This window comes from Ornithobacterium rhinotracheale DSM 15997 (assembly GCF_000265465.1).
GTDB lineage: Bacteria > Bacteroidota > Bacteroidia > Flavobacteriales > Weeksellaceae > Ornithobacterium > Ornithobacterium rhinotracheale.
Map to the genome: position 1 here is coordinate 835,977 of NC_018016.1, position 461,373 is coordinate 1,297,349.

The 461,373-nt window shown below is 37.6% G+C and carries 454 protein-coding genes, 6 tRNA genes and 4 pseudogenes (2 of these 464 running past the window's edge); 219 read left to right on the forward strand and 245 right to left on the reverse strand.

Annotated elements, in window-relative coordinates; genetic code table 11:
• Together ORNRH_RS03900 and ORNRH_RS03905 are read right to left on the reverse strand one after the other, a co-directional pair.
• Positions 1-912 carry the 5' portion of a DUF4861 domain-containing protein gene (locus ORNRH_RS03900; protein ID WP_014790606.1) on the reverse strand. 315 nt of this gene lie to the left of the window's left edge, so the window shows 912 of its 1,227 coding nt (coding positions 1-912); the start codon lies at positions 910-912; the stop codon falls past the left edge of the window.
• Between the two features lie 103 nt (positions 913-1,015).
• Positions 1,016-1,684 (reverse strand): bifunctional 4-hydroxy-2-oxoglutarate aldolase/2-dehydro-3-deoxy-phosphogluconate aldolase, encoded by a 669-nt coding sequence (locus ORNRH_RS03905; RefSeq protein WP_014790607.1) that lies wholly within the window; start codon positions 1,682-1,684, stop codon positions 1,016-1,018.
• A gap of 160 nt (positions 1,685-1,844) precedes the next feature.
• Between ORNRH_RS03905 and ORNRH_RS03915 the strand changes: the two genes are divergently transcribed.
• The 3 genes from ORNRH_RS03915 (at position 1,845) to ORNRH_RS03925 (ending at position 4,497) form a co-directional block, all read left to right on the forward strand.
• On the forward strand, positions 1,845-2,669 hold the full coding sequence (locus ORNRH_RS03915) for a hypothetical protein (protein ID WP_014790609.1): 825 nt from the start codon (positions 1,845-1,847) through the stop codon (positions 2,667-2,669).
• A 98-nt stretch (positions 2,670-2,767) separates the two neighbouring features.
• Positions 2,768-3,757: a sensor histidine kinase gene (locus ORNRH_RS03920; protein ID WP_014790610.1), complete on the forward strand. Its 990-nt coding sequence runs from the start codon at positions 2,768-2,770 to the stop codon at positions 3,755-3,757.
• A gap of 2 nt (positions 3,758-3,759) precedes the next feature.
• On the forward strand, positions 3,760-4,497 hold the full coding sequence (locus tag ORNRH_RS03925) for a LytR/AlgR family response regulator transcription factor (RefSeq protein WP_014790611.1): 738 nt from the start codon (positions 3,760-3,762) through the stop codon (positions 4,495-4,497).
• Here the strand turns inward: ORNRH_RS03925 and ORNRH_RS03930 are convergent.
• Positions 4,494-5,321: a hypothetical protein gene (locus tag ORNRH_RS03930; protein ID WP_014790612.1), complete on the reverse strand. Its 828-nt coding sequence runs from the start codon at positions 5,319-5,321 to the stop codon at positions 4,494-4,496. The two genes, ORNRH_RS03925 and ORNRH_RS03930, sit on opposite strands and share 4 nt — an antisense overlap.
• 57 nt (positions 5,322-5,378) lie before the next feature.
• On the opposite strand from ORNRH_RS03930, the gene aroC reads away from it, so the two are divergent.
• From aroC to gltX, 3 genes are read left to right on the forward strand one after another with little or no spacing between them, the layout of a single operon-like run.
• The gene (aroC, locus tag ORNRH_RS03935; RefSeq protein ID WP_014790613.1) at positions 5,379-6,440 is read left to right on the forward strand and encodes a chorismate synthase; all 1,062 of its coding nucleotides are present in this window, start codon (positions 5,379-5,381) and stop codon (positions 6,438-6,440) included.
• 33 nt (positions 6,441-6,473) lie between these two features.
• Complete coding sequence (locus tag ORNRH_RS03940; RefSeq protein WP_014790614.1) at positions 6,474-8,489, forward strand: putative porin; 2,016 nt, start codon at positions 6,474-6,476, stop codon at positions 8,487-8,489.
• A 60-nt stretch (positions 8,490-8,549) separates the two neighbouring features.
• Complete coding sequence (gltX, locus tag ORNRH_RS03945; RefSeq protein ID WP_014790615.1) at positions 8,550-10,052, forward strand: glutamate--tRNA ligase; 1,503 nt, start codon at positions 8,550-8,552, stop codon at positions 10,050-10,052.
• Between the two features lie 44 nt (positions 10,053-10,096).
• Here the strand turns inward: gltX and ORNRH_RS03950 are convergent, their stop codons facing one another.
• Positions 10,097-10,555 carry a hypothetical protein gene (locus ORNRH_RS03950; protein WP_014790616.1) on the reverse strand — a complete coding sequence of 153 codons (459 nt, stop codon included), beginning with the start codon at positions 10,553-10,555 and terminating at the stop codon, positions 10,097-10,099.
• A 161-nt stretch (positions 10,556-10,716) separates the two neighbouring features.
• Positions 10,717-11,100 carry an HU family DNA-binding protein gene (locus tag ORNRH_RS03955; RefSeq protein WP_014790617.1) on the reverse strand — a complete coding sequence of 128 codons (384 nt, stop codon included), beginning with the start codon at positions 11,098-11,100 and terminating at the stop codon, positions 10,717-10,719.
• A gap of 330 nt (positions 11,101-11,430) precedes the next feature.
• Between ORNRH_RS03955 and ORNRH_RS03960 the strand changes: the two genes are divergently transcribed.
• Together ORNRH_RS03960 and ORNRH_RS03965 are read left to right on the forward strand one after the other, a co-directional pair.
• A complete protein-coding gene (locus ORNRH_RS03960) occupies positions 11,431-12,882 on the forward strand; it encodes an aminoacyl-histidine dipeptidase (protein WP_014790618.1) in 1,452 nt (483 codons plus the stop codon).
• A 318-nt stretch (positions 12,883-13,200) separates the two neighbouring features.
• Entirely contained in the window at positions 13,201-15,960 is a 2,760-nt protein-coding gene (locus tag ORNRH_RS03965) for a M60 family metallopeptidase (protein ID WP_014790619.1), read from the forward strand.
• A gap of 47 nt (positions 15,961-16,007) precedes the next feature.
• On the opposite strand, the gene nth is transcribed toward ORNRH_RS03965, so the two are convergent.
• Positions 16,008-16,655 carry an endonuclease III gene (gene nth, locus ORNRH_RS03970; RefSeq protein ID WP_014790620.1) on the reverse strand — a complete coding sequence of 216 codons (648 nt, stop codon included), beginning with the start codon at positions 16,653-16,655 and terminating at the stop codon, positions 16,008-16,010.
• A gap of 46 nt (positions 16,656-16,701) precedes the next feature.
• On the opposite strand from nth, the gene ORNRH_RS03975 reads away from it, so the two are divergent.
• Together ORNRH_RS03975 and ORNRH_RS03980 are read left to right on the forward strand one after the other, a co-directional pair.
• A complete protein-coding gene (locus ORNRH_RS03975) occupies positions 16,702-17,586 on the forward strand; it encodes a LysR family transcriptional regulator (RefSeq protein WP_014790621.1) in 885 nt (294 codons plus the stop codon).
• A 71-nt stretch (positions 17,587-17,657) separates the two neighbouring features.
• Positions 17,658-18,575, forward strand: a complete 918-nt coding sequence (locus tag ORNRH_RS03980; RefSeq protein WP_014790622.1) for a YeiH family protein — start codon at positions 17,658-17,660, stop codon at positions 18,573-18,575.
• Here ORNRH_RS03980 and ORNRH_RS03985 read toward each other — a convergent pair.
• Together ORNRH_RS03985 and ORNRH_RS03990 are read right to left on the reverse strand one after the other, a co-directional pair.
• A complete protein-coding gene (locus ORNRH_RS03985) occupies positions 18,572-19,174 on the reverse strand; it encodes a TonB-dependent receptor (protein ID WP_014790623.1) in 603 nt (200 codons plus the stop codon). The genes ORNRH_RS03980 and ORNRH_RS03985 overlap by 4 nt on opposite strands.
• Positions 19,164-19,580, reverse strand: coding sequence for a carboxypeptidase regulatory-like domain-containing protein (locus tag ORNRH_RS03990; RefSeq protein WP_014790624.1), 417 nt, complete (start codon positions 19,578-19,580; stop codon positions 19,164-19,166). Before ORNRH_RS03990 ends, ORNRH_RS03985 begins: the two co-directional genes overlap by 11 nt.
• A 148-nt stretch (positions 19,581-19,728) precedes the next feature.
• Between ORNRH_RS03990 and ric the strand changes: the two genes are divergently transcribed.
• The gene (gene ric / locus ORNRH_RS03995) at positions 19,729-20,451 is read left to right on the forward strand and encodes an iron-sulfur cluster repair di-iron protein (RefSeq protein ID WP_014790625.1); all 723 of its coding nucleotides are present in this window, start codon (positions 19,729-19,731) and stop codon (positions 20,449-20,451) included.
• A gap of 74 nt (positions 20,452-20,525) precedes the next feature.
• On the opposite strand, the gene prfB is transcribed toward ric, so the two are convergent.
• From prfB to ORNRH_RS04010, 3 genes are all read right to left on the reverse strand, one after another.
• Positions 20,526-21,641, reverse strand: a complete 1,116-nt coding sequence (gene prfB, locus ORNRH_RS04000) for a peptide chain release factor 2 (RefSeq protein ID WP_014790626.1) — start codon at positions 21,639-21,641, stop codon at positions 20,526-20,528.
• A gap of 47 nt (positions 21,642-21,688) precedes the next feature.
• Positions 21,689-22,093, reverse strand: coding sequence for a DUF6146 family protein (locus ORNRH_RS04005; RefSeq protein WP_036601276.1), 405 nt, complete (start codon positions 22,091-22,093; stop codon positions 21,689-21,691).
• Positions 22,094-22,154: 61 nt separating this feature from the next.
• Positions 22,155-22,364: a hypothetical protein gene (locus ORNRH_RS04010; protein ID WP_014790628.1), complete on the reverse strand. Its 210-nt coding sequence runs from the start codon at positions 22,362-22,364 to the stop codon at positions 22,155-22,157.
• 148 nt (positions 22,365-22,512) lie between these two features.
• Here ORNRH_RS04010 and rimK point away from each other — a divergent pair, with 148 nt between their 5' ends.
• Positions 22,513-23,427: a 30S ribosomal protein S6--L-glutamate ligase gene (gene rimK, locus ORNRH_RS04015; RefSeq protein WP_014790629.1), complete on the forward strand. Its 915-nt coding sequence runs from the start codon at positions 22,513-22,515 to the stop codon at positions 23,425-23,427.
• Positions 23,428-23,439: 12 nt separating this feature from the next.
• On the opposite strand, the gene ORNRH_RS04020 is transcribed toward rimK, so the two are convergent.
• Positions 23,440-23,835: a hypothetical protein gene (locus ORNRH_RS04020; RefSeq protein ID WP_014790630.1), complete on the reverse strand. Its 396-nt coding sequence runs from the start codon at positions 23,833-23,835 to the stop codon at positions 23,440-23,442.
• Between the two features lie 81 nt (positions 23,836-23,916).
• Here ORNRH_RS04020 and tsaE point away from each other — a divergent pair, with 81 nt between their 5' ends.
• The 5 genes from tsaE to ORNRH_RS04045 are packed head-to-tail and all read left to right on the forward strand — an operon-like array spanning position 23,917 to position 27,419.
• A complete protein-coding gene (gene tsaE, locus ORNRH_RS04025; RefSeq protein ID WP_014790631.1) occupies positions 23,917-24,324 on the forward strand; it encodes a tRNA (adenosine(37)-N6)-threonylcarbamoyltransferase complex ATPase subunit type 1 TsaE in 408 nt (135 codons plus the stop codon).
• Positions 24,324-25,523, forward strand: a complete 1,200-nt coding sequence (locus ORNRH_RS04030; RefSeq protein WP_014790632.1) for an alanine dehydrogenase — start codon at positions 24,324-24,326, stop codon at positions 25,521-25,523. The genes tsaE and ORNRH_RS04030 overlap by 1 nt, the downstream gene beginning before the upstream one ends.
• Before the next feature lie 12 nt (positions 25,524-25,535).
• The gene (locus tag ORNRH_RS04035) at positions 25,536-25,928 is read left to right on the forward strand and encodes a DUF4258 domain-containing protein (RefSeq protein WP_014790633.1); all 393 of its coding nucleotides are present in this window, start codon (positions 25,536-25,538) and stop codon (positions 25,926-25,928) included.
• The gene (locus tag ORNRH_RS04040; protein ID WP_014790634.1) at positions 25,918-26,106 is read left to right on the forward strand and encodes a hypothetical protein; all 189 of its coding nucleotides are present in this window, start codon (positions 25,918-25,920) and stop codon (positions 26,104-26,106) included. The genes ORNRH_RS04035 and ORNRH_RS04040 overlap by 11 nt, the downstream gene beginning before the upstream one ends.
• Positions 26,103-27,419, forward strand: a complete 1,317-nt coding sequence (locus ORNRH_RS04045) for a hydroxymethylglutaryl-CoA reductase, degradative (RefSeq protein WP_014790635.1) — start codon at positions 26,103-26,105, stop codon at positions 27,417-27,419. The genes ORNRH_RS04040 and ORNRH_RS04045 overlap by 4 nt, the downstream gene beginning before the upstream one ends.
• A 54-nt stretch (positions 27,420-27,473) precedes the next feature.
• Here ORNRH_RS04045 and ORNRH_RS04050 read toward each other — a convergent pair whose 3' ends face one another.
• Positions 27,474-28,232 (reverse strand): type III pantothenate kinase, encoded by a 759-nt coding sequence (locus ORNRH_RS04050; RefSeq protein WP_014790636.1) that lies wholly within the window; start codon positions 28,230-28,232, stop codon positions 27,474-27,476.
• Positions 28,233-28,242: 10 nt separating this feature from the next.
• Complete coding sequence (locus ORNRH_RS04055) at positions 28,243-30,072, reverse strand: M1 family metallopeptidase (RefSeq protein WP_014790637.1); 1,830 nt, start codon at positions 30,070-30,072, stop codon at positions 28,243-28,245.
• Positions 30,073-30,235: 163 nt separating this feature from the next.
• Between ORNRH_RS04055 and typA the strand changes: the two genes are divergently transcribed.
• Entirely contained in the window at positions 30,236-32,056 is a 1,821-nt protein-coding gene (gene typA / locus ORNRH_RS04060; protein WP_014790638.1) for a translational GTPase TypA, read from the forward strand.
• A 501-nt stretch (positions 32,057-32,557) separates the two neighbouring features.
• Here the strand turns inward: typA and ORNRH_RS04065 are convergent.
• Both ORNRH_RS04065 and ORNRH_RS04070 read right to left on the reverse strand, forming a co-directional pair.
• A complete protein-coding gene (locus ORNRH_RS04065) occupies positions 32,558-34,204 on the reverse strand; it encodes a RagB/SusD family nutrient uptake outer membrane protein (RefSeq protein WP_014790639.1) in 1,647 nt (548 codons plus the stop codon).
• Between the two features lie 20 nt (positions 34,205-34,224).
• A complete protein-coding gene (locus tag ORNRH_RS04070) occupies positions 34,225-37,266 on the reverse strand; it encodes a SusC/RagA family TonB-linked outer membrane protein (RefSeq protein ID WP_014790640.1) in 3,042 nt (1,013 codons plus the stop codon).
• A 251-nt stretch (positions 37,267-37,517) separates the two neighbouring features.
• On the opposite strand from ORNRH_RS04070, the gene ORNRH_RS04075 reads away from it, so the two are divergent.
• The 5 genes from ORNRH_RS04075 to ORNRH_RS04095 all read left to right on the forward strand — a co-directional run bounded on the left by ORNRH_RS04075 (position 37,518) and on the right by ORNRH_RS04095 (position 43,283).
• Positions 37,518-38,210, forward strand: a complete 693-nt coding sequence (locus ORNRH_RS04075; RefSeq protein WP_014790641.1) for an ABC transporter ATP-binding protein — start codon at positions 37,518-37,520, stop codon at positions 38,208-38,210.
• 21 nt (positions 38,211-38,231) lie between these two features.
• Positions 38,232-39,188, forward strand: a complete 957-nt coding sequence (locus ORNRH_RS04080; protein WP_014790642.1) for an HlyD family secretion protein — start codon at positions 38,232-38,234, stop codon at positions 39,186-39,188.
• A complete protein-coding gene (locus ORNRH_RS04085) occupies positions 39,188-40,324 on the forward strand; it encodes an ABC transporter permease (protein ID WP_014790643.1) in 1,137 nt (378 codons plus the stop codon). Before ORNRH_RS04080 ends, ORNRH_RS04085 begins: the two co-directional genes overlap by 1 nt.
• 18 nt (positions 40,325-40,342) lie before the next feature.
• Positions 40,343-41,701: a TolC family protein gene (locus ORNRH_RS04090; protein WP_014790644.1), complete on the forward strand. Its 1,359-nt coding sequence runs from the start codon at positions 40,343-40,345 to the stop codon at positions 41,699-41,701.
• 97 nt (positions 41,702-41,798) lie between these two features.
• The gene (locus ORNRH_RS04095; protein WP_014790645.1) at positions 41,799-43,283 is read left to right on the forward strand and encodes an ion transporter; all 1,485 of its coding nucleotides are present in this window, start codon (positions 41,799-41,801) and stop codon (positions 43,281-43,283) included.
• A gap of 4 nt (positions 43,284-43,287) precedes the next feature.
• Here ORNRH_RS04095 and ORNRH_RS04100 read toward each other — a convergent pair whose 3' ends face one another.
• The 11 genes from ORNRH_RS04100 to ORNRH_RS04150 all read right to left on the reverse strand — a co-directional run bounded on the left by ORNRH_RS04100 (position 43,288) and on the right by ORNRH_RS04150 (position 55,060).
• A complete protein-coding gene (locus ORNRH_RS04100) occupies positions 43,288-43,932 on the reverse strand; it encodes a SanA/YdcF family protein (protein ID WP_014790646.1) in 645 nt (214 codons plus the stop codon).
• The gene (locus ORNRH_RS04105) at positions 43,933-44,706 is read right to left on the reverse strand and encodes a TatD family hydrolase (protein ID WP_014790647.1); all 774 of its coding nucleotides are present in this window, start codon (positions 44,704-44,706) and stop codon (positions 43,933-43,935) included.
• The gene (locus tag ORNRH_RS04110) at positions 44,696-45,691 is read right to left on the reverse strand and encodes a GSCFA domain-containing protein (protein ID WP_014790648.1); all 996 of its coding nucleotides are present in this window, start codon (positions 45,689-45,691) and stop codon (positions 44,696-44,698) included. Before ORNRH_RS04110 ends, ORNRH_RS04105 begins: the two co-directional genes overlap by 11 nt.
• Before the next feature lie 9 nt (positions 45,692-45,700).
• On the reverse strand, positions 45,701-46,672 hold the full coding sequence (locus ORNRH_RS04115; RefSeq protein ID WP_014790649.1) for a polyprenyl synthetase family protein: 972 nt from the start codon (positions 46,670-46,672) through the stop codon (positions 45,701-45,703).
• A 64-nt stretch (positions 46,673-46,736) separates the two neighbouring features.
• Entirely contained in the window at positions 46,737-48,260 is a 1,524-nt protein-coding gene (gene rodA, locus ORNRH_RS04120) for a rod shape-determining protein RodA (RefSeq protein WP_036601281.1), read from the reverse strand.
• Positions 48,247-50,145 (reverse strand): peptidoglycan D,D-transpeptidase FtsI family protein, encoded by a 1,899-nt coding sequence (locus ORNRH_RS04125; RefSeq protein WP_014790651.1) that lies wholly within the window; start codon positions 50,143-50,145, stop codon positions 48,247-48,249. Before ORNRH_RS04125 ends, rodA begins: the two co-directional genes overlap by 14 nt.
• Positions 50,146-50,664, reverse strand: a complete 519-nt coding sequence (mreD, locus tag ORNRH_RS04130) for a rod shape-determining protein MreD (RefSeq protein WP_014790652.1) — start codon at positions 50,662-50,664, stop codon at positions 50,146-50,148.
• On the reverse strand, positions 50,651-51,493 hold the full coding sequence (gene mreC, locus ORNRH_RS04135) for a rod shape-determining protein MreC (protein ID WP_014790653.1): 843 nt from the start codon (positions 51,491-51,493) through the stop codon (positions 50,651-50,653). The genes mreD and mreC overlap by 14 nt, the downstream gene beginning before the upstream one ends.
• A gap of 21 nt (positions 51,494-51,514) precedes the next feature.
• Entirely contained in the window at positions 51,515-52,540 is a 1,026-nt protein-coding gene (locus ORNRH_RS04140; protein WP_014790654.1) for a rod shape-determining protein, read from the reverse strand.
• Positions 52,541-52,883: 343 nt separating this feature from the next.
• Positions 52,884-53,276 (reverse strand): HU family DNA-binding protein, encoded by a 393-nt coding sequence (locus tag ORNRH_RS04145; protein WP_014790655.1) that lies wholly within the window; start codon positions 53,274-53,276, stop codon positions 52,884-52,886.
• Between the two features lie 65 nt (positions 53,277-53,341).
• The gene (locus ORNRH_RS04150) at positions 53,342-55,060 is read right to left on the reverse strand and encodes an FISUMP domain-containing protein (protein ID WP_014790656.1); all 1,719 of its coding nucleotides are present in this window, start codon (positions 55,058-55,060) and stop codon (positions 53,342-53,344) included.
• Between the two features lie 132 nt (positions 55,061-55,192).
• Here ORNRH_RS04150 and ORNRH_RS04155 point away from each other — a divergent pair, with 132 nt between their 5' ends.
• Positions 55,193-56,083 (forward strand): IS982 family transposase, encoded by an 891-nt coding sequence (locus ORNRH_RS04155; RefSeq protein ID WP_042275197.1) that lies wholly within the window; start codon positions 55,193-55,195, stop codon positions 56,081-56,083.
• Between the two features lie 1,135 nt (positions 56,084-57,218).
• Here ORNRH_RS04155 and ORNRH_RS04165 read toward each other — a convergent pair.
• The 4 genes from ORNRH_RS04165 to ORNRH_RS04180 form a co-directional block, all read right to left on the reverse strand.
• On the reverse strand, positions 57,219-57,782 hold the full coding sequence (locus tag ORNRH_RS04165; protein ID WP_014790658.1) for a rhomboid family intramembrane serine protease: 564 nt from the start codon (positions 57,780-57,782) through the stop codon (positions 57,219-57,221).
• 6 nt (positions 57,783-57,788) lie between these two features.
• Positions 57,789-60,374, reverse strand: a complete 2,586-nt coding sequence (locus tag ORNRH_RS04170; protein WP_036601502.1) for a DNA gyrase/topoisomerase IV subunit A — start codon at positions 60,372-60,374, stop codon at positions 57,789-57,791.
• A 96-nt stretch (positions 60,375-60,470) separates the two neighbouring features.
• Positions 60,471-62,216, reverse strand: coding sequence for an ABC transporter ATP-binding protein (locus ORNRH_RS04175; protein WP_014790660.1), 1,746 nt, complete (start codon positions 62,214-62,216; stop codon positions 60,471-60,473).
• Between the two features lie 159 nt (positions 62,217-62,375).
• Positions 62,376-63,809, reverse strand: coding sequence for an OmpA family protein (locus ORNRH_RS04180; protein ID WP_243925408.1), 1,434 nt, complete (start codon positions 63,807-63,809; stop codon positions 62,376-62,378).
• A 228-nt stretch (positions 63,810-64,037) separates the two neighbouring features.
• On the opposite strand from ORNRH_RS04180, the pseudogene ORNRH_RS04185 reads away from it, so the two are divergent.
• Positions 64,038-64,922: pseudogene (locus ORNRH_RS04185) on the forward strand (IS982 family transposase).
• Positions 64,923-64,938: 16 nt separating this feature from the next.
• On the opposite strand, the gene folK reads toward ORNRH_RS04185, so the two are convergent.
• The gene (gene folK, locus ORNRH_RS04190) at positions 64,939-65,358 is read right to left on the reverse strand and encodes a 2-amino-4-hydroxy-6-hydroxymethyldihydropteridine diphosphokinase (protein ID WP_014790662.1); all 420 of its coding nucleotides are present in this window, start codon (positions 65,356-65,358) and stop codon (positions 64,939-64,941) included.
• Positions 65,348-66,553: a GTPase HflX gene (hflX, locus tag ORNRH_RS04195; RefSeq protein ID WP_014790663.1), complete on the reverse strand. Its 1,206-nt coding sequence runs from the start codon at positions 66,551-66,553 to the stop codon at positions 65,348-65,350. The genes folK and hflX overlap by 11 nt, the downstream gene beginning before the upstream one ends.
• Positions 66,554-66,750: 197 nt before the next feature.
• Here hflX and ORNRH_RS04200 point away from each other — a divergent pair, with 197 nt between their 5' ends.
• The 20 genes from ORNRH_RS04200 to ORNRH_RS04295 all read left to right on the forward strand — a co-directional run bounded on the left by ORNRH_RS04200 (position 66,751) and on the right by ORNRH_RS04295 (position 88,554).
• Complete coding sequence (locus tag ORNRH_RS04200; RefSeq protein WP_014790664.1) at positions 66,751-67,356, forward strand: sugar transferase; 606 nt, start codon at positions 66,751-66,753, stop codon at positions 67,354-67,356.
• Positions 67,357-67,365: 9 nt separating this feature from the next.
• Entirely contained in the window at positions 67,366-67,962 is a 597-nt protein-coding gene (locus ORNRH_RS04205) for an acetyltransferase (RefSeq protein ID WP_014790665.1), read from the forward strand.
• A complete protein-coding gene (locus ORNRH_RS04210) occupies positions 67,959-69,086 on the forward strand; it encodes a DegT/DnrJ/EryC1/StrS family aminotransferase (RefSeq protein WP_014790666.1) in 1,128 nt (375 codons plus the stop codon). The genes ORNRH_RS04205 and ORNRH_RS04210 overlap by 4 nt, the downstream gene beginning before the upstream one ends.
• Positions 69,083-71,020, forward strand: a complete 1,938-nt coding sequence (locus tag ORNRH_RS04215; RefSeq protein ID WP_014790667.1) for a polysaccharide biosynthesis protein — start codon at positions 69,083-69,085, stop codon at positions 71,018-71,020. Before ORNRH_RS04210 ends, ORNRH_RS04215 begins: the two co-directional genes overlap by 4 nt.
• Before the next feature lie 2 nt (positions 71,021-71,022).
• Positions 71,023-71,790, forward strand: a complete 768-nt coding sequence (locus ORNRH_RS04220) for a polysaccharide biosynthesis/export family protein (protein ID WP_014790668.1) — start codon at positions 71,023-71,025, stop codon at positions 71,788-71,790.
• Between the two features lie 2 nt (positions 71,791-71,792).
• Positions 71,793-74,153, forward strand: coding sequence for a GumC family protein (locus tag ORNRH_RS04225; protein ID WP_014790669.1), 2,361 nt, complete (start codon positions 71,793-71,795; stop codon positions 74,151-74,153).
• Entirely contained in the window at positions 74,146-75,939 is a 1,794-nt protein-coding gene (locus ORNRH_RS04230) for an ABC transporter ATP-binding protein (RefSeq protein WP_014790670.1), read from the forward strand. Before ORNRH_RS04225 ends, ORNRH_RS04230 begins: the two co-directional genes overlap by 8 nt.
• A gap of 1 nt (position 75,940) precedes the next feature.
• Positions 75,941-76,603, forward strand: a complete 663-nt coding sequence (locus ORNRH_RS04235) for an acylneuraminate cytidylyltransferase family protein (RefSeq protein ID WP_014790671.1) — start codon at positions 75,941-75,943, stop codon at positions 76,601-76,603.
• A gap of 5 nt (positions 76,604-76,608) precedes the next feature.
• On the forward strand, positions 76,609-77,637 hold the full coding sequence (locus tag ORNRH_RS04240) for a glycosyltransferase family 52 (RefSeq protein ID WP_014790672.1): 1,029 nt from the start codon (positions 76,609-76,611) through the stop codon (positions 77,635-77,637).
• Positions 77,606-78,592: a glycosyltransferase gene (locus tag ORNRH_RS04245; protein WP_014790673.1), complete on the forward strand. Its 987-nt coding sequence runs from the start codon at positions 77,606-77,608 to the stop codon at positions 78,590-78,592. Before ORNRH_RS04240 ends, ORNRH_RS04245 begins: the two co-directional genes overlap by 32 nt.
• A 48-nt stretch (positions 78,593-78,640) precedes the next feature.
• Positions 78,641-79,861 carry a hypothetical protein gene (locus ORNRH_RS04250; RefSeq protein ID WP_014790674.1) on the forward strand — a complete coding sequence of 407 codons (1,221 nt, stop codon included), beginning with the start codon at positions 78,641-78,643 and terminating at the stop codon, positions 79,859-79,861.
• 8 nt (positions 79,862-79,869) lie between these two features.
• Positions 79,870-80,970: an EpsG family protein gene (locus ORNRH_RS04255; protein ID WP_014790675.1), complete on the forward strand. Its 1,101-nt coding sequence runs from the start codon at positions 79,870-79,872 to the stop codon at positions 80,968-80,970.
• A 10-nt stretch (positions 80,971-80,980) separates the two neighbouring features.
• Positions 80,981-81,862: a glycosyltransferase family 2 protein gene (locus ORNRH_RS04260; protein WP_014790676.1), complete on the forward strand. Its 882-nt coding sequence runs from the start codon at positions 80,981-80,983 to the stop codon at positions 81,860-81,862.
• A complete protein-coding gene (locus ORNRH_RS04265; protein ID WP_014790677.1) occupies positions 81,862-82,953 on the forward strand; it encodes a glycosyltransferase in 1,092 nt (363 codons plus the stop codon). Before ORNRH_RS04260 ends, ORNRH_RS04265 begins: the two co-directional genes overlap by 1 nt.
• A complete protein-coding gene (locus ORNRH_RS04270; RefSeq protein ID WP_014790678.1) occupies positions 82,934-84,106 on the forward strand; it encodes a glycosyltransferase family 4 protein in 1,173 nt (390 codons plus the stop codon). Before ORNRH_RS04265 ends, ORNRH_RS04270 begins: the two co-directional genes overlap by 20 nt.
• A gap of 24 nt (positions 84,107-84,130) precedes the next feature.
• A complete protein-coding gene (gene rfbB, locus ORNRH_RS04275; protein ID WP_014790679.1) occupies positions 84,131-85,180 on the forward strand; it encodes a dTDP-glucose 4,6-dehydratase in 1,050 nt (349 codons plus the stop codon).
• A 15-nt stretch (positions 85,181-85,195) separates the two neighbouring features.
• Complete coding sequence (gene rfbC, locus ORNRH_RS04280) at positions 85,196-85,747, forward strand: dTDP-4-dehydrorhamnose 3,5-epimerase (RefSeq protein WP_014790680.1); 552 nt, start codon at positions 85,196-85,198, stop codon at positions 85,745-85,747.
• Between the two features lie 12 nt (positions 85,748-85,759).
• Entirely contained in the window at positions 85,760-86,638 is an 879-nt protein-coding gene (gene rfbA, locus ORNRH_RS04285) for a glucose-1-phosphate thymidylyltransferase RfbA (protein WP_014790681.1), read from the forward strand.
• Between the two features lie 58 nt (positions 86,639-86,696).
• On the forward strand, positions 86,697-88,010 hold the full coding sequence (locus ORNRH_RS04290) for a UDP-glucose dehydrogenase family protein (protein WP_014790682.1): 1,314 nt from the start codon (positions 86,697-86,699) through the stop codon (positions 88,008-88,010).
• 157 nt (positions 88,011-88,167) lie between these two features.
• Positions 88,168-88,554, forward strand: a complete 387-nt coding sequence (locus tag ORNRH_RS04295; protein WP_014790683.1) for a PUR family DNA/RNA-binding protein — start codon at positions 88,168-88,170, stop codon at positions 88,552-88,554.
• On the opposite strand, the gene ORNRH_RS04300 is transcribed toward ORNRH_RS04295, so the two are convergent.
• Positions 88,551-89,336 carry an MBL fold metallo-hydrolase gene (locus tag ORNRH_RS04300; RefSeq protein WP_014790684.1) on the reverse strand — a complete coding sequence of 262 codons (786 nt, stop codon included), beginning with the start codon at positions 89,334-89,336 and terminating at the stop codon, positions 88,551-88,553. The genes ORNRH_RS04295 and ORNRH_RS04300 overlap by 4 nt on opposite strands.
• Positions 89,337-89,381: 45 nt before the next feature.
• Between ORNRH_RS04300 and ORNRH_RS04305 the strand changes: the two genes are divergently transcribed.
• Positions 89,382-90,830 carry a hypothetical protein gene (locus tag ORNRH_RS04305; protein WP_014790685.1) on the forward strand — a complete coding sequence of 483 codons (1,449 nt, stop codon included), beginning with the start codon at positions 89,382-89,384 and terminating at the stop codon, positions 90,828-90,830.
• Between the two features lie 57 nt (positions 90,831-90,887).
• On the opposite strand, the gene ORNRH_RS04310 is transcribed toward ORNRH_RS04305, so the two are convergent.
• From ORNRH_RS04310 to ORNRH_RS04325, 4 genes are all read right to left on the reverse strand, one after another.
• Positions 90,888-92,507 carry an acyl-CoA carboxylase subunit beta gene (locus tag ORNRH_RS04310; protein ID WP_014790686.1) on the reverse strand — a complete coding sequence of 540 codons (1,620 nt, stop codon included), beginning with the start codon at positions 92,505-92,507 and terminating at the stop codon, positions 90,888-90,890.
• Positions 92,508-92,689: 182 nt separating this feature from the next.
• Positions 92,690-93,574 carry a CE1 family esterase gene (locus ORNRH_RS04315; protein ID WP_014790687.1) on the reverse strand — a complete coding sequence of 295 codons (885 nt, stop codon included), beginning with the start codon at positions 93,572-93,574 and terminating at the stop codon, positions 92,690-92,692.
• Between the two features lie 69 nt (positions 93,575-93,643).
• Positions 93,644-95,308, reverse strand: a complete 1,665-nt coding sequence (locus tag ORNRH_RS11550; RefSeq protein ID WP_155814496.1) for a hypothetical protein — start codon at positions 95,306-95,308, stop codon at positions 93,644-93,646.
• Positions 95,309-95,485: 177 nt separating this feature from the next.
• The gene (locus ORNRH_RS04325; RefSeq protein WP_014790689.1) at positions 95,486-95,881 is read right to left on the reverse strand and encodes an HU family DNA-binding protein; all 396 of its coding nucleotides are present in this window, start codon (positions 95,879-95,881) and stop codon (positions 95,486-95,488) included.
• 26 nt (positions 95,882-95,907) lie between these two features.
• Here ORNRH_RS04325 and ORNRH_RS12095 point away from each other — a divergent pair, with 26 nt between their 5' ends.
• From ORNRH_RS12095 to ORNRH_RS04385, 12 genes are all read left to right on the forward strand, one after another.
• Positions 95,908-96,051: a hypothetical protein gene (locus ORNRH_RS12095; protein WP_014790690.1), complete on the forward strand. Its 144-nt coding sequence runs from the start codon at positions 95,908-95,910 to the stop codon at positions 96,049-96,051.
• A gap of 705 nt (positions 96,052-96,756) precedes the next feature.
• Positions 96,757-99,723 (forward strand): tetratricopeptide repeat protein, encoded by a 2,967-nt coding sequence (locus ORNRH_RS04335; RefSeq protein WP_014790691.1) that lies wholly within the window; start codon positions 96,757-96,759, stop codon positions 99,721-99,723.
• A gap of 16 nt (positions 99,724-99,739) precedes the next feature.
• Positions 99,740-101,512 (forward strand): porin family protein, encoded by a 1,773-nt coding sequence (locus ORNRH_RS04340; RefSeq protein WP_014790692.1) that lies wholly within the window; start codon positions 99,740-99,742, stop codon positions 101,510-101,512.
• Between the two features lie 19 nt (positions 101,513-101,531).
• Complete coding sequence (gene hemB / locus ORNRH_RS04345; protein ID WP_014790693.1) at positions 101,532-102,512, forward strand: porphobilinogen synthase; 981 nt, start codon at positions 101,532-101,534, stop codon at positions 102,510-102,512.
• A 281-nt stretch (positions 102,513-102,793) separates the two neighbouring features.
• On the forward strand, positions 102,794-103,588 hold the full coding sequence (locus ORNRH_RS04350; protein WP_036601305.1) for a gluconate 5-dehydrogenase: 795 nt from the start codon (positions 102,794-102,796) through the stop codon (positions 103,586-103,588).
• A gap of 8 nt (positions 103,589-103,596) precedes the next feature.
• Positions 103,597-105,000, forward strand: coding sequence for a PTS galactitol transporter subunit IIC (locus ORNRH_RS04355; protein ID WP_014790695.1), 1,404 nt, complete (start codon positions 103,597-103,599; stop codon positions 104,998-105,000).
• Between the two features lie 238 nt (positions 105,001-105,238).
• A complete protein-coding gene (locus ORNRH_RS04360) occupies positions 105,239-105,880 on the forward strand; it encodes an HdeD family acid-resistance protein (protein ID WP_014790696.1) in 642 nt (213 codons plus the stop codon).
• A 27-nt stretch (positions 105,881-105,907) separates the two neighbouring features.
• Positions 105,908-106,810, forward strand: coding sequence for a 5-dehydro-4-deoxy-D-glucuronate isomerase (gene kduI, locus ORNRH_RS04365; protein ID WP_014790697.1), 903 nt, complete (start codon positions 105,908-105,910; stop codon positions 106,808-106,810).
• Between the two features lie 331 nt (positions 106,811-107,141).
• Positions 107,142-110,201, forward strand: coding sequence for a SusC/RagA family TonB-linked outer membrane protein (locus ORNRH_RS04370; protein WP_036601308.1), 3,060 nt, complete (start codon positions 107,142-107,144; stop codon positions 110,199-110,201).
• A gap of 12 nt (positions 110,202-110,213) precedes the next feature.
• Positions 110,214-111,602 carry a RagB/SusD family nutrient uptake outer membrane protein gene (locus tag ORNRH_RS04375; RefSeq protein ID WP_014790699.1) on the forward strand — a complete coding sequence of 463 codons (1,389 nt, stop codon included), beginning with the start codon at positions 110,214-110,216 and terminating at the stop codon, positions 111,600-111,602.
• Positions 111,603-111,705: 103 nt separating this feature from the next.
• Complete coding sequence (locus tag ORNRH_RS04380) at positions 111,706-112,134, forward strand: hypothetical protein (protein WP_014790700.1); 429 nt, start codon at positions 111,706-111,708, stop codon at positions 112,132-112,134.
• A gap of 85 nt (positions 112,135-112,219) precedes the next feature.
• Positions 112,220-112,705 (forward strand): DUF6702 family protein, encoded by a 486-nt coding sequence (locus ORNRH_RS04385; RefSeq protein ID WP_038557198.1) that lies wholly within the window; start codon positions 112,220-112,222, stop codon positions 112,703-112,705.
• A gap of 87 nt (positions 112,706-112,792) precedes the next feature.
• Here ORNRH_RS04385 and ORNRH_RS04390 read toward each other — a convergent pair whose 3' ends face one another.
• Positions 112,793-113,833, reverse strand: coding sequence for a sugar kinase (locus ORNRH_RS04390; protein WP_014790702.1), 1,041 nt, complete (start codon positions 113,831-113,833; stop codon positions 112,793-112,795).
• A 342-nt stretch (positions 113,834-114,175) separates the two neighbouring features.
• On the opposite strand from ORNRH_RS04390, the gene ORNRH_RS04395 reads away from it, so the two are divergent.
• From ORNRH_RS04395 to ORNRH_RS04410, 4 genes are all read left to right on the forward strand, one after another.
• A complete protein-coding gene (locus ORNRH_RS04395; RefSeq protein ID WP_014790703.1) occupies positions 114,176-116,074 on the forward strand; it encodes an amidophosphoribosyltransferase in 1,899 nt (632 codons plus the stop codon).
• A 45-nt stretch (positions 116,075-116,119) separates the two neighbouring features.
• Entirely contained in the window at positions 116,120-116,836 is a 717-nt protein-coding gene (purC, locus tag ORNRH_RS04400) for a phosphoribosylaminoimidazolesuccinocarboxamide synthase (protein WP_014790704.1), read from the forward strand.
• Positions 116,837-116,854: 18 nt separating this feature from the next.
• Positions 116,855-117,856: a phosphoribosylformylglycinamidine cyclo-ligase gene (gene purM / locus ORNRH_RS04405; RefSeq protein WP_014790705.1), complete on the forward strand. Its 1,002-nt coding sequence runs from the start codon at positions 116,855-116,857 to the stop codon at positions 117,854-117,856.
• A 90-nt stretch (positions 117,857-117,946) separates the two neighbouring features.
• Complete coding sequence (locus tag ORNRH_RS04410; protein ID WP_014790706.1) at positions 117,947-118,228, forward strand: DUF4298 domain-containing protein; 282 nt, start codon at positions 117,947-117,949, stop codon at positions 118,226-118,228.
• 288 nt (positions 118,229-118,516) lie between these two features.
• Here the strand turns inward: ORNRH_RS04410 and ORNRH_RS04415 are convergent, their stop codons facing one another.
• The 15 genes from ORNRH_RS04415 to ORNRH_RS04485 form a co-directional block, all read right to left on the reverse strand.
• Positions 118,517-118,723 carry a hypothetical protein gene (locus ORNRH_RS04415; RefSeq protein WP_014790707.1) on the reverse strand — a complete coding sequence of 69 codons (207 nt, stop codon included), beginning with the start codon at positions 118,721-118,723 and terminating at the stop codon, positions 118,517-118,519.
• A 14-nt stretch (positions 118,724-118,737) separates the two neighbouring features.
• Positions 118,738-120,486: a BatD family protein gene (locus ORNRH_RS04420; protein ID WP_014790708.1), complete on the reverse strand. Its 1,749-nt coding sequence runs from the start codon at positions 120,484-120,486 to the stop codon at positions 118,738-118,740.
• A 6-nt stretch (positions 120,487-120,492) separates the two neighbouring features.
• Positions 120,493-121,002 carry a hypothetical protein gene (locus ORNRH_RS04425; protein ID WP_014790709.1) on the reverse strand — a complete coding sequence of 170 codons (510 nt, stop codon included), beginning with the start codon at positions 121,000-121,002 and terminating at the stop codon, positions 120,493-120,495.
• A 7-nt stretch (positions 121,003-121,009) separates the two neighbouring features.
• Positions 121,010-121,672 carry a tetratricopeptide repeat protein gene (locus ORNRH_RS04430; protein WP_052040726.1) on the reverse strand — a complete coding sequence of 221 codons (663 nt, stop codon included), beginning with the start codon at positions 121,670-121,672 and terminating at the stop codon, positions 121,010-121,012.
• A 16-nt stretch (positions 121,673-121,688) separates the two neighbouring features.
• Positions 121,689-122,690 carry a vWA domain-containing protein gene (locus ORNRH_RS04435; RefSeq protein WP_014790710.1) on the reverse strand — a complete coding sequence of 334 codons (1,002 nt, stop codon included), beginning with the start codon at positions 122,688-122,690 and terminating at the stop codon, positions 121,689-121,691.
• Positions 122,687-123,697: a vWA domain-containing protein gene (locus ORNRH_RS04440; RefSeq protein ID WP_014790711.1), complete on the reverse strand. Its 1,011-nt coding sequence runs from the start codon at positions 123,695-123,697 to the stop codon at positions 122,687-122,689. The genes ORNRH_RS04435 and ORNRH_RS04440 overlap by 4 nt, the downstream gene beginning before the upstream one ends.
• A gap of 4 nt (positions 123,698-123,701) precedes the next feature.
• Entirely contained in the window at positions 123,702-124,622 is a 921-nt protein-coding gene (locus ORNRH_RS04445) for a DUF4381 family protein (RefSeq protein WP_014790712.1), read from the reverse strand.
• Positions 124,623-124,628: 6 nt separating this feature from the next.
• Positions 124,629-125,501 (reverse strand): DUF58 domain-containing protein, encoded by an 873-nt coding sequence (locus ORNRH_RS04450; protein ID WP_014790713.1) that lies wholly within the window; start codon positions 125,499-125,501, stop codon positions 124,629-124,631.
• A gap of 15 nt (positions 125,502-125,516) precedes the next feature.
• Complete coding sequence (locus ORNRH_RS04455) at positions 125,517-126,494, reverse strand: AAA family ATPase (protein WP_014790714.1); 978 nt, start codon at positions 126,492-126,494, stop codon at positions 125,517-125,519.
• A gap of 201 nt (positions 126,495-126,695) precedes the next feature.
• A complete protein-coding gene (hisS, locus tag ORNRH_RS04460) occupies positions 126,696-128,054 on the reverse strand; it encodes a histidine--tRNA ligase (RefSeq protein ID WP_014790715.1) in 1,359 nt (452 codons plus the stop codon).
• Positions 128,055-128,204: 150 nt separating this feature from the next.
• The gene (efp, locus tag ORNRH_RS04465; RefSeq protein WP_014790716.1) at positions 128,205-128,771 is read right to left on the reverse strand and encodes an elongation factor P; all 567 of its coding nucleotides are present in this window, start codon (positions 128,769-128,771) and stop codon (positions 128,205-128,207) included.
• Between the two features lie 25 nt (positions 128,772-128,796).
• A complete protein-coding gene (gene lpxA / locus ORNRH_RS04470; protein WP_014790717.1) occupies positions 128,797-129,585 on the reverse strand; it encodes an acyl-ACP--UDP-N-acetylglucosamine O-acyltransferase in 789 nt (262 codons plus the stop codon).
• A gap of 4 nt (positions 129,586-129,589) precedes the next feature.
• On the reverse strand, positions 129,590-130,984 hold the full coding sequence (locus ORNRH_RS04475) for a bifunctional UDP-3-O-[3-hydroxymyristoyl] N-acetylglucosamine deacetylase/3-hydroxyacyl-ACP dehydratase (RefSeq protein WP_014790718.1): 1,395 nt from the start codon (positions 130,982-130,984) through the stop codon (positions 129,590-129,592).
• A 20-nt stretch (positions 130,985-131,004) separates the two neighbouring features.
• Positions 131,005-132,018: a UDP-3-O-(3-hydroxymyristoyl)glucosamine N-acyltransferase gene (gene lpxD / locus ORNRH_RS04480; RefSeq protein WP_014790719.1), complete on the reverse strand. Its 1,014-nt coding sequence runs from the start codon at positions 132,016-132,018 to the stop codon at positions 131,005-131,007.
• 120 nt (positions 132,019-132,138) lie between these two features.
• On the reverse strand, positions 132,139-133,377 hold the full coding sequence (locus tag ORNRH_RS04485; RefSeq protein WP_014790720.1) for an HD domain-containing protein: 1,239 nt from the start codon (positions 133,375-133,377) through the stop codon (positions 132,139-132,141).
• Positions 133,378-133,419: 42 nt separating this feature from the next.
• On the opposite strand from ORNRH_RS04485, the gene porX reads away from it, so the two are divergent.
• Positions 133,420-134,967: a T9SS response regulator signal transducer PorX gene (gene porX / locus ORNRH_RS04490; protein ID WP_014790721.1), complete on the forward strand. Its 1,548-nt coding sequence runs from the start codon at positions 133,420-133,422 to the stop codon at positions 134,965-134,967.
• Positions 134,968-135,052: 85 nt separating this feature from the next.
• Here the strand turns inward: porX and murI are convergent, their stop codons facing one another.
• The 5 genes from murI to ORNRH_RS04520 form a co-directional block, all read right to left on the reverse strand.
• Entirely contained in the window at positions 135,053-135,859 is an 807-nt protein-coding gene (murI, locus tag ORNRH_RS04495) for a glutamate racemase (RefSeq protein ID WP_014790722.1), read from the reverse strand.
• A 9-nt stretch (positions 135,860-135,868) separates the two neighbouring features.
• The gene (hemW, locus tag ORNRH_RS04500; protein WP_014790723.1) at positions 135,869-136,993 is read right to left on the reverse strand and encodes a radical SAM family heme chaperone HemW; all 1,125 of its coding nucleotides are present in this window, start codon (positions 136,991-136,993) and stop codon (positions 135,869-135,871) included.
• A gap of 150 nt (positions 136,994-137,143) precedes the next feature.
• Positions 137,144-138,028, reverse strand: a complete 885-nt coding sequence (locus tag ORNRH_RS04510; protein WP_014790724.1) for a CE1 family esterase — start codon at positions 138,026-138,028, stop codon at positions 137,144-137,146.
• Positions 138,029-138,096: 68 nt separating this feature from the next.
• Positions 138,097-139,980: a hypothetical protein gene (locus ORNRH_RS11555; RefSeq protein ID WP_014790725.1), complete on the reverse strand. Its 1,884-nt coding sequence runs from the start codon at positions 139,978-139,980 to the stop codon at positions 138,097-138,099.
• A gap of 144 nt (positions 139,981-140,124) precedes the next feature.
• On the reverse strand, positions 140,125-140,520 hold the full coding sequence (locus ORNRH_RS04520; protein ID WP_014790726.1) for an HU family DNA-binding protein: 396 nt from the start codon (positions 140,518-140,520) through the stop codon (positions 140,125-140,127).
• Positions 140,521-140,748: 228 nt separating this feature from the next.
• On the opposite strand from ORNRH_RS04520, the gene ORNRH_RS12100 reads away from it, so the two are divergent.
• Both ORNRH_RS12100 and ORNRH_RS04530 read left to right on the forward strand, forming a co-directional pair.
• Positions 140,749-140,943 carry a hypothetical protein gene (locus tag ORNRH_RS12100; protein WP_042275203.1) on the forward strand — a complete coding sequence of 65 codons (195 nt, stop codon included), beginning with the start codon at positions 140,749-140,751 and terminating at the stop codon, positions 140,941-140,943.
• 302 nt (positions 140,944-141,245) lie between these two features.
• On the forward strand, positions 141,246-142,160 hold the full coding sequence (locus ORNRH_RS04530) for a PfkB family carbohydrate kinase (RefSeq protein ID WP_014790727.1): 915 nt from the start codon (positions 141,246-141,248) through the stop codon (positions 142,158-142,160).
• A gap of 95 nt (positions 142,161-142,255) precedes the next feature.
• Here the strand turns inward: ORNRH_RS04530 and ORNRH_RS04535 are convergent, their stop codons facing one another.
• Positions 142,256-142,744 (reverse strand): DUF456 domain-containing protein, encoded by a 489-nt coding sequence (locus ORNRH_RS04535; protein WP_014790728.1) that lies wholly within the window; start codon positions 142,742-142,744, stop codon positions 142,256-142,258.
• A 94-nt stretch (positions 142,745-142,838) separates the two neighbouring features.
• On the opposite strand from ORNRH_RS04535, the gene ORNRH_RS04540 reads away from it, so the two are divergent.
• Both ORNRH_RS04540 and ORNRH_RS04545 read left to right on the forward strand, forming a co-directional pair.
• Positions 142,839-143,579: a pyridoxine 5'-phosphate synthase gene (locus ORNRH_RS04540; RefSeq protein ID WP_014790729.1), complete on the forward strand. Its 741-nt coding sequence runs from the start codon at positions 142,839-142,841 to the stop codon at positions 143,577-143,579.
• Positions 143,579-144,355 carry an alpha/beta fold hydrolase gene (locus ORNRH_RS04545; protein ID WP_014790730.1) on the forward strand — a complete coding sequence of 259 codons (777 nt, stop codon included), beginning with the start codon at positions 143,579-143,581 and terminating at the stop codon, positions 144,353-144,355. The genes ORNRH_RS04540 and ORNRH_RS04545 overlap by 1 nt, the downstream gene beginning before the upstream one ends.
• 34 nt (positions 144,356-144,389) lie before the next feature.
• Here ORNRH_RS04545 and ORNRH_RS04550 read toward each other — a convergent pair whose 3' ends face one another.
• Positions 144,390-144,764 (reverse strand): PEGA domain-containing protein, encoded by a 375-nt coding sequence (locus ORNRH_RS04550; protein WP_014790731.1) that lies wholly within the window; start codon positions 144,762-144,764, stop codon positions 144,390-144,392.
• A 109-nt stretch (positions 144,765-144,873) separates the two neighbouring features.
• On the opposite strand from ORNRH_RS04550, the gene ORNRH_RS04555 reads away from it, so the two are divergent.
• From ORNRH_RS04555 to rnr, 3 genes are all read left to right on the forward strand, one after another.
• The gene (locus tag ORNRH_RS04555) at positions 144,874-145,230 is read left to right on the forward strand and encodes a helix-turn-helix domain-containing protein (RefSeq protein ID WP_014790732.1); all 357 of its coding nucleotides are present in this window, start codon (positions 144,874-144,876) and stop codon (positions 145,228-145,230) included.
• 200 nt (positions 145,231-145,430) lie between these two features.
• Positions 145,431-146,861, forward strand: coding sequence for a DUF389 domain-containing protein (locus ORNRH_RS04560; RefSeq protein ID WP_014790733.1), 1,431 nt, complete (start codon positions 145,431-145,433; stop codon positions 146,859-146,861).
• Between the two features lie 109 nt (positions 146,862-146,970).
• A complete protein-coding gene (gene rnr / locus ORNRH_RS04565; protein WP_014790734.1) occupies positions 146,971-149,121 on the forward strand; it encodes a ribonuclease R in 2,151 nt (716 codons plus the stop codon).
• 83 nt (positions 149,122-149,204) lie between these two features.
• On the opposite strand, the gene ORNRH_RS04570 is transcribed toward rnr, so the two are convergent.
• Positions 149,205-150,296 carry a mannose-1-phosphate guanylyltransferase gene (locus tag ORNRH_RS04570; RefSeq protein ID WP_014790735.1) on the reverse strand — a complete coding sequence of 364 codons (1,092 nt, stop codon included), beginning with the start codon at positions 150,294-150,296 and terminating at the stop codon, positions 149,205-149,207.
• 144 nt (positions 150,297-150,440) lie between these two features.
• On the opposite strand from ORNRH_RS04570, the gene ORNRH_RS12105 reads away from it, so the two are divergent.
• Complete coding sequence (locus ORNRH_RS12105) at positions 150,441-150,638, forward strand: hypothetical protein (protein WP_155814497.1); 198 nt, start codon at positions 150,441-150,443, stop codon at positions 150,636-150,638.
• Positions 150,639-150,704: 66 nt separating this feature from the next.
• Here the strand turns inward: ORNRH_RS12105 and ORNRH_RS04575 are convergent, their stop codons facing one another.
• The 5 genes from ORNRH_RS04575 to ORNRH_RS04595 form a co-directional block, all read right to left on the reverse strand.
• On the reverse strand, positions 150,705-151,475 hold the full coding sequence (locus tag ORNRH_RS04575) for an ABC transporter ATP-binding protein (RefSeq protein ID WP_014790736.1): 771 nt from the start codon (positions 151,473-151,475) through the stop codon (positions 150,705-150,707).
• Positions 151,472-152,230: an MlaE family ABC transporter permease gene (locus ORNRH_RS04580; protein ID WP_014790737.1), complete on the reverse strand. Its 759-nt coding sequence runs from the start codon at positions 152,228-152,230 to the stop codon at positions 151,472-151,474. Before ORNRH_RS04580 ends, ORNRH_RS04575 begins: the two co-directional genes overlap by 4 nt.
• 85 nt (positions 152,231-152,315) lie before the next feature.
• Positions 152,316-152,804 (reverse strand): DUF4488 domain-containing protein, encoded by a 489-nt coding sequence (locus tag ORNRH_RS04585; protein ID WP_036601326.1) that lies wholly within the window; start codon positions 152,802-152,804, stop codon positions 152,316-152,318.
• A gap of 11 nt (positions 152,805-152,815) precedes the next feature.
• The gene (locus ORNRH_RS04590) at positions 152,816-153,265 is read right to left on the reverse strand and encodes a DUF4488 domain-containing protein (protein WP_014790739.1); all 450 of its coding nucleotides are present in this window, start codon (positions 153,263-153,265) and stop codon (positions 152,816-152,818) included.
• A gap of 145 nt (positions 153,266-153,410) precedes the next feature.
• Positions 153,411-154,691: a replication-associated recombination protein A gene (locus ORNRH_RS04595; protein ID WP_014790740.1), complete on the reverse strand. Its 1,281-nt coding sequence runs from the start codon at positions 154,689-154,691 to the stop codon at positions 153,411-153,413.
• A gap of 595 nt (positions 154,692-155,286) precedes the next feature.
• Between ORNRH_RS04595 and rpiB the strand changes: the two genes are divergently transcribed.
• Positions 155,287-155,721, forward strand: coding sequence for a ribose 5-phosphate isomerase B (rpiB, locus tag ORNRH_RS04600; protein WP_036601520.1), 435 nt, complete (start codon positions 155,287-155,289; stop codon positions 155,719-155,721).
• Between the two features lie 78 nt (positions 155,722-155,799).
• Positions 155,800-156,504, forward strand: a complete 705-nt coding sequence (locus ORNRH_RS04605) for a tRNA1(Val) (adenine(37)-N6)-methyltransferase (RefSeq protein ID WP_014790742.1) — start codon at positions 155,800-155,802, stop codon at positions 156,502-156,504.
• Between the two features lie 279 nt (positions 156,505-156,783).
• On the opposite strand, the gene ORNRH_RS04610 is transcribed toward ORNRH_RS04605, so the two are convergent.
• Positions 156,784-157,467: a potassium channel family protein gene (locus tag ORNRH_RS04610; RefSeq protein ID WP_014790743.1), complete on the reverse strand. Its 684-nt coding sequence runs from the start codon at positions 157,465-157,467 to the stop codon at positions 156,784-156,786.
• Between the two features lie 36 nt (positions 157,468-157,503).
• A complete protein-coding gene (locus ORNRH_RS04615) occupies positions 157,504-159,249 on the reverse strand; it encodes a TrkH family potassium uptake protein (RefSeq protein ID WP_014790744.1) in 1,746 nt (581 codons plus the stop codon).
• 218 nt (positions 159,250-159,467) lie between these two features.
• Between ORNRH_RS04615 and ORNRH_RS04620 the strand changes: the two genes are divergently transcribed.
• The 7 genes from ORNRH_RS04620 to ORNRH_RS04655 all read left to right on the forward strand — a co-directional run bounded on the left by ORNRH_RS04620 (position 159,468) and on the right by ORNRH_RS04655 (position 167,678).
• Positions 159,468-160,847 (forward strand): TrkH family potassium uptake protein, encoded by a 1,380-nt coding sequence (locus ORNRH_RS04620; RefSeq protein ID WP_014790745.1) that lies wholly within the window; start codon positions 159,468-159,470, stop codon positions 160,845-160,847.
• Positions 160,848-161,008: 161 nt separating this feature from the next.
• Complete coding sequence (gene ybeY, locus ORNRH_RS04625) at positions 161,009-161,443, forward strand: rRNA maturation RNase YbeY (RefSeq protein WP_014790746.1); 435 nt, start codon at positions 161,009-161,011, stop codon at positions 161,441-161,443.
• Between the two features lie 8 nt (positions 161,444-161,451).
• The gene (locus ORNRH_RS04630) at positions 161,452-163,632 is read left to right on the forward strand and encodes a patatin-like phospholipase family protein (RefSeq protein ID WP_014790747.1); all 2,181 of its coding nucleotides are present in this window, start codon (positions 161,452-161,454) and stop codon (positions 163,630-163,632) included.
• Positions 163,633-163,755: 123 nt separating this feature from the next.
• Positions 163,756-165,630, forward strand: a complete 1,875-nt coding sequence (gene mnmG, locus ORNRH_RS04635; protein WP_014790748.1) for a tRNA uridine-5-carboxymethylaminomethyl(34) synthesis enzyme MnmG — start codon at positions 163,756-163,758, stop codon at positions 165,628-165,630.
• A gap of 17 nt (positions 165,631-165,647) precedes the next feature.
• Positions 165,648-166,487, forward strand: a complete 840-nt coding sequence (locus tag ORNRH_RS04640; RefSeq protein ID WP_243925414.1) for a class I SAM-dependent methyltransferase — start codon at positions 165,648-165,650, stop codon at positions 166,485-166,487.
• A 20-nt stretch (positions 166,488-166,507) separates the two neighbouring features.
• Positions 166,508-166,984 (forward strand): hypothetical protein, encoded by a 477-nt coding sequence (locus ORNRH_RS11560; protein WP_014790750.1) that lies wholly within the window; start codon positions 166,508-166,510, stop codon positions 166,982-166,984.
• A 10-nt stretch (positions 166,985-166,994) separates the two neighbouring features.
• A complete protein-coding gene (locus tag ORNRH_RS04655) occupies positions 166,995-167,678 on the forward strand; it encodes an OmpA family protein (protein ID WP_014790751.1) in 684 nt (227 codons plus the stop codon).
• Between the two features lie 90 nt (positions 167,679-167,768).
• Here the strand turns inward: ORNRH_RS04655 and ORNRH_RS04660 are convergent, their stop codons facing one another.
• Positions 167,769-168,647, reverse strand: coding sequence for a NifU family protein (locus tag ORNRH_RS04660; protein WP_014790752.1), 879 nt, complete (start codon positions 168,645-168,647; stop codon positions 167,769-167,771).
• A gap of 68 nt (positions 168,648-168,715) precedes the next feature.
• Between ORNRH_RS04660 and ORNRH_RS04665 the strand changes: the two genes are divergently transcribed.
• The 3 genes from ORNRH_RS04665 to ORNRH_RS04675 all read left to right on the forward strand — a co-directional run bounded on the left by ORNRH_RS04665 (position 168,716) and on the right by ORNRH_RS04675 (position 172,473).
• Entirely contained in the window at positions 168,716-169,228 is a 513-nt protein-coding gene (locus tag ORNRH_RS04665; protein ID WP_014790753.1) for a gamma carbonic anhydrase family protein, read from the forward strand.
• Between the two features lie 189 nt (positions 169,229-169,417).
• Positions 169,418-170,668, forward strand: a complete 1,251-nt coding sequence (locus ORNRH_RS04670; protein WP_014790754.1) for an aspartate kinase — start codon at positions 169,418-169,420, stop codon at positions 170,666-170,668.
• A complete protein-coding gene (locus ORNRH_RS04675) occupies positions 170,665-172,473 on the forward strand; it encodes a lysophospholipid acyltransferase family protein (protein ID WP_014790755.1) in 1,809 nt (602 codons plus the stop codon). The genes ORNRH_RS04670 and ORNRH_RS04675 overlap by 4 nt, the downstream gene beginning before the upstream one ends.
• An 84-nt stretch (positions 172,474-172,557) precedes the next feature.
• Here the strand turns inward: ORNRH_RS04675 and ORNRH_RS04680 are convergent, their stop codons facing one another.
• The 11 genes from ORNRH_RS04680 to ORNRH_RS04715 form a co-directional block, all read right to left on the reverse strand.
• Positions 172,558-173,841, reverse strand: coding sequence for a phosphatidylserine decarboxylase family protein (locus tag ORNRH_RS04680; RefSeq protein ID WP_014790756.1), 1,284 nt, complete (start codon positions 173,839-173,841; stop codon positions 172,558-172,560).
• 21 nt (positions 173,842-173,862) lie between these two features.
• Entirely contained in the window at positions 173,863-175,290 is a 1,428-nt protein-coding gene (locus ORNRH_RS04685; RefSeq protein WP_014790757.1) for a basic amino acid/polyamine antiporter, read from the reverse strand.
• Positions 175,291-175,301: 11 nt separating this feature from the next.
• Entirely contained in the window at positions 175,302-176,189 is an 888-nt protein-coding gene (gene hdcA / locus ORNRH_RS04690; protein ID WP_014790758.1) for a histidine decarboxylase, pyruvoyl type, read from the reverse strand.
• A 13-nt stretch (positions 176,190-176,202) separates the two neighbouring features.
• Positions 176,203-177,249, reverse strand: a complete 1,047-nt coding sequence (locus ORNRH_RS12440) for an Orn/Lys/Arg family decarboxylase (RefSeq protein ID WP_221403035.1) — start codon at positions 177,247-177,249, stop codon at positions 176,203-176,205.
• Positions 177,230-178,018, reverse strand: coding sequence for a PLP-dependent aminotransferase family protein (locus tag ORNRH_RS12445; RefSeq protein WP_221403036.1), 789 nt, complete (start codon positions 178,016-178,018; stop codon positions 177,230-177,232). Before ORNRH_RS12445 ends, ORNRH_RS12440 begins: the two co-directional genes overlap by 20 nt.
• Positions 177,945-178,481, reverse strand: a complete 537-nt coding sequence (locus tag ORNRH_RS12450) for an Orn/Lys/Arg decarboxylase N-terminal domain-containing protein (RefSeq protein WP_221403042.1) — start codon at positions 178,479-178,481, stop codon at positions 177,945-177,947. Before ORNRH_RS12450 ends, ORNRH_RS12445 begins: the two co-directional genes overlap by 74 nt.
• A gap of 174 nt (positions 178,482-178,655) precedes the next feature.
• Positions 178,656-179,237: a Maf family nucleotide pyrophosphatase gene (locus tag ORNRH_RS04700; RefSeq protein ID WP_014790759.1), complete on the reverse strand. Its 582-nt coding sequence runs from the start codon at positions 179,235-179,237 to the stop codon at positions 178,656-178,658.
• 78 nt (positions 179,238-179,315) lie between these two features.
• Entirely contained in the window at positions 179,316-179,846 is a 531-nt protein-coding gene (locus ORNRH_RS04705) for a DUF4488 domain-containing protein (RefSeq protein ID WP_036601330.1), read from the reverse strand.
• Between the two features lie 58 nt (positions 179,847-179,904).
• On the reverse strand, positions 179,905-180,735 hold the full coding sequence (locus tag ORNRH_RS04710; RefSeq protein WP_014790761.1) for a hypothetical protein: 831 nt from the start codon (positions 180,733-180,735) through the stop codon (positions 179,905-179,907).
• Positions 180,736-181,118: 383 nt separating this feature from the next.
• Entirely contained in the window at positions 181,119-181,253 is a 135-nt protein-coding gene (locus tag ORNRH_RS12475) for a hypothetical protein (protein WP_258205045.1), read from the reverse strand.
• A gap of 1 nt (position 181,254) precedes the next feature.
• Entirely contained in the window at positions 181,255-181,776 is a 522-nt protein-coding gene (locus ORNRH_RS04715) for a hypothetical protein (RefSeq protein ID WP_042275208.1), read from the reverse strand.
• A 157-nt stretch (positions 181,777-181,933) separates the two neighbouring features.
• Here ORNRH_RS04715 and leuS point away from each other — a divergent pair, with 157 nt between their 5' ends.
• The 4 genes from leuS (at position 181,934) to ORNRH_RS04735 (ending at position 188,926) form a co-directional block, all read left to right on the forward strand.
• Positions 181,934-184,768, forward strand: a complete 2,835-nt coding sequence (leuS, locus tag ORNRH_RS04720; protein ID WP_014790764.1) for a leucine--tRNA ligase — start codon at positions 181,934-181,936, stop codon at positions 184,766-184,768.
• Positions 184,769-185,255: 487 nt separating this feature from the next.
• On the forward strand, positions 185,256-186,428 hold the full coding sequence (locus ORNRH_RS04725) for an acyltransferase family protein (RefSeq protein WP_014790765.1): 1,173 nt from the start codon (positions 185,256-185,258) through the stop codon (positions 186,426-186,428).
• Between the two features lie 36 nt (positions 186,429-186,464).
• A complete protein-coding gene (locus ORNRH_RS04730; RefSeq protein ID WP_014790766.1) occupies positions 186,465-187,580 on the forward strand; it encodes a glycosyltransferase family 4 protein in 1,116 nt (371 codons plus the stop codon).
• 83 nt (positions 187,581-187,663) lie between these two features.
• Positions 187,664-188,926 (forward strand): PIG-L deacetylase family protein, encoded by a 1,263-nt coding sequence (locus ORNRH_RS04735; RefSeq protein ID WP_169313182.1) that lies wholly within the window; start codon positions 187,664-187,666, stop codon positions 188,924-188,926.
• Here the strand turns inward: ORNRH_RS04735 and ORNRH_RS04740 are convergent.
• Genes ORNRH_RS04740 through ORNRH_RS04750 form a run of 3 tightly spaced genes read right to left on the reverse strand, consistent with a single transcriptional unit; the run spans position 188,918 to position 192,194 of the window.
• On the reverse strand, positions 188,918-190,315 hold the full coding sequence (locus ORNRH_RS04740) for an O-antigen ligase family protein (RefSeq protein WP_014790768.1): 1,398 nt from the start codon (positions 190,313-190,315) through the stop codon (positions 188,918-188,920). The genes ORNRH_RS04735 and ORNRH_RS04740 overlap by 9 nt on opposite strands.
• Entirely contained in the window at positions 190,312-191,277 is a 966-nt protein-coding gene (locus tag ORNRH_RS04745) for a glycosyltransferase family 2 protein (RefSeq protein ID WP_014790769.1), read from the reverse strand. The genes ORNRH_RS04740 and ORNRH_RS04745 overlap by 4 nt, the downstream gene beginning before the upstream one ends.
• Before the next feature lie 2 nt (positions 191,278-191,279).
• The gene (locus ORNRH_RS04750) at positions 191,280-192,194 is read right to left on the reverse strand and encodes an ATP-grasp fold amidoligase family protein (RefSeq protein ID WP_036601337.1); all 915 of its coding nucleotides are present in this window, start codon (positions 192,192-192,194) and stop codon (positions 191,280-191,282) included.
• Between the two features lie 99 nt (positions 192,195-192,293).
• Here ORNRH_RS04750 and ORNRH_RS04755 point away from each other — a divergent pair, with 99 nt between their 5' ends.
• From ORNRH_RS04755 to ORNRH_RS04785, 7 genes are all read left to right on the forward strand, one after another.
• Positions 192,294-193,106, forward strand: a complete 813-nt coding sequence (locus ORNRH_RS04755) for a glycosyltransferase family 2 protein (RefSeq protein ID WP_014790771.1) — start codon at positions 192,294-192,296, stop codon at positions 193,104-193,106.
• A 77-nt stretch (positions 193,107-193,183) separates the two neighbouring features.
• Positions 193,184-193,879 carry a YfgM family protein gene (locus ORNRH_RS04760; RefSeq protein ID WP_014790772.1) on the forward strand — a complete coding sequence of 232 codons (696 nt, stop codon included), beginning with the start codon at positions 193,184-193,186 and terminating at the stop codon, positions 193,877-193,879.
• A gap of 2 nt (positions 193,880-193,881) precedes the next feature.
• On the forward strand, positions 193,882-194,370 hold the full coding sequence (gene ribH, locus ORNRH_RS04765; protein WP_014790773.1) for a 6,7-dimethyl-8-ribityllumazine synthase: 489 nt from the start codon (positions 193,882-193,884) through the stop codon (positions 194,368-194,370).
• A gap of 3 nt (positions 194,371-194,373) precedes the next feature.
• On the forward strand, positions 194,374-194,847 hold the full coding sequence (gene rnhA / locus ORNRH_RS04770; protein WP_014790774.1) for a ribonuclease HI: 474 nt from the start codon (positions 194,374-194,376) through the stop codon (positions 194,845-194,847).
• Positions 194,848-195,511: 664 nt separating this feature from the next.
• Positions 195,512-196,987 (forward strand): DUF5977 domain-containing protein, encoded by a 1,476-nt coding sequence (locus tag ORNRH_RS04775; protein ID WP_014790775.1) that lies wholly within the window; start codon positions 195,512-195,514, stop codon positions 196,985-196,987.
• A gap of 158 nt (positions 196,988-197,145) precedes the next feature.
• Complete coding sequence (locus ORNRH_RS04780) at positions 197,146-198,822, forward strand: fibrobacter succinogenes major paralogous domain-containing protein (RefSeq protein ID WP_014790776.1); 1,677 nt, start codon at positions 197,146-197,148, stop codon at positions 198,820-198,822.
• A gap of 253 nt (positions 198,823-199,075) precedes the next feature.
• Positions 199,076-199,429 carry an HU family DNA-binding protein gene (locus tag ORNRH_RS04785; protein WP_014790777.1) on the forward strand — a complete coding sequence of 118 codons (354 nt, stop codon included), beginning with the start codon at positions 199,076-199,078 and terminating at the stop codon, positions 199,427-199,429.
• A gap of 304 nt (positions 199,430-199,733) precedes the next feature.
• Here ORNRH_RS04785 and ORNRH_RS04790 read toward each other — a convergent pair whose 3' ends face one another.
• Both ORNRH_RS04790 and ORNRH_RS04795 read right to left on the reverse strand, forming a co-directional pair.
• Entirely contained in the window at positions 199,734-200,894 is a 1,161-nt protein-coding gene (locus ORNRH_RS04790) for a hypothetical protein (protein WP_014790778.1), read from the reverse strand.
• Positions 200,895-200,945: 51 nt separating this feature from the next.
• A complete protein-coding gene (locus tag ORNRH_RS04795) occupies positions 200,946-203,675 on the reverse strand; it encodes a TonB-dependent receptor domain-containing protein (protein ID WP_169313183.1) in 2,730 nt (909 codons plus the stop codon).
• A 197-nt stretch (positions 203,676-203,872) separates the two neighbouring features.
• Here ORNRH_RS04795 and ORNRH_RS04800 point away from each other — a divergent pair, with 197 nt between their 5' ends.
• Positions 203,873-204,547: a response regulator transcription factor gene (locus ORNRH_RS04800; RefSeq protein ID WP_014790780.1), complete on the forward strand. Its 675-nt coding sequence runs from the start codon at positions 203,873-203,875 to the stop codon at positions 204,545-204,547.
• Positions 204,548-204,558: 11 nt separating this feature from the next.
• Positions 204,559-205,524 (forward strand): sensor histidine kinase, encoded by a 966-nt coding sequence (locus ORNRH_RS04805; RefSeq protein WP_014790781.1) that lies wholly within the window; start codon positions 204,559-204,561, stop codon positions 205,522-205,524.
• Here the strand turns inward: ORNRH_RS04805 and ORNRH_RS04810 are convergent.
• From ORNRH_RS04810 to folE, 4 genes are read right to left on the reverse strand one after another with little or no spacing between them, the layout of a single operon-like run.
• Positions 205,521-205,886 (reverse strand): YraN family protein, encoded by a 366-nt coding sequence (locus ORNRH_RS04810; protein WP_014790782.1) that lies wholly within the window; start codon positions 205,884-205,886, stop codon positions 205,521-205,523. The genes ORNRH_RS04805 and ORNRH_RS04810 overlap by 4 nt on opposite strands.
• Before the next feature lie 38 nt (positions 205,887-205,924).
• The gene (locus ORNRH_RS04815) at positions 205,925-206,854 is read right to left on the reverse strand and encodes a S66 peptidase family protein (protein ID WP_036601342.1); all 930 of its coding nucleotides are present in this window, start codon (positions 206,852-206,854) and stop codon (positions 205,925-205,927) included.
• A 52-nt stretch (positions 206,855-206,906) separates the two neighbouring features.
• Positions 206,907-208,379: a cysteine--tRNA ligase gene (gene cysS / locus ORNRH_RS04820; protein ID WP_014790784.1), complete on the reverse strand. Its 1,473-nt coding sequence runs from the start codon at positions 208,377-208,379 to the stop codon at positions 206,907-206,909.
• Between the two features lie 35 nt (positions 208,380-208,414).
• On the reverse strand, positions 208,415-209,101 hold the full coding sequence (folE, locus tag ORNRH_RS04825) for a GTP cyclohydrolase I FolE (protein ID WP_014790785.1): 687 nt from the start codon (positions 209,099-209,101) through the stop codon (positions 208,415-208,417).
• A gap of 1,097 nt (positions 209,102-210,198) precedes the next feature.
• Between folE and ORNRH_RS04830 the strand changes: the two genes are divergently transcribed.
• From ORNRH_RS04830 to ORNRH_RS04865, 8 genes are all read left to right on the forward strand, one after another.
• Positions 210,199-212,010: a fibrobacter succinogenes major paralogous domain-containing protein gene (locus tag ORNRH_RS04830; RefSeq protein WP_014790786.1), complete on the forward strand. Its 1,812-nt coding sequence runs from the start codon at positions 210,199-210,201 to the stop codon at positions 212,008-212,010.
• Positions 212,011-212,520: 510 nt separating this feature from the next.
• Positions 212,521-213,663: a reverse transcriptase domain-containing protein gene (locus tag ORNRH_RS04835; RefSeq protein WP_014790787.1), complete on the forward strand. Its 1,143-nt coding sequence runs from the start codon at positions 212,521-212,523 to the stop codon at positions 213,661-213,663.
• Between the two features lie 151 nt (positions 213,664-213,814).
• Positions 213,815-214,183 (forward strand): HU family DNA-binding protein, encoded by a 369-nt coding sequence (locus ORNRH_RS04840; RefSeq protein WP_014790788.1) that lies wholly within the window; start codon positions 213,815-213,817, stop codon positions 214,181-214,183.
• Positions 214,184-214,601: 418 nt separating this feature from the next.
• Positions 214,602-215,063, forward strand: a complete 462-nt coding sequence (gene rimP / locus ORNRH_RS04845) for a ribosome assembly cofactor RimP (protein WP_014790789.1) — start codon at positions 214,602-214,604, stop codon at positions 215,061-215,063.
• 18 nt (positions 215,064-215,081) lie between these two features.
• The gene (gene nusA, locus ORNRH_RS04850; RefSeq protein WP_014790790.1) at positions 215,082-216,317 is read left to right on the forward strand and encodes a transcription termination factor NusA; all 1,236 of its coding nucleotides are present in this window, start codon (positions 215,082-215,084) and stop codon (positions 216,315-216,317) included.
• An 84-nt stretch (positions 216,318-216,401) separates the two neighbouring features.
• Positions 216,402-219,245, forward strand: a complete 2,844-nt coding sequence (gene infB, locus ORNRH_RS04855) for a translation initiation factor IF-2 (RefSeq protein ID WP_014790791.1) — start codon at positions 216,402-216,404, stop codon at positions 219,243-219,245.
• Between the two features lie 452 nt (positions 219,246-219,697).
• Positions 219,698-222,823 carry a SusC/RagA family TonB-linked outer membrane protein gene (locus tag ORNRH_RS04860; protein ID WP_014790792.1) on the forward strand — a complete coding sequence of 1,042 codons (3,126 nt, stop codon included), beginning with the start codon at positions 219,698-219,700 and terminating at the stop codon, positions 222,821-222,823.
• A 13-nt stretch (positions 222,824-222,836) separates the two neighbouring features.
• Entirely contained in the window at positions 222,837-224,288 is a 1,452-nt protein-coding gene (locus tag ORNRH_RS04865) for a SusD/RagB family nutrient-binding outer membrane lipoprotein (protein WP_014790793.1), read from the forward strand.
• 56 nt (positions 224,289-224,344) lie between these two features.
• Here ORNRH_RS04865 and ORNRH_RS04870 read toward each other — a convergent pair whose 3' ends face one another.
• From ORNRH_RS04870 to ORNRH_RS04880, 3 genes are all read right to left on the reverse strand, one after another.
• Entirely contained in the window at positions 224,345-224,887 is a 543-nt protein-coding gene (locus ORNRH_RS04870) for a choice-of-anchor J domain-containing protein (protein ID WP_042275216.1), read from the reverse strand.
• Positions 224,888-224,981: 94 nt separating this feature from the next.
• On the reverse strand, positions 224,982-226,934 hold the full coding sequence (locus ORNRH_RS04875) for a DUF5689 domain-containing protein (protein WP_014790795.1): 1,953 nt from the start codon (positions 226,932-226,934) through the stop codon (positions 224,982-224,984).
• A gap of 34 nt (positions 226,935-226,968) precedes the next feature.
• Complete coding sequence (locus ORNRH_RS04880) at positions 226,969-229,752, reverse strand: carboxypeptidase regulatory-like domain-containing protein (protein ID WP_014790796.1); 2,784 nt, start codon at positions 229,750-229,752, stop codon at positions 226,969-226,971.
• Between the two features lie 54 nt (positions 229,753-229,806).
• On the opposite strand from ORNRH_RS04880, the gene ORNRH_RS04885 reads away from it, so the two are divergent.
• A complete protein-coding gene (locus ORNRH_RS04885) occupies positions 229,807-231,030 on the forward strand; it encodes an endonuclease/exonuclease/phosphatase family protein (protein WP_014790797.1) in 1,224 nt (407 codons plus the stop codon).
• On the opposite strand, the gene ORNRH_RS04890 is transcribed toward ORNRH_RS04885, so the two are convergent.
• Together ORNRH_RS04890 and mutY are read right to left on the reverse strand one after the other, a co-directional pair.
• Positions 231,022-231,774: an alpha/beta fold hydrolase gene (locus ORNRH_RS04890; RefSeq protein WP_036601356.1), complete on the reverse strand. Its 753-nt coding sequence runs from the start codon at positions 231,772-231,774 to the stop codon at positions 231,022-231,024. The genes ORNRH_RS04885 and ORNRH_RS04890 overlap by 9 nt on opposite strands.
• Before the next feature lie 149 nt (positions 231,775-231,923).
• Complete coding sequence (mutY, locus tag ORNRH_RS04895; RefSeq protein WP_014790799.1) at positions 231,924-232,937, reverse strand: A/G-specific adenine glycosylase; 1,014 nt, start codon at positions 232,935-232,937, stop codon at positions 231,924-231,926.
• A gap of 94 nt (positions 232,938-233,031) precedes the next feature.
• On the opposite strand from mutY, the gene ORNRH_RS04900 reads away from it, so the two are divergent.
• The 3 genes from ORNRH_RS04900 to ORNRH_RS04910 all read left to right on the forward strand — a co-directional run bounded on the left by ORNRH_RS04900 (position 233,032) and on the right by ORNRH_RS04910 (position 235,827).
• Entirely contained in the window at positions 233,032-233,514 is a 483-nt protein-coding gene (locus ORNRH_RS04900) for a hypothetical protein (protein ID WP_014790800.1), read from the forward strand.
• Positions 233,515-233,683: 169 nt separating this feature from the next.
• Positions 233,684-233,977 carry an HU family DNA-binding protein gene (locus ORNRH_RS04905; protein WP_014790801.1) on the forward strand — a complete coding sequence of 98 codons (294 nt, stop codon included), beginning with the start codon at positions 233,684-233,686 and terminating at the stop codon, positions 233,975-233,977.
• A 287-nt stretch (positions 233,978-234,264) separates the two neighbouring features.
• Positions 234,265-235,827 (forward strand): Rne/Rng family ribonuclease, encoded by a 1,563-nt coding sequence (locus tag ORNRH_RS04910; protein WP_014790803.1) that lies wholly within the window; start codon positions 234,265-234,267, stop codon positions 235,825-235,827.
• Positions 235,828-235,884: 57 nt separating this feature from the next.
• Here ORNRH_RS04910 and ORNRH_RS04915 read toward each other — a convergent pair whose 3' ends face one another.
• From ORNRH_RS04915 to ORNRH_RS04925, 3 genes are all read right to left on the reverse strand, one after another.
• On the reverse strand, positions 235,885-236,238 hold the full coding sequence (locus tag ORNRH_RS04915; RefSeq protein ID WP_014790804.1) for a hypothetical protein: 354 nt from the start codon (positions 236,236-236,238) through the stop codon (positions 235,885-235,887).
• 189 nt (positions 236,239-236,427) lie between these two features.
• Entirely contained in the window at positions 236,428-236,859 is a 432-nt protein-coding gene (locus ORNRH_RS04920) for a hypothetical protein (RefSeq protein ID WP_014790805.1), read from the reverse strand.
• 61 nt (positions 236,860-236,920) lie between these two features.
• Complete coding sequence (locus tag ORNRH_RS04925) at positions 236,921-237,607, reverse strand: ComF family protein (protein ID WP_014790806.1); 687 nt, start codon at positions 237,605-237,607, stop codon at positions 236,921-236,923.
• Positions 237,608-237,651: 44 nt separating this feature from the next.
• Here ORNRH_RS04925 and ORNRH_RS04930 point away from each other — a divergent pair, with 44 nt between their 5' ends.
• Positions 237,652-238,107 (forward strand): 6-pyruvoyl trahydropterin synthase family protein, encoded by a 456-nt coding sequence (locus ORNRH_RS04930; RefSeq protein WP_014790807.1) that lies wholly within the window; start codon positions 237,652-237,654, stop codon positions 238,105-238,107.
• Positions 238,086-238,865, forward strand: a complete 780-nt coding sequence (locus ORNRH_RS04935; protein ID WP_014790808.1) for a UDP-2,3-diacylglucosamine diphosphatase — start codon at positions 238,086-238,088, stop codon at positions 238,863-238,865. Before ORNRH_RS04930 ends, ORNRH_RS04935 begins: the two co-directional genes overlap by 22 nt.
• On the opposite strand, the gene ORNRH_RS04940 is transcribed toward ORNRH_RS04935, so the two are convergent.
• Positions 238,845-239,780 (reverse strand): DUF6427 family protein, encoded by a 936-nt coding sequence (locus tag ORNRH_RS04940; RefSeq protein ID WP_014790809.1) that lies wholly within the window; start codon positions 239,778-239,780, stop codon positions 238,845-238,847. The two genes, ORNRH_RS04935 and ORNRH_RS04940, sit on opposite strands and share 21 nt — an antisense overlap.
• A 31-nt stretch (positions 239,781-239,811) precedes the next feature.
• Between ORNRH_RS04940 and ORNRH_RS04945 the strand changes: the two genes are divergently transcribed.
• Positions 239,812-240,030, forward strand: coding sequence for a hypothetical protein (locus ORNRH_RS04945; RefSeq protein WP_014790810.1), 219 nt, complete (start codon positions 239,812-239,814; stop codon positions 240,028-240,030).
• 108 nt (positions 240,031-240,138) lie between these two features.
• Here ORNRH_RS04945 and ORNRH_RS04950 read toward each other — a convergent pair whose 3' ends face one another.
• A complete protein-coding gene (locus ORNRH_RS04950) occupies positions 240,139-241,764 on the reverse strand; it encodes an ABC-F family ATP-binding cassette domain-containing protein (protein ID WP_014790811.1) in 1,626 nt (541 codons plus the stop codon).
• Between the two features lie 66 nt (positions 241,765-241,830).
• Here ORNRH_RS04950 and smpB point away from each other — a divergent pair, with 66 nt between their 5' ends.
• The 3 genes from smpB (at position 241,831) to ORNRH_RS04965 (ending at position 245,613) form a co-directional block, all read left to right on the forward strand.
• A complete protein-coding gene (gene smpB / locus ORNRH_RS04955; RefSeq protein ID WP_036601537.1) occupies positions 241,831-242,283 on the forward strand; it encodes an SsrA-binding protein SmpB in 453 nt (150 codons plus the stop codon).
• 53 nt (positions 242,284-242,336) lie between these two features.
• Complete coding sequence (locus ORNRH_RS04960; protein WP_014790813.1) at positions 242,337-243,707, forward strand: OmpA family protein; 1,371 nt, start codon at positions 242,337-242,339, stop codon at positions 243,705-243,707.
• Between the two features lie 133 nt (positions 243,708-243,840).
• A complete protein-coding gene (locus tag ORNRH_RS04965; RefSeq protein ID WP_014790814.1) occupies positions 243,841-245,613 on the forward strand; it encodes an aminopeptidase P family protein in 1,773 nt (590 codons plus the stop codon).
• Between the two features lie 104 nt (positions 245,614-245,717).
• Here ORNRH_RS04965 and ORNRH_RS04970 read toward each other — a convergent pair whose 3' ends face one another.
• From ORNRH_RS04970 to ORNRH_RS05005, 8 genes are all read right to left on the reverse strand, one after another.
• Entirely contained in the window at positions 245,718-246,905 is a 1,188-nt protein-coding gene (locus ORNRH_RS04970; RefSeq protein ID WP_052040729.1) for a sensor histidine kinase, read from the reverse strand.
• A gap of 76 nt (positions 246,906-246,981) precedes the next feature.
• Positions 246,982-247,584, reverse strand: coding sequence for a superoxide dismutase (locus ORNRH_RS04975; RefSeq protein WP_014790816.1), 603 nt, complete (start codon positions 247,582-247,584; stop codon positions 246,982-246,984).
• Positions 247,585-247,772: 188 nt separating this feature from the next.
• Positions 247,773-248,744, reverse strand: a complete 972-nt coding sequence (locus tag ORNRH_RS04980; protein WP_014790817.1) for a pseudouridine synthase — start codon at positions 248,742-248,744, stop codon at positions 247,773-247,775.
• A gap of 2 nt (positions 248,745-248,746) precedes the next feature.
• Positions 248,747-249,655, reverse strand: coding sequence for a geranylgeranylglycerol-phosphate geranylgeranyltransferase (locus ORNRH_RS04985; protein WP_014790818.1), 909 nt, complete (start codon positions 249,653-249,655; stop codon positions 248,747-248,749).
• A gap of 12 nt (positions 249,656-249,667) precedes the next feature.
• Positions 249,668-250,579 (reverse strand): mevalonate kinase family protein, encoded by a 912-nt coding sequence (locus ORNRH_RS04990; protein ID WP_014790819.1) that lies wholly within the window; start codon positions 250,577-250,579, stop codon positions 249,668-249,670.
• Positions 250,580-250,645: 66 nt separating this feature from the next.
• Positions 250,646-251,503: a prephenate dehydrogenase gene (locus ORNRH_RS04995; protein WP_014790820.1), complete on the reverse strand. Its 858-nt coding sequence runs from the start codon at positions 251,501-251,503 to the stop codon at positions 250,646-250,648.
• Entirely contained in the window at positions 251,500-251,874 is a 375-nt protein-coding gene (locus ORNRH_RS05000) for a DUF4296 domain-containing protein (RefSeq protein ID WP_014790821.1), read from the reverse strand. Before ORNRH_RS05000 ends, ORNRH_RS04995 begins: the two co-directional genes overlap by 4 nt.
• On the reverse strand, positions 251,874-252,596 hold the full coding sequence (locus tag ORNRH_RS05005; protein ID WP_036601547.1) for a polyprenol monophosphomannose synthase: 723 nt from the start codon (positions 252,594-252,596) through the stop codon (positions 251,874-251,876). The genes ORNRH_RS05000 and ORNRH_RS05005 overlap by 1 nt, the downstream gene beginning before the upstream one ends.
• Positions 252,597-252,659: 63 nt before the next feature.
• Here ORNRH_RS05005 and ORNRH_RS05010 point away from each other — a divergent pair, with 63 nt between their 5' ends.
• Genes ORNRH_RS05010 through ORNRH_RS12485 form a run of 4 tightly spaced genes read left to right on the forward strand, consistent with a single transcriptional unit; the run spans position 252,660 to position 254,591 of the window.
• Complete coding sequence (locus tag ORNRH_RS05010; RefSeq protein ID WP_014790823.1) at positions 252,660-253,301, forward strand: DUF4271 domain-containing protein; 642 nt, start codon at positions 252,660-252,662, stop codon at positions 253,299-253,301.
• Positions 253,302-253,324: 23 nt separating this feature from the next.
• The gene (locus ORNRH_RS05015; RefSeq protein WP_036601551.1) at positions 253,325-254,068 is read left to right on the forward strand and encodes a uroporphyrinogen-III synthase; all 744 of its coding nucleotides are present in this window, start codon (positions 253,325-253,327) and stop codon (positions 254,066-254,068) included.
• Between the two features lie 24 nt (positions 254,069-254,092).
• Positions 254,093-254,245, forward strand: a complete 153-nt coding sequence (locus ORNRH_RS12480) for a hypothetical protein (protein ID WP_243925425.1) — start codon at positions 254,093-254,095, stop codon at positions 254,243-254,245.
• Between the two features lie 46 nt (positions 254,246-254,291).
• A complete protein-coding gene (locus tag ORNRH_RS12485; RefSeq protein ID WP_243925427.1) occupies positions 254,292-254,591 on the forward strand; it encodes a hypothetical protein in 300 nt (99 codons plus the stop codon).
• A 66-nt stretch (positions 254,592-254,657) separates the two neighbouring features.
• Here ORNRH_RS12485 and ORNRH_RS05025 read toward each other — a convergent pair whose 3' ends face one another.
• The 4 genes from ORNRH_RS05025 to ORNRH_RS05040 all read right to left on the reverse strand — a co-directional run bounded on the left by ORNRH_RS05025 (position 254,658) and on the right by ORNRH_RS05040 (position 258,264).
• Complete coding sequence (locus ORNRH_RS05025) at positions 254,658-254,915, reverse strand: hypothetical protein (protein ID WP_014790825.1); 258 nt, start codon at positions 254,913-254,915, stop codon at positions 254,658-254,660.
• A gap of 7 nt (positions 254,916-254,922) precedes the next feature.
• Entirely contained in the window at positions 254,923-256,596 is a 1,674-nt protein-coding gene (locus ORNRH_RS05030) for a helix-turn-helix domain-containing protein (RefSeq protein ID WP_014790826.1), read from the reverse strand.
• Positions 256,597-256,769: 173 nt separating this feature from the next.
• Complete coding sequence (locus tag ORNRH_RS05035; protein ID WP_014790827.1) at positions 256,770-257,486, reverse strand: outer membrane beta-barrel protein; 717 nt, start codon at positions 257,484-257,486, stop codon at positions 256,770-256,772.
• 70 nt (positions 257,487-257,556) lie between these two features.
• The gene (locus ORNRH_RS05040) at positions 257,557-258,264 is read right to left on the reverse strand and encodes a porin family protein (protein ID WP_014790828.1); all 708 of its coding nucleotides are present in this window, start codon (positions 258,262-258,264) and stop codon (positions 257,557-257,559) included.
• Positions 258,265-258,399: 135 nt separating this feature from the next.
• Between ORNRH_RS05040 and ORNRH_RS05045 the strand changes: the two genes are divergently transcribed.
• From ORNRH_RS05045 to ORNRH_RS05100, 15 genes are all read left to right on the forward strand, one after another.
• The gene (locus tag ORNRH_RS05045; RefSeq protein WP_014790218.1) at positions 258,400-258,645 is read left to right on the forward strand and encodes a hypothetical protein; all 246 of its coding nucleotides are present in this window, start codon (positions 258,400-258,402) and stop codon (positions 258,643-258,645) included.
• A 58-nt stretch (positions 258,646-258,703) separates the two neighbouring features.
• Positions 258,704-259,867, forward strand: coding sequence for a rolling circle replication-associated protein (locus ORNRH_RS12110; protein ID WP_014790829.1), 1,164 nt, complete (start codon positions 258,704-258,706; stop codon positions 259,865-259,867).
• Positions 259,868-260,108: 241 nt separating this feature from the next.
• Positions 260,109-260,759: a hypothetical protein gene (locus ORNRH_RS05055; protein WP_014790221.1), complete on the forward strand. Its 651-nt coding sequence runs from the start codon at positions 260,109-260,111 to the stop codon at positions 260,757-260,759.
• A 7-nt stretch (positions 260,760-260,766) separates the two neighbouring features.
• Positions 260,767-261,534, forward strand: coding sequence for a hypothetical protein (locus tag ORNRH_RS05060; RefSeq protein ID WP_014790830.1), 768 nt, complete (start codon positions 260,767-260,769; stop codon positions 261,532-261,534).
• A gap of 20 nt (positions 261,535-261,554) precedes the next feature.
• Positions 261,555-261,719 carry a hypothetical protein gene (locus ORNRH_RS12295; protein ID WP_014790223.1) on the forward strand — a complete coding sequence of 55 codons (165 nt, stop codon included), beginning with the start codon at positions 261,555-261,557 and terminating at the stop codon, positions 261,717-261,719.
• Positions 261,720-261,742: 23 nt separating this feature from the next.
• Entirely contained in the window at positions 261,743-262,162 is a 420-nt protein-coding gene (locus tag ORNRH_RS05065; RefSeq protein ID WP_014790224.1) for a hypothetical protein, read from the forward strand.
• Between the two features lie 3 nt (positions 262,163-262,165).
• The gene (locus tag ORNRH_RS05070; RefSeq protein ID WP_014790831.1) at positions 262,166-262,354 is read left to right on the forward strand and encodes a hypothetical protein; all 189 of its coding nucleotides are present in this window, start codon (positions 262,166-262,168) and stop codon (positions 262,352-262,354) included.
• A gap of 112 nt (positions 262,355-262,466) precedes the next feature.
• A complete protein-coding gene (locus tag ORNRH_RS05075) occupies positions 262,467-262,838 on the forward strand; it encodes a hypothetical protein (RefSeq protein ID WP_014790832.1) in 372 nt (123 codons plus the stop codon).
• 23 nt (positions 262,839-262,861) lie between these two features.
• Positions 262,862-263,764, forward strand: a complete 903-nt coding sequence (locus tag ORNRH_RS11565; RefSeq protein ID WP_155814499.1) for a hypothetical protein — start codon at positions 262,862-262,864, stop codon at positions 263,762-263,764.
• Complete coding sequence (locus tag ORNRH_RS12490) at positions 263,761-264,366, forward strand: hypothetical protein (protein ID WP_014790834.1); 606 nt, start codon at positions 263,761-263,763, stop codon at positions 264,364-264,366. The genes ORNRH_RS11565 and ORNRH_RS12490 overlap by 4 nt, the downstream gene beginning before the upstream one ends.
• Before the next feature lie 15 nt (positions 264,367-264,381).
• Positions 264,382-264,555: a hypothetical protein gene (locus ORNRH_RS12300; protein WP_014790229.1), complete on the forward strand. Its 174-nt coding sequence runs from the start codon at positions 264,382-264,384 to the stop codon at positions 264,553-264,555.
• Positions 264,548-265,021 carry a hypothetical protein gene (locus tag ORNRH_RS05090; RefSeq protein WP_014790835.1) on the forward strand — a complete coding sequence of 158 codons (474 nt, stop codon included), beginning with the start codon at positions 264,548-264,550 and terminating at the stop codon, positions 265,019-265,021. The genes ORNRH_RS12300 and ORNRH_RS05090 overlap by 8 nt, the downstream gene beginning before the upstream one ends.
• Entirely contained in the window at positions 265,021-265,230 is a 210-nt protein-coding gene (locus ORNRH_RS11910; RefSeq protein ID WP_014790836.1) for a hypothetical protein, read from the forward strand. Before ORNRH_RS05090 ends, ORNRH_RS11910 begins: the two co-directional genes overlap by 1 nt.
• A 133-nt stretch (positions 265,231-265,363) precedes the next feature.
• Positions 265,364-265,921, forward strand: a complete 558-nt coding sequence (locus tag ORNRH_RS05095) for an XAC2610-related protein (protein ID WP_014790837.1) — start codon at positions 265,364-265,366, stop codon at positions 265,919-265,921.
• Positions 265,921-266,895 (forward strand): IS30 family transposase, encoded by a 975-nt coding sequence (locus ORNRH_RS05100; RefSeq protein ID WP_014790838.1) that lies wholly within the window; start codon positions 265,921-265,923, stop codon positions 266,893-266,895. The genes ORNRH_RS05095 and ORNRH_RS05100 overlap by 1 nt, the downstream gene beginning before the upstream one ends.
• A 57-nt stretch (positions 266,896-266,952) precedes the next feature.
• Here ORNRH_RS05100 and ORNRH_RS05105 read toward each other — a convergent pair whose 3' ends face one another.
• Positions 266,953-268,050 carry an LptF/LptG family permease gene (locus ORNRH_RS05105; RefSeq protein ID WP_014790839.1) on the reverse strand — a complete coding sequence of 366 codons (1,098 nt, stop codon included), beginning with the start codon at positions 268,048-268,050 and terminating at the stop codon, positions 266,953-266,955.
• A gap of 1 nt (position 268,051) precedes the next feature.
• Complete coding sequence (tgt, locus tag ORNRH_RS05110) at positions 268,052-269,182, reverse strand: tRNA guanosine(34) transglycosylase Tgt (protein WP_036601612.1); 1,131 nt, start codon at positions 269,180-269,182, stop codon at positions 268,052-268,054.
• 295 nt (positions 269,183-269,477) lie between these two features.
• Between tgt and ORNRH_RS12120 the strand changes: the two genes are divergently transcribed.
• A complete protein-coding gene (locus ORNRH_RS12120; protein ID WP_014790841.1) occupies positions 269,478-269,696 on the forward strand; it encodes a hypothetical protein in 219 nt (72 codons plus the stop codon).
• Between the two features lie 167 nt (positions 269,697-269,863).
• Here the strand turns inward: ORNRH_RS12120 and ORNRH_RS05115 are convergent, their stop codons facing one another.
• The 5 genes from ORNRH_RS05115 to ORNRH_RS05135 all read right to left on the reverse strand — a co-directional run bounded on the left by ORNRH_RS05115 (position 269,864) and on the right by ORNRH_RS05135 (position 276,019).
• Positions 269,864-271,303, reverse strand: a complete 1,440-nt coding sequence (locus ORNRH_RS05115) for a sulfatase (protein WP_014790842.1) — start codon at positions 271,301-271,303, stop codon at positions 269,864-269,866.
• Between the two features lie 88 nt (positions 271,304-271,391).
• The gene (locus tag ORNRH_RS05120) at positions 271,392-272,099 is read right to left on the reverse strand and encodes an LOG family protein (protein WP_014790843.1); all 708 of its coding nucleotides are present in this window, start codon (positions 272,097-272,099) and stop codon (positions 271,392-271,394) included.
• A gap of 3 nt (positions 272,100-272,102) precedes the next feature.
• The gene (locus ORNRH_RS05125; protein ID WP_014790844.1) at positions 272,103-273,416 is read right to left on the reverse strand and encodes an exonuclease domain-containing protein; all 1,314 of its coding nucleotides are present in this window, start codon (positions 273,414-273,416) and stop codon (positions 272,103-272,105) included.
• Between the two features lie 13 nt (positions 273,417-273,429).
• Positions 273,430-274,977, reverse strand: a complete 1,548-nt coding sequence (locus ORNRH_RS05130) for a helicase HerA-like domain-containing protein (protein WP_014790845.1) — start codon at positions 274,975-274,977, stop codon at positions 273,430-273,432.
• A 55-nt stretch (positions 274,978-275,032) separates the two neighbouring features.
• A complete protein-coding gene (locus ORNRH_RS05135; protein ID WP_014790846.1) occupies positions 275,033-276,019 on the reverse strand; it encodes an endonuclease/exonuclease/phosphatase family protein in 987 nt (328 codons plus the stop codon).
• A 367-nt stretch (positions 276,020-276,386) separates the two neighbouring features.
• Between ORNRH_RS05135 and ORNRH_RS05140 the strand changes: the two genes are divergently transcribed.
• The 15 genes from ORNRH_RS05140 (at position 276,387) to ORNRH_RS05205 (ending at position 289,411) form a co-directional block, all read left to right on the forward strand.
• On the forward strand, positions 276,387-276,734 hold the full coding sequence (locus ORNRH_RS05140; RefSeq protein ID WP_014790847.1) for a hypothetical protein: 348 nt from the start codon (positions 276,387-276,389) through the stop codon (positions 276,732-276,734).
• A 225-nt stretch (positions 276,735-276,959) separates the two neighbouring features.
• Complete coding sequence (locus ORNRH_RS05145) at positions 276,960-278,198, forward strand: hypothetical protein (protein WP_014790848.1); 1,239 nt, start codon at positions 276,960-276,962, stop codon at positions 278,196-278,198.
• Position 278,199: 1 nt separating this feature from the next.
• A complete protein-coding gene (locus tag ORNRH_RS05150) occupies positions 278,200-278,673 on the forward strand; it encodes a hypothetical protein (RefSeq protein WP_014790849.1) in 474 nt (157 codons plus the stop codon).
• Between the two features lie 14 nt (positions 278,674-278,687).
• Positions 278,688-280,142 carry a hypothetical protein gene (locus tag ORNRH_RS05155; protein WP_014790850.1) on the forward strand — a complete coding sequence of 485 codons (1,455 nt, stop codon included), beginning with the start codon at positions 278,688-278,690 and terminating at the stop codon, positions 280,140-280,142.
• A 2-nt stretch (positions 280,143-280,144) separates the two neighbouring features.
• Positions 280,145-283,495 (forward strand): hypothetical protein, encoded by a 3,351-nt coding sequence (locus ORNRH_RS05160; protein ID WP_014790851.1) that lies wholly within the window; start codon positions 280,145-280,147, stop codon positions 283,493-283,495.
• On the forward strand, positions 283,492-284,415 hold the full coding sequence (locus ORNRH_RS05165; protein WP_014790852.1) for a hypothetical protein: 924 nt from the start codon (positions 283,492-283,494) through the stop codon (positions 284,413-284,415). Before ORNRH_RS05160 ends, ORNRH_RS05165 begins: the two co-directional genes overlap by 4 nt.
• Position 284,416: 1 nt before the next feature.
• A complete protein-coding gene (locus ORNRH_RS11570) occupies positions 284,417-285,889 on the forward strand; it encodes a hypothetical protein (RefSeq protein ID WP_052040735.1) in 1,473 nt (490 codons plus the stop codon).
• 5 nt (positions 285,890-285,894) lie between these two features.
• Positions 285,895-286,515: an OmpA family protein gene (locus ORNRH_RS05175; protein ID WP_014790854.1), complete on the forward strand. Its 621-nt coding sequence runs from the start codon at positions 285,895-285,897 to the stop codon at positions 286,513-286,515.
• A gap of 5 nt (positions 286,516-286,520) precedes the next feature.
• A complete protein-coding gene (locus ORNRH_RS05180) occupies positions 286,521-287,267 on the forward strand; it encodes a S1C family serine protease (protein WP_014790855.1) in 747 nt (248 codons plus the stop codon).
• A gap of 65 nt (positions 287,268-287,332) precedes the next feature.
• Positions 287,333-287,458 carry a hypothetical protein gene (locus tag ORNRH_RS12495; RefSeq protein WP_258204768.1) on the forward strand — a complete coding sequence of 42 codons (126 nt, stop codon included), beginning with the start codon at positions 287,333-287,335 and terminating at the stop codon, positions 287,456-287,458.
• A 32-nt stretch (positions 287,459-287,490) separates the two neighbouring features.
• Entirely contained in the window at positions 287,491-288,129 is a 639-nt protein-coding gene (locus ORNRH_RS11575; protein ID WP_155814500.1) for a hypothetical protein, read from the forward strand.
• Between the two features lie 11 nt (positions 288,130-288,140).
• The gene (locus tag ORNRH_RS05190; RefSeq protein WP_014790858.1) at positions 288,141-288,440 is read left to right on the forward strand and encodes a hypothetical protein; all 300 of its coding nucleotides are present in this window, start codon (positions 288,141-288,143) and stop codon (positions 288,438-288,440) included.
• Between the two features lies 1 nt (position 288,441).
• Positions 288,442-288,774, forward strand: a complete 333-nt coding sequence (locus ORNRH_RS05195) for a hypothetical protein (protein ID WP_014790859.1) — start codon at positions 288,442-288,444, stop codon at positions 288,772-288,774.
• 8 nt (positions 288,775-288,782) lie between these two features.
• A complete protein-coding gene (locus ORNRH_RS05200; protein WP_014790860.1) occupies positions 288,783-289,190 on the forward strand; it encodes a hypothetical protein in 408 nt (135 codons plus the stop codon).
• Between the two features lie 41 nt (positions 289,191-289,231).
• Positions 289,232-289,411, forward strand: coding sequence for a hypothetical protein (locus tag ORNRH_RS05205; protein ID WP_014790861.1), 180 nt, complete (start codon positions 289,232-289,234; stop codon positions 289,409-289,411).
• A 1-nt stretch (position 289,412) separates the two neighbouring features.
• Here ORNRH_RS05205 and ORNRH_RS05210 read toward each other — a convergent pair whose 3' ends face one another.
• A complete protein-coding gene (locus tag ORNRH_RS05210) occupies positions 289,413-291,092 on the reverse strand; it encodes an ABC transporter ATP-binding protein (RefSeq protein WP_014790862.1) in 1,680 nt (559 codons plus the stop codon).
• Between the two features lie 124 nt (positions 291,093-291,216).
• Here ORNRH_RS05210 and ORNRH_RS12125 point away from each other — a divergent pair, with 124 nt between their 5' ends.
• From ORNRH_RS12125 to ORNRH_RS05225, 4 genes are all read left to right on the forward strand, one after another.
• Entirely contained in the window at positions 291,217-291,372 is a 156-nt protein-coding gene (locus ORNRH_RS12125) for a hypothetical protein (protein ID WP_014790863.1), read from the forward strand.
• 174 nt (positions 291,373-291,546) lie between these two features.
• Positions 291,547-292,863 carry an RIP metalloprotease RseP gene (gene rseP, locus ORNRH_RS05215; RefSeq protein WP_014790864.1) on the forward strand — a complete coding sequence of 439 codons (1,317 nt, stop codon included), beginning with the start codon at positions 291,547-291,549 and terminating at the stop codon, positions 292,861-292,863.
• Positions 292,864-292,874: 11 nt separating this feature from the next.
• A complete protein-coding gene (gene pncA / locus ORNRH_RS05220) occupies positions 292,875-293,474 on the forward strand; it encodes a bifunctional nicotinamidase/pyrazinamidase (RefSeq protein WP_014790865.1) in 600 nt (199 codons plus the stop codon).
• A gap of 15 nt (positions 293,475-293,489) precedes the next feature.
• Positions 293,490-294,164: a hypothetical protein gene (locus ORNRH_RS05225; RefSeq protein WP_014790866.1), complete on the forward strand. Its 675-nt coding sequence runs from the start codon at positions 293,490-293,492 to the stop codon at positions 294,162-294,164.
• 116 nt (positions 294,165-294,280) lie between these two features.
• On the opposite strand, the gene ORNRH_RS05230 is transcribed toward ORNRH_RS05225, so the two are convergent.
• Positions 294,281-294,356: transfer RNA gene (locus tag ORNRH_RS05230), tRNA-Phe, on the reverse strand.
• A gap of 226 nt (positions 294,357-294,582) precedes the next feature.
• On the opposite strand from ORNRH_RS05230, the gene ORNRH_RS05235 reads away from it, so the two are divergent.
• Positions 294,583-295,776 carry a phosphoglycerate kinase gene (locus tag ORNRH_RS05235; protein WP_014790867.1) on the forward strand — a complete coding sequence of 398 codons (1,194 nt, stop codon included), beginning with the start codon at positions 294,583-294,585 and terminating at the stop codon, positions 295,774-295,776.
• A gap of 134 nt (positions 295,777-295,910) precedes the next feature.
• Here ORNRH_RS05235 and tyrS read toward each other — a convergent pair whose 3' ends face one another.
• The 16 genes from tyrS to ORNRH_RS05300 all read right to left on the reverse strand — a co-directional run bounded on the left by tyrS (position 295,911) and on the right by ORNRH_RS05300 (position 305,693).
• On the reverse strand, positions 295,911-297,200 hold the full coding sequence (gene tyrS, locus ORNRH_RS05240; protein WP_014790868.1) for a tyrosine--tRNA ligase: 1,290 nt from the start codon (positions 297,198-297,200) through the stop codon (positions 295,911-295,913).
• 220 nt (positions 297,201-297,420) lie between these two features.
• Positions 297,421-298,395, reverse strand: coding sequence for an IS30 family transposase (locus tag ORNRH_RS05245; protein WP_014790869.1), 975 nt, complete (start codon positions 298,393-298,395; stop codon positions 297,421-297,423).
• Entirely contained in the window at positions 298,395-298,718 is a 324-nt protein-coding gene (locus ORNRH_RS05250) for a hypothetical protein (RefSeq protein WP_014790268.1), read from the reverse strand. The genes ORNRH_RS05245 and ORNRH_RS05250 overlap by 1 nt, the downstream gene beginning before the upstream one ends.
• A gap of 133 nt (positions 298,719-298,851) precedes the next feature.
• Entirely contained in the window at positions 298,852-299,061 is a 210-nt protein-coding gene (locus tag ORNRH_RS11920; protein WP_014790266.1) for a hypothetical protein, read from the reverse strand.
• On the reverse strand, positions 299,061-299,546 hold the full coding sequence (locus tag ORNRH_RS05255; RefSeq protein WP_014790265.1) for a hypothetical protein: 486 nt from the start codon (positions 299,544-299,546) through the stop codon (positions 299,061-299,063). The genes ORNRH_RS11920 and ORNRH_RS05255 overlap by 1 nt, the downstream gene beginning before the upstream one ends.
• Positions 299,539-299,712, reverse strand: coding sequence for a hypothetical protein (locus tag ORNRH_RS12305; RefSeq protein WP_014790229.1), 174 nt, complete (start codon positions 299,710-299,712; stop codon positions 299,539-299,541). The genes ORNRH_RS05255 and ORNRH_RS12305 overlap by 8 nt, the downstream gene beginning before the upstream one ends.
• A gap of 15 nt (positions 299,713-299,727) precedes the next feature.
• A complete protein-coding gene (locus tag ORNRH_RS12500) occupies positions 299,728-300,333 on the reverse strand; it encodes a hypothetical protein (RefSeq protein ID WP_014790834.1) in 606 nt (201 codons plus the stop codon).
• Positions 300,330-301,232: a hypothetical protein gene (locus ORNRH_RS11580; protein ID WP_155814499.1), complete on the reverse strand. Its 903-nt coding sequence runs from the start codon at positions 301,230-301,232 to the stop codon at positions 300,330-300,332. The genes ORNRH_RS12500 and ORNRH_RS11580 overlap by 4 nt, the downstream gene beginning before the upstream one ends.
• A 23-nt stretch (positions 301,233-301,255) precedes the next feature.
• Positions 301,256-301,627 carry a hypothetical protein gene (locus ORNRH_RS05270; RefSeq protein WP_014790870.1) on the reverse strand — a complete coding sequence of 124 codons (372 nt, stop codon included), beginning with the start codon at positions 301,625-301,627 and terminating at the stop codon, positions 301,256-301,258.
• A 112-nt stretch (positions 301,628-301,739) separates the two neighbouring features.
• A complete protein-coding gene (locus ORNRH_RS05275; RefSeq protein ID WP_014790831.1) occupies positions 301,740-301,928 on the reverse strand; it encodes a hypothetical protein in 189 nt (62 codons plus the stop codon).
• Between the two features lie 3 nt (positions 301,929-301,931).
• Positions 301,932-302,351 (reverse strand): hypothetical protein, encoded by a 420-nt coding sequence (locus ORNRH_RS05280; RefSeq protein WP_014790224.1) that lies wholly within the window; start codon positions 302,349-302,351, stop codon positions 301,932-301,934.
• Between the two features lie 23 nt (positions 302,352-302,374).
• Positions 302,375-302,539: a hypothetical protein gene (locus ORNRH_RS12310; protein ID WP_014790223.1), complete on the reverse strand. Its 165-nt coding sequence runs from the start codon at positions 302,537-302,539 to the stop codon at positions 302,375-302,377.
• A gap of 20 nt (positions 302,540-302,559) precedes the next feature.
• Positions 302,560-303,327, reverse strand: a complete 768-nt coding sequence (locus ORNRH_RS05285) for a hypothetical protein (protein ID WP_014790222.1) — start codon at positions 303,325-303,327, stop codon at positions 302,560-302,562.
• A gap of 7 nt (positions 303,328-303,334) precedes the next feature.
• A complete protein-coding gene (locus tag ORNRH_RS05290; protein WP_014790221.1) occupies positions 303,335-303,985 on the reverse strand; it encodes a hypothetical protein in 651 nt (216 codons plus the stop codon).
• A gap of 240 nt (positions 303,986-304,225) precedes the next feature.
• Positions 304,226-305,389: a rolling circle replication-associated protein gene (locus ORNRH_RS12135; RefSeq protein ID WP_014790259.1), complete on the reverse strand. Its 1,164-nt coding sequence runs from the start codon at positions 305,387-305,389 to the stop codon at positions 304,226-304,228.
• Positions 305,390-305,447: 58 nt separating this feature from the next.
• Positions 305,448-305,693 carry a hypothetical protein gene (locus tag ORNRH_RS05300; RefSeq protein ID WP_014790218.1) on the reverse strand — a complete coding sequence of 82 codons (246 nt, stop codon included), beginning with the start codon at positions 305,691-305,693 and terminating at the stop codon, positions 305,448-305,450.
• Positions 305,694-305,843: 150 nt separating this feature from the next.
• Between ORNRH_RS05300 and ORNRH_RS05305 the strand changes: the two genes are divergently transcribed.
• The 3 genes from ORNRH_RS05305 to ORNRH_RS05315 all read left to right on the forward strand — a co-directional run bounded on the left by ORNRH_RS05305 (position 305,844) and on the right by ORNRH_RS05315 (position 307,353).
• Positions 305,844-305,921 (forward strand) — tRNA-Val (locus tag ORNRH_RS05305).
• 193 nt (positions 305,922-306,114) lie between these two features.
• Positions 306,115-306,192 (forward strand) — tRNA-Val (locus ORNRH_RS05310).
• A gap of 225 nt (positions 306,193-306,417) precedes the next feature.
• Complete coding sequence (locus tag ORNRH_RS05315; RefSeq protein ID WP_014790871.1) at positions 306,418-307,353, forward strand: type I phosphomannose isomerase catalytic subunit; 936 nt, start codon at positions 306,418-306,420, stop codon at positions 307,351-307,353.
• Positions 307,354-307,394: 41 nt separating this feature from the next.
• Here the strand turns inward: ORNRH_RS05315 and ORNRH_RS05320 are convergent, their stop codons facing one another.
• Genes ORNRH_RS05320 through ORNRH_RS05335 form a run of 4 tightly spaced genes read right to left on the reverse strand, consistent with a single transcriptional unit; the run spans position 307,395 to position 310,710 of the window.
• Positions 307,395-307,844, reverse strand: coding sequence for a heme-binding domain-containing protein (locus ORNRH_RS05320; protein ID WP_014790872.1), 450 nt, complete (start codon positions 307,842-307,844; stop codon positions 307,395-307,397).
• Positions 307,845-307,848: 4 nt separating this feature from the next.
• Positions 307,849-309,459, reverse strand: coding sequence for an Ig-like domain-containing domain (locus ORNRH_RS05325; RefSeq protein WP_014790873.1), 1,611 nt, complete (start codon positions 309,457-309,459; stop codon positions 307,849-307,851).
• Positions 309,460-309,462: 3 nt separating this feature from the next.
• Positions 309,463-310,317: an MBL fold metallo-hydrolase gene (locus tag ORNRH_RS05330; RefSeq protein ID WP_014790874.1), complete on the reverse strand. Its 855-nt coding sequence runs from the start codon at positions 310,315-310,317 to the stop codon at positions 309,463-309,465.
• A 27-nt stretch (positions 310,318-310,344) separates the two neighbouring features.
• Positions 310,345-310,710: a co-chaperone GroES gene (locus ORNRH_RS05335; protein WP_014790875.1), complete on the reverse strand. Its 366-nt coding sequence runs from the start codon at positions 310,708-310,710 to the stop codon at positions 310,345-310,347.
• Between the two features lie 297 nt (positions 310,711-311,007).
• Between ORNRH_RS05335 and ORNRH_RS05340 the strand changes: the two genes are divergently transcribed.
• Both ORNRH_RS05340 and ORNRH_RS05345 read left to right on the forward strand, forming a co-directional pair.
• Positions 311,008-311,775 (forward strand): GLPGLI family protein, encoded by a 768-nt coding sequence (locus ORNRH_RS05340; protein ID WP_014790876.1) that lies wholly within the window; start codon positions 311,008-311,010, stop codon positions 311,773-311,775.
• A gap of 82 nt (positions 311,776-311,857) precedes the next feature.
• Entirely contained in the window at positions 311,858-314,521 is a 2,664-nt protein-coding gene (locus ORNRH_RS05345) for an outer membrane beta-barrel protein (RefSeq protein WP_014790877.1), read from the forward strand.
• Between the two features lie 6 nt (positions 314,522-314,527).
• Here ORNRH_RS05345 and ORNRH_RS05350 read toward each other — a convergent pair whose 3' ends face one another.
• Positions 314,528-314,734 carry a hypothetical protein gene (locus ORNRH_RS05350; RefSeq protein WP_014790878.1) on the reverse strand — a complete coding sequence of 69 codons (207 nt, stop codon included), beginning with the start codon at positions 314,732-314,734 and terminating at the stop codon, positions 314,528-314,530.
• 84 nt (positions 314,735-314,818) lie between these two features.
• Entirely contained in the window at positions 314,819-316,204 is a 1,386-nt protein-coding gene (locus ORNRH_RS05355; RefSeq protein WP_014790879.1) for a dipeptidase, read from the reverse strand.
• A gap of 159 nt (positions 316,205-316,363) precedes the next feature.
• On the opposite strand from ORNRH_RS05355, the gene ORNRH_RS05360 reads away from it, so the two are divergent.
• The 11 genes from ORNRH_RS05360 (at position 316,364) to ORNRH_RS05410 (ending at position 327,400) form a co-directional block, all read left to right on the forward strand.
• Positions 316,364-316,437 (forward strand) — tRNA-Arg (locus ORNRH_RS05360).
• Between the two features lie 199 nt (positions 316,438-316,636).
• Positions 316,637-318,151, forward strand: a complete 1,515-nt coding sequence (locus ORNRH_RS05365; RefSeq protein WP_014790880.1) for a DUF3843 family protein — start codon at positions 316,637-316,639, stop codon at positions 318,149-318,151.
• A 63-nt stretch (positions 318,152-318,214) separates the two neighbouring features.
• Positions 318,215-319,855, forward strand: coding sequence for a glucose-6-phosphate isomerase (pgi, locus tag ORNRH_RS05370; protein ID WP_014790881.1), 1,641 nt, complete (start codon positions 318,215-318,217; stop codon positions 319,853-319,855).
• The gene (locus tag ORNRH_RS05375; protein WP_014790882.1) at positions 319,856-320,125 is read left to right on the forward strand and encodes a hypothetical protein; all 270 of its coding nucleotides are present in this window, start codon (positions 319,856-319,858) and stop codon (positions 320,123-320,125) included.
• A 101-nt stretch (positions 320,126-320,226) separates the two neighbouring features.
• Positions 320,227-321,045 (forward strand): prephenate dehydratase, encoded by an 819-nt coding sequence (locus ORNRH_RS05380; protein ID WP_014790883.1) that lies wholly within the window; start codon positions 320,227-320,229, stop codon positions 321,043-321,045.
• Positions 321,046-321,170: 125 nt separating this feature from the next.
• Positions 321,171-321,962, forward strand: coding sequence for a GLPGLI family protein (locus ORNRH_RS05385; RefSeq protein ID WP_014790884.1), 792 nt, complete (start codon positions 321,171-321,173; stop codon positions 321,960-321,962).
• 15 nt (positions 321,963-321,977) lie between these two features.
• Positions 321,978-324,614, forward strand: coding sequence for a carboxypeptidase regulatory-like domain-containing protein (locus tag ORNRH_RS05390; RefSeq protein WP_014790885.1), 2,637 nt, complete (start codon positions 321,978-321,980; stop codon positions 324,612-324,614).
• Between the two features lie 86 nt (positions 324,615-324,700).
• Entirely contained in the window at positions 324,701-325,774 is a 1,074-nt protein-coding gene (locus tag ORNRH_RS05395; RefSeq protein ID WP_014790886.1) for a bifunctional 3-deoxy-7-phosphoheptulonate synthase/chorismate mutase type II, read from the forward strand.
• 5 nt (positions 325,775-325,779) lie between these two features.
• A complete protein-coding gene (gene rsgA, locus ORNRH_RS05400; RefSeq protein ID WP_014790887.1) occupies positions 325,780-326,709 on the forward strand; it encodes a ribosome small subunit-dependent GTPase A in 930 nt (309 codons plus the stop codon).
• Entirely contained in the window at positions 326,684-327,139 is a 456-nt protein-coding gene (gene dtd / locus ORNRH_RS05405; RefSeq protein WP_014790888.1) for a D-aminoacyl-tRNA deacylase, read from the forward strand. The genes rsgA and dtd overlap by 26 nt, the downstream gene beginning before the upstream one ends.
• Entirely contained in the window at positions 327,140-327,400 is a 261-nt protein-coding gene (locus tag ORNRH_RS05410) for a hypothetical protein (protein WP_036601370.1), read from the forward strand. It abuts the gene before it with no gap.
• 155 nt (positions 327,401-327,555) lie between these two features.
• On the opposite strand, the gene ORNRH_RS05415 is transcribed toward ORNRH_RS05410, so the two are convergent.
• The 7 genes and pseudogenes from ORNRH_RS05415 to nhaD all read right to left on the reverse strand — a co-directional run bounded on the left by ORNRH_RS05415 (position 327,556) and on the right by nhaD (position 332,893).
• A complete protein-coding gene (locus ORNRH_RS05415; RefSeq protein ID WP_014790890.1) occupies positions 327,556-327,990 on the reverse strand; it encodes a lipocalin family protein in 435 nt (144 codons plus the stop codon).
• Positions 327,991-328,151: 161 nt separating this feature from the next.
• A pseudogene (locus ORNRH_RS05420) lies at positions 328,152-328,365 on the reverse strand (HU family DNA-binding protein); the annotation flags it as partial.
• Positions 328,366-328,538: 173 nt separating this feature from the next.
• Positions 328,539-329,162, reverse strand: a complete 624-nt coding sequence (locus ORNRH_RS05425; RefSeq protein WP_014790891.1) for a hypothetical protein — start codon at positions 329,160-329,162, stop codon at positions 328,539-328,541.
• 85 nt (positions 329,163-329,247) lie between these two features.
• Positions 329,248-329,436 carry a hypothetical protein gene (locus ORNRH_RS05430; RefSeq protein WP_014790892.1) on the reverse strand — a complete coding sequence of 63 codons (189 nt, stop codon included), beginning with the start codon at positions 329,434-329,436 and terminating at the stop codon, positions 329,248-329,250.
• Positions 329,437-329,438: 2 nt separating this feature from the next.
• Entirely contained in the window at positions 329,439-330,779 is a 1,341-nt protein-coding gene (locus tag ORNRH_RS05435) for a UDP-N-acetylmuramate--L-alanine ligase (RefSeq protein ID WP_014790893.1), read from the reverse strand.
• Positions 330,780-331,102: 323 nt separating this feature from the next.
• Positions 331,103-331,480: a dihydroneopterin aldolase gene (gene folB, locus ORNRH_RS05440; protein WP_014790895.1), complete on the reverse strand. Its 378-nt coding sequence runs from the start codon at positions 331,478-331,480 to the stop codon at positions 331,103-331,105.
• A complete protein-coding gene (gene nhaD, locus ORNRH_RS05445; RefSeq protein ID WP_014790896.1) occupies positions 331,481-332,893 on the reverse strand; it encodes a sodium:proton antiporter NhaD in 1,413 nt (470 codons plus the stop codon).
• A 272-nt stretch (positions 332,894-333,165) separates the two neighbouring features.
• On the opposite strand from nhaD, the gene ORNRH_RS05450 reads away from it, so the two are divergent.
• Positions 333,166-333,239: transfer RNA gene (locus ORNRH_RS05450), tRNA-Ile, on the forward strand.
• A 67-nt stretch (positions 333,240-333,306) separates the two neighbouring features.
• On the opposite strand, the gene ORNRH_RS05455 is transcribed toward ORNRH_RS05450, so the two are convergent.
• Positions 333,307-333,624: a hypothetical protein gene (locus ORNRH_RS05455; protein ID WP_014790897.1), complete on the reverse strand. Its 318-nt coding sequence runs from the start codon at positions 333,622-333,624 to the stop codon at positions 333,307-333,309.
• 81 nt (positions 333,625-333,705) lie between these two features.
• Positions 333,706-335,739 (reverse strand): methionine--tRNA ligase, encoded by a 2,034-nt coding sequence (gene metG / locus ORNRH_RS05460; RefSeq protein ID WP_014790898.1) that lies wholly within the window; start codon positions 335,737-335,739, stop codon positions 333,706-333,708.
• A 170-nt stretch (positions 335,740-335,909) separates the two neighbouring features.
• On the opposite strand from metG, the gene ORNRH_RS05465 reads away from it, so the two are divergent.
• Positions 335,910-336,446, forward strand: a complete 537-nt coding sequence (locus ORNRH_RS05465) for a hypothetical protein (RefSeq protein WP_014790899.1) — start codon at positions 335,910-335,912, stop codon at positions 336,444-336,446.
• Positions 336,447-336,574: 128 nt separating this feature from the next.
• Positions 336,575-338,602 (forward strand): M3 family metallopeptidase, encoded by a 2,028-nt coding sequence (locus ORNRH_RS05470; protein WP_014790900.1) that lies wholly within the window; start codon positions 336,575-336,577, stop codon positions 338,600-338,602.
• Between the two features lie 265 nt (positions 338,603-338,867).
• On the opposite strand, the gene ORNRH_RS05475 is transcribed toward ORNRH_RS05470, so the two are convergent.
• From ORNRH_RS05475 to ORNRH_RS05510, 8 genes are all read right to left on the reverse strand, one after another.
• Positions 338,868-341,192: a penicillin-binding protein 1A gene (locus ORNRH_RS05475; RefSeq protein ID WP_014790901.1), complete on the reverse strand. Its 2,325-nt coding sequence runs from the start codon at positions 341,190-341,192 to the stop codon at positions 338,868-338,870.
• Positions 341,193-341,195: 3 nt separating this feature from the next.
• Positions 341,196-341,660 carry a gliding motility lipoprotein GldH gene (locus ORNRH_RS05480; protein WP_014790902.1) on the reverse strand — a complete coding sequence of 155 codons (465 nt, stop codon included), beginning with the start codon at positions 341,658-341,660 and terminating at the stop codon, positions 341,196-341,198.
• Positions 341,650-342,873, reverse strand: a complete 1,224-nt coding sequence (locus ORNRH_RS05485; protein ID WP_014790903.1) for a PSP1 domain-containing protein — start codon at positions 342,871-342,873, stop codon at positions 341,650-341,652. The genes ORNRH_RS05480 and ORNRH_RS05485 overlap by 11 nt, the downstream gene beginning before the upstream one ends.
• Positions 342,874-343,039: 166 nt before the next feature.
• Positions 343,040-345,220 carry a peptidylprolyl isomerase gene (locus tag ORNRH_RS05490; protein WP_014790905.1) on the reverse strand — a complete coding sequence of 727 codons (2,181 nt, stop codon included), beginning with the start codon at positions 345,218-345,220 and terminating at the stop codon, positions 343,040-343,042.
• 71 nt (positions 345,221-345,291) lie between these two features.
• Positions 345,292-346,539, reverse strand: coding sequence for a hemolysin family protein (locus tag ORNRH_RS05495; protein ID WP_014790906.1), 1,248 nt, complete (start codon positions 346,537-346,539; stop codon positions 345,292-345,294).
• A 3-nt stretch (positions 346,540-346,542) separates the two neighbouring features.
• Complete coding sequence (lptC, locus tag ORNRH_RS05500) at positions 346,543-347,205, reverse strand: LPS export ABC transporter periplasmic protein LptC (protein ID WP_014790907.1); 663 nt, start codon at positions 347,203-347,205, stop codon at positions 346,543-346,545.
• Positions 347,206-347,220: 15 nt separating this feature from the next.
• Complete coding sequence (locus ORNRH_RS05505; RefSeq protein ID WP_036601367.1) at positions 347,221-348,654, reverse strand: hypothetical protein; 1,434 nt, start codon at positions 348,652-348,654, stop codon at positions 347,221-347,223.
• A gap of 27 nt (positions 348,655-348,681) precedes the next feature.
• The gene (locus ORNRH_RS05510) at positions 348,682-349,941 is read right to left on the reverse strand and encodes a long-chain fatty acid transporter (RefSeq protein ID WP_014790909.1); all 1,260 of its coding nucleotides are present in this window, start codon (positions 349,939-349,941) and stop codon (positions 348,682-348,684) included.
• 237 nt (positions 349,942-350,178) lie between these two features.
• Between ORNRH_RS05510 and ORNRH_RS05515 the strand changes: the two genes are divergently transcribed.
• Positions 350,179-350,940: an exodeoxyribonuclease III gene (locus tag ORNRH_RS05515; RefSeq protein WP_014790910.1), complete on the forward strand. Its 762-nt coding sequence runs from the start codon at positions 350,179-350,181 to the stop codon at positions 350,938-350,940.
• 65 nt (positions 350,941-351,005) lie between these two features.
• Here ORNRH_RS05515 and ORNRH_RS05520 read toward each other — a convergent pair whose 3' ends face one another.
• Positions 351,006-352,646: a DUF4270 family protein gene (locus ORNRH_RS05520; protein ID WP_014790911.1), complete on the reverse strand. Its 1,641-nt coding sequence runs from the start codon at positions 352,644-352,646 to the stop codon at positions 351,006-351,008.
• A gap of 4 nt (positions 352,647-352,650) precedes the next feature.
• Positions 352,651-353,457: a glycogen/starch synthase gene (locus ORNRH_RS05525; protein WP_014790912.1), complete on the reverse strand. Its 807-nt coding sequence runs from the start codon at positions 353,455-353,457 to the stop codon at positions 352,651-352,653.
• Between the two features lie 130 nt (positions 353,458-353,587).
• Between ORNRH_RS05525 and panC the strand changes: the two genes are divergently transcribed.
• From panC to ORNRH_RS05540, 3 genes are all read left to right on the forward strand, one after another.
• On the forward strand, positions 353,588-354,430 hold the full coding sequence (panC, locus tag ORNRH_RS05530; protein WP_014790913.1) for a pantoate--beta-alanine ligase: 843 nt from the start codon (positions 353,588-353,590) through the stop codon (positions 354,428-354,430).
• Between the two features lie 188 nt (positions 354,431-354,618).
• Entirely contained in the window at positions 354,619-354,969 is a 351-nt protein-coding gene (panD, locus tag ORNRH_RS05535; protein ID WP_014790914.1) for an aspartate 1-decarboxylase, read from the forward strand.
• A gap of 7 nt (positions 354,970-354,976) precedes the next feature.
• Positions 354,977-355,966, forward strand: coding sequence for a lysylphosphatidylglycerol synthase transmembrane domain-containing protein (locus tag ORNRH_RS05540; RefSeq protein WP_014790915.1), 990 nt, complete (start codon positions 354,977-354,979; stop codon positions 355,964-355,966).
• Between the two features lie 14 nt (positions 355,967-355,980).
• On the opposite strand, the gene ORNRH_RS05545 is transcribed toward ORNRH_RS05540, so the two are convergent.
• The 15 genes from ORNRH_RS05545 to ORNRH_RS05605 all read right to left on the reverse strand — a co-directional run bounded on the left by ORNRH_RS05545 (position 355,981) and on the right by ORNRH_RS05605 (position 364,500).
• Positions 355,981-356,955, reverse strand: a complete 975-nt coding sequence (locus tag ORNRH_RS05545) for an IS30 family transposase (RefSeq protein ID WP_014790478.1) — start codon at positions 356,953-356,955, stop codon at positions 355,981-355,983.
• On the reverse strand, positions 356,955-357,293 hold the full coding sequence (locus tag ORNRH_RS05550) for a hypothetical protein (RefSeq protein WP_014790477.1): 339 nt from the start codon (positions 357,291-357,293) through the stop codon (positions 356,955-356,957). Before ORNRH_RS05550 ends, ORNRH_RS05545 begins: the two co-directional genes overlap by 1 nt.
• A 138-nt stretch (positions 357,294-357,431) precedes the next feature.
• A complete protein-coding gene (locus ORNRH_RS05555) occupies positions 357,432-357,641 on the reverse strand; it encodes a hypothetical protein (RefSeq protein WP_014790476.1) in 210 nt (69 codons plus the stop codon).
• Entirely contained in the window at positions 357,641-358,126 is a 486-nt protein-coding gene (locus ORNRH_RS05560) for a hypothetical protein (protein ID WP_014790475.1), read from the reverse strand. The genes ORNRH_RS05555 and ORNRH_RS05560 overlap by 1 nt, the downstream gene beginning before the upstream one ends.
• Positions 358,119-358,292 carry a hypothetical protein gene (locus ORNRH_RS12315; RefSeq protein WP_014790229.1) on the reverse strand — a complete coding sequence of 58 codons (174 nt, stop codon included), beginning with the start codon at positions 358,290-358,292 and terminating at the stop codon, positions 358,119-358,121. The genes ORNRH_RS05560 and ORNRH_RS12315 overlap by 8 nt, the downstream gene beginning before the upstream one ends.
• 17 nt (positions 358,293-358,309) lie before the next feature.
• Positions 358,310-359,047 carry a hypothetical protein gene (locus ORNRH_RS12405; RefSeq protein WP_014790264.1) on the reverse strand — a complete coding sequence of 246 codons (738 nt, stop codon included), beginning with the start codon at positions 359,045-359,047 and terminating at the stop codon, positions 358,310-358,312.
• Between the two features lie 3 nt (positions 359,048-359,050).
• Positions 359,051-359,953, reverse strand: coding sequence for a hypothetical protein (locus ORNRH_RS11585; RefSeq protein ID WP_014790227.1), 903 nt, complete (start codon positions 359,951-359,953; stop codon positions 359,051-359,053).
• Positions 359,943-360,416 carry a hypothetical protein gene (locus ORNRH_RS05575; RefSeq protein WP_014790226.1) on the reverse strand — a complete coding sequence of 158 codons (474 nt, stop codon included), beginning with the start codon at positions 360,414-360,416 and terminating at the stop codon, positions 359,943-359,945. The genes ORNRH_RS11585 and ORNRH_RS05575 overlap by 11 nt, the downstream gene beginning before the upstream one ends.
• Positions 360,417-360,531: 115 nt before the next feature.
• On the reverse strand, positions 360,532-360,735 hold the full coding sequence (locus ORNRH_RS05580) for a hypothetical protein (RefSeq protein ID WP_014790225.1): 204 nt from the start codon (positions 360,733-360,735) through the stop codon (positions 360,532-360,534).
• A 3-nt stretch (positions 360,736-360,738) separates the two neighbouring features.
• Positions 360,739-361,158, reverse strand: a complete 420-nt coding sequence (locus ORNRH_RS05585; protein ID WP_014790224.1) for a hypothetical protein — start codon at positions 361,156-361,158, stop codon at positions 360,739-360,741.
• Positions 361,159-361,181: 23 nt separating this feature from the next.
• Positions 361,182-361,346 carry a hypothetical protein gene (locus ORNRH_RS12320; protein WP_014790223.1) on the reverse strand — a complete coding sequence of 55 codons (165 nt, stop codon included), beginning with the start codon at positions 361,344-361,346 and terminating at the stop codon, positions 361,182-361,184.
• A 20-nt stretch (positions 361,347-361,366) separates the two neighbouring features.
• Positions 361,367-362,134: a hypothetical protein gene (locus ORNRH_RS05590; RefSeq protein ID WP_014790262.1), complete on the reverse strand. Its 768-nt coding sequence runs from the start codon at positions 362,132-362,134 to the stop codon at positions 361,367-361,369.
• Positions 362,135-362,141: 7 nt separating this feature from the next.
• Positions 362,142-362,792, reverse strand: coding sequence for a hypothetical protein (locus tag ORNRH_RS05595; RefSeq protein WP_014790221.1), 651 nt, complete (start codon positions 362,790-362,792; stop codon positions 362,142-362,144).
• 240 nt (positions 362,793-363,032) lie between these two features.
• On the reverse strand, positions 363,033-364,196 hold the full coding sequence (locus ORNRH_RS12145; protein ID WP_014790829.1) for a rolling circle replication-associated protein: 1,164 nt from the start codon (positions 364,194-364,196) through the stop codon (positions 363,033-363,035).
• A 58-nt stretch (positions 364,197-364,254) separates the two neighbouring features.
• Positions 364,255-364,500 carry a hypothetical protein gene (locus ORNRH_RS05605; protein WP_014790218.1) on the reverse strand — a complete coding sequence of 82 codons (246 nt, stop codon included), beginning with the start codon at positions 364,498-364,500 and terminating at the stop codon, positions 364,255-364,257.
• A 134-nt stretch (positions 364,501-364,634) separates the two neighbouring features.
• On the opposite strand from ORNRH_RS05605, the gene fbaA reads away from it, so the two are divergent.
• The 5 genes and pseudogenes from fbaA to ORNRH_RS05630 all read left to right on the forward strand — a co-directional run.
• Positions 364,635-365,705 (forward strand): class II fructose-bisphosphate aldolase, encoded by a 1,071-nt coding sequence (gene fbaA / locus ORNRH_RS05610; RefSeq protein WP_014790916.1) that lies wholly within the window; start codon positions 364,635-364,637, stop codon positions 365,703-365,705.
• Between the two features lie 237 nt (positions 365,706-365,942).
• On the forward strand, positions 365,943-366,482 hold the full coding sequence (locus ORNRH_RS05615; RefSeq protein ID WP_014790917.1) for a hypothetical protein: 540 nt from the start codon (positions 365,943-365,945) through the stop codon (positions 366,480-366,482).
• A gap of 100 nt (positions 366,483-366,582) precedes the next feature.
• The gene (gene accD / locus ORNRH_RS05620; RefSeq protein WP_014790918.1) at positions 366,583-367,428 is read left to right on the forward strand and encodes an acetyl-CoA carboxylase, carboxyltransferase subunit beta; all 846 of its coding nucleotides are present in this window, start codon (positions 366,583-366,585) and stop codon (positions 367,426-367,428) included.
• A gap of 254 nt (positions 367,429-367,682) precedes the next feature.
• Complete coding sequence (locus ORNRH_RS05625) at positions 367,683-368,294, forward strand: TetR/AcrR family transcriptional regulator (protein ID WP_036601201.1); 612 nt, start codon at positions 367,683-367,685, stop codon at positions 368,292-368,294.
• A 24-nt stretch (positions 368,295-368,318) separates the two neighbouring features.
• Positions 368,319-368,531, forward strand: a pseudogene (locus ORNRH_RS05630) (TolC family protein); the annotation flags it as partial.
• A 115-nt stretch (positions 368,532-368,646) separates the two neighbouring features.
• Here the strand turns inward: ORNRH_RS05630 and ORNRH_RS05635 are convergent.
• From ORNRH_RS05635 to ORNRH_RS05720, 20 genes are all read right to left on the reverse strand, one after another.
• Positions 368,647-369,282, reverse strand: a complete 636-nt coding sequence (locus tag ORNRH_RS05635) for a thymidylate synthase (protein WP_014790921.1) — start codon at positions 369,280-369,282, stop codon at positions 368,647-368,649.
• A 3-nt stretch (positions 369,283-369,285) separates the two neighbouring features.
• Positions 369,286-370,125, reverse strand: a complete 840-nt coding sequence (locus ORNRH_RS05640) for a DNA methyltransferase (protein ID WP_014790922.1) — start codon at positions 370,123-370,125, stop codon at positions 369,286-369,288.
• Between the two features lie 178 nt (positions 370,126-370,303).
• Entirely contained in the window at positions 370,304-370,540 is a 237-nt protein-coding gene (locus ORNRH_RS05645) for a hypothetical protein (protein WP_014790923.1), read from the reverse strand.
• On the reverse strand, positions 370,531-371,070 hold the full coding sequence (locus ORNRH_RS05650) for a hypothetical protein (protein ID WP_155814501.1): 540 nt from the start codon (positions 371,068-371,070) through the stop codon (positions 370,531-370,533). The genes ORNRH_RS05645 and ORNRH_RS05650 overlap by 10 nt, the downstream gene beginning before the upstream one ends.
• Positions 371,067-371,228 carry a hypothetical protein gene (locus ORNRH_RS12150; RefSeq protein ID WP_155814502.1) on the reverse strand — a complete coding sequence of 54 codons (162 nt, stop codon included), beginning with the start codon at positions 371,226-371,228 and terminating at the stop codon, positions 371,067-371,069. Before ORNRH_RS12150 ends, ORNRH_RS05650 begins: the two co-directional genes overlap by 4 nt.
• Positions 371,209-371,775, reverse strand: coding sequence for an N-acetylmuramoyl-L-alanine amidase (locus ORNRH_RS05655; RefSeq protein ID WP_014790925.1), 567 nt, complete (start codon positions 371,773-371,775; stop codon positions 371,209-371,211). The genes ORNRH_RS12150 and ORNRH_RS05655 overlap by 20 nt, the downstream gene beginning before the upstream one ends.
• Complete coding sequence (locus tag ORNRH_RS05660; RefSeq protein ID WP_014790926.1) at positions 371,772-372,023, reverse strand: hypothetical protein; 252 nt, start codon at positions 372,021-372,023, stop codon at positions 371,772-371,774. The genes ORNRH_RS05655 and ORNRH_RS05660 overlap by 4 nt, the downstream gene beginning before the upstream one ends.
• Positions 372,020-372,784: a hypothetical protein gene (locus tag ORNRH_RS05665; protein WP_014790927.1), complete on the reverse strand. Its 765-nt coding sequence runs from the start codon at positions 372,782-372,784 to the stop codon at positions 372,020-372,022. Before ORNRH_RS05665 ends, ORNRH_RS05660 begins: the two co-directional genes overlap by 4 nt.
• A gap of 11 nt (positions 372,785-372,795) precedes the next feature.
• Positions 372,796-373,458: a hypothetical protein gene (locus ORNRH_RS05670; protein ID WP_014790928.1), complete on the reverse strand. Its 663-nt coding sequence runs from the start codon at positions 373,456-373,458 to the stop codon at positions 372,796-372,798.
• Positions 373,448-373,798, reverse strand: a complete 351-nt coding sequence (locus ORNRH_RS05675) for a hypothetical protein (RefSeq protein WP_014790929.1) — start codon at positions 373,796-373,798, stop codon at positions 373,448-373,450. Before ORNRH_RS05675 ends, ORNRH_RS05670 begins: the two co-directional genes overlap by 11 nt.
• Positions 373,785-374,243 carry a phage holin family protein gene (locus ORNRH_RS05680; protein ID WP_260182315.1) on the reverse strand — a complete coding sequence of 153 codons (459 nt, stop codon included), beginning with the start codon at positions 374,241-374,243 and terminating at the stop codon, positions 373,785-373,787. The genes ORNRH_RS05675 and ORNRH_RS05680 overlap by 14 nt, the downstream gene beginning before the upstream one ends.
• A 53-nt stretch (positions 374,244-374,296) precedes the next feature.
• Positions 374,297-378,487: a phage tail protein gene (locus tag ORNRH_RS05685; RefSeq protein WP_014790931.1), complete on the reverse strand. Its 4,191-nt coding sequence runs from the start codon at positions 378,485-378,487 to the stop codon at positions 374,297-374,299.
• Positions 378,477-378,899, reverse strand: a complete 423-nt coding sequence (locus ORNRH_RS05690; protein ID WP_014790932.1) for a hypothetical protein — start codon at positions 378,897-378,899, stop codon at positions 378,477-378,479. The genes ORNRH_RS05685 and ORNRH_RS05690 overlap by 11 nt, the downstream gene beginning before the upstream one ends.
• Positions 378,889-383,256 carry a hypothetical protein gene (locus ORNRH_RS05695; protein ID WP_014790933.1) on the reverse strand — a complete coding sequence of 1,456 codons (4,368 nt, stop codon included), beginning with the start codon at positions 383,254-383,256 and terminating at the stop codon, positions 378,889-378,891. Before ORNRH_RS05695 ends, ORNRH_RS05690 begins: the two co-directional genes overlap by 11 nt.
• A gap of 1 nt (position 383,257) precedes the next feature.
• Positions 383,258-383,398, reverse strand: a complete 141-nt coding sequence (locus tag ORNRH_RS12155) for a hypothetical protein (RefSeq protein WP_014790934.1) — start codon at positions 383,396-383,398, stop codon at positions 383,258-383,260.
• Positions 383,399-383,475: 77 nt separating this feature from the next.
• A complete protein-coding gene (locus ORNRH_RS05700) occupies positions 383,476-383,952 on the reverse strand; it encodes a hypothetical protein (RefSeq protein WP_014790935.1) in 477 nt (158 codons plus the stop codon).
• A 2-nt stretch (positions 383,953-383,954) separates the two neighbouring features.
• Positions 383,955-384,422, reverse strand: a complete 468-nt coding sequence (locus ORNRH_RS05705) for a hypothetical protein (protein ID WP_014790936.1) — start codon at positions 384,420-384,422, stop codon at positions 383,955-383,957.
• A 34-nt stretch (positions 384,423-384,456) separates the two neighbouring features.
• A complete protein-coding gene (locus ORNRH_RS05710) occupies positions 384,457-384,864 on the reverse strand; it encodes a hypothetical protein (RefSeq protein WP_014790937.1) in 408 nt (135 codons plus the stop codon).
• Positions 384,865-384,915: 51 nt separating this feature from the next.
• Positions 384,916-385,857 carry a hypothetical protein gene (locus ORNRH_RS05715; protein ID WP_014790938.1) on the reverse strand — a complete coding sequence of 314 codons (942 nt, stop codon included), beginning with the start codon at positions 385,855-385,857 and terminating at the stop codon, positions 384,916-384,918.
• Between the two features lie 11 nt (positions 385,858-385,868).
• Positions 385,869-386,801: an HK97 family phage prohead protease gene (locus tag ORNRH_RS05720; RefSeq protein WP_014790939.1), complete on the reverse strand. Its 933-nt coding sequence runs from the start codon at positions 386,799-386,801 to the stop codon at positions 385,869-385,871.
• 177 nt (positions 386,802-386,978) lie between these two features.
• Between ORNRH_RS05720 and ORNRH_RS05725 the strand changes: the two genes are divergently transcribed.
• The 7 genes from ORNRH_RS05725 to ORNRH_RS05755 all read left to right on the forward strand — a co-directional run bounded on the left by ORNRH_RS05725 (position 386,979) and on the right by ORNRH_RS05755 (position 393,119).
• On the forward strand, positions 386,979-387,443 hold the full coding sequence (locus ORNRH_RS05725) for a DNA-binding protein (protein WP_014790940.1): 465 nt from the start codon (positions 386,979-386,981) through the stop codon (positions 387,441-387,443).
• Positions 387,391-388,962 carry a hypothetical protein gene (locus ORNRH_RS05730; RefSeq protein ID WP_260182316.1) on the forward strand — a complete coding sequence of 524 codons (1,572 nt, stop codon included), beginning with the start codon at positions 387,391-387,393 and terminating at the stop codon, positions 388,960-388,962. The genes ORNRH_RS05725 and ORNRH_RS05730 overlap by 53 nt, the downstream gene beginning before the upstream one ends.
• A 3-nt stretch (positions 388,963-388,965) precedes the next feature.
• Positions 388,966-389,376: a hypothetical protein gene (locus tag ORNRH_RS05735; protein ID WP_014790942.1), complete on the forward strand. Its 411-nt coding sequence runs from the start codon at positions 388,966-388,968 to the stop codon at positions 389,374-389,376.
• Positions 389,377-389,378: 2 nt separating this feature from the next.
• Complete coding sequence (locus tag ORNRH_RS05740; RefSeq protein ID WP_014790943.1) at positions 389,379-390,677, forward strand: phage portal protein family protein; 1,299 nt, start codon at positions 389,379-389,381, stop codon at positions 390,675-390,677.
• A 167-nt stretch (positions 390,678-390,844) separates the two neighbouring features.
• Positions 390,845-392,053 carry a phage head morphogenesis protein gene (locus ORNRH_RS05745; RefSeq protein ID WP_260182317.1) on the forward strand — a complete coding sequence of 403 codons (1,209 nt, stop codon included), beginning with the start codon at positions 390,845-390,847 and terminating at the stop codon, positions 392,051-392,053.
• Between the two features lie 106 nt (positions 392,054-392,159).
• Positions 392,160-392,684, forward strand: coding sequence for a phage virion morphogenesis protein (locus ORNRH_RS05750; protein ID WP_014790945.1), 525 nt, complete (start codon positions 392,160-392,162; stop codon positions 392,682-392,684).
• 3 nt (positions 392,685-392,687) lie between these two features.
• On the forward strand, positions 392,688-393,119 hold the full coding sequence (locus tag ORNRH_RS05755; protein ID WP_014790946.1) for a hypothetical protein: 432 nt from the start codon (positions 392,688-392,690) through the stop codon (positions 393,117-393,119).
• Positions 393,120-393,424: 305 nt separating this feature from the next.
• On the opposite strand, the gene ORNRH_RS11590 is transcribed toward ORNRH_RS05755, so the two are convergent.
• The 5 genes from ORNRH_RS11590 to ORNRH_RS05775 are packed head-to-tail and all read right to left on the reverse strand — an operon-like array spanning position 393,425 to position 395,006.
• Positions 393,425-393,850 carry a hypothetical protein gene (locus ORNRH_RS11590; RefSeq protein ID WP_014790948.1) on the reverse strand — a complete coding sequence of 142 codons (426 nt, stop codon included), beginning with the start codon at positions 393,848-393,850 and terminating at the stop codon, positions 393,425-393,427.
• Complete coding sequence (locus tag ORNRH_RS05765) at positions 393,847-394,179, reverse strand: hypothetical protein (protein ID WP_014790949.1); 333 nt, start codon at positions 394,177-394,179, stop codon at positions 393,847-393,849. Before ORNRH_RS05765 ends, ORNRH_RS11590 begins: the two co-directional genes overlap by 4 nt.
• A 5-nt stretch (positions 394,180-394,184) precedes the next feature.
• Positions 394,185-394,649, reverse strand: a complete 465-nt coding sequence (locus ORNRH_RS05770) for a hypothetical protein (protein WP_014790950.1) — start codon at positions 394,647-394,649, stop codon at positions 394,185-394,187.
• On the reverse strand, positions 394,646-394,804 hold the full coding sequence (locus tag ORNRH_RS12160) for a hypothetical protein (protein ID WP_014790951.1): 159 nt from the start codon (positions 394,802-394,804) through the stop codon (positions 394,646-394,648). Before ORNRH_RS12160 ends, ORNRH_RS05770 begins: the two co-directional genes overlap by 4 nt.
• Positions 394,805-394,814: 10 nt before the next feature.
• Positions 394,815-395,006 (reverse strand): hypothetical protein, encoded by a 192-nt coding sequence (locus ORNRH_RS05775; RefSeq protein WP_014790952.1) that lies wholly within the window; start codon positions 395,004-395,006, stop codon positions 394,815-394,817.
• Positions 395,007-395,055: 49 nt separating this feature from the next.
• On the opposite strand from ORNRH_RS05775, the gene ORNRH_RS12165 reads away from it, so the two are divergent.
• Positions 395,056-395,211 carry a hypothetical protein gene (locus ORNRH_RS12165; protein ID WP_155814503.1) on the forward strand — a complete coding sequence of 52 codons (156 nt, stop codon included), beginning with the start codon at positions 395,056-395,058 and terminating at the stop codon, positions 395,209-395,211.
• Between the two features lie 128 nt (positions 395,212-395,339).
• Here ORNRH_RS12165 and ORNRH_RS05780 read toward each other — a convergent pair whose 3' ends face one another.
• From ORNRH_RS05780 to ORNRH_RS05830, 12 genes and pseudogenes are all read right to left on the reverse strand, one after another.
• Positions 395,340-396,020: a DUF3164 family protein gene (locus tag ORNRH_RS05780; protein ID WP_014790954.1), complete on the reverse strand. Its 681-nt coding sequence runs from the start codon at positions 396,018-396,020 to the stop codon at positions 395,340-395,342.
• Positions 396,017-396,253 carry a hypothetical protein gene (locus tag ORNRH_RS05785; protein ID WP_014790955.1) on the reverse strand — a complete coding sequence of 79 codons (237 nt, stop codon included), beginning with the start codon at positions 396,251-396,253 and terminating at the stop codon, positions 396,017-396,019. Before ORNRH_RS05785 ends, ORNRH_RS05780 begins: the two co-directional genes overlap by 4 nt.
• 49 nt (positions 396,254-396,302) lie before the next feature.
• Complete coding sequence (locus ORNRH_RS05790; protein ID WP_014790956.1) at positions 396,303-396,500, reverse strand: hypothetical protein; 198 nt, start codon at positions 396,498-396,500, stop codon at positions 396,303-396,305.
• 5 nt (positions 396,501-396,505) lie between these two features.
• Positions 396,506-396,700: a hypothetical protein gene (locus tag ORNRH_RS05795; RefSeq protein WP_014790957.1), complete on the reverse strand. Its 195-nt coding sequence runs from the start codon at positions 396,698-396,700 to the stop codon at positions 396,506-396,508.
• A gap of 5 nt (positions 396,701-396,705) precedes the next feature.
• Positions 396,706-396,822: pseudogene (locus ORNRH_RS12170) on the reverse strand (nucleoid-associated protein); the annotation flags it as partial.
• 44 nt (positions 396,823-396,866) lie between these two features.
• Positions 396,867-397,025: a hypothetical protein gene (locus ORNRH_RS12325; RefSeq protein ID WP_014790958.1), complete on the reverse strand. Its 159-nt coding sequence runs from the start codon at positions 397,023-397,025 to the stop codon at positions 396,867-396,869.
• Entirely contained in the window at positions 397,022-397,285 is a 264-nt protein-coding gene (locus ORNRH_RS05805) for a hypothetical protein (protein WP_042275256.1), read from the reverse strand. Before ORNRH_RS05805 ends, ORNRH_RS12325 begins: the two co-directional genes overlap by 4 nt.
• The gene (locus tag ORNRH_RS05810; RefSeq protein ID WP_014790960.1) at positions 397,263-397,619 is read right to left on the reverse strand and encodes a hypothetical protein; all 357 of its coding nucleotides are present in this window, start codon (positions 397,617-397,619) and stop codon (positions 397,263-397,265) included. Before ORNRH_RS05810 ends, ORNRH_RS05805 begins: the two co-directional genes overlap by 23 nt.
• 11 nt (positions 397,620-397,630) lie before the next feature.
• A complete protein-coding gene (locus tag ORNRH_RS05815) occupies positions 397,631-398,290 on the reverse strand; it encodes a P-loop NTPase family protein (RefSeq protein ID WP_014790961.1) in 660 nt (219 codons plus the stop codon).
• Entirely contained in the window at positions 398,283-399,164 is an 882-nt protein-coding gene (locus ORNRH_RS05820; protein WP_014790962.1) for an AAA family ATPase, read from the reverse strand. The genes ORNRH_RS05815 and ORNRH_RS05820 overlap by 8 nt, the downstream gene beginning before the upstream one ends.
• An 11-nt stretch (positions 399,165-399,175) precedes the next feature.
• Positions 399,176-401,200, reverse strand: a complete 2,025-nt coding sequence (locus ORNRH_RS05825) for a hypothetical protein (protein ID WP_014790963.1) — start codon at positions 401,198-401,200, stop codon at positions 399,176-399,178.
• An 83-nt stretch (positions 401,201-401,283) separates the two neighbouring features.
• On the reverse strand, positions 401,284-401,610 hold the full coding sequence (locus tag ORNRH_RS05830) for a hypothetical protein (protein ID WP_014790964.1): 327 nt from the start codon (positions 401,608-401,610) through the stop codon (positions 401,284-401,286).
• 148 nt (positions 401,611-401,758) lie between these two features.
• Between ORNRH_RS05830 and ORNRH_RS05835 the strand changes: the two genes are divergently transcribed.
• A complete protein-coding gene (locus tag ORNRH_RS05835) occupies positions 401,759-402,124 on the forward strand; it encodes a hypothetical protein (protein ID WP_042275259.1) in 366 nt (121 codons plus the stop codon).
• 270 nt (positions 402,125-402,394) lie between these two features.
• Positions 402,395-402,844, forward strand: a complete 450-nt coding sequence (locus ORNRH_RS05840; protein ID WP_014790966.1) for a hypothetical protein — start codon at positions 402,395-402,397, stop codon at positions 402,842-402,844.
• Between the two features lie 10 nt (positions 402,845-402,854).
• On the opposite strand, the gene ORNRH_RS05845 is transcribed toward ORNRH_RS05840, so the two are convergent.
• Positions 402,855-403,436: an antA/AntB antirepressor family protein gene (locus tag ORNRH_RS05845; RefSeq protein ID WP_081484559.1), complete on the reverse strand. Its 582-nt coding sequence runs from the start codon at positions 403,434-403,436 to the stop codon at positions 402,855-402,857.
• 15 nt (positions 403,437-403,451) lie between these two features.
• Between ORNRH_RS05845 and ORNRH_RS05850 the strand changes: the two genes are divergently transcribed.
• Positions 403,452-403,661: a hypothetical protein gene (locus ORNRH_RS05850; protein WP_014790968.1), complete on the forward strand. Its 210-nt coding sequence runs from the start codon at positions 403,452-403,454 to the stop codon at positions 403,659-403,661.
• A 109-nt stretch (positions 403,662-403,770) separates the two neighbouring features.
• Here the strand turns inward: ORNRH_RS05850 and ORNRH_RS11595 are convergent, their stop codons facing one another.
• Together ORNRH_RS11595 and ORNRH_RS05865 are read right to left on the reverse strand one after the other, a co-directional pair.
• Positions 403,771-404,313 (reverse strand): Rha family transcriptional regulator, encoded by a 543-nt coding sequence (locus ORNRH_RS11595; protein WP_014790969.1) that lies wholly within the window; start codon positions 404,311-404,313, stop codon positions 403,771-403,773.
• Between the two features lie 3 nt (positions 404,314-404,316).
• Positions 404,317-404,496 carry a hypothetical protein gene (locus ORNRH_RS05865; RefSeq protein ID WP_014790970.1) on the reverse strand — a complete coding sequence of 60 codons (180 nt, stop codon included), beginning with the start codon at positions 404,494-404,496 and terminating at the stop codon, positions 404,317-404,319.
• 96 nt (positions 404,497-404,592) lie between these two features.
• On the opposite strand from ORNRH_RS05865, the gene ORNRH_RS05870 reads away from it, so the two are divergent.
• The 6 genes from ORNRH_RS05870 to ORNRH_RS05895 all read left to right on the forward strand — a co-directional run bounded on the left by ORNRH_RS05870 (position 404,593) and on the right by ORNRH_RS05895 (position 413,455).
• On the forward strand, positions 404,593-405,102 hold the full coding sequence (locus ORNRH_RS05870) for a helix-turn-helix domain-containing protein (RefSeq protein ID WP_014790971.1): 510 nt from the start codon (positions 404,593-404,595) through the stop codon (positions 405,100-405,102).
• A gap of 670 nt (positions 405,103-405,772) precedes the next feature.
• A complete protein-coding gene (locus ORNRH_RS05875) occupies positions 405,773-406,831 on the forward strand; it encodes a TolC family protein (RefSeq protein WP_052312690.1) in 1,059 nt (352 codons plus the stop codon).
• 12 nt (positions 406,832-406,843) lie between these two features.
• Complete coding sequence (locus tag ORNRH_RS05880) at positions 406,844-407,944, forward strand: efflux RND transporter periplasmic adaptor subunit (protein ID WP_014790972.1); 1,101 nt, start codon at positions 406,844-406,846, stop codon at positions 407,942-407,944.
• A gap of 7 nt (positions 407,945-407,951) precedes the next feature.
• Positions 407,952-411,110, forward strand: a complete 3,159-nt coding sequence (locus tag ORNRH_RS05885; protein ID WP_014790973.1) for an efflux RND transporter permease subunit — start codon at positions 407,952-407,954, stop codon at positions 411,108-411,110.
• Positions 411,111-411,337: 227 nt separating this feature from the next.
• The gene (locus tag ORNRH_RS05890) at positions 411,338-413,239 is read left to right on the forward strand and encodes a T9SS type A sorting domain-containing protein (RefSeq protein ID WP_014790974.1); all 1,902 of its coding nucleotides are present in this window, start codon (positions 411,338-411,340) and stop codon (positions 413,237-413,239) included.
• Between the two features lie 6 nt (positions 413,240-413,245).
• Positions 413,246-413,455 (forward strand): hypothetical protein, encoded by a 210-nt coding sequence (locus ORNRH_RS05895; RefSeq protein WP_014790975.1) that lies wholly within the window; start codon positions 413,246-413,248, stop codon positions 413,453-413,455.
• Between the two features lie 107 nt (positions 413,456-413,562).
• On the opposite strand, the gene ORNRH_RS05900 is transcribed toward ORNRH_RS05895, so the two are convergent.
• The 3 genes from ORNRH_RS05900 to ORNRH_RS05910 all read right to left on the reverse strand — a co-directional run bounded on the left by ORNRH_RS05900 (position 413,563) and on the right by ORNRH_RS05910 (position 416,102).
• On the reverse strand, positions 413,563-415,410 hold the full coding sequence (locus ORNRH_RS05900) for a DNA topoisomerase IV subunit B (protein WP_014790976.1): 1,848 nt from the start codon (positions 415,408-415,410) through the stop codon (positions 413,563-413,565).
• A gap of 187 nt (positions 415,411-415,597) precedes the next feature.
• A complete protein-coding gene (locus ORNRH_RS11600; protein WP_014790977.1) occupies positions 415,598-415,882 on the reverse strand; it encodes a type II toxin-antitoxin system RelE/ParE family toxin in 285 nt (94 codons plus the stop codon).
• Positions 415,863-416,102 (reverse strand): hypothetical protein, encoded by a 240-nt coding sequence (locus ORNRH_RS05910; RefSeq protein WP_014790978.1) that lies wholly within the window; start codon positions 416,100-416,102, stop codon positions 415,863-415,865. The genes ORNRH_RS11600 and ORNRH_RS05910 overlap by 20 nt, the downstream gene beginning before the upstream one ends.
• 272 nt (positions 416,103-416,374) lie before the next feature.
• Between ORNRH_RS05910 and ORNRH_RS05915 the strand changes: the two genes are divergently transcribed.
• From ORNRH_RS05915 to ORNRH_RS05930, 4 genes are all read left to right on the forward strand, one after another.
• Positions 416,375-416,569: a hypothetical protein gene (locus ORNRH_RS05915; protein WP_014790979.1), complete on the forward strand. Its 195-nt coding sequence runs from the start codon at positions 416,375-416,377 to the stop codon at positions 416,567-416,569.
• 9 nt (positions 416,570-416,578) lie between these two features.
• On the forward strand, positions 416,579-417,127 hold the full coding sequence (locus tag ORNRH_RS05920; protein WP_014790980.1) for an RNA polymerase sigma factor: 549 nt from the start codon (positions 416,579-416,581) through the stop codon (positions 417,125-417,127).
• 73 nt (positions 417,128-417,200) lie between these two features.
• Complete coding sequence (lipA, locus tag ORNRH_RS05925) at positions 417,201-418,079, forward strand: lipoyl synthase (RefSeq protein WP_014790981.1); 879 nt, start codon at positions 417,201-417,203, stop codon at positions 418,077-418,079.
• A gap of 12 nt (positions 418,080-418,091) precedes the next feature.
• Complete coding sequence (locus tag ORNRH_RS05930) at positions 418,092-419,354, forward strand: CinA family nicotinamide mononucleotide deamidase-related protein (RefSeq protein WP_014790982.1); 1,263 nt, start codon at positions 418,092-418,094, stop codon at positions 419,352-419,354.
• Positions 419,355-419,359: 5 nt separating this feature from the next.
• Here ORNRH_RS05930 and rimM read toward each other — a convergent pair whose 3' ends face one another.
• The 6 genes from rimM to ORNRH_RS05960 form a co-directional block, all read right to left on the reverse strand.
• Positions 419,360-419,875, reverse strand: a complete 516-nt coding sequence (rimM, locus tag ORNRH_RS05935) for a ribosome maturation factor RimM (RefSeq protein WP_014790983.1) — start codon at positions 419,873-419,875, stop codon at positions 419,360-419,362.
• A gap of 10 nt (positions 419,876-419,885) precedes the next feature.
• A complete protein-coding gene (locus ORNRH_RS05940) occupies positions 419,886-420,395 on the reverse strand; it encodes a 30S ribosomal protein S16 (protein ID WP_014790984.1) in 510 nt (169 codons plus the stop codon).
• A gap of 118 nt (positions 420,396-420,513) precedes the next feature.
• Positions 420,514-421,713, reverse strand: coding sequence for a BaiN/RdsA family NAD(P)/FAD-dependent oxidoreductase (locus tag ORNRH_RS05945; RefSeq protein ID WP_014790985.1), 1,200 nt, complete (start codon positions 421,711-421,713; stop codon positions 420,514-420,516).
• A gap of 3 nt (positions 421,714-421,716) precedes the next feature.
• Positions 421,717-422,181: a DUF6646 family protein gene (locus ORNRH_RS05950; RefSeq protein WP_243925397.1), complete on the reverse strand. Its 465-nt coding sequence runs from the start codon at positions 422,179-422,181 to the stop codon at positions 421,717-421,719.
• Entirely contained in the window at positions 422,178-423,266 is a 1,089-nt protein-coding gene (gene bioB, locus ORNRH_RS05955) for a biotin synthase BioB (protein WP_014790987.1), read from the reverse strand. The genes ORNRH_RS05950 and bioB overlap by 4 nt, the downstream gene beginning before the upstream one ends.
• A 148-nt stretch (positions 423,267-423,414) precedes the next feature.
• Positions 423,415-423,810, reverse strand: coding sequence for a hypothetical protein (locus tag ORNRH_RS05960; RefSeq protein WP_014790988.1), 396 nt, complete (start codon positions 423,808-423,810; stop codon positions 423,415-423,417).
• Positions 423,811-423,845: 35 nt separating this feature from the next.
• Between ORNRH_RS05960 and ORNRH_RS05965 the strand changes: the two genes are divergently transcribed.
• From ORNRH_RS05965 to ORNRH_RS05975, 3 genes are read left to right on the forward strand one after another with little or no spacing between them, the layout of a single operon-like run.
• Positions 423,846-425,330 carry a S41 family peptidase gene (locus ORNRH_RS05965; RefSeq protein ID WP_014790989.1) on the forward strand — a complete coding sequence of 495 codons (1,485 nt, stop codon included), beginning with the start codon at positions 423,846-423,848 and terminating at the stop codon, positions 425,328-425,330.
• 22 nt (positions 425,331-425,352) lie between these two features.
• Positions 425,353-426,012, forward strand: coding sequence for a LysE family translocator (locus tag ORNRH_RS05970; RefSeq protein ID WP_014790990.1), 660 nt, complete (start codon positions 425,353-425,355; stop codon positions 426,010-426,012).
• 13 nt (positions 426,013-426,025) lie between these two features.
• Positions 426,026-426,271, forward strand: a complete 246-nt coding sequence (locus tag ORNRH_RS05975; RefSeq protein ID WP_014790991.1) for a hypothetical protein — start codon at positions 426,026-426,028, stop codon at positions 426,269-426,271.
• 34 nt (positions 426,272-426,305) lie between these two features.
• Here ORNRH_RS05975 and ORNRH_RS11605 read toward each other — a convergent pair whose 3' ends face one another.
• Positions 426,306-426,875, reverse strand: coding sequence for a hypothetical protein (locus ORNRH_RS11605; RefSeq protein ID WP_014790992.1), 570 nt, complete (start codon positions 426,873-426,875; stop codon positions 426,306-426,308).
• A complete protein-coding gene (locus ORNRH_RS05985) occupies positions 426,868-427,344 on the reverse strand; it encodes a MarR family winged helix-turn-helix transcriptional regulator (RefSeq protein ID WP_014790993.1) in 477 nt (158 codons plus the stop codon). The genes ORNRH_RS11605 and ORNRH_RS05985 overlap by 8 nt, the downstream gene beginning before the upstream one ends.
• A gap of 112 nt (positions 427,345-427,456) precedes the next feature.
• On the opposite strand from ORNRH_RS05985, the gene ORNRH_RS05990 reads away from it, so the two are divergent.
• Complete coding sequence (locus ORNRH_RS05990; RefSeq protein ID WP_014790994.1) at positions 427,457-428,650, forward strand: AI-2E family transporter; 1,194 nt, start codon at positions 427,457-427,459, stop codon at positions 428,648-428,650.
• Between the two features lies 1 nt (position 428,651).
• Here the strand turns inward: ORNRH_RS05990 and rsmA are convergent, their stop codons facing one another.
• Complete coding sequence (gene rsmA / locus ORNRH_RS05995; protein WP_014790995.1) at positions 428,652-429,431, reverse strand: 16S rRNA (adenine(1518)-N(6)/adenine(1519)-N(6))-dimethyltransferase RsmA; 780 nt, start codon at positions 429,429-429,431, stop codon at positions 428,652-428,654.
• A 177-nt stretch (positions 429,432-429,608) separates the two neighbouring features.
• Here rsmA and ORNRH_RS06000 point away from each other — a divergent pair.
• Positions 429,609-429,681, forward strand: a tRNA-Met gene (locus ORNRH_RS06000).
• Between the two features lie 109 nt (positions 429,682-429,790).
• Positions 429,791-431,773 (forward strand): ComEC/Rec2 family competence protein, encoded by a 1,983-nt coding sequence (locus tag ORNRH_RS06005; protein ID WP_014790996.1) that lies wholly within the window; start codon positions 429,791-429,793, stop codon positions 431,771-431,773.
• A 58-nt stretch (positions 431,774-431,831) separates the two neighbouring features.
• Here ORNRH_RS06005 and ORNRH_RS06010 read toward each other — a convergent pair whose 3' ends face one another.
• The 5 genes from ORNRH_RS06010 to hemA form a co-directional block, all read right to left on the reverse strand.
• On the reverse strand, positions 431,832-432,641 hold the full coding sequence (locus ORNRH_RS06010) for an enoyl-ACP reductase FabI (RefSeq protein WP_014790997.1): 810 nt from the start codon (positions 432,639-432,641) through the stop codon (positions 431,832-431,834).
• 78 nt (positions 432,642-432,719) lie between these two features.
• Positions 432,720-433,745, reverse strand: a complete 1,026-nt coding sequence (hemE, locus tag ORNRH_RS06015) for a uroporphyrinogen decarboxylase (protein ID WP_014790998.1) — start codon at positions 433,743-433,745, stop codon at positions 432,720-432,722.
• Positions 433,732-434,397, reverse strand: coding sequence for a uroporphyrinogen-III synthase (locus ORNRH_RS11610; RefSeq protein WP_014790999.1), 666 nt, complete (start codon positions 434,395-434,397; stop codon positions 433,732-433,734). Before ORNRH_RS11610 ends, hemE begins: the two co-directional genes overlap by 14 nt.
• 12 nt (positions 434,398-434,409) lie before the next feature.
• Positions 434,410-435,327: a hydroxymethylbilane synthase gene (gene hemC, locus ORNRH_RS06025; RefSeq protein ID WP_014791000.1), complete on the reverse strand. Its 918-nt coding sequence runs from the start codon at positions 435,325-435,327 to the stop codon at positions 434,410-434,412.
• Positions 435,328-435,333: 6 nt separating this feature from the next.
• The gene (hemA, locus tag ORNRH_RS06030; RefSeq protein WP_014791001.1) at positions 435,334-436,593 is read right to left on the reverse strand and encodes a glutamyl-tRNA reductase; all 1,260 of its coding nucleotides are present in this window, start codon (positions 436,591-436,593) and stop codon (positions 435,334-435,336) included.
• Between the two features lie 1,254 nt (positions 436,594-437,847).
• On the opposite strand from hemA, the gene ORNRH_RS06040 reads away from it, so the two are divergent.
• The 3 genes from ORNRH_RS06040 (at position 437,848) to ORNRH_RS06055 (ending at position 441,690) form a co-directional block, all read left to right on the forward strand.
• Positions 437,848-439,512 carry a fibrobacter succinogenes major paralogous domain-containing protein gene (locus tag ORNRH_RS06040; protein WP_014791002.1) on the forward strand — a complete coding sequence of 555 codons (1,665 nt, stop codon included), beginning with the start codon at positions 437,848-437,850 and terminating at the stop codon, positions 439,510-439,512.
• Positions 439,513-440,083: 571 nt separating this feature from the next.
• A complete protein-coding gene (locus tag ORNRH_RS06050; protein ID WP_014791003.1) occupies positions 440,084-440,803 on the forward strand; it encodes a DNA-binding domain-containing protein in 720 nt (239 codons plus the stop codon).
• Between the two features lie 284 nt (positions 440,804-441,087).
• Entirely contained in the window at positions 441,088-441,690 is a 603-nt protein-coding gene (locus ORNRH_RS06055; RefSeq protein WP_014791004.1) for a DUF4230 domain-containing protein, read from the forward strand.
• A gap of 69 nt (positions 441,691-441,759) precedes the next feature.
• Here the strand turns inward: ORNRH_RS06055 and ORNRH_RS06060 are convergent, their stop codons facing one another.
• The 6 genes from ORNRH_RS06060 to ORNRH_RS11615 are packed head-to-tail and all read right to left on the reverse strand — an operon-like array spanning position 441,760 to position 447,703.
• A complete protein-coding gene (locus ORNRH_RS06060) occupies positions 441,760-442,263 on the reverse strand; it encodes a TlpA family protein disulfide reductase (protein WP_014791005.1) in 504 nt (167 codons plus the stop codon).
• A gap of 41 nt (positions 442,264-442,304) precedes the next feature.
• Complete coding sequence (locus ORNRH_RS06065) at positions 442,305-443,525, reverse strand: ABC transporter permease (protein ID WP_014791006.1); 1,221 nt, start codon at positions 443,523-443,525, stop codon at positions 442,305-442,307.
• A complete protein-coding gene (locus tag ORNRH_RS06070; protein ID WP_014791007.1) occupies positions 443,518-444,678 on the reverse strand; it encodes an ABC transporter permease in 1,161 nt (386 codons plus the stop codon). The genes ORNRH_RS06065 and ORNRH_RS06070 overlap by 8 nt, the downstream gene beginning before the upstream one ends.
• A gap of 56 nt (positions 444,679-444,734) precedes the next feature.
• Positions 444,735-445,712, reverse strand: coding sequence for an HlyD family secretion protein (locus ORNRH_RS06075; protein ID WP_014791008.1), 978 nt, complete (start codon positions 445,710-445,712; stop codon positions 444,735-444,737).
• Positions 445,713-445,756: 44 nt separating this feature from the next.
• On the reverse strand, positions 445,757-447,112 hold the full coding sequence (locus ORNRH_RS06080; RefSeq protein ID WP_014791009.1) for a TolC family protein: 1,356 nt from the start codon (positions 447,110-447,112) through the stop codon (positions 445,757-445,759).
• A 9-nt stretch (positions 447,113-447,121) separates the two neighbouring features.
• Entirely contained in the window at positions 447,122-447,703 is a 582-nt protein-coding gene (locus ORNRH_RS11615; RefSeq protein ID WP_014791010.1) for a TetR/AcrR family transcriptional regulator, read from the reverse strand.
• Between the two features lie 156 nt (positions 447,704-447,859).
• Here ORNRH_RS11615 and clpX point away from each other — a divergent pair, with 156 nt between their 5' ends.
• From clpX to ORNRH_RS06115, 6 genes are all read left to right on the forward strand, one after another.
• Positions 447,860-449,089 carry an ATP-dependent Clp protease ATP-binding subunit ClpX gene (clpX, locus tag ORNRH_RS06090; protein WP_014791011.1) on the forward strand — a complete coding sequence of 410 codons (1,230 nt, stop codon included), beginning with the start codon at positions 447,860-447,862 and terminating at the stop codon, positions 449,087-449,089.
• Positions 449,086-449,718: a porin family protein gene (locus ORNRH_RS06095; protein ID WP_014791012.1), complete on the forward strand. Its 633-nt coding sequence runs from the start codon at positions 449,086-449,088 to the stop codon at positions 449,716-449,718. Before clpX ends, ORNRH_RS06095 begins: the two co-directional genes overlap by 4 nt.
• A gap of 188 nt (positions 449,719-449,906) precedes the next feature.
• Positions 449,907-450,545 (forward strand): porin family protein, encoded by a 639-nt coding sequence (locus tag ORNRH_RS06100; RefSeq protein WP_014791013.1) that lies wholly within the window; start codon positions 449,907-449,909, stop codon positions 450,543-450,545.
• 199 nt (positions 450,546-450,744) lie between these two features.
• Positions 450,745-453,495: a 2-oxoglutarate dehydrogenase E1 component gene (locus ORNRH_RS06105; protein ID WP_014791014.1), complete on the forward strand. Its 2,751-nt coding sequence runs from the start codon at positions 450,745-450,747 to the stop codon at positions 453,493-453,495.
• 13 nt (positions 453,496-453,508) lie between these two features.
• Positions 453,509-454,741, forward strand: coding sequence for a 2-oxoglutarate dehydrogenase complex dihydrolipoyllysine-residue succinyltransferase (gene odhB, locus ORNRH_RS06110; RefSeq protein WP_014791015.1), 1,233 nt, complete (start codon positions 453,509-453,511; stop codon positions 454,739-454,741).
• Positions 454,742-454,822: 81 nt separating this feature from the next.
• The gene (locus ORNRH_RS06115) at positions 454,823-456,118 is read left to right on the forward strand and encodes a TlpA disulfide reductase family protein (protein WP_014791016.1); all 1,296 of its coding nucleotides are present in this window, start codon (positions 454,823-454,825) and stop codon (positions 456,116-456,118) included.
• 158 nt (positions 456,119-456,276) lie between these two features.
• Here the strand turns inward: ORNRH_RS06115 and pyk are convergent, their stop codons facing one another.
• Genes pyk through ORNRH_RS06140 form a run of 5 tightly spaced genes read right to left on the reverse strand, consistent with a single transcriptional unit; the run spans position 456,277 to position 460,436 of the window.
• Positions 456,277-457,713: a pyruvate kinase gene (pyk, locus tag ORNRH_RS06120; protein WP_014791017.1), complete on the reverse strand. Its 1,437-nt coding sequence runs from the start codon at positions 457,711-457,713 to the stop codon at positions 456,277-456,279.
• Positions 457,710-458,174, reverse strand: coding sequence for an IPExxxVDY family protein (locus tag ORNRH_RS06125; protein WP_014791018.1), 465 nt, complete (start codon positions 458,172-458,174; stop codon positions 457,710-457,712). Before ORNRH_RS06125 ends, pyk begins: the two co-directional genes overlap by 4 nt.
• Complete coding sequence (gene rnc / locus ORNRH_RS06130; RefSeq protein ID WP_014791019.1) at positions 458,165-458,926, reverse strand: ribonuclease III; 762 nt, start codon at positions 458,924-458,926, stop codon at positions 458,165-458,167. Before rnc ends, ORNRH_RS06125 begins: the two co-directional genes overlap by 10 nt.
• A 3-nt stretch (positions 458,927-458,929) precedes the next feature.
• Entirely contained in the window at positions 458,930-460,180 is a 1,251-nt protein-coding gene (gene fabF, locus ORNRH_RS06135; protein WP_014791020.1) for a beta-ketoacyl-ACP synthase II, read from the reverse strand.
• A 22-nt stretch (positions 460,181-460,202) separates the two neighbouring features.
• Positions 460,203-460,436, reverse strand: coding sequence for an acyl carrier protein (locus ORNRH_RS06140; protein WP_014791021.1), 234 nt, complete (start codon positions 460,434-460,436; stop codon positions 460,203-460,205).
• Positions 460,437-460,752: 316 nt separating this feature from the next.
• Between ORNRH_RS06140 and pckA the strand changes: the two genes are divergently transcribed.
• Positions 460,753-461,373, forward strand: the 5' portion of a protein-coding gene (pckA, locus tag ORNRH_RS06145) for a phosphoenolpyruvate carboxykinase (ATP) (RefSeq protein WP_014791022.1). 990 nt of this gene lie beyond the right edge of the window; 621 of the gene's 1,611 nt are visible here — the first part of the coding sequence; its start codon is at positions 460,753-460,755; its stop codon lies off the right edge, out of view.

The window sequence follows — 461,373 nt, forward strand, 5'->3', positions numbered from 1 at the left end:
CCCTTTGTTGGCATAAATGCGCTGTGGAGAATCATGCATTACAAATCCTGTAGCGATTGGTGCTTCTTTTTTCAGTCCCTTGTAAAGGATTTCAGATTTGTTTAAATTAGATCCTACATCTAGCGAAATTAAGCGTTGTTCTACAACTTCTTGCCCTTCGTAATTTTCTGGATTAAAGGTAAGTTTCACCGTGAAACGCAACGGACCGTTGTCCAAAATTTCATATTCTTTGTAGCAATAAGGATACACAATGCTATCGCCCACCATAAGTGCCGTAACGCCCGCACCCAAGGTAGGTCCCACACTATAGCAATCTAAACCATGCCCTCGATCGTAATGATACGAAATTGAACGCCACAATCTTAAAGACTCTTCTGGGTTGGTTTTCTTTAAATCTCTTGATCGCTGTCTAGTAACATGATCGAGCTCCTTAGCATACAAAGTATCCAAAACTGGGAATTCTGTTCCACGCTTGATGAATAAATCGTATCCAAATGATTTTTCGCCCGTTTTCTGCAAGGCAGGACCATAGGCTCTGAAGCCCATTAAATCATTTTCCCAAGCCATATCGTCCAATCGCTCAGGATATTGTCTACCTTGTGCCATGTTAGGGAACTTTTCTGGCGTTCCTTTGGCTAAAGTATATTTACTCACGCCGTAGCCTGGCACATTTGCCAAGAAAATCAATTTGTTGTCGTAAGTTTTTTGGAAACTCAAAGCTTTCCCCTGCGCATCAGTCAATACGATTTCTTCTGGATTTCTAAGCGTTTTTGGAATTTTCTTCATTGGCACCTCCACGATTTCGCGGTTGCGACTTTGGGGCAAATCATTGCTCACGGCGATTTGCACTTTGCTCGTTTGGCAACTGAATAAAGCACTCCCCGCTAGCATTAAAACTAATATTTTTTTCATGATAATTTTATATGTTAGATTTAAAACTAAAATTTTCAATATTTAAAGCTACAAAAAAACGCCAAAAAAGGCGTTTTTTCTACATTTAATTGTATCAAATGAATTAAGCTCTTGCTTCTTTGATGTATTGTAGTGTGTTTCTACAAATTTCGCTGATTTCGCTCCATTGCTCGTTTGCGATTTTGTCTTTAGGGAATAATTTAGATCCCATACCCACACTTTTCACACCTGCTGAAAACCATTTTTTCATGCTTTCTTGTGTAGGTTCTACCCCACCAGTTACCATGATTTGGCTCCAAGGAAGTGGCGCCAACAATGATTTTACGAAATTAGCACCTACTACATCGCCAGGGAACACTTTGCAAACATCGCACCCTAATTCTTGCGCTAAACCTACCTCAGACACGGTGCTACATCCTGGGATATAAGGAACCAAGCGGCGGTTGCACACTTTTGGGATTTCTGGGTTTAAAAGCGGACCTACGATGAAGTCTGCCCCCAACTGAAGGTATAAAGCAGCTGTAGGAACATCTACGATAGAACCAATCCCAATGGCTAATTCTGGACATTCTTTACGAACGAATTTCACTGCTTCTGCAAATGTTTCGTGTGCGAAATCTCCACGGTTGGTAAACTCAAACGCGCGAACGCCACCATCGTAACATGCTTTGATTACTTTTTTTGCCACTTCTACATCTGTGTGGTAAAATACAGGAATCATTCCTGTTTCTGCTACCTTAGTTAAGGTTTGTATTTTGCTAAACTTTGCCATAATTTTTTTTCAAAGGTAAGGATTTTTTCATTTCTAAATACAAACGGAAGTGTTTTTTGTACGCTTATTTTTGTCATGCTTTTAAAAATATCGATTTTGGCACATTTTAGCATTCGGTATTTTTTTGTACATTTACTTTTTAGAAACACAAGATTTTAGCATGAAAAATTTATATTATTTCCTATTTATTTTATTTGGATTTTTAAGTGTTTTTGCCCAGAAAAGAGACACTCGCACTTTTCAGCAAATTGGCGATTCTATCGTGCGCGAGGCGGATTTGCTCTATCGTTATGACCGAGCTTTCTTTAGAACCAACGATAGCATTAATTATCTAAGATCTTTGCGAAAAAACGCTGGCGAAATTCTATGCTACCAGCGTAACGACTCCATTATTGCCTTGATTACAGATGCCAAGATTCCTAACAAAGTTTTGGCGAGTTTTGATTTTGCTTATGCCGAAGATGCTCCCAACATCAATCTGCACGAAAGATACATGAACGCCGAGGAAAGTAACTTTCTGGACATGAAACATAAAATAATGGCTCAAGTGCAAAATAACTACGACATTGCCCAAATGGAAAAAGGGCAATATTACAACCCGGTTTTTATTCCGTTTAAAGAAAAAATCAAAGGCGTACCGATGCAATTGTATAAATTGTATTTGCTTACCGAAAATCAAGAGAGAAACCACATTCCGTTTGGGCAAGATTATTTGTTTTATGCCAATCCTGAGGGCAAAGTGATTTACAACCTTCAGTTTAACACCTTCAATCCCGTGCCCGTAACGCAGGAAATCGTGGACAAATCGTTGGTGGCACTCGCCTACCCAGAACGGGAACCTTATTTGCTGCCCACAGATGTGATGTTGTTTAAAAAATATGGAAGGTTTTTTAAATTAAATACTTTAAAGGTAAAATCCACCGCCTACGATGTTTGGTTTGTGTACACAGACGACCGTAGCACGGTAGATGTAGTGATGGAATAAAACGACTGGTCTTAAAAAAACAACAGCTCGGAAAATAATTTTTCGTGAATGCGCCCCACATTCTCATATTTGTTTCATAATTTTAAAACATAATTCATATGAGAACATTTGTAAAACATTTTGCGATTGCCACTATCTTATTAATTGGCTTTGTACTTTTTTCCATTATTTCTCAGGGAGTTTCTCTAACACATATCACTGTAGGCTATCTTGTACAGATAATTTTATATTCAGCAGTTTACTGCTATTCGCTTTATTTCTTAAATACTTATCTTCATCATCGAGCAAGATTGTTGTTGAAAAAAACAGAGATAAAGAGTTCTTTATTCTGGTTCTATTATTTAATATTTATTATTGCTGTAAACTCCTTTGCTGTTTACCTAATTGCTCAAATATTAAGCGGAAGCACCCATGATTATTCTAGAATTTTAGCCATATCACTCATTATAGGCTTTTTATTCTATTCCTATTACTACATCTTTAATTTTTTTCAAAAAAAGAATAAAGAGCAGGAGCTTTCCATTGCTAAAATTAGCCGTTCAGAAAGTGCGGCAAAAAGCCAAATCGGTGCTCATTTTCTTTTTAATTCTCTGAACATTTTAAACGGACTCATCGACGAAAACCCTAAAAAAGCGCAAAATTTCATAACAGATATGGCGGAAGTTTACCGCTATATTCTAGACGAGTCTGAAAAAAACTGGACTCAATTGAAAGATGAAATTAAGTTTGCCGAAAAGTATTTAAATTTAATCCAAATCCGATTTGAGGATTCCTTGGAGATTTACATCGAACCAGAAATTGCAGACTCTGAGCTGTACTTGGCTCCACTCACGCTGCAATTGTTGTTAGAAAACATTATAAAACACAATGCATTAAGCCGTGAAAAGAAATTGAAAATAGAAATTTATCAAGAAAATGATTTTTTAGTAGTGAAAAATAATTTAAACCCAAAATCTATTTTGCAAAAACGAAAAGGAAAGGGCTTACAAAACATCATAAATCAATACACAAGCGTAGACAAAAAAGTAATCGTGCAAGAAAGTGCAACGCATTTCACAGTAAAAATTCCTTTATTAAAAACAATCTGAGCATGAATGCCATAATTATAGAAGACGAAGCGGTGGCGGCACGCCATTTAAAGAGTTTAGCCGAAAAACAAGGAGCGCACATTTTGTGCTCCTTGCAATCGGTGAAGGAATCCATTGAGTGGCTGAAAACACACTCATCGCCAGAACTTATATTTCTAGATGTTCAGCTGGGAGATGGGCTTAGTTTTGAAATCTTTGAGCACATTCAGCCACAAAGTGTCATTATCTTCACAACGGCTTATAGCGAATACGCTCTTAGGGCGTTTAAACTAAATAGCATTGATTATTTGCTAAAGCCCATTAACGAAACAGAGCTAGCCAACGCGCTTGCCAAATATCGCCAGCAGAAACAAAAAGAGTTTTTTGATTTCAACACTATTCAGGCGTTTTTTAATCAGTATAGTAACAATTACAAAGAACGCTTTCTTGTACAAATTGGTCAAGAACTTAAAAGTTTTTTGACGGAAGAAATTTCTATGTTTTACAGCGAAGAAAAAACGACTTTTCTGGTCTACAAAAACAGAGAATACCCGATTGATTTTTCGCTTTCTGAATTGGAAAAATCACTCAACCCACAATTATTTTTCAGAGTCAGCAGACAAGCCATTGTGCACCGCGCATTTATCGAAAACATATACAGCTACTCTGGCAATAGATTAAGGCTTAAAATAAAACACGCCCAAGGCGATTGGATCGTGAGCCGAGAGCGTGTTTTGGATTTTAAAAATTGGCTTGCTTAAAAAACCGATTTCAGCCTATTTTTAAGTTCAAAAACTTTATTTTCAAAATTGCCATTCACAGGGATTTCGATGGTGATTTTGTCATCAGCCACATACCCAAGCGTATTCACTCCGTTTTGCAATTGTACGCGATAAACACCTTCCTTGGCAGACGGGCGGAACACGGCAAAAGCATCGGTTTTCCCTTTTTGGATTAAAACAAACGATTTCCCGCCAATTCCGATTTTATTTAATTCAGCTTTCCCGTCGGTGAAGACTGGAGTTTGGCTAGGATTCACTCGAATTTGCTTTACACTGCTCTCGCCTTTGGCTTTTTTATCCTCTGGCAACAGATCGTTGTAGGGGCTTTTTTCCACTTTTTTGGTTATAATTACAGCCTCCTCTGCCACATTGCTATAATTTTGATTAGGATTCGGTGCAGGCGTAGGCACACCAGCCAAGGCTTTGTCCATGGCATCTCTCAGCCCTTCCGAAAAATCTTTGATACTGGAAGACGCTTTATACTCTGCCACCACATTTTTATTACAATCGGTGAAGATTACCTTTATCTTATTGGTAAAAAGATTCCCTACATTTTCTGCATCAGCCATCAAGACTTTGCAAGGATTTTGTCTGAGCTCTATCGGCCACTCAAGCGGATCTGTCCATAGCGTTTTGTAGCCTAACTTTTTAAGTTTCCAGTTTAAAAATGTGTTTAATTGATATTGATTTTGATTAAAATCACTAAATTTTTTTGGCACATATACATACTCATAATCAGCGATGCTTTGTGCCCGTCCCATCCACATAAACAGTGCAAAAACTAGAATAGAAAACTTTTTCATTTTGAATTATTTTGTTTCAAAGATACAGAAAAAGAAATTAATTTTTAAATTCGTGGCATGTTAAACAGCATAGGACATATTTTTAAGCTCACCACCTTTGGCGAAAGTCATGGTGCGGGCATTGGAGGAGTAATCGATGGGTGCCCCGCCAATGTGCCCCTAGATTTAGGAAAGATTCAAGAAGAGCTCAATCGTAGAAAACCAGGACAATCTAAAATAGTAACTCAACGCAAAGAACCCGACGAAGTGGAGTTTCTAAGTGGTATTTTTGAAGGCAAAACCACGGGAACCCCCATCGGTTTTTTAATTAGAAACACGAATCAAAAGACTAAAGATTATGGGCACAATCAAGATGTGTATCGCCCATCGCACGCCGATTTTACTTATGATAAAAAATACGGCATTCGCGACCACCGCGGGGGCGGACGCTCATCGGCTCGCGAAACTGCCAATTGGGTGGTAGCGGGAGCTGTTGCCAAACAACTTTTGCCCGAGATGCAGATCCAAGCCTATGTATCATCGGTGGGCGAAATTGCTTTAAACAAAGATTATCAATCGCTGAACTTAGCTCAAACGGAAAGCAATATCGTGCGTTGCCCAGACGCTGAAATTGCCGAACAAATGATTGAAAAAATTCAAGAAGTGCGCAAAGCAGGCGACACGATTGGCGGCACCGTTTCGTGCGTGATAAAGAATGTACCGATAGGATTAGGCGAACCTGTTTTCGATAAATTGCACGCACGACTAGGGCATGCCATGCTAAGCATTAATGCCGTGAAAGGCTTTGAATATGGGAGCGGTTTTGGCGCAAGCAAAATGCTTGGCTCGGAACACAACGATCTTTTTACGCCAGATGGGAAAACAAAAACTAATTTTTCTGGTGGCATTCAAGGCGGAATTTCCAACGGAATGGATATTTACTTTAATGTAGCGTTTAAGCCCGTAGCAACTTTAATCCAAACACAACCAACTATAAATTCCAAAGGCGAAGAAGTGCTAATGATGGGCAAAGGACGCCACGATCCTTGCGTAGTGCCACGTGCCGTGCCAATTGTAGAAGCACTTGCTGCGATAGTGATGCTCGATTCTGTCTTATTAAACAAAACCAGAACTTTATAAAAATTCATTTTTAAATTTGAATATCTTTGCGACATGAGTTATAAACACTTTTTTGCATTCCTACTCATTTTAGGGTTGGGAAGTTTTGGTGCACCCGCATGGGGACAAATTTTGGAAGACCCTGTGAGTGCAGGTGCCGAGGGAGAGCAATGGCGACGCCCCAGTGCAATGGATAATGGATTTTCCGTGCCCGATTCCATGGGAATGGAGCAAAAAGACCGTCCGTCGGATTCCTTAAAAGTTTTTATTCCAACGATTAAAGATTATGTCTTTTGGCAAATCAATGCCCCCAAACAAGTGATGGACACAGCTCTGAGCATTCAAAGTTATTACAAACAAAACATCTATAATCGGGATTTATTTGGCTACCAAGTAGGTTCCAATTTAGGTTTAGCCCTTAATCCGCTGGTGTATGATATAGACCAGCCCAACCAAGGCATTCTGCCCGCGGGAAAAAGACACCTCTACATAAGACCAGAAGATGTAGAATACTTTAATGTAAAAACACCTACCACACATTTTTCTTTTGAAAATGGATTAAAAGAAGGGCAGTTTCTGCAAACGCTTTTCACGCATAGCATCAATGCTAATTTAAACTATGCTTTGCAGTTCAATAGTTTAAACTCTAAGGGTGTTTTCCAAAGACAAAGTACAGATGATAAAAACTTCCGAGTTTCGGTAAACTACAATACGCCCAATCATCGCTACCAACTCTATACCAATGTGATGACACAAAAAATCCAAAGCGAAGAAAATGGTGGAATCACGCCAGAGAGTCTTGTGGCATTTAAGGACAATGATGATTTGTTCAGAAGCAGGGAGCGAATGTCTCCTAATTTATTTTACAGCACTTCCCGCTTTAGATCAAAAAGTTTTTACCTTAACCAAACCTACGGCTTGTTTAAACACCGAAACGCACAAGACAGCACACAATATATTTTCCCCATAAAGCTGAAACATGTTTTAAAACTTGAATCGCAAGAATACGCCTTTAAAGAAGAGCAGCCAGAGGAATATTATAAAGATTTTGCACTCGTAAATGCAAACGAAAAGGATTTCCTAGACAAAAAGAAATTTGATATATTAAAAAACTACCTTGGAGCTCAATACCAATGGAGCGAGCGACTGTGGATAGATGCAGGTGCAGTGTTTAAAAACCAAAGCTTAAAATTTGATCACCCCAATGGGCTTACAGATGAAAAATATACCAATAATCAATTTGGGATTGAAGGTTTATTGAAATTTGAACTTTCCGAGCGATTAAAATTAAACGGAAATGCCGAATTTTTGCAAGGCACCTCGTGGGGAACGGTCTATAATCTTGATGCAAATTTAAAATTCGAGCCACTTAAAAATTATGCCGTGGTGGCGGGGGCAAGAATTGGCTCAAGAAATCCTTCATTTAATCTTTTAGCCAATCAAAGTTTTTACAAAAAATTGAATTTCGACCATTTTGGTTTTAGTAATGAAAACTACCAAAGCATTTACGGTAAATTGATCTTTGCCCCACTTGATTTAGAAGTTTCGGCACAGGTTTCAAATATTTTAAATTTCACCTATTTAGACCAAGATTTAAATGTAGCACAAAGCGGAAATGCCTTAAACTACTTTTCTGTAAACGCCAAAAAACACCAAAAATTCGGAAAATTCCATATAGACGCCCAAGCGCAATACCAAATGCTGACTGCCAATGAGGACAAATTGCCTTTGCCTAAGATTTTGGCAAGAGCAGCGTTCTATTACCAAAACGATATTTTCCAGAAAAATGCGCAAGTTATGGTAGGGACATCGGCATATTATTACAGCAAATTTAAATCGCGTGCGTTTTTCCCTATCTTGAACGAATGGCAATTGCAAAACCGTGAGGACATCGGAAACTATCCTTATGTAGATGTTTTTGCTAATTTAAAAGTGCGCCAAATGCGTATCTACCTCCGTGGCGAAAACATCAGCTCGTTTGTGCTCCCTGGCAAGTATTTGTACACCCCGAAACAACCCGCCAAGGATTTCAAAATCCAAATCGGGATTAATTGGTTTTTATTCTCATAAAAAGCCTATTTTAATATTCAACAAAAAAGAAATAACTTTGCACCAAAGCAAAAATAAATTATGGTAAGAGTAAGATTTGCCCCAAGCCCGACTGGGCCACTCCACATGGGAGGCGTGAGAACGGCTTTATTCAACTATTTATTTGCCAAAAAACACAACGGCGAATTTATTTTAAGAATTGAAGATACAGACCAAAAAAGATTTGTTCCCGAAGCAGAGGAATACATTATAGAATCGCTGAAATGGACAGGGATTTTGCCTGATGAAGGGCAAGGTTTTGGTGGAAACTATGGGCCTTATCGCCAATCTGAAAGAGCAGATATTTACCAAAAATATATTCAAATCTTGCTAGATAATGGCAAGGCTTATTATGCTTTTGACACGGCAGAAGAACTTGAAAAGTTAAGAAAAGATGCCGAGCAACGCGGCGAGGCTTTTAGCTATAATCAAAAGACAAGAATGCAGCTAAACAACTCGCTCACGCTTAGCGCAGAGGAAGTGCAAAAGAACTTGGACGAAGGCAAGGAATATGTAATTCGTTTTAAAATTCCTGCCAGTCAAGAAATGCACTTTAGCGACATAATTCGTGGAAATTTGCATGTGAATACCGAGACTTTAGACGACAAAGTTTTGTTTAAATCAGACGGATTGCCGACTTATCACTTTGCTAACATTGTAGACGATCATTTGATGCTCATCACGCATGTGATCCGTGGCGAAGAGTGGTTGCCATCTATGCCGTTACACATTCTTTTGTACCAAGCCTTTGATTGGGAAGCTCCAAAATTCGCACACTTGCCTTTGATTTTAAATCCTGAGGGGAAAGGAAAATTGAGCAAACGAGATGGCGATAAATTTGGATTTCCTGTATTTCCGCTCGAATGGAAAACCGAAAAAGGAATTTCGATGGGCTATCGCGAAAACGGCTACTTGCCACAGGCTTTCGTAAACATGCTCGCACTACTGGGCTGGAACCCTGGCACCGAAGAAGAAATCTTCTCGCTAGAGGAATTATGCGAAAAATTTGATTTAAATAAAGTAAGCAAAAGTGGAGCTCGCTTTAATCCTGAAAAAGCCGTTTGGTTCAATCACCAATATTTGCAAAAAGAAAGCACCGAAAACTTGGTGAAAGCATTTCAGTCGATTTTGGCAGAGCACAATGTGGCTGCCAACGATGCGTTTGACACCAAAGTGGTGGAGCTACTAAAAGAACGCGCCAATTTTGTAAAGGATTTATGGGCGGCAGGAAGCTTCCTATACCAAGCTCCAGAAAGCTACGACGAAAAAGCACTTAAAAAAGTGTGGAAAGACGACACGGCAGAGATTTTAAACCAATTTTTAGCCCAAAACGAAAAAATTGAAAACTACAATGCAGAGGAAATTCACCATGCGGTGCAAGATTTCGTAAATACGCACGAAATCGGATTTGGCAAAATCATGATGCCACTCCGTCTTTCGCTTGTAGGGCAATTGCAAGGTCCAGATATTCCTGTGATTATGGAACTGCTGGGCAAAGACGAAGTACAAAAAAGAGTACAGAACTTTTTGCAAGCGCAAGGGTAAATAAAAGAATAGGCTGTCTAATTAGACAGCCTTGTTTTATTAAATTATTTTACTTTCTTAAATCTTGTAATTGTTGTTATATTATGATCATTAAAATTTTGATGACTAATTAGGGTAAGAAACTTATCATTCAATTCAAAAATTTTCATTTCCCCTTGGCTAGTAGATAATTTATCACCCTCTATACTGTAAGTCCCTGTTTCTGTTCCCACCTCAAAACATTCTTTAGTTTCATTTTGTCTTTTATCCCTAGAAATGGCGATATATTCCCCTTTTTTATTGAAAATAATTGTAGTTGTGCAATTTTCTTCAAAATTTTCATCGTAATCATAATTTGTGTTCCCCTCCTTAGTTGAAGAACTAAGATGAAGCATAGCCCATTCTCCATAGATTTCATTTTTTTGCACATCTGAATTTCCTCCATCATCATCTTTACTACAAGAGATAAATAAAACAGCACTTAATGCCACTAAAACTAAACTCAAAAATTTAATCTTTTTCATATCAAATAAATTTTAAAAATTGCCTACTCTATAAGGTTTTCGGCTTCCCCTTTTTTATTATTTTAATTCCCTAACTATCGCTTCCCGAAAAACACGTGTCTTTTTTAAAAAAACACACTACATTTTTCCAAAAAACACACGTGTTTTTTTTCGGGCAGTGCTCAGAGCTTTTCGTAGGTTAGATTATTCAACATTTTTTTCAAATCCTTACCTGGCGTAAAAATCACTTTTGCCCCCTTGATACTCGCCGCCGTTACTTCTTCCTCTTTAGATTTCCCCTCGCTACTGATGCTTACTCGCATACTGCCTAGCTCGCCAAGGCGCACCGCATTACCTTCCTCCAGCGAGGTTTGCATTACATCTACTAGCGCATACAGCACAGCTCGTATGTCTGCCCCGCTCACAGTGCTGATTTTCTCAATTTCTTTAGTCAATCCTGCAAGCGTTTTCTCGCCCACCAAATTTGCTGAGGCATAATATTTCTTTTCCCCTCCACCGGCAACACCTGGTTGCCCTTTCTGAATTACTTTGTACTTAATTGGCATTTTTATTTATTTTTAATTGAAATTTTTAGATACAAAATAATCCCCTAAGCAAAATTTCATGAAATTTTGCTTAGGGGATTACGCTATTACTCTCTCGCAAAAATTACTTTTGCGATGCTTATATTTTTAAGGTTTAAATTGTGTGTGTGTGTGTGTGTGTGTGTGTGTGTGTGTTTAATCATTTTCCTGAATATGACAAGTTTCCGAATGTTAATTTTCGCCAAATGTATAAAAAACTTCTTTCAAGTCCAAATTAGTTTTTATAATTAAATACATTTTGTACCTTTGAGACAAAGTATATTCATTTAAAATCAAGAAAATTTAATAGCTATGAATCAAGAAATAAGAAATCTGGAGCCCAAAGCACTTTGGAACTTTTTTGCAGACCTAAACGCGGTGCCTCGTCCTTCTAAAAAAGAAGAAAAAGTGCGCCAATTTATGAAAGACTTCGGTCAGAAATTAGGCTTAGAAACCAAAGAAGACGCCATTGGGAATGTGGTGATTAAGAAACCTGCCACCCCAGGAATGGAAGACCGCAAAACTTTGATTTTGCAATCGCACTTAGACATGGTGCACCAGAAAAACAACGATACTGTTTTTGATTTTAACAAGCAAGGCATCGAAATGGAAATCAAAGATGGTTGGGTAACTGCCAAAGGAACTACACTCGGTGCCGATAACGGACTGGGCGTAGCGGCAATTATGGCGATTTTAGACTCAAAAGACATTGCACACCCTGCAATCGAAGCTCTTTTTACCATCGACGAAGAAACTGGAATGACGGGAGCTAAAAAATTGGACGGAAGTAATTTTGAAGGAAAAATCTTACTAAACCTTGACACCGAAGAAGACAACGAAATCGGAATCGGATGTGCCGGTGGCGTAGATGTTTCGGGCGAAGGCACTTATGATTTAATCCCTACCGTTTCAGAAGAAATGTCCCTTAAAATCACGGTAAAAGGACTAAACGGTGGACACAGCGGAATGGAGATTCACAAAGGGCTAGGTAATGCCAATAAGATTTTAGCTAAATTAATCGATGCGATCTCTGATGACTACAAAATCCATTCTATCGATGGTGGTGGTTTGAGAAACGCAATCCCGAGAGAGGCTACGGCTACTTTAGTAATGCTTGATGTTTCCAAAGCAGAAAGAGAAGTGGAAGACAAGGCTTGGAAAATTAAAGAAAAACTTAGCCACATCGATCCGAATTTAACTGTGCTTATTGAAGCCGACGACAAAGAGCCAAAAGATTCTATGACGGTAGAAGATTCCAAAAAATTCATTAAAATGCTTAATGAATTGCACAATGGCGTATTCAAAATGAGCGAAGATGTTGAAGGATTGGTAGAAGCCTCAAACAATGTGGCACGCGTAATCATCAACAACGGAAAAGCCAGCGTTTACTGCCTTACTAGAAGTAGCGTAGAAGAAAGCAAAAAAGCCGTTGTGAGACAACTAACCGCTGCACTTTCAAAAGCAGGCTTAAAAGTTTCGCTTGATGGAGATTATCCAGGCTGGGCTCCTAACCCAAAATCAGAAATCTTAGCAGAACTAGTAGAACAATACAAAAAACTATTCAACGAAGAGCCAAATGTAGCCGCTTGTCATGCCGGTCTCGAATGCGGAATCATCGCAGAACACATCCCAGGGCTAGACATGGTAAGCTTTGGACCTACAATTTTAGGTGCACACTCACCAGAAGAAAAAGCAAATATCGAGAGTGTTCAAAAATTCTGGACATTCCTACTCGCAATCTTGAAAGATGCGCCAAAGAAATAGGGAGACACAACTAAAACTAATACAAAAGAGGTTTGAAAATTTTCAAACCTCTTTTTTTATTCCAGAAAATATTTTTTAACATTAAATTAAAAGAAAAATATTAACACCAAAAAAACACATATATCTGAAAATCAAACCAAATAAGGGTAAAAACTACACATTAAAAAATAATGACTTTATTCATATTTTAACAAAAAATTTTATTTCCCTCTTTTCAATATGGCAAATAAACATTAAATTAGTAACCGATATTCAAAATATTCGTTAAATCAATTTAAAATCTAAATATAGTCAATAACATATCTAAAAGTTTCAGTTATGAAAAGAATATTACAATTCATCTTTTTGATACTGATAGGGATTATCGGTATTATTTCGTGTAAAGACAATGAAGAATCTCCAAGCTTGGAGGTTCTTACTCAGAGTTTAAGTTTTCCTACTGAAGGAGGAACTAAGTCTGTAGAAGTAAAAACAAATGTAAGTGGCTGGTTCGTCTCTCTACCAAAAGGGCAAACTTGGCTGAAGGCTAAGAAAAACGGTAGTGTCGTTGAAATTACGGCAGAACGCAACCTCCAGCATGGAGAAAGATCTGCAAACATTAAAGTAAAAGCTGGCACATTGGTGAGAAATATTCAAGTACAACAATTGGGTAACGATGCTTCTATCTTAATTTCACAATCAGCAATCTCTGTTTCTGAAGAGGGGGGAGAAGTCTCATTTGAAATCACCACAAACGCAACATACGAAGTCGTTCTCCCAGAAAATATCTCATGGATTAATTCAGGAACCTCTACCGAAATCGAGCAAGGTAAAACAAAATATGTTTATCAAGTCGAAATGAACAGAAATGAAAATGGTAGAGAAGCTACCATCAAAGTCGTAGGTACAGGAAGAGCTGAAGGAATTACTAAAACTGTCCAAATTACTCAAAGAGGTTTAGCTGGCTATGAAGCTCTAGGACAAGATAACATGAAAGGGGATATTAAATTAACCGTAGTTTCAGCAAAAGCTTCTTCACAACAACCAAATGGTGGAGAAATAGAAAACAGTTTTGATGGGAATTACAATACCCTTTACCATTCAAGTTGGAACAACAACCCATCTAACTATTTCCCAATAGAACTTGAATACACATTGAAGCAACCTGTAGAACAATTAGATTATATTGTGTATCACCCTAGACAAGACAGCTACAATGGTGTTTTTAAACAAATCGAAATACTTACAAAATCTGCTGATGGACAATATGTAAAAAGATTAACCAAAGATTTTAAATTCAGTAATTCTGCTGTAAAAATTGATTTACCTTCCCCTGTAAAAAACCCAGAATCGGTTAAAATTAGAGTTTTAGCTGGATATGGAGATGGTAAAGGATTTGCTTCTTGTGCCGAAATGGAGTTTTATGCTCATGCTAAAGAAGAGTTTGACATATTAAGTGTATTTACAGACAAAACATGCTCAGAACTAAGAGCAGATGTTACAGAAGAAACCATCAACAGCATTCCTAATAGCTTTTATAAAAACATGGCTCACTACATGAAAAAAGGCACTTATCCTAGTGAATTTAGAATACAAGAGTATAAAGCCTGGGGAGATGCTAACATTATGTCTGGCAGAGATAGAAGCGAAAGATATAGCGAAATTGATGGTGTAACTGGAATTTATGCTGAGAAGGGCGAAAAACTAATCATTTTCGTAGGAGATACTCATGGAGAGACCTTAGCTCTAAAATTTGTAAATCTTGATAAACCAGGAGGAGATGGATACAACAGCAACAAAAGCGCACCTCTATCTGAAGGTAAAAATATTCTTGAAGCACCAGCTACAGGCTTAATTTATGTAATGTACAACACTCAAGACTACGAAGGAAAAGCTCCAATTAAAATTCACTTTGCAACTGGTAGAGTAAATGGATACTTCGATAGCACAAAACACAATGAAGAGGATTGGACTAGATTATTGACTGCTGCAAAATATAAATATTTTGATGTAGTAGGAGAAAAAGCACACCTGTTATTTGAAACAAATCAATACAGACAATTTTGCGGTTCTTCAAGTGCGGGAGTAAGCGTGATTAAGCAGTTTGATAAACTAGTGAGCGATGAACAAGAAATGATGGGAATGAAAAAATATAATAGAGTTCCTCACAACAGAGCTCTATTCCATGTAATGTATCATTCTTATATGTATTCTACTGCTTTTAGAACAGCATATAACACCTCTACTGTTGGTTCCTTCTTAAAACCTGATGGACTAAAAACTAATCCATGGGGACCAGCTCACGAACTTGGTCACACACACCAAGTAAGACCATTGGCAAGATGGAAAGGCACTACAGAAGTTACTGTAAATATTCCATCTCTGTACATTCAAACTAGTTGGGGTAATAAGTCTCGTATTCAAAACGAAGGCAGATATCAAGCTTGTTATACAAAATATTTCGTGAACAATTCTGGACATTTTGAAGATGGCGAGGTATTCCATAAATTAGTTCCTTTCTGGCAAATCAAATTATATATTGAAAACGCAAAAGGACAAACCGACTTCTACAAAGATTTGTATGAAAAGGCTAGAACAATGACTTTACCAGATGGCGGAGATGGAGCATATCTTGTAAACTTCCCAGTTATGGTAAGTGAAGTTTCAAATATGGACTTTACAGATTACTATGAAAGTTGGGGATATTTTAAAGAATATAGTGGAGATATTGATGACTATGGAAAAGGAACCGTAAGAGTCACTCAAGATTTAGTTACAAGAGCTAAAAACAAGATAAAATCTTTCGGGTACAACAAACCTCCTAGAGCCGTTAGATACATTTGCGATGACAACTGGACTTTATTCAAACACAATGCTTCAATCCAAAAAGGAACAGCGAGTGAAAGAATTAAAGAAAACGGTAAAATTGAAATAAAAATGGAAGGCTGGAAAAATGTAGTTGCATACGAAGTTAAAAAAGATGGAAAATTAATCTATGCTACCAATTCAAATAAATTTGAATTAAGTTCTTTCGACAAAGCAACTACCACAATCACAGCAATAGCAGCAAACGACCAAGAAGTTCAAGTTACATTCTAAATATTAACAATTTCATACTTAAAACCAAGGAGAGCATTTAGCTCTCCTTATTTTTTGATTTCGTTTAAAAAACTTTTTCTACCAATCGTGCGAGTAATCACATCTTTCTCCAATCGCAAACCACGCGCAGGCGAATACTCCCGACCATAATAAATAATTTGCAAATGCAACTTATTCCATAATTCTTTAGGAAAAAGCCTTTTAGCATCTTTTTCCGTTTGTTCCACGCTTTTGCCATTGCTCAAGCCCCAACGATACATCAATCGGTGAATATGCGTGTCCACAGGAAATGCTGGAACTCCAAAAGCCTGAGACATCACCACCGAGGCGGTCTTATGCCCTACTCCCGCCAGAGCCTCCAAATCCTCAAAATTATCAGGCACCACACCTTGATGACGCTCCATGAGTTGCTGTGCCATAAGCTGTAAATTCTTAGATTTAGTATTTGTAAGCCCAATGCCCGTAATCAATTCCTTGATGTGTTCGGGCGAAAGTTTAGCCATTTTGCTTGGCGTATCTGCCACCGCAAAAAGGTTGGGCGTTATTTCATTCACCTTTTTATCAGTTGTTTGTGCCGAAAGTGCCACCGCTACCAAAAGCGTGTACGGGTCGCTATGGTCTAGCGCAATCGGTGGATTGGGATATAATTCTTCTAAAGTACTGACAACGAAGTCAACTTTCTCTTGTTTTGTCATTTTAAATTAAAAATATTCTTTAATTTTATGGCTAAAATCCTTAGCCTTGATTCACCACAAATATATAATTTTTAAGGAAGTAGCACTAAAAAAAAGTTTCAGTGCCGCTGCCCACGCTCTTCATTTATCCCAATCTGCGGTTTCCAAAAACATCAAAAATCTGGAATCCACACTCGGCACGCCTCTCTTTTTACGCAAGGGCAATAAAATTAAACTTACTCCCAAGGCAGAAAAACTATTAAAATATGTTTTTGAAATTGAAGAAATTGAACTAAAGATAAACGATGAATTTTCAAACCAAAAAACTAAAATTACAGAATTAAAATTCGGGGCGAGCACCACGCTTGCCAATTACATCATTCCCTTTGTGTTTCAAGACTTAATAAAGTTTAAAAATATACAAAAAATCAATTTTTGCTCTGGAAACAGTAGCCAAATCGAAGCACAAGTGCTAGCCCACAAAATGGATTTTGCTTTGGTAGAAAACATAGGCAAAAACACGCAGTTGCAATACATTCCGTTTGTGGAAGATGAAATCGTTTTGGTGTGCAGAAAAACACTGAAAATCAAAGAAGAAATTAGGCTCGAACAATTGCAGAAACTTCCTTTTATTTCTCGAGAATATGGCTCGGGCACACAAAAAGTAATCGAAACTGCATTGACTAAAAAAGGCATCAAAAACCTAAATACTGTTGCCATTTACGACTCTACCGAGGGAATCAAAACTATTTTAAAAAACAGCGATTATTTCGCATTTCTCTCCATTCATGCGGTGCGAGAAGAAGTTTTAAATCAGGAATTAAAAATCATTGAAATTCAAGATTTTTCGATCAACCGAATGTTTCATTTCATTCTACGACAAGGATTTAACTCCCAATACCTAAATACTTTAATGCAAAAAATCAATCAAGCGTATTATAAAAATGCATAGGCTATCACTTTTATTCATAAAAAAGTGAAGGCTAAACGACCGAAATTTGCGCCAGATATTTAATTAAAATCATGACGCAGAAAGTTTTATTCATCGTTTTAGCCATATTAAGCCTTAGTTTTTTAAGCAGTCCGCTCGCACTTTTGGCAGGATTTATTTTTGCTTTGTTTTTTGCCAATCCGTTTGAGAAGTTTACGCAATTAGGCATCAAATACATTTTAAAAATCGCCATTGTGGGACTTGGTTTTTCGATTCACACTACCGAGCTCGAACAAGCGGGGCTAGAGGGATTGGGCTTTACCGCCATCAGCATTACTTTGATTTTAATCATGGGTTTTTATTTGGGCAAAAGATTAAAAATCGATAAAAAATTAAGTTTTTTGATTTCGTCGGGAACGGCGATTTGTGGCGGGAGTGCTATTGCTGCGGTTTCTTCGGTTATTAAGCCCAGATCGCACCAAATTTCGATTGCACTTGGTGCTGTTTTTATGCTGAACGCCCTAGCATTGTTTATTTTTCCGCCGATTGGGCACTTTCTGCACATGACGCAAGACCAATTCGGTATGTGGTGTGCCATTGCCATTCACGATACGAGCTCGGTGGTGGGTGCTGCGATGAGCTACGGAAACGAGGCTCTAAAAGTCGCTACCACCGTGAAATTGGCAAGAAGCCTTTGGATTATTCCCGTTTCGGTGTTGGCGGGCTATATTTTTAAATCAGACACGGGCAAAGGCAAGGTGCAAATCCCTTGGTTTATTGTGTTTTTTGTGCTGGCTATTTTCCTGAATTCCTATCTTGATATTCCAGAAAATTTAATCCATGCAATTACTTTTTCTTCTAAAAAATTATTGATTTTCTGTCTTTTTTTAATTGGCTCTACACTGACTATTCAACGATTGAAACAAGCGGGACACAAACCGCTAATTCTAGCGGTGAGCATCTGGATTTTCATTTCAATTTTTGCTTTAGCCATGATTGAATACCTTTAATTTAAGAAAAACCTTAATCCTAATTGCACCGAATATTTCTTCGGATTTTTGTAGTCGTTAAGGATTTCCTCATCAGTTTTCACTTGGGTGTGAATATGGCTAAAAGTTGTACGCCCAAAAACGCCAAATTCATCTGTTATTTTGTACTCAATTTCTGGTGCCACCCAGTATTCTGTGCCATTGAAATTTTGTGAATAATCATTAAACTTATTTTTTAGTAAAAAATCTGAAATTCCAATCTTAGGCGTGAAGGAAAACCTTTTCTTTAAACGAAAAGAATAGGACGCAAAAACCCCAACTGAGTGCAATCTGGCACTGGAAAAGTTGCCAAAAAACTTGCCCGTTTTGGGAGAAGTGTAGGATTTATGGTAGAGAACTCCTATGGAAAGTTTTTCCCAAAAAGGCATTTCCATCTCTGCTTCTAGCCCCCAAGAGCCCAATCCTTCGTAAGTCTTGGAAAAAGCATTTCCTCCCACAAATTGCCCATAGCCTCCTAGGGCATTTATTTTAAAAGAATTGGTAGAAAGCCAATAAAACTGTGCCTTGCAAGTAGCCCCGATCAATAATAAAAAGCTAAAACATAAAATTTTATTTCTCATTTTTCTCCACTTTTAAATCCTTTAAATTAATCACATAACTGAAATTCCCTTTTTCATTTTTCGACTCTGGAATTTCATGCCATTGGTATTTATAGGGCTTATTGTCGTGCATCTCCACAAAAGAAAATCCATCTACCGTCAGCTCTGGATTCTGATATAATCCAGAAAAATTAACCACCTCTGTACTAGGATAAACAATATTGAAATAACCTTGCTCATCGCTCAATCCTTTGGCAATCACAACACCTTCTCTAAAGGCTAACATCTTCAATTTAGCATTTGGTACCGCTTGCCCCTTAGTATCGATTAACCTCCCCTTCAGGACATGCAACTCATTGTCTCCAAATTGCTCACATGCCGAAAACGCAAACAGGAACATTAAAAGTAGAAGAATTTTATTTTTCATTTCTTAACTATTTTTAAAGACTTTCCGAAATTACAAATTTATCTGACATGATTAAAAAATTTAACGATTTTGTTTTTCGGATAAATTTGTCTTTTTTAAATTTTATTGTAAATTTGTCCTTCAATTAAATACTAAAAAACATATTTATATGGAAAATTTAAATCCAAAAACTATAGGCGAATTTGTGGCTGAAGACTTTAGAACAGCTGCGGTGTTCAAAAAATATAAAATCGATTTCTGCTGCCGTGGCGGGCGAGCTCTGCAAGAAGTCTGTGAACAAAAAAATCTGAATTATGAGCAAATTTTAGAAGATCTAGACAAGGCTAAACAGAAAAATGCAGAAGGAATTGATTTCAAAAGCTTTCCGCTCGATTTATTGGCGGATTATATCGAGAAAACACATCACCGATATGTGGAGGATAAAGTGCCTGTGCTATTACAGTTTTTAAATAAATTATGCAGTGTGCACGGTGAGCGTCATCCTGAATTGCTTGAAATTGATCAAGAGTTTAAAACAATTACCCAAGAATTGGCAGAGCATTTTGTGAAAGAGGAGCAAATTCTTTTCCCATTCGTTCGCCAAATGGTATCGGTAGAGCGTAGCGGAGATGCTATGCCAAAGGCAAACTTTGGAAGCGTGGAAAACCCTATTGCAATGATGGAACAAGAGCATGAAAATGCAGGCGAAATCATGGCTAAAATTGCAACTTTGACAGACCAATACACGCCGCCAGCCGATGCTTGCAATACTTATAAAGTAACTTTTGCTATGCTACAAGAGTTTGAAGAGGATTTGCATAAGCACATTCATTTAGAAAATAATATTCTGTTCCCTTCGGCTATTCAATTAGAGAAAAGATTAAATAGCTGATTTAGTAATGTTTGTTTATTAAATATCAACGGCGCAATTTCTTGCGCCGTTGGTGTTTTTATTCCAAACTTTAATTAAAGATTAGAGGTTCCTTCTGTGTCTTTTTGCCCCATAAACATTAAGTAAGACTTCAAGAAATCGTCGATATTTCCGTTCATCACGCTATCTACATCAGAGGTTTCTTCGCCTGTGCGCACATCTTTCACCAATTTGTATGGGTGCATCACATAATTTCGGATTTGGCTTCCCCACTCAATACTTTTTTTATTGGCTTCGATTTCGTTTCGAGCCTCCATTCTTTTTTCAAGCTCTATTTTATATAATTCAGATTTAAGCATCTGCATCGCACGCTCACGGTTGGCAAGCTGAGAGCGTTCCACTTGGCACACTACCACAATTCCCGTAGGCTTGTGGGTTAATTGCACTTTGGTTTCCACTTTGTTTACATTTTGCCCCCCTGCTCCACCAGAGCGAGAAGTTTGCATTTCCACATCGTTTGGATTGATGTCAATCTCAATGGTATCATCTACAAGCGGATACACATACACCGACACGAAACTTGTGTGACGTTTGGCATTGGAATCAAACGGGGAAATCCTCACCAAACGGTGCACGCCATTTTCTCCTTTTAGGTAGCCGAAGGCATATTCTCCTTCTATTTCGAGCGTTACTGTTTTTACGCCCGCCACATCGCCATCTTGGTAGTTCAGCTCTTTTACTTTGTAGCCGTTTTTTTCTGCCCACATTAGATACATACGCATTAGCATACTTGCCCAGTCACAACTTTCTGTTCCGCCCGCACCTGCAGTGATTTGTAGCACGGCACTCATGTCGTCTCCTTCCTCAGAAAGCATATTTTTAAATTCAATTTTCTCTAATTTTTCAAGTGCCTTGGCATATTGTGCATCGATTTCTTCCTCAGAGCCCTCGCCCAATTCTTTGTAAAATTCATACAAAACCTTCAAGTCATTGGTAGCTTGCTCAATGGCTTGATAATCGTTTACCCAATTCTTTTTAGACTGCAATTGTTTTAAATGATTTTGTGCCGATTTAGGGTCGTCCCAAAACTCGGGCGAAGCGGCTTTTTCCTCGTCATTTAAAATTTCGATTTTCTTTTTCTCTATCTCTAAATAGGTGTGCAGATTTTGCACGCGTTGTTCTAAATCCTGTAAAGTTTCGCTCTGAATCATGGCTGCAAAGATATTATTTTCTCAACGATTTTTAATTGAAAAGTTTTTCATCTAATTCTTGGTGGCATACCATCGATACGCTCCCCCGTTTGCCACTCTACAAACATGAAGAAATTAAACAACTTCCATTCGAAATTTAGCCCATAATTAATCTGTGGATTATAGTCAATATACACTTCGTAAATATTAGGATTGTACACGCGTGGCTGGCTATGGCGTGCATTCCAATTATTGACTAAAACTAAATTTCGCTGTTTTAAATACGATTCGGTAAAGTAATTCTCGGGAAAAGCCTTGGTGGCTAAAAAAGTATCATAACCAGGGTCTAGCACCTCGATGTCATACTCCCCCTCATCGTTGGGTTCTATCTTAAGCTCTTTATGATTTGCTGCGGGTTTTGTTGCACAACTCAAAAGGCAAAAACTAAATAATAAGGATACAAAAAATCTCATACACTGCATTTTATAAGTATGCAATGTATGAGATTTTTTTAAATGTATAAAACGATTGGTCTTATTTTTTATATAAAACTTCTACACCAGGCTGTTCTGTGAGCAATTTTCTACGCACCTCATCTGGGTCGCTATTTTTATTAATTTTCCCAAATCGCTCAGCGACACCAAAGGTTAACCAATATGGCACGATGCCTACTAAAAATGTTAAACACCAAAAACCACACATTGCCATGGTGATAAAGAATAAAAATCCTAAGAACTGTCCCATAATATTATGATTTAGGCGGTAAAAATAAAGATTAAAATTCAGTTTATCAACAAAATTTTAGATTTTTTTATTTAGTAAAAACATTTTAGCTTAGAAGTTTAAGTTTTTTTGCCCAAATGCATAAAAATTCCCTTACTTTGCAATCCGAATGAAGCTAGTTATTTTATCGCGTAGCGAGTACATTTACTCTACGGCAAGACTTTATGAAGAAGCCGAGGAAAGAGGACACGAAGTCGAAATCATCGACCCGCTGAATTGCAAACTTTTAATGCAAAAAAATTCGCCACAGATTTTGGTCGAGGGCGATGACATTGGGCAAGTAGATGCCATTATCCCCAGAATTGGGACAACCTTTACACAATATGGTGCGGCGGTGATTCGCCAATACGAAATGATGAACATTTTCACCACCTTGCACAGCAATGCTCTACTCCGCTCGCGAGATAAACTCCGCAGTATGCAACTTCTTTCTCGCGAAGGGATTGATTTTCCCAAAACGCTACATTTCTCCCCAGAAAACCAGTGGAATGTCGAGCAAATCGTAGACTACATGGGCGGCGCGCCTGTTGTGGTAAAAGTGCTTGAAGGCACACAGGGTTTGGGCGTAATGCTTTTGGACTCTAAAATGTCTGCCGTGAGCACCATAGAGGCTTTGCAAAGTTTGGGGGCTAAATTTGTGGTGCAAGAATTTATTGAGGAGGCAAAAGGCGTGGATCTTCGCGTTTTAGTCATCAACGACCGAGTAGTGGCGTGTATGCGACGCGAGGGAAAATCTGGCGATTTCCGTTCAAACATTCATCGTGGCGGCATGGGGACTCCTGCCCATTTAAGCCCTCAAGAAGAAAAAATTGCACTGAAAGCCTGCAAAACTATGGGGCTACAAGTGGCAGGTGTGGATTTAATCCGCTCGCGCCGAGGCCCTCTCGTATTGGAGGTGAACTCCTCCCCAGGCTTGGAGGGTATTGAGGGGGCAACGGACATCAACATTGCACAAGAAATGATTAAATACACCGAATGGGGCGCCAGCCGAAAATCGCTGAAAATTGATAGAAATAATGGCTAAAAAATTCGTTTTTTAGCTATTTTTCCATTGTTTTTTTAGTTCACGGATTTCATTTTGAAGGCTAAAATCAGTCGTGAAACTAAAAATAGTTAATCCGATATTTTCAATCTTTTGCCCGAGTGTGGCGTAAAAATGTGCCAAATTCGGATTTTTTTCTTTAAGCAAAATGGCTAATCTAAAGCATTCTTTGGCAAATTCTAGATGATTTTGTTCCACTTCGCGAGAGGACAAAAAGCGTTCTTGCATTTCGTGATTTTCAGCAAAAGCTGTTTGAAAATGCTGCAATCTTTCCTGCAAATCTTCAGTACCGAGCAAATCTTTTAATTCCAAATTGTCGTGCGTGAGCAACATTTGTAGCAAATCGATGAGTTTTTTTATCTCATATTCAAAAAAATCTTTGAAAGCCATAAGTTTTTAGTATTAAATTTTAGGTAAAAATACAAACTTATAAATTACAATCCTTATTTTTGTTGGATTAGAAATTAGAATATGCAAACTTTCATTGCCAAAACAGAAAATGATTTACCACAAATTGCGCAGGCAATCGTGGCTGAGCTAAACAAACCTGTGGTTTTGTTTCGTGGCGAAATGGGCGTAGGGAAAACAACGCTCATCACCGCAATGTTGCGCGCTATGCACTCCCAAGATGAGGCGAGCAGCCCTACTTATGCACTGGTGCACGAATACCAAACCTCCAGAGGAGCCGTGTATCACTTTGATTTCTATCGCATCAATTCCGAGGAAGAAGCCTACGATATGGGCTGGGAGGAATACGCTTATTCGGGTGATTTTTGTTTTGTGGAATGGCCAGAAAAAATCGAAAACCTTTTGCCCGAAAACCACCATACCATCAATATTGAAAACCACGACGGCGAACGCCACATAAGCTTTACATAATGGGAAAAATATTCACACCTTTTTCTAAAGAAGATTTAATGCCAAAAGAGGAAATGCTTGCCGTTTCTACTCAAAAGGGCAAATTGCAAATCGGGATTCCTAAAGAATCCCATTTCCAAGAACGCTGCGTAGCACTCACGCCAGATGCCGTGGAAGTTTTAGTCAAAAACGGGCATCACATTTTGGTGGAAACAGGTGCAGGCGAAGGTGCTAATTTCACCGACAATCAATATTCTGAGGCGGGTGCAGAAATTGCTTATGAGAGCAAGAAAGTTTTTGCACAGCCCGTGGTGATTAAAATTATTCCACCTACCGAAAGGGAAATCGGGTTTATGCAAGCTCAAAGCATTTTGATTTCTAGCGTAATGCCCAATACGCTCCAAAAAAGATATTTTGAAAAACTCGCTGCTAAAAAAATCACAGCCATCGGTGCTGAATTTTTGCAAGACGAGCACGGCACTTTCCCTGTAAAACGACTACTTTCTGAAATCACAGGCACCACCGCTGTTTTGCTTGCGGGCGAATTGCTCGCCACACCGAACAACGGCAACGGCACTATGCTTGGTGGAATTGCAGGCGTGAGACCTACCGAAATCGTGATTTTCGGTTCGGGCTCCATTGCGGAATATGCCGCTCGTGCCGCTACGGGATTGGGTGCCAGTGTGCGCATTTTTGATTCTGCAATTACCAATTTAAGACAATTGCAAATTGATTTAAATCAGCGCATTCCCACCAGCACGCTCGACCCGAAAGAAATCCGTAAAGCGCTGATGCGTTGCGATGTCGCCATCGGTGCGATAGAATGCGACAAAAGAACGCCGAGCATCGTCCCAGAAGAATTAGTAAGCCAAATGAAAGCGGGTGCCGTCATCATCGAATCCAACATGGGCAATGGCAGCTGTTTTGACTCCATGGAACTCACCACGCACGAGTCGCCTACTTTCACCAAATACGATGTCGTGCACTACGGCGTGGCAAACATCGCCTCTCGCTACGCACGCACCACGAGCAAGGCTCTGAGTAATTTCTTTATTGAATATTTAATTAAAATTGCCAAAGACGGCGGTTTTGAAAAATTGATTTCGCAACAACGCGGGTTGCAAAGTGCCATTTACTTATTCAAAGGGCGACACACACATCCAGAAATTGCCGAAAGATTTAATTTCCCTTACACCAATTTAAGTTTATTCATTATTTAAAAAAAAGCATTTATGAGCGATTTTCAGCGAAGATTTAAATTTTTTGGAATTGGAATTTTATTGGGCATTTTTGTTGTCATTTTAATGTTTGGGAAAAGAAATTCGTGCCGAAATTATCTTTCTGATTATTTACCCAACGGGCGCGTGTTGAGCGAAGTTTCTTTTTTGCCTAAAGAATACAGCCCACAAGCACAAGAGCAAATGCAAGCACTCGGGATAGATACTGCTTTCTTTAATCAAAAAATATTAAAAAAGGGAATCATTGATTTCGACAGAAGTGCTCCACGCCAAGAGCCTTGTGGTGCATACATTATGAATTATCAAGACAAAGAAAAAAGCGTAGAAATCATATTTAAAAAATGTAAAGACAAAGTGCTGATCGAAAGTTTTAAAAATGAAAAATAACCGAAAATCTCGCCACTTTACCGAATGGAGCATTTCTATCGTGGGGGCGTATCTTTTCATTAAATATTTAATGGTGAAATCATCGGTTTTTGCTTATGATTTTTATTTTTCATTGGCGTTAATTCTCATTGCCATCAGCGCAGATTTAATAATCTTGTATAAAAACAAAACAAAATGATCAAAGGTTTTTCTAAACTAAATAAAGACGAAAAAATTAAATGGCTTACCGAAACTTATTTTACTAATCCAAGCGAAGCGCAAAAAGTTTTAGCCCAGTACCAAAACGATGATGCCTCTTTGCAAAAACTGCACGATGAGTTTTCGGAAAACACGCTCACCAATTATTATTTACCATTTGGCGTGGCTCCCAACTTCATCATCGATGGCGAGGAATACACTATCCCGATGGCTGTGGAGGAAAGTTCGGTAGTGGCGGCAGCGTCTAAGGCGGCTAAATTCTGGGGCGAGCGAGGGGGCTTTAAAACTCAGATTTTGGGCGTAAAAAAATTGGGACATGTCCATTTTATGTTTGAAGGAAACTTTGCGCAATTGCAAGCTTTATTTAATGAAAGTTTGGAAAAACAACTCCGAGAAGATACCGCCAGCATTACCAAAAACATGGAAAAACGCGGTGGCGGAATCCTTTCGCTCGAATTGATTGATAAAACGGCTGATTTGCCTCATTATTATCAATTAAAGGCAAGTTTTAACACCAAAGATTCTATGGGTGCCAATTTCATCAATTCGTGTTTGGAACAGTTTGCACAAACGCTGGAACAATCGGTGCAAAACAGCGATAAATTTTCTGATCAAGAAAAGGATTCTTTGCAAATCGTAATGTCGATTTTGTCCAACTATACGCCTGAATGCATGGTGCGTGCCGAAGTGGAATGCCCCGTGGAGCAAATAGGCGAAAAAGACATTAATGCTACCGAATTTGTAGAAAAATTCAGTCGTGCGGTACGCATTGCCGAGATTGAGCCTTATCGTGCCACCACGCATAACAAGGGCATAATGAATGGTGTAGACGCCGTTGTAATCGCAACGGGAAACGACTTTAGAGCCGTAGAAGCTTGTGCACATGCCTACGCCTCGCACAACGGAAAATACAGCAGCCTAAGCCATTGCGAAGTAAAGGACGGAAAATTCCGTTTTTGGATAGATTTGCCCATTGCCTTGGGCACCGTGGGAGGGCTCACTTCGCTTCACCCTTTGGTAAAATGGGCGTTGGAATTGCTTAAAAAGCCTACCGCCGAGCAATTAATGCGCATTGTAGCCTGCGCGGGATTGGCTCAGAATTTTGCTGCCTTGCGCTCGCTAGTAACGACGGGAATCCAAAAAGGGCATATGAAAATGCATTTGCAAAACATTTTAAACCAATTAGACGCAACGCCAGAGGAACGCGCCGCCATTACCGAGCACTTTAAAGACCAAACGCTTTCGCACAGTGCGGTGGTTGATTTATTTAATAAGATTAGAACTGAAAAATAATAGATTGAAAAAAGGGCACCAAAATTCGGTGCCCTTTTAAAATTATAAAAAATTCTATTTTTGATTGAATTCATACAAAATGCACAAACCTTTTAGCGTATGCAATTTATCGTCTATGTTTATTTTTTGGGTTAAGGGCTGATAAATATGTCCTAAACCACCTGTGGAAATCACAGTTGTATCATCGCCGATACTGGCATTGATTCTATTGATTAAGCCTTCGACCATGGCGACATAGCCATACACCATTCCGCTCTGCATGCAGGTTTCGGTATCTCTCCCCAAAACTGATTTGGGCTCGGTAAGCTCAATATCTGGTAGCTGTGCGGTGTTCCCGACTAGGGCTTTAAGCGATGTAATAACGCCTGGGGCAATGATTACGCCCAGCAACTCGCCCTTCTCATCAATTCCCGTGAGCGTGAGTGCCGTCCCGAAATCTACCACGATTTTCTTACCTTGATACAATTCGTGTGCAGCCACAGCGTTGGCATACAAATCTGTTCCCATTTGATTGGAATGGTGCACCACACGAGAGGGCGTATTCCTATCTACAATGGTGGGCGTAATATTATGAATACGCTCAAGTGCCTTGGCGACCAAACGAGTCTGATGTGGCACAACCGATCCGATTACAATTCCAGAAATATTTTTAGCCTTGATCCCATACATTTTATAGGAACTTTTGATGAGCAAAAATATCTCATCGGTGGTTTTATAGGGCTTGGTATTAATCGTCCACGAGGTATGAATTTCGTGCCCATTTGCAATTCCAAAACGAATGTTGGAATTTCCGATATTTACAGCTAAAAGCATTTTATTTCAATTATTTTGTCCATGTATTATTTGACAAATCTACATCTGCCAAACGGTGCGTAGGGTCGATTTCTACTTTTTGGATTTCTTTTTCGGTAGAGAAATTGTAAGTAGGTTTAGTCCAGCCCCAATCTTTTAACTGCGTGAAGCTTGCATTGGGATAATATTCCTTTTCAAATGGCTTGGCTCCACGCATAGCATTAATCGGAATATAAAATAATTCTTGCGAACCATCTGTATAAGTAACTAAAACATCTAGCGGCATGGCAAAATTTGATTTATTGACTAATTTCACCTCTTTGCCCTCGGCTGCCACGGCGTAATCTATCACGCGAATGGTGTTCACCATCATATTGTCATACCATTTAAGATTGATGCCCGAAATGTCTTCGGCTGTTTTTACAAAATCTTTGTACGATGGGTGATCCAAGTTCCAACGGCGATAAAATTCTTTGAATGTTTTTCTAAGGTTTTCTTCCCCGATGACATAGCCCAATTGCGCTACAAACACTTGTCCTTTGTAATAAGCCGAAATTCCGTAAGCATAATTGGTATCGTAGTAATCTGCCAAAGTGCTAAGCGGCTCTTGCATGCCAGATCGCACCAAATTGTAATAGCCCGCATAGGCATCTTGCGTTACTCCTACTCCGTCTGGGTTTCCTTTATCAAATACTTTTTTGAAAGCTAAAGTTTCGGCATAGCTAGTAAATCCTTCGTCGAACCACTCTTGCTCTGTCTCATTAATTCCAAATAAGTGCTGAAACCAAGAGTGTGCTCCCTCGTGGAAAATTACGCCCACTAAACTTTCCAGCGAACGCTGCCCCGTGATGGCTGTCGCCGCGCCATACTCCATTCCGCCATCGCCTCCTTGAATGATTGTGTAGCTATTCCACGGATATTTTCCAAATCTTTCGTTCATAAAAGAGAAATAACCAGGCATGTATTCTCTGGCTTTTTTCCAGTTTTCTAAATATTTTGGTTCTAAATCTTTGCTATAAAAATAGTAAAGCGTAGGCCCGTCTTTTAATTCTTGTTTTACGATTTGATACGAAGGATCTGCTGCCCACATAAAATCGTGAATGCCTTTGATAGCATAATGCCAAGTTTTGTTTTTCTTAGTCGTAGATTTTAAAACTTGTTTCTCGTTTAACAAAGTTCCCGAAGCTCCCACAATGTACTGGGCAGGCAAAGTAATCTTCACATCAAAATTGGCAAAAGGAGCATAAAACTCTCGCCCGATGTATTCTTGCAAGTTCCAGCCATTTTGGTCGTACATGGCTAATTTTGGATACCACTGCGTCATGGTATAATCAATGCCCTCTTTGGTATCACGCCCACTTCTACGAATGATTTTTGGCACTTGGGCTGTCCATTCTAGATTAAAAGTCTGCGTAGATTTAGGCAAAATCGGATTTTTTAAATTTACCTTTAAAATGGTTCCGTACACTTTAAAATCTAATTTTTTGCCATTTTGCTGTACGCTTTTTATATTCTGAAAGCCGATTTCATTTTCCTTTAATTGAAAAATTCCGCTTACCATTTTAGGGCTATCTTTAGTCCCTATATTGGTGAGCATTCTCCTATCTGGATCGGCAATATTTTCCAAACGATCTGCCATTAAGCTCCCTGGCTGAAACGCATTATAATACAAATGAAAATACACAGCTCGCAGCGTATCGGGTGAATTGTTGATGTACTTCACCTCCATTTTGCCATCGTATTGGTGTTTTTCTGTATTTAGCTTAATGTCCATCTTGTAATCCGCTTTTTGCTGCCACGGCGATTGCGCCCACAACGAAAAGCTCAATAAAACGCATAAAGTTGCATAAATCTTCTTCATATATTTCTTACTAAATTAGGTGCAAAGGTAAAAGAATTTATCAATAGTTGCCGTCGTTTATCTTTAGTTTTGGCTTTAAAATAGCATCTTAGCCTAAATTTAATTTATAATTATACAGCAATCTTGTATAAAAAGATTACTTTTGCCCCGTCAAAATTTAATTATGCAAAATATACGAAATATCGCAATTATTGCACACGTAGACCACGGAAAAACTACGCTGGTAGACAAAATAATGCACCACTGCGCCATTTTTAGAGACAATCAAGAAACAGGCGAACTGATTTTAGACAACAACGACTTGGAACGAGAAAGAGGGATTACCATCGTTTCTAAGAATGTTTCTGTAAACTATAAAGGGACTAAAATCAACATTATAGACACTCCTGGCCACGCCGATTTTGGTGGAGAAGTGGAACGCGTGCTCAACATGGCAGACGGCGTTTTGCTTCTAGTAGACGCCTTTGAAGGACCTATGCCACAGACTCGCTTTGTGTTGCAAAAAGCCATTGATATGAAGCTCAAACCCATCGTGGTGGTAAACAAAGTAGATAAGGAAAACTGCACCCCAGAGGAAGTCCACGAAAAGGTGTTTGACTTAATGTTTGAGCTCGGTGCCGAAGAATGGCAACTTGATTTCCCTACCGTGTATGGTTCGGCAAAACAAAACTGGATGAGCGAGGATTATAAAAAACAAACCAATAATATCGCGCCACTTCTTGATGCAGTAGTAGAGCACATTCCTGCCCCAAAAGTGGACTTGGTGGGCACTCCACAAATGTTGATTACTTCGCTAGATTTCTCAACTTTCACTGGGCGTATCGCCATCGGGCGTTTATCTCGAGGTGTCTTAAAAGAAGGCATGAATGTTACGCTTGTAAAGAGAGATGGCCGCTTGGTTAAAACCAAAATTAAAGAACTACATACTTTCACAGGGCTTGGTCGTGCAAAAGTAGAAGAAGTGCAAGCGGGGGATATCTGTGCCGTGGTAGGGCTTGATGGGTTTGAAATCGGAGACACTATCGCTGATTTTGAAAATCCTGAAGAACTTGAAACCATCGCTATCGATGAGCCTACAATGAGCATGCTTTTCACTATCAACGATTCACCATTCTTCGGGAAAGAAGGAAAATATGTTACCTCTCGCCATATCAAAGAAAGGCTAGAAAGAGAGCTAGAGAAAAACTTAGCAATGCGTGTGGAACAAACCGATTCTGCCGATAAATTCATCGTGTATGGTCGTGGTGTTATGCACCTTTCTGTTTTAATTGAAACCATGAGAAGAGAGGGCTACGAATTACAAATCGGGCAACCACAAGTAATCATCAGAGAAATCGATGGTGTGAAATGCGAGCCTGTGGAAGAGCTCACTATCGACTTGCCAGAAGAAGTTTCGGGGAAAGCCGTAGAATTTGTAACCTTAAGAAAAGGCGAGCTCCTTTCAATGGAAAGCAAAGGAGAAAGAATGATTTGTGAGTTTTTGATTCCGTCTCGTGGCATCATCGGACTTAGAAACCAATTATTAACAGCTACTGCTGGAGAGGCTATTATGGCTCACCGCTTTAAAGAATATCAGCCTATGAAAGGCGATATTCCAGAACGCCAAAATGGCTCATTGATTTCTATGGAAACAGGCGAGGCAATCCCTTATTCTTTAGATAAATTACAAGACAGGGGGACATTCTTTGTAGATCCCGGAGAGAAAATCTATGAGGGACAAGTAATCGGAGAAAATACGCGTGCCGATGATATGGTGGTAAACATTACTAAAACTAAAAAATTGACCAACATTCGTTCGGCAGGGGCTGATGATAAAGCGAAAATCGCTCCAGCTAAAAAATTCTCGCTCGAAGAAGCTTTGGAATATATCCAAAAAGATGAATATGTGGAAGTAACGCCAAATTCATTGAGAATTAGAAAAATACTCCTTACCGAAAGCGACAGAAAAAGAGCAGCAAATCCTGCTTTTAATACTGGAAAATAATTTCGATTTAAAGTTTAATTTTACAGAAGGCTGCCTCAAAATGAGGCAGCTTTTTTAATTTCTACCTCCATAAAAAACAAAGGCAGGTTTTAGCCAAAACCTGCTTATATTTTGCACAAAACCTAGGCAAGTTTTGAGCAAAACTACCGCAGGTTTCAGAAAAAAGAACAGCTTATTTTACAAATAACCCTTATTGATTTTCAACAAAACCCTTAAGGGTTTTTATATTAACCCTTATTGGTTATTACAATAATCCTCAAGGGTTAGCCTCTTAACCCGTAAGGATTAACTATAAAAATTACTTAGAAAAATGCTAAAACTCAAGCAGGAGTTATGCAAAATCTGCGGAAGAAAAATGCAAAAGACAAGTAGAATATTCACATATGTTTGAGTGCTTTACAACATAAATGCCCCAAAAAAATGCTATTAGATTAAACAAAAAAAGATACCCCGATGAAATCCATCGGGGCATCTTATCAAACTAAATAAATAATATGAGACTTAATATCCTTTGGCTTTTTGAGCGGCTTCTAGATTAGGATTTCTATCAATAGCTGTGCGTGGATAAGGCAAGCGCACGAATTTAGGCTCCCAGTGTCTTTTCTGTACAGAGCCTCCGTTGATAGAGAAAAGGTTCTTCATCACTTTAGACGAAATTTCCCAGCGGCGGATATCATCCCATCGGAATCCCTCTCCTGCCAATTCTATACATCTTTCTCTACGAATGATTTCGCGAAGTTCATCCTGATTTTTGCCTTTAGCCACTTCTGGCATTCCTACCCTATCTCTTAATTTATTAATTGCAGCATACACCTCATCAGATGGTCCTCCCACTTCGTTCTGAGCCTCTGCAAAAGTGATTAAGACCTCAGCTAAACGAATTTCTGGAAAGTCTTGAATTCCTGCCTTAACATAAGTAGGGTCGGTAGGGTCTACCATTTTTCTGAAATTATATCCTGTTTTTGAAGTGTTACTTGCAGAGCCTTGGGCTTTCCATTCAAACTTACTGTCTTGCATAGCGGCATACCATGGCGCTTGTGGGAACAAGATAGAGGCGTATAAACGAGTATCGCGGTCTTTGAATTCCTTTAAATACTCATCCCAATTGCCTTGCTCTACGCCTTTTTTAAATCTTGTGGCTCTTTCTTCTATAGTAGGAGAAGTAAATTCATTTCCATTTTTATCCCAATATTGAACGATTAAATTATTGGTTGGGGTGATTGATGCCCAACCGCCATAAACATTGGTAGGTAAAAAGTATCTTCCTATAAAATTCCATTGATCTTTGATGTATTCTATATTGAAGATTACTTCGGAGTTTTCTTTATTCTGCTCCCAAAATAGTTTCTCGTAGCTTCTAAGTCCTTTTAAGAATTTTTCTTTTTCTTCCTCATTGCTAAAGGTCATCAATTTAGAATAATCATCTTTTTTATCATCTGCTGTTAGGTTATTTACTTTGAATAAATTATAAGCTCCCATGTTCATAATCTTCTTAGACGCCTCGGCAGCTTGAGGGTATTCTTTATAAAACAAATGAATTCTGGCTTTGACGGCAAGGGCTGCGGCTTTTCCTATACGGCTTTTCACGATTGGGTACTCTGGCAGGTCTGCCAAACTTTCCTCAATTTCTGAAACGATGAATTTCTTTAAATCTTCTTCGGAGGTTGGTGCTACTTTAGCCTCTTCTGCCTTAGTAATATAATGCTTAAACAAAGGCATTGGTCCAAATTTTTTGATCATTTCATAATACCACCAAGCTCTTAAGACACGCACCTCTGCGATATTTGCCTTTTTAGTTTGTGCATCCATACTTGCCTTGTCTACATTATCCAAGAAATAGTTAAATCTTCGTAGCCCTTGGAAGTTGTAGCCATCGTTCATTCCATCGTTGAAGTTTCCTGAGGCTATATTTGTAGCGTTGCTCTCCCACGGGTACTGGCAATATACGATGTCTGCATAGCCATCTTTATAGGCTCCATATACATCTTGAGGTAGCCTCCCGTAGCACCCCATGAGTGCTCTGGCTACATCGTCTGAGCTGTTCCAGAAAATCTCGCTCGACATTTGACGGTCTTGCTCTATATCTGTATTACACGCAGTAAATAACATTGCTGCGGCTAGTCCTATAATTATTCTTTTTATTTTCATTTTTTCTATATTTTTTAATTTTAGAATGAGGCATTTATTCCAAATGAAACAGTTTTGATTGTTGGGTAAGTACCTCTTACAGAAGGAGACTCTGGGTCGAAATCTTTCAACCTCTTATCTGCTCTAATGGTAAACATATTGGTTCCAGAGATGTATAATCTCAAGTTTTGAAATCCGATTTTTCCCATGGCTTTTTGTGGTAAAGTGTAGCCTAGTGAGATGTTTTTGATTCGGAAATAATCTGCATCATACAACCAGAAAGATGATTTTCTTCCGTTGTGGTTATTGTCTGCGGTAGGCAATAATCTAGGGTAATTAGCTTTAGGGTTTGGGTTATCTTTAGTCCATCTTCCTAAGTGATATTTTTTAGCTCCAGCCCCATTAAAGAATGCTTGTGTAGCTTCTTCAAACAAGTAAACGCTTACGCCATCTACCCCTTGTCCTTGAATGCTTAAATCGAAGTTTTTATAACTCATGTTGATGTTCAAACCATAAGTTAAATACGGAACATCGTTTCCAAGCACCGTTCTATCGTCTGCAGTGATTTTTCCGTCTCCGTTTAAATCTCTATAAATGATGTCTCCTGGAGAGGTGTTTTTACTTTGTTGATTGGCATGTTTTTCAATCTCGTCTTTGCTAGTAAATAATCCATCTGCTATGTATCCATAAAAATCTCCTATAGAACCGCCTTCTTGTTTAATCCAGTAGCCTTCGATTTGCTTATCTTGCCCTCTTAAATCTTTGATTTCGTTCCAGATTTTAGAGAAGTTTCCAGAAATACTGTATTTAAAATCTCTGATTCCGCCATTGTATTTTAAAGACAATTCAACACCTTTGTTGTTTACTACCCCTCCATTCACAGCAGCTCTTTCGCTATCTCTTAATCCTAATTCATAAGGCTGTGGTGTTTTCAACAAAATATCTGATGCTTCTTTTTTAAATACATCTGCTTGCAATTCTAAGCTGTTTTTAAGCACGGCTAAATCAAAACCAAAGTTGGTGGTAGTTACTGTTTCCCAAGTAAAGTTTTTATTTACTTGAAGAGAAGGCCACACGCCGTCTGCCAAAACTCCGCCTGTAACATATGCTGGACCTAAGCCTAGTACATCAAAGTAATCATAATAACCTACATTGTTTACATAACCTGCTTTACCCCAAGAGGCTCTAAGTTTTAAGTTGTTTAGCCAACGAAGGTTTCTCATAAAATCTTCTTGAGAAACTCTCCACCCAGCAGAGAATGAAGGGAATACTCCTACTCTTTGGTCTTTATGAAATTGTGAGGATTGATCGATACGAACATTGGCTTCGAATAAGTATCGGGAATCGAAAGCATAAGTTAATCTACCAAATTGTGAGAAGAATTTTCTAGCTGAATGGTCTCCACCATTTCCTAAGTTTTCAGCTTTTCCAGAACCTGCATTTATGGTAGTCAATGCATTGGACGGATAGTCATCTCTACGAGCCATCAACTCTTCGTAATAATAGTCTTCGTATTGCACACCCGCCATCAACGACATATCGTGCTTGCTGATTGTTTTGGTATAAGTTGCATACATTTGGCTCATTAAGTTGTAATCATGCTTCCAAGTCTTTTTCAAGCTATTGATTCTGGTATCGGTTCCTGCCATGGGCTGTTTAGAAATATGCCCGATTAGTCGCTCTGTTCTATTGGTGAAAGAAGAGTTTCTTTCATCATAAGTTTTATAAGACATTACCCCTGTAATGCTTAAATCTTTGAAAGGCTTATATTCTGCATTTAAGCTAGCAATAAAACGATTGGTTTCGTAGCCTCCCCAGCCACCTTCTTCTACTCTGCGGACAGGATTGTTCGATGCGTTTACAGTGTTTTCTGCCCCCGCAGTCACGGTTCCCCAAGATCCATCGCTGTGTCTTAAAACAGAGAGTGGAGACATTCTGTCTAAGTTTTGAGTATTCCAGTCGCCTTTTCTTTTAAATTTCTCTAGGGTATAAGAAACATTTGTTCCTAATTTAAATTTATCTGAAAATTGTCTTTCTGTATTTGTTCTAAAGCTATATCTTTTTAAATCTGTTCCAGGAACCAAAGACTCTTGGTCAAAGAAAGTTCCACTCACATAATATCTAGTTTTTCCGCCACCAGAAAGGCTGATGTTGTGCTCTTGAATAGGAGCGGTTCCTTTGTAAAATAATTTATACCAATCATTATCAGGATACAAATCTGGGCTATTTCCTTCCTTGATTTTCTGAATTTGCGCATCGGTAAAAATAGGTTTCTTTCCGGCATTAATATTTGCCTCATTAGACAATAAAGCAAACTCTAGCGCATTCAACTTCTGAGGTAGGTTGATGGCTGTTTGCAATCCATAATAGCCGTTATACGAAATGCTTGCTTTTCCTTCTTTCCCTTTTTTGGTCGTAACCAAGAACACGCCATATGCTGCACGCGCTCCATAAATTGATGTAGCCGCAGCATCTTTTAAGATAGAGATACTTTCTACATCGTTAGATGGGATTCTTTGGAAATCTCCCGCACTTACAGGGATTCCGTCCACAATGTAAAGCGGAGAAGAAGTTCCTAAGTTTCCTCGTCCTCTCACATTAATGCTTCCCATGTCGCTACCTACATTCCCTGGTCTTGAAATTACAGTAACACCTGGCGTTACTCCTTGCAGCGCATTAGTCAAAGAAGAGGTGGCTTTCCCCCTAATGTCGTCTGCCGAAACTGTGTTTACAGTTCCTGTCATGTTTACCTTTTTCTGAGTACCGTATCCTACCACGACATCGAGCGCAATTTCCTTCTCTAGTAGTTTCAAAATACCCATGTTTAACTTGTCTACGGGAAATCTTTTCTCATTCAAAGTAACAGGATCTATTACAATCAAAACATCTCCTATCTTTCCATCTATTTGGAAATTCCCCTCATGATCGGATTCCACTTTTAGTTTTTTATTGCCTTGCAATCCGATTATGGCTCGATCCACAGGACCGAAATCATCTTCCACTTTACCGGTTATCACTTGCGCAAAAATAACACTGGTAAAAAAGAATAGCATGAAGCTACTCCATATCATTTTTCTCCTCATGTGTAAAAATTTATTATGTTAATTATTGTTTAAAGATAGAAATTAAAATTCAATCCAAAAAATTTTTAACCCCTCAATATGTACATTTTACACAAAAACTTTTATCATATTGCTCGTTTCAAAAATTATAACTACATTAGTAAGCTTTTAAAAATTTCATAAAAACAATAAGAATATTTTTTGTTAATTTCTACTTTCCTAAGCCCTATTTCGAGAAATATACGCTATCTTTGTAACATACTCTACCTCACATGATTGTAGCCAAATTAGAAAAAGCGGGCAAAGAATACAAAAGTGGCGATACCACAATCGTTGCTTTGCAGCCTACGGATTTAGAAATCAACAAAGGCGAGCTCACACTTATTCTTGGACCCTCGGGCTCTGGAAAAACTACCTTGCTCTCTATGATTGGCTGTGTGATTTATCCCAGCTATGGCAACATTTATCTGGAGGGGCAGCAAGTCAATAATTTAAAAGAAGACAAGCTCTCCGAAATTCGATTGCACAAAATCGGCTTTGTGTTTCAAAGTTTCAACCTTATTCAGCCATTAAATGCTTTGGAAAATGTGATGCAACCACTGCTTTTGATGAAATTGGATAAAAAAACGGCTCGCGAAAAAGCTACCGAAGCACTCACCAAACTAGGTATAGCCGAAAGAATGTACTCGCTCCCTAAGAATTTAAGCGGTGGGCAACAGCAGCGTGTTGCCATTGCGCGTGCATTGGTAACCAATCCTTCTATTATATTGTGTGATGAACCCACCGCCTCGCTCGATGCCAAAAGTATAGGCGTGGTGATGGAAGAGCTTAAAGAATTATCCAAAGAAGGCAAAGCGGTGATTATCGTAACACACGATCACCGACTCAAGAAATTTGCCGATCGCACCATTTTTGTGTCTGATGGGCGTGCCTATGATTACGATCCCGAAGCCGAAGATTTTTAACCCTAAAAAAATTCCTCAACAATGAAAAAAAATACCAAAAATCGATTTTTTCTTACTCTCTTTTCGAGTTTAATGATTTTCACCGCTTGCCAAAAGAAAGAAGACAATACGCCACCTCCACCGCCTACGGTGCCTACAGATATTTCTCAAGTGCAGGCAACGGGCGAAATCCTGCCCAAAGATGGAATTTCCAATATCGCGTCCGAAGTTGGAGGCATAGTCCAAGAGCTTCGCGTGGCAGAAGGAGACCAAGTGGAAAAGGGACAAATCATCGCAGTGCTTTCTACACAAAACGCACAATTGAACGAACAAGAGATTAAAACCAAAATCGCTACACAAGAAGCGCAAATTCAAGCCAATATCAATAACAATCAGCAATATTTAATTAATATTAAAGACCAAGAGCAAAATTTAGCCACAAGCCAAAAACTGCTGGCAGAAGGTGCCGAAACGCAACAAAATGTAACCAATCAAGCCAATCAATTGGCGTTGCAAAAGGCAGCTTTAGCTCAAAACAAAAAGAATATTGCGGTGAGCCAGAAACAATTAGCCGAGCTAAAAGTTCAATTACAGCAAAGTCAAAATTCGATAAACACCCTTTATTTAAAGGCTCCAGAAAGTGGCACTTTAAAGTCGCTCAACATTCAAGTAGGAGACGCCGTGACGCCCAATGGGCAATATGCAGAGCTTATCCCTAATGGGGATTTAATCGCTCAGGCAGAAGTAGACGAACTATTTGCCAATCGTGTAAAAATAGGACAACCCGTGAGCATTGAACGCATTGGCTACCCTGAGGTTTTAGCCACTGGAAAAGTGATTCAAGCAGATAATTTTTTAGGCGAAAAAACCTTATTTACCAATCAACAAAACGACCGCACCGATACGCGCGTGAGAAAAGTAAAAATCTTAATCGAAAACAACGCCAAAGGTGTTTTGATTGGCTCAAAGGTAAATTGTTTGATTAAAATTAAAAATTAATGTTTAAGACAGCCTACAAATTCATTCGGTTTGACCGAGCCAAAAGCATCGGCATCATCACGGGAATTGTGATTTCGATATTTTTGATTGGTCAGCAATTAGGCACGCTGGGCTATCTGAGTGGGCTCATGAGCGGAATTGTGCGCAACTCAAATACACAAATTGCCAAAATCTGGGTGGTGGATCGCCGTGTGAACAATGCCAATGCACTCAACACCATCAATTACTCGCTAGTCAATGAGCTAAAAAGTATTCCTGGTGTGCAGGAAACTTATCCGATTTTGGTCGCCAATGCCGAGGCTAAATTTGCAGCAGGCAATGTGGCGCCCGTAACTTTGCTAGGCAGTTCTGCGCCCGCCTTTATTCTCGGCCCTCCTCAACATTTAATCTTAAAAGGAAATTTACAAGATTTAATGCAGAGCGGGAACGTTTCGGCAGATTATTTTGATAAAAAAAATTATAAACAACCCGTGGAATTGGGCGAAATGCTCGAAATCAACGGCAAGCAAGCCATCATTAATCTAGAAACCAAAAGTGCACAAGGCTTTGGTGCCTCGTTTATGTTTACCAGTTTAGAAAATGCTCGCTATTTCTCTGACTCTCCGTCGCAAAACATAAGTGCAGTGCTCGTGCAGCCCAAGGCTGGCACCGTAACCGATAGTCTTGTAAAAGCCATCAACAGCCACTTCTCTAGCGTGAAGGCATGGAAAGCTACCGATTTGCAAGAATCATCTGTAAGCGTAATTTTAAAAGAATCTAGCATGGGAATCAGCTTTGGATCTTTAATTGGTTTTGCCGTTATCAGTGGATTTTTCATCATTGGGCTATTGCTCTACTCCTCTGCTTTTGACAGGATTAAAGATTACGGAACACTTAAAGCCATTGGAGCCAATAACCGATATGTGAGCAAATTAATCATCTGCCAAGCCATTATTTATGCCTTCATCGGATTTTCCATAGCCGTGATTCTTTTGTATTTGATGAAATGGGGCATGGCATCATCTGGACTCATTCTCGTGATTACGCCACTCATGCTCTTAGAATTGCTAGCAATGACGCTTTTTATCTGCATCGGTGGATCGCTCTTTGCGCTACAAAAAATCAAAAAATTAGAACCCGCTTCGGTTTTCAGATAAATTTAAAACCCTAAAAAAATGAATACATTTCGCTCTATATTTCTCTGGATTATTGGACTAAGTTTCACCGCTTTTGGACAAAAAATCCCTCAAAATTTAAGTTTAACCGAGGCACAAACCATCGGGCTCGAAAATAATGCACAACAACATTTAAACAAAGTAAATCTTGAAATTGCCAGAGCCCAAACAGCAAGTGCACGCACTGGGCGCATTCCTAGCGTTTCGGGAAGTGCCAACTTTCAGCGTAATCTAATTATACCAGCTACGCCTGTGCCAGCCAAAGCCTTTAACCCGCAAGCCAAAGAAGGCGAAATCGATTATATGAAATTTGCTACACCTTGGGCACTTACGGCGGGCGTAAAAATGGAATATCCACTGTTTGACCCTACGACCAAAAACTTGATTTACAAAGCAGAGAAAAAGGAAAAATTATCCGAAATCGACAATGAGATTGAAAGCATAAAGCTAAAGGGAGATATCGCACAAAACTATATTGAAACAGCCATTGCACAAAAACAATGGGAACTCGCTCAAGAAAACATAGCACAAGAAAACGAAAATTTGCGAATTACCTTAGCCCGATTTGAAGCGGGGCGCGCAACCGATTACGATAAAAATTCGGCTAAAATGCAAGTGAACAATGCCGAGGCACAAGCCATGCAGGCGCAAAATATTTTAAATAAAGCTAAATTAAAACTACTGGCAAGCATGGGCGTTTTGGCGGAAAATAGTGGTGTAGAAAATCTGAATTTAACCGATTCTTTGGAAGATTTAATGCAAAATGCTATCATTCAAAACAATGGACTTATTGCGCAAAAGGAGGAAACTTCTCGTTTAAGTATTCAGAAAAATCAATTAAATCAAGAAATTGTACAATCTGATGTAAAGAAAACCAAATCCGATTATTTGCCTCGTTTGTCGCTCAATGCTTTTCTTGGCACCAATCATTACAGCGAAAATTTAAACATTTTTGAAAACAAACATTGGCGTGGCAATAGCCATATAGCTCTCGGGCTAAATGTACCTATCTCTGAGGCTTATGCTACAAGCAAAAAACTAGAAGAACTGAATTGGCAAGCTCAACAATTGGAAAAACAATTGCTACTTGACTCACAAAATCGTATTGAAAATTTGGCTACCGCTCAGCAAGAAATGAATGCTAAAAAGACCATTCTTGAGAAAAAGCGTGAAAATATAAATTTAGCCAAAGCACTCTACGAAAACAAACTCAAACTTTACAATGCAGGGCGTTTGCTTTCAAATGATTTGACACAGACCAAATATCTGTACCAGCAGGCACAAACCGAGTACTTGCAAAGCGTGTACGACTACTTATCTGCCGTGAATCAATTTAACACAGATTGGGAGGTGTTGTAGAGTAGCACAAACATTGTACAAGTTTGTACAAATTTAAATTTATTAATTGTAATTAATTTTAATTATCATAAATTTGTTCTGAATTGTTGTAGAATTTATGAAAAGGCAAATTCAGTTCAAGAAAAAATTATACAATTTACTTGAAAACGACAGCAACTATAGCACGCCTCGTGCTATTTTTGATATTATACTTGCAATCGTAATCCTTACCTCGATTATTCTCTTTTTTATTGAAAGTAAAAATGGGGAGTTATCACCTTTGCTATTAGAAGTTGATTTAGTGATTACAGTTTTTTTCATCATTGAGTTTCTTCTAAGGGGCTATGTGTGCAGTAATTTCAGAGAAGATTGGAAAAAGAATGGCGCCGCTTATGCTATATACCAAAAAGTGGATTGGTTAAAAAGACCTATGACGGTAGTCGATTTCCTAGCTATCTTACCTGGGATTAAAGCTTTTAGAGTATTTAAAAGTTTTAGAATTTTAAGATTATTTAGACTACTCAGAGCTAAAAGATTATATGTTCTACTAAAAGAACAACGAATCATTGCCGCCATAAAGGGAATGAAGGAAAGCGCAAGAGTTTTTTATATTACATTAATCTTCACAGCACTTTCGTTTATCTTCGTGTCTTCTATTTTATTTTTCATAGAAAATGGAGAAGGCTCTGAAGAGTTTGACACCTATCCCAGTGCCTTGTGGTATGCCGTAAAGGTTTTAGGCTTTGGAAACGACACTCCACGCACGCTTTTAGGACATATCCTTACCGCTTTTTTGCTTTTGCTCAACATGGCAATTTTCGGAACATTTATATCTTTAATTATAACTAAAATACAAGGGCTTATGAACGCAATAACATCTGGAAAAATTGGAAAAATTAAACATAAAAACCATATCGTAATTTGTGGGTACACAAAATCATCTAAATTAGTAATTGAAGGGCTATTAAAAAACATTGAAAACAGAAATAAAATTGTATTAATCTCTGAAAAAACAATCGAAGATACCCTAGATGGCGTTATCTATATAAATGGAGATTATACAGATGACGAAATTTTGGCCAAGGCTAATATTTCAGAAGCCAGCTATGCCGTAATTTTTGCCGAATTTCACCCTCATGATACGATAAGAGATGTAGATTTAAGAACTGTTTTAACTGTATTTAATATCGAAAAAATAAATAAAAACATCCATACCATTGCAGAAATTCAAGAGGAGAAAAACGCAGAAATTATCCGAGACAAAATTCAAGGAGATGAAATTTTATACAAAGAAGTCATCGACTCCAAAATCATTTTAAACTGTTTAGACACTCGCTATATTTCTGAGATTTTTTACAATCTTCTTGGAGGTGTAAGCCATAAAGATAAAAATACCACAAAAGATGTTTCTAGCAAAATTCATGAAATCAAACTAGAAGATTGCGAAATAAATTTACCATGTACGGCAAAGGATTTAAAATTTTACTTTATTGAGAATGAGGCAAGTTTAATCGGTTATATTGATAAAGATAACACGCCCCATGTTTCTCCTAAAAATGATGAGATCATCCCCGAAAATTCAAGAATTATCTATATCAAGTAATCTTTTACAACTGCTCAGTTTCGATGTTGGAACCTTGTGTAGTGTCTACTTTTTCGCCGTAGAATTTAGGCGTGCGATTGATTAAACAATCAAAAAAGGCTTTTATGCTAGCACCCCATTCTCTTGGAAAATATTTCCTTTCGCCATAGAGGACTTGGCTTGCGTAGCCTTCGGCATCGATACCTTTTTCTCGGGCAAGAAAAACAGCTCGCTTTAAATGAAAATCTTGCGTTACGATGATAGCGTCTTTAATATCAAAAATCTTATCGGCGCGTTCCATGCTTGAGTAGGTATCAAATCCTGCATAGTCTCCAAAAATGATGTTTTGAGGAATTCCTTTTTGAAGCAAATAATTGTTCATTGCCGAAATTTCATCATAATTCTCGGTGCTATTGTCCCCAGAAATGAGGATTTTGCGTACTTTCCCCGATTGATACAATCTTATAGCGTCATCCAAACGATTACGCAAATAGTAGCCTGGCTTTCCGCCATTTTTAAGCCCAGTTCCTAGCACAATAGCAAAAGTGCGAGGAGAGAGTTCGCTTACTTTATTTTTCACATAAGGCGAAGCCTGATAATTGGTATAAAATGGAATACACAATACCACCAAACAAATGAGCCCAATGGGAAAAATCAGTTTTTTGAACATTTATTTATATAAATTAAATATTTCCAACGAATTTTTAGTCGTAGTTTCCTCGATTTCTTTTAAGCTCACGCCATACACATCTACCAATTTTTGCGCAATCAGCGGGATGTATTTGCTCTCGTTTCGCTTGCCTCGGTGCGGAGTAGGTGCCAAATACGGCGAATCGGTTTCGAGCACGATATGCTCCAATGGAATTTGATTTAAAAATTGATCGATTTTGCCATTTTTAAAAGTAACAACGCCTCCAATTCCCAACTTCAAACCATAGGAAATAGCTTTTTCTGCTTGGTCTAAAGTCCCCGTAAAACAATGGAAAATCCCGAATAATTTTTCGTCCTTATTCTGCTCCAGAACTTCAAACACCTCATCAAAAGCCTCACGACAATGAATCACAATCGGGAGATTATATTTTTTGGCTAAATGAATTTGATGTGCAAAAGCCTCTTGCTGAATGCCCAGCGTGCTTTGTTCCCAATACAAATCTATCCCGATTTCGCCCACTGCAGCAAATGCTCTCTTTGCCAAATATTCCTCTACGGTTGCCAATTCTTGCTTATACGATTCTGGTTTCACATCCACGGGGTGCAGCCCCATCATGCTATACATTTGCTTGGGATATCGCTCCTCTAGCGACAACATAGCTTCGTGCGTATTGGAATCCACCGCGGGCAAGAAAAATCTTTCCACGCCTTGCGAAATGGCTTGTTCCACCACTTGGTCTACATCGTTTTCAAATGCTTCGGAATATAAATGGGTGTGAGAATCAATATACATGCTGAATTTGGTATTTTATTTTATCTATTTCTTGTTTAAAGGTATCTGGCGGAAACGAAAGTGCCAGCTGGTCGATGTTTTTAAGCGTGTCGTACAAAAATTTACGATGCTCTATCGCATACGGGTTCATTGGGCGATGTGCCACCGCTGCGTTGATTTTGCCCACTTCTTTGTTAAGCTCTTGTGTTTTTTGGCTAAAGAAAGTATCGGCAAATCGTTCCCAAATGTATTCTACCGCCAATTGATTAGGGTGCAACATATCCCTGTCATAAAAACGATAATCGCGCAACTCATCGAGCACAATTTCATACGAAGGGAAATAATACACACCAGGCGTTTCATCGCTTAAAACATGATTTATGGCTAAATGTAGCGTGCCTTTGCTTAAATTATTTTCTCTAAAACCATCTTTGGCATGTCGCACAGGACTGATGGTAAAAATCACATTAGCCTCTGGATTAATGTCCTTGCAAAGTGCAATGATGTTTCTCAACGATTGAATGACCTGCGTTGGGGTAAGCAAAATTTTATCAAACTGAGTTTGCGGTATTTTATGGCAATTAGCCACAAAGAAATTTCCTTTTTTTAAATGATAAGCCCAAGCCGTGCCCAAAGTAAAAATAAAGACTTGCGCACGATTGGTAAACAAATGTGCTTGTTCTATATTTTGATTGATTTTCTCAAGCGTATCATCTACTTTGTTGGTCGAAAATTTAGTGCTATGATCCCAGCTAAAGAATAAATCGTTGTAGTGAAAAATCTCCTTTGGCGTGTAAAATTGCTGCGAATAAATACGCATCAAAGCGTTTTCTATCGCCAGCGGATGAAACAAAGTCCCAAACGGATTGCACATCGCAGGAAATTTAAACTCAGATAATTTATTATAAATATTTTCGGCAAAGCAAGAGCCCATAGAAAATAGCGGCTCCCTATGCTGAATATTAAAATCTGGATTTTCTATTTTTATTTTGGTACTAAATTCCATAGTGAAAGATTAAAAAGTACGCCCAATTAATTTTTGTGCAAATTGTGCCAAATCTTCTTTTGAATTTACATTTCCTTGAATCGCATTGAGCGAATCGATGGCTTTGCGTGTGTATTCATTAATCATATCGCCCACTTCGACATCGATGTTTAGCACTTTAAATATTTTTTCTACGGCGTAAATTTTATCGATATTTTCGGTTTTAATTTCGTACCAATATTCCAATTCATCGCGCTGACGCTCGTCTGCTTTTTCCAAAGCTTTGATGTAAAGAATCGTTTTTTTGTTTTCAAAAATATCGCCCGCGTGCTTTTTCCCAAAGGCATCTTTATCCCCAAAAACATCTAGCAAATCATCTTTTAACTGAAAGGCAATGCCAAGATATTTCCCAAAGTCGTACAAATGATTGGCATCTTCCTCAGACGCTCCCGCAATCATTGCTCCCACTTTGAGTGCACAAGCCGTGAGCACGCCTGTTTTGCCTGTAATCATTTTCTCGTATTCGGCAAAGGACACTTCTTTTTGGTTTTCAAAATTCATGTCGTATTGCTGCCCTTCGCAAAGCTCTATTGCCATTTGGCTAAAGTGCGTTACTACTTTTTTGAAGACTTCAGGTTTTAATTCATTAAATAATTGATACGATTTAATCATAAGCGCATCTCCCGAAAGCAATGCAGTGTTGATATCGTATTTCTCATGCACAGTGGCTTTTCCTCTACGAATCGGCGCATCGTCCATAATGTCGTCGTGCATCAAGGTAAAGTTGTGAAAATATTCCATGGCTAAACTTGGCTTTAAAGCCTCGTTTATATCACCACCAAACAATTCGCAGCCCATTAAACAAAGGGTAGGACGCAAACGCTTTCCGCCCAATTGCAAGATATATTCCATGGGCTCGTACAATGCTTCGGGTTGCTTGATCAGTGAATTTTGCGTTAAAGCTTGCTGAATTAATTCTTGGTATTGGGCTATTTTTGTCATGATTAAAAATTTTAAGTGTGATAAAGATAATGTGCTTTGTCTTTTTGTGCAAAAGATTCCTTTATTAAATTAAAGTTTGATTGTTCTCGTAATTTAATTTTAGAAATATAAAAAGCATAAACATAAATCCCCAGAGCGAGCTACCGCCATAGCTTAAAAACGGCAACGGGATTCCCACCGTAGGGAACAATCCGATGACCATTCCAATGTTGATGAAAAAGTGCAACAACAAAATGGAAGCAACACTGTACCCAAAAAATCGTGCAAAAGTGGTTTTTTGGGATTCGGCGAGATAATACAATCGTGCAATAAGGCATGCGTAGAGCAATACTAAGGCGGTGCTTCCTACAAAGCCCCACTCCTCGCCCACGGTGCAGAAGATATAATCTGTCCACTGCTCGGGCACAAAACGCCCATCGGTAATGGTTCCTTTGTTCCAGCCCGTGCCCCACAATTCGCCTGAGCCAATGGCTGTTTTGGAATACAATAAGTTATACCCCGAAGTATCTCGATACTTGCCTTCGCCCTCAAAGAGCACCATGATTCGCTCGCGCTGGTGCTTTGGCAATTTTTCAAGGATTTTATCTGCATTAAAGCTAATTGCCATCACAATCCCCATAGAGAAGATTAGCAATAAGGCTGAGGATAAAAATTGGCGTGTGTGGCTGGCTTTGATTTTCACAAATTGCGAAATCCCTGTATCATAATCACGGTTGCCTAAATAAATCCCTAAACAAGTGATAAAGCAAATAATCGCCATGAGTAGAGACGAAATATTTACCATGATTTCGGTTTTTCTTGAAATAATGCTTTCTATGCCTAAGTCTTGCAAAAAGAATTTAGTGAAAATCGTATTTAGTATAAAAAATAAGCCTAAGCCAAAATACAAGCCCATCAAGGCATACATGCCACGAAATGAAAGTTTGTTTCGCCCAGAAAACAGGGTAAAAAGTGTAATAATCAGCCAAAATACAAATCCTATTCCTGCGATGAGCAAACTACTATCCCACACAACGGACATTAAGAAAACGCCGCCTAATCCAATCGGGATTAATAAGAAAAAGGGAGACATGCCCTCGCGATACATGGCTAAGAAAAACGCTCCAAATACGAATAACGATCCCACATCGGGCTGCAATAAAATCAGCACGGCAGGAATGGCGATAAAGCCCATGCACATCAAAAAAGTTTTGGGCTCGCGTATATCATTAGACGGGATATTGAGTGTGTGCGCAATCATCAATCCCGTGGCAATTTTCATCAGCTCCACGGGCTGAATCCCCACGCCCCCAATGGAATACCACGCTTTTGCCCCGTTGATTTCTTTTCCCACAAAGAGCACGCCCACAAGCGAAAGCACGCCTGCTATGTAAAAGAGAAAGGCGTAAATATCAAAAAAGTTTTTGGTAAAGGAAGTGATAATCATAAAAAAGAAAATCATTCCAAAACCTAATCCTATACGCACGATTTGCTTGACACCATAGTCTGGGTCTACACTATAAATGTTTGCCACACCAAATGCCATAATTACCAGCACCATCAAAATCACTGGCCAATCTATTCCGTTATAAAATCTACTTGACTGCAAGGCTATCTACTTTTGGAGGTTCTACATACCAGCCCAATCTTTTTAGGCGATCTATTTCCATCTTACGATAAGTAGGAGTTAAATCTCCTTTTATCATTCTATTTTCTAAGGATTTTCTACTTCCTTTCTCTACTTCGCCAAAGAGGTATTTCTCTGCCACCAAACTCGCAATTGGTGCCGCCCAGCGAGCTCCCCACACACCGTTTTCCACCACTACGGCAACTACGATTTTGGGATTTTCGACAGGAGCTATAATTACAAATAGAGAATGATCGGGACCTTGTGAAACTTGGGAAGTTCCCGTTTTCCCAGCTTGGGTAAATCTTTTAGAATAATATGCCCTTGCCGTTCCTGCTCGGCTAAACACATATTCCATTCCCTTTAGGAAGGGAGGGAAAAGTTTAGGATCTACTTTTACATAATGTTTCTTGGTATAAAGCGTGTCGTACAATGGCTCGCCGTCTATTTTTTTGACGATATGTGGCGTATAATAATAGCCTTTATTCGCCACCGCAGCGGCAAAATTTGCCATTTGAATTGGGGTTAAAAGAATTTCGCCCTGCCCAATTCCGTTGGAAACAACGCTATACGGTTTCCATTTGCCTTTACCCAAAAATCGGTTATAGTATTTTGAAGTAGGTATATTCCCTTTGCTCCCCACTGGCATGTCGGTACCGAGGAATTTACCTAATCCAAAGCTGTGCATAATATCTGCCCAGTCATCAATACTGTGTTCTATATTAATAAAGTCTTTTTTAAGAATATCTATCCAAGCCTTGGAGAAATAGGAGTTACACGAACGCTCTATGGCGGTTTCTATTTTTAAAGCTCCTCTACCGCAATGGCAATTCATGTGGGATCTACTATAATAAAAGCCGTGATGACAGGTATATACTTTGGCAGAATCTGCCACGCCTAGCTGAAAGGCAGAAAGCCCTGTTAGGATTTTGAAAGGCGAACCTGGCGGATAGGCTGCTTGCAATGCTCTATCATACATGATTTTGTTGATGGAATCTCGCATCATTCTTGAGATTTCCCCAGGCACATTATAGCGTCTCGGGTCGATAGAAGGAGACGATGCCAAGGCTAAAATTTCGCCTGTTTTGGGCTCTATGGCTACTACAGCACCTCGCTTGTTTTGCAACAAAGACTCTGCGTATTCTTGCAGGTCATAATCTATACTTAGATTGAGCACCTTTCCGTTTTCTACTTGAACATCTTTATCGCCATTTTCATATGCTCCAATGGTGCGCAGGCGAATATCTTTTTTTAAATATTTGAAGCCTTTTTTTCCTCTCAATACTTTTTCATAAGACTTCTCTACGCCAGACATTCCTGCCAAATCCCCTGGATCGTAATAAGAAGAGTCTTTTTTAATGTAACTAGGACTCACCTCTTGAATGTAGCCCAAAACATTTCCTCCGCCCGAAACGCGGTATTCTCGTTTAGGCTTTTGCACCACATCAATGGCGGGATACTTATACATTTGCTCCTGAAAGCGTGTAAAATCCTCTCGATTAATCCCTTTGATAAGTGTAAAAGTCCCTACTTTGGTGTATCCTTTGATGGCTTTGATTTCAGCCATTTTTTGGTCAAATTCTTCTCGGGAGATTCCTATCAGTTTACAAAACTGAATCGTGTCAAATCCCTTTTCTAGCAAGAGAGGGGTAATTTGCAACTCATAATCCCAGCTATTGGTTACGAGTAATTTCCCGTTCCGATCAAGAATGTCTCCTCTTTTGGGATAAATGATTTCTCTTTTGATCGAGGTGTTGAATGCATTGAGGATATAGCGATCGGTAAAAAGCTGAAGATATGCCAAACGCGCTATGAAGCTGAGGCTGATAGCTATGATTAAAAAATAAAAAAGGGCTGTTCTTTTCATTTATATTTCGCTCTGTCTTTTAGGAGGAAAAGATAAAATATAAATTGCCGAAAGTATTATGCTTATTAAGGTTCCGATAAGGCTACGCTCTACAATTAGCCAGAAATTATGCCACTGCAAACTTTCAATTAAATCAATGCTTAAATGCTGAATTAATATCAGCACAACGATGTAAACGCTCCATTGCAAAAAGGAGAAATTCGCAAATTTGGAATTTCCTAGTTCGTCTACATTTTGATTGGATAAAAGATTAATCAATGGATTTCTGAGATAAGCTACCAAAACCGTGGCAAAGGCATTCACACCGCCTGTGTGCTCAAAAACATCTATGGCAAAACCTATGGCAAAGGCATAGAGCAAGAGTGCATAGCGATTGGTGCTAGAAGGAAGCGTTAATATAAACAATATATAAATGTAAGGATTGGCATAGCCCCAAAAATTTATATTATTAAAAATTAGGACTTGCAGTAGTATGAAAAATATCATTTTCCCTACATTGGCTAAACTACTCTGTACCATTGGCTAACTCCTCTTCTTTGGCTTTTGCTTGTTGAATATCTGGTCTTTCTAAATCCTCTACTACATATACATTTTTAACTCTGGCTAAATCGTTGAATGTAGTAACCTCTATGTTGTAATCTCCTGTTTGTGGATTGGGGCTCAGTTTTGAAACTCTACCGATGAGCTCCCCCTCTGGATACACTGCAGATGCTCCCGCGGTAACGACGGTGTCTCCCACCTTTACATTCAAATATTTGGGAATTTCTGTGAGCTCAAGAATCCTGTGATCTTCGCCTGGCCATTGAATAATCCCAAAATAATCTAAGTTTTTTACTTTAGCCTTGATATTGGTCTTGGAATGCAGGATAGACAATACCAACGCATAGTGCTTAGAGGTTGAAAACACTACGCCTACAAGCCCATCGAGCGAAAGCACAGCCATGTCTTCTTTTATGCCATCTGCCGCTCCTTTGTTAATCAAGAAATAATTATCTCTCTTTCTTAAAGAGTAATCTACCACCTGTGCAGGAAAGTATTTAAACGGGTACAATAGTGTAGAATCCTTTAGGCTTATCCCCTGTGCAGGGCTAGATTGTAAATTTTTGAGAGACTGCCTCAACAAAGCGTTTTCTTGTGCTAGGGCTTCGTTTTCCTCCGGCAAATCAAAGAAATGTGAAACTTTTGCTATTTTACCTGAAACATAGCCATCTACGCTCATCATTTTCTCTCCTATTGCCCCCTTGTGGTATCCACCCTGTGTAAACATAAGAAACACTGCCACTCCCTCCAGCAGGAGAAAGAGCACAAAAACACCTATTTTTGAGAGTAGATTGACTAAAAACTGCATTCCGACGAGAACTCTATATATCTATCGCTCTAAGAAAGTGAATTTATCCATATTTTTCAAAGCGATACCTGTTCCCTTTACTACGGCACGCAACGGATCTTCTGCCAAGAATACCGGCAATCCTGTTTTTTTAGAAATTCGCTGATCTAGCCCGCGAAGCATTGAGCCTCCGCCCGCCATATAAACACCCGTGTTGTGGATATCTGCTGCCAACTCTGGTGGTGTCTTGGACAAAGTTTCCATTACAGCATCCTCAATACGAGAAATAGAGTTATCCAAAGCTCGTGCTACTTCTTTATAGTTTACCACTACTTCTTTAGGCTTACCTGTAATCAGGTCTCGACCTTGCACATAGATATCATCTGGCTCGTGCTCTAATTCTTCTAATGCCGAACCGATTTCGATTTTGATTCTTTCCGCAGTACGCTCTCCCACATATAGGTTGTGGTGCGTTCTTAAATGATAAGCTATATCATTGGTAAAGATATCTCCTGCAATTTTCACCGATTGGTCTACCACGATACCTCCTAGCGAAATCACCGCGATTTCTGTGGTACCGCCTCCTATATCGATGATCATGTTTCCTTCTGGTTGCTGGATATCTATCCCTACTCCAATAGCGGCTGCCATAGGCTCATAAATAAGGCGTATATCCTTGGCATTTACATGCAATGCCGAATCTTTTACCGCTCTACGCTCCACTTGCGTGATGCCCGAAGGGATACAGATCACCATTCTAAGTGCTGGCGCAAACATTCCGCCTTTTAAGCCTGGAATCATAGAGATAAATTCTCTAATCATTTTCTCAGACGCCTCAAAATCAGCGATTACCCCATCTTTCAAAGGACGCACGATCTTGATGTCATCATGTGTTTTCCCTTGCATTCTTTTAGCCTCGTGCCCCACGGCGATTAATTTCCCTGATTGGCGATCGATGGCTACAATGGACGGATGATCTACTACTACTTTATTATTATGAATGATTAAGGTATTTGCAGTACCTAAGTCTATTGCGATATCTTTTGTAAAGAAATTGAATAAGCCCATGCTTCTATTATACAGTATTTTTGATGTTAATTATTTTCTCTCTGCAAAATTAATATTTCTACCTAAATATCATGCTATTATAAGCAAAAAAAGTTTGTTATTATTTTATAGTTTCTGCAGCTCTTATCTTTCAAGTATTTACATCGCGACAAACTCTCTGGGAATACTCCCCCAACTCTGTGCACAAAGTTTACCAAGTCTCTGCACGGAGTTCCCAAACTCTCTGCACAGACTTTAGCAACTCCGTGCAGAGAGTTTATAGCCTCGTGGGCAACTCTCCTCACAAAACAAGGGCAGCACTCTATGTACTGCCCTTGGGTTTTTATACTAATACTGTATAATACTAACTGTTTTTCTTGATACGCTCAAAGCCTGCCGCCTTCATGCTATCTAGGATACGCTTGCCTGGGCGGTAGTTTACCCCTACCTTTTTGATTAAGCCCGAATGAAAATCTTTCTCTGTATCTGCCGCTCCACTGCTTAAAGTGGCATAGAGCGAGCCGAGCTTATCTAAACGAACGATTTTGCCCGCTGCCAAGGCGTCTTGAATTACATTCTCTAGCGCAATGATAACGCCACGAATATCTGCCTCGCTGAGTGCCGAAAACTTCTCAATTTGCTTAACGAGCTGGGCTATATCCATTTCTCCATCGCTTGCCACCACGGCATAGTATTTTTGTGGTTCTTCTGGCTTGCTTGGGTTTCTTCGCTGAATTACATTGTATTTTATGCTCATATTTTTTATTATTTCTATTTATAATTGTTTATTTATATTACTTAATGTCCTCTGCTTTTTCGGTGCTAATCCTTGAGGCAACGAACCGGCTGCCCGAAGGAACGGCTGAAATCGCTCATGCCGCTACTGCTCGAGTTGAAGTACAACTCCCATGCGTTGCCGCTACCATCCTGCGTAGACGACCAGTAGTAGCCGCTGCTACCTGCGTAGTTGAACTGCGAACCAAGGGTGTAGCGGCGGTAGCCTGCAGCGGGAAGATTTAACTGACGCTCACTCCACATTTTATCTGAATTAGAAGAATTTGTTCCACTTAAACTTTTTCCCACAATTGTATTATATAAATTTCTTAACTCCTGCTCCGTAGGCGTATGATACCCATTTGGACATGGATCATGATAAGTGGTTAAACTTGACGACATATCGCTACTCCAAGACAGATTTGAATGTACTACACGTCCTGAAGTGGAACTTGTCCAATCTACTAACTCATGTCCATTTGCCTCTCTTCCCCACTGAAACAACGAACCATATGCCTTATAATCAGTCTTACTTGTAGCCTGCTGGGTTGGATTAAAGTGTCGAGAATTAACATTAGCATAATCCGCTCCTAAATTGTTATTTAACCATGTTCTACCATCTGGTCCTGTGATAGGAATATAGATAAACTGGTGCTCTAATTTACCATTGGTTTCCACCCCAAACTTCTTATCTGGGATACCGCCTATGCCTTTTAATACTACAGTTGCTCTACTTCCGTTTATATCTACATTAAATGTGGCTATATCATACGAATCCCCAGGGGCTAACTGCCTTACCAAATACTCTTGGTCGCTACCGCTCACCGTAATCGTTGCCTCTAACTCACCTGTTACCCCAAAGTTACCCGCAGGGATAGAGAGGCTTAAATTATTTACATCACCACCTTGCCCTGGTGCGGTTCTTATGTTGTTAATGTTTACAGCATTATATGAGCCTTTCCCATTGGTATATGGGATTTTTATCGTTACTTTTTCTGCTCCGTTATTTATTTTTCCTTGGATAGTAGTATTAGTAGGCTGGTAATACAAAGACACCGTGTAATTGTCTTTGTTCGCAACACTTGCAGAACCTAAACCTAAACCTAAGCCTACCACAGTTTGCTGGTCGGCGGAAAGCCCTAATTTCTCAAATTTAGCTACTAAGGTTCCTGCCTCTGGCGTACCCTCTAACTGATAGGTGAGCACCCTGCTTTCTCCTCCATTTAACGAAACACTGGTGTGCTGCCCTTGCTTAACGCTTACATTGCCCTGCTTGGAAGCCCCACTAGAGGCGTTCTGTATGCTCACAGCATCAGAAAAATTAACATTTGTTATCCCTACAAAACCATTGTTCACTAACTTAAACTTAACCGATTGACCATTTAATGCTACGCCACCAATAAACTGTCCACTCCAGCCGGCTGGCTCCACACTCACATTTTGAGACTGCTTATTGTTCACATCAGGAATACAACTCCACTGGTGTACCCCATTCACTACCCCAAAATACATCTCTAAACATTTCTTGGTTGTGTTAAAAATCATTGTACCCACCTTAGGGTTTTCAAACTTAGCACGCTCCTCCGTACTAAAATTGGGGAACGATACTCCTTGGGGCTGCGTCGATGGCACGTTGCTCAACTCCGCAATGTCCAAAGTAGCTTGGGGAGAGTCGGTATTAATCCCTACACGCCCCTCTGCATCTTGCTGTGCAAGGGCTACACCGCCCGACAGCAACATTCCTAGAAGATAAAAACTTCGTTTCATACTCTTTTACTTTTTTAAAATTAAACTTTATGATTTATTACTTTTTACCCCTTGTGCATTTAGGAAAAAAATAAAAAAAGATTGTTCATTCGACTAAAAAGTCGTATATTTAATTAGTTATCAATTGATTAAATACATGAACAATCTTATACAAAACTACAAAACTACAAAATTATTTTGAAAGAACTGAAAGAAACTTGCAAAAATATTCCTACTAAAAAGAAAATCCGAAAACCGAAATTGTCTGATATGGAATTAGTGGCACTGAATATTACCGCGGAATATATGTCTATAAACTCTGAACTTCAGCTATTTAGACGCATCGCTGGAACGGAATTAGACAGCAAAATAGAAAGAAGCGTTTACAACAAAAGAAAACGAAAACTTTTTTCATACATCGAAAAAATAAGGAAGACCCTAAGTGAAAAATTCTCAGATTTTACCGATGTTTTTATCGTAGATTCAACCCCTATTGAAATTTGTAAAGTGAGTAGAGCCCATCGTTCCGCCATCTGTTCCACTGATGAAATACACCCCTCATTTGGGTATTGTGCTGCCAAAAAATCAAAGTATTTTGGGTACAAACTTCATGCGGTTTGCGACAAAAATGGCATCTTTCATTCCTTTGATTTTACACCTGCTAATGTCCATGATGTCAACTACCTGAAAGACATCAAAGAAGACTTTAAAAACTGTGAGTTAATCGGGGATAGAGGCTATATCAGCAAGGAAATTCAACTGGATTTATTTAACTGTTCTAACATCAATTTATCCGTTCCGATGCGGAAAAACCAGCATGATTTTGTAGCGTTTCCAAAAGTCAAATCAAGAATTAGAAAACGTATTGAGACGAATTTTTCCCAGCTGTGCGGACAGTTTTTAATGGGCATCAACTTAGCCAAAACTTTTCAGGGATTCATTACAAGAATACTGTCAAAAATCACTTCTTTTACCATGATTCAGTATCTCAATTTTTTCGTATTCAAGAGAGATTTGAACAAAATTAAAGTGAATTTGTGCTAAATGCACAACGGGTACTTTTTATTTTTCTTTATATTACACGGGATTTTGTATAGTGTTTCCTTTTGCAGGGCTAATTCACCTCTCTCTTTACGATTACTCCATATACTCCGCTTTTGCAAACTTCTTCTTTCAACCAACTTTTTTCCTTGATGAAAAAAGTTGAAAAGTCTGCGAGAGCAGAGTATGTGAATCAAGAGCAAGTGAAATGGGCTACTGCGTACCGTAGGACTACGCGGGCTTGCCTCCCTTTCTCCCTAGGCTCATCCCTCGGACGCGCTCCGCTCCGCCTACTGCCCATGCACTTGCTCATTAAGGCTTCGCTTTATTTGAGTGGGAATGTTGAAGCTTACGCGTGGTGGTGAGTGAAGGCAGGTTTAGGGAGAGCCTCCATAGCGAACTTGAAAGCCAAAGCTTTCAAATAGCGGAGGCGAACCCCGTGCCGCAGGCAAACCGCTGCCTTCGCTCTTGACTTTTTCGTTCTTTTGGGTCAAGCCAAAAGAACAAGAAAGAAGACACTAGCACTATACAAAATCCCAAAGAACTTCTCATTTATATCGATTACAGCTGTAAAGCTGTATTTTCTTTTAATCAAAAAAGCCTTACTGCAGTATTAGGGAATACTACAGCAAGGCTAAAACTTAAAAACAATGTCGGCTATTCTCATAGCGAACATTTCTCCATAACTCTTTTAGTCTCTCGACCAAAAAAATTAAGTATGAAAAAAAACATTCTACTAGGAAGCGCGTTCCACGAGAGTATATGAAAAAAAGTATTTTACAGTGTGGGGCACTGCAAAAACATTTCTTTGTAAAAAAACATAAAGCCAAAGCTCCTAAACGGAACTTTGGCTTTAGTCTCTTTATACAATATAGTATAGCTAGCAACAAGCTAGCAACAATATTTTTGGTTTTTAAATAAAGGAAAGAAGCATTTGCACAAGCAAATAGACAAACTATATTATAAGGTATATAATTGTGTGTGCGTGTGTGTTTGCACTTTTTCTCGAACTAAGCAAGAAAAAGTTGTTAAATTTATCATAATTCATTATATGTGGCACACGCTGTTTCATAGACAGGGGCAAAGCTATAAAAAGTTTTAGGAACTACAAGCTCTTAGGGTGTTAAAGTTTTTTGATCTAATATTTTAAGTATAAGCCTATGATAATCCCCACCAAGCTACCTCCTATGTGGGCAGCATGCCCGAGATTGCCTAAATTTCTTTTCATTCCAAAGGCGGAATAGGCTAAATAAACCACACCAAATAGCCACGCAGGAAAACTAAAAAATGGCATAAACACAATTTGCAAAGGCATCTGAGGAAACAATATGATACCCGCAAACACAATCCCCGAAACACCGCCCGAAGCTCCTACTGCGTTGTGCCAGCGATCTTTATGATGCACCAAAATCGTGAGTAAATTCCCACTCAGTATGGCTAAAATATAAATCAACAGTGTTGCCTGAATCGAAAATACATATAACACCACAGGCATAAACACATACAGAGCAAACATATTGAAAAACAAATGCATACCATCTGCATGAATAAAGCCTGATGTAAAAATACGATCGTACTGCTTTTGGTCTAAAATCGCAGACATTTGAAATTTAAACCGATCGAACAATTCTGGTCGTTCCCATGCTTGCCAACTGGTAAAAACCGTGAGCCCTATGATAAAATAAGTTATATATTCTCCCATGAAATGTTATTCTTCGTCGTCAAAAAGCGATGCTTGTTTTGGCTCTAAATCATAAGAATCCTCATCTTCTTCCTCTTTGTTTTCCTCTTCTGGTTCAGGTTCCTCGTATGGAATTGGCTCAAGCGGCACAATTTTCTTAACATCATAGGTTGTGAGCTGGTTGCCCATCGCAGTAATTCCTTTTACGGCGATAAATTCCTCCAAATTCACAATTTCTGGCTCGCGCTCGTTGCCGTTTACTTTTTTGAAAACAATCTCAATCTGCGGGATTCTATCCACAGAAATAAATTCTATGAAAGATTTATTGTCTTCTAAGAAATAGAATGGTTGCTCTTTTAAGCTATCTTCTAGCACAAAGCGTTTCACATAATAACGCTCGCGCTCGCTGTCGTAATAAACGCAAGAGATTGGCTTTTCTGGAATCCATTTTTCGATAAATAGGAGATTATCATCATAGTGATTAGTCAAATCAAAATTGGTAAGCTGTGCTACCCCCTCACTATTGATTGTTAATATCTTATCCTCTCCACGGAATGCTCCAAGGTATTTTCCTCTTCCTTCTACATTTAGCCTTTTCACTGCCTCATCAAACCAAATTTTTCTTGGTGCCAATGTAGACACGCCATGCTCCTTGAGTTCGATTTTTTTGATCGGGTGCTTAGACACCAAATTCCCTTTTGTAAGCTTTCCTCTTACGGCTAAATCTGCGAAATCTAATTCAAATTTAAGTTTTTTAAGCCTTGCTCTTTGGTTCAATAAAACTTGTACCACTTCTGCCTCCCCGTTTGGATTTGCTGAAAAATACAGAATTTGCGAACCATCGATATCGCTGGCAATAGGGTATTCCTTGTCTCGGATAATACTGGTTACCGAAAATCTTTTCTGGTAATAAGGTCCTGTTTTCCCCATGCGGTAAACGACATTGTAAATCGTGCGTTTGTCCTTTTTCTTCCACACTGCACAGTGGATTATGTCTTTGCCTATAAATGTTTTATCATCTACTTTGGTAACCATCATGCTACCATTTCGGCGGAATGTGATGATATCATCAATATCTGAGCATTCAAACAAAAATTCATCTTTGCGCATTGCACTTCCTGTCCCGATAAAACCTTCGGCAAAGTTGCCATATAAGCGGACATTGGCAGCGGCTACTTTGGTTGCGTCGATGTCCTCAAATGGGCGAATTTCGGTGAGGCGTTGCTTGTCTTTTCCATATTTTTCTTTAAGTCGCTTAAAGTAATCTATGGCATACTCGATTAAGTTATCTAAATTATTTTTAACCGCAGCAATTTGCTCTTCCAAAGACTCGATATATTGTTGTGCTTTGTCTAAATCAAATTTAGAAATACGCTTAATTCTGATTTCGGTGAGTTTTACAATATCTTCCTCGGTTACAGGACGGCGCAAGTGTGAAATATGCGGTTTCAAGCCCTCATCTATGGCTCGGATCACTCCTTCCCAAGTTTCTTCTTGCTCAATGTCGTGATAAATTCTGTTTTCGATAAAGATTCTTTCAAGCGATGAAAAATGCCATTTATACTCCAATTCTTCAAGCTCTATTTCTAACTCTCTCTTGAGTAGCTCTACCGTATTTTGGGTATTAAGTTTTAATATTTGCGAAACCGATAAAAATTCTGGTCTTTTATCTACAATCACGCAGGCATTGGGCGAAAGAGAAACCTCACAGCTTGTAAAAGCATACAAGGCATCAATCATTTTGTCTGGCGAAACATTATTGCTCAGATGCACCAGAATTTCGACTTTCTCGGCAGTATTATCCTCTACTTTACGAATTTTGATTTTTCCCTTTTCATTGGCACTCAAAATACTTGCAATTACCGAAGATGTTGTTTGCCCATACGGAATATCTGAAATCTTGAGTGTAGATTTATCTTCTTGCGTAATTTTAGCTCGGATTCTAACGCGTCCGCCACGCTCACCGTCGTTGTAGTCCGAAACATCGATCATACCCCCTGTTTGGAAATCAGGATACAATTCAAACTTCTTTCCTCTTAAATGCTTAATAGAAGCATCTATCAACTCGTTGAAGTTATGCGGCAAAATCTGCGTAGAAAGCCCCACCGCAATCCCCTCCACACCTTGTGCTAAAAGCAAAGGGAATTTAATCGGTAAATTTATAGGTTCTTTATTTCTTCCATCGTAAGAATTTTGCCACTCGGTAGTCTTGGGATTAAAGACCACTTCCAGCGCAAACTTGGTTAAACGCGCCTCAATATAACGAGACGCCGCCGCTACATCTCCCGTGAAGATGTTTCCCCAGTTTCCCTGCTTATCGATGAGTAAATTCTTTTGCCCTATTTGCACCAAGGCTCCACCAATGGAGGAATCCCCGTGCGGGTGATATTTCATGGTGTTCCCCACGATGTTTGCCACCTTGTTGTAGCGCCCGTCCTCCATCTCTCGCATAGAGTGTAGAATACGACGCTGCACGGGCTTAAGCCCATCGTAAATAGAAGGAATTGCACGCGATAAAATCACATAAGAAGAATAGTCCAAAAACCATTCTTTGTACATTTCCGCTATCTTCTTGGTAGACTCTCCAGTTTTATTTTCGGGGGTTGAATCCATCATGTATATTTAGAATTAGGCTAAAAATTTAAAAGCACAAATATACAGATTTTTATTAAGTTTTTTAGGCTAAAGCTTGAAAGCTTTGGTCAAAAATTAGTCTTGCATTTGTGTTTGTTGCGTGTACATTTCGCTATAAATTCCGCCTAAATCCATTAAATCTTGGTGCGTTCCGCGCTCAATGATTTCGCCACAATCCAAAACGATGATTTGGTGTGCATGCTTAGCCGAAGAAACTCGGTGCGTGATGATTATAGTCGTCTTCCCTTCCGACTCTTGCTTAATATTGTTTAAAATTGTGGTTTCTGTTTCGGTATCCACGGCAGAAAGGCTGTCATCAAAAATTAGAATTTTAGGCTTTTTTATCAAAGCACGCGCAATGGAAAGACGCTGCTTTTGTCCGCCCGAAAGCGTAACTCCACGCTCTCCTACAACTGTATCATATCCTTCTCTAAAGCACTCTATATTCTCATGCAAATCAGCCTTTTCTGCATATTCTCTCGCTAGCTCTAGCGTATCCTCATCTGCTCCAAAATTCAAATTTTCTCGCAAACTTGTAGAAAACAAAAAAGCCTCTTGTGGCACCACCCCGATTTGATCCCTTAGCGCAAACAAATCATAAGATTTTAAATCCTGGTCGTCAACCTTCACCACCCCATTTGTTGGGTCATATAAGCGCGAAATCAATTCAGCAATAGTAGTTTTCCCAGATCCTGTTTTGCCTAAAATAGCAAGCGTTTCGCCCGCAGGAACCTCAAAAGTAACATTTTTCAATGCCTGAATCCCTGTATTATCGTAGACGAAATCTACATTTTCAAAATTAATTTTACCTTGAATTTTAGATTTAATCGTCCCCGTATTTTGCACCGATGGCTCTGTATTTAAAAACTCATTGATACGCTTCATAGAGCTAGAGGCTCTCTGCACCACCATAGACACCCAACCTAGCGATGTAAATGGCCATATAAGCATATTTAAATACATAAAGAATTGTGCAAGTGTACCAATTTCTTGAATTTGACCATTGATGTAGCGCATTCCCCCTACATACAAAATCACGATTTGACTCACGCCAATGATTACTACAACCAAAGGAGTGAAAAACGCATCAATATTAGCGAGCTCTATGGCTTTGTGCTTGTATTTTTTTACATTTTTGGCATAATTAGCTTTAACACTTTTTTCTTTACTAAAGGACTTTATTACACGAATGCCCGAAAACATGTCTTGCACAAAGGCCGACAAATTGGATTGCTCGGCTTGTAGTTCTCGGCTTTTTCGATTGATTTTACTACTTAAAAAATACACCAAAACCGACAAAAACGGTAAAGGCAACAAAGTGAAAAGCGTCATTGTTTTATCAATCGAAAGCATCTCAATGACCAAAATCACCGACATTGCCAATAAGTTGATAGGATACATGATACCAGGCCCTAAATACATACGGACATAGCTCACATCTTCGCTAATGCGATTCATCAAATCTCCAATTCGATTGTTTTTATAAAAAGCTGTGTCTAGCTCTTGATAATGCTCATAAATAACATTTTTCAAATCATATTCCATATGGCGAGACGCCACAATGATGGTTTGACGCATCAAAAATTGGAGAAACACCGCAACCAAAGGCAATAAGATAATCAACGCACCATAGTACCACAATTGGCTGATCTGCTCCGTCTCACCACTACTCAATGAAGCTTTGATAAAGTTTACCGCCTTTCCTACATATCTAATCTTATATACCATAAAAAAGTTTAGCCCTATAATGAACAGTGTTCCAAGGAATAAACGACCACGGTATTTATATAAATATTTATTTAGACTTAAAAGCTCTTTCATACAAGGATCAATTCAAAACTTCATTTGCGGGGCAAAATTAATTAAAATAAAACTCTTACGATAAGGTTTTAGCTTTTAATTTCAAAATGCAAAAATTTCAAAATAAAAAAAGACCGCCCAAAGGCAGTCTTTTTTCTATTTAAGTTATTGTATCAACAATTATTGTTTTACGAAAACTACACGTCTGTTAGCATGGTTCATCCATTCTGGACATTTAGACGCTGGATTACACTGAGGGAATCTCAAATCATCTTTACCCATAGCGATAACATTCAATTGCTCTGCAGGAACACCATGTTTCTGAACTAAGTAATCTTTAACAGCTTGCGCTCTTCTTCTAGACAATCCTAAATTGTAAGCTTGAGAAGCTCTTGCGTCTGTATGACTTACTACGTTGTAAACATCATCTTTGAAATACTTCAAGTATTCAGCAGCTTTATCCAACAATGGGTAGTAAGATGGAGAAATCACATCTGAATTTAAAGAAAACTCTAAGTTTGCAATTGCTAAATTTATTGCTGCTTCAGCATCCTGCTTCAATGGACATCCGTCATTGTCTGCCGGACCAGGTAATGTAACACACTTGTCATACAAGTCAATCACACCATCTAAATCAGTATCCAATGCACGACCTGCACCATCTACTCTAGCACCAAGTGGAGTATTCAACTCACGATCCCAATCATCACAAACACCATCATCATCTTTATCTCCTTGCGCACAAACTACTAACATAGCTTGCAATTCCTCTGGAGAAGGACCAGGATAGATGTCTGCTAACGGATCTGCCCACGCTAAGTGTTCATGATGCTTTCCTAATTTGAACAAAGCACCCACACTGAATGTAAACAATCCATCATCTTTACCTTCTTCAATGTTAGCAATTGGAGCAATTGGCGTTCCGTCTTGGAAATTCCCAACATCATATTGAGTTCCTCCTGTAGACCCATCAAACTCCTCATCACCAGTAAAGTAATACATAGCCTTAGCTTCGATATCAAGTCTTTGATTAACTTTATATCTTAAACCACCACCACCATTAAAGAATACAGATCCAAAACCTTTACCTTCCATTGTTTGGATATCTTTCCCCCCATTTTTATTGATGTATGCATCATATTGTAGTGTACCAAATCCCCCATACCCATGTAAAGCCCATGCATAACGAGATTTATTATCAACTCTTCTAAACAAATTGCTTAAATTAACATCACCTTGCAACGACCACATCCAATAATCAGTGTGTCCTTTGTATTCATTGCCTCCTTGATAAGCTTGCTGTTTAGTTTTACCATAATTAAACTGCAATCCTAAACCAAATGCGTGAGTGATTTGTTTTGTCAAAACAGCTTGCAAATCATACCCTCCCCACTCTGATCCATGACCAGAAACAGAGGTATTCAAATCTGCACCTTGAATCAAAGGGATACCTGCATAAACCGCGAGACTCCAGTCGTTGAATTTCTTTTGATCAGAGGTAAACTTTACATAGTTTTGATTCTGACCATAATACTTATTCTGAAAATACTCTTGCTGAGGAGTCTGAGTTGTAGCGTCTTCTACTACAACTACCTCTGTCTCTTGTTGAGCCATCAAAGGAAGAGAACTAAGAGCCAATGAAGAGATTGTAAATAGTTTTAAATACTTCATAAGTTTATATTTATTTCATTAGTTTAATTGCGACAAAGTTAAAACTTATAAACTCTTAAACAAATATTTTTTGTGTTAAAATGCTTTTTTTAACCCGTAGTGCATTATAAAAAAGGTTGCCCATGAGCCTAAAGAAAAGTAAATTGCATTGGTTACCAATCAAATACAATTATGAGCAACCTAGAGGCAAGTTACAATTTTATTTTGAATAAACTAATAGAAATTTCAGGAACTGAAAATTTCTATTTTAAACCAGTGAAACCAAAATTATCTGATATAGAGCTGATAAGCTTAATTATTTTAGCAGAATTTAAATCTATCGACTCTGAGTACCAGCTTTTTAGAGAGATAAAAGGTTGGGCTATTGAATCTAAAATTGAAAGGAGTGTTTACAACAGAAGAAAACGAAAACTCTTCCCTTTTCTTGAAGAAATTAGGTGCAAAATGGTGAAAAAGTTCAATGATTTTGAAAACTATTTCTTGGTGGACAGCATGCCTTTAGAAGTGTGTAAATTATCCCGCTCTTCCAGAAGCAAAATCTGTAAAGAAAATAGCTTTTCAATGCCAAATAAAGGTTTTTGAGCTTCTCAAAATCTACACTTTTATGGTTACAAGCTACATGCGATCTGTTCTATTACTGGTGTGTTCCAAAGTTTTGACTTATCTCCCGCCTCCGTTCACGACATTCATTATTTGAAAGACATAAAACTTCAAATTTCTGATTGCGTGTTACTTGGAGACAGGGGCTATCTTTCTCAAACGGTTCAGCTTGACTTGTTCAATGAGGTAAAAATCCAGTTAGAAACCCCTAAAAGAAAAAATCAAAAAGATTACAAACCTCAGTTCTATCCATTCAGAAAGTATAGAAAACGTATAGAAACTTTATTCTCGCAGTTGTGTGACCAATTTATGATACGGCGTAATTATGCCAAATCTTTTGAAGGATTCAAAACAAGAATATTGGCAAAAATTACCTCCTTGACTACTATTCAATATCTCAATAAATTTGTCTTTCATAGTAACATTAACAATTTAAAAATTAACCTCATTCGATAATGCACTACGTTTTTTTTTAATTAATTACCTCACTATTTTTCAACAACTCATGAACAAATTTTCTAGACTTTACCTGCTCATGAGGCAAAATCAACACTTTAGAAGAAAACTTTAAATTTTCATAAAATAGTATGTCAATATCTATGATACGCGAAACATATTTTTCTCCGCTCAGAGGTTTAGTATAAACCCTCCCCATTTTTTTCTCAATTACTTTCAAAGCCTTCAATAAAGCAACGGGCGACAATTCTGTATAAAACACCAAAACTTGATTATAGAAATCCTGCTCTGCCGTAAAACCAACAGGAGCGGTCTCCATAACAGATGTTTCTTGAAAAATCTCACCAATTTCTGATAAATGTTCTTTGGCTTGGATTAAATTTCGCGAACGATCTCCCAAATTTGTCCCTAAAAGTAAAACAACTTTACTCTTCATCGTAATATTGGAACAAGAAATTATTGTATGGATAACGCTGCGTGTGGATTTTTTTCACCTCTTCGTACAATGTCTTCTTAAAAGCCGCAATGTTTTTCTTCTTTTTTGCTGAGATAAATAAGGTCGGAAATTCCGATTTTGCTATCCACATTCGCTCCCACTCGTCTAAACTGATATTCTCCCTCGTAGGTTCGCTTAAATCATCTTCGGCTTTTGGCACAAAGCTAAAATTATCAATTTTATTAAAGACCATGATAGTTGGCTTATCAACCACATCTATTTCTTTTAAAATTTCGTTCACCGATCGGATCTGATCTTCAAAGCTTTCATGCGAAATATCGACCACATGCAAAATTAAATCCGCCTCTCTCACCTCATCAAGCGTTGATTTAAAAGACTCTACCAATTGTGTCGGGAGCTTTCTAATGAATCCCACTGTATCGCTTAGCAAAAATGGCAAATTCCCAATCACAACTTTCCTCACTGTCGTATCTAGCGTAGCAAACAACTTATCTTCCGCAAAAACATTTGATTTACTGATTAAATTCATTAAAGTAGATTTGCCCACATTCGTGTATCCCACTAGCGCAACGCGAATGAGCGAACCGCGATTTTTTCGCTGAGTTGCCATTTGCCTATCTATTGTTTCTAGCTTCTTTTTAAGCAAAGAGATTCTGTCTCGGATAATTCTTCTATCCGTTTGAATCTGAGTCTCCCCAGGACCTCGAAGACCAATCCCCCCTCGCTGGCGCTCCAAGTGTGTCCACATTCGAGTAAGCCTCGGCAGAATATACTCATACTGAGCCAACTCAACTTGTGTGCGTGCATAAGATGTCTCTGCCCTTTGAGCAAAAATATCTAGGATTAAATTAGTTCTATCAATGATTTTTCTATCCAGCACACGCTCAATATTTTTAAGCTGAGATGGCGACAATTCATCGTCGAAAATCACCGTATCAATATCATTCTCTTCTACAAATTCCTTAATTTCATTTAATTTTCCACTACCCACGAAATATTTAGAATCTGGCTGTTGTAGTTTTTGCGTAAACCTAGCAATGGTTTCAGCACCTGCAGTGTATGCTAAAAACGCCAGCTCATCCATGTATTCGCTTAGCTTTTCTTCTGTTTGATTTTGAGTAATAACCCCCACTAAAATGACACGCTCATAGCGTGCTTCTTTTTTTTCTAACATTGTTTATTTTAATTTTCCTCAACACATCATTGAACTCCAAAAGTACACTATTCCCCTCAAAACTGCAAGAGCTAAATAACAGACACTCACCACTGGTAAAGACTTTAACATTAAAAAAGACTTAAAAAAATTGAAAATTAATCCGAAATGATAGAAATTTGCAAAATATTTTTTAGCTAAAATTTTAAGTATTAAAAATGTACAAACACTTCCTTAAACGGTGCATAGATTTCATCGCAAGTCTTTTAGGGCTTATCATTCTAAGCCCAGTGTTGCTAGTTTGCATAATATTTCTCTCTATAGCTAATCACGGGAGCCCCTTCTTCTTCCAAAGAAGACCTGGACTGAATGAAAAAATCTTTTCGATTGTAAAATTCAAAACGATGAATGACAAAAAAGATGCTCAAGGGAATCTCCTGCCTGATGCGGATCGTTTGACTTCTGTAGGGAAATTCGTGAGAAAAACTTCACTAGATGAAATCCCTCAACTTATCAATGTACTAAAAGGCGATATGAGTTTAATCGGGCCTCGACCGCTCCTTCCAGAATACCTCCCGCTTTATAACGAAGAACAAAAAAAAAGACATTCTGTTCGCCCTGGAATCACTGGGTGGGCACAAGTGAACGGGAGGAATGCAATCTCTTGGAATGAAAAATTCAAACTAGATGTTTGGTATGTTAAAAATTTAAGTCTAACTTTAGACACTAAAATATTATTTTTAACAATAAAAAAAGTGTTTAAATCAGAAGGGATTAACAAAGAGGGGCAAGCTACAACTTGCAAATTTGATGGCTCTAATTAAGGAAAAGACATGGTTATATTTGGTGCAAGCGGACACGGAAAAGTAATACTTGACATTTTACAAGCCTCTGGAGAGTTTTCTGTAGAAAAATTTCTAGATGACAATCCTTCTGCTGAGAGTTTCTGCAACCTCCCTCTCAATTTACCATCTGAAAAGGATTCTGATGAGGAGATAATTATTGCCATAGGCAACAATCAGATTAGAAAAAATATCGCTACCAAATTTCACAACTATGTAAATGCCATTCACCCGCTCTCGTTCATTTCCAAAAAAGCTAAAATGGGAAAAGGGAATGCGATTATGCCTGGAGTTGTGGTCAACCATTCAACGCAAATTGGGAACCACTGCATACTAAACACAAATTGCAGTATAGACCATGATTGCTCAATAGAAGACTTTGTCCACATATCGCCCAATGTAGCTTTAGCCGGCAATGTAACAGTAGGAGAATGCACTCATATAGGCATTGGAGCCTGCATTATCCAAGGAATAAAAATTGGAAAGAATGTAACCATCGGCGCAGGGAGCGTCATCATAAAAGACATTCCAGACAACAGTGTAGTTGTCGGAAATCCTGGAAGAATAATTAAAATAAAAAATATATGAAATCAAAAATATGGCTATCATCTCCCCATATGGGCGGAAATGAACAAAAATACATTAACGAAGCTTTTGAACAAAACTGGGTGGCTCCATTAGGGCCTAATGTGAATGGCTTTGAAGAAGATTTAAGAAACTTCCTCGGAGGAAAAGTGCATGTTGCAGGGCTTAGTGCAGGAACAGCAGCCTTGCATTTGGGGTTAATCTTATTGGGTGTAAAAGCTGGAGATGAAGTAATTTGTCAAAGTATGACTTTTGCTGCATCGGCTAATCCAATTAAATACTTAGGTGCAAAACCCGTCTTTGTAGACAGCGAAGCTGAAACGCTAAACATTTGTCCCAAAGCACTTGAAGAGGCTATCCAAAACAGAATAGAAAATGGATCGAAGCCTAAAGCCATCGTTGCCGTACACTTATACGGTATGCCATATAAACACCGAGAGATTCGTTCAATTGCTGATAAATACGAAATCCCTATCTTAGAAGATGCTGCCGAAGCTTTAGGCAGCACTTACTATGGCGAAAATTGTGGCACTTTAGGAGACATTTCCATTTTAAGTTTTAATGGCAATAAAATCATCACCACCTCTGGAGGAGGAGCACTTGTTTGCAAAGATGAAGCCATCAAACAAAAAGCAGTATTTCTAGCCACTCAGGCGAGAGATGACGCCCCTCACTACCAGCACTCACAGATTGGATACAATTACCGTTTAAGCAATATTTGTGCGGGTATTGGTAGAGGGCAAATGGAAGTCTTGGCAGAAAGAGTCAATCAGCGTAGAGCCATGCACGCATTTTACCAAGAGCTTTTCAAAGACTTCAAAGACATTCAATTATTGACAGAGGAAAACGAGGATTTATTTTCAAATCATTGGTTATCTGTAATTTTATTGAAAGATTACGAACAAAGAGAAAAACTAAGACTCGCACTAGCAGAAGAAAATATTGAATCTAGACCACTGTGGAAGCCTATGCACATGCAGCCCGTCTTTAGTGATGCTATGTATTTTGGCGAAAAAGTATCCGAAGATGCATTTAACAGAGGACTATGTTTGCCTTCTGGCTCCAACTTAACCAATGAGGATAGAGATAGAATAAAAAGTTGTATATTGCACGCCCTAACACAATGAAAAAGACAAGAAAAAATATAGGTTTTTTTGCAAGTTTAGCCGAAAGATTAAGCGAAATTAAACACCTACCTCGATGGGTTATATTCTCTATCGATTTGGGTATTATCGTTTTTTCGCTAGGAGTTACTAGTTTTTTAATGTCTATCTGGGGCATATCTACCTTAGGAAGTGTAAGCGATAGAACAAGCTTTCTTGTGATGTTTGTGGTCTCTGCACTCTCCTTAGTAGCCTTCAGGGTTTCTTATGGAGTTGTTAGACACTCGTCTATTAAAGATATTACTAAAATATCCTTATCCACTTTCGTTTCTCTAATCGTTTTATTTATTATTGAGAAAATATGGGAATGGAAAATGGGAAGTAAGTTATATTATGACTTTTGTTTAATCTTTTTCATCCTAGTATTATTCTTATCCCTTTCCCTATTTAGGTTTTATGTAAAATTAGCATTTGCATTATTTACAAGACTCAAGGACATGCCTTCTAGAAAAAATGTTCTAGTATATGGCATCGACTCAAATGCTGTAGGATTCGGTAGTGCGATCTCAGAAAACCCTAATAGTAGATTCAATTTGATTGGTTTTTTTAACACAGAGAATAATATTAAAGGAAGATTACTTGACAGAAAAATTTATACACTCAATCATATTGAAGAATTAAAAGAAAGAAAAGGTTTAAATGGAGTTGTTTTTTCAGAAGCAAACATTAAAGATGAAGCTTTTCAGCCTTTATTAAATGAGCTTATTAAACAAAATATCATTATTTACCATTTACCTGTTCGACTTTTAGAAGAGGAAAATAAAGACGGAAAGACTAAGGCTACTCCTAATTTTAAAACTTTGCAAATAGAGGACTTACTTTATCGTAAGGAGATAAAAATACAAAACGATCAAATCAGTCAGCGTCATTTAGATAAAGTCGTACTCGTAACAGGGGGTGCAGGATCTATTGGTAGCGAGATTTTACGCAAAGTTTCTTCATACAACCCAAGCAAGGTCATCGTTGTGGATCAAGCCGAAACCCCTTTGAATGACATTAAGCTTGAAATGAAAGAGAAGTTCCCAAATATTGAGTATCTTTTTTATTTGGCAGATATAAGTAACAAACACCGCGTTGAAAAGATATTTAAAGAAAATAATATTTCAATGGTGTATCACGCTGCGGCTTATAAACATGTGCCTGTAATTGAAGAAAACCCAATAGAAGCGATTAATGTCAATATCTGGGGTACTAGGATTTTGGCGGATCTATCTAGCAAATATAATGTCAATCGTTTTGTGATGATTTCTACGGACAAAGCTGTGAACCCAACCAATGTAATGGGAGCTTCGAAACGCGTAGCTGAACTCTATGTTCAGTCATTGCAAGAATTGCCGGGCAATACAACTAAATTCATCACGACTCGCTTTGGAAATGTCTTAGGCTCAAACGGCTCTGTCATTCCTTTGTTCAGAAAACAGATTGAAGAAGGAGGCCCCGTAACCGTGACACACGAAGAAATTACACGCTTCTTTATGACTATACCAGAAGCTTGCGAGCTAGTTCTACAAGCAGGAGTCATGGGACAAGGAGGGGAGATCTATGTTTTTGACATGGGAGAACCTGTCAAAATCATTGATCTTGCGAGAAAGATGATTCAACTTAGTGGATTAAAACCAAATGTTGATATTGAAATAAAAATTACAGGATTAAGACCTGGGGAAAAGTTATATGAAGAACTTTTAAGCAATAAAACAACAACGCTACCAACGCATCATGAAAAAATAATGCGTTCGAAAGATGAACGAGTGCCTTATGAAATTATTGAAAAGCAAGTAACTCACATCGCTAGAAGAGCATTAATCGCGGGTAGAATAGAAATTGTGCGTTTAGTAAAGGAAATTGTTCCTGAATACATTAGTAAAAATTCTCAATACGAAATTTTAGACAAAAAATAATTATGAAAAAAATAGCTTATCTTCTTTTAACTCTATTGGTTCTACAATCTTGTAGGACACAGAGAGATGTATTATATTTCCAGAATATAGATCAAGTAAATTTAAACAAAGCAAATTTATCAGGAATCAATGAATATAAGCTAGAAGTGGGCGATGATATTTCGATAAATGTGTCTGTTGAAGATAAAGAGCTTTTGGCTCCTTTTACTTTAAATTTGATAGCTCCAAGTGGTACTTCAAACCCAGGAGGAGGAGGTTCTCAAAACTTAACAACATTTGTAATTGATGAAGCTGGAGATATAAACTTCCCTCAAATTGGAAAGATTCATTTAGCAGGAAAAACACGTATGGAGGCTATTCAAGAGTTGACTACTCAGTTTAGTAAATATCTTAAAAATCCTATTGTGAATTTGACAATAAATAATTTCAGAGTTGTTGTTTTAGGAGATTCTGGGGGAAAGGTTGTCAATGTAAAAAACCAAAACACAAATATATTAGAAGTTTTAGCGGAAAGTGGAGACTTGAAAAAGACATCGGATATAGATAACCTCTTGTTAGTCCGAACAGAGAACAATAAGCGCCAAAAATACACAGTGAACTTAAAAGATGCTAATCTTTTTAACGAGCCATATTTCTATGTAAAACAAAACGACTTGATTTATATAAAACCAAGCAAAGCTAGCACCTTAAGTTTCAACAATACTCCATTTGCAGCAATCTCTACAGTTTTATCTTTAGGAGTTACAATTTACGCACTATTTATTAAGTAATTATGGGAGAGAATCAAAAAGATAACAATTTAGACATTAAGGAAATTTTAGCTCCTTTTTTAAGATATTGGTATGTATATATAATATGCGTACTAATAGCTCTCTTTATTGTAAAAATGTACACTCGCTATATTGTACCACAATACAATACTTACGCCACTGTTTTAATAAAAACAGGAGATAGAAATTCAGGAACTGGAGCTTTGTCTGCCATACAAGAAGTAAATGGAATTAGATCTGAAGGGATAGATAATGAACTCTTATTACTTCGTTCAAAAAGATTATTGAAAAAAGTTGTCGAAGACTTAGACCTCTACACCACTTTAACAAATAAAGGGAGAGTCTTAGAAACAGAAGTCTATGGAAATGAGGTACCTTTTAAAATCATAACACAACCAAAAGATAGTACAGAGCGATTTAATCTCAACTTTCAGTTATCTTATGATAATAGAAATATTTATCTATCAAAAGATGGTCTTGAGAAAAAGTATAATTATGATGTTCCTATAATTTTTGACTTTGGAAGTGTTACTTTTAAGAAAAAAAATAAAAATATAGGCAATGGGACATTGTCACTGAATATATCAGATGCACAAAGTGTTACCGATAGACTAAGGGGACTTCTAAATGCTAATAGATATCAAAATTATCAATCAGCCATCATCATTTCGATGACTAGTCCTCAAACCGAAAAAGCTACAGCTATCATTGATAAATTGATTGATGTGTTTAATGAGGATGCTATTGATGATAAAAATACCGAAGCGAGAAGAACTGCAGCTTTTGTTAATGAAAGAATTAAAATCATTAATGATGAATTAGGAGGAGTTGAAGGAGACATTGAATCTTTTAAAGAAAATAATAAAATAGTAGATCCTGCCTTAGGAGCTAGCGAAAGTCTTACAGAAATAAAATCCTTAGGGAAAGAGATTTTAGATTTAAATACTCGAGAGGAATTTTTAAACATTTATAAAAATCAGATTAATAATTCTTCGATTAACGACATCTTACCAGCTAATGTATTGTCTCAAAATCAAGAACTAGCATCTTATATTTCAGAATATAACAAAATTGTAATTGAACGAAATCTTCAAAAGCAAAGTGGAACAAATGCAAACCCTGTAATTCAAACAAAGGCAGATCAACTCTCATTGTTAAAGGGAGCCATTATAAACTCTATAAAAAAAGAAGCAACTATTCTAAATCAACAAAAGAAAATACTTAATGAAAAATTGAGTAACTATCAAACAGCCTTTAGTAAGTTCCCGGAACAAGAAAGGATATTGCGCTCTATTAACAGGCAACAAAGTATAAAAGAGAATCTTTACTTGCTTTTGTTACAAAAAAGAGAAGAAAATGCTATAGCTCTGGCTGCATCTGCTGATAAAGCCAAATTAATTGACGCACCTGAAAGCACGGGGCCTGTTAATATGAACTTTTCTACCTACTATTTAGGAGCTCTCCTCGCTGGCATTGTATTGCCTATAGGGATTATTTATCTAATTACTTTACTCAATACAAAAATTAAAAGCCGAAAAGAACTTTCTAAACTTGTCGGAGACTATCCTATTTTAGCCGAGTTACCTTCTTTGAAAAAAGGAGAAGCCAATGATGTTGCAGGAGAAGATTTATCTAATCTATCAGAGTCTTTCCGTGTATTGCGGACTAATTTACAGTTTATGTTAGGAGGAAGCTCTGATGGTGAAGGAAAGACAATCCTTGTTACCTCCACTATCAAAGGTGAAGGAAAAACCTTTGTGTCAATTAACTTAGCTCATATATTAAGTCAGTTAAAAGACAAAAAAACCGTAATTATTGGTGCTGATATTCGAAATCCTCAGCTACAAAGGTATTTTCATGGAACAAGAAAAAAAATAGGGTTAACAGAATATTTATACGATGATAGCATCAATATTGATGAGATTATCATCAAATCTCATTTAGATAACAAAACTTCTGTCATTTTATCTGGAGCCATTCCTCCAAACCCATCAGAATTAATCATGAGCAAGAGGCTAGAATCTTTGATTCAAAATTTGAAAAAAGATTTTGATTTCATTATTATTGATTCTGCTCCGCTTTTATTAGTTTCCGATACTTATCATATAAGCAAATATGCAGATGTGAGTATCATTGTTGTTCGATCTGAATTTACAGATAAACAACTGTTAGAACATCCACTAAAAGCAGTGGAAGACCATAAAATTAAGCACGCCTCTTTTGTGCTAAATGATGTGAATTCTAGAAATTCCGGCTATGGATATGGCTACAACTATGGGTATGGCTACGGCTACCATAGCGAAAAAGATAAAAGTTGGTTTAAAAAATTATTGAAGAAATTAAAAGGAGCCTCAAATGATTAAGATTAAAAGTTTCTCATTAGAGTTTTTAGGATACATACGCAAACATGTAGGCATACACCTATACCTCTTCATCATAATGAATGCCTTTATAGGGATACTTGATGGACTGGGGATTGCTATGTTCATTCCGCTACTAGCTGCTACCAGTGGTGATATAGATAATTTTGACTCGCTTGGGAATCTAAAATATTTTACTGATGGGCTGCAAGAAATAGGCATTCAGCTGAATTTTGAAAGTGTGCTTATCGTTATGATTGTTCTCTTTGTTTTAAAGGGAACCCTCACTTACATAAGATATATTTACAGCGCTAGGATTCGCCTTTTTGTGATAAAAAGAATGCGCTTTACCTTGATAAAAAAACTTAGAAAGGTATCCTACAACGGCTACACACAATATGCCCCTGGTAAAATACAAAACGCGCTCACTGTGCAAGTGGAAAGAATGGTACAGGCTATGAATTTCTGCTTCCAAGCCATACAAAGCGCAGTGATGCTCGTAACTTATGTGTTTCTAGCATTTTTATCCAATTGGCAATTTGCTATTTTGGTAGCCATCGGGGGGGTAATTTCAAATTTCGTTTACAAATACATCAACAAAGCCACCAAAGATGCCGCTAGAAAATTAACCCTCACGGGAAATACCTTTAATAGCTACATCATTCAAGTATTGAGTAACTTTAAATACCTCAAAACCACGAATTACATCTCTAAATTTAATAAAAAAATTGAAAAAAACATTCTAAAAACACAGCATTTAGAATATAAAATTCAAAAACTAAACGCCTTTGCCGAATCTGCAAGGGAGCCTATAACTGTAATCGTAATTGTAGCTGTAATATTCATTCAGGTGAGTTTAAGGCAAACGCCCTTTGCGAGTATTATGGTCAGCTTAGTTTATTTTTACAGAGCTTTGGTTTATTTAACTTCTGCCCAAGGATTTGGAAACTTATTCGTAAACAACTCCACTGGTTATGAGGCTATTATGACTGTTTTTAAAGAATTTGACACGGATAGCGAAGCTAAACAGGAGCCTATCAAAATCCCTGAACTAAAAAGTATTGATTTAAAGAGAATTGACTTATCTTTTGGCGAGAAGCATATTTTAAAAAACCTATTGCTGCATATTAATGGCAAAGAAACCATTGCGCTTGTGGGGGAAAGTGGCGCGGGCAAAACTACGCTTGCCAATGTAATTTGTGGGCTTACCAAGCCTGACTCTGGTGATATATTCATAAACAATAAAAAACTTGAAACCAACCACTTAGATTCCTTCCGAAAGAAAGTGGGCTACATTACCCAAGACCCTGTAATTTTTGATGATACGATATTTAACAATGTTACTTTCTGGGACGAAAAAACACCTGAGAATTTAAAACGATTCTGGGCGTGCATTGAACTTGTGGCTCTTACGGGCTTTATGAATGATTTAGACAAAAAAGAAGATTCTCCGCTGGGGAGCAATGGCGTTTTAGTTTCGGGCGGGCAAAAGCAAAGAATTTCAATCGCGCGCGAATTGTATAAGGACATTGAGCTACTTATTATGGATGAAGCTACCTCTGCCCTTGACTCTGAAACAGAAAACTATATTAAGGAAAATATTGAAAGGCTACAAGGAAAATACACGATGGTGATTATAGCGCATAGGCTTTCCACCATAAAGCACGCTGATAGCATCTATGTAATGGAGAAAGGCGAAATTATAGAGCACGGGAATTACAATGAACTCTACCAGCAAAATGGCAAGTTTAAACAAATGGTGGATTTACAAGATTTAAATAATCAATAAGATGAAAAACATAGTAATCATACCTGCAAGAGGCGGCTCTAAAAGGCTTCCTGAAAAAAATATTAAAGAGCTAGGAGGAAAACCTCTACTCACTCATAGTATTGATTATGCTAAAAGTTTTGACTTTATAGATGATATCATAGTTTCCACCGATTGCGATAAGATAAAGGAGGTGGCCACGCAGGCAGGCGCCAAAGTGATAGACCGCCCAGAGGAGCTATCGGGAGATTTTGTGCCCACTGTTGCTGCATTACAACATGTTGCGGAGGCGCTCAATTTGGGCGATAATGATAACATTATTTTGCTACAAGCTACAAATCCGCTTCGCCCTAAAAACTTGCTCAAAGAAGCTATGGAAATCTATACACAAAATAACTATAAAAGCCTTTTCACGGTGAGCCGAGATGCTCATAAGCTTGGAAAGATAAAAAACCATAAATTTATCCCCTTTAATTATGAATTTGGTATGAGAAGCCAAGATATGGAACCGCTATATTATGAAAACGGGCTCCTTTACATCACTAAAAAACACCTGATAAACAAGGGGATAATTATGAATGAAGAATCTTACCCGCTATTTGTAGAAGGGCATCTGGGTAATATTGATATTGATGACCAATATGATTTTGATTTTGCTGAATTTGTTTTGAGTAAATTAAAATAATTAGCATGAAATTTAAAAATACTTTAATTTTCAGCACAATATACCCTCTCTTGTTGTTTTTATTATCAATTAAAGATGAGGATATAGATAAGACTTTTTATTTTATTTCAAATTTAATTCCTAAAGAGTTAAGTGATAAATTGCCTCATAAATATATATATAAGGCCAAAACAAAGCCAATTATTAAAACAAATACAAAATTAGATGGCTACACAATTTTATTACAAAACGCCTTCTATTATAGGTATCTAATTTTACTGCAAAAAATTAAATGGCATTTTCTAAAAACTGCAGATATATATTCACATGACCATTCTATATACACATATACCTTGATAAATGGGAGAAGTTTCATAAAAATTGAAGATGGATTAGAGGATCATGATGAGCCCGTTCTTAAAGAGCAAAAAAAAAATAGTGTGATTTACAATATTAAACGTTTTATATGGAATTACCTACTAACTACAAAATATTTAAAAGAAAAATCTGAAAATAGAGCAAAGCATTATATAATTACCATATCTTCAAATAAATTTAAAAAAAATCTAGATTTGACCCATGCTTGGGAAAAAGCATCTCCTTATAAAAAGGAGTATATTCTAAATCTATTTAATCTAACCTCAAAAGAAATAGAAATTTTAAAACAAAAAAAGAATATAATATTCACTCAGCCATTCTTTGAAGATGGCTATCTACAGACTGAAAAAGAAAAAATTGAAATATATAAAAATTTCATAAAAACATTAAACCATAAAGATATAATTTTAAAAACACATCCCCGAGAAAAGACAAATTATAAGGAACACCTACCACATATAGAAATATTTGAAAAGGCTATACCTTCAGAATTATTTGATCTATGTGGAATTTCTTTTAACAATGTTTACTCAGTGTCTTCTACAGCAGCATTCCATTTCCCTATAACCTCTAATATTAAACAGATAGAGACAGGAAAGAACCTAATAGGAGAAAAACTTTTTAAAGATTTATTAGAAAAACGAAATGAAACTAAGTATTATCATTCCAGTATATAATTGCGCTTCTCACCTAGAAATTGGGGCTAAAAGACTTGAAGCTCTCTATAAGCTTTTGGACAAAAATGAATTTGAAATAATCTATATTAATGATGGCTCTACAGATAATAGTGAAGTGATTCTACAAGATATTGCTAAACAAAAATCTAATATAACTATAATTTCTCAGGCAAATCAAGGACTCTCTGGAGCTAGAAATACAGGAATAAAAAATGCAAATGGAGAACGCTTAGTCTTTCTAGATGCAGATGATTGGCTTACCCTACCCCCTCTAATTGAATTATTGGAGATAAGTCTAGATAATAATCTAGATTTAGTGGGATTTAAAATACAATTTGTAGACAGTAATGAAAAAATAACAGGAATAATGGATTGCCATACTATTAAATGGAACACCATAGGCTATGCCAACGATTTTTTCATTGAAGGATTTCAGCCATCATCAGCCTGCCAATTCATCTACAATACTCAATATTTAAAGAAAAATAACTTATTGTTTCACCCTAAAATCTACCATGAAGATGTTGAGTTTACTGCTAGACTTATGTGTTTAGACACGCCTACAAAAGTATATTTTTCAGACAAAACTGTATACAATTACTTACAAGAAGACGGGTCGATGTCTAAGCCTAAAAACATAGAAAAACTACATAAATTACTCTATGATGAAATTCTTGTAGCAGAGTTAATTAAAAAAAATTGGGGAACTAGTAAAAATAGCGCTATAAATGAAGCCATTCAGAAAAACTACAATGCAATTGTGTGGAATCTACTTTGGCGATTTTATAAAAAACCTAACGAAGTAGACGCTTCTTTTAAAGAGAATTGCATAAAGGATTTAAAAGACAAAAAACTATACCCTATCAAAGGGCCTCTAAAAACTCGCTTCCAAAATATGAGCAAGTATTTTATGAATAATCCCTTTATCCTGAATAAATTCATTATTAAAAAATAGAATTAATAATCTCTATTAATTCCATACCTTTGCAAAAAAACACCATCTATGTCATCTGCGGAAAAACAAAAAAATATATATTTTATAGACCAAACCTCTGAGTTCGACCACCATATGGTTTTCAATGCCTCTATGCTAAAAATCTTATGTAAAATATTCCCTCAAGCAAAGATTTACCATTGTGGGCTGCCAAGCAATATTGAAAGTGTAAAGACACTACTCTCTCCCGAGGAACAGGATAGAATCACCCCTGAATTTATCCCTCATAAAAAAGTTTCAGGAGGCATCATCAAAAAAGGACTTAATTATCTTCGCAAGGAAAGATATAGATATCAGCATTTTAAGAGCATTCTAAAACGCACCACAGAGAATGATTGGATTGTTCTATCCATCACCACATTTACAAGCTTTCTATGGTTTAAGCGATTAAAGCGAAATTACCAAACGCCTACCATTGCGGTGCTACACGGCGATGTAGACTATATCTACAAAGGCACGACAAAGATACACAAAATCAATGCTTGGGCTCATAAAAAAATCTTTAAGACAAAAGCTCCAAATTTTTATTATCTTACTCTTAACAAAATAGAAAAAGCTATACTAGTAAAAGATGGCTATCTTAAGGAAAGCGAAATACTTGAAATCGAACATCCATTTTTAAACCTAGAAAAACAAGAACCTAGAGACATTCCAAATAAGCCCCTAACTATAGGGCATATAGGAAGTATGGAAATTGAGCGTAAAAATTCGCACTACTTGTTTAAACTTGCTGAATACTGCAAAAATCTGATTGAAAGTAATAAAGTTTATTTTAAAAGCGTAGGACTACTCAGCAATAGTTTGACTCCCTACCTTAATGATTATGTGGAACTAATGGTTGGAAACAGCAATGCCGAGGGGCCTTTAAAATATCTTTCTCGTATAGATTATGAGAATGGGCTAGAGTCTCTAGATTATGTCATATTTTTCTATCCAAAAGATGAGTATGTATTCCGGGCTAGTGGTGCTGTTGCTGATTTCATAGCTAAGTGCAAGCCTATCATCTGCCTAAAACATCCTATTTTTGAATATATGTTCGATAATGCTGGAAACATTGGCTTTATGTGTGACTCCCTTGATGATATACAAAAGAAAATACAAGAAATTACAAGCGATAATTACAATTTAATTTCAGTCTATAAAGAACAGGTAAAGAATTTAAGGGAATATCAAAAGAGTTTTTCTATCCAATATGTTTCGGATGATTTGAAAAGACAACTAAATCTTTAAAAAATAGTATGATTCCATACCTACTCATATTTGCATTAGCCATTATGGTATATCTGAGCAACCCAATGAAAAACAAAACATTGGTTTATTTCTTCTTGGTTTGCCTAATGCTAATTACAGGCTTACGAGATATGATTGGAGGGTATGATGTATACATTTATGCGGAAGTTTTTGAAGTATTAAAAGGCAAACAACTATATATTTACAACTCTTTTGAGAAAGGATTTTTAACCTATTATTACATTCTGCAACAAGTCAGCACTAAACGGGAATTCCTATTCTTTGCCTCGGCCATTATTATGTATGGCTTGCATTTTTTTGTTATTAAGAAAAATACGGAAAACATTAGCCTCTCGCTATTTATTTATTTCTGTAAATTCTTCATTTATTCATTTGTCTATCTACGGCAAGGGCTTGCAATGGGGATTATTTGGCTTTCCATCAGCTTAATTATCAATAGAAAATATTTATTTGCGCTGCTTTTCATTGGATTAGCCTTCACATTCCACAAGAGCTCTTTGATATTCTTGCCCTATATTTTAATCGCCAATAGGAAGTTTAATAATTACCAGCTACTACTTGGCGCCTTAGTCATTTTATTTTTGTCATTTACCCCTTTGGGTGATTTATTAAAAGAAAGTGTCGTAGAGGGAGTAGGAAGCAACAAAGCCTCTGAATATATGAAAGAAAATTCTAATGCCAATATATTCTATTTGATAGAAGCCTTAGCCTTATTTATTTTAGGTCTAAAATTCAGGACTAGCTTTTACCAAACACCAAAGGGAATTGCTATTTTTAACGGCTTTGCGCTTTATGTATTCTTCACCTTGGCCACCCTCACTAATGCCTCGTTTTTAAGACTAACTTGGTACTATTTTATCTTCTTAGTTTTAGCCATTCCGTATATGTATAATGCGATTAAAGATATAAAATTACGAAACTTTTTTAAACTTTGCATAGGAGTCTATTTTAGCGCAGTTTTCATTCGCCTACTCATCTTGTGGGACGGCGGAGATTTAATGCCATACAAAAGCATCTTCCAAGATTTTAACCGAAATGGTAGGTTTGAATTTATGGAATACCGACAAAATTATCCTTTTTTAAATTAATTACTTTACTATGGAAAAACCTTATATCAGCATTCTCACCCCTACCTATAACCGAGCCAATCTATTAGCTAGGGTCTTTGAATCTTTACAAAGGCAAACTGATAAGGATTTTGAATGGATTATAGTAGATGATGGCAGCACAGATAACACCGAGGAGATTATTAAAACATTTTCCCCCAGTACCTTTGATTTATATTATTTCAAAAAAGAAAATGGAGGAAAGCATACCGCTCTAAATTTTGCCGTGCAAAAAGCCAATGGGGAATTTATAATTATGCTTGACTCTGATGATGAGCTTCCCTCTGAGGCTATTTCAATCATTTTAGAAAAAGCTAGAAACCTCCCAAAGGAGCTAGGTGGTATAGTTGGCAGAAAATCACTCTCATCTGGAAAAATTGTAGGCTCAAACGATAATTTTAATCAAATCATATCAAACTCGTTAGACATTCGATATAAAGAAAATGTAAATGGTGATTTAACTGAAGTTTTTCGCACTAGCATAATGAGAGAATTTCCTTTTCCTGAATTTAAAGGAGAAAAATTCTGTCCAGAGGCATTAGTCTGGAACAGAATTGCTCAAAAATATAATTTATTGTTTTTCAACAAAAGCATCTATACAGCCGAATACCAAGAGGGAGGCTTGACCAATACCATTGTCAAAATCCGAATGAACTCACCTAAAGCTTCGATGATTCATTACAGCGAATTGGCTTCTTACAATATTCCATTGAAAGAAAAAATCAAAGCGACTATCAATTTTTGGCGTTTCAGTTTTAATGACAAAGATTGGGGCTTTAAAAATAAATTATCTCGTGTAAATTTCCTATATTCACTCGTAGGTTTCCCTTTGGGATTTGCCATGTATTTAAACGATCGTAGAAAAAACAAATAATGAAGATTTTACAAATTATAGATAGCCTAAACATGGGAGGTGCAGAAAAACTCCTACTCGACTCTATCCCGTTGTATGTGGAGCGTGGAATCAGCATGGATATTGCCCTCTTAACAGATAATGACTACCCTTTCACCAAGGCTTTGGAAGCTAAAAATTGTTCAAAAATTTTTAGATTAAGCCAAGGTTCTGTCTATAATCCTGCACTTATTTTTAAACTCCAAAAATTATTAAAAAACTACGACATAGCACATGTGCATCTATTTCCAGCACAATACTGGGCTGTTTTTGCAAATCTTCTTAATGGAAGTAAAACTAAACTAATCTTTACAGAACATAGCACCTCAAACAGAAGAATTAGAAATAAATTTTTTAAGCCTATTGAAAAATTTATTTACAATAAATATGATAAAACCGTTTGTATTACTTCAGGCGTACAAGAAATCATAGATGCGCATGCAAAAGTTAAGCGAGAAAACTTACCAATCATCGAAAACGGAGTAAATATTGAAAATGTGATCAATGCACAAGCCCTGAATAGGAATGAAATCTCCCCTGATTTAAAACCAGACGATAAAGTTATCATGCAAGTTTCCTCCATGCACGAGCCCAAAGATCAAAAAACTTTAATTAAATCTCTGCATCATTTGCCTTCTAATTTTAAAGTTGTTTTGTTAGGCGATGGTGTTTTAAGACAAGATTTGGAAGAATTTACCAAAACTGAAGAATTATCTAATCGCGTGTATTTTTTAGGCAGGAAAACAAATGTTTACGAGCATCTTAAATCCGCCGATTACATTGTTTTATCTTCAAAATACGAAGGTCTTTCGTTGTCTAGCATAGAGGGCATGGCAAGTGGCAAACCATTTATTGCCTCGGAGGTGCCAGGCTTAAAAGAAATTGTGGGAGGATATGGCGTTTTATTTCCGCAAGGAGACGCACAGACTTTAGCAAAAAAAATCTTATCTTTGGAAAACGATCCTGAGATGTATCAAAAAATTGTAGAAAAGTGCCAAACTCGCGCCAGAGAATTCGACATTCATCGCATGGTCGATAAATATATCCAATTATATGAAAAACTCTCAAATTAAGCTTTTTAGAACCGCTACCGTTCCTATTTCACTTAACATATTATTGAGAGGACAGCTTAAATTCCTCAATCAGTTTTATGAAGTGACAGCCGTGTCTGGCAAGGGCAAAAATTTGGAGGCTGTACAGCAAAGGGAAGGTGTGAAAACAATGCAAGTGGAAATGCAACGCCAAATTTCACCCTTTAAAGATTTGGTTTCATTGATTGAGATGTATCAACTCTTAAAGAAAGAAAAACCAACAATCATACACTCTATCACACCAAAGGCGGGACTTTTGAGCATGGTTGCGGGCAAAATGGCGGGAGTTCCTATTCGTATTCATACTTTTACGGGATTAATTTTCCCTTATCGCACAGGTTTTTTACAAAAAATTTTAATCTTAATGGATAAGGTTCTTTGTGCTTGTGCCACACACATTTTTCCAGAAGGCGAAGGCGTTAAACATGATTTGCAGCGTTATGGCATTACCCATAAGCCACTCGAAATCATCGCCAATGGCAATGTAAATGGCATTGATACCGATTACTTTTCAAAGGAGCAAATAAGCGAAGAAACATTAAATACACTTCGTGAGCAGTACAACATTTCACATGATGACTTTGTGTTTTGTTTTGTAGGGCGTTTGGTAAAAGATAAAGGAATCATAGAACTAATCGACGCTTTTACTGAGCTTAATAATCCAAAAACTAAATTAATTTTAGTGGGAAAAGAAGAGCCCAAATTAGATCCTCTTCCCGCTGAAACTATTCAAAAAATGAACGAAAATCCAAACATCATCCGCACAGGATTTCAATCAGATATTCGTCCATTTTTAGCATTAAGCCATGCTTTTGTATTCCCTAGTTACCGCGAAGGCTTCCCCAATGTAGTTCTCCAAGCACAATCCATGGAATTGCCTTGCATCGTAACAGACATTAGCGGTTCCAATGAGATTATCGAAAATAATATCAACGGAACCATCATTCCAAAACAAAATACAGAGGAGTTGGAGAAAGCCATGCGCAACTATCAGCATAATCATGTAGCACTTGCTGTTCTGAAAAATAACACGCGTAAAAACATCATTGCCAAGTACACCCAACAGCATGTTTGGGAATGCCTACATGAAAAGTATAATGAAATTCTCGCTGAAAAAGGTTTCCCTCAGAATTAAAATTTTAAGTATCTTCGCTAAGTAATGAAAAAATCAATCTTAATTACAGGCGGAGCGGGATTTATCGGCTCACATGTCGTTCGTTTATTTGTCACAAAATATCCAAACTACAAAATTTTTAATCTTGATGCACTCACCTATGCAGGAAATCTTGAGAACTTAAAAGATATTGAGAACCAACCGAATTATACCTTTTTAAAGGGCGATATTACCAACGAAGCTTATATTGAGGAAATCTTTAATCAATACAGATTTGATGCCGTAATTCATTTAGCAGCAGAATCTCATGTAGATCGTTCTATCAAAGATCCTTTAGCCTTTGCTCGCACCAATATTTTAGGCACTATGGCTTTGCTAAACGCTGCTAAAAATGCTTGGAATAACGATTTGGAGGGTAAAAGATTTTACCACATCAGCACCGACGAAGTTTATGGCACTTTGGGCGAGACTGGCTTATTCAAAGAAACTACGCCCTACGACCCTAATTCGCCTTATGCAGCGTCTAAGGCATCTTCGGATCATTTCGTTCGTGCTTATGGCGAGACCTTCAAACTTCCTTTTGTAATTTCAAATTGTTCTAACAACTATGGACCTAATCAATTTCCAGAAAAGCTGATTCCGCTATGTATTCACAATATTTTGAATAAAAAACCTTTACCGATTTATGGCGACGGGAAATACACCCGTGATTGGCTTTTTGTAATTGATCACGCACGTGCAATTGATACAATCTTCCACGAAGCAGAAAACAAAAAAACTTACAATATCGGAGGGTTTAACGAATGGCAAAACATAGATTTAGTCAAAGAACTTTGCAAGCAAATTGATGAAAAAATTGGAAATCCAGCAGGGACTTCAGAGCAATTAATCACCTTTGTAAAAGATAGACCTGGACATGATTTACGCTACGCTATCGATGCCACTAAACTCAAAGATGAGCTAGGCTGGCAACCGAGTGTAACTTTTGAGCAAGGCTTATCGCAAACCATTGATTGGTACTTAAACAATCAAGCATGGCTTGAGAATGTAGTGAATGGAGAGTATCAAGAGTATTACAAAAAGATGTATCAATAAAAAAACTGAAAAAAGATGACTGTAAAAGAAACTGAAATTCAGGATTGTTTTTTGATACAACCGCAAATTTTCGGAGATGAACGCGGCTACTTTTTCGAAAGCTACAACCAGGAAAAATTTAACCAAGAAACAGGGCTAAATGTTCGCTTTGTGCAAGACAATCAGTCTTTTTCCACTTACGGTGTCATCCGTGGGCTACACATTCAAATGGGCGAATTTGCACAGGCCAAACTCGTGCGTGTGGTACATGGAAAAGTGCTAGATGTAGCAGTAGATGCACGCAAGGATTCTCCTACTTTCGGGAAAATCGTTTGTGCCGAACTTTCAGCTGAAAATCAATCGCAATTATTCATTCCTAGAGGATGTTTACACGGATTTTCAATATTGTCTGAAAATGCAATTTTTCAATATAAATGCGACAATTATTATAATCAAAAATCAGAATCTGGCGTATTTTTTAACGACCCAACTTTAAACATCAATTGGCAAATTGAAAGAAATTCCGTAATTTGTTCTACTAAAGACAAATCTCTCCCACTTTGGGAAGAATTTTTAGCCAAATTATAGAATTTATAGCCTATGAAAGGAATTATTTTAGCCGGCGGAACGGGCACCAGACTTCACCCACTTACCATGGTAATTTCTAAGCAATTACTTCCCGTTTACGACAAACCGATGATTTATTATCCACTTTCGGTGTTAATGCTTTCAGGAATTCAGGAAATTTTGATTATCTCTACACCTCATGACTTGCCCAACTTTCAAAAATTATTAGGCGATGGCTCGCAAATTGGGCTTAAGATTTCTTATGCAGAGCAACCCTTGCCCGACGGCTTGGCTCAGGCATTCATCATTGGCGAAGACTTCATCGGTGACGACGATGTTTGTTTAATTTTAGGCGACAACATCTTCTATGGTGCCGGACTTTCTCAAAAGCTACAAAACGCTGTAGAATGCGTGAAAAACGAACAAAAAGCGGTAATTTTTGGATACAATGTCAAAGATCCTGAACGCTATGGTGTAGCGGAGTTTGATGAGGAGGGTAATGTTTTAAGCATTGAGGAAAAACCTACTAATCCAAAATCAAATTATGCCGTTGTGGGATTATATTACTATCCTAATTCCGTCATTGAAATTGCCAAAAACACAAAACCATCAGCACGCGGAGAGCTAGAAATCACAAGTGTAAATGCCGATTACCTCAGCCAGAAAAATTTAAAATTAGAATTACTAGGTCGTGGTTTTGCTTGGTTAGATACAGGAACGCACGAATCGCTTGTAGAGGCCACCGAATTTGTAAAAGCTGTAGAAAACCGAACAGGGCTTAAAATTGGCGCAATTGAGGAAATTGCCTATAAATTAGGATTTATCAACAAAGAACAATTGCTAGACAATGCTAAAAAATTAGAAAAAAGCACCTACGGGCAATATTTGCTAAGCCTTGTAGAAAAAAGATAATTTTTTAGTCCTATTTTTTTTAGTTAATTTGCATAGCTAAAACATAAAGATTTAGCGTATGAAAATTGTAATTGTTGGAACAGGCTATGTAGGATTGGTCACAGGGGCTTGCCTTGCAGATGTGGGTATGCAAGTTACTTGTGTAGATGTAGATAAAACCAAAATCGAAAACCTAAAAAAGGGAATTTTACCGATTTATGAACCAGGTTTAGAAGACATCGTACACCGAAATTTCGAAAGTGGGAGACTTGATTTTTCTACTTCGTTAAAGGATAGTTTGCCAGGCAGCCAAGTAGTTTTCATCGCAGTGGGTACACCTCCAGGAGAAGACGGAAGTGCCGATTTACAATATGTAAAAGCTGTAGCTACCGAAATCGGGCAACACATGAACGATTACTTGGTCGTGGTAACAAAAAGTACCGTTCCTGTGGGAACTTCGCACATCGTGAAATCTTGCGTGCAAGATGAACTAAACAAGCGAAATTTAGCCCTAGAATTTGATGTTGCTTCCAATCCAGAATTTTTAAAAGAAGGAGCCGCCATCAAAGATTTTATGAGCCCAGATCGTGTCATCATCGGGGTAGAAAATGAGCGAGCCAAAAAGATTTTAGAAAAAATCTACAAACCATTTTTGCTTAACGGGTTCCGTGTAATCTACATGAGCATCACCTCAGCAGAAATGACCAAATACGCCGCAAATGCGATGCTTGCAACACGCATCAGCTTCATGAACGATATTGCCAATCTTTGCGACAAAGTGGGTGCCAATATCAACGATATTCGAGCAGGAATCGGTGCCGATCCACGCATTGGCAAAAAATTCTTGTATGCAGGCGTGGGCTACGGCGGATCTTGCTTTCCTAAAGATGTGAAAGCTTTAGCCAAAACAGCCAAAGATTTAGGGCACTCCCTTCAAATTTTAGATGCCGTAGAAGATGTAAATAATCGCCAAAAATTGGTGTTAGCCGAGAAGATTTTAAAGCATTTCGGCAACGATTTATCGGGCAAGACGATTGCTCTCTGGGGTCTCGCCTTTAAACCAAATACCGATGATATGCGTGAGGCTCCTGCAATCTACATTGCCGAAGAATTACTAAAACACGGAGCTAAAATTAAAGCCATAGATCCTGTGGCAACACATGAGGCAAAAAAAGTGCTTGGCGACCGCATTTCTTACCACAAAAATGTGTACGAAACCACCGAAGGAGCAGATGCCATTGCACTAGTAACCGAGTGGAACGAATTCCGCTTCCCTGATTGGGACAAAATCTTGACTCAATTAAAAAATCCTGTGATTTTTGACGGAAGAAATATCTACGAAAGGGATTTTATGGAAGACAAAGGATTCATTTATTACGGAATTGGTGTTTAATGTGTTAAATATACATACTCAGCATTTTACCTCTCAAACCCGCTATTTATGCGGGTTTTTCTTTTTATAAAAAAATAGCTTACAAATTAGTTGTGTGATATCATTAAATCTTTTACTTTTGTTTTATCTTTATTAACACTTATAGAATCGTAAAATAATGGAAGACAGAACTTTTAATCAGGTTGATGAACAAGAAGAGATTTTTTCTAAAGCGTTAAGAGCAGGAAGAAGAACCTACTTCTTTGATGTAAGAGAGACAAAAGCCGGCGATTATTATTTAACTATTACTGAAAGTAAAAAAAGTATAAACCCAGATGGCTCTTACTACTTTAAAAAACATAAAATTTACTTATATAAAGAAGATTTTGAGAGCTTTCAGGAAAATCTAAAAGAGTGTTCTAATTTCATCATCGAAAATAAGGGAGAAGAAGTTATCTCAGAAAGACATCAAAGCTCTTACGATGACAATTCAAACAAAGAAAGCGTAAGCACTGATAACGAAGACTTGGACAAGTTTACCGATATTAAATTCGAAGATATCTAAATCTCAATTTTTAGCCTATCATAGGCTAAATGCATGTGCTGAGGGAGGCTTTTTTCCACCTCTTCATAAAAGCCCATTTCATGACCAATATGGGTGAAGTATGTCGTTTTAGCTCCTATCTCTTGGGCTAGCTTTATCGCTTGTGGCAATAGTAGGTGAGAGTGATGTGGTTTGTTTTGTCTTAAAGCTCCTATCACTATTACCGACAGGTCTTTTAATTGCTCTTTTGTTAGTTCTGGTACTTTGTACACATCTGTCAAATAAGCAAAATCCCCTATTCTATAGCCCAAAATAGGCAATTCGCCATGCAATATGGGCAAAAGCTGAATCTCAACACCTTGAATTTGTATTTTCTCCGTCGAATATTCAATTTCTTTTAAATCAAATTTAGGCAAGCCTGGATACTCATGCGGAATAAAGGCATATGGGAATCGCTCCTTTACCGAATTGATTACACGAGGCAAACCATAAATCGGCATGTCTTTGTTGTGTAAATAATTGATCGGTCTCACATCGTCTAAACCAATAATATGATCGTTGTGCTCATGCGTGAGCAGAATAAAATCTATATCGTCTAGATTCTCGCGCAACATTTGCATCCTAAAATCGGGACCGCAATCAATTAAAATCTTTTTTCCTTGATATTCTATAAATACCGACGAGCGAAATCTTTTATCTTTGGGATTAGTCGATAAACTCACAGGATCTTTAGCCCCGATGATAGGCACGCCTTGAGAAGTTCCCGTGCCTAAAAATATTACTGTATGGTTGTTTTCCTTCATAATATTCAGTAAATTTACCTCAAATAAATTTTAGTACAAAAAATTATGCCTACAAATTCACGCCCTTTAACCCCGAACCAAAAAGCATTAGAAATCAATCTCAATCGTGGCATTTATGGCTCCTTTGCCGAAATTGGTGCAGGACAAGAAACCGTTCGCTTTTTTTACCGTGCAGGCGGTGCTTCTGGAACACTTGCCAAAGCCATGTCTGCTTATGATAAAAACTTTAGCGATGCCATTTATGGACGCGAAGATGATGGGCGTTATGTAACCCAAAAGCGACTGCGCAAAATGCTGAATCACGAAATCCAATTGCTTGAACAGCGTTTGGAGAGCGACCAGCATGAGGAGCAATGTTACTTTAGCTACGCCAATACCGTAACCACCATCGATTATGCCAAGAAATACAAAGGTCACGGCTGGGTGGGGCTTAAATTTCAAGTGGAGCCCGACGGCGAGTACAACGAAATTATTTTGCATGTGCGTTTTAAGGAAAATTCGGCACATTTGCAGCAAGAGACTTTGGGCGTTTTGGGCGTAAATTTAATTTATGGAGCCTTCCATTTGTATCAAAATCCGCGAAAATTACTAGAATCTCTCTATGATTCGCTAGACAAAGACCAGTTGGAAATCGATATGATTAATTTCTCTGGCAAGACATTTAGATATGTAGACAATCGCCTGATGAGTCTTCAATTGATTAAAAAAGGCATGACCGAGGCAGTGATGTTCGGCCCAGATGGCATGAATATTCTTCCTGCCGATGTTTTGTATAAAAAGAATATTTACGCCTTGCGTGGTAGCTTCCGCCCTGTGACCAATGTGCACATTGATATGCTCACGAAAGGGATTGAAATGTTTAAAGAAGAGCACCCCGACATTCATGAAGATAATTTAGAAGTTTTATTTGAAATCACGCTTGCCAACCTCACCCAAGAGGGAGAACTCGATGAGCGAGATTTCCTTTACAGAGCTGATATCCTTTGCCAACTGGGGTATAATGTACTAATTTCTAATTTCCAAGAATACTACAAACTCGTAAATTACTTTACCGAATACACCCGCAACCGTACCCAAATCGGAATTTCTATGGGTGTAAACAACTTGCTTTCTGTGTTCGATGAGCGATACTATAACAACTTGAGCGGGGGCATTTTGGAATCATTTGGGCGTCTATTCAAGCGTTGCGTAAATATTTACCTCTATCCTTACCTCAACCGAGAAACTGGCGAGCTGATGACTTCGGAAAACATTCGTGTGGCAGATCACCTAAAAGAGCTTTACAAATACTTTAAACAAAACGAAAGAATTAAAGACATTAAAGGCTTTAACCGAGAATATTTGAGCATTTATTCCAAAGAGATTTTACAGCAAATCGTGAGTTGCCAAACGGGCTGGGAGGAACATCTCCCAGGCGAAGTGGCAGAACTCATTAAGCGTGATTGTCTTTTCGGGTATGACAAAGACAAATGTAGCTTTTTATACGAAGGCTAAAGGCTTGAAAAAATAACTAAAAATCGGTTTTTTAATATTTTTTAAAACCGATTATTTTTAAACCTGAATTACTCCTAGATTAAATCGCTCAGTAATTGGAGCGTGATTCGCCGCTTCAATCCCCATGCTGATCCATTTTCGGGTATCGGTAGGCGAAATGATTTCATCTACCCACAAACGAGCTGCTGCATATTCAGGCTGTGTTTGCTTATCATATTTTTGCGTGATTTCTTGCAACAATTCATTTTTTTGCTCGTCGCTCAATGGCTCTTTGCTTTGCGATGCTTGAATTTGCAAAAGCACTTTTGCCGCTTGGGCACCACCCATCACCGCCATTTTTGCACTGTGCCAAGCGAATATCAATCGCGGATCGTAGGCTTTGCCACACATAGCATAATTTCCTGCACCATAGGAATTTCCCACAATCACAGAGAATTTTGGCACCACCGAATTGGCTACCGCATTCACCATTTTAGCCCCATCTTTTATAATCCCGCCATGCTCCGATTTAGAGCCAACCATAAAGCCCGTAACATCGGTTAAGAAAACAAGTGGAATTTTCTTTTGGTTGCAATTTGCCATAAAACGCGTTGCCTTGTCTGCCGAATCGGAATAAATCACGCCCCCAAACTGCATTTCGCCTTGCTTGGATTTTACAATTTTTCGTTGATTGGCGACAATTCCTACCGCCCAGCCTTCGATTCGGGCATAGCCACAAATAATGCTTTGCCCATAGCCCGCTTTGTATTCATCAAAAGAATCGGCATCAATCACTCGGTCGATGATTTCGTACATATCATATTGTTCGGCACGGGAGCTCGGCAAAATGCCCATAATTTCTTCAGGATTTTTGGCAGGTGCTTTGGCTTTAACTCTATTAAATCCAGCTTTAGGCTCCTCGCCTATTTTTCCCATGATGGATTTAATTCGGTCGAGAGCCTCTTTGTCATCTTTAGCCTTAAAATCAGTTACTCCACTGATTTCGCATTGTGTAGTCGCTCCGCCCAAAGTTTCAATGTCTACTTCTTCGCCAATGGCTGCTTTTACCAAGTAAGGTCCTGCCAAGAAAATACTTCCTGTTTTGTCCACAATCATGGCTTCGTCGCTCATAATCGGCAAATAGGCACCCCCCGCCACACAACTGCCCATAATGGCGGCAATTTGTGTAATGCCCATGGCACTCATTTTGGCGTTATTTCTAAAAATTCGCCCGAAATGCTCTTTATCAGGGAATATTTCATCTTGCATGGGTAGATAGACACCTGCACTGTCTACCAAATAGATAATCGGCAATCGGTTTTCCATCGCAATTTCTTGCGCACGCAAATTCTTCTTGCCCGTAATCGGGAACCACGCACCCGCTTTCACGGTGGCATCGTTGGCTACTACCACACATTGCTTGCCCGAAACATAGCCTATCTTTACCACCACGCCCCCTGCAGGACAACCGCCATGCTCAGGATACATTTCATAGCCTGCAAAAGTGCCGATTTCTATACTTTCGGCATCGTCATCGAGCAAGTAATCAATGCGTTCGCGTGCGGTGAGTTTTCCTTTGGCGTGTAGTTTTTCAATCTTCTTTTCGCCACCGCCTTGGTGAATTTTAGCTATTTTTCTTCTTAAATCGCTTAGGGCTAATTTATTTTCGTCTTCTCTTTTATTGAAGTTTAAATCCATGATGTGTGGTTATAAAACTTTACAAAATTAAGTTTCTTATTTTAGAATTTAAAATTTAATCCATAGGAACAAAAATTTGATTTTTGATACATTTTTATTCTTTTCTCAACTATGATTTATTCCACAAAAAAATCCGATACTCAAAAACTAAGTATCGGATTATTGTTTTCAATCTGCTTTTTTCATTCACAAACCTGTCTATAAATCCCAAAGCATTGAGGTGCTTTCATCATCCTTAGTAAGGCTCTGCGCATATTGCTATTAGAAAACTGTTTATCCGTTGCATGTTTCCCGCCCTCTATCGCATAAAAATATATCGGACTTTGGCTATCATGGTATTCTGCATAGTAAAAATCTTTGTCCGATGAGGGTGAACTACCCTTTAAGTATTTTATCTCTATCGGTGGTTGTTTTAAACCATCATGCAATGACCATTTCTTTACCGTTTCCTTTATACTCTCAAAATTAGGACTTATAACTCCATACTTTCCTTTTCCTCCTTGGTATGGCACCGTTTCATCGGCTATGCCATGCACAAATATCATCGGTACTTTTGAGGCGCCTTGCGGAATCACATGCCACTTGGTAAAACTCATAGAGCGAATAATAGCTCCTCTAAATAAATTTGTCTCCTCGAGCATCTTCATTGCCATGGCTCCTCCATTGCTAAAACCATACACATAAACCTTCTCTGAATCAAAACTATTGCCTAGTTTCTTTTTTACCTCATCATAAACCCTTTGGATATATGATACATCATCTGCTCCACCAAGTGAGGTTTCTTTCCATGTATTCCATACATTGCCTACAAAAGGCTTTTTCTCTCCCTCGGGGCGTACAGAAATGTACTGCAATTCGTCTATTAGCTTTTGGTTATACATCTGGGTCTTGTCTTTCCCAAAAGAGTGCAACTCAAATACAATGGGATAGCTTTGGCTTGCCTTGTAATTGCTCGGGGTGCTCACTTGGTAAGCCCTGCCCGATACCTCTAAGTCTTGATTGCCTGGCTTGAGCTGCGCCCAAAGGCTGAACGGGACTAGAAGTAGTATACTTATTATTTGCCTCATTCTATCTTGCTTTTTTTAAAACCTAAGTTTGCTACCAAAGAGCAAACTTAGGCTTTTTATTCTTATTCATTATTTAGACAATAATGCCTCTAATTTTGCTAAACGAGCCTCTAACTCTTGGATTTTGGCATCTTTAGCTTTTAGAGCTTTGTCTTGCTCTATGCTGTGCAAGTATAGCTCCTCGATTTTCTCTACGTTGGTAAGCTGTGTTGCCATTAAATCTACATAGCCTTGTTTTTGGATTTGCTTAGCTGAGGCATAGCCTGGCAAGTGACCATTTTGTTTTACATAGTCTTCTACTTGGCTTAGGCTTTTAAATTTATAATCTGCCTTGATGCTTGAATTTCCTTGGTAATAGTCCTCAAATACATAATCTGGGAAAATCCCTGCACCATTGGCTCCTAAGAAAGACTCTGCTTTTACATTGCCCGCTACTTCTAATTTTTCTTCTGGAACGTCTACGCCAATACCTACACTATCCCCAAAACGGATTTTACCACTGTCTGTATAGATAGCATAGTTCCTTTCTGATCCTCTGTTAATATCAGTAATTTTAACACCATAATGTTGCTTAACTGAGCCCTTAGGAATATCAAAGTAATATGTAGCCCCAGCTAATAATTCTATACTTCCTGTAAAATTAGTTCCTCCTGTTACTTGGGATTTATTAGCCACGAGTGCAGCTATTTTATTTGCAGAACCGCTTAAACTCACTAAATTGAGTGTTGCGGAAGCCTGATTGATAGTCCCAGTCCCTCTCGGTGTCAAATAACTACGAGTTCCCTCCATGTATGGGAGGTGCTTAGTTGCATAAGAAGAAGCTTGATTATAGGAACCTATTAGGTTAGCTGCCTCTCCTTTATTTCGCAAAAATACTCCATTGAATGCCCCCAGCATATAATCTACCTTTCCTGCGCCAAAATGCTCTACTCTATTTACTCCAGCATATAATCCTTGATAGTTTTTAGTAGATTTTTCATTAACATTTAAAAGATTATAAACATTATTAAAACTATTATAATGAGGATCTTGTTCATTCTCGTCTACCAACAAAATATTAGTATTAAAGTTTTTCTCTTTAATTTTAGGATCTTTGAAAACTGTTGGTACCTTATCAGCATAACCCAAATTAAAAACAGAAGTATTTGAATAGTTTGATTGAGATAAATCCAATGGAATAGTACTTATACCATTATTAGGAGCTATCATAGTTATCTCTCTATCTTTCAATGCAGGCACACTATTATACGCTCCTTTAGCTGTATAAAGTACATTTCTTAACTTTTTAAATTCTGGAGCAACCAATTTCACATCTCCATTTGGTTGCTTTTGCCAGATATCATCATTCGCACCGCCGCCTTTGCCTACACTCTTTACCCATTCGGTCCCATCAAAGTAGTAGTAGCCTTTGGCGTCTATTTTGGCTACTTTAGGGTCTGACCCTGAATATGATGCTATCAATCCTCCTTTATTAGCATCATCTACCACATACACCAAGGTACCCTCTACGGGTGCCGTAATCTTCGCTACTCTTGATTTGCTCAGCTGTGGTGCCATAATCCCCTCGTTGGTCGTTGCATCTTTATTATCCTCAGACATTTGGACATCTAAAGTTGCCTTTGGCTCTGGGGCATTAATCCCTACCCTTCCTGTTGGCTTCTTCTGTGCTGTTACACTTACACTCATTGCTAATAGCATTAAAGCTCCTAATTTGTACATTTTCTTTTTCATCATTCTCTTGTTTTAAAAATGAAACTTTGTTTTTTGTTTTAATATTTATATTTTTTTTACTTCTTGCTGCTGTGCAGGGATGTTGTCATGCTGAATTTAGTTCAGCTTCTCTAAAAAATTTCCTAGCGTGGAATTTTTATTTTCCTAGCGTGAAAATTTATTTTTCCACGCTAGGGAATTTTATTCGCCTGCCTTTACTTTTTCATAGCTTAGATTATTCAGCATTTTCTTTAAATCTGTACCAGGGGTAAAGATTACTTTGGCTCCTCGTATGGCGTGTTGCGTTACTTCTTCTTCCTTGCCTTTCCCCTCGCTACTGATATTTACTCGCATACTCCCTAATTCACCCAAACGCACAATTTGACCCTCTGACAAGGAGGACTGCATCACATCTACCAACGCATACACTACTGCCTTGATGTCGGCTCCGCTTACGGTGCTGATTTTCTCGATGTCTTTGATTAAGCCTGCTAGGCTTTTCTCTTTTCCATACACTGGAGAGGCGTAATACTTCTTCGCACCTCCGCCCTTTACACCAGGCTGTCCTTTTTGAATAACTTTAAATTCTATTGGCATTTCTTACTTTTTTTAAATTATACTTTATGTTTTATTTTTTCTATATCATGGGGGATTTTGTAACTCCTCACTATTACTTTACAAAATCCCAAAGAACTTCTCATTTGTATAATGGTACAGCCTTAGGGCTGTTGGCTTATTTCATTAAAAAAAGCCTTACCGTGGCGTAGGAATTTCCACAGCAAGGCTAAAACTTAAAAACATTGTCTGCTATTCTCATAGCAAACCTTTCTCCATAACTCCTTTGGGCTCTCGACCAAAAAAATTAAGTATGAAAAAAATCTCTCTATTAGGAAGCTCGTTCCTCGAGAGTGCATGAAAAAAAGTATTTTACAGTGTGCGACACTGCAAAAACATAAAGCCAAAGCTCCTAATCGGAACTTTGGCTTTTGTCTTTTTATACAATATAGCATTGCTAGCACTAAGCTAGTACTGCTGTTTTTTATCTTTAAATTAAATGGGAAACTATTTGCACAAGCAAATAACAGAAAGTAACTTACATGCGCGTAACTACCTTTGTGTGTGTGTGTGTGTGTGTGTGTTTACACTTTTTCTTGAGCTAGGCAAGAAAAACTTGTTAAACTTATCACAATTCATTATATGTTGCACACTTTGTTTCATAAAGTTGGAGCAAAGCTATGAAATGTTTTAGAATATGCAAGGATTTGGTATGTTAATTTTTTTGTTTCCATTTATTTAAAAGTGGCAAAAAAGTGAAGCCTCGCCGTTTGCCCCTTTGTGCAAATTACCACATCTAGCCCTAGAGTTTAGATTTTTATTCTTAAATTTGAGGACGAGTATAAACTGCCTATGTTTTTTCCCAGTTTTGGAGAGATTAAAGATAGGCATGTTTTAATCCAAAATAATATTTATTTATGCAAAAAAATACGATTATTGCAGCGCTTTTACTTGGTGGCTCTTCTTTGGCTTTTGCTCAGACTACTCAGTTCTGGTTTGGTGACAATGCCACTTATCGTAAAGCGAAAACTCTTTTCTTTACCGAAACTTACTTGGCAGCGAATTACGAGTTTGAAAATGCCTTGGAAAACGGAAAGTTAAATCTTGCCAATGAAGAGGCAGCAACTTATTATGCCGCACTCACTAGCTTGATCAACGATACACCTGGTGCCGAAGAGCAGTTTTTGGCTTTTCAAGCGGAGTATCCCAAAAGTGTGTACACCGAGAACGGAAGCTGGGAGCTAGGAAGTTTTTATTTGAAAAAAGGCGACTTTAATAAAGCTTACAAATATTTAAGCCAAAAAAATGTTTACGACTTGCCCGAAAGAAAACGCCAAGAATATCAATTTAAGCTAGGCTATGTAAACTTGATGAAAGGCTACAACGACAAGGCTTTGCAATATCTTGAACCGCTTACGCAAAAAGGAAATTACCAAAAAGAGGCTAATTTCTATGTGGGGCATATTTACTACGAGCGCAGAGAGTTTGCCAAGGCACTCACTTATTTCGATACCTTGCAAGGCGACCCGATGTATGAGCAAAAGATTTTGCCGTATCGCGTGCAAATCGAGTTCAACGAAGGGCAATATGACAAAGCCATTACCGACGGGAAAATGCTTTTAGCCCAAAACCGTTCAAACTTTTTGCAATCAGAGGTTTCTAAAATTGTGGGAGAAAGCTATTTTAGACAAAAAAATTACGCAGCCGCCATTCCTTATCTCGAAAAATATCAAGGAAAAATGGGCAATGCCGATTATTATCAATTAGGTTATGCCTACTATGAGCAACAACAATATCCAAAAGCAATTTCGTATTTCAATAAAATTGTAACGCAAAAAAGTGCTTGGGCACAAACGGCTTATTATCAATTAGGAAATGCATATTTAAAAACTAACCAAAAACAAGAAGCACTCGCAGCCTACAAAGCGGCTTCTGAAATGAGCTACAACCCTACCACACAAGAAGATGCACTCTACAATTATGCTAAGTTGAGCTACGATGTCGGTAACCCATACCAGCCGACGACCGCTGCCCTACAATCATTTATCGCAAAATACCCAAATTCTAAATATTCTGGGGAGATTAATTCGTATTTGGTAGACGCTTTCATTACCTCTGGAAACTACCAAAATGCGCTCGAAATCTTAAACAAAATTCCACAGAAAAACGCCGAGCAAAGAAGTGCAGAACAATTGGCGGCTTTCTTGCACGGAACAGAACTATTTAGCGAAGGGAAATTAGACGCAGCTCAGAAAAATTTACAATTAGCCGTAAACTCTAATGCCAATGCAGAAATCACACAGCGTGCTTATTTCTGGCTAGGCGAAATCGCTTACCGAAAAGGACAATACAGCGAAGCGGCTAAAAACTTTGAGAAATTCAACACTTATAGCACGCAAGTCCCTGAAAGCAAAGAAGTAAATTACCAATTAGGTTATACTTATTTAAAGCTAAAACAATTTGATAAATCAGCCAATGCCTTTAAACGCTACTTGGCAAGCAACCCGCCAGGCGACTTCAAAGCAGATGCTAAATTACGCCTTGCCGATAGCTACATCGGAACCCAAAACAACGACGAGGCACTTAGCTTGTACGAAGAAATCGCTAGCACCAAAAAGGGCAATGCCGATGAAGCGGCTTACAACCGTGCGGTTGTGATTGGAATCAAAGGAAACACCGAAGAAAAAGCACAAGCACTTGAAGCATTTATCAAAGAATATCCTGTTTCAAAATTCAACGATATTGCACAACTTGAATTGGCAGATGCCTACACGCAACTTGATCAGCCAAACAAGGCCTTAGTGGTTTTAAATAATTTAATTAAAACAGCTAAATCTGAACTTAAAGGAGAAGCTCGTTTAAGAAAAGGCTTAATCTATTATCACCAAGGCAAGAAAAACGATGCGCTCAATGAATACAAAAATGTGGTAAAAGAGTTTCCACGCAACAATTTGGCGTACCAAGCCATTGAAAATGCTAAACGCATTTACCTAGACGAGGGAAACTACAAAGCCTTTGAAACTTGGGCAAAAAACATTGACTTCTACGAAGTAAACACTTCTGAAATCGAAAGTTTGGCATACGATGATGCGATGCGCAAGTTTGATGCAAAAAATTACAAAGAAGCCATTCCACTATTGAGCAATTTTATCGCACAATATCCGCAAGGAAACCACACTTATGCAGCACAATATGCACTGGGCGAAAGTTATTATCAATTAGGCGACTATGCCAAGGCAATGACTCCGCTTTCTGAGGCGGCTAAGTACGATAACGAGAACAAAGTCGATGCCTTGCTTCGTTTGGCTCAAATTTATTTAAGCCAAAACAAAACAACCGAGGAACTTTTAACCTTGGAAAATTTACACCAAATCACACAAAATCCTGCCTACATTTCGTATGCGGAGATTCATTTAATGCAATTGTACAGCAAAAATGGCAATCACGCCAAAGCGGTGGCTATGGCAAACAAGGTATTGGAAAATCCTAAAAACGATGCCAATGCCAAACAGGAAGCCGAGCTTACCAAGGCACGTAGCCTAATGGCTGAAAACAAAACAAGCGAAGCGCAAAAAATCTACACTTCGCTCGAGCAATCCGACAACCCTGCGGTGAAAGCCGAGGCGTTGTATTACAAGGCTTATTTCTTAAACAAAGAAAAGAAATACAAAAAGTCTAACGAGGTGATTTTTGAACTGGCGTCTAAATACGCAGAACAGCAACTTTGGGGTAGCCAAGCACTGGTAGTAATGGCAGAAAATTATTACAAATTAGGCGATTTGTACCAAGCCAACTTTACGCTCGATAGCGTGATCGAAAACTACCAAGATTACCCAGAAGTAATTGCCAAAGCAAAAGCCTTGAAAAAACAAATTAAAAAATAATTAAGCAGATTCATTTATGAAAAAGATAGTAAGCCTTTCCGTACTCAGTCTTTCAGTTTTAAGTTTTGCCCAAATCAAGCAAGGCGAAGTGAATGTGAACGGAGAAAATCAAATAAAACAAGGCGAAGTAACAGTGAAACGCCACTACGAGCCTAATGTGAACGCGGCAGAGAAAATCAAACAAACACCTAAAGTTTCTGCGCCTAAGACTAAAAAACATAGCGTAATTAATTACCAGACCAAGGATATTGAAGCGGCTTCGGAATTTGAAACCACTCCAATTTCGGCAGAGAAATTACCGATTAACCAAACGCCACCTCTTCGCAACTACATTCGTGCGGGCTATGGGAACAATTCCACTTTGCGCCTCAACGGCTTTGTGAGCATGCCAATAGATGAGGATAAATCTGTGGGGCTCAATGCATCGTATCTAGGAACAGAACTAAACGATAAAACTTTGAAAAATTGGGTGAATACCAATCAATCTAAAATCAATGCCGAAGCTTTCTTTAATTATAATTTACAAGATGCTAAATTCACTTTAAAGGCGGGCGCAGGCGTTGATAAATTAAATCTTTACGGCATTCCGCAGGGCGTTTTGGCTACTTTGACTGAAAAACTAGACGCTCCGCAAAAATTCACAAGCGTGTATGCCAAAGCGGAATACGATAAATTCAATGAGGCGTATCTAAAAACGGCTAAAGCAGATGCGTATTATTTAAACAATAATTGGGGGAGCAACGAGCTTGGCTTTAAGGCTGAAACAAGTTTAAACACAGGCGACTTGTATGAAGCGGATTTCTTCGGTGGATTGATTTTGGGAGCCAAAGCCGATGCTAATTTAAATTACACTTTCACCAATGCCGAGGATTATTATTTCCATAGTTTAGCCAAAGCTAATTATTTAAATTTAGGAATTAAGCCACAATTTGTGATCAAAAACGAGGTGCTTAATTTACTTGCAGGAGCCAACCTGCAATATGTGACCGAATCGGAACAAAAAAACAATAAATTCCGAATTTTCCCAGCCATAGAGCTAAAGCTAAACACTGCTAAGGAGTTTGCCCTCTACGGAGGAATCACGGGAGGTGTGCAAATGAATTCTTACCAAAGTCTCTATAAAGAGAATCCATACATCGCTCCATCGTTTGGGCTTCTGCCTACAATCAACAAACTTGAACTTTACGGCGGAATCATGGGAGACATTGGCGAAAACTTTAAATACAACGCCAAAGCGGGATTGCAGGATTTGGAAAACGAAGTGTTTTTTATAGAATATGCCCAGTTTGATATCGCAAAACCAAAAAATTTAGGGTACAATTACTTCAATTCATTCAGCCCGTCTTACGACGATGCCAGACGCACCTACATCAACGGGAGCATTCAATACATTGGGGTAGATAAACTCTCGCTTGGAGCCAATTTATTGCTCCAGTCTTATAGCTTAACTCAACTGGACAAAGCCTTTGAAAAACCAAGTTTGCGTAGCTCCATAAACGCACAATATGCTTTGTTAAACGAAAGATTATTGCTCGGAGGAGATTTGTTTTTTGTGAGCAAAAGAACTGGCTTGCAACAAGGTTTCTTTTCAAACACAAAACATTTCTCTAATAAAAACATAGATGTCCCAGCTTATTTAGACTTTAACCTAAGCGGAAACTTTATGATTAATTCCCAATGGATTGTCTTTGCCGAAGGGAATAATCTTTTAAACAAAAATTACCAAAGGTTTACAAACTACGAAGTGCAAGGACTCACCATCACAGCAGGAGTGCAGTACAAATTTTAATTCAAAAATAAATTTAACTATGTATCCATATCAAAGAAATAGAAGAACTCGTAGCAACGAGGCGATTAGAAATATCGTAAGAGAAACAAGCCTAAGCACCCATGATTTAATGCTGCCGCTTTTCATCATGGAGGGCGAGAATTTAAGAGAAGAAATCCCTAGCATGCCAGGCGTTTATAGAATAACGCTCGATGTGCTGGAAAAAGAAATCCAAGAAATTTGGGATTTGGGCATTCAAGCCGTAAACATCTACTGCAAAGTGCCAGATGAGCTCAAAGACAACGAGGGTACCGAGGCTCTAAACCCTAATGGATTGATGCAACGCGCCATCAAAACCATTAAAAAAGCGCAAAAAGATATGCTCGTGTTTACCGATGTGGCACTTGACCCTGTCTCCTCTTACGGGCACGACGGAATTGTGGAAAATGGCGAAATCTTAAACGACGAAACGGTAGAAATTTTAGCTAAAATGGCACTTTCGCACGCCGAAGCTGGAGCCGATTTCATTGCCCCGTCCGACATGATGGATGGTCGCGTTTTAGCCATTCGTGAAATTTTAGAACAAAACGGATTCCACAATGTAGGTATCATGAGCTACACGGCAAAATACGCCAGCTCATTCTATGGGCCGTTCCGAGATGCGCTCGATTCTGCACCAGGATTTGGCGATAAAAAAACCTACCAAATGGATTATGCCAATGTGCAAGAAGCCTACCGCGAGGCAGATAATGACTTAATCGAGGGGGCAGACATCTTGATGGTGAAACCAGGCATGCCCTACCTAGATGTGCTTTATCGCATGAAAGAATATACCAAAATGCCAATTGCCGTGTACCAAGTAAGTGGCGAATATGCCATGCTGAAAGCTGCCGCAGAAAAAGGCTGGCTCGATTTTGAAAAATGCTTAATGGAATCCATGTATGCATTCAAACGCGCGGGTGCAGATTTAATCAACACCTATTATGCCAAAGAAGTGGCTACTATTTTGAATAGAAAATAGGAATTTAAGGCATTTTTAAACATCACTTAAAATCGTTTTTCAATTAATTTTGAAAGACGATTTTTTTATTTCAAAAGACTAAATTTAGCCAAATTTCGGTATCCAAAAAATATGATTTTTGTCGTATTTGTGTTTTTAAAACACTTTTATTAAGTGAGTTTCATACACTTTTTAGTTTTTTTAACGGGTAAAAAGTGCTAAACATTCCATATGTAAGCGCAAAAATGCTTATCTTCACGACCTTAAAAATTTAATTAAACATTAAAATTATAAACAAAATGATGACAAATTTCTCACTCGAAGGTAAAACTGCTCTTGTAACTGGAGCATCTTACGGAATTGGTTACGCTATCGCGTCTGCATTAGGAAAAGCTGGTGCAAAAATCGTTTTCAACGACATTAACCAAGATTTAGTAAACCAAGGTCTAGAGTCTTACAAAAACGACGGACTTGAGGCGTATGGTTATGTATGCGATGTTACAGACGAAGATGCTGTAAATGAGCTAGTAGCTACCGTAGAAAAAGAAGTAGGAGTAATCGACATTTTGGTAAACAACGCAGGAATCATCAAGCGTGTTCCTATGCACGAAATGAGTGCTGCTGAGTTCCGTAAAGTAATCGATGTGGACTTAAACGCTCCATTTATCGTGGCTAAAGCGGTAATCCCAAGCATGATCAAAAAAGGACACGGAAAAATCATCAACATCTGTTCTATGATGTCTGAGCTTGGTCGTGAAACTGTATCTGCTTACGCTGCTGCAAAAGGTGGTTTAAAAATGCTTACTCGCAACATCGCATCTGAGTATGGTGAGCACAACATTCAATGTAATGGTATCGGTCCTGGGTACATCGCTACTCCACAAACTGCTCCACTTCGTGAAAAACAAGCTGACGGAAGCCGCCACCCATTCGATTCATTCATTATCGCAAAAACTCCTGCCGCTAGATGGGGAACTCCAGAAGATTTACAAGGTCCTGCTGTGTTCTTAGCATCTGATGCCTCTAACTTCGTAAATGGGCATGTGCTTTATGTAGACGGTGGTATCTTAGCCTACATTGGAAAACAACCTAAATAATCCCCTGTATGGCTAATATCTTTGAATATATTATACAACTAGGTGCTGCAGTGATGATGCCCATTATCTTCTCGATTTTGGGCATTGCGCTCGGCATTAAACCTGGAAAAGCTGTCTTATCTGGTCTCTATGTAGGGGTAGGTTTTGTGGGATTATCCATCATCACCGCTTTGCTTACCAGTAGCATGGGGCCAAGCCTTGACCAAGTGGTGAAAATCTATGATTTAAAGCTTAAAGTCTTTGACATGGGATGGCCAGCGGCAGCTGCCGTAGCCTATAACACTGCGGTGGGGGCACTTATTATTCCTGTATGTTTAGGCGTAAACTTAGTTTTATTGCTTTTAAGATGTACTAAAACCGTAAACATCGACTTGTGGAACTACTGGCACTTTGCATTCATTGGGGCAATTGTGTATTTTGCAAGCGATAATATTTATTGGGGATTTTTCGCAGCCATCATCTGCTACATCATTACACTTGTAATGGCAGATTTAACGGCCAATAAATTCCAAAACTACTACGAAGGCATGGAAGGAATCTCTATTCCGCAACCTTTCTGTCAAGGAATGGTGCCATTTGCCGTAGTCATCAACAAAGCATTGGATTTAATTCCTGGTTTCGAAAAATTAAACATCGATGCCGAGGGAATGAAGAAAAAATTCGGATTGCTTGGTCAGCCATTATTCTTAGGAATCATCATAGGATGTGGTATCGGTATTTTAGCAAGAGAAGATGTAAAAGGATTTTTAGGTTTAGGTATTAAAATGGGAGCCGTAATGGAATTAATCCCTAGAATTACCCGCCTATTTATCGAAGGGCTTCACCCAATTTCTGAAGCGACTAAAAAACTTATCGATAAGAAATTCCAAGGAAAAATCGATTTGAACATCGGTATGACACCTGCCCTAGTAATTGGGCACCCTGCAACATTGGTAGTTTCGTTGTTATTGATTCCAGTAACATTGATTCTTTCTGTTTATTTGCCAGGAAATGAGTTTTTACCATTGGCATCATTAGCGGGAATGTTCTATTTGTTCCCACTGGTATTGCCTATTACTAATGGTAATGTGGTAAAATCATTTATCGTAGGGCTTGTGGTGCTTATCATCGGTTTATATTTTGTGACCGATTTGGCTCCATCATTCACGCTTGCAGCAAAAGATGTGTATGAGAAAACAGGAGATAAAGCCGTTGCAATCCCTCCAGGATTTGAGGGCGGTGCGCTAGACTTTGCTTCAAGTATCTTTACTTGGGTAATTTTCAAAGCTATTTCTTGGTTTAAATATATCGGAATGGCTGTTTTATCAATCTTTACGCTAGGAATGTTGTGGTACAACCGCAGAGCAATCCTTCGCGAACACAGAGAAAGAAATTCTGTGGCAGTAGAGGTGGATAATACTCCTACAAAATAATCAAAGATAAAGAGGAGTTCTCTGGCTCCTCTTTTTATACTTAGATTTTTCTATTCTTGAATAAATTCTTTTTTAGATTTTTCTAAAAACACTAGGTTATGATTTCTTTTTTTCAGAACTTTAACCCATTAATTATTAATTTATATTTCAAATAAAATAAGAGATATTTGGTATAAGTTTCACTGCTAAGAAATCTCAAAAATTAACAAAGTATATTAATCAAAAAATTTATTTAATTATGGAAAATCTAATTTCTAAATTCATCGGGACAGTTAAGCATTGGTACATTCCTTTCATTATCGGTATTTTATTTATCGGCGTAGGGATTTATACATTTTATGTTCCAGTAGAGGCCTACTTGGTATTATCGATTATCTTTAGTGTTTCATTTTTTATCTCAGGGATTTTCGATGCGGTGTTTGCTTGGCAAAACCAAAAAACTTTGCCTAACTGGGGGTGGATTTTTGTTTTTGGTATTTTTACATGGATGATCGGGATGTATCTATGGATTTATCCTAAAATCTCTATGGAAGTTTTACCATACTATGTGGGATTTGTTTTAATGTTCCGCTCGTTCCAATTATTGGGCTTTGCCCTAGACATTAAAGCCTATGCACCAAATAAGTGGCTTGGTCTTTTCATTTGGAGTATCGTCGGGATATTTATCTCATTCCTACTTTTAGCCAATCCAATTATAGCAGGGCTTTCGCTTGTGGCACTCACAGGTACATCCTTCATCATTTTAGGATTTGCATCTTGCTATTTAGCTTTTAATTTAAAAAGCTTAAAAAATAATTTGGATAAAAAAATCTCTCCAGAAATGAGAGAAAAAATACAAAGCTTGGAAAATGAATTTCAAGAAATTGTAAGAAAAAAATAATTTTTAAACTATTTTAAAATCATATTCATGAAGAAAACATTAAGTTTATTATCATTATTATTAATCTCTGGATTGACATTGGCACAATCGTACACTAGCTACGAAGTACGCTATGCGACAAACCCAAAAGATGCTGAACATTACAGCACAGAGCGTTTGAGAGAAGAATATTTGGTAAAAGATTTATTTAAAGAAGACAAAGTACACATGGTATATACCATGCACGATCGTTTCATCATCGGTGGTGCAATGCCTGTGAAACAAAGCCTTAAACTAGAGGCGATAGATCCGCTAAAATCACCTAAATTCTTAAGCCACCGCGAAATCGGTATCATCAATGTCGGAGGAAAAGGAATAGTGAAAGTAGGCAACAAAAAATATGAATTAAAGAATAAAGAAGCACTTTACATCGGTCGTGGCGAAGAGGAAGTAACTTTCTCATCTGCCAATGCTAAAGAGCCTGCGTTGTTCTACTTCAACTCTGCGAATGCTCACAAGGCATATCCTACCAAGAAAATTACGCGTGAAGATGCTGTAAAAGTGAAAGCGGGTAGCCTAGAAGAGTCTAACGCACGTACGATTGTAAAATATATCGTAAACGAAACTACTCAGACGAGCCAATTGCAACTTGGTTTAACCGAGCTGGAACCAGGAAGCGTTTGGAACACTATGCCTGCACACATTCACACTCGTAGAATGGAGGCTTACTTCTACTTTAAAATCCCAGAAAAACAAGCTGTATGCCATTTCATGGGAGAGCCAGAGAAGACTAGAAACATCTGGGTACACAATTACCAAGCTGTTATTGCTCCAGAATGGTCTATTCACTCAGGAGCTGGAACCACCAACTACGACTTTATTTGGGGTATGGCGGGCGAGAATTTAGACTACACCGATATGGATAAAGTTTACCCATATGAACTAGAATAATCATAGTTTTTTATTTAACAACGGAAAAGACCTCTGCATTTTTATAATGTAGTGGTTTTTTTTATTGCTAATTTTCCCTTTCAAAGAAATTACCTCTATTAACAGAATTATAAACATAGTTAAAGTATTCTTCCTAAAATAAATTTAACAAGGCTTCATTAAAAGAATCCAAAACATTGTTTTTCAATAAATTAAACACATCTAGACAAACTATTTAGTGTTTTTTTTCACAATTACTAAAATGCTAAAAAGATATCACTTCATTCATTCTAGTTTTTCATTGAAAGATAAATCATTAGCTTTGTGTCCTGAAAACAAATACAAGAAACCTATGAAAAAGAATGTAAAAAAACTTTTCAGTGTAGGAATTTTCTGTCTTTCGCTTTATGCATTTGGACAAGAAAAGCCAATAACTGGTCGCGTAGTAGACAGTAACGGATTCCCTATACAAGATGCCTATGTGTATATAGAGGGATCTGACAAAGGTGTCTATACCGATGAAAATGGTAACTACAAAATTGATGCTCAAAAGGGTGATACTATTGCTTTTGAGTTCATTGGACTAGACACAAAAACTATTAAAGTTGGAAATGCAGATAAGTATGATGTAAAATTAGCATCTGGTGGTGCCGTAGCACTTGATGCCGTAACCCAAATGGGGTATCGTCAACTTTCTAAAAACGACCAAACAGGTAGTGTGGTGCAAATCAAATCTGAGGAATTGAATAAAGTACCTTTAACTTCTGTAGATCAAGCTTTGCAAGGGAAGGTAGCTGGACTTAACATAACAGGAAGTTCAGGGACACCAGGATCTGCTCAATACATCAGAATCCGTGGGGTGAACTCTATCAACGCTGGTAAAAACCCATTGTATGTAATCGATGGAGTTCCTGTGCAAGACCAAAACCCTGATGTAGATAAATCTAGGTCTGAAACATCTACAATCAGTCCTTTATCTTTAATTAGTAACAATGATATTGAAAGCATCACAGTATTGAAAGATGCATCGGCTACTGCTCCTTATGGTGCAAGAGGAGCTAATGGGGTAATCTTAATTACTACCAAATCTGGAAAAGCTGGAAAAACAAAATTTGCTTTCTCTTCTCGTTATGGATTTCAAAAATTAGCAACTCCATCTGTACCTATGCTAAACGCGGAACAGAGATACAAACTATTCCTAAATGCTTTAGAATACAATAAAACCGATGGAGATGGAAATCCTCTAACCGATACTTACAAGAAAAAGCTCATTGAAGATTACTATGGAGATTGGTTAGCAAATGGTAGACCTGATACTGACTGGGGAAAAATAGGCGAAAGAAATGTTGCCACTATACAAGACTATTCATTGAGCGCATCTGGAGGTGATAAAAATTCTAACTTTTTTGCTTCACTAGGATACAATAAAACTCAAGGTGTAATCATTGGATCAGATTTCAAGAGACTTTCAGGGAGACTTAATTATAGTAGAAAACTTACAGATAAGTTAGAGTTTTCAACAAACAATAGTGCATCAGATGCGATTCAAAATGGAATTGCAGAGCAAGGAGGTTACTTTAGCAACCCATTACTTATTAAATTTTTCTTACCTCCAACATCTCCTGCATACAATAAAGATGGAAGCCCTAATTTAGATTTATCTCTATACAATCCTTTGTATGTAGTCAGCCACGATGATATGGAAAAAGAATTATTACGCATATTCAGTAATAATTCATTAAAGTATGACATCAGCAACGATTTATACTTTAAAACACTCGTTTCCTTAGATTATCTCTTAAGCTCAAATAGAATATACTACAACCCTTTCCACGGAGAAGGTTTTGATCACAACGGGCAAGTGGAAAATGAAATTTATAGAGACTTTTTGTATAATGTACAAAACACTTTAAACTATAAAAAATCATTTGCTGGAGTTCATAATTTAAATTTAAGTTTAGTACAAGAATACCAAAAATTAAAAAAGTACAACTTAATCGGAAGAGGGAAAAATGTAGCTGAGCCAGGTAGAGTTTATTTGAATACAACTTCAAAATCTCCAGAAGCTACATCAGACTTTAAAGATAGAGCAACCCTTTCCTACATAGCCCTCGTTAACTATAGTTATGACAAACGCTATGTATTAGACTTTACTCTAAGAAGAGAAGGAGATTCTAGATTTGCCAAAGGACATAGATTTGGTACTTTCTATTCAGTAGGTGCTGCATGGAACTTGCACAATGAGGAATTTATGAAGTCTACTAATTTTGTGAATCTATTAAAACTTAGAGCATCATACGGACAAGTTGGTAACAGCGATATAGATTACAACCTATTCTTAAACGCTTTATTGCTTGATAGAAGCTATGATGGAAAAACAGCTGCCATTCCAGCATATTATGGAAATGATCAGTTGACTTGGGAAACTACTAACAATTTAGATGTAGGGGTAGACTTTGGTTTCTTTAAAAACAGATTGACTGGACAGGTAACTTACTTTGATAAAGAAGCTACCAACATGCTCTTTAGAAGATATTTACCTTACACATCTGGGTATCGTGAAAAATGGATAAACAATGGTAGAGTATCTAACAGAGGTTTTGAATTAGAATTAAACACAAAAATTATAAACTCTGAAAATGTACAATTAGATCTAAATCTAAATGGTACTATATTGAGAAATAGAGTACAAGAACTTGCTAAAGATTCAAAAGGAGAAGTTCTAAAAACACTAGACTCTACCTCTATGATTGATGAAGGACATGCTATTCGAGAATTTTATTTACCAGAATGGGCAGGTGTAAACCCAAAAACAGGAGCTCCACAATGGTATGTAAATAGAAACAAGTCTAATGAAATTACCGAGGTTTATTCTAAAGCAGACCAAGTGCCTTCTGGAAAAAGCCCAATTGCAACTCGTATGGCTGGAGTAGGTTTTAACCTTAAAGTTAAAAACTTCTTTGCTGGAGCTAATTTCTATTACTCAGGCGGAAACCAAATCTATGAAGATTGGGCTCAATATACATTGCAAAATGGACTTAATTCAGTCGCTTTTTACAATGGTAGAGAAGATCTAATTAATAGCTGGACACCTGATAATCCAAATACTGATTTCCCTAAAATTTATTTCGATAATGTAGGTAATTTCGGAGCACAACCATCAAGTAGATTATTATACGATGGAGATTATGTTAGATTACGAAATGCACAAATTGGATATAACCTTCCGTCTGAATGGGCTAAACAAATCGGTTTAGAAGCTGTTAGCTTTAATCTAACTGGTGTAAACTTATGGACTTGGGTAAAAGATAAAAGACTTAAATTTGACCCAGAAGTTAGACCAGATGGATGGACCAACTTAACAACTCCAACAATAAAATCAATAACATTTGGCGTTAATGTTAACTTTTAAAACTTTACAAAAATGAAAAAATATATAAAAATATTATCGCTTGTAGCTTTATCTACATTATCTGTATCATGTTCAGAGGATTCTTTAGATGCCGTAGCTACTACTCTAAAACCCGTTGATGATGTAAAGAACCTTAATGATGTTTCTATGGTTGTGAGAGGGGCACTAGATCGCTTGTCTAATCAGAATTATTACGGAAGATCTTTGCTTGTTTATGGAGAGCTTTACGCAGATAATGCTTATGCAAACGGAAACTCAGGAAGATACCTAAGTATTGGTAGTGGTAGATTAACTGTTACAAATGACTATGTAGCTAATTCTTGGGATGTCATCAACAAAGTAATTTCATCCTCAAACTTAGCAATCAACAAAAGAATTAGTGTATCTAAAGAAGAGGAAGAGCAATATAATGATTTATTAGGTCAAGCTTATTTTTACAGAGCATTAGCTCATTTCGATCTTCTCCGCTATTGGGGGCAACAAAATGTAGAACAAGGAGGTTTAGATGCTCTAGGAGTTCCTTATATAAAAATATTTCACCCAGAAGGAGAAACTATTGAAGTTAAAAGAGAAAGTGTAAGAGAGAATCTTAAAAATCTATATAGCGATTTAGATGAGGCTATAAAACTATTTGGTAACAATGATAAACCAAATACTTTCTATGCCAATAAATGGACTGCTAAGGCATTAAAAGCGCGTATTGCTTTATATTTCAAAGATTACGACCAAGTTCTTAGCAATGCAAACGAAATTATAAATTCAGGTAAATACAAAGTAGTAGGAGGTGAAGATTATGTAAAAAGCTGGAAAAATCCATCAAGTGACAACTGGTTATTTGCTATTTCTTATACAACAACCGATGAGCTAGGAAATGAAAGTATTTCTACCCTCTATCAAAATACAGGCTATGGAGACATTGTTCTACGCAAAGGGTTATTAAATACTATTTTCGACGATAGCGATATAAGAGGAAAATCTCCTATGATCTTAAAAGATGTAGAAAACAGAAGAGGAGAAAAATGGGATAGAATCTATGGAAAATATCCTAGAACAGCTCCGTCTGTTTACTCTTTACCTTTATTCAGATACGAAGAAATAATTCTTGACAAAGCAGAAGCTCTTTATTACAAAAATCAAAAGCAAGAAGCTATTGATCTGATAAATAATGAAATTTGCGCAAATCGTAACGCTAAAAAACTTACAGATTTATCTCAAGATATTTTAATCAAAGAGTGGAGAAAAGAATTTCTTTTCGAAGGAATGAGATTTACTACCCTTACTAGAAATGGGCTTGGTATTGAAAGTAGAAAAGTTCCTGCTGGAGATTTTAAATTAGCTTTCCCAATTCCAAGATGGGATAGAAACAACAACCCAAACATTGAACAAAACAAAGGTTATTAACCTAAACTTTCATGATGTTGAAGAGGAGTTTTTATAAAAGACTCCTCTTTTTTTATCTCCGCAAAAAACTATATATTTGCCAAAATTGAAATTTTAACCATTTATGAATTCACTTTATCCCATTTTGAAAACTTTCCACAGCTACTGGGCATTTGTTGTTGTGCTAGGAAGTTTATGTTTACTTATCACAAGTATTCTATTTTTTTTGAACAAAAAACCAATTAGTCTAGGTTTGAAAAAAATCTCATTGTACACGCTTATTTCCTTCCACATTCAGTTTTTGGTAGGAATTATATTGTACATGGTTTCTCCCATCGTGCAAGGTGCATGGGAAAGCGGCGTTGCAATGCAATCACCAAACAGACTTTATACGATAGAACATCCTTTTATGATGTTCACTGCCGTAATTTTAATCACAATTGCCAATGCTAAGCTCAAAAAGTCGCCAATGATAAAGGGGACTACCCTAGCCTTTATTGCACTTGCTTGTATCTGTTTCTACATGATTCCATGGACAGCTTGGTTGGGCTAAAAACTCGGTAAGATTTGTTAAATAAACACCACAGCGGTTAAATGGCATTGAGTTTGTTTACTATTTAACGACTAAATTGATAATGATGAAAAAATTGAAAGGAATGCGCGTGATGTTATTAGCCTTGGTAGCTGTATTAATTTCGGCATTTACCACGCTAAATGATTTTCACACCTCAACGACGAAGGTAGAGTTTAATCCAGGAAGCACTTCTATGACTTTTAGCTCTAAATTTGTAACAGAGGATTTAGTTAAAGCCATTGGCGTAGGGATTGAAAACGAAGCTAAATTCAACACCGCAGTAGAAAGATACTTAAGAAGCAATTTTATTGTAAAAATCAACGGAAATAGAGTAAATTATAATTACGCACAAGCACAAACTTCTCCTAAGGCTACAAGACTTTATTTCGAAGTGCCAAATGTTTCAAATGTTTCGACCATCGAAATCCGAAACGCGATGCTTGTAAACGAATTTGCAGATCAGCAGAACTTTATAAACTTTGATGTAAACAATAAGCGTGAATCTATTGTTACTAAAAAAGGAAGCGAATCTGGAAAAGTAAAATTTTAGAAATTAAATTAATCAAAAAAAGTAAAAGCCTCACAAAATTGTGAGGCTTTTATATTATATAAGTTCTATGTTGTGGTGTTTCAAAAATTATCTTACAACACGACCAGAACCGTCTCCACCCATTAGGTTTTCAACCTCGGCAACAGTTACTAAGTTATAGTCTCCGTACACAGTGTGTTTCAAGCAAGATGCAGCCACTGCAAAGTCTAATGCTTTTTGATCATCTTGTGGGTAAGTAAGCAATCCGTAGATCAAACCTCCCATAAATGAATCTCCACCACCTACTCTATCTACGATGTGAGTGATGTCGTATCTACGAGATTGGTATAATTTATCTGAATATAAACATCCACCCCAAGTGTTGTGGTTTGCGTTGATAGATCCACGAAGTGTGATGATTACTTTTTTAGCTCTTGGGAATTTTTGCATCAATTGTTGACAAACTGATTCAAATTCTGCTGCGTTTACTTCACCACCAGTGTGTTCTACTTCAAAACCTTCTGGTTTGATTCCAAATACTTTCTCAGCATCTTCCTCGTTTCCTAAAATGATGTCGCAACCTTCTACTAAAGCTGGCATAATTTCAGAAGCTTTTTTACCATATTTCCAAAGGTTTTTACGGTAGTTTAAGTCACAAGAAACAGTAACTCCCATTTCGTTTGCTACTTTAATAGCCTCTAAACAAGTATCTGCTGCACCTTGAGAAAGTGCTGGAGTAATACCTGTCCAGTGGAACCACTGAGCATCTTTAAACACCTCTCTCCAGTTGATCATACCAGGCTTAATTTCTGCAATGGCAGAGTTTGCACGATCATACACAACTTTTGAAGGACGAGCTACAGCACCAGTTTCCAAGAAATAGATCCCTACACGGTCTCCACCTCTTAAAATGTTTTCAGTACCTACTTTGTATTTTCTTAAATCAGAAATACACCATTCAGCGATGTCGTTTTTAGGCAATTGAGTTACAAATTCCACTGGAATTCCATAATTTGCAAGCGAAACCGCAACATTAGCCTCACCTCCACCAAAAGTGGCATTCAAGCTACTAGATTGAATGAAACGCTGATACCCTGGGGTAGCCAAACGCAGCATTACTTCACCAAAAGTTACTACTTTTTTCTGCATAAAATATTGTATTTTTTCTAGTTATAAGATTGATAAGCAAAGTTAGTGTTTTTTTTACTCATATCTAATTTTTTATGCTAAAATTAGCGTTCTAAAAGGCTTTATATGCTAAATCTCATAAAAAATAGGGCTAAAATGCGTTTTTTGATATTTTTTTCAGGCTTAAAATTTCAAATCACCCCAAGCTTATAAATTTTTCTATTCAAAATTCTTGTTCAAAAGTTTTTTGATAACTTCCACGAAAAATAAAAATATAATTTCCGCTTAAATCATTTTTTTTTACGAATTTTGTGTCTTAATGTTTATAAGGTAATTTTCAACCCTAAACCATAAGCAGAAATAATGAGTGATGCAATCAAGCACGAGTGTGGTATCGCACTTTTACGCCTTCTAAAACCCCTTTCCTATTACAAAGAAAAATACGGAAACGCCTTCTACGGCGTAGATAAAATGTACCTAATGCTGGAAAAACAGCACAACCGCGGACAAGATGGGGCGGGTCTAGCGAGTATTAAATTAGGTATGCAACCTGGCGAAAGATACATAAGCCGAGCCAGATCTAATAGCGACAGCCCTATAAAAGATGTCTTTACGCAAGTAAATGAGAGTATCGCTCGCCGTATCGAGGAGAATCCAGAAGCCATTCACGATATGGAAATGCTTAAAAAAGTAGCTCCATACATAGGCGAAGTGTTTTTAGGGCATGTGCGTTATGGAACTTATGGCGAGAATAGCATTGAGGCAGTGCACCCTTTTTTGAGGCAAAATAATTGGAAAACGCGCAATCTCCTAGTGGCTGGTAACTTTAACTTAACGAATGTGGATGAGCAGTTTCAAAACCTCATCGACTTGGGGCAGCACCCTAAGGCCAAGGCCGATACCGTTACGGTGATGGAGAAAATCGGGCACTTCCTAGATGAGCAAGTCAACGAATTATATTACGAACTTAAGAAAGAAGGCTACACCAAACGCGAAGCCTCTGCCGAGATAGAAAACCGCATCAAGGTTTCAAAAATCTTGGCGCGTTCGGCCAAAAACTGGGACGGTGGTTATGCCATGGCAGGGCTTTTTGGGCACGGCGATGCATTTGTATTGCGAGACCCAGCAGGAATTCGCCCTGCGTATTATTATGTAGACGACGAAATCGCTATTGTAGCTTCTGAACGCCCAGTGATTCAAACAGTGTTTAATGTAAGTTTTAATCATGTTAAAGAATTAAACCCTGGAGAAGCCATCATTATTAAACATTATGGCGAAGTAAAATTCAGACAAATTCTTGAGCCACTGGAAAGAAAATCTTGTTCGTTTGAGCGTATTTATTTCTCTCGTGGTAGCGACGCCGAGATTTACGAAGAAAGAAAAGATTTAGGCAGATTGCTCATTGATCAAGTGATGGAGGCCATAGACGGAGATATTCACAACACGGTATTTTCTTATATTCCAAACACGGCAGAAGCATCATATTTTGGACTCGTAGAAGCCGCCAACGACGAGCTTAATCACGAGAAAACCCAAATGATTATGCAGGAGAAAGAAGACATTACTGATAAACGAATCAAGGAAATTCTTTCTACTAAATTACGCTCAGAAAAAATCGCCATTAAAGATGCCAAACTGCGTACATTCATTACACAAGATAATGCACGCGATGATATGGTGGCACATGTCTACGATGTTACTTATGGGGTGGTGAAACCTACGGATAATTTAGTCATCATAGATGATAGTATCGTGCGCGGAACCACGCTTAAAAACAGTATTATTCGAATTTTAGACAGAGTGCACCCTAAGCGTATTGTGGTAGTTTCATCGGCACCACAAATCCGTTATCCAGATTGCTACGGGATTGATATGGCTCGCCTTGAAAACTTAATCGCTTTTGTGGCGGCAGAAGCCTTGCACAGAGAACGCGGCACCGAGCATCTTATTACAGAAATATACCAAAAATGCAAATCCGAGGTGGGCAAGCCAGACAAGGAAGTTACCAATTATGTAAAAGAATTCTACGCTCCGTTTACCGACGAGGAGATTTCAAACAAAATTGCAGAATTACTTACGACTGATGACATCAATGCCGAGGTGAAAATCATCTTCCAATCGGTGGAAAATCTGCACAAAGCTTGCCCTAAAAACTTGGGTGACTGGTATTTCACAGGAAACTACCCTACCCCAGGCGGAAACCGTGTGGCAAACAAGGCTTTCATCAATTATTATGAAGGAAATAAAGAAAGAGCTTATTAAAATTTAAAACTAAAAAATCCAACGCAATAAAAATCAATCAAAAAAATGGAAAAAAAAGATTTCTTATACGAGGGGAAAGCGAAACAAATTTACGCTACTAAAAACCCTAACCAAGTCATTGTTCACTATAAAGACGACGCTACGGCTTTCAACGCTCAGAAAAAAGGAACCGTGGAGTCTAAAGGCGAAATGAATAATAAAATCACAACGCTTATTTATAAATATTTAGCCGAAAAAGGGATTCCTACGCACTACATCGAAACTCTAAACGACAGAGAGCAATTGGTAACCAAAGTGAAAATTCTGCCTATCGAAGTCGTAGTAAGAAACTATGTGGCAGGAAGCATGGCACAACGCCTTGGCTTGGAAGAAGGCGGAAAATGCCCAATTACCGTTTTTGATTTATGCTATAAAAAAGATGAATTAGGCGACCCGCTTATCAACGATTATCACGCAATTTTATTAGGTGTAGCTACACGCGAAGATTTGGACGAATTGTATGCTTTAACCGATAAAATCAACGAATTATTAAAAGAATTATTCCTAAAAGCGAATTTAATTTTAGCCGATTTCAAAATTGAATTTGGCAAAACATCTGAAGGCAAAATCGTATTGGCAGACGAAATCAGCCCGGATACTTGCCGCCTTTGGGACAAAGATACGCTTAAGAAATTAGACAAAGACCGCTTCCGTAGAGATCTTGGAGAAGTAACAGAAGCTTATCTTGAAGTGTATGACAGACTTAAAAAAGCCCTTGCATAATTTATTAAAACTAAAAACATGAGCACATCTTACAAAGACGCTGGCGTAAACAAAGAAGAAGGATACCAAACGGTACACAAAATCAAAGATGCAGTAGCCCAAACACACACTCCCAATGTATTAAATGGGATTGGCTCCTTTGGTGCATTCTACGAACTTGGAAACTACAAAAATCCCGTTTTGGTAAGTGGAGCCGACGGCGTGGGGACTAAACTTCGCATCGCACTAGATGTTAAGAAATACGACACCGTAGGGATTGATTGTTTTGCCATGTGTGCCAACGATATTTTGTGCCACGGCGCCAAACCTTTGTTCTTCTTGGATTACCTCGCTTGCGGAAAACTAGACAGCAATGTAGCCGCCGAAATCGTGGGTGGCATCGTAAAAGCTTGTAAAGAAACCAATTGCTCGCTCATCGGTGGAGAAACTGCTGAAATGCCGGGCATGTACGAAATCGGGGATTATGATGTAGCAGGATTCTGCGTGGGCGTGGTAGAGAAAGACGAAATCATCGACGGGTCTAAAATCAAGGCAAATGATGTTTTAATCGCATTGCCATCAAGCGGGTTCCATAGCAATGGTTTTTCTTTAATAAGAAAAGTTTTTACCGATTTCAACGAAGAATGGAACGGAAAACCTTTGTACGAAACGCTTTTAGTCCCAACCAAATTATATGGAGCTACCATTAATTCTTTGCTTGAAAAACACACAATCAACGGGATTGCACATATCACAGGTGGTGGATTAATTGAAAATGTACCGAGAATTTTGCCTAAAGGTTTGGGCGTAGAAATTCAAAAATCAAGCATTAAAGTCCCTGCCATCATGCAAGAATTACAAAAGAGAGCCAACATCGCAGAAGACGAAATGTTTGGAACCTTCAACATGGGTGTGGGAATGGTACTTGCCGTTTCGCCAGACCAAGCCGAAGCCGTTATCAAATCCTTGAAATCTTTGGGCGAAGAAGCTTACGAAATCGGAAAAGTGGTAGAAAGCGACCAACCAATCGTTTTGCTTTAATCCAAAAAAATTAGTTTAATTAAATAGGAAATACGTTCACTTTTTGGGCGTATTTTTTTATCTTTAAACTTTAATTAAAAATAGAAAGCCATGAAAGAAATATCGCTTAAGGAAGCCGAAAAACGCATGGAAGCCTGCGAAGAGGATTTAAAAGTGTTGCAAGACTTTAATCAAGCTATGGATCGCATTGCAAAAAACATAGCTCTGCTCGATGAATATTACGGAAATCAATATTTAAAAGATGTGCAGAATCCTGCGAATAAAGATGTGTATTCTGCCGTATTGAGCGAAGATGGCATTTGGAACCTCCTTGCCGAAATCCATTGGGAGAAAATCGATATTCTCAAGAAAATTGTGAAAGATTTACGCTAAAATTCGTTCCGAAAAAAAACGAATTTAATCAATAAATTTATGCCAAAAGCAAGCATCTCTACACACGGGAGCGTTCCCATCTTGCGATGCGAACGCTCCCGTGTTCAAATGCGAACGCCCCCGTGATCGCACGGGGGCGTTCGCATAACTTGACGGAGGCGTTCCCGCAGACTGACGCGAACGCCCGCGTATAAACTGGCGGGCGCACCCATCGAATAAGTTGTTTTTTTAGATACAAAAAAGACTATTTAACAAAGTGCTTGTTGAATAGTTCCTTTTGATTCTTTACTAATTATCTAATTTGTCTTTAATCTGATAAAACCTCAACATCGCTAAACTCAAAATAAAGCCGCAGATGCTAGCGCCTCCGCCAATGATGGCAGAAAGGTTCTCTGCCGAGAAAAATCCAAACTGCGTATTATACAACACAATATTGAAGATTAATGCGGCTAAAAAGAAGATTAAAAAAATGAGTGCTACATATTTCTTTTTCATACAAAATTCGATTTTTATATATTTTTGATTAAATCACTACATGCTACCGCAATTTCGCGTTGGTGTTCTTCGTTGATTCCAGCGTATTGTGCCATTTGCACTTTTTGATGTAGGGCTTGCCAAGTCATAGCAAAATCGTCGTTTTTATGCATTTTTAAAATGGCTATCGCTTCGTCTTCAGACTTAGTACTTGGGTCTTGACTATACAGCTGAACTATTTCTTGCAAAATGCGTTCAGTCTCACGGTAAAACTCCTCACCCGTGTGATTTGCCGTTACATTGTTCCAATCGTTTTTAATATCTTTTGCCGTGATGATTGGTTTCTCTTCTTGCTCTATTTCTTTTTTCTTTCTAAAGAATAAGAAGAACAATGGTATTATTAAGATTATAGAACCTAAACCCACAGCCCATGGCCACCAGCTGGCAGCTTCCTTATTTTCTACTTCGTGAGCAGCGTCCTCTAACGAATTTTGAGACGATTGCTCAAGTCTTGGTGAATTGCTTCGCATTGCCTCTCGTGGCGTATCCAATGTTGCGATACTATCCACAGGCACTGCCATAGCCAGAGAATCCTCCAAATTTATATTTTCATTGGGTTCTCCCTCTACCTGCACCTGCTCTGCGTTGGAATGCAAGGTAACATATTTCTTTTTATCTAAATCAAAATAAGCAAACTCCACCGATGGAATATCATAAGTTCCTCCGTATTGTGGCACCACGACATAGCTATCCACTATTTTTCCTTTTTCGGTTCCGTTAAGTGGCTTAAATGCCTCTCTACGGCGTGGTGGGTATACTTCTAGTTCTTTGTTTAGTTTAAGTTTTGGAAGATTTATGGTAGAAAAACTTCCTTCGCCCTCAAGCTCTACCTCGATTTCAAAGGCTTTATTCTGTCTTAAATTCTTTTTCTGCACATAAGTTTTCAAAACAAAATTTCCTACCGCTCCATTGAAGGTTTTAGGTGCATTGGCGGGTAAACTTTTTACTTCTATGCTTTTTTCTGGCGAGTATAATTCCACGATTTTTTCGTCAAAAAGATCGATTGGAATCGCTACATGAATTAAAAATGGACGAATTTCTAAAGTGCCCGTTTTTTGAGGTAGAAGTAAATATTTTCCTACAACTTCAGACACATAAATCTGGTTGTTGAACACTTCTTGTTTAATGTCGCGATAATCATTGTTTGGCAAATTGATTTGCTTTACCTCAAAGTTATCCAGAATCGGAGCTCCTACATCTGATCGCCTACGCAGAGCCTCAAAAGATTTGGCATAGAGCTTAAGCGTAGCATAAATAGGCTCGTTGGGAAAAACTGAATGTTGAGATAAATCTAAATCCAAAAACACCAATTGATTGCCGTAATTATTTCGTTGCGTCACGCGCGGAGCATCGGTCACCATGATTTGCACGGGCGAAGTTTCATAAAGACGATGATTGATCTTTATCGAAGCACGACCTATTTTGATTTTACCTTTTTTCTCGGCTCGCAAAAGAATGGTCTCGATATGCTGAATCGTTTTTTCTCCGTTGATAATATTGATTTGTTGCCCTTGTCGGCGACCTATCATTTTTAAGCCATTGAACGAAGGGTATTTTATGCTTCCCACATCGGCATTATCTCCCAGCGTTACGATAAAATTTAGCTCAAAATCCTCTCCTTCTTGCACGCGATCCTTGTTGGGAACTGCCGTAAAGGAATACTGACCGTAGCCGAAACAGCTCAGTAAACTAAACAGTGCAAAGAGATATTTTTCTATTCTCATAATAATCTACCAGTCTTTAGACTTTCTGCCCGCTTTGGCTCTACTTTCGCCCATCATCATTCTTCTTTTAGTCATTTTCTCCTGCTCTTGTAGAGCTTTTAAGCGATTAGCTTGTCTTTCTTTTTCCAAAAAATCCTGTGGGCTACCATTGGGCTTTTCTTCCTGTTCTGGAGCTTGCGGCATTTGGTCGTTTTGTCCTTTGCCTTGCTCGCCATTGTTTTCACCTTTTTGGTCGCCTTTATCTTTTTCTGGATTATCTTTTTTCTGCTGTTGGTCTTTATCAGGATTTTCCTGCTGTTCTTTGTCGTCTTTTTGTTGTTGCTCTAATTTTTGTTTTAAAGCTTGCAGTTTCTTGCTATCTGGAAACTTCTCTAGCCCTTCGGTAACGCGGCTCAGTGCCTCACTATTTTTATTCTGCAAAAAAAGGTTTGCCGATGATACAAAATACTCCTCGCTTGTCTGGGCATAGCCCCAAACAAATGATAAAAAAACGAGCAAACTGAGTATTCTTTTCATAGCTGCATTACTTTAAGCTGTCTAATATAGTGATTTCTTGCAATTTGTTGATGTAATTTTCGAAATGTTTAACGGTTGAATCTTTTGCCATGGCTCCCTGCATCAACTGCAAAGCTTGATTAAATAAGCCTTTTTCGGCTAAAGCATCGGCTTGAGCTTTAATTTTTTTAGCAAATTCCGAAGGCTTGAGCAAGTCCTTTGGATTGGTATTTTTATTCTTACTTTTCAGTTTTATGGCTAAAGCTAAATTGTATCGTGTGGCATCTGCTTTAGGATCGATGCGGAGTGCTTTTTTATACGATTTTATCGCTTGGTCATAATTTTTCTGCTGCATGTAGCTATTGCCTAAATTATGATATGAGGCAACTTTGTCTTTAGCACTGGAGCTATAATCTGCAGCTTTTTGAAAATGTGTTACAGCCTTTTGATATTGCTTGGTCTGGTAATATGCATCGCCTAAATTAAAATTAGCTTTTACATTATTTGCATTAGAAATGAGCACTTTAGAATATTCTACAATTGCCGATTCGTAATTTTTGTCTTCGTAAAACCTATTTCCTTTAGCGATAGCTTCCCTCTCTTGTAAAGTTTGTGCAAAAGAAAAATGCAGGCAGATTACAAGGCTTAAAAAAAGGATTTTCTTCAGCACTAAGGGCGTAAATATCTTCATTCTCGTTACCACAAATTTAATCTTTTCCCCATTTAGTCGGTGTTAAAGTATATATAAATAAAAATAAAAGCGATAATGCTACAAAATATTGAAATTGTTGTTTTTTATTTCTGCTCGAAATCTCTGTCGATGATTTCTTCTCCAAGTCGCTCAAAGCGGCATTTAGCTTTTTAATCGCTTGGTTCACACTTTCAATTTTAATGTAAGCTCCTTGTGATTTTTCGGCAATTTTACGCAACTCCTCGCCATGAAAACTTGACAAAACGGTTTTCCCATTATCATCTGTTTTGTATTCCATCGCGCCATAAGAATCATACATTGGGATTGGCACAGGACTATCGCCACCTATTCCCATAGTAAAAATCTCGGTGTGTTGTTCTTTAGCTTTTTCTATGGCATCTGAGATGCCTTCTTCGTGGTCTTCGCCATCAGAAATCAAAATAATGGCTTTGGAAGTCTCTGGGTTTTTACCTAAAATTTGCAATGATTTATCTATCGCAGCCGAGAAATTAGTCCCTTGGTTCCAAAGTAAATCTGTATCCAATGCCGAAACCGAAGAATTAAGCGATGTATAATCGGTAGTGAGCGGAGACATAGCATATGCCTCTCCTGCAAAAACAACCAAACCCACACGATCGCCCCCTAATTGATTCAGAAAACTGTGGATAAATTTTTTAGCCTTATCTATTCTCGAAGGTGCAATGTCTTCGGCGTTCATGCTATTGGACAAATCCAGCGCAAAAACCAAATCTATGCCTTCTCGTTTAAGTTTTTGTTCTTCCTCGCCCCATTGTGGCCCCATCAAGGCAATCGTCATAAAAAACAGGGCTAAAAGCAAGAAAATATTTTTAATTTGTAAAAATCTAGAACTTTGCCCTTTCAACAATTGCGGTACCAAATGCGGATCGGCAAAGGAGCGCAACGCACGCTTACGCCATTGCCACAAACGCCACAAAAAGTAAGCGGCAAGTACCACGGCTATAAAAAGCATACCATATGCGGGAGTGCTAAAACTCATTCTGTCAATTGTTTAAAAATTAAAGTTCTACAAAGGATTTCTATACACAGCAAAATAAATGCCCACACGACAAATGCACGATAATATTCGGTGTAGTCGTAATATTTAGTTTCGTTGATTTTTGATTTCTCTAATTGATTAATTTCTTCGTAAATGGCTTTAAGTCGCTCATTGTCGGTAGCTCTAAAATACAAACCATTAGCATTATTGGCAATGTATTTTAGCAAATTCTCGTCTAATTTTAATTTGCTCTGCGGAATGTTTTCTGCACCAATCGGCGGCAAAACATAATCGGTAGTCCCAATCCCAATGGTATAGACTTTAATTCCTTTTTCTTTGGCAATTTTGGTCGCTTCTTGCGGACTTATGTAAACTGCATTAGAGTCATAATAGTTCACATCTTCGCCCCCATCGGTAATGAGCAAAACGACTTTGCTTTTGGCTTGGGAATGCTCCAAATGATTAATCGCTGTTGCCAAGCCCACTCCTATTGCCGTACCTGGAATCAAATTGTCATCATTGTCTAAATCTTTCACCGCTTGCACCAGCACCGATTTATCTGTCGTGAGTGGCACAGTATTTACCGCACTTCCTGAATAAATCACCACACCAATTCTATCGGTTTGGCGTTTTTTCACAAAATCTTCTGCCACGGATTTCAGCGCGTCTAGACGCGTTGGTTTTAAATCTCGCGCAAGCATACTCAGCGAGACATCTACCACCATCATAATATCTACCCCTTCGTCGGAACGCACATGTGTGCTGATTTCTATCTTGCGCGGACGAGCCAAAGCGATGATTAATAAACTTATGGCTAAAAGTCGCAAAGCATACAAGGCGGGCTGCATCCATCGATACCAAGAATCGCCCGAACGAAATGCCGATAGACTTGGCATTTGCAATGCTTGATTTTGCTTTTTTCGATGCAACAAGCGTACTAGTAGCATCAGCGGAACCAATGCTAAAAGTAATAAAAACCAAGGATTTGCAAATTCTATATGGCTCATTTTTTTAAATATGGTCTTTTACTTCCTCGACCAAAGGTTTTGTTTTTTCAATAATTTTTTCTGCCCAATCTCTGTAAAATGCATTTTTTTCTGGACTTAAAGTTGCTTTGGCGTATTTCACGCGGTCGGCATCGGTCAAGAAATTGTATAATTCGGCACTTTCTTCTTGGGTTAAAAATTCTTTGTTTTTCATATAATCGGGCAAATCCGTGCTAAGCAAAGCTTGGGCAGGAAACTCGAATCGGCGCGAAAAATAACGACGCACAATGAAACTTAAATCAGTATAATATTGATTAAATTCTTGTTTTTCTAATAATCCTAAAGCATCTAATTTCTTTAAATTCTGCAAAGCTTCCTCATACGGTGGCAAAAGCGGTGTGCTGATGTATCGCTTGCGGCGTAGCTCCTTTAAATACAAAAAAGCAACAATCAAAAGTGCGATGAGCATAATGCCACCCACAATCATATACCAAAGGTATTTTTTGTTACGATCCCACCACGAAATATGCTCTGGCATAATCGTTTTTATGGGATACATTTTTTGCAAAGTGGTATCAATAGCGGGCATTTCCACACCGAGTTCTCGCGTGTCTGAAAGTACTGTTTTGCCATTTATTACATAAGGCAAGGATTTAACCAAAAAATTGCCTTCTTCAAAGCCCGTGAGCGTAATTATTTGTTTGTATTTTTTTTGATTACCCTCTCGCACCGAATCAATTTTTTTATTGACGATTTCTAAATATTTTCCAAGCGAATCGCCAAGCATCGGCAATTCCACTTTGGCATCGCTCGGGGTTTTAAATTCAATTTGTAAACTTGCTGTGTCCCCGATTAAAATTCTATCGGGCGACAATTGGGTGTAAACCTGTGCCCAAACTGGAAAAGCCAAAAGACAAACGATGATATGTAAAATCCTATTTTTCATGGTTTTTTATCGGTTTTTATGGCTTTTAAAATAATTAAGCAAAGCTCGGTTGTAGTCGGACTCGGTAGCCACTTCTATGATACCCGCCCCTGCATTCTTTAAACTTGAAAAAAACTGATTTCGGTGCTTTTTAGCATTTTCTGCGTACTGAATTCGCACTTTTTTAGAAGAAGTATTTACATATTTTTCGGCACCTGTTTCTATATCGTGCATGTGCACCCAACCAATGTCGGGAAGTTCTTCTTCTTTCTCATCGTAGACACGAATTCCCGTTAATTCATGTTTTTTGGCTAAAACTTGAATGCTCTTCTGGTAACAATCATCGTTAAAATCCGAAATTAAAAATACCAAAGATTTTCGCTTTTGGGTTTTAATTAAAAAATCCAACGCGTTGCAAATATTGGTTTTAGTGCTTTTGGGCTCGTATTCTACCAAGGCTCGGATGATTTTCAGCACATTGTGTTTTCCTTTCTTGGGCGGATAGTATAATTCTACCTCATCGCTAAAGAGCAAAAGCCCCACTTTGTCGTTGTTTGAAAGTGCCGAAAATGCCAAAGTTGCACAAATTTCAGCCATGGTATCTTTCTTGGATTGCTTGCGTGTCCCAAACTGATTGGATCCACTGATGTCTACCACAAGCATTAAGGAAAGTTCTCTTTCTTCTTCAAAAATCTTTACATACGGCTCGTTGAAATGTGCCGTTTTGTTCCAATCAATATTGCGAACATCATCGCCAAATTGATACGGACGCACCTCCGAAAAAATCATGCCTCGCCCCTTGAACGAGCTGTGATACTCGCCCATAAACAAGTGATTGCTGGCTCTCCTAAATTTAATTTCTATTCTACGAACCTTTTTGATTAATTCTTTGGCGTCCACGCTAGTCTTTCTTTTTTAAGGCAATGGAATTTTATTTACAATTTTATCTATAATCATGTCTGAATTAATGTTTTCTGCCTCGGCTTCGTAAGTGATTCCGATACGGTGGCGCAAAACATCTTTCACCACGGCACGCACATCTTCTGGCACTACATAGGCTCTGCCTTTTAAGAATGCATGGGCACGAGCGGCTTTTGCCATGTTGATGCTACCACGCGGCGAGGTTCCGAATTGGATATAATCCTTTAATTCAGGTAATTGAAAATCTTGCGGATAGCGCGAACAGGCTACAATGTCTAGAATGTATTGTTCGATTTTCTCGTCCATGTAGATTTTTTGAATCACTTCTCGCGCTTGGAGCAATTCGTGTTTTTCCATCATGGGCTGAATTTTCGGGAAAGTATTGTTGATATTGTGGCGCATTATCTGGCGTTCAGACTCATAATCTGGATAAGTGATGATGGTTTTAAGCATAAAACGATCCATCTGAGCTTCTGGCAACGGATATGTTCCCTCCTGTTCTACGGGGTTTTGCGTGGCTAGCACTAGGAATGGCTCTTCTAGTCTAAAGGTCTCATCTCCAATGGTAACTTGCTTTTCCTGCATCGCCTCGAGCAAAGCAGATTGCACTTTAGCTGGTGCTCGGTTTATCTCGTCTGCCAACACAAAATTGGCAAAAATAGGACCTTTCTTAATCGCAAAATCGTTTTCTTTGGCATTATAAATTAAAGTTCCCACGACATCTGCCGGCAACAAATCGGGCGTAAACTGGATTCTTGAAAAAGCTCCATGTACCGCGTCTGACAGGGTTTTGATGGCTAAAGTTTTAGCCAAACCAGGCACGCCCTCGAGCAAAATGTGCCCGTTACAGAGCAACCCAATCAAAAGGCTTTCTACCATTCGATCTTGTCCGTAGATTACTTTTTTAAGCTCTTTGGACAAAGAAGCGAATTTAACTGATTGTGCTTGAACCAATTCAGATATCTCTTGCATAGTGTATTCTTGTTTAGCCATAATCTAAGCGGTGTCGTTTAAAGTGTACCAAATTTGGTGAAAATCATTGATATTTTAACAAATAATATTCCACAATCGCCGTTAAAGTTTGTTAAGCTAAAAAAATCGCTGATTTCCAATAATCAAAAAGCCTTTCTCTCAAAGGAAAAAGGCTTAAAATATAATTTTACATTCACTGAATTAAGCTTTGAATTTTTCAAGGATTTCTTCTTGCGAAATGCTTACTTGCTCGCCTGTTTTTAAATCCTTAAGCGAAAGTTTGCCCTCGTTCATCTCCTCTGTCCCGATGATGGCAACATGCGTAAATGCTCCTTTGTCGGCATACGAAAATTGCTTTTTCATTTTAGACGCCTCGGGATAAAGCTCGGTGTAAATGCCTTGATTTCTTAATTTTTGAACCACTTTCATTGCAGCGAGTGCTTCTTTTTCGCCAAAGTTAGTAAATAAAATTTTCTGGCTTTCGCTGGTAAAATCTGGAAAAAGGTTTAGCTCTTCCAGCACTAAATAAATTCTATCTAAACCAAACGATACCCCCACGCCCGGCATGTTCTTTAGTCCAAAAATTCCCGTAAGGTCGTTGTATCTTCCACCACCACCAATGGAGCCCATTTCTACGCCTTTGGCTTTTACTTCCAAAATCGCTCCTGTGTAGTAATCCAAACCACGCGCAAGGGTTAAATTCAGGATTAAAGATGATTTTTTAAGTCCTAAGGCCTGTACTTGCTCATTGATGAATTGTAGTTCCTCAATTCCTTTGATTCCAATTTCTGAATTAGCCACAATAGGCTTTAATTGCTCCAATTGTGCAGAAAAATCGCCCGAAATATCGAATATCGGCGAAAGGATTTTTAAGGCTTCTTCGGAAATTCCTTTGCTTAGCATTTCTTCTTCTACAGCTGCTTTCCCGATTTTGTCTAACTTATCGAGTGCTACGGTAAAATCAATCAATTGCTCAGAAATATTTGCCACTTCTGCCAATCCGCTTAAAATCTTTCGGTTGTTTAGGTGGATTTCTACCTCTAAACCTAAATCCGAAAATCCTGCATCATACAACTGAATAAGTTCCACTTCTTGCCACAGCGACTCGCTACCTACTACATCTGCATCGCACTGGTAAAATTCTCTGAAACGCCCTTTTTGCGGACGATCGGCACGCCACACAGGCTGAATCTGGTAACGCTTGAATGGGAAGTTGAGCTCGTTCTGGTGCTGAACTACAAAACGGGCAAAAGGCACCGTTAAATCATAACGCAGGGCTTTGTCCGAGATTTTGGGAGCCACGGTGTTAGGATTTGCCGATAAGTCTTCTGGTTTTAGTTTTTGTAAAAAATCTCCTGATTTTAGAATTTTAAAAATCAAGCGGTCTCCTTCTTCTCCGTATTTTCCTGTGAGTGTTGAGAGATTTTCAAAAGCAGGTGTCTCAATCGGCGCAAAACCATACAATTGGAAATTCTTTTGCAATTTCTGGATAATGTATTGTCTGCGTTGCACCTCCTGCGGCATAAAATCTCTGGTTCCTTTGGCTAAGGCTGGTTTCATTTTTTAGGTTTTTATAAGTTTGAACCACAAAAATATGAATTTTTAGTTTTTTTTGGGTAGAATAATTTGTTTTCTATTTTGTTCAAATTTTCATCCACAAAAAAACAGCGCAAAATTGCGCTGTTCTTCTTTGAATCTAAATACGATTAATTATTCTTTAATACGCTCTTGGTAAGATCCGTCTTCGGTGCTGATTTTTACTTTGTCTCCTTCTTGGATAAAAAGTGGCACACGGATTTCTGCTCCTGTTTCAGTAGTGGCTGGTTTGGTAGCATTGGTAGCGGTATCTCCTTTTACACCAGGCTCTGTGTGTGTGATTTCCATAATCACAGTTGCAGGAAGCTCGGCAGAAAGTGGGGTTTCATCGTCCGCACGGAAGATGATGGTTACCTCCTCTCCATTTTTCATGAACTCTGGGTTTTCAATCATATCCTTATTAAGATATACTTGTGTATAGTCATCATTGTTCATAAAGTGGAACCCGTTTTCGTCATCGTATAGATATTGGTATTTTCTAGTTTCTACACGCACATCATCGATTTTGTGTCCTGCAGAAAATGTATTATCTAATACTTTTCCGTTGGTTACACTTTTTAATTTTGTACGCACAAATGCAGGACCTTTTCCTGGTTTCACATGCAAAAATTCAATGATTTTGTAGGTATCGTTATTCCATTCGATACACATTCCTTTCCTGATATCTGATGTTGTTGCCATATATAATTTTCGTTTTTTTATTGAATTAAAGATTATTTGGATTATAGCCTTTCATGATTCCTCGCTGAGAGTCTCTTACAAAAGACAAAATTTCGTCGCGTTCTGGAGTTGCCTCCATCTCGGCTTCTATAAAGCTTAATGCTTGCGTATTGTTATATTTCTTTTGGTAAAGAATACGGTAAATATCTTGAATTTCTCTGATTTTTTCTGAGCTAAAGTTTCTTCTTCTCAATCCTACCGAATTGATTCCCATGTAAGAAAGTGGCTCGCGTGCAGCTTTCACATAAGGCGGAACATCTTTGCGCACTAGGGAACCGCCCGTTACAAAGGCGTGTTTACCAATGTGGCAGAATTGGTGCACCGCTGTCATACCCGCCATGGTAACATAATCATCTACCGTAACATGTCCTGCAAGGGTTGTATTGTTAGAAAAAATGCAATTATCTCCTACCTTGCAATCGTGAGCAATGTGGGAATATGCCATGATTAAACAATTGTTGCCCACCACGGTTTTCATGCGGTCTACCGTACCTTTGTTGATGGTTACACATTCTCTGATTACGGTATTATCCCCGATTTCAACCGTTGTTTTTTCGCCTTTGTATTTTAAATCTTGTGGCACGGCAGAAATTACTGCTCCAGGGAAAATTTTACAATTTTTACCAATTCTTGCCCCTTGCATTATGGTAACATTGGGGCCTATCCATGTGCCTTCGCCTATGGTAACATCTTTTGAAATGGTGGTAAACGGCTCTACAACTACATTTTCTGCAATTATAGCATCGGGATGAATATATGCGAGTGGTTGATTCATTTTATTATTCTTTATTCTTAATTAATCTTGCCATCATTTCAGCTTCCACCGCAATTTCGCCATTGGTGTAGCCTGTTCCTTGCATGCTCACAATTCCTCGACGAATTGGCTGAGTGAGTTCGCATTTTATGATTAAAACATCGCCTGGCACTACTTTTTTCTTGAATTTAACTTTGTCTATTTTCATAAAATAAGTAGAATATGATTTAGGATCTGGAACATTGCTCAAAAACAAAATTCCACCCGCTTGTGCCATAGATTCTACTTGTAGCACACCTGGCATCACAGGCTCTTCTGGGAAGTGCCCTACGAAAAACGGCTCGTTCATGCTCACATTTTTCACACCGATTACAGTTTTCTCGTCGATAGACATGATTTTATCTACCAATAAAAACGGCGGACGGTGTGGCAACAATTCCATGATTTGATTGATGTCGTACACAGGCTCTGCATTCAAATCGATTTCTGGCATATTTTTGCGTTGTTCGATTTTGATTTGCTTGCTTAATTTTTTAGCAAATTGCGTGTTGATTAAATGTCCTGGTTTTGTGGCAATGATTTTACCTTTGATTTTTTTTCCTACCAATGTTAAATCGCCTATTACATCTAGTAATTTATGGCGAGCAGCTTCGTTTGGATAATGAAGGGTAAGGTTGTCCAAAATTCCGTTTGGTTTGATAGAAACGCTTTCTTGGTTAAAGGCTTCTTTCAACTTTTCTTCGGTTTCTGGTGTAATTTCTTTGTCTACATACACAATGGCATTGTTGATGTCTCCACCTTTGATGAGCCCTGCGTGTAGCAATTGTTCTAATTCATGTAAAAAACTGAAAGTACGCGCATTGGCAATTTCAGTTTTAAATTTAGAAATATCTTTTAAGGTAGCGTTTTGGGTGCCTAGAACTTTTGTACCAAAATCTACCATGGTTGTAATTTGAAATCTATCGGAAGGTATTGCTGTGATTTCCGAACCTGTTTCTGGATCTGAATAGGTTACAATTTCCTTGATTTCGTAATATTCTCTTGGTGTATCTTGTTCTTTGATACCTGCCTTTTCTATGGCTTCTACAAAGAATTTGGCAGATCCATCCATGATAGGTGGTTCGGCATTGTTTAGCTCAATGATTACATTGTCTAGATCCATTCCCGTAAGTGCTGCCAAAATATGCTCTGTGGTGTGGATTTTTACGCCTTTTTTCTCTAAAATCGTTCCTCGCTCGGTAAAGGTAACATAATTGGCATCTGCCTCAATGCTTGGATTGCCTTCTAAATCTGTCCTTACGAATACAAAACCTGTGTTAGGCTCTGCGGGTTTCAGCTTCATTGTCACACTTTTGCCTGTGTGTAATCCTACGCCATCTAGTACTGCTTCTGATGCTAAGGTTTTTTGATTTTCTGCCATAAGACGATTTCTCCTTAATGTTATTTTTTTTCTAAATGATTGATTTTTTCTACGATTTGATTCAGTTTCTTGAAGTACACATATGATTTTCTAAACTGCTGTGCATCAATCGCTGGAGAGCCATAGAGTTTTTCTCCATCTTTCACCGTTCTGTTCACACCACTCTGTGCTTGGATTTGGTTTTGGTTTCCAATTTTGATGTGTCCCACAATGCCCACTTGCCCGCCAATCATGTTGTGATCTCCTATTTTGGTAGATCCTGCGATGCCTGTTTGGGACGCTATGACATTATGTTTCCCGATTTCTACATTGTGTGCCACTTGGATTTGGTTATCGAGCTTAGTACCTTGTCTTATGATAGTTGCACCCATGGTGCCTCTATCAATGGTGCAACAAGCTCCGATTTCTACATCATTTTCTATCACCACATTACCGATTTGTGGTACTTTGGTAAATTCTCCTTTTTCATTGGGTTTAAATCCAAAACCATCGCTACCGATAATGCTACCTGCATGGATAATGCAATTTTTGCCAATTTTACACTCGTGGTAAATCTTCACGCCTGAGTTGATGACGGTATTGTCTCCTATCGTAACATTATCTCCCACATATACATGCGGATAAATTTTCACATTTTCGCCGATTTTCACATTTTCGCCAATGTAGGCAAAGGCTCCTATGTATTCATTTTCGCCGATTTGTGCAGTTTCCGAAATAAAGTGCGGATTTTCTCTACCAGATTTGGCATTTCTGTACTGCTCATAAATTGTGAGTAGCTGGATAATTGCCTCATAGGCTTCTGGAACTACAATAAATGTCTTGTTATCAACCTCTTCAAAATCAAAGTTTTTAGAAATAATGATAACACTCGCCTTGGTATCTTTTAGAAAATGTGCATAAGCAGGATTTCCTAAAAAAGTAAGGTCTTTCTCTCCAGCTGTATCGATATTAGCAAAATGGGATACCGCACGCTCGGGATTTCCCACAATTTTACCATTTATAAATTCAGCTATTTGTCCAGCTTTAAACTCCATAAAGCAAAAGTAAAAAATTAATTTTTAACTTATAACATTGTTATATAAAAATTAGTTGCAATTCGTTCATTTTTTCGATTAAGTAGCTATATCAGTACTTTTGCCTTAAATAACAAAACTTTATCTAGTTAATTTTTTAAACTTATCCACATTCCAATAGCATAGGTGGTATTTCTCTGTTTTGTCGTAGAGTGGTTTGGTCAAAATTTGCTTTTCAGACCTTGCAATATCCACACAGCTCCCGTTTTTATTGTACAACAAAATAGGGTGTTTCTCGGCATCGTATGGCGTAACCTTCATCTTGGTAGCATGCACAAAATAATCGGCACAATCTATCCCCATCAGTTCGTTACATTTCTCACGGCGACGCGCGATTTCATCGTCCGATATTTTCTCGTTTCGGATAACGGCTTTTGGCAAACGGCGTTCTACGATTGATGTAGAAAGGGTTTTTAAAATCAAATCGGGATGTTGTTGCCACAGTTTGAGCGATGCCATAATGTCGGTATCGTCAAGCTTAGTAAATTGGTCTAAATCTTCTTCCGTAAAAACAGAGGATTTCTTTCTGTTTAAGAAATAATTTATCCCCGCACTACAAGGCAGTTTTTCCCCTTGAAGTGTAAGCTCTTTGGCACGGCGAAGAGCTTGGATAAGATAAGTTTCTGCTGCCATAGATGTCTTGTGCAGATACACTTGCCAGTACATAAACATTCTGGAAATCAGAAATTTTTCTACCGAATAAATTCCCTTGGTATCAATCACCAATTCATCGTTATAGACATTCATCATAGAGATGATTCGGTTTGAATTGATGTTGCCTTCCTCCACGCCCGAAAAGAAGCTATCTCGCTTGAGATAATCTAATCGATCAATATCTAGCTGACTGGCGATGAGCTGTGATAAAAATTTTCTGGGATATTCTTTTTTAAATATCTGAATGGCTAAATCCAACTCGCCCGAAAATTCTTGGTTAAGTTTTTGCATCAGAATCAGAGAGATGTCCTCATGGTGCACTCCCTCTACTATGGTAGATTCCAGCGCATGCGAAAAAGGACCATGCCCCACATCGTGCAAAAGAATAGCAATGTACACTGCCTGTTCCTCCTCTTGGCTTATGTTTACATTTTTAATTCTTAAAGTTTCGATGGCGCGTTGCATGAGCTGCAAACAACCCATAGCGTGCAGAAAACGAGAGTGATTGCAACCTGGGTACACAAAATAGCTGAGCCCCGTTTGGTTGATACGACGCAGGCGTTGAAAGTATTTATGCTCTATAAGATCAAAAATAATTTCGTAGGGAATGGAAATAAATCCATAAATTGGGTCGTTGAAAATTTTAAGTTTATTACTTTTTTTCAAAAAAAATTATTTTATTGTTTTAAAATACAAATATATAATAAAATGGCTATAAAAATACTCTGGGTAGACGACGAAATAGAATTATTGAAATCTCATTTCATTTTTCTAGAAAAAAAAGGCTACGCCACTACAAAAATAAATAACGCAACCGATGCCATAGAATTGCTAAAGGAAGAAAACTTTAGTGCCCTATTGCTCGACGAGAATATGCCCGGAATGTCTGGGCTAGAGGCAATTCAGAAAATCAAAGAAATTCGCCCGAATTTGCCCATCATCATGGTTACCAAAAACGAGGAAGAGCACATCATGGAAGAAGCCATAGGCTCGCACATTGCAGATTATCTGATAAAACCTGTAAATCCTAATCAAATTCTTTTAAGCCTAAAGAAAATCCTAGAAGGCTCCAAACTCATTACCGAAAAAGCCGTAGTGGATTACCAAATGGCGTTTAGAAACATTGCCATGGAAATCATGAATGCACACGATTTCGAGGATTGGGAAAATGTGTACAAGAAATTGGTGCATTGGGAAATTATGCTCGAAAACATCGACGATACTCAAATGCTTGAAATCCTGAATCAGCAAAAAGAAGACGCCAATCGACAATTCTGCAAATACATCGAGAAAAATTATCATGGCTGGCTACATGGCGAAGATCGCCCTACGCTTTCGCATACTTTGATTAAAGAATATGTGCGCCCGTATTTGCAGGACGACAAAAAAACACTCCTGCTTGTGATCGATAACTTGCGCCACGACCAGTGGAAAATGATTCAGCCACTTTTTCAGCAGTATTACAATCATTTAGAAGAAAAAATGTATTACAGCATTTTGCCATCTTCTACACAATATGCACGAAATGCACTTTTTGCGGGATTGTTGCCACTTGAAATCGAAAAAAGATTTCCAAACGAGTGGAAAAATGATAACGAAGAAGGGAATAAAAATGATTTTGAACCTAAGTTTTTAACCGATAATTTAGGGCGTTTAGGATTGAAAAATTTACGAACTAAATACTACAAAATCCTAAATTCTGCTTTTGAAAAAAAGGTTTTAGATGAATTCAGTAAGTTTAAAAACAATGATTTAACGGTAATTGTTTATAACTTTATTGATATTCTCTCGCATGCCAAAACCGACAATAGTGTGGTGAGCGAAATGATTAGAGATGATAAAACTTATCGTGCCATTACCAAAAACTGGTTTAAACACAGCTACTTATTGGAAATCATAAAATTAGCCGCTCAAGAGGATATGCGACTCATCATCACTACCGATCACGGGACGATCTTTGTCAAAGAACCAACACAAGTGGTGGGCGACAAGGAAACGAGCGTAAATCTCCGCTACAAACTCGGTAGGCATTTGCAGTATAATGAGAGTGATGTTTTTGCGGTAGAAAGACCAGAAGATTATTATCTACCCAAGGTGAATGTAACTTCAAAATACATTTTTGCCACCAACGATACATTTCTTGCATTCCCCAAAAACTACAATCATTTTGTGAATTATTACAAAAACACTTATCAACATGGCGGAATTTCCATGGAAGAAATGATAATCCCGTTTGTGGTTTTAGAAAATAGATAAAATTATGATTTTCACACATTTTCCTTATAAGAAAAGCCCCGCGATTGGGGCTTTTTATTTTCTAAATATTAATTTAATAAGCCTTTTAATGCAACAATTTCAATTCAAGGCTGATATTGTTTCCAAAGAATTTTTTGGCTAATTTTTGAAAGTTTTTAGTGATGTCGGATACATAAAATCTATATTCACCTTGGGCATTGATTTCGTTTTCTATGCCTTTTTTGGTTAAAATCTCTTTGAGCGTATGTGCCACAATCAGCGGAGAATTGATCACTTTCACCGTTCCTTGGAAATAGTTTTCTATCTCGCGCTCAATCAGCGGATAGTGCGTGCAACCTAAGATGATGGAGTCTATATCTTTTAATTTTTTATTTGAAAGATAATGCGCCAAAACAGCTTTAGAAATATCCGAACGCATTACATCTTCCTCTATCACAGGTACCAAAAGCGGCGTTGCCAGTTCCTGCACTTGGATATGCTTATTAAATTTTCTTATTCGTTTTTTGTACACGCCAGAGTTCACTGTAGCTTTGGTTGCAATTACACCCATTTTTTGATAAAATCCGTATGCAGCTTTTTCTGCCACGGGCGTAATCACATCTAGCACAGGCACATTGTTTTGGCTCGCCACTTCTTGAATTTCCTTCAAGGCATTGGAAGAAGCTGTATTACACGCCACGATGATTACCTTGCAGTTTTGATCAATCAAAAACTGGGTAATATCCTTGCTATATTGAATGATTACTTCCTTTGATTTATTCCCGTAGGGCAAGTGTTTAGAGTCTCCAAAATAAATGATGCTCTCGTTGGGAAACAGATTTTTTATCTCGCGCGCAGTGGTGAGTCCGCCCACGCCCGAATCAAAAATGCCAATGGGTCTATTGTCGCTCATGCTGCAAATTTACAGAATAAACAACTCAGAAGCGATACCATCGGCAAAAAATCTATATTCTGGAGCCAGAAAAATTTTATTTTCCCGCTGAATCAGTTTCTTTTCTTGGATAAAAACTTCGGCTTGGCGTTGCCATTCTTGCCACAAATCGGTGGAAAATTCAGTTTTTAAAACATTTAAATCAATACCAAAAATCGTACGCAAACCTATCATCGTAAGCTCATTAATTCTATCTTTTGAGCTTAAAATTTCAACTTCGTGCGGGAGTTTATTTTCAGAGATTTGGGCTAAATATTTTGAATTATTAGCCACATTCCAAGCACGCGATTTCCCGTCAAACGAATGCGCAGAAGGCCCAATGCCCACATACTTCTTCCCAAGCCAGTAGCTGGAATTGTGCTTAGCATACATTTGGTCTTTGGCAAAATTAGAAATCTCATATTGTTCGTAGCCATTTTGGCTTAAAGTTTCAATCATGAACTGATATTGCCTCTGCTGTTTTTGTTCATCTACATTGGGCAAAGTTCCTTTTTGGATTTTATGATTCAGTGCCGTGTTGGGTTCCACCGTGAGTGCATACGCAGAAATATGCGGAACACCGAGCGAAATGGCCTTATTTACATTTTCCTGCCACATTGCATCGCTTGTGGTGGGGGTGCCATAAATCAAATCAATGCTTAAATTATCAAAACCATATTTTTGAGCATTTTTAATGCAGGATTCGGCTTGGTGGGCACTGTGCGCACGATTCATAAATTGTAAATCGGCATCAAAAAATGATTGAATGCCAATACTTAAACGATTAATTGGCGTTTGTGCAAGGGCTTGTATTTTTTCAAGTGTTAAATCATCGGGATTAGCCTCAAGCGTGATTTCGGCATCGGGTTTTATCTCAAAAAGTGATTTAATTTTATTAAATAAAAAATGGATTTCATCTAAATTTAAAATCGAAGGCGTTCCGCCACCAAAATAAACGCTTTCCAGCGGCGACTGGATTTCGGCTTGGCGCAAAAACATTTCGTGGGCTATGGCTTGTAACATTTGCTCTTTTTGTTTTAAAAGAGTAGAAAAATGAAAATTGCAATAATTGCATTTTTGCTTGCAAAAAGGAATGTGAATGTATAGTGCCGACACTTTTTGTACTTTAAATATTGAAAAAGGCAAAGTTATCAATTATTTTTCAGTGGTTATTGGCTCACTTTGTTTAATTACTTCTGTAAAAAACAAAATCCGATACTTATACACATTGTTAAATATCGGATTTGTTGTTTTTAATCTGCTTTTTTATTCACAAGCCTGTTTATAAATTCCGTAGCATTCGGGTGCTTTCATCATCTTGAGCAAAGCTCTCCTCATATTGCTATTTGAGAATTGGCTATCTGTAGCATGCTCTCCGCCTACTATGGCGTAAAAGTAAATTGGAGTTTGGGCATTATGATACTCTGTGTAATAAAAATCTTTATCTGATGCGGGCGAACTTCCCTTTAGGTATTTTATCTCTATTGGGGGTTGTTTTAATCCATCGTGCAAAGACCATTTTTTTACGGTTTCTTTTATGCTTTCAAAATTTGGACTTATTACTCCATATTTTCCTTTTCCTCCTTGGTAGGGTACTGTTTCATCTGCCATGCCATGCACAAAGATCATTGGTACTTTTGCCGCACTTTGTGGAATTACATGCCCTTGGGGAAAACTCACCGAACGGATAATTGCTCCTTTGAATAAATCTGTTTCTTCTAGCATTTTCATTGCCATGGCTCCTCCATTGCTAAAGCCATATACATAGACTTTTTCTGCGTTAAAGGTGTTGCCTAGCTTCTGCCTTACATCATCATAAACTGATTGAATGTATCTCACATCATCGGCGCCACTTATGCTCGTTTCTTTCCAAGTGTTCCAAATATTGCCTACTAAGGGCACTTTCTTTCCCTCGGGACGCACAGAAATATATTGCAATTCATCTATTAGCTTTTGGTTATACATCTGTGTCTTATCTTTCCCAAAGGAGTGCAACTCAAATACAATAGGATAGCTTTGGCTTGAGCTATAATTGCTCGGCGTGCTTACTTGGTAGGCTCTGCCTGATACTTCTAGCTCCTGATTGCCTGGCTTGAGCTGTGCCCATAGGCTTAAGGGTACTAGAAGCAGTATATTTATTATTTGCCTCATTCTATCTTGCTTTTTTTGTTAAATCTAAGTTTGCCCATAGTGGGCAAACTTTAGATTTCTATTCTAAATTATTTAGACAATAATAATGCCTCCAATTTTGCTAAACGCTCTTCTAGCTCTTTATTTTTAGTTTCTAGCTTTTCTATTTTAGCTTCTTTAGCCTTTAGGGCTTTGTCTTGCTCTATGCTGTGTAGGTATAGCTCCTCGATTTTCTCTACATTGGTAAGCTGGGTAGCCATTAAATCTACATAGCCTTGCTCCTTAATCTTTTTAGCAGAGGCATAACCTGGCAAGTGCCCGTTTTGTTTTACGAAGTCTTCTACTTGGCTTAGGCTTTTAAATTTATAATCTGCTTTGGTAGTAGCATTGCCTTGGTAATAGTCCTCGAACACATAGTCTGGGAAGATACCTGCGCCGTTTGCCCCTAAGAAAGACTCTGCTTTTACATTGCCGGCAACTTCTAGTTTTTCTTCTGGAGCATCTACACCAATACCTACATTGTCCCCAAAACGAACTTTTCCTAAACCTGTATATATTGCGTAGTTTTTCACACTTCCGTTCAAGATATCTTCTAAGTATAATCCATACATATTTTTAGGGTTAAATGCCTTTTCGGTATTTCGTTTAACATACTTAAAAGCAAATAAATTTTCTATTGAAACAGGATTAGCTCCTCCTTCTATAAAAATTTCTATTCCATTAACATCTTTAATATTGACATTTTTTCCAAATTTAAGATGTGATCTTAATCCATAAGCTAAGTCAGATTTTGATCTATCTAAAAATTCTAATTTTGAATCTACTGCAAAAGCTAATTTGGATGTCGCATTACTAAGCATACTTGCATGAGCTATAACTCCTGATATTCCATCAATTTTAGTCACAGGATATGATCCTCCATCGATTTTATCATACATTCCTTTATTACCACTCATAGCTATACCCTTTATTCCAGAAATCGTTGTATTCGACGATTTGTAAGGTAAAGCTATTCCCTCAACACCTGTCAAATTTCTAACAGTTGAACCTGTAAATGAAGATGCAATTCCCCGAACCCCAGAAACAACCTCAACATTAGGTGTTGTTGTACCAAGACGTGTACCAGCCTCTGCTACACCATCAACACCTGATACAGATACCAATTTTTTATTTAAATTAGCTGTCGAAGATCCCACTAAAGATCTTAGCTCTTTCACATTTCCTGATACATCAGTATCTGTAAAAAGTCTAAACTCCTTACCTGCATAAGATTTTGGTTTGCTTGGACTTTTAATAGTATGACTATTCTTAATTTCATATATATTAGTAGCAAAGTAAAATAAGTCATTCATTTTGACAATGTCTCCAGAAGCAATTTTAGAATTTTCTTTTAGAATATCACTAGATATTGCTACTAAGTTTGGAACTTCGCCTTCTAAATTTACATTAAGTCCATTTGCCCAATAGTGCTTCGTGAAATCAAAGTTGCCTAGATTTTTATAAAGTGTTCTATCACTTTTATAAGTCAATAAATCTCCATTATCTAATGCAGGTTTTAAATAAGTTTCTGTAACCCCTCCGTTATTTCTCTGTGCCCAGTAACCATCATTCGCTCCGCTACCTTTACCAGTACTCTTTACCCATTCGGTACCGTCAAAATAGTAGTAGCCTTTACCATCAATTTTTGCTACTTTAGGTTCCGCTCCGCTATAAGTAGCATCTGTAGCATATACCAAGGTACCCTCTACTGGCTCTGCTATCTTTGCAATACGCTCCTTGCTTAGCTTCGGAGCAATAATCCCCTCGTTGGTATCAGAGTCTTTATTTGCCTCGGATACTTGGATGTCTAAGGTTGCCTGTGGATCTGATATATTAATCCCCACTCTACCTGTTGATTTCTTCTGTTGTGCTGAGATGCTCACACTCACAGTAAGCATAACTAAAGCTCCCAATCTGTAAATTCTTTTTTTCATCGTTTTTTTGTTTTTAAAATGAAACTTTTGTTTTTAATGTTTTTTTTATTTGATTGTTCTGTTTGAACTCAGAGTTTAGATTTTTCCTAGCGTGGAAATTAAAATTTCCACGCTAGGGATTTTCTTTTTCCACGCTAGGAAATTTTATTCCCCTACTTTTACTTTTTCATAACTTAAATTATTCAGCATTTTCTTTAAATCTGTGCCTGGAGTAAAAATCACCTTTGCCCCTCGTATGGCGTTTTGCGTTACCTCTTCTTCCTTTGCTTTTCCCTCGCTACTGATATTTACACGCATACTACCCAATTCGCCTAAGCGAACGATTTCCCCGTCTGACAATGATGACTGCATCACATCTACCAAGGCATACACCACGGCTCTGATGTCGGCACCACTCACGGTACTAATTTTCTCGATGTCCTTAATTAAGCCTGCTAGGCTTTTTTCTTTTCCATAAACAGGAGAGGCATAATACTTTTTCTCTCCACCGCCCTTTACGCCAGGCTGTCCTTTTTGAATTACTTTAAATTGTATTGGCATTTTTTTTATGTTTTTAAAAATTAAATTTTATGTTCTATCACTTTATTTTCTTATTTCATTAAAAAAAGCCTTACCGTGGCGTAGGGATTTGCCACAGCAAGGCTATAACTTAAAAACGATTGTCGGCTATTCACATAACGAACATTACATAATAACTTCTTTACCCTTGCAGATAAAAAATTAAGTATAAAAAAAATATCTACTAGGAAACCCGTTCCACGAGAATATATGAAGAAAAGTATTTTACAGCTCTGTAAACTGCAAAACAATCTTTTTGCTAAACTAGAGAACAAAAAAGCCAAAGCTCCTAAACGGAACTTTGGCTTTATATCATATACCATAGCTAGCACCCCACTAGCAACAATATTTTTAGATTTTAAATTAAAAAAGGAAGCACTTGCACAAGCAAGTACAGAAAGATAAAATACACCTAGGTATGTATGATTATCTTGTGTGTGTGTGTGTGTGTGTGTGTGTGTTTACACTTTTTCTTGAACTATGCAAGAAAAAGATGTTAAATTTATTACAATTAATTATATGTCGCACACTTTGTTTCATAGAGTTGGAGCAAAGCTATAAAAAGTTTTATGAACGACAAGCATGTTTTGTGTTAAAATATTAAAGCTTAGAAAATTCGTGATTTTTAAATTACAATTTTTGCTGGCTAAAAGTATTAAAAAAACTATATTTGCGACCTAATTTATTGCTTAATTTAGTTTAAACACATGAGTTTATTATCCGTAGGTACCGTAGCTTTTGATGAAATAGAAACCCCTTTTGGCAAATCTGGTAAAATCTTGGGCGGAGCGGCTCCTTATATTTCGCTAGCAGCTTCAAAACTTGGCGTACAAACCAACATTGTATCTGTAGTAGGCGATGATTTCCCCGACGATTATTTGAACATTCTAAAAGAAAACCACTGTAATACAGACGGAATTAAAAAAATTCCAGAAGGCAAAACTTTCTTTTGGGCAGGAAAATACCATATGGATATGAATTTTAGAGATACACTACGCACAGATCTAAATGTGCTAGAAAACTTTAAACCAGAATTATCCGAAACCTACCAAAAGCCAGAGGTAGTGATGCTTGGAAATCTACACCCTAAAGTGCAAATGGAAATCATTGAGCAATTAGACAACAGACCTTTCATCATCATGGACACGATGAACTACTGGATGGATCGCACTTGGGACGAATTGATGGCTGTGATGAAACGCGTAGATGTACTAAGCATCAACGATGAAGAGGCTCGACAAATGAGCGAAGAATATAGCTTAAAAAAAGCAGCCAATAAGATTTTGACCATGGGACCTAAGTTTCTAATCATCAAAAAAGGAGAGCATGGTGCACTACTTTTTGGTGGAGATGAGGTGTTTTTTGCACCAGCTTTGCCGCTGGAAGAAGTCTTTGACCCCACAGGTGCAGGTGATACTTTTGCAGGCGGATTTTCTGGACATTTAGCCGATACTCTAGATTTTTCTTTCGAGAATATGAAACGCGCCGTGATTTATGGAAGTGCTTTGGCTTCGTTTACGGTAGAGAAATTTGGTGTGCAAAGATTATTAGAAATCAATGAATTAGATATTCAAAATCGTATCGATAAATTTAAAAAATTATCTTATTTCGATTTGGATTAAAAGCAAAATATCTTTAAATCTAAAATTTAAAAAATAATAAAAAAGTGGTTTTCTCTGCGAAAACCACTTTTTCTATGTTTACAACAAAAAGTTCTTTAATTAAAATATATTACATAAATTGAATAAGTAATTAATACTAAACTATATACAAAATGAACTCCGATATTTAGTGCAAACCCTACAAAGGCACCCCACGCCGCACGCATGGCATTTTCTTTGTTTTGATTATAAAGGTACTCTCCACCAAAGGCACCTAAAAACGGCATGATGAACAAAGAGGCTAAACCAAATGGTGAAAAGGCAATTCCAATAATTGCTCCAACGATAAGCCCTATGATTCCATAGCGCGTTCCGCCGTATTTTTTTGTAGTATACATCGGTAAAAAGTACTCTAGCAGTGCTAAAACTAAATATACAAATGCAAAAATCGCAATGGTTGTCCAACTTATTTCTTGAGAATAATTGGTAATTTTTAAAATTAATAACCCAACCATCGAAAGTGATATACCAGGCAACACTGGCAAAAGTGTTCCTAAAACGCCCAAAAACATGAGCAAGAGTGAAAGTGTGAGCCAAATGTCCATAACTTAAAGTTTTATTCTCTACAAATATGCACAAAATTTATTTTACTTTTGCAGTAATTATTCAATTTTTAAACGTTAAATAAATAATATCCACATGAAAACAAAACTAAGTGTAAATATCAATAAAATTGCTACGCTGCGCAATGCACGCGGTGGCAATACTCCCAATGTGGTAGAAGCAGCCATAAATTGTGAAAAATTTGGTGCACAGGGAATTACTGTGCACCCAAGACCCGACCAGCGACACATTACCTACCAAGATGTATTTGATTTAAAAAAAGTAGTAAAAACTGAATTTAATATAGAAGGAAACCCAATTCCTGAATTTAAAGAATTGGTGCTGAAAGTGAAACCTGACCAAGTAACATTGGTGCCCGATGCCGAAGATGCCATCACCTCAAACGCGGGCTGGGATACCGAAAAGCACTTTGACTTTTTGCAAAAAACCATTGCAGAGTTCAAAGCAGCAGGCATTAGAACCTCTATTTTCTTGGATCCGCGTCCAGAGCTCATCGCTTCGGCAGCAGAAACAGGAACCGATCGCATTGAGCTATACACCGAAGCTTATGCCACAGACTATGCCAATAAAGATGAAGGAGCAGCAGAAATGTACAAAGCAACCGCCATTTTTGCCGAAGAAGCAGGCTTAAAAGTAAATGCAGGACATGATTTAAGTTTAGATAATATTGAATTTTTTATCCGAGAAATTCCAAGCATTGCCGAAGTTTCAATCGGGCACGCATTGATTTCAGAGGCACTTTATTTAGGCTTAGAAAACACCATTCAGCTCTATCTTAGAAAAATAGAAACCGCTTATTTAAACGCCGAAAAATAATGGAAAATCAAATTTTATTTAGCAAAATCATAGGCGATAAACCCAAGCACCTCATCATTCTTCACGGGCTTTTTGGAATGCTCGATAATTGGGCTACTTTGGGTAAAAAATTTAGCGAATATTTTACTACGCATTTGGTAGATGCACGCAACCACGGGCATAGTTTCCACAGCGATGAGATGAGCCACGAAGCCATGGCAGAGGACCTATATCGCTACATGCAAGCCCATAAGGTAGAAAAAGCCTCTTTCATAGGGCATTCTTTGGGCGGAAAAGCTGTAATGCAATTTGCCTTAAAATATCCTGAAATGGTAGATAAATTGATTGTGGCAGATATGTCGCCAAAAGATTATGAGCCACATCATCAAGCGATTTTAAAAGCACTGAACAGTGTAGATTTTTCCAAAGTTGAAAGCCGTAGCGATGTTGAAGATTTTCTAAAAGAATACATCAAAGTCCCAGCTGTGCGCATGTTTCTGATGAAAAGTGTGCAACGCTACGATGAGGGTAAATATGCTTATAAATTTAATCTAAAAAGCCTTACCGAAAATTACAATAATTTAATTACAAATCATTTACCAGACAAGACTTTCAATGGAGATGTTTTGTTCTTAGGAGGCGAAAATTCCAGCTATATCACCGAACCAGATACCATGCAGATTAAAAAATATTTTCCGCATGCGGAGATTACGCAAATCGCAGGAGCAGGACACTGGCTCCACGCCGAAAAACCTGATGAGTTTTTGGAGATTTGTTTAAACTTTTTGTTGATGTAAAAAAAGGCTACTTTAAAGTAGCCTTTTTTATTTTCTATTTTTTAGGCTCTAATTCTATATTGTATACTTTAGTATCATATTTTTTGACAGCACCAGATAAAGCGTCAATCCCCCAGCCTAAGATATTTGTTAAATTGATGATAGATACTGGATTAAATTTAGCATCTAATTCAATAGTTCTATTTTGATATCCATCTTTTTTAAATTCAATATCTTTTTCAGATAAAGTTCTAGTTACTTTAAGTGTACATGGTGTTTTACACTTTTCTATTCCTCTCTCGTAAACTGTTGCTCCTACTGGGGTAGAATTAAAAGTTATACGATCACTCGTTCCTGTGAAAATAGTGGCACAAGACGATAAGGATAAAATTACTATCAATCCACAAGCATAACGTTTTGTTCTTTTCATTTTAATTTGTTTTGTGTTAAACTTTTTTTCAAAATTCTAAAAACTAAAAATCTTATCTAAAAAATATTCGTATATTTATATTCGTATTCTGAATAAAAACATACATTTTATGAATAAAGTAAGTGCAAACATCCGTAGAATTAGAGAACAAAAAGGCTATTCACAAGAATATATGGCTCAAGAATTAGAAATAAGCCAAGCCTCTTATGCAAGAATTGAAAATGAAGAAACTAAACTAAGTATTGATAGACTTTTTGAAATTTCAAATATTTTAGAAACAGATATTTCATCATTATTAGGTACTGAAAAATTAACTATTAATCACCAAGAAAACCATGAAGGTGCTTTTGGAAATGGATATATTCAAAATTTACATATTGAAAATAAAGAAGTTTATGAAAAGTTGATAAAAAATTTAGAAGACCAAATAGATTTTTTAAAGAAAAGATTAGACAAGTATGAGTAATTGAAAAAATATACCAAATTCCAATTTTTTGCACTGTATCGCTCTGAACTTGATTCAGGCTCTTGATTATGTATAGAGACTCTGAATCAAGTTTGGAAGATCATCGGATTTATAAAATACATGAAATTCGTTTTTTTTTGATATTAAAATTAAACGCAATTACCTATTTTTGTGCTTTACTCTATTAGGATTTTAATACAATGGCAGACGAACAAGAAAAAAAACGAAATTTAGAGGACAATCAAGTAGAATCAATCGGTGATAAACTGTTTAATTTCCTACGAGAAATTTATGATTTAAGCGATGAGGTGGACAAAACGCGCACGCGCGAAGAGGTTTTATCAAATATCAGCTTTAAAGGACTATCGGCATATGTATTGGTAGCCTCGGTGATGATTGCCTCCATCGGGCTCAATAGCAACTCGGTGGCAGTAGTTATTGGAGCCATGCTTATTTCCCCGCTTATGGGTCCGATTATAGGGCTTGGCTATTCCGTTGCGGTAAACGATATTCAAACACTGAATAAATCTTTTGCCAACTTTGGTATCATGGTGGTGATCTCTATGCTCACTTCTTTTGTTTACTTTTCGGTGGCACCACTCACGACAATCAACCCGCAACTTTCTGGGCGTATTGAGCCCACATCGCTAGATGTGTTGATTGGTATTTTTGGTGGTTTGGCAGGGATCGCAGCTTTCAGTAGTAAGATTAAAAATTCCAATGTGATTGCGGGGGTTGCCATCGCTACGGCTTTGATGCCACCTTTGTGTACCGTGGGCTATGGTTTAGCCATGGGAAATGAGCTCATTGGCTATAAAGACTATACAGGTTTTATGGCTGCGCTAAACGCTTTTTATCTTTTTGTCATAAATTCGATTTTCATTGGAATTTCCACTTTTGTTTATATTAAATTCAACAAGTTTCCTTTGGTGCAATACCAAAATGCACAAAAAGCTAGAAAAACAAATTTAATTATTGTGAGTATCGCTATTTTAACGGTATTGCCAAGTGGATTTATCTTCTACGGAATCGTAAAAGAAGAGGTATATAAATCGCAGGTACAGAAGTTCTTAAACAACGAAGTAGCCGTGGCTTACGAAAACACATTCTTCAATATAAGCAATCCTGTGCTTACTAAAAAAGATACCGTAAACTATGTTACGATTTCTACCATTTCGGGTAAAATCCCGCAAGAAGTGATTAAAAATTGGAACATTATGTTGAAAAATAAATACCACCTGCCACATACTCAAATCGTGGTGCATCAAGGTAATTTTTCTAACGAAAATGCTTTCAATGATAAGGTGTACAATTCTATTTATTCTTCTATCCAAGAAGATATTAACAAAAAAGACAGCATCATCAATGCACAAAAAATGCAAATCAATCGCCTAAACAGCGACACGATCCCATTCCAGAGTATTGCCAAAGAGCTTAAAGCTATGTATCCTCAATTAGACTATTTTGGCTACGCAACCTTTAACTATACCAATTTTAAACGCCGTACTATCATGCCTACTTTTGTGATTTTGTGGAAAGATGATAAAAAACACAAAGAAGATGAACTTAGAATTGATAAATTCTTAAAATCTAGATTAAATCTAGATACCATTCAGTTCTTGCATAGATAGAATTTAGCCAAAATCTAAATTTTAAATCATTGATATTTTTTTAGTTTGTTAACAAAGTAGCACAATAATTGATAGACTCTAGATAATTCATACATTTAAAATACATAAAATGTCTAAAAATAAACGATCTAAACGACATCATTCTCAAGATAATAGTTTTAGAAAAACGGCTAAAAAAGTATTACAATACTATTTAAAATATCCAAACAAAACACTTAATCACAAGCAATTAGGTTCTGCATTGCAATACACCAATGCACAGGAAAAGCAACATTTGATCAAGGCACTTTCTCGCCTCGTGGCAAATGATAGCTTGATCGAAGTTTCTCCAGGAAAATTTAAACTGAATATGGAGAAAAATATGCTTGTGGGTACCATTGATTTCACCTCATCTGGAGCTGCTTATGTGATTGTAGAAGGGCTGGAAGATGATATTTATATCCCAAAAGGACAAACCAAAAACGCTCTACAAGGCGATTTGGTTCAGCTTATTTTGCACAAAACTTCTCGTGGCAAAAAGCCAGAAGGTAGCATTGCCAAAGTGATTCAGAGACATCGCATGCAATATGTGGGCGTGCTAGAAATCATAGGCGATAGAAAATATGGTTTTGTCATCGTAGAAGGCAAATCGATGCCAGTAGATATTTATGTGCCAAAGGAAAACTTAAACCATGCACAAAACGGCGACAAAGTTGTGTGTAATGTTGTGAGCTGGCCAGAAGATGCCGATTCGCCATTTGGCGAAATCACACGTGTGCTTGGAAAACCAGGTGTGCACGATGTGGAGATTCATTCCATTTTGGCAGAATATGGCTTGCCTGCCGCATTCCCTAAGGAAGTGGAAGACGAGGCACAAAACCTTGATACCGAAATTAAACTAGAAGAAATCGCCAAAAGACGCGACATGCGTGATGTGCCTACCTTTACCATCGACCCAAAAGATGCTAAAGATTTTGACGATGCACTTTCGTTCAGAATCCTTGAAAATGGAAATTACGAAGTGGGCGTGCACATTGCCGATGTTTCGTATTATGTAAAACCTGGCACTTTGCTCGATGAAGAGGCTTATAAACGAGGAACTTCTGTGTATTTGGTAGATCGCGTGGTGCCTATGTTGCCAGAGGTGTTGAGTAATTTCGCTTGTTCGCTAAGACCCAACGAAGATAAATATACATTTTCGGCTGTTTTTGAAATGGATAAAAACGCCAATATCATCAAAAGCTGGTTTGGGCGCACCGTTACGCATTCAGACAAGCGTTATGCGTATGAAGATGCACAAGCCATCATAGAAGGTGGAGAGGGCGAATTGAAGGAAGAAATTTTAATTCTAGATAAATTAGCCAAGATTTTAAGAAAAGAAAGGCTTAAAAACGGAGCGATTAGTTTTGACCGATTGGAGGTTAAATTTAATTTAGACGAAGACGGAAATCCACTTGGTGTTTATTTCAAAGAAAGCAAAGATGCCAATAAGCTCATCGAGGAATTTATGCTTTTAGCCAATCGAAAAGTATCTGAATTTGTGAGCTTAAAAAGAGGTAAACCTACGGATAGAACCTTTGTTTATCGTATCCACGATGATCCAGATCCGGAGAAATTAGCAAGTTTAAAACAATTTATTCATCAATTTGGGTATAAATTGGAGTTAGGAGACCGTAAAAAGACCACCGCATCTATCAACCAACTTTTGCACGATGTGAAAGGAAAAGGCGAAGAAAATATGATTGAAACGCTTGCAATGCGATCTATGTCCAAGGCGATTTACTCAACCGATAACATTGGACACTACGGACTGGCATTTGAATATTATTCGCATTTTACATCACCTATACGCCGTTATCCCGATGTTATGGCACATAGACTACTCCAACGCTACTTAGACGGTGGCAAATCGGCCGAAAAAGAGGTGTACGAGGAAAAATGCGAACACTGCAGTCAGCGCGAAAGATTGGCAGCCGATGCCGAGCGAGATAGCATTAAATACATGCAAGTTAAATTCATGGACAAACATGTGGGCGAAGAGTTCAGCGGAATCATTACAGGAGTTACCGAATGGGGAATTTATGTGGAACTGCCTGAATGCCGCGCCGAGGGCTTGGTAAGACTTCGTGACATTCACGATGATCACTATATATTCGACCAAAAGAATTATGCCATCGTAGGACAAACCACAGGAAATACCTACCAATTGGGCGACGAGGTAAATGTAAAACTTACTCGCGCCGATTTAGATAAAAAACAATTGGATTTGGAATTGTTGTAGGAATTTGATTTAAATTATTGATAACAAAAAAACCCCCACAATTTTTCAATTGTGGGGGTTTTATTTATCTAAAAAATTCTATTTTAAACGAATTTTTCTTTTTTATTGAGTTTTAAATCTCGCACATAAGATTTAATCTCTTGGCTATTTTCAATTGGCGAAATCAAAAGTGCTTGCGGCGTGTCTACCACTATATAATCTTCCAAGCTATCTACCACTACCAATTTCTCTTGCGAGGCAAAAATAATGTTGTTTTTAGCATGATAAGTAAAGACATTTTTGCTTGAAAAGGCATTGCCATCTTCGTCTTTTTCGGTGTTTTCATAAAGTGAAAGCCAAGTTCCTAAATCACTCCAGCCAAATTCCGAAGGAATCACATACACATTTTGCTCTTTTTCCATGATGGCAACATCCACAGATACCTGTTGCAAAGTAGGATACACTCGCTTAATTTCTTCTACTTCCTTATCCGTATTTAAAACATTTTCCACTGCTTTGAACGCTTGGAACATTTCTGGCATATGATTTTCAAACGAATTTAAAATATCTTTTGCACTCCAGATAAAAATTCCGCTATTCCACAAGAAATCACCTGATTGCAAAAATTGCTGTGCCAATTCTAAATTTGGTTTTTCGGTAAAAGTTTTTACTTTTTTCACTTCACCCTCATCTGCTGTATCAAACTGAATGTAGCCATAACCTGTGTCTGGGCGTGTAGGCTGAATGCCTAAAGTGTATAATCCATGATTTTTCGCTGAATTTTCAAGTGCAGTGAGTGCAATTTCTGTAAACTTTTGTTCGTTCAGAATCAGATGATCCGACGGACAAACTAAAATTTCTGCCTCAGGATTGCGTTTATAAATTTTATAAGCCGTATAAATAGCACACGGTGCAGTATTCATTCCCACAGGTTCTGCCACAATATTTTCTGGCAAAATCTTAGGCAATTGTTCTTGCACTAAATCGGTGTATTTTTGGTCGGTAATGACATAAATATTTTCGGGTAAACAGAATTTTAGCAATCGATCAAAAGTCTGCTGAATTAGAGTTTTTCCTGTCCCTAAAACATCGTGAAATTGCTTAGGATTACTCGTTGTACTCATTGGCCAAAAGCGAGATCCTACTCCTCCTGCCATAATTACGCAATAGATATTCTTTTTATCTAATGTTTCCATACTAAATTTTTTTATATTCTTTTATAGGTGCCAATTCATGAATTAAATATGACTTTCCCGTGGAAATTTCCTTGCAAAGATACTTAATTCTTTTGAGTTCACCTTTTTCAAAAATCCTATTGTTTAAAGCAAAAATAGTACCTTTTGGCAAATCCTTTAAAAATAAAGTATCTTCTTTTCTTCTTGGCTAAAATAAGCTACAAATGGAGAAAATGCGTAAAAATTAGCTTTTGGATTTTGGATATATTCAGAAGTACAGGATATCCATCAAGCCATCGTTCTACATATGCCAATGATGCTTCTGGAATAAAGTTTTTTAGACCTTGTACGGGCATTTTTTAATTGAATTAATAAAAGAAAAAATAAACCGAATTCAATATTTTTTAAATTCGGTTTTAGCTATATTTTTTAACCTTCTTGTTTTTGTAAAACCTCGCGCACGCGTTTCATCAAATCGGAACTGTACACAAAATCGGAAACATCTTTATTCTTGGTAAAAAGTATTTCCTTGTTGGTGCCTTCCCAGGCTTTTAGTCCATCTTTTAGAAAAAGTATTTTTTCGCCAATTTCCATCACGGAATTCATATCATGTGAGTTGATAACCGTGGTGATTTCAAATTCTCTGGTAATTTTTTGGATTAATTGGTCGATTACAATCGCTGTTTGCGGGTCAAGCCCAGAGTTTGGCTCATCACAGAAAAGATATTTTGGTCTATTTACCACGGCGCGAGCTATGGCGACACGCTTCTGCATACCACCCGAAATCTCAGATGGCATTTTCTTGAAAGCGTCTTCTTCTATATTCACTTTTTCAAGAATCATATGCACACGCTCGTTCATCTCATCTATGCTGAGGTTGGTGTACATTTCCAGCGGAAAACGCACATTTTCCTCCACTGTCATAAAATCGAACAAGGCACTGTACTGAAAAACAGTTCCCACTCGCTTTCTACGCTCGTGTCTTTCTTTGGATGTAATATTTTTGGTGGAAATATCTTCGTAAATGATTTCTCCAGCAGATGGCTCAAATAAGCCTAAAAGACATTTAAAAAATACCGTTTTACCTGCACCACTGGCACCGATGATAAGACTGGTTTTTCCTTTCTCAAAGGTGGTAGAAATTCCTTTCAATACCTCTTTATCCCCAAAACTTTTTTTAAGGTCTTTAACTTCAATCATAATAAAACGTTTGTAAGGATTAAATTAGTAACAATCAGTACAATACATGTCCACACTACAGCCTTAGTGCTGGAACGCCCTACCTCGAGCGAACCGCCTTTTACATTATAGCCATAAAATGCTGGAATAGTTGCAATAATGAATGCAAAAACTTCCATTTTTATGAAACTATAGGTAAAAAACCAATTATCAAAACTCATTTGTAGCCCCTCTACAAAGTCTACGGTAGACCACATGCCCGATAAATCTCCAATGAGATAACCTCCAAATAAACACATACTTATGGAAATCATCAATAAAATTGGGTAGAATAAAAGTGAGGCTATGATTTTGGGCAAAATTAGAAACGAAGCGGAATTAATTCCCATTACTTCCAGTGCATCAATTTGTTCGGTGGCACGCATGGTACCGATACTCGAAGCGATGTAAGAACCTACTTTTCCTGCCAAAATAATACATATAATCGTGGATGAAAATTCCAAAACTACCACCACTTTGGTCGCATAGCCTACATAGCTATCTGGGATAGGCATGGCTGCACTTTTAAAGTTTTGGTACAACTGAATCGCTAAAACCGCTCCCATAAAAATAGAAAGCACCGCAACCAATCCCACCGAATTTACTCCCAAATCGTATAATTCTCTTACGATTAATTTACGATAAACCTTTGTTTTTTTCGGTTTTTTAATCACCTCAAACAAAAGTTGGAAATATTTACCAATATTGGTGAGATATGTTTTTAATATTCTAAGCATAATTGGTAGCAAAATTATTTTATTTGCCACAATTTACAAAATAAAAAAAGAGCAAGCTGAATACTTGCTCTGTAAATTTATCTAATTAAAATGAGGTAGAAGATTTATTTTCGGTTTTAATAGGATCTATTTTGAAATCTGCGCGACGCCAAATTTCTGGAATCCAAACTCCTTTTTCGTTTTTATACTCTTGCAGAATCATATTATCATCCATTTTTTTATATCTCAGCTGAGAATTTGTATTAACAAATTTTGGATTATTATGATCGATAATATGCTCGTTAAAATGCGTATCATCTATCAGTTCATATGTTCCATATTGCAAAATAATCGGAACCTGAATATCAGAATTTCTAGGTGCTACAATCATAAAGGTATAATAAGTCCCATCTGGATTAATTACCTTGTAGTTGCCAGAAGATTTAAGTTTTTTCTCTCCATTAGCCGTTTGAATTATATAACGCTGTTGCCAAAAACCTACCAAATCTTTGCTAATCGGGATATGCTTAGATGCTTCTTGAGCATTTAACATTATTCCAAACACTGCTACAAAAACAAAAAATATTTTTTTCATCATTAAATTATTTAAAATTCTTTCATAAAGCTATCTTTTTTAGGCATCGTAATTCTCTTCCAAATTTCTGGTACCCATCTATCATTATTTTGTGCCTTAAATGATTGTAACAAAGTATTTTCATCTTGCATTTTATATCTTAAAATACTACCAGATTTATCAAATTTAGGTGAAATATGAGAAATCATTTTCTCGGTAAAAGTACTATCACTCGTAATTTTATAAGTTCCATAACCTGTTAAGGTTGTTTTATTTTTCCCAATAAAAACCAATGAAAATGTACCATCAGGCGTTATGATTTTATAATTTCCTGTTTTTATATAATTTCCATTTGATATAGGATAAACATGTTGCCATATTCCCACCAAATTTTTGCTTTCTGCTATGTGCTGTTGTGCAAAAGATAAACTTGCTAAACTTAAAAATGCACAAATTCCTATTTTTTTAAACCACTGATTCATATGTATAAATAAAAATTTTATCAAATTTAAATTTTTTATTTTACAGTATTATTATGATTTTATTCATATTAAATTAAGATTTAATCTATTCTTAAAACTAAATCTTACTTTTAATTAATCAAAAAACTTTAAAAAATTGATTTTTTTAATACTCATATTTATCGCCCCAGCGGTTTTTGAGTGCTTGGCGGTCTATATTTTCGCGCTTATTGTTGCCAGGTTCATAGAGTTTAGTTCCGCTTAAATCTTCTGGCAAATATTCTTGCGGCACAAAATTTCCATCGTAGGAATGTGCGTATTTATAATCTTTGCCATAGTCCAATTCTTTCATCAGCTTAGTAGGTGCGTTTCTCAAATGCAAAGGAACTGGCAAATCGCCTGTTTCCTCAACCAATGCCAATGCTTGATTGATCGCATGATAAGTAGAATTACTCTTAGGCGAATTGGCCAAATATACTGCACATTGCGACAAAATAATACGCGCTTCGGGGTAGCCAATCGTTGTCACAGCTTGAAAAGCATTATTGGCAAGCATCAGGGCATTTGGATTGGCATTGCCTATATCCTCGGAAGCTAAAATAAGTAATCGGCGTGCAATGAATTTTAAATCTTCGCCCCCAGCAATCATGCGAGCAAGCCAGTACACTGCTGCATTGGGATCCGATCCACGAATGGATTTAATAAATGCCGAAATTATATCATAATGCTGTTCGCCCGTCTTGTCATAACGAGCCATATTCTGGTGAATGCATTTTTGCACCAAATCGTTGGTAATCACAATTTCAGCATCATTTGCCACGCTGTTTATTACCAATTCCAGCCCATTGAGCACTTTTCTAGCATCGCCTCCTGAGTATCGCAATAGAGCATCGGTTTCTTTAAGGCTAATATTTTTAGTTTTAAGCAAAGCATCATGCTGAATGGCGTTTTGCATCAATTCTTCCAAATCTTTCCGATCTAGAGCCTTTAAAGTATATACTTGGCAACGGGAGAGCAAGGCAGGCACCACTTCAAAGCTTGGATTCTCGGTTGTGGCACCAATGAGCGTGATATAGCCCTTTTCCACCGCACCCAGAAGCGAATCCTGCTGAGATTTATTAAATCTATGCACCTCATCTATAAACAAAATCGGATTTTTCTCGCTGGAGAAAAGCGTTTTCTTTTTAGCTTGTTCTATCACTTCGCGCACCTCTTTCACGCCAGCGTTTATAGCACTCAGCGTGTAAAATTCCCTGCCTGATAATTCAGCCAAAAGTTGCGCGAGCGTAGTCTTTCCCGTACCAGGTGGTCCCCACAAAATCATAGAAGCCAGCAAACCATTGTCCAGCATTACTTTGATGGGCGCATTATCGCCTACCAAATGCTTCTGGTTCACATATTGCTCAAGTGTTTTAGGACGCATGCGTTCGGCAAGGGGCGTATTCATTGTGGAAAGTGTTATTAATTAAACGATGTAAAATTGCACATTTTTACGGAATTTTACCGCATAATTTGCATCGAAGATTTTAGGGCAAGGGCGAAACAGCAATTAGGGAAAGAAGAAATAGTTTTTCACAATTTTCATTTAATACTATATAATATATTCTCTCTTTAAAATTTTTTAAAAAAGAATTACTTTTATTATTATGCCTGTGGAAATGTGGAAAACTTTGGTGAAAGAATTTGGCTAAAATCTATTTTATACAAGTTTTTAAATGGCTAAAAGTTTGTTTTTTAAACCGTTTAATCAGTTTTCAACAAATTAACAAACAAAGTGATTTTTGGATTTAAAAAATGAAAATTGCCATGCCGAAGTATTGAAATAGAGTTGATAATTTTACAATAGAAAATGAAAAATAAATTTGGAAATTATTCCTTAGCTTTGCTATTGTAATTTATTCTAAGAAATGCAAGGGAAATCTTTCATTTCTTGTTCACTTTAATTAAAAAATAATCAACAATGCGATAGTTTTTAAAAAGCACTGAACATGAATAATTTACATTAAATTTACGATTTACTAATGTTGAAAACTATAAAAATTATGAAAATTGCCATCGGATCAGACCACGCAGGTTACCCATTAAAAGAGAAAATTAAAGAACATCTAGCTTCAAAAGGAATTGAAATTCAAGATTTTGGAGCTTTTTCAACAGAGTCTGTAGACTATCCAGACTTTGCGCATCCCACGGCTACGGCTGTTGAAAACCACGATGCCGATTTAGGTATTCTACTTTGTGGCAGTGGAAACGGCATTGCGATGACGGCGAATAAGCACCAAGGAATCCGTGCAGCCATTTGCTGGAATACAGAATTGGCAGAATTGGCACGCCAACACAATAATGCCAATATTTTGGTATTGCCAGCACGCTTTATTTCAGAAGAATTAGGCTTAGAAATCGTTGATGCCTATTTAAATGCTAGTTTTGAAGGTGGACGCCATGAGCGACGCGTAGAAAAAATCGCTTGCAGCTGTTGATAACTCTATTAATTAAAGTATAAAATGATTCCGAAATGCGTTTTGGAATCATTTTTTATAGCTTAAAATCAATATTTTATGTCTAAAATCTTTCATTTTAAACAATTTGCGGTGGAACAAGAAGGTGCTGCAGCCAAAATCGGTACCGATGCGGTGTTGCTAGGTGCATGGTGTCCTGTGTTGCCAAGTTTTCAACATTGTTTGGATATCGGAACGGGCACGGGCGTCATTGCCTTGATGCTTGCTCAGCGTGGAGCCCAAGCGGTAGACGCCATAGAGCTGGATTCCGAGGCGTATAAAACGGCAAAATACAATTTTGAACAATCTCCTTGGGCAGAGCGATTAAATGTTTATAATGGTGATTTTTTAGATTTTTCGTGGGATAAAAAATATGATTTGGTGGTGAGCAATCCGCCATTTTATCAAGATTCTTTCCCGATAGATGATCATGGCAGAGCGAGAGCACGCAGCGAGGCGTTTTTGCCTTTTCCACAATTGATTGAAAAAGTAGCTTCTCTCCTATCTCCCAAGGGTGTTTTTGCTGTGATTATTCCGTATGAATATGAAACGCAGTTTTTAGAAGAATCGGCTAAAAATGGAATCTTTCCGCAAGAGATTTTGCGTGTGCGTGGCAATGCACAATCCAAAATCAAGCGTTCGTGTTTGGCATTGACTTCTCATCCTGAAAATTTAACCCAAAAAAAAATTTTCATCGAAAAAGCTCGACATGTTTATAACGAAGATTATATTTCGATCGTGAAAGATTTTTATTTAAAAATGTGATTTCGGTAGATTTTTTAAAATATTGAAATCTTTAATCAGAAAAAATCCCTTAAATTATGATTTTTAGCTTTGGCTAAATTCTATTTAATGTAAAAAGCCGTTTCGCAATCGTGAAACGGCTTATTTTTTAATGATTAAAAGAAAAAATGCTTAAAAATCGATTTTCTTCAATTATTTTAATTCTCGGTATGTTCAGCTATTAAAAAATGATTTAATGCTTTTAAACTTAAAATATGAGAGTTAAAAATTTAATTATTTTAAATTTAATTGCTAAAAATATTAAGAATGTAGGAATTTCTCAATATCTCTGTTTTTCCCGTACACCACGATGATGTCTCCCATGTGGAGCACTGTGTTGTTTTGTGCCACGCCATACACTTCTTTGTTCATTCTATGTCCACCAAGTGGCGAGTTGATTTCTCGTTCCTTGGCAGTGGTTAGAGCTACGAGGTTGTAATTATTTCGGAAATCGACTTCGGCAATGGTTTTTCCGTCGTATTTTTTAGGCACACGCACCTCGGTGATACTGTATTCTCGGTTAAGTTCAAAAGTTTCTTCGAGGTGTTTGTTGCTTAATTTTTTAGACCATTTACGCGCAGATTCTTTTTCTGGGCGAATGATGGTTTCTACTCCAATGGCGTGTAATACAGTTTCGTGCACGCTGGAGATGGCACGCCCTATGATTTTTTTGGCACCCAATGTTTTAAGGTTGGCAGCACACATGATACTGGCACCGTGCTCCTCCCCGATGGCTACTACAATCATGTCGGTATCCTTGATAGGAAGCCCGCCCAGTGTGTGCAAATCGGTGGCATCCATACAAATGGTGTGGGTGATTTTGTCTTTATAAAAATCTACTTTTTCCATGCGATTGTCGATGGCGATTACCTCGTGCCCCATATTGGTGAGATATTGCGCGAGCGATGCGCCAAATCCTCCGAGTCCGATCACTATGTATTTCATATAAAGATGTTTTTTTAGTATTAAATAAATTAAATATTAGTTGATTAAAATATCCTCGGTTGGGTATTTATAACCTTTGTATTTTTCTTTTTTAAGTAATGCAATCAAGATGGAAAGCATACTCACACGCCCGATGAACATTACGCAAATTATCACTACTTTTGAAACGCTTGAAAGTGAATCTGTTATTCCTAAGCTTAATCCTACGGTGCTGTAAGCCGAGAAACATTCAAATGCGATGGATAGTAAGCCCTTGTCGTGCTCTACACTTTCTATAATGGCAATGGCTACGCCGATTACGAATAGGGATAGCACAATGGTTGCAAATGCTCTTTTAATTGAGGTTTGAGAGATTTCTCTACGGAAAGCTTCTACTCTATCTTTACCTTTAGCTAGACTCATAAAATTAAGGATTGAAACGGCAAAAGTGCTGGTTTTGATACCACCTCCTGTGGATCCTGGCGAAGCTCCTACCCACATGAGCAAGAAATAAACCATTAAGGTAGGGAAAGATAAATTTGCCATATCTACCGTGTTGAATCCCGCAGTACGCGGTGTTACGGAACCAAAGATGGATTCAACGATTTTTCCTTTTAAATCATAATTGCTTAAAGTGTAATCGTACTCAAAGATAAAGAATGATATAAAACCTAGAAAGAATAATGCAAATGTGGTAGTAAGCGTAATTCTGGCATTGATGCTGATGAGCCAAGGTTTATACTGAATTCTATCTCTTCGTAAAATTTTGCGGTATAAATTTGAGATTTTGTAGACAAAATATTTATAAACATTGTACACAATTGGGAAACCTAAACCTCCAAATGTGATGAGCAATGCTATAATTAAATGCAAATCATAATCATGTTGCACACTCGCTGAATAAAGCCCATCTGGCAGGGTAGAAAATCCTGCATTGCAGAACGCCGAAATGGAATGGAACATGGAAAAGAAAATTGCATTTTCGTCCAAATCATTAAAACTTGTAGCAAAATAAATAAGGATTGCACCTATAAATTCAATGATTAAAGTAATGAGAACGATTCGTCTTAAGGTAGAAAATACATCGCTCAGGTTGTCGCTATTGGTAAATTCACTGAGTGTAAGGTGATTGCTATATGAGCTAGAACCTCTAAAAAAGTATGAGAAATAACTCGCAAAAGTCATGATTCCTAAACCCCCAATTTGGATTAAAACTAGTATAATTCCTTGCCCAAAATGTGTAAGCCCTGAGCTTATATCCATCACGCTTAGCCCCGTAACACACACGGCACTGGTAGACATAAAAAGTGCATCGAGATAGCTAAGTTCTACATTACTGGCTTGTGGCAACATCAATAAAAATGAACCAAAAAGAATGATAATCAATAAACTAAATAAGAATAGCCTTGCAGGGTTGATTACATTTTTACCATAATTGATGTGCATTGCCGAAACTTCCCGCACAAAGACAAAGAATATGGCAAATGCCCACATGGATTTATGGATCACCATGGAGCGATATAGGACATAGAAAAAGAAAATAACGCTCAGTAAATCAAAAATCTTAACCGTGAGAAAATACTTCTTATCTGTATAAGTATGCTTTAAAATAATTGAAAAAGCACCAAAAAATACAGCCAGTTTATAAATATAATCTGCCCAGTGGTAATACTCATGGCTATGCTTAAAACCTAAATCATATATAAAAATAAGAACCGAGAGTACACTTAAATAAAAAGTGAGTTTGTATATATACTTTTTGCTCTTATTAAAAAACTCGTTAATGATTTTTATGAATTTCATTCCTTGCTTTGATACTGAATATTATTCTTGGCAAAAGTACAATATTTAAATTGAATGCCATGATATTATATACTTTGAAATTTTATTTAATAGCTAAATAAAGATACGAGTAATTATTGTTTATAATTATTTAATTTAAGATTTTTTTTAGAAAATGGTAAAAATACTAATTTTGCACCATGTTTTAAGAATAAAAACCATTTAAATAACTAGAAATCATGAGAAATGAATTGGAGCCAAATGTTGCAAAAAAATCCAAATTTGGCAGTTTGTATTTCAAGTATCGCAAATTTATTTTAAAACTTAGTCCGCAACGCCATCTCATTTTTGGATTTGCATTATACACCTTTATAGGATGGATGTTGCTCTCTATACCCTATTTGCACAGGCAGCCCACGAGCATGCTCGATAATTTGTTCACCACCACATCTGCCATTTCCACAACGGGATTGGTTACTGTGAGCTTGTCTGATACTTATAATGCCATAGGATTAACGGTGATTGCACTTTTGGTACAAATCGGAGGTATCGGGTACATGACGATGGGATCCTTTTTAGTAATGTCCCGAAAAAATAAAATGAGTAATCACCAAGTGAGGATACTCACCACGGAATTTTCGTTGCCAGAAGGTTTAGAAATTAAGGATTTTATCCGTTCCATTATTGTGTTTACACTTGTTGCCGAAACCTTAGGAGCCATTGCATTGTACTTTATTTTTGTAGATGCCAATGTGCCGCCGAGTTTTGCCATTTGGAGTAGTATATTTCACTCCATTTCGGCATTTTGTACCGCAGGAGTAGGATTATACAACGATAGTTTAGAAAGCTTTGCTAGCAATATTCCTTTAAATATTGTAATTTCTGTTTTGTCATTGCTAGGTTCGCTAGGTTTTATTGTAGTAACCGATATTTGGAGCAGATTTAGCGGAAAAACAAATAAAATCAGTTTTACGACCAAAGTAATTGTTTTAATCCTAAGCATTTTGCTCATTGCGGGGACTCTAATGTTTTATTTCAAAGAGCCAGCGACAAGATTTAACAACGAAAATCGATTTATCACCTCATTTTTCCAATCCATGTCTGCTTTAACCACGGCAGGATTTAATACTATACCTATCTCAAATTTATCCTTGCCTTTATTGCTATTTACTATCTTTTTGATGTATATCGGAGCATCTCCATCGGGTACTGCGGGTGGATTGAAGACTACGACGCTCACCGCTATCATTGCCATTATGTGGAGCCGATTGCGTGGAGATAAGCGTGTAACATTTATGGGAAAATTAATCCCGATAGATAGATTATATGCAGCTACCACAGCTTTTATTTTCTATACCGCGATGATATTTTTTGTCACCTTTTTATTGTCCTTTACAGAGAAATTCTCTTTTTCGGCAATTTTATTTGAAGCGGCATCTGCTTTAGGCACCGTGGGGCTAAGTACTGGTATCACGGGAGATTTATCTTCTTGGGGTAAATTATTGATAATTATTACTATGTTCATAGGTCGTTTAGGTGTGATTACCTTTGGAATTTCGATTTTAGCACGCAAAAAACAACTTACGATTTACAATGAAACAGAAGATTTAGCGGTATAAAATACACTTACTTATTAAATACTTTTAATTATTAAAATCTACTTTCCTTGAAGGTAGATTTTTTTATGAACGAATTTTAGCAATTTTCGGCGAAAAAATAATAACTAAATCTTTGTTTTTTAACAATTTATTCCTTTATATTTACATAAAAATTAAAAGTTATGATTCAATTTTTTTCCGAAACAGAAGATTTTACTTTAGAAGATTCACAAGTTTTTGCAGATTGGCTAAATGCTTGTGCCGAGAGACATGGTTATGAGATAGAAGATATCAATTATATATTTTGTGATGATGAGTATCTTTTAGCAATTAACCAAAAACATTTAGACCACGATTATTATACAGATATTATCACCTTTGATTATGGAGATGAGGAGGTATTGTCTGGTGATATTTTTATAAGTATAGATCGTGTTTCAGACAATGCTTTTGAATATTCTTCAGATTTTGAAGCCGAACTAGGGCGTGTTATGATACACGGACTTCTGCACATGATGGGTTATAAGGATAAAACTGAGGAAGAGGAACAAGAAATGAGAAATAAAGAAGATGAATGTTTACAATTAATTTTTAATGATTCTGACGAAGAAGAGTAATTAAACGAATGAGAAAAAATTATGTTTTAGCACTATTTTGTGCTTTGTTGAGTTTGGTAAATGCGCAGGAAAATAGACCCAAAATTGGTTTGGTTTTAAGCGGAGGAGGTGCCAAGGGATATGCCCATGTGGGAGTATTGGAGGAATTGGAAAAAGCACAGATCCCGATAGACTACATCGGTGGAACAAGTATGGGTGCCATTGTAGGAGGTTTGTATGCCTCGGGGTATTCGGCAAGCGATTTAAAGAAAATTTTAAAAGAAATCGATTTTGAAAAGATTATCTATGATGAGCAAAATCGTGAAGATGCTCCTTTCTTTCAAAAGCAGTATGAAGAAAAATATTTGATTTCGCTTACCTTCAATCATTTTAAATTATCGTTGCCAAAATCTATTTCCAAAGGGCATGGAACATTAAATACCTTGGTCAAATACTTGCAACATACGCATGATAACAACGATTTTTCACAACTCAATATTCCGTTTTTGTGTATAGCTACCAATCTCGAAACAGGTAAGCAGAAAGTATTTAAAGAAGGCTTTTTGCCCCAAGTAGTATTTGCATCAGGTGCCTACCCTACTCTTTTTGCTCCTGTGAAAATAGATTCTGCTTTTTATATAGATGGCGGTGTGGTGAATAATTATCCCGTGCAGGAGGTAAAAGATATGGGAGCCGACATCATCATCGGGGTAGATTTAGGCGAAGGATTAATGAAAGAAAAAGACATCAAAAATGTCGCAAATATTTTAGAACAAATCGTTTCTTATGGTATAGAATCTAAAACCGAAGAGCAAAGAAAAAAAGTAGACATTGCTATAAAACCAAATATTGTAGGTTTTTCTGTCATGGATTTTGAGGCAAAAGACACATTGATTTCTATCGGTAAAAAAGCTGTTTTGGATATAAAACCTCAAATTGATAGCCTTTCTAAAATCGTAGGAAAACACAAAAGAGAAACCAATATTTCTTTGATAGACGATATCTATCTGGTAGATGATGTGAATATTTCTGGACTTAAGAGTTATACCAAAAACTATGTTTTGGGTAAAATGGGAATAAAGTTTCCACAAGCTGTGAAATATGACATGATTCTAAAAGGGATCAACGCATTGTACTCCACAGGAAACTTCAAAGAAATAAACAATAGACTGGAAAAAGATGAAAAAGGTAATAACATTCTCTATCTAGACATTGTAGAAAATACCGATAATCTTTATGTAAAAGCAGGTTTGCATTACGATGAATTATTTAAATCTTCTCTGCTTTTAAATTTTACGGCAAAAAATATCATAAGTATTAATACCACCCTTTCTGTAGATTTGGTTGTGGGAGATAAACCCAGATATTATGTAAATTATTTTGTAGACAATGGTATCAAACCAAGCTTTGGGCTAAACAGTGCATTTCAGCAATTTTCTGTATTAAACCGATTAAAGCAAGTAGGAGTGCCTAACTTAAATTATGATGTAAAAACATTCAAAAATCAATTTTACATACAATCCACTTTAAAGGAACGCTATGCCGTGGGATTAGGTTTTGAACACCAATATCTGAAGATAGAAACTCAAAACTTATCTGATGATGATTCCAACAAAAGCTTGGTGAATAATCATTATTATACACCCTACTCTTTCGTGAAAATAGACAATAGAGATCATAAATATTATCCTACCAAGGGAATGATGTTCGATGGCGAAATCCACTACATCGTGGCATCTTCTGAAAAGGATTTTGACCCAACACTTTATTTAAAATCCAATGTTCAATTAAATTTTCCTTTGGGAGATCACTTTGCTATTCAAACAGGCGGTAGGTTCAATACCTATTTTTCGTCTACCAATATTCCAAACGGATTAAACTTTAATATAGGCGGATTGCAACAGCAATTAATATTAAACTCATCTCCTTTTTATGGTTTAAATTACGGTTCTCTCGTAACAGGAAGTATGTTTGAATTAAGAGGAGGAGTGCAATACAAGTTTTTAAAGAAAAATTATTTATCAATCAATGCTAATATACTTTCCATTGCAGATAAATTAAAAGATTTAAACTTTGTAGACTATAAATACCAAGGTTATGGAGTTACTTACAGTTACGATAGTCCCTTTGGTCCACTTTCAGGCACTTTAAGTTATTCTCCACAATATGGCAAAGTGATACCATATGTATCATTAGGTTATTGGTTTTAATAGATTAAAAAGCATTTAAAAATAGAAATAAAATATTCATTTTATACCTATCTTTGCAAAATATTCCACGCGGTAATATATCAATGTTCCACGTGGAACATTTTTTTAAAATACTATTGAATTATGATTTTTACTCAAGCATACGATGTTATAGTTGTAGGTGGTGGGCATGCTGGTTGCGAGGCAGCAGCTGCTGCAGCCAATATGGGATGTAAAACGCTACTTGTAACCATGAATTTGCAAAACATAGGGCAAATGTCTTGTAATCCTGCCATGGGCGGGATAGCCAAAGGGCAAATCGTTCGAGAGATAGATGCGCTCGGTGGATATTCTGGAATTGTTACCGATTACACAATGATTCAGCACAAGATGCTGAACATGTCCAAAGGTCCTGCGATGTGGTCGCCAAGAGCACAATCCGATCGCATGCGTTTTGCAGAAAAATGGAGATTGATGCTTGAGCAAACAGAAAATCTAGACTTTTATCAAGAAATGGTGAAAGGACTTTTGTTTGACGAAAATCAAAAAATCTGTGGTGTAGTTACAAATATTGGTGTAGAGATTAAAGCTAAATCTGTAATCTTGACCAATGGTACTTTTTTAAATGGTTTAATCCATGTTGGGACAAAACAATTCGGTGGAGGAAGAATGGGAGAGGGTGCTGCACGCGGCATCACAGAACAATTAGCCGAATTAGGTTTTGAAACAGGAAGAATGAAAACAGGAACACCCCCTCGCGTGGATGCAAGAAGTTTAGATTATTCTAAAATGATTGAGCAACCTGGTGACGAAAATCCACAAAAATTCTCTTTTACCGAAACCCCTAAATTAGAAAAACAGCGTTCCTGCTATATGACTTATACCAATCCTGAGGTGCATGAAATTTTGCGTTCAGGATTCGATCGTTCGCCTATGTTCAATGGAACGATAGAAAGTGTAGGTCCTAGATATTGCCCGTCGATTGAAGATAAAATTAATCGTTTTTCTCACCGCGATAGACATCAAATTTTTGTGGAACCCGAAGGCTGGGAAACCATCGAAGTTTATGTCAATGGATTTTCAACCTCCTTGCCAGAAGAAGTGCAAGCCGAAGCTTTGCGTAAAATTCCAGGATTTGAAAACGCAAAAATCTTTAGACCAGGTTATGCAATAGAGTACGACTACTTCCCTCCTACTCAATTAAAACATACACTCGAAACTAAATTAATAGAGAATTTATATTTTGCAGGACAAATCAACGGAACCACAGGGTATGAAGAAGCAGCTTGTCAAGGTTTAATGGCGGGAATCAATGCGGCACTCAAAGTACAAGGGAGAGAGCCTTTTGTTTTGAAAAGAAACGAAGCCTATATAGGAGTTTTAATAGATGATTTAATTACCAAAGGAACCGAGGAGCCATATCGCATGTTTACCTCTCGTGCCGAATTTAGAATTTTGCTTAGACAAGATAATGCTGATGAAAGATTAACGCCACTTGGTTATGATTTAGGTTTAGCCTCTCAAGCACGCCTTGATCGCATGCACCAAAAATATGAGCGTACTGCACAATTGATTAAATTTATACAGAATACTTCTGTGTTGCCAGAAGAAATCAACCCGATTTTAGATAAAAAAGGCGGAAATCCAATTTCTCAAAGTATGAAAATGGACGGAATTGTGAAACGCCCCGAAATCAGTTTAGATGATTTAAAAGATTTAAAAGCCTTTCAACAATATTTTCAAGAAAATGAATTTGATCAAGAAGCTTGGCAACAAACTGAAATTCAAATCAAGTACGAAGGATATATCAAAAAAGAAGAAGAAAATGCCATGAAGTTAAATCGACTAGAATATGTGAAAATTCCAGAAGATTTCGATTTTATGCAAATTCAAAGCATCTCGATGGAAGGTCGCCAAAAATTGCAAAAAATAAAACCAGCAACCATTGCACAAGCTTCGAGAATCAGTGGAGTATCTCCTTCGGACATTAGTATTTTATTAATTCATTTAGGTCGATAAAAAATAAAATGTTTCACGTGGAACAATTAAAAAATAATCAAGTAAAGGATTTTTTGGTAACGGGAGAAAAATTTTCGCTCGTGATAGATGACGAAGTGCCTGGGATGTTGCGCACCATGCCCCGCCCCTTCTCTACCGAGCTAGATAAATATTATGATAGCAAAGAATATATTTCGCATACCGATGGTGAAAATTCTTTTTTTGAAATTCTCTATCAGCGTGTCAAAAAATATAATCTTGCTTATAAGAAAAATATTGTTTTCTCGACCCAAAAGCCCAAAACAGCACTTGATTATGGCTGTGGAACAGGCGATTTTGTAGAATTATTATTAAATAATGGAGTGCAAGCATTTGGTTATGAGCCAAATAGCAATGCTGTGAGACTTGCAAAACCCAAAATAGGCGATAATTTACTAATAGAATCGGAGGTTTTTACCAAAAAATACGATGTTATCACCCTTTGGCATGTATTAGAGCACATTCCCAATTATGATTTAATACTTTCAGAATTATTAAAATGTTTAAACCCTGGCGGGAGAATCATTTTAGCTTTGCCCAATCATAAATCGTATGATGCATATTTTTACAAAAACTATTGGGCGGCTTATGATGCACCAAGACATTTGTGGCACTTCTCCCCTACTTCAATTAAATATTTAGCCAAAAAATTTGGCATGATTATAGAACAAGTAAAGCCAATGTATTTTGACGCTTTCTATGTAAGTCTACTTTCAGAGAAATATAAGCAAAATACATTTGGGATTTTGAGAGCACCATTGGTAGCCATGTATTCAAATTTTAAAGCCATGTTTACCAAGCAGTACTCCTCCCTAATCTATGTGATGAAGAAGAAATAAATTTTAAAATTAAAATAGAAATGAAAAAAGTATTACTCTTAATGCTATCTGTTGCATTCTTTGCTTCTTGTTCTCCAACACAAAACGCAGCAAAGCAATCAGCCAAAGATTTTAGAGGAGATTGGACACTTACATCTGTTACGCCTCGTGAGGCAGGCATACAAATCACCAGTTTGTTTAATCAAGCACCACAAAGCTGTTTTGTTGGGAGCTCTTGGCATTTAGTAGCAAATAATAATTCGGGAAATTATATTTTCAATAATGTTTCTTGTTCAAGCGAGCCAAATAAAATCAATTGGCACATGACTAATGAAAATGGCGTAAACTATTTCTGGTTTAAAAGAATAGCTGCAGGAGAGAAAGCTAAAAATGTGCTTACAGGCTATAAATTAAAAGTAGAAAACATTTCAGATTACCAAGCACATCTATCTCAAGAAGTGCCAGTAGGAAATCAAAAAACAATAATCGATTATTACTTTACAAAAACTAGTAAATAAACTTATAAAAATGAAAAAATTAAAATTAAGAGTATTACCTATACTCGTTGTTGTAGGATTATTATTGACAGGATGTGAAGCTGTACAAAACACAAACAACTCCCAGAGAGGTGCAGCCATAGGTGCAGCAGCTGGAGCTGGTTTAGGAGCTCTTATCGGTAAAAACAACAGAGCCCTCGGAGCCATTGTAGGTGGTGTTGTAGGTGGTTCTGCTGGAGCTATCATTGGTAAAAAAATGGATAAGCAAGCACAAGAAATCGGGCAAGCTTTGCCAGGTGCCGAAGTAAAGAGATCTGAGGAAGGTATTCAAGTAATTCTTGACGAAAATTCTGAAGTGAGATTTGAATATAACAAATCATCTTTAACTCCAGAAGCTAAACAAAACTTGGCTAAAGTGATTAAAGTTTTCAAAGAATATCCAGATACAAACATCATGGTAGTAGGTTATACAGACAATGTAGGTTCTCAATCATACAACCAGCCATTGTCTCAAAAAAGAGCTCAATCTGTTGCTGATTTCTTGATAAGCAACGGAATTGCAAAAAATCGTTTGACAGTAGTGGGTATGGGTAAAGAAGATCCAAGATATTCAAACGATACGCCACAAGGCAGAGCTGGAAACCGCCGTGTTGAATTTGCAATTACAGCAAACGAAAAAATGAAAGCTGAAGCTAAAGCTGAGGCTGGTGAATAGATTAATCATTAGTTTTATAAAAAATGCGCATCTCACGTGAGATGCGCATTTTTGTTTTAATCAAAAAATATTGAATTTAAGCATTTTTTCTTATCCATTAATCGCTTCTACATGTTCCACAACATTTGGGAGCATTTCTTTAAGCATTGCTTCGATTCCGTTTTTGAGTGTAATCGTAGAGCTTGGACAGCCGCTGCATGCACCTTGCAAAAGCATTTTGGCAGTTTTGGTAGATTCGTCAAACGAAATAAGGGCAATGTTTCCTCCATCATTTGCCACTGCGGGCTGAATATATTGGTCTAAAACGCGCTGAATTTCTTTTTCGGTACCAGAATATACCTTCTGTTCCAAATGCTCTTCCCATTCGTTTTTAGGTGCTGTATAATCGCTCTTCACTATGGTTTTGCCGCTTTGTAGATAATTCAACAAAAATTCACGGATTTCTAAAGCCTTAATTTGCCAATCTACTTTATGATCTGCCGTAACCGAAAGAAAATTTTCTTGTAAAAAGACTTCTTTCACAAAATCAAAATTTTCATACAATTCCACTGCAACGGGCACTTGGGCAGCCTCTTCCCTACTCTTCACTTCCACGATTTGCGGTGTGATTTCTTGATTGGCTACAAACTTCATCACATTAGGATTTGGCGTCATTTCGGCATAAAGCGTGTAGGGAACTTTTTTAGCTTTTTCTATAATGATGGTAGAATTTTCAAGATGATCGTTGATTAATTCTTTTAATTCCTGTGCGATATCTTCCCAATCGATTTCCTCCATTTTTTGAATCGCCACAAAATTAGCGGTGATAAATACCCTTCTCACAAAAGGAAAAAGAAAAAGTTGTTTTGCCATAGGCGAGTTCAAAATAGTGTCTTCTGCTGTGTATTCGTAGCTACCAGAAGTCAGAATTTTGTCGCAAACAAACTTCATGATATTTTTTTGTGGGGTTTGTTCTATATATACTCTCATGCTTTTTTTATTAAAAATCGTGTGCAAAGTTACATTTAAAATACTTAACTTAAACCCAAAATTTGCTTATGGCTTTAATAAAAGAATTAAATGGCATTCAGCCCAAAATGGGCAAAAATGTATTTTTAGCTGAAACAGCTACGCTAATCGGCGATGTACAAATGGGCGATGATTGTAGTATTTGGTTTAATGCCGTGTTGCGTGGCGATGTCAATTTTATAAAACTTGGCAACAAAGTAAATATTCAGGATAATGCTGTGGTGCATTGTACCTACCAGAAATATCCCACCACGATTGGCAATAATGTTTCGGTGGGGCACAGTGCTATTGTGCATGGTTGCACCATTCAGGACAATGTTTTGATAGGAATGGGTGCCATTGTGATGGATGATTGCTTGATTGAATCTCACGCAATTATCGCGGCAGGTGCCGTGCTCACGCCACACACGCATGTTAAGACAGGCGAATTGTGGGCGGGCGTGCCTGCACGCAAGATCAAAGAAGTTTCAGAGGATTTAAAAACTAATGAAATTGAGCGTATTGCCAATAATTATGTGAAATACAGCTCGTGGTATAAATAGTTATTTTGTTGATTAAATAAATTCAAAATTAATTTTAAAAATAATGTAGAACGCGAGTTTTAGTCTTTCTAAGATAAAAAGTAAAGAAACCTTAAGTGCATAAAAACAGAGTTTCTTACAAAATATGGCTAAAAATCATATAGGCTCTAAATTTATCTTTTATATATTTGCGAATTAATATTAAGTAAAATGAAAATTTATAAATTTGGTGGGGCTTCTGTAAAAGATGCAACCAATGTACAAAATGTAGAAAAAGTTTTAAAAGCCACAGGCTACCAGAATTGTTTTTTGGTCGTTTCGGCAATGGGAAAAACAACCAATGCCCTGGAGGATGTCGTGAGTGCATATAGAAATAAGGAAGATTATCTTTCATTATTAAACGAAATTGAGCGTTTTCACATCAATATTGCCAAGGAATTGATTCCTGAGATTCATCCCGTTTTTGAGCAAATTATAAAGCTTATTGCCGAGGTGAAAACTTTTTTGAGTTTAAATAAATCACCAAAATATGATTTTGTGTACGATCAAGTCATCAGTCTTGGGGAATTACTTTCAACCAAAATCATCAGTGCCTATTTAAATTTTAAAGGCATAGAAAACCAATGGATCGATGCCCGAGAATACATTAAAACCAATAATTTCTACCGAGAGGGAAAAGTAGATTGGGAAAAAACGGAAAAAAACTTCAAAGGATTAGACGAAGATAAATTATACATTACGCAAGGTTTCATAGGCTCAGACGAGAATAACTTCACCACGACCCTAGGGCGTGAAGGTTCCGATTACACAGGAGCTATCATTGCCTATTGCTTAAATGCCGATAGTTTAAGCATTTGGAAAGATGTAAAAGGGGTATTAAATGCCGATCCACGCGTTTTTAGCAATACACAAATTTTGAAAGAAATCTCTTATGAAGAGGCGATTGAGCTTGCGTATTATGGAGCTTCTGTTATTCACCCAAAGACATTGCAACCACTGCAAAGCAAAAACATTCCGTTGTATGTAAAATGTTTTGAAGATCCGAGTTTGCCAGGTTCGGTGATTAAGCAAGGAAAGCGTCTCGATCCACTTGTGCCGTGCTATATCGTGAAGAAAAATCAGATTACATTAAGTATTTCGAGCAAAAGTTTCTCTTTCATCGACGAGGAAATCATTAAAGATGTGTACGAAAAACTTTCAGACAACAAAATCAAAGTTAATTTGATTCAAATTTCAGCGATTAGTTTGCTACTTTGTATCGAGGATAAATTCCATAATTTGGAACAATTAATCGAGGATTTAAACCAAAAATATAAAGTTTCTACGGTAACAGATTGCACACTCTACACCATAAGACACGCGCAAAAAGATAGCGAAAATATTATTCCAAATCACGATAAAGCCATCGTGAGACAAGCTGCAATCAATACCTTGCAATTAGTGGTAAAAGAAGAAAAATGAGTTTAATTTCTGTAAAAGACATAGCACAAGTTTCTGGATTACAAAAGTTTGGAGTTGTAGGGCAGCCTCTTGCCTTTATGATGCATAGAATGCTGGATTTCAAAAAATTAAACAGTATTTATGATGCCAATAAAGATTTGTCCAGCCCTGCGTTTGAGACCAATTTGCTCAAAGATTTGGCAATCACCTACGAGGTGCAAGACGAGGAGCTTGCAAGGATTCCTAAGGAAGGTCCTTTTGTCGTAGTATCCAATCATCCGCTGGGCGGGTTAGACGGGATTATTATGCTTAAAATCCTTTCGGAACTTCGTCCAGATTTTAAAATTATAGCCAATTTTCTGCTCCAAAAAATAGAACCATTATCAGAAAAAATTTTTCCTGTAAATCCGTTTGAAACCCGCAAAGATGTAAAAAATAGTCTTTTGGGAATGAAAGCGGCATTGGAATATTTGCAGCAAGGGCATCCGATCGGTGTGTTCCCAGCGGGAGAAGTTTCGTATAAAAATGCACAGGGCGAAATTGTAGACAAACCTTGGCAAAAACCGATTATGAAACTGATTAAAAAAGCGGGCGTGCCGATTATTCCAATGTATTTTAACGCGCGAAATAGCAAGCGTTTTTATAATCTTAAAAAACTGCACCCAGATTTGCAAACGGCACTTTTGCCCAAAGAATTATTAAAAACAAGACTAAAACCAATTCAATTAAGAATTGGAAAACCAATTACGGTAAAACAGCAAGAAGAGTTTGATACGATTGAGGAATTTACTAATTTCTTAACCAAAAAAACCTTTGTTTTAGCCTCCTCATACGAGCCTAAAAAGAACATTACACAAACGATTAAAAGCTCTATCCCGAGCCGCCCAAAAAGCGTAAAAAACATCATTCGCGAAACGCCTACTGAGGAATTGGTGCACGAGGTAGAAAAATTACGCCAGACCGAGGCACTTTTGTTTAGCAATAGCCGATATGAATGCTATTTCTGTGATTTTAAAAGTATTCCGAAGCTAATGCGTGAAATCGGTCGTTTGCGCGAAATCACTTTTAGACTAGTGGGAGAAGGAACCAATAAGGAAACCGATACCGACCGATTTGATAAGCATTACAATCACTTGATTTTGTGGGATACACAAGAGAATAAAATTGCGGGAGCTTATCGTATGGGATTGGGAAATGAGATTTATAAAAATTACGGAATTAAAGGTTTTTACATCAGCGAATTATTCCATTTTGAGCCAGAGATTCAGCCATTTTTCAGAAAATGTATCGAGATGGGGCGTGCCTTTGTGGTGCCAGAATACCAGCAGAAACCTATGCCACTATTTTTGCTTTGGCGTGGAATCGTGCATGTAGCCTTGCGCAATCCTGAGCATAAATTTATCTTAGGAGGTGTGAGCATTAGCAATCAATTTTCGCAGTTTTCTAAGGCGTTGATGATTGAGTTTATGCAATCATATTTTTATGATCCATATGTGGCGCAATATGTGAGACCACGAAGAGCTTTTAAACCCAAAATCAAAGATCAAGATATGGATTTTATCTTTGATGAAGCTAAGGCGGATTTAAATAAATTTGATAAGCTCATTGAAGAGCTCGAGCCAAATGCATTACGCTTGCCTGTTTTAATTAAAAAATACATTAAGCAAAATGCCAAAGTCATCGCCTTTAATGTGGATCCTAAATTCAATGATGCGATAGATGGGCTCATGTATATTCGAATCTCTGAACTACCAGAAAGCACAATAAAGCCTGTTCTGGAGGAGCTAGAGGCGGAAATTAGAGAGAAAGAAAAACAGAAATCTTAAAAGTTTGCGTAAAGATAAAAAAGTTAAAAGCTTGCTTCAAATTTTGAAGCAAGCTTTTTAGCATAGAAAAAAGTTCACAAAAAGTTATTTTACTACTCCAATTTTTGAATGAACTGGAATATTTTCGCTATCTAAACTAGGTGTTTGTCCATGCAAATCCCAATCGATTTCTACTCCTTTTCTAAAGATTAAACAGTGTGTAGAGCCTCCGAAATGGAACATTCCGAGCTGTTCGCCTTTCTCTACATGTTGTCCCTCTTTCACAGTGATTTCATTAGAAGAAACTTCTGCCATACCTACTGCAATAAAGCACATTAATCCTATTTTTGGATTATCTGCTTCGATAAAGATGATGGCTCTAGAGGCTACTTCTGTGATATAGGCTTGGGAGTCGTTTGGGGCAGATGGGTCTGCCTTTCCATCTTTGCTATGGAATCCCTCGTAATAGTTTTCTGAATAATAACTGCCATAGACATTGTATGCTTTCACGATTTTACCACTCACAGGTGAATGCCAGCGGTGATAGCTTAAAGCACTTAAAAAGGCTTGATAAACGGTTCCGTCGGCAAATTGTTGAGCCAGTTCATCATTATCCATCATGTCTTGTAGAGAATAAGGTTGCCCTTTGATCCAGAATTTAGCTTTTAAAGGTACATTTTTCTCCAGTCTGTATGGTGCAGATTCACAGGCATTGGCTATAACATCGTTATTGCCAGGCTCTGCCACAGGTCGCACGCCTTCTTTGAAGGTTCTTGTGAAAAATTCGTCCCAAGATTTAAAACCATATTTTTCTTCGATTTTATCTGATTTGCAATCAAATAATTCAAGAAAATTATCGCCATAAGCTGCTTTGCTCATACTTTCGAGCGCAAGCGGACAAAGCCAGCCTGTGCTACTTGTATTCAGTGCTGAAACAGAATCTTCGGATTGTAGATATTTTCCCCAATAATCCAAAATGGCTTTGATTTTCTTATTCACTTTTTCGTTCATAAAGAAAACATAGCCCGCAGCAGTTGCCATAGGCCAGTCTAAAATGGCATTGATCGGGAATCCTACAAGTCCTGTTGTATTAAACTCCATGGGGCGAGTGAGCACGGCATTGATTAAATCAAGCATATGCTCATAATCACGAACTTGTGGTGTGTTGATGGGCGTGTTTTTATACTTTAAAGGAATCTCATCGAACATGGCTTGTGCCAAGTTAAAAATATGGCGATCGCTCTCGATTAAATCTTTTAAATCTTGCACAGGAGGCAACAACGATTGTTTTTCTTTTTCTACCTCATCGCAGAGTTGATTCATCCAATCGGTTAAGAACTCTTGATCCTGTGGTAGCCACTGCCCTACTCTATAAGTGTGTTTTTTCATTTTTAAATAATTTTTTGATGATTAGAATTTAACTTTACCCATGATGATTAAAATAATTGAAATAATGGCTAAAATGACTAAAATTATTGCCAGCCATTTTTCATATGATTTAAAAATCGGTTCGTTTAATTTTTGTTCCTTGCGTGCATACCAGAAGAAAATGATACCGATGGCGTAAATCACAGAAGTGATTAGTAAATAATCTAATCCTCCAGCATAGAGCAACCATAAGCAATAGATGGTGGAACAAATCCCTACAAATAGTCCTAAATTGCGACGCTTGCTATTGTCTTTAAAAACAGTTTTATTCTGTGCTGATTTCCACAAGAACATGGAACTGAATAGATAAGATGGTAGAATGATTACTCCTGTAATATCAATAGCTGCATCGTACACATTTTTGGCGGTAACTACGAGTATCATAAAGATAGTCATCACCACACTTGAGATATATAATGCTGCACTTGGCACTTGTTTATCATTTTCTCGTGCAAAGATTTTAGGCAAGTTTTTGTCTAAAGCAGCGGTGTAAGGTACCTCTGCCACTAAGATTGTCCATGCTACCCAAGCACCACCTACGGAGATGATTACGGCGATATTTACGAAATCCACAAACCAGCCGCCTGCTGCTTGTTGCAATACATAGCCTGTAGAAGGATCAGTAAGTTTTGCCAATTCTGGTTGGTGCATAATTCCGTAGGCTAAAACGCTTAAAATCACATATAGCAACAATGCTACTACAAAACCTATAATGGTTGCAATACCTACTTGAGAAGGTTTTTTAGCTCTACCTGAAATAACGACGGCACCTTCAATACCTATGAAACACCAGAGTGTTACCAGCATAGGGGCTTTTACTTGTGCACCAATACTTCCTAAATCAAGGGATTTGCCCCAAATATCAAAGTCAAAAGTTTTGATATTGAAGAACACAATCATTGCAATGATGATGACCAAGATGGTAATGAATTTAGCCACTACCGTGATGGTGTTTATACTAGCGGCTTGTTTTACACCTCTTAGCACCAGAAAGTTATAAAACCAAATTAGCACTGTTCCAAATACCACTGTTTGCCAGCCATGATTGAGCAATACGGGATAAAATCTCCCCACAGCATCGTTTAGCATTACTGCAAAGGCAACATTTCCTGTTGCGGAGGCAATCCAATATCCCCATGCGGAGTTGAAACCAACATAGTTGCCAAAGCCTTCTCTTGCATAGGAATAAATACCATTGGATAAATCAGGTCTTTGGTCTGATAAAAATTTGAAAGTAAATGCCAAGGCAAGCATTCCCACGGCTGTAATTATCCAAGCAATAATTACAGGCCCTAGTGCAGAATTCTGTGCCATGTTTTGAGTGATGTTGAATATTCCACCCCCAATCATAGAACCTATTACCATGGCAATAAGCCCTATTAAACCAATTTTTTTAGAATCGTCGCTCATGATTTTTAATTTTAAGATTTAATACTTTCTTCCCATTCAGATAGTCTCATATCGTTTAACTGATGGAAGCCTTTTGCAGGAATTGCATTTTTAGCTAAAGAAACATATGGAGCACAAGTGAGAGCTGTTCCCACATAGCCCGGTGTCATGATCAAGTAGGCAAATCCGATGTAGGTTCTTGAGTACACAACATCTTGATCTTCGCCACATGCTACAATAGACCAAACTACTTTTTTGCGATGTTCTTCTAGAAATGCTTTTAGGTTTTCTGGATTATCATCTTGAGTCCAAGCACCTGCATCTTCTATGAACAAATCGGCAGAATTTTCTCTGTCTTTGGTAATAGAAATGGCGATAAAACTCCATACGCCATAGGCTTCTCCGTCGCCTTGTGGCTTTCTGTCTTTGGGTCTAAAAACTGTGGTGCTTTTATTGGCACAAATAATGTGTCCGCCAGGAACAGGAGGGAAAACTCTGTTTTTCTCTGTCCCGAAGAGTGAAATTCCTGCTTTTAACAACGGAGCCGCATCATACACGGGTAAATCGGAACCATCGTATTGTTTAGCAACAAAAACGGGTTCTTCTTTCTCATCTTCTATGGTATCTGAGGTGGCTAAATCATAGCCCCAAATTTGTCCAGCGATTCCGCAAAATGACGAAGCGGTAAGCATATTGATTTGCCCTACATAAGCATCATTGGCTTCTGCCCGATCATAAGCCACTATCCCATCTAGCAGTAAATCATCTGTCTTTTCTACTTCGCCCACCGAAACTTTTAGTACAGAAACATAGCCGTTTCCTTCGTTGCCAGCTGCACCATAGCCATCGCAGTAATTATCGTATATACTGATGGCTGTGCGATCAATTTTCGCATTTTTGTGGTGTCTTTTAATTTTCATGATATTAGGGTTTTTATTGTTGTTTTAAGCAAAGGATTTTGTAGTAGATCACGCCATCTACTTCGTCTCTTTCCACACCGTGAATGTCTTTTTCATAGCCTTTGAATCGGTTTTCAAAAGATTCTAGTGTTTTGAGATAGTGGTAGATTGCAATACTATCTTGATCAAGCAATTCGCCGCCCATCATCACAGGGATTCCTGGAGGATAAGGCACAATCATCACGGCAGGAATGCGGCCTATCATTTGGTCTAGATAGAGATATTCAGATTTGTTTTGAACCAAAAGTTCATATGCTTTGGCTGGTTCCATTTCTTGTTTTGGTAATTTTTCAAAAGCCATGTGCATGGTTTCTAGGAAATTAGTTTGTTTAAAGAAATGGTGCATTTCATTACATAAATCTTTTAGTCTCATATCTTGGTATCTCTTGTCGTAATCTAGTAGATAAGGGAAAATGTCCTTAATAGGAATATTTCTTTCGTAGTCGTGTTTAAAGTTGAGTAGCTCGGCAAGCAATTCCCCTTGTTTTCCTTTTGTGGTACCGAATGAATGCAACATTAGGAATGAATAAGTGTCGGTTTTCTCGACCACGATTCCTTTTTGGATTAAATAATCGGTTACGATTCCAGCAGGGATTCCTTGCTCTTCGTAGGTGCCGTCCATTCTCACACCAGGAGTTACGAAGGTGAGCTTGATAGGATCTAGCATGATGAAGTCTTCTTCTATATCCTCAAACCCGTGCCAGTTGTATGTTTTATTTAATATCCAAGCGGATTGATGGTCTACTAAATCTCTAGGTTCTGCTTTTTCAAAATCTACATGAGTACCATTGATTTCTACTTTAGATGGTTGCCAAAGTCTAAAGAACCAATCTTGGTGTTCGGCATATTTTTTAAATATATTTTGGACTTTTTGTCTTAATTCCACAGCGGCCAAAATATTATCCTCACTCATCTGCAATCCATCTTGAGACATCATCTGAGAGGCAACATCAAGCGATGCAATCATGGCGTAGTTTGGAGAAGTAGAGCCGTGCATCATACTAGGCTTCGTTGAATTCATCTGGCAAAATGTGCGTAGATGAACCTTGTTTTATATGAATCATAGAGGCTTGAGAAAATGCGGTGAGTAATTTGTGGGTAGATTGCGAACAGAAAATAGGTGGATGGTAGCCTACACAATTTTCATCAGACATACCAAAGAAGCCTTTGTACACAGGGTGGAATTTAGCATAAGCATACCAAGCTTCGTCAAAATGTAGATTTTCTACATGGTCTTCCAATTGATTTTTAATTTTGGTCACATTGTAGCAAATTCCATCGTAAGTGGAATTGGTAAGTGCCGACATTTTGTAGGTAGTTCTGTCGTCTCCTTCCTCGATTAAATCACTATTTTTAATCTTTTCGAGCCCAGATTCTTTCGAAAATTCAGAAAGTCTCACAGGTCCTATGATTCCTAGCGCATTTCTTCTAGGCTTCATATACACAGGAATGGCTCCTGTAATCACCATGGCATAGTTAAGCGATTTGTGGCAGTTTCTATCTACCAAAGCTAGGTCTGAATGCGTAACTCGCCCGTGCCAAATGATTTGATTAGCCGTTGAGGTTCCGTTTAGTACATAATAAGTTAAATCAGAGCCAAATGTTTTTTCGGCAAGTTTTTCAGATTCGTTTACCACACCGCTATGGTCTAGCAAGGATCCCAGTTCTGGTACCGAAATCGAAAGATCGGAACGCATTACATTTTCTCCGAAAAATTCATAAAAAGCCACACCAGCAGGACTTTTCAAGAAACCTTCGCCCCCCCATATGCCCAGGAGTGTGCCATGCATATTTGTAGGTTTCTACATATTTTTTCAGTGCTCTGAAAAAAGGAGGATATATACCATCAATATAAGCATTGATCTCATGGCTTATGCGCCCTGCCATAAAGTTGATAGTGTCGTCATCAAGCCAATAGTAGCCTGTTACAGAACCTAATAATTCGTAAGAAAGCTCTTCGGCTGATACTCTTTCTGCAATGATAAAAATAGGAAGATTAGAAAATTTCTTTCTCAGACTTTCTAAAACTCTTTCTTTAGCTTGTTGCTCTTCCTCTAAACGCCAATCAATAATTACGCCCACGATTTCTCTTTGCGTGGTACATCTACTTTCTAGACTCTCTAGGGAGTAAAGTTCAAAAATTTCAAATCCCGACTCGGCGATACGGTAGGTAAGGTCTTTTAGTCGAGAGGCTTCGTAGTCAAGTTCCTGCTCTGAGGCTAGAACTAGAACTTTCCATGTTTTTTTAGACATTTTTAAAATATTTAGGGTTAGAGTTTTTTATCTCAATGCCTCCCTAATCACAATAGCCTCTTCACAATAGCATATACCAAAGGTATACAAAAAAATGAACCTTACAAATAATTTAACAGAAAAAATAATATTAATTACAAAAACTATTTAAAAAATGTAAATCATTGATTTACACTAAAAATCTTTCAAAGCTTGGTACAATCGGTGCACGGGCAGGCCCATTACGGTGAAGTAGCTACCTTCTAATTTTTCCACGCCCACATAGCCTATCCATTCTTGCACGCCATAGGCACCCGCTTTGTCAAACGGATGAAAGGTATCGACATAAAATTCAATTTCTTCATCATTTAAAGCAGAAAATTGCACCTTGGTCTTGTCTGAAAACACGATTTGTTTCTCGGTTGAGGTGATTCCTACCGAGCTGATGACTTCGTGTGTTTTGCCACTGAGTGCCTTGAGCATGGCAATCGCCTCTCCCCTATTTTTAGGTTTTTCTAGCGCACGATCTTTAAGCCAAACAATGGTATCGGCAGTGATTAAAATTTGTTTTTCGTGATTAAATTGAAACGCTTCGGCTTTTACACGGCATAGAAATTCGGTGATGTTTTCAGCCTTTAGTTCGGCAGAATAAGACTCATCGGCGTGTAATGGCTGCGTTTTAAAGTCTAAACACAGCCCGCGCAACAATTCTTCTCTGCGTGGCGATTGAGAGCCTAAAATCAGCTTAAAACCTTTTAATTTATCTTGTAGTAGCATAGTGCAAATGTAAAAAAGTGTGTACAAAAAAAGATGACCGATAAGTCATCTTTTTGTATTTGATTGTTTTTTTAATTTTTATTTAGCGGATTGAGAAAGAATTTTTCTTAACACAGCCTCCGTTTCTTCTTGTTTAGGCAATAAAAATGGAGTATTTAATTGTTTAGCTCTGAACCAAATTTCGCTGATTTCTTTGCCGTTTTTAAAACTATTGTTTTTAAATGAAATCAATAAAACATCTTTAGTTAAAAATTTATATTTTAAATCAGAAGTGGTGTTTACAGATTTGGGATTTACACTATTCACGATATGCTCAACATAGGTGCTGTCCGAAGTAACATTATAGTTTCCGTAGAAAGATATCCCTTGAACCCCTTTATTGTCTGTGAGAAAACAATAAAAAGTGCCGTCTGGATTCATAATTTTGTTTTGTCCGCTGCGCATAATTCTTGCGTCTCCTTGATAATCATAAGGAATCATTTGTACCCAAAATCCCGCCAAGCCTTCTTGTTCTGCAATGTGTTTCTTTTGTTGAGCAAAACTTAATGTCGTTACGCATAAAAATAGAATTAAAGCTATTTTTTTGCTTAAATTGAATTTCCTCATCATATGTTAAAATTTAAATTTTTCACAAAAATATAAATTTTAAATCATAAATCATTGAAAATTATTTTTTAATCAACACCAAAGTATCCGTTGGCTGTTGGGGCCATTTGTAAGAATTTGGCATTTTTTGTCTAAGTTGTAGCACAATGCTGTCGCTTGGTGTATCGTTTAGCGTAATTTCTATGTTCTCTTTAGGAAATCCAAATGCTTTATCATTTTTGCCCAATGGCTCAAAATGAAATCTAGCATAATTCTCTTTTTCGCCTTGAAATGGGATAAATAATATTTTTTTGTTGTAGAGCGAATCGTTTAATTGATATTCCATAATTTTAAATTCGGCTTCGTCTGCCAAATGAATTTGCGTGCTATCAAGTAGCTGAAATTCTTGCTTGAGCGGAATATAAGTAGTTTGTTCCAAAACGCTGACTTTTGGGTCGGATGTTGCTGGTTTTGCATCAAAAATATTAATCGCTGCAATGATGATGTAGGTAAGCATATTCCCGATTAATAAAGGCTTAAAAAGTGTTTTAAATTTTTCTTTGTAAATTAGTTTTATGACTAAAGTTTCAATGGCCACGCTGCCCAAGCACATCAAAACATAGCTTGCCACCCAATTCACGAGATTGAAGGTGGAATCAAACAAAATGCTATCAAAAATAAAATGCCAGCCCAGCATTCCAAAAGCCATCAAAAATGTACCGACGAGCCCCGAAACGAGATTCCCAATCAACGAAGCGACAAAGGATTTTAAATAACTATAGCCAAGCGCGTATTTGAGCACAAACATTTCCACGACGATAGTCATAATAATTAAAAACCAGAATTTTAGCAAATTTTCGGCGATGTAAAGTGCTGGCCAAATCACATTGCTGGGCAAAATCGAAAGCATCATAAGTTTTAAATTTTAAAATATGATTGAATTACAAACAATTGTGCCAAAATATCATTTTCAATGGCTGATAAAACTCACATTCATAAAACGAGTGCCCAAATCCGTGTCTGAAATAGCAAAAATCGGAATGTTTTGGTACAAGATACTTAGCATAGATTTTCGTTTTTTACGATGATTAAAATTTAAATTACACCGTAATATTATACCCAAAAATAAATGCCTTGTACAAAAATTTGCAAACTTGCGCACACGGGATTGCTTGTCTCCTATTTTTTCTTGGCTTTTTTAAGTTTTATTTCGTTTTTTCTTTTCTAAGTTTTAAATCGAATTTTCCCCCTTCTAAGACCAATTCATCTTTATTTAATTTTTTGATTTTAAAAGTTTTAATCGTGTTTTGAATCACTTTTATCATTTCCCGTAAAATCAAATTTCACATAAATAGTTTTGTGTTCTTTTTTTTCTTGCGCATTCACGCCCAAACAAAACAAGCCGATAAGGATTAAAAATAGGTTTTTCATTTTAAAAATCAGGTGATGAATAAATGTATAAATATCCGTTACGCGGTTCTCTGCAAATATCTTCGTTCATGTATCCTTTGAAACAATTTATGCTTAAATTATGAGCATGATCAATTTCAGTAGTTCCTATTTTAAATTTTTTAGGAAAAAGTTCTAATATCACATTTCTTATTGTATCCCCAACTGAATTTTCCTGCTTTTTTTCATTGTATGAAATGATTTTATACTTTTTTTCTGAGTTCAAATCCTTAGCGTAGACTACGTGCCAGCCATTATTTAATTTTTGGGTTTCTTCTATCACCAAATTATACTTAGGCGGATATAGTTCCAAACAAGTTTGTTCTATAATTTTCAGTTTGTTCGGGACTTTTTGATTATCATAAATATTTCTGCAATAGGAAGCACTCAAAGTGTCCTTAATGCTTATTGAGTCTTTTGTAGCCGTTGCATTTTTCTTTGTTGCGCAAGCAACTAATAACAGCATAACCGTTGGCACTAAAGCCATTAAAAATAGGTTTTTCATTAAAAATCTTTTAAACACAACTAAAATACAATTTTTAAATCATTTAAAATGTTAAGAAATTAAGTTTAAAACAAGCTAAAAATCCAATCTTTAAATCTTCGAAAAAATCACTACCTTCGCAACTTATAGAAGATTACTTAATTTATTTCAAATAATTATGCAATATCAACCCAATCAAATAGAACCCAAATGGCAAAAGTTTTGGGCAGAAAATAGAATTTACGAGGCAGAAAATCATTCAGATAAGCCAAAATTTTATGTACTCGATATGTTCCCCTATCCATCAGGCGCAGGTCTGCATGTGGGGCACCCGCTCGGCTACATAGCATCAGACATTTATGCGCGATACAAACGCCACAAAGGCTTCAATGTTTTGCACCCTATGGGCTACGACAGCTTTGGTTTGCCTGCTGAGCAATACGCTATCCAGACAGGGCAGCACCCAGCCATCACGACTAAAGAAAACATTGCTCGCTACCGTGAGCAGTTAGACAAAATCGGTTTTTCGTTTGATTGGGACAGAGAAATCCGCACTTCCAATCCCGATTATTATCGCTGGACACAGTGGATTTTCTTGCAATTATTTGATTCGTTTTTTTGCAATCAAGACCAGAAAGCCAAACCAATCAGCGAATTGATTGCACATTTTGAAAAAAATGGAAATGCTAATTTAAATGTTGCTTGTGACGAAGACACGCCAAGCTTTACCGCCGAAGATTGGCAAGCTTTTTCAGACAAAGAAAGATCAGAAATATTACTAAAATATAGGCTCACTTATCTTGCCGAGGCAGAGGTGAACTGGTGCCCTGCGCTGGGTACTGTGCTTGCCAATGATGAGGTAATCAACGGCTTATCTGAGCGTGGAGGACATCCCGTAGTGCGCAAAAAAATGCGCCAATGGATGATGCGTATCACTGCCTATGCCGAAAGATTGCTCAACGGAATCGAATACAACGAGCAAGATCTTGAGTGGACAGACGCACTAAAAGAATCTCAAAAATACTGGATTGGGAAATCCAAAGGTGCATCGGTAAAATTTAAAGTTAAAGGACAAGAAAATACCGAAATCGAGGTTTTTACTACTCGTCCTGATACCATTTTTGGCGTTTCGTTTATGGTGTTGGCACCTGAGCACGATTTGGTGCAGCAGCTCACAACACCAGCACAAAAAGAAGCCATCGATGCCTATATCGAGGAAACAGCCAAACGCAGCGAGCGTGAGCGTATGGCAGAGGTAAAACGCGTAACGGGCGTGTTCACAGGAGCCTATGCCATCAATCCAATCAGTGGTAAAGAAGTGCCAATCTGGATTGCCGATTATGTGTTGGCAGGCTACGGAACGGGGGCTGTGATGGCGGTGCCTGCGGGCGATGAGCGTGATTATGCCTTTGCAAAAACTTTTGATTTATCCATCGAAAATATTTTCGAGGGAGTAGACATCAGCGAGCAAGCCTTTACCGATAAAACAGCCAAGGTGCCTTTGCAAAATTCTGATTTCTTGAATGGACTTACTGTGAAAGAAGCCATGAACAAGGCCATCGAAAAAATTGAAAGTTTAGGCGTAGGAAAAGCCAAAATCAATTATAGATTAAGAGATGCCGTATTCAGCCGTCAGCGTTATTGGGGAGAGCCCGTGCCGATTTATTTTAACCAAGGCATTCCGCAGTCGATTGGCGAGGAACATTTGCCACTCGTGTTGCCAGAAGTAAGCGAATATCTCCCTACCGAAACGGGCGAGCCGCCACTAGGTCGTGCAACACAATGGGCTTGGGATATCGAGAAAAACCAAGTGGTAGAAAATTCATTAATTGATGAAAAAACGGTGTTTCCATTAGAGTTAAACACCATGCCAGGCTGGGCAGGTAGCTCATGGTATCAGTTCCGATATATGGATCCGCAAAACGAAGACGCTTTGGCATCAGACGAAGCATTAAAATATTGGCAAAATGTGGATTTATATTTGGGCGGAAGTGAGCACGCAACGGGGCACTTGCTATATAGCCGTTTTTGGACTAAATTCTTAAAAGATAGAGGTTTTGTAAGTTCAGAAGAGCCGTTTAAAAAACTCATCAACCAAGGAATGATTTTGGGCGAAAGTGCTTTTGTTCATCGTGTGAATAATACCAATCAATATGTTTCTGCCGATAAACTTGAGGGCTACGAAACCACACCTGTTCACGCAGATGTAAGCTTTGTGAGCGGGAACAATGTGCTAGATACGCAGGCTTTCAAAAATTGGAGAGATGACTTAAAAGACGCTGAATTTATTGTATCAGACGACGGAAAATTCTATGTTTCGCGTGAGGTAGAAAAAATGTCTAAATCTAAATTTAATGTCGTAAATCCAGATGATATTTGCAACGAATACGGAGCGGATACTTTGCGTATGTACGAAATGTTTTTGGGTCCAATTGAGCAGTCCAAACCATGGATTACCAATGGACTAAGTGGAGTAAATGGATTCATCAAAAAGCTATGGCGTTTGTTCTTTAAAAACGACGAGCTTCAAGTAGTGGATGCGCCAGCGAGTAAAGAAGAGCTTAAAGTATTGCACACTTTAATTCAAAAAGTGACAGACGATATCGAGAATTTCTCGTTCAATACATCGGTTTCTGCCTTTATGATTGCCGTAAACGATTTGCAAAAACTACAATGCAACAAGGCTGAAATCCTTTCGCCATTGGTGATTTTGCTTTCGCCATTTGCGCCGCATATTGCCGAGGAATTGTGGCATGTTTTGGGCAACGAGGACAGCGTAACACGCCAGCCCTACCCTATTTTTGAAGAAAAATATTTGAAAGAAGACAACAAAGAATATCCGATTTCATTTAACGGAAAAATGAGATTTACCCTATCATTGCCACTAGATTTAAGCAAAGAAGAAATCGAAAAAGCCGTAATGGAAGAGCCACAAACTGCCAAATATCTTGAAGGAAAAAACCCGAAAAAGATTATCGTAGTACCAGGCAAAATCGTGAATATTGTGATGTAAATTCGTAAGCATTTTTGAATAAACTTATCCCCGCGCGGACAAAGTCCGCGCGGGGAGTTTAGTTTTATACATTTTTAGTGAAGCTTTTTGTGGCGATTTATAGTAAATCTTTCCCTTTCTTTTAGATGATTTATGCCTAAGAGTTTGCGCTTTTGTAAGGATGTTTTAGAAAATTCTTAAGTGAGATTAAGAGAAAACCCTTAAGAGTTTTTATCTTAACCCTTAAGGATTATTGTAGTAACCCTCAAGGGTTTTTATTCTAACCCTTAAGGGTTATTGTTATAATCCTTAAGGATTTATTTTAAAACTAAAGGAGAAAAGACCTAAAACATAAGTTGCTTTTTTCTAAAACAAGCGGAGGTGTTATTTAAAAGAGGCTTAAGGAGTGAAGGGGGATTGCTTTAAACATAAAATAATATAGAGCTCCTTTTAGTTTTTGTTTAGGTTTAAAAAATCAATTATCTTTAGAACTTGAAACTGAAGAGATATGAAACCCCGCTATTATTCCCTAGATGTGTTCCGTGGAGCCACGGTAGCATTGATGATTTTAGTTAATAATCCTGGTTCGTGGAGTGCAATGTTCAAGCCACTCACCCATGCCGAATGGGCAGGTTGCACGCCCACAGATTTGGTGTTTCCATTCTTTTTATTTGCGGTGGGGAACGCCATGGCATTTGTAATTCCACGAATGCAGAAAGCGGGAAGTCAAGTTTTTTGGCGAAAAGTTTTAAAAAGAACATTTTTAATCTTTATCATCGGCTTGTTGCTCAATTGGTTTCCGTTTGTGCAATGGAAAGATGGAATTTTAACCTTTAAACATTGGGAGAATGTGCGAATTTTAGGGGTTTTGCAGCGTATTGCTTTTGCTTATTTCTTTGCAGCCATTATTGCTTACTATTTTAAGGAAAAAAAGGTTTTAATCATAAGTTTTTTACTGCTCATCGTCTACTGGCTTTTAGCCTTACTTTTGGGCGGAGCCGATCCGTATTCCATGCAAGGTTTTTGGGGAACGAGGGTAGATTTAGCCATTTTGGGCGAATCGCATATGTATCACGGAGAGGGCGTTCCGTTTGATCCTGAGGGATTTGTTGGTGCTATTTCGTCTACGGCACAAGTTTTACTGGGCTATTTAGCAGGGAAAATCATCATGGCGCAAGGTGAGGTAAATTGGCTTTTTGTGAGAGCACCAAAAACGAGCGAACTGCATTACAAAGTGCTGAGTATGCTATTTGTAAGTGCTGGGATTCTGCTTGTTGTAGCGTATGTTTGGCAATTGGATTTTCCCATTATCAAGAAAATTTGGTCTAGCACTTATGTGTTGTACACCACGGGCTTGGCGATTATCACAATCAGCATTATGATTTGGTTTATTGAGGTTTTAAAAGCTAAAAACTTTTTGACGCAATTCTTTGATGTTTTTGGGAAAAACCCGCTATTTATTTTTGTTTTAAGTGGATTAATTCCGCGCCTTTTGTCTTTGGTAAGGATTCCTACTCAAGACGGATTTACCACGCCTTTAAAATATATTTATACCACATTTTGCAAACCTTTGTCTGCCAATGAAAATGTGGGTTCTTTTGTGTATTCTGTGGTATTTTTGGTATTGATGTGGAGCATTGCTTATCTGCTCGACAGGAAAAAGATTTACATCAAAGTTTAAGAAAAAAATAGCACCTTTGCAGTAAATAAAATGAGCATGAAAGTTTTACACCTATCGGGGTCTAAACACCACTGGAGCGGAAACGAACAACAATTAGCGGATTTAATCGAGAATTTATCGGCACTGGGCGTAGAAAATCACATCTTGTGCTATGAGGATTCAGAAATTCAAAAATATGCTTTAAAAAAGGGAATTAAGGTTTGTGCTTTGCCCCGAAAAAGTATTTATTCGCCGAGTTTGGCACGAGCTTTACGAGACTATATCCGAAGGAAACATATTGAAGTGATACATGCTCATACAAGTAATTTTTTGACATTGTATTTGGTGGCAGATTTGCTGTTTTCGCTCAAGACGCCTACCGTGTTTTCGCGCAAAGGATTTAGCGAAAAATCTAGTTTTGTGAGCAGATATAAGTATAATTACAAAAATATAGATGCTACGATTTGTGTTTCGGGAGCGGTGCGCGAAAATTTGAAACAATTTGTGAAACCTGAAAATCATCACAGATTGCGCGTGATTTATGACGGAATTAAGGTTGAATCTTCGCAAAAAGAAATGCCCGATTTTCGCCAAAAATACCAGATTCCGCAAGATGCTTTTCTATTAGGAAATATTGCCAATCATGTGCCTGCCAAGGATTTGGAAACGCTGGTGCGCACAATGGATTATTTAATTCACACTTTGGGCAAAGAAAATGTGTATTGCGTGCAAATTGGAAAAGAAACGGAATTTACGCCAGCATTGGAAGCTTTGGCTAAAGAGCTAAATGTGGACAGGCAATTGATTTTTGTAGGACAAATTGCCGAAGCCAAATACTATTTACCACAATTTGATACTTTTGCAATGTCTTCTCAGTCAGAGGGTTTGCCACTCACGGTGTATGAATCGTTTTTAAACAAAATTCCAGTCGTGAGTACCAAGGCGGGTGGTGTTGCCGAAGCGATTACCGATGCCGAAAATGGCTTGCTCAGCGAGATAAAAGACCACCAAACTTTAGCTCAAAAAATAAATACTTTGATAGAAAATCCTAATTTAAAACAAGAATATGCTGAGAAAGCATATGAGGTTTTGTTAGAAAAATTTGATGCTAAACTTTGCGCCAAAAATACCAAGGATTTATACCAAGAAGCAATCGAAAATAGAAAGAAATAATGGAGTTTGTTATATTTTTAGTTATACTAATTATCAGCACTTTTTTACTTTACAAAAAGCGAAAAAAATCTTATCCCTATGCGGTGAATCAAGACGAAAAACACGCTTTTAAAAATGGACAAAAATTGCATTTAAAACACAATTCTTTATCCTTGCCAAGTGATGTCCAAGAACATACATTATTCTTAAAAATCAAGGTAAAAAGCAGTTTATTAGGCTTTTTAAAACAGCCATACATTGAAATTTCGGCAGAGGGTAAATCATTGAAACAATACATAGAGCATGGTGCCAAAGGCGATAGATATTTAAACATCAGTAATTTTAATTCGGTGAAAGAAATTACTCTAAAACCTAAGAGAATGCAGATTTGTAGCGATGAGGTAGAGCTATTTCAGTTTAAAAATCCTGAATTAAAAGATAAAAAAATTCTAATCGTAGCACCACATCCCGATGATGCCGAAATCGCGGCGTATGGCTTGTATAGTCAGTTTGCTAAAGATGTTTTTGTACTCACTTTTTCGGCGGGCGAGCGAGGGAAATTCAAGTATAGAGAGCTCTATACCGATGTCCAAGAACAGCATTTGAAGAAAGGCGAAATCCGTACTTGGAATGCTCTTACGGTGCCTTTGATGGCGGGTGTGCCTACCGAAAATGTGCTGATGCTTGGCTACTTCAACGAAATGTTGGATGATATGTATCGTGAGCCTGAAAAGAATTTTGGTTCCGATAAATTAAATACCGATGATGTTGAAATCTTTAGAAAATTTAATTTTTCATCGTTGGGTAAAAAACTTGCGGGCGAGGCAAATTGGAATGATATGATTCAGAATTTAAAAATGATTTTAACTGAATTTCAGCCAGATGTAATTATTACGCCTCATCCGTTTATCGATAGTCATGAGGATCACCAGTATGCTACGATTAGCATTATTCAAGCCTTGAAAGAACTCAATTTACACGATGGGAAATTGCTTCTTTACACCAATCATTATACTGAAAAAGAGTTTTATCCGTTAGGGAAAATCGGTGCGATAATGCCACTGCCTTTCAAAAGTGAGGCGAATATTTATTGCTCTTCGGTGTTTTCGTTTCCTGTGAGCGAAAAAGAGCAAAAAGATAAAATTTTGGCGTTTGATGCCATGAATGATTTGCGCCCAAATACCGAGTATCGCTTTGCACACCGTTTGTTTGCCGATGGATTTACCCGAGGACGAGAAAAGCTGTTAAGTATAGAAAAAGATTATTTCAATCGCTATATTCGTAGCAATGAGTTGTTTTTTGTCGTGGATTTTGATGAAATGTATCAGCCCGAAAAATACAAAGCTTTAATAGAAGGGTTAAGCTAAATTTCTTTTAGGGGAGACATACAAAACTCCGATGAAAATACAGGTTAAAACAATTGTTTTTTGATAAAAAAAGGCACTGTCTACTAGCATGAGAAAAAAGGTTGGGAATAGAAAGAAAAACATTCTGTAATCCTTTAGCTTAAAGCTTTCACATGCGTAAGATATGAGAAACAAACAAAGAAAAACAAGTCCCAGCACACCATGACGAATATATGCCATCAAGAAATCATTGTGTAAATGTTTAAAGAGATCGGAGTCGATCGGTGTTTTTGAAATAATTGATTGCTCAGATAGCGTTCCGCTACCAAACCATGGATTTTCCTGAATTTGTGCTAGTGTGCTAGAATATAATATGTTGCGTGTTTCGTCATGAAAGAAATGGGTATAATTAAACAAGAAAATAAATCCAAATATTCCTATTGATAGAGCACTTATGGAGATAATGAGTACATTTCTTAGATTCCATGATTTTAGCGTTTCAAAGCAGATAATCACCAGCAATAATATAAAGAACACAACTTGGGCTAGCCTAACTTGTAAAATATTGATAAAACAGAACAGAAATAAGAAATAAATGAATAATTCGCCTTTAGAAATAAAGCCAGATTTATTTTGATAGTAACTCGCATAGCTTGTTCCTCCCACAATTGTTAAAAGCCAAACAATAAAGCTATAATGTTTCTGTGTGTGGAAGCATAGAACCCCAAAAGGAGATTCAGGAGCGAGATAGTCTTTACGAAATCCAAAACAAGACAAAAAGCTAATTTCAGCACTATGACAAATAAGCACATAAGCAATCCAGTACCAAATAAAAAGTACTAGACAAAATTTAAAAATAATACTACAAAATACGCTGATGTCTTTAGCTCTTAATCTATAAAAACACAATACTACGGGGAGGATAAGAAGCGGTATTTGGTCTTCTATAATCCATTGATTTTCATTAAGTGAAATGTCTTTAACCCAAAGAAGTCCCATAAATTGCAACAATGCATACAGGAATAGAAAAATTAAACTGGGGGAAATTTTATAAAAATCTCGTTTGTATATTCCATAAAGCATAGCAATAATAGCAACAATATAACTAGCATGTGCTGTAGCTTTGTATGAATAAAACCACAATATAGTTGCCAGACTTAGTAGAATGGGAATCCAAAAATGAAAGTCCCTAAAATAGGATTTGTGTTTAACTAAAAAGCCGACAAACCACCATAAAAAAATAGAAAATATATAAATATTCCCGATGCTTGCTAGCCATTTAAGGTCAAAAGTTTCGTAATTATATCCCGAAAAATATAAAACGGAGTCAAAAATTATAAAAATAAGTAAAGGAAATAAAGTCGCTATTAAATAGTTTTTCTGGTTTAAACTAGAAAGCCAAAATTTCATTTAAATAAATTTTTAAATTTAAAACAAACTGGACAATAAAGACTTAACCAAATACCAAGGACACGATGCATTCCAAGCATATTAGGCGAATTTTCTTTCAAAATAGATTTTAGAACAGGATTTATTTTTTCATTCATGGTTCTAAAATCTCGGCTGAACAAAGCAAATCGGTGAATGTTTTGTTTTTTGATGTGATAAATTGATTTGGCAATACTGGCTATTACCTGTTTTGGATTTTCCAGAGAATCTGGATTATTTTTAGCAAATAGATATAAATCATAAACAGCTTCAAACAAATCAAGTTCTTTTTCTAAACAAGTTGTCTTATCTGAAGTTATACTCGAATTATGCTCTCTATAATGAGATTTAGATTGATTAATCTTGATTACTTTATTTGATTTCAAAAATATCTTATACATAACAAATATATCCTCAAAATATTTACCATGAGGAAAAGTTATTCCATCAAAAAGATCTTTTTTATACAATTTTGCCCAAGGATAATCTTTCATTTCTTTATTGATAAGTAATTTAGAAAGAGCTTCTTTCTTTTCCCATATTTCTTTGTTTCCTTGATGCCAAACGGGAATAGATTTATTAGGCTTATCAATATAATAGCCACAACAAGCGATGTCTGCATTTTCTTTTATGGAGTTGCTGTAGAGAAGTTCTAGCATATCTAGTTCTAACCAATCATCTGAATCTACAAAAGTGAGGTAAGGTCTCTTGCAATTTTGAATGCCTATGTTTCGGGTTTCAGCAATTCCCTTATTTTCTTGGTTGATGAGCTTAAATCTATCATCATTAGCAGTAAATTCTTCACAAATGCTTTGCGAGTTGTCGCTTGAGCCATCGTTGATTAAAATCACTTCAAAATCTTGAAAAGTTTGATTCTGAATAGATTCTAAACATTGGCGTAGATAACGATCGCTGTTATAAATGGGAACAATTATACTAATCATGATTAAAAGTTTTTAATTTCGGTTTTGTTTACGGGTAGAGCAGGAAGGATGAATTTATCCCCAAGGATTTTATTATATTTTTCTGGCTTAAAGTCGTCACGCCCATCGGCGGGGTAGAAAGTCATTTCGCCAAAGATAATTTGCCCACGAATAGAGTACATGTCCACACGCACAAAGGGAAATCTATCTGCAAGTTTTTCTGCTACTTCAATCATTTGAGCAAAGTTTTCAGGCTTTTCAACTTGGGAGCCTTTAATCCATTTGTTTTCGGGAACATCACGAAATGGCAATAATTCAAAATTTAAATCAAAAAAGCCCGATTTATGATTTTGTTCGCGATCGAGATGCACTTCTACAAATTCAGGTTTGCCCCCGAAACAGTAAAATTTATAATCTGTAATGGAACCACGACCTAGCTCATCTAAGTATTTTTCTATTACCAAACGCGGTTTAATATCTTTGTAAGCCCACTCTTGTCCGCCACGGAAATATTGATTGCGGTGCATCCATTTTTGCATTTTGAGTTTAGCTTTGGCACGATTAAGTTTAGATTTATCGGGCACAATCAAGTTGAAGCCATAGCCATGCACTGCCTTGATTACGAATTTGTTGGGTAATGTATCAAAATCAATATCACTCACTTTGTCATAAACGCCAAGACATTCGTTTAAATATTCTTCGCCAATTTTTTCTTTCACATATTCTCGCACGGCGTATTTATCCACTAATTGATTTAGGATTTGGGGACGAAAATGCGCCTTATACCATTGGATTTTTTCGTTAAATTCCGTTGGGTTTTCATCCTTATATTTCTTCCCTGTGTAGTATTCGTAGTAGTAGCCTACATACTTAGGACTAGGGAGAAATTTAAGGCGTTTCATGATTCCCAAATAAACTTTTCTAAAAAAATTAGCCATAGATTTGTTACTGCAATGTGCGCAAAGATATGTAAATTTGCGCTGAGATAGAATGCGTTTTATTAAAATAATCATAAAAAACTAATTTATTTAAGAAGTATGGAAATTTCGGTAATCATAAGTACTTACAATGCCAAAGAATGGTTGCAAAAAGTTTTGTGGGGCTACAACCAGCAAACTTTTCAAGACTTTGAGCTAGTGATTGCCGACGATGGCTCTCGAGAAGACACACGAGAGATGATTGAGGATTTTAAAAAAATAGCCAAATTCCCAATTACGCATGTGTGGCACGAGGATAGAGGCTTTCAGAAATCTGAAATTTTAAACAAAGCCGTAGTACAATGCAAGGCACCATACATCATCATGTCTGATGGCGACTGCATTCCGCGAAAGGATTTTGTGGAAGTTCATTTTAAAAATAAAGAAAAAGGCAGATTTTTGTCGGGCGGATATTTTATGCTCCCGATGAATATTTCTGAATTAATCTCAGAAGACGACATCGTGCAACAACGCTGTTTTGATGTGAAATGGCTCGTAGCCAATGGGCTTAAAAAATCTTTTAAAAATAATAAACTTTCGGCGAGTGGGTTAAAGGAAAAGTTGCTCAACCACATCACGCCTACCAAGCCCACTTGGAACGGGCATAACGCCTCAGGCTGGAAAGAGGACATTGTGGCTGTGAACGGTCTCGATGAGCGAATGCAATACGGTGGGCAAGATCGCGAGCTAGGCGAGCGTCTTGAAAATTACGGAATTCGTGGCAAGCAAATTCGTTATAGTGCCATCGTAGTGCACCTCGACCACGCACGCGGCTATGTGAACAAAGAAAGCTGGGAAAAAAACCATGCCATTCGCAAAAATACACGCGACAATAAAATCAAACGCACGCCCTTTGGAATCGTAAAAGATTAAAAAATCTTTCAATTCAAAAAATCATTTTATTTTTAGCATATTAATTATTACTTTTGCATATTGTAAACCATAGAAAAATGGCAAGAAAAGAGAATCATAAAAAATACGCCACACAGGAGGCTTTTGAGAAATTAGAACAAACTGCACAAAGTTCAGAGCACTTTTTAGAAAAAAATGCCAAACTTTTAGGAATCATTTTTGGTGCCTTAGTGGTCGTAGTTTTAGGTTATTTCGCTTATTTAAGATTTATTGTAGATCCTAAAAATGAGGAAGCTAACAAAGAAATCGTAACTGCAGATAGAATGTATCAGCAAGACTCTATGCAATTAGCCTTAAACGGTAGTGCAGGTGCTTTCTTAGGTTTTGATCAAATCATTGAAGATTTTGGAGGAACCAATGCAGCGAATTTAGCTAAATTCAAAGCAGGTGTAGCAAACTATAAATTAGGAAAATATCAAGAGGCGATAGATGATTTTAAAGCATTTAAAACCTCTGAAGAAGTAGCAGGTGCTGTGAAAGAAGGAGCGATAGGAGATGCACTTTCTCAGTTAGGAAAAAAAGAAGAAGCTTATGAAGCTTATGCCAAAGCCGCTAAAGCTACTAATGTGCAAACAATCCAAAGAATCTATACCAGAAAAGCTGCTATTCTAGCATACGAAACCAAGAAATTCGACGAAGCAGTGAAATTGATAGAAGCGTATAATAAAGAATACGCAGAAGGATTAGGTTCAGATATGGATAAATTGTATGTCCTTTTAACCAATGCTAAATAATAATGGCAACAGAAAACAAAAATTTATCTCAATACAATAAAGAAGAACTACCCAGTGCCAAACCTTATAAGTTTGGCATTGTTGTTTCATCTTGGAACTCAGAAATCACGCATGCACTTAGAGATGGCGCGATTGAAACTTTAAAAGACTTAGGCGCATCAGATAAGAACATTAAAACACTAGAAGTGCCAGGAAGTTTTGAATTGCCTTATGGTGCTAAACTTTTGACAAAATATTGCGATGCTATAATCGTTATTGGGAGTGTAATTCGTGGCGAAACGGCACATTTTGATTTTGTGTGCCAAGGCGTAACACAAGGTATTATGCAGCTTAATGTGTCGCAAAACACGCCTGTGATTTTCTGTGTTTTGACAGATAATAATATTGAGCAATCTCGCAATAGAGCAGGAGGAAAGCACGGAAACAAGGGTGTAGAAGCCGCCGTAGCCGCCTTGCAAATGGCAGACATCCGAAACCAAAGAGGGTTGTAAAAAATGCAAATTTACGCCTTTACAGATGGCTCTTCGCGAGGTAATCCCGGGAGAGGAGGATTTGGTGTGGTGCTGATTGCTCCCGAGCTTAAACTCAAAAAAGAGTTTTCGATGGGATTTCGCAATACGACCAACAACCGAATGGAACTTCTCGCAGCCATTACCGCTTTGGAGAAACTAAAAGGAAAGCAAGACATCGTTATTGTTACAGACTCTAAGTATGTGTGCGATGCGGTGAATAAGAGATGGGTTTTTAATTGGGAAAAAAAGAATTTCTCTGGGAAGAAAAATCCAGATCTATGGATGCGATTTTTGCGCAATTATCGCAAGCACAATGTGAAACTCGAGTGGATTAAAGGACACGCAGGACATAAATGGAACGAACGCGCCGACCAACTGGCGACCGAGGCTGCTGATGGCGAAAACCTTAAAATAGATATAGGCTTTGAGCGTACCGAGCAAGCGAGTTTTTTATAAAAAATAGTGTATATACTTTATAAGAGATCTTGTGGTGATCAAAAACTTTAACACCCTAAGAGCTTGCAGATCCTAAAACTTTTTATAGCTTTGCCCCAATTCTATGAAACAGTGTGTGCTACATATAATGGATTGTGATAAGTTTAACATCTTTTTCTTGCCTAGTTCGAGAAAAAGTGTAAACACACACAGTATAATTGTGCGTGTATAGTTTACTTTCTGCGATTTGCATTTGCAAGTAGTTTTTCATTCAATTTAAAGAAAAAAAACAATGGTGCTAGTTTAGTGCTAGCTACACTATATTGTATAAAAAGACTAAAGCCAAAGTTCCATTTAGGAGCTTTGGCTTTATGTTTATATACATCTTTTTATCTTTTTATAAAGAGATGTTTTTGCAGTGCCCCACACTGTAAAATACTTTTTTTCACTTATTCTCATGGAACGAGCTTCCTAGTAGAATGTTTTTTTTCATACTTAATTTTTTTGGTTGAGAGACCAAAAGAGTTATGGAGAAATGTTCGCTATGAGAATAGCCGACATTGTTTTTAAGTTTTAGCCTTGCTGTGGTATTCCCCTAATGCCATGGTAAGGCTTTTTTTTGATAAAAAGAGAACCTGTTATAAATAAAAAAGAAATAAAAAGTAAAATTTAAATTTTAAAAAGTATGAAGAGAATTTTTTTACTAATGTGGTTTACCTTGTTGAGTGTAAGTCTTTATGCTCAGCAAGAAGCCGAGGGTAGAGTAGGTATAGGGACAAGTAGTCCTAAAGCTACCTTGGATATTTTAGAGAACGCTAGTTTGCCAGAGGCACAGGCGCAGGGAGTAACATTTCCTAACTTTAGTACGGATGAGCGAGCAAAGTTTCGAGATGTTAAGGTGGGTACTATGATTTTTAATACGACCAAGCAATGTTTGGAGATGTATTATGGTCTTAAAGAAGGGGAACATTACTGGGATTGTATTCGTTGTGATGGAAATCAACAGCAGGCACAAGATGTTCGAGTAGAAGCGGCCGGTTTTGAAGGGAATTATTTGGATGGAGTGAGAGCTACTGGAGAAAATAAGGTTAAATTTGAATTGATCAATGATAGTTTTTCAGCAATTACGAATATAGATTTATCAAGAGCCGTTACTATAGAAAACGGAGGAAGTTCACTAAAAGTTATTGGTAGCCAGAATCAATCAATATCTTTAAATGGTGGAGAGAAAAAAGTTATATCATGGACATTGGAAGGAACGCCAAAAACGGGAGAGATAAAAGCTATTTTTGACAAGTCTGGTTTGTACGCAGAGCAAAGCATGATAATTGGAAGGGGAACAGCAACATTTACAAACTCAACAATTACAAAAAATGTGGTTTCATTATCTTCTACATCTATTAGTGTGCAAGGATATATGGATAATGGTACTTATAAAGTAACGATAGATATTCCATATACGAATGGAAAAGGAAATTATGATGAGGTGAGTGTGACAAGAGTTTCAGCGCCTGGACAAGATGGAGATGAGAATGAATTGACTTTAAAAATACCACGGGGTACATTTAGAGGTACAGGGAAATTAGTAGCAACGATAGGAGTATCTGGTGATGGTTCTTATAAGGTTAAAAAAATGCCTGCAGATCAATCGTATACGATTGCTACTTTTCCAGTGAATATAAATGGTTCTCATTTTACTGTAGAGCTTAAAGGTTTTGGTGGTTGGACTTCTACACAGACACAGAGATATAGCGCAGGTTTTGTGAAATTAACTTGTGGTTATGGTTTTGTTGGGAATACTATGTATTATGCAAAAGAAGCGACAGCAACGGCTACAAGTGCAGTTAGCCAAGCAGATGCAGACCAAAAAGCTAGAGATAAAGCTCAGGAAGAAGCTAAAAGATTAGTAGATGCAGAAGGACAAGATTATGTAAACAAAAATGGAAGTTGTCGCCAATCAATGTATTATTATAGAGGTAGGGCTAGATGTGCTTATTTTGAAGGAACTGGAACCAGATATGGAGATTATTTTACCGTTTCAGGATCATCTTATTCTTACCAAGGAGCTGAATCCAAATGTAGGCAAGCATTAGAAAATAGCTGTAATAATGGTGTAAATTCAGGTACAAGTGATGCGGATTGTAGTGTATATTACAATTAAGCGTAATTAAAATATGAATTTCAAATGCAAGGTTTAGAGTAATCTATAGCTTTGAATGATGGCAGAAGAAATAGTCTGCAAATTCTTTCTGAGATTAATTTTGCAGGCTTTTTTGCAAAGCGTAAACAAAGTTTAATTTTTAAAAAAGTAAAAAGAATATGAAGAGAACATTGATATTTGCATTAGTGATACCATTTGCACTGAGCGCGCAACAGCAAGACTATACGGGGCGTGTGGGGATAAATACAACTACTCCTGATGCGAGTTTAGAGGTGTCTCGGCATGATGGCATGTTAAAGAAAGATGAAACTTATGCACAAGGGGTTTCTTTCCCTAATTTTAGCACAGCACAGCGCGAGAAGTTTCAAGGGGTGAAGGTAGGTACTATGATTTTTAATACTACTAAGCAATGTTTAGAGATGTATTATGGATTAAAAGCAGGCAATCCCAATTGGGATTGCCTACCTAAGACAAATATTCTCGCTACAGGAGGAGCTACACAGTCTCAAAATGTGGTTATAGAATCAGCTGGTTTTGAAGGGAATTATGTAGCGGGAGTGCCTGTAAGACCAGAGAATAAGATTAAATTTAAATTGGTAAATAATGGAGCTTTGCCCATAAGTCATGTAGATTTTTCTAACGCTGTGAGTATAAGTAACCCTGGTGGAAACATAAGAATGTGGGGGCATGGGCAAAATTCTGATGTAAGTCTTAATAGTGGAGAGAGCAAAATATTGTATTATAATTTGACAGGATCCCCTGCAGGAGGAGTTTTGAGTGCTAAATTTGAAAGATTAGGGCTTATTGCAACTCAACAGACTAATGTGGTTTTTGGTAGTGCGACTTTACAAGATGTACTACTTCATTATACAGGATCGCTTATACATGATCAGTATCCAATTCAAGGAAGGATAAATAACGGAGATGATAAAATAATAATAAAAATACCGTATACCAACGGTAAGGGAAGTTATAAAGAGATTAATATAGTCAAAACAACAGCAGAAGGAGAAGGTGGAGATAGAAATGATTTAAGTTTATCCATTCCTGCTGGTAACTTTAATGATTCTGGAGAAATTATAGCTACTATAGAAGTGAAAGGTGATGGGGAGTATAAGGTGAAGCAATTAGCTCCTGGTCAATCTTATGATATAGCAGTTTTTAATGTAGATATAGATGGTAATAAATTTGTTGTAGATCTAAAAGGAATAGGGGGCATTTTAGATAAGAATTTTAATGTGATAACAAATGGTAGGTATGAACATAGGTTTGTCTATTTACCTTTGCAAGGTTTGGATGGTAAGCTTTGGTTGAATAATAATTTAGGCGCAAATTATGCAAATGTAGAAGACCCATCATTTAATCCTACGAAGCAAGCGAAGAGCTTAAGGGATCTCGATGCTTATGGATCTCATTTTCAATGGGGTAGAGCGGCAGATGGACATGAGCTGACAAGGTATCCGAATGAAACTACTGCAGAGAGAGTTCATCCAGATATGCCATGGTATCCAGACGATAAATTATTGTCGTATGATAACCCATGCCCTTCAGGATTTCATGTTCCGACGAGAGAAGAATGGGTTCAGTATAACAATTTATTAAATCAAAAAACGTGGTCAGGTTGGGAGCAAGATGTACTTAAATTGACAGAAAATGGAGAGATGATAGCTTCTGGAGTTGATCATGGACCTGGGAAAAAATATGGTTACTATTACGCTTGGACGACATATAACCAGCGAAATGCATTTTATCTAGGAATAACACCTAGGGGGAGTGATCCTGATAGTTGGTGGGGTAGAGGATTTGGTAGAGGTATACGTTGTCGTCAAGACTAAGTATATACCTTTAGTGAACTCTATTTACGTACCTATATTAGGTTTCTAAATACAATGAAAACTATCAAGGCCTGCGAGTTCTTTGTCAGAAAAACTTTGCAGGCTTTTTAATTTCTTTTTGAGAGAATGGAGTGTTTTTTTACCTCTTCTTTTGACTTGGTGCAAAGTTTTGTGAAGACTTGGAGTAGGGGAAAAGAAATGAGAGCCCTCAGCTTCTTTTGTACTCCCATTCTAACTCCCTCTTAATAAAGAAATAAAAGCAAATCCTCAAAACCGAGAGGAAAAGAAATGGTATGCCAATGCGGTGAAGACAGGCACGACAGAGCAGCGCGCTCTTGCTAAAAATATAGCAGATAAATCCTCGCTCACAGTGGGAGATATTGCCAATGTGATAGAAAATTTGCTAGAGGAGCTACCCAAGGAATTGGTAGAGGGCAAGAGTGTTAAATTAGGAGAATTTGGAACCTTTCGTCTTTCGCTGAGCAGTGAGGGGGCTGCCACTGAAAAAGACTTTAATGTGGGAATGATTAAGACGCCTAAAGTAATCTTTACGCCAGGAGTATCGCTTAAAAAGGCATTAAGCAATATTAAATTTGAGAAAGAATAAGCAAAACAGGGGCTAGAAAAGCCTCTGTTTTTGTATGCTTTTTTGTTTAAAAAAAGACTTGTTGTAATTGGCTGATAAATAGTGCTCTGCGAGTGGGTGAAATTCCCTGCGTCTTGCGATAAATTGCTAGGCGTCAAGAAAAAAAATTCCGCACGCCTAGCGATTTTATGCCGTGCGTGTAGAAGTTGAGCAACTTGCTTGAGTATAGAAAATAAGCCACTTTTTTTAACCCAAAAAATAAGCACCCATGAGGAAAGGTGCTTATTGGGATAATAATTAAATTTATACAAAGAATGAATAATGTTTATTGATTGTATCCGCTCCAGCCTTTAGCCCAGTCTGGTAATTGAGTGCCTGCGCCTGCGCCTGTTGCTGCTTCGTTTTCAGAGATTGCACTTTCTTCGATTCCTTTTACTTTGGTTGCTACATTCTCAAATTTTACATTGGTGATGTGTTTTCCTTTGCTAAAGTAGTCTGTGGTTGCTTTGTCTTTGAAAGTGAACCCTACAGCCCAGCCAGAAACCACTACATTGTCTAGCGTAGCATAAGTCCCCACACGGAATAAGTTAGTTCCTTCTTTCTCATCTTGTGTACCAGCGTGCCCCACAAGGGTAATGTTTCTCAAAGTAGGGTTTGAGCGAGGTGAAGCGTCGTTGTTATTTTTATTATTATCGGCTTCGATTCCTCTGTTCCCGATGTTGTTTAAATCTCTACGCGCATAAGCATCTGTCAAAGTTCCACGCCATCCGTCTGTCCAGTCGATAGCATCGTCTTCGTTATTGATGGAAACCACTTTAGACACATTTACAGTACCTCCGAAGAATTCGATACCATCGTCTGCTCCGTCGATTACAGAAACGCCCTCGATTACAGTTCCGTTACCCACGCCGAAAAGAGAAAGTCCGTTAAATTCTTTTTCTGAAGTAAAACGAGCTCCTGCATGCTTGATTTGCACATATTTTATAACACCAGAGTTGTCGGCATCATTAGTTCCACCATATGGCAAGTTTCCTACCTCTGAGGTAGAAGAAGCTCCTGTGTTGATGCTTGCTTTACCGCAAACTACGATACCACCCCATGCTTTTTTCTCACTTGCGGTAAAAATTACAGGCTTTTGAGCCGTACCGTTGATAAAGATTTTCCCTCCTTGAGCTACGGCAAGGTAAGAGCTAGTTCCGCCAGAAGCCGTGATTGTAGTTCCTGCATCGATCGTTAAAGTTGCTCCATCACCTACCAAAAGAGGTCCGCTAAGTTTCCATGATTTATCGGCTGTTAAATGCAAGCTTTGTCCTTTTTTAAGCGAAATTCCATTGGTTCCGCCCAAGTTGGTGTCTGCTACTTCTACGGGTGCCTTTCCGCCTCCATTGTTGTTGCTATCATCGTTGCTGCTACAAGAAGTAAATGTTCCTAATGTTGCAAAGCTTAATCCAGCTACTAAAAAGATTTTTACGAAATTTTTTCTCATGTTTTCTACAAAATTTTAATTAATTGTTTTCTTTTATTTTTTATTGATTTTTTAGAATTGATACGAAAGTCCTAATCCTAGCTCGGTTCCGTTTTTGTATTGATAAATCACCGAAGGCGTTTGGTTTTCTTGAATGCGCTCGATTTTAGGATTTAAAAGGTTTTTAGCCTTTAGCCCAAATGAAATTTTATCGTTTAATTTTAGTTTTAAAACCGCATCAAGCAAGTTTAAAGGTTGTTCTACCACGCGTCCTAAACCTTGTGTCCCGATAGAGTAGAGGTGTTTGCCGATGTATGAGTAGGAAATCACAAAGTTTAGCTTGCTGCCACGACTGGCGTTGAGGTTGTAATCAATCCCTACATTGGCATTGGCTACGAAATTGGCAGCCCCTTCCAGTTGCTCGCTATCTTTGTTGAAATCCACAGAGAAAGGCGAATTTCCTCTAATTTTATCGTTGTTTAAGTCGGTTTTAGATTGTAAGTAAGATGCATTGGCAAAGGTGTAAATTCTATATTGATCGCGTTCCCAAAGGTCTTTTCTTATTTCAGCTTCAATTCCGTACACATAGGCTTGGTCGCCAATGTTGAGGTAGGAGTATAGACTCTCGCCCACGAGTGCTTTGGAAATCGGATTTTGGATATATTTGGTATACAATCCAATTGAGAATAATTCGCCATTTTTAGGGAACACTTCCCATTTGATGTCTAAGTTGTTATTGTCAGACGGTTTCAAGAATGGGTTTCCTTGCGATTGCTCACTGATGTCGTCGTAGATGTAGTAAGCCAGCTCCTTTAGCTGAGGCATGGTGTAGGTTCTAGAAAGCGATAATTTAATGTTTTGGTATTCGTCTAATTTATATTTTAAGTTAAGCGACGGCAAGAATTTGGTGTATTGCGTGTCGAAATCGCTTTTCCCGTCGAGCGAACCTAAGTTAGTTTTCCATGCGATGTTTTGGCTTACGCTTTCCAATCGCACGCCCAATTGAGCCGTTAAAGCTGGGCTAAATTTGTAATTGGCACTCACATAGCCTGCATTCACATTTTGTGATCCGTTGAATGACATGGGCGTTAATTCTTTGGTATTATACAAGAAATTCGAACGAATGTTGAAAAATCCTTGGCTAAATCTTTCTGCATTCAGCACTTGATCGATGTTGTGGATATCTGGCACCAAGCTTTCGCCAATGTGCGCATCGGTGTATTCAAAATCGTATTGTTTAGACCAGAATTTTCTGTCTTTGAAACGCCCTTGGTACCCAAAATCAAAATTTAAATCATCTGATAAGAAATATTTTAAATCCACATTGGCTGCCAATTCATTGTCTTTTAAATCATCAAAATATCTGTTTGATGAGCCACCGTCTCTTTTGAGTTTATACGAGCTTTCAAACCCATCGTAGATTAATTTATTGCTGATTCGGTTTGGTCGCTCGCTGTGTAGCGCATTGTACCCCGCAATCCAGTTTAATTCAAATTTTTCGTTTAAGTTATGTTTTCCGCCCAATTGATTCACAAAAAGCTGCGTTGTTTTAAACAAGCCACGACGCACAACTCCTTTACCTTCTTGTGCCCAGTCGTAGTGGTAGCCATAATAATTTTTCACTTCTTGCTCCGAAGAATGAATGTAGTTTGAAGTGAATTTTAATTTGTGATTTGCATTGATTTTGTAAAACAAATTCACTAAACCTGTCGCGTTGGTTGTGTATTTATTTTTGTTTGTATCGTAAAGGCTAAGCTTGTTGCCTTGTGCGTTGTAATTCCCTTCGATTCCTTTTGAAGTGGTGTAGTCGTTATCAAAACCTGCATAGAAAAACGCATTTAACTTTCGATTCAAAACATTGAAACTTCTACCGCCCTCGAGCGACATATTTAAGTTAAGCAATGGGCGTTTAATCTTTTCAAAATTCCATGAATTGAAATCGTATATTTCAAGCGAGTTGCTCGGTGTTTTTACTTGATTAAAACCTAAGAAATTCTGATTTTTAGGCAAATAGAAATCCTTTTGTTTCAGCACCTCGAGGTTGGCAGAAGAGCCTAGCGAAAGCGTTAAATAAGGTTTTCCGCTAAATTCTTTAGACACGATGTTGATGTTTGCCCCGCCGAAATCCCCAATGTTATAAGGTGAAAACACTTTTTCAATCCCAATGTATTGAACAATGTCGGTTTTCAAAAGGCTTAAATCGATGTTTTTGTTTTCTGGATCATTCGACGGAATCGGTAATCCGTTTAAGCTTGTGGTGTTGTATCGGTCGAGCAATCCGCGCACCGAGAAAGTGCTACTTCCTTGTTGTTTCACGGTGCTGGTCGCTTTGGTCACAGCCGTTGCCACATTGCCCACACCTTGCTTGCTCAGCTGCACAGCACCGATGTTTTCGCTGATGGCGAGTGCCTTTTTTTGAGCATTTAATAAGGAAACTTCGTTGGCTTTATTGGCTTGAGCGTCCACCACCACCGCGTCGAGCGTGGTAACAGAGGTGCCTTCGGAATCATTTGGGATAAAAATTTCGTGGATGTTTTTTCCCATTTTAGCCTTAATCTTTTTAGAAATATTGCTAAAATTAAATCCCGCTACTTTTAAAGTATAATCGCCCTCAGTAGGCACTTGAATATTGTACGAGCCATCGGCTTCGGTATAGTACACCACATCGGTGTTTTCTACTACAACTTCGGCTCCTTCTATCGGGTTCCCTTGCGCATCTCTCACGGTTCCCATGATGCTCACTTGCGCATTTGCTAGATAAATGGGGAATAATACTATTAGAATCAATAAGATTTTTTTCATTTTCATGTAAATTCTTCAACACCGCAAAGGAATTACATTTAAAACAACAAAAGGTTATGCCTAAATTATCTTTCGTTTACCAATGTGTTATGTGAAAGTAAAGTACTTTAAATTAACATTAAGAAATGTTTTCCTCAATGATTTTACTGCAAAAAATCCCATAGAAATCGTAATTTTACCCTTGAAAACAATTTATTATGAGCAAAAACAAAATTTTATTGGTAGATGATGAGCCCGATATCTTGGAATTTTTAAGTTATAACCTAAGAAAAGAAGGCTACGAGGTAGAAACTGCCGTAAACGGTGTGGAGGGCGTGCGCAAGGCAAAAATCATAAAACCCGATTTGATTTTGCTCGATATTATGATGCCCGAAATGGATGGTATAGAGGCTTGCAATCAGATTAAAAAAATTGAATCGCTTTCCAAAACCTTGATTGTTTTCCTCTCAGCACGCACCGAGGAATTTACTCAATTGGCTGGCTATGAAGTAGGAGCCAACGACTATATCACTAAGCCCGTGAAGCCTAAGGTACTGATGAGCAAGATTAAAGCTCTTTTAAAACTAAAGAAACCAGAGCTCACAGAAGAAATCATTAGCCTAAAAGATATTAAAATCAACCGAGAGACTTACAAGGTAAGCTACCAAGGAGAGGATTATACGCTCCCGCGCAAGGAATTTGAGCTGATGGCACTTTTGGCATCTAATCCGCAACGCGTGTTTAAGCGAGAGGAAATCTTGGAAAAAGTCTGGGGCAACGAGGTTATCGTGGGCGGGCGCACCATCGATGTGCATATAAGAAAACTTAGAGAAAAATTCGGGAAAGACCGTTTTACCACCATTAAAGGTGTGGGCTACAAAATCAATGATTGAGATTTTTTTAAATGAAGAAAGGATTTAAGTTTATTATAAGCTTTGTTTTGTCGAGCATCTACATGCTCATGTTTTATTTTGGGAATAGCAGCATTTGCGAAGAAAAGGAGAAAGTTTTCTTTGGAGTGGTGTTCTATTTTGCATTATTTATAGGCAACTATTTGTTGATTTCTTATGTAGAAAACCAAGATGTATTAAAAGCTCATTCTACAAAAGAAAATTTAAGCACAAAAACCATAGCAGAAAAACTAGAGAAGGAAAAAAAGGAGCTAGATACGCTTTATGAGCGAGAGAACTACCGCCGTGAGTTTGTGGGCAATGTGGCACATGAGTTGAAAACGCCACTTTTCTCCATTCAAGGCTATTTGCTCACGCTCATAGAGGGCGGGGTAGACGATGAAAGCATACGCGATAAATACCTTCACCGAATCAATAAATCCGTGGAGCGTCTCACTTATATAGTCAAAGATTTAGACTTAATCACGGAGCTGGAATCGGGGAATTTAAAGCTAAACATTTATCCCTTTAACATCGTAGCACTCGTGCAAGAAGTCTTTGAACTTCTAGAAATAAAGGCAGAAAACAATGATGTGAAACTGGGCTTTGATAAGTCTTATGATGAGCCCATTAAAGTGAGTGGCGATATCGAAAAAATCGAACAGGTTTTAATGAATTTAATCGTAAACGCCATCAATCACTCGCAGCGTGCTTGCAAGGTGAAAGTTTCGTTTCAAGTAGTGAAAGATTTAGTGAAAATCAGTGTTTCGGACACGGGAATGGGCATTAAACCCGAGGAGATGAAACGCATTTTTGAGCGTTTTTATCGTGCCGATAAATCCCGAAGCCGTCAGCAAGGAGGTTCCGGGCTCGGCTTGGCAATTGTGAAACATATTCTAGAAGCCCATAATCAGAAAATCTCGGCAGAAAGCACCTATGGCAAAGGCACTACTTTCTCTTTTTATTTGGAAAGAGCTTAAATCTCATGGGCATAAAAAGCATCTGTAAATACCTTAAAATGTAATTTTTGCCCTTTTTTGGTTACCACTGCAATGTCAAATCTGCATTCTACATCTAGGTCATTCTCTTGAATGTAGGCATCGGCGGCAGCGATGAGCCTTTTTTTCTTGGCTCGCGTTACCGAATCTTCTGGATTTTCAAAAATTTCGCTATGGCGAGCTTTCACTTCTACGATGGCTAAAACATTGTCTCGCTTGGCAATAATATCGATTTCCGCAGGATGAAAATACCAATTTTGGGCTAATATTTCATAGCCATTTTTTCGGTATTTCTCTGCGGCGTAGTTTTCTGCCAATTCTCCAAATTCGTTGTGTTCTGCCATAAATTTTTAATTAAAAATATAGTAAAATATGGATTTTTTCAGCCTAGAAAATCCAAAATTGTATTTTTTTCTGAGACTTTGAACAAGACTTCCGAGCCCATGATTAAAGCCCTATTGTCGCCAAAGTGCCCCGCAGGGAAATTAAATGCAACAGGAATGCCGAGCGATTTCACTTGCTCATAAATCACTTGATTGGCAATTGGGTCAAAGTTTTCGGTATAAAATTCGTTTTCTTCTTCCACATCCATTTTGGTAAAACTTCCGCAAATCACGCCTTTCACACGACGGAACAAGCCCGAGCGTTTAAGCCCCTCGAGCATGCGATCGACATGGTACCAGTTCTCGTACCAATCTTCGATAAATAGGATTAAATCATCGCCTTCTATTGCCGTTTTGCTCCCCATCTGACTGTAAATAATGGATAAATTTCCGCCCACGAGTTTGCCTTTGGCTTCGCCCAAAATGTTCAGTTGATTGGCGGGTAAATCGTATTTTAAAGGTTTCCCTTGCAATGCGTCGATGAGCGTTTGGTGAGTTTCATGGGAATATTCCGTATTGAGTGGTTTTGCCGTAACGGCGTGCAAAGTAGGAATCCCTAAATTGTTTAAATGATTATGAAAAACCGTAATATCCGAATACCCGATGAGGTATTTCGGCTGATTCTTAAACTGAGTAAAATCCAATCCATCAATGATTTTAACGCAGCCGTATCCACCACGCGCGCACCAAATGGCATCAAGCGAACCGTCGTTTAGCACAGCTTGTGTAAGCTGCAAACGATGTTCTGTGTTGCCTGCATACCAGTAGCCTAAATCAAATTCGGCATAAATATTTTCGGGGATTACAAGTTCCCAGCCTTGCATTTTGCACCAATTTTTGGCAAAATCCAATTCGCCTTTTTTGATGCGACCAGCGGGAGCAATCACACCGATTTTTGCGCCTTTTTTAAGTGGTGGAATTTTCATCATGGTTAAAAGTAAAAACCCCACCGAGTTGCCAAGGTAGGGTTTTGATTAAATATTAATTAATTGTGTAAGTCGTTCCGTCTTTGCCGTCTTTCAATTGGATACCCCCTTCTGCCAATTCATCACGAATTTGGTCTGAAGTTGCCCAATCTTTGTTTTCACGGGCTTTTTTTCTAATGTCGATTAAAAGCTTCATCGCGGTATCAAGTTGCCCAGCGTCTTCGCTTTGCGCTTCGTTTAGTTTTAAGCCTAAAACATCTTGGGTAAAGGCTCTGAACTTTTCAATCAATAAATCCTTATCGGCTTGAGTTAAAGTTTCTTTTCCGTCTTTTACTAAATTAATGAATTTCACGGCTTCGAACAATTGCGCAATCAGCATAGGTGTGTTGAAATCGTCGTCCATTTTAGCATAAGACTCGGCTACCCATTCAGCGATGTTTAAGTTAGAAGTTTCGCTCACAGGCAATTGGTCTAGCACTTGATTGGCCTGCACCAAGCGCAAGAATCCTTTTTCTGCTGCCATAATCGCCTCGTTTGAAAGGTCTAGCACGCTGCGGTAGTGAGCTTGTAGCATAAAGAAGCGCACAACCATCGGGTGAAACCCTTTTTCAAAAAATGGATTATCGCCAGAGAATAGCTCTTCTGGCAAAATGGTGTTTCCTGTGGATTTAGACATTTTTTGCCCATTCATTGTGAGCATATTGGCATGCATCCAGTAGTGCACGGGCGTTTGCCCATCATTGGCGCTCCTAGCTTGGGCAATTTCGCACTCGTGGTGAGGGAATTTTAAATCCATTCCACCTCCGTGAATGTCAAAAGTATCGCCTAAATATTTGGTGCTCATCACGGTACACTCCAAATGCCAGCCTGGGAATCCTATGCTCCAAGGCGAGGGCCAGCGCATGATGTGTTCAGGAGAAGCTTTTTTCCAAAGGGCAAAATCTTGTGGATTCTTTTTCTCTGACTGTCCGTCTAAGGCACGCGTGTTTGAAATCAAATCTTCGATGTCTCTCTTGCTGAGCTCTCCGTAAGAATGGCTTTCGTTGTATTTTTTAACATCAAAATAAATCGAACCATTGCTCTCATAAGCAAAACCGTTGTCCAAAATCTTTTTGATGATTTCGATTTGCTCGATTAAATGTCCCGTAGCCGTAGGCTCAATGCTCGGCGGTAGGTTGTTGAACTGTTCAAGCACTCGGTGGAAATTTGTGGTATATTGTTGCACGATTTCCATAGGCTCAAGCTGTTCTAAACGGGCTTTTTTAGAGATTTTATCTTCCCCCTCGTCGGCATCGTTTTCAAGGTGCCCCACATCGGTAATGTTACGCACATAGCGCACTTTGTAGCCAATGTGCTGAAGGTATCTAAAAACCACATCAAAGGACATAAAAGTTCGCACATTTCCCAAGTGAACACTTGAGTAAACCGTAGGTCCGCAGACATACATGCCCACAAAATTAGGGTGAATGCTTACGAATTTTTCTTTTTTGCCCGAGTGAGAGTCGTAGATTTTTAAATTATGATCCATTCGGTTTGTTTTAATTATTTAAGTTGAAGGAAAGATTAAACATTAAATCTAGTTTCCATTCCTATGTATTTAAGGAACTCGGCACGCGTTGTTGGATTGGTTTTAAACGCTCCGCCCAATTCTGCTGTTACGGTGCTACTTTCAATATCACGGATTCCGCGAGAGTTCACGCACAGGTGTTTTGCGTCGATCACGCAAGCCACATCTTTGGTGCCAAGTGCTTCTTGCATCGCACGCACGATTTGCATGGTCAAGCGTTCTTGCACTTGTGGGCGTTTGGCGTAATAATCCACAATTCGGTTGATTTTGGAAAGCCCCACCACGCTACCTTTAGAGATATATGCCACATGCGCACGCCCCACGATAGGCAAAAAGTGGTGCTCACAAGTAGAATATACCACAATGTCCTTTTCCACAAGCATTTGGTTGTATTGGTACTTGTTTTCAAAAGTAGACATTTTAGGTTTGCGTTCTGGGCTTAATCCGCCAAAAATCTCTTTTACAAACATTTTTGCCACACGGCGAGGCGTGCCCTTTAAGCTATCATCTGTCATGTCTAGCCCAAGCGTCTGCATGATTTGGTGAAAATTCTCCTCAATAGAGGCGATTTTTTGCTCATCTGGCAAGGCAAAAGCATCGTCTCTTAGGGGCGTTTCGTGATTGCCGGGAATGTGCCCGTCGCCCATATCTTCGTACAACTCATCTAGGTTGTTGTGTGCCATAATCTTTCAAAAATTTCTACAAAGTTAAAGATTAATTTTGAGAGCGCAAGTAAAAAGCATGGCTAGCACCTTGAAAGTTTTATAGTAAAAATTGTAGGAAACTCTATTCAAAATCTAAACAATTGCTATATTTGCCACAATTCTATGAAACAGCGTGTGCAACATATAATGAATTATGATAAGTTTAACAACTTTTTCTTGCCTAGTTCAAGAAAAAGCGTAAACACACACACACACACACACACACACACACACACAATTATATACCTTATAATATAGTTTGTCTATTTGCTTGTGCAAATGCTTCTTTCCTTTATTTAAAAACCAAAAATATTGTTGCTAGTTTGTTGCTAGCTATACTATATTGTATAAAGAGAATAAAGCCAAAGTTCCGTTTAGGAGCATTGGCTTTATGTTTATCTAAAAATAAATGTTTTTGCAGTGCCCTACACTGTAAAATACTTTTTTTCATATACTCTCGTGGAACGCGCTTCCTAGTAGAATGTTTTTTTTCATACTTAATTTTTCTAGCGAAACCGTTAGGAAAGTTGTTATGTAGAGTTCGCTATGAGAATAGCCGACAATCGTTTTTAAGTTTTAGCCTTGCTGTGGTATGCCCCTAATGCCATGGTAAGGCTTTTTTGTTGAAAGTAGCACAGCTTTACAGCTGTAAAAAATATATAAAAGAGAAGTTCTTTGGGATTTTGTATAGTGCTAGTGTTTTCTTTCTTGTTCTTTTGGCTTGACCCAAAGTCTTGCGAAGACTTGGAGCAAGAGTATGTGAAACGAAAAAGTCAAGAGCGAAGGCAGCGGTTTGCCTAACGGCACGGGGTTCGCCTCCGCTATTTGAAAGCTTAGGCTTTCAAGTTCGCTATGGAGGCTCTCCCTAAACCTGCCTTCACTCACCCTGCGTGCGCAAAGGTTCACCCGCTCAAACAAAGCGAAGCGTTAATGAGCAGGTGCATGGGCGGAGTTAATTCTCCTCTCACATAGTTGAATTAGCCCTGCAAAAGGAAACACTATACAAAATCCCGTGTGATATAAAGAAAAATAAAAAGTAATAAATCATAAAGTTTAATTTTAAAAAAGTAAAAAAGATGAAGAAAAGATTTTATCTTCTAGGAATGTTGCTGGCAGGCGGTGTAGCCCTTGCGCAGCAAGATGCAGAGGGGCGCGTTGGTATCAATACCGATGCACCAGAGGCGAGTTTAGACATTTCCCGAAATGAGGAATTGTTGAGAAAGAATAGCACACAGCCCCAAGGGGTATCGTTCCCCAATTTTAGTACGGAACAGCGTGCTAAGTTTGAAAACCCTAAGGTGGGTACAATGATTTTTAATACTACTAAACAATGTTTAGAGATGTATTTTGGGTTGAAAGGTGGTCGAGCCCATTGGGATTGTATTCCGAATGCGACGAGTGCACAGTCCCAAAATGTGGCGATAGTGCCAGCGGGCTTTGAAGGGACTTATATCGCAGGTATCCCCTTTTCTGGAGGCAATAAAGTAAAGTTTGAGTTGCAAAACAATGGTTTTTCTCCCATTAGCAATGTGAATTTTGCCAGTGCTGTGAGCTTGCAGAACGGCGGCGCCAGCATTGGTATCAAAGGCGGAGAAAATAAAAGTATCAGCCTACAAGCAGGGAGCAAAACCACGCTAAGCTACACCCTTACAGGCACCCCAGAAGAGGGTGTGCTGATGGCAAACTTTAATCATTTAGGATTGACGGCAGACCAGCAAGCCCAAGTAGGTTTAGGTTCTGCAAGTGTTGCGAACAAAGACAATTACACGGTATCTTTGTATTACCAGCCTACCAATACCGTTGTTCCAGGGAAAATAAACAACGGAGCAGAAAAAGTAACGATAAAAATCCCATATACCAATGGGAAAGGCTCGTATAATGCTGTAAACATTAATAACATAAGAACCGCACCAGGGCAAGGTGGCGATGTAAACGATTTAAGCCTTTCTATCCCTGCGGGTAATTTTGGAGTGCAAGGCGAGCTTACCGCCACGATAAATGTAGACGGCGACGGCGAGTATTTAGTAAAGCAAATGGCACCTGGCGAGCAATATACCATTGCTACCTTCCCTATTGATATGAATGGTACACGTTACGATGTTGTATTAAAAGGTATAGGTGGTATCCCAGACCGATGCTTTGGCAAAACGACATTTGACTGTGTAGGCTATGGCGCGAAAGTAAAAGAGCATGAATTTATCTATGTGCCAATAGAAGGACCAGACGGCAGAACATGGCTTAACAACAACTTAGGGGCAGAGTATGCGAGAGTGGGTTCTCCGTATTTTAACCCAGTTCAGCAAGCCACCAGCAAAACGGACTGGAAGGCTTATGGTTCTCTTTTCCAGTGGCAGCGTAATCCAGATGGTCATGAGTTGATAAATTGGTCAAGCTCAACCAGTGGTACGCCGAAATACACTGGTACAGGTTCTATCTCTACTTGGTGGACTAATGCAGGGACTAATATGTTTATCAGATATAATGATCCGCCTTATTCATGGGTTAATTCTTCGTTAAATTCAAATTCATCTAAGTGGAATTTATGGAAGCCTAAGGGTTCCACCAACCCGTGTCCGTCTGGTTATCATGTTCCTACGCATAAAGAGCAGGTGGCGTTGCATGATGTGATTACAGGTAAGTCTAACGACGTGAATGTGATATGGAATTCTGAGATGTGGGACGAATTCGGATTACGTCTTCCTGCGGCCGGTTCACGATATAACAACTTTGGCGCTATCGAAGAAACGAGTACCCTCGGTGATTACTGGAGCAGTGACGGTAGAAAGGACCTTGGTGTATGGAGCATATACTTTAAAAGGAACATGAGCTTTGCGGGGAACAGTGGTGATCGGGCGCATGGTCATAGCGTTCGCTGCATCAAGGATTAAGCGTGCGTTCACAGCGGTTTGCCGCCAGCCCGCTTAAGCTTGTAAGTAAAAAACAGGCGGGTAAGGCTAAGTATGGCGGTAACCCTATAGGGTAACATAATGTAACCCTATGGGTTCGCTAAAAAAGGTACAAACTAACCACCATACCCCCAAAAGCCTGCAAAGGCTTATCTATAAAGACTTTGTAGGCTTTTATAATTAATAAAATAAACTAACTAACCCGTAGTGCATTATAAAAAAGGTTGCTCATGTGACGGAAGAATAGTGAATTTTACTGGTTTTCAATTAAATAAAATTACAAGCCGCCTAGGGACAAGTTGCAATTTTATTTTTATCTAAAATTGAAAGGCGCGTTTGCAGCGAAGAAAACGAAAATTTTTCCTTTCTTTGGGAATATTGGCGAAAATGATCTTCCTGATTATCATTCAATATCACAATAAATTAATCTCATTTGGATAATGCACTACGGGTTAACTAATATTTTAAAAATAGTAAAAAAACTAAGACATTATGCCTAAAATCTTCCGCAAACCCGCTCCCTATATGGTGTTGCCCCACGGAGATCCTATAAAAGAGGGCGGAGGGGTACTTCGCCAATATTTTGCAAAACTCATGGCAAAAAGGCTTCCTACAGTGTGCTATCAAGGCTTTAAGCATGGGGATATTCCGCATTATATACAGCAACATAAGAAACAATACCCTTATTTCTTAAAAGTAGATATTGCAAAGTTTTATCCTTCGCTATCCCATCACCATCTTATGGTGGAAGCTCAACTAGCTTATAAAAATCTGATAGGATTAAGTTATGTTCCTAAGAATTTTAAAACGGCAGTTTTACCTTTGTTACATCATTTTTTTCAGACTTTGCCCACAGAGGCTTATGGGCTTCCACTGAATAGTGGAATGGCAAAAGCACTGGCTCCACTCATTTATGTGAATTACTTATTGCCACTTAAGAAGCAATCTCAGTGTAAGTTTATAGCCTATGCAGATGATTTGGTGTTTTTATGTATGAGTAGGGAGAAGTGTGAGGAAATTTACAACTCTTTCATTAATTATTTATACCATATGGAATTGCGTATTAATGTAGAAAAAGTACAGCAAGGCAGATTTTCAAAAGACACCTTAGATTTCTGTGGCTATCGCTTTTCGGGCGGTTATGTGTCTATTTCCCCATGGAAGATAGAAGATTTTAAAAATAAGATAAAAGAACAGAGTCAGAAGTTTTTAAGGACGAAGAAAAAATGGGAAGAACGCTCGTTTATAAAAAGTCTAAATGCAAAAGTGAATGGGTTTGGACACTATTATAAATATGCCAATGTACATAGTTTATTTGAGCGATTAGATGCCTTTATTCGGCAGAATATTCGTAAAACCTACAAAAGTTTAGGATTGGCAATGCCTACCCTATCAACAATGCGAAAGTTAGGCTTAAGAAGTTTAGTAGACATTTTTAGAGGAGAGAAACAAGGCTTAATAAGCAAGCCAAAGTACCAAGACTATAAAGAAACACAACGACATACAAGTAAACAGAGTATGAGTTTGCTTGTTACTTATATAGAAAAACTGATACACCAACAAAGTGAAATAATCGCTCAGCTAAAAAGTGTGAATAAACAACAGCAAGAGATGATAAACTTACTGAGTATATAAGTTCACTGCTCAAAGACGCACGCACAAACGAAGTGGCGATGTGTTGTCACCTTGAACATGTTTAGCTCCGCTGAATCTTTGATTTCAGGGTCTCACGCAGAGAGCCTTAAGTAATATAAACAAACAATTATAAATAGAAAAAACAAAAAAAATGAAATACAAATTAGTACAAAAAGCCAATCCGCAAGATAAGAGCAAAAAATGGTATGCCAATGCGGTAAATGCCGGCACCGTTAGCCAGCGTGCGGTAGCAAAAAACATTGCCGAAAAATCCTCGCTCACAGTAGGAGATATTGCCAATGTAATCGAAAACTTATTAGAAGAAATGCCCAAAGAGCTCATCGAGGGCAAGAGTGTAAAGTTAGGCGATTTTGGTACTTTTCGCCTTTCGCTAAGCAGTGAGGGCGTAGGCAATGAGAAAGACTTTAATGCCACTAAAATCAAAGGTGCTAAAGTCATCTTTACCCCAGGGGTAGCGCTTAAAAAGGCGTTGAGCGACATTAAATATGAGCGAGAATAAGCCGAAGTTTATTCATTATTTCATCTCCAAAACAGAGGCACTAAAAGCCTCTGTTTTTTTATGTTTTTAGCCTAAAAAAAGCGCTGTTGTAATCCGCTGATAATAAGCGCCCTGCAAGGGCATAAATTTCCGTGCGCATCCAGCAAAATTTCTGTGCGCATCGCGATAGATTTCTGTGCGCATGGAAACTCAGCGCGATGCGTATTTGTGTGTCAAGTTCAGTGGGGGCTTTTTGCTAGTAACCTTTGTGTCTCTTGGGGTATAAATGCTTTAGAGCTAGCTTTTTGTTCGTAGCTTGGAGGAATAAAAATTAAACATAATTTGCTGAAAATAAAAACATTTTGTACCTTTGCCCTGTTTTTAGGGAAGAAAATACCGAAGAGCATCTATTACAGAGGCTCTTTTTTTGTACTAAATTATGAAAGAAAAAGTAGAAAAATTACTCACCGAAGCCATTGCAGAAAATCCAGCTTTGTTTTTAGTAGACTGGAGCATAGACGCCCAAAACCAAATTCAAGTGTTGGTAGATGGTGATGAGGGATTACCCATGGAAGAGGTGGTGCGCATAAGCCGCCATATAGAGCATAATTTGGATCGCGAGGCAGAAGATTTTGCGCTTATGGTGTCGTCGCCAGGGGTGGACTATCCTTTGCAGAGCGAAAGACAATTCAAGAAAAATATAGGTAGATTACTCAAAGTGAAAACCGAAAGCCAAGGCGAAATCAAAGCACGCCTTGAAGAGGTGAACGAAGAGGGAATCACACTGACTTGGAAACAGCGCGAAAAGAAACCCGTGGGAAAAGGCAAGCACACGGTGGAAAAAGTAGAGAAAATCCCGTTTGGGGACATTAAAAAAGCAGTCGTACAAATAGAAATTTAAAAAAATAAAGATAAAAACATGGACAATCAGGCATTTATAGAATCAGTTGCTGAGTTCAGAGAAATAAAAAACATAAACAAAGCTACGCTTATGGCAATCTTAGAAGATTCCTTAAGACTAGTATTGAGAAGAAAATACGGCACCGACGAGAATTTTGATATCATAGTAAACCCCGATAAAGGAGATTTGCAAATCTTCCATAATCGTGTAGTGGTAGAAGATGATGAGCTAGAAGATGAGGGCGCAGAAATATCTTTGACAGAGGCTAGAAAAATAGAGCCAGACTATGAGGTGGGTGAAGATGTATCCGAAGAAATATTTATCAAAGACCTAGGTCGCCGTGCAATTTTGACATTGAGTCAGCACCTGAAAAGCAAAATCGTGGAGCATGACAATGCCAATATCTACGAGAAATTTAAAGAACTAGAAGGCGAAATCGTAAACGGAGAAGTGCACCACATCCGCAAATCGCATGTAATCATAGTAGACGATGAGCAAAACGAAATGGTGCTGCCTAAAGAGCAACAAATCCCTTCAGACTTCTTTAAAAAAGGAGAAAACATAAGAGGAGTGGTGCATGAAGTAGTGCTAAGAGGGAATAAGCCACAAGTCATTATTTCTAGAACCTCGCCTGTGTTCATGGAACGCCTTTTTGAACAAGAAATTCCAGAAGTGTTTGATGGGCTCATCACCATCAAGCGCGTAGCAAGAATCCCCGGCGAAAAAGCAAAAGTAGCCGTAGAATCTTACGACGATAGAATCGATCCAGTGGGAGCTTGTGTGGGAATGAGAGGCTCTAGAATCCATGCCATCGTTCGCGAACTTAGAAACGAAAACATAGATGTAGTGAACTACACAACCAATTTAGAACTATTTGTACAAAGAACCTTGGCGCCAGCTCACATCAACCGAGTGGAGGTGAATCAAGATAAAAATCAAGTATCTGTATATGTAGATACCGAGGAAGTGTCAAAAGCCATTGGAGCCAAAGGAAGCAATGTGCGACTAGCCTCTAAACTAGTAGGCATGGAAATCGATGTCTATCGAGATGTTCCGCAAGACGAAGATGTGGAGCTTTCAGAATTTAACGACGAAATAGAACAATACATCATAGACGAGTTTAAGAAAATAGGACTAGACACGGCTAAAAGCGTACTAGAGCAAGATGTAAAAGACCTCGTAGAACGAGTGGACTTAGAAGAGGAAACTATTTTACATGTGATAGAAGTGCTTAGAGAAGAGTTTAAGGACTAAGTCATAATTAAAATAATAAAAAGTAAACATTAAGTGCAAACAAATTATTAAATTTGCACACGAATAAGAAATTAAAGTGCATATATGCCCAAATCTTACAGACTAAATAAAGTTATTAAAGAATTAAATATTACTGTTAAAATCGCGGTAGACTTCCTTGCGAGCAAGGGAATCGAAATCGTGAGCAACCCTAATACCAAGGTGGAACAGGATATTTATGATGTTTTAGTAAAACAATTCCAAGCAGATCGCAAGCTCAAAGAAGCATCTGAGGAAGTAGACATTAACAAGCTAAAACGCCAAGAACAAAAAGAAAGAGAGCAACAACGCCTAGAAGAAGAGAAGAAAAAAGAAGCTCAGAGAAAGAAAGAGGCAGAGAAACTCGAAAAAGAAAAGAAAGAGGCGGAGAGAAAAGCACGCGAGGAAGCTGAAAAGCAAGCGCGCATCAAGGCGCAACAAGAAGAGGAACAAAAAGCCTTGGAAGAAGCCAAGAAACGCGAAGAAGAAGCTGCAAAAAAAGAAGATACAGAAGATAAAACTCTTTTTGGAAGAAAGAAACTTTCTGGTATCAAGACTTTGGGTAAAATAGACCTCTCTCCAAAAACAGAGAAATCTAAAAAAGCAGAAAAATCAAAGCCTAAAGCAAAAGAAGGGGCTAAACCTGAAACGCCAAAAGCGCAACAGCCAAAAGCAGAGCCTGCCAAAGAGGAGAAACAACCTCAGCCAGAAGCATCTGCAACACCTGCACAAGAAGAGGCAAAAGCAGAGCCTCAAGTAATAGAAACTAAGTATAAAAAATTAGAAGGAATCACCAAGGTAGGGAAAATAGATCTTTCTGTTTTTGAAGATAAAAAGAAAAAGGAGAAGAAAGACGACGGCGATAAAGGAGCTAAGCGCAAACGAAAAAGAATTCGTAAAAACGCAAAACCAGAAACCGCTACAGCAGGAGGAAACAACAACAAAGGAGGTGGAAACCGCAGAGGTAAGAAACCAGCTAAAAAAGATGTTTCTGAACTGACTGAAGAAGAAGTACAAAAGCAAATCAAAGAAACCCTTGAAAAACTTACCAACAAGGGGAATAAGAAAACCAATAAAGGAGCTAAACACCGCAGAGAGAAAAGAAAATTCCGTAGAGAGCAAGAGGAACAAGAACTACAACAGCAGGCAGAAGACAAAGTGCTTAATGTTACAGAGTTCGTTTCTGTAAACGAAATCGCCTCTCTTATGGATGTCTCTGTAATGGATATCATCTCAGCATGTATGTCGCTAGGAGTTATGGTAACGATGAACCAGCGTCTAGATGCCAACACGATAGAACTAGTAGCAGACGAATTTGGTTTTGATGTAAACTTTACTGATGCCGAGATAGAAGAGGCTATCGTAGACATAGAAGAAGACAACGAAGAAGATTTACAAGCGCGTGCACCAATCGTAACAGTAATGGGACACGTGGATCATGGTAAAACTTCGTTGCTAGACTACATTCGTGAAGAGAATGTAATCGCGGGAGAGTCGGGAGGAATCACTCAGCACATCGGGGCTTATGCAGTGCAACTTGAAAATGGTAAAAAAATCACATTTTTGGATACCCCAGGTCACGAGGCGTTTACCGCGATGCGTGCCCGTGGCGCTCAAATCACCGATATTGCGATTATCGTAATTGCGGCAGATGATCAAATCATGCCACAGACAGAGGAAGCCATTAGCCACGCACAAGCAGCGGGAGTGCCTATGATTTTTGCGATCAACAAAATTGATAAGCCAACGGCTAATCCAGATAAAGTAAAAGAACAATTAGCCAATATGAATTTATTGGTAGAAGATTGGGGAGGGCAAATTCAATCACAAGACATTTCAGCAAAAACAGGACAAAATGTAGAAGAATTACTTGAAAAAGTACTTCTAGAAGCCGAAATGCTCGAATTGAAAGCTAATCCAGACCGTGAAGCAAGTGGAACCGTAGTAGAAGCTGCCTTGGATAAAGGTAGAGGATATGTATCTACCATTGTAGTACAAAACGGTACTTTGCGCGTAGGAGATTATGTACTAGCAGGTAGCAACCACGGAAAAGTAAGAGCAATGCTCAACGAGCGTGGAACTAATGTAAAAGAGGCTGGTCCATCAACACCAGTTACCATTTTAGGATTGGACGGAGCACCTACTGCGGGAGATAAATTCCGTGTGTTTGAGGACGAAAGAGAAGCTAAACAATTAGCAAGCAAGCGTGAGCAATTGCAGCGTGAGCAAACCATCAGAACTCAAAAACACATTACCCTTGATGAGATTGGACGAAGAATCGCATTGGGAGACTTCCAAGAGCTTAACATCGTATTGAAAGGAGATGTGGATGGATCTGTAGAAGCACTAACCGATTCATTGCAAAAACTTTCTACCGAGGAAATTCATGTAAACATCTTGCACAAAGGTGTGGGGCAAATTACGGAATCAGATGTATTGTTGGCATCAGCATCAGATGCGGTAATCATTGGATTTAATGTGAGACCAAACGCCTCAGCAAGAAATATTGCAGAGAAAGAAGAGGTAGAAATCAGAACTTATTCAATCATCTATGATGCCATCAACGAAGTGAAAGAAGCTATGGAAGGTATGCTTTCTCCAGAGTTGAAAGAAGAAGTCATAGGCAATGTAGAAATTCGCCAAACATTCAAAATCTCTAAAGTGGGAACCATTGCAGGATGTATGGTATTGGATGGTAAAATCACGAGAAACTCTAGCGTGCGAATCATTCGCGACGGAGTTGTGGTACACACTGGAGAGCTTGCCAGCTTAAAACGCTATAAAGATGATGTGAAAGAAGTAACCAAAGGTTACGAATGTGGATTGAACATTAAGAACTACAATGATATTCACGAAGGAGATATCATCGAAGTTTATGTAATAAACGAGGTTAAAAAGAAATTGAAGTAATCAAAAACTTTTTCATAATTAACTTTGCGAAAGCCCTGTCTATTGACAGGGCTTTTTTTATTTAGAAAAAAGATATAATAAATAATTAAAGTCTAAAATTGCTCAGTAAGTGTAAAATATACGCGTTTCAAAATGTGATATTTCTACACTTAGCCATAATAAATGAGTGAAAATTGAAAATATGATCGAATTGTTTTAAAAAATCATTTTTTAAAGGCTTGTTTTTGTTAAAAACATAATATAGAACAATTCTAAATAGGCTCGTATTTTATAGATGCTTTAATATTTTAACAATATTATTTGGAATAAAAGAATAAAAAACCTGATAAATGTCAATTTTTAAAAATATTAAAATGATGCAAAAGCTTCAAAAGGTTGCGATTGAAAACTAAATGTGTAAAATAGGATTTAAAATAGCTATTTTAGCAACCATTATAAAAACCAATTAACATATGAGGAGAAATTTAACAAGATTATTCGCCATTGGTGCTTTCTGCTTGTCATTCTATGCGTATGGTCAGCAAAAACCAATTACAGGTAGAGTGTTAGACTCAAATGGTTTCCCAATACAAGATGCATATGTCTATGTAGAAGGGAGCGATAAGGGAGTTTATACCGATGAGAATGGAAACTATACCATTGAGGCAAAAGATGGAGATGTTTTAGGAGTCGAATTTATAGGGTTTGATACGAAGAATATTAAAGTAGGAGATGGGGCAAGTTATGATGTGAAGTTATATGAAGGAAAAGGAACTATCGGATTAAAAGAATTAGTGGCTACAGCTTTAGGAATTGAACGAGAGGAAAAAGCATTAGGTTATGCTGTGTCTAGTTTAAAATCTGAAGACTTAAATGTTGCAAAGGATGCTAATTTAATTAATAACCTTGCAGGTAAGGCCTCTGGAGTTAATGTTTACCAACAGTCTGGAACAGTAGGCGGTTCTTCTAAAATTATTTTACGAGGAGCAACTTCTATCAGTGGAGATAACCAGCCTTTGATAGTGGTAGATGGAATGCCCACAAACAATTCTTATGTTGATAATGGAATCGCGGGAGCTGTGGACTATGGAAACCCTGTAGGTGATATTAATCCTAATGATATCAAAGAGATGAGTATCCTTAAGGGGGCAGCTGCTACTGCACTTTATGGCTCTAGAGCAAAAAATGGAGCAATCATCATTACTACAAAAGCAGGAGAAAAAGGAAAAGTTTCAATAGTTTATGATGCCACTATGCGTGTAGATGCTGTAGCTAAACTACCAAATTATCAAAACGTCTATGCTCAAGGAACCTTAGGCAAATACGATGTTGAGAAGTTTAATGGCTGGGGACCTGAGATTTCAAAAGTTTCAGGAGAGAAATTTAAAAATTTCTTGGGACAAGATGTAACACTTCAAGCTTATCCAGATAATGTTAGAAATTTCTTCAATAAAGGGATTACTAGAATTAATTCAATTAGTATGAGTGGGGGAAATATAGATGGGGATTTTCGACTAGCTTATGCTAATACATATGTAACGGGAATTATGCCTTATAGTAAATATAAAAATGACAATGTTTCCTTTAATGTAAGAAGAAAACTTTCTGATAATCTTAAAATATCAGCAAGCGGAACTTATAGTCGATCTGTTAGAGATGGATTATCAGCTCAAGGATCAAATGATCCAAACATTTTGATTGATGGAATTTTGGGAATGCCTAGAACGGCAAACCCTAATTTGCTAAGGGAATATACCTACCACAATGGAGACATTACAAAGCAGTATTTCTGGGATGGAAAAAAAGTGAATAACCCGTATTTCATTTTAGATAATAACAAGATTTCTAGCGATGTAGAGAGATTTTTTGGAAACGCTAGCATAGATTTCAAGTTTAATAGTTGGCTGTCTATGCAAAACAGAACAGGTATAGATTTCTCTACAGATTCGCGTAGAACTATTTATGCAAAAGGTACTGCAGGAGAGTTAACAGGGAAGTTTATTGATGGTCTTCATAGATTCAGAGTTTTAAATAATGACTTTATTATTAGTGCAAACAAAGAGGTATCTCCAAAGTTGAAATTAAGTGCAAATTTAGGGCATAATATCTATCAGAAAGAGTATTTTGAAAATACCAATACAGCTCAAAATTTGATAGAAGCAGGATTGTTCAACTATGCAAATGCTTTGAGTAATAACCCTACCAACTATCAGAGTTTAAAAAGAACGATAGGAGTTTATGGAGAATTTGTAGCTTCTTATGACGAGACTTTATTTTTAACTTTAACGGGAAGAAACGACTGGACAAGTACACTGCCTAAGGAAAATAATAGTTATTTCTATCCATCGGTAAGTTTAAGTTACTTATTCTCTGAAAATTTAAAAAGTCAGAAATGGTTAAACTACGGGAAAGTTCGTTTAAACTGGGCAAATGTGGGTAGTGATGAGGCTCCGTATCAATTAGATTTCTTATACACCAATCTATCCAGCTGGTTTAGTCAATACGGTGCTGGAGGAACTTATCCATTTGACGGGAAAAGAGCAACTGCTATTCCTAGAGTTCTTCCAAATAGAAATTTAAAGCCTCAAAATCAAATCAGCTACGAGGCTGGATTGGAGATGAAGATGTTTAAAAACAGAGTTAATTTGGACGCATCTTTCTATTACATTGATACAAAGGATCAAATCGTTTCGATAGATGTGCCATTATCTACAGGATATTTTGCTAAGAAGATAAATGCAGGGCTAGTTAGGAATGTTGGTGTGGAAGTAGATTTAGGTTTAATTCCAATTAGAACAGAAGATTTCCAGTGGAATATGAATTTTACTTTTGCTAAAAACAAATCAACCGTACAGGAGCTTACTCCAGATTTAGAATCTTATGTTTTAACATCAGGATGGACTGGCCTGCAAATCCAAGCATTGAAAGGAGAAAGTTTCAGTATCGTGGGTACAGGCTATCGCAGATCTCCAGATGGGCAATTAATTATTAATGAAAAAACAGGATTAGTAGAAACAAAATCAGACCAAAATCTAGGAACTATAGATCCAGATTTTAGATTAGGATTTGTAAATAATTTCAGATACAAAAACTTTACTTTAAATGCTGTTTTAGATTGGAGACAAGGAGGGAAAATGTATTCTGGTACAGTTGCCTCACTTAGATCCGCAGGATTAGTAGAAGAAACGCTAGCACACAGAGGGGAGAAGTTTGTAATGAAAGGAGTTAATGAAATCAAAGACGCAAATGGAAAAGTAACCTACAAGGAGAATACTACTCCTGTAAAAGATATGGAAACCTACTGGGGACATATGTCTGCCACTAAATTGACAGAATCTAATGTTTACGATGCAACTTATTTAAAACTAAGATCCGTGTCTTTAAGCTATCGCCTACCTTCAAAACTATTAAATTCTAATGTAATAAAAGGACTTACAGTAGGAATAGAAGGAAGAAATCTATGGAATATCATAGACAATGTGCCTCATGTAGATCCAGAGCTAAACTTCTTTGGACCATCTGCTACTGGAGGAGGGGTAGAGTTTAATAGCGTGCCTTTAACAAGATCTATCGGAATGAATCTAAAAGTTAATTTTTAAAAACAATTAAAAAATGAAAAATATATTTAAAACATCGATAATCATTGGGTTTGCCTCTATTCTTTTTACTGGATGTGAAAAAGATTGGCTAGATGTGAATAAAAATCCAAATAAAACAGATAAGACATCTCCAGGAAGTCTATTTTTAGGCGCGAGTGTTGATTGGAGTGCAAACAGAATGGGCGGGGACGGCTATATCCCAATAGGTTTTATGAATCAAACAATTTCTACAGGAGGAAATGATGGATGGGGATATGTAGATGTATACGATATCAGTCCTTACTCCTTAGGAAATACATGGAAAGTGTTCTATGCCACAGCTGGAGCCAATTTTAAAGAAGCAATAAAAGTAGCTCATAAAAATAATAAACCAAACGAAGAGGCTCAGGCAAAAATAGCTTTTGCAGGATTGATGTACGATTGTACAACTATTTTTGGAGATGTGCCTTATAAAGAGGCATGGATTGAGGAAATCAATTATCCTAAATTCGATTCGCAGAAAGATATTTTAGATGATTTATTAAGACTTTTAAAAGAAGCTACAACCCAGATAGATAAAGGAGATGGGAATAAAATAGATCAGCACGACCTATATTACAAAGGAGATTTAGATAAATGGACTGCATTAGCAAATAGCTTGAGGCTGAAAATAGCGATGTTAATGGTTGACAAAGATCCAAGCAAACAGCAAGTAATTGCTGAAGTTCTTAAAACACCGCTAGTTGTAGAGTCAAGTCAAGATTTCAAATTGCCATTTTTTGATGTGCCAGGAAACAAAAATCCATTTTATAGAATTGTAGAAAAATATATGAATGGTATAAACTCAGAATTTTATGCACCAGAATCCGTCCTTAGCTTAATGAAACCTCTTAACGATCCAAGAATTCCATATTATTATGAAAAAGGGACTAAGGCGACTGAGTACTTTGGAGTAAATGTAGATGCTGAGAAAGCAAGCAAAGAGAAGTATGCTATGATCAATATGAAAAATATAGGAAGAGCTAATACGGCTGATGTTATATTGTCCTCTTCTGAAATAAATCTTCTAATTGCAGAAGCATATGCAAGAGGATTAGGCGTTGGAAAAGACTTGGAAAAAGCCCAACAGTTTTTTAATAAAGGAATAAAGCAGTCTTTGCAAGAAGCCAATGTACCTTCTTCAGAACAAGATAAGTTTTTGGACACAGAATCACTTAATTTGAAAAAAGCAACCGATGTGCTTGATGTAATACATACTCAACAATATATAAATTTTGCTAGCCGCCCATTAGATGCATGGACTCAAATGCGAAGAAGTGGACCGAAAGGAAAAGAAATTCCTAAGCTCACGACACCTATATTAAGTCCTTTTCCTAAAGGTGAGATTGCACGCCGTTGGCAGTATTCTCCAGACGAGCTTACAGCAAATAAATTTGCCCCTAGAATTGTACCTCAGATGTGGGAACCTATGTGGTTTGATGAATAATGTTTGTAAAAAGTAATGTAATAAACACCCGCTTCTTTGGAAGCGGGTGTTTTCATTTATTCAGTACACCATACATCCACCTCGCTTAGCTGAATCGTGGAGCTTATATCACCTTTACTATTATACCTGAAATTGATTTTATAATCCTTATTCAGTTCGGGCAATTCTATCCACGGAGTTTGTTTAAAATCATTGTTGTAACGCCCCTCGTTGTCCACCAAGGGTGCATAAAATTTGGAATCAATGGATTTTACTAAATGATTGTTCTTATCTACAATAAAAACTTCTAGCGGATTACCATTGCTATAAGCATTGGCTAATGAAAACATCAGTTTGCAGCCTTTTTCTTCTGCACTTATGATGGGCGTGTATAGATTGGTTTTGAGTTTTGCTGTAGGTTTCCCTTTGCCCGAAAAAGCTGACATGTTCATGTAGTGAAAATCTTTATAATTCTTGTATTTCCATTTTCGGTATTTGTGGTTGGAGTCCACTTGCCAAGTTTCGGGTAGCCCACCAGAAAAATCCTCTTGAATCACAATTTTTTGAGCATACAAGCCCATCGTTCCCGCAATCATTAAAAGGGAAAAAAACTTTTTCATATTCATACCAATTAGGTTAAGATTTTACAATGTAAAAAAATCCGTGAGAAGAGCAAACTTCCCACGGATTTTAACTAAAAGTAAAGTTATTTAATTAGTTTATAAATTCAAATTCTTTGACTCCCTTTAATCCTGGATTTTTGAAGTAGGCCTCAAGAGAACCATGTAGTTTAATTTCTTTTTTGTAATTCTCAGGCTTTGTTTTTAAGCTTAAAGCATCTCTTTCTTTTTTGGTTGGTAATTGAACTATTAAACATTTTTCAATATTGGTTTCATCTGCAGATGCTGCTATTAAAATATTTGTTTCACTACCCCAAGTTTTCATGTTGAATTCGGCATCTTTAGTGCTATTTCCTTTAATGTCTCCTACGATAAAACCTTTAATCCATGCTTTAGTTTTGTCTTGTTTCGCTATTGCTTCAGCTACAGAGTAAGGGTTTGTTTTTGAGCCTTTCTCTGTATTTCCACCGGTGCTAGGTGGATTAGGAGTTGGATTAGGAGTTGGATTCGGATTTGGCGCAGGTGCAGGTGTTGATGTTGCAGATGTGTCAAATGTAATATCATTTTGGCTTACTACTTTGATTTGTTTTTTGCCGTTAAACTCTGTAAATGTGCCAGAAACTGTTACTATTTGTCCATCTGTATCTAATTTTTTACGATACTCTGGGTTTGTAATTGTGGCAGTAAACTGAGGAATGTAAATCTGCAATTCTGTATTATCGCTTAAAATAAAGTGAGCTTTTTTATTAATTATTTTAATAGCTCCTTTCATTCTGACAGGTTGGTCTAATTTAAAGACAGATGAAGTTACCTCGCTTGCATTTAATACTTCTCCTGTTGTGGGAGTTGTTGGCGCAGGATTTGTCGGTGCTGAAGGCGCGGTAGCGTCACCAAATTCTACATCGCTCTCTGCCTCATAAAAGATTGCTTTAACTACTTTTTTGTCTTTTAGAGTATAATTAGAGAAAGTTCCAGTGATAGTAACTTCTTGCCCTTCTTTATTTATTTTATCTTGGAAAGCTTTAGGCAAAGTGTTCCATAATCCTTTTTTAGCTTGAATTTGAATCACGGTGCCGTCTCCAAAATCAATGCTAGAGAATTTTCCATTAATGAGCTTGATAAAGCCATGTAATTTCACTTTTTCATTTAATTTGAAATCGCTTTCATTTGCATTAGCTGCCTCAAGAGTTTTAATGTCTTGAGTTTGTGTTGGAGCAGTAAAATTAGGATCATCTTTAATGTTGATGTCGCTTAAATTATTAATAAATGCTTGGTAAGAATCATTGTATTTGCTCAAAATTAGCGTAATACTTCCTTTTCCTCTTGGGACAATGTTGTCTGCCCATTTTACAAAAGATGAGTTTCTTAAATCTAAAGTATTTCCATTTTCGTCTTTAATAGAAAGATTGCTAGCTTTTTCGCCTTTTGGTACAAAGGTTTGTTGCCCATTAGCCGCAGGGAAATAAACATTTTCCAAACGGATAAGTGTGCTCACATTTCCATCTTGAAGAGCCTTGCTGATGTCTGTGTACACTTTAGCTGCAGGGGTTTCTAGTTCTTTGTTGCAATAGAATTTTAAGTGATTAAAGACTTCTTTTTCTGGAATCCTTCCAACAGGGAATTTAGAGTCTTTTACTCCTAATTTTATTACTCCACGGTCTTTAGCAATAATTAAACCTTTAGCAAAGACTTTTACACGAGCACCAATTGGAAAATAGTCGCTATAACCTTTTATCGCGGCAGAAACCTCAATGCCATTGAATTCAGGAGATTTATTGTCTTGAATGATTATTTGTTGGTAGAAATTTCCTCCCTCGTCGCTTGATACTACATAGCCAGATAATATCACATTTTCAGTAATTTCATGATTGCCAGAGAAATCTTTGACTAAAGATTGAATCGGGCTAATCGTTTCATTGGCATCATCGGATACGCAATTTAGATCTAAATTGGGCAAACCATGGTCTTCATTGTCTACACAACTCCATAAGCCAAAGCTGATAAAGAAAAGTAGAGAGAATAATTTTAAAGTTGTTTTATTTTTCATGATGAATTATTTTTTAATGATAAAGTTTTTTTGATTAAAATCTCACGAAGATGTTTAAGAAATAGCTAGTACCTTGGTCATACCAATACTTGTTGCCAAAAGTTCTTCTCTTTCTTTGGTCTGTCAAAGATTGGTAATTCGCAAGTCTTAGTTGTTCAAATCCGCTAGTGATGTAGTTTTTGTTATTTAAAACATTGTTTACAGAAAGGCTTAAGCCCACATAGTAATTTCCAATTCTGAAGGTTTTTCCAGCGTTGGCATTAAGCATAAATGCATTGTCTAATTTTTCTTGTTGAACAAATGTTTTTACAATTTCTGGACTTCTCGAGTAGTCATACACAACTTCTTGATAAGGCATACCAGTTGTTTTGTCCATAAAGAAGTTTTTGGTGCGGCGAGTTTTAGCCAGAGATACATAATTGTCTCCAAGATAATTGGCAGTAGCTCCCACCCACCAGTATTTAGGGCTTCTGTATTGGAATCCTACAGAAAATGCTTTTTGAGGAGATGCCGCTACATGATAATCTTTTATATAAGTTTTTCCTTCGTATTGGTAGCCTCCTTGGTTAGAATACTCGTCTGAAAAATAGTATAAATCTGGATTATTTTTATACAGATATTCTCCAATTGCCGCTGCAGCATTTACAGTGAAAGTGGTAGAAAGTTGAGCCTCAACCGCTAACTCTGCACCGAAGTGTTGTTTTGCAACACCAGAAGTAACTTCGGCAGTGAATAAGTTTGCATTCGAGTTTTGATTATCTCTTTCAAGGTAACCAAAGGCAGTTTCTACCTCATTTTTAATATCGGTGAAATATCCTGTTGCTCGAGCCTTAACGCGAGAACCTCTCAATAAATAGCTTAAATCCCCTGAAAAGATTTGAGCACTCTTTAAATCTGGGATACTCAAATTATTTGTTCTTTGTTGAGGGAACACATCATTGGCAGTAGGAGCATTGGTGAAATACGCGGCATTCATCACCACATAATTTCTACCATTTATTTTGTAAGTCACATTTAATTTAGTTCCAAAATCTAGGAAATTATGTTTTTCGCTTTTTCCTTTAGAATTTTTGTATCTATAGTAATCAAAAAGTCCGTTTCTTTGGATTGAAGTATTGGCTAATTTTAATCCTAAAGTAAAATCGAAATTATCTACTTTATAGTTTCCTGCAAGGTAAGCATCAATTTTATCTACATCAAGCTCGTAGTTGTACTGAACGCGATTGTTTTTATAAGCCTTACGATTAGGATTACTTTCGTCGCTGTTTCCAGATTGTTCCGCATCGGCAAAATCATCTACATCAAGCACATATTTAGCCCCGAGTAAATCGTCTAATTGGCGATAAAGCGCAGAATTTGTTTTTTGATAGCTTAAATTGGCATGTACCCCAAAGGCATTAGAGATTTGATTTCTATAATTTGAGTTAAAGGTAAAAGTCTTGTCTCTATTTACATCGCTTAATAAGAAATATTTAGCCTCACCATAGAAAGTTTGGTTCAGTTGGTATAATCGTTTCCAATTAATTTGGCTAAAGTTTTCATCTGTTTTCCAAAGATTTGTAAGCTCTTCAGCCTTTTTAATATTGGACTGAGAATACATTTCAGGTATTGTATAATAGGTATAGAAACTAGGTAAATTTCTGTAATAAGTAGGAGAAGGATTTTCAGCCTTGTTCCAATCTAAACGAGAACTAGAATTTTCCCCAAATTGGTAACCTAAAGTAGTAGTTAAGCGAGAAGTTTCGGTAATATTCCAATAATGAGTTAGGGAAACGAGAGGCTCATGTGTTTTTTTGATTCTTTCGCTACGCTTTTCTCCATCTTGGTATCCCCAGTAGGCATTATAGTCGGTGCCCATTAAATCATAAAGCTCTTGAGTATTTGGGCTACTTGAGCTTCTGCGGTTTGGTGCTCCAAAGCCACTTAATAATAATGAATGTTTATTATTGAATCTTTTTTCGATACCTAAATAGTATGCCCACGCATCATAGAATGTGCCTGGGATTCTACCCTCGTTTGCCCAGCGGCGAGCTCCAGAAACAGTAAAGCCCCAACCTTTAGCATTGATTCCCGAGTTGTGAGTAAACATCAAACGCTGGCGGTAAGAGCGATTAGTCAAAGAATAAGATAAGCTATTTCCAGTTCTTAAGTTTGAAGGGCGAGTGTCCATGTAAGTAACTCCGCCTAGATCTCCAAAAGTATAATCAGATGGAGCAATACCATAAGTCACCTCGGCAGGGTAGCGAGTAACATCGTTGAGCCCTCCCCAGTTTCCGAAATCCACACGGTCGTTATCAATTTTGTTCATACGCACACCGTTGAAGAATACATCGCTGTATTTGTTGTCGTATCCGCGTGGTCTAAACCAGAAAGAGCCTAATTCGTACGCAGCTACTTTTGCAAACACATCTTTAGACGATTGTAGCAAGCCCACAGAAGATTGCGTGCTAGACTCGTCGGAAGATAATTCATCTGCAGAAAGTGTAATCACTCCCACATTTACCGATTGTGGATCATAAGAAAGGAATAAATCCCCGAGATCTATCACTTTTTCTCCATTCACTACAATATTTTGTGAATAAGAGTCGTAGCCTACTTTGTTTACTTCCACGGTGTAGGAGCCATTAGGAACATCTATGAATTGGAAATACCCAATTCTGTCAGACTGAACGCTTTGCCCTAAACCTTTTAAGGTAACTTGTGCATCGTACAAGGCCTTTTCATCGGAAGAGGATTTCACCGTTCCTGTAATTTTTGTTTGGCAATAAAGATTAAAAGAAATCATAATTACCAAAAAACTTAACCATAATCTAATCATGCTTTTGAATTTTTGTTTTATTTTAGCAATATCAATAAACACAAATATACAATTATGTATCTATTTAAGGCAAATAAACGATTTAAGAAAACATTAAATCTGTTACTTTTAACACTTGTTGTGCTTCCTATTTATGCGCAACAGAAGCAATTTCAAGCGGCGGGTATAGGCTTCTATAATGTGGAGAACCTATTTGACACCATTCGTTCGGCAGGATTTGTAGATGGAAATAAGGATTATCAAGATCAGTTCTATCACATTTCAATCAGTCAAGAAGATATCCCGATTTATGCCAAAGACACCGTGAATTGCAAATGCGAACTGAATGAGAATAATCTCAAGGGCAAAAAAATCATCAGAAGCTTAATTCTACAAAACGAATTTTCACCACAAGGTCCCAAAGCGTGGAATACTGAAAAATATAATCAAAAGCTTAAAAACTTGAGCAAAGTAATTTCCGAGCTTGGATCTTCGATCACCAAAACAGCACCCGTAGCCGTAGGATTTGCCGAGGTAGAAAACCGCGGTGTGCTAGAAGATTTAATCAATCAGCCAGCCCTTAAGCCATACGATTACGGCATTGTGCATTATAATTCTTGGGACAAGCGAGGCATAGATGTAGGCTTTATTTATCAAAAATCAAGATTTAAAGTTACGGAAACCAAAAAATATGAATTAGAGGCATTTAACGACAATGGTAGCCGAGACTATACACGCGACATTGTGCGCATCACAGGATTGCTCGATGGCGAAGAAATCAGCTTTATCATCAATCACTGGCCATCTTGTCGCGGAGGGGAGGCAGCAAGCTACCCACGCCGTAAAGCTGCGGGCGAATTGCTAAAATCTATTTTTGATGAAATGGTAGCTAGAAATCCCAAAGCCAAAGTTATCGCGATGGGAGATATGAACGACGACCCTACCGATCGAAGTGTGGTAGAGGCTCTTGGAGCCAAAGGCGATATTAAAAAAGTGAAGACAGGAGATATCTATAATGCTATGTATCCTTTATACAAAAAAGGACAAGGTACATTGGCATATCGCGACAGCTGGAACCTTTTCGACCAAATGTTTTTCTCAAAAGGTTTGCTGGGCAAAGATTTCAAAACCTACGAAATGTATAAAACAGAAATATACGCCCCAAGCTACTTAATCAGCCAAGAGGGCGCATATAAAGGTTTTCCGCATCGTATGTTTGCAGGCGATACCTACCGCTACAATGGTTATTCAGACCACTTCCCAGTATTTACCGTACTGCTCAGAGAAGTATCAAAGTGATAGAAAATCTTGAATGATTTTCGTAGACCCTTCGGGTAGCTCAAGCATACCCATATGACCACAAGGGAGAATATACACATGTATATTCTCTCTTTTTGGTATTAAATCCTTAAACTCTTTCTCGGTAGAAGGGTCTTTTTCGCCCAAAACGATTAAAATCGGATAATTCAATTTTTCCAGAAGATAAGTTGTGTCTTCGCGCTCGCGCATGCCACGCAAAGCCGAAACCAGCCCATCAATCGGAGTTTCCATGCCCCAGCTTTGTGCCTCGGCAATTTGTGGACGCAAGTTGTCGAGATTATCTTGCGCAAAAAGTCCTTTTACGCCCAATTCCACAAAACGCTCTTTGTTCTCCTCTGCCACGCGCACCGCTTGCAGGCGTTGAGCCTTTTTCTCCTCGCTGTCTGGCGTAGTTTTAGAGAAAAACAGTCCTAATTTTTCTACATAAGAAGAATAGTCCCTTGCAATCACCATTGCAATGTAGCCCCCCATGGAGTGCCCAATGAAAGTCGCCGAACTCACTTCCAAATCTTTGAGCAAATTCACTAAATTTCTCGCTTGGTCTTCCATGGTGTTCACCTCGTCTTCCGAGCGAGTTTTGCCATGTCCCAGCAAATCTGGAATAATGAATTTGTAGCCTGGAATCGCTTCTGCAATCGGAATCCACATTTTGTGATTTTCTAGAAAGCCGTGGAGCAACACAACAGGCTTTCCTTCCCCGATGATTTTATAGTTCATTTCCATATGTCAATTTTTAAATGTTTTTTTTCTAAACTTAAAAAATGTATCAAAATCGCATTTTTGTTATGGCTAAAGGTCTTTAGTTATGACTAAAATATAGCTAAAATGCATTTTTTTTAAGACTTAATGCCTTAGCCCAAAAGGCTAAAAAATTACGAATTTGCATGGTTTTTCAAGAAATCAGTAATTGGCTTTGGCGTGGGCAAATCCTTGGTTTGGTCTTTCGGGACTAAAGATAGCGAAAATTCTTCACTTAAATTTTTTAATTCAGTATCATTTAATTTTAATTTAAAAAAATCAATGTTTAATCTCTTGTGCGTTAAAATATGCAAGACACTTTCTTGGGGAGCTAAATTTTTAAGATTAATCGCCGTTTCCATGAGCTCTTTAGTCGGAAAATCATACATATTTTTCCAAATACCTTGCTTGTTGCGGTGGTGCATAAGCACAAAATCATCGGAGAAAATATATAGATATTCAATTTTTTCTTCTTTTATTTTCACCTTTTTAGTCTTTACGGGCAATTCGCCTATTTTTCCATGATTAAAGGCGTAGCACGCATCTTGCACGGGGCAGAACATGCAAGTCGGGTTTTGCGGAAAACACATCGTGGCACCGAGCTCCATCACCGCTTGGTTGAAGTCGCCTGGGCGTTTGTGGCAGATGAGGTTTTGCCCCGCTTCGAAAAACTTGGCAAAACTTTTTCCCTCGGCAATATCATCATACATTCCGAGGAATCGGCTGTAGACTCTAAATGCATTGCCGTCTATCGCAGCCACGGGCTCTCCAAACGCAATCGAGGCAATGGCAGCGGCAGTGTATTTCCCAATGCCAGGGAGTTTTTGCAAAGTCTGGGAATCGCTTGGCAATTCGCCCCCAAACTCAGACACAATCATTTTTGCCGCCTTGTGAATGTTGCGAGCTCGAGAGTAGTAGCCTAGCCCTTTCCAGAGATTGAGCACCTCTTGCTCATCGGCACGGGCAAGTGCAGTGGGCGTAGGAAACCGCTCTACAAAACGCAGATAATAATCCATGCCTTGGTTCACGCGGGTTTGTTGCAAAATGATCTCAGAAATCCAAATGTGGTAGGGGCTCGGCGCATCTCGCCACGGGAGCTCGCGCTTGTTTTGGTCATACCACAAAAGCAGTGCTTGTGCAAAATTCATAAACGCAAAAGTACAGGATTTTTTTTGGAAGCCATGTTTTGTGAAATTTTTAGAAAAAATTTGTACTTTGCACTTTCATTAAACATTAGTTTTTATGATTTATCAAGAGAAAATAAAAGGATTTAAGTGGTTTGCGTTGGTTTTATTGGCACCGTTGATTCTCATTTATCAAACAACAAAGCCAGATTTTAAGCATTTAAATTCAGATTTCTATCAATTTATAGGCTTTTCGTTGTTTCTGGTATTTCTAATGCTGATAGTTCTTTTTCAATACTTAAAAATTACATTTAATCCCGATTTTTTGCAAGTGAGCTATGTGCCATACACGCTTTTGGGCGCAAGCAAAAAAATCAAATATTCAGACATTAAGCATTGGGAAATATTGAATATAGACCCCATTTACTCGTTTGGGGGCGTGGGTGGCGTGCGCAAATCCAAGATTTATGGCGAGGGCTATGTGATTAGCACTGATGAATTTTTGTTTTTGGAACTTAAGTCGGGAGAGAAAATAAGTTTTAATATAAAAAATCCGAGCAAAGTAGCAGAAATCATGCGCCAGAAAGCGACTTTGAGCTGAATGATATAAGTCATTATTTTATTAAAAAAAAATGCCAAAAATGCCCTTTTCTTTTTTAAAAAGATGAAATATAAAGAATTACACACAAAATTTTGATTTGGATTTGAAAAATAAATTGTACATTTGCAATCCGTTTCGAATTAAATTAATTTATAAAATATAATAAAGAATGACTAAGGCAGAAATCGTAACTAACATTTCAAACAAATTGGGCTTAGAAAAGCTTGATACTCAAAATGTTGTGGAAGCGTTTATGGAGGAGGTGAAGTCAGCTATGACTGGCGGAGAAAATGTATATCTTCGCGGTTTTGGCTCTTTTATCATTAAAAAGAGAGCGCAAAAAACCGGACGAAATATCTCTAAAAACAAATCGATCATAATTCCGGCTCATAATATTCCGGCTTTTAAACCTTCTAAAACTTTTGTTGAAGAAGTAAAAGATCAAGTAAAAGTACAAGACTAAAAAATAACGAGAAATTCACTGAATTATTAATTTTAAAAAATTTTTGATATGCCAAGCGGTAAAAAAAGAAAAAGACATAAGGTATCGACTCACAAGAGAAAGAAAAGAAGAAGATTAAACAGACACAAAAAGAAAAAATAATCTTTTTTTGACCTTTGTTTAAAAAATAAATGCACCACCTTACAAAGGCTCGGTGCATTTTGAATTTTTAAAAATTTGTACACATTGTTTAATGTACCTTTTCTGGTCGTGTGTACAGTGATGAAACACCTTATTTGTGAACCCGAATGAATAAAGAACTGATTATAAGTTCATCTGGTGAAATGGTAAAAATAGCCATGCTCGAGGAGGGCAGGCTTATGGAATTTCACCAAGAGCAAGTGAACCAGCGATACAATGTGGGCGATATTTATTTAGCCAAAATCAAAAAACTGGCGCCCGGCATGAATGCGGCATTTGTATCTGTAGGCTCGGAAAAAGATGCTTTTCTGCATTACCACGATTTGGGTGCAGAGGTGCTCTCGATGCTCTCTTACATAAAAGCGGTGCGTTCTAGCAAATACAAATCACATTTATTAAAAGATTTTCCGGTAGAAAAAGAAATAGATAAAAACGGAAAGATAGAAGATGTCATTCAGCCAGGGCAAAACATCTTGGTGCAAATTGCCAAAGAGCCCATCTCTACCAAAGGTCCGCGTGTAACTTCTGAAATTTCAATCGCAGGACGCTATTTAGTATTGGTGCCATTTTCCGACAGAGTATCTGTTTCTCAAAAAATTAAAGAAAAAACCGAGCGAGATCGCCTCACAATGCTTGTAGAAAGCATTAAACCAGAAGGCTTTGGCGTAATCATTCGCACGGTAGCCGAGTACAAAAAAGTAGCAGAATTACACCAAGATTTAGAAGATTTGGTGCAAAAATGGAAAGGTATTTACAATAATCTGCGTGCCAAAAAACTCCCTAAACGCGTGCACAGCGAGCTTAGCCGTGCATCTGGAATTTTGAGAGATAAATTTTCTGAAGATTTTGTCAAAATCCATTGCGACGACGAGGAGTTGCTAGAGGAGATCAAAGATTTCTTAAGCGTAATTGCACCAGGCAAAGAAGACATTCTGGAACTCTACCAAAAACAAACGCCTATTTTGGAATTTTATAATGTAGAAAAACAAATCAAAACTTCGTTTGGAACACATGTAAACATTCCTAAATCCAAAGGTGCGTATCTTGTGATTGAACACACCGAGGCGTTGCATGTGATTGATGTAAACTCAGGAAACATAAAAGCCGTAAAAGAGACGCAAGAGCAAAACGCCCTAAATGTGAATATGCAGGCTGCCACGGAAATTGCCCGCCAATTGCGATTGCGAGACATGGGCGGTATCATCGTGGTGGATTTCATAGACATGCGAGAAGCCAAAAATCGTAGAAAATTCTATGACTTCTTCAAAGAAGAAATGAAGAAAGACGGTGCTAAACACAAAGTGCTACCGCCGAGTAAATTTGGATTGGTGCAAATCACGCGTCAGCGCGTGCGCCCCGAGGTAAACATCAAAACCTACGAGGAAAATCCAAATAAAAACGGAGAAGAGGTAGAAGCACCCATCGCGATTATAGAGCGTATAGAGGCAAGAATCAAAGCGATTGCCGAGGCAGGCAAAGCCAAGAAAATCACGATACACATGCACCCATTTGTGGCTGCGTATCTGAAACAAGGAATCCCGTCCATTAGGAAAAAATGGGCTTGGAAATACCGATTGCCGATTAAAATCATGCCACGCGATTCGTTTAGATATTTGGAGCTCCACATTACCGACGAGAACCAAAACGAGATTTACCAAGAAAGTAATTAATAAAGAAAACCCCTTCAAAATTCATATTTTGAAGGGGTTTTTAGATATGTAATTTTCTCATTTTTCTATTTTTTTAATTGATATAGCATGTGCATCTTTATATTTAATTAGAAAGAAATCTGTGCAAGATCTGACTTTACCGTCTAGTAATTTAAATTTAACTAAATAAGTGTCTTTAAAATTGATTTCCGTTCCTTTTATATTTTTTAAATAAACGCCAGATAGTCTTTCATTATCTATTATTGTGTCTTTTCTTAACATAAGAATAGGAGTCGAACAAAAGGGGCTGTCCAAAAAATGCCCCCTGACATATAATACGCCATTTTCATCATCATCGTTTTTGCAACTTGTATTTGCTACGCTTAGCAGGGCTATCGCCATGCTATAAGCTAAAAGTTTTTTGATTTTCATTACTTAATTTTTATTTGGGTTAAATTGATTCGGAAAAAAGAGTGATTTGCAGTGGACATGATGCCTTTGCACTTTTAGCGAACATTTCGTGATATTCATAATCATCGATTAAATTATGAGGAGTGCCACAAACTTCTTGACTAAATAGCTTTACCGATAGCAGAAAAACTAAAATAATTGTTATCTTTCTCATCTCACTCGTACAAATTTATATGAACAGCCTTCATCACAATTTAGATATGTTGGGCTAAGAATTAAACTATAATTTTTGTCTTTGAATTTAAAAATATAAATATTTTCTTCTGAACGCTCACATAGGTAATTAAGGCTCAATTTATTTTCCCAATGATTGTAAGTTCCTTTTTGACAATTTGGGAATTGGGTTGAAGTAAAAGAATGATCCGCATTCAAAGTCAAGGTATATTTCTCGTCATTTCGCACTTTTTTCCATTTCCAATCATCTGGCATACCGCTTGGGAAATATTTCTCTGTAAGCTCCCAAGTGCCAACAAGCTCGGCAGGAATTTCAATTTTTTCATCATCATCGTCTTTGCAACTCGTGGTTGCTGTGCTTAGCAAGGCTATCGCCACGCAGTAAGCTAAAAGTTTTTTGATTTTCATAGGGTTTAAAATCAATTATGGCAAATATAAATAAAAAATAAAACACGAAAATGTTAAATTATTAACTTCTTGCATGAGCCATAGTGAGCACAAAAATTTCGATTGTGGGGTAATTTTGTTTTAAAACTTCGGCACAATGAATGAGCGTGGAGCCCGTAGTCGCTAAATCATCAATGAGCAAAACTCGCTGAAAATCGCCCAAATTCGGATTTTTATTTAAGCTAAAAGCCCCATCGAGCCGAGAAAATCGGTCACTTTTGCCCAATTGCGTTTGCGAGGATTTTCGCTCGGAACGCACGAGTAATTGTGGTGAAAAATTGGCGTTAATTTGATTTGAAACTTCTTGCGCAAAGGCGTGTACTTGGTTATAGCCACGCTGTCGCAAGGTGCGCGGGTGGCTGGGCACGGCAATCACAGCGTCTATATTTTTAGTTTTGTAAAATTCAATTAAATCCTTGGGCAATAATTGAGCGATGAATTTTCCGATTTTAGGCTGATTAAAGTATTTATTGGCATGGAGCAAGGCCTGCACCGTTCCGCCTTTGTCGTAGTAGAGGAGACTTTGCGCTCCTTGAAACAAATCGGGACGGTTTAAATTTTGAAATAATGGCGTTTCTTCATCTATTTGCCAATGCGTAAAACTTAAATTTCTAAAGCACGAAACGCACAGAAAATCCTGATTTTTAGCCAAAATTCTATCGCAGCCCACACAGCGTTTCGGAAAAATTAAATCAAAAATAGATTGCATTGCTCAGAATTCCTTTAAATTTGCAAATAAGATACAGATTAAAAATGAATCCACAAAAGATAAGAATTACAAAGATATTTAGTTTTGAAACGGCGCATGCGCTTTTTGGTTACGATGGGAAGTGCAAAAATGTGCATGGGCATTCGTACAAATTGTATGTGACTTTGCGCGGAACGCCGATTGAGGATACAAGCAACGAAAAGCTGGGTATGGTAATTGATTTTGGCGATGTGAAAAAAATCGTGAAATCCGAAATTGTGGATAAGCTTGATCACGCGGTGCTACTGAACGAGAATTCTGGGCATAAATCGCTGGGGGAAATGCTTGAAAAACAAGGACACAAAGTCGTTTTTACGCCCTATCAGCCTACTTGCGAAAATATGTTGATTGATTTTGCCGAGCGAATTAAAAAACAATTGCCACCGCAAGTGGAATTGGTGTATCTGAAATTGTATGAAACCGAAAATTCTTATGGCGAATGGCTGGCGGAGGAGAATTAATTATTGATATTCCTGCGGGGAAAAAAATCTATTTTGCGTCGGATCAGCATTTTGGTGCACCAAATGAAACAGAAAGTCGTGCGCGCGAGCAAAAATTCATTCAGTTTTTAAATGAAATAAAACCCGATACGCATGCACTTTTTCTATTGGGTGATTTATTTGATTTTTGGTTTGAGTACAAACAAGTCGTGCCGAGGGGCTATTTGCGTGTTTTGGGGAAATTAGCCGAATTTGCCGATGCAGGGATTCCGATTTATTTTTTCATTGGGAATCATGATTTGTGGATGCGCGATTATTTAGAACAAGAGCTGAATGCGCAGGTGTTTAATCGTCCGCAAGTGTTTGTGATTAATGGTAAAAAATGCTTCATTGGCCACGGCGATGGGCTAGGACCTGGCGATAAAGGCTATAAAAGGTTGAAGAAGTTGTTTACCAATCCTTTAGCTAAAGGAATGTTTTATTTATTGCATCCAGATTTTTCGCTGTGGTTGGGCAAATATTTATCGCGTAAAAATCGCTATCTCTCTGGCGATAAAGACGATAATTTCTACGGAGATGATGAATGGCTTGTGCAATATGCAAAACGAAAATTAAGCCAAGCACATTATGATTATTTTGTGTTTGGGCACAGGCATTTGCCTCTAGAAATCAAGCTTTCTGAGCAGTCCGAGTACATCAATACAGGAGATTGGCTCAGTCATTTTACCTATGCCGTTTTTGAAGACGAAAAACTTAGCTTAAAAAGATATATCGTGTAAAACTCCTGGTAGCTTGATTAGATGTGCGTATTTGTATAGCAAAAGACTGATGATAAAGCCAAAAAGCACAATTTCTTTAAGTTTGGTTTTAGCATACATGCAGTAATTTGTTAAGACAATAGCGACTGGAATGGTATAAAATAAGATAGCATATTGCGATTCATTGGCGTATAAAATAGTGTAAAGAATCGCAAGCGGAATAAACATAATTGCATTGAAAAACACGAGTTTTTTCTCTGCCGAATGTCGGTTGATGTTTTGGATATAGTCGTTTAGCCCAAGAATCGTGAACACCAAAATAGGTGAAAGCCACAAATAATTGATATTAAAATGCAATGAAACTTGGGGCGTAAAACGATTCCATAAGTAAGGGGCTAAATCGGTGAAATCAAATAAAATAGCAACTTCAGCGGTGAGTAGCGAAAAGGTTAAAATCCCTAAAATGCACAATATTAAACCGCGGAGCATTACGCGCCCGAGCAAGATGTAATGCAGTAGCAGAAAGCCTGCAAAAATCCAAAACGGTGGGTGCAAAAAGCATGCAATCGCCATAAAGAAACCGATGTCGAATGGAGAGAGTAGCTTGTCGCTTAAATCAAATTCGTCTAAGAGTTGTAGTGCAACAATCGTTAAAAATAAAAATCCCGCAAAAAAGGAAAAGTTAGAAAAATCGGGAACTAAAAGCGCAAATGCAATCAAACTGAAAAATTCGAAATAATGCGTGCGATTGAAAAATGAAATCCACTGCGAGTAACCAGCCAAACAAGCCATTCCTATGGCAAATAATCCTGCGGCTCCCCAATCGTAATCGGTGTGGAGTTTGGAATGAAATTGTAATAAAATAAGCGCGATTGCTACCCCGTATAGCAAAAAAGATACAAAATTTCGGTTTAGTTTTAGAATTTTTGAAAGCATTTTTATAACTTTGTTGCAAATTAAAGGAATAATGATACAATTTGCATTTTTTACAGAGATTTTTTTTGGTCTAGGTGACTTTTTTCAGTGGACTTTTAAAATCCTTCCTCCTATCGGGATTTTCATGGGGTGGTTGTTATCTGCTGTAATTCTTGGATTACTAATCTGGTGGTGTATTCAAATCGTTGGGTTTGGTAAAGATGATAAAAGAATTGTAGATTACAGAGAGCCACACAATTTTATCGACTAGAAAAAATCGAATTTTATAATATTTTTAGCCCACTTGTATAGAGTTGGGCTTTTTTAGCTTGTGCATAATATAAATTAAAAAGTCGCCCAATGGGCGACTTTTTATGCTTTACTCTGCGTAGTATTTTTCTCTAAGTTCTTTAATCTTAGGATCTTTTAAATACTCATCATAAGTCATATAGCGATCGATTACGCCTTTTGGAGTAAGTTCTATAATTCGGTTGCACACGGTTTGCATCAATTCGTGGTCGTGAGACGACATAAGAATAGTGCCTTTAAAGTTTTCAAGAGAGTTGTTCAATGCCGAAATAGATTCCAAATCTAAGTGGTTGGTAGGCTCATCAAACAACAATACATTGCCCTTTAGCAACATCATGCGAGAGAACATACAACGCATTTTTTCTCCTCCAGAGAGCACGGTACACATCTTTAAGGCTTGGTCGCCGCTGAAAAGCATTCTACCCAAGAATCCGCGAATGTACTCCTCGTGGCGTTCCTCATCGGTGTCTACATATTGTCTTAGCCAATCTACCAAATTGATTTCTTTTTGGAAAAATTCGGTGTGGTCGAGTGGCAGATAAGTTTGTGTAGTGGTGATTCCCCATTTGTATTCTCCGCCATCGGCAGGAACATTGCCAGAAATGATTTCAAAGAAACGGGTTTGTGCCAAGGCATTGCGAGAGATAATTCCCACCTTGTCGCCTTTTTGCAAGTTGATAGAAATGTTGTCGAATAACACTTCTCCGTCCAAGCTTGCTTTTAAGTTTTCTGTTTCTAAAATTTGATCTCCAGCTTCGCGTTCTTGTTCAAAGATAATCGCAGGGTAGCGACGAGATGAAGGTTTGATTTCTTGCAAATCAAGTTTGTCGATCATTTTTTTACGAGCAGTAGCTTGTTTAGCTTTTGCCACATTCGAGCTAAAACGCTGAATAAATTCTTGCAATTCTTTTTTCTTCTCTTCCGCCTTTTTGTTGGCTTGTGCTCTTTGTCTTGCTGCCAATTGCGATGCTTGGTACCAGAAAGAGTAGTTTCCTGAGTAAAGATTAAGTTTACTAAAGTCTAAATCCACAGTGTGCGTGCACACAGCGTCTAAGAAGTGACGGTCGTGAGAAACCACAATCACAGTGTTTTCGTAATCTGCTAAGAAATCTTCTAGCCAAGAAATGGTATCGACATCCAAGTCGTTGGTAGGCTCGTCCATGATTAAAAGATCTGGATTCCCAAAAAGTGCTTGCGCCAATAGTACACGCACTTTAGCCTTAGGGTCTAAATCTTTCATTAATTTATAATGGTCTTCTTCAGAAATTCCAAGGTTTGAAAGTAGCGTAGCCGCGTCGGATTCGGCGTTCCAGCCCCCCATTTCCTCGTAAATCACACCTAGCTCACCTGCTTTCACCCCATCTTCTTCAGAAAAATCAGGTTTAGCATAAAGCTCGTCCATTTTAGTTTTTACCTCAAACATTTTCTGATTTCCGCGCAAAACGGTTTCAAGCACAGGCACCTCATCAAATTTAAAGTGATCTTGTTCTAAAACAGACATTCTTTTATCTGATTCCAAGCTCACATGCCCGCTTGTAGGCTCTAGTTCTTTCGAAAGAATTTTCAAGAAAGTTGATTTTCCAGCGCCGTTTGCGCCAATGATTCCATAACAATTCCCCTTGGTGAATTTTATGTTTACTTCGTCGAACAAAACGCGTTTGCCGAATTGTAAAGATACATTTGATACTGTTAACATATGATTTTTGGAATAACTTTTGTTATATTTGCAAATATATAAAAAGTTTAAAACACTTTTGAGGTGATACAGAAACAAGTAAACATTAAAAATAAAAAAGCGCGCTTCAATTACGAGCTGATTGAGGAGTTTACGGCAGGTATCCAGCTCATGGGTACAGAGATTAAATCCATACGCATGGGGAGAGCTAGTATTGCCGAAAGTTTCTGTGAAGTTAAGAATGGTGAGGTATTCATCGTCAACATGCACATCAACGAATACGATTGGGGAACACACTTTAACCACAAAATTAAACGCGATCGTAAATTACTTTTGCACAAAAGAGAAATTCAAAAACTAGATAGAAAAACCAAAGAATCGGGGCTTACCATAGTGCCTACCTTGTTATATATCAATGATAAAGGTTATGCTAAGCTTAAGATTTATTTGGCTAAAGGTAAAAAGCTTTTTGATAAAAGGCATGTGTTAAAAGAAAAAGATATTAAAAGGAATTTAGATAGAATCCAAAAGATTTATTAACTTTGTGCACAAGATGTTAACTTAATAAACATTATTTAAAAAAATATTTGAGTATGAAAAAGTTTAATTTAGCGCTCGGTTTAGCTGCAACATTATTTGTAGGAGCCAATTCTTATGCTCAGGATGCTAGCAATCCTTGGGGCATTACAATCGGAGCACACGCTGTAGATTTCACTTCTGCAGGTCGTGGAGTTTTCGATGGTTTTTTTGACACAGACGATTACGAAATCGTTCCTCCATTATCAAAATTGTCTGTTATCAGACATTTAGGAGGTAAATTCTCTGCAGACTTAACTGCCTCTATCGGAGAAGTGAGCAACAAGAGAATGAAACTAGACGACAAATTATTCGTAAATGCTGGTTTAGGTTTGCGTTACCGTATCTTAGGTAAAAAAGACAAAACTTATTGGTTTGACCCTTATTTAAGAATCGGAGCTTCTTACCACCACTACGACTATTCAGGAATCAAATTCAAAGATTCTTACACCATGGGTACAGGAGAAACTGTAACTGGAGAATTTGAAGGAAAAGAAAATTACTTCATGACTCAAGGTGGTGCTGGTATCAACTTCTGGATTACAGATAACTTTGGTATCAACTTAGCATCTGATTACAACTTCTCACCTTCAGGAAACTCTGATTACATCAACTTCTTCCAACACACTGCTGGTGTTACCTTCAAATTTGGTAAACAAGACAGAGATAAAGACGGAATCGAAGATAGCAAAGACCAATGTCCAGACACTCCAGGTTTACCAGAGTTTAACGGATGTCCAGATACTGACGGAGATGGTATTCCAGATAACTTAGATAACTGTCCAAACGAAGCAGGTCCAAAAGAAAACAACGGATGTCCTTGGAAAGATTCTGATGGTGACGGATTGAACGATAATGTAGATCAATGTCCAAATCAAGCAGGTCCAAGAGAAAACAACGGATGCCCTTGGCCAGATACTGATGGTGACGGATTCACTGACAATGTAGACAAATGTCCAAACGAGCCAGGTGTAGCCCCAGACGGATGTCCAGTTGCTGAAGAAGTAATCATTGCTGAAACTGTAGAAAAAATCAATGTAGATTTCACTGTAGAATTTGCATTTGACAAAGCTACTATCCGCCCAACTTCTTTTGCTAAAATCGATCAAAAAGCTCAAGAAATTAAAGATTTATTAGCTGCTTATCCTAACCTTAAATTAAACATTGATGGTTATACTGATAACACAGGAAACCCTGCATACAATGTGAAGTTATCCGAAAGAAGAGCAGCTTCTGTAGTGAAAGCTTTAGAAGAAAGAGGAATCCCAGCTGGTGTTTTATCTGCTAGAGGTTTTGGTGAAGCAGATCCAAAATGTACTAACGATACTCCAGAAGGAAGACAATGTAACAGACGTGTAGTAGTTTCTGTAAACTCTAATACACTTTAATCTGAAATCATAACAATTATAAGAGAGGCGTTTTTTTGACGCCTCTTTTTTTATGCGCTAAAATTTAATTCCCATAAAAACTTAATTTGTATAATTTTTGCGGGATAATAAGCAAACTAAATTTTAAAATAAAATGACAGCAAAAGAAAAAGTTTCTGCCCTGCGAAATGCGATGCAGAGCAATAATATAGATGCATTTATCGTATTCAGTGCCGATCCCCACATGAGCGAATACATGCCAGCACATTGGCAAGAGCGTGCATGGCTATCAGGTTTTACAGGTTCGGCGGGATTTGTCGTGATAACCAAGGACAAAGCAGGCTTGTGGACAGATTCAAGATATTTTGTTCAAGCACCTAAGGAGCTAGAAGGCTCAGGAATTGATTTATTCAAAGATGGAGTAGAGGGAACGCCAAACTACATCGATTGGATTATTGGACAAGTGCCAAGCGGAGGAAAAGTTGGAGTGAATGCTCTGGCAACCTCTCGTGCCAATTGGGAGAAATTAGAACAAAAACTAACCGATAAAGGCATTCAATTAGTGCATATCCCATTGATTGATGAAATTTGGAAAGACCGAAAAATCGAAAAATCCGACGCCATTTTTGTGCACCCGCTTGAATATGCAGGTAAAAGTGTCCAAGAAAAATTGACTAAAATCAAAGAAAAAATGCATCAAAAAGGAGCCGATACACATATCGTAACTGCACTAGATGATGTGGCTTGGACAACAAACCTTCGCGGGAACGATGTGGCGTTTAACCCAGTGTTTTTGGGCTATTTATGCATTGAGGAAGATAAAACTACGCTTTTTGTAGAGCCGCAAAAAGTTACCGAAGATGTGAAAGCTCATCTAGAGCAAGCCCATGTTCAGATAAAGGATTATGATGCATTTTTTGATTATTTAAAAACTTTGAAAGGCAAAAATATTCTTTTAGCACCAAATGCCAATCAATTAATTTTCTCAACTTTAAGTGCAGATAATAAGATAATTGTAGCACCTGCACCAGGCAATTTATTCAAGGCGATTAAAAACAAAGCGGAGCTCGAAGGTTTCAGAAAAGTAATGGTGCGAGATGGCGTTTCATTGGTTAAATTTTTCCACTGGCTTAAAACTTCTGCAGGAAAAGAAGAATTAGATGAATTTACCATTGGAGAAAAATTAAGAGATTTCCGAGCGCAAGGCGATGCCTTTGTGGGCGAAAGCTTCGGAAGCATTGTCGGGTACGAAGGAAATGGTGCTGTGGTGCACTATTCTGCGGCAAAAGATACAGCCAAAAAGGTGAAAAACGAAGGCACAATTTTAATCGATTCAGGAGGGCAATATCGTGAAGGAACCACCGATATCACGCGTACTTTGAGTTTGGGAGAACCAAGTGCTGAGTTTAAAAAAGACTGGACTTTGGTCTTAAAAGGAATGATTAATCTTTCTATGGCTCGTTTCCCAAAAGGCACTTGTGGAGTGCATTTAGATGCGATTGCAAGATTGCCACTCTGGATGAACGATCGCGATTTTGGACACGGAACAGGTCATGGCGTGGGTAGCTTTATGAATGTGCACGAAGGTCCACAAAACATAAGAAAAGACTTAAACAATACGCAATTGGTGCCAGGAATGGTGGTTTCTAATGAACCAGGTTTGTATCGCGAAAACAAATATGGAATTAGAATCGAAAATTTAATCGCTGTTTCAGAGCATTCCACTTCTGAATTTGGAGAGTTTTACGAGTTTGAAACACTTACACTTTGTCCATTGTTCACGGAATGTTTGGATAAAGAGCTCTTGACAGAAGATGAAAAAGCATGGTTAAATAAATACCACACTCGTGTAGAAGATGCGCTTTCTCCTTATTTGGAAGGTGCCGAAAAAGAATTTTTAATTCACGAGTGTAGAAAGATTGATTAAATCAAGTTTAATTAAAATAAGAAAGCTGAAATTATACAATTTCAGCTTTTTTTTATGCCGAAAAGAGATTTTTTAATTTGAAAAATATAGCCAAATACAATTTTTTATAAGCATTCGTTGAGCTCAATACAAAACTGCGTTCCGTTTTCTTTGTCCGAAAAATCTACATAAATGCTCCCGTTGTGAAACTCCTCCACAATGCGTTTGGCTAAAGATAATCCAATGCCCCATCCGCGTTTTTTTGTTGTGTAGCCAGGATCAAAGATTTTCCCGATTTTGCTCGAGTCGATGCCAGGACCTGTATCTTTAATCAAGATAATGATTTTGTTCTCTTTTTTGAGAATTTTAAACGAAATTTCGCCACGATTTTGCATGGCATCTACGGCATTTCGCATAACATTTTCAAAAACCCAGCTCAGCAATTCAGGGCTCACATTGGCATAAAGTTCTTTTTCTTGGCTATAAAAGGAGAAAACCACTTTATCGCTGATTCGCTTTTTCAAGTACTCGTATGAGTCTTTGGCAACCTTTACCACATTGGTTTTCTTGAGCTCTGGCATAGAGCCAATTTTGGAAAAACGATCGGCAATTTGTTTCAATCTTTTTACATCAGACTCTATTTCGTATAAAATGTTTTTGTCTACATTTTCATATTTCAGGATTTCTACCCAGCCGAGCAATGAGCTGAGCGGAGTGCCTATCTGGTGAGCAGTTTCCTTTGCCATGCCAGCCCAAAGAAAGTTTTGCGATGAGGCATCCACAATTCTAAAATACCAAATCACAAGTGCCGCAAATATCATTAAAATCACAATTAAAATCAAGGGATAATATTGTAACTTTTTGAGCAATTGAGAGTTTTGGTAATAAATGCTTTGTGTCCCAAAGGGTAAATCAACTTTGATGGGCTCGTGATAAAGTTCCAATTTATGAAGATAATTTTTTAAGAAAACAGTATCTGTTGCCAATCTATCTTCGATTTTGTCTAAATTCTTTTGGTAAGAGAAAACATTATTCTCATCAATTAAAATAAGTGGAATTGCTGTGTTTTCTTCCAGAATTTTTAATGCTAAATCTCGTGCCTCGGGAGAGGTTTCTTTGTCAGAGCTTTGAAGCCTTAACGCAGCTACGATGGTTTCAACTTTTCGTTGCTCTTCGCTACGCAGCTGGTCTACAATCGTTTTGGAGATGTAAACAGTTGTGATTAAAATCGCTAAAAGCACAAAAAGCACCACCCATTTGTTGAGCACGGGTGAATTTAAAATCAGATTTTGGGCTTTTTTGAAGGATTTCACGGTGTAAAGGTAATAAAAAAGCCTGTTTTATAAGACTATAAAACAGGCTAAAATTTGGAAGTTTTAAAAAGTTATATTATTTATTTTTAGCATATAATTCTTCAACTTTGTCCCAGTTTACCACATTCCAGAATGCAGCAACATAGTCTGGACGCTTGTTTTGGTATTTTAAATAATAAGCGTGTTCCCAGACATCTAATCCTAAAATTGGAGTTCCGCCACATCCATTCGGCATCAATGGGTTATCTTGATTTGCAGTAGAGCAAACATCTACTTTGCCACCTTTGTAAACGCAAAGCCATGCCCATCCCGAACCGAATTGAGTTTTAGCCTTAGTAGAAAACTCTTCTTTAAATTTCTCAAAAGAACCGAATTTTTCTTTGATTGCTTCAGCCAACTCACCTTTAGGCTCGCCACCTCCGTTTGGAGAAAGGATTTGCCAGAAAAGAGAGTGGTTATAGAATCCTCCACCGTTGTTTCTCACAGCAGGAGTTTCAAAACCTTCTACCAAGATTTCTTCGATTGTTTTTCCTTCTAGCGGAGTTCCCTCAATTGCAGCATTTAAATTGTTGGTGTAAGCTGCATGGTGCTTGTCATGGTGGATTTCCATGGTTTTAGCATCGATATTTGGTTCTAATGCATCAAATGCATACGGTAATTCTGGTAATTGAAAAGCCATAATTTATATTTTTTTAGTGATTAAAATTCTGATAAATATCAGCAAAAATAATACCATGATGATGGACAGGTAGCTAAAAATCGGATTTTGATCGTTTTTTGATGTTTGATTTTTGAGCTAAAAATAAAAACCTAAGTTCTGAAATTTCAAAACTTAGGTCTTTTTTAATTATGATTAAAAAATGATTTTTATACCATTTTTAAGAAGTCAACCTCTTGCTTATCAAGGATTCTCCAAGTGCCTCGTTTTACATTTTTCTTGGTGAGCCCCGCAAACGAAACGCGATCTAGCGAAACGATTTTGTAGCCCATTCTTTCAAAAATACGACGAACTACGCGGTTCCACCCAATGTGGATTTCTACACCCACTTCGTTGTGTGGTTTGCCATCGATATATGAAACTTTGTCTACACGAGCAATTCCTTCTGTCATTGGGATACCTTTGCGCACACGCTCCATGTCGTCTCCATGCAATGGGCGATCTAGCACGACATGATAGATTTTGCGCACATTGTGGCTTGGGTGCGTTAATTTTTTGGTTAAATCACCATCGTTGGTAAATAGCAAAACCCCAGTGGTTTGTCGGTCAAGACGCCCCACAGGAAACACGCGTGTAGGCGTTGCGTTTTTCACCAAATCCATCACGGTTTTGCGGTCGCGTTCATCGTTGGTAGTAGTGATAAATCCTTTTGGTTTATTAAGTAAAATATAGATTTTATCTTCTGGCGTTAGGATTTTTCCGTCAAAACGCACCTCATCGGTTGGTTCTACTTTGTAGCCCATTTCGGTTACCATTTTGCCGTTCACTTCCACCATTCCGTTTTTGATATGCTCATCTGCCTCACGACGACTGCAAAGTCCTGATTTAGCAATAAATTTGTTCAATCGTAGGCGAGTGTCTTTTGGCTCTTCTTCGGTTTTTTTAGACGAAAATCTTTTTCTAAAAGGCTTATTGCCAAATTTTCTGTTACTACCAAAGCTTGGTTTTCTTTTAAAATCGCCTCTTGCATCTCCTTCTTTTCTGAATGGTTTTTTGTCTTCAGAATTTTCGGTTCTTCTATCAGTCTTTTTAAAAGGTCTCGACGCTCTTTTTCTGTTATCGGATTGAGCATTTCTGGGCGTGCCACCTCTGCGGTTTCCACCTCTTCTGTTTGTATTCATGATTAAATAAATTTTTGCAAATCTAAGGGATTTATTTTTATCCACGCCAAACTTAGCACCCCAATCCACAAAAGAATTTTTAAAACAAAATGCAATAAGTGCCATTCTTTCTTGCTTTTAGCCTTTAAAATAAAGTAGGGCAAAGCAAAGAAAACCACTCCCACGCTGTAAAAATAATAAGACATATTGCCCACGCCATCAAAATGTGCTAAAAGAAATGCCACAACGGCAGTGAGCAAAAGCAATAAATTCAGGATTAATTTAGCTTTGCGCGTGCCGAGGACAGTGGGCAGTGTTTGGTATTCGTAGATGCTATCGGCGCGTTGAGTAAGGAAATCTTTTTCAATGTCGAGCGTGAGCAAGTTTAGCCCTAAAAAGGCACCGTGCACAAAAATCACAGCACTATAATTATTAAAGTATAAGAACAATGCTAAAAATGGAAATAATGCCAAAACCGTAGAGGATAAATTGTTGATAAACACGATTTTGTTTAATTTGTGGCAATAAAACCAAGTTAAGAATTGAAAGACAAGAATAAATATCGCCACACGCCACGATGCTAAAAAGGCAAAAATGAGTGCCAAGGAGTTTAAAAATAAATAAGTGATTAATTTAAAATTTTGGCTCACAAATTTGGCAAGATATGCCATAATGGGGCGAGCGATTTGGTCTTTGTCTAAATCGTAAAAATTGTTGATAATATAGCCTGCCGATACCGAAAGTGCCGTGGAAATGATGATATAATGGATTTCTACATTTCTAAAAAACTGACTCAGCGAATCGCCTTTAGCAAAAATGAAAAACGCAGCAAAATACATTGCCAAAACCAAAATGGCAACGTTGTAACCGCGAATCACGGCAAATAGCGCCAGAAGTTTCATCGCATAGCTATTGCCTTGGGGCGCTTTCATAGGGCAGATTTTTTAGAAACGATACACGGGTTCCAGCTGAAAATCGGAAAGTGCTTCTTTTGCCTTTTCGAAATCTTCTGCAAAGCCTAAAACATAGCCACCGCCACCGCTACCACAGAGTTTAAGGTAGTAATCGTTCGTTTGGATTCCTTTCTCCCAAGCGTTTAGTAATTTGCTAGGAATCATGGGCTTAAAATGAACGAAAGCCCAAGTAGAAAGGTTTTTCAAGTTTTTGAACAGAGGTTCCTTTTTACCTTTTACAATGGCTTCTATACAAGCATCGTTGTATTTGGTAAATTCTTTTCTAAGCGTTTTCCTAAAACCTTCTTGCTTCAATTTTTGGAAAAAGATTTGCACCATGGGTTCCGTTTCGCCAGGAGTTCCCGAATTGATTAAGAAAACGGCACCTTTGCCATTGGCATTTTGCGGAATACCAATCGTGTCGATTTCTTCCTTAGAGTGAATCAAAAGCGGAATATTCATGTAGCAAATCAGTGGATCAATGCCCGAACTTTTCCCATGGAAATAGGATTCCATTTGAGAGAATGTGTGCTTAAGCTCAGAAATTTCTTTTTTAGATAATTGATTTTTGGCTAATTTTTCAACCGCATATTCGTCGTAAATCGCAGCGACGAGTGCGCCCGAGCTACCCACACCATAACCTTGCGGAATGTTTGAGTCAAAAAACATCCCTTTTTCCAAATCTGCATTGAGCCTTTCAATGTCAAATTGTTGCGGCATGTTTTGGTCTAAATACTGCGCATATTTTTTAAGGCTTTCGCGAGATTTGTTTTCACGCGAAATGTCGGTAAATTTCAAAGTCCCTTTGTAGAAATTATACGGAATCGTGAGCCCCTTGGCGTTTTCGATGATGCCATATTCTCCAAAGAGTAAAATTTTAGCGAAAAAAGAAGGATAATTCATTCCCAAATATCAAATATTTAATGCAAAGGTATTAAAACTTAATCAAAAAGCTTGCTAAAATTGTTTTTAGTGCTTTTGTTTTTTTTCTTCCAGTACGCCGCGTATGCGATTGGCATTTAAAATAAAATCTTCTACTTTGTCGTAGTTTTCAAGAATTAAATCTTTTCTAAACTGCTCAAGCTGACTGATGTGTTCGTCAAGGACATCGAGCACATTTTCTCTATTGTGTTTAAAGATGGGTAACCACATGGCTGCGTGAGATTTTGCCAAACGCACCGTGCTCGAAAAACCTGAACTCGCTAATTGGAAAATCGTATCTTCCTGTTTTTCTTTTTCCAGAACGGTATTGGCTAGAGCATACGATGTTACATGCGAAATGTGGCTCACATAAGCAGTGTGCACATCGTGTTCTTTGGCATCCATGTAGATTACATTCATGCCTAGCGATTCGTAGAGTTTTTTGATGTATTCTACTTTTTCTGGCGAAGAGTTTTGAGTGTCGCAGAGTACGAGAGAGCGTCCTTCAAATGCGTTTTCAGTCGCGGCGGAAGGTCCGCTGTTTTCGGTACCCCACATTGGGTGCGATGCAACATAATTTTTGCGTTTTGGGTGGTTTTCAATGCTGTGAATAATGCTCTCTTTGGTCGATGCGACATCAAACACGCATTGGTTATCTACATAATCCAAAACTTGTGGCAGGACACTTATGGTCGCTTCCACGGGCACGGCAATCATCACCACATCGGCTACTTGCACTCCTTGCTTTAAATCAGCTTGGCGATCGATGATGCCTAATGATAAAGCTTGGTCTAAATGTTCAGGATTTTTGTCAATCCCTATAATTTCCGAAAATAGGTTTAGTTTTTTACTTTTTAAAGCGAGTGAGCCTCCAATGAGCCCCACGCCTATGATGGCTAATTTCATTCGTTAGGTGCTATAGTTTTTTTATCCACAGCAGGAACAGATTCTTCCTCGGTAGGTCTGTCGATTTGGTTGTGGATAGAGTCTTGAATTTCTTTTAAAATCTCTTCGTATTGTCCGCGATCTACCATGTAATATTCAAGGGAGTTTTTGAAATCCTCGGCAGAAACATGGTGATTGGCAAGAATCGTTGCGTTGATTATATTAAAATCTATGTCCCGAGCCACAGACACCGTAGGTGCCTGCTTGTAAAGATACATTTGGGTGAGAATGCTTTTGAAAGTATCCCTGTCTACCAAATTGTCGGGTTTTTCGATTCCGTGGTTGCACGCCAAAATCATCAACGAAAAAATAGCGAAAATTAATTTTTTCATTACTTAATTTTTCCAGTTAAAGATTTATATTTTAGTTTTATTACGCCAAAGAATCCTTCTTTAATAATGGAATTGCTTATTTTGGATTCGCCCAAAGTGCGATCGGTGAAAATAATTGGCACTTCCACGATTTTTAATCCTTTTTTCCAGATTTTATATTTCATTTCAATTTGGAAGCCGTAGCCTTTAAATTCAATTTTGTTTAAATCTAGGCTTTCAAGTGCTTTGCGCGTGTAGCACACAAATCCCGCAGTGGTGTCGTGCAAAGGCAGTTGTGTGATTAAACGCACATATTTAGACGCAAAATAGGATAATAATACGCGATGCATAGGCCAGTTTACTACATTCACTCCTTGTGAGTAGCGTGAGCCTACAGACATATCGGCTCCCTCTTCGCAAGCCTTTAGCAATTTAGGCAAGTCGTTTGGATTGTGCGAGAAATCGGCATCCATTTCAAATATATAATCGTAGCCATTGGCTAGCGCCCACTTGAATCCGTGAACATAGGCACGCCCTAGCCCGTCTTTAACCTTTCTCACTTCTAGAAAAACACGATTGGGAAAAAGCTCAATCAAGTTTTTTACAATCTCCACGGTTCCGTCTGGCGAAGAATCATCTACAACCAAAACATCGAAATCTTGTGGCAATGCGAGTGTTGCACGCACGATTTTTTCGATGTTTTCCTTCTCGTTGTAGGTAGGGATTATGACTAATTTCTTTATCATTCTACAAATATACTAAGCCTATGAGATTTTATTTAGTAATTTTGCAAAAACTTATTCGCCGTGGAAGGAAATTTAAGATTAGTAGAAAACAAAGACGGGATTTTTCTCCTGCTGATGGCTATATGCATTTTGCTTATGTTTACGCGATGGGCTTTCAGAAAATATTACGACGATTTGGGGACGCTGGAGAAATTTAGTGAGAAAAAAGACAATTTCTTTATCCTTAGTGGTATTTACATTGTAGTTTTCTCCACTCTTGTGGGCTTGTTTTTGTTGCCTTTTGTGGTGCGTTGGTGCGTTTGGCAAGATTATCATAGCTACACGCAGTTGCTTTTTTTGGTATTAATTATCATCGGATTTGTCCTGTTTAAGGCACTTGTCAATACATTAATCTTCACAACGGTGGGCTATGCCGAGATTTTACGAAATTTCTTTATTTCCCGTTCTTATTTTGGGATTTTTACAACATTGGGGCTTGTAGCATTCAGTTTTTTGTATTATTTCTCAAAAATCGACACGCGTATTTTGACTTATGTGATTTTAGGCTTTTTAGGCGTCATGTTTTTTATTAAGTTGATTTCCTTTTATTTAAGAAGTAGTAAAGAATATAAATTCCCAATTTACTATATTATTTTGTACCTTTGCGCCCTTGAAATATTACCTTTCGTCATCGTGTGCAAGTTTATCTTGCTCGAAAGCTAAAGGCAATGAATGTAGTAAAAAGTATGAATATAAAATCCATCCTTGTATCTCAGCCCAAGCCTAACTCGGAAGGGTCTCCGTATCTTACGCTTGAAAAAGACTTAGGAATTAAGGTAGATTTTCAGCCATTTATCAAGGTTGAGGGGCTTACTGCTAAAGATTTAAGACAGCAGAAAATAGATTTAAGTAAATTTACAGGTATTGTGCTTACAAGCAAAAATTCTGTAGATCACTTCTTCAGAGTGGCAGAAGAGATGCGTTTCCATGTGCCAGATGCGATGAAGTATTATTGCCAGAGCGAGGCGGTCGCATTTTACTTGCAAAAATACATCGTTTATAGAAAGAGAAAAGTATATATCGGAGGGAAAACCTTTGCAGATTTAAAACCGACTTTAAAAAAACTTAAAAAGGAAAAATTACTCCTGCCGTCGTCTAATATCTTAAAGCCAGATGTTCCTGCATTGATGGATGAGTTAGGGCTGGATTGGAAGCGTGGTATCATGTACCAAACGGTGAGTTGTGATTTGTCTGACAAAAATGTGAAGGATTACGATATTTTAGTATTCTTTAGTCCGTTGGGGATTAAATCGTTGTTTGAGAGTTTTCCAGACTACAAGCAAGGAAAACAAGTAATTGCTGTGTTTGGGAAATCTACCATTACCGAGGCAGAGAAAAATGGACTAGAGGTGAATATTAAAGTGCCTACGCCAGAAACCCCCTCTATGACTATGGCACTGGAAAACTATATTAAAAAAGCAAATCAATAAGTTTAACATAAAAATAGAATGAGAATGAAAAAGTTAAGTGTATTAATGTTGTTGATTTTTACAAGCGTATTTGTAAATGCACAAAAGAAAGGAACTGATTGGTTGAAATTAGGAGTTCACGCAGGCATTCCAGTTGCGGATACTAAAGATACTTCCTTCTTTTGCCGTGGGTGTTGATGCTAAATATCAATTTTTAGACCTTAAAAGTTTCGGTTTAGGAGTTGTGACTGGTTATACCAACTACTTTAAGAAAGATAACTCTGAAAATATTGGACTTGTTCCTGTTGCTGCATTGTTGCGCTACTATCCAACTAAAAGATTCTTTGTAGGTGCTGACTTAGGTGTAGGTGTAGCTTTTACGAAAGATGATACAAAAGCTGGATTCTACTATCGTCCAGAATTGGGATATCACAATGATGAGTGGAATGCATTTGTATTCTACCAAGGTGATTCTGTAAAAGATTTAAACATCGGAGCAATCGGAATTGGTGTAAATTACAATATCTTACGCCCAATGAAATAATTTCATTGCGAAAAAAAATGTATCAAAAAAGGGTTTTTCCAGATTCTGGAGAAACCCTTTTTTTATTTATATCCAAATGGCATAAGCTAAAATAGGTGATAAAATAATTAAACCTATGATTTGCATTTTGTGTGCCATCGGCTCTTCTTTGTAGCGTGTAAAAGCCATGAGAAAGGCACCTAGAAATGCAATTGCACAGAGTGCAATAAAAATGTAATTTAATTCCTCTGGAGGATAAAACTTGGGGCGGGCATATGCTTGGTATAGATAGCTCGTGGCTAGCATTAAGCTTAAATACCCAACGGGAAATTCCTTTAAATTCATATTTTTTTTAGACTAAAAGTAAAGCTTTTCGTATTTCGGAATAGGGGATTTCTTCTTTCAGTGTGTCGTAAATAGGTTTTAATCTTATTTCGCCATCTTCAAAATTTAAATTATCAACGAGGTTGCGCACACGATCTACAATGTGCGGATCGCATGCAATGTAGGAGGAGAAATTTAATTCTGGAAATTGTGTTTTTAATTTATTCAAATGCCCGTAAATAGTAGATTCTGTAAGGTCTCTTTTTTTTGCTATTTCTTCGGGAGACATGCCTTCTTCGAGCATTTCTTTGGTAATTATGAGAGTGCTTTTTTTGCCTTTTTCTTTGGTTTCAGTTTGGCTTAACACTTTTACAGGTTCAATTTGTCCGCCACATTTTACAATAAAAGGAATGTGCTCTCGTTTTAAATCTTCGGTAGAGAAGGTGTCGTCTGCCCAGTCCGAGAGTTCTAGAAAGCGTTTATCTGCTTTGAATGCCAATTCGTCGAGCTGCATAGCTACTTCGTTCACGCCTAGCAGCGTGAGCCCTTCTAGGTCTCTCAATCGAGATAGTGCGACATAGCCTTGCCCTTTTTCAAAAGTTTTGCGCAAATCTATGCAGGCTTCGTCCAATGTCATACCTTGACTTTTGTGCACAGTGATTGCCCATGCTAAACGCAGAGGAATTTGGGTGATGGAGGCTAAAGTTTTACCATTTTCGTCCTCCACTTTCCATTCTTCTGGTTCTGCTACAATCAAGTTTCCATCTTTGGTTTCTACAATGGGGTATCCGTCTTCGGAAAATTCTTTCACTATGCCTAAGGTTCCGTTGGAGAATCCTTTTTCAAAATTGTTTTTCACAAACATGACCTCGGCTCCTTCCTTTAGCTCAAATTCATAAGGGGCAAGAATGTTTGTTTTCATTACTTCGATAAGAGAAGGGCTTCCTTTGGCTGTGGCTTTAAACTTTTGCGGAATAGCTTCTAGTAATTTTAGTTTTTGTTCGTTGATTTTATCAACATCTACATTGTGTGTGTAGAGGTGAGGAAACCGATCTACATCGGAGTACATGGTTTCCTGAATTTTTTGATTGACGACATCGTAGGAAATAGGGCTCACCTCGCCAGCTCGCATTTCGTTGAGCAATTGATTGAGCGGATTATTGCTTTGTCGATATTGCTCTGTTAAGTAGCAAATGTAGGGCTTGGCATTCACCCAAGCTTCGGACATGAAACAGAATTTATCTCTAGCTTTTTCCCTGTTTTCGCCAATGGGAGGGAGCTGAAAGAAATCGCCAGAAAAAACAACTTGAACGCCTCCAAATGGCAGGGGATTGTCTTTGAAATACTGCAAAACATCGTTTACGGCGTTCAGTCTATTTTTGTGCAACATGGAAATCTCATCTATGATCAAGACGCGTACATCTTTCATCTTGTCCCTCATGTACTTTCGTTCCTTCAACTTTTGCAGGTGAGCGGTTTCTATGTGGCTTTTAATGCCGATTCCGCTCCAAGAATGCACCGTCATTCCATTGAGGTGTGTGGCGGCAATTCCCGTGCTTGCCGTGATGGCGACAGGGATTTTATGAGATTTTAAATATTCGATGTATTTGTTGAGGGTATAAGTCTTTCCCGTACCAGCAGAACCTGTAAGGAAAACATTTCGCCCAGATTTTAATATGTCTAATGCTTTTTCTTGCGTCAAAATAAATGAGATTTTTGCAAAGATATTAAATCTAAATTTTTAGAAACTTCATTTAAGTTCTGAATTTATTTTATCTGAGAAAAAACAAATATTGTGGTGTGTACTGTGATAGTGTGATGAACGGTTGTTTTGTAAGGTGTAGAGCTGTTGTCCTGCCTAGTGTGCCGGAGGCGTCAGAAAAATCGAATAATCCCCAATTGAACGGTGGATTGTCTAAATCGTATCTCGTTCTTAATTTCTGGGACATATAGGCTTAAATTATTGATGAGGTCTGTGTAGTATGACAAGTTTACGGAGTATTTGCTAGATAATTTATACTTAACCCCAATTTGATACCTAAGCTGAAAGATATTGATATTTTTGCGAATACGGGAAACTTCGTCATCATTTGGAATGCCCCCACCGCTGCCACCTCCTCCAGGAACATCACCATCGTCGGAGGTTGTGCTTAGTTCTTTGTAGACTCCAAAGAATAATATAGAGGGCTGCAACCCTGTATAGATAGAGGTTTTGTCTATATTGTAATTTAAATTAATGTCTGAGCTTAAGCGATATAAACTCACCTTTATAGTGGCGTTTCTGTATTTTTCTATGTCTTTGTTAAACTTTTGCTTGATAAAATAAGTGGTATTCTCAATTTTTCCGCCTGTTTCAGAAAGTTTTGCCAGGACAGAAATGTCCCATTGCTTAGACATTCCATAAATTTTACCTACTCCTACATAGTAGCCTAGTTTATTACCAGATAGGAGCTGAAGGGAAGAAATGTCGCTAAAAGCAAAAAGATGAGAGCTATTTGCCCCCAATTCTATGAAGTAGCTATTCTTATTTTCCTGCCCGTAGAGATTAGAGATCGATAGTAGACAAAATATGCTAGAGATAAAATATTTCATACAGAAAACAAAATAAGGTTGTTTTTTAGAAAAAAACAACCTTATGTATATAATAATTTTTAACGAATGATTAGAATTTATATCCTAAACCGATTTGTAAATATCTTTGTCTAAGCTTAGCAAAGTCTGTGTAATTCTTGTTTAAAGAAGAAAGACCGAAGTTGTATCTAGCATCAACAAAAATATTGTTGTTGATGTTGTACTCCCCACCTAGGTGCAATCCAAAGTTTGTAGAAGCCAATTCTTTTTTTGCAACTTCGTCAAAATTAACTTTTGCTTGTTTTTCTAGATCAGTTTTAATGTCTTTTCCGCTAGCTTCTAATTTAGTTTTTAAACCAGCTTTGAAATTAACAGAGAAACCTCCCAATAAAGCTACTTTTTCGTTCAATTGATATTTCAAAGAAACAGGTACAGAAATTTGTCCTAAAGAAACAACAGCCTTAGCATCTTTTACTTGAGAAAAGCTTTCTAGGTCAATTTCAAGGGTTTCAGCAAGTTGAGCTGATTCGGCAGCATTTAAGTTGTTGTCATACTTTAGTCTTCCTCCTACATTGCTGTAAGCAAGTTCGCCTTGTAAGCTTAAGTTGTTTCCTAACCCATATTCAACAAAAGCACCTACATTGAATCCTGATTTGTTGCCCAAAAGTAATTTTGCGCTAGAAATAGGACTTTGTACACTCAAGTTAGATAAGTTGTACCCTGCTTTGAAACCGTAATTTACCTGTGCGTTAGCAAAACCAAAAAGTGCCATAGCACCTAATAATAAAATCTTTTTCATTTCTTTAAATATTTTAAAAATATAGTCGGCAAATATATAATAAATTAATGAAAAAATAAAAAAATAATGATTAAAATACTTTTGGCACATTCAAAACACAAATGCAACGCTTAAATAATTTAAAACTAAAAGCGTATGCAAAGAGAAGAAATCAGACCTTTTTTGGTAGTACAGAAGTTTGTACCCATTCCCGTAAATCATTTAGAACCTAAGCAGTACATATATGAATATGGTATTGTAGTACAGGTGTTGAAACAAGAAAATAATATTGAGGTATTATTTTCTGGTCGTTCGTGGATAACTTTTAAACCTAAGGATATTTTATATCATCGTGTGGCTGTGAAAAAAGAAGAAACCGATTTTTTTATAGAAAGCCGATAGGCTTTTGAGTGGGCTCGTCTCAAGTATCGGTAAAATCTAACGGCAAAAATCCCTGTAAATGCGACAATATCAAGAGGTTAATAATTATTATTTGTGTGAAAAGGTTCAGCTTAGACCTACTAGCCTATTGCATTATAGTTATGTGATGGATTTACGAAATTATGAAGTAGGCCATACTCCTACTTTACGCCAAAATCTAAACAAGGAAAAAACAGAATTAGATGAGTTAAACGCACTAGATGATATTTCAGAGTTTGGTTCAATTGTTAAATATGCTGAAAAGTGTGTTGAGTTGTATAAGGAGAAACAACAAGAAGTGTATAATGAGAAAGGGCATGTTTTAAAGGATTTAGGAACGCTCTCGGATACTCAAGTAAGGAATATAAAGAAGTATGCTATTTTATTCGCTGACGCAACGAAATCAAACAAGGACAAATATTTATCTTTTGTAACCTTGACCTTGCCCAGTGCCCAAAAGCACCATGATAGAGTGTTGCGTAAAATACTTGCTAAGTATCTTGACCATTTAAAAAAGGTCTATGGTTTAAAAAATTATCTCTGGAAAGCGGAGACGCAGAAGAATGGAAATATTCATTTTCATGTTTTGATTGATACGCAAATCCCTCGTGAGGATATTCAGCGCATATGGAACCAGTATATAAATAAATATGGTTATGTTGATAGATATTCTGAAAAGATGAACCGCTTAACGGCTAAAGAATATATGGCTAAGTATTCAAAAAATTATAAATCAGAAAAAGACTGCATACTAGCTTACCAGCGTAATAAAAAAATGGGTTGGAGCAATCCCCCAAGTACTAAAATTGAAACGCCAAAGAGTAAACGAAATATAGTTGCGTATGTGGTGAAATATCTATTAAAGCAAGAAGAAAATAAACGCCCAGTAATTGGTGCGGTGTGGGGCGCATCAAATAAGGTAAAAAAACTCAATTATTTAAATTTTGAAGTTAGCAGTTATTTAGAGGAGTTAAACCACTTGCGGGGAAAATTGGAGTATGTGCCTACTGCTATTCAATTTGTAGAGTTGTATAAAGGTAAAGTATATCAGATGATCCGCAAGGGATATAAAAAATTAAACGAGCATTTAAAAATTTATAATAAAGCCATAAGACAGTTATTAGATACCGATTTGAGTATAAATTTAGACCAGTTAATCCAATTAATTTATGAAAAACAATACACAGAACTTGCAAATAATTAGTGCTAAGGAGCTAGCTAATTATTTAGGCGTAAGCTATTCCACTGCACGCATGATAAAAAAAGATATTTTAAGCCACTATAAAAAGAAATATCTAACGCTAAAGCTCGTAAAAAAATATTTTGATGATTAGTGTCAAAAAATTGGTATAAATCGCTTAAAAGTGGTAAAAATCGCTAGATTTTAAAAAGTGCTTTTGCATGCTTAATATCTTTGTTTCAGAAATTTAAAATAAGATATAAAAATGAGAGTAACATTAGCAAAAGCAACCGAGGTGCTGGAAGTTAAGGAAAGTGCAGCGGGTTTGATTTTAAAAGGTAATTCAAGTACCGATTTCGGACAGGTGCAAATTGAGTCTTACCTAGTAGATGAAACCTTTACTAAAAAGGTTTTGGTGCCAAAGATGAGCGTTAAGCTATTTACAGAATTGTTGGGCGTTCATTTTGTTAAATTGCAAACAACAATTGGTAGCGACAAAGTAGCGGTAATTCCTTTTTCTAAATCTGGAAGTTTGCCATTAGGTGACAAAACTTACATTGAGTTCCATGTATCGGGTGGACAAGCACAGAATGTAACTGCAGAAACATTTGAGGCTATTGGAAGTGCAGAGCCTATTTATGTGCAACAAGTGAAGCTTGACCAAAATATATCTGTAAAGGATGTTGATGTATTAGCATTTGATTATTTGGTAGCTGAAAAGACACCAAATGAATTGCAAGTTATCAATGCACAGGGCAAAACAAGGATTTCGCAACTACAACTTGATTATGCAAAAAATGCAAGGATTGATGAGTTATCGAAATTACCTGCATTGGATTTAACAGGCTTATACACCTTAGCAGTGTATAAAAATGTAGGAGAAGAATTTACATTCTATTTGTTAGACGCAAAATAATATTGAAATGATTGGAGCAGTAACAGCGGTAAGTAGTTTAATTGGAAGTGTGGGGGGCGGTAACGCCTCCGGCTCCTCTCTTGGTCAATTTGGAGGAAAGATAGTAGGCGGTGTATTAAGTAAGATAACTGGGGGGTTAGATAGCGTTTTGGCAAACGGCTTTGATTTGCATTGTTGGGGCTCGAGCTGGTCGCCTAGTAGAGCGATGAAAGAAGGAACCACAATCGTTGAATGGATTATTGAACAATCTGGGTTTACTAAGGTAGCCAGTGCTGACAATTTTAATAAGGCGTTACTTTATTTAAAAGTCTGCGCTTCTGGTTTTCCATGGGGAAAGGATTGTACGAGAAAAGGAACTGAAGCATTGGCGGCTATGATAACTGAGGCTTACGGGAGATTGCTTAAGGAGTATCAGACTAAGTTTGCCTATGTTGGTGATAAAGAATATCCAAAAGGAACTGATGTAAACTTAAATTCCCCATTCCGTGACACTTCAAGAGGGGATGCCGTGAGTAAGGAAGTTTTGCGCGTGCCATTCTTTAGAGAAAAAACAGATGCTGAAAGACAAGCAGATAGCCAAGCAGGTTCATCGGATTACAGACCTAGTAAGGATCAAACACTTAAAACAGGAATGCCTACAGAAGGTGCGTATCCTGCGGTAACAGACGGGGAGGTATATGGAAAAGCTACTGGACATGTTGGGCGAAATGACAATAACATTTTGTATTTATTACTAGGAGGGGCATTGATTTATTTATTAACAAAGAAAAAATAACATTTAAAAACAAAATAAAGATGAAAGAATTAATAACAAAAGTTGATAGTTTTTTACTAAAGCCATTAAGTGGTAATGGTGCAGGGACAAGTATTGCGACCTTTTTGGTTTTAGGATTGGGAGCAGTGATTTTATCCGTGTACATGGGCTGGATTAAAATCAAAGGAAAAAGAAGAGGCTGGTAATTATTAACTAAAAAAGTATAGAAATGGCGTATAATAATGGATATAGTAATGGTTGGGGTGGAAATCCCAACCCTAATTTTAACCGAGGTTATGACCGAGGTTATAATAATCAGAGACAACCTAAAAAACATTCTGGGGCTAAAGCTGGACAATCCAAGAATGGAAGGTTTTATGTTACGGCTTGGAATTATTCAAAGCAAAGAGGTATGATAACTGTTAAAGCATTTGAAAACTCTAAGAGTGTGCGTTCAGAGTCTCCAAACACTGGAAATAGATTTATAACTATGATGTTTGAGGCTTTCTATAAAAAGACTGGCGCAAAGGTTTTAGAAATAGCAAGTTTCAATGTGAATACTGGAAAAGTGTATTTGCAAAAGCTGGGAATGGTAATTTCAACTAAAGCACCTAATGGTGGATATTTCGGACAAATTAAAACTAGATAAGTTATGTTTAAACAATTGAAAGGATTATTTAAATCATTGCCGTTGTTATTGAAGTATGTACAATGTGCAAAAATATGTTTGCATCATGCGCACGAGGCAAAAAAAGAGATAGATACACTCTTTGATGATGTGGAGGGTAATGAACCTGAGTATCTTCAGAATGAGGATCCAGATAAGGAGCATTTGTGGTAATTTGATTTGTTGAGATGAGGATGTTAAGTAGTGTTGTAATGGCGGTTATATACATTGGAATGATTATGCTTTCTGATGTCTTAAAGGACCAAATAAAAGAAACATTTAAGTAATGAAGTTTTTGAGTGATTTAACAAATGTATTAAAGCTATTGGGGGTTGCTCTGGTAGCTTTAATCATATGGATGGCATTTAAGGGATTTCAAAAGACTGTGCTTTTGGGCAAAGACGGCATACCTGATAAAATTTCGGAGGCTTTTAGGCAAAAGACATCTAAAGAGCAATTTCGTGTTTATTTAGATTATTGGGCGGTGCGTGCTAAATGGTTCTTTTTTGGAAGTTATCCAAGCCTAAGTGATGAGCAGGTAAAGCAGTTAAGGAATGAAAACAAGAATTTAGGAAGTTTTGTCGGTAGATTTTTTCAAGAACAACAAAAGTTATTGGAAAAATACGATTTGCAAAAAGAAAATAGATACCAACATTAATGAGAAAAAATAGAGATAAAAAAATGACATATTTACAAGCGTTGGGCTGGCTGGTAGGCGGATGGAGTGCCTATAAATTATATGAAAGTGTGGCTAAGCCAAAGGGAAAAGTTGAGTTTGGGGAATTGGAACTAGTGAGGGTGCATGATAGCTCGGATAAGTTTTATGAGTTGTCTATGTCTGAACTTGAGCAAAATAAATTATTAGGGCTATTGAGAACCAAATTATCACTAGCAGGTATTAAAATTGGGAAATATAAAGACTGGTGCGAATACATGTTTTTGTTGTTGTGCCAGTATGTGAAAGATGGCAAAATGCTAAAGAAACAAGCCATTTATTTATTTGCTAGTGCATTGCATGAGCAGGATAATTTTACATTATTTCGTGAGAGGTATAATAATGTTACTGCAAGTGAGTTGAGAAAGCACAAAGGAAAGGCTTTACAGGATTTGAAAAATTACATTGAGGATTGTAAACAAAAAGGCTTAAATGCTGATTTATGTGTGTATTTTGAGCGTAATTATGGTTCTTCTTCTTGGTCTATTGATATACCTAAAGCAAAAGGTTTAGGAAATGTAAATATAGGTGATGGAGGTAAATACTATGGTCGAGGATATATGCAACTTACTGGGCGTGTATCTTATGAGCGCATAAGTGAATGGTCTGGAATTGATTTTGTGTCTAATCCAGATGCTTTGATTAATTACAAGTATTTAATGGCTAAATATACAGTTCATTTAGCTATGGGCTGGATTAAAGTTAGGCATTTGGGGATTACTGGTGTAATATTGCCACAATTTATAAATGAGAATGTAACAAACTATTATAAGGCTAGAAGAACAATAAACGCAATAGACCCAAAACAGCAGGCTGTAATATTGCCATTAGTTTCAAAAGTTGAAAAAATATTTAATACAATACTATGACACAGCGAGAAAAAAGAAAAATTAAGTTTTGGTTATTCATCTTTTTAGTAATCTTTATTTTGTTTTGGTTTACTGAGAAGAAAAGTATAAAGGAAAAGATAACTACTGGAGATGGTTCTGTAATTCCGCTGGATTTAGAAAAGTTGAAAGCTCCAGCACCAATCTTGCCAAAAGTAGACAAGCCCAAATTTGATAGCGTATTTGCCAAAGGCGGTTCTGCAGTGATAAATGAAAAGGCATTTAATCAAAAGGTGGAAAATATGATGCAGGCTCAAAAGCAAAAGGGAAAAATACCAGTAAAAAGTGATGTGGTTAAAAAACTGCAGGAGCAGGAAGAAGAAACAGCATGCACACATTGTGGTGATTTGAAACCTTTAGATTTACCGCCAAAGAGAGTTGGTGAGTTTGGTCCTGGTGATTTAGATTTGACACCAGTTAGACAAGATGAGGATTTGAGAAAAGTTTTTAGAGATGAGGAACCACAAAAAACACCAATAATTGATAAAGAATGGCAGGATAATGTAAGGAAGTTGGGAGTTGGGTTTGATTATGAAAAATTAAATCTAAGAGATATGGCGGGTTTTGATTCAAAAATTTATTAATAAAAAAAGGGACAAATGACAAATTTTGTAGATAGAACAAAGATTTATTCGATTTTAGGATTTACGGGGGCGGTCTCATTTGATGAGCTAAAACCGCTTCTAGCAAGTTTATTGGCTATTGTGCTTGATTTTGCGTATAGCTTTGCAAAAAAGAAAATTAAAGATTTAAAAGATAAAAAAGATGAGTGATTGTGTGATAGTTATTGATAATAGAAAGTTTAGGAGTGAGCTTTTGTGTCGAGAGGTTTCTACAATTGATTTATCGGATAATTGTTATTATCGAGTAGGTAGTAATTATTTTACACCTGCATCTTTTAATGCTTTTTTAAAGACTGTGAAAGATGATTATTTGTTTTTTACTCGTTTAATTCCATTGGATAATCAAGAGGTAAAAAATTTGATAGATGATTCTAATTATGATATTTTATCCATTCATCCAGTAGGAAATTATTTAGATGGATTTGAAATTAAAAAGGATGTAGAGGGCTATCATTTTTTTAATAGAACAGAGAAGTATATAGGTGTTTATTTAGACAATGCAGGAAGATATGGCGATGAGATTACATCTCTTAACCCTGGGCAAGATTTTAAGTATAATGGTACTGGTCCATTTATTATTTATGATGGAAACGAAGAAATATGGGGCATTGAATAATGAGCCATAAGAACGATTATAGCTGTATAGTTTTCGGAGCCTTTGGAGTGTTCAAAATGCAGTATGTGCATGATTTGTATAAGTTTAGCCAGTGGCTGGATAACTCCAAGTTTAGAGATTTTAAATATTTTAATGTATACAACCGTAGGACTGGGGAGTATTTAAGACGATTCTATAACGGAAACTATATACCGAGGTTTTTAAATTAGTTTGTTATAATAATGAGAGAGACTGCATCCTTTTTGGTGTGGTTTCTTTTTTTTTATCTTTTCGCTTTGCACTATTTGGCATTTATTTTGATAATGGTATTAACATATTTAAAAATCACTTAAAATTATTATCATGAAAAAAATCTTACTATCATTTGGACTATGTTTAGCCGTAACCGCTGGATATGCACAGATTCTTGAAGACCTTTCTACTTATTCGTCTTATATTGTTAAAAATGGAGAAAGGATTTATTTTGAAGATTCTATACATTATAAATGTCCGCCTATTTTTGATAAAATGAGGTTGATTGATGTTAATTTTGATGGCACAAAAGATTTAGTAATACCGCGTGAAGAGTGTGCATTTGCTTATGTAGTAACGCCATCTCCTTATATTTATGTTGCTACAAAGTCGGGTAAATTAATATATTCAGAAGAGTTATCAGGTTTGGGTGGAGAGGTTTATATTGATCCTGTTTCTAAAAGAATATTTGCATATGATCGTTATAGTGCGGCGGGTTGGTATTGGAGTATTTATAAAGTAGTACCTAAAAAAGGCTTAGTTTTGTTAGATGAATTTATGGATGCAGGTTTTTTACATGATGATGACCCAGAGCCTATTGTTAAGGAATTGAAATATAAGGAAATGGAATTACCTAAAACTGCTATTTTATTAAATTCGAATGAATAATGGCACGGACATTTAAGCATTTAGACTTGCACGATAGAGCAATGATAGAGGCGTATTTAAATGCGGGTTGGTCTATTTCAAAAATAGCTCGTGAACTGAAAAGGGATAAATCTACGATAAGCAGGGAGTTAAAGAGGAACCGAACGAAGAAACACGGATATAAAGCAAAGACAGCACAGACGCTCTATTCTGAAAAGAAAGAGCGTTTTTTGCGTTATAGACGTTTTACCAAAGAGGTTGAGAAAAGAGTAAGACAATTTCTGTATAAAAGATATTCACCGCTCCAAATAGTCGGTTATTGTAAAAGCCTGGGGCTTGAAATGGTATCAGTAGAAAGAATTTACCAATATATAAGGGCTGATAAATTGAAAGGAGGTAATCTGTACAAGTATTGCCGTCATGCACTAAAAAAGAGAAAGGCACAAGTGTCGAAATTTGTTGGGAAGATAAAGAACCGCACTAGTATAGAAGAACGCCCGCAAGTGGTTAATGATAGAAAAGAGTTCGGACACTGGGAGGGTGATTTAGTAGAGGGCAAAAATCATAAGGGTTTTTTATTAACACTTACAGAAAGAGTATCAAGGTTTTTATTTATTAGATATATACCTAATAAAAGTGCAGATGTTGTGGCAAATGCGATGAATGATGTGTTACTTCCATATAAAAAAGTGGTCAAATCTATAACGCTTGATAATGGTTTAGAGTTTTCAAATCATGAGATTATGGCAAAGAAACTGCAAGCAAAGATTTATTTTACAAATCCATACTCTAGTTGGCAAAAAGGACAAATTGAGCACATGAACAAACTTATTAGACAATATGTAAAAAAAGGTTCAGCAATCACAAAAAGTACCGCTAACAAGCTGAAAGCGGTACAAAAAGAGATAAACGACAGACCTTTTAAAGTGTTAAATTTTTGCAAGCCTCGTGATGTTTTTTATACATTTGTGGAAAATGTTGCATTTAGTGCTTGAATCTAGCTGAAAAAATAAGTCAGAATTTGTAATGGTTTGATTTTTAATGGTAAAAAATTACTGAAAGGCTCGTTTAAAATATAGGAAAATCGTAATAATCCCAAACACGATATTTGAAATCCAAGCAGCCAAGAACGGACTTAAATCTCCCACCGAGGAGAATACTTTGCTCGCTTCGTTCCCAAAAATGTAGATAAACGCAATGGTAATTCCTAGTGCGAGGTTTAGCCCGAGACCTCCACGCTTTTTGGTTGAGCTAAGCGATAGCGCGAGCAAGGTTAAAATTATGGTAGAAAACGGCAAACTTGTACGCTGATACAACTCGTTGAGGTAGACGCTCACACTTGCCGAGCCTTTGAATTTCTCACGATTGATGAATCGGCTAAGTTCAAAGGAGTTCATGGTTTCTGCTACATAGCCTTCGGGCAGTAACTCGTCTGGCGTTACTTCAAATTTTTGTTTAATCATATTTCCCGCCACTAGGCTATCGGGCTTGCCTTTGCGCACATATCGCTCATAGTAATTGGTTAAGCTATACGCAGAATCTTCTTCGTTCCAAATGATGTCATTGGCTCTCATTTGGTAAATAATTTCTAAATTCTTATTGATTTTTTGGTATAAAAAGCCGTTTCCGTTTTTAGTTCTTCGGTTGTAATTATTGATGAATAAATATTCATTAGGCGAAATTTGTGCACTGATGGGGCGTCCTTTGTAATATTCCTGCGCACGGCTACTTCGTTGTAAATAAGTGTAATAGTATTCGTTTTTGTAAATGTTGGCTTTAGGCAAAAAATAGTGATTTACTGCAAAAGATAATCCTCCGATGAGCAGTGCCACAAATAGGTATGGTCTAGTTAGACGGAAAAAACTCATTCCGCCCGAGGTCATGGCAACAATCTCGGTATTGTTGGTAATCCTTGAGGTAAAGTAAATCGCAGAAATAAATACCCCGATTGGCATGTAGGTGTTTACCATCCATAAAATAAAAAATGGATAAAAGCCTGTGAGGGCTTCCCATACATTAGAGCCATTGTCTTGGATTTTGTTTATCTTTTGGCTTAAATCTACCACCAAAATAATAAGCGATAGGAGCGTTGTGATGAATAAAAAAGTCCCTATGAAATTTTTGATGATATATTTGTCTAAAATCTTCAATTTACAAACGAGTTTTAAGTTGAGGTATAATCGATTTTTTCCAAGAGGCAAAATCTCCAGCTAAGATGTGCTCTCTTGCTACGCGTACCAAATCTAGGTAAAAAGCTAAATTGTGTACCGATGCAATTTGTTTTGCCAAATATTCTTTAGCCACAAAAAGGTGTCGCACATAGGCTTTGCTGTAATCCCAATCTACATAGGCGGAGCCTTTAGGGTCGAGTGGAGAAAAATCGTCTTTCCATTTTGCGTTTTTTATGTTTATCACGCCATCCCAAGTGAAAAGCATTCCATTTCGTGCATTCCGGGTAGGCATCACGCAATCGAACATGTCCACGCCGAGCGAAATCCCTTCAATAATGTTCCAAGGAGTTCCCACGCCCATCAAATAGCGAGGTTTGTCTTTAGGTAAAATGCTGTTTACAAGTTCTGTAGTTTCGTACATGGCTTCTTCTGGTTCTCCCACACTTAGTCCGCCAATGGCGTTTCCATCGGCTCCTATGCTGGCGATAAATTCCGCCGATTGTGTTCTTAAATCTCGGTAGGTACTTCCTTGCACAATTGGGAAAAGCGTTTGCTTGTAGCCGTATAACTCTGGATTTTCAGAAAGCCATTTTTCGCAGCGTTTCAGCCAGCGGTGAGTCATTTCCATAGATTCTTTGGCAGGCGTGTAGTCACACGGGTATGGCGTACATTCGTCAAAAGCCATGATGATATCTGCCCCAATGTTTCGCTGAATTTCCATAGAGCGTTCTGGGCTAAAGAAATGATACGAACCATCGATGTGGGATTTGAAACGCACACCTTCTTCGGTGATTTTTCTGCGACCCGCAAGCGAAAATACTTGATATCCCCCACTATCGGTCAAGATAGGCCTGTCCCAATTGATGAATTTATGCAATCCGCCCGCTTGGTTTAGAATCTCGGTGCCAGGTCTTAAATATAAATGATAGGTATTGCCCAAAATGATTTGCGCCTTAATATCCTCTTTCAGTTCGCGCTGGTGCACTGCTTTCACGCTTGCTACCGTGCCCACGGGCATGAAAATCGGTGTTTGTATTTTGCCGTGATCAGTAGTGATTTCACCCGCTCTCGCCGAGCTTTCTATATCTGATTTTTCTATCGTAAACTTCATATCTGGGCAAAGATACAATATGTTATTTTAATTTTTTTGATAGTAAAAAGCTAAAATGTTTAAATCTGTGCTTTTTTCTTTGTTCAGTTTCGTTGAACTTGATACAGGAACTTTTTAAAATCAATTAAATTCGATTTTTTCATGATTAAAGATTTATGATGCAGAGACTCTGAGTGGTACGGTTGGGTTTTGTCTTGTTGAATTTAAGTAAATATTTTTTACGAAAATTTTTGTTTTTTGATAAAAATTGATACATTAGGTGCGTTAAAAGAATATTCACTAAAAAGTTAAAACAATGAGTCAGTTTTTATTTATCTCAGCTCCAGTTGTATTATCAATGTTTTTAGCAGTCGTATGCTTGTTAATTTACGCTTTAGCGTTAGTAGGAAAAGAGGAACGAAATCTTAATTTAATAGTTTGGATTGTTGTTCTTATTTTTGTGCCTATAGTAGGGTCTTTAGCTTATATTTTAAAGTATTATATGTCTAAACGAGAAGTAAAGTTAGCGCAATAAGATATTTACTTTGTTTAAAAATATGCCGTATGGGAATCATGCGGTTTTTTTTATGATTAAAGATTTACAATGCAGAGACTCTGAGTCGAGCTCAGAGTGACAAGATTGCATTTTGTTATGCTGAACTTGATTCAGCATCTTGAAAAAAAACATTAAAAATCGGTTTTTTACAATTTCGGAGCAGCTTTCTTTAATAAAACTGACTTTAAACTATCGACTAATGCAGGCTGTTCTTGTGCAATGTTTCTTCCTTCTTTGTCTTTAGATTGGTGGTCAAAAAGTTCCGTGCTGCCATCTTTGTGCAATGTAAATCGATAGCGTGGTGTGCGCAGTGTATAGGCATCGTAAGTGTATGCCAAGGCATTGTGCCCTTTGCGTTGCGTGTTTTGTAAGTTAGGAACAAGAGATGTTCCGTAGGCGTAGTCAGGAATTTTAAGCCCTGTCATTTCGCAAAGCGTAGGGAATAAATCAATGGTTTCGACAATGGCATTGCTGGCTTTTCCTTTGTTTTTGCCTCTGGGGTCTACGATGATGAGCGGTGAGCGCAAGGCTTCTTCAAACAAATTATGCTTGCCCCAAATACTGTGTTCGCCAAGATTCCAGCCGTGGTCGCCCCATAAAACGATAATGGTGTTTTTATAAGCCCCTGTTTTCTTTAACTCTTGTAAAATTTTGCCTACTTGAGCATCGGCATAGCTCACGCAAGCGGCATAGTGCTTTCTCAGTTCGTTGGCAAACTCGGCATCACGATTCGGATCTTTGCCCCAGAGATTGTACATTCTCATTTCTTTGGAATCGTGCCAAACGCTTTTCCAATTGGGCTTTTCGGGGTGTGGAATTGGTGGTAAATCTTGATTTTTGTATAAATCGTAATATTTTTTTGGAGCACCAAATGGCAAATGCGGTTTTATGATTCCTACGGCTAGAAAGAAAGGTTTTTGGCTATGGCTTAAAGCGTCGATTTGTTTCAAAGCTTCGTTGGTGATGATGCCATCGGGGTAAATCGTGTCGTCGCCTTCGGCACTTTCATACACATTCATATCGGCAGGATTTTGGCGAATTTGCCCATTAGCCAAGCCATGCATGATGCCTCGCGGGTGTTCCCATTCGGCAACGGGAAGTAGCTGTTTGTCCCACGCATTGGGCATTTCGATTACATTGGGATCGTTCCAGTCTTTCCCGCCCATGCCTCCTGGGTGGTGCGAAACTTTTCCCACCGCCACCGTGGTGTAGCCGTTTTCTTTCAAATACTCGGGCAAGGTAGGAGTAACCTGCTCTGGTTGTGTTTTGAGTTTTTCGGCTCGCTGAAACAGAGCCTCGTTAGAATAAGAGCCATATTGCCCCGTGAGTAGACAATAGCGAGAAGGACCACAACTCGGAGCATTTACATAATGTCGTGGGAAATAAACACCACGATTTGCCAATGAATCGATGTGTGGCGAGTGAATGTATTTAGCGCCAAAAACATTAAGCTCTGGTCTTAAATCATCTATGCAAATAAAGAGAATGTTCGGTTTTTTCTTTTGGTGCGAAATCGGTGGGGTCGCGCAATTCCACAAAAGCAGAAAACAAAAAATCAATACCAGAAATAGCTTTTTATGATTCATCTTTAATGGGGGCTTAAATACTTACCAAAAATAAATAAAAAAGCGGAATTGGTGTGATTCCGCTGTATGATTTTTATAATGAAAGCCGTTAAAAATTCTGTTTTACGGCATATTTATCATAGAATTTTTTGATGTGTTCCACGGCTTCTTCTGCGGTATCGACTAAGCGGAATAATTTTAAATCATCTTCGCTGATTTTTCCTTCTTCGATCAAAACATTTTTAAACCAATCAATCAAGCCGCCCCAGTATTTTTTACCGACTAAAACGATTGGGAAACTACCGATTTTATCGGTCTGGATAAGTGTCATCGCCTCAAAAAGTTCGTCGAGCGTGCCAAATCCGCCTGGCAAAACAATGAAGCCTTGCGCATACTTTACAAGCAAAACTTTGCGAACAAAAAAGTAATCAAATTGATGACTTAGTTTGGGGTCTATATACTTGTTGTTGCCTGCCTCAAAAGGGAGTTCGATACCCAGCCCTACTGATTTTCCACCGCCTTGTTTGGCACCTTTGTTGGCAGCTTCCATGATGCCTGGGCCTCCACCCGTAATTACGCCAAAGCCTAGCTTGGTAACGCCATAAGCGATTTCTTCTGCCAATTTATAATATTTGCTTGTAGATGCTGTGCGTGCCGAACCAAAAATGGAAACGCAAGGTCCGATTTTGGACATGCTTTCAAATCCGCGTACAAACTCGCTCATGGCTTTTAGCACCATCCAAGAGTCGTTGGTTTTTAGCTCGTTCCAGTCTTTTTGTTTAAATTTTTCGGATATTCTTTTATCTTCTTCTATCATTTTTTATTTCGGTTTTTCGTTGTTAAGTGGTTTAATTTTCAAACTTTTGCTTTGGTATAAAAAAGTTTTAATCAAAGCTTTGTTTATAGCATTGGAGTGCAAGGAAATTCCTAATTTCTCACGAATTTTTCCGTCTTCTAATTGATTGTGAAGGCTAAAGAATCCGTAGTGGTGTAGCTGATTGTTGATAATACTTACAAATGTATTTTCTTGCGGATTTCTGCCTTTATCTATGATTAAAAAATCCCTTTGCGGAAAGTCCAAAAATTGTTTTAAATCCTTAATTTTTTTACTTCGTTCCTTGGCGGAATCTTCTGCTGTGAGTTTAAATTTTTGGCTTAAATCATTTAAGGCATTAAAAGCTTTTTTGCGTGTTGAAAATAGCAATAGCGGACTGCGTCGCGTTTTTAATATTGTGCTGATTTCCAGCGATTGCATGCCACTTGATTTTTCTTTTTGAATAAATAATCCGTATGAGAAATAATTGCTTTTTCGGTTTAGGATTTTCTTGTGTGTTTTTTTCTCCTCGTTGATTTTTAATAATGCGATTAAAAAACTGCCCGTTGCCTCGTGCGAAATCCTTGCTACCTTGCGCTGGATTTTTTGTTTTTCTTTCAGCGATGAGGCAAAATCTCGGTTCACTTCTGCGGCAATGTTTTTTGCCGCTTTGATGTAGAAAATCTCGCCTTTCTGGTTGTGGTAGTAGTAAACGCCCGTATAGGTAGGAAGATTTTTTTGCAAAGCCAAAAGCTTTTTAGTCAATTGGGTAGGGGCTTTTTCGCTGCCCGATTGAGTTTGGCTTTCGATGATTTTTTTCTCGGTGTCTTTTTCTTTCAATAATTGAAAAAGTTTTACCGTAGCCACGGTGTCGCCCTGCGCTCGGTGGCGATTGGTGAGCGGAATGCCGAGCGATTTGCATAATTTACCCAAAGAATACGACTCCTCGTCGGGAATGAGTTGCTTGCTCAGTTCTAGCGTGTCGAGCGTATTGCGTTTAAAATCATAGCCTAAGGATTTAAATTCCTGTTGAAGCATGCGATAATCAAAATGCACACCATGCCCTACGATGATGCAGCCCTCGGTGATTTCTACAATGCGTTTGGCGATTTCGTGAAATTTAGGTGCGCGACGCACCATTTTATTGGTAATTCCCGTGAGTTCTTGCACATAAGGCTCGATTTCGCGCTGTGGATTTACCATAGAGCCAAACTGATCGCTGATTTCCTCGTCGGTGATTTGGTAAATCGCAATGTCTATGATTTTTTCCTCGCCCCGCTTTCCGTTGGTAGCTTCTATGTCTAAAACAGCATATTTCACAAAAATGGAAAATTTATCTTCTTCTTGTTTTTTTAATTCCTAAAACGCCCAAAATAGAACGCGTGATTTCGCGCGTAAATGTTCTGCCTAAATCTCTCGCCATTCGGCTGTTGATCACTTCTTCCATAAAGGATTTATCTTGTTTCTTTTTGGTGTTTGAGGCTTGTGGTTTTGCTTTTTCTGGTACCTCTTGCTGTGCAGATTCTTCCATGCGACGCGTTAAAATCTCATAAGCAGAATCACGATTTATGTCCTGAGCATATTTGGTAACCAATTTAGATTGAGCAACTAAATTATTTAATTCCGTTTCAGTCAAAACATCCATGCGAGATTGTGGTGTTTCCAGATAAGTGTGCACGAGTGGTGTTGGCGTTCCTTTTTCGCTCAAAGCCGTAATGAACGCTTCTCCGATTCCAAGCTGGGTGATGAGCTGATCGGCATCGTAAAATTGTGTAATCGGGTAATTCTCTACCGCTTTTTTGATTTCCTTTCGGTCTTTAGCCGTGAAACCTCTCAGCGCGTGTTGCACTTTTAGCCCTAATTGGCTCAATACGCCATCTGGAATGTCGCCTGGCACTTGGGTTACGAAATACACGCCTACGCCCTTTGAACGGATTAATTTAACCACGGTTTCAATTTGGTTTAAAAGTGTTTTGGAGGCTTCGTTAAAAATCAAATGCGCCTCGTCAATAAAAATGCACAATTTAGGTTTTGTGGCATCTCCCACCTCTGGGAAAGTGGCGTAAATTTCAGCCAAAAGACTTAGCATAAAAGTAGAGAACAGTGCAGGCTTGTTTTGAATATCGGTGAGGCGTACAATGCTTATGGCACCACGCCCGTTGCGTACTTGCAATAAATCATCTACTTCAAACGAAGGCTCGCCAAAGAATTTATCGGCACCTTGTTGTTCTAGTGCAATGATTTTTCGCTGAATGGCTCCCACCGTAGCACCAGAAATACTGCCGTATTCGGCTTTTAACTTTTCTTGTCCTTCGGGGTTGTCTTTTACATACATCAAGACTTTTTTCAAGTCGTCTAAATCAATCAACGGCAAAGCATGGTCGTCGCTGAATTTAAAAATCACCGAAATTACGCTTTCTTGTGTTTCGTTTAGGGCTAAAATTTTACTTAACAAAACAGGTCCAAACTCCGTAACGGTGGCTCTAAGTCTTGCGCCTTTTTCCTCGCTTAAGCTTAAAAACTCAACGGGCATTCCGTTGGCTTTGTATTGCATATCGAGTAGCTTATATCGTTCGATGATTTTAGGATTAGTCGCATCGCCTGGCATGGCAAGTCCGCTAAGGTCGCCCTTTACATCCATCACAAGACTTGGCACGCCCGCATCTGAAAGTTGTTCCACAATCAGCTGCATGGTTTTGGTTTTTCCCGTTCCCGTGGCACCCGCAATAAGCCCGTGGCGGTTCATGGTTTTGAGCGGAATGTTTACAGCTGCGTCGGGGATTACGACATCGTCGAGTTTTCCTTTGCCTATGCTTATGTATTCGCCTTTGGGGCTATAACCTTGTTGAATTTCTTGGATAAAAGATGCTTGATTGCTCATGTTTGTGCGTGGATTTTTTAGGGTTAAGTCAGTTTTTTAGAAATACAAAAATAAATTATTTTTTGGGATTGAAGTTAAACTTTACGATGACTGGAAAATGGTCTGAGTATGGGACGCGATCAATTTCCACTTGGTGCACGCCAAAATCTTTAGACGCAAAAACATGGTCTATTCTAATAGGGAATTGGTAATCGTGAAATGTAGTGCCTAGTCCATTTCCTCCAGCCACAAATGCGTCTTGTAGGGTATTCCCAATTTTGTAATATTCGTACGACGACGGCACTGCGTTGAAATCGCCCGCTACGATGATGGGGTATTTGGTTCTGGCAATGAGGCGTGCAATCTCGTTGGCTTCGCGTTGATGTGTGCCAAACGAGCTAGAGAGTTTGGCGGTTACAACGCGTGTACTTTCCTTGAGTCCTTCGGTTTCTGTGGCTTTAGCAAACATTTTTTTCGTCAGTCGAGTAGAGGAAAGGTGCACATTTATTACACGAATTGTATCGTTGCGAAACTTAATGTCGGCATAGCAAGCACGGAGCTTTCGGTCTCCGAGTTTTAATTGTTTAGATTCAATAATGGGGTATTTGCTTAAAATGCTAATGGCTTGATAATTTTCTACATAAGGATAGCCGTCGTCTAGCACATGTTTGCGCCCTTGTGGTAATTCTTGCAAAAATACGATATCTGGGTTTTTCTCTTTGATGAATGGTTTGATGTTGCCTTTGTCTTTGCTTAAAACTTTTAAGTTATAAGTCATAATGGTGAGGTTGCTTTCTGGCGATTTGTTGCCTCCCCATATATGATAAATTTTATTAAAGGGAATGAGTAGTCCTAAGCTCAAAGCCAGCATCAGTACGCCCACTTTTCGGTGAAAAATGAACCAGTAAATTAATAATAAAAAGTTGAGCACAAAAACAATTGGGAAGATGAGTGCAGCATAAGAAAAGCAGATGCAAAAGCTGGGTGGCACCCACTGGTTCAGGAACACGCTGTACCCAAGGAGCAATAAAATAAGATTGATTAAAAGGATAATATATTTCATAAGGATTCTTGCAAAAATCGCTACAAATGTAACTATAATTTATAGGAAATGGCGAATGTGTTGCGGGAAATTGGATTTTGAAAAATGAATGAAATATCACATATTGTTTTTCGGGATATTAAAGAAAAACTTGCTATATTTGGCAAAAATTAACGAATTTAGATTTTGAGGAGTCAAAAAAATGTTTGAATAAGTAATTTGAATACAGAAGGGGAAACCGAAAACCTTATAGAGTAGGCAATTTTTTAAATTTATTTAATGTGAAAAACTACATTTTTTCTATTGCTAGCTTTTCCTCTCTTGGGGTAAGTAAAAGAGGTAAAGATCTCAATATAACTTATGAGTTTAAATTCGTCTATGTATTTGAATGGATACAGAAAAAATATTGCCATTTTTGAGTGAAGATTCATATTTTGTTACGGTTCATGTAGCCGATAATGGTGATAGGTGTATAGATTTTATGGATCCTTCAGAACGCAGAGGAAGACAATTGGTGGAAAGTTCAAAGTTTGACGAAGGTCAATTAATGATATTTGAGTGGAAAGAGGGTAAGAAGGATCCTGCATTTAGTATGACATTTAATGTAAGTTCAGATAAGCGGGAGGCTCTTGAATTGCTTGTTGTGGACAAATTGCTGAAAAAGTCTTTGGGATTAAAGAATGATTCTATTTATAAAGGGGCTTATTATATTTTGGTAAAAACGCCAATGCGTTAAGGCTAGATGTATTTAAAATTTGTTTTTTTTATAAAACTTTGAATGTTTTATATTTCATAAGAATTCCGATAAAAATACTATAAGAATCTATAGAAAGAACTTATGTTTGTCTAAAAAAATGTAAATGTGTCGTGCGAGAGATTTTTGTGTTAAAAAAATAAAATAATAATCTTAATTTTACTTTTAAGGGGGTGATTTTTCGTATATTTGGCGAGATTTAACAAGATGAAAAGAAATATGATGAGATTTTTTAGTGTGCTGCTTTTATTCGCGTTTATGATAATTGGTTGTTCGCGTAAGGCTGAAAGGAATACAAGTAGTGATAAAGTTGCTGAAGTTGAGAAAAGTGAAGTAGTACCTATTATCAACGTTTTTTTAGAAAATTCAGGTAGTATGGATGGTTATGTTGAGGGGGTGACAGAGTTTGAACAATCTATTTATAGCCTTTTGAGTGATATTCGAATTTCTAAAGTTTCGGACAGCTTGAATTTATTTTACATAAATAGTAATATAATCCCTCAGGGGAGTGACGTTGAGTCTTTCATAAATAACTTGGATTCTAAATCTTTTAGGGATAAGGGAGGAAATAGAAGCTCGTCTGATTTTTCGGATGTTTTGAAAAAAGTTTTGGAAGAAACCAGTAAAAATGAAGTTTCAATTTTCATTTCTGACTGTATTTTTTCGCCAGGTAAGGATAGTAATGCTGCGGAATATCTAATTAATCAGCAGATCGGGATAAAAAATGCTTTTGCTTCAGCTTTGCAGATTAACTCACGAATGTCTGTTGTTGTGTTGCAATTAAATTCAAAGTTTAAAGGTAGTTATTATAATATTAATGACGAGCCAGTTGATTTTGATGGAGAACGACCATTTTATATCTGGTTTATGGGGAGTCATAAATATTTGAAGAATATATTTAGTAAAGTTAATATAGGGAAATTAAAAGGGGGAAGTGTGCAAAATATCTTTGTGCAAATTCCAGAAATCGAAAAATTAAAATATGGTTTGTTGAGATATCCTAAAAAAGGAAATTTCACACAAGTTGATTATAATACGATTGAAGATGCAAAATATAATGCAGCGACAGGAGGTTTTATGTTTGCGGTTGGTGTAGATTTTTCAGATGTACTGTTGGGTGATAAGTATTTATTGGACCTAGATAATTACGAAGTTAGCGATAAAGGATATCGTATAGATGTATCAAAACAAAGAGAAGGGAAATATACTCATAATATATTGTTTAGTACTGATAGAAAAATAATTCCAATGTCAGTAATCCGAGTTGTTTTGAAGAATGAATTTCCTAAATGGGTTGAGTCTTCCAATGATGATGTAGGTGTAGACATCCAATCTAAAGACTCCCAAGGTAAAACCTTTGGGTTGAAATATTTGCTTGGTGGTGTTTATGATGCATATGAACAAGATGGGTGTTTTATGAAATTTAAGATAAATGTAAAAAGTTAATATGGATTTTTTTAGAATTGTTTTTAGTTGGTTTAATGGCTTATATAGTCAGGAGTTTTATGATTTTTTATCTGGATGGAGTTGTTTTAATCAAGATTACTCCAATGTAGAATATTTTACAAGGATTGGTTTATTTACTATTGTTACGACATTAATTTTTGTATATGTTTTTTATTATGTTATTAATCATCCGAGGTTTTCGAGATGGTATCATTGGCTTATATCATTGATCGTTTCTTCACTCATTAATTTTGTTTGGAGTTATGTTTACGTATATAATTTAGTTTATTCAGGCGTTGTAGAAGATTGTTTGCTTTATAGAAAAAACGAAAATGGTGAAGATATCCAGTTAATTACTGGAACTGATTTTTTTGGTTTAGCTTTTACTGTAGCAATTTTTACTGCATTTCTCTTCTTATTGTTTTCAATTGTTCTAAAGTGGAAGAGTAGAAACGCTAAGCATTGTCCATTTTAAAAAAAAATCTAATTATGAGTAAGTTATATGTTTTTGGAATAGGTGGAACTGGAGCGAGAGTGTTGAAATCTTTGACCATGTTACTCGCGGTAGGAGTGAAATTAGGTGCTAACGAAGTAGTGCCTATCATTATTGATCCGGATTTTTCTTGTGCGGATCTAACAAGAACAATCGATCAAATGAAAAGATATAAGAAAATTAGGGAGGCAATTTCCACAACACTGACTGATGCGAATAAAAATAGATTTTTTAAAACATTGGTAAATATAGATAATGTGAGCTTAACATTGACTGAAACAAGAGATAGGTCCTTTAGGGACTACATAGGATATTCTCATATGCAAAACGATGAACTTAAATCGAATTATGCATTGACATCAATGTTGTTTTCTGATAAAAATCTGAATTCGAATATGAATGTTGGGTTTAAAGGTAACCCTAATATAGGAAGTGTTGTATTGAATCAGTTTTTGCAGTCTGATGAGTTTATGAATTTTGCATCCAGTTTTGAAGATGGTGATTCAATTTTTGTTGTGAGTTCAATTTTTGGTGGTACTGGAGCCAGTGGCTTCCCTCTGTTGGTTAAGAATTTAAGAAATCTGCCTGATACAATCCCTAATCATAATTTGATTAAGAATGCTGTAATTGGAGCCTTAAGTGTTTTGCCGTATTTTAGAGTTTCTAAAGATGAAAGCAGTGAAATTGATTCCTCTTCATTTATCTCAAAAACAAAAGCAGCGTTAAGCTACTATGATAGAAATTTGAACGAAGTAAATGTTGTTTATTACATTTCTGATAATTTGACAAAAGAATACGATAACTCAGAGGGAGGAACTCAACAAAAAAATGCAGCTCATTTTGTTGAGTTAGCATCAGCCTTATCTATTATTGATTTCTCATTCATGTCTAGAGATAATTTAGTTGTAATTAATGGAGTGCCCCAAGAGATAACTTACAAAGAGTTTGGCGTAAATGATCAGGTTGAAAACTTAATCTTCAATAATTTAAGTGAAGAGGTTAATTCGATGGTTCAGCGAAAAATGTTGCAATATCAACTTTTTGTAAAATACATAAAAAATCAGATTTCGGATAGTGCTGAAAAACAAACTTGGAGTAAAGATAGTGGTTTGGGCAGAGATTTTATCACTTCTAATTTTTTCCAATCAACTCTTAATGATTTTAACATGAATTATCTTGAATGGTTAAGGGAAATGTCTACAAATAGACGAGGTTTTTCACCTTTTAGCGATGAAGATGAGAAAAAAGGGCTTTTTCATATAATGAGTGGTGTAGATCCTAAGAAATTAGGTTTTTTTGGTTTAGGGAAAGACAATTATACTTTGTTTGATGATTCTCTTAATACCGAAGTCCAAAATGTTTCTAAGTTGTTAAATCAAGAATCAAAATTTTTTGAATTGTTCTATCGAGCTACAGATTCTTTAATTAATAAAAAATTTAATGTTAAATAACTATGTCTTACGTATTTAGGCTACACGATGATGGTGTAAACACTATAACAGGATGGGGGAACTCAACAAAGTATGGAGCTCAGACAATTTCTAAAATTATTGATCCAGATGGAGCTAAAGCCAGCAGGGAAATAACTTCTATTCCATCACCTTTTGCAAGAATCGATTTAATGAAGACTGCATTTAAATCTGTAGTTTCTTCTGGTAACCTTGAGGGAGATACGATATACCATAAAATGGTGTCAGACGCTTTTGACGTTGGACAAATATTTTTTGAGATTGATAAGTATAGTGACTTCATAGAGATTGTTGAGTGGGACAAGGAAAGAGATTTAAGACAATTATTAAACTCTAATGTAGTTGGACACAAACAACTTGCTGAAAGTTATCGAGTCTTTTTGGAGCAAGATGCTAGAGTTTTAAATTTTGATAGGTTAAAAAAGTTGTATTTCCTAAATTATACAAAAGGAGTGCGCGAAATAAATATTATTGGGGCGACATCTCCAGCTACACTTTTTTTTACAAGCGCCAATAATTTACAGGCAGTAGGTGAAAAGATACACTTTGGGAAAGATAAACCTTTCGATGAAAAATATGCACCACTATATTCAAGAGATATAGAGTACCAAAAATTTTGGTATATGATGAAGAGGTATATTCCAGAGTTTACCAATCTATTTACTGAGGTTTCTGATTATTTAGAAAAAAGTTTTGAGCTGTTATCTGATTCAGATAGAGATGCGATACAAAATATGAGAAGAGAGGACTTTTTAGCATTAAATGAAGTGCAAATAGGTCCAGGTAATAGTGTACAGATTCTAGATACAGAAGATTTTATACTAAGGAAAAGAACACAAGATTTATCTAAAATTTCAGATGAAAGTGATTTTGCTATAAGTTCAACGATTGATAACAATGGGCTTAAGCCATTGGTCTTGCCTATTGAGAAATTTACAAAGCCTTATAAATATGTAAACGATACTTGGGTGGCAGATAATTGCGCTCCTTTGTTGGATGGTAGGTCTTTGGATAACAGAGTTTTGCCATTTGAAGGGACTAGGTATCCATATCTTACTATTGGAGATTTTTTAGAGTCTAAGATTGTTGAAATTCCATCAAAAATAAATAAAACTAGTTTTTTTGATGGGCATTATCATGGAAATAATGAGCATGTTGGTTATTTATTACCAATTAAAAAAGAATTTTTTAAATATTTCACTCCAAAGGATTTGATGGGGGAGGTTGAGAATGGTAAAAAAATGTTTGAAATAAAACAAGAGTTACAAGGAAATGCTGTTTCTGTAACCCTTAGAATACCAGTAAGAAAAAATTTCATTGAGTATCAAAAAACGTATTTTAGAGGAAATGTTTTAGAAGGATTTCAAGAAAGAGATGGTAGGATTGTAAATCTTGAATTTGATTTAGCCGTTTTACCAAATTTTTCATTTAAAGAAGAGTCGTCTGCAAATTATAGAGTTGTTTTTAATGCTGATTTTGAAAGATTTAATGATTTTAAATTGGGGCTTTATAAGGGCGGAGAATGCTTGCCAGAAGATTCTATAAAAACAGCATTAAGAAATGAAACTGTTAGTGGAGCTAAAAAAACAGGTGTGTTTTCATTTAAAAGAAATTTTGATTTTATTACACTAAGCAATGAAAGAAACGATGTGAATTTTGTAGTTGTTCCTAAATTTAGAGAAACAGCCGTCCCGACTAAAGAATTTGAATTTGCTATTGATTTAGGTACAACAAATACACATGTTCAATATAGAATAGACAATGGGGTTTCCTTCCCTCTTAACATTAGAGAAGAAAATACACTAATTTCTTATCTATCTAACCCTACTGATGAAGTTAGAGATATATTTGATAAAGATTTGTTGCCTCAAACCATTGAAGATAAAGTCTTTCCAATAAGAACAGCATTGTCTGAGGCTCAATCAACAGATTGGAATGCTACCGTTTGGCCTCTTGGTTTGTACAATATCCCATTTTTGTTCCAGAAAAAAACAGAGAATGGATATAATAAAACTTATACCAATCTAAAGTGGGGTATCGATGAAGTCGGAAAAGCAAGACTGAAAGCGTTTATTGATAACTTGATGTTTATTTTAAGAAATAAAGTCTTAAGAGATAATGGCGTTTTAGAAAGAACAAAGATAAAATGGTTTTATCCAATAAGCATGAGTCAAGTTCAAAAGGCGCTTATGTCTGAACTTTGGAAAGAATCCTATGAAGAGTATTTCTTAGGGGATACAGGAAATGTTTCTAGCATGAACGAATCTATTTCGCCATATTATTATTTCAAAGAAGATTTGTTAAACTTTTCAACATTTGTAAACATAGATATAGGAGGGGAAACATCTGATATTGTGATTGCCGATCCAAATGGGGTGAGAAAAATATCTTCCGTAAGATTTGCATCTAATTCTATTTTTGGAAATGTAGTTGTAAGAAGAGCGGGATTGATCCAAAGTGGAATCTTGAAAAATTTTAAGGATAAATATAAAGATCTCTTATCGAGTAATAATTTTGGTGAGCTTGGAAATGTATTGAATACTTTTGTAGAGTCAGGCGATTCTGCAGATCTTGCTTCTTTTCTGTTTTCATTATCAAGTAACAAAGCAATAGTAGATAAAGAATTGTCTCGAATATTTGATTTTAATAGATTACTTGCCGAGGATAGTAATTTTAAAATTATATTTATAATTTTCTATGCTGCTCATATTTATCATTTAGCGAGTCTTATGAAAGCCTCAGATATTGAAAAGCCGAATAACATTGGTTTTAGTGGAAATGGTTCTAAGGTATTAAAGTGTATCACGCCAGATATTCAAACTCTAGAAAAATTTACCAATAAAATTTTCAATGAAATTTATGGAGATAGTGATTCAAATATTCAATTAATCTTCAATAAAAATCCAAAGGAGGCTACATGCCTAGGAGGTCTTATGAGCAATAAAGAGAATGAGAATGTGCGAGATCTTAGAGTTATGCTTGATGCGTCAACTATGGGCCAAATATCATCAGGATTTAAATTGGCTGATTTAAAGTCCGATGAATATTTAAAATCAGTTGAAGATCAAGTCATCAATTTTTTAGAATTCATATGGGATTTGAATAGTTCATTCTCTTTTGAAGATAACTTTGGAGCCGATAGAAGAACTGTAGATCTTTTCAGAGACGAGTCTAGGGAAAACATAAAGAATTATATTTCTAACAAACTCCGTCAAAATACAGAGGGCATGAACGAAGATGAAATTTTAGAAGAAACACTTTTCTTTTATCCTCTCTCAGCAATGTTCTATGAGTTATCCAATAAAATATATCAAAACCTTAACCAACAGTCATGAGAGTGAAAAACTATCTAAAGTATATAATGTTTTGTTTATTTCTCGCTTCATCTTGTAGTAGAGGGGCAGAAAACAATAAGGCTATTACCTCGACACTTCAAGAGCAATTAGGCACGCAACAAAGAACAGGGGCGAGTTCAAGTATAAGAAAAAGTAAAAATGTTTCGGATGCATCAAAAGTAAAGCAAATGATAAAAAGTGAAAAAGATTTGTTTTTGTATTTTTTTGTATTCTTGCTTTTTGCAGGGGTTTCGTATTTATATATTCTTTATTTCCTTAAAAAAAGAGATAATAGTCTTGAAAAAGATGATGATTCATTAGAATCGCAAAACCATGATAACTCTTTAGCCAATAATTCAAAATCAATTGATAATAGAGATGCAAGAGGGCTTCAAGATTTACAATCGAGTTTTGAAGATAAACTTAAAGAAGCAAAAAAAAGGCTTGAAAGTACAAATCTAAAGATTGAAGAACTAGAAGGTAGGGTGAAACAACTAGAAGAGAGTGTGAAAATTTTAGAAGAAAAAGCTACTGCACAAGAAGAAGCTACAGCTATTTTTTCGGAGCAAAAAAATGATGAAGACACCTCTCATACAAAAGAAAATGAGTCTGTAGAAAAAATCTATTTAGGAAGACGGAAAGGTGAGTTTTTGACAGAGTTCCCTTCACTAGAAAGCAGTAACGAAATTTACTATAAGATTATTAAGAAAGATGGAAATATAGGCTATTTTGAATTCTTTATTCCCAATATAGATAAATTAAATAATAATCCAGATGCAATTATCGATGGCGTAGGCGAGAGAGAAAATTACAATTGTTCGCATGTGAAAGAAATTAAAACCACTAAGTATGGAAAGGTAGAAAGTGTAGGTAATGGAAGATGGAAAATAATCGAAAAAGCAAAAATTGATTTAAAATAGGATGACACATAATTTTTTAATAACGATCTGTGTGATTGTGATTCTTTTAATACAACTCAATTACTTCATCTCGTTGTGGCGAAAAATAAGCAAGTATAGAGACTTGTTTATTTATAGAAAAATTGACTATGAGCAAGAGAACGATGAGGTGATAGGGATTAGAATGACTGATGCTAAAAGTGAAACGACAAAAAGCATTTTAGACCAAATTAATCAATATCTTTCAAAAAATGTAGGAAGAGCAAACGATTTTTATTTAATAAAAGACATTGTTGACAGAAAATGCGATTCAATTGAAGATGAAATAGAAACTCAAGTTCCAATGCCGTTATATTTAGGACTAATGGGAACAATGATTGGAGTTTTATTAGGTATTTATGAATTAATCTCCTCAAGAGGCCTATCAAGCTTGTTGAGTGGTGGAGATAGTTCTGAAGCAGCCTCTGGAGTAGAATCACTACTGTCTGGTGTAGCCTTAGCAATGATTGCAAGCTTTTTCGGTGTGCTTTTGACAACCTTAGGTGCCAGTATTTTGAAAAAAACTAAAGTAAAGGTTGAAGATAATAGAAATAATTTTTTAAGTTGGATTCAAGCAGAACTCTTACCAAATTTATCATCAGGCCTTTCGCAGGTCCTAGATAAAATGACAGATAATTTATTGAAGTTCAATAAAACCTTTTCACAAAACACGGATGAGTTAAGAGATATCTTATCAACAGTAAATGTTACATATGAAAGTAATGTGGAAGTGTTGGAAGCTATTAATTCGTTAAATATAAAGAAGTTGGCAATGACCAATGTAATGGTTTTTGATAAACTGGAAAGCTGTACAGATGATTTGGAAAGATTTTCTAATTATATGTTTTCAGTTAATGAATATTTAAGTAATGTTCGATCCCTAAATGATAAATTAGACGAAAACGAAAATAGAACAAAACTTATTGAAGAACTAGCTGATTATTTCAAAAAAGAAAGATCAAACTTTAATAATTGGAATTCCGGAGTAACAAAGGCTGTTGTTGAAGTGTCCCATGAATTGGAAAAATCGGTTTATAACCTTAAAGATTTTGCCGATAATCAAATGAACACTTATTTATCTACCCTAATTGAGACACACAAAGTTTTTTTAGATAGTTTAGATAAAGTTAGAGAAAGAGAGGTAGCTTTAATAACGAAAAGTTCGCATGATTTTGAAACTATAGTAAAAGAAATCAAAGGTATTGCTGATATAAAAGAAGTTTTGGTTGAATTTATAAAACAATCAAAAGAGCAAAAGCAGGAATTGGTGAACCTCACAAATTCAATAAAATCTATAGAGAAGATTAGAGTAGAAGTAGTAGATGAAGTAAAGAAAAAAAGTCGCAAAAAGGAAAGCCCGCTAGAATCAATTAATGGTGATAAGGGTATTGAGGTGCAAAGAGAAAAAAAGACAAACAAGTTCAAAGAATGGTTTAAAAATATCTTTAAAATGTAACATATATGAAGAAAAAAAAAGAATCATTTTTTTGGGCTAGCTATTCAGATTTGATGACATCATTGTTTTTCATTATGCTAGTGCTTTTTATACTTTCGATTACATTGTTAAATAGCAATATAAAAGCAAAACAAGAGCAGCTAGATAAAATTACTGAAATTGAGCAAGCTACAAAAAATATTGATTCTACTTATTTTTGGTATAGTCCCACATACAAAAAACATATCTTGAAAATAAATGTAAACTTTAAAAAAGGTAGTTCTGAACTGAAAAATGATATTGATTCATTAACCTTAGCTGGCTTGAAAAAAGCAGGGATTTCTATAAAAGATTTTATAGAAAAAATATCAGAGGCTCATCCAGAAGTTCAGTACTTGTTAATCATTGAAGGGCAGGCGTCAAGAGATGATTATAAGTACAATTATGAGTTAAGTTATAAGAGAGCCTTAGCTCTTAAAGATTATTGGGAAAAAACTGGATTAGATTTTGGGGAAAAATGTGAGGTTTTAATATCGGGAAGTGGAGATGGGACATATAGTGGAACAGGATTTATGAGGGAAAAAGATGAGCCTAAAAATCAAAGATTTTTAATACATATATTACCCAAACCTGGAATTGTTAAATAATTTAGATGAAAAAATTGTTCGTATTTTTCATTTGTTCGTTTGTCATATTGGTATTTGCTTCTTGTGAAAACAAAAGGCATAAACCGAAATCTTTAAAAAAAAACGAACAAACACCAAAAATTGAGAATGAAAATTCATCCAATGATGATAAAATTAGTATCAAGGAAATAAAAGATTTTACGCCTGATATTAGAATGCTCAGTGGAAAAGAAATTTTTGACAGATATAACTCAGCAGTATTTATGATTGTTTCTCAAAATATGGATCAGATATCACAAGGTTCAGGTTTCTTCATATCAGAAAAAGGTATAGGTGTAAGTAATCAGCATGTACTAAATAAAGATAATTTGGCAAAATCCAAAGTTATCTTGTCTAATAACGAAGTGTATGGAATAGAAAGAATCGTTTATGAAGATAAAAAAGATGATTTAGTCATTTTCGTTATCGATGATGCGTATAAAGAGTTTAATTTTCTTCCCATGACGAGTAATGAAATAAATGTAGGGGACAAAGTTTACGCAATTAGTAGTCCACTAGGGCTGCGTAACACACTATCTTCGGGTGAAATATCTCAATTTAGAGGAGAAAATTTAATACAAATTAGTGTCCCAATAGACCATGGCAGTAGTGGAGGGGCTCTGATTAATCAATATGGTGAGGTAATAGGAGTAACAACAGCTGGTCGTGATGATTCTGGAGCAAACCTTAACTTTGCTATTAATTTAAATAAGGTACTTGATAAAATCTTGTAAAATGAAAAGAAGTTTGATTTTAATAATTTTAGGAATTTTCCTTTTTGTCGGAGCATATAATGCTTATGAGTATGCAATCGGGGGCTCATGTAATCCCAATGGTACATGTAGTGCTTGTAAAAATTGTAAATATTGCAAGAATTGCTCAAAAAATGGTGGAACTTGTAGTGTATGTAGGTAAAGAGTTTTAAATATGATTAAAAGAATTTCAACAATATTTTTAATGATTGCGTTATTTTTTTCGTGTAAAAAAAATAACACTATCTCAAATGGAGATTTAGACAATACATTTAGTAGTAGCGTTGCAGATGTTGACCCGATTGTTTCTTTCCGAGAGCAGGAAGAAAATAAGAGCGAAAATCAACAATCTCTAGAATCAGAATTAGAAGAGCTGAAAAGTCAAGGCTGGAATGAAGAGGCTTTGAGCAATGGGGTTATGCCATCTTGTTACAACTTTAAATCAAAAAGATCTAAAATTGACAATTCCCTAGAAATTACGGTGGGAAGTGGAACAGATGTAGTTGTGAAATTAATGAGTTTAAAAAATGATAAATGCATAAGATATGTGTACATTAATAGTGGGACAACTTATTCAATAAACAATATTCCTGAAGGTAAATACTATTTGAAAATTGCTTATGGGAAAAATTGGATCTCAAAAGTTGAAGATGGTAGATGTGTAGGTAAATTTTTAACCAATCCATTGTATGAAAAAGGAGATGATATTCTGGATTATAATATTCAGTACACCGCAACAGGATATAGCGTTCCAAGTTATAATCTTCAACTAGATGTTATTTCCACTAACATGTATAATTCATTTAATTCTTCAAATATTTCCGAAGAATCTTTTAATCAATAAAATCAAAAACAATGAGCAGAGTTCAATTAATCATAATATTTATAGGATTTAATTTACTGTCAAGTTGTAATTTTTTTCATTCAGAAAATGAATATCAAGACTTGTTGAAATCATATGAAAAACAGGAGGCAAAATTAGCCGAATGTAAAGAAGTAAATTTTCAATGGAAGAAAAAATATGATAGTCTTCAAATTCAATTTGATGAACTAAAGGTAACGAGGGAAAAAGAAAAAGACAATTTTAGAGAATTGCAATTCGACTACAATATGTTAAGAATTAGAAGCGAAGAATTGCGTAAAAGTTTAAAATAAAATGCAAAGAAAAATCGTGACTTTAGCATTTTTGCTAGGGGTTATCTCTTGCGGAAAAGATTATGAGGAAAAAACATATTTCTCCCCATCTCCAAATGAAGGGATGCAAAAGCTCAAAATAGTTGAAAATGATTACTACGATGGAGTGCATGTTCGGGTTTATGATACAGAAGACATAGATGGGGAGGAGGTTTATGTTGCTCCTTATGTGGATGAAGATGATTTCAAAAAATTCTACAAAAAACATATGGAAATGAAAAAAGAATACGAAAATCTGAAAAAACGCTACGATATAATGGTTGCGGAGTATATGAAACTTGTTAACAAACAATAATTAATGATATGAAAATGAAGATAAGGCTATTTTTTGTTTTATTTTTTCTAGCGTTTAATACGCTTTATTCACAGAACAAATTCAGAGTTGATTACAACTATGTTTCATTTTACGATGAGAGAGTTGGCGATTGGAGTAAGTGGGAGTTGGGAGACAATACATTTGTAATAAATATTAACGATAGAGGTGATATAGCGCATCTTCAGGCTAACGGAGAGACAGTAATTTACAGAAAGCTTAGTGGCGTTGAAGAGGGAACAACCTCCGATGGACATCATTATCAAATAATTAAAGCTCTTGATGGTGATGGTGATGTTTTCACTTTTCAACTTTTTGATGAGAAAACATTAGGATTAAAGCTGATGTACGGGAATTTTTTAATTCAATTCGCATCTTTTTCTCAAAGATTGAACTAAGAAACTAGCAATTTTATTTTACAATTAAAACCCTTCAAAAAATGAAAAAAAACATTTTAATCATAATTTTAGGCATACTCCTTTGTGCGGGAGTTTACGGAGCATACGAGTATGCCATGGGCGGAAGATGCAACCCAAATGGAAAATGCAAAGCCTGCACCAATTGCAATTATTGCAAAAACTGCTCAAAAAACAAAGGGACTTGTAGCGTTTGCCGATAACCTAAACCCTCGGAATTGCAGCAATCAAATCCCGAGTATATTGCGTTTTGGGATTTTGATAAATATCTTCGGCAAAGCCATATTCTTGCATTTTTCCGTGTTGGAGTACAATCAGGCGATCGCTCATGTATTTCACTACCGATAAATCGTGCGAAATAAATAAATAAGTAAGCCCAAAATCCGATTTTAAGTCATTTAATAAATTCAAAACTTGCGCCTGCACCGAAACATCAAGTGCAGAAACACTCTCATCGCAAATGATAAGTTTCGGTTTCAGGGCAACTGCTCTGGCAATCCCAATTCGCTGACGCTGTCCGCCCGAAAATTCGTGCGGATATTTGTTTAAATCACTGGCGTGCAAGCCCACAATTTCAAGCAAATTGGCAGCTTGATTTCTTCTTTCAGCGGCAGAATTTCTGATGCCGTGAATTTGCATTGGTGTAGTAATAATTTCGCCCACCGTTTGCATGGGATTTAAGCTTGAGTAAGGATCTTGAAAAATAATTTGAATCTCTTTTCTAAGTTTTCGCAATTCCCTTGTGCTCAGTTTGGTGATATCTTTCCCTTGATACCAAACGCTGCCTGCAGTCGGTTTTTCGAGCATGAGGAGCGTGCGACTAAGCGTCGTTTTTCCGCTGCCCGATTCTCCCACAAGCCCGAGCGTTTCGCCAGGGTAAATTTCAAACGAAATATCTTGCACCGCTTTGATTTCCTCCTTTTTGAAAAGCCCTGTGTGTGCCGTAAAATATTTTTGCAAAGACTTAATTTCAATCAAAGGCTTTTGAGCATAAATTTTTTCGTATTTCTGGACGCGTTCTTCGGGCGTTTCGGTTTTGAAAACAAAATCCTTGTTTTCGGTAAAATCTTCAATTGTAGGCAGTTTTACAATTTTTTCGTCCAGTTTTGGTCGGCATTCAATAAGCCCTTTAGTATAATTCTCTTTCGGATTTAAAAATATCGACTGTGCCGAACCTTTTTCTACCAAATCGCCACGATACATCACCATCACAGAATCGCAAATCTGCGAAATCACGCCCAAATCGTGCGAAATGAAAATAATGCCCATTTTGTAATTTTTCTGCAATTTTTTTAAAAGCTGCAAAATCGCTTTTTGCACCGTAACATCTAGTGCCGTTGTGGGCTCGTCGGCAATCAGAAGTTGGGGTTCGCAAATCAACGCAAGCGCAATCATCACCCTTTGTTTTTGTCCGCCCGAGAGCTCGTGCGGATATGCCTTAAAAATTCGTTCAGGAGAGGGCAGTTCTACTTCTTCAAACAAAGAAAGCACCTTTTGTTTAGCGTCTTTTTTGCTGATTTTTTGGTGGAGCAATAAATTTTCCATCACTTGGTCGCCGCAACGCAAACTCGGGTTGAGCGAGGTCATCGGTTCTTGAAAAATCATGCCCATGTTTTTGCCTTTCAGCGAAGTATGATTTTTAGCCAAAAGGTCGTAAGTTTCTCTTTCTGTGGTAAAAAGAATTTTTCCCTCGGTGCGTGCATACTTGGGCAAAAGATGCATAATGGCAAGCGAAGTAAGCGATTTTCCGCTACCAGATTCGCCCACGATACCCAAGATTTCGCCCGCCGAAAGAGTGAAAGAAAGATTATTTACCACTTTTTTGTCGCCAAATGAAATGCTTAGATTTTCAACTTTTAATAAAGATTCGCTCGCTTGTTGCACGCTATTAAAATTCTTAGGTTAAAGACAAAAGTACGAGAAATTTTTTAGAAACATAGATTGTTTATTTAGGATGGTTTTGTCCTTAAATTTATTTTGTTATATTTGTGTGGTTAAATCAAAATCTATGAAATTACTATATGTTTTAATTGCATTTTTAGCGGGAATCGGAATCACATTTTTATACAACAAAGGAATGTTGCACGAAGTGAGCCCTTTGTGGCTTGTAGTTCCTTTTGTTTTAGTTCCGTTTCTAAGAAAATATTTATGGAAACGACAATGATGATATAATTGAAAAAATATTTAAAAAACGCCTTTTTAGGCGTTTTTTTATTTTGGTATCAAATATGCTTAATTTTCTGCGCTAACTTTTTTAGAAAAAGGTCTAAATTAAAAATTTAAAAGTTATTTTTGCAATTCATTCAATTTTAAAACATAAAATAGAGTACAAAAAGATATGGAAGCAGCATTAATCAAAGCCGCACAGTTTTTATTGATATTATCATTGCTTATCGTTTTACACGAAGGAGGACACTTTGCCGCCGCTAAATTATTTAAAACTAGAGTCGAAAGATTTTTCTTGTTTTTTGATGTGAAATTCGCTTTGTTTAAAAAGAAAATCGGAGACACCGTTTACGGGATCGGATGGTTGCCATTAGGCGGCTATGTGAAAATTGCGGGCATGATCGACGAAAGTATGGACACCGAACAAATGAAAAGCGAGCCAAAGCCTTGGGAGTTTCGTTCTAAACCCGCTTGGCAACGATTGATCATCATGCTGGCAGGGATTTTTGTCAATTTGGTATTAGCAATCGTGATTTTTGCCGTGATGAGCTACAAAAACGGGAATACTTATATCAATGTCGATAAAATGTCGCAGGGCGTAGTTGTGGATAGTGCACAAGCTCGTTTAGGGCTAAAGACAGGCGACATTCCTGTGGGGGTAAATGGCATTGAATACGATAATCTTCATCAGATTTTAACCAAAGCCTTGATGGAGGGCGGAACCCTTGAGGTGAAACGAGATGGCAAAATCGTGAAATTACCGATTACTTTACAAGACAGAGCTAATATGCTCGCGTTGCAAAAAACTTATTTCTTGCCTGCAGAGCCAATCGTGGTGGATAGTGTTTTGGCAGGAGGCACCGCCTTTAAGGCAGGTTTGGAAAAAGGTGATGTGTTGAAGCAAATCAATGGTCAGCCCATCGAATCGTTTACCGCGTTTGCAAGAGAAGTAAAAGCCAATGCTAATAAGAAAATTAATCTAGAAGTGGAAAGAAATGGCGAGTTGAAAGATCTTGAAATCCCTGTAAATTCAGAGGGATTGATTGGTGTGGCGCCTGCCTTTAATCTTGAAAAATTCACTTCGCACGAGGATTATACCTTTATTCAATCTTTGGAGCAAGGCGTAGATAAAACCTTTTCTTTAATCACCAATCAAATTCAATCATTTGCCTTGTTGTGGGAGCTAAAAGGCGAAGCTACAAAATATGTTTCTGGACCGATCGGTATGGCAAAAGCATTGCCTGCAACTTGGGATTGGGATTATTTCTGGAATTTTACAGCCATGCTTTCTGCAGTATTGGCGTTTATGAATATTTTGCCTATTCCAGGGCTAGATGGTGGGCACGCTTTGTTTACTATTTATGAAATGATTACAGGGCACAAGCCAAGCGATAAATTCATGGGAATAATGCAGATGATTGGAGCCATTATTTTGATTAGTTTAATGGTCTTTATCTTTGGAAACGACATTTTTAATCTCATGCGATAAATATTCAGATCATGAAAACACTTTTAATCGTAGATGTTCAAAACGACTTTATGCCATACGGAGCCTTGCCTGTGGCTAAGGGCGATGAGGTGGTGCCTTACATCAACCAAATTATAGAATCTTATGATTTGGTGGTGGCAACGCAAGATTGGCACCCTGCAAACCATAAAAGTTTTGCAGCAGAGCATGACGGGAAAAATCCGTTTGATGTCATTGATTTAAATGGCATTCAGCAAGTTTTGTGGCCTACGCATTGCGTGCAAGCAACAGAGGGGGCGGAGTTTCATCCAGATTTAAATGCCAAGCCGATTGAAGTCGTTTTCAGAAAAGGAATGAATCCCGAAGTGGACAGCTATTCAGCTTTTTTCGACAATGATAAAAAATATGCCACACAGCTTTCAGGTTTTTTGAAGGCTAAAGGCGTTAAGGAGATAGATGTCGTGGGCTTGGCGGCAGATTATTGTGTGTTTTATTCTGTGCAAGATGCTTTGAGAGAAGGTTTTAAAGTTAATTTGCATTTAAAGGGGACGCGTGCCATTGATCCCAAAAATTTTGAAGAAAATATTTTGAAGGAATTAAACCAAAATCCAAATTTTAAAAGTATTTCTTAACGAAAGATATTTATTATGAGCGAAATTAAAATGGACACAAGCTACGATAATGCATTCAAAAATATTGAAGGCTTAAGATGGTTGCCTTTTGTGGGCGAAAAATATAATGTAAGCAAACCAAAAGTGCTTTTGGTGGGAGAAAGTCATTATCTAGATGAAAGTGAAAACAATAATCACGAAAAAGTGATTTACACGAGAATGATTGCAAACGAATTAGGTGCTGGGAATAGGAATTATAAAACCAAGTCTCCGATATTTAATAATGTAAACAATATGCTCAAGGCGACAAATCCGCAAAAGTTATGGGACAAAATCGCTTTTTACAATTTTGTGCAACGCCCGATGAGTTCGCTCGATATTCGTCCTTCAAATTCGGATTTTGATGAGGCTTGGGTGGTTTTCTTCCGTTTAGTTCAGGTGTTAAAACCTGATTATTGCTTATTTCTAGGAAATTCAGCAGCGGAAAGATTAGATAAGATGACTCAAAAATGCAATGTTGAACGCAAACTTGCGTGGGATGAAGTAAATTTAATTAATGGTGCAAAATTCAAAAAAGCAGAATTAAAGCTCGGTAATTTACAAACGAAATTGTTTTGCATAAAACATCCATCTTCGCATTTTTCTCCCGAATTGTGGCGAGAAAAGCTCCAAAAAGAAAGCCCAGAGCTAATGAAGTTTTTGTTAGGCTAAAAAAACTATAAAAACCGTTGAAAATATAAATTCAACGGTTTTTTTGTTTCATCAAATATTCTTAAATCACATTTAAACAAGAAAGCCTTTTAATCATTGATTAAAAGGCTTCTGAGTGGTGGTGCCTCCAGGAATCGAACCAGGGACACAAGGATTTTCAGTCCTTTGCTCTACCAACTGAGCTAAGGCACCGCTCGTAATTGGATTGCAAATATACGCACTTTTTGTTTCTCTCCAAATTTTTAGGCAAAAAATTTTGCTTAAAATTGAAATTTTTTTGAGTTTGGTTTGTATGGTTTTGTTTTTCAGTGGGTTGTAGTTTGCTCTTTTTTGAGATTTTTTTAATCGAAGAAAATCCTGAGTTTGTTCTAATTTTTAAAAATCATTGATTATCTTTGTAGATAATTATTTTTTGAATATGAAAACACTTAACGACTTTAATTTTAAAGACAAAAAAGTTTTGGTGCGTGTTGATTTTAACGTGCCACAAGATAAAGATTTAAATGTAACAGATACTACGCGTATCGAAGCTGCAAAACCTACTATTCTAAAAATTTTAGATGATGGAGGGGCTGCAATTTTAATGACTCACCTTGGTCGCCCGAAAGGACAGAAAAAAGATGAGTTTTCTCTAAAGCACATCGCTGGTAAGATTTCAGATATCATTGGTGTGATGGTGGAAGTGGCAGATGATGTTGTGGGCGAAGATGCACAAGAAAAAGCTAAAAACTTGAAACCTGGAAGTGTTCTATTGCTAGAGAATGTTCGTTTCAGAGAAGAAGAAGAGCAAGGAGATGAGACTTTTGCACAGCAATTGGCTGAGTTGGGAGATTTCTACATCAACGATGCATTTGGTACTGCGCACAGAAAGCACGCTTCTACTGCAGTGATCGCTCATTTCTTTGACAAAGATCACAAATGCTTCGGTTTCTTGATGCAAAAAGAGCTAGAGGCAATTGATAAAGTATTGAAAAGCGGAGAGAAGCCTGTAACTGCAATTTTAGGTGGTTCTAAAGTTTCTTCAAAAATTACAATCATCGACAATATTTTGCCTAAAGTAGATAACTTAATCATCGGAGGTGGTATGTCTTATACTTTCTCAAAAGCACAAGGAGGAAAAGTAGGAGACTCTATCGTGGAAGATGATAAGCTTGATTTAGCTTTAGATATTCTTAAAAGAGCGAAAGAAAACAATGTAGAGGTTTACTTGCCAGTGGACACTGTGGCGGCAGATGATTTCAATAACGGAGCGGCTACTCAAGTAGTGAAAAGAGGTGAGATTCCTGATGGATGGGAAGGTTTAGACATCGGACCAGAAACTGTGAAAATATTCTCTGATGTTATCAAAGATTCAAAAACTATTTTGTGGAATGGTCCAGTAGGTGTTTTTGAATTTGAAAACTTCTCAAAAGGTACTCGTGCGATTGGTGATGCCATCGAAGAGGCGACTAAAAAAGGAGCTTTCTCACTTGTAGGTGGTGGTGATAGCGTTGCGGCTGTTAAGCAATTCGGTTACCAAGACAAAGTGAGCTATGTTTCTACAGGAGGTGGAGCTATGCTAGAAAGCCTTGAGGGAATTAAACTTCCTGGCGTTGCTGCTATGGATGAATAATCTTTTCATAATATAATTTTTAATTTGTTATAAGAATCGCTCTCAAATTGAGAGCGATTTTTTTGTGAAATAAAGGTAAATAAAAAAGGGCAAAATTTGATTTTGCCCTTTTTCTATATGTTGTAGCGAAAAGATTATTTCACGATGACTACGAAATAATTCTTTTTACCTTTTTGTAATAAAATGTATTTTCCGCTGATTAAATCGTTTTCAGATAATTTGTAATCTTCCCCGATTTTATCTTTGTTCACAGCAATGGAGTTTTGTTGAAGTGCACGGCGAGCCTCTCCTTTAGATTTCATAAACTCCGTCTTGGTAGAAAGGATTTCTAATAAATCTTCGTTTAAATCAGCTTGGGTAATTTCCGCTTGTGGCACTCCATCAAAAATGTCCAAAAATGTTTTTTCGTCCAATTTTCTTAGATTTTCAGAAGTAGCTTTTCCAAAAAGAATTTCAGACGCTTGTACCGCTTTGTCCAATTCCTCTTTTGAATGAACCATTGTAGTCACTTCCTCTGCCAATTTGCGTTGCAATTGTCTTAGGTGTGGAGCCTCTTTGTGTGCGGCAACCAAATTTTTCACCTCTTGCTCAGTGAGCATTGTAAAGATTTTGATGTATCGCTCCGCATCTTCATCAGAAGTGTTTAGCCAATATTGGTAGAATTTGTATGGCGAAGTGCGTTCAGCATCTAGCCAAATGTTTCCACCTTCGGTTTTTCCAAATTTAGTCCCATCAGCTTTGGTAATAAGCGGGCAAGTGAGTGCATAGGCTTTTCCTTTCCCTATGCGGCGAATCATCTCCGTTCCAGTGGTGATGTTTCCCCATTGGTCTGAGCCCCCCATTTGTAGCGTACAATTATTTTCTTGGAACAAGTGCAAGAAATCGTAGCCTTGGATCAATTGGTAAGTAAATTCAGTAAAAGACATTCCTTCCGTATTCTCATTAGGATCAAATCTTTTCTTCACCGAATCCTTAGCCATCATATAATTCACGGTGATGTGTTTCCCGATATCTCTTGCAAACGCGATGAAAGAAAAATCCTTCATCCAGTCGTAGTTATTTACAAGCTCGGCACCATTTGCTTCATTTGTATTAAAATCTAGAAAACGCTCCAATTGCGAACGAATCCCTCGGATGTTTGTAGCTAAAGTTTCCTCATCAAGCAAGTTTCTCTCGGCAGATTTCCCAGATGGGTCTCCAATCATTCCCGTAGCCCCTCCAAGTAGTGCATACGGCTTGTGCCCACAAGCTTGAAAATGTTTAAGCATCATGATACTTACTAAATGCCCTATGTGTAGCGAATCAGCCGTTGGGTCGATTCCCACATACGCCGAACGCATTTCTTCCATTAAATGTTCTTCAGTCTCGGGCATCATATCTTGGATCATGCCACGCCATTGCAATTCTTGTATAAAGTTTTTCATTTCAATAATTTGCTTAAAGCTACAAATATACGATAATTTAATGTTTAAAGATTGAAATTTAGCCAAGTTTAAAGATTTCGCGATGCATTGTCTTTTAATCCTGAAAAAACCTTTCAAATGGGATTTTATGATTAAAAGCGGTCGGTTCGGTTTTTTAATTATAACTAAAAACCGATTTTTGGGTGTTTTTTTGAGCTTAAATTTAGATGATTAGCTAGATTCAAGCACTAAATGCAACATTTTCCACAAATGTATAAAAAACATCACGAGGCTTGCAAAACTTTAACACTTTAAACGGTCTATCGTTTATCTCTTTTTGCACCGATTTCAGATTATTAGCGGTACTTTTTGTAATTGCCGAACCTTTTTTTACATATTGTCTAACAAGTTTGTTCATATGCTCAATTTGTCCCTTTTGCCAACTAGAGTATGGATTTGTAAAATAAATCTTTGATTGCAATTTCTTTGCCACTATCTCATGATTTGAAAACTCTAAACCATTATCCACGGTTATTGATTTGACCACTTTTTTATAAGGAAGTAACACATCAATAATAGCACGAGCGACCACATCAGCTGTTTTATTTGGTATATACTTTACAAACAAAAACCTTGATACTCTTTCCGTAAGTGTCAGCAAATAACCCTTATGATTTTTGCCCTCTACTAAATCACCCTCCCAGTGTCCGAACTCCTTACGCTCATTCACAACCTGCGGGCGTTCTTCTATACTAGTGCGGTTCTTTATCTTTCCAACAATTTTAGAAACCTGTGCCTTTCTCTTTTTCAAAGCGTGCCTGCAATATTTATATAATTTACCACCTTTCAATTTATCAGCCCTTATATATTGGTAAATTCTTTCCACTGAAACCATAGCAAACCCCATTTTTTTGCAATACCCCACAATCTGCAGGGGCGAATATCTTTTATACAAAAATTGTCTTACTCTTTTCTCAATGTCTTTTGTAAAGCGTCTATAACGCAAAAAACGCTCTTTCTTTTCAGAATAGAGCGTCTGTGCAGTCTTTGCTTTATACTTTCCTTTCTTCGTTCGGTTCCTCCTCACTTCACGGCTTATCGTAGATTTATCCCTTTTCAGTTCACGGGCTATTTTAGAGATAGACCAACCAGCCGTTAAATACGCCTCTATTTTAGCCCTTTCACACAAATCTAAATGTTTAAATCTCCGTGCCATCACTCACCATTTATTAATCTACTTATCTTCAAACCATATCCATAAACCTCACCCTTCGTACAAAAATCATCATAAAGTGGATTAATAAAAAAATCAAAATAAGCAATCAAATGCCCTTTATTCTTAAAAAGTTTCTCATCTAAAGAATTAGATAAATTCAAAATATCATCACAATTACTTATATATTCTTTTAACTCTTTTTCAATGTACTTAATCTGTTTTTCAGTGTAGTACTTTCTTATTTCTTTTTTTGCCTCCTTGCTTTGTGCATATCCAGCGGTTACGGCTAAACATAATCCAAATGATAGTAATATTTTTTTCATGATTTTAAGTGATTTTTAAATATGTTAATACCATTATCAAAACAAATGCCAAATAGTGCAAAGCAAAAAGATAAAAAAAAAAGAAACCACACCAACAAAGGTGCAGTCTCTCTCATTATTCAAAACAAACAAATTAATTTAAAAATCTTGGTATATAGTTTCCATTGTAGAAGCGTCTTAAATACTCCCCAGTCCTACGGTCATACACATTAAAATATTTCCAATCTCTAAACTTGGAACTATCAAGCCACTTGCTGAACCTGTATAAATCGTGCACATATTGCATTTTGAACACTCCAAAGGCTCCGAAAACTATACACGAATAATCATTTTTATGGCTCATTACTCAACACCTTTAATCTCCTCTTCTGCGTCATACAACAGGAAAGGTCCAGTACCTGCATAATGATACTCTTGTCCTGGCTCTAATTCGCAAACTGCATGACTATACGCGTCCGATACATCAAGATAGACCCCAACAAATTTACTAGTACTATTTCTAAAGTGATATCCGTTTTTATTCTTCGTTACAACAAAACCATCATAAAAAGTTCCAACATTATAACTTAACAAAATCGCTGAATTTGAATCATATCCATCTATAAAATTTGGTAAATCTTTCACAGGTTCTCCGTCCAATGGTATCAACCTTTTATAAATAACATAATCAGACTTGTCAATCAAATAACGCTTAAATGCATTAGCGGTATAAAAATATGGACCTACTTGATAATAACAATTATCCGATAAATCAATTGTAGAAACCTCTCGACACAAAAGCTCACTCCTAAACTTTCTATTATCAATAACTATCACACAATCACTCATCTTTTTTATCTTTTAAATCTTTAATTTTCTTTTTTGCAAAGCTATACGCAAAATCAAGCACAATAGCCAATAAACTTGCTAGAAGCGGTTTTAGCTCATCAAATGAGACCGCCCCCGTAAATCCTAAAATCGAATAAATCTTTGTTCTATCTACAAAATTTGTCATTTGTCCCTTTTTTTATTAATAAATTTTTGAATCAAAACCCGCCATATCTCTTAGATTTAATTTTTCATAATCAAACCCAACTCCCAACTTCCTTACATTATCCTGCCATTCTTTATCAATTATTGGTGTTTTTTGTGGTTCCTCATCTCTAAAAACTTTTCTCAAATCCTCATCTTGTCTAACTGGTGTCAAATCTAAATCACCAGGACCAAACTCACCAACTCTCTTTGGCGGTAAATCTAAAGGTTTCAAATCACCACAATGTGTGCATGCTGTTTCTTCTTCCTGCTCCTGCAGTTTTTTAACCACATCACTTTTTACTGGTATTTTTCCCTTTTGCTTTTGAGCCTGCATCATATTTTCCACCTTTTGATTAAATGCCTTTTCATTTATCACTGCAGAACCGCCTTTGGCAAATACGCTATCAAATTTGGGCTTGTCTACTTTTGGCAAGATTGGTGCTGGAGCTTTCAACTTTTCTAAATCCAGCGGAATTACAGAACCATCTCCAGTAGTTATCTTTTCCTTTATACTTTTCTTCTCAGTAAACCAAAACAAAATAAAGATTACTAAAAAGATGAATAACCAAAACTTAATTTTTCTTTTTTCTCGCTGTGTCATAGTATTGTATTAAATATTTTTTCAACTTTTGAAACTAATGGCAATATTACAGCCTGCTGTTTTGGGTCTATTGCGTTTATTGTTCTTCTAGCCTTATAATAGTTTGTTACATTCTCATTTATAAATTGTGGCAATATTACACCAGTAATCCCCAAATGCCTAACTTTAATCCAGCCCATAGCTAAATGAACTGTATATTTAGCCATTAAATACTTGTAATTAATCAAAGCATCTGGATTAGACACAAAATCAATTCCAGACCATTCACTTATGCGCTCATAAGATACACGCCCAGTAAGTTGCATATATCCTCGACCATAGTATTTACCTCCATCACCTATATTTACATTTCCTAAACCTTTTGCTTTAGGTATATCAATAGACCAAGAAGAAGAACCATAATTACGCTCAAAATACACACATAAATCAGCATTTAAGCCTTTTTGTTTACAATCCTCAATGTAATTTTTCAAATCCTGTAAAGCCTTTCCTTTGTGCTTTCTCAACTCACTTGCAGTAACATTATTATACCTCTCACGAAATAATGTAAAATTATCCTGCTCATGCAATGCACTAGCAAATAAATAAATGGCTTGTTTCTTTAGCATTTTGCCATCTTTCACATACTGGCACAACAACAAAAACATGTATTCGCACCAGTCTTTATATTTCCCAATTTTAATACCTGCTAGTGATAATTTGGTTCTCAATAGCCCTAATAATTTATTTTGCTCAAGTTCAGACATAGACAACTCATAAAACTTATCCGAGCTATCATGCACCCTCACTAGTTCCAATTCCCCAAACTCAACTTTTCCCTTTGGCTTAGCCACACTTTCATATAATTTATAGGCACTCCATCCGCCTACCAGCCAGCCCAACGCTTGTAAATATGTCATTTTTTTATCTCTATTTTTTCTCATTAATGTTGGTATCTATTTTCTTTTTGCAAATCGTATTTTTCCAATAACTTTTGTTGTTCTTGAAAAAATCTACCGACAAAACTTCCTAAATTCTTGTTTTCATTTCTTAACTGCTTTACCTGCTCATTACTTAGCTTTGGATAACTTCCAAAAAAGAACCATTTAGCACGCACCGCCCAATAATCTAAATAAATACGAAATTGCTCTTTAGATGTCTTTTGTCTAAAAGCCTCCGAAATTTTATCAGGTATGCCGTCTTTGCCCAAAAGCACAGTCTTTTGAAATCCCTTAAATGCCATCCATATGATTAAAGCTACCAGAGCAACCCCCAATAGCTTTAATACATTTGTTAAATCACTCAAAAACTTCATTACTTAAATGTTTCTTTTATTTGGTCCTTTAAGACATCAGAAAGCATAATCATTCCAATGTATATAACCGCCATTACAACACTACTTAACATCCTCATCTCAACAAATCAAATTACCACAAATGCTCCTTATCTGGATCCTCATTCTGAAGATACTCAGGTTCATTACCCTCCACATCATCAAAGAGTGTATCTATCTCTTTTTTTGCCTCGTGCGCATGATGCAAACATATTTTTGCACATTGTACATACTTCAATAACAACGGCAATGATTTAAATAATCCTTTCAATTGTTTAAACATAACTTATCTAGTTTTAATTTGTCCGAAATATCCACCATTAGGTGCTTTAGTTGAAATTACCATTCCCAGCTTTTGCAAATACACTTTTCCAGTATTCACATTGAAACTTGCTATTTCTAAAACCTTTGCGCCAGTCTTTTTATAGAAAGCCTCAAACATCATAGTTATAAATCTATTTCCAGTGTTTGGAGACTCTGAACGCACACTCTTAGAGTTTTCAAATGCTTTAACAGTTATCATACCTCTTTGCTTTGAATAATTCCAAGCCGTAACATAAAACCTTCCATTCTTGGATTGTCCAGCTTTAGCCCCAGAATGTTTTTTAGGTTGTCTCTGATTATTATAACCTCGGTCATAACCTCGGTTAAAATTAGGGTTGGGATTTCCACCCCAACCATTACTATATCCATTATTATACGCCATTTCTATACTTTTTTAGTTAATAATTACCAGCCTCTTCTTTTTCCTTTGATTTTAATCCAGCCCATGTACACGGATAAAATCACTGCTCCCAATCCTAAAACCAAAAAGGTCGCAATACTTGTCCCTGCACCATTACCACTTAATGGCTTTAGTAAAAAACTATCAACTTTTGTTATTAATTCTTTCATCTTTATTTTGTTTTTAAATGTTATTTTTTCTTTGTTAATAAATAAATCAATGCCCCTCCTAGTAATAAATACAAAATGTTATTGTCATTTCGCCCAACATGTCCAGTAGCTTTTCCATATACCTCCCCGTCTGTTACCGCAGGATACGCACCTTCTGTAGGCATTCCTGTTTTAAGTGTTTGATCCTTACTAGGTCTGTAATCCGATGAACCTGCTTGGCTATCTGCTTGTCTTTCAGCATCTGTTTTTTCTCTAAAGAATGGCACGCGCAAAACTTCCTTACTCACGGCATCCCCTCTTGAAGTGTCACGGAATGGGAAATTTAAGTTTACATCAGTTCCTTTTGGATATTCTTTATCACCAACATAGGCAAACTTAGTCTGATACTCCTTAAGCAATCTCCCGTAAGCCTCAGTTATCATAGCCGCCAATGCTTCAGTTCCTTTTCTCGTACAATCCTTTCCCCATGGAAAACCAGAAGCGCAGACTTTTAAATAAAGTAACGCCTTATTAAAATTGTCAGCACTGGCTACCTTAGTAAACCCAGATTGTTCAATAATCCATTCAACGATTGTGGTTCCTTCTTTCATCGCTCTACTAGGCGACCAGCTCGAGCCCCAACAATGCAAATCAAAGCCGTTTGCCAAAACGCTATCTAACCCCCCAGTTATCTTACTTAATACACCGCCTACTATCTTTCCTCCAAATTGACCAAGAGAGGAGCCGGAGGCGTTACCGCCCCCCACACTTCCAATTAAACTACTTACCGCTGTTACTGCTCCAATCATTTCAATATTATTTTGCGTCTAACAAATAGAATGTAAATTCTTCTCCTACATTTTTATACACTGCTAAGGTGTATAAGCCTGTTAAATCCAATGCAGGTAATTTCGATAACTCATCAATCCTTGCATTTTTTGCATAATCAAGTTGTAGTTGCGAAATCCTTGTTTTGCCCTGTGCATTGATAACTTGCAATTCATTTGGTGTCTTTTCAGCTACCAAATAATCAAATGCTAATACATCAACATCCTTTACAGATATATTTTGGTCAAGCTTCACTTGTTGCACATAAATAGGCTCTGCACTTCCAATAGCCTCAAATGTTTCTGCAGTTACATTCTGTGCTTGTCCACCCGATACATGGAACTCAATGTAAGTTTTGTCACCTAATGGCAAACTTCCAGATTTAGAAAAAGGAATTACCGCTACTTTGTCGCTACCAATTGTTGTTTGCAATTTAACAAAATGAACGCCCAACAATTCTGTAAATAGCTTAACGCTCATCTTTGGCACCAAAACCTTTTTAGTAAAGGTTTCATCTACTAGGTAAGACTCAATTTGCACCTGTCCGAAATCGGTACTTGAATTACCTTTTAAAATCAAACCCGCTGCACTTTCCTTAACTTCCAGCACCTCGGTTGCTTTTGCTAATGTTACTCTCATTTTTATATCTTATTTTAAATTTCTGAAACAAAGATATTAAGCATGCAAAAGCACTTTTTAAAATCTAGCGATTTTTACCACTTTTAAGCGATTTATACCAATTTTTGACACTAATCATCAAAATATTTTTTTACGAGCTTTAGCGTTAGATATTTCTTTTTATAGTGGCTTAAAATATCTTTTTTTATCATGCGTGCAGTGGAATAGCTTACGCCTAAATAATTAGCTAGCTCCTTAGCACTAATTATTTGCAAGTTCTGTGTATTGTTTTTCATAAATTAATTGGATTAACTGGTCTAAATTTATACTCAAATCGGTATCTAATAACTGTCTTATGGCTTTATTATAAATTTTTAAATGCTCGTTTAATTTTTTATATCCCTTGCGGATCATCTGATATACTTTACCTTTATACAACTCTACAAATTGAATAGCAGTAGGCACATACTCCAATTTTCCCCGCAAGTGGTTTAACTCCTCTAAATAACTGCTAACTTCAAAATTTAAATAATTGAGTTTTTTTACCTTATTTGATGCGCCCCACACCGCACCAATTACTGGGCGTTTATTTTCTTCTTGCTTTAATAGATATTTCACCACATACGCAACTATATTTCGTTTACTCTTTGGCGTTTCAATTTTAGTACTTGGGGGATTGCTCCAACCCATTTTTTTATTACGCTGGTAAGCTAGTATGCAGTCTTTTTCTGATTTATAATTTTTTGAATACTTAGCCATATATTCTTTAGCCGTTAAGCGGTTCATCTTTTCAGAATATCTATCAACATAACCATATTTATTTATATACTGGTTCCATATGCGCTGAATATCCTCACGAGGGATTTGCGTATCAATCAAAACATGAAAATGAATATTTCCATTCTTCTGCGTCTCCGCTTTCCAGAGATAATTTTTTAAACCATAGACCTTTTTTAAATGGTCAAGATACTTAGCAAGTATTTTACGCAACACTCTATCATGGTGCTTTTGGGCACTGGGCAAGGTCAAGGTTACAAAAGATAAATATTTGTCCTTGTTTGATTTCGTTGCGTCAGCAAATAAAATAGCATACTTCTTTATATTCCTTACTTGAGTATCCGAGAGCGTTCCTAAATCCTTTAAAACATGCCCTTTCTCATTATACACTTCTTGTTGTTTCTCCTTATACAACTCAACACACTTTTCAGCATATTTAACAATTGAACCAAACTCTGAAATATCATCTAGTGCGTTTAACTCATCTAATTCTGTTTTTTCCTTGTTTAGATTTTGGCGTAAAGTAGGAGCATAGCCTACTTCGTAATTTCGTAAGTCCATCACATAACTATAATGCAATAGGCTAGTAGGTCTAAGCTGAACCTTTTCACACAAATAATAATTATTAACCTCTTGATATTGTCGCATTTACAGGGATTTTTGCCGTTAGATTTTACCGATACTTGAGACGAGCCCACTCAAAAGCCTATCGGCTTTCTATAAAAAAATCGGTTTCTTCTTTTTTCACAGCCACACGATGATATAAAATATCCTTAGGTTTAAAAGTTATCCACGAACGACCAGAAAATAATACCTCAATATTATTTTCTTGTTTCAACACCTGTACTACAATACCATATTCATATATGTACTGCTTAGGTTCTAAATGATTTACGGGAATGGGTACAAACTTCTGTACTACCAAAAAAGGTCTGATTTCTTCTCTTTGCATACGCTTTTAGTTTTAAATTATTTAAGCGTTGCATTTGTGTTTTGAATGTGCCTCAAGAAAAAATTACACAAAATTTTTGCAGAATTAAAAAAGCGATGTATATTTGCAGTCCGATTGAGAAACGAACTCTGTTTTCAATTTAAAATCTTTGGGATTTTAGCTCAGTTGGTTTAGAGCACCTGCCTTACAAGCAGGGGGTCGGGGGTTCGAATCCCTCAAATCCCACCAATTCAAAAGCGTTGATTTTTTCAACGCTTTTTTTGTTTTAAACCTTTAGCCTTAAAACCAAAAAAATGCCCAAAATTCCATTTTTTACGATTTTTTGTCATTAAATTCATCAATAAAATTTGGAGAAATAAAAAAGTGATGTATATTTGCAATCCGATTGAGAAACGAACTCTGTTTTCAATTTAAAATCTTTGGGATTTTAGCTCAGTTGGTTTAGAGCACCTGCCTTACAAGCAGGGGGTCGGGGGTTCGAATCCCTCAAATCCCACCAATTCAAAAAGCGTTGATTTTTTCAACGCTTTTTTTGTTTTAAACCTTTAGCCTTAAAACCAAAAAATACCCAAAATTCCATTTTTTTCATTGCTTAAAGTGGGCATGCCTCCTTATTCAATTAAAAGCCAAATTCCTTTAGTTATGATAAAAATAAGTGCAGTTTTTCTCCCAAAAGCCAAAAAATCTCCCTACATTTGAGTAACAAAAATTCAAACACGCATTTATGAAACTATATCCGATCAAATTTGAACCCATTTTGATGGACAAAGTATGGGGTGGCGAAGCAATGCAACGCGCACTCGACAAAAAATCTGATTCTAAAAACTTAGGCGAGTCTTGGGAAATCTCTGATGTGCAAGGCAATGTTTCTGTTGTTGCTAATGGCGAATACCAAGGCGAAAACTTGAGAGATTTAATCTTGAAATTTCCCAAAGAGCTCATCGGGAAAGCAGACGCCAAGGAATTTCCGATTTTGATTAAATTTTTGGACGCCAATGTGCCACTTTCTATCCAAGTGCACCCGAACGAAGAGCTAGCGCAAAAAATGGAAAACAGCCACGGAAAAACCGAAATGTGGTATATTGTAGATGCTACCGACAAGGCAGAAATCTACCTCGGCTGGAAAGAAGAGTACCCGAAAGAAGAGCTAATTGAAGCTTACAAAGCGGGGAACATCAAGGATTATTTAAAAGTATATAAGCCTAAAAAAGGGGAATTTTATTTTGTGCCTGCGGGGAGCATTCACGCCTTGGGTGGCGGGCTTATTGTTGCCGAAATTCAGCAAACTTCTGATGTAACTTATCGTATTTATGACTGGGGACGCACCGACCGCGAATTGCATATTCCGCAATCAATTGAAGTAACGGATTACACTTTTAAAGATGATTTTAAACTTGATTATGGCAAAGCTGAAAATAGCTTAAACCCTGTCATCGAAAGTGAATTTTTCCAAACTGTTTTCTTAAACATTACTGATAGCATTTCGCTCGACACAGCAGGCTCTTACGATGTTTTGATGTGCGTGGAGGGCAAAGGAACGATTGTTTACCCAGATGGAGAAATAAGTATTCAGCTAGGCGAAACGATTTTAATTCCTGCAGCTCTCGGCAAATACGAGCTCAAAGGCAAAGATTTAAAAGTTTTAAAAGTAAAAGCTTAGTCATAAAAAAAGCCGTTCCAGATGGAACGGCTTTTTTTTATTTAATTTTGTTTTTTCATTAAATCCGAAAAGTATTTTACCAAGGCAGCTCGCTGCGCATCGGTAAGTCTTGCCTCTTCGTGCAACCAAGTGTAGCTGCTTAGCGGCATTTTCTTGTTCTGAGTTTTCTCGGCACATTCATCTAGCTTTTTATTGGCTTTATTGAGAGCTACATAACGCGCCCAATTGCTAAAGTTGAGCTCCTCACGCCCTTCATTAATATGATTTTTTAGCCAAAAATTAACGGGTGCTATTTTCGCATACCACGGATACACTGTCTCGTTTGAATGGCAATCATAACACGCCGAATGCACTAAACTTTGTACCTCGGCAGGTGCCTCATTGATGTAGAAAAAATCATCTTCTGGCACACTGGCAGGATTTGATAAATCTACTGGAATTAATTGTATAGCGATCAACACTACAACAATTGCAACTAAAATTTTCTTCATTTTTTTATTCTTTTTTAGGTAGAACCCAAGTTTCCTTCACATCCCAAAAGGCTTTTACATTAATAGGATCTGGATAGATGTACACAGGTTCTGGTTGTCTGTTTTCTAAAATATTTCCCGTATCGTATCGTTTATTTTTGTTTTCATCTACCCAAATTTGGAAATGGTATTTTTTAGGCGGAAGAAATTTAAAATCAAACTTAGAATCGGTGGTGTAAATTGAGTAAATCTCCTTGTTAGACGAGTCAAATAATTTTAGCCAAAATGGCGAATCTGGCTTGTTTTGCAGAATCAACTCCAAATTTCCATAATCACGCTCACGCTTGGTTCCGAAATCAATGGCAACGGTATCATTTTCCTTGCCAAACCAATTGGTGATGGCTCCTGGCAATAATTCCACTTGGTATTTGCTCTCCCACTGAATCGGGAAATCGATTTGTAATTTTCTATAATTTATTTTTTGAACTGTAAAATCTAAAGCAACGCTGTCTTTTTTAACCGAAATGAATTTTGTATTAAAAGTATCAATCGGGTAATCGGCACCGATTTGCAATTTCTTGGCAGGTGTCATATCATCAGTTCCGCCATAGACTTTGAAATTGTATTTAATCGAATTATCGTACAACACCGTCGGGATAGAATCCGTTACAGCATCATGCGTGAGTGTAAACTTCAAACGCGTGCGTTTGTCTTTAAAATTCGCCTTTTCGGGATTAAAGTACATTTGAAGCGTATCGGAATACTCTCTATGAATTTGCAACAACTCGCCCAAATCATGCGAAATGGGCTTTACTTCCATTTTCTCAGGATTGCCCGTTACATAGAAATTAATTCGCCCGTAGCCCTCTTGTTTCCCGTCTTGGTAGCGATAGCCTTGCTCAGGCGTAAAAAGTGCCAAAGTAGGTGCTACGCGAGTGGTTTGGGTATCAATAATTTCACTGGCAAAAGCCATTTTTTCTTGCTTAAGATCTATTTTCACATTCGGGACTTTATCCTCAAAGGCTACCAAACGGAATTTCCCTGCTTTTAAATACTTAAATTCGTAGCGATTGGCAGAATCCACTTTGGCGATGTAGTAAGGCTTTTCCTTAAACACTACCGAATCCGAATAATTTTTGCCCACTTCGTAAAGTGCCACCACAATATCTTTGAGCGGCTCATTGCTCATCATATCCTTTACTTCACCCGAAAGCGTTAAAGAATCAATCGTTTTTCCCGTAGAAAAAACATAAGTGAAAAACGAATACGGATTTCCCTCATTATTATCCACGATTGATTTTCCAAAATTAATGGTATAAGTTGTATTGGGTCTTAGCGTATCATTAAATTTCACTTGCACTTCGCGCGAAGCCGTTCCTGCGGGCAAAAAAGTGGGGGCAGGCTCTACGGGTGGCGAAATAATGATGTTTTTGGAATAATCTCTTAATTGAACCAACTCATCAAAATACAAATTGATTTCTTTTAATTTAGTCGAGACATTCGTGCTTAGCGTATCTGGCACCGCACGCACCAGCTTGGGCGGAGTAATGTCTTTGGGACCTCCGCTCGGCGTTCCGCGTTGTGCACACTGCACAAAAAGTAGAATACTCGCGATGTAGAAAATATACTTTTTCATGAATTATTGAAAAACTTCGTTGAAGGTAAAAATTTCATCTACACGGATGCCACGCTCCGTTTCCTTGAGTGTTGCCAATTGATTGTTTACATCGTGCTCAAAGGCAAGAAACCAACCATCTTTTAAGGCTTTTTTCAGAAAAATATCTTTTTCGCGCATCGTCAAAAGCGGACGCGTGTCGTAGCCTGGCACATACACCAATGGCACATGCCCTGCCGTAGGGATTAAATCCGCAGCATAAGCAATGGTCTTTCCCTGATAATGAATCACGGGAATCATCTGCTTCTCCGTGTGCCCATCCACACAGATCACTTCAAAACCCAAAGGCGTTTCCGTTAAATAACTATTGGCTTTAGGCTTAAAAAACTCTAATTGCCCACTTTCCTGTATTGGAAAAATGTTTTCGGGCAAGAAAGATGCCTTTTCCCTAGGATTAGGTTTTGTTGCCCACTCCCAGTGCTTTTGATTCGTCCAGAATTTAGCATTTTTAAACGCAGGCACAAGCTTTTCGCCTTCGCGCTTAATGGCTCCACCGCAATGGTCGAAATGCAAATGCGTAAAAAACACATCGGTAATATCATCTCGATGGAACCCATATTGAGCCAAGGAAGCATCTACGGAATGATCGCCCCAGAGATAATAATAGCTAAAGAACTTTTCCGACTGCTTATCTCCCATTCCGCAATCAATCAAGACCAAGCGATCGTTGTGCTCAATCAAAAGCGAACGCGTAGCAATATCCACCATGTTATTGGCATCGGCGGGATTAGTCTTTTGCCAAATGCTTTTGGGCACCACGCCAAACATGGCTCCGCCGTCTAGTTTTAAATTTCCACATTCTATGGGATATATTTTCATGAAAAGTCTTTTATTTATGATTTTAAATTATTCAAAAAATTCGTTGTCGCGCTCTAGCATCAAGATATCATCTTGTGCCACTACATAATATTTTTCGTCGCGATACATAATCTCGTAGGCTTCGCTAAGCACAAAAAGAGCCGTATCGCCCTCTTGCGCCTGCAAGGGCATATATGTCAATCTTTCTTCTTGAGATTTCCACTCGTCGTCGATACCATCAGACGGGATTGGATAACCCGGCCCCACCGCCACGATGGTGCCCGATTGGATTTTCTCTTTCTCTTGCACACCTGGTGGCAAATACAATCCAGATTTGGTTTTATTGGGTGCAGAACTAGGCTTAATCAGCACACGATCGCCCACCATGATTAGATTTCTCACTTTCGTTTGCATAATTGCAAAGTTAATAGAAATATCAAATACTTCTACATTTTGTCTAATGGATTGATTTTATATTCTATCCGTTTTATTTTTCTAACTTGAAAATACTTTTAAAAAATAAAATTTTAAACGGATATAAATGTTAAAAAAATTGCATAAGATGACATTTATCGTATTTTTGTCACAATAGCTAAAACCAACAACTTTTAGCCAAAAAAATAGCTAAAAATCGGTTTTTTCGAACATTTTTAGCTCTACTTAAGTCTAAAAAAAACACTAAAAAATTAAATTTTAAATACTAAAAAAATCATGAAAAAATTATTTTCCATCTTCAGTTTGCTAGCATTCTTGTTTGTTTTTGGACAAGAAACAACCGAAAATCTTGTAATACACTACCAATCAATTGTGAAAATAGACCTGCCCGCCATTTTAAAAAACGTGCCTGAGCAATACCGCGCCCAAACCGAAGCCATGCTAAAAGCCGAAGCAGAAAAGGGCATTACAGTCGATTACACACTGAAAACCAATGGACAAAAATCAATATTTTCTTTAGACGAGAAAATCGATAATTCGCAAACACAGGGCGGAATAATTGCCATGCAAATCAAAATGGCAGATAAAGAACCTTTCTTTAAAAATATAAAAGAAGGCTACTACAAAAAGGGATTTAGCGTTCCAAGCTTGCCTCAATATTTAATCAAAGATAGTTTAAACACGATTAAATGGGAGCTTACACGCGAAAAATCTCAGGTTTTGGGCTACGAAGTGCGCAAGGCGGTTGGCGAAAAAGATGGACAAAAATTCATCGTTTGGTATGCACCTAAATTGAATATCAAAGACGGACCAAACATTCTTTCGGGCTTGCCTGGATTGGTATTAAAAGCTGAAATGTCTAATCCAAAACAAGGTATAGATGTAACGATGACTGCCGTGAAAATCGACATCAGCGAAACAGAACTTAATATTGAAGAGCCAAACAAAGGCAAAGTGGTTACCGAAAAAGAATTTGAAGCCGAAATGAAAGCCCTGCAAGAAAAAGTGCAAAAAATGATGGGCGGCGGCGTAGATTCTGAATAAATTGAATTAAAAAAACAACACTCCATTTACAATCACCGAAAAATGTATTTTTCGGTGATTTTTTACACTTAACAACATCTCTATGAAAAAAACATTCCTATTTTTTGTCCTGCTAAGTAACTTTTGGGCAATGGCACAAGAGCAAACTTGTACCTATCGTGGTATATTACTGGATTCGCTCAGTCTTCCTGTAATTGACGCTTCGATTTCTGCTTTTGACGCAAAAAATCAATCGGCGGGCTACACTTTCTCGGACAAAAATGGGGAGTTTAAATTAGATATGCCATGCGGCAAAAAATATGAACTCGAGATCGAGCACCTCAACTATAAATCCAAAATCGTGAAAGTTGATTTGCAAAAATCTATGAGAGAGAAAATTTCGATGGCGACAAGTAGCGTGGGACTCAAAGAAATCGTGGCGCAAGGCGTGCAGCCCATCACCATAAAGGGCGATACCATAGAATACGACGCAGCTTCTTTTAAATCAGGAACGGAAGAAAATTTAGAAGATATTCTCAAAAAATTGCCAGGGCTTTCGGTGGAAGACGGAAAGATTTACTACCAAGGCAAAGAGATGAAATCCATCAAGGTAGAAGGACGCGAAATCTTTGGTGGAAATCAGAAATTGGTGACCAAAAATTTACCATCGGATGCGGTGAGCAAAGTGCAATTGAACAAGAAATTTAAATCCAATCCTTTTGCCAATTCCGTTCAGGCAGATGAAGATTTTGAGCTAAATATCGTGCTCGAAGAAAATAAGAAAAATTTGGTTTTTGGGAATGCTACCATTGGGGGCGATGCGCACAAGCACACGGATTTGCAGGAAAAGCTTTTTTATTTTTCTAAAAAGACCGACGCCACGCTCATCAGCGACTACAATACTTATGGCAAAGAAGTTTTCACCTCGTCCGATTATTTTCAATTTTTGGGCGGAAATTCTGAGTTTAATTCCGAAGGTGGCACTTCCTCGCTGCGCAATGCAATGGGCAATGTTTCGTTTAACACAGATGACAATGCGAGCATTACACGCAATTTCCTTTCGGCAGGAAACTTGGGCTACCAACCGAACAAAAATCTGAATATTAGCGGATTTGCCATGGGAACGCAAAATTCTGTGGAATATAATTCTACCAGCGAACGATTGTATCCTAATTTTGAGCAAAAGGATTTAAACCAAAATCATCAAAAAATCTTCGCTTTTATTTCAAGGTTAAATGTAGAATACATTTCGCCTAAAAACCTTTTGGTTAAATACCGCGTGAATTTTAATCTACAAAATGCCGAAAACAATACGCGTACTTCATCTTTCATTAATCAAGAAGAGAATCCGAGCGTTTTTAGAAACACCCAAAACAAGCGCGACAATGCCGTGGTGAACCAAAAATTGAGTTTAATCAAAAAAATTAAACAAGATGACAATCTTGGCTTTTACTTTTCGCACATTTATCAAAAGGAAACGCCAACGATAGATTTATCTTCGAGCGCGGCGTCGTTTGGTTCTATTTTTAATTTAATGCCACAAAATAAGGCGTATCAATTAAACCAAAATAAAAATTTTAAATCCAATACATTTCAGTTTTTAAGCATTTACAATCATTTGCTTACCAATAAGAGCAATTTGCGTTTAAAACTGGGTGCCAATTATACGCTGCAAGATTTAAACAATCAGCTAAAGAGCTATGAACGAATTTTAAATAATGATAAAATTCTGGGCAATTCGGATTTTAATTTTCAAGAGTATTATGCCGACGCTTCGTACAAAAGAGTGTTTTTTAATCGTAAATTATCTTTCACAGCGGGGCTTACGCTTAATTATTTTAACTCAGAGAATAAGCCTGAAAATGCTCCAAACAATCAGCTGTCTAAAACGAATTTTCTCCCGCATTTTGAGATTAAATACCGAATCAATAATTTCAACGATATAGGCGTGGAGTATGATAACGATATCCAAGTGCCAAGCATCAACGAATGGACGCCTGGCTATGCTGTGCAAAGTTACTTTAGTTTATATGAAGGCAATCCTTCGCTAGGCATTGTGAAGAATCAAAAAATTAACCTTAGGTATAATTACTACAATGCTTTTAATTTCATGCATTTACACATCGGCGGGGGCTACAACCGCATCAAAGAGGGCATTAAAGTAAAAGGCGTGTTCGACGGACAAAACCAAATTTCGACGGCTTTTAATGCTGATTTCCCCGACGAGATTTGGTCGGCAAGATTCTTTAGCTCTAAACGATTTTCAAAACTTTATTCATTAAAAATCAACGGAAATTACAGCCACAGCACTTACCAATCGGTGAGCAACAACATCAGCTACAAAGCCCAATCGCAAAACCATAACTACAAAATTAACAACACCTTTAAGTGGAACAAAAAATTGGAGATTTCGCTTGGGGCAGATGCAAGTTTTAGTCAATATAAATTATCAAACAGAGATAATAAATTTAGTAATCTTACGCCTTTTGCCGAAGCGGCAGTTGCCATAACCGATAAGATTTTGTTCAAAACCGAATATAGCTATTTTAAACAATGGCAAGATGGCAAAAACATCAACGATTTTCAGGGATTGGACGCGTCGCTACGCATAAAACCAGCGAAGAAAACCTACATCAATTTCATTGCTGGGAATTTGCTCAACGACAAAACTATCGTGAGCAACGGGTTCAATGATTTTTACACCTATGTCTTTACCAAAGAAACTTTGGGACGATATTTCTTGGTGCAAGTGCGCTACAAATTCTAATTTAAGCTATTTTTTGAGCAAAAGTCTAAGGCTACGAATGACGAAATAAATCAGCACCACGACGAGCAGAAAGAAAGCTAAGCCTTCAAAAGTAATCACTCCATCGGCGAGATTTTGTCTAAAAATGGGATAATAATCTATGATGTCCTTGGCATAATAAAGTGCCAAAACCAAAGTCATAATTTCGATAAAATCTCTGATTGATTTTTTCATAATGGGAGTAAAATTAAAAACGCCTAAATTGTTGGCTCAATTTAAGCGTTTTTTTTCATTTAGAATATAAATTCGGGGAAATTATTATTTTTCTTCGGTATAGAATTTATAAAAATACGGAATGGTCTCGATGCCTTTGTAGAAATTAAACAGACCATAATTTTCATTTGGAGAATGAATTACATCTGAATTTAATCCAAAACCAAGTAAAACCGATTTACTTTCAAGCTCTTTTTCAAAAAGGGCAACAATCGGAATACTTCCTCCGCTTCTGAACGGCACCGCCTCTTTGCCATAAGTTTCGGTCAAAGCTTTTTTAGCAGCTAAATAGCCTTTATCGGTAATTGGCAACACATATGCCCAGCCTCCGTGATGGAAATTACATTTCACACGCACAGAACTCGGTGCGATTTGTTCAAAATATTGTTTAAACAATTCTGCGATTTTTTCAGGATTTTGGTCAGGCACCAAACGCATTGAAATTTTAGCAAAAGCCTTGGCAGGAATCACAGTTTTTGCCCCTTCGCCAATGTAGCCACCCCACATACCGTTTACATCCAAGCTTGGGCGAATCGAAGTGCGCTCGTTTGTTGAATAGCCGTCTTCTCCCATGATGTCCTGAATTTTGATTTGCTTTTTGTAGTCTTCCAAATCAAACGGAACTTTTGCCATTTCGGCACGCTCTTCGGCACTGATTTCTTCTACCTCATCATAAAACCCTGGGATGGCAATTTTCCCGTTTTCGTCGTGCAATTGCCCAATCATTTTAGACAAAACATTCAGCGGATTTGGCACTGCTCCACCATACACCCCAGAGTGCATATCACGATTAGCTCCTTCCACTTCTACTTCCACATAGCAAAGTCCGCGCAGCCCGACACAAATCGACGGCACATCTTTGGCAACCATGCTGGTATCCGAAATTAGGATAATATCGTTTTTAAGTCTTTCTTTTTCTACCTTAATGAATTTAGCCAAGCTCTCTGAGCCCACTTCTTCCTCGCCTTCAATCATAAATTTCACATTACAAGGCAATTCATCGTTTTGAATCATAGCTTCTATCGCCTTAACATGCATAAAGAATTGCCCTTTGTCGTCGGCAGAGCCACGCGCAAAAATCGCACCTTCTGGATGCACTTCGGTTTTCTTGATTACGGGCTCAAACGGCTCAGATTCCCATAAATCCAACGGATCTGGTGGCTGCACATCATAGTGCCCATACACCAAAACGGTAGGCAAATTAGCATCTACGATTTTTTCGCCATACACAATGGGATTTCCATCGGTAGGGCAAACTTCTACATTATCCACGCCAGCAGCACGCAGAAACTCGGCAGTCTTGTCTGCGGTGGCTAAAACATCTTTTTTATACGCCGAATCGGCACTGATAGACGGAATTCTAAGCAATTCAAATAGCTCTTCAAGAAAGCGTTCTTTGTTTGCCTGAATGTATTCTTGTGTTTTTTTCATGATTAAAAAAATGATATTTTGGCTATTTTTCAGCCTTAAAATTTACACTAAATGAGTGTATAAAGGTACGCAATCGATGCGAAAAATAAAAATTTCGGATTTTTTATGGCTAAATTCTTGTTGGGTTTCAAAAAATTTGTATATTTGCACACTCAAATCGGCCACGTAGCTCAATTGGATAGAGCGTCAGATTACGGCTCTGAAGGTTGAGGGTTCGACTCCTTCCGTGGTCACAGAAGCCTTTTCGCAGTTTGCGAAGAGGCTTTTTTGTTTTCCAAAAATTCCTTTTTTGAATGATTTTTTAGCCAAAATACTCTCTCAACGCACCGTTTCTCTAGCCTCTCCCCTATTTTTGGTTTGAAATTTGCCTTTCTTTATACCCAAAAAAGAAAAAACTTAAGTATATTCGTTTTTCAGAATCAAATTTAAACTATGAGCAAAGCATATATAAAGGACTGGATGGCAACCAAGCCTTACACCAAACAAACCAACACAGAACTATTTTACCTTGAAATTACCAACGAAGTATTAGAAAAATTAGAAAAATCTTCAGATTTTCTAGACCATTTTCTGGACAGAGAAAGCTTTAAAGATTTGGCAATTTTCTTGACTTCGTATTTCGAAGATGTGATTTCAAATGTAGGCCTGTTCCGTGCTTTTATTGCGCTACACCAAGAAATTTATAAAAAAAGTTTGCCATTTTATGTGGCCAAAAACTACACCGAGGGAGACATCAACATTCAAGATGTTCAATTTTTGGTTTGGTATTTCTTGAATTTACAGAAACAAGATGTTTTTGTGAATCCGTATAGTCCAGAATTAAAGGAATTGGCGCAAAATGTGTGGCAAGTCTTTGACCAAGAGTATGAATACGCACCAGAAAACACGCAAATTGCAGATTTCTTTAAACTTGAAAATCCCGAAAACTTGGACGAAGTGCGCTATTTCATCGATAAGATTTTAACACGCAGTTACCTTTTCACCCAAGACACAGGGATTGAGCTCTACATGCGCACCGCTGCCTTGAAAACGGGCAATCAGCAAGATTTTAAATTATATAAAAATCATAGAGATAAATTTATCTTGAACTTCCCGACCAAGCTTTTGGCTAAACGAGGCACCGAGTGGGCGGCTGTACTTTATGGCAAAAAAGAGGAAGCGCAAGACATCAAAAACATGGGATTGAACTCGCATGCGGCTTTACTCTACAAAGGCGAAAATGGCGAGGATTTGGAAATGGAGCATTTAAGCTCGGGAAAAACCATTTTGGTAAGCAAAGATAATTTTGAGGATTACAAAAAAATGCCTGAAAATGCAATTTTGTATGCAGGCATCAGCCCGTGGAAAGGCAAATATTCTCTCACAGGAATCATCAATGCCTTTAATTATGACGAGAGTTTGGTAGAAAATGCCAAACGCGATTATGTGGCACGCCAAGCCATTCAAGATGAAAAGGAGAAAAAAGAATATTTAAAAAATATCAAAAAACAAGAAAAGGTATTTTTAGAAAAAACAGGTGGCGTTCCTTACAAAATCCTTTCGGCGGAAGAATCAATCGATTTCATCAATGATTTTTTTGATACGCTTGACGAACAAAAAATTGAAAAGTATAACGAAGATATTGCGACACTGCTAAACTCTATCCAGAGCAGCACGCATATCCAAAATGCGGTATTATTCTTTAATCCTAATTTTGGGCTTGAGTTTTATAGCAATCTTGCTACCGAATTGGAGGTGGACGACAATCCTTTCAAGGAAGATGTTGCCAACCCTACTTTGCTAATGAAATTGATGATGGCAGACACTTATTCTCGTGAGTTTTTTGATTTCTATTATCAATTAATGAAAGAGAAAAAATCGGCTCAAATCGAATTTTTAAAGGATTTCAGCGAAAAAGACATCGATTTTATGCTTAGATTCTACAAGCCTACTCGCTACGGAAATTAGTCTTTTTGCTTTTTTTCGATTTAAATTATAACTAAATTTGTATAGAAATCAAAATTCAATAAAATGCAAAATATAAACCCTACTCAGACCGAGGCTTGGAAAAAGCTACAAGCCCATTACGAAGAGACCAAAGACCTTCATTTAAAAGATTTATTCGCAGCAAACGCTCAACGCTTTGATGAGTTTAGCGTAAAATGGAACGAATTTTTGTTTGACTATTCCAAAAACCAAATCAATCAAAAAACAATCGACTTGCTCGTGGAACTTGCCGAAGAATGCCAATTGCAAGATGCGATAGATTCTATGTTTGCGGGAGAGCACATCAACCAAACAGAAGACCGTGCCGTGATGCACACTGCACTACGCAACCAAGGCGAGGAAGTCTTAATCGATGGCGAAAATGTATTGCCACAAGTGCGCAAAGTTTTAGCTCAAATGAAAGACTTTAGCCACCGCGTGATTTCTGGCGAATGGAAAGGCTACACTGGTAAAGCGATTACAGATGTGGTAAACATAGGAATCGGCGGTTCGGATCTTGGTCCCGTGATGGTGGTCGAGGCGTTAAAACATTACAAAACTCATTTAAACATACATTTTGTATCGAATGTAGACGGCACACACATCGCAGAAACTACCAAAAAACTAAATCCAGAAACGACTTTGTTTATCGTGGCTTCTAAAACTTTTACCACCCAAGAAACCATGACCAATGCTAATTCGGCTAAAAAATGGTTTTTGGACAGCGGAGCCAAACAAAGCGACATTGCCAAACATTTCGTAGCACTTTCTACCAATGCCAAAGATGTTACTGCATTTGGAATTGCAGAAGAAAACATGTTTGAATTCTGGAACTGGGTAGGCGGTCGTTATTCATTATGGAGCGCGATTGGCTTAAGCATTGCACTTGCTGTGGGCTACGAAAAATTTGAGGAATTGCTACTCGGTGCTTACGAAGTAGATGAGCATTTCAGAACCACTGAATTTAAACAAAACATTCCTGTTTTGATGGCACTTATTGGCATTTGGTACAACAATTTCTACGGAGCAGAAAGCTATGCAATTTTGCCTTATGAGCAGTATTTGCACCGTTTCCCAGCCTATTTGCAACAAGGCGATATGGAAAGTAATGGTAAATCTATCGACCGAAACGGACAAAAAGTGACTTACCAAACAGGACCAATCATTTGGGGAGAAGCAGGAACCAATGGGCAACACGCTTTTTATCAATTAATTCACCAAGGGACTAAATTAATCCCAGCTGATTTTATCGCAGGGGCTCGTTCCAACAACAATGTGAGCGATCATCACGAAAAACTTTTGGCAAACTTCTTTGCTCAGACCGAGGCACTTGCTTTTGGAAAATCCGAAACACAAGTGAGAGCGGAACTCGAAAAAGAAGGAAAATCCAAAGAAGAAATCGAATTCTTGTTGCCTTACAAGGTATTTGATGGCAACCGCCCTACCAATTCCATTTTGTATAAAAAATTAACCCCAAAAACATTGGGTAGCTTGATTGCCTTGTATGAGCAAAAAATCTTTGTTCAAGGTATCATCTGGAACATCTTTAGTTTCGACCAATGGGGCGTAGAACTTGGTAAACAATTGGCTAAAGCTATCTTAGCGGAAATCAATGCGGGAGATACCGTAACAGACCACGACAGCTCTACCAATGGATTGATGAATGCTTATTTAAAAATGAAATAAATGAAAAAAGCACTTTTCGTTGCAGCGGCAGCACTTAGCTTAATTTCGTGTAAAAATGAGAAAAAAGGCTGGACAGATGAAGACCGCAGAGAGTTTATGCAATCTTGCACCGCAGTAGACCCGTCTGAACAGACCAAGGAAAGATGCGAGTGCGGCTTAAATGTTTTAGAACAAAAATACTCGTCCTACAACGAGGCTCAGGAAGCTACCGAAAAAATGACCGAAGACCAATTGGTCGAGCTTTTGAGTGATTGCGGTTTAGAACATTAATTAAGAAAACACTAAAATAAACGCCCAAATCACCTTTTTTGCTACTAAAAACACCGCTTGTTTTTTATTTTTTTTAGATATTTGCCAAAAATTTAAACAGCGTGAAGATAGCAATACAAGGAGGTTTGGGCTCTTTTCATCATCAAGCAGCGAGTATGCTATTTGATGGCGATAGCTACGAAATCTTGGACAAAGACCACTTTAGAGGCGTAGCCGAAGCACTCGTGAAAGGTGAATGCACCTATGGGCTCATAGCACTCGAGAACTCTATTGCAGGTTGCATTTTGCCCAATTACAATTTAATCAAGAATAATGATTTAAAAATCGTGGGCGAACTCTACATGCCCATTGAGCACCATTTAATGGTGATTCCAGGAGTGAAAATCGAGGATTTAAGCGAAATTTATTCTCACTCCATGGCACTTTTGCAATGCGAAGATTTCCTAAATCAACACCCAAAAATCCGTAGAATTGACTATGTGGACACGGCTAATTCTGCCAAAAAAATCAAAACCGAAGATTTGCACCACGCGGGTGCCATTGGCTCAAAAGTTGCCGCAGAATTATATGGTTTAGAAATTATAAACCCTGCAATACAAAGTAACAAAGACAACTTCACGCGTTTTGTATTGCTAAGCCGAGAATTACCTGATAATCAAGATTTTAATAAAATTTCTTTACGCTTTTCGCTCCCGCACCAAAAGGGAAGCCTTGCCAATATCTTGATGCAATTTGCGGTGCATGGATTCAATATGACCAAAATCCAATCGATGCCTATCGTAGATATGCCGTGGCAGTATGAGTTTTATGTAGATGTAATTGTGCACAACCACGAGCGTTTTGCCAAGGTGCTAGACATCATTCAACTCATGGCAGAGGATATTGAGATTTTAGGCAAATACAAAAATGGGAATTTGTAGTATTTTCGGCTAAATAAATACTATAAAACCATTTATTCCCACACAAAAACACTAAAAAATTCAATTTTTAACATTTTTAGTTTTTTTTATTTATATCTTTACGATTAGATAAAAAATTCACTAAAATGAAAAAACTATTATTACTTAGCACTTTTTTAATTTCGGCAATTTCTTTTGCCCAGCCAGTAATTTCAGGCGATGTAAATATGCCTGCCGATCCTTGTAACGAAACTGCTTTAGGCAATAGCAATCAAAACATTTATTACACCTATACCAGAGTGCCCAATCCAGAGCTTAAAGAAAAAACCAAAACAGGACTCACTGTTTTACAAATAGGTAAAGATTTAACTAAATTTACCGATGAAGCTATCATAAAATCAGATTCCCTGAGCAAAGCCTTTGCGCAAAAAGGAACTGCAAATACAAGCGATTTAAACAAAATGCTTGCCGTTATGTATGAAATAGGTTTTAATAGTAATGTGTTCAATGATTTGAAAAACAAACAAACTATTATACAAAATGCTATGGGGTTACCCGGCATGGAATACACCATTCCCACTCCTACGCTAAAATGGCAATTGCAAAAAGACCAAAAAGAGATTTTGGGCTATGCGGTGCAAAAAGCCACCACCCAATACGGCGGCAGAGAGTGGGAGGCTTGGTTTGCAAAAGACATTCCGCTATCGTATGGACCTTATGTATTCAATGGACTACCAGGGCTAATCTTGGAAGTTTATGACACCGAGAATGAACACCACTTTACCGCTACGGGTATGGATAACAAGCCACAAGCCATTTTCAAAAGAATCTACGACAAGGAAATCAAAACTTCTGAAGAAAAAGCTAAAAAAGCCTTAAAAAATAAATATGAAAGCCCAAAATATAATCGCCCTTACAACCCAATTGATAAATCTTAAATTTCAAAGCCCTAAATGGTGACAAAAAAAGCATTTTTACTATATTTTTTAGTCCTGAGCTCGTGGGCATTGCATGCACAAAGTGTGATAAAGGGAACTTTGTCCGATGAAAATGCAACGCCCATAAGCGGGGCAAGCGTGAGCCTTGTTTCGCCTAAAGATGAGGAGATTATTGCCTACACTTTTTCGGACAAAAATGGAAAATACCAAATTGAAACCAATTCTCCGCTCAAGGAACTTTATATTGTAGTGAGTGCTATGAATTTTGGAGAAAAAAAATCCAAAATCCAAAATCAATCGCAGACTAAAAATTTCACTTTAGAGGGCGAAATCATTCAGCTTAAAGAAATTGTGGCAAAATCCACGCCTATTCGCCGAAAAGGCGACACGATAAGCTATGATGTCAAAAGTTTTGCAAAATCCCAAGACCGAAATCTGGAAGATATCTTAAAACGATTGCCTGGCATAGAGGTAGAAAAAAGTGGACGCGTGCTCTACCAAGGCTCCCCCATCAATAAATTTTATGTAGAGGGCTTAGACCTTGTGGACGGAAAATATAAAATCATTAATCAAAATCTGCCCCACAAAGAAGTAGCGAGTGTGCAAGTACTGGAGAACCACCAGCCTATAAAAATGCTGGATAGTTTGGTGTTTTCGGACAAAGCAGCACTAAACATTAAGCTTAGAAACAAGTTCACGCACACGGGCTCGGCAGAATTAGGCATAGGCGGCAGTCCGCTACTGTGGAAAGCTAACTTAAGCCCCATGTTTTTTTCCAGAAAAAGACAATATTTACTCTCGTACCAAACGACCAACACGGGCGAAAAATTAGAACAACAAAATCAAGTTTTCATCAACTCGAATCTAGAAGCCGTGGCACCAACTTCGCAACAGAACACTTGGCTCAGCTTGCCTGAAGCCACACCACCCGCGGTCTCGCCCTTGTATTGGAACAACAACAATGCACATTTAGTTTCGCTTAATTATATTCAGAAATTTAAGAATGATTACACCATACGATTCAACAATTCGTATTTTAATGATTTTCAGAAGATAGAAGGCGAGTCCAGCACGCTTTACTTTAATAATGGGCAGGGCTTAAAAGTTTTTGAAAACATGAAAAATCGTGTTTTTACCAATGAGCTGAACTCAACTTTGAAAATCGAAAAAAATGTGCAAAATTACTTTTTCAACAATACATTGAATTACAAAGCTCATTGGGACGGCGAAGATGTTTTCTTGCAATCCAATCAAGGAAATTTTAATCAAAATCTAAACAGCAAAAATTTTGGAATTTCCAATGATTTGAGCACCATGTTCACCATTGGTAAGCAAATTTTGAGTGTAAATTCCAATATTTCTTATGCCAGCGCACCGCAGAATTTAGGCATAAAACCTGGCGTATTTCAAGAATTATTCCCACAATCCATAGACGGATATTTGGCGCAAAACATAAATTTAAAGCATTTTTATACCAACAATTATGTGGGGTTCAATAAAGGTTTGGGTAAATTTAATTTTAGCAATAAATTCGGATTTAGCCTTGAAAACAAAAAATTGAACACGGACATCGCGGTGGACAATCAAGCTCCTTTGTCCGATGATTTCTACAATCATTTAAAACTGAAAAATTCGCTTTTTTATGCAAAAACAAGATTGGAAACCAAGCTAAACCGATGGTTGTTTAGCCTTTCGCTGCCCGTTACTCAGCAATTTATGCAATGGGAAGATGTGCCTTTGCTGCAAGACAATCGCAAGTATTTAACAAGATTTGAACCTTATTTTTCGGTGCACTATGACGCTAAGTCTTTTTGGAAATATTCGGCTTATGTAAATTGGGATCAATCGCTGGGCAACATCGGCGACTTGTACTACGCTTATATCCTGAAAAATTACCGAAGAATTGAGCGTATGCCAGGCATTTTGCCCGAAAACAAAACATTTAATTATGGGCTTAATCTTGAATACAAGAATCCGCTTGAAAGCATTTTTGCCTTTGCCAAATACAAGCGTTCGCACTACAAAAGCAATTTGATTTATAGCACAAATCTTGAAAAAAATGGTGCGACTTTTATCGATGCCACGGAGCAAGATAACACCTCTGAATCTCAAAGCATAACGCTACGATTTGACAAATATTTTAGCGACATCAAGACCAATCTCTCGATGACGGGACAATGGAGTGAACATAAATCTGAACAAATCTTCAACGCCAAAAAAGATTGGAGCCAAAGCGAAACGATACTGGGAAAAGCCAAGCTACAGACGCAGTTTTTCGACCAATTCAAAGCGGAATACACCATAAATCTTTCGCGCACACAACCAAGCTGGAGCGGACAAAAACAACAAGCCATCATCGGGCAAAGCCATTGGGTAGAATTTATCATTTCGCCATGGAAACAGCACAGCATCATCAGCCAAACCGAATGGGTGAAAAACAGCCTTTTCAGCGGAAACCAAACCTATCTTTTCTCAAATTTGAGATACCAATTTGCCTTACAAAAAAACAAAATCGATTTTGAAATTATATGGAATAATATTTTTAACCTAAAAGAATACAAAACGCTGTATTCTTCGCCACTTTCATCCACCGAAAATGTTTACCAGTTAAGACCTTCTCAAATTTTGGCAAAAATCAAATTTAGTTTATAAATTTTACTTCATTTTTTGTAAAAATCAAGCTTTTAAAAGCAAAAAAATGATTAAATTGCCCTCCATTTAATAAACTAATGAAACCTATGGAAATTAACAACTGGATCGAGAGTTTTAAAAAACCACTTGTAATCGCTGGCCCATGTAGTGCAGAAAGCGAAAAACAAATGCTACAAATTGCTGAAGAATTGCCTAAGGATAAAGTAGAAATCTTCAGAGCAGGAATCTGGAAACCACGAACTAAGCCTAATTGCTTCGAGGGAGTGGGTGCCATCGGGCTCAATTGGCTGGCTAAAGTGCGTGAGGAATTTGGCTTTAAAATCGGAACCGAAATCGCTAATGCCAATCACGCAAAATTGGCACTTGAGTGTGATGTAGATATGTTATGGATTGGGGCTAGAACTACGGTAAACCCTTTCCAAGTGCAAGAAATTGCAGAAGCTTTGCGCGATACTGATAAAGTGGTTTTGGTAAAAAATCCAATCAACCCAGATTTGGAATTATGGATTGGTGCCATGGAGCGTTTGGCGGGGCAAGGCATCAAGAATTTAGGAGTAATCCACCGTGGATTCTCTGACTATAAAAAGACTAAATACCGCAACCAACCACAATGGCAAATTGCACTTGATTTCAAAAATCGCTTACCAGAAATGCCGATTATTTGCGACCCTTCGCACATTGCAGGACGCAGAGATTTAATCGAAGAAATTTCTCAAAAAGCGATGAACTTCGGCTTCCAAGGCTTAATGATCGAAACACACCACACACCAGACGAAGCGTGGAGCGATGCTAGCCAACAGGTTACGCCAGCAAGATTAAACGAAATTCTTGAAAGCTTAAAAGTGAGAAAAGAAGACGATGCTGATACCGACTTCCACACCACTTTGGCTCAACTGAGAAATAAAATCGACGAGGCAGACAATCGCATTCTTGAAATGATCAACGAGCGTATGGACATTGCAAAAGCCATCGGTACGCTTAAAAAAGAACACAATGTTACCGTGTTCCAGCCTAAGAGATGGAACTTGATCCAAGAACAAATTTTGGAAAAAGCCACTAAATTTGGCTTGTCTGAGGAGTTTGTTAATCGATTCTTGACTGCCGTGCACCAAGAATCAATCAAAATGCAAAACGAAATCATGGCTGATAAAAAAGCCTAATTTCAATGAAAGGACGCGTAATAAAATCCACGGGAAGCTGGTACAGCATCGCTACCGATTCGGGCGAAACTTTTGAGGCAAGAATTAGAGGTAAATTCAGGCTTAAAGGCATCAAACACACCAATCCGATTGCGGTGGGCGACGAAGTGGAATTTAGCTTAGATAAAGACAATATTGCTTTTATAGAAAAAATTTACGAGCGCCATAATTACATTATTCGGCGCTCGGTAAATTTATCTAAGAAAACACATATTATCGCCTCAAACATAGATGTAGCAGTGATTCTCGCTACATTCAAAAATCCACGCACTTCTACGGGCTTTATCGACAGATTTCTGGTTACAGCCGAGGCATATCACATTCATCCCGTAATTTTGTTTAACAAAGTAGACGAAATCACACCAGAGGAACGCCCAGAGTTTGAAGCTCTCAAGAAAATCTATACCGATATTGGCTATCAAGTTTTGGAAATTTCTGCTACCGAAAACATTGGGCTCAATAAAGTAAAAGACCTGCTCAAAGACCAAACGAGCGTATTTATGGGACATTCTGGCGTGGGCAAATCTACCTTGGTAAATGCCTTAAATCCTGAATTAAATTTAAAAACTAAAACGGTATCTACCTTTAACCAAAAAGGGCAACATACCACTACTTTTGCACAAATGTACGCTTGGCCGTTTGGCGGCTACATTATCGACACGCCAGGGATTAAGGAATTTGGTTTGGCAGATTTTGAAGAAGATGAAATCCAAAACTATTTCCCAGAACTTTTTAAGCTAAAACAAGATTGCAAATTCCATAATTGCAAGCACCTCAACGAGCCTAAATGTGCCGTGAAAGAGGCTTTGGAAGCTGGAGAAATAGCACCAAGCCGTTTTGAAAGTTATTTAAATTTTATCGCAGAAAGTAATGAGAGTAGTCATACAAAGAGTTAAACACGCACAAGTAGAAGTTGCCGAACAATTAATCGGGAAAATTGGATTGGGACTGATGATTTTAATCGGATTTGAGGCGGAGGAGACCGAAGAAGAGTTTGAATGGCTGAGCCAAAAAATCGTGAATCTTCGCATTTTTCCCGATGAAAATGGTGTGATGAACCGTTCTATTTTGGACTGCGATGGCGAAATTTTGCTCGTGAGCCAATTCACGCTACATGCAGCAACCAAGAAGGGAAACCGCCCGTCGTATATACGAGCAGCTAAGCCTGATTTAGCGATTCCGTATTATGAAAAAATGATTTCGGTTTTGGGTCAAAAACTGGGAAAACCTGTGCAAACGGGAGAATTTGGTGCGGATATGCAGGTAAGCCTTTTAAACGATGGCCCTGTAACTATAATCATTGACACCAAGCAGAAAGATTTTTAATTGAAATTTTCACACAGAGACTCTGAGTTGAGCTCAGAGTGGCACAATCATAACGATTTTAGCAAAAAAATAAAACACAATGTCATGATGCTGAACTTGATTCAGCATCTCATAAAAAAAGCTTCAAAAATTGAAAACTACAATGTAGAAGAAATTCACCATGCGATGCAAGATTTCGTAAACACGCACGAAATAGGATTTGGCAAAATCATGATGTCACTCCTTTCGCTTGCATGCCCCAGATATTCCTGTGATTATTGAACTGCTGGACAAAGAAAAAGTGCAAAAAAGAATGCAAAACTTTTTGCAAGCGCAAGGGTAAAAGATATACCTAAAAAAGTATTGTGTACTTTATAATACAGTAAAAGCCCTTTCTAGATTATATTAGAAAGGGCTTTCTTACATATATTAAGAGTTTACTTCTTTCTGTATTTACCTCTCAACTCTACATCAAAACCTCCAGATTTATATCTCAAGATAGTTTCCATATATTTATCATCTAATTTTACGATATCGTAAGTTACAGGATCGTGCTCATCGTCATCTATCAACACAAAACTTTTTTCTGAAGCTTTAAACGTGCCTTTTTCAGCAGTCGATTTACACCCCTCATCTGTGTCTTCTTTATCTATAAAAAGATATGTATTATCTTCATAAAAAGTGTAAGTGGGGATACAATTATTGTAGTCAATAACTGTGTTGTTTTTAATTTCTTGATATAACTCCCACTCTCCATATAATTTCTTATATGGATCATTTTTTCCTCCTCCATCATCATCTTTACTACAAGAGGTAAATAAAATGGCACTTAATGCCACTAAAACTAAACTCAAAAATTTAATCTTTTTCATATCAAATAAATTTTAAAAATTGCCTACTCTATAAGGTTTTCGGCTTCCCCTTTTTTATTATTTTAATTCCTAACTATCGCTTCCCGAAAAACACGTGTCTTTTTTAAAAAAACACACTACATTTTTCCAAAAAACACACGTGTTTTTTTTTCGGGCGGTGCTTAGAGCTTTTCGCAGGTTAGGTTATTCAACATTTTTTTCAAATCTTTGCCTGGGGTAAAAACCACTTTTGCCCCTTTAATGCTTGCTGCCGTTACTTCTTCCTCTTTAGCCTTTCCCTCGCTGCTGATGTTGATACGCATACTCTCCAGCTCGCCTAGGCACCCCGCATTACCTTACTCCGGTTTGCATTACATCTACTAGCGCATACAGCACTTAGTTGCCTTTTCTGAATTACTTTGCACTTAATTGGTGTTTTTTTATTAAATATTACACATAGAGGCTCTGAGCAAAGCCCAGAAGGACACAACATAATAATTTTAACTAAAACTAAAAACACCTATATGCCGAACTTGATTCATCATCTTATAAAAAAGTTTTTTTAAATATTACTCTTTCACGTGTGGCATTTTTTTGCTTGCATTTCTCATCAGCGCATCCACCAGTCTGTTGGAATTGGTAAAAGAACCGCCTGCTTTGTGATTGTAGCTCCAGATCATTTTACCGGTTTTGCCATCATATACATTTAAGTCTACCACAGCCTCGTTAGTGTTTCCTGAAAATCCAACCAATACAGCCGCGGCAATGGCTGCCCCCTGAGACATAGGACGAGACAATGAATACTTAGAAGCTAGTACAGCATCTACGCCCAATATTTTTGCCAATTCCTGAGCGGTAAACAGTTCTGGATCTTTGTAATACCCTGCCTTTTTTAGTTTAGAAATCGTGGTCTGAACATCTTGAATCTCTGTTGTTATTTTGCCCTGAGACTTTCTTTTCAACAGCCAACTACACATCTCTCTTTGGAAATCATCGGAATCTTTTTTCTCTTGCTCTTGAATCGCCTTGGGATCATCTTTTTTTCTAACTTCTATAAAAACTTTAGGAGGCAAAACAGCAAGACTGCGATGAGACTCTGACAACTGTTTTGCTTGCGGATCTGAATAAATCTTTGGCGCACAAGACACTATTAAAAAAAGTGCCGTAAACAATACAAATACTTTTGTTCTCATGTGTTATTAAATTTTCGTTTTGCTCAAAGTTAATCTTTTTTTTCACAAAAAGAACATCAAAGTATTAAAATATTAAAACTTATACTTAATCTTTGTTCTCTCCATATTTAAAGAACAAGTACATTCCGCCGAGCGAAAAAAGGAATACAAAAATAATCTGAATTATATTTTCAACCGTCCAGCCCTCGCGATACACATGCGGCACATTGATCAAAACCATCATAATCAATGCGAAAATCAATGCTCTTAAAAAGGGCTTTCTTTTTCTGCTCATTTTTAAATTTCCTTTAAATCAAGCCCTCCGTAGTTCCCGCTACTCATCATCAAAAATACTTTTCCTGCCTTGGGCAAGTTTTCGATGTAATTTTTAAGCCCTTCTGGCTCTGTAAAAACTTCGATACTCTTGTCATTAAAGGCTTCTTTGATAAATGCAGGCTCTATGGGCTCTCGGCGTTTTATGCGCAAAGCCTCTTCGCTATAATACACAATTTTGATTTCGGCTTTTGCCAAACTGTCTTTGTATTGTGCCAAAAATTCAGGATTGAGCGAACTATAAGTGTGCAATTCTAGACACGCCACTAGATCTTTGTCAGGATATTGTTCCTTTACTGCCGCCGTGGTAGAAGTTACTTTAGATGGCGAATGCGCGTAGTCCTTATACACCACATAGTCTTTACTTCTTTTAACCAGTTCAAGGCGTTTAGATGCCCCCGTAAAGCTTTGAATGGCTTCGTAGAACTCTTCATCCATCATGCCTAAGTGATTGCAAATGTGTCTTGCCCCTTCTAAATTGCTTAAATTATGTTTTCCAAAGATTTCTAAAGGAATTGGCCCTTCAGCTGTTTCTAAATAGGTGATACCGTCCTCGATATAATGTGCAGGCGTCTTATACGGAATCTTGCGAATTGGATTTTGAGATTTCAACACCACGCGCACCACATTTGGATCCTCTGCATTATAGACAATGATTCCACCATTGGTGATGCTATCTACGAATTTCTCGAATTGTTCCACATAATTCTCAAAAGTTGGAAAAACATTGATGTGATCCCACGCTATACCACTCAAAAGTGCCACATTGGGCTGATACAACAAGAATTTTGAACGACGATCGAGCGCAGATGACAAATATTCATCTCCCTCCATAATCATAAAATCGCTCTCCTCTGTCGAGCGCACCATCACTTCAAAACCTTCTAATTGAGCCCCTACCATATAATCCTCCTCTCTGCCATGATAATGCAACGCATGCAAAATCATCGAAGTAATGGTGGTTTTTCCGTGCGAACCGCCTATGACTACGCGTGTTTTATCCTTGGATTGCTCGTACAAAAACTCTGGATACGAATAAATCTTTAGTCCCAATTCCTGTGCTCTCAGCATTTCTGGATTATCGCTATGGGCATGCATACCAAGGATTACAGCATCCAAATCAGGTGTAATGCGCTCCGGAAACCACCCGATGGCAGGTGGCAAAATGCCATATTTTTCTAATCTGGATTTAGAAGGCTCAAAAAGTGAATCGTCTGAACCTGTAACTTGGTAGCCTTTTTGCTTTAAAGCTATGGCTAAATTGTGCATGGCACTCCCTCCTATGGCGATAAAATGGACTTTCATAGATAATTTTATTTCGTCTGCCAAAGATACAAATTATACAACGCTTTTTTGGGATTAATTCCTACTTTTTGAAAGTGTAAAGTGAACAATTTGTTAAACATTTGAGTTTCAATCATAAATTAATGCCAATAATTATTTTTAGTATGTTTTGGCACATGATTTGAAAAATAAAAGACAAATACAAGCGCTAAATTTGTATTTGTCCTCATGTGTTAGAATTTTACTCCCGTTGTGAATCAGCGGGAGTTTTTTTATGTGTAAACTTTATTTCTCTTAGCCTTCACTATTTATTTTAGCCCCGAGCTAGTTTAAGCAAAAAACCTTTAAAAATGGATTTTTGGTTTAAATTTTTGATACATCTTCACGCTTGCACTTTCGATATTGCCAGGCATGGGCGGATCAAGTTTAGCCAATTGAATTTCAGCTCCTTCTATTTGATCTGAATAATTTTTTATTTCGGCTAAAATGTCATAGCATACTTTTTCCAAAAGATTGCTCTTCTGCTTCATTCGGCGATGAATTATTTCTGACAAGTCTGCATAATTAATCGTATGCTGCAAATCGTCGGTTTTTCCCGCCTGCGTTAAATCTACCTCCACACGCAAATTTACCACATACCACGCACCGATTACATTTTCTTCGGGCAAGCAGCCGTGGTATGCGTAAATTTTAATATTGCTTAAATGAATTTCGCTAGTCATCTAGTGCATTTGTTGAATAAGTGTTACGGTAGGCTCCACAGATTCGTACATACCTAAATGCTTAAAGGCTATGATAAGCAATGAACCTGCGATAAAGCCAATGAATGCCAACCATGAGATATTCTTTAAATACCAAAAAAAATCGATTTTCTCCATTCCCATCGCGGCAACACCAGCGGCAGAACCAATAATAAGCATGGAACCACCTGTACCTGCTGCATATGCAATGAAGTGCCACAATTCGGCATCCATAGGGTCGCTAAACATTCCGATAGAAGCAGCTACTAATGGCACATTGTCGATCACTGCAGAGGCTACCCCAAGCAATAATACTACGATTTCTTCCTGCGGGATTGTGGTATTTAGCCATTCTGCAAAATTGAAAAGCATTCCTAAACTTTCTAATGCGGCTACTGCCATCAAAATTCCTAAGAAGAATAAGATACTTGACATTTCAATTCTGCCCAAAGCTCTGTGCACAGAGAATTGTTTTTTTCTTTGGTGAACTTCCTCCATTGTATTACAATCGTTGTAATCAAACTTAAAGTTTGTTACAAACTCTGCGGCAAACCACACAACACCTAGAGATAACATCATTCCCACATAAGGAGGCAAGTGAGTTATGGTTTTGAACACTGGCACAAATATAATCATGCCTAAACCTAGATAAAGCATCAATGCACTGCTCGGTAATTTCTCTTGTCTGGCATCTTCCTCAGGCGTTACTGTTCCCTTGAAAGCTGGTAGGAAAGATGCAATTCCGAAAGGAACTACAAAGCATAAAATTGCTGGAATCACTAAATATTCAATAAGTTTTGCAACACTTACTTTTCCTGCAATCCATAACATAGTGGTGGTAACATCCCCGATTGGAGACCATGCTCCTCCTGCATTGGCAGCAACGACAATAAGCCCTGCATACCAAAGACGCTCTTCTTTGTTTGGAATAATTTTTCTAAGAATAGTGATCAATACAATAGTGGCAGTAAGGTTGTCGATAATTGCTGATAATAAAAAGGCTAAAAAACCTACAATCCAAAGTAGTTTACGCTTGCTGCGTGTTTTCACAAAGTCTTTAATGATTTCGAACCCTCTGTGCAAATCAATGATTTCTACAATGGTCATGGCTCCGATAAGGAAAAATAAGATCTCGGCAGTTTTCCCTAAATGGTGAAGTAAACTTTCTTCTATCGCCTCAAGTTTAGCTTCGCTCACATCTGGAATACCAAGATGCTCGAAGATAGGCACCAGCCCATTATTGATTTCGTACACGGTGAGCAAATTGGTCGAAAGTATTGCCCACATAACGGCTGCCATGATGAGTGCAGGCACTGTTTTATCTAACTTGATAGAGTGCTCTAAAGTGATTAAAACATAACCAACAATAAAAACTAAAACAATAATTGTGTCCATAGGTTTGAATTTGTTTAATTATTACAAACTCCAATTTTACGAATTTTATATGAATTTTTAAGTCTATACACGCCCCAAATTCACATTGACATTAATCATAGGGCAGTTTTAAGATTTAAAATTTTGAATATTACAAAAATTGTTTATTTTAGAAGGGTGGAAGTTATATTTTTCTAAAAATATGGCAAAAATGCTTTTTTGTGTGATAGGATAAATCCAAATATTTGGATAAGAAAAAAAATAGAATTATATTTGCAGTCCGTTTAAAACGGGGTCCTATAGCTCAGCTGGTTAGAGCACTTGACTCATAATCAAGGGGTCCCTGGTTCGAGCCCAGGTGGGACCACCTACAAAAGCACTGATTTTTTCGGTGCTTTTGTTGTTTTTATCCGCTTCATTAAAACTCCTCTTTGTTAAAGTTTCTCATCTTCACTTTTCAAAAACTCATCATCCTTGCGGAAAGCATAGTAGCTTTTCAAAAATGGAATATTTATAAAAGTGAGCAATAAAATCCAATTGATTCGGTTTTGCTTGCTTATGTTTTTAAATGAAAATAGACGAAATACTAAGTAGCTTAACGCCAAAACATTAATTATAAAAATATTCATCACAACCGCATAGAACTCCGCGCCGAGCATGGTAGGATAAAAGAGCAATACAAATAAGAATAGCAACGAGGTTAAATCTACTAGAAAGATAAGCGATTTGATAATGGTGGGAATTTCTCTCATTTTTCTTTAAAGGTATGAACTTTTTTCCAAATAAAAAAGCACTCCGAAGAGTGCTTTTATTTTCTATTTTATTTAAAAATATTAATTCACAGCAACGCCATTATCCACTTCGTCTTCAGGATTTAAGAAAGTCAATTTCCCATTCGGTTTATCGCAGAAAAGCAACATTCCTTGGCTTTCGATTCCTTTGATTTTTCGCGGTGCTAAATTTACCAAAACGCTCGCACGCTTGCCCACCACTTCTTCTGGCGAAAAACTTTCAGCAATGCCCGATACAATCGTGCGCACATCTAGCCCCGTGTCTACTTTAAGTTTAAGCAATCGGTCGGCTCCTTTCACTTTTTCTGCTTCTAAAATAGTACCGATTCTGATGTCCATTTTTTGGAAATCATCAAAACTAATTTCTGCTTTTTGTGGTTCTGCGTTAGGATTTGTCATTTTATTTAATCTTTTAGATTCGTTTAATTTAGCCAATTGTAGTTCCACTACTTCATCATCTATTTTCTCGAACAACAACTCTGGCTTGCCTAATTGATGTCCCGCAGGCAATAAAGTATCTGTTTCATAAAGCGACTGCCATGGTTGAGCCTCCATTCCGAGCATATGCATCATTTTTTCTGCCGATGTAGGCAAGAAAGGCTCGGCACATTGCGTAAGCATCGCAGCGATTTGAATCGCCCCATTCATAATGCTTTCCACTTCTTCTGGAGATTCTTTCACTTTTTTCCAAGGCTCTTGGCTTTGCAAAAACTGATTTCCTAAACGCGCCAAATTCATATATTCTTTCAACGCATTTCTGAACTCAAATTTATCAAGATATTCCCCGATTCTTTTCGGGTATTGGCTTAAGTTTTCAAGCTCGGGATAAGTCTGTTTTGCCACAGGCACCACGCCATCGTAATATTTCTGCGTAAGCACCATTACTCGGTTAAAGAAATTACCCAAAATTCCTACTAATTCCGAATTATTCTTAGTTTGAAAATCTTTCCAAGTAAAGTTATTATCTTTATTTTCAGGCAAATTCGCTGTAAGCACATAGCGCAAAACATCTTCCTTCCCTGGGAAATCGTGCACATATTCGTGTGCCCACACCGCCCAATTGCGAGAAGTTGAAATTTTATCGTTTTCTAGATTTAAAAACTCATTGGCAGGCACATTTTTAGGCAAAATATAATCGCCATGCGCTTTCAACATCACAGGGAAAATCACACAGTGGAACACGATATTATCTTTCCCAATGAAATGGATTAATTCCGTTTCTGGATCTTGCCAATAAGGTTTCCAGTCCTTTCCATTTTTCTCCGCCCACTCTTGCGTAGCAGAAATATAGCCAATCGGTGCATCGAACCATACATAAAGCACTTTTCCTGCCGCATCTTCTAGCGGAACGGGAATTCCCCAATCAAGGTCGCGTGTCATGGCGCGTGGTTTCAACCCATCATCTATCCAAGATTTCACTTGCCCTAAAACATTGGTTTTCCAATCATCTTTGTGCTCTTTCAGCACCCATTCTCTCAAGAAATCCTCGTATTGATCTAGCGGAAGATACCAGTTTTTGGTTTCCTTTTTAATCGGTGCACTACCGCTCAATGCCGATTTAGGATTGATTAATTCTTCTGGACTTAAAGTCGAGCCACATTTCTCACATTGGTCGCCATACGCTCCCTCATTATGGCAATTAGGACATTCTCCCACGATGTAGCGGTCTGCCAAAAATTCACCCGCTTCCTCGTCAAAAAACTGCTCAGAAGTTTCTTCCAAGAAAACACCTTTGTCATACAAAGTTTTAAAAAATCTCGCTGCATTGCCATGGTGGCGCGGAGACGAAGTGCGATCGTAGTGATCAAAAGAAATATTTAAAAATTTAAAAGTATCTTTAATTAAAAAATGGTAGCGATCTACCACTTCTTGTACGCTTATGCCTTCCTTTTTGGCACGAATAGTTACGGGAACCCCATGCTCATCCGACCCGCAAATAAAAACCACATCTTCGCCTTTTCTTCTAAGATAGCGTGCGTAAATATCTGCTGGAACATACACCCCTGCCAAATGCCCAATATGAATCGGCCCATTGGCGTATGGGAGTGCTGCTGTGATTGTATGTCTTTTTGCCATATTCTGTTTTAATATCTAGAGCTTACAAAGTTAAAAAAAATGCACTAAGCGACGAGCATATTCCTTAAATTTTAATCTTAATTAAATTTTTTTCGCATTCATTCTTTTTTTGGCACAAGACTTGATGTGTGTAAAATATACAATAAGTTATTTAAAAAACATTTTAATACATGAAAAAATTCTTACTTTTTTTAATGACATCGGTAGCGCTAGTAAGTTGCAGCTCTGACGATGATAGCGGAAAAATCACCAAGCGTTGTGAGTTTTCTACCACTTATTCAAACTTTTATGACAATCAAAATATTGCATATATAGCAAATCAAGGTCGCTTAACACAATCAGCGGGAGAAAATACTGTTTTTGAAATCAAAACTGTTCCTCCAGCTTGCCCTATCAAAACGATTAGCGGTAGAGAAATTGAAAAAGAAAATAAGACTTACAGAATTCTTTTCCAAGTGCCAAATGGAAATAATCAATTCAATTGGTCTGGCGAAAATTTAGTAGCAAACGACTCTCCAATTTTAGAGATTAGCGATGAAAACAACAGAGTAATTGGCGTCTATTTCATGAACGAGCCAAGCAATTTCATCAGAGCTACCAAAAAAGGAAACAAATGGAATGTTTCTTACTCATTGGAATACAAATCTGCGAATTTCAGTTATAAGCTTGAAAATACAAACCAAGTATTTACTCAGTCTAAACATTAGTAATTTAAGATTGATTTATCATGTTTTTTTAGTTCGCCACCGCTTGAAAAAGGGTGGCGTTTTTTTTATGCCCCATGATTTCGGCATAAAAAATGTAACTTTGTACATCGAAAAAATTTAACTAAAGTATGAGCCAAAATATTTTAACTCAAGACATTTTTAAAACACCTTATCAAACGCCTCCTTTTGAGCAAATAAAACTCGAGGACTACAAACCTGCGTTTGAACAAGCCATTGCAGAAGCTAAAGCCGAAATCGATGCGATTACAGAAAATCCGAATTTGCCCGATTTTTTCAATACAATTGAAGCTTTAAGCCTAAGTGGCGAAAAACTAAATCGTATTTCCTCTATATTTTTTAATTTAAACTCAGCAGAAACCAATGATGAAATGCAGGCACTTGCTCAAGAGATTTCGCCACTTTTGTCTGAATTTAGCAGCGACATTAGTTTAAACAAGGCTTTGTTTGAGCGTATTCAAAAAGTTTACGACAGCAAACCTGAAGGTTTAACGCCCGAGCAACAAAGACTCTTAGACAAAACTTACAAAAACTTTAGCCGAAATGGTGCTTTGCTTTCGGAAAAAGACCAAGAAAGATTGCGACAAATCGACCAAGAATTATCTCTACTTTCGCTACAATTTGGGCAAAATGTCCTAGCGGCAACCAATGACTATGTTTTGCACATTACTGATGAGAAAGACCTCGAAGGGCTACCGCAAGATGAAATTGAGGCGGCTCGTGAGGCAGCGCAAGCTCAATCGCTGCAAGGCTGGGCCATCACGCTACAAATGCCGAGCTATCTGGGCTTTATGAAATATGCCAAAAATCGTGCGCTGCGCGAGCAATTGTACCGAGCTAATGGGGCTAAAAACTTTTCAGAAAACCCATTCAATAATACGGAAAATGTCTTGAAAATCATAAAACTCCGTGCCGAGCGTGCACGTTTGCTAGGTTATAAAAATCACGCGGCTTTTGTTCTGGAGGAGCGTATGGCACAATCGCCAGAAAATGTGCAAAATTTCCTAGAAAACCTGTTGCAAAAGGCAAAACCCTTCGGGCAAGAAGAAATCAAAAAATTAAGTATTTATGCGAAAGAAAAAGAGGGCATCTCTGAATTGATGCCGTGGGATCACGCTTATTTTGCCGAAGCTTACAAAAAAGAAAACTTTAGCCTAAGCGACCAAGAACTAAAACCTTATTTTCAACTTGAAAAAGTGATAGAGGGTGCTTTTGAAATCGCAGAAAAATTATATAATTTAAGCTTTAAAGAAGTAAACGACCTCGAGAAATATCACGCCGATGTACACACTTTCCATGTGATCAAGGAAAATGAAATTATCGGTATTCTTTATACAGATTTCTTTCCAAGAGCAGGAAAACGCCCAGGCGCTTGGATGACTAGCTACCGCGATGGCCACTACCTCCACGGCGAGCATAGGATACCTCAAATTTCCATTGTGTGCAATTTCACCAAGCCCACGGCAGAGAAACCTTCGCTGCTTACTTTTAGCGAAGTTACAACGCTTTTCCACGAGTTTGGACACGCTTTGCACGGCTTGCTTGCCAACACGCAATACGCTAGCCTAGCAGGCACCAATGTGTATTGGGATTTTGTAGAATTGCCATCGCAGTTTATGGAAAATTTCTGCTACGAGCCAGAAGCACTACAACTTTTTGCCAAACATTACCAAACGGAGGAAGTGATTCCACAAAATTTGATTGATAAAATTGTGGCGGCCTCTCAATTTATGGAAGGCTATCAGACTTTGAGGCAACTTGGTTTTGGCCTGCTAGATATGGCTTGGCATACCACTCACCCCGAAAAAATTACGAATTTGGCACAATTTGAAAAAGAACACTTGGCCAGTACGCAGCTCTACCCAAGCGTAGAGGGCGCTAATATAAGCACCTCGTTTAGCCATATTTTCCAAGGCGGATATGCTGCCGGCTATTACAGCTACAAGTGGGCAGAAGTGCTAGATGCCGATGCCTTTGATTACTTTAAACAACACGGCATATTCAACCCTGAAATTGCCCAAAAATTTTACACCCTGCTAAGCAGTGGCGGCACCGTGGACCCAATGCAGCTATACACCGCATTCCGCGGACAAAAACCGAGCAATGCTGCATTATTAAAGCGCGCGGGCTTGGTTTAAAATCTGATAATAAAAGAAAAAGAGCGCTTTCAGCCGAGGCTGAAAGCGCTCTTTCATTTTTCAAAAACCTTTTAATCAAATTAGGAAAATGGCATAAAAAAACCCTTCTTTTTCTCTGAAAAGAAGGGACAAACCTATTAAATTAACCTAAACCTATGAAAAAACTGTTGAGCATCATAATAGATGCCTAACATCATATACCCCAAGTATAAAACTAAAAGTTGGATAATTAAAATTTTGGGGTAAATATTTTTAGTTAAAATTCTTACTCAAAGGAAATTGTATCTTCGGAAGACAAGACCTCATTCACAGATCGCTCGCCTCTTTCTCCCGCATTATCTACATTCCTTTCGCCAAAAGATCGCATGTCTCCAAAATTATAAAACCCATTCTGCGAAGAGCAATCCCATTTCTTTTCTATACCTTCTGGTTTTTCAAACTTATCACTGCTCCTTACACCTAATTTATTGCCTTCGCTATACACCTTCTTCATATAATAAGCCCAGATAGGTAATGCCATTTTTGCCCCTTGAGATTGCCAACCTCTAAAGTGCGCAAAACGATCTTCGTTTCCTACCCAAACGCCTGTTACAAGATTTGGTGTTAATCCAATAAACCATGAATCGGAACCTTCGTTGGTGGTACCTGTTTTTCCCGCTACCTCAGAGGTGATTCCGTAATTACGGATCGACTTACCTGTCCCTTTATTAATTACTCCTTTCATTAAATCTATCATCGTATAAGCCACATCTTCGCTTAATACTTCTCTCGTTTCTGGCTGATAGTCTTTTATTATCTTTCCATTTTTATCTTCTATTGAAAGGATTAATTCTGGTTTAATATAGATTCCGCCATCGGCAAAGGTACTCATCGCTCCCACCATTTCATACAATGTTAAATCTGCTGAACCTAGTGCTATGGTTAAATTGTTTGGGATTGGCGAATTAATCCCTAAATCCTTGGCTAGCTGAATTACTGCCTGAGGGCCACTCTCGGCGATAAGACGCGCAGAAATCACATTGACAGAGTGTGCCAATCCGTCTCTTAAAGACAGTGAACCTCCGTATCTACCACTGGCGTTTCTAGGTTTCCACCCGCCAGAAACAAATGGCTCGTTGGACACCATATGACATGGCGGATAGTTCATCTGGTGTATGGCTGTGGCGTACACAAATGGCTTAAAGGTTGACCCCACTTGGCGGCGTGCCTGTTTCACATGGTCGAATTTAAAATAATCCCAATCTACACCGCCTATCCAAGCCTTGATGGTTCCGTCCTTTGGATCCATGGACATAAGCCCCGCCTCGATGATATGCTTGTGATAGATAATACTATCCATCCAAGATTTATTTTTCTCGTATTTTTTTCCGTCCCAAGTAAAGAATTGTACAGAATCCCTTGGTTTATTAAATTCTGCTAGAATCTCTTCCTCGCTCATGCCCGCATTTTTTCTATTTTTATACATAACGGTGCGGCGCATGGCTGCTTCAAAAATACGCTGACGCTTTTCGCTTGAGATGTTATAGAATGGTGCTTTGGGGTTTCCTCTTTGTTCAGCAAAAAACATTTTTTGTACACTTTTTAAATGCTGTTTTATTGCCTCCTCTCCCATTCTCTGCATTCTCGAATCTATGGAAGTGTAGATTTTCAATCCATCGCGATACAGGTCATAGTGAATTCCGTTTTCTTTTTCGTATTGTTCAAAATATTCTTGTAACTCAACACGCATTGCATATTTAAAGTATGCCGAATATGTTTCCTGCACGCTGCTTTCAAGCATTTTAAAGTTTAGCCCGAGTGGTTCATTTTTATATCTCTCAAATTCATCTCTTGTGAGGAATCCATATTTAAACATTTGGCTAAGCACCACATTTCGCTCATGCAAAGAGCCTTTTGGGTTACTTTTTGGGTTATAAAGTACAGGGCTCTTTAACATTGAAATCAAAACTGCTGATTCTGGCACCGTGAGCTCGTTTGTATGCTTTTGGAAGTAAGTTTGCGCCGCTGCCTCGATACCATTTGCTCTGTAAATAAAATCGAATTTATTAAGATACATCGTAATGATTTCCTCCTTGGTATATAATCTCTCCAATTGCAGGGCAACTACCCATTCTTTGAGCTTCTGCTTAACTCTCCCCACTTTGTTCGATGACACTTTCTGGGTGAACAATTGCTTGGCAAGCTGCTGAGTAATTGTACTCCCGCCACCGTCTTTTCCTCCACTCGCAATGGCACGCATAACAGACTCGCCATCAATCCCTGAGTGATTTAAAAAACGAACATCCTCTCTCGCCAAAAGTGCCTTGACCAAATGTGGAGGAAGATCGCTATAAGTAACAGGGATACGCTTCTCTTTTTCAAACTTATCAATCAATTTCCCGTCTGATGAATAAATCTCTGACGCTACATTGATTTCTGGGTTTTCAAGGTCTTGCACATCTGGCAATGGCCCCAGCATCCCTTTTGATGTTCCGTATAAAACGGCAACGATCGAGATAACTCCTCCTAAAAGGATAGACCAGAAAAGCAAAATTCCACGCATAATCCATGGATTCTTTTTTTTCTTTTTAGTATTATTTGTACTAGCCATAGGTTATTGTTCTTTTTGTACTAATAAGCTGATGTCCTCTAGCCCCACCAACGGGTTTTGGCGCATTGCTTGTTTTATTTTTAATTGGTAAACGCCTGTGTCCTTAAGCGCTATATTTTCTTTATAAATTAATGTATTTTGCTTAATGGCTCCCATTCCGCTTCCTATCCATTCGCCATTGGGATACGCCAATTGATATTCTAGAGTATCAATCATTTTTTCGCCTTTCGGAGAAATAAATTCAGTGAAAAAATAAATATTACTGAATGGATAATCGTTGTTATTTCGCAGCACAAACGACAAATCCACGCCAGCCTCACTCTCCTTTACTGGAATTGTGAAGACCACGGCTTTCTTTGCCGACCAGCTATTGTTTAACGGCTCTGATTGCTGATAAATCAAGCCTTCTGGCTGGCAAGCAAGCACGCAACACGCGATAACAGCACCTATTAAAAACTTAATTTTCATTTTTGTTCTGATTAGGTTTTCTTCGTTTTTTTCTAAAATTCTTTTTACCTGAATTCTTCTTATTATTGTTGTTTGGCTGCTGTTGATTGCCTTTGTTTTTGTTTCTGCGTCTACGATTTTTCTTTTCCTCAAAACGATTTAATTCGTTTTCTTCTAGCAAACCTGTGCCAAAGAGCGAATCCTCTGTTTGATTAAATTGCTTGTTCAGATCCTCTAGCGATTCTATGGCTTCGCCCCTCTTGTTTTGCGCCAAAAACTCGTTTACTTGCTCTACACTAAATTTGTACCAAGTTACATTATCTGATTTAATGTAAGAAAGCCAAATTTCTCGTTTAAAAACATCGATTTTAGCACAAGAAACCTCACCACCTTTTGATTTTAAAACAATATCGTGTTTCGGGAAATCCTTGAGAGCATCGAGGTATGAATCTAGTTCATAATTTAAACAACATTTCAACTTTCCACACTGCCCCGCGATCTTTTGGGGATTGATGGAAAGTTGCTGATATCGCGCCGCTGCCGTGCTCACGCTCCTAAAATCTGTGAGCCATGTAGAACAACAAAGCTCTCTACCACACGACCCGATTCCGCCTAACTTAGCAGCCTCTTGGCGATAGCCTATTTGGCGCATTTCGATTCGGCATTTAAATGCGGTGGCAAACTCGCGAATGAGTTGTCTAAAATCTACACGATTCTCTGATGTATAGTAAAAAGTAGCCTTGGTTCCGTCGCCTTGATATTCTACATCAGAAATCTTCATTTCAAGTCCAATTCCTCGTGAAATTCTACGAGCTTCTATCATGATGGCGTGCTCTTTTTCTCGGCACTCTTGCCACACATCTATATCTTTTTGATTTGCAAAACGGTAGACCTTTGGCAGATCCTCTGTCTGGTTTACTTTTTTATGCTTAAGTTGTGCTTTTACCAATTCTCCCGCCATGGATACCATTCCTACATCATGCCCTGGATTGGCTTCTACGGCAACGATGTCGCCTACTTTAAGGGGAAGTCTATCGATATTATTGTAAAATTCTTTTCTTTCGTTTTTGAAGCGTATTTCTACAATATGGCACACGAGCTCCTCAGCGGGCTGATGCATATTGCTCAGCCAGTCGAAAACAGACAGTTTATCGCAACCGTCGGTACCGCAGCCTCCATTGTTTTTACACCCTTTGGGTAAGCCTTGGCTTGTATTGCATCCGCTACATGTCATATTTATATACTTATATCAATCTACAAAATTACTAAATTTAAGTAAGAATGAATGGAAAAATATTTTTAATTCTAAATTTTATGATTTCAAAATATATTAAAACTAAAAAAATCCCTTTCCTAAAATACTTAGAAAAGGGATTTTACTATTTGTGTAAATAAAGTTTTTATTTTACTAGACGCTCAGCTCTTTTGTCTACTACTTTTGCATCATCAATTAAACTTTGCAACAATGAGTTTTGAATCATTCCCATGTTTTGAAGTTCTATCACTCTTCTTTCGTTTGACAGATCTTCTTTCTTAGCACCTACTGTTTTGCTGTCTACTTTTACTACAAAAATACCATTTACGGCTTTCAATACATTGGAAACACCTCCTTTTGGCAGAGCTAAAGCTGCTGCACCCACTGTAGGCTCCGCGCCGATTCCCTCGATGTTTGCAGTGTTATAAGTAATTCCGCTAGCTTGTCCTGTGCGTCCTCCTAATTTTTTACTGATAGAGTTTAGATCTTTATCATTGCCCACCAATTCTTTTGCTTTGTTGTAAGCTAAATCAGCTTCGATAATTGGAGTAAGGATTCCTTTGTATGCTGCAACATTGTATTGATCTTTGTCAAATTTATTAGACAAGAACACAACAATCTGTCCTCCGTTTGAAGTTTCAAAACGCTCAATGCTTCCTGATTTTGTATCTGGATTAAATGCCCATGCAAGGATGTCCGACAATTTATTTGTTCCCGTAAGACCTGTAACATTTGCCTCAAAACGAGCCACACCATCTGCATTGTTCACCTCTGCTCCTGTTTTTCTTGCTGCATTTACGAAATCGTTGGTGTTTTTACCTTGCATATCAAGTGCTAATTGATTTGCTTTATTAAACAATTGCTCTTGTGTTTCTTCTGAAGCTTTTAATACTTTCTTAATCACAGCAAACTGATATCCCATTTTAGATTTGACATCGTCAATGCGAATCACATGGAACCCAAATTGACTTGGCACTACTCCAAACGAACCTTTATCATGAGAAAGGATATATTCTCTGTAGCTTGGATCAAAGTTTTGCTGAAATCTTCCTACCCAACCAATTGAACCGTTTTCTTTTGCTGCCACTTTATCATCTGAAAAAGTTGAAGCCAATTCGTTGAATTTAGCAGGATTTGTTTTCACCACATTCAAGATACTGTCTGCAATTTGTTGTGCAGCTTGCGGAGATCTTGTTGATGCACCACCTTGCGCTCCTTGGAATGAGATCAAAATATGGCTTGATTTCACCGAGTCTGCAATTGGTTTTGCATTGGTTACTTTTATCAATTCATACAGATTTCCATTTTTGATTGGCCCGTACACCTTACCAACTTCTAAATTTGATAAAAGATTTTTGATATTAGCATCTTGCAAATTTTCGATTTGGCTTTTGGTGTAGTAAGTCGGGTCAAAAACATCTTCTGAGAATCTTGATACATACACAGAATCGTTTTTAGCATTAGCAAACGCTTGGATTGTATCGGTGATTCCAGCAGCTGGATCTGTAATGACTTGCTGATTTAAAAATTTATTTAAACCTGAAATGATTTCTTGTGTATCTTGATTAGACGCCACCGCAGGGAAATAAGCATACGCGATGTTTACAGAAGCTTCTGGTTTAAATTGTTTTTTATGAGCTTTTAAGTAATCCAATACTTGCTCATCGGTTACTTGAATGTTATTTTTTTGTTTGAAAGTTGCGTAATCTACAAACGCATAGCTGATTTGAGATTGTGTATTATTCCCTTGGAATGCAAACTCAGCCTCTGCGTCGGTTGCTAAAACTCCACGGCTCACAAAATCAAGGTAGCTAGCTCTAAGCATTGCCGCTTGCGGATTTGCGTTTTCCCATTGCTGGTAAATAGCTTGTGCTTGTGGGTTTCCTGTTTGAGCGGCAGTTTTCAACTCGCTTAAAAATGCTTTGGTAGCCTCCACATTCACTGCTCCGTTTTGAGCGATTAAGTTTGGCTGAATTGAGCTAAAAAACATGGCAGCCGCTTCGAAATATTGTTGTTCAGAAAATTCGATACCTAATTTCTCTGCATGTTTACTTACCACACGCTCAGACACTAAATCGTTCCAAGTAATTTGTGATATTACATTTTCACCTGCATTTTGATATTGTGGAATTTGGCTAATTCTGCTGTATTCCATGGTGTAATCTTGCGTAGTAATAGGAATACCCGCTGCAGATCCCAATTCATTAGGATTTCCAAAAATACTTCCTCTAGAGAATGCATCTCCTACCAAAAACGCTACAAGTGGCAACCCAATCCCGATGATTAGTAGCCAAGTTTTCTTTCTTATTTTTTCTAAAAGAGCCATGTGCTTTAATTAAAATTTTATTTACAATCAGCAAAAATACAATTTTCTTACAAAAGAAAAAAGTACTTAATTTAATCTTCTATTAATGTTATTTTTATTTCTTCGATTTTTGTATCATTTCCTTTGGTGATTTCAAACTTATATTTGTTATCAACGACAAAAGTTTCACCAATTTCTGGGATTTTTTCTAATACCGAAACGGCTAAACCTCCTAGGGTTTCGTACGCATCGCTTTCTGGCAAGTCCCAACCATATTCTTGATTTAAATGATCTATTTCTACTCGTGCAGAGAACAAATATTCATGCTCATTGATTTGTTTTTCAACAAGTTTCACTTTATCGTGTTCATCTTCTATTTCTCCAAACAATTCTTCCACCACATCTTCCACCGTGAGCATTCCTGCCGTTCCGCCATACTCATCTAGCACAATTGCCACAGATTTTCTTTTTTTAATTAAATCATCCATCACATCTTTTGCAAGCGAAGTCTCATTTACAAAATCCACGGGCAACATCGTGGTTCGAATGTTTTTAGGTTTTTTAAACAAATCAAATGAGTGAATGTACCCTATAATATTATCTATATTTTCTTGATAAACAATAATCTTTGAAAATCCAGTTTCTATAAATTTTTTGCGCACTTCTTCTATGGGCTCATCAATTCGCACAGCCACGATTTCCTTTCGTGGCACCATGCATTCGCGCACCTTTATCTCAGAAAACTCAAGGGCATTGTGAAATATCTGAACTTCTGTATCAATCTCCTCTTCCGAGGCTTCCACTAGTTGTTCTGATATAAAATATTTTAATTCTTCTTTCAGAAATATCTCATCTTCAGTTTGTTTCTGCCCCACAATCTTTAAAAATAAATCCGAAAGCCACATAATGAATGTCGTGATCGGTGTAAAGATGACATAGACCAACCATGCTGGAACGACAAAGGTCTTGAATAATTTATTGGGATAAATACTAAAGATGGCTTTGGGTAGAAATTCGGCAGTTGCCAAAATCACGACTGTAGAAATCAAAGTCTGAATCAAAACATCAATTGTGGGAGAATACGGAGGCAAATAGCTCACGATAAGCTGCCCCATGAAAATCCCATAAATAACAAGTGAAATGTTATTGCCCACAAGCATCGTGGCGATGAATTTTTTAGGATTTTCTGCCAAGTACAGCATTTTTCTAGAAATCCAATTTTCCTTTTTTGCCTCAAGCTCAAGCTGCATACGGCTAAGCGAAATAAAGGCTATCTCGGTGCCCGAGAAAAATGCGGAAGCTAATATAGCAATAATGATTATAGGTATAGTAGCACTCATGTATTAATCTTGAATTTCTTTGGTTTTAGTTTCCAAAGGTAAGATATTTTTGTCTATCGCTTGTCCAGAAGCTGGGGATTGTGTAGATTTTTTTTGATTTTTCTGCTCAGCATTGATTACCCCATGGTTTTTGAAAAAAGTAAATTGTTTAAAATCTTCGCTCCCCTCCAGTCCATTTTCAGAGATAATTCTAGTACCATCGGCACGCGCAATGGTTACGGTGTCGTGAGTGTAGATTTTTCTATTTTGGCTATCCCAGAAAATCTTTTGTGTTTTGAGTGTATCGCCCTCGTTGTTGATCATCACAACATTCCCTTTACCTTCGTAAAATTTGGTTTTTTGCTGAATTTTAGCCCAATCTGCTCTTAAAAAATTAGGCTCTAATTTTTGGTTATAAAAAGTTAAATCTAAACCTTTTCGCATAAGGGTGTATGGAGAGTCTATCAAGGTATATTCCTCAATTAACGGGGTTTTTAAATCCAGTCGCACCACGCCCGAATCCTTGTGAATTACATGTGCATTGATGGTGGTTCTATCTGCAAAATTTCGATTGATTTTCCCCAAATCATCGGTTTTAGATTCTTCACAAGAGAAAAAAAGCAAAGCAGCCCCTATGCATAGGGCTGCTTTTTTGTATGATTTAAAGGACAATTCGAGTTGTCTCATAAATTCTTGTAAGTATTAGCGAACAACTGTGCTTGCTCCACCGAAACATGAAACAGATACTCTGTCTCCTTTTTTCTTACCTTGTTGGAAAGACATCTCTAAACTTGGTCCGTGAGCGTTATAGCTACTTGCCATTTTCTTAGCTCTACCACAAGATCTACTATCCACCGCACATGCTTTGTTTGCAAAATCTGCAGCTACCCAATATGCAGTCAGTTTTTGGTAAGTACTGCTACCACAGCTGTTAGCATTTGATCCAAAGATTGATGCGATTAATTCATATGGAGCACCATAACCTGGCTTGTAGCTTGCTGCTTTTTTAGCCCAGTTTACAGCATTGCCTAAATTGCCTGTTTTGCTATAACTCACAGCAATATAGTAAGCAATATCTCCTTTTTTGCTACCTGAAGCATCGTTAAGTGCATCTTGGAACTTGCTAATTGCAGTTTTGTAATCTTTTCTAGAGAATGCTCTTGCCCCTTCAGCATAAGCTGAACCTGGCCCTGCACCCGCTTTAGCTTGAGGAGAAGCTGTCTCTGTGGCTTGTGGATTTTTAAGTTTCCACAAGTATGCATATTGCTTGTCTAGGGCATCCATGATTGGAGTATCGTAACATTCTTTTGAAGCCAACTCTTGGTATGAGCTGATGATCCAATCCATATCTTCTTTTTTAGCTTCAAATTCTTTCACATACATTGGTGCAATGTTATCACAAGTGGTGTATTGAGATAAGATCCCCTCCATAGAGTCTTGGATTTCAAGGAAACTATCTTTTGCTGCTTGTGCATTTGCCATTGTTTGCTCCTCTGCTTTAGTCAGCTTTTTATTTGGATCTACTGTTTGTAAACTGTCTAATTTCTCTGCTAATTTACCATACTCAGCTGAGCGTAGCTCGATGTTTTTCTCGGTTACTTCTTTTGTTTTGAAGTAAACTTTCAAAGCTTCGTCAAATTGAAGTTCTCCTTCGTTTAACAACTCAAGTGCTGTGGTAAAGTAGTTCAACACAGTAGAGGTTGATAATTTTTCAGCGTTTTCAGAGGCGTTAAATAAGTTTTTATACTCTTCGTAAATCTCTTTTTTTGGCTTTAAATTATTTGCCAATTCGTAGTTGATGATTTCTCCTCTCCAATAAGCTGGCTTATCATTTGGGAAAGCAGCAATTCTTTTCTGCAATAAATTAACTATCTCTTGTGCGTATTTTTGTCTTTCGGCGTCACTAGCGGCGTTTTGTGCCAATTCATCTAAAATAGTTTCACCAAAAATATAATAATTCACTTTTTTTCCAGGGCATTTCTCCAAAGCCTCTTGCAAAACAGGATATGCTTCAGTGTAGCCTTTCTTCTGCACTAATTGGTTTAGTTTAATTTCATAAGCATCACAGTTCTGAGCCTGCACTCCCTGCAAACCAAAGAAAAGCACTGCGGCACTTATTGATAATAATTTTTTCATTTTCATATCTTTTTTTGGTTAATATTACTAGTTGTATTTTCTTCTTTGGAACCAATTGTCGTTAAGCGTAAAGCTTAATTTCACATTGGCAAAATTTTCTTTTATTAAATTATTTTTAGTTGTTCCTTGTTGTCCAAGTTGCACGCCAATGTTGATTTCAGACGGATCCGACGCCTTCCCGACTGGTAAGCCTATCCCAAAAGCCATACCATATTTTTCGATATCGGTGCCGTTTATGCTGATTGGAGTCTTTTCATAAAAGGCTCCTGCACGGTAAGTTGTGCGTGCAAAATAGTTTTTATAGCTATTGATGTTAGGGATAACATAACCTCCCAAAACGGCTTTAAATCTATTGTTTAGCTTTAAATTATCAAAGCGAAGCTCGTATTTAGACATTTGAGTCCAATCCACTTGCGCTGCAATGTTCCAGCGGAAATCTTCTCCCAAACTCACGCCAAAACCTATGTTTTGAGGAACCTTTACTTTCGCATCACTTTTTTGTTCAAATACGATTTGCTTATCGTATTGGCTTCCCGTTGGCGAAATTCCATAATTTTGAATGCTATATTCCTGCTCTGAGTTCAATTCGTTGCCGATGGTGTAGTTTAAACCTATGCTAAATCGCTTGGTTTCACGAAATCTTTTTGTATAAAAAGCACCTCCCGTAAAGGAAAAACCTGTAATTCTATTTCGATTTTCGACCTCTGTTAAAAGCAAATTCCCTTGGTTTCCGTGGATTTCTGTTTTATTCAAATTTCCAAACAGATATCCTGCTTTTACACCTACTGCAAAGTTTTGATTTATGTTATAGGAAGTAAAAAACTGCAAACTATTGATGTCGCCATCTCCGTTGAATGCGTTGTAACTGTTTTTTCCTACAACCTTATTGTCATACCCCAACGAGTAAAGCGGCTGAAAAGCAACTCCTCCTCGGAATTTAGCCCCCATTGGGAATGCCAAACTCAATTGAGACATGTAAGCCGTACTGCGTTGAGCCTTGTCTGCACCATCATTAAATTCCGAAGCATTAAGGGTACCTTCGAAATTAAAACTAGTGTAGTTTAGATTAATGTTCGCCGCAGGGTTCATAAAATTTGCCTGCGAGCCATAAGTGGAAAGATACGAAGAGTACACCCCGCCCATTCCAAAAGTTGCCGCATTATTGCTCTGTCTATTCTCTCCCATTCCAAATGAAGAGTATGGCGAAACAGCTGTTTTCTGTGCCATCGTAGGCACTACACCTGCTGCCAATAATACAGCATATAATATACTTTTTGTTTTAATCATTCAGCGCTTGAATATGAATTAATAATCTCTGCAAAGATGATAATTAATCGCTTAAATTAAAAATAGAATATGCCCTAAGTCTGTTAAATTCTCTAAAAAAACTCCGCAAAGTGAGCGTTTTACGGGAAAAACAAATCGTTTTTACTTAGTTTTAATCCCGAAAAAACTTTTTTATCAAGGCAAAAGATTTCGAATTTCAGATTGATATTTAATACTTTTGCATTCTAAAATTCAGATATGAAAATAATATCTTATAATGTAAATGGAATCCGTGCTGCCATCAAAAAAGGCTTTATTGAATGGCTTTCTCAAACGAATCCCGATGTGATTTGCCTTCAAGAAGTTAAGGCACTCGAGGAGCAAGTGGATTTAGAGGAAATCAAGCAAATGGGCTATCAAGTATTTTGGAACGCGGCTGACAAAAAAGGCTATAGTGGCGTGGCGATTTTTTCTAAAATTCCGCCCAAAAGTGTTGAATGCGACACTGGAGTGGCTCATCTTGATGGCGAGGGACGCGTAATCCGTGCGGATTTCGAAGACTTTTCTGTAATTTCGCTGTATTTGCCAAGTGGCACTAATATCGACAGGTTGGATTTCAAACTTCAGTTTTGTGATGAGTTTTCTAATTACATTCACGATTTAGAAAAAAAATATAACAAATTGATTATTTGTGGCGATTACAACATCTGTCATGAGGCGATTGATATTCACGATCCCGTTCGCTTGAAAAATGTTTCTGGATTCTTGCCCGTTGAACGCGAATGGATGACGCATTACATGAATTACTGCAACCTAGTAGATGCTTTTCGTGAATTTAACAACCAGCCGGGGCAATATACTTGGTGGAGCTACCGCGCCAATGCTAAACAAAACAACAAGGGCTGGAGAATTGATTACCACATGGTAACAGAAAATTTAAAATCTAAACTTAAACGCAGCGTAATTTTACCAGAAGTAAATTTTTCAGACCACTGCCCCATTTTACTAGAAGTAGAATAAAAAGCACAAAAAAAGGGAATTTTCAGAAAATTCCCTTTTTTTTATATTTCAGCAATATCGATTTCTTATGGATTTGTATACGAAACTTCAATTTTCAAGTTTGCATTATTCAAAATCACTCGATACGGATTGTAAATATTGTTGCTGGCATTATAAGCCGAAGGCATAAAAAATACTTGCCCCGCTGGTGCTGGATAATCACCAAGCATTAAACGTAAATCATCTTTAGGCTCTCCTTTTTCTACAATATTTTTCAAGAATTGAGTAATTCTTAATTTATACTCATTTTTGCCTTTGTCATACGCATGACTAATTGTTCTAAATGGGAAAACTGCATAATCTGCCAAAACTCTTTTTTGCGTATCATTGTACAGATATAAGTACTGTGGCAATGGAAGATTTCCTTGCGCCACCAAGTTAGGAGAGAATGTAATAACAGCGTCTGTAATCGCGATATGCTCTTCGTTAAATTTCTTACGAAGCGCCTCAATTTGTTGCCCATCTAGAGACAATCTCACACTATTCCCTCCCATACCTGAAAGGAACAATTTCTCTGGAGATAATGTAGCCCCTGCATTAGACACCTGAATCTGATTTACAGCATAATACCCCATATCATTAATGTTTTGAGAGCCCATTATGAATTCATAAGAAGCACTCAAACGCTTAGGATTTGAATGCACTGTGCACCCTTCCTCATCATCATCTATATTGTTATTATTTTGATCTTTAAACCTAGGATTGTCATAACTAAAGAACATCAAAACTTTCGCCTTGGTAGGATCAAAATTAAATATAAATCCATTATCGCTATCTGTACTAATTTTTATACCATTCATTACATTATTTAAGAAGGTAATTTGATCCGAACCATTATTCGGTTGTTTTACAAATAATGTTTCCAAAGTGTTTTCTAGCCCATCTAGCCTCACTCTATAAGACGGGATACTTTCTGAGGAAACCTCTTTTGCTAATTTATATTTACTATTTTCTCGTGGCGAAACAATGGTTTTTCTTATCCAAGCCGTATTATCAATGGTTTTCTCCCCTAAAAGAGCTCCCGTTGCAAATCCTTTATCAGACATTAAAGATTGCTTAATCGTTCCCATATTCTCGGTCACCAGATGCACTTGCAAGTTTATTTTCTCATTTGTATTCCCGTAGAGAGAATCCACCTTAAACTTAACTGAACGATGATAGGTATAAGCCGTATCTTTCACCGAGCAAACTCCATCTACCTTGTTTAAAGTATAAGTTGTATGTACCAATTTCTCGCGCACAGCAAGCGTATCTTTTTTAGCAAAAGCCGCTACGGGCAACACGAGAACAACTGAATCCACTTTAGCGTTCTGACCAAAAGTAGGGTTTAACGCACTTAAACGCAATTGGCTGTAAAAAGAAGCCTGTGTTTTCCCAAAAATGGGCTCGCTATACACCCCCACACTTGCTCCGCTCACACCTCCATGAACAGTTCCTCTATCTCTTGGGATTTGAAAAATCACTTGAGAGATGGCTTTTCCAGAAGCTACTGGCTCTGGCGATAGATTGGTAGCAGAAAGTGAAACTTCTGTGCTTTGAGTTTGGATTGCGCTGCTAGACAAGATATTTGCCCCCACAGGATTGTCTCCCTGCTCACAGCTCCCAAATATAAAGAACCCAGCCAACAAAAAAGCGAATTCTTTAAGTTTTAAAAATTTATTTTTCATGTATTTATTCTTCGTCTTCTTTACCCTCAATAATTTCGGCATACAGCTCTCTAAGCGGCAGTTCTCTATCAAAGGCTTTAAAGAGTTTTTTGGTAGATTGGATATATTCTTTCACCTCCTCTGGGATCACCTCATCGCCCTGAATCACAAGGTCTGAGTGATCGATTCCAAGTTTTAAAAGATTATTAAAGTTTGGTTTTTCTAAATGCTTATATGCTTTTTTAGCAATTTTATCGAAAGCAACTTTATCCACAACATCGCTACTCAATTCCCCGCTGAATGGATTGTCAAAAACTGAATATACCATCTTCACATCTTTAAAGAAAGCATCATCGGAATAATATTTCTTTAAATAAAGTGGCAAGAAAGAAGACATCCAGCCTTGTGCATGAATGATGTCTGGTTTCCAATTCAGTTTTTTTACCGTTTCTAGAATCCCTTTAGTAAAGAAAATGGCTCTCTCGTCGTTGTTTTCAAAGAAATCACCTGTTTCTTCGTCTGCATAAATCCCTTTGTGTTTAAAATAGTCATCGTTATCGATGAAGTACACTTGCATTTTCTCATTTGGGAGCGATGCCACTTTGATGATTAACGGCTGGTCTAAATCATTGATAATAATGTTCATCCCAGAAAGGCGAATCACCTCGTGCAATTGGTGTCTTCGCTCATTGATCACTCCAAATTTTGGCATAAAAATCCTAACATCATTTCCCTCTTCGTTTGCCATCTTTGGCAATTCCAAGGCTGCGTTGGACAAAGTGTTTTCTGGAGTATACGGGTTTAGCTCTGTAGAAACGTATAAAATGCGCATAATTTTGTGTTTTTTATTTCCTTAAAAAAATATTTTACAGGAGAATATATGCAAAAATACAAATTTTCATTGAAATTTAAGTTTATAAATGTAGCTTTGCCCGATTTTAATAAAGTTTTAAACTTTTAACATGAGAAAAATCTACACCACTCAGGAGATGAAAAACTGGGTAGAAAGCCAGCGAAAACAAAATAAAAGCATCGGCTTTGTTCCCACAATGGGTGCGCTACACGCAGGGCACCTTTCCCTCATCAAGCAAGGTAAAGCAGACAACGATGTTTGTGTAGCTTCGGTTTTTGTAAACCCTACGCAGTTCAATAATCCAGAAGATTTAGAAAAATACCCAAGGCACCCAGAAAAAGACGCCGAACTACTCGAAAGCGTGAATTGCGATGCGGTGTTTTTTCCTACGGTAGAAGACATTTATCCCGAAGGCGAAAAATCAGAATCTTTTGATTTCAATGGACTTGAAAATCAAATGGAGGGCAAGTTCCGTCCGGGGCATTTTGATGGCGTAGGCACCATCGTGAATAAATTTTTTGAAATCATTCAGCCCAATTGTGCTTATTTTGGCGAAAAAGATTTTCAGCAATTACGCATCATTCAAACGATGGTCGAGAAGAAAGGGCACCACATCAAAATCGTGCCAATGCCTATATTTAGGGAATACGACGGGCTGGCAATGAGCTCTCGCAATCAGCGATTAACCCCTGAATTTAGAGATGCTTCTCCTATAATTTTCAAAATATTAAAAGAAGTAAATTCGCTCAAAAACGAGTTTTCGCCCCAAGAGGTAAAACAAAGGGTAGAAGAACTCTTTGCTCAAACGGATTTGGAATTGGAATATTTTGTAATCTGTAATGAGGAAACGCTCCACGAAATCAGCACTTGGAACGATAGTAAAAACATTCGCGCCTTTGTAGCAGCATACGCAGGAGATATCCGTTTAATCGATAATTTAAAAATCGATTAAATTCAATTTTTAAAAATTAAAAAGCGTGTTTCTTTTAATTTAGAAGCACGTTTTTTTTATATTTTAAAATGGAGAAAAACATTCAAAATATCGATTTTCAATTATTTATAAATCTAAAACCACCCCTCACTGCAAATGCTTTTAAATTAAATAAGTGCATAATAATTATTTGATTTATCTTTGCGCCCATGTTACTTAATATGTTTAAATCTAAAATCCACCGCGTTACTGTAACGGGGGCGGAGCTCAACTACATCGGGAGCATCACAATAGATCAAGATTTGGTAGATGCAGCTAACATGTTGGAGGGCGAAAAAGTACAAATTGTAAACATAAACAACGGCGAACGCCTTGAGACTTATATCATTTGTGGCGAGCGTGGCTCCGGCGAAATCGTACTGAATGGTCCTGCAGCAAGAAAGGTGCAAAAAGGCGATCAAGTCATCATTATCGCTTATGCGCAAATGACTGAAGAGGAGGCTAGAAACTTTCAACCCACGGTGATTTTCCCTAACGAAAAAACGAATTTACTGAAATAGTTTTTTCATGAGCAAACGACTAAAAACTACGCTCACGCTTTTGGTATCTATTCTTTTGGCGATTGCTCTAATTGCTTATTCGCTCTCGGGAATAGATTTTGACCAAACGATGGATTCGCTACGCCAGGCAAATTATTTCTGGATTGGGGTTTCGGTTGTATTGGGCATTATGGCGTATTGGTTCCGCAGCCAGCGTTGGCAATTGCTTCTGGAGCCAATGGGCTATCAAGTCACTGCCAAGCGTTCTTTTATTGCAGTTTGTATGAATTATTTTTGGAATCTATTGATTCCACGCTCAGGCGAAATTGCACGATGCACCTCTCTATACGCTCTAGACAAAACACCTGTAGACAAATCCTTTGGTACCGTAATCAGTGAGCGTGTGATTGATATGCTTTGCTTAATGTTTATCGCTTTGATGGCGGTCGTTACCAATATCGATTTAATTAAAAGACTCATGAGCGAAGTGCTCATCACTCGCGACAAAGCAGGCGACACTGGAAGCTCTCTCAAATTATATATTTTCGGAGGCACCCTTACGCTCATTATCATATTGCTATACGCTTTTAGAAATAGAATTAAAAAATTAAGCTTTTACCCTAAAATCCGAGAATTCATCTATGGAATTCAACAGGGATTAAAAACGATTTTTCAATTAAAGAGAAAAAAAGAATTCATCGTCTACACGCTTTTGATTTGGATCTTTTATTTCTTCATGACTTATGTGGTCGTTTTTGCGTTACCCGAAACCGAGCATTTGGGCATTGCCGATGGATTCTACCTCCTGCTTGTGGGGGGCATCGGCATGGTAATTCCTGCTAGTGGTGGCATTGGAGCATACCATTCTGCAATGCGACTAGGATTTATCGTACTAGGCTTTTCTAAAGAAGTGGGGGTAACATTCGCTTTTTTGGTGCACACTCCACATACTTTAATCGCACTAGGATTAGGTTTAATTTCTTTTGTATTAGCTTATTTTGATAAGAAAGTATCGTAACTTAAAAGCTAGATTCAAGCACTAAATGCAACATTTTCCACAAATGTATAAAAAACATCACGAGGCTTGCAAAACTTTAACACTTTAAACGGTCTATCGTTTATCTCTTTTTGCACCGATTTCAGATTATTAGCGGTACTTTTTGTGACTGCTGAACCTTTTTTTACATATTGTCTTATTAATTTATTCATATGCTCAATTTGTCCCTTTTGCCAACTAGAATATGGATTTGTAAAATAAATCTTTGCTTGCAGTTTCTTTGCCACTATCTCATGACTTGCAAACTCTAGCCCATTATCCACGGTTATTGATTTTACAACTTTCTTGTATGGAAGTAACACATCAATAATAGCACTAGCGACCACATCAGCCGTTTTATTTGGTATATACCTCACAAATAAAAACCTTGATACTCTTTCCGTAAGTGTCAGCAAATAACCCTTATGATTTTTGCCCTCTATCAAATCACCCTCCCAGTGTCCGAACTCTTTTCTATCATTCACAACTTGAGGTCTCTCATCTATACTTGTACGGTTTTTTATCTTCCCAACAGATTTTGACACTTGCGCCTTTCTCTTTTTCAAAGCGTGACGGCAATACTTATACAAATAACCTCCCTTTCGCTTATCCTCTCTTATATATTGGTAAATCCTCTCAACTGATACCATTTCCAGTCCCAGGCTTTTACAATAACCGACTATTTGGAGCGGTGAATATCTTTTATACAAAAATTGTCTTACTCTTTTCTCAATTTCTTTTGTGAACCTTCTATAACGCAAAAAACGCTCTTTCTTTTCAGAATAGAGCGTCTGTGCTGTCTTTGCTTTATATTTTCCTTTTTTCGTTCGGTTCCTCTTTACCTCCCTGCTTATAGTAGATTTATCCCTTTTCAGTTCACGAGCTATTTTCGAGATAGACCAGCCAGCTTTTAAATAAGCCTCTATCATCGCCCTATCGTGCAAGTCCAAATGCTTAAATCTCCGTGCCATTAGTCTATATTTTGAGGGTCCAACAAACTAAATAAATAATGTGCATAACCTTTATATGCTAATGTTTCTTCAGAATATGGCATCAAAAAATACTCAAAATAAGCTCTTTTTTGCTTTTCTCCTTTTGGAAACTCATATTTATAATAAAAATCATCAAAAAGCTGAAACCTGTTACCAGTATAATCATCATTTCCTAAAAGATTTTTCAACTCTTTTTCAATGTACTTAATCTGTTTTTCAGTATAATATTTTCTAATTTCTTTTTTTGCCTCCTTGCTTTGTGCATATCCAGCGGTTACGGCTAAACATAGTCCAAATGATAGTAATATTTTTTTCATGACTTGATTTTTTTAGTGATTTAACAACACTTTGCAAATATCAAAAGAAATGCCAAATATTGCAAAGCAAAAAGATAAAAAAAAAGAAACCACACCAACAAAGGTGCAGTCTCTCTCATTATTATCAAAACAAACAAATTAATCTAAAAACCTTGGTATATAGTTTTCGTGATAAAATCTCCTTAGATATTCTCCAGTTCTTCTATCATACACATTAAAGTATCTCCAATCTGAAAATTTGGAGTTATCAAGCCATTTAGAGAATTTATAAAGGTCATGCACATATTGCATTTTGAACACTCCAAAGGCTCCGAAAACTATACAGCTATAATCGTTCTTATGGCTCATTATTCAATGCCCCTTATTTCTTCATCTCCATTATATAAAACAAATGGTCCTGATCCTTTATAATCAAATTCCTGTCCAGATTCTAATTGGCATACTTCATTACTGTACGGATCTGGTACATCTAAATAAACTCCAACAAATTTACTAGTACTATTTCTAAAGTGATATCCGTTTTTATTCTTCGTTACAACAAAACCATCATAAAAAGTTCCAACATTATAACTTAACAAAATCGCTGAATTTGAATCATATCCATCTATAAAATTTGGTAAATCTTTCACAGGTTCTCCGTCCAATGGTATCAACCTTTTATAAATAACATAATGAGACTTGTCAATCAAATAACGCTTAAATGCATTAGCGGTATAAAAATATGGACCTACTTGATAATAACAATTATCCGATAAATCAATTGTAGAAACCTCTCGACACAAAAGCTCACTCCTAAACTTTCTATTATCAATAACTATCACACAATCACTCATCTTTTTTATCTTTTAAATCTTTAATTTTCTTTTTTGCAAAGCTATACGCAAAATCAAGCACAATAGCCAATAAACTTGCTAGAAGCGGTTTTAGCTCATCAAACGAAACCGCCCCCGTAAATCCTAATATACTATAAATCTTTGTCCTATCTACAAAATTTGTCATATCTCTTTATTTTTTGTTTAACTCAATTGTTCAAAACCCCCATTACTATCAAGCTGAATATTTGAAACCTGCGCCTTTACATATCCCAACAAATCTATATAATGCCCATGCTCAACAAGATATTCTTTTTCCCCATCATTATAACTCTGAATTACACGTGTAGTTTCACCATATAAATTTAATACCCTGCAATGCCCAGTTGATGGCATTCTAAATAGAGCAAGTCCACCCATGCCAGTTATTTTAACTTTCTCGGGCTCCTCACAATCATAATGAAATTTTACAGGAACTTCACTTATTTGGTTGCAATTATTTTTCTTCTCAAGCAACTTCTTTCTAATTTCTTCTTGTTCTTTACGCTTTCTTTCTTCCTGCTCCCTTCTCTTTTCTTCCTCACATTCAGAACAAAAATCATTTGCCTGCTCCTCCTGCAGTTTTTTAACCACATCACTTTTTACTGGTATTTTTCCCTTCTGTTTTTCTGATTGCATCATATCATCAACTTTTTGACTAAATGCTTTTTCATTTCTCACTGCAGAACCGCCTTTTGCAAAAACCTTATCAAACTTTGGTTTTTCTACTTTGGGCAAACTCACAGGTTCCTTGAATTTATTTGTATCCAGTGGCAACAAGGAATTATCTCCTGTGCTTACTTTCTCCTTTATACTCGTCTTTTTGGTCAATCTAAATAATAGATAGATTATTAAAAAGATGAATAACCAAAACTTAATTTTTCTTTTTTCTCGCTGTGTCATAACCTATTTTTTTAAATAAGAATTAAAAACATTTTCAAACTTTTGAGCATAAGAGGCTATATCTTTTGCTCTATCTGTAGAATTAACAACCCTTCTTGCATTGTAATAATCTGTTTTATTTTCATTACAATAAAGCTTTAAAGAAACACCCGTTAAATTATTAGGTTTATCAGCCATCATCATTTTTATGGTCATTAAAGCATTTAAACGCTTATCATTTACTATTAAATCTGGATTTGACAAAACATCTACACCAGAAAACTCTTTAAACTTAGTATATAAATGCCTACCAGTCCACTGGCAATATCCACGACCAAAAAAACGAGCTCCATCACCTTTATATTTATTACTTAAATTCTTTCTTCTACTAGCTGGATTATAACACCAAGATTGTACGCCATACTTCCACTCCATGTACACAGCCTTTTCAGCACTAACACCAAATGTATCTGCAATCTTCAAAAACTCGTTAAACTCCCTTAATTTATCCCCTTTAAGCGTTTTCTTCAAAACAGAAATTTTATCATTATAACGCTCACGCAATAAACTAAATTGACCCATTTCATGATATGCTGTAGCCATTATATAAGATGCTTGATTTATCAACAAATCACCACTTTTAATTTGATTTATTAATATATCAAACAAAGTATAACCCCAATCAGCATATGAATTATATCCTTTGGCAAATCTCAATCCATTAGGTACTAAAAGCATAGATAAAACACTTTTAGTCTCACTCTCTGTATTTGGAATATCAACGCCCACTAGTTCCAATTCTCCAAACTCAACTTTAGACTTTGGTTTTGATATTTTATAAGCCCACCAACTTCCAGCTAGCAGGGCAATTGCTTTTAAATATGTCATTTTTTTATCTCTTCTTTTATTTCTTCTCTTATTGCCCATATAACGATTTATTAAATTTATCCAAAACCTTTTGCCACTCTGGGTGAAGCTTTGGTTTTGGTGCGGGTATCTTAGGTTGATTATTTAACTTTGGACTTGGTGCGGAGCTCTTAGGTTGATTGTTTAACTTTGGTTTTGTCTTAATTGGAACAATACTTTTCCCCAACTCTATCCCATATTCCAATGGAGTTTTAAACGTTCTTACACCATGTGTAACATAATAAGGGTCAAAGGATCCAACCGAAAAAAACATTTTAAACATTTCAGACCAAAATCTAAAATTTGTCTTCACAAACTGTTCTGTAGTTTTTTCCTTTAAAACCAAAGGCTTTGCATCCTCCATTTTTTGTTTAACAACAGTTACAACTCTATTAAATCTACGAACTAACAAAAATATTATAAAAGCTATCAGCGATAACGCCAATAGCTTACTATTCTTCATCAAATCACTTAAAAACTTCATCCTTTAAAACTATCTTTAATGTGGTCCTTCAACACATCTGATAACATAATCATTCCAATGTAAACCACTGCAATTAAAACACTTGTAATTAATTTACTTGTCATCTCTCAATATTTTACCACATATGTTCCTTATCCGTAGGAACACCCGCAAGTTCTTCTTCATTCAAGTACTCTGGCTCGTTACCCTCCACATCATCAAAGAGTGTATCTATCTCTTTTTTTGCCTCGTGCGCATGATGCAAACATATTTTTGCACATTGTACATACTTCAATAACAACGGCAATGATTTAAATAATCCTTTCAATTGTTTAAACATAACTTATCTAGTTTTAATTTGTCCGAAATATCCACCATTAGGTGCTTTAGTTGAAATTACCATTCCCAGCTTTTGCAAATACACTTTTCCAGTATTCACATTGAAACTTGCTATTTCTAAAACCTTTGCGCCAGTCTTTTTATAGAAAGCCTCAAACATCATAGTTATAAATCTATTTCCAGTGTTTGGAGACTCTGAACGCACACTCTTAGAGTTTTCAAATGCTTTAACAGTTATCATACCTCTTTGCTTTGAATAATTCCAAGCCGTAACATAAAACCTTCCATTCTTGGATTGTCCAGCTTTAGCCCCAGAATGTTTTTTAGGTTGTCTCTGATTATTATAACCTCGGTCATAACCTCGGTTAAAATTAGGGTTGGGATTTCCACCCCAACCATTACTATATCCATTATTATACGCCATTTCTATACTTTTTTAGTTAATAATTACCAGCCTCTTCTTTTTCCTTTGATTTTAATCCAGCCCATGTACACGGATAAAATCACTGCTCCCAATCCTAAAACCAAAAAGGTCGCAATACTTGTCCCTGCACCATTACCACTTAATGGCTTTAGTAAAAAACTATCAACTTTTGTTATTAATTCTTTCATCTTTATTTTGTTTTTAAATGTTATTTTTTCTTTGTTAATAAATAAATCAATGCCCCTCCTAGTAATAAATACAAAATGTTATTGTCATTTCGCCCAACATGTCCAGTAGCTTTTCCATATACCTCCCCGTCTGTTACCGCAGGATACGCACCTTCTGTAGGCATTCCTGTTTTAAGTGTTTGATCCTTACTAGGTCTGTAATCCGATGAACCTGCTTGGCTATCTGCTTGTCTTTCAGCATCTGTTTTTTCTCTAAAGAATGGCACGCGCAAAACTTCCTTACTCACGGCATCCCCTCTTGAAGTGTCACGGAATGGGAAATTTAAGTTTACATCAGTTCCTTTTGGATATTCCTTATCACCAACATAAGTAAATCTTGTCTGATACTCTTTCAGCATTCTACCATATGCCTCTGTTATCATTGCAGCTAGTGCCTCGGTACCTTTACGCGTACAATCTTTTCCCCATGGAAAACCACTTGCACAAACTTTTAAATAAAGTAACGCCTTATTAAAATTGTCAGCACTGGCTACCTTAGTAAACCCAGATTGTTCAATAATCCATTCAACGATTGTGGTTCCTTCTTTCATCGCTCTACTAGGCGACCAGCTCGAGCCCCAACAATGCAAATCAAAGCCGTTTGCCAAAACGCTATCTAACCCCCCAGTTATCTTACTTAATACACCGCCTACTATCTTTCCTCCAAATTGACCAAGAGAGGAGCCGGAGGCGTTACCGCCCCCCACACTTCCAATTAAACTACTTACCGCTGTTACTGCTCCAATCATTTCAATATTATTTTGCGTCTAACAAATAGAATGTAAATTCTTCTCCTACATTTTTATACACTGCTAAGGTGTATAAGCCTGTTAAATCCAATGCAGGTAATTTCGATAACTCATCAATCCTTGCATTTTTTGCATAATCAAGTTGTAGTTGCGAAATCCTTGTTTTGCCCTGTGCATTGATAACTTGCAATTCATTTGGTGTCTTTTCAGCTACCAAATAATCAAATGCTAATACATCAACATCCTTTACAGATATATTTTGGTCAAGCTTCACTTGTTGCACATAAATAGGCTCTGCACTTCCAATAGCCTCAAATGTTTCTGCAGTTACATTCTGTGCTTGTCCACCCGATACATGGAACTCAATGTAAGTTTTGTCACCTAATGGCAAACTTCCAGATTTAGAAAAAGGAATTACCGCTACTTTGTCGCTACCAATTGTTGTTTGCAATTTAACAAAATGAACGCCCAACAATTCTGTAAATAGCTTAACGCTCATCTTTGGCACCAAAACCTTTTTAGTAAAGGTTTCATCTACTAGGTAAGACTCAATTTGCACCTGTCCGAAATCGGTACTTGAATTACCTTTTAAAATCAAACCCGCTGCACTTTCCTTAACTTCCAGCACCTCGGTTGCTTTTGCTAATGTTACTCTCATTTTTATATCTTATTTTAAATTTCTGAAACAAAGATATTAAGCATGCAAAAGCACTTTTTAAAATCTAGCGATTTTTACCACTTTTAAGCGATTTATACCAATTTTTGACACTAATCATCAAAATATTTTTTTACGAGCTTTAGCGTTAGATATTTCTTTTTATAGTGGCTTAAAATATCTTTTTTTATCATGCGTGCAGTGGAATAGCTTACGCCTAAATAATTAGCTAGCTCCTTAGCACTAATTATTTGCAAGTTCTGTGTATTGTTTTTCATAAATTAATTGGATTAACTGGTCTAAATTTATACTCAAATCGGTATCTAATAACTGTCTTATGGCTTTATTATAAATTTTTAAATGCTCGTTTAATTTTTTATATCCCTTGCGGATCATCTGATATACTTTACCTTTATACAACTCTACAAATTGAATAGCAGTAGGCACATACTCCAATTTTCCCCGCAAGTGGTTTAACTCCTCTAAATAACTGCTAACTTCAAAATTTAAATAATTGAGTTTTTTTACCTTATTTGATGCGCCCCACACCGCACCAATTACTGGGCGTTTATTTTCTTCTTGCTTTAATAGATATTTCACCACATACGCAACTATATTTCGTTTACTCTTTGGCGTTTCAATTTTAGTACTTGGGGGATTGCTCCAACCCATTTTTTTATTACGCTGGTAAGCTAGTATGCAGTCTTTTTCTGATTTATAATTTTTTGAATACTTAGCCATATATTCTTTAGCCGTTAAGCGGTTCATCTTTTCAGAATATCTATCAACATAACCATATTTATTTATATACTGGTTCCATATGCGCTGAATATCCTCACGAGGGATTTGCGTATCAATCAAAACATGAAAATGAATATTTCCATTCTTCTGCGTCTCCGCTTTCCAGAGATAATTTTTTAAACCATAGACCTTTTTTAAATGGTCAAGATACTTAGCAAGTATTTTACGCAACACTCTATCATGGTGCTTTTGGGCACTGGGCAAGGTCAAGGTTACAAAAGATAAATATTTGTCCTTGTTTGATTTCGTTGCGTCAGCAAATAAAATAGCATACTTCTTTATATTCCTTACTTGAGTATCCGAGAGCGTTCCTAAATCCTTTAAAACATGCCCTTTCTCATTATACACTTCTTGTTGTTTCTCCTTATACAACTCAACACACTTTTCAGCATATTTAACAATTGAACCAAACTCTGAAATATCATCTAGTGCGTTTAACTCATCTAATTCTGTTTTTTCCTTGTTTAGATTTTGGCGTAAAGTAGGAGTATGGCCTACTTCATAATTTCGTAAATCCATCACATAACTATAATGCAATAGGCTAGTAGGTCTAAGCTGAACCTTTTCACACAAATAATAATTATTAACCTCTTGATATTGTCGCATTTACAGGGATTTTTGCCGTTAGATTTTACCGATACTTGAGACGAGCCCACTCAAAAGCCTATCGGCTTTCTATAAAAAAATCGGTTTCTTCTTTTTTCACAGCCACACGATGATATAAAATATCCTTAGGTTTAAAAGTTATCCACGAACGACCAGAAAATAATACCTCAATATTATTTTCTTGTTTCAACACCTGTACTACAATACCATATTCATATATGTACTGCTTAGGTTCTAAATGATTTACGGGAATGGGTACAAACTTCTGTACTACCAAAAAAGGTCTGATTTCTTCTCTTTGCATACGCTTTTAGTTTTAAATTATTTAAGCGTTGCATTTGTGTTTTGAATGTGCCATGTGTAAAATCATATCCAAAAGTTTAAATAAATCGTGGATTAATAATTATATTTGTAGAATAATCATTAACACATAAAATTATGAGTAGAAAATTTCCTGCCGGTGTAGCCACTGGAGACCTAGTACAAGAAATCTTTGCCGATGCCAAAAAGAACGGATACGCTTTACCAGCGGTAAATGTTATTGGCTCTGATACTATAAATGCTGTGATGGAAACAGCAGCAGATCTTAACTCACCTGTGATTATCCAATTCTCTAACGGAGGGGCAATTTTTAACGCAGGTAAAGGATTGTCAAACGAAAATCAACGCGCAGCAATCTTAGGTGCAGTAGCAGGTGCAAAACATGTTCACCAATTGGCAGAAGCTTATGGTGCAACTGTGATTTTGCATACAGACCACTGTGCTAAAAAATTACTTCCTTGGGTAGATGGGCTTATCGAAGAAAGTGAAAAGCACTTTAAAGAAACAGGAAAGCCATTATTTAGCTCTCACATGCTAGATTTCTCTGAGGAGCCACTAGAAGAAAACTTAGACCTTTCTGTAGAAAGATTTAAGCGTATGGCTAAAATGGGAATGACTTTAGAAATTGAGTTAGGAATCACCGGGGGAGAAGAAGATGGCGTAGACAATACAGATGTAGATGATTCTAAATTATACACTCAGCCAGAAGAAGTGTTGTATGCTTACGATCGTTTAAAAGAAGTTTCAGATCGTTTTACTATCGCGGCAGCGTTTGGTAATGTTCACGGAGTGTACAAGCCAGGTAATGTAAAATTAACTCCCAAAATCCTAGAAAAGTCTCAAAAATTCATCGAAAAAGAAAGACACACTGGTGAAAAACCAGTAGATTTCGTATTCCACGGAGGTTCAGGATCAGACTTGAAAGACATTAGAGAAGCAATCGGATATGGTGTAGTGAAAATGAACATCGATACCGATCAGCAATATGCTTTCATGACTGGAATCAGAGATTACTTCAAAAAGAACGAAGCATATCTTCAATCTCAAATCGGTAACCCAGAAGGTCCAGATTCACCAAACAAGAAAAAATACGATCCACGCGTTTGGTTGAGAGAAGGAGAAAAAACTTTCATAGCAAGATTGAAACAAGCTTTCGAAGACTTAAACAACGTGAACACTTTAGGGTAACCCTTTAAATAAGTAGTTTTAAAAATAAAAACCCCGAATTTCTCAGAAATTCGGGGTTTTTTTATTTTTCATACGCTATTTTGTTAAAGATAGCTAATAACTAGGTTTTTGTAGTTAATTTTTTTAAGTGTGATGTTTTAAATTCGTAATATTATGTCACTTAATTGATTGTATAGTCGGGGAATTTGAAAAGCGACTTTAAAAAAATAGAGTAGAAATAAATAAAATTATTGAATTATGGCGATAAATTATTTAAAAAAGTTGTTTTTAATGGCTACTGTGCTTTTGGTAGCCGTTGGGTGCTTTTCTGGTTCTGAGCAGAAAGAGCCAGATTTTGACTTAGAGGGAGCCTTTAAGGGGTTTGCTGAAAATATAACTCTTCAAAAAGATTTTAGTATATCAATTCGCACAGAAAAAGCAAGCGAGGATATTCAGAAATATTTGCTTGAGGCAGATACTGAGCTTAGTGAATCCATGAAAGATGATGATTATGTTGATGCGGTTTCATATAAGGTGGTTTATGATGGGAAAAACCTTAATTTCGTTGATTTTAAGACAGGAGAAAAAACAATTTCGTCTCGCGCTGCAAAAGGTGGCACTACGTCTGAGTCCAGTTGGGGCTGTGCCGATGGACAAAAACTTGTAACTACTTGTATGAGTCAAGGATGTGTGGAAAAAGAGCTTAAAGAGCTAGCAAAAAAAATTAATGTGGGAGATGAAATTGAGATTCATCGTTCAAAGTCTAGAGTGGAAATTTGCACCACTATAAAGGATTAATGAAAATTAAATATTAGCCTTCTCTTGAAATGAGGGGGCTTTTTTTATATTTGATAAAAAATTTGTAGCTTTACCCAATCATTTGTAAAGATTATAAATTATGGCTTGGTTCAGACGAACAAAGAAAAATATACAAACCACTACCGAGGAGAAAAAAGACACACCAAAAGGCTTGTGGTACAAAACACCCACAGGGAAAGTAATCGAAACCGAGGAATTGGAGCGTAACGATTATGTGAGCCCCGAGGACGACTTCCATGTGCGTATAGGTTCGCAACAATATTTTGAGATCTTATTCGATGATAAAAAATTCAAAGAATTAGATAAAAATCTCTCAAGCAAAGACCCGCTTGGGTGGGAAGATACCCAAAAATACACCGATAGAGTAAAATCTACTCGCAAGAAAACAGGGCTCACCGATTCGCTTCGTACGGCTTATGGCGACATCAATGGGCGAAAAGTGGTAGTGAGTGCCATGGATTTTGTGTTCATTGGCGGTTCGCTTGGTTCAGTAATGGGTGAGAAAATCGTGCGTGCTATTGATTACGCTATTAAAAATAACACCGCTTTCGTATTGATTTGTAAATCGGGCGGGGCGCGTATGATGGAGGCAGCGCACTCGTTGATGCAGATGGCAAAAGTGGAGGCGAAGCTTGTGCAACTTTCAGAAGCCAAATTACCTTATATTACGATTTTAACGGATCCTACCTTTGGTGGAATCACGGCTTCGTTTGGTATGATGGGAGATGTAACTATCGCAGAGCCAGGTGCGTTGATTGGTTTTGCAGGTCCGCGTGTAATCAAAGAAACGATTGGTAAAGATTTGCCAGAAGGATTTCAGACTTCGGAATTTTTACTCGAAAAAGGCTTTGTGGATTTAATCGTTCATAGACAAAGTTTGAAAACACGACTTACCCAACTCTTAGATTTAATGATGGAAAAATAAAATAGCTTAAAAATCATATTTTTTAAATCCGCAGCATGCACTTGTTGCGGATTTTTTGTGTCATGTTTTTTTATAAAAGAAATAAACATTCATTGTTTTTAAGGTTTATTCTGTTTGGTTGAATGTGTTTTTAATTTGTAAATGACTGAAAATTAGAAGTGATAAATATTTTTTATTTTTTAATGATAAAAACTTTGGAAACTTTTTTTGTTTGTAAAGTTTTTTTGGTTTTAAATTTGCGGTGAAATTAAAAAATGGAAATGAAAGAGAAAGTGCTGAATAAAGCCAAGGAATTGTTCTGTCAGTTTGGTTATAAGACCATTACGATGGACGAGGTGGCAAATCAGCTGAGCGTTTCGAAAAAAATACTTTACGAAATCTACGATTCCAAAAGTAAATTGGTAGAGGAAGTGGTGGGGAGTTTGCAAAAGGACATTGATAGGGAAATCGAAAACAGTTTTGATAAACGATACAATGCCATTGAGCAGATTTATGCGACCATCAGTCAAGTCGAGAAAGTTTTTGGCGTGTTGAATTCAAGAAAGTTGAATTGGGAATTGCAAAAATATTATCCCAAAATTCGTCAGTCGCTAGACATAAATGTAATGGAGCGAATGAAAAAGTACTTGTATCGAAACATTCAGCAGGGAATTGCCGAGGGGCTCTATCGCCCAGAGATTGATATGCAATTTATGTTCTATTTCTTTTGGGGGATTACTCAAAACAAATGGGGCGAGGAGATTTACCCAGAACATAAATTTGATTTTAAAGAAGTAGAGAAAAAACACATGGAGTATGTACTCAGAATCATGGCGACTCCAAAGGGTGTTGCAGTGCTCGAAAAAATAATTAATCCAGAAAAATAAGATATGAAAAAGTTATTAATATTAATGTGTGCTACGGCAAGTGTGTGGCTGGGTGCACAGCAGCAAAAGACGCTCACCTTGAAAGAGGCGATAAATTATGCGCTGGAAAACAAGAGCGAGGCGGAAAAAGCTGCCTTGGAAATCGAAAAAAGTGAGTATAAAATCAAGGAAGTGCGCGCCAATGCGTTGCCTAATGTTTCCGTTTCGGGTGGGCTTACTTACAATCCTCTGTTGCAGGAAGTATAATCCGCAAAACGAAATGTACACAAATTTAAAACGAAATGTACATTTTTTAGTCGGATGCAGACACAGCAAAGATAGACAAAAGCCCTCACAATTGAGGGCTTTTTTATTACACATTTAGCTCAAATTTCACTTTATCACCTTTTAGTAGACTCTTGGTTTTCTCCAAATTGTTCTCGTAAATATGGACATTGCCAATATTGAGTGTGATAGACTTCAACGGTAAATCAATTTGACGGCTAATCAAATACAAGTGATAAATATCGGCGGGTAAACCTAAATTCGCATCACTTGAACGCTGGTAAGCCGAGACCACTAACTTGCCTTTATCTATCTGGAATTGCACCAACGAAAGGCAAGGTTGCTGATTGCTCTCTGCGCCTGTTTCGCCAAGAAATAGCACATAATTCTTGCTGCTCCGCTTTTCTCTATTAATTTGCTCAATTAAGCGCGGCAAACGCTCAAAATAAGTTGGATAAGAGTTTACCAGTATCGGTCTGCAATAATCCCACCAGTTAATGCCTTTTTCTCGGTATTTTTCCGTTAGCCTTTCGCCTTTTTGGAAAAGTTCTAATTCATTTTTGAGCTTCATTCTGGCGATGCCGTGCCCCTCAAAAATTTCAAGCAAATCAGCTGGCTTGAGTTTCAATTGTTCATCTAACAAATAACGAATTTCGCCTTTTTTATTTCGTTGCGTTTTTCCTTTTCTGAGGATTTTTTCTAGTGTTTTATGATATTTATTCATCCTTTATTTTTTATAGTGATACATTATGTCTTGATACGAAGTTTTATGCGTAGGGCAATTGGTCATCGCCGTACAAGTCGCGTCTTTAAAAGGATTTAAACTCTCGTTCGTACGAGTTCCAAGCCACTGGCAAAGCTCCACCACTTGACTTTTATTGCTGGTAAAATAAAAGAAGTTAGAACCTTGCAAGGTTTCCAATACTTCCAGATAATCTGTGAGTTTCCAATACTTATCGTTGGCATAAGTGGCGGTATCGGTACTTAAATAAGGCGGATCAGCCAAGAATACCACATTGTCCAAATCTTTATACTTCTGGAACAAATGGCGGTAATCCTCGCTTACCACTTCAATGCCTGCGAGGTAATCGCTTGCCTCGTCAAAATTGGTTTTTCGGATAGTGTTATATAGAGTGTCATTAGTAAAATCTTCAAGTTTGAGCCCATAATTCATTGAAAATTTTAAACTTCCAGAAAGCGTAATCCAATCCACAAAACCGCGCTTATCGGCTCTTTTCAGCACTTCTAGCACTTTCTCTTTTTCTTCTCCTTGAATTATCTTACCTCTTGGTGTTTTAAGGTTTAAAGCCCTCAATTCCTCTAAAATTTTATTCGTTTCTGGAATGGCTTTTAAACGTTTTTGAAAGTTATCAAAATCGTTATAAACTACCTTAGCCTCTGGGTGTACACACTTCACGGTGTGGCTAAGCAAGCCAGAACCACCGAACAAATCCACATAAATGGCATTACTCGGAAAGCCTTTTAAAGCCTCTTTAAAATGTTTTACAAAATTTCTCTTTTGCCCTTGAAATGGTAAGGGCGCACTTTTAAATTGTTTTCGTTTCATATTGTTTATTTTTTAATTGTTATTATCTTTGCCATCCGACTCAACAAAGCACAAAAAAAGCCACTGGCTACAGAAGACATTTTGTCCTCCGTAGCCAGTGGCTTGTGTTTTAAATTGAGTCGGATCTTTTTAAAAGCGGAGGACATTTTTTATACTTCCGTCCTCTACAAAAGAAGTTTTAATCCGTCAAATACACGGTAATTTCAACATTATTATTTAATGTTATAACATGCTCACCTGTGGCGCCTTTTTTACGCAATTCGTAGAGTTTTTTATCAAATAACACCTTACCTCCTTTGTCTATCAATTTGGCAGCTTCTTCATCATAAAGAGGTGGTGTTTGAAAATATGAAAACATTGTTTCAATGATATTTTGCCACAACAAACTTATATTTTCAATTATTTTTAAACCCATTTTAAAAAGCGTTTAAATTTCCAGAATAGCCAAGCTAAAAAAGCAATCACGGCAATAATGGCAGCGTATTTTAAGCCTTTAACGAGTTTTGTATTATCCCTTTCTAAATAGGTTATTTTCTCTTTTTGCGCACGGTTCTCCTGCTTTAAAATGGCATTTTCTGCCTTTTCATCTAAGAGCTCACGGCGCAAATTTGTAAACGCCCACGCTTGAGAACTGTCTTTTTGCTCGTTTTTTTTACTTAGCTTTCCGTTTTGCACAACCACTTTGTAAATGGTGTCGGTGCCTTTTATTTCGCTATAAATTGCAGGTTTTTCGCCTAGTGCTTCCAGTTGTAGGTTTTGGCTAGATAGCTGAAATCTTGACGAGCTTTTTAACTCGCTCAGCTCATGGGTTAGCTTCCTCCGTGCTATGCTTTGCGTTTGCACTTCGGCACTTTCTGCGCTCATCTCTGCCACTTTGTGGCTTTCTTTCCGAGTTCCGCAACTCATAAGCAAAATCAACAATAAAATAAATATTACACTTCTCATTTTTGGACTAATATTGGTATTTCTTCTAATTCTAACACTGCCAAATCCCACCATAAATTAAACGCAATTAGCTTATCATACAGCCAATTTCTTCCAACTAATTCGCCTGTTTCTTCATTGTAATAGGCAGGGATTCTTCTATAAAAGGCTTTTTTCATTCCTATCGTATTTAATTAATAACTCGGTTAAAAAGTCGGCGATTTTGCCCACATTGGCTTTGTATTTAGCCATATCGCTTTTGTTTGTGATAAAAGCAAATTCAATCAGTACGGCGGTGCCTCGGAGGTTTAAAATGCCAATTCGGCTGTGCTGACCTTGGTTGTCGGTTTTTACGCCTCTGTTGGCTATCCCCATGATTTTAGCCAAGCCGTCCACAGCTTCTTTGGCTAATTTTTTACTATCTGTACCCGCGTTTTGGCTTATGTAAACTTCCACGCCTGTGGCTTCGGGGCGTCCAGCGTTTAGATGCAAGTCCATCACCACATCACCCGTGCGCAGTTCCTTGCGGATACGCCCTTGATACACGCGGTTACTCTCTGAATTATCATCGGTATTATAAGCGTGCCCTTTAGCTTTAAGCCTTGCTACGATCATATTGCGGAGCTTGTCCATTTCATCGCGCTCAATGTAGCCATTGGCGACGGCTCCGCTGTCTTTATCCCAGTGCCCTGCACTGGGGTAAACTTTGGTATTAATCTCTATCATAACTTTAGTTGAATTAAATATTTTACAAACACAATGGGGTTAAGCGTTGCTGTAATATCCCGCCAATCAAACAAGCCATAAGCTAAATAGTCTCTTAACTCATTCAAAAAGGCGAAAGCAACAGTTACAAAATAACCAATGAGCAAGGCTTTCCACCAATTGAAATCAAAAGCGAGTAAGGCGTAGGCGACAACAAATGTTATCGCCAAGCCTACCGCTGAATGCAATGCTTTGTCTACTGGTATCATAACCCTAGTTTCTGTTTTAATGTTTTTTGTTCTTCTGGAGTAGGACTAAATTCATCTGATAATAAATATTCTAAAAAATTATCTTTTATCTTTAAATTATCTTTTATCCTTTTGATTTCTTCTTCTGTAATCTTTGGAGTAGAAAATTCAGAAGCTAAGACTTTATAAATATTTAATTCATGAGTATCTTCAACCCAACCATTTTTCCCTAAACTGTAACCATTACCATCAGAATGGTCATACCCATTTCCTATTTGAACTTCACCATTTTCTAAATTTGTTGTTTTTTGAAGTAATCTTCTATAAATAAGGATATTTGAACTACTACCTGAATTTAAATATAAGGTTTGCATATACGCTTCTAAACGAACACCTACTTCCTTCATAAATGAATCCATTATTTTTTCAACTTTTAATAAACCTTCACAAGAGCTTATTGAAGTTAATTCTGGTTCATTTTTTACATTACTACCTGAATTTATATAAATTGCATAAGAGCCTTCTGTCAAATAAGAATTAAAGTCTAGTACTTTACCCCCCTCTTCTACTTCTTTTTGAAATTTATATAAATCTAAATTACCTTTTTTAGAACTATCTAATTCTACAACTTTACCATTTCCATCGGCATAAAGCATTTTGACTTGATTACCAGATTGCTCCAATTGGCAAACAATTAGGCAGTCTTCTTTGTGAAATTGACTACCTACTTGTGGAACTTCTTCCCCATAAACGATTGTGTGAAATTTTGCTTGTCTTTCCATATATTTTTAATTTAAAAGTTATTTCCTGTTGCTGTATCTATAATTCCAAGTGCAGCTTTCCACTCACTTATCCGAATGTTATCTGCGTTTGTATTAGCTTTCTTTTCTAATTCTTCTGTATTCTCCTGTTTGAAGTCTTGAAAGTCTGTCGTGCGTAATTTCCCTTCTAAAGCGGTATCAAGCCCTGCGATATTTGAGACACTAAGGCTTTCTAAATGACTTCGGTTTTGTTTTATATAATTCACTATTTCTTTGAGCTCATCTAAGGTGTCATCGTTCACTTGGAGGAGCTGGTTAATTATATCCACTCTGCTCTGAATAGACGCCACGCTTGAGTTGGTACTTTGCAAGGCGGTTTCATCAGCTTTTAAAGCGATGGCCTCTTGCAAATCTTCTTTTGCCTTTGTTAAATCACTTGCCTCGGCTTTACTTTCAATATCCGCAGCCGTAAGATATTCAAGCTTCTTTTTCCACTTGGTAGTTTCAGAGATATTAGAGGCATCGGCATTGGCTTTGTTCTTTATCTCATCTCCAAACATAGCCGCCTTAATTTCTTCTTTCTCTTCGGCAGTGGTATGATTCATCGTATTGATGAACTTTTGAATGCTGAAAACATCCCCCTTTTCAATATTTACGGTGATTTTCCTTTCGGTTTTATTTACTTCAACTTTCATGGACAATAAGTTTTTTAATCGTTAGTTTTCCCTCCAAAAATGTGATTACATCGCCATCGTCTCTTTTCATTTTTAGCGCATAGGAATAGATGCCATCGGGCAAATTTTCTCTTTGCTTTTTTTCTATTACTAGGTTGTTGTGCTCAATGGAAAGCCCCCGCCCAATGGTTCTAAGTTCTTGGCGGTTGCCGTTCAAATCTTGGATTTCCATATAAAATTGAAAGCCACTTATATCTACGGCTTTTCCATCGCCGTCTAGGAGGTTTATCGTCCACGCGGGCGAGGTGTCGCCCTCTCTAAACACTAAATCCAAGCGCGCTATATCTTTATTGCAATTCATTTTCGTTCGTTTTTTGGTCGTCTTGTTTTTGTTTCTCCTCTCGGAGAATTTCTAAAACGTTTCCCATTAAGTCCTCGCGGTTTTTAAATATTCGTATTAACTCCTCCACGCTTCGATCCGTCTTTCTGCGGAGCTTGTCCTCGGCTTTTTCATAAACTGATTTCACTTCGGTAAGTACCAATGCCACGGCGCCAAGTATGCTAAATAAGGGTATCAATGGGAGTGGGTGAGGAAGTATCACCGGTGTAATCACATCGAGAAAGTCAAACATCAGCGCAAAGCTCATCATCGAATAATAAAAAACGAATTTGTTGATGGTTCTGCGGTAGCCCTCACTGGTGCGCGCTTCGCCTAGCGCCTTCGCTTTGCGCACCCCATAAATGAGGTCTACTATCATGGCTACAAGTACCACAACCCATACGCTCACCACTAACCATAGTTGCATGATGAGGTTTTCGTAATTCTTGTTTAAAATATCTATTATCATATGCAAAATTTTTATCTTCTTTCACTGATTAAGTAATAATTACCACCTGCATATCGTATCTTTGCATTATCGCCACGCCCCAAGTCAAAAAAACCATTGTAACCACCTAATGGATTACCATCATAGTTTAATAATTGAGCCGATGGACTTCCTTCAATACGCACAGTTCCTTGTGTTGGTTTAATTACCAAAATTTTAAGCTCAAAAGTTACATTCTCACCATAACCGAGCCCCAACGCCTGCTTAATCTCATTAGCACTAGGCAAATAAACAAATTCTCGACGCCCTGCCTGATTAAAGATAAATTCATGCGTTTTGGTAATATTGTGCTTAATAGCATTGTCGTAGGCACGACCTATATACCCAGTGCTAAAAAGTGCTTTTTGCCCTTTATGATATATATTATCATTTATTCTTGTTAAACCAGCTGTAATGTCTAAAGCTATATTCTCGCCTTGATAACTTGAAGATAACGAAGTAGCATCTAATCGCATAGCAACCAATCTTCGCCCACTTTCAAGACGCATAGTTCTAGACACAATCCCCACATCTTCTGACGGCAAGTCTTTTTTATTTATCTGTACCGCGCGCCAGCCTGCCGCCGCCTTAGCATTCATTATTTGGGTACCTCGGTTCTCTATATATGAAAATTCATTGCCCGTACCGTAAGAACCTAAGCTACTTTCATCTATTCTAAATCCTCCCACTTCTCCAGCCGTAGAAAATAAACTGCCATTTTCCAACACTCGGAAAGGGGCTTTATCCTTGTTAGCCTCGGTACTACCCGCCCAGAACCTCACATCATTTCCACTGCCTTTTATTGTCGTTCCGCTGATACCTGCGTTGGCTTTGCTTTCGTTGCGTTCATTTAATCCTCCTACTTGCAACACGCCAGTACTAATTACATCGCCATCAATGCTAGTGCTTAAAAAGCCCGTTACTTTTTGTAACCGCTCAGAACGATTATAGGCAATTTCCGCGCGCTCCCTCGCATTCCAATTAAGCGTTTCTACGGCATCTGCCAAATTGCTTATTTTCTCCCTATAACTATTAAACTTATCCCTTATTTCTTGGCGCGCTTGTTCTGTTATCTTCCCCGATGAAATGACTTTAATTATATTATCATATAGAAGCTTAAAACTAAGTTTAAATTCTTCATAAACAGGCTTTAAATCCCTTACAATACTATCATCTTGCGTCTTAGCGGTAACATCAGATTTAAACGCCGTGTGCAACGCATTTAACCTGCTGATTTTATTGTTAAAGTCGTTAATTTCTTCAGCACTAATCTGCAAGTCGTTTAAATAGCTGTTCAAAGTGTTTTTAATGCCCGTTATTTCATTGGTATATGTCATAAAATCGCGCGTAATGCGCCCCTCCTCACTTTGTGGATAAACCTTTACTTTGATATTTCTCAACGCATCAAGCATTACAATGTATTCTTCAAGTGCGCGGATTGCCTCATTTTTAGCCTCGGCAGTTATTTTCCTGTCGTTTTTTGCTTTAGAAAAATGCCCATCAAAAATGCCAAACAAGTCTACCATTATATCAAAAGCACTGTAATAGTTTCCGGCAGAATTACCGCCGACAACTCGTCGCACTTGGGATAATCTCTCCTCGTAATTCGCTTTTAAATTCTCTAGGCTCATAAATAAACTTTGCACCTCGGCATTTGGGATTACGCTATTGATCATCTTATTCTCAATATCTCTAACATTTGAAGAAACATCTCTAACTTGACGGCTTAATGATTCAGATAGCGTTTTAGCGGCTTGGACATTTCTTGCAACCTCCGAAATTCTAACTCCATTTACTTTCTCCATTGCGATAAATAGGGCTTTAGCTTTTAGCCTGTATTCTTCAAATTTAGACTTAATGCTTTGCTTCTCGCCGTCGGTTATTTTCTTATCTGAGATAGCCGATAGTATATAGCTGTTTAATGAATTAAAACTGCTGTCGTATGCTGCCTTAGCATTGACTAACTCGGCATCTCGGAGTTGCTCTAAAATTTTAGTAGCACGATTGGAATTTTGAGTATATTCAGTCTTTAAATTTTCCAAAGACACCTCAATAGCCTTGGCTTCTGCCTCCGTTACCACACCGTCTAAAATGGATTTATCTATATTTCCTTTGGCAATGCTTATATTCGTTAGGGCTTGGTCTACATAGTTTTTAACCTGCCCAAAGGCTGGGCTATCGCCTGCGAATTGCACCTTGGCATTAATCTCTATTTTATCCTGCTTAATATCTATCCAGTTATTGCCGTCTTGCGAGGTAATTCGCCCTGTGGTTATTTCTCCTCCATTGATTGCGGTAAATCCGGAAATCAATTTAATTTTCCTAACCTCTTTATCTTTCAGCGTGGAAATATAGCCTAGCTCAAAGTGGTAATAATTCCCGTCACTAAGCGCGGCTATTTTCTTGCTTGTGCATAGAATAGTCCCGCGGTTGCCATTGCGCTCACATTTGGCATAAATATAGCTAGCCTCGTTGGCTTTGAGCGTGTGGCTTCCTTGCGCAATATTCCAAGTTTTGGGCTTGTCGGCAATGGTGTAATGCACCAAGGTTCCAGCCGTATTTTTCACCTCATTGGCGGAGGATTGAAAAATAATCACATCGAACAAATCAAACTGCTGCAAGGGCGCACCTACGGATAGCATTTTAGTTTCAATGCTTAACGGCTTAATTTTCTCTGGTTTGAAATAGCCGTCAGCATCAAATGTATTCGCTTGAATTTCCTGCATAGTTTCGTAGGCTTCTGAAATTCTTTGCTCATTTTTTCGCTGTTCTGCAATGATGATATTGTCTCGTCTTTCTTTTTCTATGTAATTGCGCACTAACTGCGTAATGGTTGCTTGCTCGGCAATTTCAAAAGTGGTCAAATACGGATTATTAATATCTCGCGTGATACTCACTACACGAATGTCGGCGTCAAGTCCAAAATCCGCATCCTTGAAACGAATGGTATTCCCTAGCTTTAGGTTAAAGTTGATTTTCTTTAAATACAGCGGATCTGGCACAATGCCATAAACAAATCGCTGCTTGCTATTCTTGTCCAAATACTTTTGTGCCGCCGCTTGCAATTCTCTTTCAGCCTCTAATACATAAGCCTCCGGCATCATAACATCTACTAAAATGTATCTATCGCCCACGCGTGGCTTAAATTGCGCACTTGGAATTTCAAAGGCTTTTTCCTCTTTATTTTTCAGTAAGGTAAAGGCTTTGGTTTGGCTATTAAATCCGCCTTTTTGCACCTCTAAAACATAGCCCGCTAAGTCTCCAGTTTGAAATATTACCTTAGCCGAGGTGCCAGCTATTAAATATTTCGAGCCGTATTGGTTGTATTCGTTCAAGTCAAAATCAAGCGTTTCGTCGGCAAACATGCGGGGTTCATTGTCAAAAACTTTGGTTACTTTACCCACACGCTTAGGGTAAATCTCATCAAAGTTCTGCACATGCTCCACCACGCCATAGAATGCGGTATTTTTCTCCAAATAAGGCACGGGCATTCTAAGTCTTTTTTGCCCACTTCGGTAATTAGCCGGCAAATTTTTAGCCCCACCTTGTGCATACAAGCGTGTTACCAAACTTGCCTCGGTGTAAGGGTTGCGGCTAATGCTTTTAATGCCTTTGGACTTGCCGTATTCCAGCCTGTATCCAGAAGACTGCGTGCGGTTCTCTAAATGAATGCTTTTATCTGCGTCAATCCAAAGTTCAATATCAAATTCTTCGGCAATGCGGGTAAGAGCTGCAAGGCAATTCGTGTCATTGAAATCAACAGTTTTGGTCTCCGTGGTGGATACCTTACCAATGCGCCAGCCTAATTGCCCCGCTCTGTTAGTGTTTGCCACGACAAGCTCTAGCATTTTGGTTGCCGTGCCTGTAATAGAAAACTCCGGAATGCTCAGTTTATTCTCGTGGTCGTAAAAGAAATATTTAACCTCACTTAATCTATATTTAACCCCGTTAAATGTAAGATTATAACGGTACTGCCGAGTGCTTATTTTCTCCACGCTTGGTTCTTCCACGATATAGTAATTCTTACCATAAACGCTCACGCGGTCGCCAATCTTAAAGAGAATAAAATGATTTAGCGTGAAGTCCATCGTTAGTGTTTCCTCGCCAAAGATTTTCTCCGTAAGACTGCCGTTAGCTCTCACGGTAGCAACAACATCATTATTTCTGTATATTTTATATTTCATTTTGTAATACTTTAAAGGTTAAATCAAATTTCACAAAGACTTTTTCTACATTTTTAAGCCGTTTTAAACTGATTTTAAATCCTGATGATTTCTTATAAAAAACTTTATAAGTTTTGTCGTGGTCAAAAATGTAAAGCGATAATTCTCCAGCTTTTTTAAGCTCATTAAAAAGTGCCGCCCTGTACTGCCAAAACTGCGCGTGATTATTGGCTAGAATGCACATCTTGAGCGTTACATCTTTGTCCTTAAACTTAGGTTCTGCCAAATCATACTCGCCGCCATTTTGTTCTGCCCAATCGTTTTCGTAGACCTCTTTTCGTTCTGGAAACTCCAGCAAGGCTTCGGCACCTGTTTGAATTGCTGCACCCATTTGTGTAAGCAAAATGCCGTTTATTTTATCTTTAAAATCCATTGGCTTTCAAATCATTTCGGTTCGACTTAATGGCTTTCTCCACCTTGAAAATTCCCTCATCTATGCTGTGTAATTTCTCTGTATTTTCTGCTGTTTTACGCGTATTGCGCTCTATATTCATTTGAATTTTTATAAGCTCCGATAAGCGTTCTAGACTATTCCCGCCGTTGGCTTTGATGATTTTTAAAATATCCATCACATGGAGTCGCAACCCCGCCATATGCCCAGAAAGTATATTGATACTCTCCTGTGAGGCGCCTTTAATGGCACCTTGTAAAGAATTGGCGTTTTCTTGCTCTTTTATCACATTGAGCCCCGCTTGATTGATGAGCTCCAGTTTCTTCTTCTGCTCCTCAACAATCGCCATATACATCTGGTTAAAGCTATCGCGCTCGTCGGTAGTAATTACACCGTCGCCGATCATTTTCTCAAGCTCCTCGTGCAAGGCTTGTACTTTTTCGGTGAAGAATTTATCATCTAAACCTGCCAACACGGCATTGCGCAAAAATCCCTCAATATCATCAGCAAAATCAGCGAATGATTTTTTACCCGAGGCGATGCCTTGCTTAATGCTATCGGCTAAGGCTTGCGCTGTGGTACCAGTAGCGGCTTCTCGGAGTTGCTTCAAATACTCACGATTGGCAGCCTCCAAAGAACCGTACTCATCTTTGAGCTTCTTCAAATGCTGATAAGCTTCTTTGGCATCACCTGTCAATGGTTTGGATGCGTCTATTTGCTCCAGCTTTTTCAATAGCTCGTCGGTAATCTCAATGTTTTTTTGAGGAATAAATGAAGTTTGAAAAATTTTGATTTTTCCAAGTTTAAATATCAATTTCTTCTCAAAGCTTCCGATGCCTAAAAGTTCTGCGATATTCTTTTCTACATCTCTGACTTTGGTTTTCTTCCACATTCCTAGGAAACCACCTGTTTTGTAACTCTCTTTATCCACGATGGTTTTTGAGTTCAATAATCGTTTAGCTACGGCATCAATGTTTTGTTTAACCATCTCGGCTGACTTGCGATTGGCGGCAATTTCCTCTTTTATGTTCTCGACGCGGCTTTTGTACAAATCATTGATTTTAACTTCGTCCTGTAAGCGCTTTCTAAGCTCTGCATTATAGGCTAATTGGTGGTAAAATATCTCATCATTCCACTTTTTGAGTTCTTCTCGTGCCTTGCGCTCGCTCTCTCGAACCTTAGCCCCCATATTTAAAAAGCCTGTAATGGCTTTGATGGACTTGGTAATTCCGCCTACAATATCGCCACTGGCAAAGGAGGCTGCGGCACCAGCCACATCGCCAGCAATGTTAAGCAAATCGCCCATTGTTTCCACCGTATCGCCCAGCCCTTCGTCGTATTCTTTGAGTGCTCCGCCAAGCTCGGTAAAAGCACCTCCAAGTTCTCCGGCAACATCGGAAACTTTGGCGAATTTTTTCGCCATGATATCTTTGAGTTGGGCATTTACTTTATCCAATTCTTCCGCTTCCGCGGAAACATTGGTAATGCCTTTTTTTTGCATTTGAGCAATACGCTCAACGAGTTCTGCCTTTTGTTGTAATAAGGCTTTTTCCTCCACGCCTAAATCGGTAGAGGCTTGTATGGCTTTGGCTTTCTCCAGCTCATTTTTAATAAACTTTTTTTGCTCCTCATCTAGCCCATCGCCTGCCTTGTCCAAATACTCCTCCAAGGATTGAATGCGATTGGCCAGCTCTCTTTTGGTAATCCCCACAAGGTTCTGCGACATGCGCTGCATAATAGTCTCTCGCTCGTAGGCTTCGGCATTAATGGCATCGATGGCAGCCTTGCGCTGAAATTCTAATTCTGCCAGCTTTTCAGCCTTTATTTTTTCATTGCTTATTTGCTCTAACTGCTCCTTATCTCGGCGGTATTTTTCTTCTATGGCTTGACGCTTTTCATTAAATGAAATAAGCGCATTATAAGCATCACTAAACTTGCTTTCTTCGGCTTTGTTCTTGTCTTTGTCAAAGCTCTTTTTTTCCGTTTGCAGCTTATTTAATTTCTCCAATTGTTCTGGAGTAATGGTATCGCCTAGCTCTTTTATTTTGTTAATTTCAGCATCTAGCAAAGCCCCGTAATTCTGGTGCGCTTCTACAAGCAAGGCATAGCGTTTGTCGGCTTCTTCTTGCCCCACTTTGGTTTTAAATGCCTCATAAGCGGCGTACATTTCCTTTCTGTCCTGTAAGTCTTTAAAAAAGCTATCATTCTCCTGCTTATCTTTTGCCGCCTTTGTTTCGTTAGCTCGTAACCTTTCAATGCGCATTAATTCGGACACTCCAAGTTTAGCATTTTGCGCCTCCTGCTTTAATTGATTGTATTTATCTTCAATGTCTGCAATTTCTCGCTCCGAAGATTGCATTCGGGATTTTTGATATTCTCGTTCTGCTTGCTCTATACTTTTCAATGCCGCTTGGCGTTTCTGCGCTAATTGCTGTGCTAACTGCTCCGCCTTTCTTGCATTAGCTTCTGCACGGCGACGGCGTTCTTCTGCTGCCTTTTTAACCTCATCGTCTCTTTTCTTCAAAATACCTGCCTCAAATACTGCTTTTTCCTGCTCTATCTCTTTGTATTTCTCCGAATCGTCTTCGTAGCGTTTGAGCATTTTATTATATAAAGCTCTTTGAAGTTCGTCCGTTTTTCGACCTCTGGCTTTTAATATTTCAATGCGTTTTTTCTCGTTTTCTATCTCTATATCTAAACGCGCATTCATTCTATCTTTGGCGTTAGCCGCTTCGCTTTCATTGTAAGCCTTTTCAAAGCTATTTTTGGCATTTTTAACCAAGTTAGTAGCTTCATTTACTGCGCCCGCAAAATCCAATTGAAATAACTTAACCAAGGTTTTAAACACGGTTTCATAAAGGGATAAATAAGCGCGCAAAAAGCCCATTACATAAGATTTCACTTTATCTATCTTATCGCCAAAGCCCTCTACTGCGGGGAATGATTTTTTAATGCCTGCCGTAACTTTATCCCAGTTCGCAATTAGCGAACCTAACAAAACCACCACCAAGCCTATCCCCGTGGAGGCAAGAGCAATTCTAAAGGCTTTTAATGCCCCTGTACTAGTGCCAACAACGGCTGTATAAACTTTCTGCGATAATGTTTGCGCCTGTGTTAAAATGCTATCATTACGCTTGAGTTCTGCCTGTATTTGTTGCAAGCCTTGCAGTACCGACATTGCCGCCGTTACTTTCATAATGCTTTGCTCCACTTCTTTATTTTCTGCACCAAACAATGCCGCAGCACCTTGCGCCATGGAATAGCCCGCAGCAATGGCAGAAGTTGCACGAACTAGCGTATCTAAATGGGTAGTGGTGGATGCCGAGGCGTTGATTTCTTGGTTGGTTCGCTGAATGGCATTTCTTACTTCAACGGCTCTATCTCTTAATATTTGATATTCTTTGGAATTCTGCTTGCCCGCTATTCTAAGCCTTGCCATTGACTGCACAAGTTGCTCCAGCTCCGTTTGCAAATTGACAGATTTCTGCTTGTTTTCTTGCAATTGATTGCCAAACTCATCAAAGCCACTTTTCCCCGTGTTTTTTAGTTTTTTGATAGTGTTTTCTAGCGTTTCAATGTTTTGGTTTAGCACCTTGATTTTCTCTACATCGGTTTCCTGTGCTAATTCTTCTTTGAACGCTCGAAGTGCATCGCTCATCTGATCAATGCTATTGCCCGCAGTATCATATATTGCCGGCGTTCTGCCCAGCATTCTATTGGCCGCCTCAATATCTCTTTTTAAATCTTGAAACTCCTTAGAACCGCTATCCATAGAGCTCATCTTGGCATTAACAAAATCAATCACAACGCCCAGTTGCTCCATTTCATCATGTGCCTTGTTGATTTCTTGGCTTAAAATTTCCAGTTCTTCTGGAGAGGCAAATTGCGGAGTAAAATGCTTATCCGAAATTTGGTCTAATAATCGTCCGGCTTCCTCTAACTTTTGATTTGCCTGCGTTGTAGCTTCCACATCGATGGGAGCTATTTTGGTATTGGCGGCTTCAATAATTTTCTGAATAGCCTCCTGCGTCTTCTTCAATTGGAACGCGTAGACCCCCTGTTGCGTCGGGTCAAAAGTATTGTCGATTTGAGTCTTTAAGTGAGCAAGCGTCGAGGCATGCTGTTTTAGCGCGGCACTTTGCGCCTCGGTAAGTGTGGCATTTTTTGAGAGTATTCCAGAGCTGGCAAGTTGAGTATTTATGTATTCTTTAAACTTCTTTTGCGCATCGTCCATACTCTTAGTTTGCTCCATAGCCGCCTTAACCATTTTAGAAAATTCATCTAAAACAGTTTTATTATTCACGGTGAAATCAATCTTAATTGGCTCGAAATCGCTCATTTTATTCTCTTTCTATTTCTTCTGCACCTAGCCATTCGGCTAGTTCATCTATATTATTTAATCTCTTAGGTTCTTTCTTTTTATAGCCTACTTTGGGCATATCGGCAAGCATCATATTTAGCTCGGCAAATGTGCTTTGCATTACTTCTTTTTTGCTCAAATGCAGTTTGTGGCAGCAATAGCCCACAAAGCCAAAAACGCTATGAAAGCTCTCGCTTATTAACTCGTTTTCTCCGTCGGACTCAGATTCATCGGCTTCGTTATCCTCGTCTGCTGAATTAATCTGATAGTATTCGTAAAATCCTGCACCCCAGAAAAAGCGACCAGCAAACTAAACAAGTAGGACATTTCTTCTGTATTGGTGTGCTTTCTTAAACGCTTGGCAAGTCGTTTAACGCGCCAAGTGATACGCGTTTCATTGCGTATTGCCATGGCGATAATTTGCGAAATTTTACGCCCTTTGGTAGCTAAAAGCTCTAAGGCATTTTGCAGGCTGATTTCATCTTCTTTTAGGTGAATACCGGTTTCCAAAAATGCCTCACAGATTGCAATTTGGCACGCAATGCACGGAACTTTCAAGGTTTCAACGCTAGTTTTTCGTCCAAATATTCTCAAATAAAAAGGAGCGGGGAGTGTCATTTCCACGCCCCTTTTGAGTAGAATTTTAGCCGCTTTGATTTCCGACAAACGCTCCATTATTATACTGGCTCTTTAATGCTGATTTTAGACAGCGGTTTAAAGACAATTTCCAAGAGTGCAAGCTCTTTTTTCTTGAGCTTTAAGTTCAATCTTGCAAATACCTGTGTTTTCGGAATTTTAATCACATGCCCCGTGTCTGTGGTAATCTCCAAGGCTTTAAAAATTAGCTCGCCGTCGCCCTCTTTCCATTCGTTAGATAACGAGGTTCCTCCTTTTATTTTCTTAAGAAAATCCGCCGAATAGTCGTAAGTACTAACCTTAATATCACGCTTGCCTTTCTCGTGAAAACTCACGATTGGCACATCGTTTTGGTCGCAATACTCATCTGTAAACGAGCCTTCTTCCTCTGTCATTTCAAAGGTATCGCGGTAGGTTTTGAACTCCGTCAATGAAGCCGGCATATCCGTTTCATTTTTGACATCTCCAATCTTGATGGTTTTTAATCCATATAGTGCTTTTTCTGCCATTTTAAATGTGTTTTAAATGTGTTTTAAATATTGTTTAATCTTCTCTCAAGGCTTCTTTTAATTTCTCTAAGCCAATGTTGTGAGGCGCTTTTTTTCCAAATTTCTCCGCATACATTGCAAGGAGTGAAGCCCTTTCAGCCTCCGCCTCTGACACTTCTGCATTTTCATCTTCATTGGTTTGTTCGCCTTGCTCCGGAGGTGTTGTGTCCGCCTCATTTGCAGGCGTTTTCGGAGCCTCATTGTTGGTCAAAACTTCCTCTCTTTTGAAAAATGAAACTTCTTTATTTTCCAAATAAGCTGCATGATTTTCGGCTTTTTCTTTTTCATAAAAGCCCTGCCCGTCAGCGGTCAGATATACTTCTTTTAAATCCGGATAATTATTAAATAATTTCTCCGCTTCTGCGATTAAAACGATTGCTGTGATTGCTTTTAGTTTACTCATAATTTGATAGTTTAAAGCAGTGGGCTTTTGCGCCCACTACTGGGTTAATGTTTAGGCATTTGCTTGCTTTAATACTCCTACGCCCTCGAAGTCTTTGCGTTTTGCCCTTCCGCCAATTCTGACAAGGAATGAGTAAATATCGCCGTACCACTGAGGATCTTTCACACGCTCAAAGGTTTCAAGGTCGCCGATGGCTTTTTCGACCGTGTTCTTATTCCAAAAAATAGCCGCCTCGCTGTCGGTAGCTTCTACCACGGCACCAAAGGCTTTGAAGTCTTTATTTTGCGCCATGACAAACACGCTAGAACGCACCAAAATATTAAAGCCCTGCACCTTGTAAATAACGCCCTCTCTGCGCTCTTGCTCGGTTACCGACTGCATATAAGTAGCCGTTAGCTGGCTATCCGCAGGGAATAAGTCTAAAAGCGCATTTGATGGAAGCAAGGCGTACATATTGCCCTCGCTCCATGCTTTCTGTGAGCGCAATAAATTCTGCATTCTCTGCAAGTCGCTAAGCGTCCATTTCTTGCGATTTCCAGTGGCATTTTCTAATAATGGTTTTGCATTTGCCCCTGTGGTCTCCAAAATGTTTTTAACAGGTAGCGACTTGTTGTCACCGATTGGCGACACTACCATATTGGTAAGCATGCCCTCTGCTACTTCCTCTGATAAATTCGCAATATCTTGGTCTAAGACAGAACGGCGTTTATCATAGCTAAGCTCCACGGTTTCTGCATGCGGAATATGCACGGGGTCGGTAGTGTACTCGTCGATTTGATACAATACCTCTGTATCCTTTCTCTGCTTCACATCAGCGGGCAAAGTCTTACGGTTTTTTACCACCTTAGACGGCGCGCCAGCCTGTGGTATATGCACGATTTTCCCCGCTAAAATGTTTTCTGAAGACACATCGGAAATGTGATTTAAAAAGGTGTTATCCTGTTTTAATTTTTCCTCAATGGTTTTTTTCCAAATTTCTCTTTCTAATCCCATAGTTTCTTTTTTTAGTTAGTTCCAAATTGTTGTTTTTTGCGCTCGGCAAAGTATTCCGGATGCTCGGCTTTGAGCGTAGCCAAGTGATTACCCTTGTCTAGTTCGTCCCAAGTCATCTTGTCAAATTTTGCCAATTTGCTCTCGTTATCTTTTAATTGTTCGGTTACGCTTTTGCGCGCTGGCAAGGCGGCAAGTAATGCCATTGCTCCCTCATAAGGCATTGCCAAAATCGGTGCTTTCCCCGCCTCGTCTAATTTCCCAGCCTTAACGGCTTTGTCTACTTCGGCGGTGAGTACTGCGGTTTGTCTTTCGGTTTCAGCTTTTTTCAACTGATCAATTTCTGCCTTTAAGGCTACTTTCTCCGTTTCCGAGGCAGTAAGCTTTGCCTCAATGCTTTTAACGGCATTCAAAATTGCCGATTCGTTTGCATTTTCTTCTAGCTGTAAATGTGCTGTAAGTTCTTTCATTTCATTTTTTGTTTTGATATATTCATTTTCTGCTTGTAAACAAATGGCTTTAATTTCTTGCTCGCTCAAAGTATCTCCATTTTGATTGTATAACACAACGGAGGCGGCATTAGAGGGGATAGCACAAATGGAGGCTTCGGTTAATTCACACTTAGTAAGTGTAAGCACGCCATTTTCCATCACCATATCTTTTGGATTAAAAGTAAAGCCCATGCTGCAACCTTTGAGAACGCCTCGCTCCACCTTGCGCACAACTTCTTTTCCGTCCACATCCTCTGTATCAAATTTGGGCGTAGCTGTAAGCAAATGCTCCTCAACCGATACATCCTCCCAACTGCCTAATACATCTTTTGTGTTATTTCTGTGGTTATTTAAGCACACAGGATTAGACAAAAAACGCTTTAAGTTTATTCCAGCGGTTTTAACCCTAAACCCGTAGGAATTAGTCACTCGCTCATCGTTTAATATGAATTTCATGGCTTGGTATTTTTTCGTTTACAGGGCAAAATTCAACCAAACGAAACGGCTAAAAAAATCATGATTTTATCATAGTGCTAAAATCAATGCATCATACTCTTAAAATAGCACTATCATAAAAATGCAATTTCTCAAACATTGATAGATAGTGGAATTTTGCCTTAAAAGTTTGACAGTATGGCAAAGAAAGGACGATTGACAAATAAGGAAAGAGAGCAAAAAAAAGAGTACGCTAAAATGCTCTTTTTGCAAGAAAAAAACATCAGCATTAAAGAGCTAGCCGAGCGCGTGGGCGTAGCGGTAAACACTGCCTCCGAGTGGATTAAATCCGAGAAGTGGGAGGGCTTAAAGCGCAACATTTTACTCACACGCCAAGAGCAACTCGTGCAAATGCAAGATGAGCTTGCGGAAATCAACGCTTATATTCAAAGCCAAGAGGAGGGCTACCGATTTGCCGATTACAAAACCGCCCAAATCAGAAATCAGCTGATTAAAAATATCAAGGATTTAGAAACTAAAGCACTACTCCCTGAGATGATTAATGCGCTCACGCAGTTCTTGGATTTTGTGCGGGTTGAAAATCTAGACGATGCCCAACTATTGGCAGACTACACCGACGCATTTATTAAATCAAAACTTTAAGGCTATGCTTATAACCAAGAGATTAACACCCGAAGACCGCAAGGCGTTAGAGTTTTGGGAGCGATATTATACCAACCTACGCCAAAAAGCCAGCGTGGATTTATCCGAAACCGCCACGGAAATTGAACGCAGAAAAAAGCGTTTAGAGGCAAACCCCGAGGAGTGGTTTAAATACTATTTCCACAAGTATTATAAATGTGAACCGGCGGCATTTCATAAAGCCAGTACCAAGAGAATTACCGAAAATATGGAATGGTACGAGGTGCGCGCATGGTCGCGTGAGCTTGCCAAATCAGCGCGTGCCATGATGGAATTTACTTACTTAGCCCTCACCGGTAAAAAGAAGTTTATCATCATTGCCTCGGCGACCAATGAATCTGCTAAACGCCTTTTAACGCCGTTTAAAAGTGCTTTTGAAAGTAACACGCGCATCATTCACGACTATGGCATTCAGCAAAACCACGGCAACTGGAGAGATGATCAATTCACAATAAGAAAAGGTGCCATGTTTATTGCTGTGGGGGCAGGAAATTCGCCCCGTGGATCAAGAAATGAAGAAGTGAGACCCGACGCCATTCTAGTGGACGACTTCGATACGGATGAAGACTGCAGAAACCCAGACACCGTGGATAAAAAGTGGGCGTGGTTTGAAAAAGCGTTATACGCTACTCGTTCCGTTTCAGAGCCTATTACAGTACTGTTTAACGGAAACATCATTGCCGACTATTGCTGTATCAAAAAAGCCATAGAAATGGCAGACCACACGGATATTATAAACATACGGGACAAAAACAACAAATCCACTTGGCCACAAAAAAACACCGAGGAGCATATCGACCGAACATTGTCCAAAATATCGGCGCAAGCGGTGCAGGGCGAATATTTTAATAACCCTATCAGCTTGGGGAAAGTTTTTAAGGAGATAAGCTATGGTAAAGTATTACCACTCAAAAAATACAAATTCCTTGTTTCCTACACCGACCCCTCTTACAAGAAAAACGGAGACTTTAAGGCGACAGCTTTGGTGGGCAAGTACAAAGACGAGTACCATGTAATTGATATGTTTTGTCAAAAAAACACTACCGCCAAAATGCTGGAGCACCTTTACGAAACCTATAAGAAAACCTCCAGCGCGGGCGTATCTGTGTACTATTACATTGAATACCCTTGGATTGACGACCCCCTAAAACGAGAGATTAAAAAGGCGAACAAACGCTATAACATAACACTCCCGCTGAAAGCCGATGAGCGTAAAAAAACCGAGAAGTTCTACCGAATTGAGAGCAATTTAGAGCCGCTTAACCGCAATGGCAAATTAATATTTAACGAGGAACTAAAAGGGCGAGAAGATATGAAAGAAACGGAGTTCCAATTTTTAGCCTTGTCGCCAAAATCTAGAGCGCACGACGACGCTCCAGACGCCGTGGAGGGTGCCGTGTGGATTGTAAACCACAAAAATTTACAAGGCGACCACACGCCCAAGGTGTACCAAAAAGCTAAGAACAAAAAAAGATATTAAACCATGTTTATAGAAATTGAAGAATTAAAGACTCATTGCCGAGAGGCAAAGCTTAAAAGAATTATCGAAAACGACGAGACCATCGCGCTCGCTGCACTGGATATGGCCATTGATTTTGCTTCTTCCAAACTGATGAAAACCTACGACACGGGGGCTATTTTCTCTGCCACGGATTGCGACAGAAGCCCGCTACTGGTTAAGTTTATAAAAGACATTGCGATTTGGGAAATCATCACACTGGCAACACCTGGCATTGATTACGAAGACAAGAAATTCCGTTATCAAGAGGCTGTGAATTGGCTTACCGCCGTTTACAAAGGAATGCCAGCAAATCTTCCCAGACTAATGGAAGAAGAAAAAGGCGTTAAATCATTTTCCTATCATTCTAACCCACCGCGTAAAAACTACTACTAATTATGAGCAAAATTGGATTTAAACAAAAGAATAGCCAAAAAAAGACTTTAAACATTAGCCAAGTGCTAGTGGTAAAACCCGAAAGGCACAGCTCCTTAGATATTGAAAACTGGATAACCGCTATCTCGCAGGCTTATCGAGGCAGGCGTCAAAAGCTCGTGGAGCTTTACAATAACTTACTAATGGACGGCGTACTATACGAAGCCATGGACAAGCGTGTGCGCGCCATAACGAATGCCAATCTCACCTTTCAAAAAGACGGCAAAGAGATAGAGGAGCTTTGGGACTTGATAGACACGCCCGAATTTGAAAAATTACTCCGTGAAATTTTACTTTCTAAATTTTACGGCAAATCCATCGTGGAGCTTGATTTTTCAAATGGTTTTAAGGTGCAAAGTATCGACCGCCGACACATTGACACGCTGCATAAGTTAATTTTAAAAGACACCTCCAGCGATGAGGGCATTCCTTACGAGGATAACGATTTTATTTTAAACATTGGCGATGATAAAGACTTAGGGATATTTGCGCGCACGGCACCTTACGCCATATTTAAACGAAATGGAGGTGCAGATTATGCGCAATTCTGCGAGCTGTTTGGCATTCCGCAGCTCATCGGAAAATACGACCCCGACGATGAAAATGGACAGAAAGAAATGGAGGAATCGTTTAGGAAACGAGGGGCGGCGGCTGATATGGTTTTAAGCAATAAAAGCTCGGTAGAAACCTTGCAAACCAGTCAATCCAACGGCGCAGTGCATCGTGAGTTTTTGGAGCATTGGGACAAACAAATATTAATCAGCGCACAGGGGCAAACGATGACCACCACCGATGGAACTTCACTCGCTCAGGCAAAAGTGCATGGCAACACAGAAAACGACCTAAACAAAGCAGATAAAATCTTTGTTCGTCGCTTTTTAAACCAAGAGCTTAAACCGCGACTTGAAAAAAGAGGCTATCCAGTAGCGGGCGGCTTCTTTAATTTCATCGACGAAAAAGAAGATTTAAAAGCCATAGACAAATTAAGTGTTGCCGAGCGTGTAAATCAGCTTACCGCCGATGGTGTAGATGATGATTACTTCTATGAGGAATTTGGATTGCCTCGAGGGGCTAAGAGCAAAGAACGAGAGCAAGAAGAACCTGCAGACGAACCAGAAGAAGAGGAAATCCAAACGGATGACCCCCCTAAGGAAAAACATAAAAACAAACCAAAAAACACGCCCAAAGTCAAAAAAGTACAAGCCAAAGATTTATCCTTATTTGACAAGCTAAAGGATTTTTTCGCCCACGCTCCTCGGTAGAACTTAGCCTATACGAGGAGCTGGATTGGCAGGCTCTGGAAAAAGAGTATAAAGGTTGCTGTGGGCAAGTTGAACAAGCCCATCTTTCCGCTGGATTTGATACCGAATTTAGGCAGGAATTTACAAAGCTCATGAAAGAAATGTATTTGCAAAAAAACAAGCATTCTTTGCGGCATAAAGGTGTCGTTCGAGCCACTTTCAACAAATTATGGCAAGGGGTAGAGGGGGAAATAAAACCTATCATAAATGAGGATTTAAAAATTGAAAATGCTCCATTTATCCAAAAAATGAAAGACAATGTTTGGGAGTTTTCTATGGCTAAAAATACCGCTGACAATATTGCACTAAATAACGCACTTATTTCTCCAAATGGAAAAGTGAGAAGCTGGAATGAGTTTAGAAAGGAAGCTCTAAAAATCATTGACCGCTCAGCTCGTTATTTAAAAACAGAGTATAACACGGCTGTAGCCAGTGCTCGCATGGCGGCAAAATGGGAAAGATTTCAAAGAGAAAAACACATATACCCTTATGCTAAATTCTTTGTCGTTCAAGATAACCATACCTCCGATATTTGCGCGCCTCTGCATGGTGTAGTAGTGCCATGGGATCATCCATTACTTAAAACGCATTTTCCTCCCAATCACTTCAATTGCCGTACAGATGTGGAAGCCGTAAGATATGAGGAACCTACACCGAACGAACAAATAAAAGCACCCGATATTCCTCAAAATTTCAGAAATAACATAGGGATTACCGGAAAGATATTTGCAGAAAATAGCCTGTATTTTGAAAAGCTAAATGAATACTTTACAGAAGACGAACAAAAGGTTATTCTAGGAGAATTAATGTCGGAAGAACAAAGTTTTGTTTCTAGATATGTAAGCGAAAAAACAGAGGGTGTATTGAGAGTAAACATTAATCCCGATCTAAAAGATTTACCTACAAATTTATACTTGGGTAAACTTATAGTGGACGACCACAAAGCCAAAGTAGATATTTTAGCACATCTCGAGGGTAGAAAAAATCCCGAATTTAGGATTGATGGAATTATTGGAGATGCTACCAATAGAAATAAAGACACTAAACCTCAAAATTTCATCACTAATTCTGTTAGAAAGCTTTATGATAGTGAACAATTGGGAGGATTTGACAAGGCTTGTTTAGTGATGAATTTTGGAGAAATAAATAATGTTTCTGTAAAAAACAAAAAACGAGCGGCTTCTGAATTACAAGAAAGTTTTAAGAAATTTGACAAATTAGAATTTGTGATTTTATTTGCTAATGGAAAAGTTTGGAGAATTGACAGAGTTACTGCTTTAATGACTCCATCAAATGACTTTAAAATAAAATTTGCACAATTTATTGATAAAAAATAAACTTGGGCAAGTAGATTGCCTACTTGCCCGCATTCATCTGCGGATTGGTTTGCACCGCTCCGACTTGTCTTGCAAATATACAAAAACTAAACCAAATAATAAACAAATGAATAGAAATTTAGAACAGGTGATGCGTGCCATAGAACAAAGAACGCATCAATTTTTAGATGATTTGCCAATTATAATAGCAAACGAGGCTTTACTTTTCGCCAAAGAAAATTTTGACCAGCAAAGTTGGCAAGGAAGTAGCGTAGAGCCTTGGGCTCCGAGAAAAGACAAAGAAAATGAAAGGAGTTTGCTTGTCAATACCGGTAATTTACGACGAAGTATTGATAAGGAAAACGCCAAAATAGAGCCCAAAGCCAATGGGGTAACGATAACTATCGGTAGTGATGTCCCCTATGCCCGCGCACATAATTTTGGGTTTTCTGGCGTTGTAGAACAAAATGTGGGAGAGCATCGCCGAAAGTCTAAAAAAGGAAAAGAATACTTTGTAAAAGCCCATAGAAGAAATATGAAAATGAATATCCCTAAGCGACAATTTATCGGAGACTTTAACGATAGCCCTATTTTTGCCGATAAAATTAAGGAAATCATAAAATTAGAAGCTAAGAAAATAACGAATATTTAAACCATGAAAAAACTCTATTTAAAACTCTTTGAAATGCTAAAAGAAATCCCAGAAATAAATTATATTGATTTAAACTATGGGCAGCTATTCGAGAGCAAACCACCGCTTGATTATCCCGCTGTATTGATTGGAATTAACATTATAAGTTCCGACGACTTTCATAATGTATTCCAGCAAATAAACGCAGATTTCACGCTTACCATTGTAGATAAGCACTGGGATACGGACTCGCTAACAGAGGACGAGCGCAGAGAGCAGGCGTTATCTTATTTAGATTTGTCGGAAAAAATATACAGAAAATTGCAAGGCTACGAGGATGCGCATTTCGAAACCTTTTCACGCATAAGCGTTACGGAGCAACCTTTGAGAAAAGGTTTAAGGATAATTGCCGAGCGTTATTCTTGTGGCTGGAAGGAGGATTGTGCCACACCATAAACGGGTATATTTTGCGCAATGCCGGCACATCTACACCTTGGCGCTCCAGCCTATATAGATTACTAGAATTCTTGTTAATAATGGCATTTATGCGATTTTGAGTAAGGTCAAATTCAAGGCTTAAAGCCTCCATACAACGCGAATATTTATACTCCAAAATGTGGGAGTAATAATAATAGCGCGCTACGAGTTTTTCGTTGCGATAACGGAGCAGCCCTGTATTTCTGCCTTTTGAATTGATTGCCATACCACAAAAATAAAAAACCCTAAGTTATTACGCAACTTAGGGTTTTATTATCATTTTATCAACTCTCCCACACACGATTGTTGATGTAGGTTTCTGGGTAAGCCAGCGCGGTTCCGTCGCGGGACTTGGCGCTTTTGTAAATGCTTATATAGTTTAAGCACTGGGTGCGTTCGGTATCATTCAGAGCCTCCCATAATTGCTCACAGCGTTTTTTCTTGCCTGCAAAGTTGCCGCAAGTCTTCCAGAACCGCTCAAAACTTAAATCGGCGGGCATTTCTTCTATCTTGCCGTACTTGATGGCTTTTTTCATTTCTAGCATTTGACCAATGCGTATCGGCGTTGCCTTTTGTAATAGTTCTCCATGCGTCTGCGCATCCATTTGCGCTTCAATTTTCAGTATTTTTAAATAGCCGTTTTCTGCGTAGTGGTAGGTGACGGAGCCTTGAAATTTAGGACTTGTCATTACAAAAATTCTTTCTTTCATGGTTGTAATTGTTCAAAAATTTGAGAATTAATCATTAAAACGGAATGTTTTTCATAAAAAGAATCATGAGGTAATAGCTCTCTAACCCTCATTAATACCTCTGAAAGCGCGTAAGCTTCGTAATATTTCAGAATAAGCTTAAATTCTTTCTTTTGTGGTTCATTTCTCTTTTCCACTTGCTTTTTCAAAAGCTTAGTAAGTAGTTCATCAAATATGCTTTGCACCGCCATTTGCGCTGGAGCTTTCCCAGTTATTGTTGGCACTTTTTCTAGTGCAATAAGCATAGCATTTAAATGCGCAGGATTTAGTTTAATTGTTACTTTTTTCATAGTCTTTAATTTTCGCTAGGTTTTCCCCCTAATTTTCTAAACCAAGGCTTAGAACCTGCTACTTTGCGATAAGTATCTTCTTTCCTTTCCATAGATTTAAACTGCTTTACTAGTTCCTTTAATTCTCTTAAATCATAGTCTTTTAAAGGCTTATGCAGAATGCTACTTTTAAGCATAAAGTTATTAAATGGCGCCCAACTTTCGGAGCTGTGAACGCCAATTTTAGTAGCTATTTTAAGCACAATAGAACGCAGGCGTTTCTTCTCATCTTCAATCTCTAAATGTGTTACATAATCATTTAAATTAGCCTTGGGTGCATAGCATTTAAGCAAAAGGGTTAGCTCTTTTTCGTTAAGCTCCTCCAGCAAGGTGGTTCTGCCATCGCTCATCGCCGATACATTAAGTGCCAAATCAACCGCCGAAACACCTTTATTTGCCACTATTTGTTGTATTTTTTCTATTGTTTTCATTCTCTAATAATAAAAATAGTGTCTATAAATTCGATTTTCTCGGCATTTGGAAAGCGTTTGGCTACCATTTCTAGGCTCTCTGCTGCCACATACTTTTCGTAGCTAGTTCTATCTACAAAGTCGGGTTCTGAAAGGTAAATTTTATATAGTTTCATTTTTTAATCTTTATTTCAATTTATAAGTTTTACTATCTATTCGTTCATATTTAAATCCGAGTTGAAATTTCTCTTGCTCTAATTTTTTTGCTTTAGCCAAGGCTTTCAAGGCTTTGTCTCGCTCCAGCTTTCTGACGGCTTCTGGAGTAAGCTTAACTCCTTCAAATTTTAGTGCTTTTTCTCGTTCTCTTTTGCGTGGCATATTTTGTTGTTTTTTAATTTGTCCCCGCCGAGGGCTCGAACCTCGGAGCTTGCCAATCGGGGTACCTTACCAGATTTCTGACTGCATTTTCTTGGTAGATTTAGGACAGCCATCGAGTAGCAGAAACAATCGTGAGTCATCACTTTATCCTGTGTTACTTGCCCCAGCCGATGACTTGCACATCGGTGTCTGCTTGTCTGGGTAACTATGAAGAATTTTAAACTTATATTTTGTTTAAAAAGTCGTTATCATCATCGTCAAAGTCCGATAAAAAAATGCCGAGTATAAATCCCGCTACCACGAAAAATGTGGCGATAAAACCAATCCAAGCCATTACGCCTCGTATTTTTCGTTTACTGGAAATAAATCATCTACATTCGTCCCCTCTGGAAAATCAACCGCTGAAATTGAAAGCGGAATATTCACTTTTTTGCCCTGTGCGTCGGTATAGCTAGCGTCTACGAAAAAGGCAGAACGCTGTGGCTTATAAGCTTGGCGGATAATGTTTACAGCGTCAAGAAATTCCTCGTTGTTTATTTCCTCTGCTAATTTTGTGAGTTCAATTACTCGGCTAGCCTTCAAATTGCCTTTGCTGTCTTGCTTGAGTAGCCTTTGGATTACTTTCACCAAATTAGCAGAGTTATCATCCTTTGCCAGGCTTTGCAAAAAATCCCTCACTTTCTGAATACCGGCAGTTACGCTATCATCCCAATTGTCAATTATCCGAAAACCATAAGTTATGCTGTTGCCTTTTTCATCACTAAAGGTGTGCGACTGCTGCGTATCTTTTACGCCAAAAACTTCATTTTTAGTCTCTAACAATATTTTTAAGTTCTCAAAGGCAAACAATTTGACTTGGCTAATGTTTTGGCTTAAAGTCTTCAACATTCCCGCAATTCGCGGTAATTCTTCGTTTACTAAATCTTTGTAGGCTTTTCTTTCGCCTGCTTTCTCTTGCTCTCGGCGTTTAAGCTCCGCCGCCAATTCTTCTGTGGTTAAATTTTCTAAGCTCATTTTATTGATTGTTTTTTAAAAGTTTCTTTATTAATTCTAAGGGTTACACCTTTCCCTGAACGCTTGATGATTGAATTACCGACGATATCCATATTTTCGCGCGTAGCGTATAATTTGGTTAGTGATTCGTTATTAAATTCATTCTGATGAACTTTTACAAATCTTTCATCTTCTGTAATAGATGCTTCTGGAAAAATCTCCTTTAGTCTATTTTTTAAATCTTTTTCGCTCATAATTCTTGTTTTTGTGCCTCTGAAATAATTCTTTCTACCATCTCAATTGCTAATTCTTTGCTCTTAATTTTTCAAACATTTTCTTTGCTGTTTCTTCCGTTTTTACGCCTATATTAAAAGAAATCCTCGCTCCGTCATCTTCAAATTGAACTTTAATTTCGGGTTGATTTTCATCTAGGTCAAAATCTTTTGTAATTAGTATTTGCCCAAGCTCTGCGCTATCGTGAATAATTGCAAATTTTTCCATTGTGTTTATTTTTTAATCGTTAATGTTATGCCTGTTCCGCTGCGTTTCAAGGTTCCAAACTTGCTGTAGGTGTAGTGAAATTCTGCTAAATCTTCCAGTTTCAATTCCTCTGCGTGAATTTTGAAAGTGTCTTTTTCCTCTTTGACTGATGCTTTCGGAAAAAACTCTTGAACCATCTTTTTTGTTATTGTTTCGTTCATTTTTTTTATTTTAATTCTTCGAAATAAAGTTTTATGAATGTTCCTTTTTCATCTTCGCCCTCTGATATTTTTTCTTTATCTCCGTGCAAATAAATGTGGAAGTTTTTATCTAGTCTCAAGACTATTAATTTTCTTCCCTCTAGTAGTTTTTTAAGTTTTCCCATATTTAAAATTGTTTTAAAAAGTTTTTAAATGCTGTTTTTTCTTCTTCTGTTGGCGTGTCGAAAGGCGTTACCCATTCGCCCTGTTCGTTCTGAATAAATGCTTTGCCATTTACTACATAATGCTGGCTATGCACGCGCTGAATTTTAATTTTATTGCTCATAGATTTATAATTATTTCGTGCCATTGTTCGTTTATAGGTTCAACCTCTAATTTATTTTTTAAGCTGTGTGCTTCTAGTAAAATATTGTAAACTTTTTGGTCTAAATCTTCGCTTAAAGTGGGAATTTCTTCATTCAAAAAAACATGAATAGCCCCGTGCAGTTTCAATCTCTCGCCGTAGCTCAAGCACTTTTCGCGCTCGCTGTCATATCGTAGCACAAGGCGCAAATCCATATAATTAAACCAGTTTTTTCTTCTCATATTTCTTTTGTTTTTTGATTTCGTTTAAAATGGCTGAGGGGTACATTTTCACGCCCTTTTCATCGTAAATGGCGTCTATGTAAGTCTCTAAAACATTCAAAAAATGATCGGGCTCATCCAGTCGTACAATTAAATCTTTATTGTCGTGCAAAAACTGCTTTTCTACATGCGCAAGCCACATATCTTGAAAGTAATTCAGCATTAAATCATTGCCATAAAGCTCTCGTGCCGTGAAAGCCGTAACTTGGCTAAGCTGTTGGCAATACTCGTAAAAACACGCATCACGAAAGCCATCGTATTGCGGGTAACTGAAGTGTAAAATTTCGTGTATCATAGTGGTTTTATTTATCCTTTTTGTAACAATTTAAGTTCTCGTTCTTGTGCTTTATTTTTGTTGATGGTGTAAGGGGTAAGCTCATCGCCTCCAATCCTTGATTTTTCTATATAAGCCTTAAAGTCTATTACTCTTATTACACTTTGGGCATCCCACTTAATAGCATCGGCAATAGCACCTTTAGGCTCCCCTTTCTGCATCTGAGAAATGAAAATGAACAATGTCTCTGGGAATTTTTCTATAAGTTCAAAATAGTCTGTATCCTTTTTACCTCTGAACACATACTGCACACTATCAACAAAAACTATTTTAGGCTGTCTTTTTCTGTCTAGTCGTTTTACCATATCATCGTATTTCTCTTTTTGCATTACATACTTTCCAGCGACTTCTTTTAGATTATTCAGATTGACAGAGCGTTTAAAACTGGCTCTCAAGCCCTCTTCCGCTGAATTGTAAAACACTCTTTCAAAGCTGCACAAATACTTCATTAGCTGGAGCGCATAGGTTGTTTTGCCATGCCCAGAACCACCATAAATTAAAAGACTACCTGTACGCTCTGGCTTACCTAAATGCCTCCCCCACTCTCCAGTAAATTCAAATTCATTAAATCTTGCTTTTTCAATATCTTCGTGGGTGTAGTAGCGGGGTATTTCTAATTCACTTTTAGCCATTATTTAATAATCTTTGTTTTTCAATTTCAATTCTAACCTTTCTTAAACTGCCTTTCGTTTTGGCAAACATTTGCTTTGGTGTTAGCGTCGAATGGTTAGCTTTTGACACCTGTGCTATTTGTTTTAAATAGAACTCCTCCAAAGCTTCTTTTACATCGGGGCTCACTTTTTTAAAATCGTTGCCGTAGCGGTCAAATATTTCGGTGTAGCCCACTTTGTTTAGGTTCTTTTGCCGGTTGATTTTTTCTCTCAGACCATCAGCACCCATCATATACCAGCCACATGCGTACTCGGTAGCATTCCATAAAGCTTTTAGCTCTAAAAACGCAGGATAGTCCAAATCTCCAGCCTCATCTAATATCACAAGTGGCATTTCTAATTGCTTGACATAAAAAACAAGATCCTCATAAACATCTGCGTATCGTCCAGTATAAATTATCCCGAACTCTTGCGCTATTTTTCTAATGAGTTTCTGTTTACTTTTCACTTGAGAGCAATCAATGTATATAGCATTGCGATTTTCTTTTACATACTGTTTTGCCGTGTGTGTTTTCCCGATACCTGCCAAATCACAAAGGATAGCCGAGATACTGCGCGTTTGGCAGGCTTCTAATTGACTATACACATACTCGTATGTTTCAGTTTTCACGGTAACCCATGGTGTTTCTTCTTTTAACTGAACGCCTAATCTTCTAGCTATGTTTATCCATTTCGCGTCGGCCAAAGAGTAGTCTACATCTCCACCCGTGAAAATTTTAGAATACTGGCTAGAATTTACGCCCAATGCCTGTGCGTGCTTTTCAGCATTCTTGTAATTTGGTAAATTATTTTTAACGGCTTCAATTATTCGTTTTTTTAGCTCTGTGGTTATCATTTGTTATGTTTTTATAAATCGTTAATGGCTCTATTGCGTTGGTTTATTGTTGTGTCGGTATATGAGTACTCTAATTCTTGCGCTTCCTCAACTACTTCAAAATCTACCTCTATGGCGGCGGTGGGCTTCATTGTTCCAATTTTTGGCAATTTTTCTTCGCTTAATCGTCTGGTCATTGCATCAAACTTAGTAATGTAAGCCATCGCTTCTTGGTACTTTCTGGCGTCTTCATCTGTCCACTCTACATTGGCTCGGTTAAATACAGGGACAGGCTTGCAAGTACATAAGTATTCGCCGTTTTGGTACAAATACACCTCTTTTTCTTCGTTATCATTTGGCAAGAAATAAGCGTCCACTTGATAATTATTCGGGGCGAGCATAGAAAGCACCTGTGGCGTTGGTAGCTGGTATTTCTCATATTGCACATTCACATATTGGTTTCTTCTTATCGTGGTTTTGGTATGTTTACCGATAAATTGCGCTAAAAGAGCTTTGTTCAATTTTGGTAAATTCGGATTGACATTTTCCAAAAACACCTCAAGGCGTGTTTTGCCTTTATATTTTCTTTGGTTCGGGTGTAGCTCGTTGTTATACAAAGTTTGTTCTTCCAGTTCCCAAGCCACAATTTGCTCATAAGTGGCTTTTGCTTCTTTGTAGTTATCGTTTGCCTCATCAAATATTTTTTGGCGAGTTACGCGGTTGCTCTCGTTGCGTGAATAGTGGCGACCTACATTCTGGTGTCTATCTTTCTCCACGCCGTATTTCTTAACGCGGATAAAGCCCTCAGCTTCTTTCTCCTGCGAATTGGTAGGGTTACACCAGCGGACAAATGGAAACAATACACCTGCTTTCATTAGCCCCTCCGAAAAGTCGCTTACTAAATGTTGCTCTACTTCCATTTGCATAGGAACGCCTAGCCCGTAACTTGTAGTAAACTGAAACATATTGCGAATGCAATCCAAAAACAAAGTTTGATTTTTGCTCTTGCTGTGGGCTATTCCTATCATTGCCCCAGAAAGCGAATCAAAGGCATAGTACGCCATTACTTTTGAGCCATCTGGCAATTTGTGGTGCATTATATCGCGGTCGTCTAGTGTGATTTTACTCATACTAAACAGCGGAGCGTGTCGGTGCACATGTGGGCGTGATTTTTGGCTAAAATCATAGGCGCCATTACGGCACTTTTCTATGATGATTTTATTTTCTGGCTTGTTCAAATAGTTATTAATGGTGCTTTCGGAAAGCTCCACCATTTGCCCATTTTCATCGTAGAAATCCTCGCGGTTAAAGATTTCGCCTGTTTGCGCATCGTAGGCTTCAAGTGCCCCGCCCATAAACTGCAAATACATATCATGAGTGCTGCTCATATAGGGCTTATTTGGCATGCAGTACAGCCCAATAATTAGGCGTTCAATATCTTCATTTACCTTGCGAGCATTCACGCCGCCTTCGCCTTTATGAATAAAAGCCATATATCTGTCTTTTAGATATTGATTATATTTTCTTTGCAAGCTGCGAGCATTGCTCGGCAAATCATAATGCCATTTTTCGGTATTCAGACCATTTACCGCTTCGCTAATGTTTTGCCAGATTTGTGTTTTCTTTTTTCCAAAGATTTTATTGCTTGCCACTCTATCTTTAAAGATGGTTTCAATAGCGTTTAAAATCATGGCAGAAGTCGCCTTTTGGCGTTGTTTTTCAAACTTCAAAGGCTTGCCGTTGGGCTTTCTATGCTGTGCAAAAAAATCAATGGCTTTGGGATCCGGTAAAATGTATTTTTCGAGCTGATTTCTTACTAAATTATCCTCTGGTCTGCCCAGTGCACGCACACAATATTCTTTTAGGTTGATACCTTTTACCACGGGCAAATCGTGAAAAGACACCCACGCTTGGTTGTCTTGCCCACGCCCCTCTTTGGTACGGACTAGCTTTCCTCTGCGGCATAAAACCTTATAATAATCATAGGAAATTATCGCCCAATCCTCATAAAGTAATTTGGCTGGTATAGACACTATGTTGTTTTGATATGCGTACATTTTTCTCGTTTAATCTTCGTTTACCGCTTTAATGATTTTCTCTACTAAAATCTCCCAATCTTCCTCAAAGGTTCTCAGTACTTTCATAGTAGACTTAGTTCTGCAATTTTGAGTGTGTTTTTTTCAAGTTTCAAAATCTCTTTTCTATGCTTACAGAATTTTTTAAAGGCTTTTAAAAACTCCTCTTCTGAGATTTCTACAAGCCCTCCGCATTCCTTAAAGATTATTTCCAGCCAAGGTGTATCAAGACTGATATAATCCTCCATCCCCTTACCATAATCGCTAAGTGAGAATGAAATGGCTTCAGCTCCAGCCATACCATTAAAGCTAGAAAACTTATAGTAATCATTGCTTTTACCTTTGTAAAACTTTCCTACTTCTAATTCTTTTAAATTTTTAATTAATTTCATTTCCTTTAATTTTTAAAATTCTGTGCTCCCGCCGAGGGCTCGAACCTCGGTGCCTGCCTGTCGGGAATAGTAGCACTCTTGCATTTTTATTTGCCTGCCGTGCTACGGCTCACTAAATTTGTGGTGTCTAATCAAAAATTATAGTGATATGCTTCTACATCCTAAAACTTTCTTTTTCAGTGGTGAAAACAATGTATTTGACGAAATTTCATTAATTAATTTTGAAACAATTAACGCTGATTATCTTCAGATGACTTACCAATTTGCTGCGGAAAACCACATTGCCCTTGGCAAGCTTGGTAGTAGCTTATATAATCAGTTCTACCCACTACTGCTACCTCTGAATGTCGGTAACAATAACACCTTGAAGAAACTGGTAGATATTTTAACTCGTAAGTATAAGCTTGTACCTGTTGATTTAAATCCGATTTATGCTTGTGATAATCTTCCAGACCTACAACATAGAGATGATTTGAAAATTTTCTTAGAAGCAATCGCACTAAGCCAACATTAAACGCTTTAGCTTCTGCCTCGTCTAATCCTATGCAAACCGTGTTAGGATAGCTATTATTTAATAAGCTTTTGCCATTTTGTGTTTGTATATCAAAAGAAAATAATATTTTGTAAGGTTTCATAGCTTCTATTTTTTTGTATCTTTTAAAATTCTTTTGCTCCCGCCGAGGACTCGAACCTCGGTGCCTGCCGGTCGGGAAACCTAACGGAGTGGTTCACCGTCAGGTAAAAATCACTATATTTGTTATGCCCAATCAAAAATTATAGTGATATGAAACAGTTTCGTTTAAATGTTGTAATTGAGTATCTTGATAAAGATTTACCTATCAAAAACAGAGGGATTATACACCCCATTTTAAAGAGCTTAGCCCTTATGCATCATTTGGATTATGTGATTGACAAGGACTCCCAAACCTTTCTAAAAGAAGCAATGCCAACCTCTTCTCTTTTTGATTTAGTTTACTTTCGTTCAACGGAGAACTCTCGTATAGAAAGGAAGCAACTGAAGAAGGTAATCGAACTAATTTTTGATCACTACAATCCGCTTTTAGGTGGCGTGGATGTTTATTGCATGTATCAAAAGTTTTTAAAAACCTTTCCTTTTCCAAAATCCTTTGTTCGTCCGTTAAATTATCCCTATGCTGAAGTTTATGAGAATGGCTCCCCAACTTTATGTATTTGGAAAGAAGAGTTATTAGATATTTTAGATGATGTATCATAATCTTATTTTTTTAAAACATTTCTACTTGTAACACTTGGGGCAGGGCTTGCACTTGTTGCAATTTCTCTTTGCCCAGTTTAATGGCAAGGAGTGCCTCAGCGTACAGCTTATTAATGTACCAGCCATTGGTGCCTTTGTAAAAGTGCTCTGGATGCTTGCGTATGCGTGCGTTTCTTTGCCCAGAGCTCACGGAGTAGCCGTTTTGCAACAACCACCAGTCATAAGGCAAAGCCTCCATTCCATATACATTGAGCGATTTTGGCATTTGTACAAATTGTTTTCTTGCTGTTTTTTCTACTTCTATAAAGTATCGGCGGATTTCTCTACCTTTTTTACTTCTTTGGAGCATGGCGATTTCCTTTGCAGTGTCCAAAGTCAAAACATAATCTTTTGTCCATGCTTTATTATGTTCACCCGCTGGGACTAAAAGGGCTAACGTTTCATAATCAACACCTTGCGTGTAACCATAACCGAGCATTCTTTTAATCCATTTCCCGAATTGCTCGTTACTTCCAAGAAACTGGTGTAGGTCTTTTGCGCTCACGGTATTTTCTCCGTTTTTCTCTGTGATTTTGATTAAATTTGTCATCATTTTAAATTTTTATATATGAAAGAAATTATTTTAACTGAAAGGGTTGTGTTTTCAATTGGTGGAAAGCACCCCTCCGAGAGCTTTACTTTTCCTGCTATACAGAAGCGTTTAGATGAAGGCTATGTGGTAAAAAGTATTTTTTACTCGCCCACAGGAGGAGCAAACTCTGTAAATGGCATTGCCTTAACCGTACATCTTCAAAAGCCGAAGACTGAACCTCAATAGGGGTAATTTTTTTGGAAAGTGTCCAGCCCCATAGGCTTTTACGCTCTATTATATTGTAAAATCCTATCTGCGCGCTGGGCACTATTTTTATTTCTATCTTTATCATAGCTTATTGATTTAAATTGTCAATCATTTCACTCATTGGAATGCCGAGTAATTTCTTACGCTCCATCGCCTTATCATATAAGGCTTTTACAATTTCAGGGTGAAACACACGGTGTCTCATTACATTTTCGCATCGTGTGCGACTAAATCCATTTTCACAAGCCACTGCAACCACATCACCACGCAATAGATTAGCACGAATAAGTTCAATAAGTTCCATTCTCTGCTTTCGGTTGTCGTTACCAATTAAAACAGGTTCTTCCTGTTTTTTTGTTTCCAAAGCCTCCCAGCGAAGAACCAATCTCGCCCTTGCCTCATCATTGAACTTTGTGGCGATGTACAAGCACTCGGTTTTCGTTAATTCATATTGTGGTCTCGGCTTGCCTTGTTCGTCTAAATATTCAGCCAACGCAAAATTGCGTCCGCTAACTTTTACCCATCCTCTTTCCATATTTCGGATAGACCTCAACACTTCTGTGTGTCTTTTTCCAGCTATCTGAGCAATTTCTCTACTGCTCATTGTGTCTTTAATGCTTAAATTGTTCATAACCTATTGTATATTAATAGTTTTTGCTTCTTCTTGTAGTAATTCTTTTGCTCTTTGTCGGATTTTTTCGGCGGTTTCAGACTGAAACACATATCGTAAACTCATCTGCACTGTTTGATAAGTAACCGAAAATTCTTTTGCAATTTGATGCGCAATATCAGGATGCACTCGTATTTTTTTCATTACTTTGTTTTTTGAAATTCACAAGGCAAATATATTACACAATTTGGGATATTTCCAAATTAATTTTCACATTATTTGAAAATAATTTATTTATAAATGGATAAAAAACTGATTTTAAGGGAGATAAAAAAACATTTAGGATACACAAAAGATGGTGATTTTGCCGATTTTTTAGGCATAAAACAAAATACTTTATCAAATTGGAAATCACGAAATACGATAGATTATGACTTAATTATCTCAAAATGTGAAAATATAGATGCCAATTGGCTCCTAACAGGCAAAGGCGAAATGCTTAAATCCCCCGCAAAGCAAGAAAGCCACCCACAGCAAGCAGCAGAGCCTATTGCTATTTACCAAAAAGCACCTATCCCCCCAGTGCCATCACACTGGGAGAGGCAAGTTGCATCCCTACAAAAAGAAGTTGCTTACCTACAAAGAGAAAACCAGCATTTGCAAGAGTGGCTAAAAGATAAAGACAAGGTAATAAAAGCCTTAGAAGAAAAAGAGAGTACCCGCATTCAAGAATTAGAGGAGGAGATCGCTCGCCTTACTCAAGAGAACCATGCCATTAAAAGCCAGCCACAAAATAGAAAAACAGGGTAACATCTGGTATGTTTGGATAAGAATGTAGTTAAAAAGTACAGAGAGTAAAAGCTCAAAAGGCAGTCGTTCCAGCGGGAAAGAGGTATAAAAACTAAGGTTTTTATCGTAATTTATTAATTTTCAATTAATAGCGTTATTTTTTCAATGTATAAAAAGGGTTAAACACCCCAATTATAAACCGAAAAACGGCATTAAGTTGCTTTTAAAATGTATAAACACCCCAATTATAAACCTAAAAAATAGGGTACTTTTGTCTCCCTAAGTGTCCCCCTAAGTGTCCCCCTAATATAAAAAATACACATTTTCGGCGTGTAGCGTTATGCCGTGTTTATATAAACAGATCTGTTCACTTCTGGCGTCTAAATTCTAACCATAAAAAAGCCACAAAGAGCGTATTTAAACGCTTTTAGGGCTATTCTCTAGTTTTTACCAATTAAGTAATATATAAATCATTTTAATCGCTATTAAATAGAGTTTCAAACTTCAATTAAATCGCAATTAAACGCAATTAAGTGTACATTTCGTTTTAAAAAAAAAAGCGGGCAAATCGCCCGCAAACCCTTTATTTAAGCCGTTTTTTTTCGGCTTTTTTCTTTCTCTCTCTTTTGTACATTTCATTTTATGCCCCTTAGAAGTGATTTTCCCGAGTTTTACGAATCCCAACGAAAATATGAAAATTTCGCTTGGGCAACCGTGGAACTCCAATGTAAATGCGACTTTGACACAGGTGCTTTTTAATCAATCGGTGTTTACGGGATTAAAGGCTGCACGCTCTACAAAGGAATTTTATATGCTAAATAAAGAATTAACCGATGAGCAAATCATCGAAAAAGTGGCGCATGCATATTTTCAGGTGTACCAAACGCAGCAAAAACTTAACAACTTGGAAAGTAATTTAGCTTTAACCGAAAAAACGGTAAAGGTAATCCAAGGTCAATCTGAGGCGGGACTGGCAAGAAAAATTGATTTAGATAGAGCCAATGTTACGCTCAATAACTTAAAATCGTCGCAGCAACAATTGGTGAATGCTGTGCAAATTGCACAAAACGCTTTAAAATTCATGGTGGGATTGTCGATGGATACACAGATTCAATTGCCAGAAGATACTTTTGCGCCATCTATTTTAGCCTTGAATGAGCAAGCGGATTTAAGCAAAAGAACCGAAGTGCAAGTCATTGAAAAACAACTTGAATTGCTCGAGTGGCAGAAAAAAGCAAATCAAGCCGAATATTATCCTTCAGCGGCGTTGGTTGCCAATTATGGTTGGTTAGGTCAAGGGAAAAAAATGCCTTGGTGGCACGGCGAAGAAGATAAAGTATATTGGTCGGATTTAGCCTCGATAGGATTAAATGTGAAAATTCCGATTTTTAATGGTTTTTCAATTAAATCAAAAGTAAAACAAAGTGAAATCGATATTTTGTCGGCAAAAGCGGGGTTAAAAGATACCAAACTTGCACTAGAAATGGCATATAAAAACGCAACAGAGCAAATGAAAAATACTGCCATAAGTATCGATGTTCAGCAAGAAAATGTAAAGCTTGCCGAAAATGTTTTGACCAATACGCAAAACAATTATCAATACGGGCTGGCGACGCTTACCGATTTATTGGATTCGGAGCGTGCTCTTGCCGACGCCAAAAACAATTTAACCAATGCTAAATTAGATTATAAATTAGCCGAAATCGAATATTTAAAAGCGCAAGGAAACCTAAAATCTTTAATTAAATAAAAAAAACAAATCATGAAAAAATTAGTTATTCCTGTTATAATTATCATTGCACTCATCGTTGGTGTGTTTTTTATCCTAAAAGGAAATAAGAAAAGCAACGAGGAAAAAGTAGCAATTGTAAAAACTGAAAACAGCCGTGTAGCTGTGCAAGTGGCAAAAGTAAAAGAAGATCATTTGTCGGGGCAATTTTCGGCAAACGGAACATTTGTTCCAGAAAAAGAAACCACTGTGAGCCCAGAAATGGGAGGGCAAGTAGTTGCAATTTATGTAGATGAAGGTAGCTATGTGCGTGCGGGGCAAACAATTGCTAAATTGAAAGGAGATAAAGTAAATGTAGGTTTAGATGCTTCTCGAGCTCAGTTGGATAATGCTAAAGCAGCTTTGGTGAATGCAGAGTCGCAATTAGCGAGATTTGAGGCGGCTTATAAAACGGGCGGAGTTACCGATCAGCAAGTGGATCAAATGCGCTTGCAAGTAAAGCAATTGCAATCTCAAGTGAAAAGTGCTCAAGCGGGCGTGAGAAATGCACAATTGAGTAGTGGCGATACCAATGTTGTTGCCAAAGTGAGCGGAATTGTAAACCGCAAATTAGTAGAAACAGGTGCCGTTGTAGGAGCGGGAACTCCAATCGTGCAAATCGTAAATATTTCAAGTTTAAAATTAAAAGTAAATGTAGATGAATCTTTGGTAACAAAATTACATGTAGGAGATGTGGTGAGCGTGAAACCTACCGTATTGAACGAGCCAATTCAAGGGAAAATTACATTTATTGCTCCAATGTCAGACGGGGCTTTGAAATTCCCAGTGGAAATTACGGTAAATAACAAAGATCAAAGATTAAAAGCGGGAATGTATGCCGTAGCTAATTTTGATCAAAATGGGGAAGGAGATGCGCCTGTACTTGTGATTCCGAGAGAAGCATTTGTGGGGTCTGTGAGCCAAAATCAAGTGTTTCAAGTGGTGGATAGTACGGCTGAACTTAAAACCATTCAAAGTGGTAGAAATTTAGGAGATGTGGTAGAGGTGCTTTCTGGGTTAAAGCTTGGCGATGTTGTTGTAACAAGTGGTCAAATCAACCTTGAAAATGGTACTAAAGTAAAAATCATAAAGTAATCAATCTATGAAATTAGCAGAAATAAGTATAAAACGACCCAGCATCGTAATCGTGATGCTTGCCTTAGCACTCATCGCGGGGTTTTATAGCTACAAGCAGCTAAGTTATGAGCTTGTGCCAAATATCGAGACCAAAGTAGTTACGGTGGCAACTGTGTATCCAGGGGCTTCTCCTGCGGAGATAGAAAACACGGTGACCAAAAAGGTGGAAGATGCAGTTTCTACCTTGGAGAATGTGAAGAAAATTCAGGCTAAATCATATGAAAGTTTGTCGGTGGTGATTATTCAGTTTGCCAATGAGGCAAATGTGGATAATGCGTTGAACGAAGCACAGCGTAAAATCAATGCCATTCGTTCAGAATTACCAGAAGGGGTAAAAGAACCATCGCTTTCTAAATTCTCATTGTCGGATTTGCCGATTATGAGTATTGGGATTACTTCTAATTTGTCTAATACAGATTTGTATGATTTGGTAAAAGATCAAATTCAGCCACAATTTTCAAGAATCCCAGGGGTGTCTTCAGTAAACATTGTGGGTGGAAACGAGCGCGAAATCCGTGTAAGTCTTGATCCTGCTAAATTGGAAGGTTATGGGCTCACTGTGCCGCAAGTGCAACAAATCTTGATGGCGTCTAATATGGATTTCCCTACGGGTAACTTAAAGACAAGAAAAAACAGTACATTGATTAGACTTTCTGGTAAGTTTAGCTCTGTTCAGCAAATGAGAAATTTGGTAATCGCTTCTCATAATGGCGTGAATATTAAACTTTCAGATATTGCAGATGTGCAAGAAACACAGAAAGAAGTAGAGAAACTGGCTAGAATTAATGAAGACAATACGCTTTTGCTTCAAATCCAAAAACAAACAGACGCCAATGCGGTGGAAGTGAGTAGTTTGGTGAAAGAAAAAATGAAAAGCGTAGAAGAGCAATATAAAGACCAAGGAGTGAAAATTCAGTTGGCAAGCGATACGAGCGAGTTTACTTTAACTGCGGCAAACAATGTAATTCACGATTTGTATATTGCGGTTGCTTTGGTGGCATTTGTGATGTTGTTCTTCTTGCATAGTTTGCGTAATGCGTTGATGGTGATGGTTTCCATTCCTGCATCGTTGATTGCTACATTCATCGGTTTGTATGTTTTAGGTTATACTTTAAACTTGATGAGTTTGTTGGCGTTATCGTTGGTGGTAGGTATTTTGGTAGACGATGCCATCGTGGTTATCGAAAATATTCACCGCCATATGGAAATGGGAAAAAACAAAGTGCGAGCAGCCTATGATGGAGCCTCTGAAATTGGATTTACCGTAACGGCAATCACCACCGTAATTGTGGTAGTGTTCTTGCCAATTGCAATGAGCTCTGGTTTGGTATCCGATATTGTGAGACAATTCTGTGTTACGGTAGTTATCGCTACCATGTTGTCATTGCTTATGTCCTTTACCGTTGTGCCGTGGTTGTTCTCTCGTTTTGGTAAGCTAGAGCACATTAGCAACAAAAATATTTTTGGAAGAATCATCAATACATTTGAAAAAGGACTTAAAGCCTTCACGCATTGGATGACCGATATTTTAAAATGGTGTTTAGGACATAAATTAATCACAATTGTGGTAACGGGTGTTATGTTCTTCAGCATTGTACCTTTATTTAAATATGGTTTTGTGGGAACAGAATTTTTCCCTGGCGTAGACAAAGGAGAATTTATTGTTCAAATCGAAATGAACAAAGATGCGTCTTTGCAAGAAACCAATTTTATGACACAAAAGGCAGAAGATTATATTTTAAAACAACCAGAAGTTAAAACAGCCATCACCACGGTGGGGCAGGTAAGTAGTGGCGGAATGGGGGCATCTCAAGCTACGGCATATAAATCAGAAATTAGCGTTCAGTTGAGAGACGATGTGAAGCGTGATGAATCAGAAATTTATGCCGCTAAATTAAAACGCCAACTTCAGCAAGTTTTAGTCGGGGCAAAAATCAAAACCATACCAGTGGGATTGATGGGAGCAAACCAAGCACCGCTTCAATTAGTGGTTACGGCAGATAATTTAGACGATGCGATGGATTTTGCTGTAGAAGCCATGGAGATATTAAAGGGTATTGATGGTAGTTCAGAGGTAGAACTTTCAGTAGAAGATGGTACGCCAGAGATTAATGTAGAGGTAGATCGAGATAAAATGGCGGCTTTAGGATTAAATGTTGCAACTGTGGGGCAAACCATGCGTACAGCTTTTGCGGGAAATACCGATAATAAATTCCGCCAAGGGCAAAACGAATACGACATCAATCTCCAATTCCAAGAAGGAAGTAGAGAAAACATTGACGATGTGAAAAATCTAATTTTTGTAAATTCACAAGGGCAACAGATCAAATTAATGCAATTTGCAAATGTAAGTTATGCTTCGGGACCAAGTTTGCTCGAGCGAAACGATAAAGCCCCATCGGTTACGATCAACTCACAAGTCGTAGGTCGATCCTCAGGAGCCATTTCCAAAGAATGGGAATCAAGATTATCCGAAATTCAGGCAAAACCAGGAGTGCATTACAAATGGAGCGGAATGCAGGAAAATCAAAAAGAAGGATTTGGAACCTTAGGAATTGCGCTCATGGCAGCCATCATGTTGGTGTACATGGTCATGGTAGTGTTGTATAATGACTTTGCTAAACCATTCATTGTATTGCTTTCAGTGCCATTGTCATTCATCGGAGCCATTTGGGCATTAGCTTTAACCAATATGAGTTTGAATATCTTTACCATTTTAGGTTTAATTATGTTGATTGGTCTTGTAGCTAAAAACGCAATTTTGTTAGTAGATTTTGCCAATCACCGAGTAGAAAAAGGGGAAGATACCATAACCGCGTTGATTCAGGCAAACCATGCGCGTCTCCGTCCAATCTTGATGACGACCATAGCCATGGTGTTTGGTATGATTCCAATTGCATTAGCAACTGGTGGTGCCGCAAAAATGAACAACGGTTTGGCGATTGTCATCATTGGAGGTTTGTTGTCATCATTGTTTTTAACATTGGTAATTGTTCCCGTGGTGTATCTTACCTTTGATTTAATCGGTAAGCGAATCAATAAAAACAAGCAAAAACCAGATTATGGAGCCTTGATGAAGGCAGATTATGACCACAAAAACATAAAAGAAGAATACGAATTCTAGTAAATTTTAAGGCTTTGGTGTAATCATCAAAGCCTTATTTTAAATTTTAACATTAGAGCTTAAATTGGCTCTAAACCTTATAGATACTAGCATTGTGATATGTTTTATTGAATTAAAAATGAGCTGGTAAGGAAAACGATAATAAAAAGTTGTGATATAACGATTTATTTTTTTTAACTTTGCACCAAGTATTAGTATATAAAAAATAACAAAATAATAAATTAGCTATGAAAAAACATCTATTTCTTATTGCTAGTGTTTTTTTCGCTTTTTCAGCAAAAGCTCAGCATACTTTAGCTGTTAAGAAAAACACAAATGTTAAGGTGTCTCCAAATACATTGTTTTATGTGAAAGGAGATGCTAAGTTAGATAAATATGACGCTGGAACTAATAAATTCTCTAACCAAGGGAATGTTAAGATTGATGGTGGTCTTGCTACAAATGATGATGGTAAAAACTTTGTAAATGAGTATTATAAGACTGCCGGATACGGACAGTTGATAATTAAACAAAATGCTTCTAACGGAGGAAATATATCTTCTGAGGTTAAATTTAATCCTGTGTATTCTCTTCACCCATTGTCGTTGCCATATAGTGGAGTGTCTGTAGAAAACGTGGTGACTCAAGTTTTTGGTAGTGCTTCATCTGGTGCTTTTGTTGGATTTACTCCAGGGAGAGGTGGTTTTAAAAAGTTTGATAAAAAGAGATATGAAAACCCTTTGTTTTTTTGGAATAACAATGAAAATGATAAGCATGGTCTTGAACAATTAGGGCAAGGTGATAGAATAGGTGATAATGATTTGAATTTAGCAAGATATTATGCAGTTTCTAATTTTTCATCTTTAGGGAAGATAGGGGATGCTAAAAAAACATTGTCAGGTGTTCCTGTTAATAAATCTTTTACAGTCTCTCTTAATCCATATTCTTTAGTAAATAATAAGGATGTTAATGCTTGGGGAGAGGCTTATGGCTCTTATATAATTGACTTTACTCAAGCTATGCCTAAAGGTTGGGAGAATTATAGTTATAAATCATCCAATGTTAGTGCTAATGGTTTTGGTTCAAATATATTTTACTTGGGAAATCCTTATACTTCAAATATAGATTTGATAAAGTTGGTTGAGCAAAGTGGTGCTGAAAATAATATCGAAGCAATGGTTCAGTTTACTTCACAAATTTATGATCCTTCAGTTAACAATGGAACCGTTTCAAACTCTTACGGAGTGAACATGGGAGGATTAACTGGACAAGGAGGAGGAGATAATAAATTCAGATATGTAAGGCCTTTTGATGTGTTTGCTGTAAAGACAAATGGATCTAAAGTTGACTTGAATTTTAATGATGAAGTTAAAACTTTTAAATCTGAGTCTAATACTCCTAATAATTTCTACCTTCGAAATTCGAATAACAACTCTTTGTTTGCTCAGGTAGGACTTGATTTATATGATGCTAATGGAAACACAGGTCAAAGAGCTTATGTTGTTGCTTCTAATTTGTATGATGAGGGTGTTGACGTGACAGAGTTACATAATGTTGCAATAAAAGAGGAAAACACAGGAATCTATACTTTACAAGATAATGAGGAAGTAATAAGAAGGGGTGAAGGTAAGTTATTTGTTAATGGTATAAACTCTGATACTTATTTAGGAAAACCTGTTGCGCTTGTAATGCAAAATGGTAACGGTCAATATAGATTAAAAGCTAGATTGAATGATGATGCAAAAGCTAGCGCTAATAAATTCTACTTTGAAGATAAAAATACAGGTAAGATACAGGAAATAGGTGAGGATTTTGATTATCAATTTATCTCAAATGGTACAGAAAAAGATCGTTTTGTAGTTTATTGGGGACAAGTTCCTAAAGTAAACGATGTAGCAGAGACAGCTAAGAAAGCGACTCAATCAACTTTGGTGTTTAAAGATGGAAACGATTTCAAAGTGAGATTTGATAAAGGAATTAAGAAAGCTGATGTGTTTGTTTACAATATTTCTGGACAACTCCTCAGTGTAGCTAAAAATGTGGATGCTACAAAAGATTATATAGTGCCTGTTCAAGCAAATACTACTGTATATGTGGTAAAAGTTGTAGGAGATAATGGTAGCGTAGTAACTAAAAAAATTATAAAATAAAGAATTATGAAGAAGTTAATTTCAAGCCTTTTATTTATGCTGTTGAGTGTTTTCTCTTTTGCTGCAAATAATCCTGGAGCTCCAGGTACAGGAGGTTCTCCAGAAGAACCACCGGCACCAATAGATTCTAACGCTTTAATCTTATTGGGAGCAGCAGTTATTTTGATTGTAGCGTATGCAATGTATAAAAGAATAAACGCTAAAAGATTAGCATAAAATGAAATAGATAATAAAAAAAGAGAGCTTAAAGCTCTCTTTTTTATGTGAAAAAAATTAAAAGGCTTGCATTTGCAAGCCTTTTTGTAATAAAATATTTGAGAGTATTATGCAATAGTCAATTCGCGGTCGTCTTCGATTACAAGGTTATCGATGATAAACTCTTGCCTTTCTCGGGTGTTTTTGCCCATGTAGAACTCAAGTAGGGATTCGATATTGGTGTCCTTTCCTATCATCACAGGCTCTAAGCGAATATCTTTTCCAATGAAGTTTTTAAACTCATTAGGAGAAATCTCTCCAAGCCCTTTAAATCGTGTGATTTCTGGATTTTTCCCCAGTTCTTGAATAGCTTTTTTGCGTTCTTCTTCGTTATAGCAATAGCGGGTTTCCTTTTTGTTTCTTACCCTAAAGAGAGGCGTTTGCAAAATGTATAAATGCCCTTCTCTTATCAATTCAGGGAAAAATTGCAAAAAGAAAGTGATGATTAGCAAGCGAATGTGCATTCCATCGTCATCGGCATCGGTGGCAATTACCACATTGTTATATCGAAGATCTTCAAGGCTATCCTCAATGTTTAATGCTGCTTGCAAGAAATTAAGTTCTTCGTTTTCGTAAACTAATCTTTTCTCCTGCCCGTAGCTGTTTTTAGGTTTCCCTTTCAAGCTAAATACTGCTTGCGTTTCAGTGTCGCGACAAGTCGTGATAGATCCACTCGCAGAATCCCCCTCTGTGATGAAGATGGTGGTTTCTAAACTGCGTTTAGCTTTTGGGTTGTTGTAATGCTGACGGCAGTCGCGCAATTTCTCGTTGTGCAGGCTCACCTTTTTAGCCAATTCTTTAGCCTTTTTTCTTACGCCTGAAAGTTCCTTTCGCTCGCGCTCCGATTGTCTGAATTTCTTTAATAAAAGCTCTGCAACTTCTGGATTTTTGTGTAGATAGTTATCCAACTTGGTACGGATAAAATCATTTACAAAAGTTCGTACGCTCGGCATATCCGGTCCCATTTCCGTAGACCCTAACTTTGTTTTAGTTTGAGATTCAAATACAGGTTCTACTACCTTAATGGCTACCGCCGCAATGATGGATTTCTTGATATCTGAGGCGTCGAAATTAGCATTAAAGTGCTCTCTCCCCACGCGCACAACCGCCTCTTTAAAAGCCGCCAAATGCGTTCCGCCTTGCGTAGTATTTTGTCCGTTTACAAAAGAATAATAAGTTTCTGAATAGGATTTATTGCTGTGTGTGAGTGCAATTTCGATATCCTCACCCTTTAAGTGAATAATTGGATAAGCGATTTCCTCATCAATCGAATCTTCCAATAAATCTTTTAGTCCATTTTCTGAGAAAAATTCTTCACCATTGAAAAGGATGCGCAAACCTGGATTCAGGTACACATAATTTTTCAACATTTTCTCGATATATTCCGTACGGAATCTATAATTATGGAAAATTGTAGGATCTGGTTTAAACGAAATTTTGGTACCCTTGCGTAGTGTAGTTTCTTTTTCTTCCGAAGCCTCGATCAATTCACCTTTAGAAAATTCAGCTTCACGAGTTTTTCCATCTCGCACAGATTGCACTTTAAAGAAACTCGAAAGTGCATTCACAGCCTTGGTACCCACTCCGTTAAGTCCTACCGATTTTTTAAACGCACGGCTGTCGTATTTACCACCAGTATTCATTTTAGACACCGCATCTACCATTTTCCCTAACGGAATTCCACGCCCATAGTCGCGCACAGTTACCACATCATCTTTTATACTGATTTCAATGGTTTTTCCGCTTCCCATCACAAATTCATCGATGGAGTTGTCTATAATTTCTTTAATTAAGATATAAATCCCGTCGTCTTGCGAAGAGCCATCTCCCAGCTTCCCGATGTACATCCCAGGACGCACTCTGATATGCTCGCTCCAACTCAGGGTTTTAATATTATCCTCGGTATAATTTGCCATAAAATATTTTGTGCTAAATCTTTTGAAAATCTTTTCAAGGCAAAAGTACAAAAAAAAGATGACTTGGGAAGTCTAAAGTTTGTGTATGGTTTTTGTGCTAAATCTAAACGAAAAACACGAATTTACATGATTTTTTGATTTGGGTTAAAGCTTTCAGAAATCACATTTTGTAAGGAGGTTTTTTCAATTAAATTTTCTTTGGATTTTGAGCTGTGTGAAATATTCTAAGGATTTTAATTTCACCGAAACCAACCTTGTAAATAATTTTGAAACTGTATAGCACTGCATATCTTACACTATCATCGTTGTATATTAGCTCTTTGGGGTATTTGTACGGCATTTGTCCCAATGAATCTACCAAAACTTCTATCTTATTTAAAACCATTTGAGCATTTTGTGGGCTGTCTTCATGAATATACCCAATAAGGTTAAATAAATCTTTTTCTGCAGTTTTAGTCCAGATTGTAAGCATCTTTAATTTTTTTAAACACGTCTTCACTACTAGAACATTCCTTTTCTGCTATGGCTTCATCTATAGCTTGGATATATTCTTGAGTATTTAATTCCTTACCATCCATTGTGGAATGTTTTGTTTTAGAACTTAAAAGCATTTCAATGTGATTTAAAATACTTAGGTTTTCAGTATTTAAAACTTGCTTTATGATTCTATTTTGTGTTTCTGAGATAGTCATAGCGTTGCTCTTTCCTTTTACAGCAAATGTAAAAAAATATAATTAAATAACTTCTTTTTAAACCCTTTAAAAAGGAACAAATTTTGTCGATCAACACATAGATATGTTGGTTAAAATAGATATCTTTTTAAATTAAAACACGAATTTACATGATTTTTTGATTTGGGTTAAAGCTTTCAGAAATCACATTTTATAAGGTTTTTTAACGCTTTTATCCCAAAAAAATGCTTTAACTTTGTATACTTTTTAATTAGAATTAAAAAAAGAAAACAATGAAATTGATATTAATCACCGTAGGAATTTTGCTACTTTGTGTAGCGGGAATTGCTATAAAAATATGGGCAAAAAAAGACGGAAAGTTTGCAGGTACTTGCGCAAGTCAAAATCCGCATCTCAACAAAACAGGTGAGCCTTGTGGATTTTGTGGGAAAATGCCCGATCAATGCGAAAATCAAACCGAAAAATAATTTTTTTGTTTGAAGAAAACAGAACTCATAACGCTTATAGAGGATTGTAAAAAAGGAAAGCAATCGGCACAAACTACGCTCATGAATCTCTTGTGGGACAAGGTGCATTATTATGTTTTGAGCAAAATTCAAAACAAAGCCGATGCCGAGGACATCAGCATTAAAACCTTTACCAAGGTCTTTCAAAAATTAAAGTTGTATAACGAAGATTTTGATTTCACCACTTGGGTGCGTGCCATTGCACACAACACGATGATCGATTACATCCGAAAAAAGCCAGAATTAAACATTTCGATAGACGACGAGCTGTGCAATGTAGATTTGTCGAGTGCTGTACCAAGCCCCGAGCAATCGCTGATTTTGGAACAAAGTGCCGAGGAGCTTATGCATCATGTTGCGAAATTGCCCGCCATTTATCAAGAAATTATACGCTTGCGCTATCTGGAAGAGAAAACCTACAATCAGATTGCGCAAGAATTAAATCTTTCGCTCTCCAATGTGAAAGTGCGATTGCTCCGAGCCAAAGCTTTGCTCGAGGAATCCATGAAAAATAAATAAAAATATAATCTGCAAGGTTTAAAATTTTTTGTCGTAAAAAATTAATTAACTTTGTACAAAATAGAATAGAACAATGCCGGATACAATGACACAAAATGCGCCACTTCATACACCCAAACCAAAGTGGTTGCGCGTGAAATTACCCACAGGTAAAAAATATAAACAACTCAGAGAAACGGTTGATAATTATAAATTAAACACCATCTGCCAGAGTGGTAGCTGTCCCAACATGGGCGAATGCTGGGGAGAGGGTACCGCCACTTTTATGATTTTGGGCAATGTGTGTACACGCTCATGCGGATTCTGTGGTGTGCAAACGGGACGCCCCGGTGCGGTAGACTGGGCAGAGCCAGAAAAAGTAGCACGCTCAATTAAATTAATGAAGATTAAACACGCCGTAATCACATCGGTGGATCGCGATGATTTAAAAGATATGGGCTCTATCATTTGGGCAGAAACCGTGAATGCGGTGCGCAGAATTAGCCCAGAAACTACCATGGAAACTTTAATTCCAGATTTTCAAGGAATCACTCGCCATATAGATAGAATGATTAAAGTGAAACCAGAAGTGATTTCGCATAATATGGAAACCGTGCGTCGCTTAACTCGAGAAGTGCGTATCCAAGCGAAATACGACCGAAGCCTTGATGTGTTGAAATACTTAAAAGATCAAGGGCAACGCCGTGTAAAAACGGGAATCATGCTCGGGCTGGGCGAAGAGCTTGACGAAGTGTATCAAACTATCGAAGACATCCACGCTGCGGGAGTGGATATTATTACCATCGGTCAATACCTTCAGCCGACTAAAAAACACTTGCCAGTGAAAAGATACATCACGCCAGAAGAATTTAAATCATTAGAAGATTTTGCGAGTGGATTAGGCGGATTCCGCCATGTAGAAAGTAGTCCGCTTGTGCGTTCTTCTTACCGTGCAGAAAAACATATTTTATAAGATTTTTTTTAAATGAAAAGCCTTTTCGCTCATATTATCAGCATTGGAGACGAGGTGCTCATAGGCGATACGCTCGACACCAATTCTAATTTCATAGCACAAGAATTAAACAAGATCAATGTGCAACTCAACGAAATCAGTGTGATTCATGACGACGAGGCACTCATTCAGCGTAAAATAGAAGAAGTCGCGAGCAAGGCAGATATCGTAATCACAACAGGTGGGCTTGGGCCTACGAGAGATGATAAGACTAAATTTGTAGTGGCAGATTTATTGGGCGAAAAGCTGGTGATGAACCAGCAAGCCTTGGCATGGGTAGAGGAGCATTACGAAAAGAATTTGCGCCGCCCTATGAACGAGCTGACTAAAAATCAAGCTTTGTTGCCAGAGCATTCGGTGCCGCTTAGAAACCAAACGGGCACGGCTTGTGGAATTTGGTCTACTTTTAAAAACAGCGTAATTATCAATTTGCCAGGTGTTCCTGTGGAGATGCGCCATTTGATGCAAACGCAAGTAATTCCAAAAATTAAAAAAGATTTTTCGGCAAATTATCGTTTGCACAAATATGTGCGCGTGCACGATGTACCCGAAAGCGAATTAGCCATAATTTTATCGGACTTTGAAAATGAGATGCCCGAGAATGTGAAATTGGCTTATTTGCCTAAAAATAGCCGAATTAAAATGCGTTTTACGGGCGTGGGAGATGATTTAGCCAGTCTCGAAAAACAGCTGGAAGATTTAGCCCAAAAGCTAAAAAACATAATTCCGAATAATGTGTATGCCGAGAATGAGCAAGATGTGCCCGAACGATTAAAGGACTTATGCACCGAGAAATCTTTAAAAATCGCTTCGGCAGAAAGTTTCACCGCAGGATTGATTCCGCATAGAATCACGAGTGTTTCCGGAAGTTCGGCCTATTTTGTGGGTGGGGTAGTGGCATACGATCCGCAAATCAAAATTCAAGAATTGGGCGTTTCTGCGGAGGTGGTGAAGGTAAAAGGTGTCGTAAATGAGGAAGTTGCCATACAAATGGCAAAAGGTGCCGTGGAGAAATTCAAGGCAGATTTTGCCGTGAGCACAACAGGTGTTGCAGGACCTAATAAAGATGACTTTGGTAATGAAGTGGGCTTAGCTTACATAGGCGTAGCATCAAAAGAAAAAGCCAAAGCCTTTCGCTTGTTTTATCCGCATTATGATCGCGCCGAATTCACCGACCGAATGGCAGATATGGCAATCGAAAGGTTGATGAGCTTTATTGAGGAAGAGAAAGGCTAAAATTTCTATTCAAAAACAGCCAAAAAGCCCTCAGGGAGGTTAAAAGAAATACTTTTCTCTGCACGATTCACTTCTTGTAGCCATTCATCGATAAGTGGGATTAAAATCTCTTTTCCGTCATTTGTTTGAACGACCAATAAATCCTGTGCTGTGGTATCTCTCACTTCTTTGGCGGTGCCTATTTTTTCGCCATCGACAATGACATCAAAACCAATGATTTCGTGGTAATAAAATTTATTTCCCTCTAGCGCAGGCAAGGTAGAAAGCGGCAAAAACACTTGTCTGCCAATCATACGCTCAGGTTCTGGACAATCCTCGATTAAGATTCTTAGGTGGTTGCCACGATGAAGTTCTGCTTTTTTCAAAAAAAATGGAACCAATAATCCGTGTTGTTCCACGAATATTGATTCCAGATTTTGATATGTTTCAGGTTCATCGGTGTCAAGGAATAAGTTTAATTCTCCTTTGTACCCAATCGCCTTAGTGATTGTACCTAGTAAGTAACAATCTTGTTTCTGCATTTGCTAAAATTTATTCTTCAGAAGTAGTTTCTTCTTCAGCTGGTGCAGCAGCTTCCTCAGCAGCAGGAGCTTCTTCCTCTACTACCGCTACGCGAGCTTCAGCGATTTTGCGCTCAGCTTCTAATCTTGCTTTTTTAGCTTCTTCAGCAGCGTTTGCTAAATTTTCTTTTTTAGCATCTACTTGAGATTTTTTGTTTTCAACCCAAGCGTTGAATCTTTTTTCAGCTTCGGCTTCGTCGAAAGCACCTTTAGCTACTCCTCCAAGTAAGTGTTTTTTCAATAAAGCACCTTCGTGAGATAGGATAGCACGAGCAGTGTTGGTAGGTTGAGCACCTTTTTGCAACCACGCTACTGCTTTGTCTACATCAAGCTCGATAGTTGCAGGGTTTGTGATTGGGTTGTAAGAACCTAATCTTTCAATGATTTTACCATCTCTCTTTACACGAGAATCTGCTACTACTACATGATAAAAAGGTCTTCCTTTTCTACCGTGTCTCTGTAATCTGATTTTTACAGCCATAAATTTTGTTTTAATTTTGAGGAACTCTGTCCTCGATTAATGTTTAGTTAAATTATTTCGAGTGGCAAAGATACATATTTTTTTTAGATTCCAAAACTTATTGCCTAAATGCCTTAAATTATTGATTCATAGCTTCTGCAATTAAATAAGCTTCGCTCCAGCAGGCTTGGAAATTAAAGCCACCCGTCACCGCATCTATGTCGAGCACTTCGCCCGCAAAATATAGATTAGGAACGATTTTACTTTCCATGGTTTTAAAATTGATTTCGTTGAGTTTCACGCCACCAGCCGTTACAAATTCATCTTTAAATGTGCTTTTGCCCGTAATTTCAAATTCGGATTGTGTGAGTTTTTGGGCTAAAAGAAACAATTTCGCATCAGGAATTTCGGCATATTTTTTATCGGCAGGGATTTGGCATACCTCCAATAATTGATGCCAAAAGCGTTTGGTGATTTCATAAGGATGAATTTTCCCAATGGCATTTTTGCTATTTTCGGATTTAAAGGCTTTTAAAGTAGACTTGCAATCTTCCTCGCTTTCACCTATAAAATTCACCATTAATTGGAATTTATAATTTTTTTGGTTTAAAATTCGTGCACCCCACGCCGAAAGCACCAAAACAGCTGGTCCGCTCAGCCCCCAGTGCGTGATGAGCAAATCGCCTACGCTCTCGAGCGAAGTGCCTTTTACGCTTAGTTCAGCGTCTTTAAAACTGGTACCTTGCAAGTCTTGAAGCAAAGTGTCGTTGCATTTAAAAGTAAAAAGCGATGGAACAGGTTTCTGAATCGAATGCCCCAATTTTTCGATGATTTGCCACATGTGCGGACTGCTCCCTGTGGTGATAGCCACTTGGTCAAAAAGGTATTCGCCTTGGCTAGTGGTGATTTTAAAGGAGCCGTCGGGCTGAGGTTCTATGGCTTTTACTCCTTCGCTTAAATGAATTTGGGTATCTCTTTTTTGATTTTCTTTGACTAAAGTTTCCACGATGTCCATAGAATTGTCTGAAGCAGGGAACACGCGCATATCGTCTTGAATCTTCAGCGGGACACCACGCTCCTCAAACCAGCCCATGGTGTCGCCTGGCTGAAATTTTCCAAATACACTGATGAGCTCTTTGTTTCCTCTCGGATAAAAATCGACCAAAGCCATCGGGTCAAAACACGCATGCGTGAGATTGCAACGCCCACCGCCCGAGATGCGCACTTTTTGCATAGGAGCGGCTGCTTTTTCAAATATATGTACACGAAAAGAAGGTGCCAAGTTGGCTCCTAAAAAGAACCCCGCGGCACCTCCTCCTATAATGGCTATTTTCTTCAAACCTTATAAATTTATACTAAGCCCTACACTTCCTCTCGAACCAATTTCGGCAAATACTCCAAGTTGATCACTGAAATAATAGCGATAGCCTAGATGCCCACCAAGTCCTAAGCCATTTCCTTTTAGCCCTAAATCTACTCCAGGATAAAGATCCATATTGGCTGGCATGTTGATGGCTTTGCCTAAGTGTAAATTAGCACGCCCAGAAAGATAAAAATTATTGCTGTTGCTAGAGCCAAAATAGAGTTCTACTCCAGCTCCTACCGATAACATATTGGTAACACCATAGTCCATTGTGCCTGTGAGCCCGTTGCCATACCCAAATAGTGTGTAGCCCACTTGTGTCTTTAAATCTCCATTTCCGCTATAGGCTTCTTGGGCAGAAAGCTTAGATAGACCTAGGAGAAAAAAGAAAAATAAACTTAAAATACTGATGTTTTTCATTGATGTTTTCAAAGTTTTAATCATTGTTTTTTTAATTCTTTGGCGTTTTGTGCCGCTTTTAGATTTCGTTCGATTTTATGTCCTGGTCGAGTCCATTTTGGATTTTCGCCTTTTGGTGGCGTTAGATGTTCTTTTGGTTCTCTTTTGGCATGTTTTTCAAAAGGAGCTTGTGGCTGAATGCTCAATTCGTTAAAGAGTTTCATGTCCTCGTTGATGTCTGGGTTTGGCGTGGTAAGCAATTTATCGCCTGCAAAAATGGAGTTGGCTCCTGCCAAGAAACAAAGCGTTTGCCCTTCCTTGGTCATTTGAGTGCGTCCTGCCGAAAGCCTAACTTGCGTGGTTGGGATCACGATGCGAGCGGTGGCAATCATACGCACCATTTCAAAAATAGAAACAGGTTCTTGTTCTTCCATCGGAGTTCCTTCTACGGGCACTAGGGCATTGATGGGTAAACTTTCTGGTTGAGGATACATGTTTGCCAAAACTTTAAGCATACCTGCACGGTCTTCCAACTTCTCTCCCATCCCGATGATTCCGCCAGAGCATAGCGTAATTGAGGTTTTTCTTACATTGGAAATCGTTTCCAAACGGTCGTCAAAGGCACGAGTGGAAATCACTTCTTTATAATATTCTTCCGAGGTGTCGATGTTGTGGTTGTAGGCATATAATCCTGCTTCCTCCAATCGCTTGGCTTGTGTTTCGGTAAGCATTCCGAGCGTGCAGCACACTTCCATGTCAAGATTGGTGATTTCGCGCACCATTTCGAGCACTTTTTCAAAATCTTCGCCGTCTTTCACATTACGCCATGCTGCACCTAAACACACTCGAGAAGAACCCGATGCCTTGGCACGCAAAGCTTGAGCTTTTACATGGCTCACGCTCATGAGCTCATTTCCTTCAATATCAGTATGGTAGCGAGCTGCCTGTGGGCAGTAGCCACAATCTTCTGAGCAGCCGCCCGTTTTGATAGAAATGAGTGAGCTTACTTGTACTTTGTTTGGGTCGTGGTGCTGGCGGTGCACAGTAGCAGCCTCATGCACCAGTTCCATAAAGGGTTTATTGTAGATGGCTAGAATTTCTTCTGTAGTCCATTTTTTTTGATTGTTCATCGCTAAAAATTATTTTTTCAATGGGCGAATATAGGAGTTTTTATTCTTTTTTTGGTATAAAAAGCTCTTAATTCTTTAGCCCAAATGCTTTCAAAAAATGCTTAAAATATTGATTTTTTACTAGTTGTTTGTAAACTTAATCAAGCAATTAATTTTTTAAATTAAAGAATATAGGTTGTAGGTAATAAGTGTCTTTATCTTTATAGATAAGCCCGTTTGGTGTGCTGTTGTAAACCTCTATTTTATAATCCTTGATTTTTGTGTGGGTAATGACATTGAAATGATAGCTCTTGCCCTGATAATCGTTGTCAGAAAGATTTTGCTTGATTTTATTTAAGACAATTGCCACAGGTCGCGGAGATTTTTGTTTAAGCGTAAATGAAACTTCGTAACCTCGCTCGCCATGCGTGTCATAGATGCGATATTCTGGATTTATGACTAAAGGCATATTTATGTCTTGAGAATTTACCGTATTTTTGCAACTAATTAATAGAATGGCAAAGAATAACGCCCCTAAAATATGTGGGAATTTATTTTTTTTCATATATTTAAAAACTTTTAAACAAAACTAAGGAAAATATGAATACTAAAAAATCTTTTTGGCTGTTATTGCTTATTCTAGTTTTCTTCTCATGCAACAGTAATGATGATGGAAATGGTAAATTTGATAGTAACAAAATTGGAAATAATAATTCTAACAAAGTCACTAAACTAGATGTAGAAATCAATGCGTTTATTTGGTCAAGATTAAATGCTTTATATTATTGGCAAGAAGATGTTCCAAATTTAAGTGACGAATATTCGAAAAAAGAAACCTTGCTGCACACCTTGTTGCAAAGTAAGAAACCCAATGAATTCTTTTATAGTCTGCTTTATCAATATGGCGAAGTAGATCGTTTTTCATGGATTGTAGATGATTATCACAAATTGTTGAACGACTTAAACGGAATTTCAAAGGAAAGCGGAATGCATCTGCAGCTCACACTTATAGGCGATGATGTTGTAGGCTTTGTAAACTATGTAGTGCCAGATTCGCCAGCGGCAAAAGCTGGAGTGAAGCGTGGAGATGTGATTTATAAAATCAATGGGCAAATCATGAACAAAAATAACTATAGAGGTCTTTTTGCCGATCATTTCACCGCAACACTTGCGCGTAATTCAAAACTCACCGAAAATGGTTTTGTTTTAGGAGAAGAAAAAATCAACATCAATATCCAAACGGTTGAGGTTACAGAAAATCCAGTAGCCTTTTACAAAACTTTTAATCTAAATGGGCATAAAATTGGCTATTTAGTCTACAACGGATTCATTGATGCCTACAACGGCGAATTAAATCAAAAGTTTGCCCAAATGAAGCAAGATGGCGTACAAGATTTAATCTTAGATCTTCGCTACAATGGAGGCGGAAGTACCCGCGCAGCAGAAGCTCTGGGAGCGATGATTAGCGGTAGATTTGGAGAGAATTATATCAACTTTACTTTTAATCAAAAAAATAAAGAGCTGAATGAATCGGTTAATTTACCGAGCAAAATCAATCTTTTTGCATACCAAAATGGCGTGAATAAAAAGATAGGTGAGGCGGATGTTAATACTTTGAATTTGAAGAAAGTATATGTTTTAACCTCTCATGCAACGGCTTCTGCGAGCGAACTTACCATTACTTGTTTAAAGCCTTATATAGATGTGCACACAATTGGCGAAACTACCTATGGTAAATTTGTATTCTCTGTAAGTTTGTTTGATTCTCCAGACAATTCGATTGAGCATATTAATAAAAAACACAATTGGGCAATGCAACCAATTTTAGGTGCATACAAAAATGCCAAAAAAGAGGATTATTACGAAGGACTTGTGCCAAATACAAAAATAAATACTGAGGCGTTCGGAGAATTTGGAGACGAGTCAAAAGATGTTGCCTTGGCAAAAGCACTTGAATTGATTTCTGGTACTTCAAGCAGAATAAAGTCTACCATGGCTCCTTATGAGCTTAAAACCTTGAAAATAAATACCAACACAGAAAAACCGTTTGGCACAGAATTATATGTACCAGACTTTAAGAAATAGAAGTTGAACTAAAAAAAGAACATTGGAATTTGTAGTTTATGCAGTTTTATTAGGAATTATGCTGAGCTTGGTACTCATCGGTCCAGCCTTTTTCCTGTTGATTGAAACAAGTATTACCAAAGGGTGGCGTTCTGCCATTGCGCTAGACGCAGGAGTCGTGTCTGCCGATTTGCTCTGTATTGCTTTTGCTTATACAGGAGTGGGCGGTATAGTAGAATACATCGGGGCGCATCCTGCATTGTACAAGATTGGTGGATTCATCATCATGATTTACGGGGGGATTATGTATCTCTCCAAACCTAAATTACACCTCAAAAACACAAAAATCGTCGGGAAGAATTATCTCAAAACCTTTGTCAATGGATTTTTGATGAATATCCTTAATATCGGCGTAGTGGGCTTTTGGTTTGTAGTAGCGGGGTGGATTACGCTCAAGTACCCAGGCGTTTATAATTTTACATTATTTATTGCCATTGCAATTTTAACCTTTTTGGCGATTGATTTGTCTAAAATCTTTTTAGCACATAAATTCCAAGATCGATTGACAGATGCGCTGGTGTACAAAATCCGAAAATGGATAGGCGTAGTATTATTCATCTTTGGTTTTATAATTTTACTCAAAGGATTCATTTCATTTCAGCCGATAGAAGATGCATTGCCAGCATTACCTTTTCATGAATAAAATTTAAATTAAAATGAAGTATATAACTGCATTGGTGTTTTTTGTAGCCCTTGGGCTAATTGTAGCAGGTGTGTATTGCGAAGTGTCGGGAGAATTGCCTGAGCTTAAAAATAAATTTTATGGTTTTGGCACACTCGCGCTTTTCTTTATTGCTATGCCGTTGTTCTTAATTTTGAGAAGAAATAAGCTAGATTTAAAGAAGTATGACCTTAAAAACTTTTTAGAAAACATAGAAAAAGAAAAAAATCCGCGTAAATAACGCGGATTTTGCCTTTAGTAAAATATCTTAAATTCTAAATCTTGCTCAAGAAATCGTATCCTAGCTTTAGTCCTATATTCGGAACGGGGGCGAAGTTTTCAAAATTTTCAGTAGCGAAACCTAGCCCTAATCTAAATTCAAAATTTACATTTCTAGATAAATTTCTTCTCATGCCAAAATTGGGAACAATCGACACAACTGAATATGTGGTGGTGTTTACATCGCTTCCCATGATGAGTGATTTAGGGAAATAATTGAAAGATAGCGAAAAATAATCAGCTGCATTATTTCTAGTATTTCTACCTTCACTTGCGCGTTTATTGGCATTGAAGTAGTATCGAGGCTCTGCGCTTATGCTAGGTAAGACGCTGTGATAAAGTGAACCATCAATGCCATAACTCACCCCAAAGATATACAGGAAATTTACGCCAGATCGTATAGTTGTTTGGTTAGCAATACGCCCTTCGTAATACGCATTGCCTCCCAAGAAACCCACTTGAGCACCTAATAAATGCTTGCTCAATACCGATGATTGGGTAGATGTTTGAGCTTGCGCAAGTGTGGCGATGAGCAAAAGTAGCCCAAAATATAGATTTTTACTCATCAGTTTCCTCATTTTCGCTTTCTTTCAAAGATGCTAAAAAGTGCTGATGAAGTTCTATAAACACCTTTTTAAATATTTTAGCCTCTTCTAGGTCAATCGAAGCAAGTGCGTCTTCCACCGTGGCGCGCACCTCGTCCATCACCTTTTTTTCTAGCAAAATACCTTTGTTGGTGAGGTAGATTAAATTCGATCTTCTATCAAAAGGATCGGTGCGGCGTTCCACAATCTTTGCTTTTTCCAAGTGGTGAATTAAGCGGGTGATGCCAGGTTTGTCTCTAAAAGTTTCATCTGCCAAAAATTGTTGAGAGCAGCCCTCATTTTGCCATAAAATCACAAGCAGAGAAAATTGCTCTTTGGTAATAGTGATTTTCTTCTTTTTAAGCCTATCAAAAAGAAGTTTAAGCATTAAATTGGGTGTTCTAGTAATCAATAAGTTGTATAAATCTTCCTTTTCAATGAAATTTTCCATATATGGGGCTAAATTTTAAATAAGTAACTCCCACAAAAATAATTAAATTATTCAAAAATATAAGGATTAAGACTTGTAAAAATTCTATTTTTGCTGAAAAATTTTAAACGCTATGGCAAAGTTTACAACTTTAAAGTTTTCACCGCAAAACTTTTTTTACATAATCAGCGGATTTATCCTAAGTTTTCTAGGGCTGTATCTTGGAAGGGGCTTTTTAATTCCGTTTTGTTTTTCGATTCTCATCGCCTTTATTTTGGTTCCCATTGTTCGTTTTTTTGAACGCAAGGGGCTCGGCACGGTGCTAGCAATTTGTATAGCATTTTTAATTGTAATTCTTGTATTTGGTGGAGTTTCCTATTTTTTCTCATCGCAGATAGCGAGCATTGTTTCTGATTTTGAAAACTTTAAATCCGAAATTTCCCCTCTACTGGATAGCGTGATTAATATGTATAACGAAAACTTAACTTTCTTACCGCCTATCAATGCAGAGGGCGTGGCAAAAAAGGTGCAAGCTTTTATCCAAAATTCAGGGGGCGATATTTTAGGGTCTACTTTGGTGCAAACAACCGCCTTTTTAGCCAATTCATTTTTAATCCCTGTGTATGTTTTTCTATTGCTCCTTTATAGAAGAGGATTGGTAAAAGGGATTTTGATGTTTTTTGGGCGAAATCAGCGCGAAGATGTGCGCACCATAATTTATGAGGTGCAAAGTGTAGGCAAAGATTACATCGTGGGGCTTCTTACTGTAATGCTCATTTTGGCTATACTAAACTCAGCCTTTATGCTAATTATCGGGATCGATTACGCCATCATGTTTGGTTGCTTGGCAGCGTTGCTTATCGTGATTCCGTACATTGGTACATACATAGGCGGAGCTTTGCCCGTGCTGTATGCGCTTGTAACGATGGGGCCAACGAGTGCGCTGGCGATTTTAATCTGTTTTGTCATTATTCAAATGATCGATGGCAATTACCTTACGCCTAAAATCGTGGGGAGCAACACCAGTGTCAATGCCTTGGCAGCCTTCATTGCTTTGATCATAGGCGGAGCACTTTGGGGCATTGCAGGAATGATACTTTCTATCCCATTTACCGCAATGCTCAAGAAAATCTTTAAGCGAGTAAAAGGCTTGCAGCCACTTTCTTTGCTTTTGGGCGAGGAGCTATTTCAGAACGAAGATTTAGAACTGAAGGATTTAGAAATAGAATACATCAGCGAAACGCCAAAACCAAGTTCGATTTTCTTGAGATTAAAGCGATTTTTCGTAGAAAAAGTAATGCCAAACGAGGAAGATGGTGATGCCTAAATCACTCTTTCTCTGCATATAAAATTTTGGCTAAATCGATAAAGTCCTCCACGCTCAATTGTTCTGCGCGGAGGTCTTTATATTTTAGTGTAGAAAGTAATTCATTTTGGTTTAAAGACTTTAGCGCATTGCTTAATTTTTTTCTTCTTTGGTTAAATCCAGTTTTTACTAAATTTAGGAAGAATGCATACGGCACGCCCTCGATTTCCTCACGGAATCGAGTCAAGCGGATCACGCCAGATTTTACCTTTGGAGGAGGGGTAAATACATTTTCATTTACCGTAAATAGATATTCCGCTTTGTAGTACGCTTGCATCAAAACCGAAAGAATACCATAGGTTTTGCTCCCGTGCGGTGCGGCAATACGCTCGGCAACTTCTTTTTGAAACATGCCCACAACTTCGGGGATTTGTATTCTGTTGTCTAGGACTTTGAACATAATTTGAGTGGAAATATTGTAGGGGAAATTCCCAATCACGGCGATTGGATTGGGGAAATGTTTGCCAAGATCCATTTTTAAAAAATCTTCCGAGAAAATCGGTAAATTTTGTTTGATGCCGTTATACTTTTCATTCAGATACTCAACAGATTCTGTGTCAATTTCCACCACCGAAACCGAACGCTGGTCTCTAAGCAAAAACTGGGTGAGCACGCCCATACCTGGTCCTATTTCTAGCACTTCGTGATAGCTTTCCCAAGAAAGTGCTTCCACGATTTTTTCTGCAATATTTAAATCATTTAAAAAATGTTGACCGAGGTGTTTTTTTGCTTTTACATTCATATCGGTGCAAAAGTAAGCAAACTTTGTACAGTATGGAAAAAATATTTTGAAAAATATTTTGTTGTGTAAGTTATTGTTATTCAGGGGTTAGTTAGTTTTTTGTGATTTTAAATTGCATAAAATGGGTAAAAAATATTTGGTGGGAATAAAATTGTTTGTATATTTGCAGTCCAATAGCGCGGGATGGAGAAGTCGGTATCTCGTCGGGCTCATAACCCGAAGGTCGCTGGTTCGAGTCCAGCTCCCGCTACTAAGTTAAAGCTCGTTACTTTAGAAGTGACGAGTTTTTTTATGTCTTTGTACCAGCAGCTGTTCCAGTAAAATTGAGTTTTGAAAAAAAATTGTATCTTTAAACTCGTATGAAATATCAGCCGTTTGCCTTTTGGTTGCTTTTTTTCTGTATTGGGATTGGTGTAGGCAATTTCTTTGATGTTCCGCCGAGTTGGGCTATATCGGGCGGAATTTTGTCTTTGCTATTGCTGGTTCTATTTCGTCGAGCAAATCGATATTTTGCCTATTTTTCTTTTTTATTTTGTGTTAGCTTGGGGCTTTTTCGGTATCAGCAAGTTAATGCGGATATAAAATCAGATTTTAAAGGTTTTTTGAAACCTACTGCCGAGGTGAAAATAGAAGAAAGTTTAAAACCCAGTGCAAAATATTATAAATACAAGGCTGAAATTCTGCAGATTCCATCAGATTCTTTGGAGCTAACACATCAAAAGATTTTACTTTACACGCCCAAGGATCAAGGTGAAAAATATGAAAATCAGATTTTATGGCTTTACGGAAATTTGTCTAGTATTGCCATGCCGAAAAATCTTCATGTTTTTGATTATAAGAAATATATGCTTCGTCAGGGAGTGGGCTTGCAAATGTTTTGCGATACGATTTTGCAAACCAAAAATCCTTCAAAATTCGATTTTAAATATAAATTAAATGTCTTTAAATCTCAGTTTAAACAAAAATTAAAAGATTTAGGCTTTAGTCCCGCGAGCAGAATTTTTATCCAGTCTCTAGCATTGGGCGACAGAAACGATTTCGACGCCGATTTTAGGCGAAAATTATCTGCGGCGGGCATTTCGCATTTGTTTGCCATTTCAGGCTTGCATGTCGGCATTGTTTACGGCTTTTTGTTTGTGATTTTTTATCCCGTTTTGTTTTTGCCTCATGGGAGAAATTTGCGTATAATCCTTTCACTTTTAGTGATTTGGGCGTATGCGTATTTTGTGGGAGCCACGCCATCGGTAGTGCGTGCGGCTTTTATGCTCACAATTTTTGCGTTGAGTTTTATTTTCCAGCGACGGGGAAATTTCTATCATGTTTTGGCGTTTACGGCATTGGTTTTATTGTTTATTAATCCCAATTATTTGTACGATGTTGGATTTCAATTGAGTTATGCGGCGGTATTTTTTATCGTTTGGGCGACGAGGTTTTTCAAATCCTTTAGACCTGAAAGAGGGAAGTTTAAAATCGCTTTGTTCGATTTGGTACTTGTTACTTTGGCGGCTCAATTGGGTGTTTTGCCGATAAGTATCGCTTATTTTCATCAGTTTTCGTGGTTGTTTTTGATTGGGAATTTATTGTTTTTCCCAATTTCTGCCGCGTTGGTCGGGTTTTGTTTTCTTATATTTTTTATGCTGAGTTTAGGCGTTATGCCCGATTTTTTAGTCCAAATTTCAAATTTTATTTTTGGTGGTTTCGATGAGGTTTTAAACTTAAGTGTAGAAAACAATACCTTTTTAATCCAAAATATTCATTGGAATTTTGGGCAAATGCTGGCTTGGTGGGCAATGATTTTTGCGTTTGCTTATGCGTTGAAAAATAGAAGTTTGGCTAATTGTAATAAATTTTTAGCTTTAATTCTGGTCTTTTTAGCTTTTGGCTATTTTGATATTTTTCGGGCAAGAAGTAAAAGTCAGTTCATTGTTTTTCATCAAGACCAAAAGAATTTGATGGCGTATCGGGAAGGGCAAAATTTATGGGTGTTTGGAGCAGATGATTTGGCTAAAGATTTTATCATTCAGCCATTTGCCACCGAGGAGGAAATTCGTAATATTCAATATTTTTCTTGGGAGGAAAATTTAACGATGAATGATTTTCGGAAGTCGGATCGTTTGATTCAATTTGGGCAAAAGATTATTTTAATCAACCCTATGGGCGAGAAAATCCCTCAAAATGTGGATTTTCTTTATTTCACGCAATTGGATTCGGATTTAAATGCTAAAAAATTCAGCCAGAAATTGATTTTTGATGGAGCAAGTAAATTTTGGCAAGTCCATAAATTCAAAGCAGAGCAAAAGCATTTTACTGCCGATGACGGATTCTTTATTCTAAAAAAATAAAAAAGCGACCTTTTCAATTTTGAAAAAGTCGCCTTTAAGTAATAAGTAATATGAAAAATTATTGTTTTAAGAATTTTTCTACGATGCCTTTAGAAATACCTGTGCGGCTAAATCCGCCGTCGTTGTAGATGTTTTGCATTGTGATTCTTCTGGTAAAGTCGCTAAACATCATTACACACACGCGAGCACAATCATCGGCAGTTGCGTTTCCGAGTGGAGAAAGCTCTTCGGCAACGCCTAAAAAGCCATCAAATCCCTTAACGCCAGAGCCCGCAGTTGTTGGGGTAGGAGATTGAGAAATGGTGTTTACACGCACTTTTTTCTCTTCGCCCCAGTGGTAGCCAAAGCTTCTTGCAATGCTTTCCAAATAGGCTTTGTTGTCTGCCATGTCGTTGTAATCTGGGAAAAATCTCTGTGCCGCAATATAAGATAGTGCCACGATACTTCCCCATTCGTTCATGCAATCTTTTTCCCAAGCGGTTTTCATCACACGGTGAAAAGAAAGTGCAGAAATATCAAATCCTTTGTGGGTGTAGTCGTAGTTCATTTCGGTATAAGGAATGCCTTTGCGCACATTCACACTCATTCCGATTGAGTGCAAAATAAAATCAATTTTGCCGAATTTTTCAATCGCTTTGTCAAACAATGCACTTAAATCGTCCATATTGGTTGCATCTGCTGGAACAACTTCGCTGCCAGTTTGCTCTGCCAATTGCTGGATTTTCCCAAAACGCATTGCCACAGGCGCGTTGCTCAAAATAAACTCTGCACCTTGCTCTTTACATTGCAAAGCTGTTTTCCAAGCGATAGAATTTTCGTCTAGCGCACCGAAAATAATTCCTTTTTTTCCGTCTAATATTCCACTCATAATTTGTGTTTTTTTATTGATTATTTTCTTACTTAAAAGATAAAAGTAAAAAAAATATTTGATTTAAATAATTTTAAATTAAGCTTTATAGTTCACCACTGCTTGGATAAAGGCTTCGGCGTTTTCCACAGGCACATTTGGCAGAATGCCGTGCCCAAGATTGGCAATGTATTTATAGGTGCCAAAATCCTCTATCATTTCCTTTACCATCTCTTGAATTTTCTCTGGCGGAGAAAGCAAACGAGACGGGTCGAAGTTTCCTTGCAAAGTCTTTTTGTAGCCCGTTAATTCTCTAGCCATCTGTGGCGTGATTGTCCAGTCTACGCCCAGAGCCGAAGCGTTAGAAGTCGCCATTTTTTCTAGCGCAAACCAGCAACCTTTGGCAAAAACTACCACAGGAGCGATTTTGTAAAGTGCATTTACAATTTGCTCGATGTATTGATAAGAAAATTCTTGATAATCCTTTGGCGAAAGCATGCCTCCCCAGCTATCAAAAATCTGTAAAACATCGCAACCGTGTTTGGCTTTTTCTTCTAAATAAAGAATGGTAGAATCCGTGATTTTTTGCAATAGTTTATGTGCTAAGGTAGGCTCGGTAAAGGCAAAAGATTTGGCTTTGTCAAAGTTTTTAGAGCCTTGCCCTTGCACTGCATAGCAGAAGATTGTCCATGGTGAACCCGCAAAACCAATCAACGGAATTTCATCGTTGAGCTCTTTTTTAGTTAAATCAAGTGCATCAAAAACATACTGTAAATTCTCGTTTACATTGCCACTTGCCAGTTTTTCGATGTCGGCAGCCGAGCGCACAGGATTTTCGAGCCAAGGGCCTACGCCTGGTTTCATTTCAAAGTTTAAGCCCATCGCTTGCGGAATCACCAAAATATCCGAGAAAATAATCGCGGCATCAATCGGGAATCTGCGATAGGGGTGAAGCGTGATTTCTGAAGCAAGCTCTGGCGTTTGGCAACGAGTAAAGAAATCGTACTTATCTTTAAGTGCCATAAATTCAGGTAAGTATCTTCCAGCTTGTCGCATCATCCACACAGGTGGTCTTGAGACCTCTTCGCCACGCAAAGCCTTCAGCAATAAATCATTTTTGGGCATATTGTAATGTATTTTTAATTAAATCTATTAAATCTTGTGTTTTAGGTGTTTTCGGAATGAAAATTTTGTTTTTAGTAAAATTTTCAAGCGATTTTTGGGTGCTTTCACCTATTGCAAAAATAAAAGAATTATTCGGAATTTGATAGGTTTTAAAAAAAGATTTCACCCCAGACGGACTAAAGAATGCGTAGGCATCATAATCTGTATTTAATGTGGGCGAGATGCTTTTGGTTCGGTACACGGGCACTTCCGTGAGTAGTATTTTTGACGATTTCAGCGTATCGGGAATGGTGTCTAGCCGAATGTCGCTGCACAAAAAACAAAATCGTTTTTGGTTATATTTTTCTTGGATAATTTGCACTAAATCTTCGGCGTAGCCAGCGGTGGCAAGTACGGGATTATTTTTTCTGAGTAGGTTTCTCGATTTCTCGCCCACGCAGTAAAAATTCCCTTTAATTTGATTTTTTATTGCCCATTGGGCAGCCTTTAGGCTCGAAACGATAAAATCCGTTTCATTTTCAATTTTAGCCAAAATTTCTCGGTCAGGGAAATATTCGGTGCTGATGAAATCCATGGAATCCACCTGCGCTTTGGGCAAAGCACTTTGATACACCTCTGGACTCAGTTTTTTAGTTAAAAGAATTTTCAGCATTTCCGAATTGGTTTAAGCACCAATTTGTTTTTTGATTTCTTGAATGATTCCGCCCGCTCCTTGGTCTAAACAGATTTGTGCCATTTCTTCGCCCAAAGTTTGTGCATCGCCCAGCGGACGCGTTTCGGAAATTTCAATTTTCTGTGTCCCGTCAAGGCTTAAAATTGCACCCGAAAAATGCACTTTTTCATTCTCGATATGCGCGTAGCCACCAATCGGAGCCGTGCAGCCTCCTTCCAGTTTTCTTAAAAAAGCACGCTCAATTTCACCCGCCGTTTGGGCTTGTGTATCGCTGATTTCGCTTAAATCTAAATCCTGTCTTGTTACGATTCCCACAATGCCTTGAGAGGGAGCTGAAATCATATTTTCTATGAATTGGTATTCCAGATTATGCTTGGTTAAATTTTGTAGAATTTCGCTACGGTTTAGTCCCGCATAGGCAAAAATCGCCCCGTCCCAATCGTTGTCGAGCAGTTTTTGTAATCTTAATTGCACATTCCCACGCAGGTCTACCACCGTATCTTGCGGAAAACGATGGTGCCAGAAGGCTTTTCTGCGCAGGCTCCCCGTTGCGATGGTGCGTTTTTCTTTTTCTAAAATGTCCGAAGATTTAAACACCAAAATATCACGATGATCGCCGCGTGGCAAGCACGCCGAAAGCTGGAGCCCTTGCGCCAATTGTGTAGGCACATCTTTTAAACTATGCACTGCCAAATCGATTTCGCCATTTACAAGGGCAATGTCCAAAGTTTTGGTGAAAACCCCCGTAATTCCTAATTCGTAAATGGGTTGTTTCAATTTTAAATCGCCCTCAGAGGCTATGGGCACGATCTCCACCGAATGCCCAAATTCTTCTAATCTTTTTTGCGCTTGGAGTGCTTGCCACATCGCGAGCGGACTTTTGCGCGTGCCTAATTTAAGTGTTGTCATAAGCGATTAATCTTCTTCTTTTAAATCTAAATGAAAAATTTCGTTTATAAACCCAATGGTTTGGTGTGCTTTGTCGGGATTTTCCATCAAATAAGCCGCAAATTGATTTGTCATTTTTTGGGCTAAACGCAAGCTCAAGCGGTCGCCTTTGGGGCAAATGCTGATTTCCTCTTTTTTGCGAAGTTGTTTCTTTTCGTATCGCGCCAAAAACAGCATGCGCTCCTTAAAAGCTTCGATGGCTGGCACAAATTGTCTGCCTTCGATCCATTCTTCAAATTCCCAAAGATTTAGGCGGATAATGGTTTCCACTTTAGGCACTTCGGATTCGCGTGCTTTGAGCGTTTCGTTGATGGTTTGCGAGAGCATATCTACATTGATGAGTTCAATGTTTTCTAGCTCTTTTACAGCGGTATCCACATTGGCTGGAATCGACATGTCGATGACTAGCATTTTCTTGTCGGGCAACATGTCTTTGGTTATTGTCGGTGTTTTAGCTCCCGTCGCCACGATAAGCACATCGGTATTTTGCAAAGTTTCGGTGAGTTCTTCGACTTTTCGGAATTTAATGTCCAATTTTTGGCTAAGTTTTTCGGCTTTAGCCAAAGTTCGGTTGATGAGTGTAACTTTGTTGTTTCCCGTGTGTTTTACCAAGTTTTCGCAAGTGTTGCGACCGATTTTTCCTGTTCCGAAAAGCACCACATTTTTCTGCTCCAGATTAGGAACATGGTTTAAGATATATTGTACCGCAGCGTAAGAAACCGAAGTGGCTCCGTCGCTGAGCGAAGTTTCGTTTTTAATCTGTTTGCTAATTTGCACTGCTGTGTTGATGAAGCGTTCCAGATACGCATTGGAGCAGCCGAGTTTTTTAAAGCGTCTAAAGGCTTTGCGCATTTGTCCCAAGATTTCAAAATCGCCCAAAATCTGACTTTCCAGCCCAGACGAAACGCGGAACAAATGGTTGAGTGCTTGTTTTCCTTTCTTAATAAAAGTGATTTCTTCAAAAACGGATAAATCACCGCCCACTTGCTCGCAATACAATTGCATCATAGGCTGGTGCGCCTGAGCGAAGAAATAGATTTCGGTGCGGTTGCAGGTAGATAGAATGAAAAAATGCTCCAAACCTATATTTTTGGCTTTTTGAACAAAATCTTTTTCCCATTCCTCGAAAAAAGCGTATTCACCGCGTGTTTTTACATCGGCTTTTTCATAACTGATGCCAATGACATGAAATTGCTCTAAGGTTTCTTTTTCTTCCAATACACTCATAAACTCGGCGCAAAGGTACGAAAATTATTATGCTAAAAAAAGAAAGAATGTAATGCTGAGATGTAAAACTGAATGCCGAGAAAATCAATTTTAACACAAAACATGCTTGCGGTTCCTAAAACTTTTTATAGCTTTGCCCCTGTCTATGAAACAGCGTGTGCCACATATAATGAATTGTGATAAATTTAACAACTTTTTCTTGCTTAGTTCGAGAAAAAGTGTAGACACACACACACACACACACACACACACACACACACACACACACACACAATTATATACCTTATAATATAGTTTGTCTATTTGCTTGTGCAAATGCTTCTTTCCTTTATTTAAAAACCAAAAATATTGTTGCTAGCTTGTTGCTAGCTATACTATATTGTATAAAGAGACTAAAGCCAAAGTTCCGTTTAGGAGCTTTGGCTTTATGTTTTTTTACAAAGAAATGTTTTTGCAGTGCCCCACACTGTAAAATACTTTGTTTTCATATACTCTCGTGGAACGCGCTTCCTAGTAGAATGTTTTTTTTCATACTTAATTTTTTTGGTCGAGAGACTAAAAGAGTTATTTAGTAATGTTCGCTATGGGAATAGCCGACAATCGTTTTTAAGTTTTGGCCTTGCTGTGGTATGCCCCTAATGCCATGGTAAGGCTTTTTTGTTGAAAGTAGCACAGCTTTACAGCTGTAATCGATATAAATGAGAAGTTCTTTGGGATTTTGTATAGTGCTAGTGTCTTCTTTCTTGTTCTTTTGGCTTGACCCAAAAGAACGAAAAAGTCAAGAGCGAAGGCAGCGGTTTGCCTAACGGCACGGGGTTCGCCTCCGCTATTTGAAAGCTTTGGCTTTCAAGTTCGCTATGGAGGCTCTCCCTAAACCTGCCTTCGCTCACCTACAGCTCGTTGAAGCGAAGCGTTAATGAGCAAGAGCATGGGCAGTAGGCGGAGTGGAGCGCGTCCGAGGGATGAGCCTAGGGAGAAAGGGAGGCAAGCCCGCGTAGTCCTACGGTACGCAGTAGCCCATTTCACTTGCTCTTGATTCACATACTCTGCTCTCGCAGACTTTTCAACTTTTTTCATCAAGGAAAAAAGTTGGCTGAAAGAAGAAGTCTGCAAAAGCGGAGTATATGGAGTAATTGTAAAGAGGGAGGGGAATTAGCCCTGCAAAAAGGAAACACTATACAAAATCCTTGATGATATAGAAAGAAATAAAACGAAATAAAACCATAAAGTTTAATTTTAAAAAAGTAAAAAAGTATGAAACGAAGTTTTTATCTTCTAGGAATGTTGCTGGTGGGCGGTGTAGCCCTTGCGCAGCAAGATGCAGAGGGGCGAGTGGGGGTGAATACCACTACCCCAAATGCAAGTTTGGAAGTCTCTCGGAACGATGAGTTGTTTAAGAAGGACGAAACCCAAGCACAAGGGGTAACCTTCCCAAACTTTAGTACCGAGGAGCGTTCTAAGTTTGAGAATGTTGCCGTGGGCACGATGATTTTTAACACAACCAAGAAATGTTTAGAGATGTATTTTGGGTTGAAAGGTGGTCGAGCCCATTGGGATTGTATTCCGAATGCGACGAGTGCACAGTCCCAAAATGTGGCGATAGTGCCAGCGGGCTTTGAAGGGACTTATATTGCAGGTATTGCGATGAATAGTGCCAATAAAGTAAAGTTTGAGTTGCAAAATAATGGATTTTCTCCCATTAGTAATGTAGATTTTTCTAGCGCCGTGAGCATTTCCAATAAAGGAGGGGTGAGTGTTTCTTCTGGGCAGAACTCTAATGTGAGCTTGCAGGCGGGGGCAAAAACCACGCTGAGCTATACGCTTACAGGGACACCCCAAGAGGGAGCTTTGGTAGCGAATTTTAATCATTTAGGATTGACGGCAGACCAGCAAATTAGCGTAGGACTTGGTTCAGCTAGGATTAGCAGTAAGGAGCATTATGTAGTATCTTTGTATTACCAGCCTACTAATACTACTATCCAAGGAAAAATAAACAACGGAGCAGAAAAAGTAACGATAAAAATCCCATACACAGGAGGCAAAGGTTCGTATAATGCCGTAAATGTCAATAATATTACAACGGCACCAGGACAAAACAACGATGTAAATAATTTAAGCCTCTCTATCCCTGCGGGTAACTTTGGCGTAACTGGTGAGTTAGAGGCAACGATTACGGTGGGGGGTAGCGACCAAGAGTATTTAGTAAAGCAAATGGCACCAGGGGAATCTTACGACATAGCGACTTTCCCAATAGATATGAATGGCATGCAGTACAATGTCGTATTAAAAGGTATAGGCGGTATCCCAGATAAGAACTTTAATGTAATGACCAATGGCGAGTACGAGCATAGATTTATCTATGTGCCTGTAATGGGGCTTGATGGCAAGTTGTGGTTGAATAATAACTTAGGGGCTAATTACGCCAATGTAGACCACCCAGCCTTTAACCCAGTGCAGGGGGCTAAGTCATTAAGAGATGAAAATGCTTATGGGTCACACTTCCAGTGGGGTAGAGCAGCCGATGGGCACGAGCTTACCACTTATACTTCTCCTACCAGTGGTTCTATGACCCACCCAAATATGCAGTGGTACAACATTGACCAATTACAGTCTTACACCAATCCATGTCCTGCGGGTTACCATGTGCCTACAAAACAGGAATGGAACGCTTATAATAATTTACTTCCAAGTAAAAATGCACAAGCTTGGCAGTCTGATGTGTTGCACCTCACTTATGCGGGCGATAAGAACGCTGGAGGATGGAGTCCGAATCCAGGCAGTCCTAGTGGCTGGTACTGGTCCTCTTCTCCGTACGGTAGTTCCGACGCGTGGTACTTGTACTTCGTTGATAGCGATAGCAGCACCAGCAGTAGCAACTTTCGTTACTGGGGGCGCCCGTTGCGCTGTCGCCAGGATTAGCGAGGTTTTAATTTCCCTCTGGGAGGGGGGTGCTTGATAGGGTGTGGTGTTCTTCTTGCGTGTAGTCTTTCAACTTTTTTCCTTGATGAAAAAAGTTGCAAAGTCCGCGATAGCGGAGTATGTGGAGCAAGAGCAAGAGAAATGGGCTACTGCGTACCGTAGGACTACGCGGGCTTGCCTCCCTTTCTCCCTAGGCTTGTCCCTCGGACGCGCTCCGCTCCGCCTACTGCCCATGCACTTGCTCGGTAACGCTTCGCTTTGTTTGAGCTGGAATGCTTTGGGTGAGTGAAGGCAGGTTTAGGGAGAGCCTCCATAGCGAACTTGAAAGCCAAAGCTTTCAAATAGCGGAGGCGAACCCCGTGCCGTAGGCAAACCGCTGCCTTCGCTCTTGACTTTTTCGTTCTTTTGGGTCAAGCCAAAAGAACAAAGAAAGAAGAAGCCTGCAAAGGCACATATACAAAGACTTTGCAGGCTTTTTTGTTCCCTTATGGGAAAGGTGGGGAATTAACCCCATAAAAAGAAGCATTACAAATAAGAATATAAATCATAAATATAAATAAACAATATAAATATGAACAACTTAAAAGCATGGCTTCGTCCTAATCTTTTAACCAAAGACGATAAGGCAGATTTTATCGCCGTTCCACTGATGAACGGGAGCCTTGGGCTTAAAGAAGTGATAGAAGCCTTACAAAAAGAGGGTATGGAAATTCAGACCGAGACCGCTGTAGACATCATCACACGCTTTAACCGAAAAGCCTCGGAATTGGTGCTGAATGGGTATAGCGTAAACACAGGTTTGGTATACATGCGCCCTGCCATCAAAGGGGTGTTCTATGACAAGTCTTTTGACAAAGAAAAGCACTCGGTGTATGTGAATGTAAACCAAGGCTTAGAGCTTAGAAAAGCCAGTGAAGATACCAAGGTAGAAATACTAGGGGAACAAGCCAGCCCGATGAGCTTATTCAGCATTACCGACAAGGCAACAGGCAAGAGCGATGGCACGCTCACCAAAGGGAAAAACGCCGAAATCAAAGGCACATACCTCAAAATTGCAGGCGAAGACCCTAAGAATGGAGTAACCTTTAAAAACGTAGACAATCAAAAGGAAACCAAGCTCCCTGCCGAGAATGTGGTGCTCAACGAGCCATCAAGGTTGTTGATTTTGGTACCCGCAGATTTAGCTAATGGCAATTATGAGCTGCGCGTAACCACGCAGTTTAGCAGTGGGAGCACTTTACTTAAAGAGCCTAGAACCGAAACGCTGAACATTCCTATCGTGATAGGCTAAGCAATTGCCTTGCAAGGACTATATCACATATTATTGCAAAAGGGGGCTTTGTCGTGCGACAAAGCCCCCTTTTGTTTAGGCTCAAAGTTCGTCTTTGTGCTACGACAAAGAGAGGCGGTGGAAATAAGTGCTGTTTGTGATTAGCTTTTAAGGTATATGCAAAAACTTCTAGCTAAAATTCTTCTAGATTCTAGCAAAATCTAGAAGAATCAAGAAGAATGCGGTGTGCGTAGTCCTACTATTAAAAAACTAAACTATCTTTGCTAAACAAAATAGAGGATAAGATGAAATACTTAAAATACTTAGGCTTGCTGGTGCTGGGGGCGTTGCTCACTTTTTTTGTGATGAAAGCCACGCAAAAAGACCATGCGCAAGAGGCGTCTTCTACGATTGCCTATGGCATTCAGCGATTGAATAAAATGGTGGTAGCGGAGCAAACTTATGCCAACTTTTATTCGCACAAAAGCAAGAGTAGCTATTTGGGGAATTTAATCTCGTTTGACAAGTCTTTGCTTCTAAAAGTGGAAGTGAAAGCGCAGGCGTCTTATGATTTGTCTAAAATGCAAGTGAAGCTAGATCCTGCCAACCAAACGATTTATATCCAGAAAATTCCGCCTTTGCAGATTGAAATGTATCCCGATGTGGAGTTTTTTGAAATGAGCCAAAGCAAAATGAATGCCTTTAGCAAAGACGAACTAAACGCTATTAAACGCCGCGCGGTGGCAGAAGTGGAGAAGACTATCGACCAAACGAGTTTGCGAAAAGAGGCACACGAGCAGCTGCTACAAAATCTAGAAGAAATTTATCTTTTAGCCAAAATTTACCATTGGAAAATTGTAGATGAAACCGAATTTGCCGAGGAGATGAAAAATCGTATTCCGATTTAATTTTTAAGGCTAAAAACAAAAAATCCCTTTCTTGTAAGAAAGGGATTTTTTTATGCTTTAATCGAAGGATTATAATTTTACTTCATCGATGGATTTAGCATAATATTGTTTGATTTTTCCATCTTCGTCAAGCACCATGTATCGTGGAATCCAATCGAGCTCAATGTATTGGGTAAAAGCAGATTCGGTGCCTTTGCCCCAGCCGCCAGACATTAAGATGAAATCACCTTTTAAATTGTGTGGCAATACATATTTTTCGATTCCATTTTTCCATGCTTCCTCGCTTTTATCTACGGAGACAAAAAGGTAATTGATGTCTGGGTGATCTGCTTGAAATTTAGTCATCTCAGGCATTGCTTTTACACAATCGCCACACCATGAAGCCCACACTTCTACCAAAGTGATTTTGCCTTTTTGTGCATTCAAAACCTCGCCAAATGTAGTTTCGGCTCCGCTAGTGAGTTCTGTTACACTTTGGTTTAGGACTTCTTGCGAAAATTCCGTTTTTTCGGTTTTTTTAGAACACGACACAATTCCTAAAGCTGCTAAACAAAGCAATACGATTTTTTTCATATAATGATAATTTAATGCCCAAATATAATGATTTTTTTGAATTAGGCTTTTTCTCGTTTTTTCAAACTCTCTTGTTCAATAAGGTAAATTCGTTTAAAGGTTAAAGCCGCTAGGATTAGATAGAAAATACAGAGCAACCATAGATAAACAAATTCCTTTTGCATAAGGTTGATGTCTGCCCCCATCTGCGTGATGGCTACAAAGCCTTTTGCCCCCAATGTGGTAGGCACTAGGTTTGAAAGCCCCTCGATGTACCAAGGGATTGCATCCGTAGGCCAAGAGAAACCTGTAACGAGCAAGGCGGGAATCGAGGTAAACATAATGGCTAAAATGGCATCTTCTCTTTTTCTAAAGAAATTCAGCAAAAATAAACCAAGGTACACCACCGAAAGCAAAAATGGAATCATATACACCACGACTTCCAATAAGTTTCCACGCATTGGGATGTGGAAATATGGCATCACAAATCCTACCATGTACACCAAAATACAAAGGCTGATGATGAGGTAAGTTGTGGCTTTTCCCATGACGATTGGTAGCATTCCAAAAGTGTGATTGGCGTTTGGGTATAGTTTTACCATCTTGTGGTTTTCGCGCATGGTTCCGCCAAGGATTCCGATGGCTTGCAACATCGTGGTTTGGAAGATGATTACCAATACTACGGGAATCAAAAATGTGCCATATCCTGCGTTGGCGTTATATAAGTTTACGGCACTTCCCGTAAGTGGTGCTCGCTCTATTTGTGCCACTTTGGGTAAATTCCCTTTGGCTTCAATCTTCTTGATTTCAACACCTGCCCCCATGTAGGCTACCGCATATTTGGCAGCGGTGAGCACTTGCTTATAATACAAAATATAAGCCCCATCGGTGTACACAGAAATTGTGGGCTGTTGAGATTTCTGAAGATTTTTTGAGAAATTCTCTGGAACCACGATAATTCCTCGTACTTTTTCTTCTTCAAAGGCTTTTACCGCCTCTGGGAATTGGGCGTAATTGTGATTCATGCTCACTTGTTCGGTTTCGTCCATCATTCGGATAAATTGTCGGCTATATGCAGTGTTGTCTAAATCTACATAAGCCACCGGAAGCTCTGTTAAAACCTCGTCTGAGTAAACATAAGCATACAAGAAAGATACGACGGTGCTCACCAAGATGAATGAAAACAATACAGCAACATCTGAGAAGATGTTTTTAAACTCTCTCATCATTGCGTAGTAAAAGTTTCCAGCATCAAGGTGTATTCTGTTGATAAACCTATTCATAACCTCCTCTTTTTAATTTTTTCACAAATAACGGATATGAGCATAAGAACAAAACAAAGTAAGCTCCTAATGCGATTAAATTATGCAAAGTATAATTCATTGGGATTCCTTTGATGGCACGATTTACAAAATATTTGATAAAGTGCGTATAAGGGAAAATGTTACTTACATCTTGAATGAATTTTGGCAATCCTTCGATAGGGAAGGTGTATGCTCCAAACGAGAAACAAATGGCACAGAATCCCCCACCAAAAGTGAGTGCTGAACGCAGATCTTTAGTAATATTTACAAAGAAAACAGCGACTAACTGGTGCGTGAGAATAAGCACAAATGTGAGCAATACTACATTCCACAGCGGTACTTGCAAAGGTGTGCCAATGATCCTGAACAGGTAAAAGTTCATGAACCAGCCCACAAAGCAAAATACAATGGTGTAGGGGAGTAGCTTGCCCCACAATGCTGCCCAAGAGTTGCCTCCACTCATGCGCAACCAGCTATCGGCAAAGCCGTATTTGAGCGGTGTGCCAATGATGTAAATGCTTAAAATCACTACAAGCATTTCTAGCATAAAAGGCAAAAATGGTGTGATTAAGTAATACCCATAGTTGGAATATGGATTATACATATTATGCACATCTAGCTTAATGGGTTGCACATCGGCATGTGCCCAGTAGCCTTCTTGCCCTTTTTTCTTTCTTTTTTCTATGTCTATCCCCGCAGAAATCATTGCGATGGTGGTGCTAAATGCCTTTTGAATATTTCCCGCAGGCAACAAAAATTGCCCATTGGTGTAGCAAATAATCTCTGATTGTTGCCCATCAAGTACATTTTTTTGAATGCCTTGAGGGAGCACAACTACGGCATAAATATCTCCTCTTTTTAGCAATTTTTTAGCCTCGTCTTCGTTGTTTAAGGCTACGCTAAAAGAGATTTCTGGAGTGGATTCTAGCAAGCGAATGATCTTACGCGAAGTCGAGGACTTGTCGTAATCTATCACGGCGACTTTAAAGCTATTCGGGGTTCCTACCTTAAATAATAATCCAAAGAAGAAAAATAAAATAAGGGGGAGTCCCAAGCACAAAAATAGCTTCTTAGGCGAGCCCACTAGAATCTTAAATTCATAGAAAAATACTTTCCAAAAACCATTTTTCATACGATTGAGTGTTTTTAATTTTAATTAAAGAATGAAAAAATAAAAAAAAGCGTTTTTTATTCTTTCACAAGAACACTCATTCCTGGTTTTAGCCCTTCCACTTTCTTGGTAGGGTAAGCCTTAATTTGGAAAGTTTTGCGGTCGAAATCTCCACTTGAGCGAGTGGCACGCCAAGTTGCAAAATCGGCTTGCACTGCCATGTGTTTCACTTTAAGTTCGATTTCTTGGTCGTTCAAAGCAGGTACAAAGGCTCTGAAGACTTCACCCACTTTGTAGTGCCCTAATTTGTCTTCTCTAATGTTGAAAACCACCCATTCGTCGTTGGTGTCTATCAAGTTGATGACAGGGTAACCAGCATTTACGATTTCACCACGCGTAGGGATAATGGTTTCTACGGTTGCGTTGTAGGGTGCATAAACTTTTGCTCCATCAAGATAAGCGTTTACTTCGGCAATGGCTCCATTTGCTTTAGCTACCATGGCAGCTGCCGCTTCTTTGTCCTCGATACGAGTGCCACTTTTAGCCATTTCGTACTGAGACTTGGCTGCTGCGGCTTGCTTTTGGAGAGCCACCATTTGTGTATATGCCTCATCTTTTTTCTGAGCAGGCACCACTTTAGCCTCATATAAATTGCTCACACGCTGATAGGTTTTTTCTGCCAAGTTTGCTGCAGCTTGTGCTTGTTGCCAAACATTGTATGCCCCTGTGATTTGCTCTTTTCTTGCACCCGCATAGGCTTTTTGTTCTTGAGCTACGGCAGCAGATTTTGCCGCTTCGGCTTGCGATTTTTTGGCTTGAATTTCGGTACTTTCAAGCTCCAGGAGTAAATCTCCTTCTTTTACTTTTTGTCCTTCTTGAACAAAAATTTCTTTCACACGACCTGGCACTTTAGGTGCTACATTGATTTGCGTAGCCTCTACCTGCCCCTGCAAATAGTTTTCTTGCGGGCGATTGTAATACCAAATTGAAAGCCCCACAACTGTTCCGAAAACGATAAGGGTGATAATGATGCTGATGATATCTTTTGTTTTCATAACTAAAGAATAGAATTTCTTAAAAAATTAATTTAAATAGATTTTTATTGAATAATGTATTGATTTAAAGTATTGCTTAGTCCGCAAGTTTCAAGCATTTCGGTCAAAGCCTTGTCCATGGCAAAAAGTGCTTGGAGCTTTTTCATTCTGATCGAAGCCAAATAAAGGTTGGCATCTACCACATCTACTGATTTAGCAAAACCTTCGTAAAATGCTTTTTCTCTCACGCGCACAAGCTCCTCGGCAAAGGCTAAGGATTTTTTCAAACTTTCCAATTGTTCTTGTTGTTTTTGGATTTCGGTAAATTGTTTTTTCACCAAAGTTTGAATATCTCGCTCGGCTTGTTTCGTCAAGAAATCAACACTTTCGCTCACTGCCATGGATTGCTCATACTCTTTTTTGTTCTTAAATCCAGTAAAGACATCTATTTGCATGCCTACGCCTACATACCAATCTGGCTCGGTAATAGGCAAGTTTTCTGTTAGCAAATATTTAGAGCCCACTAGTGCGATGTCTGGCATAAACTTAGATTTCTTTAGCGTAACATCTTGTTCTGCCAATTGCTTTTTAAGGCGAGCCTTAGCAATTTCTGGATAATTTTCCTTGGCTTGTTCTTGGTAATATTCTAGCCCTTTAAGCAAAGCCACTTCAAAGAGAGGAGTGCTTAAATCATCGGTATATTTTTCTGTGTTCAGAGCTCCCCAAAGAGCCGCTTCGGCAAGTGCGACATCTTTTTCGGCACCTTGCAATTCACGATCGGCATCGGCAACGGCTGTTTCTGCCATCATTTTTTCTACGGGGGCAATCATTCCATTTTTTTCTAATTGCTGAGCGTTGTAGAAATGCTTTTCTGCCGCTTCTTTGGCTTGTTCCCTTACTTTCACGGCTTCTTGTGCCAGCTGCACTTGGAAGTAGCGAGTAGATACTTCGGAAATCAATTTAGATTTAACATCTTCTACTTCTTTTACTGCCAAATCTTTTTTAAGTTCAGCTGCGCGATTAGCAGCTTTGATTTTTCCTCCAGTAAAGATTGGCCACTTCACATCAGCTTGCAGCGTCATCACATCAGCCTCTTGGAATGGAATGCGCCAATCGCCCATTTTACTAGGTTTTAAAAATGGAACAATCGAAGCTAATTCGTATTTATATTTGTTTAAATTAAGCGAAAGTTCATCATTCATATGAATGATTTTTCCGCTCATGCTTACCTGCGGAAGGTGAAGTCCTTGCGCAGCATCAACCCCAAAATCGGCAGCTTGGGCTTGTTTTTCATAACCTTTGAGCTTGCCATTTTTGTTTTCCATTAAGTTGAGCGCCTCATTTAGGCTCAGGCTTTGCGCTTGTGCCGATAGGCTGAGCGTAAGCAAAATGGGACATAGGAATAGTTTAATCTTTTTCATTGTTTTTTTTTAAGCTAAAGCTTTGGTGTATAGTTTTGTCATCATATTTATATCATCGGTCGTGAGAGATGAATCCTTGAAAATTCTTCTTTTTCTCAAGTTGATTAAAAAGAAGGTGGTGCCCACTATTACGGTGTAAAGTATTTCTGGTGTAATCTCTTCTCTAATCTCTTTAGTTTTAAGTCCTAAAGATAATGCTTTTTCACAAATTTCGATTAAAATATTTGATTCTTTTGTTCTTAATTGAAAAGAATAATCCGTCATAAGTTTTAAGAAAAATAAAACATGATTAGGATGATTATTTGCTTGGTCGAAAAGAAATGAAATAAACTTGCTGATTACAAACTCTAGTCGCTCTTCTTTCTCCAATAATTGAGAGAGCATGTCTGTGTTTCGTTTAAATAAGTCGTTGTAAATAGCTTGGATAAGTTCTTCTTTTCCTGGATAAAATCTGTATAAATATCCCGTGGAAACTCCCGCTTCTCTAGCAATCTTGGCTACCGAAGCGTTTTTAATACCTTCTGCTACCACCGTATCTATGATGGATTCGTGTATTTTAGCGATTTTGGATCTGTCTGTTATTCTTGCCATAATTTTAATGAATAGTCGTTCATTTATGCAAAAGTAATACCAAACCCTTTAAAAACCAAAATATAGTCGTTGGTTTTTTATACTAACACTTAATTATGAGATTAATTATAGGTATTTTATTATCTTTGCCTTAAAATAAAAGAAGAAAGATAGTTTATGTCTAATAAAAAAAGTAGTTGTACCTTTTGTGGCAGAACACAGGACGAAGTCGATTTATTAATCTCTGGAATCCACGGAAATATATGCGACAGATGTGTAGAACAGGCCTATAATATGCTAGAAGCAGATGGCGTTTTTAAACAAAAACAAAGTGCCTCTCTTGAATTTGATTTGAAATCGCCTAAGGAAATTAAGGCAGCGCTAGATGAATATGTAATCGGGCAAGAAGATGCTAAAAAGATCCTTTCCGTAGCGGTGTATAATCACTACAAACGCCTAGGGCAAACAATAGGAGAAGATGAGGTGGAAATCGAAAAATCCAATATTTTGCTTGTGGGAGAAACAGGTACGGGGAAAACTTTGCTTGCCAAGACCATTGCGCGAAAACTCCAAGTGCCCTTCACCATTGTAGATGCCACAGTGCTTACCGAAGCTGGTTATGTGGGCGAAGATGTGGAAAGTTTGCTCACTCGCTTATTGCAAGCCGCAGATTACGATGTGGAGAAGGCTCAGCGAGGAATTGTATTTATAGACGAAATCGATAAAATTGCAAGAAAGGGCGACAATCCATCTATCACGAGAGATGTCTCGGGAGAGGGCGTTCAGCAAGGATTGTTGAAGTTGCTCGAGGGCTCTATCGTGAATGTGCCACCACAGGGAGGGAGAAAACACCCAGACCAAAAATACATTCAGGTGGATACCAAGCATATATTGTTTATAGCAGGTGGAGCTTTCGCTGGAATTGAAAAAGATATCGCTCGCCGTTTGAATACCAATGCAATTGGGTTTAAGAATGAAAATTCCGAGAAGTTAGACGAAAAAGGATTGCTTAAATATGTAAATGCGCAAGATTTAAGAAGTTTTGGTTTAATTCCAGAGCTTTTAGGTCGATTGCCGTTGGTAACGCATTTAGACCCCTTGTCTAAAGATGCGCTTTATGCGATTTTGACTCAGCCCAAAAATGCTTTAATTAAGCAATTTGAGAAATTATTTGCAATGGACGGCGTTCAGCTGAGCATAACGCCAGAAGCCATAGAGTGCTTTGTGGATAAAACTATGGAATTAGGTTTGGGGGCAAGAGGATTGCGTTCGCTTACCGAGAAGGTATTTACAGAATTAATGTATAACATAGATGAGCTGCCAAACGAGTATGAGCTCACGAAAGAAACAGTTTTAAATATATTAAATCAAGAATCAATTCAACAAATTAAAAATTTGAATCAATGAGAAAGTTAATTTTAACAAGCGTTGTGGCACTGATAGGTCTGTGCTCAATGCAAGCGCAACATTTGGGCTTTGGAGTAAGAGGTGCATACAACTACTCAAGCCTTAGAGGTACAGCGGCAACAGGTTTAAGCCTTGAAGGGCGTAGCGGGTACCAAGTAGGTCTTTTTGCAGAAGTTCCGTTGTTAGGAAAATGGAGCGTTCAGCCAGAGGTTTATTACTCTACACAAGGAGCTAAAAACTTGTTTAATGAAGGAGATGAGTTCAAAACTCAGAACATTAATATCCCTATTTTAGCTAAATATTATATAGTTAGTGGATTAAATGTGCAGTTCGGGCCTCAAATATCTTTCAAAACAGGAAGCGATTATAGCTTTGACAAAGCTCGCGTGAACCAAGCATGGAAAAACATAAGTAGTGGAGAAATGGCAAAAGGCACCAACTTTGGAGCTGTGCTAGGTTTGGGCTATCGTGTGCCAGTAGTAGGGCTTTCTATCGATGCACGCTACACACTAGGCTTAACAAATGTAGTGAATGATGACCAAACTGTGAAAGAAGCTATAAAAGCAGTTGGCGCTAAAGATAATTTCAAAAACGGAATATTCTCAGTAGGCGTAGGCTATTCTTTTTAAAGGTTAGATTTAGACAAAAAATCAAGAGCACTCTATTTTTTCATCAAAATAGGGTGCTTTTTTTTGTGTAATTTGGAGTGTTGTAAGTGTCTTTTATTTAATGCATTGCGTTGTTTTTTGCAATGGTGGGGTATTTTTGGCATGCACTTTGTTTAATTAAAGAGCATAACACATAAAATTTTAAAAAAATGAAAAAATTAGTTTTAACAGCAGCAATTGCATTTTCAGGAATCGTAGGATTGAATGCTCAATCAATGGAAAGCTTACAAATTGGCGCAAGAGCAGGATATAACTACTCTACATTAAGAGGCGATACTGCAAAAGATACCGATGTTAAAGGTCTTAGCGGATACAATGTAGGATTGTTTGTAGAAGTTCCTGTAACTGAGCGTTTCTCAATCCAGCCAGAGGTTCAGTACTCTACACAAGGAGCTAAATGGGAAGGCAAGTTGCTAGGCGATAGCAAATTGAAACTACAATACATCAATGTACCAGTTTTAGCCAAAGTATATGTAGCTGATGGGTTTAACATTCAAGCAGGTCCACAATTTGGATTTAAAACAGGTGCAGATTGGGAATACGATAGCAAATTATTTAACAACACAACAAAAGTTAATTTAGATGATGCGGTATCTGGATTTGACTTCGGTTTAGTGTTCGGAGCAGGTTACAAAACTCCAATCGGATTAACAATTGATGCTCGTTATGATTTAGGTCTTACCAATGTATTTGACAAAGACAATGAGTCATTGAAAACTATCAGTGTATCAAATGACAACGACTTCAAAAACGGAGTGTTCTCTATCGGTTTAGGATACCAATTCTAATTTCATAAATGTAATTTTATTTACATAGACATAAATTAAATTCAGTTTAAATGAGTCCCTTAATCATTAGATTAGGGGACTTTTTTTTGGCAAAAAACTTAAAAAATCTTTAATTTACGGCATCAATATCATTTCAATTTATCAAAATGAGTTGTAAATGATTATATTTGTTTAATATAAACCCGTGTAAAACTAAAAGATGGAACGATTTTCTTTCCTAAATGCCGTACATGCAGAGTACATAGATGAGCTGTATCAGAAATATAAAAAATACCCTGATAGTGTGGATCCTTCGTGGAGAAGCTTCTTTCAAGGATTTGATTTTGGACAACAAAGTTATGGAGACGACGAGTTATCTGAACAAGTAGTTTGTGATGAAACCGTGCCCGAAAAAATCCGAAAAGAGTTTAAAGTTATAAACTTAATCAATGGCTATCGCTCTCGTGGGCACTTGTTTACCAAGACCAATCCCGTGAGAAATCGCCGAACTTATAGACCTACTTTGGATTTAGAAAACTTCGGACTGTCTAAAGAGGATTTGAACACTACTTTTGACGCGGGAGAAATGCTCGGCATGGGCTCAAACCATACATTGGCAGAGATTATAGATCATTTGGAGAAAATGTATTGCCAATCGATTGGGGTGGAGTACATGTACATAAGAAAACCTGAAATCGTAGAATGGATTCAAAAATGGTTGAATAAAAATTTGAACCAACCAAAACTTACGACGGAAGAAAAAAGACAAGTTTTACATAAATTAAATGAAGCTACTGCATTTGAGGACTTTTTGCACAAAAAATTTGTGGGGCAAAAACGATTCTCTGGCGAGGGCGTGGAATCTGTGATTCCAGGATTAGACGAAATCATCACTCGTGGGGCAGAAGCTGGCGTGCAAGAATATGTCGTGGGCATGGCACACCGCGGAAGATTAAGCGTTTTGGCAAATGTCTTTAAGAAAAATTATTCGCAAATATTCAGTGAATTTGAGAAAAAAGAGTTTGAAGACGATTTCTTTGATGGTGATGTGAAATACCATTTAGGTTCAACCACTTATACCGAAACGCCAAAAGGCAAAAAAGTGAAAATTAATCTAGCACCGAACCCGTCGCACCTAGAAACTGTAGATGCGGTGGTAGAGGGAATCGCTCGTGCCAAAGCAGATTTGGAGTACAAAGGAGACTTCAATAAAATTATCCCAATTTTATTACACGGAGATGCTGCCATTTCTGGACAAGGAATCATCTACGAAGTGGTGCAGATGGAAAAGCTAGAGGGCTACAAAACAGGAGGGACAATCCATATCGTTACCAATAACCAAATCGGCTTCACTACCAATTACCTAGACGGGCGAAGCAGTACCTACTGTACTGATGTGGCAAAAGTTACGCTTAGTCCAGTATTGCATGTTAATGCAGATGATGTAGAGGCAGTGATACATGCGATGCGTTTTGCTGTGGATTACAGAATGCAGTTTAACGCCGATGTTTTCATAGATTTGCTAGGTTATAGAAAATATGGGCATAACGAAGGAGATGAGCCAAGATTTACGCAACCTAAATTATACAAAATCATTGCAAAACACCCGAATGTTCGAGAGATTTACAAAGAAAGTCTAGCCAAAGAAGGCGTTGTGGGCGATGAATTTTTGCGAGAAATGGAAGAGGACTTTAGACAAATCTTGGAAAACCATTTTGAGGAGTCGAAGAAAATCGAGAAAAATACGCTCGATCCATTTATGCCAGAAGTTTGGGAAGATTTTGAATTAAAAAGAATCGATACCATGCTTGAGCCAGTGGAGACAAAATCAGATTTAAAAGATTTAAAAGAAATAGCAGAAACTATTACAAAACTCCCTAGCGATAAGAAATTCATCAAAAAAGTTCAGCGTTTGTATGAACAAAGACACGAAATGGTATTTAAAGAAAATTCCATTGATTGGGGAATGGCTGAATTGCTTGCCTATGGCTCTTTGTTAAAAGAAGGATTCAATGTGAGAATCTCTGGAGAAGATGTAGAAAGAGGTACTTTCTCTCATCGTCATGCCTTGGTGAAAACAGAAGATGCCGAAGAAGAATTTATTTTGCTTAATAGCGTGAATAAAGATGCCCAATTGCAGATTTACAACTCTTTGTTGTCGGAATATGCAGTTTTGGGATTTGATTATGGCTATGCCATGGCAGCACCGAAAACTTTAAGCATTTGGGAAGCGCAGTTTGGAGATTTCTCCAATGGCGGACAAATTGTAATCGATCAGTATATTTCTGCTGCAGAGGATAAATGGAAAATGCAAAACGGGCTCGTAATGCTACTCCCTCACGGCTACGAGGGGCAAGGAGCAGAGCACTCTTCGGCTAGAGTAGAGCGTTATTTGCAATTGTGTGCACGCGGAAATATGTTTGTAGCAAATTGCACTACACCAGCAAACTTCTATCATTTGTTAAGAAGACAAATGCACACCAATTATCGCAAGCCTTTGGTAGTATTTACTCCAAAAAGTTTGCTGAGACATCCACAAGTAAAGTCAAGCATTGAGGAGTTGGCAGAAGGAACATTCCAGCCGATTATTGATGATACTGTGGTAAAGAAAAATGTGAAAAGACTCGTTTTTTGCACAGGAAAAGTGTACTATGATTTATTAGATTATAGAAAAGAAAATAAGCGAGACGATGTTGCCATCATTCGTCTAGAACAATTGTATCCATTAAACGTAGAAGAAATTAAGAAATTAATTAAATCATACAAAAACCACGAAAGCTTGGTGTGGGTGCAAGAGGAGCCAGAAAACATGGGAGCTTGGAGCTATATTTTAAGAAATCTACGCGAATTGCCATGGGAAGTGGTTGCGCCACATGAGTCGGCTGCACCAGCCACAGGTTCGTTCAAGGCTTGGTACAAAAATCAACAAAATGTAATCAACGAAACATTTAACCTTAATAATAAAAAATAAAAAAATAGAAATAATGAGCATTTTAGAAATGAAAGTTCCTTCTCCAGGGGAATCGATAACTGAAGTAGAAATAGCTACTTGGCTTGTAAAAGATGGCGACTATGTAGAAAAAGATCAGCCCATCGCAGAAGTAGATTCAGACAAAGCTACGCTAGAACTTCCTGCCGAAGAAAGTGGAGTAATTACGCTAAAAGCAGAAGAAGGGGACACCGTTGAGGTGGGGCAAGTCGTTTGCTTAATCGATCGTGATGCAAGCAAACCAGCAGGCACTAAATCTGAGGAGAAAAAAGAAACCAAAGCAGAAGAAAAACCAAAAGAGGAAGCTCCAAAAGTAGAAGAGAAAAAAGAAACTTATGCAACGGGAACTGCTTCGCCAGCAGCAAAAAAGATTTTGGCTGAGAAAAATATCGATCCAAAAGAAATAAAAGGAACAGGCAAAGATGGTAGAATTACCAAAGCCGATGCAGAACAATATGTGCCTGCCATGGGAAGTGCTCCATCGTATGCAAATCGTGGTACCGAGCGCAAAAAACTTTCTTCTTTGCGTAGAAAATTAGCACAGAGATTGGTAAGTGCCAAAAACGAGACAGCAATGCTTACTACCTTCAACGAGGTGGATATGACCGCTATTTTTGAAATTAGAAAAAAATACAAGGACGAATTTAAAGAAAAACACGGCGTAGGTTTAGGCTTTATGTCTTTCTTTACCAAAGCCGTAGTGCGTGCATTGCAAATGTATCCAGATGTAAACTCTATGATTGATGGAGATTACAAAGTGTCGTATGACTTTATGGATATTTCGATTGCTGTTTCAGGGCCAAAAGGATTGATGGTGCCCGTAGTACGCAGTGCAGAAATGCTCACATTCAGAGGAATTGAACAAAATATTAAAGATTTAGCCATTAAAGTAAGAGATGGAAAAATCACGATTGATGAGATGACTGGCGGAACATTCACCATTACCAATGGTGGAGTATTCGGTTCTATGATGTCTACACCTATCATCAATCCGCCACAATCGGCAATTTTAGGAATGCACAACATCGTTGAGCGTCCCGTAGTGAAAAACGGAGGAATCGCCATTGCACCGATGATGTATGTAGCCCTTTCATACGACCACAGAATCATCGACGGTAGAGAATCCGTAGGTTTCTTGGTGGCAGTGAAAGAAGCTGTGGAAAATCCTGCTGAATTGCTTATGGGAGGAACTTCTGATGCAGAAATCAGAAGAGCACTTGAGCTTTAAAACAAAAATTATATAAATAGTGAAAATCTGTTCATTTTTGGACAGATTTTTGCTTTTTTACCGAACGAAATAAATTTTTTAATGATGAAAAAGATATGCACATTGCTTGTCGCTATCTGTTTGTTGCAGAGTGCGCAAGCTCAATTTACAATCAAAGGACAGTTAAAAAACTATGATAATAAACCCGTTGTTATTAGAGTTTTTGAAAACGGAGTTTCACATTTAGCTCAGAAAGTGGAAACCAACAAAGATGGATTCTTTAGCTATACTTTTCCAAGGGCTTACAAAGGCTTAATTAATTTAAGCTTGAACAGAGGAGGATACCAGGTGTTTGCAGATAATAAGGATATCAATTTAAGTTTAGATGTTAATGATCCGAATCATTCAGTGCAGTACACTGGCGGAATTAATAAAGAACATCAAGAATACATTAATTATCAAAATTATTTAAACATTAGAGATAAAAGTTTGGCGGGATTAATGACTTTTTACAAGCCTGAGCAGGAGTTTTACAAAGCACTGGAAAAAGAATCTCAGCGTATAAGCAACATGCCAGCTTTTGAGGTTAAGAATCCAGATTTGAAATACTATCTCACTATTCAAGAATTGATAGAGAAAAACGCAGAGCAACCAGGTGCGGCTAACGAAGAAATTAAGAGCCACTTGGTAAAAGATGGAGAGAATTTAGAAAATTTTGGTTTTTTAAGAGATCTTACATCGCAATATTTAATAGGAGCTTCTAGACCTGCTGCAACTCGTGAGCAAGCTGAGCAACTAATCACACAAGCCACAGATGATTTGCTAGATGCTGTGGGAGAGGATACCTCTAGAGGGCAATCTGTATTGCTTACAGTTATCAACCTTATGCAAGCGAGCAATTTCAAAGATTTAGCTCAGAAATATACCGATAGAGCAGCTGCTCTCACCTGCGAAATTAATCCAGAACTGAAAGCCTTATTAAAAGGTTCAAACAACATACAAGTAGGGAAAACAGCTCCAAACATAGTATTTAAAAGTCCTGTAAATGGCAAAAAAAGCTTATATGATATTAAGACAGATAAGAAATTAATTGTGTTCTGGGGCTCATGGTGTGGACATTGCCAGCACGAAATGCCGTATTTAAAAGAGTTTTATCAAGAATTTAAAAAGTCTGGGGGCGAAATCTTAGCTTTTGCAGTAGATTTACAAAAAGAGGATTATTTGCCTTATGTGAAAGATGCCGGTTGGTATAACTATAGCGATTTGCTGAAATGGGATAGCCCAATAGTAAAAGAATTTGCAGTAGATGGCACCCCAACAATGATTTTATTGGATAAAAACAATAAGATTTTAAAAATTGGTAGTAGAGCTGCTCAGTTTAATGAATATTTTAAATAATTAGCGGATTAGAGTTTACTCACTAAAGTAAAAAAAAGCAATATTAAAAATCCCCGAGTTCAATAACTCGGGGATTTTATTTTTCTCTGAAATTTAATAAAGAAAAAAGGAAGAATGAGCAAATCATTCTTCCTTTTTAGGAAATAAAATATATAAGATTAATCTACAATTGTAGTAAGTCTCAATGTGTTGGTAATACCTTTTCTAAACACAGGCATCGCATTTAAGTTGATTACGAAATCTCCTTTTTTTACGAGTTTGCGATCTTGTAAGTATTTATTTACTTCTACCACTGTTTCGTCAGTGTTTTTATCTCCACGATAGTAGAACGCACGCACACCCCAAAGCAAGTTGAGCATGCCTAAAATTCGTTTATTTGGAGAGAAGATGTAAATACCTGCATTAGGTCTGTGAGATGAGATTTGGAAAGCTGTGTACCCAGAATAGGTGATAGTAACGATAGCTTTTGTATCCACATCTTTAGACATTTTTGCTGCATTATAACAAATCACATTAGTGATGTATCGATCATCAGTTAAGTCAGTAGGTTTGTGAGGTGGCACTTGAATGTGCGGATCATTTTCTACGGATCTTAAAATATTTGCCATAGTTTTGATCACTTGTACAGGATATTTTCCTACCGAAGTTTCTCCACTTAGCATCACAGCATCAGCACCGTCCATTACCGAGTTGGCAACATCGTTCACCTCTGCACGAGTAGGCGTAAGGTTTTCAATCATGCTCTCCATCATTTGAGTAGCAATGATTACAGGTTTTCTAGCCAATTTAGCTCTATCTACCAATCTTTTTTGAGCTGTAGGCACTTCTTCCATTGGGATTTCAACACCTAAATCTCCACGAGCCACCATTAGAGCATCACACTGAGGTAAAATTTCATCTATATTAGCAAGAGCCTCAGGCTTTTCGATTTTTGCAATGATTGGAATTTTGTGATCACAATTTTTTCTGATTAAGTTTTTAAGATCTACCACATCTTGTGCATGTCTCACGAAACTTAAAGCTATCCAATCTAGGTGCATTTTCATAGCGAAAATAGCATCTTCTATATCTTTAGGTGTAAGTGCTGGCAATGAGATCTTAGTGTTTGGTAAGTTTACACCTTTTTTAGATTTAAGCTCTCCACCTTGAATCACGCGTGCCTTTACTTCATCTTTCATGTTGGTTTCGATCACTTCAAAAATCAATTTTCCGTCATCTACTAAGATTTTTTCACCCACTTTTACATCTTGGGCAAAAAGCTCATAAGTCATGAAAACGCGTTTGCTGTTTCCAATTACCTCTTCGTGTGTAAAGGTAAGAATGTCTCCTGGCTCAAGAAAAGAGCCTTCTTCTACAACTCCTACTCTAAGTTTAGGACCTTGTAAATCGCCTAGGATTCCTACATTTAATTCTTCTTCTTCGTTGATCTCTCTAATCCATTTAACACGACGCTCTACATCAGAATAGTCTGCGTGAGAGAAGTTGATTCTAAACACATCAACTCCGTTCATAATCATATCTCTGATGATTTCTTTGGAATCTGTAGCAGGTCCAAGGGTAGCTACGATTTTAGTTTTTTTATTGAAATTATTCATATTAGTAATAGATTTTTTTCTGTCTTGGTTAAATTTAATAATTGCGTTTCGTATATAAAATTTAATTTCTGCAAAGATAAGGCAAAACTAGGTTCTTTTGTTATGTTACCACTAAGTTTTAATAAGAAATTATATCTTTTGTACCTCTCTAGCAGATAAAAACGCTCTTCCATGCTTTGGAATAAAGAGTTTTCGGGCATTAGACTTTCGGTGGTTCTGGAGATATTGTTAATAAAATAACAATCATTTTTCGAGTCAAAATCGAAATAGTAATAGTTGCCAAAATGAGCTAGTTGTCCACGAAAGTAAACATCTAAGTCTGGTTGAAACACAAAACTTGTAGAAAGTAGAAGATTTACATGATATATAAACTTATAGTCCATCATGTTGGGAGACACGACGCCATAGAGCAGAAACTCCTCTTCTTCGTCCTCATCAAGGTCTAAAAAACTTATAGGCATTGCGCTGAAATTTCTTTCTGAAAATTAAAATAAGCACGCTTAGCCGCTTTTTCCTCTGCTTTTTTCTTCGAAGTAGCGCGACCTTTAGCAATTTCTTTTTCGTCTAAGTATAAGACAGATACGAAAACTTTTACTTCCTCAGCATTATTTTCCTCTTGGGTGTCAAATCTAAGTTTAAATTTATTTTTCTGGCACCATTCTAGCATCAAACTTTTGTAGCTAGAAATTCTATTTTCTAGATTTTCTAAGTCTACATAAGGAGTAATTACACTTTTGTAAATAAAGTTTTTGGTAACTTCATAACCTTGATCTTCGTAGATAGCTCCCACGAGCGATTCAAACATATCACCGCAAACATTTGCGCCGAGTGTTACTTTTTTCTTTAAATCAGAATCTATTAGGCTTAAAAGTCCCATATCGTTTCCGATTTGGTTTAAATGCTTTCTGCTTACGATTTTTGCACGCATTTTAGTTAAGTAACCCTCCTTTTGGTTGGGTGCGTTTACAAAAAGGTATTCGGCGATAATAGCACTTAACATCGCATCGCCAAGAAACTCTAATCTTTCATAATTAAAAGCCTCTCCTTCCGCAGATCTTAATTGAGCACTTCTCGGTGTTAAAGCTTCGATGAAAAGCGATGAATTTTTTGGGCTAAAACCTAGTAACTCCAATAATTTTTGAGGCAAGTCTGTTTTATTCTCACTTTTTTTAGGAGAAGAAAAAGCCTTTTTCCAAAAATTTTGGAGAAACATTGTTTAAGAATATTTTTTAAATAAAACACATGCATTATGTCCGCCGAATCCAAAAGTATTGCTCATTGCATAGCGAATTTCTTTTTCTTTTGGAGCGTTGAAAGTATAATCTAAATCAGCTACTTTTTCATCTTTCTCATGCAGGTTGATGGTAGGTGGCACAATTCCGTTGTACACGGCTCCAATGGTAGCAATCGCTTCCACAGCACCTGTAGCACCTAGCAAGTGACCATGCATAGATTTAGTCGCATTGATTTGAATGTTTTTGGCATGATCTCCAAAGAAATCCACTACAGCTTTAGGTTCTGCAATATCTCCTAGTGGAGTAGAAGTCGCATGCATATTGATGTGATCTACCTCGTTTGGCTGAATGTTGGCATCTTCTAGCGTATTTTTCATTACATGATATACGCCTAATCCATCTGGGTGTGGAGCTGTCATGTGATAAGCGTCGGCAGACATTCCGCCTCCTGCAACTTCTGCATAGATAGTTGCGCCACGAGCCACGGCATGATCATATTCTTCTAAAATCATAACACCTGCACCTTCGCCCATTACAAAGCCATCTCTGTCCTTGTCAAAAGGTCTAGAAGCTGTTGCTGGATCATCATTTCGTGTAGAAAGTGCATGTAGTGCGTTGAAACCACCAATTCCCGCTGCAGTAATTGCTGCTTCTGAGCCTCCTGTTACGATAGCGTCTGCTTTGCCTAAACGGATTAAATTAAACGCATCAATAATTGCATTTGAAGATGAGGCACAGGCTGAAACTGTGGTATAGTTAGGTCCCATAAAACCGAATTCCATGGAAATTAATCCAGGCGTGATGTCGGCAATCATTTTTGGGATAAAGAATGGGTTAAATCTAGGGGTGCCGTTTCCAGTTGCATAGTTAGAAACTTCTTGCTCAAAGGTAAGTAATCCTCCGATTCCAGAGCCCCAGATTACACCAATTTTGGTTTTGTCTAGGTTGCTAGCTTCAAGAATACCGCTGTTTTCGACAGCTTCTCTTGCAGCTACGATACCTAATTGCCCAGTACGATCCATCTTGCGCACTTCTTTTTTATCGAAATGCTGCAGCGGGTCGAAATTTTTAACCTCACAAGCGAACTGGGTCTTGAACTGCGAGGCATCAAATAAAGTAATGGGCGCAGCTCCACTCACCCCTTTTAGTAAGTTGTTCCAATATTCATTGTAAGTATTACCAATGGGAGTGAGTGCGCCTAACCCTGTAATTACAACTCTTTTTAACTTCATAAAAAGATTTAATAATTATTACTTATTTTACTTCTTCTATGTATTGAATAGCTTGTCCTACAGTAGAAATTTTCTCAGCTTGATCGTCTGGAATTTGGATATCAAATTCTTTTTCAAACTCCATGATTAATTCTACAGTATCTAATGAATCTGCTCCTAAGTCGTTAGTGAAGCTTGCTTCTGGAGTAACTTCGCTTTCTTCAACACCTAATTTGTCTACAATAATAGCTTTTACTCTTGATGTAATGTCTGACATAATTTTTCTTTTTTATTTAAACAGGGCAAAAATAAGAAACTTTCATGAATAAACACCAAAAAATTAAAAAATGTTTTGTGCAACTTTATTTCGTTAGCTGATTTTTGTTAGCCTTTGGTTTTATGTGTAGGTTCGTATAAGTAATGCTTAAGTAGGCTGTTTTATATGTGTTTATAGTACACTGGAGGAGTTTTTAAATGAGTTTAATCTTTATCTAAAAGTTATAATTTAGAAAAAGGTGATTTATTTTAGGTTTGTTTATGTGGCGAAATAAAAAATAACTTTATAATTTTACACCATCAAATTTAATTAAATCATGGAAAACTTAAAAAAAGCTTTAGAAAGTTACGGGATTAAAAACGTAAAAGAAATTGTACACAACCCATCGTACGAACAACTTTTTGAAGAAGAAACTAAGCCAGGACTAGAAGGCTTTGAAAAAGGACAAGTAACAGAATTAGGAGCAGTGAATGTGATGACTGGTGAATTCACAGGTCGTTCTCCTAAAGACAAATTCATCGTAGAAGATGATGTAACTAGAGATACTATCTGGTGGACTACTCCTGAGTCTCCAAACGATAACAAAAAACTAAGCCAAGAAGCTTGGAATCACCTTAAAGATATTACTACAAAACAACTTTCTGATAAAAGATTATTTGTAGTAGATGGTTTCTGTGGTGCTAACGAAGAATCTAGACTTAAAGTAAGAATCATTACAGAAGTAGCATGGCAAGCACACTTCGTTACTAACATGTTTATCCGCCCAACTGAAGAAGAATTGAAAAACTTTGGTGAGCCAGATTTCGTAGTAATGAACGCTTCTAAAACTTCTAACAAAGAATATGAAAAATACGGAATGAACTCTGAAGTTTATACTGTATTTAACTTGACTGAAAAAATGCAAGTAATTGGAGGTACTTGGTACGGAGGTGAGATG

Excerpts from the sequence above, each read along its gene's own strand:
- ORNRH_RS03905 (WP_014790607.1), bottom strand. The coding sequence starts at position 1,684 with ATGGCAAAGTTTAGCAAAATACAAACCTTAACTAAGGTAGCAGAAACA.
- ORNRH_RS03915 (WP_014790609.1), top strand. The coding sequence starts at position 1,845 with ATGAAAAATTTATATTATTTCCTATTTATTTTATTTGGATTTTTAAGT.
- ORNRH_RS03920 (WP_014790610.1), top strand. The coding sequence starts at position 2,768 with ATGAGAACATTTGTAAAACATTTTGCGATTGCCACTATCTTATTAATT.
- ORNRH_RS03925 (WP_014790611.1), top strand. The coding sequence starts at position 3,760 with ATGAATGCCATAATTATAGAAGACGAAGCGGTGGCGGCACGCCATTTA.
- ORNRH_RS03930 (WP_014790612.1), bottom strand. The coding sequence starts at position 5,321 with ATGAAAAAGTTTTCTATTCTAGTTTTTGCACTGTTTATGTGGATGGGA.
- aroC (WP_014790613.1), top strand. The coding sequence starts at position 5,379 with ATGTTAAACAGCATAGGACATATTTTTAAGCTCACCACCTTTGGCGAA.
- ORNRH_RS03940 (WP_014790614.1), top strand. The coding sequence starts at position 6,474 with ATGAGTTATAAACACTTTTTTGCATTCCTACTCATTTTAGGGTTGGGA.
- gltX (WP_014790615.1), top strand. The coding sequence starts at position 8,550 with ATGGTAAGAGTAAGATTTGCCCCAAGCCCGACTGGGCCACTCCACATG.
- ORNRH_RS03950 (WP_014790616.1), bottom strand. The coding sequence starts at position 10,555 with ATGAAAAAGATTAAATTTTTGAGTTTAGTTTTAGTGGCATTAAGTGCT.
- ORNRH_RS03955 (WP_014790617.1), bottom strand. The coding sequence starts at position 11,100 with ATGCCAATTAAGTACAAAGTAATTCAGAAAGGGCAACCAGGTGTTGCC.
- ORNRH_RS03960 (WP_014790618.1), top strand. The coding sequence starts at position 11,431 with ATGAATCAAGAAATAAGAAATCTGGAGCCCAAAGCACTTTGGAACTTT.
- ORNRH_RS03965 (WP_014790619.1), top strand. The coding sequence starts at position 13,201 with ATGAAAAGAATATTACAATTCATCTTTTTGATACTGATAGGGATTATC.
- nth (WP_014790620.1), bottom strand. The coding sequence starts at position 16,655 with ATGACAAAACAAGAGAAAGTTGACTTCGTTGTCAGTACTTTAGAAGAA.
- ORNRH_RS03980 (WP_014790622.1), top strand. The coding sequence starts at position 17,658 with ATGACGCAGAAAGTTTTATTCATCGTTTTAGCCATATTAAGCCTTAGT.
- ORNRH_RS03985 (WP_014790623.1), bottom strand. The coding sequence starts at position 19,174 with ATGAGAAATAAAATTTTATGTTTTAGCTTTTTATTATTGATCGGGGCT.
- ORNRH_RS03990 (WP_014790624.1), bottom strand. The coding sequence starts at position 19,580 with ATGAAAAATAAAATTCTTCTACTTTTAATGTTCCTGTTTGCGTTTTCG.
- ric (WP_014790625.1), top strand. The coding sequence starts at position 19,729 with ATGGAAAATTTAAATCCAAAAACTATAGGCGAATTTGTGGCTGAAGAC.
- prfB (WP_014790626.1), bottom strand. The coding sequence starts at position 21,641 with ATGATTCAGAGCGAAACTTTACAGGATTTAGAACAACGCGTGCAAAAT.
- ORNRH_RS04005 (WP_036601276.1), bottom strand. The coding sequence starts at position 22,093 with ATGAGATTTTTTGTATCCTTATTATTTAGTTTTTGCCTTTTGAGTTGT.
- ORNRH_RS04010 (WP_014790628.1), bottom strand. The coding sequence starts at position 22,364 with ATGGGACAGTTCTTAGGATTTTTATTCTTTATCACCATGGCAATGTGT.
- rimK (WP_014790629.1), top strand. The coding sequence starts at position 22,513 with ATGAAGCTAGTTATTTTATCGCGTAGCGAGTACATTTACTCTACGGCA.
- ORNRH_RS04020 (WP_014790630.1), bottom strand. The coding sequence starts at position 23,835 with ATGGCTTTCAAAGATTTTTTTGAATATGAGATAAAAAAACTCATCGAT.
- tsaE (WP_014790631.1), top strand. The coding sequence starts at position 23,917 with ATGCAAACTTTCATTGCCAAAACAGAAAATGATTTACCACAAATTGCG.
- ORNRH_RS04030 (WP_014790632.1), top strand. The coding sequence starts at position 24,324 with ATGGGAAAAATATTCACACCTTTTTCTAAAGAAGATTTAATGCCAAAA.
- ORNRH_RS04035 (WP_014790633.1), top strand. The coding sequence starts at position 25,536 with ATGAGCGATTTTCAGCGAAGATTTAAATTTTTTGGAATTGGAATTTTA.
- ORNRH_RS04040 (WP_014790634.1), top strand. The coding sequence starts at position 25,918 with ATGAAAAATAACCGAAAATCTCGCCACTTTACCGAATGGAGCATTTCT.
- ORNRH_RS04045 (WP_014790635.1), top strand. The coding sequence starts at position 26,103 with ATGATCAAAGGTTTTTCTAAACTAAATAAAGACGAAAAAATTAAATGG.
- ORNRH_RS04050 (WP_014790636.1), bottom strand. The coding sequence starts at position 28,232 with ATGCTTTTAGCTGTAAATATCGGAAATTCCAACATTCGTTTTGGAATT.
- ORNRH_RS04055 (WP_014790637.1), bottom strand. The coding sequence starts at position 30,072 with ATGAAGAAGATTTATGCAACTTTATGCGTTTTATTGAGCTTTTCGTTG.
- typA (WP_014790638.1), top strand. The coding sequence starts at position 30,236 with ATGCAAAATATACGAAATATCGCAATTATTGCACACGTAGACCACGGA.
- ORNRH_RS04065 (WP_014790639.1), bottom strand. The coding sequence starts at position 34,204 with ATGAAAATAAAAAGAATAATTATAGGACTAGCCGCAGCAATGTTATTT.
- ORNRH_RS04070 (WP_014790640.1), bottom strand. The coding sequence starts at position 37,266 with ATGAGGAGAAAAATGATATGGAGTAGCTTCATGCTATTCTTTTTTACC.
- ORNRH_RS04075 (WP_014790641.1), top strand. The coding sequence starts at position 37,518 with ATGATTGTAGCCAAATTAGAAAAAGCGGGCAAAGAATACAAAAGTGGC.
- ORNRH_RS04080 (WP_014790642.1), top strand. The coding sequence starts at position 38,232 with ATGAAAAAAAATACCAAAAATCGATTTTTTCTTACTCTCTTTTCGAGT.
- ORNRH_RS04085 (WP_014790643.1), top strand. The coding sequence starts at position 39,188 with ATGTTTAAGACAGCCTACAAATTCATTCGGTTTGACCGAGCCAAAAGC.
- ORNRH_RS04090 (WP_014790644.1), top strand. The coding sequence starts at position 40,343 with ATGAATACATTTCGCTCTATATTTCTCTGGATTATTGGACTAAGTTTC.
- ORNRH_RS04095 (WP_014790645.1), top strand. The coding sequence starts at position 41,799 with ATGAAAAGGCAAATTCAGTTCAAGAAAAAATTATACAATTTACTTGAA.
- ORNRH_RS04100 (WP_014790646.1), bottom strand. The coding sequence starts at position 43,932 with ATGTTCAAAAAACTGATTTTTCCCATTGGGCTCATTTGTTTGGTGGTA.
- ORNRH_RS04105 (WP_014790647.1), bottom strand. The coding sequence starts at position 44,706 with ATGTATATTGATTCTCACACCCATTTATATTCCGAAGCATTTGAAAAC.
- ORNRH_RS04110 (WP_014790648.1), bottom strand. The coding sequence starts at position 45,691 with ATGGAATTTAGTACCAAAATAAAAATAGAAAATCCAGATTTTAATATT.
- ORNRH_RS04115 (WP_014790649.1), bottom strand. The coding sequence starts at position 46,672 with ATGACAAAAATAGCCCAATACCAAGAATTAATTCAGCAAGCTTTAACG.
- ORNRH_RS04125 (WP_014790651.1), bottom strand. The coding sequence starts at position 50,145 with ATGAAAAGAACAGCCCTTTTTTATTTTTTAATCATAGCTATCAGCCTC.
- mreD (WP_014790652.1), bottom strand. The coding sequence starts at position 50,664 with ATGGTACAGAGTAGTTTAGCCAATGTAGGGAAAATGATATTTTTCATA.
- mreC (WP_014790653.1), bottom strand. The coding sequence starts at position 51,493 with ATGCAGTTTTTAGTCAATCTACTCTCAAAAATAGGTGTTTTTGTGCTC.
- ORNRH_RS04140 (WP_014790654.1), bottom strand. The coding sequence starts at position 52,540 with ATGGGCTTATTCAATTTCTTTACAAAAGATATCGCAATAGACTTAGGT.
- ORNRH_RS04145 (WP_014790655.1), bottom strand. The coding sequence starts at position 53,276 with ATGAGCATAAAATACAATGTAATTCAGCGAAGAAACCCAAGCAAGCCA.
- ORNRH_RS04150 (WP_014790656.1), bottom strand. The coding sequence starts at position 55,060 with ATGAAACGAAGTTTTTATCTTCTAGGAATGTTGCTGTCGGGCGGTGTA.
- ORNRH_RS04165 (WP_014790658.1), bottom strand. The coding sequence starts at position 57,782 with ATGGGAGAATATATAACTTATTTTATCATAGGGCTCACGGTTTTTACC.
- ORNRH_RS04170 (WP_036601502.1), bottom strand. The coding sequence starts at position 60,374 with ATGGATTCAACCCCCGAAAATAAAACTGGAGAGTCTACCAAGAAGATA.
- ORNRH_RS04175 (WP_014790660.1), bottom strand. The coding sequence starts at position 62,216 with ATGAAAGAGCTTTTAAGTCTAAATAAATATTTATATAAATACCGTGGT.
- ORNRH_RS04180 (WP_243925408.1), bottom strand. The coding sequence starts at position 63,809 with ATGGCTCAACAAGAGACAGAGGTAGTTGTAGTAGAAGACGCTACAACT.
- folK (WP_014790662.1), bottom strand. The coding sequence starts at position 65,358 with ATGAAGAGTAAAGTTGTTTTACTTTTAGGGACAAATTTGGGAGATCGT.
- hflX (WP_014790663.1), bottom strand. The coding sequence starts at position 66,553 with ATGTTAGAAAAAAAAGAAGCACGCTATGAGCGTGTCATTTTAGTGGGG.
- ORNRH_RS04200 (WP_014790664.1), top strand. The coding sequence starts at position 66,751 with ATGTACAAACACTTCCTTAAACGGTGCATAGATTTCATCGCAAGTCTT.
- ORNRH_RS04205 (WP_014790665.1), top strand. The coding sequence starts at position 67,366 with ATGGTTATATTTGGTGCAAGCGGACACGGAAAAGTAATACTTGACATT.
- ORNRH_RS04210 (WP_014790666.1), top strand. The coding sequence starts at position 67,959 with ATGAAATCAAAAATATGGCTATCATCTCCCCATATGGGCGGAAATGAA.
- ORNRH_RS04215 (WP_014790667.1), top strand. The coding sequence starts at position 69,083 with ATGAAAAAGACAAGAAAAAATATAGGTTTTTTTGCAAGTTTAGCCGAA.
- ORNRH_RS04220 (WP_014790668.1), top strand. The coding sequence starts at position 71,023 with ATGAAAAAAATAGCTTATCTTCTTTTAACTCTATTGGTTCTACAATCT.
- ORNRH_RS04225 (WP_014790669.1), top strand. The coding sequence starts at position 71,793 with ATGGGAGAGAATCAAAAAGATAACAATTTAGACATTAAGGAAATTTTA.
- ORNRH_RS04230 (WP_014790670.1), top strand. The coding sequence starts at position 74,146 with ATGATTAAGATTAAAAGTTTCTCATTAGAGTTTTTAGGATACATACGC.
- ORNRH_RS04235 (WP_014790671.1), top strand. The coding sequence starts at position 75,941 with ATGAAAAACATAGTAATCATACCTGCAAGAGGCGGCTCTAAAAGGCTT.
- ORNRH_RS04240 (WP_014790672.1), top strand. The coding sequence starts at position 76,609 with ATGAAATTTAAAAATACTTTAATTTTCAGCACAATATACCCTCTCTTG.
- ORNRH_RS04245 (WP_014790673.1), top strand. The coding sequence starts at position 77,606 with ATGAAACTAAGTATTATCATTCCAGTATATAATTGCGCTTCTCACCTA.
- ORNRH_RS04250 (WP_014790674.1), top strand. The coding sequence starts at position 78,641 with ATGTCATCTGCGGAAAAACAAAAAAATATATATTTTATAGACCAAACC.
- ORNRH_RS04255 (WP_014790675.1), top strand. The coding sequence starts at position 79,870 with ATGATTCCATACCTACTCATATTTGCATTAGCCATTATGGTATATCTG.
- ORNRH_RS04260 (WP_014790676.1), top strand. The coding sequence starts at position 80,981 with ATGGAAAAACCTTATATCAGCATTCTCACCCCTACCTATAACCGAGCC.
- ORNRH_RS04265 (WP_014790677.1), top strand. The coding sequence starts at position 81,862 with ATGAAGATTTTACAAATTATAGATAGCCTAAACATGGGAGGTGCAGAA.
- ORNRH_RS04270 (WP_014790678.1), top strand. The coding sequence starts at position 82,934 with ATGAAAAACTCTCAAATTAAGCTTTTTAGAACCGCTACCGTTCCTATT.
- rfbB (WP_014790679.1), top strand. The coding sequence starts at position 84,131 with ATGAAAAAATCAATCTTAATTACAGGCGGAGCGGGATTTATCGGCTCA.
- rfbC (WP_014790680.1), top strand. The coding sequence starts at position 85,196 with ATGACTGTAAAAGAAACTGAAATTCAGGATTGTTTTTTGATACAACCG.
- rfbA (WP_014790681.1), top strand. The coding sequence starts at position 85,760 with ATGAAAGGAATTATTTTAGCCGGCGGAACGGGCACCAGACTTCACCCA.
- ORNRH_RS04290 (WP_014790682.1), top strand. The coding sequence starts at position 86,697 with ATGAAAATTGTAATTGTTGGAACAGGCTATGTAGGATTGGTCACAGGG.
- ORNRH_RS04295 (WP_014790683.1), top strand. The coding sequence starts at position 88,168 with ATGGAAGACAGAACTTTTAATCAGGTTGATGAACAAGAAGAGATTTTT.
- ORNRH_RS04300 (WP_014790684.1), bottom strand. The coding sequence starts at position 89,336 with ATGAAGGAAAACAACCATACAGTAATATTTTTAGGCACGGGAACTTCT.
- ORNRH_RS04305 (WP_014790685.1), top strand. The coding sequence starts at position 89,382 with ATGCCTACAAATTCACGCCCTTTAACCCCGAACCAAAAAGCATTAGAA.
- ORNRH_RS04310 (WP_014790686.1), bottom strand. The coding sequence starts at position 92,507 with ATGGATTTAAACTTCAATAAAAGAGAAGACGAAAATAAATTAGCCCTA.
- ORNRH_RS04315 (WP_014790687.1), bottom strand. The coding sequence starts at position 93,574 with ATGAGGCAAATAATAAGTATACTACTTCTAGTCCCGTTCAGCCTTTGG.
- ORNRH_RS11550 (WP_155814496.1), bottom strand. The coding sequence starts at position 95,308 with ATGATGAAAAAGAAAATGTACAAATTAGGAGCTTTAATGCTATTAGCA.
- ORNRH_RS04325 (WP_014790689.1), bottom strand. The coding sequence starts at position 95,881 with ATGCCAATAGAATTTAAAGTTATTCAAAAAGGACAGCCTGGTGTAAAG.
- ORNRH_RS12095 (WP_014790690.1), top strand. The coding sequence starts at position 95,908 with ATGTTTTATTTTTTCTATATCATGGGGGATTTTGTAACTCCTCACTAT.
- ORNRH_RS04335 (WP_014790691.1), top strand. The coding sequence starts at position 96,757 with ATGCAAAAAAATACGATTATTGCAGCGCTTTTACTTGGTGGCTCTTCT.
- ORNRH_RS04340 (WP_014790692.1), top strand. The coding sequence starts at position 99,740 with ATGAAAAAGATAGTAAGCCTTTCCGTACTCAGTCTTTCAGTTTTAAGT.
- hemB (WP_014790693.1), top strand. The coding sequence starts at position 101,532 with ATGTATCCATATCAAAGAAATAGAAGAACTCGTAGCAACGAGGCGATT.
- ORNRH_RS04350 (WP_036601305.1), top strand. The coding sequence starts at position 102,794 with ATGACAAATTTCTCACTCGAAGGTAAAACTGCTCTTGTAACTGGAGCA.
- ORNRH_RS04355 (WP_014790695.1), top strand. The coding sequence starts at position 103,597 with ATGGCTAATATCTTTGAATATATTATACAACTAGGTGCTGCAGTGATG.
- ORNRH_RS04360 (WP_014790696.1), top strand. The coding sequence starts at position 105,239 with ATGGAAAATCTAATTTCTAAATTCATCGGGACAGTTAAGCATTGGTAC.
- kduI (WP_014790697.1), top strand. The coding sequence starts at position 105,908 with ATGAAGAAAACATTAAGTTTATTATCATTATTATTAATCTCTGGATTG.
- ORNRH_RS04370 (WP_036601308.1), top strand. The coding sequence starts at position 107,142 with ATGAAAAAGAATGTAAAAAAACTTTTCAGTGTAGGAATTTTCTGTCTT.
- ORNRH_RS04375 (WP_014790699.1), top strand. The coding sequence starts at position 110,214 with ATGAAAAAATATATAAAAATATTATCGCTTGTAGCTTTATCTACATTA.
- ORNRH_RS04380 (WP_014790700.1), top strand. The coding sequence starts at position 111,706 with ATGAATTCACTTTATCCCATTTTGAAAACTTTCCACAGCTACTGGGCA.
- ORNRH_RS04385 (WP_038557198.1), top strand. The coding sequence starts at position 112,220 with ATGAAAAAATTGAAAGGAATGCGCGTGATGTTATTAGCCTTGGTAGCT.
- ORNRH_RS04390 (WP_014790702.1), bottom strand. The coding sequence starts at position 113,833 with ATGCAGAAAAAAGTAGTAACTTTTGGTGAAGTAATGCTGCGTTTGGCT.
- ORNRH_RS04395 (WP_014790703.1), top strand. The coding sequence starts at position 114,176 with ATGAGTGATGCAATCAAGCACGAGTGTGGTATCGCACTTTTACGCCTT.
- purC (WP_014790704.1), top strand. The coding sequence starts at position 116,120 with ATGGAAAAAAAAGATTTCTTATACGAGGGGAAAGCGAAACAAATTTAC.
- purM (WP_014790705.1), top strand. The coding sequence starts at position 116,855 with ATGAGCACATCTTACAAAGACGCTGGCGTAAACAAAGAAGAAGGATAC.
- ORNRH_RS04410 (WP_014790706.1), top strand. The coding sequence starts at position 117,947 with ATGAAAGAAATATCGCTTAAGGAAGCCGAAAAACGCATGGAAGCCTGC.
- ORNRH_RS04415 (WP_014790707.1), bottom strand. The coding sequence starts at position 118,723 with ATGAAAAAGAAATATGTAGCACTCATTTTTTTAATCTTCTTTTTAGCC.
- ORNRH_RS04420 (WP_014790708.1), bottom strand. The coding sequence starts at position 120,486 with ATGAGAATAGAAAAATATCTCTTTGCACTGTTTAGTTTACTGAGCTGT.
- ORNRH_RS04425 (WP_014790709.1), bottom strand. The coding sequence starts at position 121,002 with ATGAAAAGAATACTCAGTTTGCTCGTTTTTTTATCATTTGTTTGGGGC.
- ORNRH_RS04430 (WP_052040726.1), bottom strand. The coding sequence starts at position 121,672 with ATGAAGATATTTACGCCCTTAGTGCTGAAGAAAATCCTTTTTTTAAGC.
- ORNRH_RS04435 (WP_014790710.1), bottom strand. The coding sequence starts at position 122,690 with ATGAGTTTTAGCACTCCCGCATATGGTATGCTTTTTATAGCCGTGGTA.
- ORNRH_RS04440 (WP_014790711.1), bottom strand. The coding sequence starts at position 123,697 with ATGAGCCATATAGAATTTGCAAATCCTTGGTTTTTATTACTTTTAGCA.
- ORNRH_RS04445 (WP_014790712.1), bottom strand. The coding sequence starts at position 124,622 with ATGAAAAATAGGATTTTACATATCATCGTTTGTCTTTTGGCTTTTCCA.
- ORNRH_RS04455 (WP_014790714.1), bottom strand. The coding sequence starts at position 126,494 with ATGCAAGAGATATCTGAATTGGTTCAAGCACAATCAGTTAAATTCGCT.
- hisS (WP_014790715.1), bottom strand. The coding sequence starts at position 128,054 with ATGAAACCAGCCTTAGCCAAAGGAACCAGAGATTTTATGCCGCAGGAG.
- efp (WP_014790716.1), bottom strand. The coding sequence starts at position 128,771 with ATGGCAACAACATCAGATATCAGGAAAGGAATGTGTATCGAATGGAAT.
- lpxA (WP_014790717.1), bottom strand. The coding sequence starts at position 129,585 with ATGAATCAACCACTCGCATATATTCATCCCGATGCTATAATTGCAGAA.
- ORNRH_RS04475 (WP_014790718.1), bottom strand. The coding sequence starts at position 130,984 with ATGGCAGAAAATCAAAAAACCTTAGCATCAGAAGCAGTACTAGATGGC.
- lpxD (WP_014790719.1), bottom strand. The coding sequence starts at position 132,018 with ATGGAGTTTAAAGCTGGACAAATAGCTGAATTTATAAATGGTAAAATT.
- porX (WP_014790721.1), top strand. The coding sequence starts at position 133,420 with ATGGCTATAAAAATACTCTGGGTAGACGACGAAATAGAATTATTGAAA.
- murI (WP_014790722.1), bottom strand. The coding sequence starts at position 135,859 with ATGAGCGACAATAGACCCATTGGCATTTTTGATTCGGGCGTGGGCGGA.
- ORNRH_RS04510 (WP_014790724.1), bottom strand. The coding sequence starts at position 138,028 with ATGAGGCAAATAATAAATATACTGCTTCTAGTACCCTTAAGCCTATGG.
- ORNRH_RS11555 (WP_014790725.1), bottom strand. The coding sequence starts at position 139,980 with ATGAAAAAAAGAATTTACAGATTGGGAGCTTTAGTTATGCTTACTGTG.
- ORNRH_RS04520 (WP_014790726.1), bottom strand. The coding sequence starts at position 140,520 with ATGCCAATACAATTTAAAGTAATTCAAAAAGGACAGCCTGGCGTAAAG.
- ORNRH_RS12100 (WP_042275203.1), top strand. The coding sequence starts at position 140,749 with ATGAAGAAAAGTATTTTACAGCTCTGTAAACTGCAAAACAATCTTTTT.
- ORNRH_RS04530 (WP_014790727.1), top strand. The coding sequence starts at position 141,246 with ATGAGTTTATTATCCGTAGGTACCGTAGCTTTTGATGAAATAGAAACC.
- ORNRH_RS04535 (WP_014790728.1), bottom strand. The coding sequence starts at position 142,744 with ATGGACATTTGGCTCACACTTTCACTCTTGCTCATGTTTTTGGGCGTT.
- ORNRH_RS04540 (WP_014790729.1), top strand. The coding sequence starts at position 142,839 with ATGAAAACAAAACTAAGTGTAAATATCAATAAAATTGCTACGCTGCGC.
- ORNRH_RS04545 (WP_014790730.1), top strand. The coding sequence starts at position 143,579 with ATGGAAAATCAAATTTTATTTAGCAAAATCATAGGCGATAAACCCAAG.
- ORNRH_RS04550 (WP_014790731.1), bottom strand. The coding sequence starts at position 144,764 with ATGAAAAGAACAAAACGTTATGCTTGTGGATTGATAGTAATTTTATCC.
- ORNRH_RS04555 (WP_014790732.1), top strand. The coding sequence starts at position 144,874 with ATGAATAAAGTAAGTGCAAACATCCGTAGAATTAGAGAACAAAAAGGC.
- ORNRH_RS04560 (WP_014790733.1), top strand. The coding sequence starts at position 145,431 with ATGGCAGACGAACAAGAAAAAAAACGAAATTTAGAGGACAATCAAGTA.
- rnr (WP_014790734.1), top strand. The coding sequence starts at position 146,971 with ATGTCTAAAAATAAACGATCTAAACGACATCATTCTCAAGATAATAGT.
- ORNRH_RS04570 (WP_014790735.1), bottom strand. The coding sequence starts at position 150,296 with ATGGAAACATTAGATAAAAAGAATATCTATTGCGTAATTATGGCAGGA.
- ORNRH_RS04575 (WP_014790736.1), bottom strand. The coding sequence starts at position 151,475 with ATGATTGAAGTTAAAGACCTTAAAAAAAGTTTTGGGGATAAAGAGGTA.
- ORNRH_RS04580 (WP_014790737.1), bottom strand. The coding sequence starts at position 152,230 with ATGCTTAGAATATTAAAAACATATCTCACCAATATTGGTAAATATTTC.
- ORNRH_RS04585 (WP_036601326.1), bottom strand. The coding sequence starts at position 152,804 with ATGAAAAAAATATTTTTTGTTTTTGTAGCAGTGTTTGGAATAATGTTA.
- ORNRH_RS04590 (WP_014790739.1), bottom strand. The coding sequence starts at position 153,265 with ATGAATCAGTGGTTTAAAAAAATAGGAATTTGTGCATTTTTAAGTTTA.
- ORNRH_RS04595 (WP_014790740.1), bottom strand. The coding sequence starts at position 154,691 with ATGAATACGCCCCTTGCCGAACGCATGCGTCCTAAAACACTTGAGCAA.
- rpiB (WP_036601520.1), top strand. The coding sequence starts at position 155,287 with ATGAAAATTGCCATCGGATCAGACCACGCAGGTTACCCATTAAAAGAG.
- ORNRH_RS04605 (WP_014790742.1), top strand. The coding sequence starts at position 155,800 with ATGTCTAAAATCTTTCATTTTAAACAATTTGCGGTGGAACAAGAAGGT.
- ORNRH_RS04610 (WP_014790743.1), bottom strand. The coding sequence starts at position 157,467 with ATGAAATACATAGTGATCGGACTCGGAGGATTTGGCGCATCGCTCGCG.
- ORNRH_RS04615 (WP_014790744.1), bottom strand. The coding sequence starts at position 159,249 with ATGAAATTCATAAAAATCATTAACGAGTTTTTTAATAAGAGCAAAAAG.
- ORNRH_RS04620 (WP_014790745.1), top strand. The coding sequence starts at position 159,468 with ATGAGAAATGAATTGGAGCCAAATGTTGCAAAAAAATCCAAATTTGGC.
- ybeY (WP_014790746.1), top strand. The coding sequence starts at position 161,009 with ATGATTCAATTTTTTTCCGAAACAGAAGATTTTACTTTAGAAGATTCA.
- ORNRH_RS04630 (WP_014790747.1), top strand. The coding sequence starts at position 161,452 with ATGAGAAAAAATTATGTTTTAGCACTATTTTGTGCTTTGTTGAGTTTG.
- mnmG (WP_014790748.1), top strand. The coding sequence starts at position 163,756 with ATGATTTTTACTCAAGCATACGATGTTATAGTTGTAGGTGGTGGGCAT.
- ORNRH_RS11560 (WP_014790750.1), top strand. The coding sequence starts at position 166,508 with ATGAAAAAAGTATTACTCTTAATGCTATCTGTTGCATTCTTTGCTTCT.
- ORNRH_RS04655 (WP_014790751.1), top strand. The coding sequence starts at position 166,995 with ATGAAAAAATTAAAATTAAGAGTATTACCTATACTCGTTGTTGTAGGA.
- ORNRH_RS04660 (WP_014790752.1), bottom strand. The coding sequence starts at position 168,647 with ATGAGAGTATATATAGAACAAACCCCACAAAAAAATATCATGAAGTTT.
- ORNRH_RS04665 (WP_014790753.1), top strand. The coding sequence starts at position 168,716 with ATGGCTTTAATAAAAGAATTAAATGGCATTCAGCCCAAAATGGGCAAA.
- ORNRH_RS04670 (WP_014790754.1), top strand. The coding sequence starts at position 169,418 with ATGAAAATTTATAAATTTGGTGGGGCTTCTGTAAAAGATGCAACCAAT.
- ORNRH_RS04675 (WP_014790755.1), top strand. The coding sequence starts at position 170,665 with ATGAGTTTAATTTCTGTAAAAGACATAGCACAAGTTTCTGGATTACAA.
- ORNRH_RS04680 (WP_014790756.1), bottom strand. The coding sequence starts at position 173,841 with ATGAAAAAACACACTTATAGAGTAGGGCAGTGGCTACCACAGGATCAA.
- ORNRH_RS04685 (WP_014790757.1), bottom strand. The coding sequence starts at position 175,290 with ATGAGCGACGATTCTAAAAAAATTGGTTTAATAGGGCTTATTGCCATG.
- hdcA (WP_014790758.1), bottom strand. The coding sequence starts at position 176,189 with ATGAAAATTAAAAGACACCACAAAAATGCGAAAATTGATCGCACAGCC.
- ORNRH_RS12440 (WP_221403035.1), bottom strand. The coding sequence starts at position 177,249 with ATGAATTCAACGAAGCCTAGTATGATGCACGGCTCTACTTCTCCAAAC.
- ORNRH_RS12445 (WP_221403036.1), bottom strand. The coding sequence starts at position 178,018 with ATGCATGGCACACTCCTGGGCATATGGGGGGGCGAAGGTTTCTTGAAA.
- ORNRH_RS12450 (WP_221403042.1), bottom strand. The coding sequence starts at position 178,481 with ATGTCTAAAAAAACATGGAAAGTTCTAGTTCTAGCCTCAGAGCAGGAA.
- ORNRH_RS04700 (WP_014790759.1), bottom strand. The coding sequence starts at position 179,237 with ATGCTACTACAAGATAAATTAAAAGGTTTTAAGCTGATTTTAGGCTCT.
- ORNRH_RS04705 (WP_036601330.1), bottom strand. The coding sequence starts at position 179,846 with ATGATGAGGAAATTCAATTTAAGCAAAAAAATAGCTTTAATTCTATTT.
- ORNRH_RS04710 (WP_014790761.1), bottom strand. The coding sequence starts at position 180,735 with ATGATGCTTTCGATTTTGCCCAGCAATGTGATTTGGCCAGCACTTTAC.
- ORNRH_RS12475 (WP_258205045.1), bottom strand. The coding sequence starts at position 181,253 with ATGAAAAACCTATTTTTAATCCTTATCGGCTTGTTTTGTTTGGGCGTG.
- ORNRH_RS04715 (WP_042275208.1), bottom strand. The coding sequence starts at position 181,776 with ATGAAAAACCTATTTTTAATGGCTTTAGTGCCAACGGTTATGCTGTTA.
- leuS (WP_014790764.1), top strand. The coding sequence starts at position 181,934 with ATGCAATATCAACCCAATCAAATAGAACCCAAATGGCAAAAGTTTTGG.
- ORNRH_RS04725 (WP_014790765.1), top strand. The coding sequence starts at position 185,256 with ATGAAACCCCGCTATTATTCCCTAGATGTGTTCCGTGGAGCCACGGTA.
- ORNRH_RS04730 (WP_014790766.1), top strand. The coding sequence starts at position 186,465 with ATGAAAGTTTTACACCTATCGGGGTCTAAACACCACTGGAGCGGAAAC.
- ORNRH_RS04740 (WP_014790768.1), bottom strand. The coding sequence starts at position 190,315 with ATGAAATTTTGGCTTTCTAGTTTAAACCAGAAAAACTATTTAATAGCG.
- ORNRH_RS04745 (WP_014790769.1), bottom strand. The coding sequence starts at position 191,277 with ATGATTAGTATAATTGTTCCCATTTATAACAGCGATCGTTATCTACGC.
- ORNRH_RS04750 (WP_036601337.1), bottom strand. The coding sequence starts at position 192,194 with ATGGCTAATTTTTTTAGAAAAGTTTATTTGGGAATCATGAAACGCCTT.
- ORNRH_RS04755 (WP_014790771.1), top strand. The coding sequence starts at position 192,294 with ATGGAAATTTCGGTAATCATAAGTACTTACAATGCCAAAGAATGGTTG.
- ORNRH_RS04760 (WP_014790772.1), top strand. The coding sequence starts at position 193,184 with ATGGCAAGAAAAGAGAATCATAAAAAATACGCCACACAGGAGGCTTTT.
- ribH (WP_014790773.1), top strand. The coding sequence starts at position 193,882 with ATGGCAACAGAAAACAAAAATTTATCTCAATACAATAAAGAAGAACTA.
- rnhA (WP_014790774.1), top strand. The coding sequence starts at position 194,374 with ATGCAAATTTACGCCTTTACAGATGGCTCTTCGCGAGGTAATCCCGGG.
- ORNRH_RS04775 (WP_014790775.1), top strand. The coding sequence starts at position 195,512 with ATGAAGAGAATTTTTTTACTAATGTGGTTTACCTTGTTGAGTGTAAGT.
- ORNRH_RS04780 (WP_014790776.1), top strand. The coding sequence starts at position 197,146 with ATGAAGAGAACATTGATATTTGCATTAGTGATACCATTTGCACTGAGC.
- ORNRH_RS04790 (WP_014790778.1), bottom strand. The coding sequence starts at position 200,894 with ATGAGAAAAAATTTCGTAAAAATCTTTTTAGTAGCTGGATTAAGCTTT.
- ORNRH_RS04795 (WP_169313183.1), bottom strand. The coding sequence starts at position 203,675 with ATGAAAAAAATCTTATTGATTCTAATAGTATTATTCCCCATTTATCTA.
- ORNRH_RS04800 (WP_014790780.1), top strand. The coding sequence starts at position 203,873 with ATGAGCAAAAACAAAATTTTATTGGTAGATGATGAGCCCGATATCTTG.
- ORNRH_RS04805 (WP_014790781.1), top strand. The coding sequence starts at position 204,559 with ATGAAGAAAGGATTTAAGTTTATTATAAGCTTTGTTTTGTCGAGCATC.
- ORNRH_RS04810 (WP_014790782.1), bottom strand. The coding sequence starts at position 205,886 with ATGGCAGAACACAACGAATTTGGAGAATTGGCAGAAAACTACGCCGCA.
- ORNRH_RS04815 (WP_036601342.1), bottom strand. The coding sequence starts at position 206,854 with ATGATGAAAATTCCACCACTTAAAAAAGGCGCAAAAATCGGTGTGATT.
- cysS (WP_014790784.1), bottom strand. The coding sequence starts at position 208,379 with ATGGATCATAATTTAAAAATCTACGACTCTCACTCGGGCAAAAAAGAA.
- folE (WP_014790785.1), bottom strand. The coding sequence starts at position 209,101 with ATGGCACACAACAACCTAGATGAGTTGTACGAAGATATGGGCGACGGG.
- ORNRH_RS04830 (WP_014790786.1), top strand. The coding sequence starts at position 210,199 with ATGAAGAAAAGATTTTATCTTCTAGGAATGTTGCTGGCAGGCGGTGTA.
- ORNRH_RS04835 (WP_014790787.1), top strand. The coding sequence starts at position 212,521 with ATGCCTAAAATCTTCCGCAAACCCGCTCCCTATATGGTGTTGCCCCAC.
- ORNRH_RS04840 (WP_014790788.1), top strand. The coding sequence starts at position 213,815 with ATGAAATACAAATTAGTACAAAAAGCCAATCCGCAAGATAAGAGCAAA.
- rimP (WP_014790789.1), top strand. The coding sequence starts at position 214,602 with ATGAAAGAAAAAGTAGAAAAATTACTCACCGAAGCCATTGCAGAAAAT.
- nusA (WP_014790790.1), top strand. The coding sequence starts at position 215,082 with ATGGACAATCAGGCATTTATAGAATCAGTTGCTGAGTTCAGAGAAATA.
- infB (WP_014790791.1), top strand. The coding sequence starts at position 216,402 with ATGCCCAAATCTTACAGACTAAATAAAGTTATTAAAGAATTAAATATT.
- ORNRH_RS04860 (WP_014790792.1), top strand. The coding sequence starts at position 219,698 with ATGAGGAGAAATTTAACAAGATTATTCGCCATTGGTGCTTTCTGCTTG.
- ORNRH_RS04865 (WP_014790793.1), top strand. The coding sequence starts at position 222,837 with ATGAAAAATATATTTAAAACATCGATAATCATTGGGTTTGCCTCTATT.
- ORNRH_RS04870 (WP_042275216.1), bottom strand. The coding sequence starts at position 224,887 with ATGAAAAAGTTTTTTTCCCTTTTAATGATTGCGGGAACGATGGGCTTG.
- ORNRH_RS04875 (WP_014790795.1), bottom strand. The coding sequence starts at position 226,934 with ATGAAAAATAAAACAACTTTAAAATTATTCTCTCTACTTTTCTTTATC.
- ORNRH_RS04880 (WP_014790796.1), bottom strand. The coding sequence starts at position 229,752 with ATGATTAGATTATGGTTAAGTTTTTTGGTAATTATGATTTCTTTTAAT.
- ORNRH_RS04885 (WP_014790797.1), top strand. The coding sequence starts at position 229,807 with ATGTATCTATTTAAGGCAAATAAACGATTTAAGAAAACATTAAATCTG.
- ORNRH_RS04890 (WP_036601356.1), bottom strand. The coding sequence starts at position 231,774 with ATGGAAATGAACTATAAAATCATCGGGGAAGGAAAGCCTGTTGTGTTG.
- mutY (WP_014790799.1), bottom strand. The coding sequence starts at position 232,937 with ATGAATTTTGCACAAGCACTGCTTTTGTGGTATGACCAAAACAAGCGC.
- ORNRH_RS04900 (WP_014790800.1), top strand. The coding sequence starts at position 233,032 with ATGATTTATCAAGAGAAAATAAAAGGATTTAAGTGGTTTGCGTTGGTT.
- ORNRH_RS04905 (WP_014790801.1), top strand. The coding sequence starts at position 233,684 with ATGACTAAGGCAGAAATCGTAACTAACATTTCAAACAAATTGGGCTTA.
- ORNRH_RS04910 (WP_014790803.1), top strand. The coding sequence starts at position 234,265 with ATGAATAAAGAACTGATTATAAGTTCATCTGGTGAAATGGTAAAAATA.
- ORNRH_RS04915 (WP_014790804.1), bottom strand. The coding sequence starts at position 236,238 with ATGAAAATCAAAAAACTTTTAGCTTATAGCATGGCGATAGCCCTGCTA.
- ORNRH_RS04920 (WP_014790805.1), bottom strand. The coding sequence starts at position 236,859 with ATGAAAATCAAAAAACTTTTAGCTTACTGCGTGGCGATAGCCTTGCTA.
- ORNRH_RS04925 (WP_014790806.1), bottom strand. The coding sequence starts at position 237,607 with ATGCAATCTATTTTTGATTTAATTTTTCCGAAACGCTGTGTGGGCTGC.
- ORNRH_RS04930 (WP_014790807.1), top strand. The coding sequence starts at position 237,652 with ATGAATCCACAAAAGATAAGAATTACAAAGATATTTAGTTTTGAAACG.
- ORNRH_RS04935 (WP_014790808.1), top strand. The coding sequence starts at position 238,086 with ATGGCTGGCGGAGGAGAATTAATTATTGATATTCCTGCGGGGAAAAAA.
- ORNRH_RS04940 (WP_014790809.1), bottom strand. The coding sequence starts at position 239,780 with ATGCTTTCAAAAATTCTAAAACTAAACCGAAATTTTGTATCTTTTTTG.
- ORNRH_RS04945 (WP_014790810.1), top strand. The coding sequence starts at position 239,812 with ATGATACAATTTGCATTTTTTACAGAGATTTTTTTTGGTCTAGGTGAC.
- ORNRH_RS04950 (WP_014790811.1), bottom strand. The coding sequence starts at position 241,764 with ATGTTAACAGTATCAAATGTATCTTTACAATTCGGCAAACGCGTTTTG.
- ORNRH_RS04960 (WP_014790813.1), top strand. The coding sequence starts at position 242,337 with ATGAAAAAGTTTAATTTAGCGCTCGGTTTAGCTGCAACATTATTTGTA.
- ORNRH_RS04965 (WP_014790814.1), top strand. The coding sequence starts at position 243,841 with ATGACAGCAAAAGAAAAAGTTTCTGCCCTGCGAAATGCGATGCAGAGC.
- ORNRH_RS04975 (WP_014790816.1), bottom strand. The coding sequence starts at position 247,584 with ATGGCTTTTCAATTACCAGAATTACCGTATGCATTTGATGCATTAGAA.
- ORNRH_RS04980 (WP_014790817.1), bottom strand. The coding sequence starts at position 248,744 with ATGAATACAAACAGAAGAGGTGGAAACCGCAGAGGTGGCACGCCCAGA.
- ORNRH_RS04985 (WP_014790818.1), bottom strand. The coding sequence starts at position 249,655 with ATGAAAGCGCCCCAAGGCAATAGCTATGCGATGAAACTTCTGGCGCTA.
- ORNRH_RS04990 (WP_014790819.1), bottom strand. The coding sequence starts at position 250,579 with ATGAATTATCCTTCTTTTTTCGCTAAAATTTTACTCTTTGGAGAATAT.
- ORNRH_RS04995 (WP_014790820.1), bottom strand. The coding sequence starts at position 251,503 with ATGAAATTAGCCATCATAGGCGTGGGGCTCATTGGAGGCTCACTCGCT.
- ORNRH_RS05000 (WP_014790821.1), bottom strand. The coding sequence starts at position 251,874 with ATGAAAAAATTAATTTTCGCTATTTTTTCGTTGATGATTTTGGCGTGC.
- ORNRH_RS05015 (WP_036601551.1), top strand. The coding sequence starts at position 253,325 with ATGAATATAAAATCCATCCTTGTATCTCAGCCCAAGCCTAACTCGGAA.
- ORNRH_RS12480 (WP_243925425.1), top strand. The coding sequence starts at position 254,093 with ATGAAAAAGTTAAGTGTATTAATGTTGTTGATTTTTACAAGCGTATTT.
- ORNRH_RS05025 (WP_014790825.1), bottom strand. The coding sequence starts at position 254,915 with ATGAATTTAAAGGAATTTCCCGTTGGGTATTTAAGCTTAATGCTAGCC.
- ORNRH_RS05035 (WP_014790827.1), bottom strand. The coding sequence starts at position 257,486 with ATGAAATATTTTATCTCTAGCATATTTTGTCTACTATCGATCTCTAAT.
- ORNRH_RS05040 (WP_014790828.1), bottom strand. The coding sequence starts at position 258,264 with ATGAAAAAGATTTTATTATTAGGTGCTATGGCACTTTTTGGTTTTGCT.
- ORNRH_RS05045 (WP_014790218.1), top strand. The coding sequence starts at position 258,400 with ATGCAAAGAGAAGAAATCAGACCTTTTTTGGTAGTACAGAAGTTTGTA.
- ORNRH_RS12110 (WP_014790829.1), top strand. The coding sequence starts at position 258,704 with ATGCGACAATATCAAGAGGTTAATAATTATTATTTGTGTGAAAAGGTT.
- ORNRH_RS05055 (WP_014790221.1), top strand. The coding sequence starts at position 260,109 with ATGAGAGTAACATTAGCAAAAGCAACCGAGGTGCTGGAAGTTAAGGAA.
- ORNRH_RS05060 (WP_014790830.1), top strand. The coding sequence starts at position 260,767 with ATGATTGGAGCAGTAACAGCGGTAAGTAGTTTAATTGGAAGTGTGGGG.
- ORNRH_RS12295 (WP_014790223.1), top strand. The coding sequence starts at position 261,555 with ATGAAAGAATTAATAACAAAAGTTGATAGTTTTTTACTAAAGCCATTA.
- ORNRH_RS05065 (WP_014790224.1), top strand. The coding sequence starts at position 261,743 with ATGGCGTATAATAATGGATATAGTAATGGTTGGGGTGGAAATCCCAAC.
- ORNRH_RS05070 (WP_014790831.1), top strand. The coding sequence starts at position 262,166 with ATGTTTAAACAATTGAAAGGATTATTTAAATCATTGCCGTTGTTATTG.
- ORNRH_RS05075 (WP_014790832.1), top strand. The coding sequence starts at position 262,467 with ATGAAGTTTTTGAGTGATTTAACAAATGTATTAAAGCTATTGGGGGTT.
- ORNRH_RS11565 (WP_155814499.1), top strand. The coding sequence starts at position 262,862 with ATGACATATTTACAAGCGTTGGGCTGGCTGGTAGGCGGATGGAGTGCC.
- ORNRH_RS12490 (WP_014790834.1), top strand. The coding sequence starts at position 263,761 with ATGACACAGCGAGAAAAAAGAAAAATTAAGTTTTGGTTATTCATCTTT.
- ORNRH_RS12300 (WP_014790229.1), top strand. The coding sequence starts at position 264,382 with ATGACAAATTTTGTAGATAGAACAAAGATTTATTCGATTTTAGGATTT.
- ORNRH_RS05090 (WP_014790835.1), top strand. The coding sequence starts at position 264,548 with ATGAGTGATTGTGTGATAGTTATTGATAATAGAAAGTTTAGGAGTGAG.
- ORNRH_RS11910 (WP_014790836.1), top strand. The coding sequence starts at position 265,021 with ATGAGCCATAAGAACGATTATAGCTGTATAGTTTTCGGAGCCTTTGGA.
- ORNRH_RS05095 (WP_014790837.1), top strand. The coding sequence starts at position 265,364 with ATGAAAAAAATCTTACTATCATTTGGACTATGTTTAGCCGTAACCGCT.
- ORNRH_RS05100 (WP_014790838.1), top strand. The coding sequence starts at position 265,921 with ATGGCACGGACATTTAAGCATTTAGACTTGCACGATAGAGCAATGATA.
- tgt (WP_036601612.1), bottom strand. The coding sequence starts at position 269,182 with ATGAAGTTTACGATAGAAAAATCAGATATAGAAAGCTCGGCGAGAGCG.
- ORNRH_RS12120 (WP_014790841.1), top strand. The coding sequence starts at position 269,478 with ATGAGTCAGTTTTTATTTATCTCAGCTCCAGTTGTATTATCAATGTTT.
- ORNRH_RS05115 (WP_014790842.1), bottom strand. The coding sequence starts at position 271,303 with ATGAATCATAAAAAGCTATTTCTGGTATTGATTTTTTGTTTTCTGCTT.
- ORNRH_RS05120 (WP_014790843.1), bottom strand. The coding sequence starts at position 272,099 with ATGATAGAAGAAGATAAAAGAATATCCGAAAAATTTAAACAAAAAGAC.
- ORNRH_RS05130 (WP_014790845.1), bottom strand. The coding sequence starts at position 274,977 with ATGAGCAATCAAGCATCTTTTATCCAAGAAATTCAACAAGGTTATAGC.
- ORNRH_RS05135 (WP_014790846.1), bottom strand. The coding sequence starts at position 276,019 with ATGAAATATATTATCCTTTTAATCAATCTTATTTTATTGCTCCTTGGG.
- ORNRH_RS05140 (WP_014790847.1), top strand. The coding sequence starts at position 276,387 with ATGGATACAGAAAAAATATTGCCATTTTTGAGTGAAGATTCATATTTT.
- ORNRH_RS05145 (WP_014790848.1), top strand. The coding sequence starts at position 276,960 with ATGAAAAGAAATATGATGAGATTTTTTAGTGTGCTGCTTTTATTCGCG.
- ORNRH_RS05150 (WP_014790849.1), top strand. The coding sequence starts at position 278,200 with ATGGATTTTTTTAGAATTGTTTTTAGTTGGTTTAATGGCTTATATAGT.
- ORNRH_RS05155 (WP_014790850.1), top strand. The coding sequence starts at position 278,688 with ATGAGTAAGTTATATGTTTTTGGAATAGGTGGAACTGGAGCGAGAGTG.
- ORNRH_RS05160 (WP_014790851.1), top strand. The coding sequence starts at position 280,145 with ATGTCTTACGTATTTAGGCTACACGATGATGGTGTAAACACTATAACA.
- ORNRH_RS05165 (WP_014790852.1), top strand. The coding sequence starts at position 283,492 with ATGAGAGTGAAAAACTATCTAAAGTATATAATGTTTTGTTTATTTCTC.
- ORNRH_RS11570 (WP_052040735.1), top strand. The coding sequence starts at position 284,417 with ATGACACATAATTTTTTAATAACGATCTGTGTGATTGTGATTCTTTTA.
- ORNRH_RS05175 (WP_014790854.1), top strand. The coding sequence starts at position 285,895 with ATGAAGAAAAAAAAAGAATCATTTTTTTGGGCTAGCTATTCAGATTTG.
- ORNRH_RS05180 (WP_014790855.1), top strand. The coding sequence starts at position 286,521 with ATGAAAAAATTGTTCGTATTTTTCATTTGTTCGTTTGTCATATTGGTA.
- ORNRH_RS12495 (WP_258204768.1), top strand. The coding sequence starts at position 287,333 with ATGAGTATGCAATCGGGGGCTCATGTAATCCCAATGGTACATGTAGTG.
- ORNRH_RS11575 (WP_155814500.1), top strand. The coding sequence starts at position 287,491 with ATGATTGCGTTATTTTTTTCGTGTAAAAAAAATAACACTATCTCAAAT.
- ORNRH_RS05190 (WP_014790858.1), top strand. The coding sequence starts at position 288,141 with ATGAGCAGAGTTCAATTAATCATAATATTTATAGGATTTAATTTACTG.
- ORNRH_RS05195 (WP_014790859.1), top strand. The coding sequence starts at position 288,442 with ATGCAAAGAAAAATCGTGACTTTAGCATTTTTGCTAGGGGTTATCTCT.
- ORNRH_RS05200 (WP_014790860.1), top strand. The coding sequence starts at position 288,783 with ATGAAAATGAAGATAAGGCTATTTTTTGTTTTATTTTTTCTAGCGTTT.
- ORNRH_RS05205 (WP_014790861.1), top strand. The coding sequence starts at position 289,232 with ATGAAAAAAAACATTTTAATCATAATTTTAGGCATACTCCTTTGTGCG.
- ORNRH_RS12125 (WP_014790863.1), top strand. The coding sequence starts at position 291,217 with ATGAAATTACTATATGTTTTAATTGCATTTTTAGCGGGAATCGGAATC.
- rseP (WP_014790864.1), top strand. The coding sequence starts at position 291,547 with ATGGAAGCAGCATTAATCAAAGCCGCACAGTTTTTATTGATATTATCA.
- pncA (WP_014790865.1), top strand. The coding sequence starts at position 292,875 with ATGAAAACACTTTTAATCGTAGATGTTCAAAACGACTTTATGCCATAC.
- ORNRH_RS05225 (WP_014790866.1), top strand. The coding sequence starts at position 293,490 with ATGAGCGAAATTAAAATGGACACAAGCTACGATAATGCATTCAAAAAT.
- ORNRH_RS05235 (WP_014790867.1), top strand. The coding sequence starts at position 294,583 with ATGAAAACACTTAACGACTTTAATTTTAAAGACAAAAAAGTTTTGGTG.
- tyrS (WP_014790868.1), bottom strand. The coding sequence starts at position 297,200 with ATGAAAAACTTTATACAAGAATTGCAATGGCGTGGCATGATCCAAGAT.
- ORNRH_RS05245 (WP_014790869.1), bottom strand. The coding sequence starts at position 298,395 with ATGGCACGGAGATTTAAACATTTAGATTTGTGTGAAAGGGCTAAAATA.
- ORNRH_RS05250 (WP_014790268.1), bottom strand. The coding sequence starts at position 298,718 with ATGAAAAAAATATTACTATCATTTGGATTATGTTTAGCCGTAACCGCT.
- ORNRH_RS11920 (WP_014790266.1), bottom strand. The coding sequence starts at position 299,061 with ATGAGCCATAAAAATGATTATTCGTGTATAGTTTTCGGAGCCTTTGGA.
- ORNRH_RS05255 (WP_014790265.1), bottom strand. The coding sequence starts at position 299,546 with ATGAGTGATTGTGTGATAGTTATTGATAATAGAAAGTTTAGGAGTGAG.
- ORNRH_RS12305 (WP_014790229.1), bottom strand. The coding sequence starts at position 299,712 with ATGACAAATTTTGTAGATAGAACAAAGATTTATTCGATTTTAGGATTT.
- ORNRH_RS12500 (WP_014790834.1), bottom strand. The coding sequence starts at position 300,333 with ATGACACAGCGAGAAAAAAGAAAAATTAAGTTTTGGTTATTCATCTTT.
- ORNRH_RS11580 (WP_155814499.1), bottom strand. The coding sequence starts at position 301,232 with ATGACATATTTACAAGCGTTGGGCTGGCTGGTAGGCGGATGGAGTGCC.
- ORNRH_RS05270 (WP_014790870.1), bottom strand. The coding sequence starts at position 301,627 with ATGAAGTTTTTGAGTGATTTAACAAATGTATTAAAGCTATTGGGGGTT.
- ORNRH_RS05275 (WP_014790831.1), bottom strand. The coding sequence starts at position 301,928 with ATGTTTAAACAATTGAAAGGATTATTTAAATCATTGCCGTTGTTATTG.
- ORNRH_RS05280 (WP_014790224.1), bottom strand. The coding sequence starts at position 302,351 with ATGGCGTATAATAATGGATATAGTAATGGTTGGGGTGGAAATCCCAAC.
- ORNRH_RS12310 (WP_014790223.1), bottom strand. The coding sequence starts at position 302,539 with ATGAAAGAATTAATAACAAAAGTTGATAGTTTTTTACTAAAGCCATTA.
- ORNRH_RS05285 (WP_014790222.1), bottom strand. The coding sequence starts at position 303,327 with ATGATTGGAGCAGTAACAGCGGTAAGTAGTTTAATTGGAAGTGTGGGG.
- ORNRH_RS05290 (WP_014790221.1), bottom strand. The coding sequence starts at position 303,985 with ATGAGAGTAACATTAGCAAAAGCAACCGAGGTGCTGGAAGTTAAGGAA.
- ORNRH_RS12135 (WP_014790259.1), bottom strand. The coding sequence starts at position 305,389 with ATGCGACAATATCAAGAGGTTAATAATTATTATTTGTGTGAAAAGGTT.
- ORNRH_RS05300 (WP_014790218.1), bottom strand. The coding sequence starts at position 305,693 with ATGCAAAGAGAAGAAATCAGACCTTTTTTGGTAGTACAGAAGTTTGTA.
- ORNRH_RS05315 (WP_014790871.1), top strand. The coding sequence starts at position 306,418 with ATGAAACTATATCCGATCAAATTTGAACCCATTTTGATGGACAAAGTA.
- ORNRH_RS05320 (WP_014790872.1), bottom strand. The coding sequence starts at position 307,844 with ATGAAGAAAATTTTAGTTGCAATTGTTGTAGTGTTGATCGCTATACAA.
- ORNRH_RS05325 (WP_014790873.1), bottom strand. The coding sequence starts at position 309,459 with ATGAAAAAGTATATTTTCTACATCGCGAGTATTCTACTTTTTGTGCAG.
- ORNRH_RS05330 (WP_014790874.1), bottom strand. The coding sequence starts at position 310,317 with ATGAAAATATATCCCATAGAATGTGGAAATTTAAAACTAGACGGCGGA.
- ORNRH_RS05335 (WP_014790875.1), bottom strand. The coding sequence starts at position 310,710 with ATGCAAACGAAAGTGAGAAATCTAATCATGGTGGGCGATCGTGTGCTG.
- ORNRH_RS05340 (WP_014790876.1), top strand. The coding sequence starts at position 311,008 with ATGAAAAAATTATTTTCCATCTTCAGTTTGCTAGCATTCTTGTTTGTT.
- ORNRH_RS05345 (WP_014790877.1), top strand. The coding sequence starts at position 311,858 with ATGAAAAAAACATTCCTATTTTTTGTCCTGCTAAGTAACTTTTGGGCA.
- ORNRH_RS05350 (WP_014790878.1), bottom strand. The coding sequence starts at position 314,734 with ATGAAAAAATCAATCAGAGATTTTATCGAAATTATGACTTTGGTTTTG.
- ORNRH_RS05355 (WP_014790879.1), bottom strand. The coding sequence starts at position 316,204 with ATGAAAAAAACACAAGAATACATTCAGGCAAACAAAGAACGCTTTCTT.
- ORNRH_RS05365 (WP_014790880.1), top strand. The coding sequence starts at position 316,637 with ATGAGCAAAGCATATATAAAGGACTGGATGGCAACCAAGCCTTACACC.
- pgi (WP_014790881.1), top strand. The coding sequence starts at position 318,215 with ATGCAAAATATAAACCCTACTCAGACCGAGGCTTGGAAAAAGCTACAA.
- ORNRH_RS05375 (WP_014790882.1), top strand. The coding sequence starts at position 319,856 with ATGAAAAAAGCACTTTTCGTTGCAGCGGCAGCACTTAGCTTAATTTCG.
- ORNRH_RS05385 (WP_014790884.1), top strand. The coding sequence starts at position 321,171 with ATGAAAAAACTATTATTACTTAGCACTTTTTTAATTTCGGCAATTTCT.
- ORNRH_RS05390 (WP_014790885.1), top strand. The coding sequence starts at position 321,978 with ATGGTGACAAAAAAAGCATTTTTACTATATTTTTTAGTCCTGAGCTCG.
- ORNRH_RS05395 (WP_014790886.1), top strand. The coding sequence starts at position 324,701 with ATGGAAATTAACAACTGGATCGAGAGTTTTAAAAAACCACTTGTAATC.
- rsgA (WP_014790887.1), top strand. The coding sequence starts at position 325,780 with ATGAAAGGACGCGTAATAAAATCCACGGGAAGCTGGTACAGCATCGCT.
- dtd (WP_014790888.1), top strand. The coding sequence starts at position 326,684 with ATGAGAGTAGTCATACAAAGAGTTAAACACGCACAAGTAGAAGTTGCC.
- ORNRH_RS05415 (WP_014790890.1), bottom strand. The coding sequence starts at position 327,990 with ATGAAAAAGATTAAATTTTTGAGTTTAGTTTTAGTGGCATTAAGTGCC.
- ORNRH_RS05425 (WP_014790891.1), bottom strand. The coding sequence starts at position 329,162 with ATGAGAACAAAAGTATTTGTATTGTTTACGGCACTTTTTTTAATAGTG.
- ORNRH_RS05430 (WP_014790892.1), bottom strand. The coding sequence starts at position 329,436 with ATGAGCAGAAAAAGAAAGCCCTTTTTAAGAGCATTGATTTTCGCATTG.
- ORNRH_RS05435 (WP_014790893.1), bottom strand. The coding sequence starts at position 330,779 with ATGAAAGTCCATTTTATCGCCATAGGAGGGAGTGCCATGCACAATTTA.
- folB (WP_014790895.1), bottom strand. The coding sequence starts at position 331,480 with ATGACTAGCGAAATTCATTTAAGCAATATTAAAATTTACGCATACCAC.
- nhaD (WP_014790896.1), bottom strand. The coding sequence starts at position 332,893 with ATGGACACAATTATTGTTTTAGTTTTTATTGTTGGTTATGTTTTAATC.
- ORNRH_RS05455 (WP_014790897.1), bottom strand. The coding sequence starts at position 333,624 with ATGAGAGAAATTCCCACCATTATCAAATCGCTTATCTTTCTAGTAGAT.
- metG (WP_014790898.1), bottom strand. The coding sequence starts at position 335,739 with ATGGCAAAAAGACATACAATCACAGCAGCACTCCCATACGCCAATGGG.
- ORNRH_RS05465 (WP_014790899.1), top strand. The coding sequence starts at position 335,910 with ATGAAAAAATTCTTACTTTTTTTAATGACATCGGTAGCGCTAGTAAGT.
- ORNRH_RS05470 (WP_014790900.1), top strand. The coding sequence starts at position 336,575 with ATGAGCCAAAATATTTTAACTCAAGACATTTTTAAAACACCTTATCAA.
- ORNRH_RS05475 (WP_014790901.1), bottom strand. The coding sequence starts at position 341,192 with ATGGCTAGTACAAATAATACTAAAAAGAAAAAAAAGAATCCATGGATT.
- ORNRH_RS05480 (WP_014790902.1), bottom strand. The coding sequence starts at position 341,660 with ATGAAAATTAAGTTTTTAATAGGTGCTGTTATCGCGTGTTGCGTGCTT.
- ORNRH_RS05485 (WP_014790903.1), bottom strand. The coding sequence starts at position 342,873 with ATGACATGTAGCGGATGCAATACAAGCCAAGGCTTACCCAAAGGGTGT.
- ORNRH_RS05490 (WP_014790905.1), bottom strand. The coding sequence starts at position 345,220 with ATGGCTCTTTTAGAAAAAATAAGAAAGAAAACTTGGCTACTAATCATC.
- ORNRH_RS05495 (WP_014790906.1), bottom strand. The coding sequence starts at position 346,539 with ATGAGTGCTACTATACCTATAATCATTATTGCTATATTAGCTTCCGCA.
- lptC (WP_014790907.1), bottom strand. The coding sequence starts at position 347,205 with ATGAGACAACTCGAATTGTCCTTTAAATCATACAAAAAAGCAGCCCTA.
- ORNRH_RS05505 (WP_036601367.1), bottom strand. The coding sequence starts at position 348,654 with ATGAAAAAATTATTATCAATAAGTGCCGCAGTGCTTTTCTTTGGTTTG.
- ORNRH_RS05510 (WP_014790909.1), bottom strand. The coding sequence starts at position 349,941 with ATGATTAAAACAAAAAGTATATTATATGCTGTATTATTGGCAGCAGGT.
- ORNRH_RS05515 (WP_014790910.1), top strand. The coding sequence starts at position 350,179 with ATGAAAATAATATCTTATAATGTAAATGGAATCCGTGCTGCCATCAAA.
- ORNRH_RS05520 (WP_014790911.1), bottom strand. The coding sequence starts at position 352,646 with ATGAAAAATAAATTTTTAAAACTTAAAGAATTCGCTTTTTTGTTGGCT.
- ORNRH_RS05525 (WP_014790912.1), bottom strand. The coding sequence starts at position 353,457 with ATGCGCATTTTATACGTTTCTACAGAGCTAAACCCGTATACTCCAGAA.
- panC (WP_014790913.1), top strand. The coding sequence starts at position 353,588 with ATGAGAAAAATCTACACCACTCAGGAGATGAAAAACTGGGTAGAAAGC.
- panD (WP_014790914.1), top strand. The coding sequence starts at position 354,619 with ATGTTACTTAATATGTTTAAATCTAAAATCCACCGCGTTACTGTAACG.
- ORNRH_RS05540 (WP_014790915.1), top strand. The coding sequence starts at position 354,977 with ATGAGCAAACGACTAAAAACTACGCTCACGCTTTTGGTATCTATTCTT.
- ORNRH_RS05545 (WP_014790478.1), bottom strand. The coding sequence starts at position 356,955 with ATGGCACGGAGATTTAAGCATTTGGACTTGCACGATAGGGCGATGATA.
- ORNRH_RS05550 (WP_014790477.1), bottom strand. The coding sequence starts at position 357,293 with ATGAAAAAAATATTACTATCATTTGGACTATGTTTAGCCGTAACCGCT.
- ORNRH_RS05555 (WP_014790476.1), bottom strand. The coding sequence starts at position 357,641 with ATGAGCCATAAGAACGATTATAGCTGTATAGTTTTCGGAGCCTTTGGA.
- ORNRH_RS05560 (WP_014790475.1), bottom strand. The coding sequence starts at position 358,126 with ATGAGTGATTGTGTGATAGTTATTGATAATAGAAAGTTTAGGAGTGAG.
- ORNRH_RS12315 (WP_014790229.1), bottom strand. The coding sequence starts at position 358,292 with ATGACAAATTTTGTAGATAGGACAAAGATTTATAGTATATTAGGATTT.
- ORNRH_RS12405 (WP_014790264.1), bottom strand. The coding sequence starts at position 359,047 with ATGACACAGCGAGAAAAAAGAAAAATTAAGTTTTGGTTATTCATCTTT.
- ORNRH_RS11585 (WP_014790227.1), bottom strand. The coding sequence starts at position 359,953 with ATGGGCAATAAGAGAAGAAATAAAAGAAGAGATAAAAAAATGACATAT.
- ORNRH_RS05575 (WP_014790226.1), bottom strand. The coding sequence starts at position 360,416 with ATGAAGTTTTTAAGTGATTTGATGAAGAATAGTAAGCTATTGGCGTTA.
- ORNRH_RS05580 (WP_014790225.1), bottom strand. The coding sequence starts at position 360,735 with ATGTTTAAACAATTGAAAGGATTATTTAAATCATTGCCGTTGTTATTG.
- ORNRH_RS05585 (WP_014790224.1), bottom strand. The coding sequence starts at position 361,158 with ATGGCGTATAATAATGGATATAGTAATGGTTGGGGTGGAAATCCCAAC.
- ORNRH_RS12320 (WP_014790223.1), bottom strand. The coding sequence starts at position 361,346 with ATGAAAGAATTAATAACAAAAGTTGATAGTTTTTTACTAAAGCCATTA.
- ORNRH_RS05590 (WP_014790262.1), bottom strand. The coding sequence starts at position 362,134 with ATGATTGGAGCAGTAACAGCGGTAAGTAGTTTAATTGGAAGTGTGGGG.
- ORNRH_RS05595 (WP_014790221.1), bottom strand. The coding sequence starts at position 362,792 with ATGAGAGTAACATTAGCAAAAGCAACCGAGGTGCTGGAAGTTAAGGAA.
- ORNRH_RS12145 (WP_014790829.1), bottom strand. The coding sequence starts at position 364,196 with ATGCGACAATATCAAGAGGTTAATAATTATTATTTGTGTGAAAAGGTT.
- ORNRH_RS05605 (WP_014790218.1), bottom strand. The coding sequence starts at position 364,500 with ATGCAAAGAGAAGAAATCAGACCTTTTTTGGTAGTACAGAAGTTTGTA.
- fbaA (WP_014790916.1), top strand. The coding sequence starts at position 364,635 with ATGAGTAGAAAATTTCCTGCCGGTGTAGCCACTGGAGACCTAGTACAA.
- ORNRH_RS05615 (WP_014790917.1), top strand. The coding sequence starts at position 365,943 with ATGGCGATAAATTATTTAAAAAAGTTGTTTTTAATGGCTACTGTGCTT.
- accD (WP_014790918.1), top strand. The coding sequence starts at position 366,583 with ATGGCTTGGTTCAGACGAACAAAGAAAAATATACAAACCACTACCGAG.
- ORNRH_RS05625 (WP_036601201.1), top strand. The coding sequence starts at position 367,683 with ATGGAAATGAAAGAGAAAGTGCTGAATAAAGCCAAGGAATTGTTCTGT.
- ORNRH_RS05635 (WP_014790921.1), bottom strand. The coding sequence starts at position 369,282 with ATGAATAAATATCATAAAACACTAGAAAAAATCCTCAGAAAAGGAAAA.
- ORNRH_RS05640 (WP_014790922.1), bottom strand. The coding sequence starts at position 370,125 with ATGAAACGAAAACAATTTAAAAGTGCGCCCTTACCATTTCAAGGGCAA.
- ORNRH_RS05645 (WP_014790923.1), bottom strand. The coding sequence starts at position 370,540 with ATGGGTTTAAAAATAATTGAAAATATAAGTTTGTTGTGGCAAAATATC.
- ORNRH_RS05650 (WP_155814501.1), bottom strand. The coding sequence starts at position 371,070 with ATGAGAAGTGTAATATTTATTTTATTGTTGATTTTGCTTATGAGTTGC.
- ORNRH_RS12150 (WP_155814502.1), bottom strand. The coding sequence starts at position 371,228 with ATGAAAAAAGCCTTTTATAGAAGAATCCCTGCCTATTACAATGAAGAA.
- ORNRH_RS05655 (WP_014790925.1), bottom strand. The coding sequence starts at position 371,775 with ATGATAGAGATTAATACCAAAGTTTACCCCAGTGCAGGGCACTGGGAT.
- ORNRH_RS05660 (WP_014790926.1), bottom strand. The coding sequence starts at position 372,023 with ATGATACCAGTAGACAAAGCATTGCATTCAGCGGTAGGCTTGGCGATA.
- ORNRH_RS05665 (WP_014790927.1), bottom strand. The coding sequence starts at position 372,784 with ATGGAAAGACAAGCAAAATTTCACACAATCGTTTATGGGGAAGAAGTT.
- ORNRH_RS05670 (WP_014790928.1), bottom strand. The coding sequence starts at position 373,458 with ATGAAAGTTGAAGTAAATAAAACCGAAAGGAAAATCACCGTAAATATT.
- ORNRH_RS05675 (WP_014790929.1), bottom strand. The coding sequence starts at position 373,798 with ATGAATTGCAATAAAGATATAGCGCGCTTGGATTTAGTGTTTAGAGAG.
- ORNRH_RS05680 (WP_260182315.1), bottom strand. The coding sequence starts at position 374,243 with ATGCAACTATGGTTAGTGGTGAGCGTATGGGTTGTGGTACTTGTAGCC.
- ORNRH_RS05685 (WP_014790931.1), bottom strand. The coding sequence starts at position 378,487 with ATGAAATATAAAATATACAGAAATAATGATGTTGTTGCTACCGTGAGA.
- ORNRH_RS05690 (WP_014790932.1), bottom strand. The coding sequence starts at position 378,899 with ATGGATTTTAAAGATAAAATAAACGGCATTTTGCTTACACAAATGGGT.
- ORNRH_RS05695 (WP_014790933.1), bottom strand. The coding sequence starts at position 383,256 with ATGAGCGATTTCGAGCCAATTAAGATTGATTTCACCGTGAATAATAAA.
- ORNRH_RS12155 (WP_014790934.1), bottom strand. The coding sequence starts at position 383,398 with ATGCAAAGCACATTTGCCGAGCTAAATATGATGCTTGCCGATATGCCC.
- ORNRH_RS05700 (WP_014790935.1), bottom strand. The coding sequence starts at position 383,952 with ATGGAGCGTTTGTCGGAAATCAAAGCGGCTAAAATTCTACTCAAAAGG.
- ORNRH_RS05705 (WP_014790936.1), bottom strand. The coding sequence starts at position 384,422 with ATGGCAGAAAAAGCACTATATGGATTAAAAACCATCAAGATTGGAGAT.
- ORNRH_RS05710 (WP_014790937.1), bottom strand. The coding sequence starts at position 384,864 with ATGAGTAAACTAAAAGCAATCACAGCAATCGTTTTAATCGCAGAAGCG.
- ORNRH_RS05715 (WP_014790938.1), bottom strand. The coding sequence starts at position 385,857 with ATGGGATTAGAAAGAGAAATTTGGAAAAAAACCATTGAGGAAAAATTA.
- ORNRH_RS05720 (WP_014790939.1), bottom strand. The coding sequence starts at position 386,801 with ATGAAATTCATATTAAACGATGAGCGAGTGACTAATTCCTACGGGTTT.
- ORNRH_RS05725 (WP_014790940.1), top strand. The coding sequence starts at position 386,979 with ATGGCAAAGAAAGGACGATTGACAAATAAGGAAAGAGAGCAAAAAAAA.
- ORNRH_RS05730 (WP_260182316.1), top strand. The coding sequence starts at position 387,391 with ATGCCCAACTATTGGCAGACTACACCGACGCATTTATTAAATCAAAAC.
- ORNRH_RS05735 (WP_014790942.1), top strand. The coding sequence starts at position 388,966 with ATGTTTATAGAAATTGAAGAATTAAAGACTCATTGCCGAGAGGCAAAG.
- ORNRH_RS05740 (WP_014790943.1), top strand. The coding sequence starts at position 389,379 with ATGAGCAAAATTGGATTTAAACAAAAGAATAGCCAAAAAAAGACTTTA.
- ORNRH_RS05750 (WP_014790945.1), top strand. The coding sequence starts at position 392,160 with ATGAATAGAAATTTAGAACAGGTGATGCGTGCCATAGAACAAAGAACG.
- ORNRH_RS05755 (WP_014790946.1), top strand. The coding sequence starts at position 392,688 with ATGAAAAAACTCTATTTAAAACTCTTTGAAATGCTAAAAGAAATCCCA.
- ORNRH_RS11590 (WP_014790948.1), bottom strand. The coding sequence starts at position 393,850 with ATGAAAGAAAGAATTTTTGTAATGACAAGTCCTAAATTTCAAGGCTCC.
- ORNRH_RS05765 (WP_014790949.1), bottom strand. The coding sequence starts at position 394,179 with ATGAAAAAAGTAACAATTAAACTAAATCCTGCGCATTTAAATGCTATG.
- ORNRH_RS05770 (WP_014790950.1), bottom strand. The coding sequence starts at position 394,649 with ATGAAAACAATAGAAAAAATACAACAAATAGTGGCAAATAAAGGTGTT.
- ORNRH_RS12160 (WP_014790951.1), bottom strand. The coding sequence starts at position 394,804 with ATGAAACTATATAAAATTTACCTTTCAGAACCCGACTTTGTAGATAGA.
- ORNRH_RS05775 (WP_014790952.1), bottom strand. The coding sequence starts at position 395,006 with ATGCCACGCAAAAGAGAACGAGAAAAAGCACTAAAATTTGAAGGAGTT.
- ORNRH_RS05780 (WP_014790954.1), bottom strand. The coding sequence starts at position 396,020 with ATGAGCTTAGAAAATTTAACCACAGAAGAATTGGCGGCGGAGCTTAAA.
- ORNRH_RS05785 (WP_014790955.1), bottom strand. The coding sequence starts at position 396,253 with ATGAGCGAAAAAGATTTAAAAAATAGACTAAAGGAGATTTTTCCAGAA.
- ORNRH_RS05790 (WP_014790956.1), bottom strand. The coding sequence starts at position 396,500 with ATGGAAAAATTTGCAATTATTCACGATAGCGCAGAGCTTGGGCAAATA.
- ORNRH_RS05795 (WP_014790957.1), bottom strand. The coding sequence starts at position 396,700 with ATGAACGAAACAATAACAAAAAAGATGGTTCAAGAGTTTTTTCCGAAA.
- ORNRH_RS12325 (WP_014790958.1), bottom strand. The coding sequence starts at position 397,025 with ATGAGCAATAAAATTAAAATTCAGCGCGTGCATAGCCAGCATTATGTA.
- ORNRH_RS05805 (WP_042275256.1), bottom strand. The coding sequence starts at position 397,285 with ATGAGAAGAAAAAACTGGTTTAATTATATGGATTTGCGCCTTGTGCTA.
- ORNRH_RS05810 (WP_014790960.1), bottom strand. The coding sequence starts at position 397,619 with ATGATACACGAAATTTTACACTTCAGTTACCCGCAATACGATGGCTTT.
- ORNRH_RS05815 (WP_014790961.1), bottom strand. The coding sequence starts at position 398,290 with ATGGCTAAAAGTGAATTAGAAATACCCCGCTACTACACCCACGAAGAT.
- ORNRH_RS05820 (WP_014790962.1), bottom strand. The coding sequence starts at position 399,164 with ATGATAACCACAGAGCTAAAAAAACGAATAATTGAAGCCGTTAAAAAT.
- ORNRH_RS05825 (WP_014790963.1), bottom strand. The coding sequence starts at position 401,200 with ATGTACGCATATCAAAACAACATAGTGTCTATACCAGCCAAATTACTT.
- ORNRH_RS05830 (WP_014790964.1), bottom strand. The coding sequence starts at position 401,610 with ATGAAATTAATTAAAAATTTAAAAGAATTAGAAGTAGGAAAGTTTTAC.
- ORNRH_RS05835 (WP_042275259.1), top strand. The coding sequence starts at position 401,759 with ATGCTTCTACATCCTAAAACTTTCTTTTTCAGTGGTGAAAACAATGTA.
- ORNRH_RS05840 (WP_014790966.1), top strand. The coding sequence starts at position 402,395 with ATGAAACAGTTTCGTTTAAATGTTGTAATTGAGTATCTTGATAAAGAT.
- ORNRH_RS05845 (WP_081484559.1), bottom strand. The coding sequence starts at position 403,436 with ATGATGACAAATTTAATCAAAATCACAGAGAAAAACGGAGAAAATACC.
- ORNRH_RS05850 (WP_014790968.1), top strand. The coding sequence starts at position 403,452 with ATGAAAGAAATTATTTTAACTGAAAGGGTTGTGTTTTCAATTGGTGGA.
- ORNRH_RS11595 (WP_014790969.1), bottom strand. The coding sequence starts at position 404,313 with ATGAACAATTTAAGCATTAAAGACACAATGAGCAGTAGAGAAATTGCT.
- ORNRH_RS05865 (WP_014790970.1), bottom strand. The coding sequence starts at position 404,496 with ATGAAAAAAATACGAGTGCATCCTGATATTGCGCATCAAATTGCAAAA.
- ORNRH_RS05870 (WP_014790971.1), top strand. The coding sequence starts at position 404,593 with ATGGATAAAAAACTGATTTTAAGGGAGATAAAAAAACATTTAGGATAC.
- ORNRH_RS05875 (WP_052312690.1), top strand. The coding sequence starts at position 405,773 with ATGAAAATTTCGCTTGGGCAACCGTGGAACTCCAATGTAAATGCGACT.
- ORNRH_RS05880 (WP_014790972.1), top strand. The coding sequence starts at position 406,844 with ATGAAAAAATTAGTTATTCCTGTTATAATTATCATTGCACTCATCGTT.
- ORNRH_RS05885 (WP_014790973.1), top strand. The coding sequence starts at position 407,952 with ATGAAATTAGCAGAAATAAGTATAAAACGACCCAGCATCGTAATCGTG.
- ORNRH_RS05890 (WP_014790974.1), top strand. The coding sequence starts at position 411,338 with ATGAAAAAACATCTATTTCTTATTGCTAGTGTTTTTTTCGCTTTTTCA.
- ORNRH_RS05895 (WP_014790975.1), top strand. The coding sequence starts at position 413,246 with ATGAAGAAGTTAATTTCAAGCCTTTTATTTATGCTGTTGAGTGTTTTC.
- ORNRH_RS05900 (WP_014790976.1), bottom strand. The coding sequence starts at position 415,410 with ATGGCAAATTATACCGAGGATAATATTAAAACCCTGAGTTGGAGCGAG.
- ORNRH_RS11600 (WP_014790977.1), bottom strand. The coding sequence starts at position 415,882 with ATGCTTACAATCTGGACTAAAACTGCAGAAAAAGATTTATTTAACCTT.
- ORNRH_RS05910 (WP_014790978.1), bottom strand. The coding sequence starts at position 416,102 with ATGACTATCTCAGAAACACAAAATAGAATCATAAAGCAAGTTTTAAAT.
- ORNRH_RS05915 (WP_014790979.1), top strand. The coding sequence starts at position 416,375 with ATGAAATTGATATTAATCACCGTAGGAATTTTGCTACTTTGTGTAGCG.
- lipA (WP_014790981.1), top strand. The coding sequence starts at position 417,201 with ATGCCGGATACAATGACACAAAATGCGCCACTTCATACACCCAAACCA.
- ORNRH_RS05930 (WP_014790982.1), top strand. The coding sequence starts at position 418,092 with ATGAAAAGCCTTTTCGCTCATATTATCAGCATTGGAGACGAGGTGCTC.
- rimM (WP_014790983.1), bottom strand. The coding sequence starts at position 419,875 with ATGCAGAAACAAGATTGTTACTTACTAGGTACAATCACTAAGGCGATT.
- ORNRH_RS05940 (WP_014790984.1), bottom strand. The coding sequence starts at position 420,395 with ATGGCTGTAAAAATCAGATTACAGAGACACGGTAGAAAAGGAAGACCT.
- ORNRH_RS05950 (WP_243925397.1), bottom strand. The coding sequence starts at position 422,181 with ATGATTAAAACTTTGAAAACATCAATGAAAAACATCAGTATTTTAAGT.
- bioB (WP_014790987.1), bottom strand. The coding sequence starts at position 423,266 with ATGAACAATCAAAAAAAATGGACTACAGAAGAAATTCTAGCCATCTAC.
- ORNRH_RS05960 (WP_014790988.1), bottom strand. The coding sequence starts at position 423,810 with ATGAAAAAAAATAAATTCCCACATATTTTAGGGGCGTTATTCTTTGCC.
- ORNRH_RS05965 (WP_014790989.1), top strand. The coding sequence starts at position 423,846 with ATGAATACTAAAAAATCTTTTTGGCTGTTATTGCTTATTCTAGTTTTC.
- ORNRH_RS05975 (WP_014790991.1), top strand. The coding sequence starts at position 426,026 with ATGAAGTATATAACTGCATTGGTGTTTTTTGTAGCCCTTGGGCTAATT.
- ORNRH_RS11605 (WP_014790992.1), bottom strand. The coding sequence starts at position 426,875 with ATGAGTAAAAATCTATATTTTGGGCTACTTTTGCTCATCGCCACACTT.
- ORNRH_RS05985 (WP_014790993.1), bottom strand. The coding sequence starts at position 427,344 with ATGGAAAATTTCATTGAAAAGGAAGATTTATACAACTTATTGATTACT.
- ORNRH_RS05990 (WP_014790994.1), top strand. The coding sequence starts at position 427,457 with ATGGCAAAGTTTACAACTTTAAAGTTTTCACCGCAAAACTTTTTTTAC.
- rsmA (WP_014790995.1), bottom strand. The coding sequence starts at position 429,431 with ATGAATGTAAAAGCAAAAAAACACCTCGGTCAACATTTTTTAAATGAT.
- ORNRH_RS06005 (WP_014790996.1), top strand. The coding sequence starts at position 429,791 with ATGAAATATCAGCCGTTTGCCTTTTGGTTGCTTTTTTTCTGTATTGGG.
- ORNRH_RS06010 (WP_014790997.1), bottom strand. The coding sequence starts at position 432,641 with ATGAGTGGAATATTAGACGGAAAAAAAGGAATTATTTTCGGTGCGCTA.
- hemE (WP_014790998.1), bottom strand. The coding sequence starts at position 433,745 with ATGCCCAAAAATGATTTATTGCTGAAGGCTTTGCGTGGCGAAGAGGTC.
- ORNRH_RS11610 (WP_014790999.1), bottom strand. The coding sequence starts at position 434,397 with ATGCTGAAAATTCTTTTAACTAAAAAACTGAGTCCAGAGGTGTATCAA.
- hemC (WP_014791000.1), bottom strand. The coding sequence starts at position 435,327 with ATGACAACACTTAAATTAGGCACGCGCAAAAGTCCGCTCGCGATGTGG.
- hemA (WP_014791001.1), bottom strand. The coding sequence starts at position 436,593 with ATGAGTGTATTGGAAGAAAAAGAAACCTTAGAGCAATTTCATGTCATT.
- ORNRH_RS06040 (WP_014791002.1), top strand. The coding sequence starts at position 437,848 with ATGAAACGAAGTTTTTATCTTCTAGGAATGTTGCTGGTGGGCGGTGTA.
- ORNRH_RS06050 (WP_014791003.1), top strand. The coding sequence starts at position 440,084 with ATGAACAACTTAAAAGCATGGCTTCGTCCTAATCTTTTAACCAAAGAC.
- ORNRH_RS06055 (WP_014791004.1), top strand. The coding sequence starts at position 441,088 with ATGAAATACTTAAAATACTTAGGCTTGCTGGTGCTGGGGGCGTTGCTC.
- ORNRH_RS06060 (WP_014791005.1), bottom strand. The coding sequence starts at position 442,263 with ATGAAAAAAATCGTATTGCTTTGTTTAGCAGCTTTAGGAATTGTGTCG.
- ORNRH_RS06065 (WP_014791006.1), bottom strand. The coding sequence starts at position 443,525 with ATGAATAGGTTTATCAACAGAATACACCTTGATGCTGGAAACTTTTAC.
- ORNRH_RS06070 (WP_014791007.1), bottom strand. The coding sequence starts at position 444,678 with ATGAAAAATGGTTTTTGGAAAGTATTTTTCTATGAATTTAAGATTCTA.
- ORNRH_RS06075 (WP_014791008.1), bottom strand. The coding sequence starts at position 445,712 with ATGAAAACAAAAGATATCATCAGCATCATTATCACCCTTATCGTTTTC.
- ORNRH_RS06080 (WP_014791009.1), bottom strand. The coding sequence starts at position 447,112 with ATGAAAAAGATTAAACTATTCCTATGTCCCATTTTGCTTACGCTCAGC.
- ORNRH_RS11615 (WP_014791010.1), bottom strand. The coding sequence starts at position 447,703 with ATGGCAAGAATAACAGACAGATCCAAAATCGCTAAAATACACGAATCC.
- clpX (WP_014791011.1), top strand. The coding sequence starts at position 447,860 with ATGTCTAATAAAAAAAGTAGTTGTACCTTTTGTGGCAGAACACAGGAC.
- ORNRH_RS06095 (WP_014791012.1), top strand. The coding sequence starts at position 449,086 with ATGAGAAAGTTAATTTTAACAAGCGTTGTGGCACTGATAGGTCTGTGC.
- ORNRH_RS06100 (WP_014791013.1), top strand. The coding sequence starts at position 449,907 with ATGAAAAAATTAGTTTTAACAGCAGCAATTGCATTTTCAGGAATCGTA.
- ORNRH_RS06105 (WP_014791014.1), top strand. The coding sequence starts at position 450,745 with ATGGAACGATTTTCTTTCCTAAATGCCGTACATGCAGAGTACATAGAT.
- odhB (WP_014791015.1), top strand. The coding sequence starts at position 453,509 with ATGAGCATTTTAGAAATGAAAGTTCCTTCTCCAGGGGAATCGATAACT.
- ORNRH_RS06115 (WP_014791016.1), top strand. The coding sequence starts at position 454,823 with ATGATGAAAAAGATATGCACATTGCTTGTCGCTATCTGTTTGTTGCAG.
- pyk (WP_014791017.1), bottom strand. The coding sequence starts at position 457,713 with ATGAATAATTTCAATAAAAAAACTAAAATCGTAGCTACCCTTGGACCT.
- ORNRH_RS06125 (WP_014791018.1), bottom strand. The coding sequence starts at position 458,174 with ATGCCTATAAGTTTTTTAGACCTTGATGAGGACGAAGAAGAGGAGTTT.
- rnc (WP_014791019.1), bottom strand. The coding sequence starts at position 458,926 with ATGTTTCTCCAAAATTTTTGGAAAAAGGCTTTTTCTTCTCCTAAAAAA.
- fabF (WP_014791020.1), bottom strand. The coding sequence starts at position 460,180 with ATGAAGTTAAAAAGAGTTGTAATTACAGGGTTAGGCGCACTCACTCCC.
- ORNRH_RS06140 (WP_014791021.1), bottom strand. The coding sequence starts at position 460,436 with ATGTCAGACATTACATCAAGAGTAAAAGCTATTATTGTAGACAAATTA.